The 387914-nt window shown below is 56.7% G+C and carries 355 protein-coding genes and 7 pseudogenes (1 of these 362 cut by a window edge); 172 read left to right on the forward strand and 190 right to left on the reverse strand.

Annotated elements, in window-relative coordinates:
* The 5 genes from IM265_RS02050 to IM265_RS02070 all read right to left on the reverse strand — a co-directional run.
* On the reverse strand, positions 1-1254 hold the 5' portion of the coding sequence (locus tag IM265_RS02050) for an exoribonuclease II (RefSeq protein ID WP_045260657.1). The gene continues 681 nt to the left of window position 1, outside the view; the window shows 1254 of its 1935 coding nt (coding positions 1-1254); it begins with the start codon at positions 1252-1254; the stop codon falls past the left edge of the window.
* An 88-nt stretch (positions 1255-1342) separates the two neighbouring features.
* A complete protein-coding gene (locus IM265_RS02055) occupies positions 1343-2329 on the reverse strand; it encodes a CMD domain-containing protein (RefSeq protein WP_193030779.1) in 987 nt (328 codons plus the stop codon).
* A 154-nt stretch (positions 2330-2483) separates the two neighbouring features.
* Positions 2484-3272 carry an enoyl-ACP reductase FabI gene (gene fabI, locus IM265_RS02060; RefSeq protein WP_003856831.1) on the reverse strand — a complete coding sequence of 263 codons (789 nt, stop codon included), beginning with the start codon at positions 3270-3272 and terminating at the stop codon, positions 2484-2486.
* A 270-nt stretch (positions 3273-3542) separates the two neighbouring features.
* Entirely contained in the window at positions 3543-6638 is a 3096-nt protein-coding gene (locus tag IM265_RS02065) for a multidrug efflux RND transporter permease subunit (protein ID WP_193030777.1), read from the reverse strand.
* 136 nt (positions 6639-6774) lie between these two features.
* The gene (locus IM265_RS02070; protein ID WP_041909660.1) at positions 6775-7161 is read right to left on the reverse strand and encodes a hypothetical protein; all 387 of its coding nucleotides are present in this window, start codon (positions 7159-7161) and stop codon (positions 6775-6777) included.
* 271 nt (positions 7162-7432) lie between these two features.
* On the opposite strand from IM265_RS02070, the gene IM265_RS02075 reads away from it, so the two are divergent.
* Both IM265_RS02075 and IM265_RS02080 read left to right on the forward strand, forming a co-directional pair.
* Positions 7433-8137: a response regulator gene (locus IM265_RS02075; protein ID WP_063154355.1), complete on the forward strand. Its 705-nt coding sequence runs from the start codon at positions 7433-7435 to the stop codon at positions 8135-8137.
* Positions 8134-9198 (forward strand): ATP-binding protein, encoded by a 1065-nt coding sequence (locus IM265_RS02080; protein WP_048959144.1) that lies wholly within the window; start codon positions 8134-8136, stop codon positions 9196-9198. The genes IM265_RS02075 and IM265_RS02080 overlap by 4 nt, the downstream gene beginning before the upstream one ends.
* 14 nt (positions 9199-9212) lie before the next feature.
* Here IM265_RS02080 and IM265_RS02085 read toward each other — a convergent pair whose 3' ends face one another.
* From IM265_RS02085 to pspF, 7 genes are all read right to left on the reverse strand, one after another.
* Positions 9213-10127, reverse strand: a complete 915-nt coding sequence (locus IM265_RS02085) for an ATP-grasp fold amidoligase family protein (protein ID WP_063154353.1) — start codon at positions 10125-10127, stop codon at positions 9213-9215.
* 160 nt (positions 10128-10287) lie between these two features.
* Positions 10288-11094, reverse strand: coding sequence for a putrescine export ABC transporter ATP-binding protein SapF (gene sapF, locus IM265_RS02090; protein WP_028013385.1), 807 nt, complete (start codon positions 11092-11094; stop codon positions 10288-10290).
* 1 nt (position 11095) lies between these two features.
* Positions 11096-12088, reverse strand: coding sequence for a putrescine export ABC transporter ATP-binding protein SapD (sapD, locus tag IM265_RS02095; RefSeq protein WP_028013384.1), 993 nt, complete (start codon positions 12086-12088; stop codon positions 11096-11098).
* A complete protein-coding gene (gene sapC / locus IM265_RS02100) occupies positions 12088-12978 on the reverse strand; it encodes a putrescine export ABC transporter permease SapC (RefSeq protein WP_028013383.1) in 891 nt (296 codons plus the stop codon). The genes sapD and sapC overlap by 1 nt, the downstream gene beginning before the upstream one ends.
* Positions 12965-13930, reverse strand: a complete 966-nt coding sequence (gene sapB, locus IM265_RS02105) for a putrescine export ABC transporter permease SapB (RefSeq protein WP_041909670.1) — start codon at positions 13928-13930, stop codon at positions 12965-12967. Before sapB ends, sapC begins: the two co-directional genes overlap by 14 nt.
* Positions 13927-15567: an ABC transporter substrate-binding protein SapA gene (gene sapA / locus IM265_RS02110; RefSeq protein WP_028013381.1), complete on the reverse strand. Its 1641-nt coding sequence runs from the start codon at positions 15565-15567 to the stop codon at positions 13927-13929. Before sapA ends, sapB begins: the two co-directional genes overlap by 4 nt.
* Before the next feature lie 88 nt (positions 15568-15655).
* Positions 15656-16633: a phage shock protein operon transcriptional activator gene (gene pspF, locus IM265_RS02115; RefSeq protein ID WP_193030775.1), complete on the reverse strand. Its 978-nt coding sequence runs from the start codon at positions 16631-16633 to the stop codon at positions 15656-15658.
* 166 nt (positions 16634-16799) lie between these two features.
* Between pspF and pspA the strand changes: the two genes are divergently transcribed.
* The 15 genes from pspA (at position 16800) to IM265_RS02190 (ending at position 31227) form a co-directional block, all read left to right on the forward strand.
* Complete coding sequence (gene pspA, locus IM265_RS02120) at positions 16800-17468, forward strand: phage shock protein PspA (RefSeq protein ID WP_028013379.1); 669 nt, start codon at positions 16800-16802, stop codon at positions 17466-17468.
* A gap of 53 nt (positions 17469-17521) precedes the next feature.
* On the forward strand, positions 17522-17746 hold the full coding sequence (pspB, locus tag IM265_RS02125) for an envelope stress response membrane protein PspB (RefSeq protein WP_028013378.1): 225 nt from the start codon (positions 17522-17524) through the stop codon (positions 17744-17746).
* Positions 17746-18105: an envelope stress response membrane protein PspC gene (gene pspC, locus IM265_RS02130; RefSeq protein ID WP_028013377.1), complete on the forward strand. Its 360-nt coding sequence runs from the start codon at positions 17746-17748 to the stop codon at positions 18103-18105. Before pspB ends, pspC begins: the two co-directional genes overlap by 1 nt.
* 12 nt (positions 18106-18117) lie before the next feature.
* On the forward strand, positions 18118-18342 hold the full coding sequence (gene pspD / locus IM265_RS02135; RefSeq protein WP_028013376.1) for a phage shock protein PspD: 225 nt from the start codon (positions 18118-18120) through the stop codon (positions 18340-18342).
* A 184-nt stretch (positions 18343-18526) separates the two neighbouring features.
* On the forward strand, positions 18527-20224 hold the full coding sequence (locus IM265_RS02140; protein ID WP_193030773.1) for a sugar phosphorylase: 1698 nt from the start codon (positions 18527-18529) through the stop codon (positions 20222-20224).
* A 13-nt stretch (positions 20225-20237) separates the two neighbouring features.
* Complete coding sequence (locus tag IM265_RS02145; protein ID WP_047368688.1) at positions 20238-21530, forward strand: ABC transporter substrate-binding protein; 1293 nt, start codon at positions 20238-20240, stop codon at positions 21528-21530.
* A gap of 22 nt (positions 21531-21552) precedes the next feature.
* On the forward strand, positions 21553-22434 hold the full coding sequence (locus IM265_RS02150; protein ID WP_028013373.1) for a carbohydrate ABC transporter permease: 882 nt from the start codon (positions 21553-21555) through the stop codon (positions 22432-22434).
* Positions 22421-23263: a carbohydrate ABC transporter permease gene (locus IM265_RS02155; protein WP_045630526.1), complete on the forward strand. Its 843-nt coding sequence runs from the start codon at positions 22421-22423 to the stop codon at positions 23261-23263. The genes IM265_RS02150 and IM265_RS02155 overlap by 14 nt, the downstream gene beginning before the upstream one ends.
* Before the next feature lie 29 nt (positions 23264-23292).
* Complete coding sequence (locus IM265_RS02160; protein WP_041909681.1) at positions 23293-24345, forward strand: zinc-binding alcohol dehydrogenase; 1053 nt, start codon at positions 23293-23295, stop codon at positions 24343-24345.
* A 17-nt stretch (positions 24346-24362) separates the two neighbouring features.
* Positions 24363-25151, forward strand: coding sequence for a sugar phosphate isomerase/epimerase (locus IM265_RS02165; protein ID WP_045260650.1), 789 nt, complete (start codon positions 24363-24365; stop codon positions 25149-25151).
* Positions 25152-25162: 11 nt separating this feature from the next.
* On the forward strand, positions 25163-26221 hold the full coding sequence (locus IM265_RS02170) for a Gfo/Idh/MocA family protein (RefSeq protein ID WP_028013369.1): 1059 nt from the start codon (positions 25163-25165) through the stop codon (positions 26219-26221).
* On the forward strand, positions 26215-28494 hold the full coding sequence (locus IM265_RS02175; protein WP_193030771.1) for a glycoside hydrolase family 65 protein: 2280 nt from the start codon (positions 26215-26217) through the stop codon (positions 28492-28494). The genes IM265_RS02170 and IM265_RS02175 overlap by 7 nt, the downstream gene beginning before the upstream one ends.
* Positions 28484-29149 (forward strand): beta-phosphoglucomutase, encoded by a 666-nt coding sequence (gene pgmB / locus IM265_RS02180; protein WP_047368685.1) that lies wholly within the window; start codon positions 28484-28486, stop codon positions 29147-29149. The genes IM265_RS02175 and pgmB overlap by 11 nt, the downstream gene beginning before the upstream one ends.
* A gap of 13 nt (positions 29150-29162) precedes the next feature.
* Positions 29163-30245 (forward strand): ABC transporter ATP-binding protein, encoded by a 1083-nt coding sequence (locus IM265_RS02185; RefSeq protein WP_193030769.1) that lies wholly within the window; start codon positions 29163-29165, stop codon positions 30243-30245.
* 67 nt (positions 30246-30312) lie between these two features.
* Complete coding sequence (locus IM265_RS02190; protein ID WP_028013365.1) at positions 30313-31227, forward strand: OmpG family monomeric porin; 915 nt, start codon at positions 30313-30315, stop codon at positions 31225-31227.
* A 33-nt stretch (positions 31228-31260) separates the two neighbouring features.
* Here IM265_RS02190 and IM265_RS02195 read toward each other — a convergent pair whose 3' ends face one another.
* Positions 31261-32271 carry a LacI family DNA-binding transcriptional regulator gene (locus tag IM265_RS02195; protein ID WP_063154343.1) on the reverse strand — a complete coding sequence of 337 codons (1011 nt, stop codon included), beginning with the start codon at positions 32269-32271 and terminating at the stop codon, positions 31261-31263.
* A gap of 155 nt (positions 32272-32426) precedes the next feature.
* Between IM265_RS02195 and IM265_RS02200 the strand changes: the two genes are divergently transcribed.
* The 3 genes from IM265_RS02200 (at position 32427) to tyrR (ending at position 36527) form a co-directional block, all read left to right on the forward strand.
* Entirely contained in the window at positions 32427-33824 is a 1398-nt protein-coding gene (locus IM265_RS02200; RefSeq protein ID WP_193030767.1) for a YcjX family protein, read from the forward strand.
* Entirely contained in the window at positions 33821-34873 is a 1053-nt protein-coding gene (locus IM265_RS02205) for a YcjF family protein (RefSeq protein WP_193030765.1), read from the forward strand. The genes IM265_RS02200 and IM265_RS02205 overlap by 4 nt, the downstream gene beginning before the upstream one ends.
* Positions 34874-34985: 112 nt before the next feature.
* Positions 34986-36527 (forward strand): transcriptional regulator TyrR, encoded by a 1542-nt coding sequence (tyrR, locus tag IM265_RS02210; protein ID WP_028013361.1) that lies wholly within the window; start codon positions 34986-34988, stop codon positions 36525-36527.
* 33 nt (positions 36528-36560) lie between these two features.
* On the opposite strand, the gene IM265_RS02215 is transcribed toward tyrR, so the two are convergent.
* Together IM265_RS02215 and tpx are read right to left on the reverse strand one after the other, a co-directional pair.
* Entirely contained in the window at positions 36561-37769 is a 1209-nt protein-coding gene (locus tag IM265_RS02215; RefSeq protein ID WP_193030763.1) for an aldose 1-epimerase family protein, read from the reverse strand.
* A 275-nt stretch (positions 37770-38044) separates the two neighbouring features.
* Positions 38045-38551 (reverse strand): thiol peroxidase, encoded by a 507-nt coding sequence (gene tpx, locus IM265_RS02220; RefSeq protein ID WP_028013359.1) that lies wholly within the window; start codon positions 38549-38551, stop codon positions 38045-38047.
* A gap of 108 nt (positions 38552-38659) precedes the next feature.
* Here tpx and ycjG point away from each other — a divergent pair, with 108 nt between their 5' ends.
* Entirely contained in the window at positions 38660-39625 is a 966-nt protein-coding gene (ycjG, locus tag IM265_RS02225) for an L-Ala-D/L-Glu epimerase (RefSeq protein ID WP_048959059.1), read from the forward strand.
* On the opposite strand, the gene mpaA is transcribed toward ycjG, so the two are convergent.
* Positions 39616-40329 (reverse strand): murein tripeptide amidase MpaA, encoded by a 714-nt coding sequence (gene mpaA / locus IM265_RS02230; protein WP_028013357.1) that lies wholly within the window; start codon positions 40327-40329, stop codon positions 39616-39618. The genes ycjG and mpaA overlap by 10 nt on opposite strands.
* Before the next feature lie 185 nt (positions 40330-40514).
* Here mpaA and IM265_RS02235 point away from each other — a divergent pair, with 185 nt between their 5' ends.
* The gene (locus tag IM265_RS02235) at positions 40515-42131 is read left to right on the forward strand and encodes an ABC transporter substrate-binding protein (RefSeq protein ID WP_193030761.1); all 1617 of its coding nucleotides are present in this window, start codon (positions 40515-40517) and stop codon (positions 42129-42131) included.
* 100 nt (positions 42132-42231) lie between these two features.
* On the opposite strand, the gene IM265_RS02240 is transcribed toward IM265_RS02235, so the two are convergent.
* Positions 42232-43161, reverse strand: a complete 930-nt coding sequence (locus IM265_RS02240; RefSeq protein ID WP_193030759.1) for an aromatic alcohol reductase — start codon at positions 43159-43161, stop codon at positions 42232-42234.
* Positions 43162-43303: 142 nt separating this feature from the next.
* Here IM265_RS02240 and IM265_RS02245 point away from each other — a divergent pair, with 142 nt between their 5' ends.
* Complete coding sequence (locus IM265_RS02245) at positions 43304-44203, forward strand: LysR family transcriptional regulator (RefSeq protein WP_047368665.1); 900 nt, start codon at positions 43304-43306, stop codon at positions 44201-44203.
* A gap of 190 nt (positions 44204-44393) precedes the next feature.
* Here IM265_RS02245 and IM265_RS02250 read toward each other — a convergent pair whose 3' ends face one another.
* The 3 genes from IM265_RS02250 to IM265_RS02260 all read right to left on the reverse strand — a co-directional run bounded on the left by IM265_RS02250 (position 44394) and on the right by IM265_RS02260 (position 48063).
* Positions 44394-44534 carry an Ecr family regulatory small membrane protein gene (locus IM265_RS02250; protein ID WP_032644880.1) on the reverse strand — a complete coding sequence of 47 codons (141 nt, stop codon included), beginning with the start codon at positions 44532-44534 and terminating at the stop codon, positions 44394-44396.
* 74 nt (positions 44535-44608) lie between these two features.
* Complete coding sequence (locus IM265_RS02255; protein ID WP_193030757.1) at positions 44609-45841, reverse strand: sensor domain-containing diguanylate cyclase; 1233 nt, start codon at positions 45839-45841, stop codon at positions 44609-44611.
* Between the two features lie 92 nt (positions 45842-45933).
* Positions 45934-48063: a bifunctional diguanylate cyclase/phosphodiesterase gene (locus tag IM265_RS02260; RefSeq protein ID WP_193030755.1), complete on the reverse strand. Its 2130-nt coding sequence runs from the start codon at positions 48061-48063 to the stop codon at positions 45934-45936.
* Between the two features lie 444 nt (positions 48064-48507).
* Here IM265_RS02260 and IM265_RS02265 point away from each other — a divergent pair, with 444 nt between their 5' ends.
* The 4 genes from IM265_RS02265 (at position 48508) to dbpA (ending at position 52645) form a co-directional block, all read left to right on the forward strand.
* Positions 48508-49650, forward strand: coding sequence for a methyl-accepting chemotaxis protein (locus tag IM265_RS02265; protein ID WP_059357664.1), 1143 nt, complete (start codon positions 48508-48510; stop codon positions 49648-49650).
* 154 nt (positions 49651-49804) lie between these two features.
* Positions 49805-50788, forward strand: a complete 984-nt coding sequence (zntB, locus tag IM265_RS02270; RefSeq protein ID WP_100170165.1) for a zinc transporter ZntB — start codon at positions 49805-49807, stop codon at positions 50786-50788.
* Between the two features lie 291 nt (positions 50789-51079).
* On the forward strand, positions 51080-51244 hold the full coding sequence (locus tag IM265_RS21940; protein WP_305143948.1) for a hypothetical protein: 165 nt from the start codon (positions 51080-51082) through the stop codon (positions 51242-51244).
* 27 nt (positions 51245-51271) lie between these two features.
* A complete protein-coding gene (dbpA, locus tag IM265_RS02275; RefSeq protein ID WP_047368661.1) occupies positions 51272-52645 on the forward strand; it encodes an ATP-dependent RNA helicase DbpA in 1374 nt (457 codons plus the stop codon).
* Positions 52646-52687: 42 nt separating this feature from the next.
* On the opposite strand, the gene ttcA is transcribed toward dbpA, so the two are convergent.
* A complete protein-coding gene (gene ttcA / locus IM265_RS02280) occupies positions 52688-53623 on the reverse strand; it encodes a tRNA 2-thiocytidine(32) synthetase TtcA (RefSeq protein ID WP_028013348.1) in 936 nt (311 codons plus the stop codon).
* A 20-nt stretch (positions 53624-53643) separates the two neighbouring features.
* A pseudogene (locus IM265_RS21945) lies at positions 53644-53748 on the reverse strand (site-specific integrase); the annotation flags it as partial.
* A 63-nt stretch (positions 53749-53811) separates the two neighbouring features.
* Here IM265_RS21945 and IM265_RS21950 point away from each other — a divergent pair.
* The 7 genes and pseudogenes from IM265_RS21950 to IM265_RS02305 all read left to right on the forward strand — a co-directional run.
* Positions 53812-53901: pseudogene (locus IM265_RS21950) on the forward strand (ABC transporter); the annotation flags it as partial.
* Between the two features lie 128 nt (positions 53902-54029).
* Complete coding sequence (locus IM265_RS02285) at positions 54030-54374, forward strand: DUF1294 domain-containing protein (protein WP_045260635.1); 345 nt, start codon at positions 54030-54032, stop codon at positions 54372-54374.
* Positions 54375-54469: 95 nt separating this feature from the next.
* Positions 54470-54898: a VOC family protein gene (locus tag IM265_RS02290; protein WP_193030753.1), complete on the forward strand. Its 429-nt coding sequence runs from the start codon at positions 54470-54472 to the stop codon at positions 54896-54898.
* Between the two features lie 64 nt (positions 54899-54962).
* Complete coding sequence (locus IM265_RS02295) at positions 54963-55160, forward strand: hypothetical protein (protein WP_028013317.1); 198 nt, start codon at positions 54963-54965, stop codon at positions 55158-55160.
* A 3-nt stretch (positions 55161-55163) separates the two neighbouring features.
* Positions 55164-55586: a GFA family protein gene (locus tag IM265_RS02300; RefSeq protein ID WP_041909734.1), complete on the forward strand. Its 423-nt coding sequence runs from the start codon at positions 55164-55166 to the stop codon at positions 55584-55586.
* Between the two features lie 68 nt (positions 55587-55654).
* The gene (locus tag IM265_RS21955; RefSeq protein WP_223239581.1) at positions 55655-55732 is read left to right on the forward strand and encodes a hypothetical protein; all 78 of its coding nucleotides are present in this window, start codon (positions 55655-55657) and stop codon (positions 55730-55732) included.
* Between the two features lie 14 nt (positions 55733-55746).
* Positions 55747-55899 (forward strand): hypothetical protein, encoded by a 153-nt coding sequence (locus tag IM265_RS02305; protein ID WP_193030751.1) that lies wholly within the window; start codon positions 55747-55749, stop codon positions 55897-55899.
* A 165-nt stretch (positions 55900-56064) separates the two neighbouring features.
* Here IM265_RS02305 and ompC read toward each other — a convergent pair whose 3' ends face one another.
* Complete coding sequence (gene ompC, locus IM265_RS02310) at positions 56065-57204, reverse strand: porin OmpC (RefSeq protein WP_028013315.1); 1140 nt, start codon at positions 57202-57204, stop codon at positions 56065-56067.
* A 389-nt stretch (positions 57205-57593) separates the two neighbouring features.
* Positions 57594-61118, reverse strand: coding sequence for a pyruvate:ferredoxin (flavodoxin) oxidoreductase (gene nifJ, locus IM265_RS02315; protein WP_193030749.1), 3525 nt, complete (start codon positions 61116-61118; stop codon positions 57594-57596).
* A gap of 271 nt (positions 61119-61389) precedes the next feature.
* Here nifJ and IM265_RS02320 point away from each other — a divergent pair, with 271 nt between their 5' ends.
* Entirely contained in the window at positions 61390-61656 is a 267-nt protein-coding gene (locus IM265_RS02320; protein WP_028013313.1) for a DUF333 domain-containing protein, read from the forward strand.
* Here IM265_RS02320 and hslJ read toward each other — a convergent pair whose 3' ends face one another.
* From hslJ to IM265_RS02350, 6 genes and pseudogenes are all read right to left on the reverse strand, one after another.
* Complete coding sequence (gene hslJ / locus IM265_RS02325; protein WP_028013312.1) at positions 61657-62094, reverse strand: heat shock protein HslJ; 438 nt, start codon at positions 62092-62094, stop codon at positions 61657-61659.
* A gap of 126 nt (positions 62095-62220) precedes the next feature.
* Positions 62221-62349 carry a DUF2474 domain-containing protein gene (locus tag IM265_RS02330; RefSeq protein ID WP_008501283.1) on the reverse strand — a complete coding sequence of 43 codons (129 nt, stop codon included), beginning with the start codon at positions 62347-62349 and terminating at the stop codon, positions 62221-62223.
* On the reverse strand, positions 62349-63359 hold the full coding sequence (gene cydB, locus IM265_RS02335) for a cytochrome d ubiquinol oxidase subunit II (protein WP_063154245.1): 1011 nt from the start codon (positions 63357-63359) through the stop codon (positions 62349-62351). Before cydB (IM265_RS02335) ends, IM265_RS02330 begins: the two co-directional genes overlap by 1 nt.
* Entirely contained in the window at positions 63359-64759 is a 1401-nt protein-coding gene (locus IM265_RS02340) for a cytochrome ubiquinol oxidase subunit I (protein WP_193030747.1), read from the reverse strand. Before IM265_RS02340 ends, cydB (IM265_RS02335) begins: the two co-directional genes overlap by 1 nt.
* A gap of 381 nt (positions 64760-65140) precedes the next feature.
* Positions 65141-65620, reverse strand: a complete 480-nt coding sequence (locus IM265_RS02345) for a DUF2778 domain-containing protein (protein ID WP_072058755.1) — start codon at positions 65618-65620, stop codon at positions 65141-65143.
* A pseudogene (locus tag IM265_RS02350) lies at positions 65617-66099 on the reverse strand (Hcp family type VI secretion system effector). Before IM265_RS02350 ends, IM265_RS02345 begins: the two are co-directional and overlap by 4 nt.
* A 426-nt stretch (positions 66100-66525) precedes the next feature.
* Here IM265_RS02350 and IM265_RS02355 point away from each other — a divergent pair.
* The 7 genes from IM265_RS02355 (at position 66526) to patD (ending at position 73843) form a co-directional block, all read left to right on the forward strand.
* Positions 66526-66714 (forward strand): hypothetical protein, encoded by a 189-nt coding sequence (locus tag IM265_RS02355; RefSeq protein ID WP_028013309.1) that lies wholly within the window; start codon positions 66526-66528, stop codon positions 66712-66714.
* An 81-nt stretch (positions 66715-66795) separates the two neighbouring features.
* Entirely contained in the window at positions 66796-68205 is a 1410-nt protein-coding gene (locus IM265_RS02360) for a PLP-dependent aminotransferase family protein (RefSeq protein WP_193030745.1), read from the forward strand.
* 270 nt (positions 68206-68475) lie between these two features.
* Entirely contained in the window at positions 68476-69621 is a 1146-nt protein-coding gene (gene ydcS / locus IM265_RS02365; RefSeq protein WP_028013307.1) for a putative ABC transporter substrate-binding protein YdcS, read from the forward strand.
* A gap of 17 nt (positions 69622-69638) precedes the next feature.
* Complete coding sequence (locus IM265_RS02370; protein ID WP_193030743.1) at positions 69639-70652, forward strand: ABC transporter ATP-binding protein; 1014 nt, start codon at positions 69639-69641, stop codon at positions 70650-70652.
* Between the two features lies 1 nt (position 70653).
* Entirely contained in the window at positions 70654-71598 is a 945-nt protein-coding gene (locus tag IM265_RS02375) for an ABC transporter permease (protein WP_041909766.1), read from the forward strand.
* A complete protein-coding gene (locus IM265_RS02380; RefSeq protein WP_041909768.1) occupies positions 71588-72394 on the forward strand; it encodes an ABC transporter permease in 807 nt (268 codons plus the stop codon). The genes IM265_RS02375 and IM265_RS02380 overlap by 11 nt, the downstream gene beginning before the upstream one ends.
* Before the next feature lie 24 nt (positions 72395-72418).
* Positions 72419-73843: an aminobutyraldehyde dehydrogenase gene (gene patD / locus IM265_RS02385; protein ID WP_182033745.1), complete on the forward strand. Its 1425-nt coding sequence runs from the start codon at positions 72419-72421 to the stop codon at positions 73841-73843.
* Between the two features lie 39 nt (positions 73844-73882).
* On the opposite strand, the gene IM265_RS02390 is transcribed toward patD, so the two are convergent.
* Genes IM265_RS02390 through IM265_RS02400 form a run of 3 tightly spaced genes read right to left on the reverse strand, consistent with a single transcriptional unit; the run spans position 73883 to position 74777 of the window.
* Positions 73883-74065: a DUF1869 domain-containing protein gene (locus tag IM265_RS02390; protein ID WP_003856955.1), complete on the reverse strand. Its 183-nt coding sequence runs from the start codon at positions 74063-74065 to the stop codon at positions 73883-73885.
* 4 nt (positions 74066-74069) lie between these two features.
* Positions 74070-74423 carry a DUF1971 domain-containing protein gene (locus tag IM265_RS02395; RefSeq protein ID WP_182033747.1) on the reverse strand — a complete coding sequence of 118 codons (354 nt, stop codon included), beginning with the start codon at positions 74421-74423 and terminating at the stop codon, positions 74070-74072.
* A 27-nt stretch (positions 74424-74450) separates the two neighbouring features.
* On the reverse strand, positions 74451-74777 hold the full coding sequence (locus IM265_RS02400) for a DUF1971 domain-containing protein (protein ID WP_041912006.1): 327 nt from the start codon (positions 74775-74777) through the stop codon (positions 74451-74453).
* Positions 74778-75021: 244 nt separating this feature from the next.
* Here IM265_RS02400 and IM265_RS02405 point away from each other — a divergent pair, with 244 nt between their 5' ends.
* Positions 75022-75195 carry a GhoT/OrtT family toxin gene (locus IM265_RS02405; RefSeq protein WP_014883956.1) on the forward strand — a complete coding sequence of 58 codons (174 nt, stop codon included), beginning with the start codon at positions 75022-75024 and terminating at the stop codon, positions 75193-75195.
* Positions 75196-75281: 86 nt separating this feature from the next.
* Positions 75282-76037 (forward strand): alpha/beta fold hydrolase, encoded by a 756-nt coding sequence (locus IM265_RS02410; protein ID WP_049136481.1) that lies wholly within the window; start codon positions 75282-75284, stop codon positions 76035-76037.
* 56 nt (positions 76038-76093) lie between these two features.
* Here the strand turns inward: IM265_RS02410 and IM265_RS02415 are convergent, their stop codons facing one another.
* From IM265_RS02415 to IM265_RS02425, 3 genes are read right to left on the reverse strand one after another with little or no spacing between them, the layout of a single operon-like run.
* Positions 76094-78268 carry a virulence factor SrfC family protein gene (locus IM265_RS02415; protein WP_182033749.1) on the reverse strand — a complete coding sequence of 725 codons (2175 nt, stop codon included), beginning with the start codon at positions 78266-78268 and terminating at the stop codon, positions 76094-76096.
* The gene (locus IM265_RS02420) at positions 78265-81246 is read right to left on the reverse strand and encodes a virulence factor SrfB (protein ID WP_182033751.1); all 2982 of its coding nucleotides are present in this window, start codon (positions 81244-81246) and stop codon (positions 78265-78267) included. Before IM265_RS02420 ends, IM265_RS02415 begins: the two co-directional genes overlap by 4 nt.
* Before the next feature lie 4 nt (positions 81247-81250).
* A complete protein-coding gene (locus IM265_RS02425) occupies positions 81251-82591 on the reverse strand; it encodes an SrfA family protein (RefSeq protein WP_182033753.1) in 1341 nt (446 codons plus the stop codon).
* 283 nt (positions 82592-82874) lie between these two features.
* Between IM265_RS02425 and IM265_RS02430 the strand changes: the two genes are divergently transcribed.
* Both IM265_RS02430 and IM265_RS02435 read left to right on the forward strand, forming a co-directional pair.
* Positions 82875-84473, forward strand: a complete 1599-nt coding sequence (locus tag IM265_RS02430; protein WP_182033755.1) for an ABC transporter substrate-binding protein — start codon at positions 82875-82877, stop codon at positions 84471-84473.
* Between the two features lie 55 nt (positions 84474-84528).
* Positions 84529-84762, forward strand: a complete 234-nt coding sequence (locus tag IM265_RS02435) for a YdcY family protein (RefSeq protein ID WP_028013295.1) — start codon at positions 84529-84531, stop codon at positions 84760-84762.
* On the opposite strand, the gene IM265_RS02440 is transcribed toward IM265_RS02435, so the two are convergent.
* Both IM265_RS02440 and IM265_RS02445 read right to left on the reverse strand, forming a co-directional pair.
* The gene (locus tag IM265_RS02440; protein WP_028013294.1) at positions 84763-85212 is read right to left on the reverse strand and encodes a DMT family transporter; all 450 of its coding nucleotides are present in this window, start codon (positions 85210-85212) and stop codon (positions 84763-84765) included.
* Positions 85209-85727, reverse strand: coding sequence for a GNAT family N-acetyltransferase (locus IM265_RS02445; RefSeq protein WP_045260624.1), 519 nt, complete (start codon positions 85725-85727; stop codon positions 85209-85211). Before IM265_RS02445 ends, IM265_RS02440 begins: the two co-directional genes overlap by 4 nt.
* A gap of 135 nt (positions 85728-85862) precedes the next feature.
* Here IM265_RS02445 and IM265_RS02450 point away from each other — a divergent pair, with 135 nt between their 5' ends.
* The 3 genes from IM265_RS02450 to IM265_RS02460 all read left to right on the forward strand — a co-directional run bounded on the left by IM265_RS02450 (position 85863) and on the right by IM265_RS02460 (position 88468).
* Entirely contained in the window at positions 85863-86438 is a 576-nt protein-coding gene (locus IM265_RS02450; RefSeq protein ID WP_182033757.1) for an XRE family transcriptional regulator, read from the forward strand.
* Between the two features lie 65 nt (positions 86439-86503).
* Entirely contained in the window at positions 86504-87544 is a 1041-nt protein-coding gene (locus tag IM265_RS02455; protein WP_193030741.1) for an NADP-dependent oxidoreductase, read from the forward strand.
* 255 nt (positions 87545-87799) lie between these two features.
* Positions 87800-88468, forward strand: coding sequence for a GntR family transcriptional regulator (locus tag IM265_RS02460; RefSeq protein ID WP_028013290.1), 669 nt, complete (start codon positions 87800-87802; stop codon positions 88466-88468).
* Positions 88469-88587: 119 nt separating this feature from the next.
* Here the strand turns inward: IM265_RS02460 and pqqU are convergent, their stop codons facing one another.
* Positions 88588-90702: a TonB-dependent receptor PqqU gene (gene pqqU / locus IM265_RS02465; RefSeq protein WP_193030739.1), complete on the reverse strand. Its 2115-nt coding sequence runs from the start codon at positions 90700-90702 to the stop codon at positions 88588-88590.
* Positions 90703-90945: 243 nt separating this feature from the next.
* Here pqqU and IM265_RS02470 point away from each other — a divergent pair, with 243 nt between their 5' ends.
* Complete coding sequence (locus IM265_RS02470; RefSeq protein WP_182033762.1) at positions 90946-92007, forward strand: YncE family protein; 1062 nt, start codon at positions 90946-90948, stop codon at positions 92005-92007.
* A gap of 51 nt (positions 92008-92058) precedes the next feature.
* On the opposite strand, the gene ansP is transcribed toward IM265_RS02470, so the two are convergent.
* Positions 92059-93555, reverse strand: a complete 1497-nt coding sequence (gene ansP, locus IM265_RS02475) for an L-asparagine permease (RefSeq protein WP_028013287.1) — start codon at positions 93553-93555, stop codon at positions 92059-92061.
* Between the two features lie 331 nt (positions 93556-93886).
* Positions 93887-94774, reverse strand: coding sequence for a LysR family transcriptional regulator (locus tag IM265_RS02480; RefSeq protein WP_045260620.1), 888 nt, complete (start codon positions 94772-94774; stop codon positions 93887-93889).
* A gap of 108 nt (positions 94775-94882) precedes the next feature.
* On the opposite strand from IM265_RS02480, the gene IM265_RS02485 reads away from it, so the two are divergent.
* Positions 94883-95281, forward strand: coding sequence for a cupin domain-containing protein (locus IM265_RS02485; protein WP_045260619.1), 399 nt, complete (start codon positions 94883-94885; stop codon positions 95279-95281).
* Here IM265_RS02485 and IM265_RS02490 read toward each other — a convergent pair.
* Entirely contained in the window at positions 95278-95421 is a 144-nt protein-coding gene (locus IM265_RS02490; RefSeq protein WP_154818592.1) for a hypothetical protein, read from the reverse strand. The genes IM265_RS02485 and IM265_RS02490 overlap by 4 nt on opposite strands.
* Before the next feature lie 62 nt (positions 95422-95483).
* On the opposite strand from IM265_RS02490, the gene IM265_RS02495 reads away from it, so the two are divergent.
* From IM265_RS02495 to IM265_RS02550, 11 genes and pseudogenes are all read left to right on the forward strand, one after another.
* A complete protein-coding gene (locus tag IM265_RS02495) occupies positions 95484-96023 on the forward strand; it encodes an AAA family ATPase (RefSeq protein ID WP_182033764.1) in 540 nt (179 codons plus the stop codon).
* Between the two features lie 110 nt (positions 96024-96133).
* On the forward strand, positions 96134-97135 hold the full coding sequence (locus IM265_RS02500) for an LLM class flavin-dependent oxidoreductase (protein WP_182033766.1): 1002 nt from the start codon (positions 96134-96136) through the stop codon (positions 97133-97135).
* On the forward strand, positions 97132-98253 hold the full coding sequence (locus IM265_RS02505) for an amidohydrolase (protein WP_060571775.1): 1122 nt from the start codon (positions 97132-97134) through the stop codon (positions 98251-98253). The genes IM265_RS02500 and IM265_RS02505 overlap by 4 nt, the downstream gene beginning before the upstream one ends.
* Before the next feature lie 16 nt (positions 98254-98269).
* Positions 98270-100533: pseudogene (locus IM265_RS21960) on the forward strand (NtaA/DmoA family FMN-dependent monooxygenase).
* A gap of 9 nt (positions 100534-100542) precedes the next feature.
* Complete coding sequence (locus IM265_RS02520) at positions 100543-101052, forward strand: GNAT family N-acetyltransferase (RefSeq protein WP_182033768.1); 510 nt, start codon at positions 100543-100545, stop codon at positions 101050-101052.
* Positions 101053-101061: 9 nt separating this feature from the next.
* Entirely contained in the window at positions 101062-101988 is a 927-nt protein-coding gene (locus IM265_RS02525; RefSeq protein ID WP_047368635.1) for an amino acid ABC transporter permease, read from the forward strand.
* Entirely contained in the window at positions 101972-102745 is a 774-nt protein-coding gene (locus IM265_RS02530) for an amino acid ABC transporter ATP-binding protein (RefSeq protein ID WP_182033770.1), read from the forward strand. Before IM265_RS02525 ends, IM265_RS02530 begins: the two co-directional genes overlap by 17 nt.
* 9 nt (positions 102746-102754) lie before the next feature.
* Positions 102755-103642: an ABC transporter substrate-binding protein gene (locus IM265_RS02535; protein WP_032644878.1), complete on the forward strand. Its 888-nt coding sequence runs from the start codon at positions 102755-102757 to the stop codon at positions 103640-103642.
* A gap of 41 nt (positions 103643-103683) precedes the next feature.
* Positions 103684-104301, forward strand: coding sequence for a glutathione S-transferase family protein (locus tag IM265_RS02540; RefSeq protein ID WP_182033772.1), 618 nt, complete (start codon positions 103684-103686; stop codon positions 104299-104301).
* A 37-nt stretch (positions 104302-104338) separates the two neighbouring features.
* Complete coding sequence (gene pptA, locus IM265_RS02545) at positions 104339-104569, forward strand: tautomerase PptA (RefSeq protein WP_193030737.1); 231 nt, start codon at positions 104339-104341, stop codon at positions 104567-104569.
* A gap of 192 nt (positions 104570-104761) precedes the next feature.
* Positions 104762-105763 carry a Kdo(2)-lipid IV(A) acyltransferase gene (locus IM265_RS02550; protein ID WP_182033774.1) on the forward strand — a complete coding sequence of 334 codons (1002 nt, stop codon included), beginning with the start codon at positions 104762-104764 and terminating at the stop codon, positions 105761-105763.
* 25 nt (positions 105764-105788) lie between these two features.
* On the opposite strand, the gene IM265_RS02555 is transcribed toward IM265_RS02550, so the two are convergent.
* Positions 105789-106103 (reverse strand): helix-turn-helix transcriptional regulator, encoded by a 315-nt coding sequence (locus IM265_RS02555; protein ID WP_041909805.1) that lies wholly within the window; start codon positions 106101-106103, stop codon positions 105789-105791.
* A 160-nt stretch (positions 106104-106263) separates the two neighbouring features.
* Here IM265_RS02555 and fusA point away from each other — a divergent pair, with 160 nt between their 5' ends.
* Positions 106264-108363: an elongation factor G gene (gene fusA / locus IM265_RS02560; RefSeq protein ID WP_182033776.1), complete on the forward strand. Its 2100-nt coding sequence runs from the start codon at positions 106264-106266 to the stop codon at positions 108361-108363.
* 68 nt (positions 108364-108431) lie between these two features.
* Here fusA and IM265_RS02565 read toward each other — a convergent pair whose 3' ends face one another.
* Positions 108432-108926: a DUF3828 domain-containing protein gene (locus tag IM265_RS02565; protein WP_182033778.1), complete on the reverse strand. Its 495-nt coding sequence runs from the start codon at positions 108924-108926 to the stop codon at positions 108432-108434.
* A 126-nt stretch (positions 108927-109052) separates the two neighbouring features.
* Positions 109053-109625 carry a flavin reductase family protein gene (locus tag IM265_RS02570; RefSeq protein ID WP_028013271.1) on the reverse strand — a complete coding sequence of 191 codons (573 nt, stop codon included), beginning with the start codon at positions 109623-109625 and terminating at the stop codon, positions 109053-109055.
* Positions 109626-109733: 108 nt separating this feature from the next.
* Between IM265_RS02570 and nhoA the strand changes: the two genes are divergently transcribed.
* Entirely contained in the window at positions 109734-110579 is an 846-nt protein-coding gene (gene nhoA, locus IM265_RS02575) for an N-hydroxyarylamine O-acetyltransferase (RefSeq protein WP_088205495.1), read from the forward strand.
* A gap of 78 nt (positions 110580-110657) precedes the next feature.
* On the opposite strand, the gene narI is transcribed toward nhoA, so the two are convergent.
* The 6 genes from narI to IM265_RS02605 form a co-directional block, all read right to left on the reverse strand.
* A complete protein-coding gene (gene narI, locus IM265_RS02580) occupies positions 110658-111338 on the reverse strand; it encodes a respiratory nitrate reductase subunit gamma (RefSeq protein ID WP_022648214.1) in 681 nt (226 codons plus the stop codon).
* On the reverse strand, positions 111335-112030 hold the full coding sequence (narW, locus tag IM265_RS02585) for a nitrate reductase molybdenum cofactor assembly chaperone (RefSeq protein WP_048958314.1): 696 nt from the start codon (positions 112028-112030) through the stop codon (positions 111335-111337). Before narW ends, narI begins: the two co-directional genes overlap by 4 nt.
* A complete protein-coding gene (gene narH, locus IM265_RS02590; RefSeq protein ID WP_008501747.1) occupies positions 112030-113574 on the reverse strand; it encodes a nitrate reductase subunit beta in 1545 nt (514 codons plus the stop codon). The genes narW and narH overlap by 1 nt, the downstream gene beginning before the upstream one ends.
* Entirely contained in the window at positions 113571-117311 is a 3741-nt protein-coding gene (locus IM265_RS02595; protein WP_063942411.1) for a nitrate reductase subunit alpha, read from the reverse strand. The genes narH and IM265_RS02595 overlap by 4 nt, the downstream gene beginning before the upstream one ends.
* Positions 117312-117378: 67 nt before the next feature.
* Positions 117379-118764, reverse strand: coding sequence for a NarK family nitrate/nitrite MFS transporter (locus IM265_RS02600; protein WP_048958773.1), 1386 nt, complete (start codon positions 118762-118764; stop codon positions 117379-117381).
* Between the two features lie 210 nt (positions 118765-118974).
* Positions 118975-119550, reverse strand: a complete 576-nt coding sequence (locus IM265_RS02605; RefSeq protein WP_028013266.1) for a TetR family transcriptional regulator — start codon at positions 119548-119550, stop codon at positions 118975-118977.
* A gap of 117 nt (positions 119551-119667) precedes the next feature.
* Between IM265_RS02605 and IM265_RS02610 the strand changes: the two genes are divergently transcribed.
* Positions 119668-121155: an MFS transporter gene (locus tag IM265_RS02610; protein ID WP_193030735.1), complete on the forward strand. Its 1488-nt coding sequence runs from the start codon at positions 119668-119670 to the stop codon at positions 121153-121155.
* Positions 121156-121221: 66 nt separating this feature from the next.
* On the opposite strand, the gene IM265_RS02615 is transcribed toward IM265_RS02610, so the two are convergent.
* Genes IM265_RS02615 through IM265_RS02645 form a run of 7 tightly spaced genes read right to left on the reverse strand, consistent with a single transcriptional unit; the run spans position 121222 to position 127672 of the window.
* Entirely contained in the window at positions 121222-122448 is a 1227-nt protein-coding gene (locus IM265_RS02615) for a Zn-dependent hydrolase (protein WP_193030733.1), read from the reverse strand.
* On the reverse strand, positions 122445-122927 hold the full coding sequence (locus IM265_RS02620; protein ID WP_048999756.1) for an L-2-amino-thiazoline-4-carboxylic acid hydrolase: 483 nt from the start codon (positions 122925-122927) through the stop codon (positions 122445-122447). The genes IM265_RS02615 and IM265_RS02620 overlap by 4 nt, the downstream gene beginning before the upstream one ends.
* A 17-nt stretch (positions 122928-122944) precedes the next feature.
* Positions 122945-124102, reverse strand: a complete 1158-nt coding sequence (locus IM265_RS02625; RefSeq protein WP_041909827.1) for a branched-chain amino acid ABC transporter substrate-binding protein — start codon at positions 124100-124102, stop codon at positions 122945-122947.
* Positions 124103-124130: 28 nt separating this feature from the next.
* The gene (locus IM265_RS02630; protein ID WP_193030731.1) at positions 124131-124850 is read right to left on the reverse strand and encodes an ABC transporter ATP-binding protein; all 720 of its coding nucleotides are present in this window, start codon (positions 124848-124850) and stop codon (positions 124131-124133) included.
* Positions 124843-125610: an ABC transporter ATP-binding protein gene (locus IM265_RS02635; protein ID WP_136485724.1), complete on the reverse strand. Its 768-nt coding sequence runs from the start codon at positions 125608-125610 to the stop codon at positions 124843-124845. Before IM265_RS02635 ends, IM265_RS02630 begins: the two co-directional genes overlap by 8 nt.
* On the reverse strand, positions 125607-126713 hold the full coding sequence (locus IM265_RS02640; RefSeq protein WP_193030729.1) for a branched-chain amino acid ABC transporter permease: 1107 nt from the start codon (positions 126711-126713) through the stop codon (positions 125607-125609). Before IM265_RS02640 ends, IM265_RS02635 begins: the two co-directional genes overlap by 4 nt.
* Positions 126714-126721: 8 nt before the next feature.
* Positions 126722-127672, reverse strand: coding sequence for a branched-chain amino acid ABC transporter permease (locus tag IM265_RS02645; RefSeq protein ID WP_045260595.1), 951 nt, complete (start codon positions 127670-127672; stop codon positions 126722-126724).
* A gap of 170 nt (positions 127673-127842) precedes the next feature.
* On the opposite strand from IM265_RS02645, the gene IM265_RS02650 reads away from it, so the two are divergent.
* Positions 127843-128787 (forward strand): LysR substrate-binding domain-containing protein, encoded by a 945-nt coding sequence (locus tag IM265_RS02650; protein ID WP_028013257.1) that lies wholly within the window; start codon positions 127843-127845, stop codon positions 128785-128787.
* 55 nt (positions 128788-128842) lie between these two features.
* Here the strand turns inward: IM265_RS02650 and IM265_RS02655 are convergent, their stop codons facing one another.
* The gene (locus IM265_RS02655) at positions 128843-129952 is read right to left on the reverse strand and encodes a porin OmpC (RefSeq protein ID WP_028013256.1); all 1110 of its coding nucleotides are present in this window, start codon (positions 129950-129952) and stop codon (positions 128843-128845) included.
* Positions 129953-130428: 476 nt separating this feature from the next.
* Positions 130429-131307, reverse strand: a complete 879-nt coding sequence (gene yddG, locus IM265_RS02660; protein ID WP_028013255.1) for an aromatic amino acid DMT transporter YddG — start codon at positions 131305-131307, stop codon at positions 130429-130431.
* A 221-nt stretch (positions 131308-131528) separates the two neighbouring features.
* Here yddG and fdnG point away from each other — a divergent pair, with 221 nt between their 5' ends.
* Genes fdnG through fdnI form a run of 3 tightly spaced genes read left to right on the forward strand, consistent with a single transcriptional unit; the run spans position 131529 to position 136121 of the window.
* The gene (fdnG, locus tag IM265_RS02665; protein WP_193030727.1) at positions 131529-134576 is read left to right on the forward strand and encodes a formate dehydrogenase-N subunit alpha; all 3048 of its coding nucleotides are present in this window, start codon (positions 131529-131531) and stop codon (positions 134574-134576) included.
* A gap of 11 nt (positions 134577-134587) precedes the next feature.
* Positions 134588-135472 carry a formate dehydrogenase subunit beta gene (gene fdxH / locus IM265_RS02670; RefSeq protein ID WP_136485731.1) on the forward strand — a complete coding sequence of 295 codons (885 nt, stop codon included), beginning with the start codon at positions 134588-134590 and terminating at the stop codon, positions 135470-135472.
* Entirely contained in the window at positions 135465-136121 is a 657-nt protein-coding gene (gene fdnI / locus IM265_RS02675) for a formate dehydrogenase-N subunit gamma (protein WP_193030725.1), read from the forward strand. The genes fdxH and fdnI overlap by 8 nt, the downstream gene beginning before the upstream one ends.
* A gap of 48 nt (positions 136122-136169) precedes the next feature.
* Here fdnI and IM265_RS02680 read toward each other — a convergent pair whose 3' ends face one another.
* From IM265_RS02680 to ppk2, 3 genes are all read right to left on the reverse strand, one after another.
* Positions 136170-136493, reverse strand: coding sequence for a CcdB family protein (locus IM265_RS02680; protein WP_047368614.1), 324 nt, complete (start codon positions 136491-136493; stop codon positions 136170-136172).
* Positions 136493-136681, reverse strand: a complete 189-nt coding sequence (locus IM265_RS02685; protein WP_045260590.1) for a type II toxin-antitoxin system CcdA family antitoxin — start codon at positions 136679-136681, stop codon at positions 136493-136495. Before IM265_RS02685 ends, IM265_RS02680 begins: the two co-directional genes overlap by 1 nt.
* 102 nt (positions 136682-136783) lie before the next feature.
* The gene (ppk2, locus tag IM265_RS02690; protein WP_045630464.1) at positions 136784-137602 is read right to left on the reverse strand and encodes a polyphosphate kinase 2; all 819 of its coding nucleotides are present in this window, start codon (positions 137600-137602) and stop codon (positions 136784-136786) included.
* A gap of 164 nt (positions 137603-137766) precedes the next feature.
* Here ppk2 and araJ point away from each other — a divergent pair, with 164 nt between their 5' ends.
* On the forward strand, positions 137767-138942 hold the full coding sequence (gene araJ / locus IM265_RS02695; protein WP_193030723.1) for an MFS transporter AraJ: 1176 nt from the start codon (positions 137767-137769) through the stop codon (positions 138940-138942).
* Positions 138943-138948: 6 nt separating this feature from the next.
* Here araJ and IM265_RS02700 read toward each other — a convergent pair whose 3' ends face one another.
* The 7 genes from IM265_RS02700 to IM265_RS02730 all read right to left on the reverse strand — a co-directional run bounded on the left by IM265_RS02700 (position 138949) and on the right by IM265_RS02730 (position 147406).
* Complete coding sequence (locus IM265_RS02700; protein ID WP_193030721.1) at positions 138949-140040, reverse strand: alkylhydroperoxidase domain protein; 1092 nt, start codon at positions 140038-140040, stop codon at positions 138949-138951.
* 10 nt (positions 140041-140050) lie between these two features.
* On the reverse strand, positions 140051-141040 hold the full coding sequence (locus IM265_RS02705) for a putative FMN-dependent luciferase-like monooxygenase (RefSeq protein WP_193030719.1): 990 nt from the start codon (positions 141038-141040) through the stop codon (positions 140051-140053).
* Positions 141037-142644 carry an ABC transporter ATP-binding protein gene (locus tag IM265_RS02710; protein ID WP_047365080.1) on the reverse strand — a complete coding sequence of 536 codons (1608 nt, stop codon included), beginning with the start codon at positions 142642-142644 and terminating at the stop codon, positions 141037-141039. Before IM265_RS02710 ends, IM265_RS02705 begins: the two co-directional genes overlap by 4 nt.
* Complete coding sequence (locus IM265_RS02715; RefSeq protein ID WP_045260583.1) at positions 142641-143492, reverse strand: ABC transporter permease; 852 nt, start codon at positions 143490-143492, stop codon at positions 142641-142643. Before IM265_RS02715 ends, IM265_RS02710 begins: the two co-directional genes overlap by 4 nt.
* Positions 143489-144433 (reverse strand): ABC transporter permease, encoded by a 945-nt coding sequence (locus IM265_RS02720; protein ID WP_126325953.1) that lies wholly within the window; start codon positions 144431-144433, stop codon positions 143489-143491. The genes IM265_RS02715 and IM265_RS02720 overlap by 4 nt, the downstream gene beginning before the upstream one ends.
* A gap of 10 nt (positions 144434-144443) precedes the next feature.
* Positions 144444-146063 carry a TIGR04028 family ABC transporter substrate-binding protein gene (locus IM265_RS02725; protein WP_193030717.1) on the reverse strand — a complete coding sequence of 540 codons (1620 nt, stop codon included), beginning with the start codon at positions 146061-146063 and terminating at the stop codon, positions 144444-144446.
* Positions 146064-146203: 140 nt separating this feature from the next.
* Positions 146204-147406: an NAD(P)/FAD-dependent oxidoreductase gene (locus IM265_RS02730; RefSeq protein ID WP_193030715.1), complete on the reverse strand. Its 1203-nt coding sequence runs from the start codon at positions 147404-147406 to the stop codon at positions 146204-146206.
* A gap of 130 nt (positions 147407-147536) precedes the next feature.
* Between IM265_RS02730 and IM265_RS02735 the strand changes: the two genes are divergently transcribed.
* Entirely contained in the window at positions 147537-148043 is a 507-nt protein-coding gene (locus IM265_RS02735; protein WP_028013240.1) for an Rrf2 family transcriptional regulator, read from the forward strand.
* Positions 148044-148086: 43 nt separating this feature from the next.
* Here the strand turns inward: IM265_RS02735 and adhP are convergent, their stop codons facing one another.
* The 6 genes from adhP to IM265_RS02765 form a co-directional block, all read right to left on the reverse strand.
* The gene (gene adhP, locus IM265_RS02740; protein WP_041909867.1) at positions 148087-149097 is read right to left on the reverse strand and encodes an alcohol dehydrogenase AdhP; all 1011 of its coding nucleotides are present in this window, start codon (positions 149095-149097) and stop codon (positions 148087-148089) included.
* Positions 149098-149293: 196 nt separating this feature from the next.
* Positions 149294-151006, reverse strand: coding sequence for an ABC-F family ATP-binding cassette domain-containing protein (locus IM265_RS02745; protein ID WP_193030713.1), 1713 nt, complete (start codon positions 151004-151006; stop codon positions 149294-149296).
* Between the two features lie 351 nt (positions 151007-151357).
* Entirely contained in the window at positions 151358-153055 is a 1698-nt protein-coding gene (locus IM265_RS02750) for an NAD-dependent malic enzyme (protein WP_028013235.1), read from the reverse strand.
* Between the two features lie 176 nt (positions 153056-153231).
* On the reverse strand, positions 153232-153369 hold the full coding sequence (gene sra, locus IM265_RS02755) for a stationary-phase-induced ribosome-associated protein (protein WP_008501714.1): 138 nt from the start codon (positions 153367-153369) through the stop codon (positions 153232-153234).
* Between the two features lie 95 nt (positions 153370-153464).
* Complete coding sequence (gene bdm, locus IM265_RS02760) at positions 153465-153680, reverse strand: biofilm-dependent modulation protein (protein ID WP_028013234.1); 216 nt, start codon at positions 153678-153680, stop codon at positions 153465-153467.
* Positions 153681-153912: 232 nt separating this feature from the next.
* A complete protein-coding gene (locus IM265_RS02765; protein ID WP_193030711.1) occupies positions 153913-154764 on the reverse strand; it encodes a Vmh family MBL fold metallo-hydrolase in 852 nt (283 codons plus the stop codon).
* A 110-nt stretch (positions 154765-154874) separates the two neighbouring features.
* On the opposite strand from IM265_RS02765, the gene IM265_RS02770 reads away from it, so the two are divergent.
* The gene (locus tag IM265_RS02770; protein ID WP_193030709.1) at positions 154875-155750 is read left to right on the forward strand and encodes a LysR family transcriptional regulator; all 876 of its coding nucleotides are present in this window, start codon (positions 154875-154877) and stop codon (positions 155748-155750) included.
* 7 nt (positions 155751-155757) lie between these two features.
* On the opposite strand, the gene IM265_RS02775 is transcribed toward IM265_RS02770, so the two are convergent.
* Positions 155758-156717: a hypothetical protein gene (locus IM265_RS02775; RefSeq protein ID WP_193030707.1), complete on the reverse strand. Its 960-nt coding sequence runs from the start codon at positions 156715-156717 to the stop codon at positions 155758-155760.
* A 115-nt stretch (positions 156718-156832) separates the two neighbouring features.
* On the opposite strand from IM265_RS02775, the gene IM265_RS02780 reads away from it, so the two are divergent.
* Positions 156833-157261: an OsmC family protein gene (locus IM265_RS02780; protein WP_028013230.1), complete on the forward strand. Its 429-nt coding sequence runs from the start codon at positions 156833-156835 to the stop codon at positions 157259-157261.
* 23 nt (positions 157262-157284) lie between these two features.
* On the opposite strand, the gene IM265_RS02785 is transcribed toward IM265_RS02780, so the two are convergent.
* The gene (locus IM265_RS02785) at positions 157285-158190 is read right to left on the reverse strand and encodes a LysR family transcriptional regulator (RefSeq protein ID WP_193030705.1); all 906 of its coding nucleotides are present in this window, start codon (positions 158188-158190) and stop codon (positions 157285-157287) included.
* A gap of 112 nt (positions 158191-158302) precedes the next feature.
* Between IM265_RS02785 and IM265_RS02790 the strand changes: the two genes are divergently transcribed.
* Positions 158303-159052: an SDR family NAD(P)-dependent oxidoreductase gene (locus IM265_RS02790; protein ID WP_163332298.1), complete on the forward strand. Its 750-nt coding sequence runs from the start codon at positions 158303-158305 to the stop codon at positions 159050-159052.
* Here IM265_RS02790 and IM265_RS02795 read toward each other — a convergent pair.
* The 7 genes from IM265_RS02795 to IM265_RS02825 are packed head-to-tail and all read right to left on the reverse strand — an operon-like array spanning position 159049 to position 165882.
* Positions 159049-159978, reverse strand: coding sequence for an ABC transporter ATP-binding protein (locus tag IM265_RS02795; protein ID WP_047368600.1), 930 nt, complete (start codon positions 159976-159978; stop codon positions 159049-159051). The genes IM265_RS02790 and IM265_RS02795 overlap by 4 nt on opposite strands.
* Positions 159971-160957 carry an ABC transporter ATP-binding protein gene (locus tag IM265_RS02800; protein ID WP_193030703.1) on the reverse strand — a complete coding sequence of 329 codons (987 nt, stop codon included), beginning with the start codon at positions 160955-160957 and terminating at the stop codon, positions 159971-159973. Before IM265_RS02800 ends, IM265_RS02795 begins: the two co-directional genes overlap by 8 nt.
* The gene (ddpC, locus tag IM265_RS02805) at positions 160957-161850 is read right to left on the reverse strand and encodes a D,D-dipeptide ABC transporter permease (RefSeq protein ID WP_041909883.1); all 894 of its coding nucleotides are present in this window, start codon (positions 161848-161850) and stop codon (positions 160957-160959) included. The genes IM265_RS02800 and ddpC overlap by 1 nt, the downstream gene beginning before the upstream one ends.
* On the reverse strand, positions 161847-162869 hold the full coding sequence (locus tag IM265_RS02810) for an ABC transporter permease (protein WP_041909885.1): 1023 nt from the start codon (positions 162867-162869) through the stop codon (positions 161847-161849). The genes ddpC and IM265_RS02810 overlap by 4 nt, the downstream gene beginning before the upstream one ends.
* Before the next feature lie 23 nt (positions 162870-162892).
* Positions 162893-164425: an ABC transporter substrate-binding protein gene (locus tag IM265_RS02815; RefSeq protein WP_100170256.1), complete on the reverse strand. Its 1533-nt coding sequence runs from the start codon at positions 164423-164425 to the stop codon at positions 162893-162895.
* Positions 164426-164439: 14 nt separating this feature from the next.
* On the reverse strand, positions 164440-165015 hold the full coding sequence (gene ddpX, locus IM265_RS02820; RefSeq protein ID WP_151413707.1) for a D-alanyl-D-alanine dipeptidase: 576 nt from the start codon (positions 165013-165015) through the stop codon (positions 164440-164442).
* Between the two features lie 12 nt (positions 165016-165027).
* Positions 165028-165882 carry a MurR/RpiR family transcriptional regulator gene (locus IM265_RS02825; protein ID WP_063437971.1) on the reverse strand — a complete coding sequence of 285 codons (855 nt, stop codon included), beginning with the start codon at positions 165880-165882 and terminating at the stop codon, positions 165028-165030.
* A gap of 266 nt (positions 165883-166148) precedes the next feature.
* Here IM265_RS02825 and IM265_RS02830 point away from each other — a divergent pair, with 266 nt between their 5' ends.
* From IM265_RS02830 to IM265_RS02865, 8 genes are all read left to right on the forward strand, one after another.
* A complete protein-coding gene (locus IM265_RS02830) occupies positions 166149-167630 on the forward strand; it encodes a carboxylesterase (RefSeq protein WP_193030701.1) in 1482 nt (493 codons plus the stop codon).
* Between the two features lie 95 nt (positions 167631-167725).
* A complete protein-coding gene (locus tag IM265_RS02835) occupies positions 167726-168937 on the forward strand; it encodes a diguanylate phosphodiesterase (protein WP_193030699.1) in 1212 nt (403 codons plus the stop codon).
* Between the two features lie 88 nt (positions 168938-169025).
* Positions 169026-169916: an aminoimidazole riboside kinase gene (locus IM265_RS02840; protein WP_136485776.1), complete on the forward strand. Its 891-nt coding sequence runs from the start codon at positions 169026-169028 to the stop codon at positions 169914-169916.
* Between the two features lie 172 nt (positions 169917-170088).
* The gene (locus tag IM265_RS02845; RefSeq protein WP_063437974.1) at positions 170089-171606 is read left to right on the forward strand and encodes a carbohydrate porin; all 1518 of its coding nucleotides are present in this window, start codon (positions 170089-170091) and stop codon (positions 171604-171606) included.
* A 66-nt stretch (positions 171607-171672) separates the two neighbouring features.
* Complete coding sequence (locus tag IM265_RS02850) at positions 171673-173043, forward strand: sucrose-specific PTS transporter subunit IIBC (protein ID WP_028013216.1); 1371 nt, start codon at positions 171673-171675, stop codon at positions 173041-173043.
* Positions 173043-174449 carry a sucrose-6-phosphate hydrolase gene (locus tag IM265_RS02855; RefSeq protein WP_193030697.1) on the forward strand — a complete coding sequence of 469 codons (1407 nt, stop codon included), beginning with the start codon at positions 173043-173045 and terminating at the stop codon, positions 174447-174449. The genes IM265_RS02850 and IM265_RS02855 overlap by 1 nt, the downstream gene beginning before the upstream one ends.
* Before the next feature lie 28 nt (positions 174450-174477).
* A complete protein-coding gene (locus IM265_RS02860; RefSeq protein WP_047368592.1) occupies positions 174478-175494 on the forward strand; it encodes a LacI family DNA-binding transcriptional regulator in 1017 nt (338 codons plus the stop codon).
* Between the two features lie 89 nt (positions 175495-175583).
* The gene (locus tag IM265_RS02865) at positions 175584-177134 is read left to right on the forward strand and encodes a methyl-accepting chemotaxis protein (protein ID WP_193030695.1); all 1551 of its coding nucleotides are present in this window, start codon (positions 175584-175586) and stop codon (positions 177132-177134) included.
* A gap of 332 nt (positions 177135-177466) precedes the next feature.
* Here IM265_RS02865 and IM265_RS02870 read toward each other — a convergent pair whose 3' ends face one another.
* Positions 177467-179056: a DUF262 domain-containing protein gene (locus IM265_RS02870; RefSeq protein ID WP_193030693.1), complete on the reverse strand. Its 1590-nt coding sequence runs from the start codon at positions 179054-179056 to the stop codon at positions 177467-177469.
* 549 nt (positions 179057-179605) lie between these two features.
* Between IM265_RS02870 and IM265_RS02875 the strand changes: the two genes are divergently transcribed.
* The 6 genes from IM265_RS02875 (at position 179606) to dsbG (ending at position 184538) form a co-directional block, all read left to right on the forward strand.
* Positions 179606-180025: a hypothetical protein gene (locus tag IM265_RS02875; protein WP_059357577.1), complete on the forward strand. Its 420-nt coding sequence runs from the start codon at positions 179606-179608 to the stop codon at positions 180023-180025.
* A 5-nt stretch (positions 180026-180030) separates the two neighbouring features.
* Entirely contained in the window at positions 180031-180591 is a 561-nt protein-coding gene (locus tag IM265_RS02880; protein ID WP_126326187.1) for an RNA polymerase sigma factor, read from the forward strand.
* 87 nt (positions 180592-180678) lie between these two features.
* Positions 180679-181047, forward strand: a complete 369-nt coding sequence (locus IM265_RS02885) for a hypothetical protein (protein ID WP_028013210.1) — start codon at positions 180679-180681, stop codon at positions 181045-181047.
* Positions 181048-181095: 48 nt separating this feature from the next.
* Positions 181096-183120, forward strand: a complete 2025-nt coding sequence (locus tag IM265_RS02890; protein WP_193030691.1) for a protein-disulfide reductase DsbD — start codon at positions 181096-181098, stop codon at positions 183118-183120.
* A gap of 6 nt (positions 183121-183126) precedes the next feature.
* Positions 183127-183738, forward strand: coding sequence for a DsbA family protein (locus tag IM265_RS02895; protein WP_193030689.1), 612 nt, complete (start codon positions 183127-183129; stop codon positions 183736-183738).
* Between the two features lie 41 nt (positions 183739-183779).
* Positions 183780-184538: a thiol:disulfide interchange protein DsbG gene (gene dsbG / locus IM265_RS02900; protein WP_193030687.1), complete on the forward strand. Its 759-nt coding sequence runs from the start codon at positions 183780-183782 to the stop codon at positions 184536-184538.
* 40 nt (positions 184539-184578) lie between these two features.
* On the opposite strand, the gene IM265_RS02905 is transcribed toward dsbG, so the two are convergent.
* From IM265_RS02905 to IM265_RS02945, 9 genes are all read right to left on the reverse strand, one after another.
* Positions 184579-185871 (reverse strand): glycoside hydrolase family 10 protein, encoded by a 1293-nt coding sequence (locus IM265_RS02905; protein WP_028013206.1) that lies wholly within the window; start codon positions 185869-185871, stop codon positions 184579-184581.
* 7 nt (positions 185872-185878) lie between these two features.
* Entirely contained in the window at positions 185879-186166 is a 288-nt protein-coding gene (locus IM265_RS02910; protein ID WP_041909918.1) for a VF530 family DNA-binding protein, read from the reverse strand.
* 94 nt (positions 186167-186260) lie between these two features.
* Positions 186261-188435 (reverse strand): glycoside hydrolase family 2 TIM barrel-domain containing protein, encoded by a 2175-nt coding sequence (locus tag IM265_RS02915; RefSeq protein WP_193030685.1) that lies wholly within the window; start codon positions 188433-188435, stop codon positions 186261-186263.
* Positions 188432-191098 carry a PAS domain-containing hybrid sensor histidine kinase/response regulator gene (locus IM265_RS02920; RefSeq protein WP_193030683.1) on the reverse strand — a complete coding sequence of 889 codons (2667 nt, stop codon included), beginning with the start codon at positions 191096-191098 and terminating at the stop codon, positions 188432-188434. Before IM265_RS02920 ends, IM265_RS02915 begins: the two co-directional genes overlap by 4 nt.
* 11 nt (positions 191099-191109) lie before the next feature.
* On the reverse strand, positions 191110-191535 hold the full coding sequence (locus IM265_RS02925) for a hypothetical protein (RefSeq protein ID WP_028013202.1): 426 nt from the start codon (positions 191533-191535) through the stop codon (positions 191110-191112).
* Positions 191532-192926 carry a DUF3131 domain-containing protein gene (locus IM265_RS02930; RefSeq protein ID WP_193030681.1) on the reverse strand — a complete coding sequence of 465 codons (1395 nt, stop codon included), beginning with the start codon at positions 192924-192926 and terminating at the stop codon, positions 191532-191534. Before IM265_RS02930 ends, IM265_RS02925 begins: the two co-directional genes overlap by 4 nt.
* Positions 192911-194458 carry a DUF3131 domain-containing protein gene (locus IM265_RS02935; protein ID WP_193030679.1) on the reverse strand — a complete coding sequence of 516 codons (1548 nt, stop codon included), beginning with the start codon at positions 194456-194458 and terminating at the stop codon, positions 192911-192913. The genes IM265_RS02930 and IM265_RS02935 overlap by 16 nt, the downstream gene beginning before the upstream one ends.
* Positions 194455-195774: a DUF3131 domain-containing protein gene (locus IM265_RS02940; protein ID WP_193030677.1), complete on the reverse strand. Its 1320-nt coding sequence runs from the start codon at positions 195772-195774 to the stop codon at positions 194455-194457. The genes IM265_RS02935 and IM265_RS02940 overlap by 4 nt, the downstream gene beginning before the upstream one ends.
* Positions 195771-197588, reverse strand: coding sequence for a glycosyltransferase (locus tag IM265_RS02945; RefSeq protein ID WP_193030675.1), 1818 nt, complete (start codon positions 197586-197588; stop codon positions 195771-195773). The genes IM265_RS02940 and IM265_RS02945 overlap by 4 nt, the downstream gene beginning before the upstream one ends.
* A 280-nt stretch (positions 197589-197868) precedes the next feature.
* Here IM265_RS02945 and opgC point away from each other — a divergent pair, with 280 nt between their 5' ends.
* From opgC to IM265_RS02970, 5 genes are read left to right on the forward strand one after another with little or no spacing between them, the layout of a single operon-like run.
* Entirely contained in the window at positions 197869-199086 is a 1218-nt protein-coding gene (gene opgC / locus IM265_RS02950; protein ID WP_193030673.1) for an OpgC domain-containing protein, read from the forward strand.
* An 11-nt stretch (positions 199087-199097) separates the two neighbouring features.
* Entirely contained in the window at positions 199098-199997 is a 900-nt protein-coding gene (locus IM265_RS02955; protein WP_028013196.1) for a hypothetical protein, read from the forward strand.
* A gap of 9 nt (positions 199998-200006) precedes the next feature.
* Positions 200007-201221 (forward strand): PP2C family protein-serine/threonine phosphatase, encoded by a 1215-nt coding sequence (locus tag IM265_RS02960; RefSeq protein WP_028013195.1) that lies wholly within the window; start codon positions 200007-200009, stop codon positions 201219-201221.
* On the forward strand, positions 201211-201549 hold the full coding sequence (locus IM265_RS02965; protein WP_028013194.1) for an STAS domain-containing protein: 339 nt from the start codon (positions 201211-201213) through the stop codon (positions 201547-201549). The genes IM265_RS02960 and IM265_RS02965 overlap by 11 nt, the downstream gene beginning before the upstream one ends.
* Positions 201550-201975: an ATP-binding protein gene (locus IM265_RS02970; protein ID WP_041909935.1), complete on the forward strand. Its 426-nt coding sequence runs from the start codon at positions 201550-201552 to the stop codon at positions 201973-201975.
* 24 nt (positions 201976-201999) lie between these two features.
* On the opposite strand, the gene IM265_RS02975 is transcribed toward IM265_RS02970, so the two are convergent.
* Positions 202000-203487: a UbiD family decarboxylase gene (locus IM265_RS02975; protein WP_193030671.1), complete on the reverse strand. Its 1488-nt coding sequence runs from the start codon at positions 203485-203487 to the stop codon at positions 202000-202002.
* Between the two features lie 113 nt (positions 203488-203600).
* On the opposite strand from IM265_RS02975, the gene IM265_RS02980 reads away from it, so the two are divergent.
* Positions 203601-204485 (forward strand): LysR substrate-binding domain-containing protein, encoded by an 885-nt coding sequence (locus IM265_RS02980; RefSeq protein ID WP_041909939.1) that lies wholly within the window; start codon positions 203601-203603, stop codon positions 204483-204485.
* On the opposite strand, the gene IM265_RS02985 is transcribed toward IM265_RS02980, so the two are convergent.
* The 4 genes from IM265_RS02985 to IM265_RS03000 all read right to left on the reverse strand — a co-directional run bounded on the left by IM265_RS02985 (position 204476) and on the right by IM265_RS03000 (position 207877).
* A complete protein-coding gene (locus tag IM265_RS02985) occupies positions 204476-205387 on the reverse strand; it encodes a LysR family transcriptional regulator (RefSeq protein WP_193030669.1) in 912 nt (303 codons plus the stop codon). The genes IM265_RS02980 and IM265_RS02985 overlap by 10 nt on opposite strands.
* Positions 205388-205391: 4 nt before the next feature.
* The gene (locus IM265_RS02990) at positions 205392-206378 is read right to left on the reverse strand and encodes an MBL fold metallo-hydrolase (protein ID WP_193030667.1); all 987 of its coding nucleotides are present in this window, start codon (positions 206376-206378) and stop codon (positions 205392-205394) included.
* 141 nt (positions 206379-206519) lie between these two features.
* Positions 206520-207263 (reverse strand): 5'-nucleotidase, lipoprotein e(P4) family, encoded by a 744-nt coding sequence (locus tag IM265_RS02995; protein ID WP_226839277.1) that lies wholly within the window; start codon positions 207261-207263, stop codon positions 206520-206522.
* 86 nt (positions 207264-207349) lie between these two features.
* A complete protein-coding gene (locus IM265_RS03000; protein ID WP_041909946.1) occupies positions 207350-207877 on the reverse strand; it encodes an N-acetyltransferase in 528 nt (175 codons plus the stop codon).
* Positions 207878-208009: 132 nt separating this feature from the next.
* Here IM265_RS03000 and treZ point away from each other — a divergent pair, with 132 nt between their 5' ends.
* Genes treZ through glgX form a run of 3 tightly spaced genes read left to right on the forward strand, consistent with a single transcriptional unit; the run spans position 208010 to position 214353 of the window.
* Complete coding sequence (gene treZ / locus IM265_RS03005) at positions 208010-209797, forward strand: malto-oligosyltrehalose trehalohydrolase (RefSeq protein ID WP_193030663.1); 1788 nt, start codon at positions 208010-208012, stop codon at positions 209795-209797.
* Entirely contained in the window at positions 209794-212262 is a 2469-nt protein-coding gene (gene treY, locus IM265_RS03010; RefSeq protein WP_193030661.1) for a malto-oligosyltrehalose synthase, read from the forward strand. Before treZ ends, treY begins: the two co-directional genes overlap by 4 nt.
* A gap of 15 nt (positions 212263-212277) precedes the next feature.
* A complete protein-coding gene (gene glgX / locus IM265_RS03015) occupies positions 212278-214353 on the forward strand; it encodes a glycogen debranching protein GlgX (RefSeq protein ID WP_193030659.1) in 2076 nt (691 codons plus the stop codon).
* A gap of 1 nt (position 214354) precedes the next feature.
* Here the strand turns inward: glgX and IM265_RS03020 are convergent, their stop codons facing one another.
* On the reverse strand, positions 214355-214900 hold the full coding sequence (locus tag IM265_RS03020; RefSeq protein WP_041909953.1) for a winged helix DNA-binding protein: 546 nt from the start codon (positions 214898-214900) through the stop codon (positions 214355-214357).
* 199 nt (positions 214901-215099) lie between these two features.
* Between IM265_RS03020 and IM265_RS03025 the strand changes: the two genes are divergently transcribed.
* The 6 genes from IM265_RS03025 to IM265_RS03050 all read left to right on the forward strand — a co-directional run bounded on the left by IM265_RS03025 (position 215100) and on the right by IM265_RS03050 (position 219358).
* Complete coding sequence (locus tag IM265_RS03025; protein WP_028013182.1) at positions 215100-215822, forward strand: DUF969 domain-containing protein; 723 nt, start codon at positions 215100-215102, stop codon at positions 215820-215822.
* The gene (locus tag IM265_RS03030) at positions 215819-216805 is read left to right on the forward strand and encodes a DUF979 domain-containing protein (protein WP_041909955.1); all 987 of its coding nucleotides are present in this window, start codon (positions 215819-215821) and stop codon (positions 216803-216805) included. Before IM265_RS03025 ends, IM265_RS03030 begins: the two co-directional genes overlap by 4 nt.
* Before the next feature lie 9 nt (positions 216806-216814).
* Positions 216815-217810 (forward strand): DUF2891 domain-containing protein, encoded by a 996-nt coding sequence (locus tag IM265_RS03035; RefSeq protein WP_088205453.1) that lies wholly within the window; start codon positions 216815-216817, stop codon positions 217808-217810.
* A gap of 236 nt (positions 217811-218046) precedes the next feature.
* Entirely contained in the window at positions 218047-218439 is a 393-nt protein-coding gene (locus IM265_RS03040) for a polymorphic toxin type 44 domain-containing protein (RefSeq protein ID WP_193030657.1), read from the forward strand.
* Positions 218417-218851, forward strand: a complete 435-nt coding sequence (locus IM265_RS03045) for a hypothetical protein (RefSeq protein ID WP_048958788.1) — start codon at positions 218417-218419, stop codon at positions 218849-218851. Before IM265_RS03040 ends, IM265_RS03045 begins: the two co-directional genes overlap by 23 nt.
* A gap of 21 nt (positions 218852-218872) precedes the next feature.
* Positions 218873-219358 (forward strand): type VI secretion system tube protein TssD, encoded by a 486-nt coding sequence (locus tag IM265_RS03050; RefSeq protein ID WP_048999579.1) that lies wholly within the window; start codon positions 218873-218875, stop codon positions 219356-219358.
* Between the two features lie 39 nt (positions 219359-219397).
* On the opposite strand, the gene IM265_RS03055 is transcribed toward IM265_RS03050, so the two are convergent.
* Positions 219398-220798, reverse strand: a complete 1401-nt coding sequence (locus tag IM265_RS03055; RefSeq protein WP_193030655.1) for an MFS transporter — start codon at positions 220796-220798, stop codon at positions 219398-219400.
* Between the two features lie 117 nt (positions 220799-220915).
* On the opposite strand from IM265_RS03055, the gene IM265_RS03060 reads away from it, so the two are divergent.
* On the forward strand, positions 220916-221821 hold the full coding sequence (locus IM265_RS03060; protein WP_045260531.1) for a LysR family transcriptional regulator: 906 nt from the start codon (positions 220916-220918) through the stop codon (positions 221819-221821).
* Between the two features lie 118 nt (positions 221822-221939).
* Here the strand turns inward: IM265_RS03060 and IM265_RS03065 are convergent, their stop codons facing one another.
* From IM265_RS03065 to IM265_RS03100, 8 genes are all read right to left on the reverse strand, one after another.
* Positions 221940-222743, reverse strand: a complete 804-nt coding sequence (locus tag IM265_RS03065; protein WP_063154097.1) for a carboxymuconolactone decarboxylase family protein — start codon at positions 222741-222743, stop codon at positions 221940-221942.
* Between the two features lie 15 nt (positions 222744-222758).
* Entirely contained in the window at positions 222759-223454 is a 696-nt protein-coding gene (locus IM265_RS03070) for a putative quinol monooxygenase (protein ID WP_193030845.1), read from the reverse strand.
* A gap of 59 nt (positions 223455-223513) precedes the next feature.
* Complete coding sequence (locus tag IM265_RS03075) at positions 223514-224533, reverse strand: aldo/keto reductase (protein WP_193030653.1); 1020 nt, start codon at positions 224531-224533, stop codon at positions 223514-223516.
* A 2-nt stretch (positions 224534-224535) separates the two neighbouring features.
* The gene (locus IM265_RS03080; RefSeq protein WP_193030651.1) at positions 224536-225108 is read right to left on the reverse strand and encodes an NAD(P)H-dependent oxidoreductase; all 573 of its coding nucleotides are present in this window, start codon (positions 225106-225108) and stop codon (positions 224536-224538) included.
* 150 nt (positions 225109-225258) lie between these two features.
* Positions 225259-226293: an amidohydrolase family protein gene (locus tag IM265_RS03085; protein ID WP_063154092.1), complete on the reverse strand. Its 1035-nt coding sequence runs from the start codon at positions 226291-226293 to the stop codon at positions 225259-225261.
* 102 nt (positions 226294-226395) lie between these two features.
* Positions 226396-227343: an aldo/keto reductase gene (locus tag IM265_RS03090; RefSeq protein WP_193030649.1), complete on the reverse strand. Its 948-nt coding sequence runs from the start codon at positions 227341-227343 to the stop codon at positions 226396-226398.
* Positions 227344-227426: 83 nt separating this feature from the next.
* Positions 227427-228116 (reverse strand): type 1 glutamine amidotransferase domain-containing protein, encoded by a 690-nt coding sequence (locus tag IM265_RS03095; protein WP_193030647.1) that lies wholly within the window; start codon positions 228114-228116, stop codon positions 227427-227429.
* An 8-nt stretch (positions 228117-228124) separates the two neighbouring features.
* Positions 228125-228433, reverse strand: a complete 309-nt coding sequence (locus IM265_RS03100) for a hypothetical protein (RefSeq protein ID WP_014831950.1) — start codon at positions 228431-228433, stop codon at positions 228125-228127.
* Positions 228434-228572: 139 nt separating this feature from the next.
* Here IM265_RS03100 and IM265_RS03105 point away from each other — a divergent pair, with 139 nt between their 5' ends.
* Positions 228573-229472 carry a LysR family transcriptional regulator gene (locus IM265_RS03105; protein ID WP_193030645.1) on the forward strand — a complete coding sequence of 300 codons (900 nt, stop codon included), beginning with the start codon at positions 228573-228575 and terminating at the stop codon, positions 229470-229472.
* 36 nt (positions 229473-229508) lie between these two features.
* Here IM265_RS03105 and IM265_RS03110 read toward each other — a convergent pair whose 3' ends face one another.
* Positions 229509-230417, reverse strand: coding sequence for a LysR family transcriptional regulator (locus IM265_RS03110; protein WP_014831948.1), 909 nt, complete (start codon positions 230415-230417; stop codon positions 229509-229511).
* 211 nt (positions 230418-230628) lie between these two features.
* Here IM265_RS03110 and IM265_RS03115 point away from each other — a divergent pair, with 211 nt between their 5' ends.
* Positions 230629-231615: an aldo/keto reductase gene (locus tag IM265_RS03115; RefSeq protein WP_192971075.1), complete on the forward strand. Its 987-nt coding sequence runs from the start codon at positions 230629-230631 to the stop codon at positions 231613-231615.
* Between the two features lie 46 nt (positions 231616-231661).
* Positions 231662-232843 (forward strand): aldo/keto reductase, encoded by a 1182-nt coding sequence (locus IM265_RS03120; protein ID WP_193030643.1) that lies wholly within the window; start codon positions 231662-231664, stop codon positions 232841-232843.
* A gap of 141 nt (positions 232844-232984) precedes the next feature.
* Here IM265_RS03120 and IM265_RS03125 read toward each other — a convergent pair whose 3' ends face one another.
* Positions 232985-234022, reverse strand: a complete 1038-nt coding sequence (locus IM265_RS03125) for an aldo/keto reductase (RefSeq protein ID WP_193030641.1) — start codon at positions 234020-234022, stop codon at positions 232985-232987.
* A gap of 382 nt (positions 234023-234404) precedes the next feature.
* Here IM265_RS03125 and IM265_RS03130 point away from each other — a divergent pair, with 382 nt between their 5' ends.
* Both IM265_RS03130 and IM265_RS03135 read left to right on the forward strand, forming a co-directional pair.
* Positions 234405-234848 carry a PACE efflux transporter gene (locus tag IM265_RS03130; protein ID WP_193030639.1) on the forward strand — a complete coding sequence of 148 codons (444 nt, stop codon included), beginning with the start codon at positions 234405-234407 and terminating at the stop codon, positions 234846-234848.
* Between the two features lie 99 nt (positions 234849-234947).
* Positions 234948-235319: a VOC family protein gene (locus tag IM265_RS03135; RefSeq protein WP_028013164.1), complete on the forward strand. Its 372-nt coding sequence runs from the start codon at positions 234948-234950 to the stop codon at positions 235317-235319.
* A 57-nt stretch (positions 235320-235376) separates the two neighbouring features.
* Here IM265_RS03135 and IM265_RS03140 read toward each other — a convergent pair whose 3' ends face one another.
* A complete protein-coding gene (locus IM265_RS03140) occupies positions 235377-236132 on the reverse strand; it encodes a DeoR/GlpR family DNA-binding transcription regulator (protein ID WP_193030637.1) in 756 nt (251 codons plus the stop codon).
* Positions 236133-236218: 86 nt separating this feature from the next.
* Here IM265_RS03140 and IM265_RS03145 point away from each other — a divergent pair, with 86 nt between their 5' ends.
* Together IM265_RS03145 and tam are read left to right on the forward strand one after the other, a co-directional pair.
* Positions 236219-236803 carry an NUDIX domain-containing protein gene (locus IM265_RS03145; protein ID WP_059357551.1) on the forward strand — a complete coding sequence of 195 codons (585 nt, stop codon included), beginning with the start codon at positions 236219-236221 and terminating at the stop codon, positions 236801-236803.
* 83 nt (positions 236804-236886) lie between these two features.
* A complete protein-coding gene (tam, locus tag IM265_RS03150) occupies positions 236887-237645 on the forward strand; it encodes a trans-aconitate 2-methyltransferase (protein WP_193030635.1) in 759 nt (252 codons plus the stop codon).
* 6 nt (positions 237646-237651) lie between these two features.
* Here tam and IM265_RS03155 read toward each other — a convergent pair whose 3' ends face one another.
* From IM265_RS03155 to IM265_RS03180, 6 genes are all read right to left on the reverse strand, one after another.
* The gene (locus IM265_RS03155; protein WP_193030633.1) at positions 237652-238842 is read right to left on the reverse strand and encodes a cytochrome c biogenesis protein/redoxin; all 1191 of its coding nucleotides are present in this window, start codon (positions 238840-238842) and stop codon (positions 237652-237654) included.
* A gap of 136 nt (positions 238843-238978) precedes the next feature.
* Positions 238979-240277 (reverse strand): ATP-binding protein, encoded by a 1299-nt coding sequence (locus IM265_RS03160; protein ID WP_193030631.1) that lies wholly within the window; start codon positions 240275-240277, stop codon positions 238979-238981.
* Positions 240274-241014 carry a response regulator gene (locus IM265_RS03165; RefSeq protein ID WP_049137820.1) on the reverse strand — a complete coding sequence of 247 codons (741 nt, stop codon included), beginning with the start codon at positions 241012-241014 and terminating at the stop codon, positions 240274-240276. The genes IM265_RS03160 and IM265_RS03165 overlap by 4 nt, the downstream gene beginning before the upstream one ends.
* A gap of 44 nt (positions 241015-241058) precedes the next feature.
* The gene (locus tag IM265_RS03170; protein WP_193030629.1) at positions 241059-242054 is read right to left on the reverse strand and encodes an alpha/beta fold hydrolase; all 996 of its coding nucleotides are present in this window, start codon (positions 242052-242054) and stop codon (positions 241059-241061) included.
* 145 nt (positions 242055-242199) lie between these two features.
* Positions 242200-242640: a GNAT family N-acetyltransferase gene (locus IM265_RS03175; RefSeq protein WP_063154072.1), complete on the reverse strand. Its 441-nt coding sequence runs from the start codon at positions 242638-242640 to the stop codon at positions 242200-242202.
* Between the two features lie 12 nt (positions 242641-242652).
* A complete protein-coding gene (locus IM265_RS03180) occupies positions 242653-243123 on the reverse strand; it encodes a GNAT family N-acetyltransferase (RefSeq protein WP_063154070.1) in 471 nt (156 codons plus the stop codon).
* Between the two features lie 144 nt (positions 243124-243267).
* Here IM265_RS03180 and IM265_RS03185 point away from each other — a divergent pair, with 144 nt between their 5' ends.
* On the forward strand, positions 243268-243816 hold the full coding sequence (locus tag IM265_RS03185; RefSeq protein WP_028013154.1) for a GNAT family N-acetyltransferase: 549 nt from the start codon (positions 243268-243270) through the stop codon (positions 243814-243816).
* Here the strand turns inward: IM265_RS03185 and IM265_RS03190 are convergent.
* From IM265_RS03190 to sad, 8 genes and pseudogenes are all read right to left on the reverse strand, one after another.
* A pseudogene (locus IM265_RS03190) lies at positions 243804-244718 on the reverse strand (bestrophin family protein). The gene IM265_RS03185 and the pseudogene IM265_RS03190 sit on opposite strands and share 13 nt — an antisense overlap.
* 200 nt (positions 244719-244918) lie before the next feature.
* Positions 244919-246370 carry a tagaturonate reductase gene (locus tag IM265_RS03195; RefSeq protein WP_193030626.1) on the reverse strand — a complete coding sequence of 484 codons (1452 nt, stop codon included), beginning with the start codon at positions 246368-246370 and terminating at the stop codon, positions 244919-244921.
* 116 nt (positions 246371-246486) lie between these two features.
* The gene (locus IM265_RS03200; protein ID WP_193030624.1) at positions 246487-247014 is read right to left on the reverse strand and encodes a GNAT family N-acetyltransferase; all 528 of its coding nucleotides are present in this window, start codon (positions 247012-247014) and stop codon (positions 246487-246489) included.
* 82 nt (positions 247015-247096) lie between these two features.
* Entirely contained in the window at positions 247097-248062 is a 966-nt protein-coding gene (locus tag IM265_RS03205) for a sensor domain-containing diguanylate cyclase (protein WP_028013150.1), read from the reverse strand.
* Positions 248063-248232: 170 nt separating this feature from the next.
* Positions 248233-248595 (reverse strand): DUF4186 domain-containing protein, encoded by a 363-nt coding sequence (locus tag IM265_RS03210; protein WP_193030621.1) that lies wholly within the window; start codon positions 248593-248595, stop codon positions 248233-248235.
* Positions 248595-249521 carry a glutaminase B gene (glsB, locus tag IM265_RS03215; RefSeq protein WP_028013148.1) on the reverse strand — a complete coding sequence of 309 codons (927 nt, stop codon included), beginning with the start codon at positions 249519-249521 and terminating at the stop codon, positions 248595-248597. The genes IM265_RS03210 and glsB overlap by 1 nt, the downstream gene beginning before the upstream one ends.
* 62 nt (positions 249522-249583) lie before the next feature.
* Positions 249584-251173, reverse strand: a complete 1590-nt coding sequence (locus IM265_RS03220) for a methyl-accepting chemotaxis protein (RefSeq protein ID WP_041909985.1) — start codon at positions 251171-251173, stop codon at positions 249584-249586.
* Positions 251174-251280: 107 nt separating this feature from the next.
* Complete coding sequence (gene sad, locus IM265_RS03225; protein WP_193030619.1) at positions 251281-252669, reverse strand: succinate-semialdehyde dehydrogenase; 1389 nt, start codon at positions 252667-252669, stop codon at positions 251281-251283.
* Positions 252670-252767: 98 nt separating this feature from the next.
* Between sad and IM265_RS03230 the strand changes: the two genes are divergently transcribed.
* A complete protein-coding gene (locus IM265_RS03230; RefSeq protein ID WP_028013145.1) occupies positions 252768-253646 on the forward strand; it encodes a LysR family transcriptional regulator in 879 nt (292 codons plus the stop codon).
* On the opposite strand, the gene IM265_RS03235 is transcribed toward IM265_RS03230, so the two are convergent.
* The 3 genes from IM265_RS03235 to IM265_RS03245 all read right to left on the reverse strand — a co-directional run bounded on the left by IM265_RS03235 (position 253600) and on the right by IM265_RS03245 (position 255782).
* Positions 253600-254082 (reverse strand): GNAT family N-acetyltransferase, encoded by a 483-nt coding sequence (locus IM265_RS03235; RefSeq protein WP_047368544.1) that lies wholly within the window; start codon positions 254080-254082, stop codon positions 253600-253602. The two genes, IM265_RS03230 and IM265_RS03235, sit on opposite strands and share 47 nt — an antisense overlap.
* A 90-nt stretch (positions 254083-254172) precedes the next feature.
* The gene (locus tag IM265_RS03240) at positions 254173-254967 is read right to left on the reverse strand and encodes a PhzF family phenazine biosynthesis protein (RefSeq protein ID WP_048999560.1); all 795 of its coding nucleotides are present in this window, start codon (positions 254965-254967) and stop codon (positions 254173-254175) included.
* A 26-nt stretch (positions 254968-254993) separates the two neighbouring features.
* Entirely contained in the window at positions 254994-255782 is a 789-nt protein-coding gene (locus IM265_RS03245; protein WP_193030616.1) for a PhzF family phenazine biosynthesis protein, read from the reverse strand.
* A gap of 177 nt (positions 255783-255959) precedes the next feature.
* On the opposite strand from IM265_RS03245, the gene IM265_RS03250 reads away from it, so the two are divergent.
* Positions 255960-257156, forward strand: a complete 1197-nt coding sequence (locus tag IM265_RS03250) for a sugar transporter (protein ID WP_193030614.1) — start codon at positions 255960-255962, stop codon at positions 257154-257156.
* A gap of 46 nt (positions 257157-257202) precedes the next feature.
* On the opposite strand, the gene IM265_RS03255 is transcribed toward IM265_RS03250, so the two are convergent.
* A complete protein-coding gene (locus IM265_RS03255; RefSeq protein ID WP_041909999.1) occupies positions 257203-257868 on the reverse strand; it encodes a MarC family NAAT transporter in 666 nt (221 codons plus the stop codon).
* A 256-nt stretch (positions 257869-258124) separates the two neighbouring features.
* Between IM265_RS03255 and marR the strand changes: the two genes are divergently transcribed.
* From marR to marB, 3 genes are read left to right on the forward strand one after another with little or no spacing between them, the layout of a single operon-like run.
* A complete protein-coding gene (marR, locus tag IM265_RS03260; RefSeq protein ID WP_028013139.1) occupies positions 258125-258559 on the forward strand; it encodes a multiple antibiotic resistance transcriptional regulator MarR in 435 nt (144 codons plus the stop codon).
* 20 nt (positions 258560-258579) lie between these two features.
* Positions 258580-258960 carry an MDR efflux pump AcrAB transcriptional activator MarA gene (gene marA / locus IM265_RS03265; protein ID WP_008502237.1) on the forward strand — a complete coding sequence of 127 codons (381 nt, stop codon included), beginning with the start codon at positions 258580-258582 and terminating at the stop codon, positions 258958-258960.
* Positions 258961-258993: 33 nt separating this feature from the next.
* Positions 258994-259212, forward strand: coding sequence for a multiple antibiotic resistance protein MarB (marB, locus tag IM265_RS03270; RefSeq protein ID WP_028013138.1), 219 nt, complete (start codon positions 258994-258996; stop codon positions 259210-259212).
* 38 nt (positions 259213-259250) lie between these two features.
* Here the strand turns inward: marB and eamA are convergent, their stop codons facing one another.
* A complete protein-coding gene (gene eamA / locus IM265_RS03275; RefSeq protein WP_028013137.1) occupies positions 259251-260150 on the reverse strand; it encodes an O-acetylserine/cysteine exporter in 900 nt (299 codons plus the stop codon).
* A 194-nt stretch (positions 260151-260344) separates the two neighbouring features.
* Here eamA and ydeE point away from each other — a divergent pair, with 194 nt between their 5' ends.
* Positions 260345-261538: an efflux MFS transporter YdeE gene (gene ydeE / locus IM265_RS03280; protein ID WP_028013136.1), complete on the forward strand. Its 1194-nt coding sequence runs from the start codon at positions 260345-260347 to the stop codon at positions 261536-261538.
* 46 nt (positions 261539-261584) lie between these two features.
* On the opposite strand, the gene zinT is transcribed toward ydeE, so the two are convergent.
* The 8 genes from zinT to IM265_RS03320 all read right to left on the reverse strand — a co-directional run bounded on the left by zinT (position 261585) and on the right by IM265_RS03320 (position 269602).
* Positions 261585-262226 (reverse strand): metal-binding protein ZinT, encoded by a 642-nt coding sequence (zinT, locus tag IM265_RS03285; protein ID WP_028013135.1) that lies wholly within the window; start codon positions 262224-262226, stop codon positions 261585-261587.
* A 52-nt stretch (positions 262227-262278) separates the two neighbouring features.
* A complete protein-coding gene (urtE, locus tag IM265_RS03290; RefSeq protein ID WP_028013134.1) occupies positions 262279-262977 on the reverse strand; it encodes an urea ABC transporter ATP-binding subunit UrtE in 699 nt (232 codons plus the stop codon).
* A 9-nt stretch (positions 262978-262986) separates the two neighbouring features.
* On the reverse strand, positions 262987-263784 hold the full coding sequence (urtD, locus tag IM265_RS03295) for an urea ABC transporter ATP-binding protein UrtD (protein WP_041910005.1): 798 nt from the start codon (positions 263782-263784) through the stop codon (positions 262987-262989).
* A complete protein-coding gene (gene urtC / locus IM265_RS03300) occupies positions 263784-264857 on the reverse strand; it encodes an urea ABC transporter permease subunit UrtC (RefSeq protein WP_047368539.1) in 1074 nt (357 codons plus the stop codon). The genes urtD and urtC overlap by 1 nt, the downstream gene beginning before the upstream one ends.
* Complete coding sequence (gene urtB, locus IM265_RS03305) at positions 264857-266431, reverse strand: urea ABC transporter permease subunit UrtB (protein ID WP_193030612.1); 1575 nt, start codon at positions 266429-266431, stop codon at positions 264857-264859. Before urtB ends, urtC begins: the two co-directional genes overlap by 1 nt.
* A gap of 24 nt (positions 266432-266455) precedes the next feature.
* On the reverse strand, positions 266456-267727 hold the full coding sequence (urtA, locus tag IM265_RS03310) for an urea ABC transporter substrate-binding protein (protein WP_028013130.1): 1272 nt from the start codon (positions 267725-267727) through the stop codon (positions 266456-266458).
* Between the two features lie 201 nt (positions 267728-267928).
* A complete protein-coding gene (locus IM265_RS03315; RefSeq protein WP_193030610.1) occupies positions 267929-269032 on the reverse strand; it encodes a cobalamin-independent methionine synthase II family protein in 1104 nt (367 codons plus the stop codon).
* A gap of 156 nt (positions 269033-269188) precedes the next feature.
* Entirely contained in the window at positions 269189-269602 is a 414-nt protein-coding gene (locus IM265_RS03320) for a rhodanese-like domain-containing protein (protein ID WP_047365183.1), read from the reverse strand.
* A gap of 73 nt (positions 269603-269675) precedes the next feature.
* Between IM265_RS03320 and ftrA the strand changes: the two genes are divergently transcribed.
* Entirely contained in the window at positions 269676-270683 is a 1008-nt protein-coding gene (gene ftrA, locus IM265_RS03325) for a transcriptional regulator FtrA (RefSeq protein ID WP_193030608.1), read from the forward strand.
* A gap of 160 nt (positions 270684-270843) precedes the next feature.
* On the opposite strand, the gene IM265_RS03330 is transcribed toward ftrA, so the two are convergent.
* Positions 270844-271206 carry a hypothetical protein gene (locus IM265_RS03330; protein WP_045260501.1) on the reverse strand — a complete coding sequence of 121 codons (363 nt, stop codon included), beginning with the start codon at positions 271204-271206 and terminating at the stop codon, positions 270844-270846.
* 246 nt (positions 271207-271452) lie between these two features.
* On the opposite strand from IM265_RS03330, the gene IM265_RS03335 reads away from it, so the two are divergent.
* Positions 271453-271683 (forward strand): DUF2554 family protein, encoded by a 231-nt coding sequence (locus tag IM265_RS03335; protein ID WP_047368536.1) that lies wholly within the window; start codon positions 271453-271455, stop codon positions 271681-271683.
* On the opposite strand, the gene IM265_RS03340 is transcribed toward IM265_RS03335, so the two are convergent.
* Together IM265_RS03340 and IM265_RS03345 are read right to left on the reverse strand one after the other, a co-directional pair.
* Positions 271684-273648, reverse strand: coding sequence for a U32 family peptidase (locus IM265_RS03340; RefSeq protein WP_193030606.1), 1965 nt, complete (start codon positions 273646-273648; stop codon positions 271684-271686). It lies immediately after the preceding gene.
* A gap of 80 nt (positions 273649-273728) precedes the next feature.
* Positions 273729-274256 (reverse strand): helix-turn-helix domain-containing protein, encoded by a 528-nt coding sequence (locus IM265_RS03345; protein WP_045260498.1) that lies wholly within the window; start codon positions 274254-274256, stop codon positions 273729-273731.
* A gap of 92 nt (positions 274257-274348) precedes the next feature.
* On the opposite strand from IM265_RS03345, the gene IM265_RS03350 reads away from it, so the two are divergent.
* Complete coding sequence (locus IM265_RS03350) at positions 274349-275521, forward strand: benzoate/H(+) symporter BenE family transporter (protein WP_028013122.1); 1173 nt, start codon at positions 274349-274351, stop codon at positions 275519-275521.
* Here IM265_RS03350 and IM265_RS03355 read toward each other — a convergent pair.
* Positions 275495-276367, reverse strand: coding sequence for a helix-turn-helix transcriptional regulator (locus tag IM265_RS03355; protein ID WP_047365191.1), 873 nt, complete (start codon positions 276365-276367; stop codon positions 275495-275497). The genes IM265_RS03350 and IM265_RS03355 overlap by 27 nt on opposite strands.
* A gap of 174 nt (positions 276368-276541) precedes the next feature.
* On the opposite strand from IM265_RS03355, the gene IM265_RS03360 reads away from it, so the two are divergent.
* Positions 276542-277438: a DMT family transporter gene (locus tag IM265_RS03360; protein ID WP_193030604.1), complete on the forward strand. Its 897-nt coding sequence runs from the start codon at positions 276542-276544 to the stop codon at positions 277436-277438.
* A 33-nt stretch (positions 277439-277471) separates the two neighbouring features.
* Here the strand turns inward: IM265_RS03360 and IM265_RS03365 are convergent, their stop codons facing one another.
* Positions 277472-278146, reverse strand: a complete 675-nt coding sequence (locus tag IM265_RS03365; RefSeq protein ID WP_028013119.1) for a DUF3313 domain-containing protein — start codon at positions 278144-278146, stop codon at positions 277472-277474.
* 134 nt (positions 278147-278280) lie between these two features.
* Positions 278281-279876, reverse strand: coding sequence for an ABC transporter substrate-binding protein (locus IM265_RS03370; protein WP_193030843.1), 1596 nt, complete (start codon positions 279874-279876; stop codon positions 278281-278283).
* A gap of 111 nt (positions 279877-279987) precedes the next feature.
* Between IM265_RS03370 and pepT the strand changes: the two genes are divergently transcribed.
* Positions 279988-281217 carry a peptidase T gene (pepT, locus tag IM265_RS03375; protein WP_136485857.1) on the forward strand — a complete coding sequence of 410 codons (1230 nt, stop codon included), beginning with the start codon at positions 279988-279990 and terminating at the stop codon, positions 281215-281217.
* Here the strand turns inward: pepT and tehB are convergent.
* Together tehB and tehA are read right to left on the reverse strand one after the other, a co-directional pair.
* Positions 281214-281807, reverse strand: coding sequence for a tellurite resistance methyltransferase TehB (gene tehB / locus IM265_RS03380; RefSeq protein WP_193030602.1), 594 nt, complete (start codon positions 281805-281807; stop codon positions 281214-281216). The two genes, pepT and tehB, sit on opposite strands and share 4 nt — an antisense overlap.
* Positions 281807-282808, reverse strand: a complete 1002-nt coding sequence (tehA, locus tag IM265_RS03385) for a dicarboxylate transporter/tellurite-resistance protein TehA (protein ID WP_193030600.1) — start codon at positions 282806-282808, stop codon at positions 281807-281809. Before tehA ends, tehB begins: the two co-directional genes overlap by 1 nt.
* A 122-nt stretch (positions 282809-282930) precedes the next feature.
* Between tehA and ydcK the strand changes: the two genes are divergently transcribed.
* Positions 282931-283911 (forward strand): YdcK family protein, encoded by a 981-nt coding sequence (gene ydcK, locus IM265_RS03390; protein ID WP_193030841.1) that lies wholly within the window; start codon positions 282931-282933, stop codon positions 283909-283911.
* Here the strand turns inward: ydcK and rimL are convergent.
* The 4 genes from rimL to IM265_RS03410 all read right to left on the reverse strand — a co-directional run bounded on the left by rimL (position 283906) and on the right by IM265_RS03410 (position 288496).
* Positions 283906-284454 carry a 50S ribosomal protein L7/L12-serine acetyltransferase gene (gene rimL, locus IM265_RS03395; protein ID WP_193030598.1) on the reverse strand — a complete coding sequence of 183 codons (549 nt, stop codon included), beginning with the start codon at positions 284452-284454 and terminating at the stop codon, positions 283906-283908. The genes ydcK and rimL overlap by 6 nt on opposite strands.
* A gap of 45 nt (positions 284455-284499) precedes the next feature.
* Complete coding sequence (locus IM265_RS03400; RefSeq protein ID WP_150143742.1) at positions 284500-286155, reverse strand: glucan biosynthesis protein D; 1656 nt, start codon at positions 286153-286155, stop codon at positions 284500-284502.
* Between the two features lie 242 nt (positions 286156-286397).
* A complete protein-coding gene (locus IM265_RS03405; protein WP_193030596.1) occupies positions 286398-287171 on the reverse strand; it encodes a transporter substrate-binding domain-containing protein in 774 nt (257 codons plus the stop codon).
* A 155-nt stretch (positions 287172-287326) separates the two neighbouring features.
* Positions 287327-288496, reverse strand: coding sequence for a pyridoxal phosphate-dependent aminotransferase (locus IM265_RS03410; RefSeq protein WP_193030594.1), 1170 nt, complete (start codon positions 288494-288496; stop codon positions 287327-287329).
* A gap of 114 nt (positions 288497-288610) precedes the next feature.
* On the opposite strand from IM265_RS03410, the gene IM265_RS03415 reads away from it, so the two are divergent.
* A complete protein-coding gene (locus IM265_RS03415) occupies positions 288611-289453 on the forward strand; it encodes a LysR family transcriptional regulator (protein ID WP_063942485.1) in 843 nt (280 codons plus the stop codon).
* On the opposite strand, the gene IM265_RS03420 is transcribed toward IM265_RS03415, so the two are convergent.
* Together IM265_RS03420 and IM265_RS03425 are read right to left on the reverse strand one after the other, a co-directional pair.
* A complete protein-coding gene (locus IM265_RS03420) occupies positions 289440-290945 on the reverse strand; it encodes a carboxylesterase/lipase family protein (RefSeq protein ID WP_193030592.1) in 1506 nt (501 codons plus the stop codon). The two genes, IM265_RS03415 and IM265_RS03420, sit on opposite strands and share 14 nt — an antisense overlap.
* A gap of 19 nt (positions 290946-290964) precedes the next feature.
* The gene (locus tag IM265_RS03425; RefSeq protein ID WP_193030590.1) at positions 290965-292332 is read right to left on the reverse strand and encodes a VOC family protein; all 1368 of its coding nucleotides are present in this window, start codon (positions 292330-292332) and stop codon (positions 290965-290967) included.
* A gap of 506 nt (positions 292333-292838) precedes the next feature.
* Between IM265_RS03425 and IM265_RS03430 the strand changes: the two genes are divergently transcribed.
* The 8 genes from IM265_RS03430 (at position 292839) to IM265_RS03465 (ending at position 299377) form a co-directional block, all read left to right on the forward strand.
* Complete coding sequence (locus tag IM265_RS03430) at positions 292839-293024, forward strand: general stress protein (protein WP_004150795.1); 186 nt, start codon at positions 292839-292841, stop codon at positions 293022-293024.
* Positions 293025-293118: 94 nt separating this feature from the next.
* Positions 293119-293613 carry a ferritin-like domain-containing protein gene (locus IM265_RS03435; RefSeq protein WP_008502272.1) on the forward strand — a complete coding sequence of 165 codons (495 nt, stop codon included), beginning with the start codon at positions 293119-293121 and terminating at the stop codon, positions 293611-293613.
* A 23-nt stretch (positions 293614-293636) separates the two neighbouring features.
* Positions 293637-293840 (forward strand): hypothetical protein, encoded by a 204-nt coding sequence (locus tag IM265_RS03440; RefSeq protein WP_008502273.1) that lies wholly within the window; start codon positions 293637-293639, stop codon positions 293838-293840.
* Between the two features lie 25 nt (positions 293841-293865).
* Entirely contained in the window at positions 293866-294372 is a 507-nt protein-coding gene (locus IM265_RS03445) for a ferritin-like domain-containing protein (protein WP_028013107.1), read from the forward strand.
* Between the two features lie 17 nt (positions 294373-294389).
* Entirely contained in the window at positions 294390-295262 is an 873-nt protein-coding gene (locus IM265_RS03450; RefSeq protein WP_028013106.1) for a manganese catalase family protein, read from the forward strand.
* A 67-nt stretch (positions 295263-295329) separates the two neighbouring features.
* Positions 295330-296733 (forward strand): cytochrome ubiquinol oxidase subunit I, encoded by a 1404-nt coding sequence (locus IM265_RS03455; RefSeq protein WP_028013105.1) that lies wholly within the window; start codon positions 295330-295332, stop codon positions 296731-296733.
* On the forward strand, positions 296733-297743 hold the full coding sequence (cydB, locus tag IM265_RS03460; RefSeq protein WP_028013104.1) for a cytochrome d ubiquinol oxidase subunit II: 1011 nt from the start codon (positions 296733-296735) through the stop codon (positions 297741-297743). The genes IM265_RS03455 and cydB (IM265_RS03460) overlap by 1 nt, the downstream gene beginning before the upstream one ends.
* Before the next feature lie 8 nt (positions 297744-297751).
* A complete protein-coding gene (locus IM265_RS03465) occupies positions 297752-299377 on the forward strand; it encodes an alpha-amylase family protein (RefSeq protein WP_063942488.1) in 1626 nt (541 codons plus the stop codon).
* On the opposite strand, the gene IM265_RS03470 is transcribed toward IM265_RS03465, so the two are convergent.
* The 4 genes from IM265_RS03470 to IM265_RS03485 are packed head-to-tail and all read right to left on the reverse strand — an operon-like array spanning position 299378 to position 301871.
* Entirely contained in the window at positions 299378-300364 is a 987-nt protein-coding gene (locus IM265_RS03470) for an SDR family oxidoreductase (protein ID WP_193030588.1), read from the reverse strand.
* A gap of 17 nt (positions 300365-300381) precedes the next feature.
* Positions 300382-300900 (reverse strand): 2-oxo-tetronate isomerase, encoded by a 519-nt coding sequence (locus IM265_RS03475; protein WP_063154030.1) that lies wholly within the window; start codon positions 300898-300900, stop codon positions 300382-300384.
* Between the two features lie 11 nt (positions 300901-300911).
* Positions 300912-301358: a DUF421 domain-containing protein gene (locus IM265_RS03480; protein WP_028013100.1), complete on the reverse strand. Its 447-nt coding sequence runs from the start codon at positions 301356-301358 to the stop codon at positions 300912-300914.
* Positions 301359-301367: 9 nt separating this feature from the next.
* Entirely contained in the window at positions 301368-301871 is a 504-nt protein-coding gene (locus IM265_RS03485) for a hypothetical protein (RefSeq protein WP_048959564.1), read from the reverse strand.
* A gap of 139 nt (positions 301872-302010) precedes the next feature.
* Here IM265_RS03485 and IM265_RS03490 point away from each other — a divergent pair, with 139 nt between their 5' ends.
* The 4 genes from IM265_RS03490 (at position 302011) to IM265_RS03505 (ending at position 307092) form a co-directional block, all read left to right on the forward strand.
* Positions 302011-302400: a YdeI family stress tolerance OB fold protein gene (locus IM265_RS03490; RefSeq protein ID WP_193030586.1), complete on the forward strand. Its 390-nt coding sequence runs from the start codon at positions 302011-302013 to the stop codon at positions 302398-302400.
* Positions 302401-302464: 64 nt separating this feature from the next.
* A complete protein-coding gene (locus tag IM265_RS03495) occupies positions 302465-303349 on the forward strand; it encodes an SDR family oxidoreductase (protein WP_028013098.1) in 885 nt (294 codons plus the stop codon).
* A gap of 182 nt (positions 303350-303531) precedes the next feature.
* Positions 303532-304455 (forward strand): LysR substrate-binding domain-containing protein, encoded by a 924-nt coding sequence (locus tag IM265_RS03500; RefSeq protein ID WP_028013097.1) that lies wholly within the window; start codon positions 303532-303534, stop codon positions 304453-304455.
* Positions 304456-304710: 255 nt separating this feature from the next.
* Complete coding sequence (locus IM265_RS03505; protein WP_182035569.1) at positions 304711-307092, forward strand: glucose/quinate/shikimate family membrane-bound PQQ-dependent dehydrogenase; 2382 nt, start codon at positions 304711-304713, stop codon at positions 307090-307092.
* 76 nt (positions 307093-307168) lie between these two features.
* Here the strand turns inward: IM265_RS03505 and IM265_RS03510 are convergent, their stop codons facing one another.
* The 4 genes from IM265_RS03510 to IM265_RS03525 all read right to left on the reverse strand — a co-directional run bounded on the left by IM265_RS03510 (position 307169) and on the right by IM265_RS03525 (position 311479).
* Positions 307169-308863 (reverse strand): methyl-accepting chemotaxis protein, encoded by a 1695-nt coding sequence (locus tag IM265_RS03510; protein WP_048959568.1) that lies wholly within the window; start codon positions 308861-308863, stop codon positions 307169-307171.
* Positions 308864-309023: 160 nt separating this feature from the next.
* Entirely contained in the window at positions 309024-310142 is a 1119-nt protein-coding gene (locus tag IM265_RS03515; protein WP_182035574.1) for an S-(hydroxymethyl)glutathione dehydrogenase/class III alcohol dehydrogenase, read from the reverse strand.
* Between the two features lie 31 nt (positions 310143-310173).
* On the reverse strand, positions 310174-310449 hold the full coding sequence (locus tag IM265_RS03520; RefSeq protein WP_028013093.1) for a metal/formaldehyde-sensitive transcriptional repressor: 276 nt from the start codon (positions 310447-310449) through the stop codon (positions 310174-310176).
* A gap of 91 nt (positions 310450-310540) precedes the next feature.
* Positions 310541-311479 carry a LysR family transcriptional regulator gene (locus IM265_RS03525; protein ID WP_182035573.1) on the reverse strand — a complete coding sequence of 313 codons (939 nt, stop codon included), beginning with the start codon at positions 311477-311479 and terminating at the stop codon, positions 310541-310543.
* 89 nt (positions 311480-311568) lie between these two features.
* On the opposite strand from IM265_RS03525, the gene IM265_RS03530 reads away from it, so the two are divergent.
* The 3 genes from IM265_RS03530 to IM265_RS03540 all read left to right on the forward strand — a co-directional run bounded on the left by IM265_RS03530 (position 311569) and on the right by IM265_RS03540 (position 313227).
* Positions 311569-312045: a GNAT family N-acetyltransferase gene (locus IM265_RS03530; RefSeq protein ID WP_136343248.1), complete on the forward strand. Its 477-nt coding sequence runs from the start codon at positions 311569-311571 to the stop codon at positions 312043-312045.
* A 121-nt stretch (positions 312046-312166) separates the two neighbouring features.
* Positions 312167-312835, forward strand: a complete 669-nt coding sequence (locus IM265_RS03535) for an epoxyqueuosine reductase QueH (protein ID WP_028013090.1) — start codon at positions 312167-312169, stop codon at positions 312833-312835.
* 119 nt (positions 312836-312954) lie between these two features.
* Positions 312955-313227 (forward strand): YqjD family protein, encoded by a 273-nt coding sequence (locus IM265_RS03540; RefSeq protein ID WP_028013089.1) that lies wholly within the window; start codon positions 312955-312957, stop codon positions 313225-313227.
* A gap of 25 nt (positions 313228-313252) precedes the next feature.
* Here IM265_RS03540 and IM265_RS03545 read toward each other — a convergent pair whose 3' ends face one another.
* Positions 313253-314716 (reverse strand): EAL domain-containing protein, encoded by a 1464-nt coding sequence (locus tag IM265_RS03545; RefSeq protein WP_063438044.1) that lies wholly within the window; start codon positions 314714-314716, stop codon positions 313253-313255.
* 281 nt (positions 314717-314997) lie between these two features.
* Between IM265_RS03545 and IM265_RS03550 the strand changes: the two genes are divergently transcribed.
* Entirely contained in the window at positions 314998-315882 is an 885-nt protein-coding gene (locus tag IM265_RS03550) for a MarR family transcriptional regulator (RefSeq protein ID WP_193030839.1), read from the forward strand.
* 34 nt (positions 315883-315916) lie between these two features.
* Here the strand turns inward: IM265_RS03550 and IM265_RS03555 are convergent, their stop codons facing one another.
* The 4 genes from IM265_RS03555 to IM265_RS03570 all read right to left on the reverse strand — a co-directional run bounded on the left by IM265_RS03555 (position 315917) and on the right by IM265_RS03570 (position 338803).
* Positions 315917-317092 (reverse strand): HlyD family type I secretion periplasmic adaptor subunit, encoded by a 1176-nt coding sequence (locus IM265_RS03555; protein WP_028013086.1) that lies wholly within the window; start codon positions 317090-317092, stop codon positions 315917-315919.
* Entirely contained in the window at positions 317089-319266 is a 2178-nt protein-coding gene (locus IM265_RS03560; protein WP_182035568.1) for a type I secretion system permease/ATPase, read from the reverse strand. Before IM265_RS03560 ends, IM265_RS03555 begins: the two co-directional genes overlap by 4 nt.
* Positions 319267-319338: 72 nt before the next feature.
* Entirely contained in the window at positions 319339-337344 is an 18006-nt protein-coding gene (locus tag IM265_RS03565) for an Ig-like domain-containing protein (protein WP_193030584.1), read from the reverse strand.
* A 121-nt stretch (positions 337345-337465) separates the two neighbouring features.
* Positions 337466-338803: a TolC family outer membrane protein gene (locus IM265_RS03570; RefSeq protein ID WP_041910078.1), complete on the reverse strand. Its 1338-nt coding sequence runs from the start codon at positions 338801-338803 to the stop codon at positions 337466-337468.
* A gap of 716 nt (positions 338804-339519) precedes the next feature.
* Between IM265_RS03570 and IM265_RS03575 the strand changes: the two genes are divergently transcribed.
* Both IM265_RS03575 and IM265_RS03580 read left to right on the forward strand, forming a co-directional pair.
* Positions 339520-340263: a DeoR/GlpR family DNA-binding transcription regulator gene (locus tag IM265_RS03575; RefSeq protein ID WP_136485889.1), complete on the forward strand. Its 744-nt coding sequence runs from the start codon at positions 339520-339522 to the stop codon at positions 340261-340263.
* Positions 340264-340276: 13 nt separating this feature from the next.
* Complete coding sequence (locus tag IM265_RS03580) at positions 340277-341344, forward strand: oxidoreductase (protein ID WP_193030582.1); 1068 nt, start codon at positions 340277-340279, stop codon at positions 341342-341344.
* 44 nt (positions 341345-341388) lie between these two features.
* Here the strand turns inward: IM265_RS03580 and cybB are convergent, their stop codons facing one another.
* Positions 341389-341919, reverse strand: coding sequence for a cytochrome b561 (gene cybB / locus IM265_RS03585; RefSeq protein WP_032644876.1), 531 nt, complete (start codon positions 341917-341919; stop codon positions 341389-341391).
* Between the two features lie 189 nt (positions 341920-342108).
* Between cybB and gap the strand changes: the two genes are divergently transcribed.
* Complete coding sequence (gap, locus tag IM265_RS03590; RefSeq protein ID WP_028013079.1) at positions 342109-343110, forward strand: type I glyceraldehyde-3-phosphate dehydrogenase; 1002 nt, start codon at positions 342109-342111, stop codon at positions 343108-343110.
* A gap of 53 nt (positions 343111-343163) precedes the next feature.
* On the opposite strand, the gene IM265_RS03595 is transcribed toward gap, so the two are convergent.
* Complete coding sequence (locus IM265_RS03595; RefSeq protein WP_193030580.1) at positions 343164-343958, reverse strand: YdcF family protein; 795 nt, start codon at positions 343956-343958, stop codon at positions 343164-343166.
* A 202-nt stretch (positions 343959-344160) separates the two neighbouring features.
* Here IM265_RS03595 and IM265_RS03600 point away from each other — a divergent pair, with 202 nt between their 5' ends.
* The 4 genes from IM265_RS03600 to IM265_RS03615 all read left to right on the forward strand — a co-directional run bounded on the left by IM265_RS03600 (position 344161) and on the right by IM265_RS03615 (position 349056).
* Complete coding sequence (locus tag IM265_RS03600; protein WP_032644875.1) at positions 344161-345813, forward strand: MFS transporter; 1653 nt, start codon at positions 344161-344163, stop codon at positions 345811-345813.
* A gap of 22 nt (positions 345814-345835) precedes the next feature.
* On the forward strand, positions 345836-346915 hold the full coding sequence (locus IM265_RS03605; protein WP_028013076.1) for an HlyD family secretion protein: 1080 nt from the start codon (positions 345836-345838) through the stop codon (positions 346913-346915).
* Positions 346915-348294, forward strand: coding sequence for an efflux transporter outer membrane subunit (locus IM265_RS03610; RefSeq protein WP_193030836.1), 1380 nt, complete (start codon positions 346915-346917; stop codon positions 348292-348294). The genes IM265_RS03605 and IM265_RS03610 overlap by 1 nt, the downstream gene beginning before the upstream one ends.
* Positions 348295-348396: 102 nt before the next feature.
* Entirely contained in the window at positions 348397-349056 is a 660-nt protein-coding gene (locus tag IM265_RS03615; RefSeq protein ID WP_193030578.1) for an O-methyltransferase, read from the forward strand.
* Between the two features lie 70 nt (positions 349057-349126).
* Here IM265_RS03615 and hrpA read toward each other — a convergent pair whose 3' ends face one another.
* Positions 349127-353029: an ATP-dependent RNA helicase HrpA gene (gene hrpA / locus IM265_RS03620; protein WP_193030576.1), complete on the reverse strand. Its 3903-nt coding sequence runs from the start codon at positions 353027-353029 to the stop codon at positions 349127-349129.
* 205 nt (positions 353030-353234) lie between these two features.
* Between hrpA and azoR the strand changes: the two genes are divergently transcribed.
* Positions 353235-353840, forward strand: coding sequence for an FMN-dependent NADH-azoreductase (gene azoR / locus IM265_RS03625; protein WP_008502313.1), 606 nt, complete (start codon positions 353235-353237; stop codon positions 353838-353840).
* Between the two features lie 89 nt (positions 353841-353929).
* Positions 353930-354616: an RluA family pseudouridine synthase gene (locus IM265_RS03630; protein ID WP_193030574.1), complete on the forward strand. Its 687-nt coding sequence runs from the start codon at positions 353930-353932 to the stop codon at positions 354614-354616.
* Positions 354617-354623: 7 nt separating this feature from the next.
* Here IM265_RS03630 and IM265_RS03635 read toward each other — a convergent pair whose 3' ends face one another.
* Positions 354624-355163 (reverse strand): DUF2058 domain-containing protein, encoded by a 540-nt coding sequence (locus IM265_RS03635; RefSeq protein ID WP_028013071.1) that lies wholly within the window; start codon positions 355161-355163, stop codon positions 354624-354626.
* Positions 355164-355471: 308 nt separating this feature from the next.
* On the opposite strand from IM265_RS03635, the gene IM265_RS03640 reads away from it, so the two are divergent.
* The 5 genes and pseudogenes from IM265_RS03640 to IM265_RS03655 all read left to right on the forward strand — a co-directional run bounded on the left by IM265_RS03640 (position 355472) and on the right by IM265_RS03655 (position 359162).
* Complete coding sequence (locus tag IM265_RS03640) at positions 355472-356587, forward strand: DUF6883 domain-containing protein (RefSeq protein ID WP_193030572.1); 1116 nt, start codon at positions 355472-355474, stop codon at positions 356585-356587.
* 10 nt (positions 356588-356597) lie between these two features.
* Positions 356598-356822, forward strand: a pseudogene (locus tag IM265_RS03645) (DUF4926 domain-containing protein); the annotation flags it as partial.
* Positions 356823-356840: 18 nt separating this feature from the next.
* Positions 356841-356939 (forward strand): annotated as a pseudogene (locus IM265_RS21965) (type VI secretion system tube protein Hcp); the annotation flags it as partial.
* Between the two features lie 196 nt (positions 356940-357135).
* Positions 357136-358110: a DUF1852 domain-containing protein gene (locus IM265_RS03650; protein WP_193030568.1), complete on the forward strand. Its 975-nt coding sequence runs from the start codon at positions 357136-357138 to the stop codon at positions 358108-358110.
* A gap of 23 nt (positions 358111-358133) precedes the next feature.
* The gene (locus IM265_RS03655) at positions 358134-359162 is read left to right on the forward strand and encodes a methionine synthase (protein ID WP_028013067.1); all 1029 of its coding nucleotides are present in this window, start codon (positions 358134-358136) and stop codon (positions 359160-359162) included.
* Between the two features lie 5 nt (positions 359163-359167).
* Here the strand turns inward: IM265_RS03655 and IM265_RS03660 are convergent, their stop codons facing one another.
* The gene (locus IM265_RS03660) at positions 359168-360100 is read right to left on the reverse strand and encodes a LysR family transcriptional regulator (RefSeq protein ID WP_193030566.1); all 933 of its coding nucleotides are present in this window, start codon (positions 360098-360100) and stop codon (positions 359168-359170) included.
* Between the two features lie 95 nt (positions 360101-360195).
* Here IM265_RS03660 and IM265_RS03665 point away from each other — a divergent pair, with 95 nt between their 5' ends.
* Both IM265_RS03665 and IM265_RS03670 read left to right on the forward strand, forming a co-directional pair.
* Positions 360196-360630, forward strand: coding sequence for a DMT family transporter (locus tag IM265_RS03665; RefSeq protein WP_048960634.1), 435 nt, complete (start codon positions 360196-360198; stop codon positions 360628-360630).
* Positions 360631-360634: 4 nt separating this feature from the next.
* Positions 360635-361093, forward strand: coding sequence for a DMT family transporter (locus tag IM265_RS03670; RefSeq protein ID WP_193030564.1), 459 nt, complete (start codon positions 360635-360637; stop codon positions 361091-361093).
* Here IM265_RS03670 and IM265_RS03675 read toward each other — a convergent pair.
* The 8 genes from IM265_RS03675 to IM265_RS03710 are packed head-to-tail and all read right to left on the reverse strand — an operon-like array spanning position 361090 to position 366970.
* A complete protein-coding gene (locus tag IM265_RS03675; protein ID WP_028013063.1) occupies positions 361090-361623 on the reverse strand; it encodes a DUF3833 domain-containing protein in 534 nt (177 codons plus the stop codon). The genes IM265_RS03670 and IM265_RS03675 overlap by 4 nt on opposite strands.
* Entirely contained in the window at positions 361620-362144 is a 525-nt protein-coding gene (locus IM265_RS03680; protein ID WP_049137904.1) for a hypothetical protein, read from the reverse strand. Before IM265_RS03680 ends, IM265_RS03675 begins: the two co-directional genes overlap by 4 nt.
* Complete coding sequence (locus tag IM265_RS03685) at positions 362141-362626, reverse strand: DUF2878 domain-containing protein (protein ID WP_028013061.1); 486 nt, start codon at positions 362624-362626, stop codon at positions 362141-362143. Before IM265_RS03685 ends, IM265_RS03680 begins: the two co-directional genes overlap by 4 nt.
* Positions 362623-363843 (reverse strand): cyclopropane-fatty-acyl-phospholipid synthase family protein, encoded by a 1221-nt coding sequence (locus tag IM265_RS03690; RefSeq protein ID WP_041910119.1) that lies wholly within the window; start codon positions 363841-363843, stop codon positions 362623-362625. Before IM265_RS03690 ends, IM265_RS03685 begins: the two co-directional genes overlap by 4 nt.
* Complete coding sequence (locus tag IM265_RS03695; RefSeq protein ID WP_045630379.1) at positions 363840-364562, reverse strand: DUF1365 domain-containing protein; 723 nt, start codon at positions 364560-364562, stop codon at positions 363840-363842. Before IM265_RS03695 ends, IM265_RS03690 begins: the two co-directional genes overlap by 4 nt.
* A gap of 1 nt (position 364563) precedes the next feature.
* Positions 364564-365823, reverse strand: coding sequence for an NAD(P)/FAD-dependent oxidoreductase (locus IM265_RS03700; protein ID WP_193030562.1), 1260 nt, complete (start codon positions 365821-365823; stop codon positions 364564-364566).
* Entirely contained in the window at positions 365820-366539 is a 720-nt protein-coding gene (locus IM265_RS03705) for an SDR family NAD(P)-dependent oxidoreductase (RefSeq protein ID WP_193030560.1), read from the reverse strand. Before IM265_RS03705 ends, IM265_RS03700 begins: the two co-directional genes overlap by 4 nt.
* The gene (locus IM265_RS03710) at positions 366536-366970 is read right to left on the reverse strand and encodes a nuclear transport factor 2 family protein (protein ID WP_041910128.1); all 435 of its coding nucleotides are present in this window, start codon (positions 366968-366970) and stop codon (positions 366536-366538) included. Before IM265_RS03710 ends, IM265_RS03705 begins: the two co-directional genes overlap by 4 nt.
* A gap of 257 nt (positions 366971-367227) precedes the next feature.
* On the opposite strand from IM265_RS03710, the gene IM265_RS03715 reads away from it, so the two are divergent.
* Positions 367228-367425 carry a hypothetical protein gene (locus tag IM265_RS03715; protein ID WP_024908361.1) on the forward strand — a complete coding sequence of 66 codons (198 nt, stop codon included), beginning with the start codon at positions 367228-367230 and terminating at the stop codon, positions 367423-367425.
* 1 nt (position 367426) lies between these two features.
* A complete protein-coding gene (locus IM265_RS03720) occupies positions 367427-368203 on the forward strand; it encodes a hypothetical protein (RefSeq protein ID WP_045261405.1) in 777 nt (258 codons plus the stop codon).
* 67 nt (positions 368204-368270) lie between these two features.
* Here IM265_RS03720 and IM265_RS03725 read toward each other — a convergent pair whose 3' ends face one another.
* Positions 368271-368672: a VOC family protein gene (locus tag IM265_RS03725; protein ID WP_028013054.1), complete on the reverse strand. Its 402-nt coding sequence runs from the start codon at positions 368670-368672 to the stop codon at positions 368271-368273.
* Positions 368673-368757: 85 nt separating this feature from the next.
* Positions 368758-369339, reverse strand: a complete 582-nt coding sequence (locus IM265_RS03730) for a TetR/AcrR family transcriptional regulator (RefSeq protein ID WP_048960628.1) — start codon at positions 369337-369339, stop codon at positions 368758-368760.
* Positions 369340-369440: 101 nt separating this feature from the next.
* Here IM265_RS03730 and IM265_RS03735 point away from each other — a divergent pair, with 101 nt between their 5' ends.
* The 7 genes from IM265_RS03735 (at position 369441) to IM265_RS03765 (ending at position 376690) form a co-directional block, all read left to right on the forward strand.
* A complete protein-coding gene (locus tag IM265_RS03735) occupies positions 369441-369908 on the forward strand; it encodes a nuclear transport factor 2 family protein (protein ID WP_193030558.1) in 468 nt (155 codons plus the stop codon).
* An 84-nt stretch (positions 369909-369992) separates the two neighbouring features.
* Entirely contained in the window at positions 369993-370307 is a 315-nt protein-coding gene (locus IM265_RS03740; RefSeq protein ID WP_063437355.1) for a PTS sugar transporter subunit IIB, read from the forward strand.
* A gap of 196 nt (positions 370308-370503) precedes the next feature.
* Entirely contained in the window at positions 370504-371118 is a 615-nt protein-coding gene (locus tag IM265_RS03745; RefSeq protein ID WP_047368492.1) for a TetR/AcrR family transcriptional regulator, read from the forward strand.
* A 74-nt stretch (positions 371119-371192) separates the two neighbouring features.
* Positions 371193-372302, forward strand: a complete 1110-nt coding sequence (locus IM265_RS03750; protein WP_193030556.1) for an efflux RND transporter periplasmic adaptor subunit — start codon at positions 371193-371195, stop codon at positions 372300-372302.
* Entirely contained in the window at positions 372299-375388 is a 3090-nt protein-coding gene (locus IM265_RS03755) for an efflux RND transporter permease subunit (protein WP_193030554.1), read from the forward strand. Before IM265_RS03750 ends, IM265_RS03755 begins: the two co-directional genes overlap by 4 nt.
* A 34-nt stretch (positions 375389-375422) precedes the next feature.
* Positions 375423-376016, forward strand: coding sequence for a TetR/AcrR family transcriptional regulator (locus tag IM265_RS03760; protein WP_063153977.1), 594 nt, complete (start codon positions 375423-375425; stop codon positions 376014-376016).
* 74 nt (positions 376017-376090) lie between these two features.
* Positions 376091-376690 carry an NAD(P)H-dependent oxidoreductase gene (locus tag IM265_RS03765; RefSeq protein WP_088205393.1) on the forward strand — a complete coding sequence of 200 codons (600 nt, stop codon included), beginning with the start codon at positions 376091-376093 and terminating at the stop codon, positions 376688-376690.
* Positions 376691-376741: 51 nt separating this feature from the next.
* Here IM265_RS03765 and IM265_RS03770 read toward each other — a convergent pair whose 3' ends face one another.
* Positions 376742-377218 carry a WbuC family cupin fold metalloprotein gene (locus IM265_RS03770; protein WP_028013049.1) on the reverse strand — a complete coding sequence of 159 codons (477 nt, stop codon included), beginning with the start codon at positions 377216-377218 and terminating at the stop codon, positions 376742-376744.
* Positions 377219-377511: 293 nt separating this feature from the next.
* Here IM265_RS03770 and IM265_RS03775 point away from each other — a divergent pair, with 293 nt between their 5' ends.
* The gene (locus IM265_RS03775) at positions 377512-377982 is read left to right on the forward strand and encodes a hypothetical protein (RefSeq protein WP_088205391.1); all 471 of its coding nucleotides are present in this window, start codon (positions 377512-377514) and stop codon (positions 377980-377982) included.
* A gap of 42 nt (positions 377983-378024) precedes the next feature.
* On the opposite strand, the gene IM265_RS03780 is transcribed toward IM265_RS03775, so the two are convergent.
* On the reverse strand, positions 378025-378951 hold the full coding sequence (locus tag IM265_RS03780; RefSeq protein ID WP_048959099.1) for a LysR substrate-binding domain-containing protein: 927 nt from the start codon (positions 378949-378951) through the stop codon (positions 378025-378027).
* 186 nt (positions 378952-379137) lie between these two features.
* Between IM265_RS03780 and IM265_RS03785 the strand changes: the two genes are divergently transcribed.
* On the forward strand, positions 379138-379575 hold the full coding sequence (locus tag IM265_RS03785; protein ID WP_074164051.1) for a VOC family protein: 438 nt from the start codon (positions 379138-379140) through the stop codon (positions 379573-379575).
* Positions 379576-379620: 45 nt separating this feature from the next.
* Here IM265_RS03785 and IM265_RS03790 read toward each other — a convergent pair whose 3' ends face one another.
* Both IM265_RS03790 and IM265_RS03795 read right to left on the reverse strand, forming a co-directional pair.
* Positions 379621-380514 carry a dihydrodipicolinate synthase family protein gene (locus IM265_RS03790; protein ID WP_100170350.1) on the reverse strand — a complete coding sequence of 298 codons (894 nt, stop codon included), beginning with the start codon at positions 380512-380514 and terminating at the stop codon, positions 379621-379623.
* A 21-nt stretch (positions 380515-380535) separates the two neighbouring features.
* Entirely contained in the window at positions 380536-381231 is a 696-nt protein-coding gene (locus IM265_RS03795; RefSeq protein WP_088205388.1) for a B3/4 domain-containing protein, read from the reverse strand.
* A 43-nt stretch (positions 381232-381274) separates the two neighbouring features.
* Here IM265_RS03795 and IM265_RS03800 point away from each other — a divergent pair, with 43 nt between their 5' ends.
* Complete coding sequence (locus IM265_RS03800) at positions 381275-381877, forward strand: XRE family transcriptional regulator (RefSeq protein WP_045261415.1); 603 nt, start codon at positions 381275-381277, stop codon at positions 381875-381877.
* A gap of 127 nt (positions 381878-382004) precedes the next feature.
* A complete protein-coding gene (locus tag IM265_RS03805) occupies positions 382005-382625 on the forward strand; it encodes a LysE family translocator (protein ID WP_045261416.1) in 621 nt (206 codons plus the stop codon).
* Positions 382626-382678: 53 nt separating this feature from the next.
* Here IM265_RS03805 and IM265_RS03810 read toward each other — a convergent pair whose 3' ends face one another.
* Positions 382679-383473 carry a helix-turn-helix domain-containing protein gene (locus IM265_RS03810; protein ID WP_028013041.1) on the reverse strand — a complete coding sequence of 265 codons (795 nt, stop codon included), beginning with the start codon at positions 383471-383473 and terminating at the stop codon, positions 382679-382681.
* Positions 383474-383582: 109 nt separating this feature from the next.
* Between IM265_RS03810 and IM265_RS03815 the strand changes: the two genes are divergently transcribed.
* Positions 383583-384374: a sulfite exporter TauE/SafE family protein gene (locus IM265_RS03815; protein ID WP_032674705.1), complete on the forward strand. Its 792-nt coding sequence runs from the start codon at positions 383583-383585 to the stop codon at positions 384372-384374.
* Between the two features lie 117 nt (positions 384375-384491).
* Here IM265_RS03815 and IM265_RS03820 read toward each other — a convergent pair whose 3' ends face one another.
* Positions 384492-384974 (reverse strand): glutathione peroxidase, encoded by a 483-nt coding sequence (locus IM265_RS03820; protein WP_041910173.1) that lies wholly within the window; start codon positions 384972-384974, stop codon positions 384492-384494.
* Positions 384975-385110: 136 nt separating this feature from the next.
* Between IM265_RS03820 and IM265_RS03825 the strand changes: the two genes are divergently transcribed.
* The gene (locus IM265_RS03825; protein WP_193030552.1) at positions 385111-386382 is read left to right on the forward strand and encodes a serine hydrolase; all 1272 of its coding nucleotides are present in this window, start codon (positions 385111-385113) and stop codon (positions 386380-386382) included.
* On the opposite strand, the gene paaY is transcribed toward IM265_RS03825, so the two are convergent.
* Together paaY and paaX are read right to left on the reverse strand one after the other, a co-directional pair.
* Entirely contained in the window at positions 386291-386887 is a 597-nt protein-coding gene (gene paaY, locus IM265_RS03830) for a phenylacetic acid degradation protein PaaY (RefSeq protein WP_028013037.1), read from the reverse strand. The genes IM265_RS03825 and paaY overlap by 92 nt on opposite strands.
* Before the next feature lie 9 nt (positions 386888-386896).
* On the reverse strand, positions 386897-387832 hold the full coding sequence (gene paaX / locus IM265_RS03835) for a phenylacetic acid degradation operon negative regulatory protein PaaX (RefSeq protein ID WP_193030550.1): 936 nt from the start codon (positions 387830-387832) through the stop codon (positions 386897-386899).
* Positions 387833-387914: the final 82 nt, after the last annotated feature.

A 387914-nucleotide genomic window follows, 5' to 3' on the forward strand; every position in this document is an offset into this window, starting at 1 on the left:
TCCGGTATGAACGTTGTAAATACCGAAGCCCAGCCTGTCGCGCAGCACGCGCGCGGCACAGATGTTGGCGGAAATCATCGCTTCTTCGACGATGCGGTTAGCAATGCGTCGCGGCTCGGCCACGATATCCAGCACTTCGCCTTTTTCACCGAGAACAAAACGATAATCCGGACGATCCTTGAAGACCAGGGCGTGAGTCTTACGCCACTCGCCGCGGTTCAGGCAGATGCGGTGCAGCAGACGAATCTGTGCCGCGATAGCATCGGATTCAGGTTTCCAGCTGCCGGTGTTTTCCAGCCAGTCGGAGACATTGTCATAGGCCAGCTTGGCTTTGGATTCGATGGTGGCGGCAAAGAATTCGATATCGTCTTCAATCGTGCCATCTGCGGCAATGGTCATGCGGCAGGCGAGAACCGGGCGCACCTCATTTGGGCGCAGCGAGCAGAGGTCGTCAGACAGTTCGCGCGGCAGCATCGGGATGTTAAAGCCCGGCAGGTAGTTGGTGAACGCGCGGATTTTCGCCGTTTCGTCCAGCTTGCTGCCTTCCACAATCCAGGCGGTTGGATCGGCAATGGCGACGGTCAAATGCAGTTTGCCATCGGCGCTCTCTTCAGCGTAGAGCGCATCGTCCATATCTTCTGTGCTGGCGCTGTCGATGGTGACAAACTCCAGCGCGGTAAGATCGCGGCGCGCCAGGCCTTCATCCTGCATCTCAGTTGCCACGCCGTTCGGCGCTTCTTTTTCAAGATTATGGCGCGCCAGGGTGACCCACCACGGGACGAAATGGTCGTCGCCAAAGGTGATGAACTGGGTCAGTTCAGCATAGAAACCGCGGTCGCCTTTCAGAGGATGACGGCGCATTTCTGCCACGGCCCAGTCACCTTCTTTAAAATCATGCTCAACGCCGCGGGCGGCGCGGCAGGGAATGGCATCTTTCAGCAGGGGGTGATCCGGCACGACAGAAAGACGATCGTCCTTTCTCTGCACTTTGCCCACAAAGCGGGTCAGGAACGGCTCGATCAGTTCTTCCGGCTCGGCGGATTCACGTTCCTTCTCGGTATGGATGACGGCCATGACGCGATCGCCATGCATCACTTTCTTCATCTGCGGTGGCGGAATGAAGTAGCTTTTCTGCGCGTCAACTTCAAGGAAGCCAAAGCCCTTTTCCGTGGCTTTCACGACCCCTTCTGCACGCGGCGTCTGGGAATGCAGTTGCTGTTTAAGCTGCGCTAGCAGCGGGTTGTCCTGAAACATAATGTTCTATTTTCGTAGCCATTGAGCGGCTGACAGTTTTACGCGATTCTCACTGCTACAGCAAGCGCTCTTTGGGGAAAGAGTGTGGTTATTCCGCTTTGCCGGACGCGACTTTTAGTCGATTGAGCCAGCCCTCCAGCGCGCATTGGCTGAGCAGGTTGATCGACTGAACGGCAGTAAGTCCTTCTTCCGTGAGCGGGGTAAATTGTGCGGCGCTGAAGCGGTCCGGCGAGCGTGTCAGCAATTCGGCTGCTGCCGAAAGCGCCGGAGGAGGCAGCGAAATCGTTTCCCGGCTGTTTATCAGGATCTCCCCCATCAGGTCGAGCAAGGTCGGTTCATGGCACAGGACCGGCGTCAGCGCCTCAAGCGTGGGCTCTGCCTGCCAGCGGGAGAGGGACTCAAGCTGATGCGCACTGGCATAGCGAAGCTCGACCACGGGCAGAAGCGAGATCCACGCGTCGGAGGACGTTGGCAGGGTGTGCGGCTGAATATGATGGCCCGGCAGCCAGCGGACGGGATGGCCTAGCAGTGCCTGAAAGACGGCGACCACGCGCGCCTGAAAACCGATAAAGCCGATTATCTGGTTAATCACCACAACGTCATAGATAGACAGACCTACCTCATCAAGCTGGTTTCGCGCCTTATCATCAATGACGTCAGGTGAGCTGGCGAGCTGGCGGGCGTACTGCGTGATTTGCGCCAGCCGTCGGTTACTTTCGCGGGAGGAGTCAGGGCCCGGCAGCGGGGCGAGGAGGGCGGCGTAGTGGTTGCACAGCCGCTGAACGCCGCAGGCCTGCGCCACCGTCAGCGCGGTACTTAACCGATCGTAGGCGCTAAGCGTTCGCAGGCGGTTTACGGGAAGTGAGAGCGGGAACAGCTGGTGACATAAGGATCTGGCAGGAGCAAGCCAGCCGGTACAGGCGGCGACAATCTCATCTGGCAGGGCTAAATCGAGCAAAAAACGATCGTCGACGTTAGCGGCTTCGGGCACCAGGGGCAGCACATCTGGCTGCGCGTGGTTAGACTGGGTTTCGTGATACCAGTGGCCTTTGCCGGAAAAACGGCGTTGTTCCATGGGCGTTCCTTGATCTCAAAATGGCGATCAATATCCTGGCGTAAGGCAGATAAAGGGAAAAATATTGTTAGGTGATAACAAATAGCAGAACGGAATAACGAAGGGGAGTGCGGAGGGGGAAAGCTCTCTTCCCGTGCGGGAAGAGAGCCACAGCTTATTTAATTTCCAGCTCGTTCATTGCAGCGATGTTGAAGCCGCCGTCAACGTGAACCACTTCGCCGGAGATACCTGCGGAAAGGTCAGAGCACAGGAATGCAGCAGAGTTACCCACATCTTCAATGGTAACGGTACGACGAATCGGGGTAACCGCTTCGCAGTGTGCCAGCATTTTACGGAAATCTTTGATGCCGGACGCCGCCAGGGTGCGGATAGGGCCAGCAGAGATGGCGTTAACGCGCACGCCTTCTGGACCCATTGCGTTCGCCATGTAGCGGACGTTGGCTTCCAGAGATGCTTTCGCCAGGCCCATAACGTTGTAGTTAGGGATAGCACGCTCTGCGCCCAGGTAGGACAGGGTCAGCAGCGCTGCGCCCGGGTTCAGCATTGCGCGGCAAGATTTCGCCATTGCAACGAAGCTGTAGGAGCTGATGTCGTGCGCGATTTTAAAGCCATCACGGGTTACCGCGTTCACGTAGTCGCCGTCCAGCTGGTCGCCAGGAGCGAAGCCGATGGAGTGAACGAAACCGTCGAATTTCGGCCATGCTTTTGCCAGTTCAGCAAACATGCCGTCGATGCTTTCGTCTTGTGCAACGTCACATTCCAGAACAATGCTGGAACCCAGCTGCGCGGCAAACTCTTCAACACGGCCTTTCAGCTTGTCGTTCTGGTAGGTGAACGCCAGCTCAGCGCCTTCGCGATGCATTGCCTGTGCGATGCCGTATGCGATGGACAGTTTGCTGGCAACGCCAGTCACCAGAATGCGCTTACCGGAAAGAAAACCCATAGCTTTAATCCTTATATTCATTGCTTATTTTGCCTTGTAATTCATAGCGTTACAGGCAGTATTTCAAAATCATTCGAAATTAGCTCGAAATTATAGCCCACTCACGGCCCCTTGTGTCACGATATTTCTCGTCGATCTCCGAAGAGGAATGCCCCAAAAGGTGAGGCGCGGGCTGGCGGGGGCTCAAAATTTCAGCATTCGTCCAGTATATCACCCGGCAGCAGCTTCGCCTCATCCAACCAGCAAGGTTCCGCGATCCATCAGCGGTATTCACACTTTCCTGGCGTTCTCAACGAAACGCGCAACGACAATAAAGAATACCGGGACGAAAAAGATCGCGAGAAGCGTGCCGCTGATCATGCCGCCAAACACCCCGGTGCCGATAGCGTGCTGCGTGCTGTCACTCGCGCCACGCGCCAGCATCAGTGGCACCACGCCTAACGTAAAGGCTAACGATGTCATCAGAATAGGGCGCAGACGCTGGCTTGCGGCCTGTATTGTTGCCGCCAGCAGGGGTTGTCCTTCCCGGTGGAGCTGCCTTGCAAACTCGACAATCAGAATAGCGTTCTTGGCGGACAGGCCTATCAGGGTGATAAGGCCGACCTTAAAGAAAACATCATTCGTCATGCCCGCAACGGAGACGGCAACCACCGCACCGATAAGCCCCAGGGGAACGACCAGCATGACCGCAAAGGGAATTGACCAGCTCTCATACAGGGCGGCGAGCACCATGAACACGACCAGTATCGACAGAACGATCAGACCCGGGAGCTGAGATTCGGATTTTCTCTCCTGCAATGAGCTCCCGGCCCACTCGCCGGCCATCCCCTGCGGTAAATCCCGTGACAACGTCTCCATGGCCTTCATTGCAGTACCGCTGGATTTGCCCGGGGCCGCACTGCCGGTAATGCGGATAGCAGAATATCCCTGATAACGCGTCAACTGCTGCGGCGCAACGTTCCAGGAAAGCGTCGCAAACGTAGATACTGGCACCATCTGCCCCATACGGTTTTTTACCGATAATTTCAGGATCTGCTCAGGCTGCATGCGGTAAGGGGCGTCGGCCTGAATAATGACCTGCTGAACGCGGCCCTTGTTCGTGTAGTCATTAACGTAGTTCGATCCCATGGTGACCGAGAGCGTCTGGTTGATTTCATCAAATGAAACGCCCAGCGCTTCCGCTTTTTCCCGGTCAATCTGAAGGGCCAGGCTTGTTCCTTCCGGCAGACCGTCTATATACACGTCACTCAGTTCAGGACGTTGATTAGCTTTCATAACCAGCGCATCGGCCGCTCTCTTTAACGCCTCGTAGCCCAGTCCCGCCCTGTCCTGCACGTACCAGGTGAAGCCCGAGGAGGTGCCCATATCCGAAATGGCCGGCGGGAGAAGGCTCATCGTGACGGCATCAGAGACGTTAGCCATGCTGGCCTGTATATGGTCGGCTTCATTCTGTGCGGTCGTACCCTGCCGATCTTTCCAGTCCTTCAGCGTGGTGAAGGCCATGGCCGAATTCGGTCCCGAGCCTGAAAACCCAAATCCCAGAATCATAATGTTGCTTTCAATATCCGGCCGGGCCGCAATTTCCTCTTCAAATTTTTTAACCACTCTCAGGGTGCGCTGCATTGTGGCATCGGAAGGCAGCTGAATTGAGGACATAAAATAGCCCTGATCTTCATCCGGAAGAAAGGACGAGGGCAGCGAAGAAAGCCCCAAACATAGGGCAGCACATAGCGCAACGTACAACAGCAGCATACGCCCGGTACGTCTCAGCACCGCGCCCAGCCCGGATTCGTACCACGTCGTGAGGGTACGAAAGCGGGCGTTAAACCCTGCCGCGAACCTGCCACCAACGTGCTTTGCTGCGCTGTGAGGCTTAAGTAGCGTCGCGCATAGCGCGGGGGTAAGCGTGAGGGCAAGAAATGCCGACAACAGTATGGAGACCGCCATGGAAATACAAAATTGTCGATAAATAATCCCGACGGATCCTTCGGCGAAACCCATGGGAATAAAGACGGCGGTAAGCACCAGCGTGATCCCGATAATTGCCGGCGTGATTTCTTTCATGGCCTCCCGGGTCGCGTCGCGCGGAGAGAGTTGTTTTTCTTCCATCAGGCGCTCAACGTTCTCCACGACCACAATAGCGTCATCTACGATAATCCCTATCGCCAGAACCATGCCGAACATGGTCAGAATATTGATGGAGTATCCACTCAATAGCATCACCGTGAAGGTGCCAAGCAGTGCGACGGGGGCAACAATCGCCGGGATAAGCGTACAGCGTATCTTATGCAGAAATAGCAGCATTACGAGGAAGACCAGAACCATCGCTTCCACAAAGGTCTGCACCACCTTCATGATGGAGAGCTTCACAAAAGGCGCGGTATCGAAGGGAACCGTAAAAGTCATTCCTTCCGGCAACACCTGAGAAAGTTCGTCGATGCGTGCGCGTACGCCTGCAGCCGTGCTCATCGCATTGGCGCCAGGCGATAGCTGGACTGCCGCAGCCGTTGCGGGAACCCCATTTTCGCGGATACCGAAAGCGTAGCTTTGCAGTCCGGACTCAATGCGCGCGACGTCAGACAGCTTCAGCCTTGCGCCGGACGCCTCTGATTTCAGAGTTATATTACTGAAAGCCTCTACGGAAGTGAGTTGCCCCTTCACGGTGATCGGATACGTTACGCCTTGCCCTTCAGATGCCGGTTCATCTCCCGTTTTGCCGGGCGAAACCAGGGCATTTTGCTGGCCAACGGCGGTAAGCACATCGCTCACCGAAAGTCCGTAGCTATGAAGCTTCATCGGGTCCAGCCAGATGCGCAGCGCTTTTTCGCCACCAAACAGCTGAATTTTCCCTACTCCAGGTACGCGGCGAAGCTCGTCGCTTACATGCCGGGCAAAGTAATCGCTTAAATCGGCTTCCTCAAATTTACCGGTTGCGGACTTCAGCCCCACCATCATTAAAAAACCGGAATTGGCCGCCTCGACGTTGATGCCATTTTGCCTGACCGCCTGTGGCAAACGCGGCTCCACAATTTTAATCTGGTTCTGAAGGTCCATCAGCGCCAGCTTGATGTCCGTGCCGGGCTTAAACGTCACGGTAATAGACGCAGAACCGGTTGTGTCACTGGATGATTCGAAGTAAAGCAAATTATCGACGCCAGATATTTCGCGCTCAAGTAACGACACCACCGACGTATTCATAATATCGGGGCTGGCGCCCGGGTAGGTGACAGAAATAATAATCCCAGGCGGTGCCACCGCCGGATACTGCGCAACCGGCAGCCGGGGGATAGATAATACACCCGCCAGGACGATAAAAAGCGCCACGACCCAGGCGAAAATGGGACGTTCAATAAAGAAATGAGGCATTAATTTAACTTCCAGATACGTGACTATTTCAGTGAGTTATTTTGTTCAAGATGGTGTGATGGAGAGTCTACAACTCGCCTGTTTAGCGGACATGGGCGGTTTATGGAGAGAGTGTGGAGCGAAACAACACGGTTGTTTAAATCATTCTCACGATGAGGTACAACGGTGAACCGCCAAAAAAGAGAATTAAATAACACTCATAGTAAAACACCAAATCGTTAAAATCTGGCGTAGCGTTCAGCAGCACAGTGAACGTAATAATGAGATAAACAAAAATCACCATTAGCCAGAAGGCGATGAGAAGTAATTCAGTGAACGCGCCTGCTTTGTTTTGTATTATCAGAGAGACAACCGACAAGGCAATGCAGCCATAGATCATGGGGGAAGAGAGTAGCGTTGCGGCGACTTTCTCATCCATTTTATGCATCAATACCAGCCAGGTATAAAGTAATCCCCACGATAGCAGCAGGAAGAGAGAAAATATGCCGATTTTTTTAGGAGAGAAGTATTTCGAAAGTTCCATGTTCATTATCTCAGCCAAATTCAGAAAGCCTTTAAGCGACAGGGGTATTTACCACGTTAAACGAAAGACGGTTTAACTCCGAATAACTATTGTGGACTGACATTGTCGAGTCTTTATTGACTGAATGTGTAGGCTGTATGGAGAAATTGCCGGGCACTTAAATTAATCCAGGAAATTTTCGCGGTCACGGCACTTTTTCCCGGAGCCTGTGTCTTATTGTGCTAAAGATATCTGATAGCGTGCTCAAAGGGATTTCACCCGCGGAGATAAAATGAACAAAAATACTCTAATCCTTGTTGTTGAAGATGAAAACGAAATTGCCGAAATATTGATGAGTTACTTAGAGCGTTCTGGGATGAAAACGCTGAGAGCCCGGCAGGGCGAGCAGGCGATAGCGCTTAATCGGCTCCATAAACCGGATCTTATCTTGCTGGATATCCATCTGCCCGTATGCGATGGCTGGAGCGTACTCACGACGCTCCGTCAGGAAAGTTCTGTGCCCGTCATTATGGTGTCCGCACTCGATCAGGACGTGGATAAGCTGATGGGGCTGAGGCTTGGCGCGGATGATTACGTCATCAAACCTTTCAACCCTTCCGAAGTGGTCGCGCGAGTTGAAGCCGTGCTGCGCAGAACCAGACCCGCTCTCCAGCAGGCGGGTGCCGTGCCTCTCAGGACGCCTTTTATTACGGTCTATCCGGACGATTTCTACGTTGAGGTCACCGTGGGCGAAGAGGTAGTCTCCCCAGTATTAACGACGACGGAATTTAAACTTCTTACTTACCTGGTGAGATACCCGCGAAAGGTCTGTTCCCGGGAAGAGTTACTTAACGCGTGTCTACCGGAAGGCGATACGCTCGACAGAACGGTAGACAGCCATATGAGCAAGCTGCGTAAAAAGCTGGAGCTTGCAGGCCTTTATGGCGTTCCTGAGAGCATCAGGGGGATGGGCTATCGGCTCGGGGAGAAAAAATGAACAGAGATTCTGTCCTGAGTCGGCAGATCTTAACGTATATGCTGCTGCTGACGTTTATGATCATTGCCATTGCGGTACTGGGCTCCTGGTTTTTTTACTCTTTTATTCTCGATCACCTCCCCGGCGGTGCCGTTGAGGGCGATGACGAGCAAATGACGATGTGGGACTGGGTGTGGATCGGGACCGCGACAACAATCAGTCTAATAATCGCGATATTTTTAACGATAAAACTTTCTTCACGAATACTCACCCCGTTAAACGCGGTAGCGTCCAGCCTGAGAAAAATTTCTCAGGGCCAGCTGGATGCCCGTGCTTATTGCGCCAGCTCCCGTCTGGGAGAGGTCAATCATCTGGTCACGGATTTCAATGAAATGGCGGAAAAACTCCAGACGCTGGATATTCAGAGGAAATCCTGGAACGCCGCCATTGCCCATGAGCTGAGAACCCCGGTCACGATTTTACGCGGGCGGCTTCAGGGGCTGGTTGACGGCGTTTTTGAGCCGGATCCGCTGCTTTTTAATAATCTTCTCAAGCAGACTGAGGGGTTAACCCGTTTGATTGAAGATCTTCGGGTGATCAGCTCTGACGGCGGGGCGGGTTATACGCTGTATAAATCCAGAACGGACCTCAAAGGCACAATCCAGGATGCGCTTGATACTTTCATGCCCGAGTTCAAGCACAATCAGTTTGTGATTAAAACAGAGTTGAGGGAACAGCGATGCGTGTTCGATCCGTTGCGCATCAATCAGTGTCTGGCCGTTCTGTTTGACAACGCATTACATTATTCAACTTCGCGGAAACTCATCGTAAAAAATGGCGTCTCTGATAAAGGCAATTATATCCTTATTGAGGATGGCGGGCCGGGCATCCCCAGGGAATTTCATGATTTCTTATTTCAACCCTTCCAGCGGGATAATGGTGCCAGAGATGTGAATCCTGAAGGATGTGGTTTAGGCTTATCGGTGGTAAAAGCCATCATGCTGGCTCATGGTGGCGATGTAACGTATACCTTATCGAAGCAAAACCACTCCCTATTCAAACTGACCTGGCCCGATGCCTGAGCCCTGGCGGCAGGTCAGCCCGGCCTGCCTGCCGATAGCGGCAACTGCCATATATCGCCTAACTTTGTATCCCATTCCAGAGGGGTAATTCGCAATTTGCCCCGTTTTGGGCTTAAGGTTATTTCACTGAAGTAAATTTCATCGCTTTTCAACATGAGGTCAACGCGGCAGTAGTCAAGACCCTTCGCCAGCTCCTGAGCGGCCAGCAGAGCCTCACGGAACAATTTCGGCTCGCCGGGCGCGACCGGCGTATTAGGATATTCCATCTGGAAGGGCTGTAAATTCCAGTGTCGGTCGTAAACGTTGATAAACTCTCTGCCGCGGTCATCTGTAAAATCGGCCTCAACATAGTGTGCGACGCCGTGAAAACAGTGAATTCTCAGCATTTCCGGCGTGCTGTTCCTGTCCGCATTATTGAAAAGATCGACATAGGGCTCACACAGTATAACGGGTGTAATATTTTTGTACTGCCACTCGCGCGTGGTGTAATACAAATTCTTCTTTAATGCGAGAGTGAGCTTTTTTCGGGCCTGCCGGTAATTGAACTGGTTTTTGTTTGTACAGATTATTGTGCTTCCACTGTCATGATTGCACTTAAGGACGAATTGATCGGGCAGTGTTGAAAAATCGATATGCGAAAACCTGCGGTATACCCCAATCAAAGGCACCGCTTTTACTCGCGTTGTTCTGGACGCAACGTATTCGCGGACGGCGAGTTTATCGGCAAGCATTGTGTAGAGATTATTATGGTCATAGACCAGGCGATGACATATTTTTTCACTCAACGTAGTGGGTGATTTAATGTCAGGGGTTATGCCTGATGTCTTTTTGAGTTTTGCAGTGTGAAAATTGAGGTCCGTCATGAAATATGAACGGCATTTTCTGATGAGATACTCCGTATATTTTAGAACATATGTGGTGGTGTTCATTTCTTCTCCTCCGTAATGTCCCGGTATTCTGGAGAAGAACTATTGATGGATATTGCTTAAAATATGGAGCAGGGATGGAGATAAAAATAAAAGGATTAAATAGCGCACGCAGGCTATTTAATCCTTATTTGAGCGGAGCAATCCGTGTTTACCGCCGCGCTTAACGGTCTTTTCTCCACGCATCGGCGGTCAATGCTTCACCGAAATGCCCGGCAATCAGCCTTTTCGTCAGCTCATGAAGCGGGGAGGCCATCACATCCGCCGTGCTGCCGCGCTCGACGACTTCCCCCTGGTGCATGACCATTACCTGATCGCTGATGTGCTTCATCATCCCCAGATGCTGGGTGACGTAGATGTAGGAGATACCCTGCTTTTCCTGTAATTCGAGCATTAGGTTAATCAGCTGCGAACGCATCGACATATCCAGCGAGGCAAGCGCTTCGTCTGCAACGATCACTTTCGGGCGCAGAATCAACGCGCGGGCCAGACCCAGACGCTGTTTCTGACCGGGGGCCAGCATATGCGGGTAGTAGCTTTCGTGATCCGGTAACAGCCCAACCATACGCAGCGTTTCGAAGATACGCTTGCGGCGCGCCTCTGGCTCCAGTTCGGTATTCAGACGCAGAGGGAAATCAAGGATCTGCGAAATGCGCTGGCGTGGATTAAGCGAGGTAGACGGATCCTGGAAGATCATGCGGATGCGCTGGCTGCGAAAAGAGTAATCGCCAAACTGCAGAGGATGATCGTCAATCAACACTTCTCCAGCAGTGGGCTCGACCATGCCGGCAAGCATTTTCGCCAGCGTGGATTTGCCGGAGCCGTTTTCGCCGATGATCGCCAGCGTCTGTTTTTCACGCAGGGTAAAACTCAGTGGCTTAACCGCTTCGACAGTCTGACGATGAAACAGCCCCGTGCGATAGCGAAAGGTCTTACTCAGATTGCGGACTTCCAGCAAGGTTTCGACCATTTCACTCTCTCTCCATGTTCAGCGGGAAATGACAGGCGTAAAGATGATTTTTGGCGCCGGTCAGGCGCGGCGTTTCGATACATTTACGCTGAGCATACGGACAACGCGGCCCCAGACGACAGCCTATCGGCAACGATTCCAGCAGCGGAATCGCTCCGGGTAGGGTATTCAGACGGCTCTTGTGCGGCATGGCGCTGCCAAAATCAGGAATGGCGCGGATAAGCGCCTGCGTATATGGATGGTGCGGCGCGGCGATCAGCTCCTCACTCGGGGCAGTTTCGACCGTTTGCCCGCAGTACATCACGTCAATTTTATCCGCCCATTTGCTGAGCATTTGCAGGTCATGGCTGATCAGCAAAATGGTGGTGTTATTGTTCTGGTTCAGGCGCGACAGCAGGCGGAAAATTTGTGCCTGGGTGGTCGGCTCCATCGCGTTGGTGGGTTCATCCGCAATCAGCAAACGCGGCTGATTAGCCAGGGCGATGGCAATCATCACCTTCTGGCATTCACCGTCGGTCAGCTCATACGGGAAGCTGCGCATCGCGTCTTTATGGTCTTTGATCCCGACGCGGTGTAATAGCTCAATGGCGCGGCGCTTGCGCCAGCCGAAACGCTGCCACCAGCGGCCTTTATAGGTCCAGCCGGGAATATTCTGCATCAGCTGTTTGCCTACGCGCTCGGACGGATCGAGGCAGGACTGTGGCTCCTGGAAAATCATCGAGACGTTATGGCCGACCAGCTTGCGACGCTCGCGCGGAGAGAGGCGCAGCAGGTCTATATCGTCGAACCGCATGCGGTCGGCGGTCACGCGCCAGTTGTCTTTCGCCACGCCGCAGATCGCTTTGGCGATCAGGCTTTTTCCCGAACCAGATTCACCCACCAGCCCGCGAATCTCGCCCTCGGCGAGAGTAATGCTGATGCGATCGACAGCTTTAACCCAGCCTTCACCGGTTTTGAATTCAATGGTGAGGTTGCGAATATCAAGAAGCGGCATTATTGCACCCCCGCGTTAATTGCACGGCGAATACCATCGCCCAGCAGGTTGATCAGCAACACGCTTACCATAATCGCCGCCCCCGGCAGCATAACCGTCCACGGCGCCACGTAGATCAATTCCAGCGCGTCACCGAGCATCGCACCCCATTCAGGGGACGGCAGCTGCGCGCCGAGGTCGAGGAACCCGAGCGCAGCGATGTCCAGGATCGCCATCGACAGCGCACGGGTGATCTCGGTGACCAGCCCGGCGGCGATGTTTGGCAGAACGGCAAACCACAAAATATTGAAGGTCGTCGCGCCGTCCAGACGGGCCGCAACGACATACTCTTTTTCCAGCTCGTCATGCACCATGCTGTAAACCGAGCGCACGATGCGGGGGAGGATAGCCAGCCAGACGGCGAACATGGCATGCGACAGATGCGGACCGGCAAAGGCAACCACAATGATTGCCAGCAGCAGAGACGGAATCGACAGCAGCGTGTCCAGAATGTGGTTCAGCACCGCCGAGCGCAGGCCGTGCGTGGAGCCCGCGAAAATACCGAGAGCCAGTCCACAGAGCGTCGCCGCGAGCGTCACGACAAACGCGCCGCCCACCGTCGGGGCAGCCCCGCTTAACAGACGGCTCAATACGTCGCGTCCGAGATCGTCAGTGCCGAGGAAGAATGAGACTTCGCCGTAGCGTGACCAGGAAGGCGGCAGCAGCTGATAGCCAAGGAACTGCTGATCGATGCCATAAGGCGCAAACCACGAACCAAAGAGGCAAAGCAATACCAGACCGGCGCAGCCATAAAGGCCGATCATTGCCGTGGTGTCACCATAGAACTTTCGCCACACGGTACGCAGCGCACCGGGCGTGCGCTTTTCACTGTAAACGTTATCGTAAGGCATACCATTCCTTATGCTTCAATGGGTTAGCCATCGCACCCAAAATATCGGACAACACGTTAACAATAATGACCAGCGAACCAATCACCATCACACCCGCTGATATAGCAGCATAATCCTGCTGACGGATGGCGTTAATCAGCCAGCGTCCCAGCCCGGGCCAGCTAAAGACCATCTCGGTGATCATGGCCAGCGTAAGCATGGTGGAAAACTGCAGCCCCAGGCGCGGAATTACCGGCGGCAGAGCGTTGTGCAGGACGTTGCGGCGCAGTATGGTCAGGCGCGACAATCCGCGCGTGGCGGCAGCTTTGACATAGTTCTGCTCAAACACCTCGATGGTGCTCAGGCGCATCAGGCGGATCACCTCGGTTGTCGGCGCAACCGCCAGCGTCAGCACCGGCAGTACCATATGACGCAGGGCGCTGACGATCATCTCATGGCGCCAGACGGAATCGGACAGCCAGGCGTCAATGATGGCAAAACCCGTTACCGTTTTAACCGTATAGAGCAGGTCAAAACGGCCAGAGACTGGTAGCCAACCCATCGTCAGCGAGAAGAACAGCGTCAGCAGCAGCGCCAGCCAGAATACCGGGATAGAGAAGCCGAGCAGGGCAAGGGCGCTGATAAACTTATCCTGCCACTTGTTGCGGTAGATCCCGGCCAGCATGCCCACGGGAATACCTACCATCAGGGCAAAGCCGAAGGCCAGAATGCACAGCTCCATCGTGGCCGGGAACACCTCCTTCAGCTGCTCGGAGATAAGCTGCCCGTTGATGCTCGACACGCCGAAATCCCAGTGCAGCAGACCGTTAAACCAGAACAGCCAGGCATCCCACAGCGATGAGCCCTGTAGCGGGGCGTGCGGCGTGAAATAGCTCAGGCTGAAGCCGACAAAGTTCAGGAAAAAGAGCGTCACCAGCAGTAAAAGGAGCCGACGCAAGGTAAAAATAATCATGGTTTTTTCACCTCTTGTTCTTTTTCACGCGATACGCCGGCGAACGAGGCGTTGCCGAACGGGCTCAGCACCAGGCCTTTAATATCATAGCGGTAGGCCTGAAGGCGCAGGGAAGAGGCCAGCGGAAGCACCGGCAGTTCCTGAGCGAGTATCTTTTGCGCTTCATCGTAAGCGTCAATGCGCGATGCCAGCTGTTGGGAAGAGAGCGCTTTTTGCAGCACGGCGTCGAACTCCCGGTTACACCAGTGGGCGTAGTTGGTCTGCGAATTTATCGCAGCACAGCTCAGCAGCGGCCGGAAGAAGCTGTCCGGATCGTTACTGTCGGTAGCCCAGCCTGTCAGGGTGAGGTCGTGATTCATATCCATCAGGCGCGCCTCCTGGAAACGGCCCTCAACCGGTACGATGATCACCTTGACGCCCACCTGCGCCATATCCGCCTGCAGCAGTTCAGCGGTTTTCAGCGGGCTCGGGTTCCACGCCTGGGAGCTGGTGGGCACCCAAAGCTGGAGCGTCAGGTTTTCCGCGCCCAGCGCTTTCAGTTGTTCACGCGCTTTTGCCGGATTGTATTCCGTAATTTTAGCCTCACCGTCGTAGGCCCACGAGGCGCGCGGTAAAATTGAGGCGGCGGTTTCCGCCGTGCCGTAGTAGATCGACTGCATCAGACGCTGGTTGTTGATCGCCAGCGCCAGAGCGTGACGTACGGCAGGGTTGTTCAGCGGCGGCTTATCGGTGTTAAAGGCCAGATAAGCGATGTTCATCCCCGGGCGTAACGTCAGACGCAGACGCGGATCGTCGCGCAAAATGGTGAGCTGGCTGGCAGCGGGCCAGGCGAGCACGTCGCATTCCCCGGTGAGCAGTTTCGAGAGCCGTCCCGTTCCGCCAGACCCGAGATCGACCACCACCTGCGGCATCAGCGGCGTACCGCGCCAGAAATGTTCGTGGCGCTGCAGGCGAATATATTGCCCCGCGCGGTATTCGGCCAACTGGAATGGACCGGTACCGACCGGCTGGCGGTCGAGCAACTCCTGACGATCTTTTTTCGTCAGCTTCGCCGCGTATTCGGCGGACATAACGGACGCATAGTGGGTCGCCAGGTGCCAGAGGAAGGAGGCATCCGGGCGCGTCAGCGTAAATTCAACCGTCCGGCTGTCCAGCTTGCGCACGCTTTTAACGGTGTCGGCAAACTGCAGGCTGTCGAAATAGGGGAAATTATCCCCGTTAACGTTATGCCACGGGTGGTTACGGTTAAAGATACGCTGGAAGGTGAAGACCACGTCATCCGCGTTCAGCTTGCGCGTAGGGGTAAACCACGGCGTACGCTGAAACGCGACATCATCGCGCAGGCGAAAACGGTAGGTTGCACCGTTATCCAGGACTTCCCAGCTTTCCGCAAGTTCAGGCACCAGGCGATAGGTGTACGGGTCGACATCAAGCAGACGGTCGTAAAGCTGCGCGGCGAGCGTATCCACAATCAGGCCGCTGCCCGCTTTTTGCGGGTTGAAGGTGTCCACCTGGCCACTGACGCAATAGACGAAGCCGCTGTCACGAATGTCAGGCTGCGTAGACTGCCCGGGCGCAGCAAACGCCAGGCCGCTGAACAGACCGAGTGCAAAAAAGGACGATAAAACCAGACGCATAATTTTTAAGGTTTTTAGGTTCGATCTGCAAAGTGTATCGCACTTACGCCTGCTTCGTAAAAATGTCTGCGGGTAAGTGCCGATATTGTCAGCGCATTTGATGTTTTTTAAGCAATGCCCGTAACTGATGGTAGGTCAGGCCCAGGAGTTCGGCCGCGCGTTTCTGGTTATATTTCGCCGCCTTCAGGCTTTGCTCCAGCAGCTGTTGCTCCTGCTCGTGCTGGAACTGGCGCAAATCAAGGGGCAGCGCGGGAGTATCGCCTGACGATGACGGGGAGGAAACCGGCGGCGCATTGCGCTGAAAAGGATCGATAATGATATTGTCCAGCTCCGTCTCGCTGCTGCCGTGGCGGTAAACAGAACGCTCCACAACGTTCTTCAGTTCGCGGATATTTCCCGGCCAGCGGTAGGCCAGAAGCGTCTCCCGCGCATGATCGCTGAAGCCGGGGAAAAGAGGGAGACCGAGCTCGCGGCACATCTGAATCGCAAATTGTTGAGCAAGCAGCATGATGTCGCTCCTCCTGTCGCGCAGGGGCGGAAGCTGAACGACGTCAAAGGCCAGGCGGTCAAGCAGATCGGCACGAAATTTCTCCTTCGCGACCATCTCCGGCAGATTGGCGTTGGTGGCGCAGACCAGGCGCACGTTAACCTGCAGCGGCTGGCTGCCGCCGACGCGCTCCAGTTCACCATACTCAATCACGCGCAGCAGCTTTTCCTGCACCAGCATCGGCGCGGTGGCGAGTTCATCAAGGAACAGGGTACCGCCGTCGGCGCGCTCAAAGCGTCCCGGATGGCGCTTTTGAGCGCCGGTAAACGCGCCCGCCTCGTGGCCGAACAGCTCGGTGTCGAGCAGGTTTTCATTCAGCGCCGCACAATTTAGAGAAATGAAGGGGCCGTCCCAGCGTCCGGATAAATAGTGCAGACGGTTGGCAATCAGTTCCTTACCCGTGCCGCGCTCGCCGATAATCAGCACCGGTTTGTTGAGCGGCGCAAGGCGAGAGACCTGTTCCAGCACCTCAAGAAAACTGTTGGCTTCGCCGAGTAAGTTATCTTTGTATTGAGCCATGATGAAATTAACCACTCCTTAGCGATATTCACCAGGTCAGCATAGTTCTGTGATGAATAAAAATCAATCACATCGTGTAAAATCAATAAGATAAAAAACTGGCACGGAAATTGTATTATCAGTACAGCAGGGCATAGCCCGATAACAGAACTATGAGGATTTGATTATGGGTATTTTTTCTCGTTTTGCCGACATCGTGAACGCCAACATCAACTCACTGCTGGAGAAAGCAGAAGATCCGCAGAAGCTGGTGCGCCTGATGATTCAGGAGATGGAAGACACGCTGGTTGAAGTGCGTTCTACCTCCGCCCGTGCGCTGGCTGAGAAAAAGCAGTTAACGCGCCGTATTGAGCAGGCCACCGCTCAGCTCAATGAATGGCAGGAAAAGGCGGAACTCGCCCTGCGCAAAGATAAAGAAGATCTTGCTCGCGCAGCGTTAATTGAAAAGCAGAAGCTGGCGGACATGATCGCTACGCTGGAGCATGAAGTCACGCTGGTGGAAGACACGCTCACCCGCATGAAAAAAGAGATTGGTGAGCTCGAAAATAAACTGAGCGAAACCCGCGCGCGTCAGCAGGCGCTGACCCTGCGTCATCAGGCGGCAAGCTCTTCCCGCGACGTGCGTCGTCAGCTGGACAGTGGCAAGCTGGATGAGGCCATGGCGCGTTTTGAGTCATTCGAGCGTCGTATCGACCAGATGGAAGCGGAAGCAGAGAGCCACGGCATCGGTAAGCAAAAGTCGCTGGATCAACAGTTTGCCGATCTGAAAGCGGACGATGAAATCAGCGAGCAGCTGGCGGCATTGAAAGCCAAAATGAAGCAAGATAACCAATAATAATGTTGCGGCACCTGAGCGTGCCGCTAAGCATCCGACGACAAGGAGTACACATGAGCGCGCTTTTCCTGGCCATTCCCCTGACGATTTTCGTGCTGTTTGTTTTGCCGATTTGGCTATGGCTGCACTACAGCAACCGTTCTTCAGGGAACGATTTATCCCAGAGTGAACAACAACGTCTTGCGCAGCTTACCGACCAGGCTAACAAGATGCGCGATCGCATTCAGGCGCTGGAAGCAATCCTGGATGCAGAACATCCTAACTGGAGGGACCGTTAATGTCAGGACTGAATCTGAACAAAAAATTGTGGCGAATTCCACAGCAGGGCATGGTGCGCGGCGTTTGCGCCGGGCTGGCCCATTATCTTGACGTTCCGGTAAAGCTGGTTCGTGTGGTCACGGTGCTGTCGATATTTTTCGGCCTGGCGTTTATCACTTTCGTCGCCTACATCGTGCTGTCGTTTGTACTTGACCCGATGCCGGAAGGCGAACTGGCTGCGGAAGGCGCGCCTACCAGTAACGATCTTCTCAATGCGGTTGACGATCGGCTGGCTGAAGGGGAGAAGCGGTTACGTGAAATGGAACGCTATGTCACATCCGATACCTTTACGCTGAGAAGTCGTTTTCGTCAGCTTTAAGAGAGAATATACATGAAGAAAAACTGGCAACAGGCCGGTCAGAAGGTAAAACCCGGCCTGAAAATCGCAGGTAAACTGGTTCTGATGACGGCGTTACGTTACGGCCCGGCAGGTGTGGCGGGCTGGGCGATCAAATCTGTTGCCCGCAAGCCGGTCAGAATGTTGCTGGCCGTGGCGCTTGAACCTCTTTTGCAAAAAGCGGCAAAGCGGCTGTCACGCCGCTACTTATCCCGATAATTCACGCTCGCGTTAGCCCTTTCTCTCCCCGGAAGGGCTAACGACATTTCATCCCTTTCCCTCACTTTCTTTGCGGCAGCTCACATTACTGCACAGAGCTGCTTTGTAATTGCGTTTTTCAGCCTCCCGGTTCGTTGACAGATATTTTTCAGGGGAGTAGATTGCCCTTCGTGGGACCGCTACCATGGAAAATAATGTGAACGCAAAAATTAAAAAACTTATCAAGCATATTTACGGTGAATCATTTTCTGAAGCACATTTTAAAGTGTTATTAACAAAGCTTGAACAAGCTGCTGTTGATATTACAGAAAAGCGTAAATCAGGCTGGGATGAAAAAGATGTCGTTCTGATCACCTACGCCGATCAGTTCTCCGCGAAAGGGGAGAAAGCGTTGCCGGTATTTACCCGCTTTTATAATGAGTGGCTTGCTCGCACGTTTTCCCATGTCCACCTTTTGCCTTTTTATCCGTGGTCCTCTGATGACGGATTTTCCGTTATTGATTACCACAACGTTGCGCCTGAAACCGGGACCTGGCAAGACGTTGCTGATCTAAAACAGTCTGCCAGCTTAATGTTTGATTTCGTCTGCAACCATATGTCAGCAAAAAGTGAATGGTTTGCTAATTATCTTGCGCAGAAACCTGGCTACGAAGATTTCTTTATTGCTGTCGATCCAGAAACTGATTTATCTGCGGTGACGCGTCCTCGCGCATTACCGTTGCTGACGCCGTTTACGCTGCATGATGGCAGCGTGCGTCATCTTTGGACCACCTTCAGCGATGACCAGATCGATCTTAACTTCGCCTCGCCTCAGGTGCTGATTGCAATGGTTGACGTGCTGCTCCATTACCTGGCGGAAGGGGCGCGTTATATCCGTCTGGACGCCGTCGGATTTATGTGGAAGATCCCTGGAACAAGCTGTATCCATCTGGAACAGACTCACTGCCTTATCCAGCTTTTCCGTGCTATTACCGAGGCCGTGGCGCCGGGTACCGTGATCATTACTGAGACGAACGTTCCGCATAAGGACAATATCTCTTATTTCGGTGACGGTGAAAATGAAGCTCAGATGGTCTACCAGTTCTCCTTGCCGCCGCTGGTGCTGCATGCAGTGCACCGTCAGGATGTTAACGCTCTCTGTCAGTGGGCGGGATCGCTGGCGCTGCCTTCAACAAAAACGACCTGGTTCAATTTCCTGGCGTCTCATGACGGTATCGGTCTGAACCCACTGCGCGGCATTCTGCCGGAATCAGAAATCCTCGCACTGGTTGAGAAACTTCAGCAGGAAGGGGCGCTGGTCAACTGGAAAAATAATCCTGACGGTACGCGCAGTCCTTACGAAATTAATGTGACCTATCTTGACGCGTTAAGCGCGCAAAACAGTTCAGATGATGAACGCATTGCGCGCTTTATTCTGGCGCATGCGGTGCTGTTAAGTTTTCCAGGTGTACCTGCCGTGTATATTCAAAGTATTCTTGGCTCCCGTAACGATTATGAAGGGGTCGAGCGCCTCGGCTATAACCGCGCGATAAACCGCAAGAAATATAATGCCGGTCAGGTTGATCTCGAACTTAATAATAAAAATAGCATTCGTCATAAAATTTATTCCCGTTTAAGCGAGTTTATTGCGATTCGTCGTGGGGAAAGTGCGTTTCACCCTGATGCCCAGGCATTTTTTGAATCACTGGATGAACAAATTCTTAAAATTGTTCGCGTGGCTGATAACGGTGAGAGAATTACAGCCCTGTTTAATTTTAGTAATAACGTTCATACCGTTTATGGGGACACGCTTACTGGTATGGAATTACTATCAGGACAAGCTGTTAGCGGTAAAGAGCTGACTCTCAATCCATGGCAGGTTATGTGGATTAAAGAAAACTAAAAAGGACCCTAAAATGAAAATGCCCAAAATTGTGCTGTTATCAGCACTGGTTTCGTGCGCCCTGTTATCAGGCTGTAAAGATGATAAAGCGTCTGCTGTGACCATTGAGTTCATGCACTCGTCAGTAGAGCAGGAGCGCCAGGCGGTTATTACGAAACTGATCGAAAAATTCGAGAAAGAAAACCCCGGCATTACGGTGAAGCAGGTGCCGGTGGAAGAAGATGCCTACAACACCAAAGTGATTACGCTCGCCAGAACGGGCGCGCTGCCTGAAGTTATTGAAGTCAGCCATGATTACGCGAAAGTCATGGATAAGGAACAACTCCTGGATCGCAAGGCTATCGGTGAAGCCATTGAAGCGGTAGGCGAAAAGACCTTCTATGACGGGATCCTGCGCGTTGTGCGTACTGAAGACGGCACAGCCTGGACGGGGGTGCCGATGAGCGCCTGGCTGTCCGGCGTCTGGTATCACAAAGATGTGCTTGCCGCTGCGGGTATTCAGGAACCGCATAACTGGGAACAGCTGCTGAAAGCCAGCCAGAAGCTTAACGACCCGGCCAACAAACATTACGGTATTGCGCTGCCCACCGCGGAAAGCGTCATGACCGAGCAGGCGTTCTCCCAGTTTGCGCTTTCCGGCGGCGCGAACGTTTTTGATGCCAACGGAAACGTTGAAATTGACACCCCTGAAATGGCAAAAGCGCTGGCGTTCTACAAAGCGCTGGCCGCGACCACCATGCCGGGCTCGAACGACGTCATGGAGATCAAAGATGCCTTCATGAACGGTTCTGCACCGATGGCCGTCTATTCCACCTACATCCTGCCGGCGGTATTCCAGGATGGTAACCCTGCCAACCTTGGCTTCGTTGTCCCGACAGAAAAGTCCTCTGCCGTTTATGGCATGGTCACCTCGTTGACGATCACCAGCGGACAAACCGAAGAAGAAACGCAAGCGGCTGAAAAGTTTGTGACGTGGATGGAGCAGGCTCAAAACGCAACCGATTGGGTCATGATGTCGCCGGGCGCGGCGCTGCCGGTGAACACGCTGGTCGTAGGAACGGATACCTGGAAAAACAACGAGGTGATTAAAGCGTTTGGGCAACTGCCTTATGAACTGATTGCCCAATTCCCGAACGTACAGGTGTTTGGTGCTGTCGGCGACAAAAACTTCACGCGCATGGGCGATGTGACAGGGTCCGGCATTATCAGCTCCATGGTGCATAACGTCACCGTGGGTAAACAAGATCTCAGCGCAACGCTTAGCAAGAGCCAGACGCGACTGACTGACCTGATTTCACAACGATAGGAGCGCTCTGCGGAAGGAAATTATGAAGACGTTGTTTTCTGGTCGTTCAGATATGCCTTTCGCCATGCTGCTGTTGGCCCCCAGCCTGATTTTGCTGGGGGGCCTGGTGGCCTGGCCAATGATTTCCAATATTGAAATCAGTTTCTTACGCCTGCCGCTTAACCCGCGTATTGATGCGGTGTTTGTTGGCCTGGATAACTACATCCGCATTCTGGGGGATGCTGCGTTCTGGCACTCGCTGTGGATGACGTTCTGGTATACGGCGCTGGTCGTGCTCGGCAGCACCGGGCTGGGGCTTGCCGTCGCCATCTTCTTTAACCGTGAGTTTCGTCTCCGGAAGACGGCGCGTTCGCTGGTGATTTTATCCTACGTGACACCCTCTATTTCCCTGGTATTTGCCTGGAAATACATGTTCAACAACGGCTACGGCATTGTGAACTATCTGGGCGTCGATCTGCTGCATCTGTATGACCAGGCGCCGCTCTGGTTCGACAACCCTGGCAGCAGCTTCGTGCTGGTGGTGCTGTTCGCCATCTGGCGCTACTTCCCGTATGCCTTTATCTCATTCCTGGCAATTTTGCAGACCATTGATAAATCGCTGTATGAAGCGGCAGAGATGGACGGAGCCAACGCCTGGCAGCGTTTCCGTATCGTCACGTTGCCCGCCATCATGCCTGTACTGGCAACGGTGGTGACGCTACGAACCATCTGGATGTTCTACATGTTTGCGGATGTTTATCTGCTGACCACGAAGGTCGATATTCTGGGCGTGTATCTCTATAAAACTGCCTTTGCATTCAACGATCTGGGCAAAGCAGCCGCCATTTCTGTTGTGCTGTTTGTGATCATCTTCGCCGTCATTCTGCTGACCAGAAAAAGGGTAAACCTCAATGGCAACAAATAAACGCATACTGGGCCGTATTGGTTTCTATCTGGGGCTGGTGGTATTTCTGATTATCACGCTGTTCCCGTTCTTCGTGATGCTGATGACGTCATTCAAGAGCGCGAAAGAGGCCATATCGCTGAATCCGACTATTCTGCCGCAGGCGTGGACGCTTCAGCATTACGTTGACATCTTTAACCCGCTAATTTTCCCGTTCGTGGATTACTTCCGCAACAGCATGGTGGTGTCGCTGACGTCATCGGTAATTGCGGTGTTTCTCGGCACGCTGGGCGCTTACGCCTTGTCCAAGCTGCGCTTTAAGGGGCGCGCGACGATCAACGCGAGCTTCTACACCGTCTATATGTTCTCCGGGATTTTGCTGGTGGTGCCGCTGTTCAAAATCATCACCGCGCTCGGCATTTACGACACTGAACTGGCGCTGATTATCACCATGGTGACCCAGACGTTGCCTACGGCGGTATTCATGCTGCGCAGCTATTTCGACACCATTCCGGACGAAATAGAAGAGGCCGCGATGATGGATGGTCTGAACCGCCTGCAAATCATCTTCCGCATTACCGTGCCGCTGGCCATTTCCGGTCTCGTGTCGGTGTTTGTTTACTGCTTCATGGTGGCATGGAACGACTACCTGTTTGCCTCCATTTTCCTGTCCAGCGCCAGCAACTTTACCCTGCCGGTCGGGCTGAACACGCTCTTTAGTACGCCAGATTATATCTGGGGTCGCATGATGGCGGCATCGCTGGTGACGGCGCTTCCGGTGGTCATCATGTACGCACTCTCTGAACGTTTTATTAAAAGTGGTTTGACCGCCGGTGGCGTCAAGGGCTAAGGCGGCCAATTTTTTATCAGGAGCAAGTTATGAAGAAGTTAGTTGCGACAGCGCCACGCGTAGCGGCGCTGGTGGAGTATGAAGATCGTGCTGTGGAAGCACATGAAGTGAAAATTCGCGCCCGCTTTGGCGCCCCGAAGCACGGAACGGAAGTCGTGGATTTCCGCGCGGCAAGCCCGTTTATTGATGAAGAGTTCAACGCAGAGTGGCAGATGTTCACGCCGCGTGAAGAGGGCGCTGCGCGCGGTATCGAATTCGGTAAGTTCCAGCTGGGCAACATGATCGTTGGCGACATTATTGAATGCGGTGCAGACGTAACGGAATACCAGATCGGCGACAGCGTCTGCTGCTACGGCCCGCTGCAGGAGACGGTCATCGTTAACGCGGTGAACAACTATAAGCTGCGTAAAATGCCGCAGGGCGCGTCCTGGAAGAATGCCGTTTGCTACGATCCGGCGCAGTTCGCCATGAGCGGCGTGCGTGATGCCAACGTCCGTGTGGGTGACTTTGTTGTCGTGGTCGGTCTGGGAGCCATCGGACAGATTGCGATTCAGCTGGCGAAAAAAGCCGGTGCGTCAGTGGTTATCGGCGTTGATCCGATTGAACACCGCTGTGAGATCGCTCGCCGTCACGGTGCGGACCACTGCCTGAATCCAATCGGTACCGATGTCGGTCTGGAAATTAAAAAGCTGACCGGGAAGCAGGGCGCGGACGTGATCATCGAAACCAGCGGGTTTGCGGATGCGCTGCAGTCCGCGCTGCGCGGGCTCGCCTACGGCGGAACCATCTCCTACGTGGCCTTCGCCAAACCGTTTGCGGCAGGCTTCAACCTGGGCCGCGAAGCGCACTTCAACAACGCGAAGATTGTCTTCTCCCGCGCCTGCAGTGAACCGAACCCGGACTATCCGCGCTGGAGCCGCAAGCGTATCGAAGAGACCTGCTGGGAATTGCTGATGAACGGTTATCTGAACTGTGAAGATCTGATCGACCCGGTCGTGACCTTCACCACCAGCCCGGAAAGCTATATGAAGTATGTCGATCAGCATCCGGAACTCAGTATCAAAATGGGCGTCACTTTTTAAGCTAAGGACAGCAAATCATGAAGATCGCAACACAAAACCAGGCCTTTTTCCCGACCAACATCATGGAAAAATTCGAGTACATCAAAGCGATGGGTTTTGATGGCTACGAAATTGACGGCCGTCTGCTGGTGGAAAATCTCGACGAAGTGAAAGCCGCTATCAAAGCCACGGGCCTGCCGGTGACGACAGCATGTGGCGGGTACGATGGCTGGATCGGTGATTTCATCGAAGAACGCCGTCTGAACGGATTACAGCAGATCGAACGCATTCTGGAAGCGCTGGCAGAAGTGGGCGGAAAGGGCATTATCGTGCCTGCTGCCTGGGGCATGTTTACCTTCCGTCTGCCGCCAATGACCTCTCCACGCAGCCTGGACGGTGACCGCAAAGCCGTAAGCGCCTCGCTGCGCTGGCTGGATGAGGTGGCCGCGCGCACCGGCACCACCGTCTACCTGGAGCCGCTGAACCGCTACCAGGATCATATGATCAACACCCTGGCAGACGCGCGTCGTTATATCGAAGAGAACGGCCTGAAGCACGTGCAGATCATCGGTGATTTCTATCACATGAACATTGAAGAAGACTCGCTGACGGACGCGCTGCATCAGAACCGCGATCTACTGGGTCATGTTCACATTGCAGATAACCACCGCTATCAGCCGGGCAGCGGCAGCCTCGATTTCGCCAGCCTGTTCGATCAGCTGCGTGCCGATAACTATCAGGGATACGTGGTGTATGAATGCCGTGTTCGCGCCGAGGATCCGGCTAAGGCTTATCAGGACTCTCTCACTTATTTGCGTGAATGCTAAGGATGACGAGCGTGATGAGTGCTTCTACACCTTCGCCTCTGCGCGTCGCCATTATTGGCGCCGGGCAGGTCGCGGACAAAGTGCATGCCTCGTATTACGCCACGCGCAGTGATGTTCAAATGGTGGCTGTCATGGACAGCCGCCTTGAGCAGGCACAGGCGTTCGCGGAACGTTATGCTATTCCATCGGCATGGCAGGACGCTCACGAGATGTTGCAGGCAGTAAAACCGGATGTGGTGAGCGTCTGTTCGCCCAACCGGTTCCATTTTGAACACGTGATGGCGGCGCTCGAGGCGGGCTGCCATGTGATGTGTGAAAAGCCCCCGGCGATGACCCCGCAGCAGGCTGATGAGATGCGCATCGCGGCGCGCAAGGCAGGAAAAGTCCTGGCCTATGATTTTCACCATCGCTTTGCCCTGGATACCCAACTCCTGCGCGATGCGGTAATGAACGGAACGCTCGGTGAAGTTTACTTTACCTCAGCGCAGGCGCTGCGTCGCTGCGGTGTGCCGGGGTGGGGCGTTTTTACCAACAAATCGCTACAGGGCGGTGGACCGCTGATTGATATAGGCATTCATATGCTCGACGCCGCAATGTATGTCCTGGGTTTCCCGGCGGTAAAACGGGTGACTGCGCACAGCTTCCAGAGGCTGGGAAACCGTAAAAGCACCGGTCAGTTTGGCGAGTGGGATCCTGCGCAATTTACCGTGGAAGATGCGCTGTTTGGCACGATTGAATTCTGCAACGGCGGCATTTTGCGTCTGGACACCTCCTTTGCGCTTAACATTCGCGAGCAGTCAATCATGAACGTCTCTTTCTGCGGTGAAAAGGCGGGTGCAACGCTGTTCCCGGCGCACATCTACAATGACGAAGCCGGTGTTTTAGAAACCCTTACCCAGCGCGAAGAGGCGGACGATCAGCGCCATCTGCGCAGCATGGATGCTTTCGTACGTCACGTGCTGGGAGAGCCCGTGATGATTGCCGATGCAGAACAGGGACTGGTAATTCAGCAGCTTGTTGGCGCGCTTTATGAATCCGCAGAAACAGGGGAAAGCGTAACACTATGCTGAACGTCTCTGTATTAACCGATCCGGGCTTTTGTCCACACAGCCTGAATAAATACGCCTCCATCATGGCATGCGGCAATGGCTACATGGGTATTCGCGCCGCGCACGAAGAAGAGTACACCCAGCAGACCAGAGGCATGTATCTCGCTGGGCTGTATCATCGCGCGGGGCGCAACGAGACCACCGAGCTGGTCAATCTGCCGGATATCACCGGTATTGATGTAGAGCTGGACGGCGTCAATTTCACCCTCCTGGCCGGGGAAATTCTTGAGTGGCAGCGCGAGCTGGCCTTCGCTAACGGCGAACTGCATCGTAACGTTGTCTGGCGTTCACCCCACGGGAAACGCTATCGGCTGGAGAGTCGTCGTTTTGTGTCGCTGGACCAGCTGCCTTTAGTGGCTATGCAGCTCGCGATCACGCCTCTTGATGCCGCCACGCATGCCGTGCTGAAAACCGGCATTGATGCGACGCAAACGAACAGCGGCAGACAGCATCTGGATGAACTCTCGGTCAGGGTCTTTGATCAGCACTATATGCAGGGGGTGTATGAAACGCAGGACCGGGCGTCGGAGGTTGTTGTTTCGGCGTTTTGCCAACTCTCCTCGAAAAGTGACAGCTGTTTCACCGCCAAAAATCGGCGTCTCAGCGTACATCATTCACTGACCATTGCTCAGGGTGACACTGTCACGCTTGAAAAGATCGTCTGGGTGACGCATCGCAGCGATAAAGCGCTGTCGCAGGAGTCTTTTGCGCGCAACGCGCTGGCCGATCTCAAAGTTTCTGCCGCAAGAGGTTACGAAGCATTGCTTGAAAGCTCAGCGTATGCCTGGAAAGAGGTCTGGCGTGATGCCCGGGTGGAAGTGACTTCCGCAGAGCAACAGGATCAGATGGCGCTGGATTATGCGGTCTGGCACCTGACCGCGATGACGCCTGCCCATGATGAGCGAAGTAGTATTGCCGCAAAAGGACTGACGGGCGAAGGGTACAAGGGGCACGTCTTCTGGGATACCGAAATTTTCCTGCTGCCTTTCCATCTGTTTACCCGCCCGCAGGTTGCCCGCAGCCTGCTGCGCTATCGCTGGCTTAATCTGGCTGGCGCACGGGAAAAAGCCCGTCGTAACGGCTGGCCGGGCGCGTTGTTCCCATGGGAAAGCGCCGCAAGCGGAGAGGAAGAGACGCCTGAGTTCGCGGCAATCAACATCCGCACCGGGGTACGCCAGAAGGTGGCTTCCGCACTTGCAGAGCATCACATCGTGGCTGATATTGCCTGGGCCGTCGTTGCGTACTGGCAGGCGACGCATGATGACGCCTTTATGCGTAACGAAGGCCTGACGCTGCTGATGGAAACGGCTTTGTTCTGGATGGGACGCGCAACGGACGTCAATGGTCGTCTGGAAATCCATGATGTGATCGGACCGGACGAATACACCGAGCACGTGAACAACAACGCTTACACCAACTATCTGGCCTGGCACAACGTTGCCTGCGCGCGCCAGTTTATGGCGATGTTTGGGCGTGAGGATGAGCGTTTTACGGTGAATGCCGCGCAGTTCCTGGCGCGCTTATGGCTACCGGAGGCCGATGCAGACGGTGTGATCCCGCAGGATGATACCTTCATGGCAAAACCTGCCATCGATCTGAGCCGTTACAAAGCCAAAGCGGGTAAACAGACGATTCTGCTCGATTATTCCCGCGCGGAAGTGAACGAGATGCAGATCCTGAAGCAGGCAGATGTGGTGATGCTTAACTACCTGCTGCCAGAACGGTTTACGCCACAGCAATGCGCCGCCAATCTGGCGTTCTATGAGCCACGCACGATCCATGATTCGTCCCTGAGCAAGGCCATTCACGGGATTGTACTCGCGCGCTGCGGTGACACGCAGGGGGCCTATGCCTTCTGGCGCGATGGCATCGCCATTGATTTGGGCGAGGATCCGCACAGCAGCGATGAGGGCATTCATGCTGCGGCAACCGGTGCGATCTGGTCTGGCGCAATTCAGGGATTTGCTGGCCTGCAAATCATTGAAGGGGAACTGCATCTCGCGCCAAAACTGCCTGGTCACTGGCAAAAACTCGCTTTCCCGCTGCGGTGGCGGAACGCATCAATGCACTTCACGTATGAAAACGAGGTGTTAACCATTGAAACCACGGCGCCTGCCACGCTGACGCTGTGGGGCAAAACGCTACATATCCCGGAGCGAGAAGTCTTCGCGTATAAGGAATTTCTTGCGTCCGTGAATGGGACCGCTACCACGGAGGGGCAACATGACGCTTAAGGCTGTTGTATTCGATTTGGACGGTGTGATCACCGATACCGCGCATCTTCACTTTCTGGCCTGGCGTGCCGTGGCGGAGGAAATTGGCATTACCTTCGACGAAGTGTTTAACGAACAGCTTAAGGGGATAAGCCGCATGGATTCCCTCCAGCGCATTCTGAAGCACGGCGGAAAAGAGGGGATGTTTAGTGAGGAGCAGTGCCTGGCGCTTGCGACGAAAAAAAATGCGCTTTACGTCCAGTCGCTGGCATCACTGACGCAGGATTCTCTGCTGCCGGGGATCCGCGACGTGCTGGCGGAGATCCGTGCCGCGAAGGTCAAGATTGGGCTGGCATCCGTATCGCTCAATGCCCCAGGGATTTTGCACGCGCTGGGCATTCATCAGGCCTTCGATTTTTGCGCTGATGCTTCCCGCATTTGCCGTTCAAAGCCGGACCCGGAGATCTTCCTTGCGGCCTGTGCGGGGCTGAACGTGCATCCTGCAGAGGCGATTGGCATTGAAGATGCCGCTGCGGGTGTTGAAGCAATCAACGCCGCAGGAATGCTGTCGGTCGGGATTGGGCCTGGCCTTAACCATGCGGGATTACAACTTCATTCAACGCGGGAACTGACCTGGAAATGCCTGACAGAATTCTGGGCGTCCCGGGCGTATTGATAAGGAATAAATTATGGCTCAACTTTCTCTGAAACATATTCAGAAAATCTATGATAACCAGGTCCACGTGGTTAAGGATTTCAACCTCGAAATTGAAGACAAAGAGTTTATTGTTTTCGTCGGTCCGTCGGGCTGCGGTAAATCCACGACGCTGCGAATGATTGCCGGTCTTGAGGAGATCAGCGCGGGTGAACTGATTATCGACGGCGTGTGCATGAATGACGTGCCTGCCAAATCGCGTGATATCGCGATGGTATTCCAGAACTATGCGCTTTATCCGCATATGACGGTCTACGACAACATGGCGTTTGGCCTGAAAATGCAAAAAATAGCGCCCGCGGTGATTGAAGAACGCGTGAACTGGGCGGCGCAGATTTTAGGGCTACGCGAATACCTGAAGCGTAAACCTGGCGCTTTATCGGGTGGTCAGCGCCAGCGCGTGGCGCTGGGCAGGGCGATCGTGCGCGAAGCGGGCGTCTTCCTGATGGATGAGCCGTTATCCAACCTCGATGCCAAGCTTCGCGTGCAGATGCGTGCCGAAATCAGCAAGCTTCACCAGAAGCTTAACACCACCATGATCTATGTTACGCACGACCAGACGGAAGCCATGACGATGGCGACCCGCATCGTGATCCTGAAAGACGGCATCATTCAGCAGGTGGGTGCGCCGAAGCAGGTATACAACGAGCCGGCTAATATGTTTGTCGCAGGGTTCATTGGCTCTCCGGCAATGAACTTCATTCGTGGCGCTATCGACGATCGCTATTTCGTAACGGAAACGCTGCGTCTGGAGATCCCTGAGGGCAAGCTGGCCGAGTTGAATGCGCAAGGTTACCAGCGTAAAGCGGTCGTCTTCGGGATCCGTCCGGAAGACATTCTTACCCTACAGAGCAGCGGAGAAGATATTGCGGCGAAAGTCAGCGTCGCTGAGCTTACCGGTGCCGAATTTATGCTTTATGCCACCGTGGGTGGACATGAACTGGTTGTCCGCGCAGGCGCGGCCAATGACTACGTTGCCGGAGATACTATCGGCATTCAGTTCGATATGAATAAGTGCCATTTCTTCGACGCCGATACCGAAGCGGCTATTAGATAAGAAAGGTGTTTGCCGGAAATGCAAATTTCCGGTTTTTTTTGTTTGTTAATTATAAAGGGAATATTTTATGAGTACTCTACTAAGAAGTGCTGCGCTCGTTCTGTGCGCAGGGGTTAGCTGCGCGCAAGCAACAGAACCCGCAAAGCAGTGGGCGTTTAATATCGGTGCCATGTATGAAATTGAAAACGTCGAAGGTCAGAGCGACGATAAAGATGGATTATATGAACCCTCCGTATGGTTTAATGCAACATGGGATGCCTGGACAATCTCTCTGGCAATGTATCAGGAAGGGCCGGTTGATTATAGCAGCATGACGCGTGGCACCTATTTCGATCGCCCGGAATTTGAATTGCGCTATCGCTTTATCGGCACCGATGATTTTACGTTCGGTCTGACCGGTGGCTTCCGCAATTATGGTTATCACTTTAAAGATGAACACGGCGCCAAAGACGGTAGCGCTAATATGCAGCGCTACAAAGTTCAGCCTGACTGGGATATTAAATTAACCGACGACTGGCGCTTTGGCGGCTGGTTTGCCATGTATCAGTTTGCCAACGATCTGGATAAAACCGGTTATTCTGACAGCCGCGTCGAGACCGAAACCGGTTTTACCTGGACCATCAACGAAACGTTCTCTGCGAAAGTAAATTATTATTTAGAGCGCGGCTTCAATATGGACAGCTCACGTAATAACGGCGAGTTTTCTACCCAGGAAATTCGTGCCTACCTGCCGATTTCGTTAGGCCAGACGACGTTAACGCCTTATACCCGTCTGGGACTCGATCGCTGGTCAAACTGGGACTGGCAGGACGATCCGACGCGTGAAGGACATGATTTCAACCGTCTGGGTATGCTGTACGCCTATGATTTTAACAACGGTTTATCCATGACGCTGGAATATGCCTACGAATGGGAAAACCATGACGAAGGTGAGAGCGATCGCTTCCACTATGCGGGTGTCGGCGTGAACTACGCGTTTTGATCATGATTTACCAGGGGCGATTGCCCCTGGTTATTAGCGCAAGGACGCCGCTTCCGAAAAATGCGTATCAACCAAAATCTTATGCGGCGCAGGTTTACCCGCAATACGCTTAAACAACACGTTGCAGCTCTCTTCGCCGAGCTTTCTCGTCGGAATATCAAACCCGCCTGGCGCAGGGGTTAAAACGAGAGACAGCATCGGATCGCTGTAGCCTGCCATAGCAACCTGCTCGGGAACCATCAGATTTAACTCATCCGCTGCACGATATAGACCCAACAATTTCATACTGTCAGTAGCAAAAACGGCATTGGGCGGGTTGTCAGACGAGAGTAATTTGCAGGCTGCCTGGAGCGCGCTTTCATGGGTATATCCGCCATCAATGACCCAGTCCGGGTTTATGGCGATACCCTGCTTCTCAAGGCTGGATTTATAACCCGCAAGGCGATCGATAGAAACGTGATAATCGAGCGGGGCATGCAGACAGGCAATTTTTGTTCGCCCATGTTTAATAAACGAATCGACCAGAATAGCGCTGTCGTGAAAATTGTCCGTATCAACAGAATAAATATTCTGGAACTTTCCTTCTACTTTTCCAATAACCACCACGGGCACACCGTATTCGTCCAGCGTGGTGAAAAAAGATTCGTTTGCGGGTGAACTCAGCATGATGATCCCTTTGATCATCTTCTGCTTTATTTTTCCCACGCACTTCTGCAGATCGTCCTCACTGCTTTTCGAGGTTTGTAAAATAACGTCAAACCCTTCCTCTTCCGCTTTTGCCGTAATGGCGTGAAGAACATCGGAGAAAAAAGGGTTACCGGCAGTAGTTTTGGTCGAGCGGGTCGAAATAACCATAATGGCATCAAAGCCAGAAGAGGTCAGGGCGCGGGCCAATTTGTTGGGCTGATAATTTAATTCGTCTATGGCCTTAAGCACTTTGTCTCGCGCTTCAGGGGAAATATTCGTTTGTTTATTCAGAACGCGGGAAACGGTTGATTTCGATACGCCCGCAACCCGTGCGATATCATAGATGGTGGGTGACATACACCTTACTCACTCCGGACTGACAGCAATGTCGTTCATCTTACTGGAGAGAAAACGGCAATAGCAATAAATAAGAATTGATAATCAACGATCTGCCCCCATTTATTGTATTCTGAAGCCATACATTCCTGGCTTCCGGGCAATGAAGGATGGCGATGAAGCGATTTAAGAACGAACTCAATTCACTGGTGAACCGCGGCGTTGATCGACATCTGCGTCTGGCCGTTACCGGCCTGAGCCGCAGCGGTAAGACGGCGTTCATCACCGCGATGGTAAACCAGTTGCTGAACCTGCACGCCGGCGCGCGACTGCCGTTGCTCAGCGCCGTGCGCGAAGAGCGTCTGCTGGGCGTTAAGCGCGTCCCTCAGCGTGATTTTGGCATAACGCGTTTCACCTACGACGAAGGGCTGGCGCAGCTTTACGGCGATCCGCCCGCGTGGCCGACGCCAACGCGAGGCGTCAGTGAAATTCGCCTTGCGCTGCGCTTTCGTTCTAATGAATCGCTGATACGTCACTTTAAGGATACCTCAACCCTGTATCTGGAAATCGTCGATTATCCCGGCGAATGGCTGCTCGACCTGCCGATGCTGGCGCAGGACTACCTCAGCTGGTCCCGCCAGATGACGGGCTTGTTGCAAGGGCAACGCGCAGAGTGGTCAACGAAATGGCGACAGCTGTGCGAGGGCCTTGATCCGCTGGCGCCTGCGGACGAAAACCGTCTGGCGACCATTGCTGAAGCCTGGACGGACTATCTGCATCAGTGCAAACAGGAAGGGCTGCACTTCATCCAGCCGGGCCGTTTTGTCTTGCCGGGTGATTTAGCAGGCGCGCCCGCGCTGCAGTTCTTCCCGTGGCCGGATGTGGACGGCGCAGGCGAGTCGAAGCTGGCACAGGCCGACAAACACACGAATGCCGGCATGCTGCGCGAGCGTTACAATTACTACTGCGAAAAGGTGGTCAAAGGTTTTTATAAAAACCACTTTTTACGTTTCGACCGCCAGATTGTGCTGGTGGATTGCCTGCAGCCGCTCAACAGCGGGCCGCAGGCATTTAACGATATGCGCCTCGCGCTGACGCAGCTGATGCAGAGTTTCCACTACGGGCAGCGGACGCTGTTTCGTCGTCTGTTCTCACCGGTGATCGACAAGCTGCTGTTTGCGGCCACGAAAGCCGATCACGTTACGGTCGATCAGCACGCCAACATGGTTTCTCTGCTGCAGCAGCTGGTGCAGGACGCCTGGCAAAACGCCGCGTTTGAAGGCATCAGTATGGATTGTCTTGGGCTCGCATCGGTGCAGGCGACCCAAAGCGGCCTGATTGACCTTAACGGCGAGAAAATACCAGCATTACGCGGGAATCGACTCAGTGACGGCGAGCCGCTTACCGTCTATCCCGGCGAAGTCCCCGCGCGGCTGCCGGGTCAGGCCTTCTGGCAGAGTCAGGGCTTCCAGTTTGAAGCCTTCCGCCCTCAGACCATGAGCGTCGATCGGCCGTTACCGCACATCCGTCTGGATGCGGCGCTGGAGTTTTTGATTGGAGATAAACTGCGATGACGGAACCCTTAAAACCGCGCATAGACTTTACCGGAACGCTTGAGCCCGAGCGTCAGGACGCCTTTAAAACGGCGCAGACGTTCAGCGGCGCGCAGGCGGAGAACTTCGCCCCGGCGCTGCCGGACGATCCCTCCGTCGAGGAAGGTCCGGCGGAGGCGGTCGTGGAAGCCGCTCTGCGTCCTAAACGCAGCCTGTGGCGCAAGATGGTCACCGCCGGTCTGGCGCTGTTTGGCGTCAGCGTGGTCGGGCAGGGCGTCCAGTGGGCGATGAACGCCTGGCAAACCCAGGACTGGGTTGCGCTGGGAGGATGTGCCGCGGGCGCGCTCATCGTGGGGGCGGGCGTCGGGTCGGTTGCCACCGAGTGGCGCCGCCTCTGGCGTTTGCGACAGCGCGCGCACGAGCGCGATGAAGCGCGGGATCTCCTCCACAGCCACGGCGCCGGCAAAGGCCGCGCCTTCTGTGAAAAACTGGCCAGCCAGGCCGGTATCGATCAGTCGCATCCGGCGCTCCAGCGCTGGTACGCCGCCATCCATGAAACCCAGAACGACCGGGAGGTGGTTACGCTCTATTCCCATATGGTTCAGCCGGTGCTGGATGCCCAGGCGCGGCGTGAGATTAGCCGTTCGGCGGCGGAATCCACGCTGATGATTGCCGTCAGCCCGCTGGCGCTGGTGGATATGGCCTTTATCGCCTGGCGTAACCTGCGCCTCATCAACCGTATCGCGAACCTTTACGGCATAGAGCTGGGTTATTACAGTCGGCTCAGGCTGTTCAAACTGGTCCTGCTCAATATCGCGTTTGCGGGCGCGAGCGAGCTGGTGCGCGAAGTGGGAATGGACTGGATGTCGCAGGATCTGGCGGCGCGTCTTTCAGCCCGTGCAGCCCAGGGCATTGGCGCGGGCTTGCTGACGGCGCGTTTGGGTATCAAAGCGATGGAGGTGTGCCGTCCGCTGCCGTGGATTGATGGCGATAAGCCGCGGCTGGGGGATTTCAGGCGTGAACTGATCGGTCAGCTGAAAGAAACGCTCAATAAAAAACCGTCTCCTTAAGGCGTTGTTCACTAATCGTGCTGGCTGTCAATATTTCTTGACAGCCATCTTCCGGTTCACCGAGTTCTGACATATCATTTTAACGTTATTGGCTTAAAACGGTGAATTTCCCATGCGTCTTGAAGTCTTCTGTGAAGACCGTCTCGGTCTTACCCGCGAATTACTCGATCTTCTTGTTTTACGTAGCATTGATTTACGTGGCATTGAGATCGATCCTGTCGGGCGAATTTACCTCAATTTTGCCGAAATTGAATTTAACACCTTCAGCAGCCTGATGGCGGAAATCCGCCGTATCGCTGGCGTTACGGATGTACGCACCATCCCCTGGATGCCCTCCGAACGTGAGCACCTCGCCCTGAGCGCGCTGCTTGAAGCGATGCCCGAACCGTTCCTCTCTTTGGATCTGAAAAGTAAAGTCGAGCGCGTTAACCACGCGAGCTGCCAGCTTTTCGCGCAGAGCCAGGAGAAGCTCAGCAGCCACCACGCCGCGCAGCTGATCCCCGGTTTTAACTTCCAGCGCTGGCTGGACAGCAACCCGCAGAATACGCACAGCGAGCATGTGGTGATTAACGGGCAGAATTTCCTGATGGAGATCACACCGGTCTATCTGAAAGGAGAAGGAAATAGTCGCGTATTGACCGGGGCGGTGATCATGCTGCGCTCGACGCTACGCATGGGGCGCCAGCTGCAAAACCTCTCCAGCCAGGACGTTGGCGCATTCAGCCAGATTATTGCCGTCAGCCCGAAGATGCGCCACGTGGTTGACCAGGCGCGCAAGCTTGCCAGCCTGACCGCGCCGCTGCTGATTACCGGCGATACCGGTACCGGGAAAGATCTGCTGGCGCACGCCGTGCACCTGGCAAGCCCGCGTGCGGCAAAACCGTATCTGGCGCTTAACTGTGCCTCTATTCCAGAAGATGCCGTCGAAAGCGAGCTGTTTGGACACGCGCCGGAAGGCAAGAAAGGGTTCTTCGAGCAGGCCAACGGCGGCTCCGTGCTGCTGGACGAGATCGGCGAAATGTCGCCGCGTATGCAGGCTAAACTGCTGCGTTTCCTGAACGACGGCACCTTCCGCCGCGTCGGTGAGGATCACGAAGTGCATGTGGACGTGCGCGTCATTTGCGCCACCCAGAAAAACCTGGTGGAGCTGGTGCAAAAGGGGATTTTCCGCGAAGATCTCTATTACCGCCTCAACGTCCTGACGCTGAATATTCCACCGCTGCGCGATTGTCCGCAGGACATCATGCCGCTAACGGAGCTGTTTGTGGCCCGCTTTGCCGACGAGCAGGGCGTTCCACGTCCGAAACTGTCTGCAGATCTCGGCACGGTGTTAATGCGCTACGGCTGGCCGGGCAACATTCGTCAGCTTAAAAACGCCGTTTATCGCGCGCTGACCCAGCTGGAAGGGTATGAACTGCGCCCGCAAGATATCCTGTTGCCGGATTACGACGCCGGAACGGTATCGGTAGGCGAAGAGGCGATGGAAGGGTCGCTGGATGATATCACCAGCCGTTTCGAGCGCTCCGTGCTGACGCAGCTGTACCGCAGCTATCCCAGCACCCGAAAGCTGGCAAAACGGCTTGGCGTCTCGCATACCGCGATTGCGAATAAGTTACGTGAGTATGGATTGAATCATAAGAAAGGTGACGAATAACAAAAAGCCTCTGTAAAGAGGCTTTTTTAATGCTTATTCCTTCGCCAGCGGCGTGGTCACGATCTCTGTTTTTGTCTCGCCCTGAATCGACGCAATCCTGCTTTCGACGTCCTTCACCTGCTGCGCGCTGTGTAGCAGGGTATAGGTCAGGTCAAATTGAGCGCTGGCGCCTGGTTGCAGCTGCTTAACCCGCTTCTGCTCGCGTTCAATGGTGACGGGGTAGGCGTAGCTGGTGCCTGGCTCAATCCCCGTGACATAGCCCTGTTTTGGCGTATCGGTATTTTTCCACAGGGTCAGCACGGGCAGCTGGCGGGTATCAAACTGAATTGACGCGCCTTTGTCACCGGCTTTATTCACCACCGCCGCGAGGGTTTCATGGTTGCTGTCCGCAAGCGGTTTGATGTTAAAGACCATCTCATCAAAGCCTTTTGTCGGCCCGGCGTAGGTTTGCCAGTCGTTAACGCCCGCTTTCGCGTAATCATTGAACGGGCTCACGCTTGCCGCCGGGGCAAGGAAGCGCGCGCCTTCTTCGAGGACAGGCGCCCCGAAGTTGCTATGGTAGATGATCTGATAGTCATGAGGGTAATCGGCATGGTTCGTCAGAACGTCATGCAGGCTGAACTGGTTGGTTCCTGGAACGTAACGCAGTTCGGTCATGGTTTGCAGATCCGCTTTTTTAAAGGTGCTTTCTTTGATGAGACCGCGAATACGAATTTCATGCGGGGCAGCATCCGCAATTTCTACCTCCACCTGGGATGCCGGTGTATTCCCCGCCTTGCCATGCAGGGTGTAAATCTGGCCGTCAGCGGTGACCGGGTGCCCCGTCCATTCGTAGCCACAGCGGACCATCATCTCGTTGAAACCTTCCAGCCAGCCAAGTCCGTTTCGGCTTTCCAGATTAATGTACGCCGGGTTAACGACCTCTTTAACGGGGGAGTTCCAGCCCAGCCTGGTGCCAAAGCCCTCCACATGCAGAAGGTTCATCCCGCGCGTCGGGCTTAAGGTGATGGTCAGGCCGTTTTTACTGCTAATAACGATCACTTTACTGCCTTCCTGCTTGCCGCCGTGCAACACTTTTTGCTCAATGCTGAACATTCGATCGTTAATTTTCAGCTCATCGCTGGATATCTTCCAGTTTCCTTTTTCCACGCTGCTTTCAGCGCTTGTCAGCACCCAGGTTTTTGCTGCGGCATGGCCCGAAACCAGTACCGAAAGGAGCGTTAAAGCCAGTTTTATTTTCATATTTATCCCTTTTTGCTGAAACGATTATTTAACTTCGTAAGCAAATCTAATGTTTTGGCGATAAGGGAAATGTGATGCGCCTCACTGAGGGTAAATTCAGGGTTGTTTAACGATCAATATGCGGGTGTGATCGCTATTTTGCTGAATTCCAGAAACTTAATTGCGTTAATTTTGTGACGCAAGCTCATTATTGCTATAACGATTCAGCCAGTAATTAATAAAAAACCCCGCCATAGCGAGGTTTTGAAAAAGCGGTATAGAATGCTAAGTAATGATTATGCTTTCAGCTTTTCCAGCGCGGCGGTGTAATCCGGCTCGGTAGTGATTTCATTAACCAGTTCGCTGAAGATGACAGTGTCGTTTTCATCAAGAACCAGTACCGCGCGTGCTGCCAGGCCTTTCAGAGGGCCTTCGGCGATGCTGACGCCATAGTTTTCGAGGAAATCCGGGCTGCGCAGGGTGGAGAGGGTGATAACGTTGCTCAGGCCTTCAGCGCCGCAGAAGCGAGACTGGGCGAACGGCAGGTCAGCAGAAATGCACAGCACAACGGTGTTGTCCATTTCAGTTGCCAGCTGGTTGAACTTACGCACGGATGCGGCGCAAACACCGGTATCAATGCTCGGGAAAATGTTCAGCACTTTGCGTTTGCCCGCAAACTGAGCCAGTGTGACGTCAGACAGATCTTTAGCCACCAGAGTAAAAGCCTGCGCTTTGCTGCCAGCCTGCGGAATGGAACCTGCAACAGCAACCGGGTTGCCCTGGAAATGAACGAGTTGTGACATAGATATCTTCCTGTTTACATATAGTTAACGTCGGGGCTAGTGTATGCCATCCGCGGATAACACGGCAAACCAAATTTTTTCGCCTTTCCGGGCTGCAAGGAGTCAGTGATGAGAAGCGTTAAGGTCTATGAAGAAGCCTGGCCATTGCATACCCCGTTTGTGATCTCCCGCGGCAGCCGAAGCGAAGCCAGCGTGGTGGTCGTTGAAATCGAAGAGGACGGTTTTAAAGGCGTAGGGGAGTGTACGCCTTACCCGCGCTATGGTGAAAGCCTCGCGTCAGTGATGGCGCATATCATGACGCTGGTGCCAGACCTGCAAACCGGGCTCACGCGCGAGGCATTACAGCATCGTTTGCCCGCCGGGGCCGCACGTAACGCCATTGATAGTGCGCTGTGGAGTCTGGAGGCGGCGAAACAGCAGCAACCCCTGACAGCATTGCTGGGCGTGGCGCTGCCGGAATCGGTGGCTACCGCGCAAACGGTAGTGATTGGCGAGCCGGAACAGATGGCCGCCAGCGCCAAAGCGCTGTATGACGCCGGGGCCCGGCTGCTGAAGGTGAAGCTCGACGATCGTCTGATTAGCGAGCGGATGGTCGCCATTCGCGCGGCGGTACCCTCAGCCACGCTGATTGTTGATGCCAATGAATCATGGCATCCAGAAGGGCTGGCCGCCCGCTGTCAGCTGCTGGCCGACCTGGGGGTGGCCATGCTGGAGCAGCCTCTGCCAGCAAAAGATGACGCGGCGCTGAAGAACTTTATCCATCCGTTACCCGTTTGTGCGGATGAAAGCTGTCACACCCGCGCGAGCTTGAGCGAGCTGCAGGGCCGCTACGAGATGATTAATATTAAGCTCGACAAGACCGGCGGGCTGACAGAGGCGCTGGCCCTGGCGGCAGAAGCCCGGGCGCAAGGTTTTTCACTGATGCTGGGCTGTATGCTCTGTACGTCCCGGGCAATCGGCGCGGCGCTACCGCTGGTCAATCAGGTCCGTTTCGCCGATCTGGACGGCCCGACGTGGCTGGCGGTTGACGTCTCTCCCGCGCTCCATTTTACCAGCGGCGTGCTTCATCTCTGAGGCTGCCAGCGTAAAAGATCCACCATGGCTTTTAAGTATTTTTCGCTGGCCTCGTCGGAGGAGATCGGCGGGAATTCAGCGGTTATGCAGGGCAGGCTCAAATCGGCGCACCAGCTACCGAACGAGCCCGGCGTTTCATAGCCCACGCTGGTCACGAGCGGCAGGGCGAAAGCGTCTGCCAGCCACGCGCCAAGCTCGGAGTGACGCGGATCTTCAATACAGGCCAGCGGATCGTGGAAGGAGACCACCCACGCGGGATGGATCTTATGGATTAGCTGGCACAGCGCCTGGGTTTCCGGCTCTGAGCCCGGCTTATCTCCCGTTAGCAGAACCACATCACGCTCCTCGGCGGAGCTGTTCCAGCGATACACCGTTTCCCCGGCGCGCCAGTTTGCTGATGGAAAATTACGGTTTAAGTCAACGCCTCGCGCATTGGCGCGAAGACCCAGCTGGCAGCCGTCCGGGTTAACCGCCAGAATCACGTGATGACGTCGCAATGACGGCGTCAGCGTCCGCAGCGCGCAGGAAAGCGTCACGATGGAGGAGTTTTCATCCCCGTGCGTGCCGGCAAGAATCAAGCCGCTTTCGCGGTCTGCATCGGGGGCGGGGAACCAGATCAGCGATGCGCCTAAAAAGGAGCGGCCATATTGCTCAGCGCCCGGCGGAAAGGCGCCGCGTTCCGCTCTCGGTCGGGTGGTTGCCATACGAAATCCTGATAAAGAAGTCACTACTGGCAGTGTTGTGCAAAACCCGCTGTTAATCAAATAGTTTCCGTAATGGCTAAGAATTGCCTTAAATCACTATTCAGGCGTAAGTTATTTGCATTTCTCTTTGTCGAAACAAATAATTACGCATCTGCTTAATACCTGAATTCATTAAAGGGGATCTTATGAAGCATCCTGTTTCGCGTCTTTTTGCCGCACTGTGCCTGTGCGGGCTCTCTTCACTTTCTTTCGCAGCTGACGTGCCGCAGGGCACTGCGCTGGCGCAAAAACAAGAGCTGGTCAGGCATATTAAAGACGAGCCGGCTTCGCTGGACCCGGCGAAAGCCGTGGGGTTGCCAGAGATTCAGGTGATTCGCGATCTCTTTGAAGGCCTGGTTAATCAGAATGAGAAAGGGGAGCTGACGCCGGGCGTGGCGACACGCTGGCAGAGCAACGATAACCGTGTCTGGATGTTTACCTTACGCGATGACGCGAAATGGTCCGACGGCTCCCCTGTCACCGCCCAGGATTTTGTCTACAGCTGGCAGCGTCTGGTTGACCCGAAAACCACCTCTCCGTTTGCCTGGTTTGCCGCGCTGGCGGGAATTAATAACGCGCAGGCCATTATTGACGGCAAAGCCGCGCCCGATACGCTGGGTGTGACGGCGGTGGACGCCAGAACGTTACGCGTTCAGCTGGACAAACCGCTGCCGTGGTTCAGCAACCTGACGGCGAACTTTGCTTTTTATCCAGTACAAAAAGCTAACGTCGAAAGCGCTAAAGAGTGGACGCGACCGGGCGCGCTGGTGGGGAACGGGGCTTACGTTCTGAAGGACCGCGTGGTGAATGAAAAACTGGTTGTGGTGCCCAATACGCACTACTGGGACAATGCCAAAACGGTACTGCAGAAGGTGACCTTCGTGCCGATTAATCAGGAATCGTCGGCGACCAAACGCTACCTGGCAGGGGATATTGATATTACCGAATCGTTCCCAAAAAACATGTATCAGAAGCTCATGAAGGACATTCCGGGGCAGGTTTATACGCCGCCTCAGTTGGGAACGTATTACTATGCCTTTAACACCCAAAAAGGCCCGACGGCGGATGCACGGGTTCGTCTGGCGCTGAGTATGAGCATCGACCGTCGTATCATGGCAGAAAAGGTGTTAGGGACGGGGGAGAAGCCCGCCTGGCACTTCACCCCAGACGTGACGGCAGGGTTCACTCCGGACGCCTCGCCGTTTGAGCAGATGTCGCAGCAGGAGCTGAACGCCCAGGCCAAAACCTTGCTGCAGGCTGCAGGATACGGTCCTCAGCGTCCGCTAAAGCTGAACCTGCTGTATAACACTTCGGAAAACCACCAGAAAATCGCGATTGCGGTGGCCTCCATGTGGAAGAAAAATCTCGGTGTGGATGTCAAACTGCAAAACCAGGAGTGGAAAACCTACATTGATAGCCGTAACACCGGCAACTTTGATGTGATCCGCGCCTCATGGGTGGGCGATTACAACGAGCCATCAACGTTCCTGTCATTGTTGACCTCCACTCACAGCGGCAATATCTCCCGCTTTAATGACCCTGCCTACGATAAGATCGTCCAGCAGACGACGCTGGAAACCACCGCGAAGGCGCGCAATGCGGACTACAACATGGCGGAGAAAATCCTTATGGAGAAGGCGCCCATCGCGCCAATTTATCAGTACACTAACGGTCGCCTGATTAAGCCCTGGGTGAAGGGCTACCCCATCAATAACCCGGAAGACGTGGCATATAGCCGGACGATATATATTGAAAGGCACTAATCGGTACTGGCTTCCTGTTAACGCAAGGTAACCACGGCTAAACGAGAGCTGGCGCGGCTGACAGCGCCAGTTTTCATTAGCGTCCTGAAAAGAGATGTCCTCAAATGACGGTTTTTAGCCATGACGCTATATCCTGGGTCGGCAGGTTATTCTGTACATTCCAGGTATCTTTCATCGGCCACCATACACCGTCTCCCCTGGCGAAGGCCGTGCGATAGCCTGTCATCGTATCATCCGGTTTCAAACGCAGCTCACCCAGTAACGCAGAGAGGGGGAATACGTCTTTAGTGAACGTTTGGCCGGTCACACGTTCAACGGTTTCTGCCAGTTTTCCGTATGAGGTTGTTTCACCTGCGACAAATATCACTTCATTTACGATCCGCGGCTGATGCAAATAAATTTCGGTGGTGAGTCGGCCAATATCCGCAGGTGATGTCACGGTGACCTGTGTGTCCCATCCTCCGAGCGCATTAATGGTTTTTTCGGATAAATTCACCACATCAAATGCCGGTTCGAAGAGAAAACTGGTAAACATGCCGGTTGAAACAATCACCCATTCCGTCGCGTTCTGTTCCCGCAGTAGCGTCCTGACATCATACTGCTCGTCCCAGACGGGCTGACCGCTCCCTTTGCCTACCACATCGTAATTCACGCCAAACTGCCAGGGAAAATAGCGTTTAACGCCAGCCTCCAGTACCGCGCGAGTAATCTTTATCTGTGTTCCCGCGCCAGCGACAAACCCCATGCAGTTGATAACAGTATCAAAATCCGCGAAGTGGTTTTTTAACGCGTCAATCGTGCTGGCAGCGACATCGACAGAGATAAATTTGGCCCCTGCATCAGCCAGTTTTTGATGCGTTTCGGACTGAAGCTTACCCCGTCTGTCCCTGGAGCCGGGCGATACGATAACAGAGACAGCGCCGTCGCGCTGCGTGACTGCCGGAACCAGATACTCCAGCACGGCAGCGCCCAATTGTCCTGCACCAAGCACTAATACTTTTTCGCCTGTCGTGATATCACGTTCTTTCATACTGAGCCTCTCTTTGTTAAATCGCTTGATTACTTCAACTTGAGCAAGGTTATGTCAGATGGCTGCATTCGATAAGACGACAAGCATAAGTTAGACTGTTCGTAAAAATGGGATAATCGATCTTTTCAGGCGCGGTGGGAATATGGATAAACTGGAATCAATGCGGGTATACGTTTGTGTGGTCGAGACCCACAGCTTCGCCAGGGCGGCAGAAGTGCTGGGGCTACCGCGTTCAACCGTATCGCGGGTCGTTAAGGAGCTGGAGACATACCTGGGCATTCAGCTTTTACAGCGCACCACCCGGAAACTCAGCGTGACCGCAGAAGGCCGACGTTACTATGACGAGAGCAAACGGCTGCTGACGGATATTGCGACAATGGAGTCTTCCTTTCCCGGCAGATCCGCGCAGCCCAGAGGCCGTTTTAAAGTCGGGATGCCGCAGTCTCTCGCCCGACATTGCATTCTTCCCAGTCTCCCTGAATTTCTCCACCAGTATCCCGAGCTGGAACTGATACTCTGTTCCAGCGATAACGTGGAGGACATTATTCAGGAAGGGTATGACTGCGTGATCCGCACCGGGAGGATCGAAGATTCAACGACGCTGGTCGCGCGCCCTCTGGCGAACTTCAGATGGGTTGTTCTGGCTTCTCCGGGCTATATAGCCGCCTGTGGTAAGCCGGAAAATCTCGACCAACTGGAAAAGCATTACGCAGTCGGCTACCTGAACCACCGCACCGGGCGTACCATTGACTGGTTTTTTACGCGTGATGACGGCGATTGTGCAATCCGCATGAAGGAGACGCTGATCGTTGATGACACAGACGCCTATATCCAGGCCGGAATTCATGGGCTCGGATTAATTCGCGTGGCCAGCTATCTGGCTGAGCCGTATCTGAAGAGCGGGGCGTTGGTCCGCTGTATGGAGGACGTCTCTTTCGATTTACCGCTTTCGCTTGTCTATCCACAAAACCGCTATCTCCCGCCTTCGGTACGCGCCTTTTATGACTGGAGCAGAGCGGTGCTACACCAACATGGTGACTGACGGGCGAAAACCCTGATTTTGCTTAATAGCCGGAAATAAAAAAAGCCCGTCAGAGAACGGGCGAAATAAGCAAATGATTTAGTGATTCGTTATCAACATTGTTGGAGGATAACGCCGCGTATCTTACGTGGCTGAGGGCAATGCAGATACCTGACAAATTCGGTAGGTGAAACAATAAATTAAACGTGCACTACAGTGCGTCAAAAGTGGGGTAGAGACTGTTTTCCAGATATTCAACGAAAAACCAAATCTCACCGCTGAAAATAAACCATAAGCCAAATATAATAAGCAATAAAATAATTAAGGTGAGTATTATTTCTGTCTTTCCCATTGTTGCCACAACCCACCCGTCGTTAATTTACTTAAGCTGGGCATTGTAGCGGGGCTTTTCACGATACTCCAGTTTCATGCCGCAAGGACTTTATTACGCCCATCGTTTTTGGCGCGATAGAGCGCATCGTCGACACGTTTAAACAGCGCGTCAATACTCTCTTCCGGGTCATGCCGAGCCACGCCAATACTGACGGTAAAGCGTGGTAAGCCTGGGAGGGTAATATGGGCGACCGCCGCACGGACGGATTCGGCAATCTTCAGCGCCGTTTCGAGAGACGTACGCGGCAACAGGATGACAAACTCTTCACCGCCCCAGCGGAACACCAGGTCATCTTGTCTGCTGCAGGCTTCCAGCGTTCGGGAGAGGGCGATGAGCACCTCATCACCCTTCAGGTGACCAAAGAGGTCATTGATGTTTTTAAAATGATCGGTATCCACCAGCAGCAGGCTAAATTGCTGCTGGGCGGAGAGGTGGCTCAGGTTGGTTTGGTCGATAACATTATAAAACTGACGTCGGTTGAGTAACCCCGTCATCGAGTCACGTAATGCAGCATTTTCCAGCTCCTGCTCAAGCCTCTTTTGCTCAGTAATATCATGGATTATGCACAGCATCAGTTTGTCGCCGTAGATCTCAATGGGCCCCGCGTAGGTCTGGACGTGGCGGGTGGTGCCATCGGCAAGGCGGTGAATAAAATTGAGCGGCTTATGTCCGCCGGGCAGCGCGGCAATCTCCGTCATGATGGGCATGACGCCTCTGCCAAGCGTGTTAATTTCCCAGGTGTGCTTCTGGCACATCTCATCATGTGAATAACCGTAAAAGCTGAGCGCGGCCAGGTTTGCATCGACAATTTGCCCGTCACGGGCAGGATCAATTAGCAACATTGGTGCGCTGTTGGTCAGGAAAAAGCGGGCGTAAAACCCCTGTTTTTTGCGTTGATAGGTTGCGGAACGGCTGGCTTTCAGGCCTGAGGGGGCGTGCGAAGAGATCCCTTCGAAAACGATAACATCACCATCCGGCGTGACGTGGGTGAGGGAGAGGCGACAGCTTATCGGTACGTCCTGCCCGCCCCGGCTAACTGTCCAGATCTCGACAATATCGTGATCGTTTTTCAGTTCGGGAACATACATCGACAGTACGGTTTGCGCACTTGCAGAACAGGACCCTTTACGCAGGTCATTCAGCGTTTTATTACCCGTTAGCTGTATTGCGGCCACATTTGCAAAAATAATCTGTTCCGAAACAGGAGAAATGAGCCACACGGGCGTTTTAATTGCATTAAGCGCATCAAAACTATTTTGCGACATAGTATTTTCCCGTTCATCGGCACGATATGCCTGGCAATCATGGCAGAACTGACCCGCATGTACTCCCTTGAAACATACTCTACTCAATCCCGTCAGGCATGATTTTTTTGTGAAATAAATTCGGGGTCCGTTTGAATTTTACTTAAGGGTATAATTTGTTTGTCTGAGTTTTTTTGTAGCAGCAGCCACGGAACCTGTTCAGCGGGCAAGGGGCGGGAGAAAAGGTAGCCCTGGAGATAGTCACAGCCGAGGCTGGTCAGTATTGCCTGCTGTTCGTCCGTTTCAATCCCCTCGGCAACGACAGCCATCTCCATGGTGCGCGCAATATTAATAATGGTTTCCACCAGCTTGCGGCTTTTTTCATTTCCCAGCATAGAGGATACAAAACTCTTGTCGATTTTAAGCTCTTTTGCCGGAAGAACGCTCAGCATCAGCAGGTTGGAATAGCCCGTGCCAAAATCATCAATAGAGACGGTGATCCCCGCATGGTTAAAGGCGTTGAGCAGCTCGATGCTGCGGTCGAGATTTTTTAGCGCGGTACTCTCCGTGACCTCCAGGATCAGCCTTGAGGGCGAAAGATTATATTTATCCAGCATGGACGACACGATGTGAAAGATATCCGGCTGTTCGAACTGAATAGGGGATAAATTGAGCGATAACGTCCACTGGCTGAAACCTTGTTCAGTCCAGAAATGAAGCTGCCGACACGCGGCTTCAATAGCCCAGTTGCCAACCGGAATAATCAAACCCGTTTGTTCCAGAGTGGGTAAAAACAGACCTGGCAGCAAAACGCCTTGCTCCGGATGCCGCCAGCGCAGAAGAGCCTCAAAACCGTGGATCGTCTTATCTTTAGCATGCCAGGTTGGCTGATACCACAGTTCAAACCGATCGCTTTCCAGCGCCTGATAAAGTTCCTGCAGAAAACCCGGCTGCGCCGGAACCGCCGTTGACATCTCAGGGCGGTAAAACGCCCAGCCGTTACGACCATCTTGCTTAACGTGGTGTAAGGCGGCATCCGCCTTAAACTTCAGTTCATGCAGCGTTTCGCCATCCTGAGGATAAAGGCTTACACCCGCGCTGAGGGTGGTACTCAGCGTATGTCCGCAAAGCGAAAGCGGGCGGCGCATATCCGCGAGCAGCGTCGTGAGCAGGGTAGTGAGCTTTTCTTCGTCGTATTCGGGAACCAGCAGGATAAAGGCATCCCCACCCAGCCTGGCCAGCGTCATCTCTCGGGTAAGTAGGGAGGTGATGCGCTGGGCAATGGTAATTAATAACTCATCACCGACGCTGTGACCCCAGGTATCATTCACGCGTCTGAAGCGATCGACATTCAGAAAAATCACGGCAAATTGTTTGTTACTCAACAAGGCGCTGTGCAGACAATCCTGCATTCGAATATCCATCTGCTGGCGGTTTGCGAGGCCGGTGAGAGCGTCAAAGCGAACCTGTAGCTCAAGCTGCCGGTTGAGTTGGCGCAGATTATCCGTCAGCCGGCTGGTCCGCCAGTGCGAATCGATAAGCGAAATAATTAACATCATGCCGAGCAGGGCGAGCGTGGTGACGGAAACCCAGATGGATAACCCCAGCTCGCTGACCCCGCCGGGGAGCGTATGCGCCATCTCATGGAAATGCGCGGCGCTCATGCCCGTATAGTGCATCGCGCAAATGGCGGCGCCCATGACTAACGCGGCGAGAATGCGAGTCACAAAGACCCCTTTGTGCTTATCTCTAAGGCGAAAAGCCAGCCACAGCGCCACACCGGAGGCGACCACGGCAATCATCACGGACACACCCACAATGCGCCGATCCCAGAGGATGCTTCCTTCCAGCATCAACGCGGCCATGCCGATATAGTGCATAGCGACCACGCCAGCGCTGAGGATAACCGTGGCGAAGAACAGCCGAAAGGGAGAGAGGTGTTTGCCCGTAACGGCAATATTTATTGCTATCGTGGAGGCAACGATCGCCACGCCGAGAGACGCAAGGGTTAGCCATAGGTCATAGCTCATCATCATCGGCATTTGCATCGACAGCATACCGATGAAGTGCATTGACCAGATCCCGATGCCCAGCGTGATCCCGCCGGCAATGCGCCAGAACAGAGCCGCTTTACGGCTGGAAAGGGGAATTTTCCCGGCGCTGTCCAGGGCCACAAAGGAGGCGATAAACGCCACCAGATAAGAGACAGCGATCAACACAGGGTCCCACGATATATTGAGCATTATGCAATCCCACGCCTGAGAGGGTTACCGATTTTGCCGGCCGGCACGTCTTTATCTGGCAACGAACATGCGCATTCAAACCATATTAGTTATTTATCGTGGAAAAGAGCCACTTATATAAAAGGTCAAACTTAGCCGAAATATAAAATATATTCTTTATGTTAATGCATTAAGTACTGCTAAACATAGTCGATAGATTGTAGCAAAGCGTCTTAAATATGTGTGCATGCACCGCAGATAATGGTATCGCTTCAGGGGGCTTTGGACCAGCAATACAGTTTATAGGGCATGACATTTCTACTAAAACCCCTTTTTTATCTGACTTAAGTTAAATACAGGGTGGGTAACGGCGAAACGAGAAACCAGCGTATTATGTGAGGACAAACGCAAAAGTGAATGCTATAAATCTAAATGCCGACCAAAATATAAGTTGTGGGTAAAATCATGCTAAGAAATATTAGTGTCAGGACCTTTATTGCCTGGTTCCTGCTGTGCCTGTTTTTAGTGAATGCAGGTATCGTTGCTCTATTTTCCAGCAATCTTCCTCTTTTCGTTTCGATTAATCTGGTCAATTTCGTTGGATTATTTTTGCTCTGGAGTTATATGACGAAGTTTCTTGTGACGCCGATCAATACTGTGAAAAAAAGTATTGAAGAAGTGACCGCAGGCAACTTAGGCGTCTCTATCCCCGAGTTTGGCAATAACTGCGCGGGGCGATTAATTCCCGGGATTAATACTCTTTCCAGCAACATCGCTACGCTGGTGCGTGAGATCAGGGCATCATCACAAAACGCCATGGCCTTGTCGGATCAGCTCTCTTCCCGCAGTGCTCAGCTCTCGGTGAAAACAGAGCAGCAGTCTGCATCTTTGGTGCAAACTGCGGCAAGCATGGAGCAGATGGCGGCAAGTACCCGAAACAATGCCGATAATACCCGGCTGGCGAGCGAGCAGGCGAATGCCGCGACGTTGCAGGCGCGCAAGGGCGGAGATCTGATGGAACAGGTTGCCAGCAATATGCAATCCATTACCGAGTGCGCGCAGCAGATGACGGAAATTATCTCCCTGATCGACGGGATTGCATTCCAGACGAATATTCTGGCGCTTAACGCGGCCGTCGAGGCCGCGCGGGCGGGCGATCACGGGAAAGGGTTCTCCGTGGTCGCAGAGGAAGTCCGAAACCTGGCTCACCGCAGCGCCGAGGCGGCGAAAAACATCAAAACGCTGATTGACGTTACCAGCAGTAATGTCACCCAGGGTGCCAGCGTTGTGTCGGAAGCGGAGAAGAATATGCGTGACATCGTGACCGGCTCCGGCAACGTCAGCCGGTTAATGGACGAAATTTCTACCTCAACCGCAGAGCAGGAGAAGGGCATTTCCCAGATCACGCTGGCGCTGTCCGAACTGGAGCGGGTCACGCAAAGCAACGTGGCGATGGCGGAGGAGCTCAACGGTTCCTCTGATGTGCTGCGTAATCAGGTGATCGAACTGCAGACGCGGACCCGAAATTTCAGGCTGGACCAGGGGCACCCCCCGTCACCAGTCGCCAGCCCTGTCTCGTTTCATCCGCGCCCCGAGCACTCTCATTGACAGCTTCCCGAAGCCTGGCATGCCAGGCTTTTTTATTCTCAAAATATAGCGTGTACAATTCCTGAGCGATTTCAGCGCGATGCGAAACATAGTTGTTGCTTAACCCCTGATGGAAGCTAGACTGACATCGAAAGAGCCAAACAGGGGAGGCGCTGTGGAGAGCATTAAAGGATCCGAACTTAACGTTCCTGACGCAGTTTTTGCGTGGGTGCTGGACGGTCGCGGCGGTGCCCGACCGCTGGATGATGATGATGTCATTGATAAAGAGCATCCCTGCTGGCTACATCTGAACTATACCCACCCGGACAGCGCTGACTGGCTGGCCTCGACTCCGCTGTTGCCTAACAATGTACGTGATGCGCTGGCGGGGGAAAGCCTGCGGCCTCGCGTGAGCAGGATGGGTGACGGGACGCTTATCACCCTGCGCTGTATAAACGGCAGCACGGATGAACGTCCCGATCAACTGGTTGCGATGCGCGTTTATATGGACGATGGGCTGATTGTTTCCACACGTCAGCGTAAGGTTCTGGCGCTGGATGACATTGTGAACGACCTCAAAGAGGGGACCGGACCGGTTGACTGCGGCAGCTGGCTGGTGGACGTCTGTGACGCCCTGACCGATCATGCGAGCGAATTTATTGAAGAGCTGCACGATAAAATCATCGACCTGGAAGATAATCTGCTCGATCAGCAGATCCCGCCGCGCGGCTTTCTGGCGCTATTGCGCAAGCAGCTGATCGTGATGCGTCGGTATATGACGCCACAACGGGATGTGTATGCCCGTCTGGCCAGTGAAAGACTCAACTGGATGAATGACGATCAGCGCCGCCGGATGCAGGACATTGCTGACAGGCTGGGCCGCGGACTGGATGAGATCGATTCCTGTATCGCCCGAACGGCGGTGATGGCGGATGAAATCGCGCAGGTGATGCAGGAGTCGCTGGCGAGAAGAACCTACACGATGTCCCTGATGGCGATGGTCTTTTTACCCAGCACATTTCTGACAGGGCTTTTTGGCGTCAATCTGGGCGGTATACCCGGCGGCGAATATCGGTACGGCTTCACCGCGTTTTGCGTCATGTTAGTTGTTTTGATTGGTGGTGTTGCATGGTGGTTGCATCGTAGTAAATGGCTGTAAATTTACGATTTTTTCACCTTTTTCGAGGATTAAAACGCTCTTTTAATTGAGCGAAGTCAATAAACATCACCCCCGTAAGGTGCAATATTACTCCCGCAGGTGAATGCAACGTCAAGCGATGGGCGTTGCGCTCCATATTGTCTTACTTCCTTTTTTGAATTACTGCATAGCACAATTGATTCGTACGACGCCGACTTTATAGTCGGCTTTTTTTTGCCTCCTGTTTCTCAGCGTCTACCCTAAAAGGGACGACAGCAAATCCTGGAGGGAAAGATGAGCATTTTACTCGCTCTGCTACTGCAACACGCGCGTCAGTCCGATCCTGTCCCCACCGATCCCGTGCCGATGCCCGATCCCATTCCGCGTCCGCAGCCGATGCCAGACCCGCCGCCGGACGAAGAACCGATTAAATTGTCGCATCGAACCCCGAGATCTGCGAGGATACGCGCCATCTGACCGTAAAGATGACCACGAGAGATTATTGTGACCGCTTTTTCTACCCTGAATGTTCTGCCTGCCGCCCAACTCGACAACCTCAACGAGTTGGGATACCTCACGATGACGCCTGTTCAGGCGGCCGCGCTACCCGCTATCCTTGAAGGCCGGGACGTGCGTGTGCAGGCGAAAACGGGCAGTGGGAAAACGGCAGCTTTCGGTCTTGGTCTGCTGCAGCATATTGACGCGTCGCTGTTTCAGACCCAGTCACTGGTCCTGTGCCCGACCCGCGAGCTGGCAGACCAGGTCGCGGGTGAACTGCGTCGCCTGGCGCGTTTCCTGCCCAATACCAAGATCTTAACCCTCTGCGGTGGGCAGCCGTTTGGCGCACAGCGCGACTCTCTCCAGCACGCGCCGCACATTATTGTCGCCACGCCCGGCCGCCTGCTTGATCACCTGCAAAAAGGCACCGTTTCGCTCGATGCCTTAAGCACGCTGGTGATGGACGAGGCGGACAGGATGCTGGATATGGGCTTCAGCGATGCCATTGATGAAGTGATCCGCTTCGCGCCGGCCGGGAGGCAGACGCTGCTGTTCTCTGCGACCTGGCCTGAAGCCATCGCCGCGATCAGCGGTCGCGTGCAGAATAATCCGCTCACCATTGAGATCGACAGCGTCGATGCTCTGCCGGCCATCGAACAGCAGTTCTTTGAAACCTCGCAGCAGGGAAAAATCCCGCTCCTGCAGAAACTGCTGAGCCAGCACCAGCCTGCGTCATGCGTGGTGTTCTGTAATACCAAAAAAGACTGCCAGGCGGTTTGTGATGCCCTGAATGCGGCGGGGCAGAGCGCGCTGTCGCTGCACGGCGACCTTGAACAGCGCGATCGCGATCGGACGCTGGTGCGCTTTGCTAACGGCAGCGCGCGCGTGCTGGTGGCGACCGACGTGGCCGCACGCGGCCTGGATATCAAATCCCTTGAGCTGGTGGTCAACTATGAGCTGGCATGGGATCCCGAAGTGCACGTCCACCGTATTGGTCGCACTGCTCGCGCCGGAAACAGCGGGCTGGCCATCAGCTTCTGCGCGCCGGAAGAGGCGCAGCGCGCCAATATTCTCTCAGAAATGTTGCAGATCAAACTGAACTGGGTGAACGCGCCGGGGAACGTCAGGCTCGTGCCGCTGGAGGCCGAAATGGCGACGCTGTGCATTGATGGCGGCAAAAAGGCCAAGATGCGACCGGGGGATGTGCTGGGCGCACTGACCGGAGATGTGGGGCTGGAAGGGGCGGATATCGGGAAAATTGCGGTTCATCCGGCACACGTGTACGTGGCGGTTCGCCAGGCGGTTGCGCATAAGGCGTGGAAGCAGCTGCAAAACGGCAAGATTAAAGGCAAAACCTGCCGCGTACATCTGCTGAAATAAGGCATAAAGCGTCTCAGAAGGTCTTTCTGAGACGCCCATCGCTTATTTCACTTCAAGCACGTTCAGACGCAACTCTTCGAATTGATTGTCCTCGTCTTCCGGCTGCCAGCCCGCAGGCTGCATTGGGATCTCTTCCCGGTCAAACGCCAAATCGCCACCATTCACCACCTCCGAGCCGTGGTTGATACCTTTGAAGTCGAACAGCTCTACGTCCGCGAGGTGGGAAGGAACCACGTTCTGCATCGCGCTGAACATGGTCTCAATACGGCCCGGATAACGTTTGTCCCAGTCGCGCAGCATGTCGCCGATCACCTGACGCTGCAGGTTCGGCTGTGAGCCGCACAGATTGCATGGAATGATCGGGAACCCTTTCGCCTGAGAAAAACGCTCAATGTCTTTTTCCCGGCAGTAGGCAAGAGGACGGATCACAATATGCTTGCCGTCATCGCTCATCAGCTTAGGCGGCATGCCTTTCATCTTGCCGCCGTAGAACATGTTAAGGAACAGCGTTTGCAGGATATCGTCGCGGTGATGGCCCAGCGCAATTTTGGTCGCGCCCAGTTCCGTTGCGGTACGATAGAGGATGCCGCGGCGCAGACGGGAGCAAAGCGAGCAGGTGGTTTTCCCTTCCGGGATCTTCTCTTTCACGATGCCGTAGGTGTTTTCTTCGACGATTTTGTACTCAACGCCCAGCTGTTCAAGATATTCCGGCAGAATGTGCTCCGGGAAGCCCGGCTGTTTCTGGTCAAGGTTGACCGCCACCAGAGAAAAATTCACCGGCGCGCTTTGCTGAAGATTACGCAGGATCTCCAGCATGGTGTAGCTGTCTTTACCCCCTGACAGGCAAACCATGATGCGGTCGCCTTCTTCAATCATGTTGAAGTCCGCAATGGCCTCGCCCACGTTACGGCGCAGGCGCTTTTGCAGTTTATTCAGGTTGTATTGCTCTTTCTTTGTATTTGATTGATTTTCTTGCATTTATTACTACCTTCGGAGCCAGTAGCGGCGAAAGACGGGTTAGCGCCGGCAGATAATAGCCAGCAGGCAAAAGTATGCCGCGTATGGTACGGATTCCGGCGGCGAATGCCAGCACGTTTTACACTCTGCGCAATAGCTAATAAAGCGTAGTCGGCTTTCTGTTCGCCATCCGGGAGGGGGGACCAAAACAAACTGGCGTTATCGTTGAACGCGGAAGCCATAAGGTACTGCTTGCTCATGATGGCGCGTATGCGCAGCTTCACAAAATGCAATTCGGTGCGTCGAAGACGTCATTCATTTTGAGGTCCGCATGCAAAAGCGGGCTGATAGCACCTGACCGGATACATGCGTAAGATAGCGTATAATGCTTTCCCGACATACGCTTACATATTCCGTGACTGACCCTATGACATTGAATCGCTTTTGTTTTGTTCTGCTGATCTTCGCTGCGATCGGCAGCTTTTTTTCCTCGTATCCTTTTGCCATGTGGTTTCTGCTGATTAATATGCTGACGATAGCGATTTATGGTGTCGACAAAACGGCGGCACGAAAAGCGATGCGCAGGATACCGGAAGTCACTTTACTGACGTTTGGTACTGTGGGAGGGTGGCCAGGCGCCATATTGGGCCAACAGCTCTTTCGCCATAAAACGCAGAAGCAACCCTTCAAAACCTGGTTTTTGCTGAGCATCGTCGTGAATATTTCAGCCACGGCGGCGCTTTATCATTTCTGTCCCTTTATTCTTTTTTGAACATCATCAGGACCGCACAAATTCACCGTTGACCTCAAGTTAACTTGAGCTTTTAAGATGGCTACGACATGTTGATACAGGAGTAACATCTTAAAATGAAAGATATTGATGTAGGATTCACTCATGTTGCGTTTATGGTCAGGGATCTGGAGAAGAGCCTTGCTTTCTATCGCCGATATGCCGGGATGGACGTCATCCATTCGCGTGAGCCCGATCTTCCAACTGCCCGTAAAGTGGCGTGGCTAACTGACCATACGCGTCCTTTTGCGCTGGTTCTGGTGCAGGCGGACACCGTGATCGATACGCCGCTGGGGCATTTTGGCCACCTTGGGATTGCCTGCGCCACGCGCGAAGAAATTGACAGAAAAACCGCGATGGCCGCTAAAGAAGGGGTGTTGAGGAAAGCGCCGGAAGATCTGGGTGACCCCGTCGGCTATTATGTATTTTTTGCCGATCCTGACGGTAATACCTTAGAGCTCTCATACGGCCAGCGTGTCGGAATAACAGCGATCCAGGCGAAATAGTAAAACGCCTGAAAACGGTCTGAAAAATCCTGCTACGCTTGTTTGTTGTATCAGGAGCATGAGTATGAAGAACAAAGACGAACAAACAGGATTAGTGGGGTTGGCGATTGGGGCCGCCGTTATAGGGCTAGTTTCATCGCAAAAAACGATCGATCGTGACAGCATTGTCAACGAACTTGTCAGGCTGGGCAGGCAGAAAGGCGATGGTGTAGAAGATGAGGTTTTTCTCAAAGCTGCCGAACTGGTAAGAAAAGGGGTATAGCCAATGGCTGACATTCGTCATGCACAGTGCCACTGTGGTGCGGTAGCTTTTACCGTCGAATTGACTGACGGCTTGAATACCGCGCGGCGCTGCAGCTGCTCTTTTTGCCGTATGCGGGGCGCGGTTGTGGTCTCTGCACCGCTGTCGGGTATCACCGTGACCAGAGGTGAGGATAAGCTGACGGAGTATCGGTTCAACACGGGGACGGCGCGCCATTTCTTCTGCTCGGTCTGCGGGATTTACACGTTCCATCAGCGTCGCTCTAACCCAAATGAATACGGCGTCAATGTGGCCTGTTTTAAAAATGTGTCGCCGTTTGATTTCCCAGAAGTGACGGTGATGGATGGCGTAAACCATCCGAGCGACGGCGAAAGCGGCGTTTTTGGCTATCTCTCGTTTCGCAAAAAAGAGACCAATCAAGATTAATTACCGCCTGGCCTTTTTTTTATCAGCCTGGCTATAGTGGGAAGTGGGTTTCTAAAACAGGAGAAATTATGCTCTGTGTAGAAAAAGACGATCCGCGTGAGGCCCCGGAATCAGGGGATAAAAAACCTCAACCCGTGAAAAAATAACGCTCGAAATGCGTATGACCGCCACCGGCATTGCTGGTGGCTTTTTGCTGGGAATCACTGTTAATGATGATCCAGATGGTTTAGCAGCGTGCCGAGATGCCCAACAATATCTCGAAAATCAAAGATTAACGCCATCCACAAGCATGCTAAAAGTGTCAGAATGGTAACGGATATACGACCAAACAACGCAGGTATCCTTAATGAAGAGGGGGATATCGGCGCAGTCTAACCCGCTTTCTTTCAACTTATCCTCAACAATATCGCGATAAAGCGCTGTTGTAAGACAAACATCAAAAAAAGGAGAGCCCGCATGACGCTGCGGGCTCTGACCATCAGAACTGGTAAACCAGGCCTAATGCAACGACATCGTCGGTGCTGATACCGTTGTTTTTGTAGAAGCTGTCATCTTCATCCAGCAGGTTGATTTTATAATCAACGTAGGTGGACATGTTCTTGTTGAAATAGTAGGTCGCGCCTACGTCCGCATATTTAACCAGGTCCTGATCGCCCTGACCGTTGCCCAGGTCTTTCCCTTTAGACTGCAGGTAAGAAATGGCCGGACGCAGACCGAAATCGAACTGGTACTGTGCGGTCACTTCGAAGTTCTGAGTTTTGTTGGCAATACCGCCGCCTGATTTGCTATCACCTGAACCGTACGGCGTCATATTACGGGTTTCAGAATACATCGCCGCCAGGTAGATATTATTTGCGTCATATTTGAGGCCTGCAGTCCAGGCATCCGCTTTATCACCACCCGCATATTGAGACGCAGCGCCAGTACCTGCGCTTACCTGGTCATTTGTACGGTCAGATGAGGCGTAGGCGGCACCGGCACTGAACCCCATGCCGAAATCATAGGTGGTTGAAATACCGAAGCCGTCGCCATTCTCATAACGCATGTCGCGGCCGTTGTTGGTGCCTTCCTGATTGTTGCTGGCATCTTCATTGTTGCCCTGATACTGCAGCGCGAAGTTCAGACCCTGCACCAGACCATAGAAGTCAGTGTTGCGGTAGGTTGCCACGCCGTTGGCGCGGCCGGTCATAAAGTTATCCGCATAGGTGTAAGAGTCGCCGCCGAACTCAGGCAGCATATCGGTCCAGCCTTCCACGTCGTACAGCACGCCATAGTTACGACCATAATCGAAGGAACCGTAGTCACCCACTTTGACACCCGCGAAGGCCAGACGCGTCCAGGACTGATTATCAGACCCTTCGGTGTTATTCGCCTGAATGTTATATTCCCACTGCGCGTAGCCGGTCATCATGTCGTTAATCTGCGTTTCACCTTTGAAACCCAGACGCATGTAGGTTTGATCGCCGTCTTTTGAGGCATCATCGGAGAAATAGTGCAGACCATCTACTTTTCCGTACAGATCTAATTTGTTGCCGTCTTTATTATAAATTTCTGCCGCATGCGCGGCGCCAGCCATTAACAGAGCTGGAATCATCAGAGCCAGTACTTTTCTTTGCATCGTGATATTCCTTTGCAGTTGTTTTTATTTGATTACCTGTTGAACTTTCAAAAACCGAAAGTTGTCCCATGCTAAATCACTCCTGCGAAAGAGTAATAAAATATAATTGTTACTAATTGAGTAAAATCTCAAAGGAATAAATCCACGGAAATGATCATTGTTGTGGTGAATGATTGAAAATGATTCATATTAAATAAAAATTATTAATTGGTGATTAAATCAGGTAATCTCTGCGCCGTTATATGCCTTTAAGATTATTTATCCATAATTATCGTGAATGTCATTTGGGAAACTAAAGAGAGATTCATTAATTATCTGGATTAGCCCGATGTGAAGACATCGGGCTTTTTTTATGGCAAAAAAATGCCCGGACAAGCCGGGCAGTGGAGTTAGTCGCTGGTTGATTTTTCGGCTTTACCCGCCATTTGTGCCAGGAAGTCATACCGTTTTTGCAGATCTTCGGCGGCGTCTTTCCAGAGCTGTTCTGCCACCTCAGGCTGTTGCGCATTCAGACGGCGAAAGCGCTGTTCCTGCATCAGCGTCTCTGCCAGGGCATCTGACGGCGGACGTGAATCCAGCGCCAGCGGTAATTTGCCCTCGTCCGCACGGCGAGGATCGAACCGGTAGAGCGGCCAAAAGCCGGTGGCCGTCAGCTGACGCATCTGATCGTGGCTGAGAGCCAGGTCGTAGCCATGCTCTTCGCACGGGCTGTAGGCAATGATCAGCGACGGCCCCGGATACGCTTCAGCCTCCTGAATGGCTTTCACCGTCTGGTTAAGCTGCGCCCCCAGCGAGATTTGCGCGACGTAAACGTGGCCGTACATCATCATGCTCACGCCGAGATCCTTACGTGCCTTGCGTTTACCGTGTTCACCAAATTTCGTGACGGCGCCCAGCGGCGTGGCTTTCGATGCCTGACCACCTGTATTGGAATAACATTGCGTATCCAGAACCAGAATGTTGACGTTTTCGGTCAGGCTTAACACATGATCCAGCCCGCCAAAGCCGATGTCGTAAGCCCAGCCGTCACCGCCAATCAGCCAGATCGATTTTTCGACCAGGGCGTCAGCGTCGGTCAGAAGCTGTTCAGCGCCGTCAATTCTCTTGAGTGCGCTGCGAAGTGCAGCTACCTGCTCGCGACGAACCTCTGGCGTGGCTTCTGCGTGTAGCGCCGCGTTAAGTTCAGCCGGGATCTTATCGGCAAATTGTTCAAGCAGGCGCATCACACGCGCGCGGTGCTGGTCAACGGTGAGTCGGAAGCCCAGGCCAAACTCGGCATTATCCTCGAACAGGGAGTTTGCCCATGCCGGACCGCGCCCATTCGCATCGGTGGTGTACGGCGTGGAGGGCAGGTTACCGCCATAGATAGACGAGCAGCCGGTGGCGTTGGCAATCAGCATCCTGTCACCATACAGCTGGGTAAGCAGTTTGATGTACGGCGTTTCACCGCAGCCGGAGCAGGCGCCGGAGTACTCGAACAGCGGCGTGATCAGCTGCGAGGTACGAATATCAATGCGTTCCAGCTTGCTGCGATCGATTTCCGGCAGGTTCAGGAAGAAGTCATAATTCACTTTTTCTTCTTCAACGTGTTCAAGGCGCGACATCATATTGATGGCTTTGATGTCCGGGTTCTGCCTGTCCTTCGCCGGGCAGACCTCAACGCAGAGGTTACACCCGGTGCAGTCTTCCGGTGCGACCTGCAGAACGTATTTCTGGCCGCGCATGTCGCGGGATTTTACATCCAGAGAGTGCAGGCTGGCCGGGGCATCTTCCATTGCTTCCGGTGACACCACTTTGGCGCGAATGGCCGAGTGCGGGCAGGCCGCAACGCAGTGGTTACACTGGGTACAGAGTTCTTCTTTCCAGATGGGGATCGCTTCGGCGATGTTGCGTTTTTCCCAGCGGGTGGTGCCCATCGGCCAGGTTCCGTCCGGCGGCAGCGCAGAGACGGGCAGGGCGTCACCCAGCCCGGCCAGCATGGCGGCCGTGACGGTCTTCACAAAATCAGGTGCGGCATCCGAGACCACCGGAGGGCGATTCGGGCTGGCGTCATTGACCGGCTGCAGCGGCACCTCGAACAGCGACTCGCGCGCCAGCGCCAGCGCCTGCCAGTTTCGCTCCACCAGCTCCTGCCCCTTGCTGCTGTAGCTTTTGGCGATGGCGCCCTGAAGTTCCACCAGCGCGCTGTCGCCCGGCAGGATATTGGTCAGATGGAAGAAGGCCATTTGCATGACGGTATTAATACGGGCGGCCAGGCCACATTCGCGGGCAATTTTCGCCGCGTTAACCACATAGAATCGGGCTTTTTTCTGATTCAGCACCGTCTGTACTTCCTGCGGCAGGCGCGCCCAGACCTCATCCGCATTGTATGGCGTATTGAGGAGGAAAATACCGCCGGGCTTAAGGCGCTCAGCCATCTGGTACTTGTCGATAAACTGCAGCTGATGGCAGCCAACAAAGTCGGCCTGAGAAATAAGGTAGGCCGAGCGGATGGGCTGCTCGCTGACGCGCAGGTGAGAAACGGTCAGACCGCCGGCTTTCTTGGAGTCGTAGACGAAGTAACCCTGCGCGTACCACGGGGTTGAATTGCCGATGATTTTGATGTTGTTTTTGGTGGCCGAGACGCTGCCGTCGCTGCCCAGGCCGTAGAACAGCGCTTCAAGTTTGGCTGTCGCAGGCAGGGTATTTTCCGGTAAAGGCAGGGAAAGATTCGTTACGTCATCATAAATGCCGACCGTGAAACGCGGCTTAGGTTTCGCTTCCCTTAGCTCGTTAAACACGGCCAGCACGCAGTCCGGGCCAAACTCTTTGGAAGACAGGCCATAGCGACCGCCGATAACGCGCGGTAGCGTTTCACGTTCGCCGCTATTAAAGGATTCAGCGAGGGCGGTCATCACGTCAAGATACAGCGGTTCCGCGTGTGCGCCAGGCTCTTTGGTTCGATCGAGCACCGCCACGGTACGCGCGCTTTCCGGCAGGGCAGAGAGCAGATGTTTAGCCGAGAACGGGCGGTAAAGACGCACTTTAAGCACGCCGACCTTTTCGCCGCGGGTCAGCAGCTCGTCAACGACTTCTTCACAGGTGCCGATAGCAGATCCCATCAGCACAATCACGCGCTCAGCCTGCGGATGGCCGTAGTATTCGAACGGCTTGTACTCGCGTCCGGTTGCGGCGGCAAAGTCATTCATTGCCTGCTCGACGTGGTCATAAACCGCGTTGTACCACGGGTTTGTGGCCTCGCGTGACTGGAAATAAGTATCCGGGTTTGCTGATGTCCCGCGAATTACCGGATGTTCCGGGTTAAGGGCGCGGGCGCGATGCGCGTCAATTTCCGCCTGTGGCAGCAGATCCAGGATAGTCTCGTCCGCCAGCGGGACGATTTTGTTGATTTCGTGAGAGGTACGGAAACCATCAAAGAAGTGAATAAACGGAACGCGACTTTTAAGCGTGGCGATATGCGAAATTAAGGCAAAGTCCTGCGCTTCCTGAACGCTGCTGGCGCACAGCATCGCGCACCCGGTCTGGCGCACGGCCATCACGTCCGAGTGATCGCCAAAAATTGAGAGTGCGTGGGTGGCCACCGTACGCGCCGCGACGTGCAGGACGAAGGGGGTCAGTTGACCCGCGAGTTTGTACAGCGTTGGGATCATCAACAGCAATCCCTGAGAGGAGGTGAACGAGGTGGAAAGCGCGCCAGTCTGCAGCGCACCGTGGACCGTAGCAATCGCACCCGCTTCAGACTGCATTTCAACCACTCTCGGGACATCGCCCCAGACGTTTTTTAACCCGTTTCCCGCCCAGGCATCCGCCTGCTCGGCCATAGTTGAACTTGGCGTGATCGGATAGATGGCGATAACTTCACTGGTGCGAAACGCGACTGAGGCAACTGCACCATTACCGTCAATAGTTTGCATAGGACGACACCCTTACATTGCGCAAAAAATAGGGGGCTGTCATAAGGCGACAAACCCTGAATATTATCTGTGTAGTCTAGCAAACAGGGGGTTTTACGATTTTCGCTTTTGTGTCCTCGGTATTCCCACCATCAATGGTTAGATCAAACTTAGGGCGAAAAAATTGCGAGAAATTGTTTCAGCGGCGCATAAATACGCACTTCCGCTCTCGACGACACGGGATGTGATGCCTATTATGCTTAGGTTTCGCACTAATTACGGGGAAGAGAGCATGCGTTCAGCATTTTGGGTAGGGTGTGCCGCGTTGTTGTTGTCGGCATGTAGCAGTGAACCTGTGCAGCAGGCCACGGCGGCCCACGTGGCGCCGGGAATGAAAGCGGCAATGTCCAGTTCAGGCCAGGCCAACTGCGCCATGATTGGCGGCTCGCTGTCTGTTGCCCGCCAGCTTGACGGTTCGGCTATTGGGATGTGCGCCTTGCCAAACGGCAAACGCTGCAGTGAACAGTCGCTTGCCGTTGGAAGCTGCGGTAGCTACTGATTATTCTGCTCGCTTAAACATCAGCGTCTTATCGGCCGTCGCCAGCGTCAGCTGGTCTTCAGTCAGGTCGACCTGCGCCCCTTTGCGCAGCATGTCGCCAATGGCCTGATCCAGCTCGTTAAGCTGTGGTTCGGTACAAAGTTTGCGGGTCATCGCCAGCGTTTTCACTTTCAGCTCACCTTCGGACAGCTTTCCCTGCCCGTTGAAGCGGTTACACATCTGGCCCGAAACGCTAATGTTATCAATGAGGCTAATGTCGGGAAGCGCGTTAAAAGCGATCTCAGGCTGCGTTGTCATGCCCTTCACGGATTTGCCGTCCACGTTTTCCAGAACAAAACGGTGGCTCTTCAGCTGATCCGGCTGAACGGATGCTTTGCCCGGATTAACGCAGCCGCTGAGGACAAGGCTGATAACACTTAACGCGATGAGCTTTTTCATTTTTCTTCTCAAATAATAAATTCTGTGAATCTTTTACCAGTGTAACGATACTCTGCGGTGCGTTAATGGGGTTTATCTGAAAGTGCGGGGTGGTGCCGGGCAGCGCAGGGCTGCCCGGAATGAAGTTTAATGCGATTTAAACCCGGCAGCCGTCATCAGCATGCGAAAGAGCATGCTGACTGCTGCCAGCGCAAGTACGCTGCCGCCCCAGATAATGGCCAGCCACAGCAATCTTTTCCAGACAGGTTGTTGCATCAGTGATAACCCTCCCCAGGCTGAACTTTGCCGCGAAATACGTAGTAGCTCCAGAAGGTGTAGACCAGAATAACGGGAATGATCAACAGCGCGCCCACCAGCATAAAGCCCTGGCTTTGCGTCGGCGCGGCGGCCTGCCACAGGGTGATCGACGGCGGTATGATATGCGGCCAGATGCTGATCCCAAGCCCGCTAAAGCCGAGAAATATTAGCCCCAGCGTCAGAATAAACGGCCGAGCATGGCTCTCAGGATTACTCAGGCAGCGCCACTGGTAGAAGCTAAACATGACGACCAGGGCAGGGACTGGCAGCAGATAAAACAGATTCGGCAGCGTAAACCAGCGCGCCGCGATGGCCGGGTGCGCCAGCGGCGTCCAGAGGCTGATCGCTGCGATAAATGCCAGCAGCACGATTAACAGCGTTTTCGACACCTCACGCATCCGCTGCTGCAGCGCATTTTCGCTTTTCATCACCAGCCAGGTTGAGCCTAACAGCGCGTAGGCCACCACCAGACCCGCGCCGCAGAACAGGTTAAACGCGGTAAACCAGTCAAACGGTCCGCCGGTATACGTTCTGCCAGTGACGCTAAAGCCGTTAATGACGGCACCTACCGTCACGCCCTGGGTAAAGGTCGCCAGAACGGAACCGCCAATAAACGCCTTATCCCAGAAAGGACGGTGGGCCGGGGTGGCTTTAAAGCGAAATTCAAACGCCACGCCGCGGAATATAAGTCCGATCAGCATTAACGTCAGCGGAATGGTCAGAGCATCAATAATCACCGCATAGGCCAGTGGGAATGCACCGAACAGGGCGGCACCACCCAGCACCAACCAGGTCTCATTGCCGTCCCAGACCGGTGCGACGCTGTTGACCATCACGTCGCGATCGTCGGCGTTTTGTGTTGCCGGGAACAGAATACCGATTCCCAGATCAAACCCGTCCATGACGATATACATCAGCGTGGCAAAGACGATGATGACAAACCAGATAATGGAAAGATCGATACCCATTATGGCTGCTCCTTATGTTTAGCTGTGACGGCAGAAAGCGGGCGCGCCGGGCGTCCATCGGACTCGGTGGCGAACGATTCATGCGGCTGCGGGCCTTTTCGGATGAGGCGCACCATATAGCTATAGCCCACGCCGAATACCGAGGTATAGACGACGAAGAAGGCCAGCAGGCTCACGCTCATATGCAGGTCACCATGGGCTGAAACCGCATCCTTTGTTCGCTGGAGTCCGTAGACCACCCACGGCTGGCGGCCGACTTCGGTGGTGACCCATCCGGCCAGAATGGCAATCAGCCCGGATGGCCCCATCAGCAGGGCAAACCACAGGAACGGACGCGAAGAATAAACCCGCTTTTTATAACGCAGCCAGAGCGCCACTACTCCAAGCAGCAGCATTAGCATCCCTAAACCCGCCATAATGCGGAACGACCAGAAGACGATGGTGGAATTAGGACGGTCTTCTTTTGGAAACTCTTTTAGCGCAGGGACCTGTTTATCCAGGCTGTGCGTCAGGATGAGGCTACCCAGCGCCGGGATCGCCAGTCCAAAGCGGGTGCGTTCCTGCTCCATGTCAGGCCAGCCAAACAGCAGCAGTGGGGTAGGCTCGCCCGGCGGATTTTCCCAATGGCCTTCAATAGCGGCAATCTTGGCGGGCTGATGCTTTAAGGTGTTCAACCCGTGCATATCGCCAACCAGGGCCTGGATGGGTGCAACAATCAGCGTCATCCACAGCGCCATCGAAAACATCGCCCGTATGGCAGGGGTATTATTCCCGCGCAGCAGATGCCATGCCGCGGATGCACCGACAAACAGGGCGCTACTCAGGAATGCCGCAATCGACATATGCAGCAGGCGGTAGGGGAAGGAGGGGTTAAATACCACGGCGAACCAGTCCACCGGTACCACCTGTCCGTTGACGATCTCGTAGCCTTGCGGGGTCTGCATCCAGCTGTTCGAGGAGAGGATCCAGAAGGTTGAGATAATGGTGCCCAGCGCCACCATGCAGGTGGCGAAGAAGTGCAGCCCTGGCCCCACTTTATTCCAGCCGAACAGCATCACGCCGAGGAACCCGGCTTCGAGGAAGAAGGCGGTAAGCACTTCATAGGTCAGCAGCGGGCCGGTAATGCTGCCTGCAAACTGCGAAAAGCCGCTCCAGTTGGTGCCAAACTGGTAGGCCATCACCAGCCCGGAGACCACGCCCATGCCAAAGTTGACGGCGAAAATTTTCGACCAGAAATGGTATAGCGAGCGCCAGACCGGATTTTTTGTTTTCAGCCACAGCCCTTCGAGCACGGCAAGATAGCTGGCCAGGCCGATGGTGATGGCCGGGAAAATAATGTGAAAGGATACGGTAAAGGCAAACTGTATCCGCGCAAGGTGAAAAGCATCTAAACCAAACATGCAAAACTCCGCGATGTAATTATGTCGATGCCATTCTAAGCCGCGCCAGCGCTGGGTTGCAGAGACAGACCTGGGTTATTTATCTATAACAGTTTTCTTGCCTGCCTTTGCTTTATATTGCTGGGCGGCAATATTTCTGCCCAAGGGAGGTTCATTTTCGTAATGCCCAGAGGTAAATCAACATGGCATTGAGCAAAAATGAGAAGATGAAAAGCAACAGTGTATAGCTTTCACTCCATTCAAGTTCAGTCATAAAGCCAAAATGTCTGGTGAAGAGATGATAAAGTAATACATCAGGCATGAAGTAACATACAAGTGAGTAAATAACAAACAGCATCAATGTTTCAACAACCCAGGTCAGGGTATGCTTTTTTGCATTCATCAATATACCTGTATTGTTCCAAGTGCATCTAACCCAGCAGTAACTTTAAACGTGCCGGATGCCAGTAGACCATGCATCAGAATTCTGTAATGGGAGTGATTTGGCAACGTAATACATCCATTGCTAATCCCAGATTGTCCCGCCGGGTGTAACCGGAAAGAACCACGCTCAACGTTATTGATAAAAGTTCTGTCGTCAATGTGAGTATCGTGGCGGTAAAGAGCAAACCAAAAGTCACGGTTTGATCCGCTTTCTAACCCTTTAATTGCGTCATGCCAGTGAGTACCAAAACCGCCTCGTGGACGTGTCACGATATAATAGAGTCCTGGGGGTAAGGGGCCCACCTCAGGAGTCGCAACGGCATTAGGATTATTTCTGTTATGCCCGGAATTTCCAGAATACGCGGGGAAAAAGCCTAAGCCGGGGCAACTCAAAGTGGAAAGCTGATAGCCATTCAAATGAAAAGTGCACCGAATCATCTGTCTTTCCACTCGTCAGAAAAAATAATATTACCGTCACAGTGTTTCCAGGTTATTTTTTCGTAACGCAGGGCGATACTTTCCAGATGGTTATGCTTCTCCGTTGCCGGGTTTTTTATGTCATGCATGAGTGGACATATAGAGACGACTTTGACATTTTCTAGCTGCATATTGAAGTATTCAACTTCCTGCCCGGAATCGTTGATCTTATACCATTTAAATTCTGCCCCTTTCAGCGTCTGACCTTTTGCAACGGCTTTGTAGAGATAGGGACTTGATCTGTCGAATTCCTTCTCAAAAACGAGAGCTGAATGAATACGAGTACCAGTAATTTTCCTCGTCATGTTATCTGTTGGGAGATGCAGGCCATGACTAAATCCCAACACCTCGATACTGCCCTCACGATCTTATACATCGACAGCGCCTTTGATATCTGCTCCACCGTCGTCTTTAAGCCACAGGTATGCTGGAATGGCCATCTTAAACTCCTTTTTTCTTTCACAGTTCGTATACCGGATGGATGTTAATACTCCCAATGTGTTATGGTGATTAGACAAAAAATGCCATGCAAAATATTTATATTTCGTTGATTTATAAATATTTTTGTCGAGATTGGTCCCGCTAATATTTTGTGCCGTATTAAGCGTTTCTGAATAAAAATATTCTTTTTATGATTTTTACGCATTAAACCGCTTGCTTTGTCGTCATCGCCGTGCGTTAATGGTCTTCTGGTTTTGAGTCCAAAAAAATATCTGACGTAGTTTCATAAAGCAGTTCTCATCACGTTGTGCCTCTCCGCAGCCTCTCTTGGGTCTTTATCTACATTCCGATTAGTTTTGTTTAAAACCATTATTGCCTGATCGGCTCATGAGTAATTTACGTTTTTACGTTCACAGGAGAATCCTATGACTTCTTATATCCATTTCCGCTGCCCATGCTGTCATGGCTCGCAGTACCGTACCTCAGTCTTTGATGTATCTGAGAAAAACCCGCTCGGTGCGAAATGCATCTTTTGCAAATCGTCAATGATCACGCTCGATCACCTGGCCGCTGCGCGTCAGGCGCAAAGCCACGTTACCGAGTACCGTAAGTAATTTTTACTTAAACTATAACAGTTAGCAAAATCTTCTCTTTTTCTCCTGCTGATATACACTGTCGGCAATAAGGAGAATCTGATGAAAAAATACCAGCGTCTGGCGCAACAAATTATCTCGCAGATTGAGCTTGGCGTTTGGCTGCCGGGCGATAAGCTGCCTTCCCTGCGAGAGCAGGTGGCAAGCAGCGGCATGAGCTTTATGACCGTTGGCCACGCGTATCAGATGCTGGAAAGTCAGGGGCGCATTGTCGCCAGGCCGCAGTCGGGCTATTACGTTGCCTCGCGCCCGACCGCACAACAGCCTGCGCCGCCTGCCCAGGTGATGCGTGATGAAGCGGTAGATATCAACACCTATATCTTCGAGGTCTTACAGGCCAGCCGCGATCCGTCCGTTGTTCCTTTCGCCTCCGCGTTTCCCGACCCCCGGCTTTTCCCGCTTCAGCAGCTTAACCGCTCGCTGGCAAACGTCAGTAAAACCGCTACCGCAATGAGCGTGATTGAGAACCTGCCGCCCGGTAACGCTGAACTCCGTCACGCCATTGCGCGCCGTTATGCGCAGCAGGGGATGAACATCTCGCCGGACGAGATCGTCATTACCGCAGGCGCCCTTGAGGCCCTCAACCTGAGTTTACAGGCGGTGACGGAGCCAGGAGACTGGGTGATTGTTGAAAACCCGTGTTTTTACGGCGCGCTGCAGGCGCTGGAGCGTCTGAAGCTAAAAGCGCTGTCGGTCGCCACAGACGTTCGGGAGGGGATCGATCTGAATGCGCTGGAGCAGGCGCTGAACGACTACCCCGTAAAAGCCTGCTGGCTCATGACCAACGGCCAAAACCCGCTTGGCTTTACGCTGAGTGTGGAAAAAAAAGCGCGTCTGGTCTCGCTCCTGACGGAGCACAACGTCACCTTGATCGAGGACGATGTCTACAGCGAGCTCTATTTTGGTCGCGAAAAACCGCTTCCGGCCAAAGCCTGGGACCGGGTAGATATGACGCTTCACTGCTCTTCCTTTTCAAAATGCCTGGTGGCGGGGTTTCGCATCGGCTGGGTGGCGGCAGGAAAACACGCGCGCCGCATTCAGCAGCTGCAGCTGATGAGCACGCTTTCAACCAGTTCCCCCATGCAGCTGGCGCTGGTGGACTACCTGGCGACAAAACGCTACGACGCCCATCTGCGCCGCCTGCGACGAACTCTCGCCGAGCGAAAACAGCAGGCGTGGCAGTCGCTTCTGCGCCATATGCCCGCCGGTGTCAAAATCCACCACAACGACAGCGGCTACTTTTTATGGCTGGAGCTACCTGCGCGGCTGGACGCGGGGCTGCTGAGCGAAAAGGCCTTAACGCACCACATCAGCATTGCGCCCGGAAAGATGTTTTCCACCTCTGACGCGTGGACGCCGTTCTTCCGGTTTAATACGTCCTGGGCGTGGGGTGAGCGGGAAGAGCAGGCGGTCATTCAGTTAGGTAAATTAATTAGCACAATGATGGAATAACTTTTCCCCTTTATTTAAATAATCATTTCTTATCCTGACGACGGCACGGCAAATATTTTGCGGTGCCGTATCATATGAAATCTGCATACCGGCTTTCGCGGCTAACTCCTTGTCTATAATCCAGTTAACGGGGAATGCGTCCTCGGTCACACCTTGATGAAATTTCCTTAAGCCGAACGGTGCGGCGCATTTGCGCGGTCTACGTTTAATAAGGGAGATATTTTTACGGCACGGCTGCCGCTAAATTTCATTGCGACAGGAGTAACTCTTATGAGCAAAAAATTTGCCCGCAGCAGCCTGTGCGCGCTCGGCATGACTATCATGACCGCGCAAGCCGCAGAACCACCAAAGGCCATTGGCGACGGGGAAGGCCGACTGGATATTATCGCCTGGCCGGGGTACATCGAACGCGGACAGACGGATAAAAATTATGACTGGGTTACCCAGTTTGAAAAAGAGACCGGCTGCGCGGTCAACGTTAAAACGGCGGCCACGTCCGATGAAATGGTCAGCCTGATGGCGAAGGGAGGTTACGACCTTGTCACCGCGTCAGGTGATGCCTCGCTCCGCCTGATTATGGGAAAACGCGTTCAGCCGATTAACCCGGAACTGATCCCCAACTGGAAAACTCTTGACCCGCGCATCGTGAAGGGCGAGTGGTTTAACGTGGGCGGCAAGGTCTACGGCACGCCGTATCAGTGGGGGCCCAATCTGTTGATGTACAACACCAAAACCTTCCCGACGCCGCCGGACAGCTGGAGCGTGGTCTTTACGAAGCAGGATCTGCCGGACGGCAAAACCAATCAGGGACGCGTGCAGGCATACGACGGCCCGATTTATATCGCCGATGCGGCGCTGTTCGTCAAAGCCACTCAGCCACAGCTGGGTATTAGCGACCCGTATCAGCTCACTGAAGAACAGTATGCCGCCGTGCTCAAGGTACTTCGCGACCAGCATGCCCTGATCCACCGCTACTGGCATGACACCACCGTCCAGATGAGCGACTTCAAAAATGAAGGCGTCGTGGCCTCCAGCGCCTGGCCGTATCAGGCGAATGCCCTGAAGGGCGAGAACCAGCCCGTTGCCACCGTCTTCCCGAAAGAGGGGGTGACCGGCTGGGCGGATACCACCATGCTGCATGCGCAGGCAAAACACCCGATGTGCGCCTACAAGTGGATGAACTGGTCGCTCACGCCGAAAGTGCAGGGCGATCTGGCGGCATGGTTTGGCTCGCTGCCCGTCGTGCCTGAAGGGTGTAAGGCCAGCACGCTGCTGGGTGACAAGGGCTGTGAAACCAACGGCTATAACTATTTTGACAAAATCATGTTCTGGAAAACCCCCATCGCAGAAGGCGGAAAATATGTGCCTTACAGCCGCTGGACGCAGGATTACATCGCCATCATGGGTGGCCGTTAATCATCCGGGAGCAGAACATGACGTACGCGGTAGAGTTTAATGACGTTTCCCGTCTGTACGGCGACGTGCGGGCGGTGGATGGGGTCACCATTGCCGTTCGTGACGGAGAATTCTTCTCCATGCTGGGGCCTTCGGGCTCCGGCAAAACCACCTGCCTGCGTCTGATTGCCGGCTTTGAGCAGCTGTCTGGCGGCACGATATCTATCTTTGGCAAAGAGGCGAGCGCGCTGCCGCCGTGGGAGCGGGACGTGAACACCGTATTCCAGGATTACGCGCTGTTCCCGCATATGTCGATCCTCGATAACGTCGCCTACGGGCTGATGGTGAAAGGCGTCGACAAGAAAAAACGCCACGCGCAGGCTCGCGACGCGCTGGAAAAAGTGGGCTTAAGCTTTGCCGTCGCCCGCAAGCCTTCGCAGCTTTCCGGAGGCCAGCGCCAGCGTGTGGCCATCGCGCGGGCGCTGGTGAATGAACCGCGCGTCCTGCTGCTCGACGAGCCGTTAGGCGCGCTCGATCTCAAGCTGCGGGAACAGATGCAGTTCGAGCTGAAGAAACTTCAGCAGGAACTCGGCATCACCTTTATTTTCGTCACCCACGATCAGGGTGAAGCCCTCTCCATGTCGGACCGGGTGGCGGTGTTCAATAATGGGCGCATCGAGCAGGTCGATACCCCGCGCGATCTCTACATGCGCCCGCGCACGCCGTTTGTCGCCGGTTTTGTCGGCACCTCGAACGTCTTCGATGCAGGCCTTGCGCATAAAATCTGCGGCATGGAGGGCAGCTATTCCCTGCGTCCGGAACATATCCGCCTGAATGAGGGGGGTGAGGTTCAGGTGCAGGGCATCGTCCAGGCCGTTCAGTATCAGGGGGCTGCCACGCGCCTTGAGCTCAGGCTCGCCGACGGTGCCAAACTGCTGGTGAGCCAGGCCAATCTCAGCGATTTCTCGCCGCTAAGCGGCATTGCGCCGGGGCAGGCCGTCACGGCGTCGTGGTCGCGCGAGGCGATGATTCGCCTGCAGGAGGAGAGGTGAAATGGCTATGAGTGTCGCGCACCCTCCCGCCCCGCGCGGCCGCATAAGCCGCATTACGTCACTGTTCTGGCGTAAACCGTCGCTCGGACTGTTCCTGCTTCTGCTTGCACCGCTGATGTGGTTTGGCATTGTCTATTTAGGATCGCTGCTGACCCTTTTGTGGCAGGGTTTTTACACCTTTGACGATTTCACCATGGCGGTCACGCCGGATCTGACCCTGGCGAACATTCTGGCGCTCTTCAATCCGGCAAACTACGACATCATCCTGCGCACGTTAACGATGGCGATTGCGGTGACGATTGCCAGCGCAATTCTGGCGTTCCCGATGGCCTGGTACATGGCGCGATACACCCGCGGCAAGTGGAAAGCGTTTTTCTATATCGCCGTGATGCTGCCAATGTGGGCGAGCTACATCGTCAAAGCCTACGCCTGGACGCTGCTGCTGGCGAAGGACGGCGTGGCACAATGGTTCCTCAACCACCTGGGGCTGGAGCCGCTCCTGACCTCGATCCTTACGCTCCCCGCGGTAGGTGGCAACACCTTATCCACCTCCGGGCTGGGACGGTTTCTGGTCTTCGTTTATATCTGGCTGCCGTTTATGATCCTGCCCGTTCAGGCGGCGCTGGAACGGCTGCCGGCTTCGCTGCTGCAGGCCTCAGCCGATCTCGGCGCGCGCCCGCGCCAGACCTTCCGCTATGTCGTTTTGCCGCTGGCTATTCCGGGTATTGCCGCGGGTTCAATCTTCACCTTTTCCCTGACGCTGGGGGATTTCATCGTACCGCAGCTGGTTGGGCCGCCGGGGTTTTTCATCGGTAACATGGTCTACTCCCAGCAGGGGGCGATCGGCAATATGCCCATGGCCGCCGCGTTCACGCTGGTTCCCATCGTGCTGATTTCACTCTATCTGGCGTTCGTGAAGCGTCTGGGAGCATTCGATGCACTCTGAACGCGCACCGCTGTTCCTGAAAGTGGCAGCGTGGGGAGGCGTCATCTTCCTGCACTTCCCGCTGCTGATTATCGCAGTCTATGCCTTTAATACCGAAGATGCTGCCTACAGCTTTCCGCCTCAGGGGCTAACGCTGAAGTGGTTTACTGCGGCGGCGGGGCGCGGCGATATCATTGAATCGGTGACGTTGTCACTTCAGGTTGCCGCGCTATCCACCGCGATAGCCCTGGTGCTTGGCACGCTTGCTGCAGCGGCGCTCTGGCGAAGCGAGTTTTTTGGCAAGAACGCGATCTCGCTATTGCTGCTGCTGCCGATTGCGTTGCCGGGGATCATCACCGGCCTGGCGCTGCTGACAGCGTTCAAAACAATCAACCTTGAGCCGGGATTTTTCACCATCGTGGTTGGGCACGCCACGTTTTGCGTGGTGGTGGTCTTCAATAACGTGATTGCCCGGTTCAGACGCACTTCCTGGAGTCTGGTGGAAGCATCGATGGATCTCGGGGCCGACGGATGGCAAACCTTCCGCTATGTGGTGCTGCCCAACCTGGGCTCCGCGCTGCTGGCCGGGGGAATGCTGGCGTTTGCCCTGTCGTTTGACGAAATTATCGTCACAACCTTTACGGCGGGACACGAACGCACGTTACCGCTGTGGTTGCTCAATCAGCTAGGCCGTCCGCGCGACGTGCCGGTCACCAACGTCGTTGCACTACTGGTGATGCTGGTAACAACCATCCCCATTCTGGGAGCCTGGTGGCTAACCCGCGACGGCGAGAACATCGCCGGCGGCGGGAAATAACATTGATTTGAACAGGACAATGCTATGCAAACACATCTGCTGATAAAGGGTGAACTGGTTGCCGGAGAGGGAGAGAAACAGCCTGTCTATAACCCGGCCACCGGAGAGGTGCTGCTGGAGATTGCTGAAGCCTCAGCGGCACAGGTCGACGCAGCGGTTCAGGCCGCCGACCGTGCTTTTGAGGCGTGGGGACAAACGACGCCGAAAACCCGCGCCGAGTGCCTGCTGAAGCTCGCGGATGCGATTGAAGCGCATGGCGAAGAGTTTGCCCGGCTCGAATCCCTCAACTGCGGCAAGCCGCTGCACTGTGCGCTGGGCGATGAAATTCCCGCAGTGGTCGACGTTTTCCGTTTCTTCGCCGGGGCGGCCCGCTGCCTGAACGGGCTGGCCGCGGGTGAGTATCTTGACGGCCACACGTCGATGATCCGCCGCGACCCGGTGGGCGTGGTTGCCTCTATCGCACCGTGGAATTACCCGCTGATGATGGCGGCATGGAAGCTGGCGCCTGCGCTGGCGGCCGGTAACTGTGTGGTCATCAAGCCGTCTGAAATCACGCCGCTAACGGCGTTAAAGCTGGCGGAGCTGGCGAAAGATATCTTCCCGGCTGGCGTTCTCAACGTGCTGTTTGGCCGTGGAAAAACGGTGGGCGACCCGCTCACCGGACATGAAAAAGTGCGCATGGTGTCGCTGACCGGTTCGATTGCTACCGGGGAGCATATCATCGGCCACACGGCGTCCTCCATTAAGCGCACCCACATGGAGCTGGGCGGTAAAGCGCCGGTTATCGTGTTCGATGACGCCGACCTGGATGCGGTTGTGGAAGGCGTGCGGACGTTTGGTTTCTACAATGCCGGGCAGGACTGTACGGCGGCCTGCCGTATCTATGCCCAGAAGGGGATCTATGCCCGGCTGGTGGAAAAGCTCGGTGCCGCGGTCGCCAGCCTCAAAATGGGTGCCCCGGAGGATGAATCTACTGAACTCGGTCCGCTCAGCTCGGCTGCCCATCTTTCACGCGTCTGTCAGGCGGTTGACGAGGCGAAAACCCTTGGCCATATCCGCGTGGTGACGGGCGGGAGCAAAAAAGAGGGGGCGGGCTACTACTTCCAGCCAACGTTGCTGGCCGGGGCGAAACAGGACGATGCCATCGTTCAGCGAGAAGTGTTTGGACCGGTGGTGAGCGTCACCGAATTCGACGATGAAGCGCAGGTCCTGGCCTGGGCGAACGATTCGCAGTACGGCCTGGCGTCGTCGGTCTGGACGAAAGACGTGGGACGCGCCCATCGCCTGAGCGCTCGTCTGCAGTACGGCTGCACCTGGGTCAATACCCACTTTATGCTGGTGAGCGAAATGCCGCACGGCGGCATGAAATTGTCTGGCTATGGAAAGGATATGTCGGTATACGGGCTTGAGGATTATACGGTTGTCCGGCACGTTATGATTAAACACTAGAAAATCATGCCCGGCGGTCTGCATCGCCGGGCGTTTGCTTTACCAGCCACACACCTCGTGCTCATTTTCCGTGTCGTAAGCGCGGACGGTATTCACCAGATCTTTTACCACGTCTGCGGCGACGTCGGGGATGAGCAACTCCATGGGGGCCTCTGTTTCATAATCCACCGAGACGCCGTTGCTGTTGTTGGTCACGGTCACTGTGTACGTTGCTTTACCCACGCGGTTACTCCTTATGTGTATTGACCACTTTGCCGATGCCCGCGCCCTGAAGCGTAACGTCAGGATCGGCGAAAAAGTCGATATTGAAATAGGTATCGCCGGTCAATAGCTCGATGCGGTGCCATTTCTCCGGCGGCGAGATGCCAAACGATCCGGCTTCAATCACCAGCTCCAGATCCGGTTCGGTCGCGTCAGCGTTCGGGAAACCGAAATAGTGCACCGCACCCTGCATCACCGACAAACGGCCATATACGCTGGCTTTCGTATTATGGTGGGTGAAAAGGGCTTTTGGCGCGGTGTCTTTGTTCCAGAATGGCGTGGAGCGGGTATGAACAAAATTCTCAGGGATACGTAGCATAAGGGTTACCTCGTAAATAAAAGCCGCTTAAAGCGACTTCAGCACCTCTGGTTCGACGAAAAATTCAATATTGAACAGCGTGTCGTCGCTCATCACCTCTATGTGATGCCATTTCTCAGGGGGAAAAACACCGAAGTGGCCGGCCCTGATAATCAGTGTGCTGTCAGGCTCAGGGGCATGTTCATCAGCATAACCCAGGTAGCGGACGGCACCCTGCATAACGGACAGGCGGGGATAAACGCCCGGACGGGTACCCGTGTCGAGATGACGCTGAAAGATCCCGGCGGGGGCGGTTTCTTTATTCCAGAAAGGGGTAGAGCGGGTATGAATACAGCTTTGCGGAATGCGTAGCATATTGCCTCCCATGTATGTCCGCCTTTATTAGACGCCTATGCGGAAGAGAGGATTTATCAAAAAGTGCATTTAACTTGCATGTTATCAATAAAGATTATGGGTGGCTCCCCCTGTTTGTAATACAAAATACTCAGTTGTTATTACCCATAATATTTAAGTGGTTATTATGTAATGAAAAAACTTGATCTGTATCAACATATGACGCATATTGCGTGCGGTTATTTTTTCGGCTCTGGTATACAGAATGACGTTGTATCAAAAGATGTTGGTTTTTTACGCAGTGATGGCTTCCATCTGTGCATTAATTACCTGGTTCCTTTCTAAAGACCGCAAGCGCATCCGCCTGCTTAGCGCGTTTCTGGTCGGGTCGACCTGGCCGATGAGTTTCCCCGTTGCGCTGCTGATTTCTCTTTTCTGAAGCATCCTTCCAATTTCGAAAGATGAACATAGCATTCCAGTTACGATGGCTGTATAAATACACAGTGCATCGTAAAAGGAGTGCTTATGAACAGTTTTTACTCGCAGCATGCGGGTTGCGCCGTGCGCTGGCATGATTTGCCCGGCTCTGGCGATCCCGTAGTCTTTATCCACGGATTGGGCTGCGCCTCTTCCTATGAATATCCTCGCGTCGTCCGAGACCCTCAGTTTGGCGGGCGCAGAGCTATTCTCATCGATTTACCCGGCAGCGGTTACAGCGATAAGCCTGAACATTACAGCTATAAAACGACTGAACAGGCGCGCGTCGTGGCGGAGTTGATTGACCATCTTCAGCTGGATGCCTTCTGGTTATACGGTCACAGCATGGGCGGCAGCATTGCTATAGAAACGGCGGGGCTGCTGGCACCGCGCGTGAAGGGACTGATGGTGTCGGAGCCCAATTTTCATGCCGGTGGGGGGATGTTTAGCCGCGCTATTGCGGCGCAAACCGAACACCAGTTTGTGGCGCAGGGCTATAATGCCATGCTCCGTAAAGAGACCACCGCCTGGGCCGGGTGCCTGCAAAGCAATGCACCCTATGCCGTCTGGCGCGGCGCATCAAGCCTGGTCGCCGGTGTTGAGCCGGACTGGGAAGCGCAATTTCTGTCGCTGCCTTGCCCGGTGACGTTGATTTTTGGTGAGCTCTCACTGCCGGATGACGATGTGGATAATCTGAAGCTGAAGGGCGTTGAGGTCAAAATCATCCCTGCGGCGGGGCACTCCATGTCGTGGGAAAACCCGTCGGCACTGGCGCAGGCGTTAGCGGAGTGTATGGCGGCGTGATTATCGTCGCGGAATACAGGCCGGGTAAGCGCAGCGCTACCCGGCAAGATAGGCCGCTACAGGATTAAAGCCCGCAGTGCCCGACGTGCGTCAGGCTGAACATCATGCGGATGCTGATAATCAATGTTTTCGATTGCCCGGCTATAGAGGGCAACCAGCCAGTCATAAACGTACGCGGTGGCCGCATGAACAGGCTGCTCCCCCAGACGCGTCAGGCGTGGTGCGGCACTGCTGACGACGGGCGTCACAAAGATTGCCTGACCTTTGCGGATGCGGCTTGCAGGACGCTCTGCGGCAGGAGACTGGTCGTAACCCAGCCAGCCAACGAAATTCCCTATCACCGCATGCAGCTGCGCCGCGCTGCTTTTATCCGCGTCGACAATGCGCTGAAGCTGTTGCGGCAGATTAAGCCGGTAGCTGGTTACCACCAGCACATCCGCGATTTGCTGCAGCACCGCGGGCTCCAGACCAAGACGGGCGGCGGTAGCTTCATTGCGGCTCCACTGGCGCAGATGATTTATCCATACTCTGTGCGCCAGGCGCGCTTTGTCTTTTGTCTGGAATCGTCCTGCGCTTTCCTGGGCGTTATCGGCGAACAGATCGATGGTGTCCGTGAACAGCCCGTTCACCTGCTCCTCGCGCGGCTGCTGAACGGCGAGCAGCGTTTCAAAGGCTTTCAGCGGCGGCAGCAGGCCCTCAAGCAGCTCGCCGTGACGGGCGGCGCTGCTTTGCAGCGTGCGCACCATGTTTTCGGCCTGAGCACGTCGTGTACCCGGTTCCTCAACCAGCGGCGCCAGATAGCTTTGCATCAGCGACGCGATCTCCTGCCGCAGCAGGTTTTTCAGCGTGCCAAGGCGCTTCTGCCGCTGTGCCGGGAGCGTCGCCTGAGACAACCACTCAATGACGCGCTGCATGCTGTGGCTGTCCAGCGCCTGCAGAGTTCCCCAGCGCAGGCCTGGCTTGCCCAGCAGATGCTGTACGGCTTCATCGAGATTCTGTCGGGTAGTGAAACGAGCGTCATGCGGGGTGATCGCCCACACCAGCCCCGGCAGGGCAGACTCCTCGGCAGGCTGGGTCTCTTTAATCCAGTTAATTAACACTTTTGCTTTTTGGGCCGTCTGCTCGTGCCGCGCTGTCGCGTTGCAGATAACCAGCACATCCGGCTGGAGCTGCTGGCGGTAATGTTCAAGCAGCCACTGGCATTTAGCCTGTACTAGAGGATCGGCACTGCCGTCTTCAAAGACCGGAATATCAATGATATCAACGTCATCCAGCGCGCCATTCTCAACCGGCAAGACCAGCTCGCGGGTAAGGAAGGCAAGCACGTCGACCGGGATGCTGATGGCGTTGAGCATTTCACCGTTGTTCAGCGGATGAAGCAGCGTCTCCTGAGTTTCCTGCTGGGTTAAGGTACCGTGCGTCAGGAACCCTTCACCAGGCAGACCAAAGCTGTCCACCAGCAGGCTCAGCGGCGCAGCCAGCTCGCTCGCATGGCTGGTCTGATGCAGCACGTGGGCAAGCTTCAGCCACTGCTGGGTTAACTCCTGTTGCTCGCCCCACAGCAGCGACCAGACGCTGGCGCGGGTGCTGAGATCGAGCGATGGCACCAGCTGGGCAAACTCATGCCACAGGGCGTCATCAATTTGCTGTCTCGCGGCGGGTACCGTGCTTTGCCAGAAACGCGAAATCGCCCCCACATCCTGCGCCGTGATGCCGGGCACGCTCTGCGGCTGGCGAAGGCCGCGCCATTTCTCCAGACGCGTCTCAATGACCGCCTTATCCACCGCGCGCATCTGCGGGTGCAGCGTCGTGCGGGCAATAAACAGTTGTACCAGTTCGGCCTCGGTGACCAGGCTCAGACGCAGCGGAAACGCCTCATCCGCTACCTCCGGGGTGTCTCGGGTGAAGCGCACGGCCATGTTGGTCAGGGCATGCCCTGGGTTAATATGCGAAAAATAGTCAAAGGTGCGCTGGCCCGGCATCACGTTCAGGCGCCCGTTACCGCTGCCGCACAGCGACAGCAGCAGGTGCGCTTTGGCGCTCTGAGAATGGCCGTAAAGCCCAATGCTGCTCCGGCGGGTCAGGGCGCGTTCAATGGCCTGCTCCCGCGCCTGCGCCGCGTTGATGCGAGCAAGCAGGGCATCAGCATCGTTATCCAGCACAGGGGCGGTCAGGCGCGTCTCATTAATCCACCCGATTAAGGCCTGAGTGGTGGTCGTGGTCGCTGTCATTTCAGGTATACGCTCCCGCTGTCGATCCAGTAGTGGCTACCGCTGTGTCGGCGATCGGCCAGAGTATTCAGTTTGAAGGTTAACGCGTCAGGCGCAACCGGCGTGCCGTCCTGAAGCCAGGCATCGCTGAGCTCGAAGGACTCAGGGCCCTCTAATTTGCTGCCGCCGCAGAGCTTAAGCCGCACGTTCAGCACGCCGTCGCCGGCAATCGCTTTTGCCAGTTCAGCCGAGTTGATGCTGAGCGTATAAAGCGGCGTGGCGGGCCAGCGCGCGTTCGCCAGCTGGCGGAAGCCGAGGGTAACGTTACCGCGCAGCGGGAAGTGCAGACGGGCGTCAAGCTTCGCGCCGGGTTTATCGAGATCGATATCCTGATACCAGACGTTTTCCTCGCGCAGGGTATTGACGGTGTTATCCAGCACGCCCAGATAGCGCACGGTGGAATAGGCGCCAATGTCCGCGGCCTTAAAGTTAAAGCGCGGCAGACGCAGATCGAGCGCCAGGCTGCAGAGCATGGCCCCCACCGCGGCGGTCGATTTCGGGTTGCCTATGCGCCCCTGCTGGCTGAAGGGATACCACTCGTGAACCTGATATTTATCCAGCCAGACGATGCGGTTGACCGGCACCGGCTGCAGATGCCGAATCAGCGCCTGAACGCCCGGCAGGCAGCCCGGGCGCCCGGTGATCAGCAGAATATCGCAGCTGTAATGGGAAATCGCTTCACACACCGCGTGGAGCGGCGAGGTCAGCGTAAACTGACCGGCCAGCATTGCATCCTGCATTTCGCGGAAGTTTACGTGCAGCGGCACGGCGAACAGGTCGAATGCCTCTGAGCCCGCCGGCAGGGCATGATCGATTGCCTGCTGAAGATAGTTCATCACGTTGCGGGTTGGTTTCTGCGCAAGGAGCTCGCCAAAGGTGGCATGCAGGCCCGCCAGCGGATCGTCAATATCGCTGGCTTCCCACGCGGAAAGAATGGCGTGGCCAATCGGCATAAAGAGCTGAAGCGCCGTTTGCTGGCGCAGTACCGCCTGGGTATCAATACGCCCGGAGTCGCCGAACAGCGACGCCATCAGCAGCGAGGCGTCCGCAATGCCGGATTTCTGCAGCTGCGTTTGCAGGGCGGGCAGGACATAGCGCTGAATCACGTCCAGCAGGGTATCGTCGCCCGCCACCTTGAACCCTTCGCGGAACAGCAGTTGCGGGGTGATTTTGACGTTATTACCGGAGCCGTCATCAAGCTGGTAGTGGGTTATTGCCATATCCGTGGTGCCACCGCCGATGTCGATAGACGCGACGCGTAATGCGCGGCCCGGCTGCACGCCTGGCTCAGGTTCACGATCCGTGCGGGCGAGGGAGGCGAAAAAGGCTTCCGTCTGGCCGCCAAAACGGGAAATCGCTTCGTTATACAGCCAGACCAGCTGACCGCAGCTGGCTTCATCCCACTCCATCTGGATCTCAGGGACCGGCACCACGCTTTTTTCCTGCTGCTTGCGGGTGGCAAAATCTTCATCCTGCGGGTGCCAGCCCATCGCTTTCCAGACGATGGCAATGGCTTCAAACATGCGGCGACGGAAAATCTCGCGCTCCTGCTTCGGCATGGCCGAGGGCAGGGTCAGGATCAGGGTGCGCAGCTGGCGCGGCGAGGCCGGGAAGCCCAGGCGCAGGCGGGTGGCGACGCTGTTGATCTGGCCCAGCGCCTGCGCCAGCAGCTCGCACAGCATGTGCGTCATCAGCGTGCTGCGGCTGTACTGCGGCGAAAAGACCGGCAGCCGCTCGTCCTGCGGCAGCGTAAACAGCGGCTCACCGTCATCGTTCATCAGGTTCATCAGCGGAAACGCCGTGGCGAGGGGTTCACGCTGGGTTTTGCCGTTCATCTGGCTAAAGCGCCAGTCCTGCACGACAGGCGTTTCATCCCACAGGTAGCGGCGCGGGCTGGAGATGCCGCTGTTACCTTCGGTTCCCAGGCGCTGCATCGCCAGCTTGCGGGCTTCATCCCCCACGCGAACAATCGACGGCCAGACAAACGCATCTTCGCGACCGCTTTCCACCGAGTAGTGCTGTTTGCCAAAACGCGCTTCGGAGAATTCAAGACGGCTGGTAAAGAGAGGCTCGTTCAGGAACTGCGGCTCGCTTAACGAACGAACCTGCAGCTCGGCGGTCTGCCGAAGCCCGTCGTTTGCATCACCGTGGTCTTCGATAATGACGCCGCAGGTGTGGGTATTGCCCACGTCGAGGATCAGGTCGACCGGAATGGCAGGCGTGCTGAGCGTGTGGGTGACAAATTTCACTTCCGGAATGGTGATCTGTTCACCGAGCATGGTCAGCAGGTTGAGCCAGTGGGCCTGGTATTCGAAGCTGCGCATCGCCTGCTGCAGGTCGCGTTCAGAGCGGTTTTCAACGCCGTCGGCATACTGGATAAATGCCTCGCGCAGCCAACCGTCAATCCAGGTCTGGTCGAGGAAGCTTTCTACCTCACTATCGCGCCACGCCAGCGCAAAACGGGTTCCGTTCAGAATATCGTTTTCAACCGGCGACAGGGCGGAGGTGGCATGCTCCGCGATCTGGCTGTCGAGCGCGAGGGTGACGCGGTGCGAGTTGCCTGCCGTGTCGGGCTTCTCGAGCTTGCGTACCTGAACGCGCGCCCAGTTATCCGGTCCTTCCACAAAGGTTCGCGGTGGATTGAAGCGCAGGAAGGGCACGGGAAGCCAGACGCCGTCCAGCACGGCAAGGGACTGATGCAGCGGAATGGTGGTTTCCGGTTTAACCACTTCAGGCTGACCGCCGTTCGTCCCCGGCAGGGTATAGCGCCCGTTCACCAGGTCGAAATCGAGTCGCAAAAGGGGGCCGTTCGCGGTTTTACGTACGAAGCGCCCGTTGCTGGCGGTGTCCTGCGGCGTCAGGCCGAAATCCAGGAACTGCACGCCGCTGTTGGCAATAAGCGTGACGCTTTGTTTATAGTCGCAAAGATTTACCAGCATAGGATCAGGCACCTGCTTTCTTGAACGTCAGTGGGACGACGGTGTTGGCGTCATAGCGAGCGCGACATTCTGCGATATCGCTGGCCCCGGCTTTACAGGCGACTTCCGGCATCGGATAGCGGGAACCGTCGGTGCAGCGAGCATTGCCGCGACTTTTAATCATCAGTTCGCCATTGCTGTGCAGCCCGGAGAAAATCTCCGCGCGGCAGACAATGTTGTCGCCGTGCACGACGCGGGCGAAACCCTTATTGTTCTGGATTTGATAGCGCATTGACGGCGGCTTGCCGGTGACCGGATCTTTCACGTCGAGAACCGCGCGCCAGGTACCGTTCAGGAAGCGCGTCGACCCGGCTTTCACCTGACCGGCTTCCATCACCATGGCATCTTTCGGGATCGGAACAATTACCACCGGTGCGGCTTCAGGTGCAGGAGCGGGTTCTTTTTCTTTACTGGCGACGACCTCAGCCTGATGCAGGGGGAGATTCATAGCCAGCGGCTCTACTGCTTTGATCGGCTGCGGTGCAATAGCCACGGGCTCAGGAGCCGGTGCCGGAGCGGGCTCTGCCGAAGGGGCCTGTTTTGGCCACAGCAGCGGCGCGGCAACGGCTGCCACAATCACGGCGGCAACCGGCAGGGTCCACAGGGGAACGCGACTTTTTTTCGTGACGGCAACAGGCGCAGGTTCCTGAGCGGGTTGCGCAACAACCGGCGCGGGCTCCGGCTCATACAGTTCTTCCGGCGTAATACGCACGGCGGCGACGGGCGCAATCAGCGGCTCGTCTGCTTTTTCAAAGGTGATGGCCGGTTCGGGCGCGGGTTCTGGCTCGGGCTCTTCAATCACAACGGGGGCAGGCTCGGGGATCAACGCTTCACGCAGGCAGTCGAGGACATCGTCGCGCGCATTTTCGTTCAGGTTTACAAAACCCCAGAAGCAAATAATCGGCTTTCCTGCGACCAGGAAAACAAAATTCTCGCCGGGAAACTGAAACGCTTTCGACAGCAGCGAGCCGAAAAGCTGCTGCGCGGTTTTGGGCGACTGGAGGCATTTCTTGCTTAACGACTCAACGCTGGCAAGCGTGTTTTCCAGATAGCGCAGGGCGCGATAGCGGTCCTCTTCACTGGCCGCCTTCCAGCTGGTGACGCTTCCCTCAACGGGGGAATACCAGTCCACACGGTCGCCGCTGTCGTTGACCTGAGGAATAGCCAGACAGTCCACTATGGCCTGCTGTTTGCGCAATCGAAGCGCTTCCCGGATTTGTAACGCTGATTCAAAAACGGCCTGTCCGCCGCCGCCAACGGCCTGAAAATCATCCAGATTACCGCTGCGTAAAAGAGTTTTTGCCACGATTTGATCCCATATACTTCTTCACACCGTTACTTTAACGAAACGAGGAAGCAAACAAACGGAGGAAGAGACGCTAAAAGCGCCGATTTCTTGCGGCATAGATCGTGACGGTTGTGCTTGACGAATAACGTCACTTAAGGCAAATCACTTTTTTTTGCACTGGCGGCAAAACCGGCAAAAAACGCGGCTTTAGAATAACCTGATAGTGTTTCGTTATTTGCCAGGTGATAAGGGCTGTGCTGTTATTACTGACCTATATAATAAAACTGTCAGGGTTATAACTATGTCTACAGGGAAAACGCTGCTCGCCCTTGCGCTGAGCGCTCTTTTACCAGCCGGTGCCGCATGGGCGGCAAACAACGACACCCTTATTTACTGCTCCGAGGCATCGCCAGAGTCGTTCAACCCGCAAATCGCCAGCTCCGGCCCGTCGTTCGTGGCCAGCTCTCAGGTTTTGTACAACCGCCTGATCAATTTCGACCCGGTGAAAAATACCCCGGTACCGTCACTGGCGGAATCCTGGACGATTTCACCGGACGGCAAGACCTATACCTTTGCCCTGCGCAAAGGGGTGAAGTTCAACAGCAACAAATACTTCAAGCCGACGCGCGACTTTAACGCCGATGACGTTATTTTCTCGGTGATGCGTCAGAAAGACCCTAAACACCCGTACCATAATGTGTCCCAGGGCAACTACGAATACTTCAACGATGTCGGGCTCGATAAGCTGATTCAGGACGTTAAAAAGGTCGACGATTATCACGTCCAGTTCACCCTGAGTGAACCCAACGCCGCGTTCCTGGCCGACTGGGGAATGGATTTCGCATCGATCCTCTCCGCCGAATACGCCGATGTGATGCTGAAAAAAGGCACGCCTGAGAACGTAGATACCTGGCCGATCGGTACCGGGCCCTATGTGCTCCAGCAGTACAAGGTGGACTCGCTGATCCGCTACGTCGCTAATCCGAACTACTGGGATGGCGAGGTGCCGACCAAACATCTTATCTTCTCCATTACGCCAAACGTGGAAACCCGCCTGGCGAAATTGCAGACCAACGAGTGTCAGATTATTCCTGCGCCGTCTCCGGTTCAGTTTGACGTGATTAAAAAGAACAAAGACCTGACGCTGCACTCTGTCGATGCGCTGAACGTCGGCTATCTGGCGTTTAACACCGAGAAAAAGCCGTTCGATAACGTGCTGCTGCGTCAGGCGCTGAACTACGCGACCGACAAGAAGGCTATCGTTAATGCGGTCTTTATGGGCTCCGGTACGGTGGCTAAATCGCCGATCCCGCCAAATATGCTGGGCTTTAATAAAGATCTGCAGGACTACAGCTACGATCCTGATAAAGCAAAAGCGCTGCTGAAGCAGGCCGGGCTGGAGAAGGGCGCGGAAGTCACGCTGTGGTCAATGCCGGTTCAGCGTCCGTATAACCCTAACTCGCGTCGTATCGCGGAGATGATCCAGAGCGACTGGGCGAAAGTCGGCGTGAAGGCCAAAATCGTCTCTTACGAGTGGGGCGAATACCTCTCCGGGATGCGCAAAGGCGAGCACGACTCCGCGCTGTTCGGCTGGATGTCCGATAACGGCGACCCGGACAACTTCGCCGATGTGCTGCTGGGCTGCAACAGCATTAAAACCGGGTCAAACGCCGCGCGCTGGTGCGATAAGGGTTATGATGCCCTGGTGCAAAAAGCGAAGCTGACCAGCGATCCGGCCGAGCGTGCGAAACTGTACGGCCAGGCGCAGGAGATTTTCTACCAGCAGGCACCGTGGATCGCGCTGGCAAACGGCAAAACGTTCTTTGCAACCCGCAGCAACGTGACCGGATACAGCGTGAGCCTGATGGGCAGCGATTTCTCTAAAGCGAAGCTGAACTAAGCATTTATTGCCGGGTAAGGCATAAGCCGCCACCCGGCAAAAACGAGGAGTGACAATGTCACATTTAAACGAAGTTACCGCCCGCGTGGATGCCGCCATCGAAGAGAGCGTCATCGCCCACATGAACGAACTGCTGATTGCATTGAGCGAGGATGCCGATCTCAGCCGTGAAGACCGTTACGCCCAACAGCAGCGTCTGCGTACCGCGATTTCGCACCACGGTAAGCAGCACAAAGAGGAGATGGACGCGCGCCAGGAACAGCTGACCAAGGGCGGCACCATACTGTAATCAAAACTGGCGTCGCGCTACCAGCCAGGCCCCGACGACCAGCATCACCGCGCCGCATACCGGGCCGATCAGCGCGCGCAGGGGAATGCCATGGCTTCTCAGCACGTCAAGGACCAGCCCGCCAATCAGCTGGCTTGCGACCAGCACCGCGATGGTCGTTGCCGCCCCCACGTTCTGGTAGCCGCTGATGCTGGCAAACACAAAAAACGACCCCAGGAGCCCCGGGATCAGCGTCCACCAGCGCACCGTTGCGGCCAGCTCACTGAACCCGGCGAAGCCCTGCTTAAGCAGCAGAATGCTGACAAACAGCACAATGCCGACCAGGGAGTTCAGCAGCATTGCGATAAGAATGGTGGAGGAGGACTGGGTGATACGCACCATTAAGGTGTTTTGCACCACCAGACCGATCCCCGCCGCCACCAGGAACGCCAGCGTCAGCGACTGATTCATGGGATTGCGTCCGGGTCGCTGCGCTCGTCCAGCTGCAGCTGCATAAAGGTTAAGTCCAGCCAGCGGCCAAACTTGGTTCCCACCTGCGGCATCTGCCCCGTGGTCACAAAACCGAGCGTTTCGTGGAGGTGAATCGAGGCCTTATTTTGCGCTTCAATGCCGGCCACCATCACGTGTTTGCCGATGGCGCGGGCCTCGTTGATCAGCGCTTTCATTAACGTGCGGCCAATGCCTTTACCCTGATGCTCCGGATGGACATACACCGAATGCTCAACCGTGTGACGAAAGCCGTCGAAGGCGCGCCAGTCGCCGAAAGAGGCGTACCCGGTAACCACACCATTTTCCTCAGCCACCAGAACCGGGTAACCCGCGAGCGTGCGGGCCTCGAACCAGGCGATTCGGTTATCGGTATCAACGGTTTTATCGTTCCAGATCGCGGCAGTATGCAGCACCGCATGGTTATAGATCTCTCCTATCGCAGCGCAGTCTTCTTTACAGGCGTGACGAACGATCATGATTAAACCTCTGTATGTTGTTTACTATAGTATTACGCTATAGATATGATATTACACAACTGTATCGTCAGAGCGCTACGTGAGAATGATTATGAGCCCCATTGAAACGGCGTTCATACGCTTTAGTATGACGTTATGAACACAATAACAAACACAATGAATCAGCGTATTAGCGCCAGAATTCGCCTCGAACGTGAATCACGCGGCTGGTCTCTTAGCGAGCTGGCCGAGCGGGCAGGCGTATCTCGCGCCATGATCCACAAGATAGAGCGCGGCGACAGCAGCCCGACGGCAACCTTGCTTGCCCGTCTGTCAGGCGCGTTTGGGATCAGCATGTCGACCCTGATTGCCAGAGCCGAGATGCAGGAGGGAAAACTCCTGCGCCTGGCGAACCAGCCCGTCTGGCGCGATCCGCAAACCCACTACCTTCGTCGACACGTTTCTCCCCGTACCGATCTGCCTATCGACCTCGTTCAGATTGAGCTGCCCGCGGGTAGCGACGTCCCGATGCCGGCGTCCTCCTACGCGCTCGCGCGGCAGCTGATCTGGCTGCAGTCCGGCGAGCTGGTATTCCAGGAGGGCGATACTCGCCACGAGATGAAGGCCGGAGACTGTCTGGAGCTGGGGCCGCCAAACGACTGCCGTTTTATCAACGAAACGAACGAAACCTGCATCTATCTTGTGGTCCGGCTTAACCAGTCTGCCTCGTAATGTTAAGGCGATAATGCCGATCGTGAGCCAGGCTGTAATGACATTTGTACCAGAAGGAGAATCCGATGAATCAATCTGTTTCGCAAAACCGCCGCTGGGTGCTGGCCTCTCGCCCACAGGGCGCGCCGGTGGCGGAGAATTTTCGTCTGGAAGAGCAGCCCGTTCCTGCTCCTCAGGCGGGGCAGCTGCTGCTTCGCACCGTCTGGCTGTCGCTGGACCCTTACATGCGGGGCCGCATGAGCGATGCGCCATCCTATTCTCCGCCGGTTGAGATTGGTGCGGTGATGGTAGGGGGAACGGTTAGCCGCGTTGAGCAGTCAAACCACCCCGACTTTAAAGCGGGTGAATGGGTGCTGAGCTACAGCGGCTGGCAGGAGTACGCGCTTTCGGACGGCAGCGGCCTGGTCAAGCTGGGCGATAATCCCACCCATCCCTCCTGGGCGCTGGGCATTCTTGGGATGCCGGGCTTTACCGCCTATATGGGGTTGCTGGATATCGGACAACCGCAAGCGGGTGAAACGCTGGTGGTCGCCGCCGCGACGGGCCCGGTTGGGGCGACCGTCGGGCAGATCGGTAAAATCAAAGGCTGCCGCGTGGTCGGGGTAGCCGGTGGGGCAGAAAAATGCCGCCACGCCGTTGAGGTTCTTGGGTTTGACGTGTGTCTCGATCACCACGCGGCGGATTTCGCTGAGCAGCTGAAACGCGCCTGCCCGAAAGGCATTGATGTCTACTTTGAAAACGTCGGCGGGAAAGTGTTTGACGCCGTGCTGCCGCTGCTGAATACCTCCGCGCGCGTGCCGGTGTGTGGCCTGGTGAGCGGCTACAATGCAACGGGGCTGCCTGACGGACCGGACCGTTTGCCGCTTCTGATGGGGACCATTCTGAAGAAACGCATCCGGATGCAGGGCTTTATCATAGCCCAGGACTACGGCCACCGCATTCATGAGTTTCAGGAAGAGATGGGGCGCTGGGTGCAGGAGGGCAAAATGCACTATCGTGAACAGGTGACGGACGGGCTGGAAAACGCGCCTGAAGCGCTGATTGGCCTGCTGGAAGGAAAAAACTTCGGTAAAGTCGTGATTCGCGTCGCGGGTGACAATAAATAAAAGGCATTATGGCGGGGTTTCCCGCCATATTTATTTGTGAAGATACGATATATTGTCTTTAATTAACGGACATGGCTTTTCGCGCCATCATCCCGGATGAGCCCGAAACCGATAAAAAAAACACATTTTGCATTTTTTGCTGTTTTACGTACTTCCCACCACCAGGCATGACGATACAGGATATATCGGACCAGCGTCGTTTTATTAAAACTGGCGTTTAAAAATAGCATTAAGTTTTAGCTACAGGAATTGAACATGCTTGATTTGGATCACTTAGAAAAAGCCCAAAGGATCAGTCTTACCATGCAAGTTGAACTCAGTTTGAAAGGAGCGTTAATTACAGGCTCCCTTAAACCGGGTGCACGACTGATTACGAAAGAGATCGCCGATAAATTAGGAACCAGCATTACCCCAGTGCGCGAGGCGCTGCTGCGTCTGGTGTCAGCAGGGGCATTACATGCCACGCCGGCACAAGCATTTCTGGTGCCGGAGGTGACGCTGGACCGTTATAACGAAATCAACGCTATTCGCAAGCAGCTTGAACCCATGGCGGTTGCCGCAGCCTGTCAGAATATGTCTGACCAAAAGATCGAGACGTTGCGCAAATTGTCGGAAGCGTTTCATGAGGCCATGCGCAACGGGAACGTTCAGCAGGCATTGCAGGCAAATCGCATCTTCCGCTTTACGCTTTATCAGTACGCGGAAATGCCCACGCTGAATGCATTAATTGAACAGCTTTGGGTGCGCATCGGGCCTTGCATTAACTATCTGCACCAGGAGCTTAATGACATTAAGGAAGCGACGTATCACTATGACGAACTGCTTTCAGCCCTGGAACGCCGGGATGTCGACGCCAGCCAGAAGGCGATTGAAAAATCGATTGATGAAGCGAATACGCTTTTACAGCGACAATATTTTAACTGAGAGATAATTTAACAGAGCGACTATATACCGCGTCTATTTATTTATCTGGTGAATAACTCCTGATGGCATTTTGCCATCAGGATCGTTATTTTCGGTATAAAATAAACTTTACTTATTTGTTACTCGAATCGATAAGACACCGACAGACCCACACCGTAGTTACGGCCAGGCGCTGGCTCGTAATAACGCCCGTTGGATTCGTTGACAATAACCGAGCCAACGTACTCTTTGTCGAACAGGTTATCTACGCGGCCAAAGACGTCCATCCCCCAGTTGCCGTAGTTGAATTTATACCCGGTATTCAGCCCGACCACCGTGTACGACGGCGCTTTCGCGGTGTTTTCATCGTCGGCCATGATATCGCTCATGTAGCGCACGTCCGTGCCCGCGTACCAGCCTTCCTCCGGCTGCCAGCCAAACGAGGCGAAGCCCATATTGCGCGCAATACCCGGCATACGGTTACCGTTACAGTCTGCGTCGCTGCAGACGTTAGTCCGGTAGGTGGCATCAAGGTAGGTCCACGCCATTTTCAGCTTCCAGTTCTCAGCAAACTGCTGATCGAGAGACACTTCGACTCCCTGACGGCGGGTCTTTCCGGCATTTTTATAGCTTGTGCGGCCACCAGAGCTGGCATCCACCACGATCTCGTCATCCGTATCGGTGCGGAACAGCGCTGCCGTCAGCAGGCCATTGCCAATGCGGGTTTTGCTGCCCACCTCATACGTGTTGTTCGTGGAAGGCTGCAGGCCGATATTCAGGCCGCCCTGGTTATCGGCGCGATACGAAAGCTCGTTGATGGTTGGCGTTTCGAACCCACGCCCTGCGGCAGCGTAGAGGTTCCACGCGTCCGTCACCGCATACTTCACGGAGCCCGCCGGGAGCCACTTGTGATAGCTCGCGTCACCGCTGTCGTCGCCGTTGCCCGGCGTAACGTAATGGTCGTTAGAATCAAACCAGACCGAGCTGTAACGCACGCCCGCATCCACGGACAGTTTCTGCGTCAGCTGCCAGCTGGTCTGCAGGTAAGGGTCGAGGTTCCACATCAGGTTACGTTCGTTCCGGCGTTTATCACCCTTCACGCCGTAATCCGGCACGCCGTTGTTCATCACGAAGTTCTCGTACCCGCGACGATCTTCACTCATATTTTCATAGTTCAGACCGGTGGTGAAGGTGACCGGCACCAGCAGCTCGCCGCGGTGCGTCCAGCGGGTATCAACCCCCTGATAATGACGCTGCATATCGATCACGCCGCCGGAGTGAGAAGGCCTCAGCTGCGGCTGGTAGGGAATCGACTGGTACTGGGTCATTTCACGCTCGCCGGCGTACATCATCACGCTGAGATCGTCCTGAGCGCTAAGCTGGCGGTCGTAGCGCAGCCCCGCCTGAGTCTGCTTGATGGTCTTGCGCGTGTTGTACTGATCGCCGCGCGGGGACTGACGCGGGTTATCCTGCCACTCCTGATAGCTCAGCCCGCCCGGATCGTTTGCTTTCATGTCCACGCTGTTAAAAATCAGCGTTAACTTGCTGGCATCGTCAATGCGTACGCCCAGTTTGGCATTAGCGAGATTCTTCCGCGCGCCGCTGTGGTCGCGGTAGCCTTTAGTGGTGAAGCGGGTGGTGGATACGGTGTAATCCACGTCCCCGGCATGGGTGCCATCGCCCATTGCGCCGGTGGCTTTCATGCCGTAGCGCCATGTCCCGTAACTGCCGTAATAGCTGCTTGCCTCGATGGTCGGCGGCTGCTGCCCGGTTTGCGTATTGATGTTAATCACGCCGCCAGAGGCGTTGCCATACAGGGCGGAGAAGGGACCGCGCAGCACCTCAACGCTGTCAATGCTGGAGAGATCGATGTTGGAGGTCTGACCCTGTCCGTCCGGCATGGTGGCTGGAATACCGTCGACGTACATGCGAATGCCGCGCACGCCAAACGTTGAGCGGGCACCAAACCCACGCATCGAAAGCTGGAGATCCTGAGCATAGTTCTGACGGTTCTGAATCTGTAGTCCCGGAACGCTGCCAAGCGATTCGGAGAGATTAATGCGCGGCGCAGCGTGGCGCATATCCTCGCCATTCACGACGCTGACCGCCGCCGGAGTATCAAGCTCTGATACGGTTTGCGGCGTGGCGCTGACGATCACGGTCTGTTCCTCTGCGCTCATCGCGCTTAGAGGCGCAAAAACAACGGGAACCAGCAGCAGCGGGAGAGATGCCTTACGGGCAGATATGATTTTCATGAGTAAAACCGGTTGTGATGTATAAACGAACCAAATGGAACATGTCCATACATGTTAAAGGTTTTGTAAATGTTTTGAAAACTATAACCGCACATTGCGTTAATGAAAGGCAATAGGGAAAAGAAAAACTCCACTTTTAACTTATTAATGATTACTATTCTCATTATCAAAACGGCAATGCCATGACGTTGCCAGCCGGAAGCGATGTCAGCAGTACCCCCAATTTTCAAAAAAGGAATTGTTATGTCTTTACGCCATCTGTGCTCGCCACGCCTGAGTACGTCTCTGCTGTCTGCCGCTTTACTGTTTGCCGGAACCTTCCAGGCGCATGCCGCCGAAGAGATGCTGCGTAAAGCGGTGGGTAAAGGTGCCTATGAAATGGCGGTCAGCCAGCAGGAGAACGCGCTGTGGGTTGCGACGTCGCAAAGCCGTAAACTCGACAAGGGTGGCGTTATCTATCGCCTCGATCCTGCTACGCTGGAGGTGACGCAGGCCATTCATAGCGATCTCAAACCGTTTGGCGCCACCCTCGACGGCGCGACGCAAACCCTGTGGCTGGGTAATACGATCAACGGCGCAGTGACGGCCATTGATGCGAAAACGGGCGACGTGAAAGGGCGACTGGTGCTTGATAGCCGCCAGCGCAGTGAAACCGTCAAGCCGCTGCAGCCGCGCCAGCTGGTGGCGGATGACGCGAGCAACACGATTTACATCACCGGTGTCGGCAAAGAGAGCGTGATTTGGGTCGTGGATGGCGCAACGCTGAAGCTGAAAGAGACCATTGCCAACACCGGCACATACAGTACCGGTCTGGCGCTGGATGCAAAGGCGAAACGCCTGTACACCACCAATGCAGACGGTGAACTGGTCACCATTGATACCGCCACCAACAAAATCCTGAGCCGCAAAAAAGTGCAGGACGACGGAAAAGAGCACTTCTATCTGAATCTGAGCCTGGACACCGCCGGTCAGCGCGCGTTCCTGACCGATTCAAAACAGCCGGAAGTGCTGGCGGTGAGCCTGAAAGACGGCAGCGTGATCGAGAAAATCGCCGCGCCTGAATCCCTGGCCGTTCTGTTTAACCCGGCTCGCAATGAAGCCTACGTGACGCACCGTGAGGCCGGCAAGGTGAGCGTGATTGATGCGAAGACCTACAAAGTAACGAAAACGTTCGATACGCCGGTCTACCCGAACAGCCTGGCGCTCTCTGCGGATGGCAAAACGCTTTACGTGACGGTGAAGCAAAAATCTACCCGCCAGCAGGAAGCGACCCTGCCTGACGATGTGATTCGTATCGCGCTGTAATATAAAAAAAGGGAAGGCAAATGCCTTCCCTTTTTAATGCCTGTGTGATGCTTAACGCGAGGTCTCTTCCACCAGCGGCGCGTCGTGTTTTTCATCGTCTGGATGAACCGGCGCGGTGCTGTGAATTTCGTGAACGCGCTTACGCACGCCGAACCAGCCAGCGATCAGCAGCACGGCCAGCAGCGGGATGGTGGCGATGGTATAGGTGCCGTTCGGGTAGTCGAACGCCATCAGCACCAGCACGCTGAACAGGAAGAGCAGGGTGAGCCAGGAGGTCACCGGCGCGCCCGGCAGCTTGAAGCTGATATCTGCGGCTTTGCCTTCTTTAATGGCTTTACGCAGACGCATCTGGCAGACCACGATAAAGGCCCAGGAAGCGATAATGCCGAGTGCGGCCACGTTCAGAACGATCTCAAAGACCTGAGACGGCACCAGATAGTTCAGGAATACGCCGAAGACATACACCACCAGCGTGGCAAGAATGCCCGCGTAAGGCACGTGCTGCTTGCTCATCTTCGACATGAACTTCGGCGCTGAACCGCCCATCGACATGGAGCGCAGGATACGCCCGGTAGAGTAAAGACCGGAGTTCAGGCTGGAGAGCGCCGCCGTCAGCACCACGATGTTCATGATACTGCCCACGTAAGGCACGCCGAGCTTCGAGAAGAAGGTGACGAACGGGCTCTGGCCGGCCTGATAGGCGTTCCACGGCAGCAGCAGAACCAGCAGCACCACGGAGCCGACGTAGAACAGACCGATACGCCAGATCACGCTGTTAATCGCTTTTGGCACCATCGTTTGTGGGTCTTTACATTCGCCCGCAGCGGTACCGACCAGCTCAATAGAGGCAAAGGCAAACACCACGCCCTGCACCAGAACCAGCGCAGGCAGCAGACCGTGCGGGAAGAAACCGCCGTTATCGGTTATCAGGTGGAAGCCGGTAGCATTGCCATCCAGCGGCTTGCCGCTGCCGAGGAAGACGGTACCGACCACCAGGAAAATCACAATAGCGAGCACTTTGACCAGCGCAAACCAGAACTCCATCTCGGCGAACCACTTCACGCCGATCATGTTCATGGTGCCGACGATCGCCAGCGCGCCAAGGGCAAAGACCCACTGCGGCACATCACCGAACGCGCCCCAGTAGTGCATATACAGCGCAACGGCGGTGATATCGACGATACCGGTCATCGCCCAGTTGACGAAGTACATCCAGCCTGCCACGTAGGCGGCTTTTTCACCGAGGAATTCTCGGGCGTAAGAGACGAAGCTTCCGCTGGAAGGGCGATGCAGTACCAGTTCACCCAGCGCGCGAAGAATGAAGAAAGAGAAAATCCCGCACACCAGATAGACCAGGGCGAGAGCCGGGCCCGCCATCTGCAGACGCGCGCCAGCACCTAAAAACAGACCCGTTCCGATAGCGCCGCCGATGGCGATCATTTGAACCTGACGGTTGCCCATCGCTTTGTGGTAGCCCTCTTCGTGGGAGTTCAACCAGCGACGTTTCGCAGCGTGATGATCGGCTGCGCTTTTATTGCTTGTTTTCATTGAGTTACCTGTTTGCCTGTCTGAACCATTATCGTGATAGTCCTGCCTGGCAGAGCGCAATACAAACGATTGCTTCTGCGCAAACACATGCCGCCTTCCCAGTCATTCTGCGTATGGATAAGGCGAAACATGGCGAGGCATCCTACCTGCAATTCATAAGCGACGCAAAATATAACCGTGCCGAAAGTGATGCACGTCGAAGGAAATCGTGTGGTCAGAGCAGAGGGGGATCACAACACGCTGAATCGTGATGAGTTTTTAGTCAAAACAATCGCGACGTTGTTTATTTAATCATCAGATTCCCTTAATTATTACCAGATGGTATAAATTTTTACTGCCGCAGGGCATCGAGAAGCAACCTGAACGCGGTTGTGTGCTGTCGACGGCTTGGATAATAGAGGTGATATCCTTCAAACGTGGGGCACCAGGACTCAAGGACCCTGACGAGCCGTCCGTACTGAAGGGCGTCCAGGACCGAGGACTCGGGCACGTAGGCTAATCCGAGGCCACTCTCCGCCGCGTCGATGCGCTGCGACAGATTACTCAGTGTAAGCTGTCCTTCAACCCGCACCCGAAGCTCGCGCCCGTCGCGCTCAAACTCCCAGTCATACACTGCCCCTCGGGTGGGCAGGCGGAGATTGATACAGCGGTGTTCACCCAGCTGCTCCGGCACGAGCGGCACGCCAAAACGAGCCAGGTAATCCGGGGAGCCGACGACCGCCATGCGCATGTCCGGCGCTATCCGCACCGCAATCATATCTTTTGCCACCTGTTCACCCAGGCGTACCCCCGCGTCGAAGCGGCCATCGACGATATCTGTCAGGCCGTTGTCGACCGTCACTTCGACGTTGATTTCAGGATACTGCAGCATAAAAGCCTTCAGTGCCGGCCAGAGCACGGCGTCCATCGCGTGCTCGCCGGCGACGATGCGGATAGCGCCTGCGGGTTTGTCGCGGGTGCTGCAAAGCGCCGTGAGTTCCTGTTCGATCTCCTGCAGATGCGGGCTGAGGCGCGAAAAGAGCTGCTCACCCGCGGGTGTCGGAACCACGCTGCGGGTTGTGCGGGTTAACAGGCGAACGTCTAATCGCGCTTCAAGCTTGCGCATCGCATGACTCAGTGCCGATTGCGAGACGCCCAGCTGCGCCGCTGCGCGCGTAAAGCTGCGCTCGCGGGCCACTACCATAAAGGAGAGCAGGTCGTTGAAATTATCTTTTAGCATTGCGGTTCTATTTATGAATTTCAGTCATGTGTTCTATCTCATTATGCACCCTAATGCTCCAGAGTGCTTTGCGCTACTGTTAACGCAACAGTCAATAAGGAGCAAAAGATGAAAATTATCCGCAGCGGTTCATTACCTTCAGCAACAGGCCCGGAGGCCTGGTTTACCGGCGCTGTTCGCATTGACGCGCCCTTTCAGGCGAGCGAACCTGCCAGCGTCGGCGGGGCAACCGTGACCTTTGAGCCGGGGGCGCGCACGGCCTGGCATACGCATCCCCTGGGACAAACGCTGATTGTGACGCAGGGGCGCGGCTGGTTACAGGCGTGGGGCGAAGAGGCGGAAATCCTGAATCAGGGCGATATCGCCTGGATCCCACCCGGCGTGAAGCACTGGCACGGCGCAAGTGCGCAAACGGCGATGACGCATATCGCCATCGCCGAAGCGGTAAACGGCAGCCCGGTAACGTGGCTGGAAAAAGTGACCGACGAACAGTACCCGAACGGCTAACCGCCAAAAACGGCAATCGCCTGCTGCAGGCGCGGTTGATCAAACAGCAGCACCAGACTGGCCAGCTGCAGACGTTTCTCAGGGAATAAATAGACTGCCAGACAGGAGAGTAACACCGCCGCGGTAATACCAGGAAGCATTTCGTTAACAGAATGAAAACGTTATGATTCGGTCTCATTTTCGTAAATACAGGGAGGCTGAGGTGAAAATTAACGTCATCGGAACCAGCGGAAGTGGAAAAAGCACGCTGGCGAAGCAGATTGCGACCGAACTGGCTATTCCCTATATCGAGATGGACAGACTCTACTGGCGACCCGAATGGCAGGGAACGCCGGACGATGAGTTTCAGGAAAAGCTTGAGCAGGTGCTACAGGCGTCGCCAGACTGGGTACTCGACGGCAACTATAACCGCACGCGGCCCGTTAAATGGCGTAATGTAGACGTTGTCGTGTGGGTGGATTATGGGTTTGTTCGCACCCTCTGGCAGGCCGTCAACAGGGCAATCAAACGGGCCTGGCATAAACACGAGCTTTGGCCCGGAACCGGGAACAAAGAGAGTTTCCGGCGCGCGTTCTTAAGTAAAGAGTCGATTCTCATCTGGACGATGAAAACGTGGCGTAACAACCGCACGCGTTATGAAGCCGATCTGCAAAACCCGCAATATGGACATATCCGCTTCGTCCATATTACCCGCCGCGGGCAGGCGGAAACGCTGATTGCCGCCTTAAAATCTTATTCTTAGTAGGGTTTTATATATCTGATTTCCGGCAAACCAAATGTAAATTAATTGTTTCTCAGTGGTGAAATACGCCTTTAATAATGTCGACATGTTAAGTCAAACGAGAACGCAACATGTCATGGCGAATCAGCATTCTGGATAAAAGCCCCATCGCTGAAAATGAAACGGCTGCCGATGCGCTGGCGCGGACGTTAGCGCTGGCGCAACAGGCGGAAAATCTGGGCTATCACCGTTTCTGGATTGCCGAACACCACAATACCCCGCAACTCGCCAGCCCCTCGCCGGAACTGCTGATTGCCTGGATCCTCGGGCAAACGAAACGCATCCGCGTGGGCTCTGGCGGCGTCATGCTTCAACACTATAGCCCCTATAAAGTCGCTGAAAACTTTAACGTTCTGGCCGCGCTGGCGCCCGGTCGCGTGGATCTGGGCGTCGGGAAAGCCCCCGGTGGTTTGCCGCTCTCAACCCGCGCGCTTCAGCAGGGCCTGAATCAGCAGGAAAAGGGCAGCTTTGCCGAACAGCTGGACCAGCTCGACCGCTGGATCCGTCCTGAAAACCAGTCGGCGGAAGAGGCCGTTCGCGCCACGCCGTTGCCGCCGGTCCCTGCACAAGGTTTCCTGTTGGGGGCCAGCCCCGAAAGCGCGTTGCTCGCCGCATCGCTCGACTGGCACTTCGTCTTTGCCGCGCACCTGAACGGCGATCCGGAGCTGCTGCGCGAGGTGGTATCGATCTGGCGGAAGAACAGCGCGCGGGAGGTGATTGTGGCGGTGCAGGCGATTGTCGCGCCGACCCAGGCCGAAGCGGACGCGCTGGCGCAGAAGGTCGAAGTGTGGGGCGTTGAGCTGGCAAACGGCCAGCGCGTAACCGTCGCCAGCGAGGAGCAGGCCTACGCCTTTGCCCGTCAGGCGGGGAGCGAGCCGGTGCGCATTGCCCGTCGAGCCCAGTCGCTGCTGGCGGGCACGGCTGAGTCGGTGCTGGAACAGCTTAACGCGCTGCACGAACAGTGGGGCATTGACGAATTTATCATCGACACGCCGGTCGCGGAGGGGGCAACGCGCGTCGCGTCTCTGCGTCTGCTGGCCGAGGCGCGTCTTAACAGGGAGGTCACCGTATGAGCTTCGGCGAACAACTGATTGCCTGGCGTCGTGAGCTGCACCGGAACCCGGAGCTGTCCGGCCAGGAAGTGGAGACCACCGCGCGCCTGCGCCAGTGGCTGACGAATGCCGGTATTCCCCCACAGCCTTACGATCTGCCGACCGGGCTGGTGGCGGAAATCGGAACCGGTAGCAAGCTGATTGCGCTGCGGGCAGACATTGATGCCCTGCCAATTGAAGAGCGCAGCGGCGTGCCGTTTAGCTCGCAGCATGCAGGCGTGATGCACGCCTGCGGACACGATATCCACACCAGCGTGATCCTCGGCGCCGCGTTAAAGCTCAAAGAGCGGGAAGCCTCGCTTAACGGCCGGGTGCGTATCCTGTTTCAACCTGCCGAAGAGAACTTTGGCGGTGCGAAGAGCATGGTGCGTGCTGGTGCCCTGCGTGACGTCAGCGCCATTTTCGGCATGCACAACGAGCCCGGCCTGCCGGTCGGTGAGTTCGCCACCCGCGGCGGACCGTTTTATGCCAACGTCGATCGCTTCGTGATCCGCATTACCGGTAAGGGCGCGCACGCCGCACGTCCGCACGAAGGCAACGACGCCATTGTGCTGGCGAGCCAGCTGGTGACGGCGCTGCAAAGCGTCGCCAGCCGCAACGTCAACACGCTGGACTCGGTGGTGCTGAGCGTGACGCGCATCGCAGGGGGTAACACCTGGAACGTGCTGCCGGAAAGCGTCGAGCTGGAGGGCACGCTTCGCACCCATCGCACGGAGGTACAGCAGAACGTGAAGGCCCGCGTGGGCGAAATTGCCGCCGGGTTTGCCAGCGCCTTCAGCGCGCAGATCGACATTACCTGGTATGCCGGGCCCACCGCGCTGGTGAACGACGAGCGCTGGGCCGACTTCGCCACCTCCGTTGCCAGAGAGGCAGGCTATGAAACCCGGTATGCGGAGCTACATATGGGCGGGGAAGATTTTGCGGTCTACCTGCAGTCTGTTCCCGGCGCGTTTGTCAGCATCGGCAGCAACAGCCCGTATGGTTTACACCACCCGGCGTTTAATCCTGACGAAGCCCTGATCGAGCCCGCAGCCCGCTATTTTGCACAGCTGGCGGAAAAAGCCCTGCAACACGTTTAATTCTGGAGAGGTAAATATGTCTGCACATCGTCAACTGCGGCTTGGGACCATTTTGCATGGTGCATCGGGCAATATGTCCGCCTGGCGTCATCCGGCGGCGGTCGCGGATGCCAGCATTAATTTTGAATTTGTAAAAGAGACGGCGTTAAAAGCGGAGGAGGGCAAACTCGATTTTTTATTCGTTGCCGACGGTCTTTATATAAATGAGAAATCCATTCCGCATTTTCTAAACCGCTTTGAGCCGTTAACGGTATTATCCGCGCTGGCAAGCATCACTACGCGGCTGGGGCTGGTGGGAACGTTATCCACCTCCTACAGCGAACCCTTTACCACGGCGCGCCAGTTCGCCAGCCTCGATCATCTGAGCAACGGACGTGCGGGCTGGAACGTGGTGACTTCGCCGCTGGAAGGGTCGGCAAAGAACTTCTCTCGCGAAAAACACCCCGAGCATGCGCTGCGCTATCGCATTGCGGATGAGTATCTCGACGTGGTGAAAGGGCTGTGGGACTCCTGGGAAGGCGACGCGTTTATCCGCAACAAAGAGAGCGGTCAGTTTTTTGACCCGGCCAGGCTGCATACCCTCGATCACCACGGTGACTTCTTCCAGGTCGCCGGTCCGCTGAATATTGGTCGCACCCCGCAAGGGCGTCCGATTGTTTTTCAGGCGGGCGCGTCGGACGACGGGAAAAAGCTGGCGGCAAAACATGCCGACGCCATTTTCACTCATCACGAAACGCTCGACGAGGCAAAAGCGTTTTACCGCGACGTGAAGCAGCAGCTGGAAACAAACGGCCGCCGCGCGTCAGATTTACATATCTTCCAGGGCGTCAGCGTGATTGTCGGTAAAGACGCCGATGACGTGGAAAACCAGTATCAAACCACGGCGGCGCTGGTGTCGGTTACCGATGCCCTCAATTACCTCGGGCGTTATTTTGAACATCACGATTTCAGCCAGTATCCGCTCGACGAGCCGTTCCCGGATATCGGTGACTTAGGCAAAAACAGCTTCCGCAGCACCACCGATGAAATTAAGCGAAATGCCCGCGAGCGCAACTTAACCCTGCGCCAGGTGGCGCTTGAGGCCGCATCGCCGCGCCCGCGCTTTTCCGGCACGCCGGAGGAGGTCGCCGACGGTCTGCAGGCCTGGTTTGAAGGCTATGCCGCAGACGGCTTCATCATCCAGGGCGGTACGCCGGATACCTTTCCGCGCTTTGTTGACCAGGTGGTGCCCGTTTTACAGGCCCGCGGCCTGTTCCGCACCGACTACCCGGGAACCACGCTGCGCGAAAGCCTTGGCTTAGACCAACCGAAAAACCAGTTCACACAACAATAAAAGAGAACTCCGCTATGCAAAAAACATCGCTTATTCTGGCGCTCGCGCTGGCCTTTACCCCTGCCGTCTGGGCAGAGAATGTGAACATTAACGGCACCGGCGTGAGCATCGAGGCCAATAAAACGCCGATCAATACCGCCAAAAACAGCGATGCAGTGGCGCAGCTGCCGAAAGATTATCGCTTTGCCGTGCCGGGGAAATTTACCGTGGCGGTGGCGGGCCTGAATCAACCGCCGCTGACGGTATTTTCCGACGACAACAAAACGCTGCTCGGGAGTGAAGTTGACGTCGCCCGTCTGGTGGCCGACAGCCTCGGACTTGAGTTGAACGTGGTGCCAACGTCGTGGGAAGACTGGCCGCTGGGCGTGGCGTCCGGAAAATACGATGCCGCCATCAGCAACATTACCGTTACCAAAGCGCGCAAAGAGAAGTTTGATTTCGCCACCTACCGTAAGGACTCCCTCGGCTTCTACGTGAAATCGACCAGCCCGATCGAATCGCTTCAGAAGGCTGAGGACATCGCCGGGCTGCGGATTATCGTCGGCTCCGGCACCAACCAGGAGGCCATCCTACTGGCATGGAATGCTGAAAACCTGAAGAAGGGGCTGAAACCGTTTACCCCGATCTACACCAAAGACGATGCGGCGCAAACGCTGGCGCTCCAGTCCGGGCGCGCGGATGCCTACTTTGGCCCGAACGTGATTGGCGCATGGAAGGCGGCGCTGAACGGGAAAACTAAACTGGTCGGCAGCGTCGACGGCGGCTGGCCGAAGGCGGCGCACATTGCGGTGACGCTGAAGAAAGGCAGCGGGCTGGTTGAGCCAGTGCAAACCGCGCTGAACGGCGTAATTAAAAACGGCGATTACGACAAAGTGCTGAACCGCTGGGGGGAAGGCGTTGAGCGTATTCCGCAGTCAGAAGTGAATCCTGATGGCCTGGGTGATTAAGGAGGCGCTATGCGTGAACAATTTCGTGACGTTTCACCGGAAGATGCCGAACTTCAGCCCATTATCGAGGGGCTGTTCGGTGAATATGCTGCCCGCTACGGTGACTACTTCTCTAAAGACGCGGAAGTGGAACTCACCGAGTGGTATTTAGCGCCGCAGGGGCTATTTATCGTCCTGGAGCGTAACGGAAAAATCATCGCCACCGGTGCGTACAAACCCTTCGACGAACGCACCGCGGAAATCAAGCGCATCTGGACGGACAAAACCCTGCGTCAGCAGGGGCTTGCCGGACGCGTAGTGCAGGAGCTGGAGCGCAGGGCGGTGCTGGCAGGTTACAGCCAAATCTACCTGACAACCGGTTTTCGCCAGCCGGAAGCGGTCAGGCTCTATCTCAGCCAGGGCTACCAGCCACAGTTTGATCTGAACCGGGATCCGGAAGAGTACAGCCAGCCGCCGTTTGATGGTCGGCTGCGCTTCACTAAAACGCTGGTACGCGAAGCGTTCAGTAAAACCGCATGAGGAACGACGATGAGCAACGTTGAAACCATTAAGGTGGTCCCGGCGCGTTATCCGCTGCGGACCGTCGGCGCCGCGGTGGCGCTGTTTGTCCTGGCGATCGTGATCCAGTCCGTCGCTTTCAACCCGCGCTGGGAGTGGGCGGTGTTTGCCCGCTGGTTCTTCGACCCGGTTATTCTCGAAGGTGTAGGGCAGACTCTGCTGCTTACCCTGATCGGTACCGCGCTGAGCGTGGTGTTGGGCGGCATGCTGGCGCTGGCGAGACTCTCCTCGTCATGGCTGCTGAGCAGCCTGGCGTGGGGCTATATCTGGCTGTTTCGCTCGCTGCCGCTGATCGTGGTGCTGATCATTCTCTACAACTTTTCCTATCTCTACGACACGCTCTCCCTCGGCGTGCCGTTCACCAGCATTAGCTGGGGCAGCTTTGAGACCATTAACGTGCTCGGGCAGTTCTCCACCGCCGTGGTGGGGCTGACGCTGGTGCAGAGCGCCTACACCGCAGAGATTATTCGCGGGGGTTTCCTCGGGGTGGATCACGGCCAGTATGAAGCGGCCGCCGCGCTTGGCCTGCCGGCCTGGCGACGTACGGTGCGGATAATCCTGCCTCAGGCGTTGCGCACCATTCTGCCGTCCGGGTTCAATGAAATTATCAGCCTCGCCAAGGGAACGGCGATGGTCTACGTCCTGGCAATGCCGGAGCTGTTCTATACCATCCAGATGATCTACAACCGTACCCAGGAGGTGATCCCGTTGCTGATGGTCGGTGCCGCCTGGTATCTGGTGATTACCACCGTCTTGTCCGCTATCCAGTACGGTGTTGAACGCGCACTCGCCCGCAGCGAACGCCGCTCTGCGGTTAATCAGAACCGTGCCGCCCGTCGCACCCGTTCCGTCACCACCACGCCAGCACAGGAGCCTATCCATGCAAGCCTCTCCTGAAGGACATATCTCGATTACCGGTGTCAGCAAGTTTTTTGGTCGCCATAAGGCGCTCGACAACGTTTCGCTTGAGATCCCGCCCGGTTCCGTGACGGTCATTCTCGGGCCCTCAGGCTCGGGCAAATCGACGCTGCTGCGCACCATTAACCATCTGGAGCGCGTCGACGAAGGCTTTATTCAGATCGACGGGGACTACATTGGCTACCGTCGTCAGGGCGACAAGCTCTATGAGCTGAAGGAGAAAGAGATCCTCAAGCAGCGCGTCAACGTGGGCTATGTGTTTCAGAACTTCAATCTCTTTCCTCACCTCACGGTGCTGGAAAACCTGATTGAGGCGCCCATCGCGCATAAGAAGCTCAGCAAAAAAGAGGCGGTGGAAAGAGCGTACAGCCTGCTGGACGTGGTTGGGCTGCGGGATAAGGCCGACGCCTGGTCTCGCCATCTCTCCGGCGGGCAGCAGCAGCGCATTGCGATTGCCCGCGCGCTGGCGCTACGCCCCCGCGTGATGCTCTTTGATGAACCTACCTCGGCGTTGGATCCGGAGCTGGTGGGAGAGGTGCTGGACGTGATCAAAAAACTGGCCCGGTCCGGCACGACGCTGGTGGTGGTCACCCACGAGATCGGCTTTGCCCGCGAGGTGGCGGATCAGGTGGTGTTTATGGTCGACGGGAAAATCGTGGAGCAGGGCAGCAGCGACGCGGTATTGAACCGTCCGTCGCATGCGCGAACGCGCCAGTTCCTGTCAAAAGTGCTGTAAGGAGCGCAGATGAAATACGGACTTCTGGCGGGGCTGGTCTTCACAACGGCAAGCCACGCCAGCATCGATCTGAAAGCCAACGAGCAGCCGCTGCCGGTGACGGTGGATCGGCAGGCCGTGGCGAAGATCCCCGCCGGTTATAAATTCGTTGAGCCGGGTACGCTGACGGTCGCCGTCTCGATGCTGAACTCCCCGCCGCTGGCGCTGCTGGCCAGCGATAACCGCACGCGGATTGGCAGCGACCCGGATATCGCCCGCCTGCTGGCGGGCAGCCTGGGGCTGAAGCTAAAGCTGGTGCCAACGGCGTGGGAAGACTGGCCGCTGGGCATCGCTTCCGGGCGCTACGACGTGGCGCTGGTGAACATTGCGGTGACCGAACAGCGTAAAGAGAAGTTTGATTTTGCGACCTACCGCGTCGATTCGCTGGCGTTTTCGGTGAAGTCCACCAGCGAGATTCAATCAATCAAAAGCGCGGAAGATCTGGCCGGAAAAAAGGTGATTGTCGGCTCGGGCACCAATCAGGAGCGCATCCTGCTGGGCTGGAATGAAGAGAATAAAAAGGCGGGGCGAGCGCCTGCGCTGCCGGTCTATCTCCACGACGATGCCTCGGGCAATCTCTATATCCAGTCCGGCAGGGCGGACGTGTTCTTTGGCCCTCAGTCGGTTTCAGCTTACAAAGCGGCGCTCACCGGCAAAACCCGCGTGGTCGGTTTAGGTCCGAAAAAAGCTTATGTCGCCACCACGACCAAAAAAGGCAATGGGCTGGTGTACGCGCTGCAGGCCGCGCTGAACGGGGCGATTGAGCGCGGAGAGTACCAGAAAGTGCTGGCGCGCTGGGGGGAGCAGGGCGAAACGGTGGCGCAATCGGAGGTCAACCCGCCTGGGATAACCTACTAATGGTGCTCTACACTTAGGATTTTCACTCCTGAGGGGGCAACATGATGAAACTCTATGGCGTACCCGGCTGGGGCTCGGCAATCAGTGAAGTGATGCTGACCCTGGCTGATATCCCTTATCAATTTGTGAACGTTGACGGGTTTAACCAGCCCGGCCCGCAGCGTGAACTGCTGCAAAAACTCAACCCGCTGTGCCAGGTGCCGACGCTGGCGCTGGAAAATGGCGCCATCATGACCGAAACGGCGGCGATTGCCCTGATGGTTCTCGACAGATGTCCCGATCTCGCCCCGCCCGTGGGGCAGGCCGAGCGTCAGCAGTTTCAGCGTCTGCTTATCTGGTTCGTGGCGAACGTCTATCCCACCTTTACCTATGCCGATTATCCCGAACGCTGGGTGCCCGATGCGCCGGAACAGCTGCAGAAAAACTGCATTGAGTACCGGAAATCCCTCTATCTGTGGTTTGAAAATCAGCTTAAGGCCGCGCCGTTTGCGCTGGGTGAACGGCTGACGCTGCTGGATGTGTATGTTGCGGTGGCGCGCACCTGGGGGCCTCGCCATGAGTGGTTTGCGACAAATACGCCGAAGCTTACGGCGATTGCGGATACCGTGTGTCAGCTGCCGGAACTGCACAAGGTGTTAAAGGCAAACAACATTATCTGATAACGTGGAATGCTCACACATAACAGGAAGCCTGCATATGCCACACGTAGATATCAAATGTTTTCCCCGCGATCTTAACGATGAGCAAAAAACCGCGCTGGCGGCAGATATCGCCGAGGTGATAATTCGCCATTTCAACAGCAAAGACGGTTCAGTATCGGTGGCGTTGAACCAGGTAAATCCGGAAGACTGGAAAGCACAGGTCTGGGATACCGAAATCGAGCCGAAGCTGGACGAGTTGATTAAAAAGCCCGGGTATTCAATGTAATCTTTCGCCGGGTGAGGTCATCGTCTTACCCGGTTTCTCCTGCCGCTTACGCCTTCTTTTCGCAAAAAACGATAAAAATAAGTTTTATCTGATCCGTTACACTTAACGTTCACGACCGACATTTAATCAATCCTTAGGAAAGATCGACAACAGAATCAATTAAGGACAGTCACATTAAAGGATAATTTTCTCATGACAAAATTACCCCGGTTTTCACCTGCTTTTTTCCACCCGCGATACTGGCTAAGCTGGACAGGCATCGCCGCCCTGTGGCTTATCATGCTGCTGCCTTACTCGCTGTTGTTCAGACTCGGCCACGTTCTGGGCCGGTTAGCCATGCGCCTTCTACCGCGCCGTGTCGAGATTGCCCGCCGCAACCTGGAGCTTTGCTTTCCGCAGATGGAAGCAGAAGCGCGTGAATCTTTGCTGCAGCGAAATTTTGAATCCGTGGGAATGGGGGTAATCGAAACCGGCATGGCGTGGTTCTGGCCTGAATGGCGGGTGCGTAAATGCTTTACCGTGCGCGGTTACGAACATATGGAGCAGGCCAGGGCGCAGGGGAAGGGCGTGGTGCTGGTTGGCATGCATTTTCTGACGCTTGAGCTGGGCGCGCGGATATTTGGCATGCTTAACCCCGGTATTGGGGTTTATCGTCCCAACAATAATGCGCTCCTGGACTGGCTACAAACGCGCGGTCGTCTGCGTTCGAATAAAACCATGCTGGATCGTCATGATTTAAAAGGCATGATCCGTGCCCTGAAGCAGAATGAAATTCTCTGGTACGCGCCGGATCATGACTATGGCAAAGCCAACAGCGTGTTTGCGCCATTCTTCGCCGTCCCGGATGCCGCCACGACGGCGGGCAGCTATATGCTGGTCAAAAGCGCGAAACCTGCCGTTATTCCGTTTGTGCCGCGCCGCAGAGAGGACGGTACAGGGTACGAGCTGATTATTCTTGAAGATATCAGCGCGTCATTGCAGGGTGCGGATAAAGAGTCTGTCGCAACCCAGATGAACCGGGCGATCGAGCGCGCGGTGCTGATGGCGCCGGAGCAGTATATGTGGCTGCACCGTCGCTTCAAGACGCGTCCTGAGGACGTGCCGGACAGATATGCCCGTAAAAAAATCTCCGCGCCCCCTCGGGCTGGCTTAACCGACGATGAATTCTCGCAGCAGTCGGGCATGCAGCATTAAAACGCCACGCAAAAGGCTGCTGGAGCTAGTTTCCGGCAGCGCTTTTGGCCTTTAGCAGTATTTCCATCAGCCCGGGAAAACGGGCATCCAGATCCTCCCGACGCAGTGAAATCATATTTTCTCGTCCCTGCGGACGCTGCCAGATAACCCCACTGTCGCGCAACACGCGCCAGTGGTGGGTCATCGTGGATTTCACCACGTCCTCCGGGCGCAGCGCGTTACAGCTGAGTTCGCTGCCGTCGGCGAGCCGGCGAATAATCGATAGCCGGAGCGGGTTGCCGAGGGCAAACAGCACATTTTCCAGCAGTATTTGTTCAGTTTCAGGGTGGTTAGGGATCATCGTTTTCCTGCGCGTGATGTCAGATTGAGCTATATCAACAATAGGTCAACCCTTAAAAAATAGTTCGATAATACTCGTACAATAGGACTATTATAGCAAACGAACCAATGCACGACCATCCTGGTCGTCACAAACACGTCATAGTGACTAAGGAAATATCATGCCCCGACCCATTCCTCTCGAACGTTATCGCAACATCGGTATCTCCGCGCATATCGATGCCGGTAAAACCACCACCACTGAGCGCATCCTGTTTTATACCGGGATGAGCCACAAGCTGGGTGAAGTACACGATGGCGCGGCAACCACCGACTGGATGGCGCAGGAGCAAGAGCGCGGGATAACCATTACGTCCGCGGCGGTCAGCTGCTTCTGGCCAGGCATGGACAGAGGCTTTGAGCCGCACCGGATTAACATCATCGACACCCCGGGGCACGTGGACTTCACCATTGAGGTGGAGCGTTCCATGCGCGTGCTCGACGGCGCGGTGATGGTGTATGACTCCGTGGGTGGCGTGCAGCCGCAGTCGGAAACCGTCTGGCGTCAGGCCAATAAATATCACGTACCGCGTCTGGCCTTCGTCAACAAAATGGACCGTCCGGGTGCCGATTTCTTCCGCGTCGTGCGGATGATGCAGGAGCGCCTGAAGGCCAATCCGGTGCCGATTGTCATCCCGGTGGGTGCCGAAGATCATTTCACCGGCGTGGTGGATCTCATCAAGATGCGCACCATTCTGTGGGACGATGCGACGCAGGGTATGGTGTTTACCTATGCCCCCGTGCCGGACGATTTAGTCAGTACCTCCCAGGAGTGGCGGGAAAAAATGGTCTCCGCGGCGGCGGAAGCCAGCGATGAACTGATGGACAAATACCTGGAAACGGGCGACCTGACGGAGGCGGAAATCATCAAAGGGCTGCGAATTCGCACCATCTCGGGCGAAATCCAGCCGATGCTGTGCGGCAGCGCCTTTAAAAATAAAGGCGTGCAGCGCATGCTGGATGCGGTGATTGAGCTGATGCCGTCGCCGCTGGACGTGCCGGCCATTGATGGCGTGGATGAAAAAGGACAGCACGCGGAGCGTCATCCGAGTGATGATGAGCCGTTCTCGGCGCTGGCGTTCAAGCTGATGAGCGACCCGTACGTCGGGCAGTTGACCTTTATCCGGGTCTACTCTGGCGTGCTGCGCAAAGGCGACGCGGTCTATAACCCGGTGAAAGAGAAGAAAGAGCGCATCGGGCGCATCGTGCTGATGCATGCCAACGATCGCCATGAGGTGGATGAACTGCGCGCCGGGGATATCGCGGCCTGTGTCGGGTTAAAAGACGTGACCACCGGTGACACGCTCACCGATCCGAACGCCGTCATTACGCTTGAGCGCATGGAGTTCCCGGATCCGGTGATCTCGCTGGCGATTGAGCCGAAAACCAAAGGCGATCAGGAGAAAATGGGCATTGCGCTGCAGCGTCTGGCGGCGGAAGACCCGTCTTTCCGCCTGCACACTGACGAGGAGTCCGGTCAGACCATTATCTCCGGGATGGGTGAGTTACACCTGGAGATAATCGTCGACCGCATGAAGCGTGAGTTTGGCGTCGAGGCGAACATTGGTCGTCCGCAGGTAACCTACCGGGAAACCCTGCGCAAGGCGGTGAGGGATATTGAAGGGAAATTTGTCCGACAGTCCGGCGGGAAAGGGCAGTACGGTCATGTGGTCCTGAGCCTGGAGCCGCTGGAGCCCGGAAGTGGTTTTGTATTTGAAGATGCCACCAAGGGCGGCGTGGTACCGCGCGAGTATATCCCGTCCGTGGAGAAAGGGCTGCGGGAAGCGATGAACAGCGGTGTGCTGGCGGGCTATCCGGTGGTGGATGTTAAGGCGACGCTGACGTTTGGCTCGTATCACGACGTCGACTCCTCGGAGATGGCGTTCCGCATGGCGGCGATCCTCGGCTTCAAGGAGGGCGCTCGCAGGGCGGATCCGGTGATCCTTGAGCCGATCATGCACGTGGAGGTGGAAACGCCGGAAGAGTACGCCGGGAACATCATGGGCGATCTCTCTTCCCGCCGCGGCATGGTGCAGGGAATGGCGGAGCAGTACGGAAGCCAGATTATCCGCGCCGATGTGCCGCTGGCCGAGATGTTTGGCTACGCCACCACGCTGCGCTCGATGTCCCAAGGACGCGCGACGTACACGATGGAGTTCCATCATTTTGCGGAGGCACCGCGAAATGTGGCGGATGAGATTATTGCGAAGCGTGCGAAGTAGTTAATTAATTGCACATGGTAGTCGGTGGGCTACCATGTGCTTTTTTTACGACACGGAGATTACCCATGTTATTTAATTAGCGTTGCCGAGCGGACTTTCCATTTCCCTTGTTCTTCAATAAGACAATCTGCAACAACGTGATCTTGCTTCTTACCAAACGCGATATAAACGTTTGTGCAAACGGCGTCAAAATCAGAGTGCAGGATGGTTATCTGATTCCAGTCCTCATCCCAATCCTGTGATTTGATGAACATATCCGCATCGGGCATGTCTTTTTCGTTACTTTCTCCTGAGTACATTTCTTTAATTGCATTAATTGTCCCTGACGCAACGTATTCATTCATGATGTCTGGATTAAGAACGGGCGGTTTGTCCTCATTTAGCTGAGCCATATACCACTGATTGAATTTTAGCGCTGCCAGCCCTGGGGCATTGACGCTTTCAGCGACCGCGAGCGGAGACAGGGCAAGAAGGAAAAAGACGTAGTGAGCACAATACCCCGTGCTCTTCGGTTGGGCGTGTGATTTAGCATATGAGATTGCGCCATCTTTATTCCATGTCATTGATATTTCCTTAACGCGAGAGTGCTAATGCTGCAACTCAGGAAATATCCTCCGTTTTAGAACGCAATAGTAAACATAAAATGCCATAGAAATTCGCTATAATTCAGTAGGATATAATTTAGGAAATCAATCCAGCGCCTTCACCATCTTTCCGCTCGCCACAAACGTCCCAGCCCCTAAATGATGCAGGGTATTCAACTTATCCCCGTCAAACTGCCAGCGCCCGGCGACAAACGCGCGCTCATCGGCTGCCGCTGAAACCACTTCTCCAAACAGCGTGTCGTATTTCTCTGCCGCAGAGGTGACGGGAAGTAATCGGCACTCCATCCACGCCAGACATTTTTCTTCAATCACCGGCAGCCCGAGCTCAGGGCCGTTCACGACCGGGATCCCGTAGCAGTTGAATTTGTCCTCGTCGCGCCCGCTGACGCTGCCGACAGCGTATGTCCAGTTAGCTGCCGCCACGCCGGGGATGACGATGCCAAACTTCCCGCTGTGCTCAATCAGCTCACGTGACCAGGTACTTTTATCCACCACAATCGCGATGCGCGGCGGTTCAAACTCAACGGGCATTGACCATGCGGCGGCCATAACGTTACGTCTGTCCAGGGTTTCATCGCGGCTGGTGATCAGCACGGTAGGGCCGTGGTTCAGCAGACGGCTGGCATGACGTAATTCAACAGGGCGAAAGTGGCTCATAGGATCTCCTCATCTGTAACGATGAGTATGACGAAAAAGCACGTAAATCAAAGTGAGTGCGTAAAATTAGTTTATAAACAGAACATCACAATCAAAGGAAAATGATGTATGTCCCCCTTTCTGACTGACTATTTTGCCCGCATTGGGTGGGCGCAACCGACACGGGTTGATATCGAAACCCTGCGCGCGCTGCATTTACACCACAACTGTGCGATCCCGTTCGAAAATATTGATGTCGTCCTGCCGCGCGAAATCCATCTTGACGATCAATGTCTGGTCGACAAGCTGGTGACGGCGCGACGCGGAGGATATTGCTTTGAGCAAAACGGCCTTTTCGAGCGCGTGTTGCGTGAAGTCGGGTTTAACGTGCGCAGCGTGCTGGGGCGGGTCGTACTGGCAAATCCATCGCAGATGCCGCCGCGCACGCACCGCCTGCTGCTGGTTGAGCTGAACGGCGAGCGCTGGATTGCCGACGTGGGGTTTGGTGGACAGACGCTGACGGCGCCGATTCGCCTGCTCGCCAACGAGGAACAGGAAACCCCGCACGGCATGTACCGTCTTCTGAGCGAGGGTAACGACTGGGTATTACAGTTCCGTCACCACGAGCACTGGCAGTCGATGTACCACTTTGACCTGACGACGCAGTATTTCAGCGATTACGTGATGGGGAACTTCTGGTCGGCGCACTGGCCGCAGTCCCATTTTCGTCATCATCTGCTGATGTGTCGCCACCTGCCGGACGGCGGCAAGCTGACGCTGACTAACTTCAACTTTACCCACTGGCAGAACGGTCACGTGGAGGAGCAGATCCATTTGCCGGATGCGGAGGCGCTGTATAAGCTGATGCAGGAGCGGTTTGGCCTTGGCGTTGATGATCCGAAACACGGCTTTACACTGGCCGAGCTGACGGCAGTGATGGCGGGGTTTGATACGCATCCGCAGGCAGGGAAATAGCCCGGTGGCGGCTACGCCTTACCGGGCCTGCGGGAGTGTGAACGTAGGTCGGGTAAGGCGTAGCCGCACCCGACAGAATCAACGGCGCGATCTCACCACCTGATACCGACGGGTAAAATACTCAAACGGTGCGCTCCACACGTGCACCAGACGGGTGAACGGGAAGATGAGGAAGATCGTCATCCCCAGCACCAGATGGACGCGGAAGATCGGCGCGACGCCGCTCAACATCTCCGACGAGCCCCCCTTAAACGTTACGATCCCCTGCGCCCAGCCGACCAGTTTCATCATCTCGCTTCCGTCAGGATATTGCGCGGAGAAAGGAATGGTCGACAGCCCCAGGATGCACTGAAGCAGCAGGATACTCATGATGATAATATCCGGCGTGGTGGACGTGGCGCGTACCCGCTGGTTGAAGAGGCGGCGGATCAGCAACATTGACCCACCAATCAGCGTCAGTACGCCGCAAATGCCTCCCGCAATCATGGCCAGCTGCTGTTTAACCGCGACGGGTAAAAACCAGGCGTACATCCAGTGCGGGGTTAACATGCCGAACAGGTGCCCGAAGAAGATCCCCAGAATCCCGATATGAAACAGGTTAGAGGCCCAGTTCATCCCGCGCTTGCTAAGCATCTGGCTCGATGAGGCCCGCCAGGTGTATTGCCCGTAGTCGTAGCGCAGCCAGCTGCCGAGGAAAAAAACGGTAGCACAGATATACGGGTAAATATCATAGAAAAACACGTTCAGGTAATGCGTCATTTTGGGCCTCCGGCGCTGACGTCCACGTACTGCGGCGCGACGTCCTGGCTAAAGCGTCGTTGATATTGCTGCATCGGCGAACTGTCGCACGATGTGGCGTTGTCTTCGATAAACTTCACCTGTTCCTCTTCCCACACGGCGTCCAGTGCCTGACGGGTATCATCCCGTTTTTCACCGGACACCTGCTTCGCCACGCTGTCGCTGGAAAGCCGCGTACCGGCCATCGTCAGCAGGGCGTCAAACAGCTGGTAATGCGCCACGCCGCGCTGCTTGAGGCGACCACCAATCAGCGCCAGGATCGGCGCGACATTTTGCAATCCTTCACGCGCCTCGTCGTCAGTGACGAGGCTGAGGTATTCCAGGTAGAGCGGCAGATAGTCGGGCAGCTCGCGGCAGTCCAGCTCCAGCCCGGCTTTCTCATACTGGCTCATCAGGTCAACCATCGCCTGACCACGATCGCGGGACTCGGCGTGAACGTGCTCGAACAGCAGCAGGGACGTTGCGCGCCCGCGTTCAAACACTTCGCACCATTCGGCCTGCTTATCCAGCAGCGGGGCGCTCAGGTGCTGCCGGGCAAACGGCAGCAGCATGGGCGCGTCCTGCTCAACCAGGGAAAGCGCCTCATCGCGGTTTTCCCACAGCAGCTCATCGGGATACTCAATCAGCAGCGCGATGATTTTAAGGATCTGCATTATTCTCCCTCCCCGTGTTCGCGCACCTCGGTGATGTTAATCGCGTCGATGCGGCTGCTGTTGAAGAGGTTGAATTTGGTGTCGGAGCCGTGGCAGCCGTCGCCAAAGGTGAAGCCGCAGCCGTTTTTCTCCGGGAAGGCGTCGCGCGCCATTTCGCGGTGGCTGGTCGGGATCACGAAGCGGTCTTCGTAGTTAGCGATGGCGAGATAGCGGTACATCTCCTCAACCTGCGCTTCGGTCAGGCCCACTTCCTCAATGGCGCGGGTATCGGTCACGCCTTCCACAGTCTGGGAGCGTTTATAGTGACGCATCGCCATCATGCGCTTCAGGGCGCGCAGCACCGGGCCGGTATCGCCCGCGCTGAGCATGTTTGCCAGGTACTGCACTGGAATGCGCAGGCTTTCCACGGCAGGCAGGACGCCGTCACTCTGCGGCAGGCCGCCCGCATCCGCGTAGGACTGAATCGGCGACAGCGGCGGCACGTACCAGACCATCGGCAGGGTGCGGTATTCAGGATGCAGCGGCAGCGCCAGCTTCCAGTCCATCGCCATCTTGTAGACCGGCGAACGCTGGGCGGCATCAATCACGTTCTGTGGAATGCCCTGTTTCAGCGCTTCCTCAATCACCGCCGGATCGTTCGGGTTGAGGAACACGTCGCACTGGCGCTCGTACAGATCGGTTTCATGCTCGGTGCTGGCGGCCTCTTCAATACGATCCGCGTCGTACAACAGCACGCCGAGATAACGGATGCGTCCGACGCAGGTTTCCGAGCAGACAGTCGGCTGGCCGGACTCAATGCGCGGGTAGCAGAAGATGCATTTTTCTGACTTGCCGCTTTTCCAGTTGAAGTAAATTTTCTTGTACGGGCATCCGCTGATGCACAGGCGCCAGCCGCGACATTTATCCTGGTCGATCAGCACAATGCCGTCCTCTTCGCGCTTGTAGATCGCGCCGCTCGGGCAGGTGGCCACGCAGCTCGGGTTCAGGCAGTGCTCGCACAGGCGCGGCAGATACATCATGAAGGTGTTTTCAAACTGGCCGTACATCTCCTTCTGGATCTTCTGGAAGTTGCGGTCGCGGGCGCGTTTTTCAAACTCGCCCCCCAGCAGTTCCTCCCAGTTTGGCCCCCAGACGATTTTGTCCATCCGCTTGCCGTCGATCAGCGAGCGGGGGCGGGCGGTAGGGAGGTGATCCCCCTCCGGTGCACGGTGCAGATCCTGATAGTCAAAGGTGAAGGGTTCGTAATAATCGTCAATCTGCGGCAGGACGGGGTTGGCGAAAATCTTCGACAGCACGCCCATTTTGCCGCCGAGGCGCGGGGTCAGCTTGCCGTGTATGCCGCGGATCCAGCCGCCTTGCCACTCTTCCTGATCTTCCCAGTTTTTCGGGTAGCCAATACCCGGTTTGGTCTCCACGTTGTTAAACCACGCATACTCCATCCCTTCGCGCCCGGTCCAGACGTTCTTGCAGGTGACCGAGCAGGTGTGGCAGCCGATGCATTTATCGAGATTCAGAACCATGCCAACCTGTGAGCGTATTTTCATTTTTTCGCCTCCTGTACCTGATCCCGACCTTCGCCATCCAGCCAGTTAATGTTTTTCATTTTGCGGATCATGATGAACTCGTCGCGGTTCGAGCCGACGGTGCCGTAATAGTTAAAGCTGTACGCCAGCTGGGCATAGCCGCCGATCATGTGCGTCGGTTTTGGGCAGACGCGGGTGACCGAGTTGTGGATCCCGCCGCGCCGTCCGGTCACTTCTGACCCCGGAATGTTCAGGATGCGCTCCTGGGCGTGGTACATCATGGTCATGCCCGGCGGCACGCGCTGGCTGACCACCGCGCGGGCGGTGAGGGCGCCGTTGGCGTTGAAGGCTTCGATCCAGTCGTTGTCCTCTATGCCCAGCTCGCGGGCGTCGGTTTCGCTGATCCAGACGATGGGCCCACCGCGCGACAGGGTCTGCATCAGCAGGTTTTCGCTGTAGGTGGAGTGGATGCCCCATTTCTGGTGCGGCGTCAGGAAGTTCAGCGCTTTTTCCGGGAAGCCGTTCGGCGGGATCTCGCGCATGTGGGTCACGCTGCGGGTATCAATCGGTGGGCGATAGGCCACCAGGCTCTCCCCGAAGGCGCGCATCCACGGATGATCCTGATACAGCTGCTGGCGGCCCGAAAGGGTGCGCCACGGGATCAGCTCGTGGACGTTGGTATAGCCCGCGTTATAGGAGACGTGTTCGCTCTCAAGGCCGGACCACGTCGGGCTGGAGATGATTTTGCGCGGCTGCGCCTGAATGTCGCGGAAGCGGATTTTCTCGTCTTCCTTGTTGAGCGCCAGATGGGTGTGGTCGCGCCCGGTCAGTTCCCCGAGCGCTTCCCAGGCCTTCACCGCCACCTGTCCGTTGGTTTCCGGGGCGAGGGCGAGGATCACCTCCGAGGCGTCAATGGCGGTTTCAATGCGCGGGCGGCCTTTCGCCGGGCCGTCGAGCTTGACGTAGTTCAGCTTGCCGAGGAAATCGACCTCGTTCTGCGTGTTCCACGAAATGCCTTTCCCGCCGTTGCCGAGCTTGTCCATCAGCGGGCCGAGGGCGGTGAAGCGTTCGTAAGTTTCCGGGTAGTTACGCTCGACCACGGCAATGTTCGGCGCCGTTTTGCCGGGGATCAGGTCACATTCCCCTTTGCGCCAGTCCTGAATATCAAACGGCTGCGACAGCTCCGCCGGGGAGTCATGCTGCAGCGGCTGGAGCACCACGTCGGTTTCTGTGCCCAGATGGCCAACGCACACCTCGGAGAAGACTTTGGCGATGCCTTTGTAGATCTCCCAGTCGCTGCGCGATTCCCACGCCGGGTCAACGGCGGCGGAAAGCGGATGAATAAACGGGTGCATGTCCGAGGTATTCATGTCGTCCTTTTCATACCAGGTGGCGGTCGGCAGGACGATATCGGAGAACAGGCAGGTGCTGGACATGCGGAAATCAAGCGTCACCAGCAGGTCGAGTTTGCCCTCGATGGCGGCGGTTTGCCACTCCACCTCTTCAGGCTTCACGTCGTCCGTTGAGCCTAAATCTTCCCCCTGAATGCCGCTCTCGGTGCCGAGCAGGTATTTCAGCATGTACTCGTGGCCTTTCCCGGACGAGCCGAGCAGGTTAGAGCGCCAGACGAACAGGTTGCGCGGGTGGTTCTTGCCGTTGTCCGGCTGTTCGCAGGCGAAGCGGATATCGCCCGATTTCAACGCCTGAACGGTGTACTCCTGCGGCGTCATGCCCGCCGCATCCGCACGCGCTTTGACATGCAGCGGGTTGAGGTTGAGCTGCGGGGCCGACGGCAGCCAGCCCATGCGCTCGGCGCGAACGTTAAAGTCGATCAGATGTCCGGTGAACTTCGACGCGTCCGCCAGCGGGGAGAGCAGCTCCTGCGCGGTGAGCTTCTCGTAGCGCCACTGGCTGGCGTGGTTGTAGAAGAACGAGGTGCTGTTCATCTGGCGCGGCGGGCGGTTCCAGTCCAGCGCGAAGGCCAGCGGCAGCCAGCCGGTTTGCGGGCGCAGCTTCTCCTGGCCGACATAGTGGGACCAGCCGCCGCCGCTCTGCCCGACGCAGCCGCAGAAGACCAGCATATTGATCATCCCACGGTAGTTCATGTCCATGTGGTACCAGTGGTTTACCCCGGCACCCAGAATGATCATCGAGCGACCGTGCGTTTTGTGCGCCGTGTCGGCGAACTCGCGGGCAATTTTTTCGATCAGGTACGCGGGCACGCCGGTGATCTGCTCGCCCCAGGCGGGCGTGTAGGCTTTGATCTGGTCATAGCTGTCTGCGGCGTTACTGTCTTCCAGGCCGCGATCGAGACCGTAGTTAGCCAGCACCAGATCGTAAACGCTGACCACTCGCTTCTCGCTGCCGTCGGCGAGCGTCAGGGTTTTGCTCGGCACGCGGCGCGTCAGCACCGGCTCCTGCTTCACGCTGCGAAAATGCGGGTTTTCGTTGCCGCCAAAGTAGGGGAACGCGACGTCCGCCACGCTGTCGTGGGTAATCAGCAGGGAGAGTGTGAGTTCTGTTTCATGGCCCGCAGCCTGAGGCTCCAGGTTCCATTTGCCTTTTTCCCCCCAGCGGAAGCCGATCGAGCCGTTTGGCACCACCAGGTTACCGGCAATATCGAAGGCGACGGTCTTCCACTCCGGGTTATTGGCTTCCCCCAGCCCGTCGACAAGGTCCGAGGCGCGCAGCATCCGGCCCGGCACCACGCGACCGTCAGCCTGCTCGTCCAGCAGCACGAGCATCGGCATGTCGGTGTAGCGACGGCAGTAGTTAAGGAAGTAATCGCTCGGGTTATCGAGGTGGAACTCTTTGAGGATGACGTGGCCCATCGCCATGGCGAGGGCGCTGTCGGTGCCCTGTTTGGGGGCCAGCCACTGGTCGCTGAGCTTGGCGACCTCCGAGAAGTCCGGCGTAATCGCAACGGTCTTGGTGCCTTTGTAGCGCACCTCGGTAAAGAAGTGGGCGTCCGGAGTACGCGTCTGCGGCACGTTCGAACCCCAGGCAATGATATAGCTGGAGTTGTACCAGTCGGCGGACTCCGGCACGTCGGTCTGCTCGCCCCAGGTCATCGGCGACGCCGGCGGCAGGTCGCAGTACCAGTCGTAGAAGCTCAGGCAGGTGCCGCCCAGCAGGGAGAGATAGCGCGTTCCGGCAGCGTAGGAAACCATCGACATCGCCGGAATAGGCGAAAAACCGGCCACGCGGTCCGGGCCGTAGTTTTTGATGGTCCAGACGTTAGCGGCGGCGATCAGCTGGTTCAGCTCTTTCCAGTTTGAGCGGATAAACCCGCCTTTACCCCGCGCCTTCCTGTAGCTTTGCGCCTTTTGCGGATCGTTCTGGATGGCATCCCAGGCCAGAACCGGATCGGTATGCTGCGCCAGCGCCTCGCGCCAGAGTTCAATCAGCCTGCGGCGCACCAGCGGGTACTTAAGGCGGTTGGCGCTGTAGAGGTACCAGGAGTAGCTTGCGCCTCGCGGGCAGCCGCGCGGCTCGTGATTGGGCAGGTCAGGGCGGGTGCGGGGGTAGTCGGTCTGCTGGGTTTCCCAGGTCACCAGGCCGTTTTTGACATAAATCTTCCAGCTACAGGAGCCGGTACAGTTTACCCCGTGGGTGGATCGCACAATCTTGTCGAACTGCCAGCGCTGGCGGTAGCTGTCCTCCCAGTCGCGGTTGGTGTGATACACCTGCCCGTGCCCATCGGCGAAACTGTCGCCTTTTGTTTTGAAGTAACGGAAGCGGTCCAGCAGTTTGCTCATGACATTTCTCCTGCTTCGATAGCATGGCCGGAGTGCGATGCATCACGCTCCGGCGAAGATGTAGTTTTTATTTTTTTGAGGATTTACGGCCATACACCAGCCAGGTGACCAACACGCAGACGATGTAAAACACGAGGAAGACCTTCATGGCCCCAACCGGCGAACCGGTCATTGCCAGCGATGTGCCGAACGCCTTAGGGATAAAGAACCCGCCAACGGCACCGATGGCGGAGATAAAGCCCAGCGCGGCGGCGGTCTCCGTCACCGCTTCATGCTGCGCCTGCTCGTCCGTGCCGCCCTGCTTTTTGACGCGGTCGAGGGTGATTTGGCGAAAGATAATCGCGATCATCTGGAAGGTCGAACCGCTGCCCAGCCCGGCGGTGAGGAACAGGCCCATAAAGACCAGGTAGAAGGCGATAAAGCTGCCGGAGCCAGAGCCGGGGAGCGTCAGGAAGATCAGGGCGCTGAAGATAGCCATAAAGACGAAGTTAATCAGCGTGACGCGCACGCCGCCCAGCCTGTCAGAGACCATCCCGCCCGCCGAACGCGCCAGTGCGCCGATCAGGGGGCCAAAGAAAGCGAGGTGAAGGATGTTCACGTCCGGGAACTGGGTTTTCGACAGCATGGCAAAGCCCGCCGAGAAGCCGATAAACGAGCCGAAGGTAGCAAGATAAAGCAGGCTCAGCAGCCAGAGGTGAAAGCGCTTCAGTACCGGCAGCTGGCTGGCGATAGAGGCTTTAGAGCTGGCGATATCGTTCATGCCAAAAAACGCCGCAAGGGTTGCCAGCAGCAGCAGCGGCGCCCAGACCCAGGCCGCATTGGCCAGCCACATCGTTGAGCCGTCCTCCTGCGGTACGCCGTGCACGCCGAGGAAGGTAAACATTGGCAGGAAAATCACCAGCGGAGCAAACAGCTGCATCACGCTGACGCCCAGATTTCCCAGCCCGCCGTTGATGCCCAGCGCGCTGCCCTGTCTGGCCTTCGGGAAGAAGAAGCTGATGTTACCCATGCTGGAGGCAAAGTTAGCCCCGGCAAAACCGCAGAGCAGGGCAATCACGATAAAGACCCAGTAAGGTGTCGCGGTGTCCTGAATGGCTATCCCCAGCCAGACGCAGGGGATAATCAGGATAACGGTGCTCAATACCGTCCAGTAGCGTCCGCCAAATATTGGCACCATAAACGAGTAGGGGACGCGCAATATCGCGCCAGAGAGTGAAGGTAATGCCGTTAGCATAAAAAGCTGATCGGTGGTGAAATTAAATCCGACTTTATTCAGATTGACCGCAACGGCGCTAAATAACATCCACACGCAAAACGCTAATAGCAGGCAAGCTACAGAAATCCATAGGTTTCTTCGTGCGATATGTTTTCCTTTATTCTCCCAAAATTGCGCGTTTTCAGGTTTCCAGTTACTCAACAGATGGGGATTACTTTTATCACTTTGTTGCGACATATCGCCCTCTTGCTTACCATGTTTGAGAGAAAAATGAAGTAAAAACAAAAAGATAATTAAAGAAGTGTTATTGGTTTTTTGGGATGCTTTGGGATACATCTGAAAGGATAGATAAAAAAGCGAACCCCCGAGATTAGAATGAAAAATAAGGGCTCGCTTAATGTGTTACTAATTGTAACGTTTTGCGTAATTTATACTCCGGAAGGAGTATTAAAACAATTCCAGTGTGATAAGTTTGTCGAGATGTTTATTAAATGCCGCATCGTCCATTTCAGGCATATTTAATACGGTGATCCCATCCAGGCCACAAACCAGCCCTATTAAACGCCATGCGATATTTTCCGCTCGATCGGTAAGCGTGAACGCGTTGGCATCAGCCCCGGCGCGGATAATCGCCACGGTTTCCTGATGCCACATCTCCATGGTCAGGACATAAGCCGCTTTGATCTCGGGATCACGGCTGGCGAGAATTTGGGCTTCCCGCCAAAGGCGAATGTAAGGTTCAAGCCCACCGTCGTCACTGCCGAGCATGCTGTGCAACCGTTCCCGCCAGCCCGCGTTTTCACCCACCACGTCGGCATCCAGCAGCTCGCGGATCACGCGCACAAACGCCAGCGATTTTAACTCGCCGCCGGAGGCAAAGTGGTGGTGGACCTGCCCGGTCGCGACGCCCGCTTCTGCGGCAATGCGCCGTACCGTCATGGCTGCCAGCCCCTCGGCCAGCGCCACGCGCATCGCGGCCTGTAAGATCGCTTCCCGCCGCTCTTCCTTGCTCAAATAGCGCATTTTTTCTCTACTCTCAATAAGACCGAAACGAGTGTAACAAAAAGCTGGACAGTCGTTCAACTTTACGTAGGATCGCATTCTGGACATGTGTCCATGTTTAAAATGAAAAGGAAATTTATGTTTCGTCAGTGGTTAGCGTTAGTGATTATCGTGCTGGTATACATCCCGGTGGCGATTGACGCGACGGTGCTGCACGTGGCGGCGCCGACATTGAGCATGACGCTGGGTGCCAGCGGAAACGAATTGTTGTGGATCATTGATATTTACTCGCTGGTGATGGCGGGGATGGTGCTGCCGATGGGTGCCCTCGGTGACCGCATTGGCTTTAAACACTTGCTGATGATCGGCAGCACGCTGTTTGGCCTGTCGTCCCTGGCGGCCGCGTTTGCACCGTCGGCAGGGTGGCTGATAGCGGCGCGCGCCTCGCTGGCGATCGGTGCGGCAATGATCATTCCGGCTACGCTTGCGGGGATCCGCACGCTGTTTACCGACGCGAAAGATCGCAACATCGCGCTCGGCGTCTGGGCGGCAGTGGGTTCCGGCGGGGCGGCGTTTGGTCCGCTGATTGGCGGTATGTTGCTCGAGCATTTTTACTGGGGATCGGTGTTTTTAATCAACGTGCCGATTGTGCTGGTAGTGGTGTCGCTGGCCGCGCGTTTTGTGCCCCGTCAGCAGGGCCGACCGGAGCAGCCGCTGAATATCAGTCATGCCATCATGCTGATTGTGGCGATTTTGCTGCTGGTCTACAGTGCCAAAACCGCGCTCAAAGGCGTCCTGTCGCCGTGGCTGGTGGCGTGTACCTTGCTCACGGGTGGCGTAATGCTGTTTATTTTTGTGCGCATCCAGCTGCGCGCCCGCGTGCCGATGATCGATATGCGCCTGTTCTGCCATCGCATCATTCTGAGCGGCGTGGTCATGGCGATGACGGCGATGATCGCCCTGGTGGGCTTTGAGCTGCTGATGGCGCAGGAGCTGCAGTTTGTCCACGGCTTTACGCCGTTTGAGGCGGGCATGTTTATGCTCCCGGTAATGGTGGCAAGCGGATTCAGCGGGCCGATTGCCGGTGTGCTGGTGGGCCGCCTGGGGCTGCGCATTGTCGCTGCCGGGGGGATGGGGCTTAGCGCTGTCAGCTTCATCGGCCTGTCGATGCTTGATTTCAGCACGCAGCAGTGGCAGGCGTGGGGGCTGATGGTTCTGCTTGGCTTTAGCGCCGCAAGCGCGCTGCTGGCCTCGACCTCCGCCATTATGGCTGCCGCGCCGAAGGAGAAAGCCGCTGCCGCAGGAGCGATTGAAACCATGTCCTATGAACTGGGCGCCGGGCTGGGGATCGCCATTTTCGGTCTGCTGTTGACCCGCAGCTTCTCGGCGTCCATTGATCTTCCGCAGGGGCTGAATGCCTCGCTCGTCGATAAAGCCTCGTCATCCATTGGTGAAGCGATGAAGGTGGCGCAGGAGCTGACGCCGTCCCTCGCGGAGCCGGTGATTGAGGCGGCGAAAAGTGCGTTTATTACCTCCCACAGCGTGGCGCTGGGGAGTGCGGGCGGAATGCTGCTGTTGCTGGCAGTGGGGATCTGGTTTAGCCTGGCGAAGGTGCCGAAGCCGTAAAACACGCCCGGTGGCGCTGCGCTTACCGGGCCTACGGGCGCGGTTGTCCGAGCCGCGCCACCCGGTTTATTTTTCCTGGGCCGCGGACAGGACGCTGTGCAACAGCACGTTCGCCCCTTTCTCCGACCATTCTGGCAGGATCCTTTCCGCTTCGTTATGGCTGATGCCCTTCACGCAGGGGATAAAAATCATGCTGGCAGGGGCAATTTTACTGACATAGCAGGCGTCATGTCCCGCGCCGGAGACCATCGGTTTCGCCGAGTAGCCCAGTTCCGCCACGGCCTTCTCCGTGCGGGCCAGACATTCGGCATCAAACGCGATGGGGGCGTAGTCAAAAATGCGCTCAACGACAGCCGCCACGCCGCGCAGGCTCAGGCTTTCAGCCACCTTATGCAGCGCCGCCTCCATGGCTTCCAGTGCCGTCAGCGCCGGATGGCGAAACTCCACGCTGCAGACCACCCGAGACGGGACGACGTTGCGCGAGTTTGGCGTAACCTGCGCCATACCGATGGTCGCACGTCCGTCCGGCGCGTGCCGATAGCCAATCTCCTCCACCTTCAGCGCCAGCTCCGAGAACGCGGTCAGCGCGTCTCGGCGGCTGTGCATCGGCGTGGTGCCCGCGTGGGCGGCAAACCCGTCCAGCGTCAGGGTAAACCAGCGCTGGCCCATTGCCGCGCGGACTAACCCGATATCCAGGGCTTCGTCTTCCAGAATCGGGCCCTGTTCGATGTGCAGCTCGTAGCAGGCGTGAACCGGAAACGCGCGGGCAGGGGCTTCACCCCGGTAGCCGATGCTTTCCAGCGCTTCACCCACGCTGATACCGTCGCTGTCCGCGCGGGCATGGGCGTACGCTTCGCTAAATTGCCCCGTCCAGACCCCTGAAGCGAGCATGGCTGGCGCAAAGCGCGCGCCTTCTTCGTTGGTCCAGTTGACCAGCACGATGTCACGCTCCGTCTCAAGGTGATGGTCATTGAGGGTGCGCAGCAGCTCCAGCCCGGCCAGCACGCCGTAAACGCCGTCGTAGTTCCCTCCCAGCGGCTGGGTATCCACGTGCGAACCGGTCATGACTGGCGCGAGTTGCGGGTTTTTCCCGGCGCGGCGGATAAACATATTGCCCATGCTGTCGACGTCACAGGTAAAACCGGCGTCCAGCGCCGAGTCGCGCAGCAGGTTACGCGCAATACGATCTTCCTCGCTCAGTGCCAGACGGGTGACGCCACCGGCGGGCGTGCCGCCGATCTGCGCCATCATCTCAAGCGTTGACCACAGCCGTTCGGCGTTGACGCGGATCATGACTTGTCCTTACCGCTGCGGTAGCGGAAATCACAGCACGCACCGCCCTGCATAATGGTCGTGGTGCGGGTTAGCTCTACGTCCGGCGCATAGCCAACGATGAATTTTTCATCGCGCGCGCAGGAGAGCAGATGACCAATCTCGCCCAGCCCCATCTCGTGGTACATCTCCGCGTAGCGACAGCGGGTTACGTTGTAGTTGTACTGCTGGTCGTCAGCGTCGATCACCTTCACGTCCAGGGCGTTATCTTTCTCCCACAGATACTGCAGGGCGATAAAGCTCTTGATGTTCGCGCCGTTGGGTTCTTTGCTGGCAAACCCTTTACCAGCATCAATCGCGGCCTGCTCAATGGCCTCGCCAATCACCGCCTGGGCGCGGGCTTTCCCTATCTCGCGCACCAGGATTTCATAAATTGGCTTAATAATTTCAGCTTCAATTTTGCGGCGGGCGAGAATGCCCAGCTCATTATTATCACTCATCACATTGCCTCGCTGCGTTACTTCGCTTTTGCACCGCCCAGCACGGTCTGCGGCTGCCATTTGCCGTCGACAACCTTATAGACCGTGAACGACGGCGATTTCAGGTTGCCCTCTTTATCAAACGCGATCTGTCCGGTAACGCCGGAATAGCTGATGGCGCGCAGGGCGGGCAGATAGTCTGATGGCTCAACGGAGTCTGCTTTTTCCATCGCCGCAACCAGCACGCGGGTGGCGTCATAGGCGAACGGGGCGTGCAGTTCGATATGGGTGTGGTAGCGGGCCTGGTAGGCCTGTTCGAATGCCTTTCCACCCGGCATCTGGTCAACGGGCAGGCCCGGCTCCAGCGCCACAACGCCTTCGCCTTCTTTCTGCGCCAGCTTCAGGAACGTCTGGCTGACGAATCCGCCTGCGCCCATCAGCGTGGCATTCATGCCCAGCTGTTTAATGCGGCGAGCCAGCGGTGCGGCCTGGCTGTCGACGCCGCCGAAGAAGATCAGATCGGCGTTTTTACTGCGGATGGCGGTCAGCACGGCGCTGAAATCGACCGTTTTGTCATCCACGTACTGACGGTCGACAATTTTCACGCCCTGGGCTTCCAGCGATTTAATAAACTGGTCTGCAAGCCCCTGACCGAAGGCGGTACGGTCGTCGATTACCGCAATGCGTTTGGCTTTCAGGGTGTTAACCGCGTACTGACCGGCGAGCTGGCCGCCGTCATCGTCGTGTCCCATCACGCGGAAGCTGGTATCAAAACCTTGTTGCGTATAGGCGTGACCGGTCGCGACCGGTGCCACCTGGGCGATGCCTGCATCGTGATAAACGCGGGCCGCTGGAATGCTGGTGCCGGTGTTCCAGTGGCCGACCACGCCCGCCACATCGCTGTCCACCAGACGCTGCGCGACGGCTACGGCAGTGCGCGGGTCAGACTGATCGTCTTCGGACTGCAGTTTGAAGGTGACCGCTTTGCCGCCGATGGTCGGATGCTGCTTGTTAATGTCGTCAATGGCCAGTTGCGCGCCGTTCTCCAGATCTTTCCCGATACGGGCGGACGGGCCGGTGAGCGGGCCTGCCAGACCGATAACCACGGTTTCGCCGTCGGCGGCCCACGAGGACGTTGAGGCAAGACCGCCGAGCAGAATAGCTGCGCTGAGCGCACTGATTTTTACTGTTTTCATTGTATTTCCCTGATGTTGGCTGGTGTGGTTAAACGGGTATTTCGCCCAAATAAATGTGTGCAATCTGGTCGTCGTGAAGCAGCGCTGTCGATTCGCCATGATGAACAATGCTGCCGCTGTCCATCACCCACGCGCTGTCGGTCACTTCCAGCGCGAGCCGGGCGTTTTGTTCGATCAGCAGCAGGGCGACGCCGCGCTCGCGCAGCCCGGCAATAACGGCAAATATGTTCTCGACCATCTTCGGGGCAAGGCCCATCGACGGCTCGTCGAGGATCAGCAGGCGCGGGCGGCTGAGGAGGGCGCGGTTAAGGGCCAGCAGCTGTTGCTCGCCGCCGGACAGCAGCCCGGCAAGCTGATGCTGGCGCTCGCCCAGACGCGGGAAACGTTCGAAAATCTCGTTCATCTCGCGCTTAATGGTGACAGTGTCACGTCTTAGCCAGGCGCCCATCTGCAGGTTTTCCAGTACCGTCATGCGGGAGAAGATCCCGCGGCCCTCCGGGACCATGACCAGCCCGTCACGAAGCAGGGTCTCCGGGCTCTGTTTACGGACCGGCTTACCGCTGAATTCAATACTGCCGCTAAAGCTTTCCAGCCCGGTAATGGCGCGCACGGTGGAGCTTTTACCCGCGCCGTTAGCGCCGATCAGCGTAGCCTGTTCGCCCTCGTGCAGGGTAAAGGAGACATCGCGTACGGCCTGAATGCCGCCGTAATGCACGTCCAGACGTTCTACCTTCAGTATTTCAGTCATGGGCGTTACCTCCAAGCCAGGCGGCGATCACTGCCGGGTCGCGCCGCACGCTTTCCGGCGTACCGCTGGCGAGCGTTTTTCCGTAATCAAGCACCGTCAGGCGATCGCAGATGCCCATCACCAGCTTGACGTCATGTTCAATCATTAGCAGGGTTTTGCCGTCATCGCGGATGCGGATGAGCAGATCGCCGAGCGCCACTTTTTCCGCCGCGTTCATTCCTGCGGCGGGCTCGTCCAGCGCCAGCAGCAGCGGATCCGTCGCCAGCGCGCGGGCGATTTCAAGGCGACGCTGATGACCATAGGCCAGATCGCAGGCGCGATAGTGGGCGAACTGCGCAATGCCGGTATAGTCCAGCCAGTGCCAGGCCAGTTCGCGGGTCTGCTTCTCTTCCTCGCGGGCGCGTTTATGGCGGCTCAGCGCGGCCCACAGGCCGTTACGGGTGCGCACGTGGCGGCCCACCATCACGTTTTCCAGCACCGACATCTCGTTGAAGAGGCGCACGTTCTGGAAGGTGCGGGCAATCCCGGCGGCGGTGACTTTCTCTATGTGCTTTGGGAAGTAGGGCTTATCGGCAATCGAAAACTCACCGCTGTCCGCCGGATAAAGCCCGGTGATCAGGTTAAAGCAGGTGGTTTTTCCCGCGCCGTTGGGGCCAATCAGCCCGTAGATTTCCCCCCTGTTCACGGTAATCGAAACGTCATCTACGGCAGTCAGACCGCCGAAGCGTTTTGACATGTTGCGTACGGTTAACAGGCTCATGCCTTCACCTCCTTGTGGCGTACCGGCCAGAGGCCTGACGGGCGCACCAGCATGACCAGCACCAGTGCCAGACCGTAAAACAGCTGGCGCAGCACTTCCGGGTCAATCAGTACCGTACCGAACAGCGCCTGCTGAACCGGCGCTGCCTGGCTGCGCAGCAGTTCCGGCAGGGCGGTAAGCAGTACCGCGCCCAGGATCACGCCCGGTATGTGCCCCATACCGCCCAGCACCACCATCGCCAGTACGGCAATCGATTCCTGTAAGGTGAAGGATTCCGGGGAGACAAAGCCCTGAAACGCGCCGAACAGCGCACCTGCTATGCCGCCAAAGGAGGCGCCCATCGCAAAGGCGAGCAGCTTATAGTTACGCACGTTGATGCCCATCGCGCGGGCCACGTCTTCATCCTCGCGGATGGCGTGCCAGGCGCGGCCAATACGGGAATGCTGCAGGCGCAGGCAGACAAAAATAATCGCTACAATCACCAGCATCAGCAGGTAGTACCACAGCCACAGGGCGGGCACTTTGAAACCAAACCAGTGGTAGACGCCGCTAAACTTCAGGCCGAACAGTTTCAGCGTATCCACCCCGGTAATGCCCTTTGCGCCGTTGGTGATGTTTACCGGACGGTCGAGGTTGCGCATCAGGATGCGGATAATTTCGCCAAAGCCGAGGGTCACTATCGCCAGGTAGTCCCCGCGCAGCTTCAGCGTGGGCGCACCGAGTAAAATCCCGCAGACTGCCGCCACGAGAGCCGCCAGCGGAATAATGAGCAGATACGAGGTGTGCAGCCCATCCGGGAACCAGACGCCGAGGATCGGAAACACCTCCAGCAGGTGTGGAGAAGCCATCAGTGCCGCGAGGTAGGCGCCGACGGCGTAAAAGGCGATAAAGCCCATGTCCAGCAGGCCGGTATAGCCGACCACAATATTGAGCCCGAGCGCCAGCATGATGTAGAGCAGGGCGAAGTCGATAACGCGCACCCAGTAGTTGCCGCCGAGCTGCGTGGCCACCACGGGCGCAATCAGCAGCGCGAGGCAGAACAGGCTCATGCCTGACCAGAATTTGCGCGTCGTCGTCGGGGCCTGAATTTGAAGTGTTGTCATGGTATTCCTTACGCCCTGTGCGCTACGCGCTCGCCCAGCAGGCCAGCCGGACGGAAGACCAGCACCAGGATCAGCACCATAAAGGCAAAGACATCCTGATAGTTGCTGCCAAATACACCGTGGGTCAGTTCACCCAGGTAGCCTGCGCCCAGCGCTTCGATAATGCCGAGCAGGATGCCGCCAATCATGGCACCCCGAATGTTACCAATGCCCCCCAGCACGGCGGCGGTAAAGGCCTTGATCCCGGGTAAAAAACCCATCGAGAAGCTGGCGTTACCGTAGTTGCTCGCCATCATTACGCCTGCCAGCGCGGCAAACGCCCCGCCAATGGCAAACGTCAGGGTGATAATGGCGTTTGGGTTAACCCCCATCAGCGTGGCCACGCGCGGATTTTCCGCCACGGCGCGCATGCCGCGCCCCAGGCGGGTGTATTCCACCAGCAGCCAGAGCCCGGTCATCACCGCCAGCGCCAGCGCCACGGTGACAATACCGGTAACGGTCACGATGGCGGGAGGGTGCATTTCACTTCCTGACGTCACGGTAATCGGATCCATGGGCAAGATCTGCGGAAACATCAGCGGGTTGCGCGTCCAGATAATCATCGCCACGGTTTGCAGCAGGACGGAGACGCCGATACCCGAGATCAGCGGCGCCAGGCGCGGAGCGTTGCGCAGTCGACGGTAGGCAAAGCGCTCCACGGCCATGGCCAGCAGGGCGCAAACGGCCATGGCAATCATCAGGGCAACGCCGAGCTGCAACAGCAGCGGCATATGCGGGAAGGTGCTGTTCAGGGCGTTAATGGCGGAGAGCGTGGTGAGCGCGCCGACCATAAGAATATCGCCGTGGGCAAAGTTAATAATGCGCAAAATGCCATACACCATGGTATAGCCCAGCGCGATCAGCGCGTAGATGCTTCCCAGCATCACACCGTTGATCAGTTGTTGTATGAGTGTATCCAACGTCTGTACCCGCAAAGTGCTCGTTCTGCGGCTACCATCCAATAAATGAATTAAATTGTAAAATACACATCTATTATTTCTTATGATAAATAAATATTGTTTTATGTTTATGATTTAAATGAAAATAGTTAATGCCTGCTTTTGGGTGAAAAGCCTAAAGAAATCAACATATGAATAAAACAGAACAATTGGCGAGCCTGACGGCGTTTGCAGAGAGCCGCCTGGCAAACGATCCGCCGCTTCGGGCCGTACGTGCATTCGAGGCCATCGCCAGGCTGGGGAGCGTCACGCTGGCCGCGCAGGAGCTGGATATCTCTCCGTCGGCCGTCAGCCATCAGCTCAAGGTGCTCGAAGGATACCTGCAAATGCCGCTCACGGAACGTCAGGGACGAAGGCTGGTGCTGAGCCAGCACGGGCGGGAATATTACCGCTCGATCCGTGCGGCCTTTAACGTGTTGCGCCAGGCGACGGAGCATCTGGCGGAGCAGGCGCAAACGCGTCAGGTCACCATCAGTCTGATTCCGCTTTTTGGTATGGGGTGGTTTATCCCGCGCTTGCCTGCGTTCATGCGCGCCAATCCCCAAACCGAGATCAACGTGGTGTATGCCAACCACCGTAACTATCTGAGCGACGCGTCGGATATGTCGATTCGTTTTGGTAACGGGCAGTGGGCGGGGTATCAGAGTGAAAAACTAATTTCCGGCCAGATGGTGCCGGTATGCAGCCGCGCGTTTTTGCGCGTTCATGGCCATATCGACACGCCTGAACAGCTGCTGCAAATGCCGCTGCTGCACGATGAAGAACGTACTAGCTGGACGCAGTGGTTTTTGTTGCAGGGGGTAAAACGTCCACTCCGGCGCAGCGGCCCGCTGTTTGAAGACGGGCTGTTGACGCTGGCGGGCGTTCAGGCAGGGCTGGGATGTGCGCTCATGCGTGAGCCGCTGATTGCGCCATATCTTGAGAGCGGCGAGCTGGTCAAGATATTTGACTTACCGATTGATGACGGGCGCGATTATTACCTCTGCGTGCGCTCAGATTCAGAGATGACCGAAGACGGCAAGCTGCTGCAAACCTGGCTGCGTCGGGCGGCAGGCGGGGAGTTGTCTGTCGGGTAAAAGCGGAAGATAAAAAAAGCCAGCGTGTTACGCTGGCTTTTTGACAAACAAGATTTTAGAACTGGTAGGTCAGACCCAGCGCCACGATGTTGTCGGTACCGATACCTGCCTGGCGAGTGAACTGGTTGTCGTCCAGCAGGTTGATTTTGTAATCCACGTAGGTGGACATGTTTTTGTTAAAATAGTAGGTGGTGCCGACATCAATGTATTTAACCAGATCCTGGTCGCCGAAGTTCTCGATGTCTTTACCTTTAGACTGCAGGTAAGCGATGGATGGACGCAGGCCAAAGTCGAACTGATACTGAGCCACAACTTCGAAGTTTTGCGCTTTGTTTGCAAAGCCGTAGATGTCGCTGCGGTTACCGTTAGAGGTACCGAAACGGGTTGCGTTATAGGTCTGAGAGTACTGCGCGGCAAGGTAAACGTTGTTCGCGTCGTACTTCACGCCGCCGCTGTACACTTCAGCGCGGTCGCCTTCACCGTATACGCCAGCTGCATTCTGGTCAGCGGTACGACGGGAAGAGGACATTGCACCACCGACGCTGAAGCCTTCACCCAGATCGTAAGTCAGAGACGCGCCGTAGCCGTCGCCGTTCTGGTTCAGCAGGCTGCGGCCGTTAGTGTTTTCACCGCTTACGCTGCCATTTTTACCCTGGTACTGCAGGGCAAAGTTCAGGCCGTCAACCAGACCGAAGAAGTCCTGGTTACGGTAAGTTGCCACGCCGTTTGCACGAGACTGCAGGAAGTTGTCGGCACCGTAGGTGTCACCGCCGAATTCTGGCAGAACGTCGGTCCAGGAGGTCACGTCGTAAATCACGCCGTAGTTACGACCGTAATCGAATGAACCGGCTTCAGCGAACTTCAGACCTGCGAAGGCCACACGGGTCCAGGACTGGTTGTCGCCTTCGTCCTTGTTACCCTGAATCTGGTATTCCCACTGGCCGTAACCGGACAGCTGGTCGTTAACCTGGGTTTCACCCTTGAAGCCGATACGCATGTAGGTTTTATCGCCGTCTGCGCCTGCGTCATCAGAGAAATAGTGCAGACCTGTCACTTTACCGTACAGATCCAGCTTGTTACCGTCTTTGTTATAAATCTCAGCTGCGTTTACAACGCCTGCTGCCAACATGGAAGTGACTGCCACTGCAACTAATTTAAGTTTCATCTTAAATATTCCTTATAATTTTTTTCAGTATTTCCTGAACCATCGCGAGCGATTTCTTAACGAGGCTGTTCGTCAACGGCGTGCTATTTTTAAAAATCTTGTAGTTGTCTTTCAATAATAAGTTTCAAAATATGAGTAATAATTTCATTTAGTGTGATCGAGATCGGATTAATGACGGCTGAATAAAATGTTGCGGCGATTATTTAATCAGAGTGAGTTGATTTTTTTGGCAACCATGATGGCGAATATTATTGCATTTCGTGTTATTAATAGCGGTAATATTCGCAGGGAAGTAGTTACGCAGCGGTGTCAGGTTATGTCAATTTGATGTCGGGGGAATTGACGAAGGAAGATAATATAAACAGAACATCAACAAATGCACTAATGTTCTGATTAATATATTACGATGTGATCACATATTAAATTTATGTTAATTTTTCTGCCGGATTTAATCGAACCCGGCATAAATCTGAACCCTATTTTCGTGTAGCGTACCAGCAGAGCAATGACCCGGCGCAGACCATCAGCGCGCCCTGCCAGAACGAAAAAGAGAGGGGGGAGCTTAGCAGCACGGCTGCAAGCGCGGCGGAGAGCACGGGAGTAAAATAGGATACGGCAGCCAGCACCGTGACGTTACCGTGCAGAATGCCAATATTCCATGCTGCATAGCCAAACCCAAGCGCAATGCCGCACATAACGAGCTTCACGATAACCGGAAAGCTGAACACCATTTCTGGCTGATCGCTAATAGTATATTTCACCCACAGGCTCAGCGCAGTGAGCAAAACAAAGAGGGTAATACCGTTTTGCCCTTTGGCAAATTTGGCGGTTACGGTGCAGTAGGCGGCCCAGATAAATGCTCCGGCAAAAGCAAGCGTATAGCTAAGGGGATTAGAGACGACATTGCGGATTATTTCATCAATGTGTAATCCTTGCTCACCTCCTAATACCCAACACACGCCGAGCAGAGCGATAGCTAAACCGGGGACGACCCACAGCGTTGATTTCTGTCCGTTGAATAAAATAGCAAAGACGATCGTCAGGCTCGGCCAGAGATAATTAACCATACCGACTTCTATGGCCTGCGCTCGTGTGGCGGCATAGCCTAACGACAGCGCCAGACAAATTTCGTAACTGACAAACAGTACGCTGCCTGCAATAAGATACCCGGGTGAAAAACGTTTAATATCAGGAAATCCTACCGTTACCAGGCACAATAACCCACTGAGGGTGTAAATCATCGCCGCGCCGCCGACGGGCCCCAGCCCCTCGCTTACGCTGCGAATCAGGCCCACCATTGTGCTCCATAGCAGTATCGCCGCCAGCCCCGTGAGCGTTGCTCTCTTTCTGTCCATTACGTTTTCATCGCTAATAAAATCAAAGGGAAAATGTATAGCATTAATTCTGACCCTGTCGCGAATTATTCTCTTACGTGTTTAACCCTTAAGGGGTATTCAAACGCGGCAGCGGTGACTATTAAGGGGGCGACGTCAGGCGACCTTGATTTGACGCAAAAAAAACAGGGGCTTTAATGTTAGTTTGCGGCGCGAAGTCTTATCAGATAACGAGGACAACAATGGACGTCAGCCGCAGACAATTTTTCAAAATCTGCGCGGGCGGTATGGCCGGAACCACAGCCGCAATGCTGGGATTTGCTCCCAAAATGGCGCTGGCTCAGGCACGCAACTATAAGCTGCTGCGTGCGAAAGAGATCCGTAACACCTGCACATACTGCTCCGTGGGTTGTGGGCTATTGATGTATAGCCTGGGCGATGGCGCGAAGAACGCCAGAGAAGCGATTTACCATATTGAAGGGGATCCGGATCATCCGGTGAGCCGTGGGGCGCTGTGCCCGAAAGGGGCGGGACTGCTGGACTATGTCCACAGCGAAAACCGCCTCCGCTACCCGGAATACCGCGCGCCGGGTTCTGATAAATGGCAGCGTATCTCCTGGGATGAGGCCTTCTCCCGTATTGCAACATTGATGAAAGCCGACCGCGACGCCAATTTTATTGAAAAGAACGCGCAGGGCGTGACGGTCAACCGCTGGGTTTCCACCGGCATGCTGTGTGCCTCGGCGGCCAGCAATGAAACCGGCATGCTAACGCAAAAATTTGTGCGCTCGCTCGGCATGCTGGCGGTAGATAACCAGGCGCGCGTCTGACACGGACCAACGGTAGCAAGTCTTGCTCCAACATTTGGTCGCGGTGCGATGACCAACCACTGGGTTGATATCAAAAATGCGAACGTCGTGGTGGTGATGGGCGGTAACGCCGCTGAGGCCCATCCGGTGGGGTTCCGCTGGGCGATGGAAGCGAAAAACAACAACGATGCGACGCTTATCGTCGTCGATCCGCGCTTCACGCGTACGGCATCGGTGGCCGATATCTATGCGCCAATCCGTTCCGGTACGGACATTACGTTCCTCTCCGGGGTTCTGCTGTACCTGATCGAAAACAACAAAATTAACGCGGACTACGTTAAGCATTACACCAATGCGAACCTGCTGGTGCGGGATGATTTTGCCTTCGATGACGGGCTGTTCAGCGGCTATGACGCTGAAAAACGCCAGTACGACAAAACGTCCTGGAACTATCAGTTCGATGAAAACGGCTATGCGATGCGGGATGAAACGCTCACGCATCCGCGCTGCGTGTGGAACCTGCTGAAGCAACACGTTTCCCGCTATACGCCGGACGTGGTGGAGAACATCTGCGGCACGCCGAAAGCGGACTTCCTGAAGGTGTGCGAGGTGCTGGCCTCCACCAGCGCCGCTGACAGAACCACCACGTTCCTGTATGCGCTGGGCTGGACGCAGCACACCGTGGGCGCGCAGAACATCCGTACCATGGCGATGATCCAGCTGCTGCTCGGCAACATGGGGATGGCCGGTGGCGGCGTGAACGCCCTTCGCGGACACTCTAACATTCAGGGCTTAACCGATCTCGGCCTGCTCTCCACCAGCCTGCCGGGCTACCTGACGCTGCCGTCGGAAAAGCAGGCCAGTCTGCAAGCGTATCTTGAAGCTAATACGCCAAAAGCAACGCTGCCGGACCAGGTGAACTACTGGAGCAACTATCCGAAGTTCTACGTCAGCCTGATGAAATCCTTCTACGGCGACGCGGCGCAGAAGGAGAATGACTGGGGCTTTGAGTGGCTGCCCAAGTGGGATCAGGCTTACGACGTCATCAAGTATTTCAACATGATGGATAAGGGCGACGTCACCGGTTATATCTGCCAGGGCTTTAACCCGGTGGCGTCATTCCCGGATAAAAACAAAGTCGTGCGCAGCCTGAGCAAGCTGAAGTACATGGTGGTTATCGATCCGCTGGTGACCGAGACCTCCACCTTCTGGCAGAACCACGGGGAATCCAACGATGTCGATCCGGCGTCGATTCAGACCGAAGTGTTCCGCCTGCCGTCCACCTGCTTTGCGGAAGAGGACGGCTCTATTGCCAACTCCGGCCGCTGGCTGCAATGGCACTGGAAAGGGCAGGATGCACCGGGCGAAGCGCGTAACGACGGCGAAATTCTGGCCGGCATTTATCATCGTCTGCGCGAAATGTACCGCACCGAAGGCGGCAAAGGCGCTGAGCCGCTGCTGAAGATGAACTGGCACTACAAGCAGCCGGATCGTCCTGAGTCTGAGGAAGTCGCGAAAGAGAACAACGGCGTGGCGCTGGCGGATCTCTACGACGCCAACGGTAGCCTGGTGGCGAAGAAAGGCCAGCTGCTGAACAGCTTTGCGCTGCTGCGTGACGACGGTACCACGGCATCGTCCTGCTGGATCTACACCGGCAGCTGGACGGAGCAGGGTAACCAGATGGCGAACCGCGATAACGCTGACCCGTCAGGCCTGGGCAACACGCTGGGCTGGGCATGGGCGTGGCCGCTGAACCGTCGCGTGCTGTACAACCGCGCGTCCGCCGACGTGAACGGCAAGCCGTGGGATCCGAAACGGATGCTGATCCAGTGGAACGGGGCGAAGTGGACGGGGAACGACATTCCGGACTACAGCACCGCCGCGCCGGGCAGCAACACCGGGCCATTCATCATGCAGCCGGAAGGGCTGGGGCGCCTGTTCGCCCTCAACAAGCTGGCAGAAGGGCCGTTCCCGGAACACTACGAGCCGATGGAAACGCCGCTGGGGACCAACCCGCTGCACCCGAACGTGGTCTCAAGCCCGGTGGTGCGCATCTACGAAGAGGACGTGCTGCGCTTAGGCAAAAAGGACAAATTCCCGTACGTGGGGACGACCTACCGCCTGACCGAGCATTTCCATACCTGGACCAAGCACGCGCGGCTTAACGCCATCGCGCAGCCGGAACAGTTTGTGGAGATAAGCGAAACGCTGGCGAAGGCGAAAGGCATTGCCAACGGCGATCGCGTCAAGGTGAGCAGCAAGCGCGGCTTTATTCGCGCCGTGGCGGTGGTGACCCGTCGTTTGCAAAGTCTGAACGTGCACGGCCAGCAGGTGGAAACCGTCGGTATTCCGCTGCACTGGGGCTTTGAAGGGGTGGCGCAGAAAGGCTATATCGCCAACACCCTGACGCCAAACGTCGGCGATTCCAACTCGCAAACGCCGGAGTACAAAGCGTTTCTGGTCAACATCGAGAAAGCGTAAGGAGCGATTAAATGGCGATGGAAACACAAGACATTATTAAACGCTCCGCGACTAACCCGATTACCCCCGCGCCTCGCGCGCGGGACTACAAGGCTGAAGTCGCCAAGCTTATCGACGTCTCCTCCTGCGTGGGCTGTAAGGCCTGCCAGGTGGCCTGTTCGGAGTGGAACGATATCCGCGACGAGGTGGGGCACTGCGTCGGGGTTTACGATAACCCGGCGGATCTGAGCGCCAAATCCTGGACGGTGATGCGCTTTAGCGAAACCGACCAGAACGGCAGGCTGGAGTGGCTGATCCGCAAGGACGGCTGTATGCACTGTGAAGATCCGGGCTGCCTGAAGGCGTGTCCGTCTGCCGGTGCGATAATTCAGTACGCCAACGGGATCGTCGACTTCCAGCAGGATAACTGCATCGGCTGCGGCTACTGCATCGCGGGCTGTCCATTTAATATCCCGCGCCTCAATAAAGAGGATAACCGGGTATACAAATGCACGCTGTGCGTCGATCGCGTCAGCGTCGGGCAGGAGCCTGTGTGCGTGAAGACCTGTCCGACCGGTGCGATCCACTTCGGCACCAAAAAAGAGATGCTCGACGTGGCGCAAGAGCGCGTGGAGAAGCTGAAAGCGCGCGGCTACGACAAGGCAGGCATTTACAACCCGCAGGGCGTAGGCGGCACGCACGTGATGTATGTGCTGCATCACAACGACCAGCCGGAGCTGTATCACAACCTGCCGAAAGATCCGGCGATCGATACCTCCATCAACCTGTGGAAAGGGGCGCTTAAACCGCTCTCAGCGGCGGGCTTTATCGCCACCTTTGCGGGGCTGATTTATCACTACATCGGTATCGGCCCGAATAAAGAGGTGGATGACGACGAGGAGGAGCATCATGAGTAAGTCGAAAATGATAGTGCGCACCAAATTTGTCGATCGCGCCTGTCACTGGACGGTGGTCATTTGCTTCTTCCTGGTGGCGGTATCCGGCATTTCGTTCTTCTTCCCGACGCTGCAGTGGCTAACGGAAACCTTCGGTACGCCGCAGATGGGGCGCATTCTGCACCCGTTCTTCGGCGTGCTGATTTTCTTGGTGCTGATGTTTATGTTCGTGCGCTTTGTCCACCACAACATCCCAGACAAGCAGGACATTCCGTGGGTGAAAGGGATTATCGAAGTCCTCAAGGGTAACGAGCATAAAGTCGCGAAGGTGGGGAAATACAATGCCGGACAGAAGATGATGTTCTGGACCATCATGAGCATGATTTTTGTGCTGCTGGTGACAGGCGTGATGATCTGGCGTCCGTATTTTGCACAGTACTTCCCGATCCAGGTGGTGCGTTACGCGCTGCTAATTCACGCGACGTCTGCCATCATCCTGATTCATGCCATCCTGATCCATATGTATATGGCGTTCTGGGTAAAAGGGTCGATCAAAGGGATGATTGAAGGGAAGGTGAGCCGCCGCTGGGCGCAGAAACATCACCCGCGCTGGTATCGTGATGTGGAACGGCTGGAGGCGAAACAGGAAAGTACGGAAGGAATGAAGTAAGACCTGCGCCGTCGGCTCTGCCCGGCGGCGCTGCGCTTGCGCGGGCCTTCATGTGTTAGTCAATAAACGATCAATTGCCGCTATAACGTCATGACGTGCGTTGCGTAAATTACAAACAAAGTCTTTAGGGTTGATTTTATTGTTGTTAATGTTTGTTATCATCGGTGAATAAATCAGAAACGTTTCAAAGTCGATATTTATCCCCGGAGCCAGATGGCTTTGCCATAACGGCAACTTATTATTTCTCGCGAGCGGTACAATTACGCGTGTGGCAAGATCATCATAACAATCATCCTGAATGAGCATATAATAGGGAAGTTTGTCCCTTGTAGCCGCAGATGTATTACGGTAAACATTAAATTGTCTCAGCATTAAAGCACCCTGAAAAACTCATCATCAGTGATGGTTCCGTGTTTCTCCACAAAATCATTCATTGCCCGTATAAATGCACGATCCTCTTCTGATGGCTGCCGCCGCCTGGTTGAGTTTTGTTCTGCATGACACAAGGGCTTACGCGATGTGATGTTCTGGCCCAGCTCTGCTTCTGTGGTATGTTTCATCGTTATCTCCTTTGTTGGTGCGGTCATTATCAACCGCCGCCAACAAAAAACAATACTGTATCCCCTGGTAATCTATATTCTGCGAGCCGCCTTCCAATTATATCAGAATCGCTCCTCTACATAACGGAACGGGTATTTTGTGGGTTTAACTTTGCCGATTTTGCGCTTCGGTAAATCCACCTTGTCGACGTGAATTTCTTTATACGGGATCTGCGAAAGCAGATGCGAAATAATATTCAGACGGACGCGTTTTTTATCTTCAGAACGCGCGACAAACCACGGTGCCCAGGCGGTGTCAGTGGCTTCAAACATGGCGTCGCGCGCGCGGGTGTACTCGTCCCAAAGGTTAAAGGATTTAATATCCATCGGCGACAGCTTCCAGATCTTACGCCCATCGTTGATGCGGTCGCGCAGGCGCCGCTCCTGCTCTTTCGGCGTCACCTCCAGCCAGTATTTCAGCAGGATAATTCCGGCATCGACCATCGCTTTTTCCATAACCGGCGCGCCGTCTAAAAATTTCTCCGCCTGTTCCTCCGTGCAGAACCCCATCACTCGCTCCACGCCCGCGCGGTTATACCAGCTGCGATCGAAGATCACGATTTCACCCGCCGAGGGCAGGTGAGGCACATAGCGCTGGAAGTAGAGCTGGCTTTTCTCTTTATCCGTTGGGGCAGGAAGCGCTACAACGCGAAACACGCGGGGGCTGACGCGCTCGGTGATCGCTTTAATGGTGCCGCCTTTGCCGGCGCCGTCGCGTCCCTCAAAAACAATGCACACCTTCAATCCTTTGGCGACGACCCACTGCTGGAGCTTAACCAGTTCGACGTGCAGGCGGCGGAGCTCTTTTTCATACTCTTTGGTCTTAAGGGGGGCATTCGATACGACATCAACAGCGACAGGGGTTTTCTTTTTGCTTCCCATGATTGTCATCCTCAGGTTGTCCGGCGTGGAAAAAGCGAGGCCGCACTATGAAGTGTAATCCACCTGAATTAATGGATTAACGTGTCAGCCAGCTGATTTGAACTGGCTCACCATACAAGATTATTTAATAATGCCCTCGCGAATGATTAACCGGTGGTTGAGGCATGAAAAAGACAATATTTTCGTTGGCGCTTGGCACATTTGGCCTGGGTATGGCTGAATTTGGCATTATGGGGGTGTTAACCGAGCTGGCGCACGACACCGGCATTTCGATTCCTTCCGCCGGGAATATGATCTCGTTTTATGCGTTCGGCGTGGTGATTGGCGCGCCGATTGTGGCGCTGTTCTCCGGCAAGTTCTCGTTAAAAACGACGCTGCTGTTTCTGGTTGCCATGTGCGCAGTCGGAAATGCCCTGTTTACGTTTTCTACGTCGTATTTCTGGCTGGCGCTGGGGCGTTTGATCTCCGGTTTTCCGCACGGGGCCATTTTTGGCGTCGGGGCGATAATCCTCTCCAAAATTGCACCTCCGGGGAAAGTGACGGTCGCGGTGGCCGGGATGATCGCCGGGATGACCTTGGCCAACCTGGTGGGCGTCCCGCTCGGCACCTGGCTGGGGCACCAGTTCAGCTGGCGCTATACCTTTTTCCTGATTGCTGCGTTCGACGCGCTGGTTATCCTCTCGGTTCTGCTCTGGGTGCCGGACATCCATGACAAATCAGAAATCAAATTGTCCGAGCAGTTCCACTTCCTGAAGAAACCGGAACCCTGGCTGATTTTTGCCGCCACCATGTTTGGCAATGCTGGCGTGTTCGCGTGGTTCAGCTTCGTTAAGCCGTTTATGGTCAACGTTTCTGGCTTTTCCGAAGGGATGATGACGGCCATCATGATGCTGATGGGCCTTGGCATGGTGTTGGGCAATCTGCTGAGTGGCAAACTCTCGGGGCGCTTTAGCCCGCTGCGCATTGCGGCCATCACCGATATGGTGATTGTCGCCTCGCTGCTGCTGCTTTTCGCCCTGGGCGAACTGAAAACGGCCTCGCTGGTGATGGGCTTTATCTGCTGTGCCGGGCTGTTTGCGCTCTCTGCACCGCTGCAAATTTTGCTTCTGCAAAATGCGAAGGGCGGTGAGATGCTGGGGGCGGCCGGAGGGCAGATGGCGTTTAATCTCGGCAGCGCGATCGGGGCGTACTTTGGTGGGATGATGATTACCCTCGGCTTTAGCTGGCGCTACGTCACGCTGCCTGCGGCGTTCCTCTCGTTCTCGGCCATGAGCGCGCTGTTGATCTACGGTTACCTGCGGGCCAGACAGGCTCAGGCTAACGCTCGCGCGCTAGCCTGATTGCATTCAGGCAAGCCAGGGCTCACCCAGCGTCAGCATCAGGCGGTTGGCCCAGGCGAAGAACGCGGCGGACTGCACCAGGTCCAGCTGGGCTAAGGTGTCCAGCCCCTCTTTTTCCAGAGCGGCGAGGTGCAGCGGCGTGGCGGCAGGCGGGGTAACCGACAGCGCTGCCGCAAAATTAATTTCCGCCTGCCAGCGCGCAGATTGCCCCTCGCTCAGGGACTGTCCCGGACGCACGGCCAGCAGGGCCTCTACCGCCGCGTCATCCTTTGACAGCTGGCTGGCTTTACGCGCATGGACAGAGGCGCAGTAGATGCAGCCGTTGATTTTACTGGCTACCGTTGCGGCCAGCTCGCGCTCGGCGCGGGGTAATCCCCCCGGTGTATAAAAAATTCCTTTATCCGTTAACGTGCGCTGTTCAAGCACCGGCAGGTTGCGCCCCAGCAGGCGGAAGTAGTCGGAATCGGTATGGCCAAATTTCGCCAGAACGGCAACTTCGTCATCACGGAAGTCCGCCAGCGGTTTGGCGTCGATCCACGGCTCCCAGCCCAGCTCCTGCTGGGTGAACGCGACGGGAGCCGTCTTCCCGGAGACCGTGGTTGCGGTTGTATGCCAGATGCCTGCCGCCACCGGCGCATCGCTTGCCACCACCGGCTTGTCATTTAGCAGCCGCAGCCCGGCGACGAGTCGGCTCTGAAAGCTGACAAACGCAACAAGCTGCGCCAGGGTAACAATGCCTTCCTTGCTCCAACCCGCCTGGATCAGCGCCTTTAACGATGTCGGCGTGGCTTCAACGGGTGAGAAGGTCAGCAGACGCGCGAAATTCAGCGCCGGGGTCAGACGGTCTGAGGTCGGGTCGGCCAGGCCAAACCCCGCATAGTGCGCGGCCAGCGCCTCCGCGTTGTGCCACCTGGCGACTTTTGCCGCGACGGCGAAGCGCTCGTCCAGCGCAAAATCGCTATCCTGCTTGGTAAATAAGACTTCGTAGCTGCCCTGGGCGTGGCGCGTGGCGGCGTCCCGGGTGGTGCGCGCCTCTGCCAGAGGGGAACCGGGTTTAATTTCCGCCAGCTCGGCGAGAATGTCCTGACTTAATGACATAGGTGTCTCCTCAAAGGATGTGGGGGGCAATATGTTCGGCGATCAGTTCGATGGATCGCAGCGTGTCGCGATGGGTGGGCTCGACCGAATGAACCTGGAACGAGATATCCGTGGCGCGCCTGAGAACGGAGTCCGCATGCAGTGAACGCAGTACCGTCTCTGGCGAACCGATATGGGCGTCGAACTGGTGACGAAAATCTGTGACAGTGTCACCTTTAATCGCATGTCCGGCAGCGCGATGCTGCTGGGCCTGCCTGGTGAGACCCGGCGTGGCGACCTTCAGCGCGTAGTCATCGCTGTCGGCGACGAACGCCGTGCGGGAGGCCAGAATGCGCGGCGCAATGCCCGCAGGCAGTGCCTCAAGATAGGCATCCACAATCGGGTTCTGGATCGCGTCGAGCGTCAAATCCAACTGGTCTGCCGGGCGCGGCTGCGTGCGGGAGAGCATCAAACCGTGTCCGGCCCGCGCGGCGCGAACGGCACCGTCGACAGAAAAGGTGGCAATCCAGATCCGTTCAGCCAGCTGTGGCGCTGGCGGGTAAAGGTGATTATCCGGATGGGTGAGCGAATCCCCGCGCCAGGCGCTCTGGATCACATGCAAATGGTCAGCAAAGGCCGCGCCGCGCTGTTCAAACGTCAGTCCGAACGGCAGGAAAGAGGTCGGCGTGCCGCCCGAACCAAAACCGACTTCGAGACGCCCATCGGCGAGTAGATCCAGCACGGCGGCATCTTCCGCCACGCGCAGCGGGTTTTCCATCGGCAGGGTAATGATGGCCGTCCCCAAGCGGATGGTTTCGGTATGCGCCGCAACGTGGGCCAGAAACAGCAGCGGCGACGGCAGGCCGCCTTCACTTTCGTGGAAGTGGTGCTGGGCAATCCAGGCGCTGTCAAAACCGTGGCGTTCGGCGTGGCGGATCTGTTCGGTTGCCAGACGATAGCGCTCCTTCGGCGTGGCGTCGTCAAGCAGGCGGGTGAAAAATCCCAGGCGTTTTCGCGTCATGCGAACTCCTCCGTAGCGGGTGAAAAATGGGGAATGGCAGCAATCAGCTCGCGGGTATAGTCGTTCTGCGGCGACGTGAATAAGGTCTCGACGTCACCGTGTTCGACCACCTGACCGCTGCGCAGCACCGTGACGCTGTGGGCGATCCGGCGGACGGTAGAGAGATCGTGCGTGATAAAGAGGTAGGTCAATCCCAGCTGCTGCTGCAGCTGCTGAAGCAGTGCCAGAATCTGCGCCTGTACGGTGACGTCCAGCGCGGAGGTGGCCTCGTCCAGCACCAGAATAGTCGGCTCCAGAATCAGCGCCCGGGCGATGGCTACGCGCTGGCGCTGCCCGCCTGAAAGCTCCCTTGCGGTGCGGGTCAGGAGTTCGACGGGCAGGGCAACCCGCTGCGCCACGGTCTCCACCCGGAGCTTGCGCTCCGCCTTGCTGAGGCGAGCAAAGTTCTTCAGGGGCTCTTCAATGATGTCAAACAGGGTTTGACGCGGGTCGAGAGAGGCGAACGGGTTCTGGTAGACAAACTGGATCTTCTGGCGCAGCTGGCGGCGGGCCTCGCGGCTGAGGTCGGTGGCATCAATATCATCAATAATGACCTGTCCGCTGTCCGCCTGTTCAAAACCCAGCAAAATACGGGCGAGGGTGGTTTTCCCGGAGCCGGATTCACCGACCAGCGCATGCGTGCTGCCGCGCCTGACGTCAAACGTCACCCGATCCAGCGCCTGAAGGTGATGACCTTTGCCCAGCGAGAACCGTTTGCTGATGGCGCGGGCGCGAATGGCCGGTGACGCCAGCGGAAGGCCAGCTACCGGGGCGATGGTCAGGCGCTGGCCCTGGAGATCGCTCAGTAGCTGACGGGTATAGGCGTGCTGCGGCGTGCGGACAATGTCGGCGGTGTCGCCGTGCTCCTGAACCTCGCCGTTGCGAAACACCAGCAGCCTGTCCGCGCGCTGGGCAGCCAGCGCCAGATCGTGGGTGACAAACAGAACCGCAGTACCCGATTCCCGACGCAGGATATCCAGCAGATCGAGAATGCGTTTTTGCACCGTCACGTCCAGCGCGCTGGTGGGCTCATCGGCAACGATCACGTCCGGGCGCAGGGCAATGGCGATGGCAATCAGCACGCGCTGTTTCATCCCGCCGGAGAGCTGATGCGGATACTGCTTCATGCGCTGTTCGGGGTGGCTCAGGCCGACCTTTGTCAGCAGGGCGAGCACCTGCTCGTCGCGCTGGAGTGCAGTTACCTTTTGGTGCTGCTGAATAATTTCCCCGACCTGTACGCCGATCGTCTTAACCGGGTTGAGTGAATTACCCGGATCCTGCGGAACCAGGCTGATTCGCGCGCCGCGAAGGGTATCGAGACGCTTCGCTGACCACCGGCTAATCTCCTCGCCGTTGAGCACGATTTTCCCGGCATCGCGTCGGGCGTTATCCGCCAGCAGACCAATGATCGCCTGTGCCGTGGTGGTTTTGCCTGAGCCAGATTCACCGACAAACGCCAGCATTTCCCCCCGCCGGAGGGTGAAGCTGACGTTATGCACCACCTCGCGCCACTGGCGCGCGGTACGGTAGCTGATGGTCAGGTTTTCTACCGAGAGTACGGTCATTTCAGGCCTCCGCTGAACTGCTGGCTGATACGGTTGGTGGCAAGCACGACGGCGATGACGACCACGCCGGGGAAGGTGGTTAACCACCAGGCGGTAGAGAGATAGTTACGGCCTTCGGCAATCAATAAGCCCCATTCCGGAACGGGCGGCGGGGTGCCGTAGCCGAGAAAGCTCAGCGTGGAGAGGGCCAGAATGGCCTGACCAAACTGCAGCGTGGCAAAGGCGAGAACGGCGGTTAAGGCGTTGGGCAGGATGTGTCGCCACAGGACCGCCAGGAACGTCCCGCCGCTGCCAAACGCCGCCTCGACATAATCCGTATGGCGGATACGCACCACTTCACCGCGCGCGAGGCGGGCGAAGCTGGCGATGGAGGCCACGCCGACGGCAATGGCGGCGTTAACGGTGCCAAACCCGAGCAGAATAATGACCGTCAGCGAGAGCAGCAGAGACGGAATGGACAACAGCACATCGACAAAACGCATCAGGAAAGATTCGACGCGTCCAGCGAACGCGCCGGCGATCACCCCCAGACCGGTGCCCACCACCAGCCCCATCGTGACGGCAGCGAGCGCTGCGCTCAGGGAGTGGGACGCACCATACACAATACGCGCGTAAACATCGCGGCCAAGCTGATCGGTGCCGAGCCAGTGGCCCGCCTGCGGTGCCAGGCGTTGTGCCCCGGCGATGCCCTCAATCGGGCTGTAGTGGGTTAACAGGCCGGGGGCTACGGCAGCAAAAATCGCGAGAATAATCACCGCCCACGCCAGCCACAGTCCCGGCTGCCACGCGACGCCCTGCCAGCCGGGAACGCGTTTTCGCGCTGCGGCAGCGTAATCGACCAGGCTCATGATGCACCTCCGGTAACGGTTTGCAGACGGGGATCCAGCAGCGGCATCAGCAGGTCCACCAGCAGATTGATCAGGACAAAGCCGAGAGCGGAAATCATCACCACCGCCTGAAGCACGGCGATGTCCTGGTTGTTCACCGCCTGCTGGGTCAGCTGCCCGAGCCCGCTGCGGCCAAATACGGTTTCGGTGATCAGCGCCCCGGCAATCAGTTCGCCCAGCAGCAGCCCGGCAATATTGAGTACCGGCAGCAGCGCGTTGCCGGTGACGTGGCGCCACAGGACGGCGGTTTCACTCAGCCCTTTGGCGCGGGCGACGGCGACAAACGGCTGCATCGCCACCTGGTCCAGGCTGCGCATCAGAATTTGTGCCAGCGGGGCGGAGATCGGTATCGCGACGGTGACGATCGGCAGGATCAACCCCTGCAGCGGCGTCGGGTTAATCACCGGGATCAGCCGCAGCTGGAAAGAAAAGAGCTGGATAAGGGCAATCCCCAGCCAGAACGTGGGTAAGGAGATAAACAGGACCGGCAGAGACTGGAGGGTATTACTCAGCCAGCGCAGACCCGGCAGACGCGATGCAAAGGCCAGCGCAAACGCCAGCAGGACCGCGAGTACAAACGCGGGCAGGGCGAGGCTCAGGGTATCCGGCAGATTGCTGGCAATCAGCTCGCTGACCGGCACCCCGGCCTGTAACGAGTAGCCGAAATCTCCGCGCAGCATCGCCAGCAGCGTGTGGCCGTATTGCTGCCACAGCGGGCTGTCCGCGCCGTAGGCCACGCGCATCTCCTCGATTTGCGCCGGGCTTAGGCCCAGGTCCGGGTTCTGAAATTTAATCAGCACCGCGTCGCCAGGCAGTACCTGGAGCAACACGAACGAGAGGGTAAAGGCGGCCCACAGCACCAGCAGCCCGTGACCAAGACGTTGAAGAAGTGCGTGGCGCATCGTCATCTCCTCAGTGTTTCTCAATCCACGCGCCGTAGAACGACGGGCGGCCGACCGCTTCAAAATTGACGCCTTTTAGCCACGGCGCACCGGCAAAGACCTGCGGCTCCTCGAAAATCGGAATGACGTAGGCGTTATCCAGCAGGTAGCGCTGGGCATCGCCGGTCAGCTGCAGGCGTTTTTGCGGATCGACCTCTGAGGAGATATTTACCAGCAGCGCATTCAGCTTGTCGTCACGGAAGCTTTTGACCTTGTCGCTGGAGCCGCCTTTTTGCAGCAGCGCGTCGCGGTTAGCCGGGTAGAACATGCTTTTCACCACGTCCGGATCGGCGCGGCCCACTTCGGAGACGGTTAACGGGGTTTTCTGTGGATCAAGGTTATCCAGCGTGCGGCTGCCAGCGTCACCGGCTTTTACGTTCAGCACTACGCCCACCTGACGCCACTGCTGGGCAACCAGCTGCAGCACCTCTTTATTTTGCGGCTGCGGCAGGGATTCATATACCGTCAGCGCCAGCCGCTGGCCGTCTTTGGCGCGGATCCCGTCGCTGCCCGCTTTCCAGCCCGCCTCGTCCAGCAATTGATTCGCTTTTGCCGGGTCAAAGGTCAGTTTGTCGCTGAGATCGACAAAGCCTGCGGCGGAATCGGCAATGACCGACTTCGCCTGCGGATAGTTGGCCGAGAAGAGGGTCTCGACTACCTGCTTTGCATTCGTGGCATGCAGCAGCGCCTGGCGCACGCGAATATCGGAGACCAGCGGGTTATCCGGGCGGAAGCTAATGCTGTCGTTCACCCCGCGCGTTGGAGCGGCGTAGATTTTATAGCCCTGGTCTGTCGCCTGCTTTTCGTCATACGCCTGCACCTGGCGAATAAAGTCGGCCTGACCGGCCAGCAGGGCACCGACGCGCACGCTGTCTTCCTGGGTGACGATAAACTTGATGCCGTCCAGATTTGCTGGACCCTGTTGCGTCAGGCTTTTGGGCCCCCACTGGTAGTCCTTACGGGCTTCGAGCGTCACTTCGCGGCCCAGCTTCTCGTCCTTCACCACAAACGGGCCGGAGCCGATGATATGCCGGGCGTCTCCCAGCTCTTCAAAGTTGCGCTTCAGCGTGCTGAGCGAGACCAGACCCGAGCCAATCGTGGCGGTGCCCTGCAGGAAACCCGGCGACGGTTTTTTGAAGTAGAACTTCACGGTCAGCGGGTCGACCACTTCGCTGCGATCGTAGTTATTGATCACTTCTGACACCGGCAGGCGCTGCGCCTTATTGCCCAAACCGTAGGTATCAAAGTTTTTTGCTACGGCGTTGGCGTCCAGCGGCGTGCCGTCGGAGAAAGTGATCCCCGGGCGAATTTTGAAGGTGTATTCGGTTTTATCAGCGTTGGTGGTCCAGCTTTCGGCCACCCACGGTTCGACCTGCAGCGTCTTTGGGTTTTGCCACGTCAGTTTGTCGGTGATCTGGTTCAGGATGCCGCCGTTCGGGTAGAAGCCGCCGGCAGGCGGATAGAGGTTAGTGTGCGCCTGTTGCTCCAGATAAATCAGCGTGCCGCCTTTGACCGGCGCATCGGCGGACCAGGCTGCGGTTGTCGTCAGAACCAGCGCCGTCAGCAGCGGCAGACGAAATGGGGTTTGCATGGTGAATTCCTTTGTTATCTTCTTGTTAGCGTCGGATTCATCATCGGGCGCGGGGGAAAACAAGGGAACAAAGGAATTAAGATAAGGATTGCCGGAAACTGAAAATAAAAACGCCCCGTTAGCGGGGCGATGGCGGGGGCCTAAACGAATTTCGCTAGCGGGTCGGCGGCGGCAAAGGCGACCGTTTTGTCTGCTAATGGCGGATAGATCAGCTCATTCGTGATGGCGATTTTGATCTTCTTCGCCTCGTCGCGGACGGATTTGACGGCCTGTTCCCAGCCCTCGGTATAGACCGCGCCCCACGCGCCTAAATCCAGGCAGGTAACATAGTTCACCTGACGATAAGGGTAAGGAGCAACGTTCAGCAGGCTGGCGGCAGCGTTATGACCGGCAAATTTCCCTAGCTGGATCGCATGCTGGCAGGTCATCAGCGCCGTGTTGCCCGCATCGTCTGTTTTGGCGTGAGCCATATCGCCGGTGGCATAGACGTCAGGATGTGCGGGGACCTGCAACGTCTCTGTCACAACCAGGCGGCCCTGGCTATCGCGTTCACCGTCTATCTGCAGGCTGAGGGGATTTGCCTCGACGCCTGCGGTCCAGACGACGGTCGCAGCAGCAATACGTTCACCGTTTTTCAGCGTGACGCCGTGAGCATCAATGGCTTCAACTTCACTCTTCAGCCGCCATTCAACGCCCAGCGCCTCACTCGCCTCTGCAATTGTTTTACGCAATGCGTCGCTATAACGGCCGCCAATGACTGGCCCTCTCTCAACTACGACTATTTTAATCTCCGTATTGTCGCCAAAACGGGCACGCAGTCGGGCAGGTAGCTCCGTTGCCAGCTCGATGCCGGTAAAGCCGCCTCCGCAGACTACCACGGTGTTGCGCTCGGGCGTGGAGGGACGTAACGCCAGTGAATCAAGGTGACGCTCAAATACCTGTGCGGATTCCAGCTGGTCGATGTCAAAGGCGTAGTCAGCCAGGCCGGCAATCGGTGGGCGTTTGGTCTGGCTGCCCGTAGCGAGGATCAGCCTATCGTAGGAAGCCGTAGCATGCGCGCCATTGGACATCCGGTATAAAACGGTTTTCGCCGTGGTATCAATTTGTTCCGCGTGTCCGGCGATGAATGTGATATCAAGCTCGGCAAACAGGTCAGTCAACGGGGCGACCAGCGTTGAAACCTTCTCCTCATAGAAGCGTGGCCGAACGCGGAGTTCAGGTAAGGGGGCCAGAACCGCAATTTCCAGACTGCTATTACCCTGCTGCTCAGAGAGACGTGCCGCGCTCACGGCTGCCCACATACCCGCAAAACCACTGCCTACGATTAAAATCTGCTTTTTCATATTCGATCCTTTCTCCCGCCAGGCTTTGTGCCTGACATAACTGCCACTATACTTGTCGGAGTTAACTCCGACAACTTCTTTCTGAGTTAAAAATCGTTATAATGCTCCGAACACTAATTCGGAGTTAACCATGGCGTTTTACAGTTCCGGTGTGGAATACGGCATTCACAGCCTGATGTGTATGGTGGATGCGAAGGGCAACGAGCGTGAGATGAGCGTCCGTGAGATGGCTGCCTTGCAGGGCGTGCCGTATGACTACCTCGGCAAAATCTTCACACGCCTGTCACGTGCCGGGCTGGTCATCAGTACGGAAGGCAAGGGCGGGGGCTTTAAGCTGGCGCGTCCGGCGGAGCTGATCAGCGTGCTGGATGTGGCGCATGCCATTGACGGCGAGAAAAACATGTTTGAATGTCGTGAAGTGCGCCAGCGGCTGGCCGTGTTTGATGAAGCACCGCCTGCCTGGGTCTGCGACGGCCCGTGCGGAGTACGTTCAGTCATGGATAGCGCGCAGCAGCGGATGGAAGAGGAGCTCGCGCGGCATACTATTCTCGACCTGGCGCGTAAAATGTACCGAAAAGCGCCGGACACCTTCCAGATTGAGGTTCAGGAGTGGATTTCAGTTCGTCGTTCGTCGTAGCAATGAGCCGGGTAAGGCGTAGCCACTACCCGGCAAAAGGTGTTTACGAGCGTAAGTCGATCACCATACGGCCACGGATCTGGCCCTGTTCCATCTCTTTAAAGATGGCGTTGATGTCCTCGATAGGACGCATCGTCACTTTCGGCACCACTTTGCCCTCGGCCGCAAACTGGAAGGCCTCCTGCAGATCCTGACGGGTGCCAACCAGCGAACCTACCACCTGAATACCGTCCAGCACCAGGCGCGGAATGTCCAGGCTCATCGCTTCAGGCGGCAGGCCAACGGCGACCACGCGGCCACCGGCACGCACGGCATCCACCGCCGAGTTGAAGGCCGCTTTTGCGACGGCGGTGACGACTGCGGCATGCGCGCCGCCGGTTTTTTCCTGCACAATCTTAGCGGCATCTTCGCTGCGTGAGTTGATGGTTAAATCCGCACCCATGCTCGCGGCCAGCTTCAGCTGTTCATCGTTAACGTCCAGAGCGATGACTTTGGCATTAAACACGTTTTTGGCGTACTGCAGCGCGAGGTTGCCCAGCCCGCCCAGACCGTAAATCGCGATCCACTGGCCCGGTTTTATACCGGAGATTTTCACCGCTTTGTAGGTGGTGACACCGGCGCAGGTGATGCTGCTGGCCGCCGCCGAATCCAGACCATCCGGCACTTTTACCGCGTAATCCGCGGTGACGATGCACTCTTCCGCCATGCCGCCGTCAACGGAGTAACCGGCGTTTTTCACGTCACGGCACAGGGTTTCGTTACCGGTATTACAGTATTCGCAGTGACCGCATCCTTCAAAGAACCAGGCCACGCTTGCACGGTCGCCGACTTTCAGCGACGTCACGCCAGGGCCGACTTCTTTCACGATACCAATTCCTTCATGGCCCAGGATTACCCCGGTTTTATCGCCAAAATCACCGTTCTTCACGTGGAGGTCGGTATGGCATACACCACAGCACTCCATTTTCAGCAGGGCTTCCCCATGCTTAAGCGGGCGTAAGGTTTTTTCAGTAACATTGACCTGATGATCCTGAGTAACAACAGCAGCCTTCATGTGTATCTCCTTGTTCATGATAAGAATCTGCATAGCAGGTGTAGTACCCCTTAAGGATTAATACATTAACCTGGTAATGCAAGGCTGCGGCCACATAATGTCATCATTTGATTCGATTTCAGATTAAGAATACGGCGATCCTCTAATAATTTAGGGGGAAAATGCTGGCCCGGCGAGGCGCTCGCCGGGCGCAGATTTACAGCTGGGCTTCAATCTCCTCAATCTCTCTACGCCATTGCGCCTGCAGCTGCGGCTTCTGATGTTTCGGCTTACGCGCCAGATCGTCTTCCAGCAGCGTTTCCAGCGCGATCAGCCGCTCCAGCAGATCGTCGTACGGCGAGGGTTGAACCTCGCCAGCGGTGACGACGGGCGCGGCGGATGTCCCCAGCCCCGCGCTTTCACGCAGCCGCTCAAACACGGCTTCAGCATCGTGCCACTCGCTCAGCCAGCCGTCCTCAATCAGCCAGAAGCGGTTACAGCTTTGGCTAATTAACTGGCGATCGTGGCTGACCAGCAGCACGCCGCCTTCGAACTGTTGCAGCGTTTCCGCCAGTGCCTCTTTGCCTTCCATGTCGAGATGGTTGGTGGGCTCATCCAGCATCAGCAGGCTGTAGCGGGCAAGCGTCAGCCCGACGAACAGCAGGCGAGAGCGCTCGCCGCCGCTGAGCGTGCTGACTTTTTGCCCGTGTCTCGCCCACGGGAACCCGGCGCTGATGAGCGCCATCTTCCTGTTTTGCGGGTCGGGAGCGAAAGGTTCCAGCGCGTCGAGCAGCGTGGCGTCATCCGGCAGCTGATGCAGCGTCTGGTCGTAGTAGCCCGGCGAGACGCGCGGATGGATTTTCAGCCCGCTGTCCGTCGGTTCATCCACAAAATGTCGCCAGATAAGCTTCATCAACGACGATTTACCGCAGCCGTTACGACCGACAATTGCCACGCGATCGCCGCTTTTCAGCCGCGCCGTTTCGATGTTAAACAGCGGCGGTAGCCCGGGCGCAGGCGGGACGCTGAGGTTTTCCATCTCCAGCAGACGGTCCGCCCGCAGCGCGTCGCCGCGCAGGGTTAGCGTCCATGGACTGCCCGCCGTGAGCGCGGTCTGGCTATCTTTGAGTCGTTCGACCTGTTTTTCCATCTGCTTGGCTTTGCGGGCCAGGTCTTCGTTGTCGTAAACCTTACCCCAGGTCGCCAGCCGCTTTGCGCTGGCGGTCACGCGGTCGATCTCCTTTTGCTCCGCCTTGTGGCGCTGCACATCGCTTTCATCTTTTGCGTCCAGTGCCTGACGTGCCGCCGTGCAGGGAAGGGCAAAGTAGTGCAGCGTCTTATCACGCAGGATCCAGCTGCCGTTTGTGACGGCATCCAGCAGCTGCCTGTCGTGCGAAACCAGCACGAAGCTGCCTGACCAGTTCTGTAAAAAGTGTTCCAGCCAGAGCATGGTAGGCAGATCCAGGTGGTTGCTGGGTTCATCCAGCAGGAGCAGATCCGGCTCGTGAATCAACGCCCGCGCCAGCAGCAGGCGGGTGTGCTGTCCGCCGCTCAGGGTGGCCGATTGCAGCGTCATATCCTGCGGCGTGAAGCCCATGCTCGCCAGCAGCGTTTCAGCTTTCCAGCGCAGGCTGTCGTGCTCAGCTAAAGGCAGTTGCGCGAGTACGGCATCCAGCATGGTCAGCGGGAAAATGGCGTCCGGGAGATGTTGCTCCACGCGCGCCATCAGGCAGTGCCCGGCCAGCGCTACCGTTCCGGCGGCTGGGATATCTGTTCCGTCCAGCACCTTTAAAAGCGTACTTTTGCCGCAGCCGTTGTCGCCCAGCAGGCCGATGCGGTCGCCTTTTTTCAGCGTAAAGGAGAGTGAGTCGAAGAGCGTGCCAAACGCCGTATCAACGCGTAAAGATTGTGCAGTGAGTAAAGTGCTCATTGTTGCTTACCCAAGAGTTACAGGCATGTTTATGCCTCGTCAAACATCGCTGACGATAACTCAGTAAGCCCGAGAGAAGGGATTTCAGGGGTTGGTGTCTTCGCTCAAGCAGAAGTTATCGCAGCACGATACCGATAACGCTTGAGCTGGTGCGATCACCAAATGTATGTGAAACATTGAAAATTTCACGATACAGCATAATTGGCCTCCTTATATATTCAGTGGGTTAATGGATGAAAGGAGTGTAGCGGGGGAAAGGGGGTTTGGCTAGTGGGTATTCGATGGTGCGGTCTGTTGCCCCTCATCCTAACCCTCTCCCCAATGAGGAGAGGGAACGGTTCGGGCGCAGAATTAAATCGAGGTACGGCGATAGCTGCGGTATTCAGGCATCCAGAAGTTATCATCAATAGCCTGCTGCAGCGCGTCGGCAGAGGTTTTCACCGCCACGCCCTGCTGCTGCGCCATTTTACCCACCGCAAACGCGATAGCGCGCGACACCTTGTGAATGTCCTTCAGTTCCGGCAGCACCAGCCCTTCGCCGTTGTTGACCAGCGGCGAATAGCCCGCAAGGGTTTCGCTCGCTGACATCAGCATCTCATCGGTAATGCGGGATGCGCCGGAGGCGATCACGCCCAGACCAATGCCCGGGAAAATATAGGAGTTGTTGCACTGGGCGATCGGATAGGTTTTATCCTTCCACACCACCGGATCGAACGGGCTGCCGGTGGCAACCAGTGCGTTACCTTCGGTCCAGGCGATGATGTCCTGCGGCGTCGCTTCCACGCGGGAGGTCGGGTTAGACAGCGGCATCACGATAGGGCGCTCGCAATGCTTGTGCATCTCGCGAATAATCTCTTCGGTGAAGAGACCGGTTTGCCCGGAAACACCGATCAGAATATCCGGCTTCACGTTGCGCACCACGTCCAGCAGGGAGAGCACTTCGTTGTCGGTGTCCCAGTTCTTCAGGTTCTCGCGCTTCTGCACCAGCTTGGTCTGGAACGGCAGCAGGTTCGGCATACCGTCGGTCAGCAGGCCGAAACGGTCAACCATAAAGACGCGGGAGCGGGCCAGCTCTTCGCTTAAGCCTTCGCGCTGCGTCTGGGCAATAATCTGCTCGGCGATGCCGCAGCCCGCAGAGCCTGCGCCCAGGAAGACGATTTTCTGGTAGCTCAACTGGCTGCCGGCAGCGCGGCTGGCGGCGATAAGCGTGCCCACGGTCACCGCTGCGGTGCCCTGGATGTCGTCGTTAAAGGAGCAAATCTCATCGCGATAGCGGTTCAGCAGCGGCATCGCGTTTTTCTGCGCAAAGTCTTCAAACTGCAGCAGAACGTCCGGCCAGCGGTGCTTCACGGCCTGAATGAAATCGTCGACAAACTGATAGTACTCGTCGTCGGTAATGCGCGGATGACGCCAGCCCATGTACAGCGGATCGTTCAACAGTTGCTGGTTGTTGGTGCCGACATCCAGCACCACCGGCAGGGTGTACGCTGGGCTGATGCCGCCGCAGGCGGTGTAGAGAGAGAGTTTACCGATTGGGATCCCCATCCCGCCAATGCCCTGGTCGCCGAGGCCGAGAATACGTTCCCCGTCCGTCACCACAATCACTTTAATATTGTGGTTCGGCACGTTCTGCAGAATGTCGTCCATGTTGTGACGGTTCTGATAAGAGATAAAGACGCCACGTGAGCGACGGTAGATCTCAGAGAAGCGTTCGCACGCCGCACCCACCGTTGGGGTGTAGATCACCGGCATCATCTCTTCGAGATGGTTTTGCACCAGGCGATAGAAGAGGGTTTCGTTGGTGTCCTGGATGTTGCGCAGGTAGATGTGTTTGTCGATCTCGGTTTTGAAGCCCTGATACTGGATCCACGCGCGCTCTGCCTGCTCTTCAATGGTTTCAACCACTTCCGGCAGCAGGCCAAGCAGGTTAAAGCTGCTGCGCTCTTCCATGCTGAAGGCGCTGCCTTTGTTGAGCAGGGGGAATTCGAGTAAAACCGGGCCGGCGTATGGGATGTATAAGGAACGATGTTTTTTCAGTTTGTTGTCCATGTCACTCACTCTTTTTTTGAAGATCCGTCCCTGACACTGCTGTTTGTCATCTTTCTGGCCTGTGCTACGGGGTGCGGTCGGGCGGTATTATAAAGGAGCTAAATATTAATTACCGCAACACATAAACAAAAACACCATCGGTTTTGCCGATGGTGTTCTGGATCTCAGTCTGGAACTTACTTGCCCGCGTGGCGTTTTCTGCCGGTGGCGTGAGTGACTTGCGTTTCGTGGTCACCTTCAATCACCACTTTACGCTGATTAGAAAGCTTGTAGTTCAGTCCCAGAATGTGGCGTGCCTGACGGTTCGATTTCATGTTAACTCCTCAATCCTGTTGATAGTTTTAAGGACCAGTTTGCTTTCGCAAACGAAATGTAACCCCTTAGGTTGCAGATCCAGCTTAGCAGGTTTTTACAAAGGTGCGCTTTGCCCGCTGACGACGTAGTTAATGGTCTGCTGGTAGATGTCACTGAGGATGTCATTATCCGTGGATTCCACCCACTTGGTCAGTTCCATTAAAATGTCATCTTCAGTCACAGCACCGTGCTCGGCGTGAAGACCCTGCGCAATCGCGTTAACGAGCTCAGGTTGTGCTGCTGTGGTATTAGCCGGGTAATAAGTAAACATGCTGCCTCCGTGTCGTTGTCTGTTTAATGGTACGGCTCGCAAAAAATTTAATTCATAAACAGAATGGCAAATATTTCCCCGGTTGTGTCTCAGATTCATCTTAGAAATAAAAATGACATAAGTGCATGCTTTTATGCGCTTTTAAAACGGAGGGATATATTGGCGTGAGGCAGTGCGGATATTATGGCGGTGCTCCTGCTATCGCGGGAATATAGCAGGAGCCGTTTTTAAATTACCACTTCATTTCGCCAGTATTCACTTTGGCGCTTAATTCCAGAGAGCTCTCTTCTGCCAGACCCGGATACTGTTTTTTTAGTGCACCGATGACGCCCGCAGAGTTTTTATGTGCCGACAACGCCTGTTCAAAATGCTGCAGATAGCCTCGGGTAAAATCAATAGCCCCGGTTCCGGACGGTGGTGTGCCCAGATAGTGGCCTGGGATCACGCGTTCCGGCTTGTGCGCGGCCATGTTGTCCAGGGTCTGCTGCCACTGTTGACGCCGAGCCGGCGTCTGGGTATCAGCCGTCCAGACGTGAATCCCCCAGGAGACCCCGGTGCCGCCGAGGATGGTTTTCACGGACGGGATCCACACGTAGGCCGCATAGCTGTCCGGCTGCTCGATATCGACCTTTTCCCCGTCAATCATAAAGGTGGTGGAGGCGAGCACCTGCGGCACCACCAGTTCCGTTGGCGCGCCGTCTTTCATCTGCGGGCCCCAGAAGGCGAGCTTGGCGTCTTTGGTGGCCTTAATATGGTCAACCACCTGCTGCGTGGCCACCACTTTGGCATTCGGGAAGGCTTTCACCAGCGGCTGCAGGCCAAAATAGAAATCCGGATCGCCGGAGGTGATCACAATCTTATTCAGCGTTTTACCGCTGCGGCGAATTTTCTCTACCAGCGCTTCGCCATCCTTCACGCTGAACTGGGCGTCAAACAGCACCGCCTCTTTCGGGCCGGAAACGAGCGTGGAGGAGACCGCGAAAATGCCTTTTTCCTGCGGGTTATAGGTATCAATCGTCAACGGCGCGGCAAAAACGGCCGGAGCGAAAAGGGTGGAAAGCAGGGCAATATGAGTGAGTTTCATGCTGTTGTCTCTGTTGTTCAGGAATGTCTCTATTGTACGGATATTCTCATTTGCCAGAATTCCTGAAACAAGACATGCTTAGTTTCATAAATCGAGCAGATGGAGCTTATATGGATCGCGTTATTGCCGCTCAGGTCTATAACCGGATATGCGAGCTGGGAAGCCTGAGCGCGGCGGCCCGCGCGCTGGGCATTTCCCGGCCGATGGTGAGCCGTTACCTTGAACAAATGGAGAAGTGGGCGGGGGCGCGGCTGGTAAACCGCTCCACGCGCAAGCTGACGCTGACGGCGGCAGGGGAAAAGGTGCTGCAAAAAACGCGGACGCTCTCGCAGATCTCGCAGGAAATCGAAGGTCAGTCGGAAAAAGATCTGCCGTCCGGCACGCTGCGGGTAGCCTGCGCGCACTTTACCGCCATGCACCTGATTGCGCCGGTCCTGCCCGGCCTGCTCTCGCGCTACCCGCAGCTGCGCATTGAGCTGGACGTGAACAACCATCCGGTCAGCCTGGTGGGAGAGCGCATTGACGTCGCCGTGCGCATTACCGATAACCCGGAGCCCGGCATGATCGCCCGCCGGCTGGGGGAGTGTCGATCGGTGCTCTGCGCCTCGCCGGCGTATCTGGCACAGCACGGCACGCCCGTCAGCCCCGAAGAACTGGCGCAGCATAACTGCCTGCACTACAGCTTTTTCGCGGGGCAGTCCTGGCACTTCCTGACCCCGGAAGGCGAAAGCCTGAGCGTGGCCGTCAGCGGCAACCTGAGCGCCAGTATCTCTTCACTGCTCATGAACGCGGCGATCGAGCACTGCGGCATCGCCATGCTGCCGGAGCGCGAAGCGCGCGCCGCGCTGGAGCAGGGATTACTGGTGCCGGTACTGGCGTCGCTGGAGCCAAAACCGCTTGCCATCCACGGCATTTATCAGTCACGGGAATACCAGCCTGCCGCGCTGCGCGTGTTTCTTGACGAACTGTCCCGCCACCTTGCCTGAGGGGCGATTATTTTGCCTTTAGCCAGGGAGAGGCCGTGCTCCAGAAAATAATATCGGCCCCGAGATAATTTTCGCCGAAGCGGACAAACTCGGCTTTGGTGAACGGTTTTCCGGTCTGAGGATCCTTATAGGTCAGAGTCGGCTCCTGAACCGCCATGGCGATGAGCGGCAGCGCCTGTTTATTTTTATGGAAGAAGGGATAGGCATTCTTCATGTGCGCCTTGCGGTTGGGCACAATGTCCGGCCCGCCCAGGCCGATATTGTTGGCGCTGGCATACGCAAAAAGACGTCCCATATAGTTGTGGTCGTTATCCCACTCGCACGGCCAGAAGTTAACGTACTGCACCACATGTGATTTCTGAAAAACCTTGCGCGCAAAGGCCAGATTTTCCATCTCACCCGCGAAATAGCTGTCGCAGGTGAAGCCCGCTGGCGGATTTTTCTCGTCAATATCAATCGCGGTTTCAGGCAGGTTTACGCCATACACCTCGCCATCAAAGCGTTTTGCGAGCGCTGCCAGCAGTGCCTGGTAGCGCTGGCGCACCGTGGGGTCCCACTGACGCGCTACCCATCCCGCGCCGACAGGCTTGCCCTCGCCGGGGTTATCAAACTGCGGCGCAATCCCGCCGCTGTATTGCTTATCGTGCATCAGATAGTCCGGGACGTAGCGGGCGTCCGGCTCAAAGAAACGATCCTGGATCTGAATAAAGAGTTTTTTCCGGGCGGCCTTAAGACGCGCCAGATCCTGCTCAATCCGCGAGAAGTCATAGCTGTCCTTCTCGGGTTCAAGCTGGCGCCAGTTGTACACGATCTGCACGCCGCCGATGTCGCCACGCGCAACCAGCGGGAACGCCGCGTCGAGATCGCCTGAGCTGGTATAGATATAGTTTTCCGGCGTTTTGGCCAGTGAAGAAAGAGAGAGAGCCAGCGTGGCTACCGCGACGGCCATCCTGATTTTTAGCGTCATATCATTATCCTTGTTGTCGGTACAGCAGGTGAAAGACACGGAATCGTCTGTGTTCCAGGGCGTGTCAGATGCGTAGTCTATACTTAACCCTTTGTAAGCCAAAAGGAGAGCAAGAATGACGATTCATAAGCACGGTTCGGCACACTGGTCTGGCGACATTAAGCGCGGGAAAGGAACGGTTTCCACCGAGAGCGGCGTTCTCAACCAACAGCCTTACGGCTTTAACACCCGCTTTGAGGGTGAAAAGGGGACCAACCCGGAAGAGCTGATCGGCGCGGCACATGCGGCTTGTTTTTCCATGGCCCTGTCGCTGATGCTGGGTGAAGCGGGCTATACCGCTGATTCGATTGATACGACCGCGGACGTCTCTCTGGATAAAACCGACGGCGGCTTTGCCATAACTAAGGTTGCGCTGCAAAGTAAGGTCACCGTACCGGGCATTGCGCCACAGCAGTTTGACGGCATTATTCAGAAAGCCAAAGCGGGCTGTCCGGTGTCGCAGTTGCTCAAGGCCGAAATTACCCTGGACTATAAGCTTAACTAAATCACAGCCGGGTTTGCGCCCGGCTATCCCTTCAGCGCGGCGGGGAACACCTCCGCCAGCCAGGCGATAAACACCTTCAGTCTGTGCGTTAAATGCCGGTTCTGCGGGTAGACCACGTGAAACGGGTACGCGGCAGGCTGCCAGTCACCCAGAATCGCCACCAGCGCTCCCGCCTGCAAATAGGTCTTTGCTGAATACTCAAAGGTTTGAACGATCCCCAGACCCGCCGCGGCAGCCGCCAGATGAGCGTTACTTTCATTGACGCCGAGATAGTGCGGAAGAGTGATTTCCAGCGCCTCGCCGTTCTGCCGGAAGCGAAACGGAAACGGCCGCCCGGTGACGGGAGAGAGATAACTAACAAGCTGGTGGCCGTTGCGCAACTCCTGCGGATAGGCCGGAACGCCGTGGTTTTTAAGGTAACCCGGCGTCGCGCAGGTGACCATCTGAGCGTCACCGAGATGACGGGCGATAAGCGTTGAATCGTTCAGCGGGCCGCCGCGGATCACGCAGTCTACGTTACCGCTGATAAGATCGACCGGACGATCGGCCACGCCAAGATCGATACGGATATCCGGGTAGCGCTGCATAAAATCCGGCAGCAGGGGGATGAGCACGTCCCGTGCGGTGGAACCGCCCACGTCAACCCGCAAATGTCCCTTGGGCGTCGCGCGGGAAACGCGAAACGAGGTGTCGATATCTTCGATATCAATCAGCACCCGGCGCGCTTTTTCATAGTATTCCAGCCCTTCAGGCGTCGTGACCACCCGACGAGTCGTCCGGTGAAGGAGACGTATCGCCAGGTGCGCCTCAAGGGATTTAACCAGTTTGCTCAGCGTGGCGATCGGCATATTCAGCGAGTCCGCCGCGCGGGTAAAACTGCCGGATTCCACCACCCGCGTGAAGGCGCGCATCGCCATTAGCTGATCCATGATGACCTCTGATTATTTCCATAGGTGAATAGTTATTTTCATTTTTGCCCATTTTTCATAAATGCCGCAAGGGATAAAGTCTGTCCAACGCAAACACAAAAAGGTAAATGACATGAACACGACTCTCTCAGGAAAAATTGCACTGGTCACCGGCGGCAGCACCGGTATTGGTCTTGCCACGGCGCAGGAGCTGGCGGCACAGGGCGCGAAGGTGTACATCACCGGGCGTCGTCAGGCCGAACTTGACGCCGCGGTAGCAGAGATTGCTTCTGACGCAGTGGGCATTCGCGCGGACGTCTCTAAGCTTGCCGATCTGGATGCGGTTTATGCCCGGATAGCAAAAGAAGAAGGCCGTCTCGATATTCTGTTCGCCAATGCGGGTGGCGGCGATATGCTGCCCCTGGGCGCGATCACCGAAGAACAGTTTGACCGGATTTTTGGCACCAACGTTCGCGGGGTGCTGTTCACGGTGCAGAAGGCGCTGCCGCTGTTATCAACCGGCTCGTCGATCATTCTGACCGGCTCGACGGTGTCGGTTAAGGGGACGGCTAACTTTAGCGTCTACAGCGCCAGTAAGGCCGCGGTGCGTAACTTTGCCCGCTCCTGGGCGCTGGATTTGCAGGGCCGTGGGATCCGCGTCAATGTCGTAAGCCCGGGCCCAATCAAAACGCCTGGTTTAGGGGACCTGGTGCCGGAAGAACACCGCCAGGGGCTGTACGACGCGCTGGCCGCGCAGGTGCCGCTCGGACGTTTAGGAGCGCCGGGCGAGGTGGGTAAAGCGGTGGCGTTTCTGGCCTCCGACGCGGCCAGCTTTATCAACGCCACCGAGCTGTTTGTGGACGGCGGGATGGCGCAAATTTAACCCAGGCTGCGCCAGCAGCGAACGTGACGGCCCTCGCGAGAGGGCTGTAGCGGCTGAGGACGTTCGCACCCCTGCGCGGCCATCGGGCAGCGGTCGCGGAAAAAACAGCCTTCGGGCAGATGACGGTTGCCGGGCAGCTCCGTTTTGCGTAACGCCAGCGTTTCATCCAGCGGCTCTCCGGTGCGAGGAACCGAATCAAGCAGCAGGCGGGTATACGGGTGGCGCGGCTCGCCAAGTACCTGCGCGGCGCTGCCCAGCTCCACAATCTGTCCGAGATACATCACCGCCACGCGGTCGCTCATGTGTCTGACCACCGAGACGTTATGCGAGATCAGTACGTATGTCAGATTACGCTGCTGCTGTAGCGTCACCAGCAGGTTGAGGATTTGCGCCTGCACGGAGATATCCAGCGCGCTGGTGGGTTCATCGAGCACGATGATATCCGGGTCGGACGAAAGCGCCCGGGCGATGGCAATGCGCTGGCGCTGCCCGCCGGAGAAGGCGTGTGGAAGGCGGTCGAGATATTCCGGGCGAATGCCCACCTGCAGCGCCAGATCCGCCGCCAGCTGGCGGCGCTCGCGCTCGCTGCTGCGTTTTTGCACCCACACCGGCTCGGTAATGATGCGCCAGACCGGCAATCGCGGGTCGAGCGAGGAGAGCGGATCCTGAAACACCATCTGCATGCCACCGGCGTGGTGGGCACGCTGGCATGCGCCGGTGCTGGGTTTAAGCATCCCCATCAGCAGTTGCGCCAGCGTGCTTTTCCCACAGCCGGATTCCCCGACAACGCCCAGCGTTTCGCCCCGACGGATCTGGAGATCCAGCCCGTTGAGCGCATGGACCCGTTCCGTCACGCGGCCCAGCCAGTTTTTGCGCGCCGCAAAGTTCACGTGCACGCTATCCAGTTCCAGCAGTACATCAGACATGGTGTTTCTCCCGTTGTGGATACCAGCAGGCAGCCTGTTGGCCCTCTGCGCCATGCGGCTGCAGGCGCGGCGTTTCGCTGCATTTTGCCCCCGCGGCAAAGCAGCGATCGCGGAAAGCGCACCCCTGCGGAAGCTGGCTGAGGTTGGGCACCGTTCCGGGAATGGCGGGCAGCAGATCGCGCGGCTGGCCGTTTTCCGGCGCGCACCGCAGCAGGCCGATAGAATAGGGATGCACAGGGCGGTGGATCAGCGTTTGCGTGGCGCCGCTCTCTATCACGCTGCCCGCATACATCACGTACATTCTGTCGCAGAGCTGGGACACTACGGCCATATCATGGCTGATAAACAGCACCGAGGTGCCGCTGGCCTTCGCCTTATGCTTCAGCAACCGCAGCACCTGGAGCTGGACGGTCACGTCCAGCGCGGTGGTCGGCTCGTCGGCGATGATCAGCTCCGGCTCGCAGGAGAAGGCAAGGGCGATCATCACCCGCTGGCGCATGCCGCCGGAGAGTTCAAACGGATAACGCGCCATGACCTCCTTCGCGTCCGGAATTTGCATCTCTTCCAGCAGGGCGATCGCCTTCTGCTGTGCCTCGCGCCGGGAAAGCGGCTGATGCTGGCGGATCACCTCCACCATCTGTTTGCCAATCCGCCGCGTCGGGTTGAGTGCGGTCATGGGCTCCTGAAAAATCATCGCCACTCTAGCGCCGCGCCACTGGCGAAGCTGTTTCTCGGACGCCGTCAGGACGTTTTCACCGAGTAATCTCACCTGACCGTGATGAATACGGTAGCTGCCCTCTGGCAGCAGGCGCATGGCGAGCATGGCGGTAACGGATTTGCCCGACCCTGATTCGCCCACCACGCCGACAATTTCGCCCCTGCCGATCTCCAGCGAAACGTGGTTCAGCGCATGAACCTCCCCGCGAAAAACCGGGAAGCTCAGGTGCAGGTCTTCAATATTGAGTACCGGTTCGGTCATTACTGTTTGCCTCCTGACTTCGGATCCAGCAGATCGCGGATACCGTCGCCAAACAGATTAAAGCCCACGGCGGTAATCAAAATTGCCGCACCGGGAAAGGCGCAGTACCACCACTGGTCCAGGACGTAGTTACGGCCCACGGCCACCATCGCGCCCCATTCGGCGGTGGGCTGCTGCGCGCCCAGGCCAATAAACCCCAGCGTGGCGGCCATCAGAATGGCGCTGCCGATATCCAGCGACGCCTGCACGATCAGCGGCGGCAGGGCGTTGCGCAGGATGTGCCAGCGGATCAAATGCCAGCGGGAGGCGCCAAAGGTGCGGGCGGCCTGAACGTAGGTGAACTGACGCACCACCAGGGTTTGCCCGCGCGCCAGCCGCACGTAGAACGGTATGCGGACAATCGCAATCGCCAGCATGGCGTTAAACAGGCTCGGACCGAGCGCGGCGGCCAGCGCCATGGTCAGCACCAGAGAAGGAATGGAGAGCATAATGTCCATCACCCGCATGATGACGGCGTCGCCGCGCCCGCCCAGGACGCCGGACAAACAGCCCAGGAGCGAGCCAATGCCGCCCGCAATCACCACCACCGCCAGCCCGGCGGTAATCGACTGCTGGCTGCCCGTCAGCACGCGGCTGAACAGGTCGCGTCCCACCTCATCGGTGCCAAACCAGTGTTGCGCAGAGGGGGCCTGCAGGCGGGCGGTGAGATCCAGCGCGTTCGGGTCATGCGGCACTATCCACGGCGAGGTCACCATCAGCAAAAGCATCGCGATCATAATGACGCCGCCGACAATCGTGAGCGGGCTTTGGCGCAGCATCCAGAACAGCTTTGCCCAGTTGATACGTTGTCTGGCGGTTTTCACCGGGACGGGTGTTTCCTGCGTTAACATCATTCGGCACCTCCGCGCCCGATTCGCGGGTCAATCCACAGGTAAAGCAGATCGACCACCAGATTAACCAGCACGTAGGCCAGCGAAACGACGACGGCAAAGCCCATCACCGCCGGGAAGTCCAGCGCCTGAATGGACGTCACCACCCAGGCGCCCATACCCGGCCAGGCAAAGACGGTTTCTGTCAGGACGGCGCCGTAAAGCAGGTCGCCCAGCGCCAGTCCGAGCACGGTAATGGACGGGATCATCGCATTCGGCAGGGCGTAACGCAGGACGATGTACCAGCCTGGCAGCCCGCTGGCGCGTGCGGTGCGGATGTAGTCCTCGCTAAGCTGCTCCAGCATCGCCGAGCGCACCTGGCGCGCCACGATGCCCAGGTGAACAAACGCCAGCGTCAGCGAGGGTAAAATCAGGTGCTGCAGCGCGTTGAAAAAGACCTCACCGTTGCCTTCCAGCAGGGCGTCCAGCAGATAAAACCCGGTGACGTGCGTCGGCGGATCGAGCCAGTCGTCCAGCCTGCCGCCGCCCGGCAGAATCTGCAGATGCCCGTAGAACAGGACAATCACGCCCAGCCCAAGCCAGAATGCAGGCGTGGAAATCCCGGTCATCGCCATTAAACGCACCAGGTGATCCAGCCAGCGGTTGCGGTACACCGCCGACAAAATCCCCAGCGGCACGCCGATCACCAGCGCCAGCAGCAAAGAACAAAAGGCCAGCTCCAGCGTGGCGGGGAAAAAGGCCTTCAGGTCTTCCGCAACCGGGCGTCCGGTACGGATGGATGTGCCTAAATCACCGTGGGCCAGGGCGTCCACGTAGCGGCCAAACTGCACATACAGCGGCCGATCCAGCCCCAGCTGCTGGCGAATGTTCTGCACGATTTCGTCGCTGGCGCGATCGCCCGCCAGCAGACGCGCCGGGTCGCCGGGGATCATGTGTGAAATAATAAAGGTAATAATACAGACACCGGCCACCACCAGGAGTAACCCCCAGCAGCGCTGGCGCACGATGCTCCAGAACGTCATACGCTTTCCCCCGGCGAGAACCGTTATTTACTCATGGTGGCGATGTTGAACACCTGCTCGAGCATCGGATTAAAGGTGAAGCCTTTGACCTCTTTGTTCATCGCCAGCTGGTAGTTCTTCTGGAACAGATAGACGTAGGCCGCTTCGTCAATCACCACCTTTTGCGCCTGCTGGTAATCTTTGGTGCGTTCCGCCTGGTCGGTGGTTTTCAGCGCGGCCTGCAGCAGCGAATCCACCTCTTTGTTCTCATAAAACGATCGGTTGCCCGGCAGCCCTTTTTTGTCCGATTCGAACCAGTAGTTCATGAACATGTACGGGTCGGCAAAGTCCGGGCTCCAGTTGCCGATGGCAATGTCGTAATCGCCTTTACCGACGCGGTCGCGCATGGTGGCATTGGCCAGTTTTTCCAGCTTGACGTTAATGCCGATCTTGCCGAGGCTCGCCTGAGTGGAGAGGGCGATAGGCTCCCAGTTCGGATCGTTGTCCGAGTAAAGGAAGGTCAGGCTGGCGGGTTTGTCTTTAACCTTCTCCAGCGCCCCTTTGGCTTTGGCCTCGTCGAAGCTGTACTGCATTGCCGTGGCGTCAAAGCCCCACATGCCTTCCGGGATCGGGCCGCGCATCTGCTTGCCGTTGCCGCTCAGAATGCCTTTTACCATTCCCTGATAGTCCGTCGCCCAGGAGATGGCCCGGCGTAAATCCACTTGATTGAGTGGCGCTTTGCTGTTGTTGAGATAGAGATAGGTCACGCGCAGGGAGGGGTATTCCGCGACGGCGACTTTGCCTTCCTGCTTCAGGGCCGCCAGCTGATCGACCGGCAGGGAGTCGGCAATGTCCAGATCGCCGCGGGAAAGCTGCAGTCGGCGCGAAGCACTCTCGCCGATAATTTTCACCGAGACGCGCTTAAAGTGCGGCTTGTCGCCCGGCCAGTGAGGGTTCGGCACCAGGATCAGCTGCTGGCCTTTCTGCCAGCTCTTCAGCATATACGGCCCGGAACCGGCGGTGTTTTGCGCCAGAAAGCCGCGCGCGTCGTCTGCGGCATTGGCCTTCAGCACCGCCGGGTTAATGATGGACGCCCCGTCGTTTGCCAGCGTGTAGAGGAACGGCGCGAACGGCTGGCTGAGGGTGAATTTCACCGTGTGGTCATCCACGGCATCAATTTTCAGATCTTTCGGGAAGGCTTCAGACGGCCCCTGGCCGAGCTTCAGCAGGCGCTCAAAGGAGAGTTTGACCGCTTCGGCGGTGACCGGCGTGCCGTCGGAGAATTTGGCGTTATCCGCCAGGGTAAAGGTCCACTCTTTCTGGTCGTCGGACGCCTTCCAGCCCGTCGACAGATCGCCCTCCACCTCTGTAGAGCCGGGCTTGTACTTGACCAGACGCTGGTAGGACGGATAGGTGACGGTCCAGTCGTTGTTATCGATGGTGATGGCAGGGTCGAGCGTTTGCGGGTCGGCGGCTTTACCGATCGCCAGCATGTCTTTCGGGACGGCGGCCAGCGCCAGCGGGGCGCTCAACGCCAGCGTGGCGGCAATCAGAGTCGTGAGAAGCGATGTTTTCATGGCAGTGCTCCAGGTTAAAGAGAGGTGTGCGTCAGGGGAAAACAGGCAAAACGGTCATCAAGCAGCGGGTAGCTGGCGGCGTTCGGCAGTTCGAAGTGCCACCATTCGCTGCTAATCCCCACGAAACCGCCGCCGAACATGATGGCGTTCAGCAGCAGACGGTTACGCTGGGCGTGCGGGGGTACGGAAGGGTGATAGGGATGCGAACGGTCATGCATTTCGTCAAAACCGGCGCCCATATCCAGCACGCTGTTATGCTCGTCCATCAGCGTGACGTCGATGGCCGTACCGCGGCTGTGGTTGGAGCCAATTGCCACGTCAACCACATACTCCGGGTTCGGGCAGGCGTCCCACAGCTGGGCCTGCGCCTGCTGCGGCCGGTAGGCGTCGTACACCACCAGCTTCAGCCCGGCCAGGGCGGCAATGCTGATGGCTTTTGCCAGCGCGGTGGCGGCGTCGGTATGCAGCAGGCACAGCGCCTCCTGATAGATCGGCCTGCCGGTGATGTTGTCGGCGGTGGCGTACTTCAGATCGATATGCAGCGTGGGAAACGTCTTCGCCACGTCAATCAGTTCACTCTCTTCGGGCATAGCTCCGCTCCTTTAGCGTTCGAATTGACCAAACTCTTGTTGTAATTGTCGGTTTTCCGCCAGACGCGCCGGGAGCGCATCACCCAGCGCTTCCACTACGCCCGACAGCAGCAGGTTGAACAGACAGCTCACGGGGGCAAGCGAATCCCAGAAATGACCGGTATCGGTTTTCACCTGCAGTAAATCCATCGGGTAATCCCGCGCCCACGGGCACCAGATGTCGGTGATTAAGGCCAGCGGGATCCCTTTTTCGCTCGCCACGCGGCAGTACTGGCGGGCCATCGTGGAGTAGGTGCGCGTATCGGTCAGCACAACGTAAGGGTGCGAAAACCCGGAGTTGAGGGATTCCACCCAGCTGCCGGACGCGCCTTCGGAATAGCTCACGCGCGGGCGAAGGTACTCGAGATGGCTGAAGAAGGCGTTGGCGATCCCGCGCGTGGACTGGATCCCCAGCACAAACACCGCGTCGGCGTGGGCCAGGTTGTGCACCACCTGACGGAAGGCGTCCGTTTGCGCCAGCTGATACACCTGCGTAATGGCGTCCACCTCCAGCGAGAGGGCATGCTGAAGGCGGTTGGGGAGGGGACGCTGCTGCTGCCAGGAGTCCAGCCGCTCGTTCATGCCCCAGGGCTGATACGGATCGCGCAGGCTCTTTTTGACATCTTCCAGGTTGCGATACCCCAGCTTGCGCAGGAAGCGTCCGACGGTGATCCCGCTGGTCCCGCTCGCCAGACCGACGCTTTCCGCGGTTTCAAACGGGATTTGCGCGGCGTGCGCCAGCAGCCAGCTCCCGACCCGCTTTTCGCTGGGAGTGAGCTGGCTGAACGTCGCTTCGATACGGCTCAACATCTCGGGTTTCGTCGTCATACCGCCTCGCTGTTAACTGGCTGTCAAAAGCTGGATTTGTGTTACCGGGTTAACAATGCACGACGCGTGCCATGTTCACGGTGAGGTAAAAACCCGCCGTGCTGTTAATTTCACGCAATATTTAGTTAACCAATGATCAACATTTGTGCAGCGTAGTTCACTTTTGGTGCAGCGGCTGACGCGGCAGGTATGAATTTGATGAATACGTCAGTCCGTTCACATTTTTGATAAGATAAAAGGACAGTGAACATAAAAGGGATCCCGGCATGGCGAATTTGCCCTGGCGAATCAGCGTGCGCCTGACGGCGCTTGCAAAGAAAACAGGGATGGTCGTGGGGATCGTCCTGGTCGTCCTGTTGGCAGTGCGGGTCTATCTCTCGCAGCAGGGGCCGGACCTGCACCTCTGGCACACCTGGCGGGCGGACGAGATGTCCGTGCGTGAACTCGATAACACCAACTTTGCCGGGTATGTTGCCCGGGAAAACGCCATTTTCGCCGAGCTTGATAGGGCGGTGACGGCGAAAACAGCGGGCGAGGAACAAACGCCGCTAAACCGCTATTTTCGCCAGAGCCTGGTTTGGCCGGGACAGTTCACTCCCGATGCCAACCGTTCGCTTGTGCTGATGCCAGCAGGAAAACCCCGTGGCGCGGTGGTATTGCTGCACGGACTGACGGACTCGCCTTACAGCGTCAGGCACCTTGCCGAAAATTATCAACAGCATGGCTTTGTGGCCGTGGTTCCGCGCCTGCCCGGACACGGCACCGCGCCCGGCGCGCTGACCGACGTTGACTGGGAGATGTGGCTCGCGGCGACGCGTCTTGCCGTGCGGGAAGCCACGCGCCTGACGGGGGATAACGTGCCGCTGCATCTGGTGGGGTACTCCAACGGCGGGGCGCTGGCGATGAAATATGCTCTCGATGCGCTGGATTCCTCTGCGCTTCGTCGGCCGCAGCAGGTAATCCTGCTCTCACCGATGATCGGCGTGACGGCCTTTGCGCGCTTTGCCGGTTTTGCAGGGCTACCCGCGCTGCTGCCGGCGTTTGCCAAAGCGGCGTGGCTGAATATCTCCCCGGAATATAATCCGTATAAATACAACTCGTTCCCGGTGAACGCCGCCCGCCAGTCGTGGCTGCTGACGAAGGCCCTGCAGGAGCAGATTGGCCGTGAGGCGCGGGAGAACAGGCTGGCGAATTTGCCGCCTGTGCTGGCGTTCCAGTCGGTCATGGATTCTACGGTCAGCACCCGCGCGGTGGTGACCGGCCTGTTTGACCAGCTTCCGGCAAACGGCAGCGAGCTGGTGGTGTTTGACATCAACCAGGCGGCGAGCTTCCGCCCGCTATTCAAGCCGTCGTCGTGGACGGCAACCTCGGCGCTGCTCCCGGTTGCGCAGAGACGTTACGGTGTCACGATTATTACCAATGCGGACGCACACAGTTTCTCGACGGTGGCGAAAACAACCCCGGCCGGCAGCACGCGGGAGACCGTTGTGCCGCTTGTGCAGACCTGGCCGCAGGATGTCTATTCTTTGTCGCATATCGCCGTGCCGTTCCCGCCGGATGACGATCTCTATGGCCGCGAACCTGGGGTGAAAAACCGCTACGGCATCAGCCTGGGGACAATTGCGCTCTGGGGAGAAACGTCCGTATTGAGCGTCGGTAAAGAGGCGCTGATGCGGGTCACCTCGAACCCGTTTTACGACTATATGCAGGAGAGGATCGACAGCAGGATTGGCGATGGGGAAAAGTAATGTTCCCTTGTAGCGTGAATATGTTAGGTCGCATTGATTAAGTATGTTACATAGTAGCTTCAAGGCACCTCTCATTATCATTGGAACCCCTTTTTGTGCTGACGACGCTGATCTACCGAAGCCAGTTGAATTTATCCCGCCCGTCCACCGAACTGCGGGAGCTGGTGGAGCGCGCCAGGGGCCGCAACACAAAACTGGATATTACCGGCGTCCTCCTGGCAAAAGGGAATGACGTTCTGCAGATCCTCGAAGGGTCGGAAGAGAGTGTGGTCAAACTGTTCTACACCATCCGTGAGGACAAGCGTCACAGTGGGGTGGTTGAACTGCTGCGGGACTATGGTCCGCGCAGACGCTTCGAAAACGTCGGGATGCTGCTGTTCGATCTGCAGACGCAGTCGCCGAAAGAGGTGCTGCAGTCGGTGCTGCGCTACAGCAAGCTGGACAGCTATTTGACCTCCGACGATCGGGTGTTCAAATTTATTCAGACCTTTATAACCGGTAAACGTCCGGCCCCGTCGGGGACGCGTTACACCTCGGACAAATGGACGCTCTCGACCGAAGCGCTACCCTTTGGCGAACATCTGGGCCTGATTGCCGGGCAAACCTGCCAGTTTGCGCTGCAGCCAATTGTCGAGCCCTCGGAAGGGAAAATCAGCTCCCTTGAGGCGCTTATCCGTAGCAATGACGGCGGCAGCCCGGAACATTTCTTCAGCTCCCTGGACCCGGCGAAAATCTATGAAGTCGATCTCCAGACGAAAGCGTATGCCTTCGCGCTGGCGGAAAAGCTGGGCATTGGAAGCCATAAAATCGCGGTAAACCTGCTGCCCATGTCGCTGGTGAATGTCCCTGGCGCGGTGGAATTTCTGGTCGATGAGATTAAAAAGCATGGCCTTCAGCCGGAGCAGGTGGTCATTGAAGTTACTGAAAACGAGATGATCTCCGGGTTCAACCAGTTTAACAGCGCCATCAAGCGGCTTCGCGGTGAGGGGGTAGGCTTGGCGATCGATGATTTTGGCTCGGGCTATGCCGGTCTTTCGCTGTTGACCCGCTTCCAGCCGGATAAAATCAAAATCGATCGCGAAATCATCAGCGATATCCATCTCAGCGGCCCGAAGCAGGCGATTGTGCGCTCCATCATCAGCTGCTGCTCCGATCTTGAAATTACCCTGGTGGCCGAAGGGATCGAGAAAATAGAGGAGTGGTGCTGGTTAGAATCTGCCGGGATCCGCCGCTTCCAGGGCTTCCTGTTTGCCCGTCCGCAGCTTAACGGCGTTGGCGATATTCGCTGGCCGCATCTGAAGCGTTAGGCAATTTTCCTCCCGCGTTATTTCCCCTTTTCCCTGCCTGTGCTTAAATAGCTAAAACGGTTTAATATAGTTTAGCTAAGAGGATCACATGGAAAAAATCTGGGTACTTGGCGATGCGGTGGTGGATTTATTGCCCGATGGCGAAGGGAAATTACTGCAGTGCCCCGGTGGCGCACCGGCAAACGTCGCGGTGGGCATTGCCCGGCTGGGGGGCAAAAGCGCGTTTATCGGCAGGGTTGGCGACGATCCTTTCGGGCGCTTTATGGCGAAAACGCTCGCTGACGAGCGGGTCGACGTGAAGCATATGCGCCTTGACCCGGCGCACCGCACCTCTACGGTGGTGGTGGATCTGGACGACCACGGCGAACGCTCGTTTACCTTCATGGTGCGCCCGAGCGCCGATCTGTTTCTGGAACCCGCTGACCTGCCGACGTTCAGCGCGGGCGAGTGGCTGCACGTCTGTTCCATCGCGCTAAGCGCAGAGCCGAGCCGCTCGGCGACCTTTCAGGCGATGGACGCCATCCGGAAGGCGGGCGGTTACGTGAGCTTCGACCCCAATATTCGCCCGGATCTCTGGCCGGATGAGAACGCGCTGCGTCGCTGCCTGGAACAGGCCCTCCAAAGCGCCGACGTGGTCAAGCTCTCCGTTGAGGAACTGGCATTTTTAACCGGCGATGCGGATGTACGAGAATGTCTGAATACGCTGATGCAGCGCTGCCCGGCGCGCCTGGTGCTGGTCACCCAGGGAAAAGAGGGCGTTATCGCCTGGCATCAGGGCGCGGTGAAACACTATCCGGCTACCCATGTGCAATGTGTCGATACCACTGGCGCAGGCGATGCCTTCGTCGCCGGGCTGCTCTTCGGGCTGGCCGCCGGTCAGGAGCTGGTTCCGGCAATCGCCTTAGCCCAGCGCTGTGGCGCGTTAGCCACCACGGCAAAGGGGGCGATGACCGCGTTGCCCTGGCAGCACGACCTGTAATCCTTCCTTCACTGGCCGCCGTCCGGCGGCCTGAATTGTCGCCTCGATCACACTTACTAAAACGGTTTAGCAAAAAAGATTGCCGATCCAAAATTCCCGGGTTTAGTATCAGCAGCCTAAACCGGTTTAGCAATTTAGCACGTTCGATTAATACTTTTAGGGATGCGACAAAATGTATAAAAAACGCAGACTTGCCGTGATGATAGGCATGCTGGCCGGCAGTACCTCTGTTTTTGCCCAGACGGATATGACGAGTATCGAAGCGCGCCTTGCCGCGATGGAGCAGCGCCTTCAGGCTGCTGAAGCGCGTGCGCAGGTCGCCGAAAAACGCGCCAGCGAAGCCGAACAAAAAACGCAGCAGCTGGTCGCCGCCCAGCAGCAGACGCAAACCACAACCCAGGCGGTGGCGCAGCGTACCGCCGCGCTGGAGAAAAAAGCGGATCAGAGCAGCGGATTTGAGTTCCACGGCTACGCCCGCTCCGGCCTGCTGATGAACGACGCGGCCTCCAGCAGCAAAAGCGGCCCGTACCTGACGCCAGCCGGGGAAACCGGCGGTGCGGTAGGGCGTCTGGGTAACGAAGCCGACACCTACGTCGAGCTGAACCTGGAGCACAAGCAAACCCTGGATAACGGGGCGACCACGCGCTTCAAGGCGATGCTGGCCGACGGTCAGCGAACCTATAACGACTGGTCAGCCGATACCAGCGATCTCAATATTCGCCAGGCCTTTGCGGAGCTGGGTAACCTGCCTGATTTTACCGGCGCGCTAAAGGGCAGCACCTTCTGGGCGGGTAAACGCTTCGACCGCGACAACTTTGACATTCACTGGCTGGATTCCGACGTGGTATTCCTGGCCGGTACCGGCGGCGGCGTCTACGACGTGAAGTGGAACGACTCGCTGCGCAGCAACTTCTCGATCTACGGCCGCAACTTCGGCAGCGTGGAGCAGACCGACAATAACGTTCAGAACTACATCCTCAGCATGAACCACTTCGCCGGCCCGCTGCAGGTGATGGTGAGCGGCCTGCGGGCGAAGGATAACGACGACCGTAAAGACGCTAACGGCGATCTCATCAAAACCGACGCGGCCAATAACGGCGTTCATGCCCTGGTGGGGCTGCACAACGAGAGCTTCTATGGCCTGCGGGAAGGGAGTGCCAAAACGGCGCTGCTGTACGGTCACGGCCTGGGCGCAGAAGTTAAGAGCATCGGTTCCGACGGGGCGCTGCTGTCTGATGCCGATACCTGGCGCTTCGCAAGTTACGGTGTCACGCCTGTTGGCGGTGGCTGGAGTATCGCGCCTGCCGTGCTGGCGCAGAGCAGCAAAGATCGCTACGTCAAGGGCGACAGCTATGAGTGGGTGACGCTCAACACCCGCCTGATTAAAGAGGTGACCCAGAACTTCGCGCTGGCGTTTGAGGGAAGCTATCAGTACATGGACTTACATCCGGAAGGCTATAAGGACCGGAACGCCGTTAACGGCAGTTTCTACAAGCTGACCTTTGCGCCAACGTTAAAAGCGAGCAAAATCGGCGATTTCTTCAGCCGCCCGGAGCTGCGCCTGTTTGCCACCTGGATGGACTGGAGCAGCAAACTGGATAATTACGCCAGCGATGATGCCTTTGGCAGCAGCGGCTTCAACGCCGGCGGGGAATGGAACTTTGGGGTCCAGATGGAAACCTGGTTTTAACCCATCACGCTCCCGCCTGGCGGGGGCGTTTCGCACATCATAAAAAGAAGTCAGGCAGAGGTATCTATGGATGTTAATCAAATCGCCCGCGAGCTTATTCCGCTGCTGGGCGGCAAGGAAAATATCGCCAGCGCCGCGCACTGCGCTACGCGTCTTCGTCTGGTGCTGGTCGACGACGCGCTTGCCGATCGGCAGGCGATTGGCAAGGTCGAGGGCGTGAAGGGCTGTTTTCATAACGCCGGGCAGATGCAGGTCATTTTCGGCACGGGCGTGGTGAATAAGGTCTACGCCGCGTTTATTCAGGCGGCGGGGATTAGTGAGTCCAGCAAGTCTGAAGCGGCGGATATCGCGGCGCGCAAGCTGAACCCGTTCCAGCGCATTGCGCGTCTGCTCTCCAATATCTTTGTCCCGATCATTCCCGCCATTGTGGCGTCCGGCCTGCTGATGGGCCTGCTCGGCATGGTGAAAACCTACGGCTGGGTCAATGCGGATAACGCCCTCTACATCATGCTGGACATGTGCAGCTCGGCGGCGTTTATCATTCTGCCAATCCTGATCGGCTTTACCGCGGCGCGGGAATTTGGCGGGAACCCGTATCTGGGCGCGACGCTGGGCGGCATTCTGACCCACCCGGCACTGACCAACGCCTGGGGCGTGGCCTCCGGCTTCCACACCATGAACTTCTTCGGCCTTGAGATCGCGATGATTGGCTACCAGGGCACGGTATTCCCGGTACTGCTGGCCGTCTGGTTTATGAGCATCGTCGAGAAAAACCTGCGCCGCGCGATCCCGGACGCGCTGGATCTGATTTTGACGCCGTTCCTCACCGTCGTTATCTCTGGCTTCATCGCCTTGCTGATTATCGGCCCGGCAGGGCGCGCGCTGGGCGACGGCATCTCCTTTATTCTGAGCACGCTGATTGAACACGCGGGCTGGCTGGCCGGGCTGCTGTTCGGTGGGCTGTACTCGGTGATTGTTATCACCGGTATTCACCACAGCTTCCACGCGATTGAAGCCGGACTGCTGGGTAACCCGTCGATTGGCGTAAACTTCCTGCTGCCGATCTGGGCCATGGCGAACGTGGCGCAGGGCGGCGCCTGTCTGGCGGTGTGGTTTAAAACCAAAGACGCGAAAATCAAAGCCATTACCTTACCGTCGGCGTTTTCTGCGATGCTGGGCATTACCGAAGCGGCCATTTTTGGTATCAACCTGCGCTTCGTGAAGCCGTTTATCGCGGCGCTGATCGGCGGCGCGGCGGGCGGAGCCTGGGTGGTGTCAGTGCATGTCTACATGACCGCCGTCGGGCTGACCGCTATTCCGGGTATGGCTATCGTTCAGGCGAGCTCGCTCCTTAACTATATTATTGGCATGGTGATTGCCTTCGGCGTGGCGTTTACCGTCTCGCTGCTGCTGAAATATAAAACGGACTCTGAATAATGACGCAACTTTCCCGCTGGCCTGCGATCCTGCAGGCCGTTATGAAAGGGCAGCCGCGGGCGCTGGCGGATAGCCATTATCCGCAGTGGCACCCCGCGCCGGTGACAGGGCTGATGAACGACCCGAACGGGTTTATCTGGTTTGCCGGACGCTACCACCTGTTTTATCAGTGGAACCCGCTGGCCTGCGAGCATCGCTTTAAATGCTGGGGGCACTGGAGCTCTGCGGACCTGGTGCACTGGCAGCATGAGCCGCTGGCGCTTATGCCCGACGAAGAGTATGACCGCAACGGCTGCTACTCCGGTAGCGCCGTGGACAACCACGGCGTTCTCACGCTGTGCTACACCGGCAACGTAAAGTTTGATGACGGCAGCCGCACCGCCTGGCAGTGCCTAGCCGTGGAGCAGCCGGACGGAACCTTTACGAAGCTGGGGCCGGTACTGGCGCTGCCGGAAGGCTACACCGGCCACGTGCGTGACCCGAAGGTATGGCAGCACGACGGGGAGTGGTACATGGTGCTGGGTGCGCAGGATGTGCAAAAGCGCGGCAAAGTGCTGCTGTTTAAATCAGCCGATTTGCATGCCTGGACGTCCTGCGGGGAGATCGCTGGTCACGGCGTCAACGGCCTGACGGAAGCGGGGTATATGTGGGAGTGCCCGGACCTGTTCGCCCTCGACGGAACGCACGTCCTGATCTGCTGCCCGCAGGGGCTGGCGCGCGAGCCGCATCGCTACCTCAATACCTATCCGGCCACCTGGATGAGCGGGGCGTTTGACTATGCCAGCGCCGCATTCGATCACGGCGAGCTGCACGAGCTGGACGCGGGCTTTGAGTTCTACGCCCCGCAAACCACGCTGGCGGAGGATGGACGCCGCATTCTGATCGGCTGGATGGGCGTACCGGACGGGGAAGAGATGCTTCAGCCGACGCGGGCGCACGGCTGGATGCACCAGATGACCTGCCCGCGTGAATTACGCTTCCGCGACGGCAGGCTCTGGCAGACTCCGGCGCGCGAGCTGGCGGCGCTGCGCGAAGAAGAGCAGCGCTGGCAGGGGCGCACCAGCGAGGCGCCAGACCTGGACGCGACGCGCCTGGAGTTTGAGCTGGACGCATCGCAGGTGAATGTCGATTTCGCAGGCGCGCTGCGCCTCACGGTCGATGAGCAGGGTTTACGCCTTGAACGCGCGAGCCTGAAAACCGGTGAAACATTGACCCGCTACTGGCAGGGTGAGGTTCGTCATTTACGCGTTCTGTGCGACCGCTCCAGCGTCGAAATTTTCATCAACCACGGTGAAGGGGTGATGAGCAGCCGCTATTTTCCTGACCATCCGGCCCAGGTGCGATTCGAAGGTGCGTCCGACATCACATTACGCTACTGGTCGCTGCGCGCCTGCATGATAGAATGAGGGTTTTGGCAGCCGGATCTAAGTCGTTGTGAGAAAAACAAAACGCGTCACCATAAAAGACATCGCGGAGCTGGCGGGTGTGTCAAAAGCCACCGCCAGCCTCGTCCTGAACGGGCGCAGCAAAGAGCTTCGCGTGGCGGAAGAGACGCGCGAGCGCGTGCTGGCGATTGCAAAAGAGCACCACTATCAGCCCAGCATTCACGCCCGCTCGCTGCGCGATAACCGCAGCCACACCATTGGTCTTGTCGTTCCCGAGATCACTAACTACGGTTTCGCCGTCTTTTCTCACGAGCTGGAGACGCTGTGCCGCGAGGCGGGTGTTCAGCTGCTGATCTCCTGCAGCGATGAAAATCCGGGGCAGGAGACGGTGGTGGTGAACAATATGGTGGCGCGTCAGGTGGACGGGCTGATTGTGGCCTCCAGCATGCTGAACGATGCGGACTACCTGAAGCTCAGCGAGCAGCTGCCCGTTGTGCTTTTTGACCGGCACATGAACGACAGCGCGCTGCCGCTGGTGATCACCGACTCCATTTCCCCGACAGCGGCGCTGGTAGCGGACATTGCGCGCCAGCATCCGAATGAATTCTACTTCCTCGGCGGCCAGCCGCGCCTGTCTCCGACGCGCGACCGTCTGGACGGTTTTAAGCAAGGTCTGCGAGAGGCCGGCGTGGAGCTGCGCCCCGAGTGGATCATTCACGGTAACTATCACCCGAGCTCCGGGTACGAGATGTTTGCTGAACTCTGCGCCCGCCTGGGGCGTCCGCCAAAAGCGCTTTTCACCGCCGCCTGCGGGCTGCTGGAAGGGGTGCTGCGCTATATGGGCCAGCATAACCTGTTGCAAAGCGATATCAGATTAGCCAGCTTTGACGATCACTATCTCTACGATTCACTGACGATCCCGGTCGATACCATTCGGCAGGACAACCGCCAGCTGGCGTGGCACTGCTTTGATCTGATTGGTAAATTGATCGAAGGGGAGACGCCGCAGCCATTGCAGCGCAAGCTGGATGCCACCCTGCAGCGGCGCTATAAGTCAGCGGTATAGCCCCAGGCGATATATCAATAACTTTAATTAATTTAAGTTTTGGAAGCGCCGATAACCATAAGGAATAATTCTCCTTGAGGTATTGGTTTATGTCGTTGAAAAAGTCGTCCCTGATTGTCCTGTTCTCGCTGCTTTTGTTCTTTATCGTCAGCACCGTGACGAGCGTTGGCCTCATCATTAAAAGTAATAACTCGCTGGATAACGTAAACAAAGAGATCCAGGTGGTGCTGTCGATTATTGACCCCATCAACCACAGCCGTACGCTGCGCGTGCGGGTGATGGAGTACGTGAAGATGGTGGAAGCGGGCAACGCGGCGGACGAGTCTGCAAAGCTTGCCGCAGTGAAAGAGGCGCTGACCAAAGCGGACAATGCCTTTGCGGCGTTTATGGCTTCGCCGCGTCTGACGGATGAAGCATCGATGGTGAGTGCCTATCAGGACGCCTGGCAAAACTACCGCAACCAGGGGCTGGCGCCGCTGATCGATGCCGCTGCGGCGCACGATGTCGCCAAATTTAACGCGCTGATCCCGGAAGTCTCCCGTCTTGACCGCCAGTACGAAATCGTGCTCGACCAGGTCCTTTCGGTCCACCAGAAATACGCTAAAAGCCTGAACGAGGATGCGAGCAGCAATTTCGTCTCCGGCCTGGTGATGATTGCCGTTATTGCCTGCCTGTTTGTGGTGGTGATCGTTGCAGTCAGCATCTTCATGAAGCGCTTTGTCTTTGCCCCGGTCAACCTGGCGCGAGAGCACTGCAGCCAGATTGCGGCGGGCAAGCTGGATGTTCCGGTGCCGGTGAAGGGGAGTTCAAGCAACGAAATCGACCACCTGATGGGTTCGATGGAGCAGATGCGTCAGGCACTGCTGGCGACCATCGCCCAGGTGCGCGATGCGAGCCATACCGTGACGCACGCGGCGCAGGAGATTGCCGCCGGGAATATCGATCTGGCTTCGCGTACCGAGCAGCAGGCTTCCGCGTTGACCCAGACGGCGGCGAGCATGGAGGAACTGAGCGCGACGGTGGCGAACAATACCGATAATGTCTATCAGGCCGGAAAACTGGTGCAGGACGCGGTGAACAATGCCCACACCGGGGAAGCGGTGACCCGCGAAGTCATCGACACGATGAACACCATCGCGGCGAACTCGAAGCGCATCGAAGACATTACCAGCGTGATCAACAGCATCGCCTTCCAGACCAACATTCTGGCACTTAACGCGGCGGTTGAAGCGGCGCGCGCCGGTACGCAGGGCCGCGGTTTTGCAGTGGTGGCCAGCGAAGTGCGCACTCTTGCGCAGAAAAGCGCGGTGGCGGCTAAAGATATCGAAAGCCTGATCGCGCAGTCGGTTTCCAGCGTGAAAAACGGTGCGGAGCTGGTGAGCCGCTCGGGCGAGGTGATTGATTCGATTATTTCGTCGGTGAATAAGGTGAATACGCTGATGGAGCAGATCTCCGTCGCCTCCGAAGAACAGAGCCGCGGGATCGGCCAGGTCGGGCAGGCGGTGACCGAGATGGATGGCGTGACCCAGCAGAACGCCGCGCTGGTGCAGCAGTCCGCGGCGGCAGCGGCCTCGCTGGAAGAGCAGGCGCAGCAGCTTTCGCGGAGTATTGCGAGTTTTAGGTTGCCGGTGCAGGCTTGATTTTATGAGGGAGGCTCCTGAGGGGGCCTTTTAACTCGCGCTTTTGAATGGATGGCTCCGCTAAATAAAACTTTATGTTTTAGTAGAAGTCGTCAAATGCCATAAAAGACGGTGCTGCAATGTCTCGGGGCTCGGTCCAAAACTATGGATTGAAGGATGCATGTAATGACATTAGTTTAAAAATTCAGCGTGTAAGTAAGTTTTATTATTGGATTGGTATGAGCACTAGGGATGAGGGTATCGAACACAAGTAAAATGATTATCGGAATGGGCCGTATTAGATAGGTGAGTACTATTTAATCCCCGGCCATAGAATGACCGGGGAGGGTTAGTTAATTTGAGAGTCTATTCGCTTCATCAGCGAGTAGTTTAGCTCTCTCTAACACAAAATCTTTATAATCCAACTTTAACCCATTATTAGGAATGAAATGTGTTCCGAGAATTGCATTTTTCATACCTGCATTGATTCTTGACTCATATATGTTAGGTGCTGAGTTTTGAATTGAAGCATTGTCAGTTTTGGTTAAAAAAGCGAAGTTGGCAAGCGGGAAGATGTCAGTTTTATCTGTGTAATTATAAGTTTTTTCGAGATAGTCTTTTGGGAATATATGATGATACTCTCTTTTATTACAAGAAATCAGCACTGAGTTTAAGTCAACGTTAGCTCCAGATATAAATGATTTTGGTCTCTTGTTAGCAAGCATTAGTACAAATGTCTTTGTATTAACGGAATTAATTGAGAATGTGTTTTCAATAAAAAAATCTGGGGTAACGTTAATTAAACGATTCGCAAAATCGCTTAAGTCGTTGTTGAGGAGGTTTTTAACTGCAGTTATATCATTTTTTACAGCCGTATCAACGCTGTTTGAATACCTTCTTGAGAAACAACTATGCCAGAACCATTTCACTAGAGCAGATCTTTGCGCCGCATTAGGGTGGAAACCAGCAGGCTTGGCTGTAGCAAAGCATTTGGTCAAGGGAATTAACATAGATTTATATGGTAAGTTTTTAAATGAAACGACCAAACAGTCTCGTTTAAGGAAATCAACAGCACCTAACAATCCTCGTTTAAAAATTTCGAACTGGGTACGTACCTCTGTACCATTTAGTTCAACAATTGATTTTGCAGAAGCATCGTCTTTTATCACAGCAGAACAGCATTTCAGCAGTAAGTCAGGTTCTTCAGCCAGTTCTTTATATCCATGATCGTCTAAATCATCACCTAACTCGTCAAATTTAGCACGCAGATCAAAATCCCCACTCCAAGTCCATGCTGACAATAGTTGATAAGTATCTAATGGAACTCCGCCTCGATTGACTCGTTCGAAAATTATGGCAATGCTGGAATGGTCTGTTATTTCTACTATTTCTGTGGGAAGTTGAACCTCTTGAAATGCGGCTTGTAATCTATCTATTTCCGCAATCCTTTCTTGCTTCGGGTAATTACGAACAAATGTTCCGTAATTTTTTACGTCAAATAATATATTGAGTGGTATATGATTATCTTTTACTTCTTGGGGTTGCAAGGCAATGAATTGGGAGTCTTGGACATCTTTATTTGCATCAATGTCAAAATATATATCTAGCCAATTGATGTTATTGTTAGGCTCTTTTACTAATTCTGTTTGAAAGACAGAGAAGATTGATGTAATTCGTTGTTGCCCATCAAGAACATACTCGATAGGATAATCTTTTTTCGGGTCAGGGAGTTTATAAGGGCCTAGCATTCTATCGTGTTCGAGTTTCTCTTTGGTACGCCATAGCAAAAGCGTCCCAACTGGATATTTTTTATAAAGGCTATCCATTAGAAACTGAACTCTATCTGGTTCCCAGACGAAATCACGTTGAAAAGCAGGTATTCGGATTTCTCCCTCAGCTACTGCTTGGATCAATTTTCGAATTGTCATTGTTCCTACAGCCATGGCCATCTCCTTAAAGAGTTATAATCATGTTTGTGATGAATCTCGTTAATTTACCAAGAAAAACATTAGCAAAAAACGCCCAAAAACTATAGTTCCATTGTTTAAAGTGCATGTGGTGACGCTAGTCACAAAAAATGGTTTCTATTGTGCCAATCGCTATAATACGCATCTATAAAACCTCCCCGTCAAGTGCGCAAAATAGGCTGAGAGAACAATTTTCAGTTTTTGTGTCTTTGTACCCCTCCGTGGGGCTTTTAGTTGTGTGGTTAAAGCTGAAATCTTAAGATGGATCACCGCAATCCAAGCTTTAAACCGCCCCAGCAGCAGCGTCAGTTCTTTCGCACAATCCCCCGAATCATCTTCTCAGTATTCCCATCGAGCCATCCTCCTCAGGCTTTCCGTACATGAGCTGAAACGGTTAGCAGTGCGCATCGAGTATGCCAATAGAGATCACGCAAAATTTTGTCATTCTCCCCAGCAATATTTCCCATCCTCATCCGTCTACCTCATCACAAGCCATAATCAGTTACTGCACACGAGGTAAACACCATGAGAGATTTTGAACTGCACGGCAGAGGTCACGGGCGCGGATTCGGTCGCCACCGTATGGGCAAGGGCTTAATCATCGGCGCGGTGATTTTCATCGTGCTCGGCCTGCTGGTGATGTCCCTGTGGAACGCCTTGCTTCCGGCGATCCTCGGCGTGAAGGCCATTGGTTTCTGGCAGGCGCTGGGGATTCTGGTGCTGAGCCGCATTCTGTTCGGCGGATTAGGTTTCCGCCCGGGGATGTTTGGCGCGCACCGCCGGATGCACGAGCGCTGGATGAACATGACGCCCGAACAGCGCGAGGCGTTTATTCAGCAGCGTCGCGAAGGATTTGGTCGCCACGGCCGCGGTCACTGCGGTTGGCACGGTCATCGTGACGATAAGCGCGATGACGCCGCGCCCAAAACCCCGGAAGCAGAGTGAGCGAAATGAAAGCCGGGGAGGCGGGCGGATCCATGCTGATGTCGGCGCTCAATGCCTGCCGCGCCCGGCTGAAAGCCTTCATTCGCGGACGGACGTCCGTTCGCGATGATGCCGACGACATTTTGCAGGAAGTCACGTATCAGCTGATGAAAGTGGAGCAGCCGGTCGAAAACGTCGCGGCCTGGCTGTTCCGCGCGGCGCGTAACGAGATGACAGACCGGGCGCGTAAAAAGCGCGAGGTGCCGCTCTCCGGCTATTTTACGGGCGAAGACGAAGAGGGTTTTCCCGAGGACGAGCTGGCCGAAACCCTGTTCGGCGTACCGCAAACGCCGGAGGAGGAGTATCTCAAAACGCTGCTGTGGGAAGAGCTGGGGCAGGCGCTGTCTGAACTGTCGCCGCCGCAGCGGGAGGTGTTTGAAAAGACCGAACTCCGCGGCTACAGCATTAAAATGCTGGCAGAGGAGACGGGGGCCAGCGAGCAGGCGCTTCTATCCCGCAAGCACAAGGCGGTGCTGTTTCTGCGCACGAGGCTGCGGGATATCTACGACGCGCTGACGGGGGAATAGCGGCGACAGACAAAACCTTACACTTCCGGCACTTGTAGATTCATCACTATCGTTTATGATCGGGGCGTCTTGTTACTCTGGAATATTATGCGCAACCGTCAGCTCCTCGGAAAATGGCTTTTGATCATCACCTGTCTCGCGATGGCGATTTGCCTCGTGCAGCGTGCGGTGATGCTCAACCATTTTTTACAGGGACTGGATCCGCAGATTTCACTGAGTGCAGATGCCCCAACCCAAAGTAGCACCGAGCAGTCCGGGCCATCGCCCTGCCAACTGGGCGCCCAGTCGCTTCTTTGTGCCCAGCCGCTGTTCTTCGACGGCGCGCTGCCGGCTATCATTATCTTCTTCGCGCTGTTACAGCTGCTGACGCAAGGGCGGGCATTCGCTCCCGCGGAACAGCCGGTTCAGGCACCGCCTCCCCGAATACACCTTAAAAACTGCGTTTTCCGTGAATGAAAATCATCGTCACCACACGATAATTTTTCACTGTTCACGGAGTAATACATGGTTAATCTCTTCAGGGGATTCGTCCTCCTGTGGCTGTCCTGCATCGGCATTGCCCATGCGGCAGACACCGGCTGGCTGGTCTCCCCACAAAACGATCACGCCCACATCCGCTTTCAGGCGGAAAGGGAACAAACGCACGTTAAAGGCCTGCTCACCATTGAGCTAAAGCCCGGCTGGAAAACCTACTGGCGATCGCCGGGCGAGGGTGGCGTCGCGCCAAAAATCAGCTGGCCGGAAGGCGTAACGGACAGCTGGTCCTGGCCGGTTCCTTCGCGCTTCGATATCTCCGGCATGACCACGCAGGGGTATCACGATAAGGTCACGATTCCGATCGTTCTCGACGGGGTGAAGAGCGACGCGCTCAATGGAACGCTCACGCTCTCCACCTGCAGCAACGTCTGCCTGCTGACGGACTACCCGCTGCATCTCGATTTTACGCAGCCGGTGGATGAGGGCTTCCGTAGCGAGTTCGAACAAGCGATGCGCGCCGTGCCCGGTACGTCAGGCGTATCCGCAGATCTTTCCGCATGGCTATCCGGCGACAAGCTGGTGATTACCGGTACGACGGACGGGAAGTGGAACAATCCGGGGATCTACTTTGACCCGCTGGAGGGTGACATTCTGCCCGGCGAGCCGGCCATTAAGCACGACGGCAACACGCTTCGGGTGACGGTACCCGTGACCGACGAATGGGGCGATAAACCCGCCTCGCTGGAAGGCAAGAGGCTGTCGTTTGTGCTGACCAATGGCGGTAACGCGCAGCAAACCACTATGACCGTTGGGGCAACCCCCACAGAGCCTTCCGCGCCTGAAGGAACGGGTAAAATGGTACTTTTTGCCCTGCTGGGCGGGCTGATCCTGAACCTGATGCCCTGCGTGCTGCCGGTAATGGGCATGAAGCTTAACAGCATCCTGCAGGCGGGATCGGACAGGCGCGCCATCAGGCTGCGCTTCCTGGCCACCAGCGCCGGGATCCTCACCTCCTTTGCGCTGCTCGCCGCGATGGTGACCGCGCTTAAGCTGACCGGGGCGTCGCTGGGGTGGGGCATTCAGTTCCAGAACCCGTGGTTTATCGGCCTGATGGTTGCCGTGACCTTCCTCTTTGCGCTGAACCTGTTTGGGGCGTTTGAGATGCTGCTTCCTTCAGCCGCCGCCGGGCGGCTGGCAACGGCAGGGGGCACAGGGCTTGGCGGCAGTTTCTGCGAAGGGATGTTCGCCACGCTGCTTGCCACGCCGTGCTCCGCGCCGTTCCTCGGCACGGCGGTTGCCTTTGCCCTTGGTGCGCCGCTGCACTCCCTGTGGCTTATTTTCCTGATGCTGGGCGTGGGCATGAGCCTGCCGTGGCTGTTTGTGGCCCTGGTGCCGAAAACGGCCATGCTGCTGCCAAAACCCGGCCGCTGGATGAACACGCTCAAAACGATCCTGGGCCTGATGATGCTGGCCTCCAGCCTCTGGCTGGTCACGCTGCTGAGCCTGCATCTCGGCGAGGCGGTCAGCCAGGTCGTGATGCTGGTGCTGATCGTTATCGCGCTGGCGCTGTTTGCGAAGAAGGGGCAAACCTCCTCGCCGTTATTCTGGGTCGTGGTCATCGCGCTGTCGGTGTTCGGCGGGTATCAGCTGCGCGGGTTGCTTAACTCACCGTCAGATGCCACCACGCAAAGCGTCGCACAGACCATCCCGTGGCAGCCGCTCAGCGAGGAGGCCATTGAGCAGGCTCTGGCGCAGGGGAAACGGGTGTTTGTGGATATCTCGGCGGACTGGTGCGTGACCTGCAAAGTTAACGAGCACCGGGTACTGCGTCAGCCGGACGTTATTGCCGCGCTGAGTCAGCCGGACGTGGTGGCCCTGCGCGGAGACTGGAGCCAGCCCTCCGCGCTTATCGCGGAGTTTCTCGCGAAGCGAAACCGCTACGCCATTCCCTTTAATGAGGTCTATGGCCCTGGCACGCCTGAGGGGGACATCCTCTCGCCGCTGCTGGACAAGCGCACCCTGGTCACCACCCTGAATAACGCAAAAGGCTAATGCATTATGAGAAAATTCTTTATTACGCTTATGCTCCTGCTGGCCTCGGCTCAGGTCATGGCAGCCCAGCCGCTGACGCCGGACCAGGAGCAGCGCGCGCAGAAGATGATCGCTGATTTTCTGTTCAACGATCCGGATTCGCCGCGTATTGGCGCGAAAAATCCAAAGCTTACCCTGGTGGTGTTTACCGACTATAACTGCCCGTACTGTAAGAAATTCGATCCTTACCTGGAGAAGATCGTCGAAAAACACCCTGATGTGGCGGTGGTCTTTAAGTTTTTACCTTTCCGCTCGGAAAGTTCGCTGACCGCCGCGCGCGACGCGTTAACCGTCTGGCGCGCGCATCCCGAGCAGTTTATGAAATTTAACCATACCCTGATGGCCAAAAAGGGATACCACGATGACGCCAGCATTCAGGAGGCGCAAAAGCGGGCGGGGGTGAGCGTCACCGCGCCGGATGATGAGAGCATGGTGTCGATCAAACGCAGCCTGATCGTCGCGGAAAAAATGGGAATTCAGGGCACGCCCGCCACGCTTATCGGCGAAGGGCTACTGCCCGGCTGGGTTCCTTTTGAACAGTTCGACGAAATGGTCAGTGACGCACTGAAAAACCGCTAACCTGAAGGGGGCGGAATGCCCCCGACAAACCGGAGAGGGAAATGAAAAAATTACTGTTACTTTCGGCGCTGGCGACCTCAGGGCTGGCCCAGGCCGCTGATGCCATACCGGATGTGGTGAAGCAGTTCAGCGAGCAGCAGCAGATCAAAATCATTAAGAAACTGGATGCCCCTGGCGGGGCGCCAGCCTGGCTGGGGCAGTATCAGGACATGGGCGTGACGCTGTTTTTAACGCCGGACGGCAAGCACGTTATTTCGGGCTATTTGTACGATGACAAAGGAAAAAACCTCAGCGAAGGCTATTTCCAGAAAGAGATCTACGCTCCGATGGGACGCGAGATGTGGAAAAACCTCAATGCGGCGCATCCCCTGAAGGAAGGGGCAGATAACGCCCCGCGTAAGGTCTTTGTCTTCGCCGATCCGTTCTGCCCGTACTGCAAGCAGTTCTGGGCCGAAGCGCAGCCGTGGGTGAAGGCGGGCAAGGTTCAGCTCAACACGCTGCTGGTGGCGTTTCTTAACCCCAACAGCGGGCGCAACGCCTCTGCGATCCTGAATGCGAAAGATCCGGTTTCGGCCTGGCGCGAATACGAGCTTTCCGGCGGTAAAAAATTACCCAAGCCTGAAGGCGAGGCTTCCCGCGAAACGGTAGCGATCCTGCAGAAACACCAGGCGCTGATGGACAGCCTGGGTGCAAACGCCACGCCGGCCATTTATTATCTGAATGCGGAAAACGAACTGCAGCAGGTGGTCGGTATGCCGGACGCGCAGCAGCTTGAGGCAATGTTCGGGCCGAAGCCTTAAGAAATCAGGCAGAAACGGGGTGTTTCTGCCTGATAGTCACTTAGCTACCCCAGCGTCCTTTGAGGTAGTTCACCGCCTGCTGGGTCTGCGGCTGGTTCAGGTAATCTTCCCGGAACAGGATGGTGCCGTTCACGTTGGGCAGCGAATCGTTAAGGTCGAGCTGTTTTTTTAGCTCCGGAACGCCGCCCTGTACCGTCCAGTCCGGCTCATTTTTCGACGGTTCGCCCACCTTGTAAAACGCGATACCGATATACAGGCGGGTGTGGGTCGGCTTGACGACGTCGGCCCACCATTTGGTCAGCACGTCGTAGCGCGCGGCGTCCCGGGAGAAGGGCCAGTATATCTGCGGGGCAATGTAGTCCAGCAGGCCCTGCTGCACCCACTGACGCGTATCGGCGTAGGATTCATCGTAGGCCGCGGCGCCGCGCGTGTCCGAACCCGCCGGGTCAAAGGAGCGGTTCCGCCACACGCCCGCCGGGCTGACGCCAAACTCCACGTTGGGCCTGGTCTGCTTGATCGCGCGGGAGACCTGCACGATCAGCTGCTGCGTATTGTGTCTGCGCCAGTCGGCTTTTGAGGCAAATCCCTGGCCGTACTGCCGCCAGGTTTGCGCGTCGTTGAGCGCGGATCCCGGCGATTCAGCGTAAAAGTAATCATCAAACTGCACGCCGTCTACCGGGTAGTTTGCCACCACTTCGGTCACCACTTTGGTTATCCAGTCGCGCACTTCGGGAATGCCCGGGTCGAGAACAAAACGATCTCCGGAGACGCGTACCCATTCCGGGTGCTGAACATAGACGCTGGACGGGGTCAGATATGAAGTCCGGTTCAGGGCGGCGATGGTTGAGGGCTTAGTATTGGTCGACACGCGGTAAGGGTTGAACCAGGCATGAACCTTCATGCCGCGCTTGTGCGCTTCATCCAGCATAAACTGCAGCGGGTCGTAACCCGGATATTCGCCGATGTTGCCCGTCAGCATATCTGACCACGGTAGAATTTTTGATGACCAGAGCGCGGTGCTGTCCGGCTTCACCTGGAAAAATACGGTGTTAATCCCGAGGCGCTTAAGGTTGTCGAGCTTGCCGATCAGCGCCTGCTTTTGCATGGTGATGCGCTGGTCGGCGCTGCGGCCGTTCACCGAGGCCACCGGCGGCCAGTCGAGACGAGAGACGGTCGCCAGCCAGACCCCGCGCATCGGCTCGTTTGCCTGCTGCGTCGGTTTGCTGGCGGTGGGAAGAGGGGTAACCAGTGATTTAGGTGGTTTTGAGGAGCAGCTTACAAGTAAAAGCGCGCAGGCAGCCAGCGCACCGATCCGTTTTACGTGTCGCGTCATTTGCGTATTAGCTCTTGATAATCCGACTGTTAGCCCAGGGATTAAAGGCGGGCGCCGCCTGTTCTGCGCTTTCCTCATCGTTGAGGGAGTCCAGATACAGGGCTTCAACTTCCGCGCGCGCCCACGGGGTGCGGCGCAGGAATTTCAGGCTCGATTTAACGCTGGGATCTTTTCTGAAACAGTTAATTTTGATGCGGTCGCCCAATTCGCTCCAGCCATACTTCGCCACCAGGGCGTTGACCATCATCTCCAGCGTTACGCCATGTAAAGGATCTTTGGAAATGTGTGCAGTCATAGGCGTCCGGATGTCTCGATTTTTAGGGGATTGGGGTAAACGCTGAAAGGGTACAAGAAAGCAGGGGAAGCGGCAATTTTCCTTTTCCCCTCGCTCACTTTATGACGGACTCCGTGCGCTGATTTTCACCGACAATTTTTCCCGCGCTGTTTTCAATCGTAAACCGAATCGACACGTCGTCCTGGCCCACGGGCGTAGCCGTCAGCGTTTTGACCATCGTTCCCGAGTCTGCTGCGATCGTCATCGTCGTCGTGCCTTTAGCCAGCACCTTGTCGCGCTGGGTGATGCGCCAGCTCAGACGGCATTCGCGGCACGGTTTCCAGGTGTCGTTGATGGCCCAGAGGCGCACGGTCGCCGCCGCGCCGGATTGCCACTGCGCGGTGACCGGTTCGATGGACGGCAAAACAGGCTGGTACGCGCGCTGGAGCGCGTAAAACCCGGCTTTAGGCTTACGCAGGTAGTCCACCACGCCCCAGTTGATGGAGGGCCAGGTTTCCACAAACATAAAGTGGAACAGGGCCGTCACCGGCTGGTATCGCTGTCGGCGATAGCTTTCGGCCGCAGTGGCCACCAGCTGAGACTGGTACGCCTGGGTATTGCGAATCATCGCCTGAATATTCTTCCCGCGCGGAATACCGGCGAACTTAAAGGTCTGGAAGGGCTGAAAATTATGGTATTTCCAGACGGTCCAGCCGGGATCGTCGGCGGCGGTCGTTTTTGGCCAGAGCGACGCCGCCGGGATGATGGTTTTTAGCGTTGACAGGCGGGGAAGCGCCTGCGCGCCGAACTCGGTAATGATCCCCGTTTTGGCTGGGGCCAGCAGGTCGCGCACGGTGCCAAAGTACCAGCCCGCCCAGTAATGCTCCTCAACGGCGGAGAAGCGGTGCACGATGCGGGAGGTATCTTCGGCAAGCGTATCCGCCACCTTTTGCGTGAGCTCGCGATTCAGATCTTTATTCCAGTCCGGGAAGCGTTTTTCCATCCACGGCGAGTTCCACGGCGGTTCGTTATGCCCGCCCCAGACGATGATGGCGGGGGAATTGCCAAACTGTTCGATCATCTCCCGCGTCTGTCGAACCGCATTTTCCGTGAAAGCCGCACTGTTGTTGTAGCCCCACTGCAGCGGAACATCCTGCCAGATCATCATGCCCATCTCATCGGCCACGTCATACAACGCACGTCCGGCAACGTGTCCGTGCACGCGTATGGCTTTGGCGTTCATGGCTTCCACCAGACGAAGGTCGCGTCGGTATTTTTTTCGCGTCATGGTACCGAGCCAGGGGGAACCGATGTAATTGCTGCCCTTAATAAAAAGGCGCCTGTCGTTTATGAGCCAGCCCTTATTGTCGGGCTGCTCGACTATTTTGCGCAGCCCGGTGCGGGTTACCGTCGTGTCCATTAAGCCGTTTGCATCTCGCAACGCCACGCGAACGGTATACAGGTGGGGTTTCCCCGTGCCGATCGGCCACCACAGCTTTGCCTTCGGCATGGGCAGCGTCACCTGCACGGAATGGGCACCGCTTTCGAGAGTAACCGGAAAGTCAGCCTGATAGAGCCTGCCGCTGAAGTTGGCGGGTGTGGCGGTGAGCCGCACGGTCGCCGGGCCCTGATCGAGCGCGCGGTAGCGAATCTCCGCTTTTAGCGTCGGGCGAGTCAGCCCCTGCGACCAGTCGGGCCGCAGGATGGTCTCATCAAGGGTGGCGCCCCGGCTAAGGTGTAGCCGGACCGGTGCCCAGATGCCGCCCGAGTTAGCGTCCTGTCCTTCCGGCGACCAGGCGCCACCGGGACGCGTGTCATGCTGATTCAGAACCCCCTTCATGGCCGTTTTATGCAAAGGCCAGATCTTGTGCGGATCTTCGTAGGGGCTGTCTACCCTGACGACGAGTCGATTGTGACGTTGTAACGCCGGGCTGGCGTCCAGCGAAAAACGCTGAAAGTAGCCCTCATGCTTGCCCAGCGGCTGGCCGTTCAGGGTCACGTCTGCCAGGTAATCGACGCCGTCAAACACCAGGGTACTCATCACGTCGGGGGGCTGCACGGGCAGGGTAAACGCGTGCTTGTACCACAGCGCGCCCTGATGATCGTACCCGGCGCTGTACCAGTTGGCAGGGACCTGAAGCGGGTGCCAGCCTGATGCGGCAGGATGTGCGCTGTCATTGGCATCCTGAACCTGCCATTCTCCGGCCAGAGACCAACTGACCGGCGCAGAATTCGCCACCGCGTGGGTGGTCAACAGGGCAACGAGCAGCGTGCAGTTGCGAGCGTTCATTTGTTTACCCGGCGCGCGTTGAGCCACGCCATCAGGCGCAGCGATTCCTGGCGAAGATTTTCTTTCAGGGCCGCAAGCTGGCGCCCATCCAGCGTATGTGCGTCGCTTTCCAGCACCTGCAGCTGCTGTGCGAGCGTGCTGAAGTCCAGGGTGACGGCTTCTCCGCGCAGCTTGTGGGCCGCGCGTCGCAGCGCCTCGCGGTCGTTGCTGTCGATCGCCTGGGTAATGGTTTTGATTGCTTCATTTAGCCCTTCGCCAAACAGGGCCAGCAGCTCCTGTACCAGGGTGGGATCGTCAGCACACTGCTTCAGCAGGCGTGCTTCATCCGGAAAACCGGAGGCGTCTTCGTGGTGCTGGAGCACGCGGGCAATCTCTTCAGCGAGACGCTCCTGGCTGATGGGTTTGGCAATATAGCCGTCGAACCCCATGTTCAGGCAGCGCTCTTTATCCCCCTGCATGGCGTGTGCGGTCATGGCGACGGTGGGTTGAGGCGGTCCGGGCCGGGACTGCTCTTCTTCACGAAGCAGGCGAATGGCGGTCTCACCGTCCATCTCTGGCATCTGAAGGTCGATCAGTAAAACGTCCCACGCATCCGCGCGCCAGCGTTCCAGCAGCGCGACGCCATTGTCGACGATCTGACAGCTATGGCCGAGCCGCTCGAGCAGTCGCGCGGCGACCTTCTGGTTGACCAGATTATCTTCAGCCAGCAGGATCCGCAGGCCCGTGGCTGCAGGCGAGGCGACAGGCGCGGGCGTGCTTTCACCCACGGGTGCTGGTGAACGTTCAAACGCGGCGGCAATCGCCTGATGTAATTCATCCTGGGCGATAGGCTTATGCAGATAGTTCTTGATTCCGATCCGCTTCAGCATATTGATATCAAAATGTCGGCTCATGGAGCTCAGCATGATGATATGACTTTCAGCAACCTGCGGCAGAACCGAAAGCTCAAGGGCCAGAGACACGCCGTCCATATCCGGCATCTGCGCGTCCAGCAGGATCAGGGGCCACGCTGTTCCCGTTCTAACCCGATCAATGGCCTCGCTGGCGTTGTTAACGCAGGTGGGTTTCAGTCCCATCTGGCTGAGCATCGCGGCCAGCAGCCGCAGGTTGGTCGCGTTATCATCAACCACCAGTACGGGTTCACCGTTAAAGCGCTGGCTATGTGGGCGCTCTCCGGGCGCAAGGGGCTGCGCCGCCAGCGACAGCGAGAACGAAAATTCGCTTCCTTTTCCCGGCTCGCTGGAGACCGTTAATTCGCCCCCCATGGCCGCAACCAGTCTTGCCGAGATGGTTAGTCCGAGCCCCGTACCGCCATAGCGGCGGGTGGTTGAGTTGTCCGCCTGGCTGAAGGCTTCAAAAATGGCCTTCTGCTTATCTGCCGGTATGCCAATGCCGCTGTCGCGCACGCGAAAACGCCATCGATTCGCGCTATCGCCGGGCTCAACCACCAGGATAACTTCTCCCTGATGGGTAAATTTCAGCGCGTTGCCCAGCAGATTGGTCAGGATTTGCCGCAGCCGCGCGCCGTCAACCAGCAGCACGTCGGGAACGTCGGGCGCAATATCAACCAGCAGCTCGATGCCTTTTTCGCTCGCCCCCGGCATGTGCGGGCGAATGAGCGACTGAATAAAGGGGCGGACAGGTACGGGTTCCGACTCCAGCTCCACTTTGCCGGCTTCAATTCGGGAAAAGTCGAGAATATCGTTGATGATATGCAGCAGAGACTGGGCAGAGCTCATCACCAGGGTCAGATAGTCGCGCTGATCGGCACTGAGAGACGTATCCAGGCACAGCTGGGTCATGCCAATAATGCCGTTCATCGGGGTACGAATTTCATGGCTCATATTCGCCAGAAACGCGCTTTTTGCCTCATTGGCTTTTTGTGCCTCAATGGCCGAGGCGAACGCCTGAATTTCAGCCTCTTTGCGCCGCGTAATATCCTGCAGCGTGCCAATAACGCGCTCTGCGTTTCCCTCAATGGAGAGCGTAACCACCTGGCCGGACAGCAGCATCCAGCGCAGCCCTTCGGTAGGGTGATGCACGCGAATTTCACATTCAAAGACCGGACGATGATCCTGCTTCGAAGCGTGCAGCGCCTTGCGTAGCGCTGCGCGATCGTCCTCGTGGACCTGATTGAGGAGAAAACGCACCGGATATCGCCACTGTGTGCGCGACTGGCCCAGCATGGCAAGCAGGGTATCGTTGACCTGGAGCGTGTCGCCGGAAACCTGCCAGTCCCAGATCCCGATATGAATGGATTCCGCCGTCAGCAGAAAGTCGTCATGCAGCTGGTGGCGCGCGCGCTGCGCTTCATCCAGCTCCGTAACATCGCTGTGCAGGCTGACAATACCACCGTCCGCAAGCCGCTGATGCTGGACGAAGATCCGCCGCTGGCCCGCCTGGCGCACCTCGCAGTGTTTATCCTGCCGACAGTTGCGCACGATCGACTCACGCAGCGTCTGCCGCAGGCCAGGGTCGACGTTGTAAACGGCATCGATAAAGCGTTCCGCCAGCGCCTCAAGTGTCGTTCCCACCTTCAGCCACGGGGTTATGACCGGATAAAACAGGGCCACGTTGTGATTCCAGGCCTGCAGGCGTTCCTCGCGGTCATAAATCATGACGGCGGCCGGCAGCGCGTTAAGATCGTACGTGAATGAACTCATCGTGATTCCCCCTACGCGCGGTAGTGCAGTTCTGCCTGTCGGCGAAGGTATTCCAGCCCGGGCGCGATCGCCATGGCCCAGGCGGTGAGGATCTCATCGTCGCACTGCGGATCGCGCAGGCTCACCGCGTTCAACATCGCTTCGCGCCAAAGGGCAAAAAACCGCGGGGGAAGGTGGAGGCCGTCGTCGCTTTGCTCCCGCGCCAGGCGCTCGAGAAAATCAGGGACGATCAGGGCGCCGTCGACCGCAAGCATGGCGAAGAAGCTTTTAAACAGGGTCTGCTGGCCCTCCCGATCCGGCAGACGAGAAAAATGTGCCTCGGTTTCGGGTGACATATGGACGAAGGCGTCATAGAACGTCTGAAAAAACGCGGTTTTTTCATTATTCGGAAAGACGCGGTTCAGACTGGATTCAAACAGATCGCGATAGAACTTCACGGCGTCCTCCTTATGGTGCTTTCGCCCGGCAGACAGTGCCCGATGGGCGTGTATTGCTCCGCCAGGCGGCGTGAGAAGTAGCTCTCTTTCTTCGACCGACGCACGTCAAACAGAGGCCCGGCGTTGTGTTTAAAGAAAAGGGCTTCCAGCACCGTGGCGTTGGTCGAGAGGGTTAAGGCAGCGTTGGTATCGCCCGTGGCTTCCTGACGGCCTTCATACCAGCCTTTCTGCGGATCGTTAAGGTGTTGGGTGACCGTCATCAGCACGTCGGTGTACGGGGTGTCCCACAGGGCCCACAGGGCAAAAACCGCTTTAGTCGATACCTGTGCGAAACGGGTGTAGTCCCGGCCATCGTCTCCGACAGAGTTCCAGGCATAGCCATTTCCCCAGACGGTATCCTGGATATGCCAGGGCGCCTGAGAGAGCGTGAAATCTGCCCTGGCCGTCATGATTTTATCGGTCTCCCAGCGGGTCTTCTGGCTCAGCCAGACGTTTTCGGCCTGCTTGCGCAGACGCTGTTGCAGATCGGCCGCAACGCCGTCTGGCTCCCAGCCAAACTCCAGGCCCGGCAGCATATAGGGAAGGGTGGTAATCAGAGAGGGCTGCCACGTGGTGCGCGGATCGCGGGCATCGACGGCCAGACGCCGCTGGGCGATGATGACGTGGTGCGCCGGGGGCGTAAACGCTTTATCGGGGGAGAATCCCCACAGCTGAAACGCCGTCGCGGCATATTCACTTTCGCCCAGCCGCAGTTCCTCCCGCACGACCGGCTGACCGTTTTGCAGGGAAGAGGACCATAGCTCGCCTTCGCTATCGATGACGGGGCAGAAATTCCAGCGCAGGATAATTTTATCCAGGTATTCGCTGTACTGCGGCTCCCGCTCTGCGGTAAGGCGCAGGGCGAGCATCAGACGCGCCATGTCGCGCGCGGACCAGCCGTTTTTGCTGGGCTTGCCGCTAAAGTCGACTGGCGTCGCAGTCTGGCTGGAATAGAGTCGACCCGGCGTTCGGGCATCGGTCAGCATCAGGCGGTTAAGGGTGCCCATGAGACGGGTTAAGCGAGCGTCATACTCGGCGTCCTCAATCAGCCCCAGCTCTTTTGCCGCCAGCAGGGCGATAAGCGTATCGCCCATTTGCCAGAGCGTGACGCGGGGCTGTTTGTCGCTCCCGTTGACCAGGCCCGTTTGCGGCTGGGTATTATTGACGAAATAGCGCCAGGCGATCGTCGCCCACGTCTGCTCTTCCGGCGTCAGGGCGGCGATACGCGCGCTGGAGTGCCAGCCGCCGTGGATTAGCCAGCGCCAGCCTGCTCCCTGATGGCCAAACAGGGCAAAGATGACCCCGCCTGCAAGGAGTAATCCCGCGAGCCCTCTGGCTAAGGTTTTAAGCATTGCGCAGTCACCGGAGGCAGTTTAACGGGCTCGTCCACGCTGCATGACGCGCACTGACAGGCCTGACAGGCGGGTTTGGTACGCTGCTTGACGCCGGTCCGGTCGCACCAGCTTTTTATGTCCGGTGTGCTGCTAAGGAACGGACGGCTGCGCAGCGCGTTGTTCTCTTCAAACTGATCGAGCAGCTTGCGATCCCACAGCGACGGGGCAAAATCCTTGCTCTTTGGGTTGTCGGTGTTGAAGGCCAGCAGTTTTCCCTCTTTCTTGAACAGCAGGGCTTCCAGCATGATGCCGTTATTGTTCGCGGTGAACTCTTTGATCGGGCCGTCACCGTTTTCATACAGCCCTTCGTAGTAGCCTTTTCCCTCTTCGTTGGCATTCTCAATCGTATTCAGCAGGCGGTCGGTATAGGGGGAGTTCCACAGCACCCACATGCCCAGCGCCGCCTTCAGCGATATCGCGGCAGCGTTGGGGACGAACTGGCCTTTATCGGTAATGGTGTTCCAGTTGTATCCGTCGCTGAAGACGGTGTCATAGACGAAGTAAGGGGCCTTATCGAGCTGGTGCTCGGAGCGCGCGGTGAGGACGCCGGTAATGGTATAGCGGTTCTCCTGAGCCTGATAAACACGGTCAGCAAAGTTTTTCATCCACGTCAGGGAGTAGTCGCGCGGGGCGTTATCCCGGTCGGTCGGTTTATCAAAGCCGAACTCCAGCCCGTAGAGCAGGTAGGATTCCGTCACCACGTAGTTATGCTGCGACGTGTTGCGCGGGTCGCGCGTATCGTACGGGACCAGCACGCAGTAGATTTCGGCCAGCTCGTAAGGCTGCGGACGGCTGGCTTTACAGGTATTAAACCCCCAAAGCTGGAACCCGGCCGCGCCGTACTCTTCATAGCCCAGCCGACCTTCCTGAACGTACTTCGGCTGGCCGTTCTCGAGATAGGCCCCGTACAGCGTGCCGCAGGGGTCGATCGCGTGGCTGAAATCCCAGCCGAGCACCACGTTATCAATGCTGTTGCCGTATTCCGGATAGCGCTCTTTGACGATTTTCAGCCAGACCAGCATTCGCCCGATATCCAGCGCCGAGAAGCCAATTTCGCCGGGCTTGTTGGTGTAGTCCACCTTCTGGGCGCTGATGGTGTTATAGGCCTTGTTGGGCAGCTCGTTGCGGAACAGTACCAGGGTGTTTAACGTGGCGAGAAATTTCAGCATCCGGCGGTCAAATTCCGCTTTATCAATGATCCCGAGCTCGCGCGCCGCCGTCAGGGCGGCCAGATAGGAGGCGCTGTCCCACATGGTGGTGGAGGGAAATTTGTTTACCGCATTTACCAGGCCCGTCGTGGGCTGATAGTTAGTGACGAAATACTGCCAGGCGTTTTTCGCGATGGTCATCTCTCGGGCCGTCAGCTCGCCGCTGCGCGGGGAGTAACCTGATGCAGGAAGCTCGGTGTCCGCACGCACGGTCGATAACGCCAGCCAGCAGATCGTTATTCCCGTGAGCAGGTGGAAAAGGATCGGGGATCGTGGCTTCATGGCGTTGCTCCTGCTGAGGGGGAAGTGTAGAGGCAGGCCAGACAGAGCATCTGACCATGCGCGATGTAAGACAGACTTTCCAGCACAATGGCATTGGTATCGGCGTCCACGACGGCATTGACGCTGTTGTTGAGATTTAATCCGCGCTGCCAGCCTTTACCCGGTACCTGAAGCGGCAGAACCTGCTGGCGCAGCGCTTCGCTCCAGCTGTTGCGGAACAGAGCATACCAGGCAAACGCGGTGCGGGTGGAGGTAATTGCCACTTTCTCCGGCACCTCGTCGCGCAGGTTGCGCGCCTGTACCGGCTGCCGGTTCGGCAGATCGTTGACGTAATCCGGCGCCGGTTCGGCGTAATCCGTGCTGACAGGGGGTTTTGGGCTGCGCAGGCTATGACGTCGCTGCTGGATCTGCATAATCCGCCACGCAATCTCAGCGCTCTGCGCGTCAAAGCCCAGTTCAAGGCCGGTTAACAGGTAGGGGAGACTGATCAGGGAGGTTTGCTTGCCCCAGGGCGTGCGTAGCCCTTCATCCGGCACCATCACGCCGTCCAGATCGATCATCTTTTGCCCTTCAGGCGGGTTGGTTACCGCGATGCCTGCCGCGCTGTCAATCAGGCGCAGCGTATGGCTGGCATAGAGACGGTAGCCAAAGCTGTCCCGCTGTTCGTCATCGGTCAGCGTCCAGTGATGGAGCGGCACGGCCGCCTGGCTTTGGACGTTATGTTCAATCAGAGTGCCTGTGTTCCAGAGGCTGAAGAGATCGTGGATAGCCGCCGCGTGCTGAGGATAGCGCCACAGGAGGGTCTGAAGCGCCGTCAGCAGGCGGCTAAGCCCAATTGCCGAGGCGTCGGGTTTGCCGAGGATTTTCAGGGTGTCGGCATGGTAATACGCGGCCGGGAGGCCTCGCTCGTTGAGCGGCAGCTGCCCCAGCGCGAACAGGGCCGTACCGATCCTCTCGTCGAACTCATCGGCGGAAATAATGTTGAGCTGCTCTGCGGCAGCGGTCGCAAACAGGTAGCTTCCCACGCTCCAGAGGCTCAGCCAGGGTTCACCGTCGCTGGCATTCGGCAGGCCGTTTGGCTGGGTATTATTCACGTAGTATTGCCAGGCGACCCGCGCCCAGATGGCTTCGTCATAGGTCAGGGCGCGCTTCGCAGGCAGCGGCGGGAAGTCTTTGCTGAGCGCGATGCCGCCGCTGCTTTCCACGCGCGTGGGCATCTGTTTCTCCACCCAGACCACAATGGCAAAGCCGAGCAGGAACCCGAGCAAAATGGTGAGGTAGCTGCGCGCGGGCAGCAGGGCATCACGTATCCTCATTGGGTGACCTCATCCTCTTCGGCGGGCGTCCACATGGCCGCGAAAATCAGCGGCAGCATGGCGGCGATGTTCACCCCTCCCCAGAAAATATTGATGACGTAGCCGGAGGGGTCGTCCACCTGTCCACGCGCCACCTGAATACCGCCCCAGATAAGCCCTGCGAGGGTCAGCACCACAATGGCAATCTGCGGCTTCACCAGGTAGAGAAAACGGCCCGTCTGCCGCTCTTTTGGCGTGACGTGAAATTTGATCTGCTCGCCCCGCAGCACGGTATTGAGCGCGCGCAGGTTCATGGAAAAGAAGGAGAGGTAAGAGGCCCTGCCGTCCCAGGCCGAGATCCCCCATGTCCCGAACATAAACGCCAGTTCAGAGAAGATAAAAAAGGGGAGAAAGTGGAGATAGAACGGCGTCGACCATGCGGATACCGGCGGAATGCCGGTGAACAGATAGATAATGGGCGAAATCAAAAATACCGTGTTCCACACGCAGGCCATGTAAGACCAGAAGGTGGTGGCATACATCAGCGTCTGAGGGAGGGAAAGCCGGAAGCGGCGACGGCTGAAGATATTGTCATGGAACAAAATATCCAGCGAGCCGGCGGCGTATTTAAAGCGCTGGATCATCCAGGTCAGCATATCCTGCGGAGAGAGCATCTTCGACTCCACCCGCGGATGCATGACCGAGCGCCAGCGTCGCGCGGCGTCACCGTGCAGCAGCACCGAGGTGTAAATATCTTCGGAGACGTGAAATTTGTAGGGGGTGAGCTCGGTGTCAAACGCCACGTGCGGGCGCATCGCCTCCTGCAGCGCTTCGCGGGTTTCTTCATCGCGGATGTCGCGGGTGTGGCGATGGATCTCCTCTTCGACGGACCAGACGTAGCTTCTCAGCGCGGCCTGCATGACCGCCTCCCGCCGGTGGATGGAGGCCGCGCCGCAGCAGAAAGCCGCGTTAGCCCAGTTGCGCCGCCGCAGGATCACGTCATAGAACATGCGCGGATCGTTAAAAAACGGGTCGCGGCCTACGGTGACCGGGCCAACACACTTTTGAATCAGCCAGCCCAGACCATAGCCCACTTTTCCGGCTTTTCGCTGGCCCCAGCGTGAAAGATTTTCTCCTTCCGGAAGGTCAAAGAACCACTGCGGCGTCTGCACCCAGGCCACGTCCGGATCGCGAAAATAGCCCAGCGTATGGCTGAGCAGGGTGGGAAATACGCGGGTATCGGCGTCGCAGATAACAATGAAATCACCGTCGGTTTGCTCAAGACCGTTGCGCAGGTTGCCGGCCTTAAAGCCGATGTTGGTCTGGCGGCTGATATAGTTAATGCCTTCCTCGTCGCAGACGGCTTTCATCTCCGGGCGGCGGCCGTCATCAAGCACGTGGATCCGGTAGTCAATCGGGTACGGGTAGGCCATCTTCAGGGCGTCGCGAATGGACAGCCTGACCAGCTCGGTGTCTTCCGAGTAGGTGGCAATGAACAAATCCACTTTAACAGGACGAGATTCTACGGCCTCTTCCGGAAACAGGCATTCGTTAATTTCGCCGGGGGGCGGACACTGGGGGGGATCCTGTTCTTTCCATAAGTTGATGGTAAACAGCACGGTCCCTATCCACGCCAGCGTTTCGGCGAGGACCAGCGGTATGGCATACCATAATGCGTCAGTATTCAGGGAGGCGGTCCAGCGCCAGTAAATATAATTTGCACCCAGAATAAGTGCCGCGACCGCTAATACCTGCCAGGTCATCATGACCCAACGCGGTGTTGTTAACGGTTCCGGAGGACGACGATGTTCAAAACGGGAAAAATAAAAATCCATAGTTCCGGCGTTCCTGATTCCGTGAAAATGCAGACCCATTCTGCTGCGCAGACAGTTGCCCAAAAGCGAAAGAAAATAGCGAGTAAACAAGATTTAAGATAAGTGTAGAACGCCGAATAAAAGTGTCCAGCGTCGTTTTTATTAATATGAAGTGGTGATTAATTTGGATTTAATTCTGCTTAATATGTTTCATCTGCCGGTTATAAATTGCAGTTACTATTCCTTTAGACTATCTACTTTATTTAGACCTTAATTTTCGTTTTCAGGCAAAGGACACCCTATGAGCCATGTTGCGCCGTCGATTGCGCAAGAAGATGACGCTAAATCAATAACATGGAGGTATTCCGTTGCAGGTGCCCGTGACCTGAGAATTGACTTTATGCGCGGCATTGCCCTCGTCATGATGGTCGTGGCGCATACGGAGGTGATGTCGATATTTAATATATTCTCCTGGGAGCGTTTTGGGTTAACAACAGGTGCAGAAGGCTTTGTCATTCTCTCCGGGTTTATGCTGGGAATGCTGAATCGCGCGCGTCTGCAAAAAGTGGTTTTGCTTACGGTTTCCTGGGGGCTTTATCTCAGGGCATGGAAAATATATCGCGTAAATATCATTATCATAGTGTCGTTTATTCTGCTGGCCTATATCCCACATATTAACGTTTTCCAGGTCACCCATTTTACCGACCGCTTTTCGGGTCAAAGTTGGTCGCTTTATCCTGTGACGCCGCAAATTAAAGAGACCTGGTTCAACATTATTCTCTATTTGCAGATCGGCCCCCACCAGACGCAAATTCTCGGACTGTATATCTTTTTGCTGCTACTCAGCCCGCTATTTTTAGGGATGCTGCAGAAAGGAAAAGTCTGGTGGCTGTTAGGGCTGTCGCTGCTGGTGTACAGCCTGTGGCAGCGGTGGCCGCTCCGGCTGACGCCGTCGGAATTCGAATTTGCCTTCCCGCTGCTCGCCTGGCAGTTCATCTTTGTGCTGGGCATGGCCAGCGGCTGGTATAAAGCCGAACTGCTCTCGTTCGCCCGGACGCCCCCGGGCAAAGGGGTGGTGGTGGCGCTGGTCATGGTGTCACTGGTGCTGGGATTTGTTGCCCAGAACCATACCAACCCGTTTATGCCACCCGCGCTGCTGATGCACGTCATCCCGCCTGACAGCTTCAATTCGTTTTATCACACCTGGGCGGCGAAGAATGGGCTGGGCCCGGTGCGGGTATTGAACGATATCGCCCTGATGGTCACCGTCTATCTGGTGCTGACGTATTGCTGGACGCCGCTCAACCGCCTGCTGGGATGGTTCCTGATCCCGCTAGGGCAGCACTCGCTCTATACCTTTATTTTGCATGTGTACGTGGTGCTGCTGGTGAGTCAGTTCATCACCTTCGATTTATGGCGTCACGCCTGGATAGAGAACACGTTAGTGCATGCGGCGGCACTGGGTATTTTGTGGCTGATGGCAAAATACGACGTCGGCGCACGCTGGATACCTAACTAAGGATGGCGGTTATGCGCGAAAAATGGCTTCTGGCGGGCGTGCTGCTCGCCGCGATACCCGCCGCGGAGGCGGCGCAAAGCAGTGATAAAGAAACCCTGCGCGATAAGAACGGTGAACCCGTTCAGGCAGGCGTTTTTACCAGCCGTTGGGGGCGCCTGTTCTCGGGTAACGACAAGAAATTCTCAGGTGCGCTGAGCTTTAGCTCGGGACTGAAAGAGCAGTGGATGAGCATTCCTAACAGTTCAGACACCGCCACGGAAAAGAAAAAGATTAACCAGACGCTGAATCTCAGCCTTCAGTATTCCCCCTACAGCTTCTGGTTTGCCAACATTACGTCCCGACTGCCGGTCAGAGACACCAGCCGCTATACCGCCGATTTTCGCTACAGCTTCGGCTACGATGACTGGCACGCCAACACCGTGAGTCTGGTTTACAGCAACTACGGCGATAACCATTTCTGGACATCGGGCAGCCGACGACACACCTATTTCGAACAGGGCGCCTTCACGCTGGCCTATAAGTTTTCGCTACCGAAACCGGTTGAAAACACGCTCCTGATTAATAAAGGGGATTCCATCATTTGCCAGGTCGGGTACAGCTGGGTACCGCGCTACTACGACCTCAGCAGCGATGACATCCGCAAAAATAAAAACGTCATGCTCGGCGGCTGCGGCTACACCTTCAAACAACATTTCTTCGTTCGCGCGACGGCATTCTGGTTCCCTGACAGCAGCCAGCAGCAGCCCTGGAACGGCGATTACAGCTACAGCTTCGGTTATGCCGGCTATACGCCGGGTTCGTTCTCCATCCAGTACGCGAATTATGCAGGAACGCGCTATCCGGGGCACGGCAACGGGAATGCAAAATTCAGGGAAGGGACCGTGAGCCTCATCTGGTTCTTACCGCTTTAGGAGGGATGTATGTCGGCGCTGCACGTGTTAATCGTTGAAGATTCGCTGATTTATCGTCGGTTACTCTCCCGAATGCTCACCCAGTGGGGATATATCGTGAGCGAGGCGGAAAACGGTGTCGACGCGCTGGAAATCTTGTCCAGCCAGCCGGTCAGCATGGTGATAAGCGACTGGGAAATGCCGGAAATGGACGGACTGACGCTGTGTCAGACCATCCGCAACCGTCAGTTTGGCCGCTACGTGTATATCATCCTGTTGACGGCCCGCGAGAATGCCGGGGACGTGACGCAGGGGTTTGATGCCGGAGCGGATGATTTTTTGAGTAAGCCCGTTGAGCAGGCTGAACTGCGGGCGCGGCTCCATGCCGGGGTCCGTATTCTTACGCTGGAGGCGACCCTCGCGGCGCACAACAAGCGCCTGAGTGAAGCGTTGCATCAGATTGAAAAAGATCTGGAACTGGCTGCGCGCGTTCAGCACTCGGTGCTGCCTTCACGCCGCTTACGCTATGGCGACTACTTCTCCGACTGGCTTTTCCTGCCGTCAGCCTGGGTTTCGGGCGATGTGTTCAATATTTTCCCTCTGGATTCACATCTGGGATTCTATTGCGTTGATGTCTCGGGTCACGGCGTGGGGGCCGCGATGATGTCCCTCGCGGTGGCTCGCCAGTTTTTACATGGCCGGGTGGTGGATCGCTTTCTGTTTACCGAAGAGGGGGGGATTCAGTCACCTGCGGAGGTTGTCAGGATGTTGAACAGCCGCTTTTGCAGTGAAGAGAGCGACATCACCAGTTATTTCACGCTCATTTACGGCGTGATCGATCCAGAGACTGGTGAAGGGTGGCTGTGCCAGGCCGGGCATCCTACTCCCTTCATTGTGAATGCGGACAGCGCCGTCACGTCCGTGGGCGATGGCGGACCGCCGGTCGGGCTAATCCCGGATCTGAGCTGGGAAGACGTCGCGTTTACTCTCCATCCGGGGGATCGCTTATGCTTATTCAGTGACGGTATTACCGAGTGTGAGAACGTCAGCGGCGAGCAGTTTGGCCCGCAACGTCTCGAACGCTGGCTTCATGAGCATGCCCGGCTCCCCGTTGACCAGCTCCTGCCGCGGTTCGGTGACCACCTGACCGGCTGGCGCAATGCAAATCGTGATGAACCGATCGCCTTAACCGATGACGTGTCACTGCTCGTGATTGAGCGTCAGGGAGAACAGAATGATAATTAACACCGAACGATTACCGCATGCCAACATTCTCACGCCCGCGGTCCGACGGCTGGACGCCTCCGTTGCTGCGACGTTTAAAGCGTCCGTGACGGAGGAAATCGGCAGCGATCGTAAAGCCTTAATCGTCGACTTTAGCAAAGTGGATTTCATCGACAGCAGCGGGCTGGGGATGCTGGTGTCGTTGTTTAAGCTGATGAACGGGAAAGGCGACATGGCGCTGTGCTCTCTGAACCCCGGGATCATGAACATGTTCACCCTGACCCGAATGGATCGCATCTTCCGTATCTATCCGGATAAACATAGCGCGCTTGCACAGCTGGGGCAGTAGATGCAGAGGCCAGAGCATGCTGAATTTCCGGCGGCGATCGCGTCCCTGACGCCGCTGTCCGACTGGCTGAGAGACAGGCTGAGCGCGCTTCCCGTCGATGACGAGTGGCGTTTCGCCTTCGATCTCGCCGTTTGTGAAGTGGCAACGAATATCATCCGCTACGCGCTTCATGAGGATAATTCGTGCGTCTTTAGCGTACAGTTCGCCATCCGCGGCAATGACGTCTGCCTTGTTTTTACCGACGCGGGTGACGCGTTCCCGCAGGAGCGTCTTGAGATCGCCCGGCGAGACCGTTTCTGCGAAATGTCGCCGCTGCTGGAGAGCGGCAGGGGGCTGATGCTCATATTGCTGAGCGTCGATCGTTTCACTGTTGAACGCGTGGCGGGTGAAAATATCGCCACGCTTGAAAAGAAAATACGCGTATGACCTGCGGGCCATACGCGCGTGATTTTATTTCTTATCGGCAAACAGCTCCGGCGCCCACGGACGTGGATCCACTTCCATAAACGGCGCGCGCTCGAAGCGGTCCTTCAGCGCCCACGGCACCGTGCAGTCGAAGATCGTCTTGCAGGAAATGCCGTTGCCGCGAATCGAGGTGCTGTAATCCGGCGACTGGGACGGATCCAGCTGGTGGCCGCGGATCCCCGGAATATTGGTGATGCTCACATCGCCCTGCATGCGCGTCGTCATCGCCCACAGGATGTCGTCGCTGTCGAAAATATCCACGTCTTCGTCGACAAGAATAATGTTTTTCAGCTCCGAATAGGTGGCTAAGGCGATGAGCGCCGCCTGGCCCTGGCGTCCTTCGTCTGACGGCTGGCGTTTTTTCACCTGCAATATGCCGAGGAACTTACCGCCGCCCGCGGTATGGGCATAGACGTTTTGCAGGAAGCCCGGAATTGCCTCTTCAACGGCATTACGGATGCTGGCCTCGGTCGGCAGTCCGGCCAGCGTGGCATGTTCTTCCCCCGGTCCCACCAGCGTCTGCAGGATCGCGTGGTTGCGCATGGTCACGGCTTTTACTTTGATCACCGGCAGGGAGGGATTCGCCTCACCGCAGTAGCCCGGAAACTCCGGCATCGCGTGGCCAGTGTTGGTATGCTGATCCTCTCTTACGCGCACGCCCGGAAGCAGTTCGCCTTCGATGATGATTTCCGCCCGTGCGATGGCTTTCTCTTTGACCGCCACGCCCTGCACCAGCTCGACCGGCTGCTGGCGCAGCGCCCCGGCAACGCCCAGCTCGTTGTAGCCAAACGGCGTGGTAGGGGCCTCAAAGCATGCGCCGATATAGATGGCGGGGTCGAGACCCATGTTGATCGTCACCGGCAGCGGTTTTCCGGCATCCTCCGCTTTTTTACGGAAGACTTCGATATGTCGCCCGGCGGCAAGGAACATGGAAAGCTCGTCGCGCTCCTGCACGCAGAGGCGGTGAATGGTGACATCCGTCAGCGAACTGTCTTCCGGATCGCTTGCCAGCACCAGCCCCAGGCAGAAAAACGGACCGGCATCAATTGGCGTATTGGTCGGTGCCGGAAGCAATTTGCGAAGATCGAAGTCAGGATCGTCAGCGTAGAAGACCTGTTCCTGGCAGGGGGCCTGCGAGGCCGGAACGACAACCGGTGCGACCGGCTTTTTCACCGCATGGCCAACGTGTTTTGCCAGTTCAGACGGTTCGCAGCCTAACAGCAGCGCCGCGCGCTCGCGGCTGGCGTGCATGCCCACCAGAATGCGGGAGCCCGGATAGCCCTTAACGCTATTGAACATCATGGCCGGACCCGTGCGGGTCGGACGTTTGACCGTGCCGCCTGCGCCGATATGGCGATAGACGCCCGCCAGTTCCGCGTTGGGATCGACCGGATGATCGGTTTCAATATACTGCCCTTCGTGGCGCTGCAGTAAGGCGATGGCGCTGCGGAGATCGTTGACTTGGTTTTCCATATTTTCCTCCCTCGGTTGAATACCTCCATTTTTATGGCAAAGACCAATAGCATCAATTTCATCGTTTCTGTTAAATTGATAAGTAAATTTATATCAATACAGGGAGACGTCTCGTGCAGTTTCGTCAGATGCGCCACTTCATTGTCGTTGCCGAAGAGCTCCACATGCACCGGGCCGCCGAGCGTCTAAACATCGCCCAACCGGCGCTGAGCCAGCAGATAAAGGCGCTGGAAGAACGTTTAGGCGTCACGCTTTTCAGCCGGGCGAACCGCCGCTTAACCCTGACGCCCGCGGGCGAAGCGTTTCTGGTCAAAGCCCGGCTTGCCATCTCGTTGACCGAGCAGGCGGTGCTGGATGCCAGACAAACGGCACGGGGCGAGCAGGGGGAGTTAAACCTGGGGTGCGTGTCGAGTGCGATGTTTGACGGCAGGCTACCCGCCGCGCTGCGCCAGATGCATAGCCGCTGGCCGGCCATTACCATGTCCCTGATGACGGGAAATGTGCAGACGCTCTACGCCGCCGTGCAGAGCAACCAGCTGGACGTGGCCATCATCCGCGCGCCGCTGCCGTCGCTGCCTGACGATCTGCAAAGCCGGCCGTTCACCTCGGAGAAAACGGTGCTGGCGCTCTCTCGTCAGCATCCGCTCGCCGGATCGTCCGCGCTGACGCTTTCGTCGGTGAAAGACGAAAAATGGATCTCGCTGCGCGATCCGGAGGGAATGGGGCTGGAGCAGTACTTCTATGACGCCTGCAGCGGGGCGGGCTTTCAGCCGGACGTGGTGCAAAATGCGACCGACGTGCCCACGGTGATAAGCCTTGTTGCGGCCGGATTTGGGCTGGCGCTGCTGCCCGCGTCGGCAAAGGCAGTGAGCGTTGAGAATGTCGTCTACGTGGACATCCTCGACCGGCTGCGGGAGAGCGAACTCACCCTGGTTTGCCACCGGATTATTCGTTCAGAAGTGCTTAAAAAGTTTCTGGTCACGCTCGATCACACCTGACGTCCGGCAGCCCGCAGCAGTTGCCCGCGCAGCCAGGCGTTCGCCGGATCCTGGCTGTTTTTCGGGTGCCAGTACATGTTGATGGTAATCGGCTGGAGCGGCAGCGGCGGTGGAAAAATATCCAGCGTGCTGGCAAACTGCTTCAGCATCCGTTCCGGCAGGGTACATACCAGGTCGGTACCGGCAACCAGCGCAGGCGCCATAGCGTAGCTCTGGGTGGACATGGCAACGTGTCGCTGATAGCCCAGCCCGGCGAGGGTTTGGTCGACAAATCCGGTAAAGGGATCTCCCGCCGACGACACCACCAGATGGGAAAGCGCGCAGTAACTTTCCAAATCTAACGGACCTGTTCCACGCGGATGAGCTTTGCGCTGGGCGGTGGCAAACGCGTCGTCGAGAAGTTTGCGCCTCACCCATCCGTCATGGGCGCCCGCGCTCACGCCGATGTAGATATCCACATCACCGTTTTCCAGCTGCTGCGGCAGGTCTACCATCTCCGGCAGGGCGAAGCGCAGGCGGATGCCGGGGGCATCGGTACTCACCTGGTTAAGCAGCGCGGTGCCGAGCATCAGCGCCGGGTTTTCATGCAGCGCGATAACAAATGTCCGGCTGCTGGTTTGCGCCTCAAACGTGGTGGGGGCGAACATCGCGTGGATGCCGCGTAGCACGCTTTCAACCTGTGGCCTCAACGCCTCCGCTCTCGGCGTGGGTAACACCCCACGTCCATGTGGGGAGGGAATAAACAGCGGCTCGCCAAAGAGCGTGCGCAGACGCGCCAGGCGGGCAGACAGCGCGGGCTGGCTGATGCCCAGCCGCGTGGCCGCATGAGTGATGTTCCTGTCCTTAAGCAGGGCGTCCAGCGCCAGGAGCAGGTCGATGTCCATGTCAGATATACGCGACATCACTCTACTTCGCGCCGCTGGCGTCCCGGTTGGTATAGGTGACAGGGACCCAGGCATAGCCGCCTTTCTCACCTTTCGTCACATAGCCGATGCCCGGGAAAGGCAGATGGGGCGCGGCAATAAGGTCTTTATTTTTCACAAAGTCAGCGAACGCATGCTCGCGTACGCTTGCCGCTTTGTTCTCATCTTCATCGTAGGTGATGGTCACCGCAGGCTGCGGGAACTGGACCGCCGCTGCGTGAATGATGTCGCCGACAAAGGTGATCTTCTCGCCTTTACTTGTCAGCGTGTAGAAGGCCGATCCCGGCGTGTGTCCGGGGTGAACCGTGCCGGTCAGCCCCGGAAGAATCTGCGATGTGCCGCTAAACGGCACCACTTTACCCGCGTCAAGATAGGGTTTTAAGGTCTTCTGTGCGACATCGAAGTAGTTCTTGCCGTAGCCGGTTTTCTTCTGATTGTCGTCGTTAAAGAAAAAGTCGATGTCCGGTTTGCCAACGAAAACGCGCGCGTTGCTGAACACAACTTTTCCATCCTTCACCAGGCCACCGGCATGATCGGAGTGGGCGTGGGTTAGCAAGACTTCAGTAATGTCCTCGGGTTTGATCCCCTGGGTGGCGAGGCTCTCAATCAGACGTCCGCCGTTGCCGGGGCCAAAGAGCTGGCCGGAACCGGTATCCACCAGGATTTTGTGTCCGGGCATCGCAATCAGGAAGGCGTTGATGGACACTTCCGCCGGGTTGGTCTGAAAGTTTTTCGCGAGCAGTGCATCAATGTTCTGCGGCGTTGTCCGGACCAGCAGCTTGTGCAGATCCTGCGCAACGGTCCCGTCCGTAAACGACGTTACCAGAACGTCACCGACCTGCACGCTGTAACCGCCCGCTGGTTGCTTAACGACGTGCTGCGGCGTTTCTGCCGAGGCCTGCAGCGCAGGGTAGAACAGCAATGAACTGGAAATCAGCGTGGAAAGAGCAAGTTTTTTCACGGTAAGCATACGAGTCTCCTTTGAAAGTGCTCATCTTACTGCTCCGTAAAATTATAAGAACCTGCTCAGAAATGATAGGACCTATAAACGAGATAAATAGCACAGCGCAACAGCCGGGTGGTGGTGAAGCCTTTCCCGGCCCGTAAAGCGTTATTTTTTCAGCGGTGCGTTCCAGCTATCCAGCGTGGCCCTGGACCAGGCACCATAAGCGGCATTTGGGAGCACAATCCAGTCGTTGCCGAAGTGTTCCGCGCTGGCTTCAACCAGCTCACGCTGCTGCTCGCTCGGTTTTTTGTTTTTGAACTGTACGGCGAAGTCCGGCAGGCTGTCGCCGAACAGCATCAAGATCTGCTGCTTTTTGAGGATGCTCTGACGGCGCTCTTCCTTGCTGACCGTATCCAGCAGCACGCTTTCGTCAGATACCTGCGGCAGGCCGAGAGCGTTTAACGTCTTCAGCGTGTCGGCTTTGTTTTCCTGCATACGGTCCGAGACATAGTAGATACGGACCTTGCTTTGATTCACGTGGTCAAGAAACGCCTTCGCTCCCGGGATTAAGCCGGGTTTTCCCTGTTTTTCCCAGTCGCTCCAGGTATCCCATTTCGTATAGTCGTGACACTGCGCCATGTCGCGCACCAGCAGAGGGGTGTTATCCAGCACCGTTTCATCCAGGTCCATCACCACGGCGTAATTTTCAGGTGTTTTCAGATCTTTTAATTTTTCGTTGAAACGCTCGGTGGCAAACCGATACGTCTGCAGCTGAAGGGCCAGAATCTCAGCCGATTTCTGCTGATAGCGCAGCGCCATTTCGTACGCTTTGGGTTCACACAGCTCGCGCTCAGCGGCCGTCGCCGCTGCACTCAAAACGGGTAATGCCAGCAGTAATGCCTTAGCCATTGAATTCACACTTCTTTCCTCAACACCGTGGTTAAAATCCCGAAAGCGTAATGAAGTTCAATGACAGAAATATGAAGGCAGCGTCGCTACACCAGCATGTAATACCAGAACAGGGCGACCTCGTCTTTTTCCGGTAAGGCGTTGTAGAGATAACGATCGTACCCGCCCAGGGTGAACCCGTAGTTACGGTAAAACAGACAGGCAGAGACGTTCACATTTTGTGTTTCAAGCCGTAATCCCGGCGCGTTTACGCTGCGGGCCCACACGTGCGCGGCAGCCATTAATTTTTGCGCGGCGCCGGTTCTGCGTCTGGTGCGATCAACGGCAATATAATCCACTGAAATAAATTTATTCCAGCCGATTGATGCGGTAATAAATCCGGCTAATTCACCGTCATCGGTTTCCGCAACAAGAAATATGGCGTCCGGATTAACGCAATGGTTTTCAAGCGTTTGGATGTCGAGTTCGTAGGTTTTTATCCAGGGCTCGGCGACGGCTTCAATATGCAAATCACAATGGATAAAGGGCTCTCGCGCAATGTGGCTAATGGTGAAAGAAAAGTCACAACATTCAAGACGGACGAGGTCCGTATTTAATCCTTTTCGAATCTGCATAGTATTCCCGATAGTGAGTTATTTCATAAAGAATAGACGACGCGGTTAAATCCGCTGATCTCACGCACTTGTGATCCTGAACTAAGCTTGTACTTCGTTCCGCGTAAAATGTGGGTCATTCGAGGACAATGAATGGAATTCAGGACATTTCAAAAGCAGTGGGGTGCTGAGTTTATTTCCGATGACGTGGTACGTTTTCGCGTCTGGGCAGAAGGACAGAAAGAACTTACGCTACGTCTGGCCGCCACCGACGTGCCGATGACGGCAACCGGCAACGGCTGGTTTCAGGCGGACGTCCCCGGCGTCATGCACGGTGCAGAGTATCAGTTTGTCCTGCAGGACGGCATGGCGGTACCCGACCCGGCATCGCGCGCGCAAAAGGGCGACGTTAATGGGCCATCGGTTGTTATCAATCCCCGACGCTATCAGCCGGTTAACCGGGACTGGGCAGGGCGGCCGTGGGAAGAGACGGTCATTTACGAGCTGCACGTCGGCACCTTTACCCCGGAGGGCACCTTCCGGGCGGCCATCGACAAGCTGCCCTATCTGGCGGAGCTCGGTATCACCCAGCTTGAAGTGATGCCCGTTTCCCAGTTTGGCGGAACCCGCGGCTGGGGCTACGACGGCGTGCTGCTGTATGCCCCGCACGCTGCCTACGGTACGCCGGAGGATTTTCACGCGTTTATCGACGCCGCGCACGGGCTCGGGCTTTCCGTGGTGCTGGATATCGTGCTCAACCACTTCGGCCCGGAGGGGAATTATCTCCCTCTGCTGTCGCCCGCGTTTTTTGATGCGGATCGAATGACGCCGTGGGGCAACGGCATCGCTTACGAGCGCGAGCCGGTGAGGCAGTACATCACCGACGCACCGCTCTACTGGCTGACGGAGTACCGTCTGGACGGCCTGCGCTTTGATGCCATCGACCAGATTAAAGACAGCTCCGGGACGCACATTCTGGAGGAGATTGCCGCGAAGATCCGCGAGGCGATCCCGCACCGTCACGTTCACCTGACAACGGAAGACAGCCGCAACGTGATTTTCCTGCATCCGCGCGATGAACAGGGCAACACGCCGCTGTTCACCGCCGAGTGGAATGATGACTTTCACAATGCTGCCCACGTGTTTGCCACCGGCGAAACGCACGCCTACTACCAGGATTTTGCGTGTGAGCCGGAGAAAAAGTTCGCCCGTGCGCTGGCGGAAGGGTTTGTCTACCAGGGCGAGATTTCGCTGCAAACCGGGGAATCTCGCGGGGTGGAGTGCCGTACCCAGCCGCCGCAGTTCTTCGTCGATTTCATTCAAAACCACGATCAGACCGGGAATCGCGCCCAGGGGGAGCGTCTTATCACCCTCGCGGGGGCCGACAGAACGCGGGTGCTGCTTGCCGCGCTGCTGCTTTCTCCCCATATCCCGCTGCTGTTTATGGGCGAGGAGTATGGTGAAACTCACCCGTTCCTGTTCTTCACCGATTTTCACGGCGACCTGGCAAAAGCGGTGCGGGAAGGGCGCGCGAAAGAGTTTACCGGCCACGCCGGGCACGATGAAGCCGTCCCGGACCCGAACGACGTTAACACCTTCGTTCGCTCAAAGCTCGACTGGCATAAGATTGCTACCGACGAAGGGAAAACGTGGCTGCGCTTCACCCGCCACCTGCTGACGTTGCGCCATCGCTATATCGTTCCGCTTCTGCATCAGGGCGGCATCGTTGAAGGCAAGGCGATCGAGACCGCGCCCGGCATGGTGGCGGTGAGCTGGCGCTTCCCGTCCGGGACGCTCTCTCTGGCGCTCAATATTGCCCCTAAGCCTGTCGACGTGCCCGCGCTCGCAGGGGAGACGCGCTTCGCCTGGCCGGAGGTAAACGACGTTTTGCCGCCGAACAGTATTGTCGTTCGCTTTGCTGATGGAGACGCATCGTTATGATCCCTTCCGCCACGTACCGTATTCAGTTCCGCAACGGCATGACGTTTGACCGCGCTGTCGAGCTGGTGCCGTATCTGAAAGACCTCGGCATCAGCCACCTCTACGCCTCGCCCGTGTTTACCGCCACAACGGGTTCCACCCACGGCTATGACGTGACCAACCCGAATGAAATTGACCCCGCGATTGGCGGTCGGGAAGGGTTTGACCGCATGGCCGCGGCGCTCAGGCAGGCTGGCATGGGCTTGATTCTGGATATTGTCCCGAACCATATGTCCACCTCGCTGGAAAACGCCTGGTGGCGGGACGTGATTGAATATGGCCAGCAGAGCCGCTATTTCCGCTATTTCGATATCGACGCGTCGCGCCCGCTTACGCTGCCATTTCTCGGCGACACCTTTGAGGCGGAGCTGGAGAAGGGTGCCATTACGTTAAAACGTGACCCTGTCACGAATAAAGCCTCTCTGGTCTATTACGACACGGCGTACCCGCTTAATCCGGGCACGTACAGCGAGGATAAAAGCATCGCCGAACTGCATGAGGCGCAGAGCTGGCGGCTGATGTCCTGGCGGGAAGCGCCGAAGCAGCTCTCATGGCGGCGCTTCTTCGAGATCACCGGTCTTGTAGGCGTACGGGTTGAAGACGAGGTGGTCTTTGACGATACGCACCGTCTCATTCTTGAGCTGGTTCACGCGGGCGTGGTTGACGGCCTGCGCATTGACCATATTGACGGTCTGGCCGATCCGCTGGGTTATTTGCAGAAGCTGCGGCAGGCAGCCGGACCTGACTGTTACATCACGGTCGAAAAAATTCTCGCGAAGGGAGAGCAGCTCCCCACCGACTGGCCGGTTTCCGGCACCACCGGCTACGAGTTTATCGCCTCGCTGGCGGAGGTGCTGGTCGACGACGATAACCTCTCGCGCCTGGAGACAATCCACGACGAGACGCTGGGCGTCACGGTCGATCGCCACGCCGAACTGCGCGATGCCAAGGGTCTGATGACCGATCGTAATTTTGAGGGCGAGTTCACCACGCTGCTAAACCTTGCGGACGATCTGGCCCGCCGCAATGACGTTGCGCTGCCCCGCGAGGAGATCCGCCACGCGCTGCGCGAGTTGCTTATCGCTTTTCCGGTGTACCGCACCTACGGCACTCGCGAAGGATTAACCCCACCTGACGTGGCGCTGCTTAGCCGCGTGGTCGCCGGCGTAAATACGTCCGAAGCGGCCCTGAGCCTGATTGTCCGCATTCTTACCGGCGATCTGCCGGAAGATTGCCGCGACTGCGCCGCGCTTTTCAGAACCCGCTTCCAGCAGCTGACCGGGCCGCTGATGGCGAAGTCGGTGGAAGATACGCTGTTTTTCCGTCTGAACCTTGAGCTTGCGCTCAATGAAGTGGGCGCTGACCCGACGCCGCGCGCGTTCTCGTTATCCCGCTTTCACCAGGAGATGCGCATTCGTCTCGCCCGTCAGCCCGACGCGCTGCTGGGCACCTCCACGCACGATACCAAGCGCGGAGAAGATGCCCGGGCGCGGCTCTACACCCTGACGGAGGCGCCGGAACGCTGGGGAGAAAATCTCGCCCGCTGGCGGCAGATGAACCAGACCCAGGTGCGTTTTCTCAACGACGGCACCGCGCCGAACGCCGCCGATACCTGGATGATCTATCAGGCGCTGGCGGGCGTCTGGCCCGCCACGCTGTCGCCTGACGATGCCGAAGGGCTTGCATCGCTGGAGACGCGTTTCCTCGGCTTCCTTGAGAAAGCGCTTCGCGAGGCGAAGCAGCGCACCGACTGGATCGACAGCAACGAGAGCTATGAGAGCGTGGTGCTGAGCTATGCGCGGCATCTGCTTTCCCCGGATAACGCCCCGTTCCTGCACGATTTCAGCGAGGCGATGCAGCCCTTTATCCGCGCCGGGCTGATGAACAGCCTCAGCCAGACGGTCATCAAGCTGACGGCGCCCGGCGTGCCGGATATCTATCAGGGCAGCGAGGCGCTCAACTTTAGCCTCGTCGACCCGGATAACCGGCGGGAGCCGGACTTCAACGCGCTGATGCGAAACCTCAGTGCGGCGGATGCTTCAGTGTTTGAACACCCGGCCTGCTGGCGGGAAGGCAGGGTAAAGCAGTTTGTCACCGCCACGCTGCTGCGGCTTCGACCGCATTACGACGCGCTTTTCCGCTACGGCGACTGGCTGCCGCTCAAGGTTTCCGGCGAGCGCGAGGAGAACCTGATTGTCTATGCGCGCGTTAAAGACGAGGAGGCGCTGATCGTTGCCGTGCCGCGTCTGGTTTTTGGCATCACCGATAATCATCAGCTGTGGGTCAATACCACGGTAGCGATACCCGACGAACTGGCCGGGAAGCGCTATCGGGATCTGTTCAGCGGTGAAAGCCGCATTCTGCAAGAGACGCTGGATTTAACGTCAGAAAAGGGATGTGTACTGGTTCTGCTTACCTGCGAATAATCGTGGAGAACGAAAATGGCAAAGGAAACTACGTTTGAAATTCGGGCCGGTCATGGCCAGCAGTTGGGTGCGAATTATGACGGGAAGGGCGTTAACTTCGCGCTGTTCTCCGCGCACGCGGAGCGGGTGGAGCTCTGTCTGTTTGACCCGTCCGGGAAAACAGAAATCGCCCAGCTGGAACTGCCGGAGTATACCCATGAGGTCTGGCACGGCTATGTGCCTGACCTGAAACCCGGTGCGCTGTACGGCTATCGCGTCTACGGCCCCTACGATCCGGAAAACGGTCACCGCTTTAACCCGCATAAGCTGCTTATTGACCCGTATGCCCGTGAACTGGTGGGCGATATCGACTGGAACGACGCCCATTTCGGTTATGAGCTGGGGCACGACGAACTGGATCTTAGCTTCGATACGCGGGACAGCGCGCCGTTCACGCCGAAATGCAAGGTTATCGACCCGAACGCTTTCGACTGGCAGGACAACAACCGGCCAAACGTGCCCTGGTCACATACCGTCGTCTATGAGAGCCACGTGAAGGGCTTTACCCAGATGAACCCGGCCATTCCGCCCGAGCTGCGCGGGACGTTCGAGGGGATGGGATACAAAGCCTCGGTCGACTACATCAAGAGTCTGGGCATTACCTCGGTGGAGCTGCTGCCCGTTCACTGGTTCCCGGACGACCAGCATCTGCTCGACCGTGGCCTGAAGAACTTCTGGGGCTATAACACGCTCGGCTTTTTTGCTCCGGCGTCGCGCTACTATGGCCCGGCGGGGATCCAGGGCTTTCGCGACATGGTACGCGCCTATCATGACGCGGGCATCGAGGTGATTCTGGACGTGGTCTACAACCACACGGCGGAAGGTAACGAGCTGGGGCCAACGCTTTCATTCAAGGGCATTGATAACTACAGCTACTACCGCACGCTGCCGGACCAGCACCGGTACTACATTAACGACACCGGGACGGGGAACACGGTGAATACCTCGCACCCGCGCGTCCTGCAGATGGTGATGGATTCCTTGCGCTACTGGGCCGAATCCATGCACATTGACGGTTTTCGTTTCGACCTGGGGACGATTCTGGGCCGCGAGCCTGAGGGGTTCGATCCGCGCGGGGGCTTTTTCGACGCCGTTACCCAGGATCCGGTGCTCTCTAAGCTCAAGCTGATTGGCGAGCCCTGGGATATTGGCCCCGGCGGCTATCAGGTCGGTGGCTTCCCGCCAGGCTGGGGAGAGTGGAACGACAAATACCGCGATACCGTGCGCGAGTACTGGAAGGGGGACAACGTCTCGACGGACTTTGCCGCGCGTCTGCTGGGCTCCGGGGATCTGTACGACCTGCGCGGGCGTCGCCCGTGGGCCAGCGTCAACTTTATCACCGCCCACGACGGCTTTACGCTGAATGACCTGGTGTCTTACAACGAGAAGCACAATGCCGACAACGGTGAGGACAATAACGACGGGCATAACGATAACCGGTCGTACAACTATGGCGAAGAAGGGCCGACGGAGAACCCGGACATTATCGCCACCCGCGAACGGCAGAAGCGTAATTTCCTGACCACGCTGCTTTTCTCCCACGGTACGCCGATGCTGCTGGCGGGGGACGAGTTTGGCCGTACGCAGAAGGGCAACAACAACGGCTACTGCCAGGACAGCGAGATCTCATGGATCGACTGGAAGGGGCTGTCCGAAAACGACGCGGCGCTGCGCGAGTTCACCCGCCGGCTCATTGCCCTGCGCGCGCAGCAGCCGCTGCTGCGTCGTGAGAGCTGGCGCGACGGGCTCGAGATCCGCTGGTTCAATGCCGGAGGCGGTCCGCAGCAGGCCGAGCAGTGGGATGAAGGCTCAACGCTCGGGGTCTCCATCAGCAGGCCGGATCTTCAGCAGGAGGACGGCATCTGGCACGACGTGCTGATGCTGTTCAATCCGTTTGAAGGCACCGTGCCGTTCCAGATCCCGCAGTTTGGCGAAGGGGGATGGGTGCTGGAACTTTCTACGGCGGATGACGCTGCCGCCGGGACAGCGTTCACCGAAACCGTAGAGTACGAGTTGGCCGGACGCAGCATTACCCTGTTCAGACGTCCGTAATTCAGAGTGATGCCGCCGCGCGGGCGGCGGTGTCATACAGGGAGGAGATCGCGCGTAGCAGCTGCGCGGTTTCGCCGATGGATTTACCGGAAATGCCGCTCTCCGCATGAATGGCGATCAGACACGCTTCGCGCACGTCCCGGTACTTCATGCACAACGCTTTCCCTTCCTCCGTGGTGGAGAAAAAGAGCTCTTTACCCGCTTTCTCGCTCGTCACGTAGCCCGCTTTGACCAGCTTTTTCAGGGCATAGGTCACTACATGCGTATCTTCCACGTTGAGAACAAAGCAGATATCGGCCAGCTTTTTCTTGCGGTCGCGGTGGTTCACGTGATGCAGCAGCGAAACGTCAAAAGCGCCCATATCCGGCTCTCCGGCTGCGGCCATGCAGCGCACCATCCACTTGTTAAACGCGTTGCCAGTCATGATCAGCGCGTACTCCAGCTCTGACAGTTCCGCGCAGCGCTCCGACACCAGATGGCGGGAGGAGACGATCCGGCCATCGTTGATATCGTTGCAATCGGGTGAAGCACTCTTTTTCGAGGTCATAACGTTCCTTAGCCAGAAATGTAAACTCGTCGATAAAATAAGAACATTTTATTGATAATTTGTTTACATGTTTTTGAGGTTCAGATATAGCTTTTTAGCGCAGGTTTTGTGAAGCCTGACGAAAAACACAACATCGCTCGCCGCAAATTAAAAAAATAGCCGTCGGCGCGCAACGCTCACTTTCGATAGGGTAAACGTTATGGACGGTACTACGCTGTTGCCGCTGATCGGGATACCGATCGTGGTCATTGGTTTTGCACTGCGCTTCAACCCGCTGCTGGTCGTCGTGGTGGCGGGTCTGGCGACGGGCCTGCTGGTCGGGATGGATTTCGGGATGCTGCTGGAGACCTTTGGCGAGAAGTTCGTCAATAGCCGATCGCTGGCGACCTTCATCCTGATCCTGCCGGTAATTGGTCTGCTGGAATATTACGGGCTTAAAGAGCGCGCCCAGGCCTGGGTGGCGAAGATCGCCAGCGCCACCTCGGCGCGTATTCTGATGCTCTACTTCGTGGCGCGTGAAGGAACCGCCGCGCTGGGGCTGATGTCGCTGGGCGGCCATGCCCAGACGGTACGCCCGCTGCTGGCCCCGATGGCCGAAGGGGCAGCGCTGAACGAATACGGCGAACTGCCGCAGCACATTCGCGACAAAATCAAGGCCCATGCCGCGGCGTGCGATAACATCGCGGTCTTCTTTGGGGAAGATATCTTTATCGCCTTCGGTGCGGTGCTGCTGATTGACGCGTTTCTTAAGGAAAACGGGATCGAGGGGATCGAGCCGCTGCATATCGGCCTGTGGGCCATTCCCACCGCCATTGCGGCATTGATTATTCATATGACGCGCCTGCTGCGCCTGGATGCCAGCATCCGCCGCGACGTCATGGCCTGGCGTGCAGAGCAGGGTACGCAGGGGGCCGCGCAATGATGACGCTTATCACCATTAACCGCGTGTATTACCTGATCGGCTTTGTTGTGATGCTGCTGGTTGTCATGACCCTGCGCGACCGCGCTAATCCGAAGCGTTTTACCACCGCGCTGTTCTGGTTTTTATTCGGCGGGATCTTCCTGTTCGGTGACCTGATGGTTCAGGAGCTGGGCAAATCGCTGGCGTACCGGATCGTTGGCGGTTGCGTTATCGCTATCGCGCTGCTGGCGGGTTTTGGCCTGGTCGGGAAAGGCCACTATAAAATGGCCTCCGACGAGGAGCGCATTGCCTCGTCAAACCGCCTTAAAAACTGGCTATTCCTGCCCGCGCTGATGATCCCGGTGGTGACGGTAATCGGGACGCTGTTTCTGAAGGGGGTGTCGATTGGCGGTGTTTACCTTCTCGACCAGAAACAGCTCACTCTGGCGGCGCTGTGCGTGGCCTGCGTTGCGGCGATCCTCACCGGTTGGTGGCTGACCAAAGGCACGCCGCTGCACGCCATTCGCCAGTCCCGTCGTCTTGTCGATACCATCGGCTGGGCGGTGATCCTGCCGCAGATGCTGGCCATGCTCGGCGGCGTGTTCGTGGCGGCCAATACCGGTGATTCGGTGCAGAAGGTGGTGAGCCTGTTCGTGAACCCGGACAGCCGCTTCATGCTGGTGGTCATTTACTGCGTGGGGATGGCGCTGTTTACCATGATCATGGGTAACGCCTTTGCGGCCTTCCCGGTGCTGAGCGCGGGGATCGCCTTGCCGTTCCTGATTAACGTGCATCACGGCAACCCGGCGCCGCTGCTGGCGATCGGCATGTACGCGGGCTACTGCGGCACGCTGATGACGCCGATGGCCGCGAACTTCAATATCGTTCCCGCTGCGCTGCTGGAGCTGAAAGACAAATATCAGGTGATCAAGATCCAGATCCCGACCGCGTTAACCCTGCTGGTGGTGAACGTGTTCCTCATGTATTTCCTCGTGTTTCGCTAAGGAGCTGTTATGGAATTGACGCAACATCAGGCTGACGCGTTTGCCCGCATGCCTTTGACCTATTTGCGCCAGGAATACCCGAACCACATCATGCATCTGCTGAATGATGACGGTGACGTTCTGCCGCCTCGCGAGCTGCACCCGATTTTCTACGGCTGTTTCGACTGGCACTCGGCGGTGCACGGCTACTGGCTGCTGCTGCGCTGCGTGCGCCTCTATCCTGATCTACCGTGTCGGAATGACATCGTCGCGCTTTTCGACGAGCACCTGACCGACGAGAACGTGGCGAAGGAGCTAGACTATTTCACCGCGCCGTTCCGCGCCTCGTTTGAGCGGCCGTATGGCTACGGATGGCTGCTGGCGCTGGCCCAGGAACTGAAACAATCGTCGCTGCCGCAGGCCGCAGGCTGGTACCAGACGCTGGAGCCGCTCACCCAGGATATTCGCAACCGACTGGTGGGTTACCTCAGCAAGCTAACCTATCCGATCCGCGTCGGAACGCACTACAACACGGCGTTTGCCCTCGCGCTGGGGCTGGACTACGCCCGAGCCGTGGAAGATAGCGCGCTTGAGCAGGCGATTGTGACGGCGGCGGAGCGGTTTTATCTCGCCGACACGCGCTACCCGGCCCATTACGAGCCGGGTGGCGATGAGTACATCTCTGGTGCGCTGACGGAAGCGCTGCTGATGAGCAAGGTCGCAGAGAATTTCCCGGCCTGGTTTGACGCGTTTCTGCCGGATATCGGCTCCATTGCGGCGCTGATGAACCCGGCGCAAGTGAGCGACCGTACCGACCCGAAAATTGCCCATCTGGATGGGTTAAACCTCAGCCGCGCCTGGTGTATGAAGCATATTGCCAGGGCGCTTCCGGTAAACCACCCGGCCCAGCAGGCCTTGCGTGATGCCGTGGCAAAACACCTGGCGGCAAGCGTCGGGCACGTAGTGGGCAGCCACTACAGCGGCGGGCACTGGCTGGCGAGCTTTGCGCTACTGGCGCTGGAATAAACAAATACGCCGTCTTTCCTGCCGGGTGGCGCTGCGCTTATTTGCCCTACATTGTGAAATGCACAATTCCTGTAGGCCCGCGCAAGCGTAGCGCCGCCTTAATTTTTTTGATTTTTAATGCGGTCAATACCTTAGTCGGATATTTTTCCGTCATTTCTCTGTAAACAGATATCTTTTTTACCATCGCAAAGGTGTACGATATGCGGCCATATACCCACATGAAATAGGTGGTTAATATGGCTGTTATACCTTTGTTACCCAAAGAAGGAATCGCTCTTGTGTTGGCAAACATGAGGATTGCAAGAGCGCATGGTATGAGCAGAAACATGGCTATCCCTACAACCTATCTTTGGTTTTATCAAAAAGTAAGAAATAAGGGACCGTGGGATTACAAGCAAGGACACCCGGAGTTAGCAAATTTTGGGAACTTCAATTATGGTTCGGCTGGCTATGCTGCCGGGATACCATCAGAAACGCTATTGATGGGTGCTGGATGGGCGCAGGAAAAAGCTAAAACCTCCAAAAAGAAATGGGGGCACTGGTATCAAAAACCGCCTTATGGGGATGATCCACACGATCAGTTTTGGATAAGGCAAGGTATAGAATATGCAAAGAAATACGGTTATTAAACGGCTCCATTGCTTACTCACAACGATTCTGTTGCTCGTTGTTTGTGGGTTTCTGACATATCAATACTATTTTAATGCATCTCCTCACGATAGCTTTGTCAGCAAACAGAAACTCTCTGATACCGTCACACTGTACATAACTAAGTATGATGATGGAGACGCTACGGTGTCGGATGTTTACCGCTTCTATTTAGATAAAGACAACAGCGGGAACATTATGAAAGCCCTTGAAGAACGATCACCCTTCCTGGAAGCCGATACAAGCAATGTCACAGCTTCAGCTTATGGGAACACGGTAAATGTAAAAATCACGGGCAAGGTTTATTCATTCACTAATTCTGATCTGTTCTATGCCGATGGTGTAGCGATCATGCCTGTAATTAATCTCATAGCCAATGGAATAAGAAATTAATTAACATAAGGAGTTTTAAAAATGGCTGTACCAGTACACCTCTTTTTGAAAGACGATGGCGGAGCAATGATCCGTGGTGGTTCTGATGTTGCAAACCGTGAAGGAAGCATAGAGCTTAGAGATCTGATCCATAACCTGAGCATTCCAACAGATGAGGCAACAGGTAAACTTACAGGTACAAGGCAACATTCAGCCTTCAGTTTAACAAAGGCAATTGACTCATCTTCACCCTATCTATACAAAGCAGTGGCTACAGGTCAGACGCTTCAAAGTGCCGAATTAAAGTTCTATCACATCAATGATGCTGGTCAGGAAGTGGAATACTTCAACATCCTGATGGAAGGCGTGAAAGTCATTTCAATAACTCCAATAATGCATGATACAAGAGATTGTCCCGGTACTGGTCACATGGAAAATGTATCTTTACGATATGCAAAAATCACATGGAAAATTCTGGACGGAAATATACAGTACACTGATGCGTGGAACGAACGTCCTACAGCGTAGTTGTTATAAACAAGCAGCGCCGAGAGGCGCTGCACAGCGTTACGCTGATGCCCGCACCCCAGGGCGCAGCCTGCTCAGGCTAAACAAAACCGATCCTGTTGAGGCGATGACGGCGATCCACAGTGCCAGATGCACGGCCCGATCGTGGTCTGATCCGGTCGTCGCAAGCAGCACCCCCACCGCGGCGGCCCCCAGACATTGCCCGAACGTCCTGACGATAGACAACACCCCTGAGGCATAGCTGGCATATTCCCGCGTCACGTTAGCGAGCATCTCCCGGTTATTGGGGCTCTGGAAGCAGCCAAACCCAATCCCGCAAACCAGACTGCGCAGGCAGATATTCCATGCGGACGGGTTTTCCGGCAACGTCGCCAGCAGGACCAGCCCACCGACAAAAATCATCAGGCCGATAGTCGAGATCAGCGGCGCGGAAAGGGTATCTGCCCAGCGCCCCGCATGCGGTGCGATCAGCACGATGCCCATTGGCCACGGGGTGAACAGCAGCGCCGAAACCACCGGGCTGTAGCCATACACGCTCTGAAACAGGAACGGCAGCGCGACAAAGGTGATGCCCTGGCTGACAAACGAGGCCAGCGAGGTCAGGGCGGCGAGGGTGAAGCGTCCGTTTCTGAACATAACGGGCGGCAGTATGGGACTGCGCGCGCGCCGAATACGCCAGACGAAGGCGATAGCGCTGACCAGCGTGAGAAGCCCCCAGCCTGCGGCTGCCGGGTTAATGCCTTGCGTTATGTGCTGAAGGCTGTCGGCCAGCATGATTGCAGAACCTAACAGCACGGCGGAGAGCGCGGCGCCCGGCGCATCAAAGGGGGAGCGGTCAACGTCCGACTGGCGCGGCAACGCCCGCCATGCCAGCAACAGGGCAATACTGCCCGGAACAAGGTTAATGGCGAACAGCCACTGCCAGCTCAGCGCGTCCAGTATCGTCCCGCCCAGCACAGGGGCAATTGCCGTGCTGGCGGCGATAAGCAGGGCGTGCAGCCCCAGAATGCGGCCTAGCAGTCGACCCGGAAAAACGGAACGCAGGATCGCCGGGGCGATACTCAGGGTAGCCGCGCCGCCGATTCCCTGCAGAATACGCATCCCGATCAGCATGTCGGGCGTTTTCGCCAGCGCGCAGCCGAGCGAGGTGAACGTAAAGGTGGCAAGCCCGGCAAGAAAAACCGGTCGAAAGCCCACGCGCGCCGCCAGCGCCGCGAAGATGGCCAGCGTCATTGCCGCCGATAGTAGATAACCGTTGGCAAACCACACCGCAACGTTCGCGGGGACCTGCATCGCCCTTGCCATGGAGGGCAGCGCGATGTTGATCATGGTGCCGTCAAAGACGCCCATCAGCGTGGTGGTCATGACGGCGGCCATCACCCGGGCGCGTTCATGACCGGGTAAGCCTTCATCGCCGGGCTGGTTTGAAAAGAGCGTCATCGTCGTTACTCCGCATAAGAATAGTGATGACGAAACTATAATCATGGGGTATACAGGGCGGAAGACGCAGCGCTTGCACTTTATCGTTGCATATAACGCCTTATCTGAGGAGCCATCGTGTCCGATCCTGACTTTAACCTTCTGGTTGCGCTCGACGTTCTGCTGGCCGAAGCCAGCGTGGCTGGCGCGGCGCGGCGCTTAAACCTGAGCACCTCCGCCATGAGCCGTACCCTGAGCAGGCTGCGGGAGGTGACAGGCGATCCTATCCTGGTGCGGGCCGGTCGGCAGATGGTGCTGACGCCCTGGGCCGAAGCCACCCGGGATCGGGCCAGAAGCGCCGTGCATGAGGCAAGGGCAGTACTGCAACCCTCCACGGAAACGCTGAATGTTGAGCGTATGGAGCGCCTGTTCACCATCCGAGCCAACGACGGCTTTGTGGTGGCGTTTGGGCCACTGCTCATTGCCGCAGTGGCGGCGGTGGCGCCCGACGTCTGCATTCGCTTTTCGCCGAAACCTGAGAAAACGTCGCGCTATCTGCGAGAGGGGCTGGTTGACCTGGAGATCGGCGTGCAGAGCAATATGGGTCCTGAAATTCGTCTGCAACGGCTCTTTCAGGACCGGTTTGTTGGCGCGGTGCGCCAGGGGCATCCGCTGGCCTCGCTGTCGTCAGTCAGCCTGGAGGATTATGTCGCCTGGGGGCACGTGGTGGCCTCGCCCGACGGCTCGTTACACGGATTTGTCGATGAGGCGCTGGCGGAGCGCGGGATGAAGCGCAAAATTGCCAGCGTGGTGCCAGGGTTCCCGACGGCGTTATCGGTGGCGATGGTCTCCGATCTCGTTGCCATGGTGCCGGCGCTCTATCTGCTCAATCAGCCGATGACCGAGCGCGTGCACGTCTTTGAACTGCCGTTTAAAACCCGGAGCATTACGGTGTCACAGATGTGGCATCCGCGCATGGAAAAGGACCCGGCGCATCGCTGGCTCAGGGAAAAGGTGCTGGAGGTGTGCCGCGCTGTACGCTGACGGCTCAGGCCACTTTTTTCGGCACGGAGAGAATGAAGCGCGTCGATACCGCATCCGATTCCACGCGAACGTTCGTTCTAATTTTGTGATGTGCGTCAGGTTTTAGTGTTCAGTAATATTACCTTTTACTCGATGAGCGATTGCTTAATACCTCTCCGACAACAGGAGCAGCGGTAAATGCGTTTGGCCAGCCAGCGTAAAACGCGGCTTGGGTAACGATCTCCCCAGCTTCCTCAGCAGAAAGTCCATTATCCATCGCTCTGTTGAGGTGATAGCCAATCTGCGCACTCTGTCCAGATGCGATTAACGCGCTGACCGTAATCAGGCTTCTGTCGCGGGGTTTCAGCGCGGGTCTTTGCCAGAGATCCAGGAACAGGGGGTCAGCAGTAAATTTAACCAGGCCTGGAGATATTGGGCCTACATTTTTTTCCACTGTCTCTGAACGCTGCTTTTCTGCTTCCTGATTGAGAGGAAGCAGGTCCGGAGAAGCTTCAGGAAGTGCATCTGCCGTGACGCCACGAGTTTCAAATACTGCTTTGGTCACGCTGATGGCTGACATTGCATTTGGCCAACCTGAGTAGAACGCCAGATGGGTAATGATTTCTGATAATTCCGCTGGCGTAACGCCGCTATCGAGAGCGACGTCAATGTAGTGCTTAAGCTCGGCAGGCTGGTTACGGGCAATCAGCATGGCGACGGTCACCATACTACGATCTCTGGGCGAGAGGGCATCGCGTGTCCACAGATCTTCAGTAATCGCTTCTCGACCAAAGCGCGCAAGAGCCGGTGAGACAGAACGAATATCAGCTTCAGGAATCGCTGAAGGTTCAATTTTCATCATAGCTTTACCTCTTGTTTCCTCAGCATTAGCAAAATCAGAAATAACAAGCGACATGGCCGCCGCTGCAATTACGCTTTTCATGTTAATCCTCACTGGTCAACGGTGCGGATCCTGTTTGATTCCGCCTTTGTTACGAAGAAATACCGGTTTTACCGGGATAGCGTCCTTCCTGGCGCTCATATGCGCCGTTTGCCTGAGATAGTCCAGGAAGTGCGGCGTTTGTCGGTGCAGTTGATAATCCTCCTCACTGGCGTAAATCTCATAGAAATACCAGCGGTTCGGACTCTGTGAGTCTGTAGCGGCATACATGGCTAACACGCCTTTCTCTACTTTGAGCGACTCGGCCATTTCAGGAAGGACGATGTTTTTAAATTCGGTCTGAAATTCAGGCTTTACCTCGACGATCACCAGATTATTAATGGTTCGCTCATTCGGTATGATGTGTTTGTCCCCCAGAAATTGGGGCTCCAGAGTGATTTTATTTTTCCGATCGATAATGTCAGGTGCCCGGGCAGCGAATGCCTTGTATGGTTCGGCATTCAGATGTTTGCGGTAAGCACTCTCGTTTTCATAGAGTTCGACCATGAATGCCTTACGTGGATTGTCGCTGCGGTGCAGGGCGTACATCGCCAGCGTACCTGCTTCATGATCAACCGAAGCGGAAATCGTCTGTCTGGCTACGTCTGCAAAAACTTTGTCCCGATCGGGTCTGACGCCGAGCTCAAAGATATTCATCACTACCTTATCCGGCGCGTCCGGTTTTGTTGCAAAGACAGAGCTGCTTATTAGCATGCAAATTAAAAGCATAAGGGGCTTTTTCACGTTGATCCTTTTACTGAAATGACTGTTTGCTACCGCGTCCAGACCTGCTTAACGTCTTTCGTTTGCGGCGTGTTTTGCGCCATAATCCCCGTCAGAACGTGCGGCTGGTAGGTTTCTTCAAGAAACTGGATGTCTTCTGGGCTCAGTTGAAGATTTACGGCGTTTACCGCGCCATCAACGTGATCTTTTTTTGTGGCCCCTACGACAGGTGACGTGACCTTTGTCAGCAGCCAGGCGAGTGAGATTTCCGTCATGGACACCTGATGTCGTTCAGCAAGTTCGGTGACGCGCTCGATAATGATCCGATCCTGTTCAGCCGTGCTGTCATATTTCCCGCGCGCATAATCATCCTCCGTGGCTCGCCGCGTGTGGCCTTCTTTCCGGGCGAGACGACCGCTGGCCAGCGCGCTATAGGGGGTCATGGCGATATCATCTTCAGCGCACAGACCGAAGAGCTCTCGTTCATCTTCACGCATAATCAGGTTGTAGTGGCTTTGCACGGAAACAAAGGGCGTCAGCCCTTCGCGTTCGGCAAGCGCGTTCGCTTTCGCCAGCTGCCAGGCATAGCAATTGGAAATACCAATAGCGCGCACTTTGCCCGCAGTAACGGCGGCATGCAGCGCTTCAAGCACCTCAATAACTGGCGTGTTGTAATCCCAGATGTGGTAGATGTAGAGGTCGATGTAGTCCATCCCAAGATTCTGCAGGCTCTGGTCGAGCGATCGGGCTATTGCCTCTTTTCCGCCGATCCCCGCGGCAATTTGCGCGGCGGTTCGTGGCAGAAACTTGGTGGCCAGCACCACGTCCTCGCGTTTTGCCATCTCCCGCAGCGCCCGGCCAACGTATCGCTCGCTGGAGCCGTTCTGATAGGCGATGGCGGTATCGTAAAAATTGATACCCTTTTCGAGACCGTAGCGGATGATGTCCCGGCTTGCTGTTTCGTCCAGCGTCCAGCGATGCTGGCCCGTTAACGGGTCGCCAAACCCCATACATCCCATACAGATGCGGGAGACCAGTAAGTCACTTTTACCGAGCCGGGTATACTGCATCGTTATTCTCCCTCTGGATTATTCACGACGGAATTGAGCAGATCGACAAGCCTTGAAGCGTGTTCCCGGGCAAGCGTTTTTTGCTGCGCGATTTTGTCGACATCCCGGTCGGCATAGCTGATACCGCAGGTATAAACCGGCGCCAGCAGCTCAAGATTGCACAGTCTTGCCGTGGTCTCGAACGGAATAAGATACTCTTCAATGGCATGGCCAAAGAAACCGTCAGCGGTATAGAGCGCCTGTGGCGCCCCTGTAGTGAAGGAGAGGAGCAGCTTTTTACCGCCCAGTTTCGCCGTTGAGCCATGCGCGAAGCCGTGGACAAAGACCTCGTCCAGCCATTGTTTCATTAACCCGGGCAGCCCATACCAGGAAAAAGGAAACTGCCAGACAATCACATCGGCCCTGAGCAGGCTTTCCTGCTCCGCAGCGATATTGAATTTGCCGTCCGGATAGAGCCAGTCCAGACGACGAATTTCAGCATCGGGAAGGGCGGTCGCCACTTCATCAAGGATAGTGGCGTTGGCGACGGAATGGTTCAGCTCAGGATGACCTGAAATAACAAGGATATTTTTCATTTCAATACGTTAAAGAGGCTGGTGAATTTTTAACCCAGTATAGAGTGACACCATTATTTTTTTTAGAGCAGTAAAGGCTCATTCACTTTTAGACAAAAACTAATAATGGTCGACTGTTCTCATTGTGCCCGGTCATAATGAACCCGTGAACTACGCCATGATGCCCAGTAAACGTTCTGCATTGCGAAACGCGATGGCCTCTTTTTCAGCCTTGTTGACGGGCAGACTGTCGATAAATGTTTTTACACCGTCCAGGGTCTGATAGGGGTAATCAACGGAGAACAGGATCCTGTCTGCCCCCATTAACGCGTAGATAAACTGGAAGTGCGGCAGTGTCAGCATACCTGACGGGGTAACGTAAACGTGTTCCTGGAAGGTTCTCGTTAGCGTGCGTGACAGACCCGTTGCAGCCAGCGGAAGGCTGTCATCAAGACGCTGCAGCCAGAAGGGCAGCATCTCCCCCCAGTGGCCACTGATTACCTGCAGGTGGGGATATTTATCAAATGCGCCCGATAACATCAGCCGTAACAAATGGATCCCGGCTTCGTGATGCCAGCCCCAGCCAAACATAGAGAGCCGGGCGTTGACCTCTGCGCTGAAGCCCGTGAAGTAGGCCTGTTGCACGCTTTTAACCGGTAATCCGGGATGAAGATAGAGTGGCACATTCAGTTTATTAAAGCGGGAAAGCAGGGAGTCATAGTCAGGATGATCGAGAAAGCATGAAGAGGGTCGGCCATTCAGAAGTGCCCCCTTAAACCCCAGTTTTTCAACTGCGCGGGCAAGCTCTTTTTCAGCCTCTTCCGGCTGTGCCCAGGGAAGTGTGGCAAATGCCGCGAAGCGATCCGGGTGATTTCTTACCGCCCCGGCAAGGCGGTCGTTTGCCGCCGTATTTAATGTTACCGCTTCATCCCCAGGTGCCAGCTGGGGAAATCCGCCCACAGAGAGGATCTGCAGGGTAATTCCAGCTTCATCCATATCCCTGAGGCGGCGGCTTTCCAAATCAGCGCCTTTCGCGTTTATCAGAGCATTCTTTTCTATCTGCGGCCGGCTTCGGTCAGGATTATGACCATCAGCGACGGTTTTCCCCCAGTCGCCAAGGAAAGGTGCCTGCTCAAGCGCAACAGGCATACACGCTCGCCCTAACTCGCTGTCGAGATAATGTTCTTCGAGGCAAATGATTTTCATATTCTCACCCTTCATACAAAGCAGTAAAAGTGATGCAGATTAGGATCGCCCGGAACTGTCCATACGTGAATGTCATTCATGACAGTCTGTCCCGGATGGGGTTTACACAATCGGTTTTTCCCAGGCGCCTCGTGTATCCACTCTGGTCTCTGTGGCGAGTTGTTCCAGCAGGATGATTTCCTCATCGCGTAACTGGATGTCTGAAGCGCAGGCGGCGTCCAGAACGTGATGGACTTTAGTCGCACCAACGAGGGGAAGGGTAGCTTTTGCAATAGCCCATGCGATGGCTATCTGTGCCACGCTGGCATTCCTTTCGGCTCCCATTTTTTTCATGGCGGCGGTTAATCTTTCTATCTGCGGCAGTACTGCGTTATAACTTTCGGTCCGGCCACTCCCGGCAGGCATGGGATGATTTGAATCATAACGACCACTGAGCGCGCCTTGCTCCAGGACCATGTAAGCAAAGAACGTGATGTTATTTTGTCGGCAATAATCAAGGATCCCGGCCTCTTCAGAGGCGCGATAAAGCAGGCTGTAGTGATTCTGTACTGCACTGAGGGAATAACCGGAAGCGTTAAGGATTTCGTTGGCGCGTCTGATTTGTGCGAGATTGTGGTTGGAAACCCCGACGCGTTTGACCTTACCGCTTTGTAAAAGTGGGATCAGTCCTGGCGTCCATTTCTCAACGTCGAGGGGATTGTGGATCCAGTAGATATCAATCGCGTCCACACCCAGGCGTCCGAGGCTGGCCTCAAGCATATCGCTGACAGGCTGTGCTGACTGTTCGTTCGCAATCTGCGGCGTGAATTTGGTGGATAAAATCATATCCTCGCGGGGGAACTGACGGACTAATGCTCCCAGCGCTGCCTCGGAACTCCCCATGCCATATACTGCTGCGGTATCCCAGAGATTCAGACCCTTACTCATGGCCGTGGTGAACACGTCTGCCATCTGAGTATCAGAAAGATGATTGCCGAAGACGGTGTCGCCACCGGCAAAGCCTGTGCCCCAGGACCATGTGCCGAGCGCGACTGGAGGAAGAGTTTTCATATTCAGCTCCTGAAAAAAGCCGGAACGTTGCTGACGTAAACCGGCCAAAGAGGGTGAGTAACGATGAAAGACAGATGAATGAATTAAGTTGGCTGGCGGAGGGCATTTAACAGCGCCACACCGACACCGTGCGCTGAAGCGGGATTCTGCCCCGTGATAAGGCGACCGTCAGTAACCACATTTTCAGACCAGTTCGGGGCTTCATGATGAAGCGCGCCATGCTCGCGGAGTGCAGTCTCAAGCAGGTAGGGAACCACATCTGTGGTGTGAACTTCTTCCTCTTCCTTGTTGGTAAAGGCCGCCACGTTTTTGCCTTTCACCAGGTATTCGCCGCTGCTGAGCTTTGCGTCAACCAATGCCGCAGGTCCGTGGCAGACGGCTGAGACAATCCCATCACTTTCATACACTTCGCGGATAATACGCTGGGCATCCTGGCTGTCGCGGAAATCCCACATGGTTCCATGCCCGCCCGCAAAGAAAACGGCGCTGTAATCGGAACCGTTCAGCTCAGATAACGCAGGCGTTGTGGCCAGACGCTGCTGAAAATCGGTTTCGTTCCAGAACCAGGCGTTGACAGAGTCACTGAGGTCAAATCCATCCACCGGCGGCTGTCCCCCGCGAATGCTGGCTATCGTCGTTTTTAGTCCGGCATCTTCCAGTACTTTCAGCGGATGCGTCAGCTCAGCCAGGAAAAAACCGGTTGGTACACCGGATGCGCCTTTAATCGGATGGCTGGAAACGACACACAGCACGGGTTTATCTGCAGGTTTCATATCGGGCCTCACTCTTTATTTTTAAATTCAGCGGCAAAGAGATTTTCCCAGTTAATAAAGGAGCCAAGCGGAATGCATTCAAAGCTTAATAAGCCTGCTTTTGCCAGCGGGAATTCGGCCATTACGTTCATCGCTTCATCGACAGAGTCACATTCAAGAAAAATAGCGACGCCAGGTCTGTCCTGACGGAAGTAGATGTCGCGGATGAAGCCGGATTTATACAATCCCCAGGCGTGCAGCGCTTCAGCGTTAAGGTGTGGAGCATATTTTTCCAGCGATGCTCCAGGTGCGGGGATATCCAGACATAAAATTCGCATCATAGTCTCCTGAACTCAGGTCGTTGTAGAAAGAGATAAAAGTATAAGAGGTGAATTTCACGAATATTAGAGGAGCATTGACTTAAGCATCTTTAGACTGTACTTAATAATCAGGCGGAGATTGCTTTAGGAACACATTATGAATAACGCCCTGTATAACCAGATACGGATCTTTCAGAGCATTGCACGTGAGGGCAATATTTCGGCAGCCGCAAGAAAACTGGAAATTACGCCTCCCTCCGTCAGCAATGCGCTTAAGCTGCTGGAAGATCATATTGGCCATCCGCTTTTTGTGCGTACGACCCGCCGTATTGAGCTGACGGAAACCGGGCAACTGTTGCTGGAACAGACCGCTGCGGCGGTGGAGTCGCTGGAAAATTCGCTTGAAAGCATTCGCGACCAGAATCAGGAGCCCTCTGGTATCGTGCGAATCACGCTCTCGCGTTTTGCCTATCTGTTAATTCTTAAGCCTGCAATGGCGAAATTCTGTCAGCAATATCCGGGTATACAGCTTGAAATTTCGGTTTACGACGGTACCGTGAATGTTATCGAAGAGCGTTTTGATCTTGGGATCCGTTTTGGCGATATCCTCGAAGGTGGGGTGGTGGCGCGGCCGTTAATGAAACCCTTTCGTGAAGGGTTATATGCATCCTCAGCTTATATCAGCGAGCATGGAATGCCCGAGGTGCCGGCTGACCTCAGTCAACACAAGCTCATTGGCTACCGTTTTATTACTAACAACCGCATCCTTCCGTTGATTCTGAACGATCGCGGAGAGCAGTTGACGGTTGAGATGCCCGGACAGTTAATCAGCAACGATATTGACGTTATGGCAGACGGGATCCGTAACGGCCTGGGAATTGGACGTTTGTTTGAACCCATCTGGCAGTTACAGCCGGACAGGGAGCGCTTTATACCCGTGATGGAGAGCTACTGGAAAACCTACCCGCCAGTGTATCTCTATTATCCCAAAAACGCGGGTAAAACGAAAAGAGTGAAGGCCCTGATTGATTTTCTGATATCCGCTACGGGGCGATAAAGACGATAACGCATCGTCCCGTATGGAAGCGCTATTTCACAACCCCAGCGGCCTGGCCTCCTGTATGAACTCAATCAGAAGGCGAAGCCCGGTTGGCAGTTGCCGGCGGCTTGAATAATAGATATAAAAACCTTCCTCCAGCGGGGACCATTCCGTAAGCACCAGGCGGAGCCGTCCATCCTTCACATAGGGTGCAACAAGAGGCTCCGGAAAATACATCAGGCCGGCCCCGCCTAATACGGCCACAAGACCCGTTTCAGCCTGGTTGACCGTCACTGAGCCAGGCACAGTGATTTGGTACGTTTCGCCATCTCGCTCAAGTTCCCAGCGATAAATCCGATCGTCGCCGAGACGATTGCTTATACAGCGATGGTGTAACAAATCATCCGGATGTTCAGGCGTTCCGTAACGTTCAAGGTAGTCGGGGGATGCGGCGATAACCCAGCGAATATCGGCAGATAAACGCCGGGCAACCATGTCTTCCGGGACGGTGCCACCATAGCGGATACCGGCATCGAAGCCCGCATCAGTGACGTCAACCATACGGTTGCTGGCCACAATATCGATTTCAATATCGGGATAGCGATCCATAAACGCGGGCATAACCGGTGCAAGCAAAAGATTGGCCGCTTCAACGGCTGCATTGATGCGGATACGCCCGGTAGGCGTATTACGATACCGGTTAAGCGATTCAAGCGCGCCTTCTATCTTGTCGAAAGGCTGAAGGACAGACTGAACCAGTTCTTCACCTGCAGCCGTAGGGGTAACGCTCTTGGTCGTGCGATTAAGGAGGCGAACCCCGAGCCGGGTTTCCAGTCCCTTCAGGGCATGACTAAGCGCTGATGCACTGACACCTAATTCAATCGCCGCACGGCTGAAACTGCGATGACGTGCAATAGCCATGAAATAAATGAGATCGGCGACATCAGCTCTGCTTATTTGCATACAGAATCGTTTTCCTTGTGCGTTAAGGCCGAATGCGTTGATACGGAAATGATATACACCATAGACCGACCAGGGCTAATCCGTTGCTGAATTTTTTTCACAAGTCCATCCACCCATCGCCTCTCACTGAACACATTGTGCTTCGTTATTCTTGAAAATTATGCGCTCTGCCCGTCGGTCAGGGCGGAACATTCACCTAACGGAGCCGTGTATGAACTATACGCATCTTGGCCGCACCGGCCTGAAAGTCAGCCGCCTTTGTCTCGGAACCATGAATTTTGGTGACGTCACCGACGAGAAAACCAGCGCCCGCATTCTGGATGAAGCGCTTGAGGCGGGTATCAATTTCATTGATACCGCAGACGTGTATGGCACCGAGCAATCACCCGATATCCAGCAAGGTTCGGGGCTGTCTGAAGAGATTATTGGTCGCTGGCTCCAGCAGGGTGGCCGCCGTGACCGTATCGTTCTGGCGACGAAAGCCTATCAGCCTATGGGACCGGGTCCGAACGATCGCCGTCTTTCTGCTTACCATATTCGCAAGGCCTGCGAGGACAGTTTGCGACGGCTTAAGACCGACCATATTGACGTCTATCAGATGCATCACATCGATCGTTATACACCATGGGAAGAGGTCTGGCAGGCCATGGAACTCCTTGTTCAGCAGGGAAAAGTGCTTTATATCGGTAGCAGCAATTTCGCAGGCTGGGACATTGCGACTGCGCAGTCAGTTGCCACGGCCCGTCATTCCCTGGGCCTGGTTGCTGAGCAAAGTCTCTACAATCTGACTGCCCGAACCGTTGAACTGGAGGTCATTCCCGCATGCCGTCATTTTGGCCTGGGACTGATTCCCTGGAGCCCACTTGCCGGAGGGTTGCTTGGCGGCGTACTGAAAAAGATGGCAAGCGGGCGCCGTGCAAGGCCCGCGTTTGCCCGTCTAATCGAACAGTATCGTCCGCAGCTGGAAGCCTACGAAGGATTATGTGAGGACCTCGGCGAAACCCCTTCCGATGTGGCGCTTGCCTGGCTCCTGCAGAATCCTGTGGTTACTGCTCCACTTATCGGGCCTCGTACGGTCGAACAACTCCAGCAGGCGCTTCACGCAACGACAATCACGCTATCAGACGACACCATGAGCTGTCTCGACGAAATCTGGCCCGGCCCCGGGGGAGAAGCGCCCCAGGCTTATGCCTGGTAATGACCAAATTAATGAATCCTTTCTTCGCTATAGGGAGTTCCAGTTTATGAGCAAGATGATGCATGACCAGCATTCTGCTTCCGTACCCGCTTCCCGGGATCGTCGCAATTTTCTGATCGCCGGCGCCGGTCTGGCGTTGGCCGCTACCACCCTTGGCAGGAGCGGTGCAGTGATGGCGAACCCGGCTGGTCAGGACTCGTCGAACGCCCCTTCGGATACTGTTCCCGTCCAGAAGGAGACCTTAACCACGCGTAAACTCGGCTCGCTGGAGGTTTCCAGCATGGGACTGGGCTGTCTGCCTATGGTGGGGTATTACGGCGGTGGTCCGCGCGATCGCAAAGCCATGGTGTCGCTCATCCGGGCCGCCTTCGAACAAGGCATTACGTTCTTTGATACTGCCGAGGTGTATGGTCCCCATCTCAGTGAAGAATTTGTCGGGGAAGCACTGGCCCCCGTTCGCGATCGTGTGGTGATTGCCACTAAGTTCGGTTTCGGCGTGGAGGAGGGGAAGCCAACCTCCCTTAACAGCCATCCTGACCATATTCGCCGTGCCGTAGAGGGCTCGCTAAAGCGTCTGAAAACGGACCATATCGATCTGCTTTATCAGCATCGCCCCGATCCGAATGTGCCGATTGAGGATGTGGCGGAAACCGTGAAGGCGTTGATCCAGGAGGGTAAAGTGAAACACTGGGGGTTGTCGGAAGCGAGTGCCAGGACAATCCGCCGCGCACATGCGGTACTCCCTGTGACTGCAGTACAGAGTGAGTATGCCATGTGGTGGCGTGAACCGGAGACGCGGATATTTCCAACGCTCGAAGAGCTGGGTATCGGCTTTGTACCTTACTGCCCGACCGCCCGGAGTTTCCTTGCCGGGGCAGTCAATCCAGATCAGCGGTTCGACAGCACAGATCGGCGGCATAACCTGCCACGTTTCCAGCCCGATGCCCTGGCCAAAAACATGGTACTGCTTGAATTTGCGCAATTGTGGGCCCGCCGCAAAAACACCACTCCGGTTCAGTTCGCGCTGGCATGGGTGATGGCACAACGGCCATGGATTGTCCCCATCCCGGGTACGACGCAATATCCGCACCTGATAGAAAATAGCGGTGCACCGCAAGTCCGGTTGACGGACAGCGAGTTACGCGAAATCGATGCAGCGCTTGCCAGGATCCCATTGCAGGGTGGTCGCGCAGATCCGTTTACCGAAAGTCAGTTTGATAAAAGTTAAACGGTGATGGCCACCTTTATACTTACTGTCACAGGGAGACTGTAGGTAAAGTCTCCCGGTCTGGCGATCCGACCCTGACATCACGAGTTGTTCATTGTCACCAACAGCGGGCCCGAACCAACGCCGGGCCAGGGTAGGGCATTAACAGTCCTGTATTGCTGAAGGCGGCGTGAGTGAAGGTGGCGCATCCGGAAGCGGGGGAATGATCCCGTCGACGGGGTGCGGCAGATAGCGTGCCTCGAGTTCCATGATTTCGGCATCGCTAAGTGAAAAGTCCAGCGCGCTGATAGCCGTGGAAAGATGTTCTGGTTTCGTCGCGCCGATGATCGGTGCTGTAATGACCGTTTTTGATAGCAACCAGGCAATTGCAACATGGGCTCTTGGCACATCGTGCTTTTCAGCAATGCTGGCAACAACATCTATAACGGGCTTATCCAGAAGGGCTGCGTTCTCATACATTTTTAACGCAAAGGCATCGTTTTGCGTTCGTCGGGACGTGACACTCCAGTCGCGCGTGAGCCTGCCGCGTGCCATCGGACTCCAGGGGATCACACCAACGCCCTGGTCTTCACACAGGGGCAGCATCTCGCGCTCTTCTTCCCGGTAAAGCAGGTTGTATTGCGGTTGCATCGTAATAAATCGGGTCCAGCCGTTACGCTCTGCCGTATGCTGCATTTTTGCAAAGCGCCAGGCTTCCATAGATGATGCGCCGATGTAACGTACTTTTCCTGATTTAACGAGGTCATGCAGAGCCTCCATGGTCTCTTCAACAGGCGTGGAGTGGTCAAAGCGGTGAATCTGAAAGAGATCCACGTAATCCATGCCTAAGCGCATCAGGCTATCGTCAATAGACTGAAAAATGGCCTTGCGGGAAAGAAACCCGGTATTGGGTGAGTTGCGCCACGGAAAGAAGGTCTTTGTCGCCACAACGATCTCATCGCGTCTGGCCATTTCTCTCAGCGCTTTTCCAGTGATCTCTTCAGAACTTCCGCCCGAGTAGATATTCGCGGTATCAAAAAAATTAATGCCCGCTTCAAGCGCCTGACGGATGAGCGGACGTGACGCCTTTTCATCCAGGGACCAGGGTTGAGGCAAGCGTTCAGGTTCACCATAGCTCATACAACCGAGACAAAGACGGGAGACTTGCAAACCGCTACGACCCAGATTCACATACTTCATTCTGTGTTCCTTCTTTTATTGCCAGCAATTCTGTATGTGAAAGGGTATTGCACTGACATGAAGGGAACCAGCATGCGCCATCGAATGGTGTTATGAGTTTTTTTCACAGATGGGCGTAATCGTCAGTGGGTTTTACATACAAACTGCGTGGCCAACGGTGAATCCTCAAGACTGAGGAGGGATACCTCCTGAGGCACGGCAATATTCTTATTTAACATAATATACATTATGCGCACCAATGTAATGCCAGTCAAAATCTGCCTTTCTACGGTCGTGATTCCCCCGGTTCATTGATAGCTTGTGAAATCCCAACCTCTACGTTTATCCAATGTTAAAAGACGTTTGATATACTCCTGGCTTTGACCACCGCTGCTGTAGACTTATGGAAATCGAACTCAATAAAAGCTTCAAAGAAAGGATTTTCCACGCTGTCATTTTTGAAGTGACGGCCAACGTTATCATCGCTCTGTCTCTTGCGTGGCTGATGAACGTTTCGGTACTCCAGTCGGGTTCGTTGTCGGTGATATCTGCACTTACCGCAACGGTCTGGAATTTTTTCTTCAATAAGTTCTTTGACTCCCTTCAGAAAAAACATCAGTTTCAACGAACGTTTCTCGTTCGCGCCATCCATGCAGTTGGGTTTGAAACGGGCCTTATCATCTCCTTAATCCCTGTGGCAATGTTCATGCTGAATTTAACGATCGCGGAGGCATTTTTTGTTGAGATTGGCCTTGTACTGTTTTTCCTGCCATACACGATGCTTTTTAACTGGCTCTATGATTATCTGCGTTGGACATTCGTAGGGAGTAAACGGTCTGCTGTGTAGCGAGTATTGATATCGGTCACATTCACAACCCCTTGATCGTATTGGACTCCACTCTCTTTCTATACTTCTCATTTCACCATCACTTTTGAGGAGTCCATAATGTTTGATCATGTAAAATTCGGCGTCAGCGATTATGAGAAAAGTAAAACCTTCTTCCTCATGTCGCTTCAACCGCTCGGTGTCGAACTCGTCGATGAAGGCTCTCCTGACTATGGCGTCGAAATGAGTTCCGGCGATGTTTCTCTTTGCCTTTTTCAGTCGAATGATAAACCCGCTCCGCTTCATCTGGCCTTTGTGGCCACGACACGCCAGCAGGTTGATGACTTTTACCATGCCGCGCTGCGCGCAGGCGGACGCGACAATGGCGCACCGGGATTGCGCTCCTACGGTAAAAATTACTATGCCGCATTTGTCATTGCCCCTGATGGTCATAATATCGAAGCGGTATGCCATGCCCCCGAAGAAAGATAACTTAATTTCACCCGCTTGCGAGTACCCGCGCCAGCCAGTTTTCTGGCTGGCTCACGCTCAGGCCAATACGACTGATACCCCTTTTTCCGATACCGCATTGACCCAGTCGCGGTCGGTATCGCCTTCGACGACAATCGTATTCGCCAGCGCCACATCGCCAATAACAAATGATGACGCCGTATTTATTTTTTCCGGCGACGCCAGGACAACCGTCTCGGCGGCTCTGCCGGAAAATGCACGTTTGATGCACGCCTCTTCGAAATCTCCGGTCGTCAGCCCTGCTTCCGGATGGATACCGGTCACGCCCATAAAGAACAGATCCGCATGAATGTTTTCGATACCTTCGATGGCCGCCGCGCCGACGGCGACAATCGAGTGTTTATACAAACGGCCGCCGATCAGAATCACCTCAATAAAAGGATGATTAACAAGCCCCAGGGCAATGCTCGGACTGTGCGTCACCACGGTAATACGCAGGTCTTGCGGTAAAAAGGCGAGCAATTCTGAAGTGGTCGTTCCACCGTCAACGATCACCACCTGGCCCGAAGAAATCAGCTGCGCCCCCTTCTGCGCCACCTTTCTTTTGGCATCCATTTTAACGGACTGTCGTTCCGCGAAAGGCACAGTAGCGGAAGACGACGGCAGCGCGCCGCCGTGAACCCGCTGTAAACGCCCTTCTGCCGCCAGCTCGCGCAAATCGCGTCGGATGGTGTCTTCAGAGACGTCGAAGAGAACGCTAAGCGCTTTAGACTGGACCTGTCCTTCGGCGCCGAGCTTTTCAAGGATCAACTGTTTTCGCTGACTGGTGAGCATGATGTATTCCTGATGTTGCATGTTTAATCTTGAAAGTGCACGATAATGCTGATATTGATAGTTACTCTACGTAAGGAGGACGAAACGTGCAATCAAAACGTGCAGATGTGCGCATCATTGACAGTGAAACCCTGTCCGATAACTGGTACTTACTTAAAAAATATACCTTTGACCTGCAAAGACGCGATGGCGAATGGCAGCGGCAAACGCGTGAAGTATATGACCGGGGGAACGGCGCCACGATCCTGCTCTACAACCGTGACCAAAAAACGGTGATTCTGACCCGCCAGTTCCGCTTCCCGGTCTTTATTAATGGCCATGAGGACAATCTGATTGAAGCGGCGGCCGGCCTGCTTGATAACATGGATCCGGAAAGCCGCATTAAAGCAGAGGCGGAAGAAGAGACCGGATTTAACGTGTCGAGCGTGCAGAAAATCTTTGAAGCCTACATGAGCCCAGGCTCCGTAACGGAGAAACTCTATTTCTATATTGCCGAGTATCAGCCGAAGGACAAAACCAGCGCAGGCGGCGGTATCAAAGCCGAGGGAGAAGATATCGACGTGCTGGAAATGCCCTTTGAAGAGGCCTTGCGGGGAATTGATACGGGCAAAATCGTCGACGGAAAAACCATCATGCTGCTCTACCATATTGCACTGAAAGGCATTCTGTAACCTGCCGCTCGCCCGACGCCTGTCCCGGTGCAGGTGTCGGCCTGTGCTATCCTTGCTGAAACACGCAAAACGGAGATCTGAAGATGGCCGACTGGAACCCTTCGCTTTATCTGCAATACGGCGCTGAACGAACGCGCCCTGCCGCCGAGCTGCTTGCCAGAATTCCCCTGAGTGACGTTGCCACCATTGCCGATTTGGGCTGCGGGCCGGGAAACAGCACCGCGCTGTTGCAGCATCGCTGGCCAAAAGCGCAGATTGTCGGCGTCGATAACTCACCGGCTATGCTGGAAGAGGCGCGCAGCGCACTGCCCGACTGTCAGTTCGTTGAGGCCGATATCCGCCAGTTCAGGCCAGGCCAGCCGTTGAACCTCATCTATGCGAACGCATCCCTACAGTGGATACCTGACCATTACGATCTCCTGCCGCATCTGGCGTCACTGCTCGCGCTCAATGGCGTGCTGGCGATCCAGATGCCGGACAACTGGCTTGAACCCACGCATGTGGCGATGCGTGAAGTGGCGCTGGAGCAAGGCTACCCGGACCGTGGCCGCGAGCCGCTGCCTGGCGTGCATGCCTATTACGATATCCTGTCGGAGGCCGGCTGCGATGTGGATATCTGGCGGACAACCTATTTCCATAAAATGAGTTCGCACCAGGCCATTATTGACTGGGTCAGCGCGACCGGTTTACGCCCGTGGCTCCAGGAACTGAACGAGAGCGAGCAGCAACGTTTCCTGAAACGCTACAATGAACTGCTGGAAGAGCAGTATCCGCTCCAGGAAAACGGGCAGATACTGCTGGCTTTTCCTCGACTGTTTATGGTTGCCCAGCGTCAGCCCTGAACGGCGCTATGAACGGGCCTCTTTGAGCAGCTGCTGGATAACCTTTTCCTGCTGCTCATAATTCCCTTCGCCAAACGAGGTATAGCGTAGCTGACCTTTAGCATCGAAATAGTAGTGCGCGGGCCAGTACTGGTTGCCGAAAGCGTTCCAGATCTGATAGTTGTTGTCCGTCACAACCCGGTACGGCAGTTGCCATTTATTTACCGCGTTTTTCACCGAGGCGATCGGTTTCTCCCAGGGGTATTCAGGCGTGTGTACCCCTATGACGACCAGGCCCTGAGACTGGTATTTTGTTGCCCAGTCGCGCACGTGCGGAAGCGTATGCTGGCAGTTAATGCAGTCCCAGGTCCAGAAATCGATAAGTACCACCTTCCCGCGCAGTGATTCAGACGTGACAGGGTCACCATTTACCCACCCTGTTCCACCGCTTAATGAAGGCAGCTGGCTGCTGGGCTCGGTCATGACGACCGGTTGAAGCTTCGCTGGTTGCGCGGCGGGCTTTGCCAGATTCAGCAGCGCGGTTTCAAGACGATTCGCGACGCCGTTTGCGCCTTGCAGAACAGACGTCATCCCCGTTGCGTTAAAGACAACGGCCGCTAACATCACCACACCTGCTCCCTGACGTAATTTTTCCATCAGCGCCGATCTTGCTCTCAGCGGCGCCATCAGCGTGCGGCCTCCGAAAACGAGCAGGCCCAGCATCAGCGCGCAGCCGCTACCATAGGCGGCCAGCAAGGCTCCTGTGGCAATGGCCGAGTGTCCGGCAATATTGATGCTGAAAATGGCGCCCAGAATCGGTCCCGCGCAGGGAGACCAGAGCAGCCCGACGGCAAGCCCGGCCAGAAAAGCCGATGCCATACCACGCGTTTGCCCGCTTCGGGTGTTGAGGACATTTCCCGCGCTGACTGCCGGCCCGGCGATACGCTGGGCAAAGGCAGGATAAATTAAGGCCAGCGCGGCCGTGGCCAGGACGATAAGCGCGATCCAGCGCCCGACGATAGTTGCCTCTGCTATCCACTCGCTGGCGACGGTGACGACCATCGCCACCAGGGTGAACATGACGATCATCCCCGCGAGCAGCGCCAGAATATGTCGCCGCTGTCCCTGAAAACCGGCGAACAGGAGAGGAATTACCGGGAGCGTACATGGACTGAGCAGGCTTATCATCCCGCCCAGGAAAGCAATTATCAGAAACATAGACACCTCACAATACAAGTCCTGCGACGCTGCAGTGAGGCTATTTCATCGTGCGGATGTGTTCAGGATATGTGTAAAAGCGTGGGTTTTTGTCTGGCTCTGTATCGGCCACGCGGGGAGATACAGAACCGTACAATTAAAGGCGCGGGAGAGTAATCGAAACGTCCAGCCCGCCCTCTGCGCGGTTCTCCAGCTTTAGCTTTCCGTCCAGCTGAGCGGTGAGCTGCGCTGCGATCGCCAGGCCGAGTCCTGTCCCGCCGGTGTCGCGGTTGCGTGATGTTTCAACCCGATAAAACGGCTGTAATACCGCCTCCAGCTCGGCATCCGGTATCCCAGGCCCGCCGTCTATGATGTGAATCACCACCTCTCCGTCAGCCGAGTCATCAATGCTAATGGTGGCGTAGTCGCCAAATTTCAGGGCGTTATCCAGCAGGTTGGTCATCACCCGGCGCAGCGCCTGTGGACGCGTGACGATGGGCAAACGGTTTTCGCCTGCCTGAAACTGCACGTTTTTACCGATGTCCTGATAATCGCAGGCGATGCTGTTTATCCAGGCGTTCAGCTCCAGCTTCAGCGAGGTCTCTTCCAGTGATTCTGATGACCGGGCATACGCAATACCCTCCCGCACCAGACGCGACATGTTATCAAGGTCGTTTAAGAGCTTGTCGCGCAGGTCAGGCTGATCCGCCATTTCAACACGAAGCTTCATGCGGGTAATGGGCGTCTGGAGATCGTGCGATATGGATGCCAGGATCTGCGCCCGCTCCCTGAGATAGGACTGAATGCGCGCCTGCATCGCGTTGAAGGCATGTGCTGCCCGCTGCACCTCGACCGGCCCCTTTTCCGTCATTGGCGTGTTGGCGGCCGGGTCCAGGGAGTCTACCGCGCGGGTAAACTGTGAAAAAGGCCGTATCACCTGGCGTACGGCGATCCAGGAGCAGGTAGCCAGCACGAGCAGCTGCAGAATAAGAACAACGGGCAGCCAGCTGGCGACCGGCGGCATCCGTGGGATCAGGTCAATGGTCAGCGGCGCGCCATCATGTAACGTGAGATGCGCCTGGATATGAGAAATGGCGCCGGGAACGGCGGTGAAGCTGAGAGGGTACTGTTCCGCAAGCGTCGCTTTTAAGGTTCGGATGGCGTCCCGGGAACGCTTGTCCGTCGGCGCGTTCCCGGGCTCTCCCGGCCCCAGAATATAGCGGTAGTTACCCCGTTCAAGGCGCGGCAACCAGGCCGCGCGCTCGCTGGCGGGTAAGCGGTCTAAAATAGCCACGCTGGTCGCGACATCGTATTCCAGATTACCGAGCATCACCGTTCGGGCGCTGTGCATTCGCTCTATCATGACCAGCGTCAGGCTCAGGGCATTGGCGAGCAACAGGCCGGGCAGCACGACGATCAGCAAGCGGGCCAGCAGCGAGCGAGGCCAGAGCGTCATTCGTTAGCCTCTATGATGGTGACCGGCATGGTAAACACATAGCCCTCGCTGCGCACGGTTTTAATATACGCGGGCGTACGGGCATCTTCATTCAGACGCTGGCGAACCCGGCTAACCAGCAGGTCGATTGAGCGTTCAAACAGCTCGGCGTCACGGCCCTGCGTCAGGTTGAGCAGCTGATCGCGGGTCAGCACCCGCTGCGGGTGGTCAAGGAAAACGCGCAGCAGGCGATACTCCGCCCCGCTGAGCGCCACAATCACCCCTTCCGGGTCGATCAGGTGGCGGGCAACGGTATCAAGCTGCCATTCGCCGAACGTCACCAGCCGCCCTGCTTCCGTCACCTGTAAATTGGGCGGCATCGTGCGAAAACGGCGTAAAATCGCTTTGATACGCGCCAGTAATTCTCGCGCGACGAAAGGCTTTACGACGTAATCGTCGGCTCCCATTTCCAGGCCCAGGATCCTGTCCGTCTCCTCGTTGCGCGCCGTCAGCATCAGGATGGGCAGATCTTTATATTTCCCGACGCGTAATTGCCGACACAGCGTAAGCCCGTCGTCGCCGGGCATCATAACGTCCAGCACCACCAGGTCGATATGCTGCTTGTCCAGCACGACGCGCATCTCTTTGCCGTTTGCCGCGCCAGAGGCGCGATAACCGGACTTAACGAGATAGTCGATAATCAGTTCACGAATATCCCTGTCGTCATCGACGACAAGGATATGATCAATATGCTCCACCGAAATCTCCAGACCGAAGGGTAACGTACTGAAAATAGCACATTTCAGAGTTTGTCAGCGTCAACAACTGCCATGATGAAATCCTGCGGATCTTCCTGAGGCGGATTGTGCCCCACGGTTGCGCCGAAGGTACGGTGTTCATACTTACCGGTGAATTTACCCGCGTAGGCCTGCGGTGCCGGATGCGGCGCCCCGTTGTTTCCGCCTTCGATGGTGATCGTCGGAACGGTGATATTCGGCAGCGTGGCCAGTTTTTGTTCGTAGGCGTCGTATTTGCGCTCGCCTTTTTCCAGCCCTAAGCGCCAGCGATAGTTGCTGAGCGTTACCGCAACGTGATCCGGGTTATCAAGGGATTTGGCGCTGGCGTTAAAGACAGCGTCGCTAAATTTCCAGTCAGGTGAGGCCTGAGACCAGATCAAACGAGCGAAGTCATGCGTGTTTTTGGCATAGCCTTCAGCGCCGCGCTCGGTAGCGAAATAGAACTGATACCACCACTGCTGCTCCGCTTTTGGCGGCAACGGCTGTTTACCAATCTGCTGGCTGCTGATGAGATAACCGCTTACCGAAACGAGCGACTTAACGCGCTCTGGCCACAGCGCCGCAACGATATCGGCCGTACGGGCACCCCAGTCATAGCCTGCAAACACCGCCTGCTTGATATTCAGGGCGTCCATCAGGTTCACGATATCTTTCGCCATTGCGGAAGGCTGGCCGTTGCGCGGCGTTTTTGCCGACAGGAAGCGCGTAGTGCCGTAGCCGCGCAGAGAAGGCACAATCACGCGATAGCCTTTTGCCGCCAGCGCAGGCGCGACTTCAGCGTAGCTGTGAATATCGTAGGGCCAGCCGTGTAACAGAATGACCGGTTGGCCGTCTTTAGGACCAATGTCGACATACCCGACGTTAAGATCGCCGGCGTTAATTTGCTGTGGACGATCGAAAGCCGCCGCTAAGTTAGTGCCGGTGACTTCGGCCTGACATGACATGACGGTGCCAAGGGAAACGGTGAGAGCAAGCGTTGAATAAGCGAGTTTGCTGAACATGTTGGTATCTCCGGTTGAGTACAATTCACGGGGATATAACAACAGTTCAATGTATAGCGGATATGTGCGGAAACGCGTTTATTGCAAGCCTGTGTATGTATCTGGAACACGGATACAGTGTGATACAAACACAGGCGTTTTTGCCTTAAAGGGAGAGACGATAGCGGACGTAATCGTCAGCGTCACCGTATCGATCGTAGAGTTTACGTGCCGGATTGTTCTCCCGGGTAACCCAGTAGAGCTTTGACCACCCTTCGCGCTTGCCTTCCGCTATCAAGGCATCAATCAGCGCCTTACCCGCTCCCGCGCCGCGCTCGGCTGCATCAACAAACAGATCTTCCAGGTAGCAGATGGGCGCGGTTGACCAGGTTCCTTCGTGCAGAACACACATTGCGAAACCGATGACCTTTGCGTCTTTCTCTACCACGCGGCAGAACATCGGTGAATGCGTTGAGAGCGCCCTTTCCCATGTCGATGCGGTAACGGACTCCTCGAGGTAGCAATCATAAAAATGGGTATAGCCATCCCACAGCGGTCGCCACTGGAGATAGTCGTCTTCGCGTAGAGGTCTTACCGTGACAGCCATGCGTTCCTCACATTACAAGTCGATTGCCATTTCAAAACAGCGTAAATCAGCCCCCGCCATACGCGAGTGATGATAGTTTTCGCGCAGCGTCACAAACCCCAGCTTCTGATAAAAGGTGTGGGCGTTAGGCGTTGCATCCAGCCTTAGGCGGGTTATCCCCCGGCTGCGCGCCTCGTGTGTAAGCGCCTCGATAATTCGGGTCGCCATGCCTTTTCCGGTGGCTGAAGGCAAGGTGAATATGGCCTCCAGACAATGGGTATCAAGATCCAGATAGCCGGTAGCCGCAATGACGCCCTTCTCGTCTTCCACCACGTAAAAAGGGTAATCAATGACCATTTGACGGTAATGTTCGGGCATAAGATCCGGCGTCCAGCGTGCAATCACGTCAGCGTCGTAGCTGGTTTTGCAGCCGTGACGAATCGCCTGATTGCGTATATTCCAGAGTATTTCGGCTTCCTGTGGATGAGCAGTTCGTAACGTCATATCACCTCTTCAATATTTCGCCATGAAAGAGACGTTGCCCATTTTTGGTAGTGAATAACCACAGCACGCCTCACCAGAATGTGATAGAGATGAAAATACCAGAACGCAAACAAAAACATAACGCTTAAATAAGGAGATCCGCAGATGACAATACCGACCCTCACGACAGAACGTCTCCTGCTGAAACCGCTGGTCGCCGAAGATGCGGTTCAGATTCAAAAGCTGTATCCGCGCTGGGAGATCGTTCGCTATTTGGTCTCTTCCGTGCCCTGGCCCTACCCGGATAATGGCGCGGAAAACTATGTGAATAACGTCGCGCTGCCGGATATGGCAAAAGGGATAGCCTGGATCTGGAGCATCCGCCGTCGTGAGGTGCCGGATGCGTTGATGGGGATTATCTGTCTGTACGATGTTGACGATAATAACCGCGGATTCTGGCTGGCGCCGGAGTTTCAGGGACAGGGATATATGCGTGAGGCCAGCATTGCCGCGACGGATTACTGGTTTAATACGCTCAACAAACCCGTTTTGCGGGCGCCGAAGGCCGCCGCGAACAGCCGCTCCCGTCGTATTTCAGACAGCAGCGGCATGCGGCTCATCAGAACGGAAAAGAAAGCCTACGTCAGCGGGATATTGGACTCCGAACTGTGGGAGATCACCCGCGACGAGTGGAACGCCCATCAGGTCAGCTGATAGTGCTTATCCGGCATCAGCCTTTCCGGAATGTTCTCTTCATCGTTCATCTGCAGCAGATCGCGTTCCATCATGTTGCAGATGGCGTCCAGCGGAAGGTCGTTATCTTCTGTGCCAAACGGGTCTTCCAGCTCTTACGCCAGGGTGTCCAGCGAGATAAAGGTGTATGAGATCAGCGCCGAGACAAACGGCGTCATGTAGTGCAGATCCACAACCAGCGCGAACGGCAGCATGATGCAGAACAGATACACCGTGCGGTGCAAAATCAGCGTATAGGCAAACGGCACTGGCGTTGTCGCAATCCGTTCACAGCCGGAAAGGACGATGGACATATCGTTCAGGCGGTTGTTAAGGCTGTGGAACAGGATGTCCGAAAGCTGCCCGTTACGCCGCCGCACGGCCAGCCACTCCCCCATGACCAGCAAAATACGGTTCGCCGGCGAGTTGGCGCCCATTACCTGAGCTAAAACGTCCTGGGCAAGATAGCGAGAGAGCTGGTCAGCGTTCATTTCCCGGCGCAGGGTCATGCGCAGGCAGTTGGCAAAGGCGATCTGCAGGCGGACAAATTCCCCCAGGTGCTTATCGTCCGGCAAGGTGTTTTTTACCTCGCGAAACAGCGAGCGTGCCGCTATCATCAGTTGCCCCCACAGCTGGCGAGCCTCAACGTAGCGTGAATAGCAGGCGTTGTTTCTGAAACCAAGAAAGATTGCGATCGCCACGCCGAGAATGCTAAATGGCGCCACGGTAAATTTGATGCCCAGCGAGGTATACCACGGCAGCATCAGGATAACGGCGATAGAAAGCAGGAAGTTGAGCAGCAGTCGGGTATAGATTTTGGGGAGTACCGAACCGTGCCAGACGAAAATCAGTTGTAGCCAGTGCTGTTTAGGACGAACAATCATAGTGAGTATCAGGCAAGAAAAGAGCGTGGCTATTAAACGTGATCCCCATCACGGTTGCAAGCATGTTAACGGAACATTGCATTCTCTCACCTGAAGAATGAAAACCGCACGGTGCTGCATTTGATTTTTAAAACACGGTAAATAGTATGTTGTAACTAAAATAATGCCTGTTTAAACCCGGCCGAAGCCGGGTCACGTAATTAGCAAAGCGGCTTCACCGCTGCGCGCATGCCCTTCAGCAGAATGGCATCAAGATCCCGCGTCACCTGGTCAACCAGACCGTCCACCTTCGTCAGGTCCTGCTCCCAGTGCGCTTCTACGCTCAGCACGGCGTGCACCAGTTCGCGGGTAGCGAGCTGATTATCGCGATGCTGCGCCCATAGCTGTTGATAACGTTCCAGCCAGAACGCATCATCCTGCACCGGATAGTTCTCTCCGTTACGCTCCGCGCGATAAAATGCGATCAGTGCCGCTATCGCAAACGTCAGACGCGCTGGCAGTTGACCTGAGGCCTTCTGCCCTGCCAGCAACTGCGGAAGAATACGCGTGCGATACTTGGTCATGCCGTTGAGCGCGATGGAAAGCAGCTGGTGTCTGATGTAGGGATTTCGAAAACGCCCTGTTACCGCGCTGGCGAACGACTCCAGTTCGTCGCGGGGCAAATCGAGAACCGGAATAATTTCCTCATAAATTGCTTTTTCGACGAAAGCGCATACGTCTTCATCATTCATCGCCTCGCCAACCGTGTCCAGCCCGGCCTGATAGGCCACCGGTACCAGCGCCGTGTGCGCACCGTTGAGAATGGCGACTTTACGCTCTTTATAGGGCTTGATGTCGTCGACAATCAGCACGTTTAACGGGTACTTATCCAGGCGCAGTTCACCAGCCAGCGAGGCTGGCCCCTGAATGACAAACAGATAAAAGTGTTCAGCCGTGTCCAGGAACCCATCGTGATAACCCAGCCCGGCCTCAAGCGTGTCCACTTCATCGCGCGGGTAACCGGTTACGATACGGTCAACCAGCGTTGAGCAGAAGTGGTTTGCCTCGTTCAGCCACTGGATAAATGCGGCAGGCAGCGCCCACTCCTGGGCATAGCGCAACACAAGTTCACGCAATGCGTCACCGTTGTAGTCAATCAGTTCACACGGAATGATTACCCACCCCTTGTCAGGCGCGCCGTTAAAGTGGCTAAAGCGCTCAAACAGCAGGCGCGTTAGCTTCGCCGGGTAGCTGACGGCAGGCGCATCGTCGAACTTATCCCCCGCGTGATAGCTGATTCCGGCTTCGGTGGTGTTCGAGAAAACAAAGCGCATATCCGGACTGTGTGCCAGTTTCAGAAAGGCGTCGTAATCGTCGTAGACGCTGATTTCACGGTTAACAGAGCGGATAAGTCGGGCTTCACTCACCTCTTCGCCCTGCTCATTCAGGCCACGAATGATGGTGGTGTACAACCCATCCTGCGTGTTCAGCGACGGGGGGAAGTCGCTCTGAATAGGACGAACGATAACCACACCGGCGTTGAGATCGGTATGTTCATTCAAAAGGTCAATTTGCCAGTCGACAAACGCACGCAGGAAATTGCCTTCGCCAAACTGAATAATGCGTTCGGGGTACTGCGCACCGGGAAAATCACGACGGTTGAGCGTGTTCACAAGAGGGTTCCTTTTATGATTAGTCATACAGCCTGATAAGATTGGTACGATAACTTATCAAAACTTTACGACCAGAAACCCTGTTTCGATCAATCCCCGGCGTGGTTGTGAAAAAATTATAAGAATTTATAGAACACCGACGTGGCCGTCATAGCGCCGTCCGGCATCAGGGCGTAGCGCGGGATCTCACCGACCTTTTGCCAGCCGGCACGCTGGTAGAAGGTTTCGGCGCCGCTGCCGGTGGATGTATCGAGCACCAGAACCGAAATGTTTCTGGCCCGGGCCTCAGCTTCCAGCGCTTCCATCAGCGCCATTGCGGCCCCTTTTCGACGCGCTTTTTCATGAACCAACAGCTTTGCCACGTCCGCACGGTGCGGCTGGTTTTCCGGCTGGTCGGTAATCAGTTGCACCGTGCCGATGACGCCCTCCTGCGGATCAATACTGGCCAGCACCACGCGCTCGTTGCGCCCTACGCTGTCAGCTATGCCGAGCCAGAATGAACGGGCCTTCTCCAGGTTAAAGGGCAGCATAAAGCTGACGGATGCGCCGCCGTTTACGCAGTTTTCGAGGATCCCGGCCAACGCATCAAGATGAATGAGAATGTCGTCGCGGGTGAGGTTTTTGATTTGCAGTGAGGTATTCATTATTTGTCCTTACATTGAATACCCTCACTTTGCATTTAACATTTTATTAACGCAAACGGAACGGTCATACGCTTTTGTTATGTCATCTGGCCCGCTGCCGCTGCTGCTTCATGGCATACATTTTTTCATCGGCATCTTTAAGCCACTGCTGCAGGTCGTTGCCGTTATGATCGAATTCGCTCAGCCCCCAGGAGAACAGAAGCGACCACGGATGTAGCTTGCGTGCATTGTAGTTTTCGACCTGCTCGGCGAGATACTGCATGGCAATCCACGCGCCCTTCTCATCCGTATCAGCAAACAGCACGGCAAACTCATCGCCACCAAAACGAACCAGCATATCCGCTTCGCGGAAAGAGGCGCGCATCAGTTGCGCCATGGTCTTTAACGCCTTATCCCCCTCTTCGTGCCCGTAGCGATCGTTAATCTCCTTGAAACGATCCAGATCCAGCCAGCCGAGCGTTAACGGCTCAGCCCGGCGTCGGGCGATGGAGAGCGTGAACCGCACGAGCTGGTTAAAGCCCCGTCGGTTGAATAATCCGGTCAATTCATCCGTGGTCGCCGCGCTGATTGCCGCAAACTCATCTTCAGCCAGCGCGCCCAAATCCCCCAACACGGCGAGATCGGTCGCTGAGAACTCCCGCGGTGCGTAGTCAATCAGGCAAAGCGAGCCAACGCTTGCGCCGTTGCGTAAGCGCAGCGGAAAGCCTGCGTAAAACCGCACGCGAGGTTCGCCGGCCACCAGCGGGTTATCCGCAAAACGATCGTCCTGAAGCATATCCCCGACGATCAGCGGTGCTTCGGTGAGGATGGTATGGCCACAAAAAGAGATGTTGCGCGGAACGGAATCGGGGGCCTGCCCATCCGCCGACTTAACGATCAGCGTATGCTCATCAATAAGGTTGACCATGGCCAGCGGTACCTGGAAAAAGCGTTTTGCCAGACGCGTTAAGCGGTCAAACGCCGGGGAACTGTCAATCTCAAGCAGACCCGATTCGCGCAGCGCGTTAAGTCTGTCAATTTCATTTTCAGGTGTTGCAGGTGCTTTCATAATGTCTCCTGACGTAAAGCGTTACTCAAAGCGTAGCTTAAACCGAGACATTGTCAGCGTTCGACGTCCTGTTAAGCCGCTATCCATTTCACGTCAATGCGTTATGACGATTTGCTCGTCCGCCAGCCGGGTACGAGGCTGCAGGCGGTAAGCGCAGAACGCATTAAATATCATTTTTGGGCGTTCATCTGTATCACCAGCCAGCGGTGGATCACGCTGACGATATAATGTTGCTGCTGCGCGCTCAGCTGCACGCCCTGGGGAATGTTATGCCATTTTGCCAGACAGCCCCGACAGCAGGTCGCGGTGGCATGCTGGGCGATAAACACCGGGTGGCCACGCATGGGCGTCTGCTTGCCGTCGTTTGCGGGTTGCGCGGGTGCAAGGCGTTTAGCGACAAAATCGGCGGCATGCTGGTCAATGGTTTCGGGGCCTTTGTCCCAGCAGTACTGTCGTTCCTTATTGCCCAAGCGGAAGCGCGAGCGAAACGTCGATCGCGCCAGGCGGGAAAAGGGAGGATCCAGGTCAGACATCAGTATACAGAACGTCCCAGGCGCTGGGTCAGTTTCTCCAGAACCGCCACGCCGGCAAGTGAATTTCCCGTTTCATCCAGCTCCGGGCTCCAGACGGCAATCGCCATTTCATGCGGCACAATTGCCACCACCCCGCCGCCAACGCCCGATTTGGCCGGAAGGCCAACCCGCCAGGCAAACTCCCCGGCGTTCTGATACATGCCGCTGGTAGCCATCAGGGCGTTAACCTGACGCGCCTGAAGCGGGGAAACCACCTCCTGATCGAGATGCGGCGCGTGCCCCTGGTGCGCAAGGAACAGAAACGTCTGAGCCAGCTCAACGCAGTTCATCTTCAGGGCGCAATAATGGAAGTAGTTTTGCAGCACGGTCGCCACGTCGTTGTGGAAGTTACCGAAGGATTTCATCAGCCAGGCGATAGCCGCGTTGCGGGCGGAGTGTTCAAACTCCGAGCGCGCCACCACTGAATCATAGGCAATGTCGTCCACGCCAGAAAGCTGACGAACAATCTCAAGCATTCGCTGACGCGGTGCGCTGAGGCGGCTTTGCAGCATATCGCAGACCACCAGCGCCCCGGCGTTGATAAAAGGGTTACGCGGTTTACCCTGCTCGATTTCGAGCTGAAGCAGTGAGTTAAAGGGCTGGCCGGACGGATCTTTTCCCACGCGCTGCCAGATCTCTTCTTCCTCATACTGGCGCATCGCCGCGACCAGACTCAGCACTTTAGAAATAGACTGAATAGAAAAGCGTTCAGTGGCATCGCCTGCCTGGTATCGCTGTCCGTCTATGGTACAGATAGCGATGCCCAGCTTATTCCCGCTCACCGAGGCAAGGGCCGGAATGTAGTCGGCAACCTTCCCCTTTCCCAATAACGGACGAACCTGCGCCAGAATCTCGTCCAGCATCTCATTATGGATGACCGCAGCCACTCTTTGCTCCTTGCCCTCAGGCTAAAACGGGCTGCGAGTATAACAGAGGCTAATGTATTGCGTCAGGCGCTAAGACGAAAACGCGAAACGGCCTGCAATAAAAGATCGGACTGCTTTTGCAGGCGTTCAGAGGCCTCCGAGGCGTCAGAAACCAGCAGATCCGTCTGGCGCGAGACCTGATTCAGCGCCTGAAGCTGGCGCGTCATCTGGTGAATACTTTCTCCCTGACTGAGCGTGGCGGTCGAGATTTCATTCAGCAAACTGCTTAAATTGCCCACCAGACCGGTGACCTGCTGCAGGTTCTCTTCCATCAGATTCACGGCGCGGGAGCCGTCTTCAATGCCCTGCACGGAGCGGTTGATCAACTCCTGAATGGTCTGCGTCGAGTGGCTGCTCTTTCGCGCCAGTAGCCCGACTTCCCGGGCTACGACGGCAAACCCGCGCCCCTGGTTTCCGGCATGGGCGGCCTCAATGGCGGCGTTAAGCGCCAGAATGTTAGTCTGAAACGCCACGCTGTCGATCATCGCCACGATCCCGCGCATCTCGGACGATCGCTCAACGATCGCCTGCATGGAGGCATTCACGGTCGACATCATCTGGTCGCCCCCTACGGCAGCCTGACGCGCTTCATCCGCGCGCGAGCTGGCGAGGCGGGCATAGCCGGTATTCCCTTCCACGTGGGTTTCCAGCGCCGCGATATGCGCTGTAACCTCCTCCAGCTCCTTTGCCTGACGCGCCGACTGCTGGTACAGCTTCTGGTTTCCCTCCGCGAGGGAGCCAATGTTCTCCACCATCGTGGCTGTGGCGTGGCTGACCTGCGTCACCAGCTGCTGCAAGCCGCGCTGCATGGTGGCAACGCTGTCGCTAAGCTGCCCCGTCTCCCGGTTAAAGCGCATCACGTTTGGCGGCGTGCCGGAGAGATCTCCAGCGGCCAGCCGGTTAATATGTGCAATAAGCCGACGCAACGGCGTAATCACCCACCTGGACATGCCGAACCAGACGGCTGCGGCGATGGCGAGTAGCAGAACCGGCGCCAGCAGGAACAACGTTTGCAGACCGGAGAGCTGCGCCATTAAGGCCTGACGCCCCTGCATGGCCTGCTTCTCGCTGGCCTGCTGATAGCGCGCGTAGTTGTCGTTAAAGTCGGTCTGAAACGCCTGTGCTGGCACGGCAAAAAAGGCATCAATCGAGTTGGTTCTGACAAGCGCTTCCGATTGCTCCTTAATGGCATCGTAGAAAAGCTGGTAACTGTTAATCAGCGCCTCATCTTTTGGCGGGCTGAGCGCCAGCCAGGCCTTCCATGCCTGCTGAGAAACCGCCAGCGACTTTTGTGCGTCGTCCATCAGGCTGTGCCAGCTTCCTTCCGAGCCGGTTTCTTTATCCTGCATAAACCAGACGCCGGAGCGGTTGAGCAGATCGCTCGCCGCCAGCAGGGAGACGCGCGCCAGATCCAGCTTGCTCTGCTGCTGATACGCCAGCAGGTTTTGCCGTTCATTGCGCTGAGCTTCCTTCAGGGAGGCGTTCAGCAGAAAGGATGAGGAGAGCTGCAGCGCGGAGAAAAGGCCAATAATACAAAAGATACCCGTCAGCAGGCCAAACTGGCGAGGGATAAGACGCTGCGCAATACGGCGAAAAATTTGCGTTAGGTTCATAATTTTCTTCAGTAACAAGACGTTAGACGCGTGCGAGTCTACGAAACGAAAATGACAGAACCATTGCAGATAAATGACAACGGCCCTCGTGATGAGGGCCGAATAAATTACACGCGATCCTTCCACACCGTCTGCACATTACAGAACTCGTGCAAACCAAAATGGGAAAGCTCGCGGCCAAAGCCACTTTTCTTCACGCCACCAAAGGCCACGCGCGCGTCGCTGGCGCTGTATCCGTTGATAAACACCCCACCGCACTCCAGCTCGCGAGAGAATTTATCCGCAAGCGCTGCGTCGGCGGTGAAGACCGTGGCAGACAGGCCAAAGTCGCTGTCATTGGCAAGCGTCAGGGCGTGCGCCGCGTCTTTCGCAACCGTAATGGCCGCGACCGGACCAAACAGCTCCTGGCGGAAGGCCGTCATCGATGGGGTGACGTTCGCCAGCACGGTTGGCGCGTAATAATTCCCCTCACCGCTGATTTTCTCTCCCCCCAGAAGCAGCGTTGCCCCTTCTGCCAGGCTCGCCTGCACCTGCTGATGCAGTTCATCGCGCAGATCATAGCGCGCCATCGGGCCAAGGTAGTTATCTTCTTCATCCGGCGCGCCCATCTTTAACGCGGCGACGGCGTCAACGAAGCGTCGGGTAAAGGTGTCTGCAATACCCTCTTCCACAATGAACCGTTTGGCCGCCGCGCACACCTGCCCGGTATTCTGGTAGCGCCCTGCTACCGCCGCCTTCACGGCAAGATCCAGGTCGGCATCATTGAGAACGATGAACGGGTCAGAACCCCCCAGCTCAAGAACGCATTTTTTCAGCGCCGCCCCCGCCTGCGCGCCAATGGCGGCCCCGGCGCGCACGCTGCCGGTGACGGTTACCGCCGCAATGCGACGATCGTTAATCGCCTGGCTTACGCCGTCATTGGTGGCGTTCACCCAGCCGAATACCCCTTCAGGGAAGCCGGCGTCCGCAAAAATCTGCGCGATAAGTTCCGCCGAGCCGAGCACGTTGGGCGCGTGTTTGAGCAGATAGCTATTACCTGCCAGCAGGATCGGCACCGCGCCGCGCAGCACCTGCCAGAGCGGGAAGTTCCACGGCATCACCGCCAGAATTGGCCCCAGCGGACGATACTCGATGACCGCGTTGTTATTCTCGACCTGCGTGGGTTCAGCATTCAGCATCGCCGGGCCATGTTCGGCATACCAGTCGCAGAGGCCCGCTGATTTCGCCACTTCCGCCCGCGCCTGCTGAATGGGTTTTCCCATCTCGCGGGACATCATCCGGGCCATCTCTTCCGCGTGACCGCGCAGCGCGGTGCCGAGATCGCGCAGCTTCTGCGCCCGGTGGGCTACGCTTTCGCACCGCCAGTGACGAAAGCCCGCATCAGCCAGCGCTATGGCACGTTCAACCTCTTCCTGCGTCGCCCACGGATACGAGGCGAGCGTTTCACCCGTTGCAGGGTTAACGGACAGAGCATGTGTAGCAGATGAATATTTCATGATGTTCTCCACGCATTTCGGTTGATTAAGTGTGGCTCACTCTGCTATTTCTTAAAAATGAATAATACTGACCACCTTATTCACGAAACGAGAATGCTATGGACTTAACCCAGCTTGAAATGTTCAACGCCGTCGCGCTGACGGGCAGCATCACCCAGGCGGCGCAGAAAGTGCATCGCGTTCCTTCGAATCTGACGACCCGCATCCGCCAGCTGGAGGCCGATCTTGGCGTGGAGCTGTTTATCCGTGAGAACCAGCGTTTGCGCTTATCTCCCGCCGGACATAACTTCCTGCGCTACAGCAGGCAGATCCTGGCGCTGGTGGATGAAGCGCGCATGGTCGTCGCGGGCGATGAGCCGCAGGGGCTGTTTGCCCTCGGCGCGCTGGAGAGCACCGCCGCCGTGCGCATCCCTGAGACGCTGGCGCAGTTTAACCAGCGCTATCCGCGCATCCAGTTTGCCCTTTCTACCGGGCCGTCCGGGACGATGATTGATGGCGTACTGGAGGGAACCCTGAGCGCCGCCTTTGTCGACGGGCCGCTGTCGCACCCGGAGCTGGAGGGGATGCCGGTCTACCGGGAAGAGATGATGCTGGTCACCCCTGCCGGGCAGACAGAGGTAACGCGCGCTGCGCAGGTGAGCGGCAGTGATGTTTATGCCTTTCGCGCAAACTGCTCGTATCGCCGACACCTGGAGAGCTGGTTTCATGCAGACAGAGCCGCGCCGGGACGCATTCATGAGATGGAGTCCTATCACGGCATGCTCGCCTGCGTCATCGCGGGCGCGGGCATCGCGCTGATGCCGCGCTCAATGCTGGAAAGTATGCCGGGCCACCATCAGGTTGAAGCCTGGCCGCTGGCGGAAAACTGGCGCTGGCTCACTACCTGGCTGGTGTGGCGACGCGGGGCGATGACCCGCCAGCTGGAAGCGTTTATAGCGCTGCTAAACGAACGTCTTCAACCAGCGCCTTCTCCATAAACAGGCTGAGCGGATCGTCCACATACGGGGCAAACGCCGGACGCCGATCGTAGCCGCTTCGTTCATAAAGACGAATCGCGGCATGCTGTTTGATGCCCGTTTCCAGCCGTACGGTATGGCAGTGACGGCTCAGGGCCTCATCTTCCAGCGCGGCCAGCAGCTTCTCAGCCAGATGTTGCCCGCGATGGGCCGGATCGATATAAACCCGCTTCATCTCCCCCGTTCCGTCGCCGTTGAGCACGATAGCTCCACAGCCAACGGCCTGAAGCTGCGGGTCGCGGACGATCATCAGGATAAGGGATGTCGCGGGCAGTTCTGAAAGATCGAGCAGATGGTTGCTTTCGGCGGGATAGAGTTCGCTCTGATAACGGTCGAGGGCCGCAATCAGCATAAGAATGTCCGGGTGACGTGCAGATTCAGAGGTAATGGAATACATGGCAGGCTCCTTGCTTTATTTGTGATACTCAATGTCAACATAGCGCAGGCCTGCCAGGCTGCTTCATAGTATTAACTTATCGCGCAGCCGCTAGCGTAAAAAGATCCGCCCTTTCAGGTACAGGGTGGCCTGGCCGGCAATGAGTACGCGGTCGCCCTTCAGCTCGCAGCGAAGATCCCCGCCGCGGTAAGACACCTGGCGGGCGTTGAGCGACGTCTTACCCAGCCTTTCACTCCAGTAGGGGATCAGCATGCTGTGCGTGGACCCGGTAACCGGATCCTCCGGCACCCCTTCGCCCGGGCAGAAAAAGCGGCTGACGAAGTCATATTCCCCTTCGCCCGGCGCGGTTACGCAGACCATTTTGCCCAGCGGAACCATCGCGCCAATATCCGGCATTAATGCCTCCACCTGCTGCTGGCTCTCCAGCACCACGAGGTAGTCTCGCCCGACGCGCACCTCTTTTGCCGCCGGGATGCCCAGCGCGCTAAACAGTGCAGGCGGTGGGTTATCGACGACCTCCGTGGACCATGCGGGGAAATTCAGCGTCAGCCAGTCGCCGCTGCGTTTGACCGTCAGCTCCCCCACGAAGCGCGTGGTAAAGTGGATTTCCGTGTGCGGATAGTCCAGATACTCAAAAATGACGTGTGATGCCGCGAGGGTCGCATGGCCGCAGAGGTTAATTTCATGCAGCGTGGTGAACCAGCGCAGTTCAAATCCGCCGTCGGTACGCACAAAAAACGCGGTCTCCGACTGGTTATGCTGCTGTGCCATTTTGAGAAGCGTCTCGTCCGGCAGCCACTCTTCCAGAGGACATACCGCTGCCGCGTTGCCGCCAAAGGTTTTGTCGCTGAAGGCATCCACCAGATAAAAATCAATTTCCCGCATTGTCTCTTCCTCTTTTGTTATCAGTTTTAGCGCAGATACACAGTGCCTTTCAGGTAGCACGACGCCTGACCGCTCATTAATACGCGCTCCCCTTTCAGCTCGCAGCGTACATCCCCGCCGCGCGCCGAAACCTGACGGGCAAACATTGCCGTTTTCCCCAACTTTTTGCTCCAGTAGGGGATCAGCATCGTGTGCGCGGATCCGGTCACCGGATCTTCCGGAACGGCAACGCCCGGTGAGAAGAAGCGGCTGACAAAGTCATATTCCCCTTCACCCGGTGCCGTCACGCTCACTTTATGCTCGCCCGGCGTCAACGCCGAAAAGCGCGGCGCAAGCGCTTCAACCTGCCGTGGATTTTCCAGCACAATCACCCAGGCGCGGCCTTTACGGGCTTCAACGTAATGGCGGATACCGAGCGCCGCGAGCATCTCCGGCGGCGGCGTCTCTTCTCGGGTCGGACACGCCGGGAAGTCCAGCGTCATCCACTCTCCCTCCCGGCTGACCGTCAGTCGGCCAGAGGCGGTATCAAAGTGGATCCGCGAGTCGGGGTAATCGAGTTCATTAAACAGAACGTACGCGGCGGCCAGGGTGGCGTGACCGCAGAGATTGACTTCAGTGAGCGTGGTAAACCAGCGTAGCTCAATGCCGCCCTTAGTGCAGACGAAAAATGCGGTTTCCGACTGATTATGCTGCTGCGCCATTTTCAGTAACGTTTCATCCGGCAGCCATTCGTTCAGCGGGCAAACCGCTGCCGGATTGCCGCCGAACGAGGTATTGCTGAATGCATCTACCAGATAAAATTCAATCTCCTGCATTGTCTTACCGCCTGTCTTTGCTGTGTTGTACTTTTATATTCAATGAAAACAACGCCCCCGGCTACCGCTTTCATAAGGCAAATATTGAGATCTGCGTCACATAATGGTTGAGTTTTCGCCGTATGACGTTTTAAGATCGCCTTCTCATCTTTCCAGCAACGAATCTCCGACATCCCTATGACAACGAACACAGTTTCCCGCAGGGTCGCGTGGCTACGCGTGGTCACGCTGGCCATTGCCGCATTTATTTTTAACACCACAGAATTTGTTCCGGTTGGGCTGTTGTCTGACATAGCAGAAAGCTTCCAGATGGAAACGGCGCAGGTGGGGATTATGTTAACTATCTACGCCTGGGTGGTGGCGCTGATGTCTTTGCCGTTTATGTTGCTGACCAGCCAGATGGAGCGGCGCAGGCTGTTGATCGGCCTGTTTGCCCTGTTCATTGCCAGCCATGTCCTGTCGTTTATGGCGTGGAATTTTACGGTGCTGGTCATTAGCCGCATCGGCATTGCCTTTGCCCACGCGGTATTCTGGTCGATCACCGCGTCGCTGGCTATTCGGCTCGCGCCGGCGGGTAAACGCGCCCAGGCCTTGAGCCTGATTGCCACCGGTACCGCGCTGGCGATGGTGCTGGGGCTGCCCATTGGCCGCATCGTGGGACAGTACTTCGGCTGGCGTACCACCTTCTTTGCCATCGGCATGGGCGCGCTGGTGACGCTGGTGTGTCTGATTAAGCTGCTGCCCGCGCTGCCAAGCGAACACTCCGGCTCGCTGAAAAGCCTGCCGCTGCTGATGCGTCGCCCGGCGCTGCTGAGTATCTACCTGCTTACCGTTATCGTGGTCACCGCGCACTACACGGCGTACAGCTACATTGAACCGTTTGTGCAGGTGGTCGCGGGCTTTAGCGCAAACTTTGCCACCCTCTTACTGCTCATTCTCGGCGGCGCGGGCATTATTGGCAGCGTGCTGTTTGGTAAACTGGGTAACCAGCATGCCTCCTTGCTGGTGAGCAGCGCCATCGGCCTGCTGCTGGCGTGCCTGGTGCTGCTGCTCCCTGCGTCAGGCAGCAAAAGCCAGCTGGCGATCCTGAGCCTGTTCTGGGGCGTGGCGATCATGATTATTGGTCTCGGCATGCAGGTGAAAGTCCTGGCCCTGGCGCCGGATGCCACGGACGTGGCGATGTCGCTGTTCTCGGGGATATTCAATCTGGGGATTGGCGCGGGGGCGCTGGTGGGCAATCAGATTAGCCTGCACGTATCGATGTCGGCGATTGGCTATCTGGGGGCGATTCCGGCGCTCGTCGCGCTCGTCTGGTCGGTACTCATCTTCCGCAAGTGGCCGGTGGCGCTGGAGGAACAGGGGCAGCACGGGTGAGGTGCGTTTGTGCCGGGCAAGGCGTAGCCGCCACCCGGCAATGACATCAGTGGTAGGTCTTAATAATCTCCAGCACGCCATTAATAATAAACTGCACGCCCATACAGACCAGTAAGAAGCCCATCAGACGGGAAATCGCCTCGATACCGCCCTTGCCCACCCAGCGCATGATCGCACCGGAACTGCGCAGAGACGCCCACACGATAACCCCAATAAGTGCAAAAATTAGCGGTGGCGCAACGGTCAGTACCCAGTCCGGGAAGGTAGAGCTGTCGCGCACCGTCGATGCAGAACTAATGATCATCGCGATGGTACCCGGCCCGGCCGTACTCGGCATGGCCAGCGGTACAAAAGCAATATTCGCGCTCGGTTCGGACTCCAGCTCTTCAGATTTGCTGGTTGCCTCCGGAGACTCGTGCGCTTTTTGCGCCGGGAACAGCATGCGGAAGCCGATAAAGGCCACAATCAGCCCGCCCGCTATACGCAGCCCGGGAATTGAAATCCCGAAGGTGTTCATCACCAGCTGTCCGGCGTAGTAGGCCACCATCATAATGGCAAACACATACACCGAAGCCATCATCGACTGATGGTTGCGCTCGGCGCTGTTCATATTCCCTGCCAGCCCCAGGAACAGCGCCACCGTCGTTAACGGGTTAGCTAACGGCAGCAGTACCACCAGCCCGAGACCAATTGCTTTAATCAAATCCAACATAGTGCGTCGTTGTCCTTATCCACATTTAACATCGCAATTATAGGGTGAAAGTGTGACGTTCAGCCATCGGCGCAACGTAACGATAGTTTTCCTTTGGGAACGATACCCGTTTGTTATCTTCCTGATTTGAAAGGTTGCAAAAATCGTTCATGAAACGTTTTAGCAATTCGTGGCATCGGCTGATTCATTCAGTTGACTTATACTTGCCTGAGCAATAATATCTGCCGTGATTAAACTACTTGCCAGGGCAACCATTGTGAAAAGCACCAGTGATATCTTTAACGACGTTGTTCCGCTGGGTCGTCTTATTCATATGGTTAACCAGAAAAAAGATCGCCTGCTCAATGACTACCTGTCACCGCTGGATATCACCGCAACACAGTTCAAAGTGCTGTGTTCCATTCGCTGCGAAGTGTGTATCACGCCGGTTGAGCTGAAAAAGGTGCTCTCTGTCGATCTGGGTGCGTTAACCCGCATGCTCGATCGTCTCGTCTGCAAAGGATGGGTAGAACGAAGCCCTAACCCGAATGACAAACGCGGCGTACTGGTCAGGCTCACCAGCGATGGTGCGGCTATGTGCGAGCAATGTCATCAATTAGTAGGACAAACACTGCATCAGGAACTAACAAAAAACTTAACGGCAGATGAAGTGGCTACCCTTGAGCTTTTGCTGAAGAAAATACTGCCGTAAACAGAAAAAGAGGTATGACGATGTCCAGACGCAATACTGACGCTATCACTATTCATAGCATTTTGGACTGGATCGAAGATAACCTGGAATCGCCGCTCTCCCTTGAAAAAGTGTCTGAGCGTTCAGGTTACTCCAAATGGCACCTGCAACGGATGTTCAAAAAAGAGACCGGTCATTCATTAGGTCAATATATTCGCAGCCGCAAGCTGACGGAAATTGCCCAGAAACTGAAAGAAAGCAATGAACCGATCCTTTATCTGGCGGAGCGTTACGGATTTGAATCACAGCAAACCCTCACGCGTACGTTCAAGAACTATTTTGACGTGCCGCCTCATAAGTACCGAATTACCAGCGTGCCGGGTGAATCCCGTTACCTGTATCCGTTAAAACACTGTAGTTAATCATCGCCTGTAAAAGACGTAACCGAGGAAAAAATGAAAGTTACCGCCTCCGCCGCCCTCGCCTTGCTGGTGCTGTTTTCCAGCCAGACCTTCGCGGAGCAAACCCCAGGTGCAACGCAGCAAAATAATCATGACACGATGATTTTGCCGTCAGCACATGACCAGTCGCCTTATGATTTCAACCACATGGGTGCTGGTAGCGACAAATCCGACGAATTAGGCGTGCCTTATTATAATCAGCACGGCCTCTGATTCGTTTTTGCCCCGCAGCCGCGGGGCTTTTTTATGCCCTATCCCCTTACCCGCGCCGCCCGGCGAACCCGCAGGCCAAACACGTTGATGTACAGCCCGGCCATGATCAGCACGGCACCGAGCAGCTGCAGCGCGCTCAGCGTTTCATCCAGCAGTATCGCCGCACTGGCAAGCCCCACTACCGGAACCAGCAAAGACAGCGGCGCGACGCGCCAGGTCTCGTAGCGTCCCAGCAGCGAACCCCAGATCCCGTAGCCCACGATGGTGGCGACAAACGCCAGATAGATGAGAGAAAGGATCGTGGTCAGATCGATCTCGACCAGGCTGTTCAGCATCACCTCCGGGCCATCCAGAATAAACGACGCCACCAGAAACGGGATTATCGGAATCAATGCGCTCCAGACCACCAGGGACATCACCTGAGGCCTCGCCTCGTGCTGCATAATCAGCTTGTTGAAAATATTGCCGCACGCCCAGCTCAGCCCCGCCGCCAGCGTGAGCATAAACCCGAGCAGCGCCACATCCTGACCGTTCAGGCTGGCTTCAATCAGCACCAGCACGCCAAATACCGCCAGCGTTATCCCCGCCAGCTGCTTGCCCTGCAGGCGTTCGCCAAACACAAATGCGCCGAGAATAATGGTAAAGAACGCCTGCGCCTGTAACACCAGCGAGGCCAGACCGGCCGGCATGCCGAACTTGATGGCGCAGAAGAGAAACGCGAACTGGCCAAAGCTGATGGTCAGACCGTAACCCAGCAGCAGTTTTAACGGGATTTTCGGACGGGCGACGAAAAAGAGCGCCGGGAACGCCACCAGCATAAAACGCAAACCTGCCAGCATCAGCGGGGGCATGTTGTGCAATCCCAGCTTGATGACCACAAAATTGAGCCCCCATACCACGACCACCAGCAACGCCAGCAGTCCGTCTTTACGCGTCATACCCTGCCCCTGAATTATTAATAATTTGTTAACACTTCAAGGTAACAGAAAAAAGTGTGCCGCGAGAAGATCATTATTTCTGGCAGGCAGCTGAAGCACTTAGGGATAAATCGGGTGCTATACAAGCCCCTTATGTCATGGTAATCCTGTTAACACTCGTCTAAAAAAAGCATAAGCAACCGTCGGGAAGGAATATGAAACCATCTCTCAGGCGCTCAACCGCAGCGCTGCTGGCATCGTCATTGTTATTAACCATCGGTCGGGGGGCAACGCTGCCGTTCATGACCATTTATCTCACGCGCGTGTTTAATATGAGCGTCGAGAATATTGGTTATGCCCTGACGATTGCGCTGACCGTTGGCGTGGTGTTCAGCCTGGGATTTGGCATTCTGGCCGATAAGTTTGATAAAAAACGCTATATGCTGATCGCGATCGTGGCTTTTATCGCCGGTTTTGTCGCGATTCCGCTGGTGGATAACGTCACCCTGGTAGTGCTGTTCTTTTCCCTTATTAACTGCGCCTATTCCGTCTTTTCGACGGTGCTGAAAGCCTGGTTCTCGGACGTGCTGACCTCCAGCCAGAAAGCGCGCGTCTTCTCGCTCAACTACAGCTTCCTGAACATTGGCTGGACGATAGGGCCGCCGATTGGCACCCTGCTGGTGATGTACAGCCTGCAGCTGCCGTTCTGGCTGGCGGCCTTCTGCGCCGCGCTGCCGCTCGGGTTTATACATTTCTTCGTGCAAAAAAGCGTCGCGCTGGATACCGCCGAGGAGAAGATGCCCTGGCAGCCGTCGGTGCTGCTGAAAGATCGCGCCCTGTTCTGGTTCACCCTCTCCGGCCTGCTCGCGTCTTACGTGGGCGGATCGTTCGCCAGCTGCATTTCGCAATACGTACTGGCCGCCAATGCCGACAGCGATTTTGCCCAGAAGGTGGTTGCCGTGGTACTGCCCGTTAACGCCGCCGTGGTGGTGACGCTGCAGTACGCGCTGGGGCGGAAGATCTCCGCCAGCAATATTCGGCCTTTAATGACCGCCGCAACGCTGTTTTTTATCCTGGGTCTGGGAGGCTTTATGCTCTCCGGGGAGAACCTGATTTACTGGGGCATCGCCGCCGCCATCTTTACGCTGGGTGAGATTATCTACGCACCGGGTGAATACATGCTGATCGACAACATCGCCCCGCCGGGGATGAAGGCGAGCTATTTTTCCGCGCAGGCGCTGGGCTGGCTCGGCGCGGCGGCAAACCCGATGATCACCGGCATTATCCTGACCAACCTGCCGCACTGGTCGCTGTTTGCAATCATGATGGTTGCCATCGTCGTTGCCTGGCTGATGATTTTGCGGGGAATGAGCGTGAAGGCATGGAACGAATCCCCCAAAGCGGCGTAAAAAATAGTGGCCGGGTAAGGCGAAGCCGCCCCCCGGCAATAACGCATCAGTGGTGCAGCATCTCCTCCACCACCTGCTCTTTGTACATCTCGTTTGGATAATAGGTCGGCCAGTTGTCCATCTCTTTCAGCAGCGCCTCGTGAGAGGTATTGCCCATAAAAATATGGAAGTGCGATGAGGCTTTCGGCCCGATGATGTGGTCGCTGAACTGCACGAACTTCGGCGCCTTGCTGTCGGCATCCTTACACTCAAACAGATAGCGAACGCCTTTTTTACCCGATGCGTAGGTCAGAATTTTGTAGCCACTGTAGTCATACTGACAGCTGCTGACCGCCTTGCCTCTGTGGAATTCCATTACGTTATTTTCAATGCCGATGGCATCCACGTCCGTGGCATATCCCTTGCGGTAATACGCTTTCACCTCGTCAAAGGTTTTGCTTTTATCCTTCTGCGCTTTCTGTTTGAAGACCGGATCCAGCGAACCGTCCAGCAGGAACGGATACACCGACTGCCAGGTGCCGTCCCAGTCGGACAGCGTTCTGTCCTTCACGTCTTTATCCTCAAACACGCCGTTCGCCGCTTTCTGTTCTGCTTCGGTCATCTGATGGCCGTGCGAGTGAGCAAACAGCTGGCCACTGACCAGCAGCGCCCCCAGAGTCATGGCAAATTTTCCAATATGTGCAGCCAAAGTAACGCCCTCATTCCGTTTTATAAGAATGAGGATGTTATAGTATAACATTTCAAATCGCAACCAGCCCGCGAACGCCCTCCTGCTCCATATTTTCGCCCCTCCCGCGCTGAATGATAGTGCCGCGGGACATCAGGAGATAGCTGTCGGCCAGTTCGGCGGCAAAGTCGTAAAACTGCTCGACGAGCAGGATTGCCATGTCGCCTCTGTTTGCGAGGGTGCGGATCACCTGGCCAATCTCTTTGATGACGGAAGGCTGTATGCCTTCCGTCGGTTCGTCCAGAATCAGCAGCTGCGGACGGCTCGCCAGCGCGCGACCAATCGCCAGCTGCTGCTGCTGCCCGCCGGAGAGATCGCCCCCGCGGCGGTGCTTCATCTCTTTGAGAACCGGAAACAGCTGCCAGATCTCGTCAGGAACCTGCTTTGCCTCGCGGGCGGAAAAACGCGAAAGCCCAAGCAAAAGGTTCTCTTCCACGGTCAGGCGCGGGAAAATCTCGCGACCCTGCGGGACATACGCCACGCCGGACTGCACCCGCTGGTGCGGCCTGCTGTGGGTGATCGTTTTACCCTGCCAGATGACCTCCCCGGTTTTCGCCGGGATCAGCCCCATCAGGCACTTCAGCAGCGTGGTTTTCCCGACGCCGTTGCGTCCCAGCAGACAGGTGACTTCACCGGGAGCGGCTTCGAAGCTCACGCCGCGCAGGATATGGCTGCCGCCGTAGTACTGATTCAGTTCGTTAACCTGTAACATCATCGCTCCTTAGCGGCCCAGATAGACCTCAATCACCTGCTCGTTGGCCTGCACCTCGCGAAGCGAGCCTTCCGCCAGCACGCGCCCCTGATGCAGCACCGTGACGTGGTCGGCAATCGTTTCAACAAAGCCCATGTCATGCTCCACCACCATCAGCGAATGCTTGCCCGCCAGGGTTTTGAACAGCTCGGCGGTGTATTCCGTTTCCGCATCGGTCATCCCGGCGGCGGGTTCATCCAGCAGCAGCAGGTGCGGGTCCTGCACCAGCAGCATGCCGATCTCCAGGAACTGTTTCTGCCCGTGCGAAAGCAGCCCGGCGCGACGGTCCCGCTCGCTGCCAAGGCGCAGAAGAACCAGCATCTCGTCAATGCGGTCCCGCTGCTCGCCGTTGAGTTTTGCCCGCAGGCTCGCCCAGACGGATTTATCGGTTTTCATGGCGATCTCAAGGTTCTCCCACACCGTCAGCGCTTCAAAGACCGTGGGTTTCTGGAATTTTCGGCCAATCCCCTGACGGGCAATGGCCGCAGGCTCCAGCCCGGTCAGGTCGATGGACTGGTCGTAAATCGCTCTCCCGCTTTTGGGTCGGGTTTTGCCGGTGATCACGTCCATCAGCGTGGTTTTACCCGCCCCGTTGGGGCCAATCACGCAGCGCAACTCGCCCACGCCGATATTCAGGGAGAGATCGGTCAGCGCCTGGAAGCCGTCGAAACTGACGTTAATGGCCTCAAGCTGAAGCACCGGGTCAGTCTGGTCCCGGTAGCGATCGCCGGGCAACTGGCGGGTAAATAACTCTTCCGTTGGCTGCATTATTTCTCTCCCTTACGCAACAGACCGTAGACGCCGCGCGGCAGGAACAGCGTGACGGCGATAAAAATCAGCCCCAGAAACAGCTGCCAGTACTCCGGCATGGCAACGGTAAAGAAGCTTTTCGCCCCGTTCACCAGCGCCGCGCCAATCACCGGCCCCACCAGGGTGCCGCGCCCGCCCAGCGCCACCCAGATGGCGGCTTCTATCGAGTTGGTCGGCGACATTTCACCGGGGTTAATAATGCCCACCTGCGGAACGTACAGCGCCCCCGCCAGGCCGCACAGCACGGCGGAGAGCGTCCACACCAGCAGCTTGAACCCGCGCGGATCGTACCCGCAGAACGTCAGGCGGTTTTCCGCGTCGCGCACGGCGGTCAGGATGCGGCCAAACTTGCTCTTCGCCAGCGCAAATCCGGTGCCCAACGCCAGAAGCAGCAACAGCACCGTCGCCAGGAACAGCGCGATGCGGGTTGCCGTTTCCGTCACCGAAAACCCGAGCAGCGTGGTAAAACCGGTAAAGCCGTTATTGCCGCCAAAGCCGGTTTCGTTGCGAAAGAACAGCAGCATGCCCGCGTAGGTCAGCGCCTGGGTCATAATCGAGAAGTAAACCCCTTTGATCTTCGAGCGGAAGGCAAACCAGCCAAACACCAGCGCCAGCAAACCCGGCACCATCACGATCAGCACCAGCGCCCAGGCAAAGTGCTGGGTGCCCCACCAGAACCACGGCAGCTCGCTCCAGGAGAGAAACGACATAAACGCGGGCAGGCCGTCGCCTGACGCCTGGCGCATCAGGTACATGCCCATCGCATAGCCGCCCAGGGCGAAGAAGATGCCGTGTCCAAGAGAGAGCATACCGGCGTAGCCCCACACCAGATCCAGCGCCACCGCAACGATGGCATAGCAGAGGATCTTGCCGATGAGCGTCAGCATCCAGGTCGACAGCGCCAGCGGATGCGTGGCGGGCAGCAAGGCGAAAAACGGTAATATCAGCAGACACGCCACCAGCAGGCTGCCTGCAATCTGTGTCGTGCGCGGCGCTTTACGCGCCAGCGTTAAGGTCAGCGGCTGGCTCATCAGTCAATCACCCTCCCTTTCAGCGCAAACAGCCCCTGAGGGCGCTTCTGGATAAACAGGACGATCGCCACCAGAATCACGATCTTGCCCAGCACCGCCCCCATCTGCGGCTCAAGGATTTTATTGAATATGCCCAGCCCGAACGCGGCAGCCACGCTGCCTGCGAGCTGGCCTACGCCACCGAGAACGACTACGAGAAACGAGTCGATGATGTACCCCTGACCAAGCTCCGGCCCGACGTTACCTAGCTGGGATAACGCCACGCCGCCTAACCCGGCGATCCCTGAGCCCAGACCAAACGCCAGCATATCGACGCGCCCGGTCGGTACCCCGCAGCAGGCGGCCATGCTGCGGTTTTGCGTCACCGCGCGCACGTTCAGCCCAAGACGGGTTTTATTCAGAATCAGCCAGGTGAAGAACAGCACCAGCAGCACGAAGCCCAGCACCACAATGCGGTTCCACGGCAGGGTCAGGTTAGCAAAAATCTGCACCCCGCCGGAAAGCCATGCCGGGTTTGCCACCTCGAGGTTCTGGGCACCAAAGGTCATGCGCACCAGCTGGATGAGCATCAGGCTGATCCCCCAGGTCGCCAGCAGGGTTTCCAGCGGACGACCGTACAGGTGACGGATCACGGTGCGCTCCAGCACCATTCCAATGCCCGCCGTCAGGCAGAACGCTACCGGCAAGGCGATAACGGGATAGAGCGCCAGCCACTGAGGGGCAAGCCCGGCCATTGCCTGCTGCACCATCCACGTGGCGTACGCTCCCAGCATCAGCATCTCGCCGTGGGCCATGTTAATGACGCCCAGCAGACCGTAGGTGATCGCAAGCCCCAGCGCGGCCAGCAGCAACACCGACCCCAGAGAAAGCCCCATAAACGCCTGGCCCAGCAGATCGCCCCACATCAGGCGATGCGTAATCTGGCTAAGGCTCTCTTCTGCGGCCGCGCGCACGCCGGCGTCCGGCTCGGTCTGCGCCTGGGTAAACGGAGTGAGTCTGGACTGTACGTCCGGATCGTCTGACTGGCCCAGCAGTTCGACGGCCCTGCGGCGCACCTCCGGCTGCGGGCTCGCCAGCTGGAGATTCGCTACCGCCAGCAGGAGCGCCTGCCGCGCCACAGCGTCCGCTTCATCCCCGGCGCGCTTTTCCAGAAAAGCGAGCATTTCGAGCTGAGCATCCCGCTGGAGCTGACGGGCTGCCTCCCGCCTTTCGGTGACACTGTCACTAACAAGCTGATGCGTGGCAATGGCCGTTGCAGCCAGCACGCGCAGCCGGTTCGTCAGGCGTACGGCTTTGGTTTGCCCTACTGCCGCGCGGGCGTCACCGAGCGAAACCATTTCGCCATTACGCTTCGCAAAGGCGTGCTTTTGGCTGTCGGTATACAGGTTTTCCTTTTGCAGGGACTGAAGCAGCGGAAGCCTGGCGGCATCCGGCGCGGCGGCCCACTGCGTGAGGAGCTCCGCCTGCTGGCCGCGGCTGGCGGCAACAAAACGATCGGCATCCGATGCCTGCGCCATCCCTGGCAGCAGTCCGGAAAGCCATACAAGAGCGATGAACATGCGCATGGCGTTCATGACGTTTCTCCCTGAGGCAATGGCCTAGTTGCTGGCGGTTTTCATCGGCTGGTCGGGCTTTTTGTCATTCCCGGCAATGAACGGACTCCACGGCTGGGCGCGCACCGGCTGTTCCGTCTGCCAGACCACGTTGAACTGGCCGTTGCCTTCAATTTCACCGATCATGACCGGCTTATGCAGATGATGGTTGGTAGCATCCATGGTGAGCGTAAAGCCAGACGGCGCCTTAAATGACTGACCGGCCATCGCCGCGCGCACCTTATCCACGTCGGTGGTGCCCGCTTTTTCCACCGCCTGTGCCCACATATGGATCCCCACGTAAGTCGCTTCCATCGGGTCGTTGGTCACCACGGTATCGGCATTCGGCAGCTTGTGCGCCTTCGCATAGGCTTTGTAATCCGCGACGAACGCCTGGTTGGTTGGATTATCCACGGACTCAAAGTAGTTCCACGCCGCCAGGTTACCCACCAGCGGTTTGGTGTCGATTCCGCGCAGCTCTTCTTCGCCGACGGAGAACGCCACCACCGGCACGTCGGTGGCCTTCAGCCCCTGGTTAGCCAGCTCTTTATAGAACGGCACGTTGGAGTCGCCGTTGATGGTCGACACCACGGCTGTTTTGCCGCCGGCGGAGAATTTCTTGATGCTGGCGACGATGGTCTGGTAGTCGCTGTGACCAAACGGGGTGTAAACCTCTTCGATGTCCTTATCCTCAACCCCTTTCGAATGCAGGAACGCGCGCAGGATCTTGTTGGTGGTGCGCGGGTAAACGTAGTCGGTACCCAGCAGGAAGAAGCGCTTCGCCCCGCCGCCGTCCTCGCTCATCAGATATTCCACCGCCGGGATGGCCTGCTGGTTCGGCGCCGCGCCGGTATAGAAGACGTTTGGCGACATCTCTTCGCCTTCATACTGCACCGGATAGAACAGCAGGCCGTTCAGCTCCTCAAACACCGGCAGCACGGATTTGCGCGAAACCGACGTCCAGCAGCCGAACACCACCGCCACTTTATCCTGGCTCAGCAGCTGGCGTGCCTTCTCGGCAAACAGCGGCCAGTTTGAGGCTGGATCCACCACCACAGGCTCCAGTTTCTTACCCAGCACGCCGCCTTTGGCGTTGATCTCGTCGATGGTCATCAGGGCGACGTCCTTTAGCGGGGTTTCGGAGATGGCCATCGTGCCGGACAAAGAGTGCATGATCCCCACTTTGATGGTGTCGGCCGCCTGCACGCCAAAACTCATTCCCATCGCCACGACGGACGCGGATAACGCAAAGGCTTTTAATAAGGTACGACGCTGCATATTTTCACTCCTGAAAAAGAACGCTGTGCGAAAACGTCCGTTACGTCATGGACGCGGAAAAAAGGTGTCAGCGAAGCAGGAGCAAAAAGGATGCCAGAATGGAGGAAGCGCTATTGCAGGAGACAGACGGCAGGATGTAAAGAGAACGACTCAGAATGGCACAGCGCTGCACTTTTATAATGCAGCGCTGAGGAAGCGCTTTTACCAGACTTCGCTGGCGATCTGCGTCACCAGACGGACCTTATCCCACTGCTGGGACTCGCTGAGGCTGTTGCCCTCTTCGGTGGAGGCAAAACCACACTGCGGGCTGAGGCAGATTTGCTCTTTCGCCACGTATTTCGCCGCCTCTTCGAGACGGGCCTTCACGCCTTCCGGGTTCTCCAGCTCACCGTTTTTCGTGGTGATCAGGCCCAGCACCACCTGCTGCTTGCCCGGGCGAACGAAGCGCAGCGGCGCGAAATCCCCGCTGCGGTCGTTATCGTATTCCAGGAAGAATGCGTCAACTTTGACCGTCCCGAACAGCACTTCCGCCACCGGCTCGTAGCCGCCTTCGGAAATCCAGGTTGAACGGAAGTTACCGCGGCAGACGTGCAGCCCGATGGTCAGATCCTCTGGCTTGCCTTCCAGGGCCTTGTTCAGTACGCGGGCATAGATTTGCGCCAGCTCATCGGCATCGTCGCCGCGCTCGCGGATCTGACGGCGCTGGTCGTCCGAGCAGAGGTAGGCCCAGACGGTGTCGTCCAGCTGCAGATAGCGGCAGCCCGCGTCGTAGAATGCGCGGATGGCGTCGCGCCAGGTGGTTGCCAGATCGTCGAAATAGTCGTTCAGATCCGGATACACCGTCGCGTCGATGTCTTTGCGCCCGCCGCGGAAATGGAGCACGCTTGGGCTGGGAATGGTCATCTTCGGCTGGGCATTGCCGCTGATGCTTTTCAGATAGCGGAAGTCTTCCAGCATCGGGTGGTCGCCAAAGCCCAGCTTGCCGGTCACGCGCACGCCGTGGGCTTTGGTTTGTACTCCGTTGAACTGAATCCCCTGCTGGGAATCGTAACGCTCAACGCCCTGAAGACCGTCGAAGAAATCGAAGTGCCACCAGGCACGGCGAAATTCACCGTCGGTCACCACATGCAGGCCGCACGCGCACTGCTGCTCGACGACGTGGCGAATAGCCTCGTCCTCCACCGCGCGAAGCTGTCCGGCATCAATCTCGCCGCTGGCGAACTTCAGGCGAGCCTGCTTGATGGCATCCGGGCGTAAAAAGCTGCCGACTACGTCGGCGCGGTATGGGGCGTGCTGTCGTTGCATGGAAATCTCCTCGGTCTGCCGGTATTAATTGCCCGCAGTGATAATTCATCATTTGAATTTTTAGACTTCTGGATGTCTAAATGTCCAAAAAAGATGTCATACCTTACCGTTTCCGGCAAACGAGAAAATTTCACGGGTGTTGAAAAAAATTCATCTTCACAGCGCGTCAGCGTGCGCCTGGCTGGCAAAGGCGTAGCGTTCATCTTCCCAGCCGGTGATGCCGCCGAGCATGATTTTGACCGGCAGCCCGAGACGCGCCAGCTTCAGCGCCGCCCTGTCCGCGCCGTTACAGTGTGGCCCCGCACAGTAGACGACAAACAGCGTCCCTTCCGGCCATTGAGACATCCGCTCAGCGGTCATCTGGCTCCACGGCATATGCAGTGCGCCCGGCACATGGCGGCGGGCAAACTGCTCCGGGCTCCCCACCACGTGCAGCAGCACGAAGTCCTGCTCATTATTGGCGATGGCGTGATGCACGTCGGCACAGTCGGTTTCGACGCTCAGGCGACGCAGAAAATGGGTAACGGCTTCCTGCGGCTCGGCAGCCGGAAATTCAGTAACATAGCTCATGATCCTTCCTCATCTTTGGCGTTTGTGTTAACACTACTCTATCCACAAATTCAGCCCGTGAATGCGCTCGCTTATGCCAGAAAACAGCAAAAAGATGACAAACTTAAGACAGGTTACCCGCCCGCAGGTGGTGGTGCTGGCGTATGACGGGCTATGTACCTTTGAGTTTGGCGTGGCGGTTGAGATTTTTGGCCTGCCGCGTCCGGAGCTGGGCGACGACTGGTATCGTTTTGCGGTGGCGAGCGTGGATAGCGGAGAACTGCGGGCGACCGGCGGGATCCGCATCGTTACCGATGGGGACTTGAGCCTGCTTGCGTCGGCGGACCTGATCGTGGTTCCCGGCTGGCGGGGGCTGGACTCACCGGTTCCTCCGGCGCTCTGCGAGGCGCTGCGCCAGGCCAGCGCGCGCGGTTGTCAGCTGCTGTCCATCTGCTCGGGCGTGTTCGTGCTGGCCGCTACGGGGCTGCTGAACGGACGTAAAGCCACGACGCACTGGCGCTACATTGACGCGCTTAAGGTTCGCTACCCTGACATCGAGGTGGTTGATGATGTGCTCTACCAGGACGAGGGTGATATCCTGACCTCCGCGGGCAGCGCGGCGGGAATCGATCTCTGTCTGCACATCATCCGGAGGGACTATGGCATGGAAACCGCCAACAGCGTGGCGCGTCGGCTGGTGATCCCCCCTCACCGGGATGGTTCACAGCCGCAGCAGTTGAGCCGCCCGGTGGCGCAGCTGCGGGAAAGCCAGCGCCTGGGCCAGCTGTTTGATTTTCTGCACACGCATCTTACCGAGCCGCACAGCGTCGACTCGCTGGCGCGTCGGGTCGGCATGAGCCAGCGCACCTTTCTTCGTCGCTTCGAGGCGGCAACGGGCACGACGCCTGCTCGCTGGCTGCTTAATGAACGCCTTCTGAGAGCAAAAGATTATCTGGAGAGCAGCCGTTTAAGCATCGACAGCATCGCGGAACAGACCGGGTTTGGTCAGGCGTCGACGCTGCGTCATCATTTTCGTCAGCAGTTCGCGCTTTCCCCGGCTCAGTATCGCAAACAATTTTCACGTTCTGATACTGCCCGCTAGCGGCAAAAGCGCAAAAAAAAAAAAACCGCCATTATCTGGCGGTAAATGCTTGCATGGATAGATTTGTATTTTGGTCTCTACGTCCCCGACGCTCCATGGTCGGGCAGCGGATCTCATACAAACTAACACTGGCTGTCTCAACGAAAGCTAAACAGCCTGATTAACTCGCGCTGGTGTTGATTTGCAAATAGCGCATCAGGCCCTGCTCAGCGCTCTGCCTGGCATCATCGTTAAGGGCCTCGAGATAAAACGATCGCGATACGCCATAGGGAGCCTTTTCAGAGGGATAAACCGCAAACTGGAATGTTTTTCCCCGTGCCGGATGGGTGCAGTCTAATTCCCAGCGCTGTTCATTTACTCTTTTACTAGTGCAGGCTACGCGTCCATAGTCGCTGGTTAAATAGGAACCAACGCGAATTTCAGCGGACTGAATATATTCTGGTTCGTCATTACCTGCATAACGAATCGCTGCAACGGCACCTACCGCAACAGCCAGAAGCGAAAACGCTATTATTTTTTTCATTTATGAATGACCCATTCCTTAGCCAGAGATTCACTATTATATAGGATTTATCCTTAAAGCGAACATCCAACTGTGGACCAGAAATAGGAGGTTTACAAAAACGCACATATATTTTAAGAAAAATCCTAATCGGTATTATGAACCCACGTTATTTGACATTTTCTTTGCGCTATTTTGAAATTTTGAATAATAACCCTAAACAATAATTGGCATGATTTCCCCGCGCTGTTCTTATTCGGTGAATTTATGTTCAAAAAAGGGCTATCTTTTATCATGCTTATTTGTGCCCTCTTTTCCGGCCAGCTGATGGCCGGGCACAAAGGCCATGAATATGTTTGGGTAAAGAATGTGGAGCATCAGCTGCGGCATGAGGCCGACAGTGACGAGTTACGCAGTGTAGCGGAAGAGTCAGCGGAGGGTTTGCGCGAACACCACCTGTGGCAGAAATCGCGCAAACCGGACACGCACGTAAGGTAATTAACTGCCCTTGCGTTTCGGAAGGGTTTTCATCAGATCGTCCGGGCTCACGGACGCAACGATGCTGCCCGGCGGTGGCATTTTGAAAATGTGGTTTTTCATTTTGCCGATAACATGCATTTCACAAGGACGGCAGTCAAACTTCAGGGTCAGAACTTCGTCACCGTTGACCAGCTGCATGGGGGTGGCCTTCCAGCTTTTAATATTCCCTTTCGCCTGTTTCGGGCACAGGTTAAAAGCAAAGCGCAGGCAGTGCTTGGTGATCATCACCGGCACATCGCCCTTCTCTTCGTGCGCTTCATAGGCCGCGTCGATAAGCTGCACGCCGTGGCGATGATAAAATTCACGCGCTTTATGGTTGTAAACGTTGGCCAGGAACGATAAATGGGTGTCCGGATACACAGGCGCAGGAACGGATTCGGCCTTACGGCTGCCGCGCGGATACTGCGCCAGGCGTGCGGCATCCAGCATCTCTGCCGTTTCGCGGCGGAACTGATTCAGCAGGCTGTTCGGCACGAACAGCGCGTCCGGCAGATTAACCTCGATGGCGCGCGCGTAGTAAATCGTCTGGCCCAGCTTCGCTACGCCGTCCTTCAGGCTGTTAAGCGCTTTCTCCGCGTTGTTTGCCACCTCGAACAGGCCATCAAGCGTATGCGTTACGCTGATGCCGTCTTCGCAGGTCATGGTCAGGATCAGCTGCTCTTCCCAGCCGCCCAGCTCAATGTCCACCGCGATGCGACGCTCGCTGGAGGTTTTCAGCAACGCCTGCTGCCAGTTATGATCCAGGTTACGGTTGAGCGGCGCGTTCGGCCTCGCCTTGTAGAGATCGGCAGGCATTTCATTCGGCCAGACGCGGTAGCGGTTCTCGCCGGTTTTTTCGACCGTGTTGGCGCGGAAGCCCACCACTTCACGCTTAATCATCACGTTCAGGCCGTCGCCGTTCGCCAGCGGCTCGGTCACTTCAACGTCCAGGTGATCTTTCGCCACTTTCAACACTTCACCGACCGGTAAACCGATAAACTTCGGTGAGTCAAACGCGCCGATATCCCCTTTGCGGGCGTTCACGAAATAGTCCGTGCTGCCGCGGTGGAAGGTTTTGTCCGTTGACGGAATAAAGAAATGTTCGGTACGACCGGCCGAGGCGCGCGCCAGGTCACCGCGATCTTCGATGATGGCGTCCAGCATCTGGCGATAGTGCGCGGTGATGTTCTTCACGTAACTCATATCTTTGTAGCGCCCTTCAATCTTAAAGGAACGCACGCCCGCGTCGATCAGCGCGCCCAGGTTGGCGGTCTGATCGTTATCCTTCATGGAAAGCAGGTGTTTTTCGAACGCCACCACGCGACCCTGGTCGTCTTTCAGGGTATACGGCAGACGGCAGGCCTGCGAGCAGTCGCCGCGGTTGGCGCTGCGGCCCGTCTGGGCGTGGGAAATGTTGCACTGGCCGGAATAGGCCACGCACAGCGCGCCGTGGATAAAGAATTCGATCGTCGCGTCCGTCGCCTGGTGAATATCGCGGATCTGAATGAGGTTCAGCTCGCGGGCCAGAACGATCTGCGAAAAGCCCACGTCGGAGAGAAACTTCGCCTTCTCAACCGTGCGGATATCGCACTGGGTGCTGGCATGCAGCTCGATAGGCGGAATATCCAGCTCAAGCACGCCCATGTCCTGAACAATCAGGGCATCGACGCCGGTCTGGTAGAGATCGGTAATCAGACGCTGCGCGGGCTCCAGCTCATCATCATGAAGAATGGTGTTCAGGGTCACGAACACTTTCGCCCCGAAACGGTGGGCAAACGGCACCAGATCGGCAATATCGCGCAGGCTGTTGCTGGCGTTATGGCGGGCACCGAAGCCAGGGCCGCCGATGTAGACGGCGTCAGCGCCATGAAGGATCGCTTCACGGGCAATGGCGGCGTCGCGGGCCGGGCTTAAAAGTTCAAGATGATGGGATTGCAGGCGCATACTTCGTCGTTATCCGTTATGGTCAAAATGGCGGCTATTGTAGTCAGAAGTATGCGCCAGCGAAACAGTTTTGCGTAGCCTCAGCGGGGATAATGGATCAGAGAGTGAAAATGCACCGGCCTGTCGCTGCTGTTGCGGTAGGCGTGCGGTTTATCGCCGGCAAACCGGACGCCAGAATCGGCATGAACCGTCTGCCACTCGTCGTTGATGTTCATCTCCAGCTCGCCGCTGATGACCACCACATGTTCAATCACGCCTGCCTCATGCGGCGTGGACTCGCTCAGGGCACCCGGTGCCAGCGTAATGGAGAAATGATCGAACCGGAGCGTCTCATCCCATGGAAAGAGCGGTTTGACCACCATCGCCTGCTGCTGTGAATCAAACACAGCTGGCCTGTCCGCCTCTGGCGTAATGAAAGCGGAAAACGGGACGTTCAGCCCGGTGGCAATTTTCCACAGCGTCGACACCGTCGGGCTGGACTCATTGCGCTCGATTTGCCCGAGCATCGCTTTCGACACGCCCGTTTCGTCCGCCAGCTTCGACAAACTCCAGCCGCGCGCCTGGCGCAGCGTTTTCAGCGTTGCTGCAAGATGTTGTGTAATGTCCATGCTCCCTCCTGATGGCCCTGAGCATACCACTTGTACGCTATAGCGCACAGTGTTACCTTATCGCGGACGTTATAACGCACAGCGGAGTTTCTATGCGCCCTACCTCTCATCTCGTTCCAGTCGTACTGGCTGGATTTGTCGCCGTTCTGGTCGGTTACGCCAGTTCGGCAGCCATCATCTGGCAGGCCGCCGCGGCGGCAGGCGCCAGCGCGCAGCAGATTGCGGGCTGGATGACCGCGCTGGGGGTTGGGATGGGCGTCAGCACGCTGGCGCTCTCCTGGTGGTATAAAGCTCCGGTGCTGACCGCCTGGTCTACGCCCGGCGCGGCGCTACTCGCCACCAGCCTGCACGGCGTGACGCTGGCCGAGACAATCGGCGTGTTTATCTTCGCCAACGCGCTCATTTTACTCTGCGGCATGACCGGGCTTTTCGCCCGCCTGATGAAGCTGATCCCACACTCACTGGCTGCGGCCATGCTGGCAGGCGTACTCCTGCAGTTTGGGCTGCATGCGTTTGCCCATCTGGACGGGCACTTTCTGCTGTGCGGCAGCATGATTGCCGCGTGGCTGCTGGCGAAAGCGCTGGCACCGCGCTATGCAATCGTCGTTACGCTGCTGGTGGGCGGGATCGTGGCGTGGGCGGGAGGTGACGTTGTCACGGATAAAATCACCATTTCCTTCGTGACACCTGAGTTTATTGCGCCCACGTTCACCTTCACCAGCCTGGTGAGCATCGGCTTGCCCTTCTTCCTGGTGACCATGGCCTCGCAAAATGCGCCCGGTTTCGCGACCATGAAAGCGTCCGGCTATCCGCTGGCGGTCTCACCGCTCATTATTTTTACGGGCGGGCTGGCGCTGCTGCTGTCCCCCTTCGGCGTCTTTTCCATCTGCATAGCCGCCATTACCGCCGCTATCTGTCAAAGCCCGGATGCCCATCCCGATGCCGGTAAACGCTGGCTGGCGGCTATCGCCGCGGGCGGGTTTTATCTGCTGGCGGGAGTGTTCGGCGGATCCATCACCGGGATAATGGCTGCGCTGCCGCTCAGCTGGATCCAGACGCTGGCCGGTCTGGCGCTGCTGGGTACCATCAGCGGGAGTTTATATCAGGCGCTGAATCATGAAGCGGAGCGCGACGCAGCTATCGTCACGTTTCTGATGACCGCAAGCGGCGTCACGATCCTGGGCATCGGCTCGGCATTCTGGGGGCTGGTGCTGGGCGGCGTAAGCTATGCCCTGTTTTCACGCGCTCGCCGCGCGCAGCTGTGACGGCGTAATGCCCATGACGCTGCGAAAACGGTTACTGAAGTGGCTGGCGGAGTTAAACCCGCAGGCCAGCGCGATATCCGTCAGCGGCGTCGAGGTATGCTGCACCAGGTTTTTCGCTTTTTCCATGCGCCGTTGCATAACGTACTGATGCGGCGCCAGCCCCGTCGACTGGCGGAACATGCGGGCAAAATGGTATTCGCTGAGTGCGGCCTGCGCCGCCAGATCGGCCAGCGTCAGGGGCTGTCCGAGGTTTTCTTCAATAAATGCCAGCACGTTGCGCAGAACAAACGGCGATAGCCCGCCAGTAACGACCGGGAGCTTCCACTGAACGTTGGCGTAGTTTTGCAGCAGGTGGGTCAACAGCAGCGTAGAGGCCGTGCTCAGGGTGAGCTGGTTGGCCTGCTGCTGCCAGTCGCAGCCGAGCAGAAACTGGCGGTACAGCGCGGTGATCTTCGGGTCGCTGCCAAAAATGCGCTCGTCCAGAGTCAGCGACAGGGGCCGTTTATCCCAGATTTTTTCGCCCACATCGCGCAGGTGCTCATCAGTGCAGTAGAGATGGACAAACGACAGGTCATCGCGGATATCCCACGTCGATTCGCTCTCTTTCGGCATCAGGCAGAAACGGTCCGGTCCCCCGCCGTTCTTCCAGCCGCCCGGCGTCTTTTGATAGCTCTCATAACCGTCGGCGACGTACAGACTAAGGGTATGATGATTGCTTTTAACCGTTATCGTATCGTGCTTGTTGTACCACGCCGCCAGCTGAATGCCGGAATTGAGCGCGACCGTTTCCCGCAGGACCGCATTCTGCTGGCGAAGCGTTTCAAAGGTATCGTAAGCGTGAGACATAACCGTTAGCGCGTTAATGAGTGAACTGTCAGTCTAAGAACTGTTGTTCCCCGTTGCCAGCCCCCGGAAAAGAAAAAAGCGCAAGATTTTGCAAGTCTACCGCAAGCCGGTGAAAGCCCCAGAGCGATGACAGCGCCATACTGCGGGCTTCCGTGGTTTGAGAAGAGAAAAAATATGAACGCGTTATTATACGGACTGGTGGTGATCATCTGGGGAACCACCTGGATTGCCATTTTCCTGCAGCAGGGTCCCGTACCCGCCCCCGTCTCTATTTTCTGGCGTTTCGCGGTGGCCAGCGCCACGATGATGGTAGTGTTACTTGCCCTGCGCCGGTTGCGTAAGCTGGCGCTGCGGGATCATCTGTTCTGCATGCTTCAGGGATGCTGCGTCTTCTGCTTTAACTTCTGGTGTTTTTATACCGCGGCGGCACACATCAACACCGGGCTGGAATCGGTGATCTTCTCCATGGCGGTGCTCTACAACGCCATTAACTGTTTTATTTTCTTTGGACAGCGCCCGCCCGCGCGTTTCTGGACGGCGGCGGCGCTGGGTCTTGTGGGGATCGTGACCCTTTTCTGGGACGACCTGCTGGCCAGCGGCTGGAGCGTATCGCTCCTGACGGGCATTGGCCTTTCCGCCCTCGGCACGTACGGCTTCTCGCTGGGCAATATGATCAGCATGCGCCATCAGCGCAGAGGTCTGGAAACCATGACCACCAACGCCTGGGCTATGCTTTACGGCACGCTGGTGATGGGGGGTATTGTGCTCTTCAGAGGTGACAGTTTTACCCCGGAATGGACGGTCACCTATATGGGCGCGCTGCTCTATCTGGCCCTCTTCGGCTCGGTGATTGCCTTTGGCGCCTACTTCACGCTGGTGGGACGTATCGGCCCCGGGAAAGCGGCCTACAGTACGCTGCTCTTCCCGCTGGTGGCGCTCTCTATCTCAACGGTGTATGAAGGCTACGTCTGGCACATTAACGGTATCGTCGGTTTGCTGCTGATTCTGGGCGGGAATATGGTGATGTTCACGAAACCAGAGACCTGGTTCAGGCGCCTGCGTACGGCGTAAAAAAACGGCCTGCGCAATGCAGGCCGCTTAACGTTATTTCGCTGTTTTATGCACGTCAAACATGGTGGCGTCCGTCGCCATGTCGTCAACAACCTGCTTCAGCGTCGCAAAGGTCATCGGCGTACTTTCGTTATTCAGCTCTTTACCTTCACCTTTACGTACCACCTTCATCACCGGTTTATTGGTGGCCGCGTCGATCAGCTCACCTTCAAAGTAGAGATGGGTATCCATGGTGCGATGGCCGGTAGCCATCTGCGTACCTGCTACCACCAGCGCGACCGGCACCACTTCATAGAACTGCAGGCCTTCTTTCTGCGAACTCACCCCGGTGATAGCACCGCGGAAAATCAGGCTGTGTTTGCCCGGCGTGGTCACAATTGGCTTACGGGTACCAATAGCCGTTTTCATTTTGTTATTGGTGTAATTCAGCAGCTCATCAAGGGTTTGTTTCCCGATCTGAGTCGTCGGTTTTGGCGTTGGATAATAGGTGATTGGCGTCCAGATAATGCTGTCATAGTTGGCTTCGTTATAGGAAGGGTCAACCCAACGCAGCGTTGGTTTACCCGTTGCAGACGTCGTCTGCTGCAAGCCGGAATAATCTTTTAAAAAGCCTGAATATTGTTCTGGAGCCGCGACTTTTGAAGAACAGCCCGCCACTGCCAATAAACCCGTAAGCACTGCAACTTTAAAAAAAGTTTGAGTACGCATGATAGTTTTCCATGTAATCTGCAAGTATGCATTTGAAGTTATAGCAAAAGTTCGGCGGGTTTGTTGTGACAAAAAATGACGTGGGGAGCACAAATTGCGAAAAGAGTGCCCGGCAGCGTACCGGGCAGAGAAAATTACTGATTAATATCCACCTGCCAGAACAAATGTTTGCCAAACGGATCGATTTCGTAACCTGTCACCTCTTTGCGCACCGGTTCGAAGATCGTTGAATGCGCAATCATGACCGCCGGCATCTGGTCATGCATGATCTGCTGCGCCTCTTTATACAGCGCCACGCGCTTGTCGCGATCGGTAGTTGATTTTGCCTCCGCGATAATTTTATCAAACGGCTTATAGCACCACTTCGCCGAATTCGAACCGCCGTTGGCCGAGGTGCAGGTAAACAGCGGGCCAAAGAAGTTATCCGGGTCGCCCGTTGCGGTCGTCCAGCCCATCAGGGCAGCCTGATGTTCACCGTCCTTCACGCGCTTGAGATATTCGCCCCATTCGTAGGTGACAATTTTGGTCTGCACCCCCACCTTCGCCCAGTCAGCCTGAATCATCTCCGCCATCCGTCTGGCGTTCGGGTTATAGGGCCGCTGGACGGGCATCGCCCACAGGTCAATACTCATGCCGCCGGCTAAACCGGCCTCTTTCAGCAACGCTTTCGCTTTTTCAGGATCGTAATCGTAATCCTTCAGCTCGCTGTCAGCGCTCCAGACGCCCGGCGGCAGCAGATTCTTCGCCGCCGTTCCGGTACCGTGGAACACCGCGTCAATAATGGCCGGTTTGTTGATGGCCATCGCCAGCGCCTTACGGACCTTCACGTTATCCAGCGGCGGCTTTTGGGTATTAAACGCCAGGAAACCGGTATTCAGCCCGGCCTTGCTCATCAGCGTAATATCTTTATTGGCCTTCATACGCGGCAGATCCGCCGGGTTCGGGAACGGCATCACCTGGCATTCGTTTTTCTCAATTTTGGCAAAACGCACGGAGGGATCCGGGGTGATGGTAAAGACCAGCCTGTCCAGCTTTGATTTCCCCTGCCAGTAGTCGGCAAACGCCGTAAACAGAATGCGAGAATCCTTCTGATACTGCGCCAGCTTAAACGGCCCGGTGCCAATGGGCTGCATATCCACCTTCTCCGGCGTGCCCGCTTTCAACATTGCATCGGCATACTCCGCGGAGAGGATCGAGGCAAAATACCATGCCAGATCCGCAACAAACGGCGCTTCAGGGTGCGCCAGGGTAAAGCGCACCGTGTGGTCATCGACTTTATCAATAGCGGTAATCAGGCTGCCAAACTCCAGGCTTTCGAAGTTGGAATAGCTGCCGTTTGAGACGTTGTGATAGGGATGGTTCACGTCCTTCTGGCGCATAAACGAGAAGATCACGTCATCGGCGTTAAAATCGCGGGTCGGCGTGAAGAATTTATTGCTCTGAAACTTCACCCCTTTACGCAGATGGAAGGTATAAACCTTGCCGTCGTCGCTCACCTCCCAGCGCTCTGCCAGGCTCGGCACCAGTTCCGTGGTGCCGGGTTTGAAATCGACCAGCCGGTTGTAAACCGGCACTGCGCTGGCATCCACGCTGGTGCCCGAGGTGTATAACTGGGGATTAAAGTTTTCCGGTGACCCTTCGGAGCAATACACCAGCGTTTTCGCGGCTACGGTGGAACTGACCGTGAGCGCAGCGAGTGCCAGCGTTAACGTTGTGCGTTTGCTTGTCATCATTTATTCCTGTCTTTTTAATTCGACGGCTAATTAATTCTTTTGCCATTTCATAAATAACATTAAAGTGAAGTGGCAAACACCCGAAAAATAAATAAGGAAGAAAACACTATGGGCTCGCCGCTTTCCAGACAATTAACGCACCGTTTTTTCCGCTATCTTGCGATTACCAGCCAGAGCGATCCGAAAGTGAAAACTCTGCCCTCGACGCCGGGCCAGCACGACATGGCGCGAGAGCTGGCACAGGAGTTGGCGCAGCTGGGGTTAGACGACATCGTGATTGACGAATTCGCGACCGTGACGGCAGTGAAAAAAGGCAACGTGCCCGGCGCGCCGCGCATCGGCTTTATTACCCACATTGATACCGTAGACGTCGGTTTATCACCGAATATTCATCCACAAATATTAACGTTTAATGGTGAAGATCTCTGTCTGAATAAGGAAAAAGACATCTGGCTGCGCGTGAACGAGCACCCGGAAATTCTGGCTTATCCGAATGAGGAGATTATTTTCAGCGACGGTACCAGCGTATTGGGCGCAGACAATAAAGCGGCGGTGACGGTGGTAATGACCGTACTGGAAAACCTCACCGCTGAGCATCAGCATGGCGACATTGTGGTCGCGTTTGTGCCCGACGAAGAGATTGGCCTGAACGGCGCCAAGGCGTTGGATCTAAAACGCTTCGACGTGGACTTTGCCTGGACCATTGATTGCTGCGAGCTGGGAGAAATTGTTTACGAGAATTTTAACGCGGCAGCGGCAGAGATCCACTTCACCGGCGTGACGGCGCACCCGATGTCCGCCAAAGGGGTACTGGTGAACCCGTTATTGATGGCGACCGACTTCATCAGCCATTTCGACCGCCAGCAAACCCCGGAGTGCACCGAGGGCCGCGAGGGCTATATCTGGTTTAACGGCATTCAGGCCGGACAGAACGACGCCGTGCTAAAGGCTAATATTCGCGATTTTGATAAAGCCAGCTTTGCCGCCCGCAAGCAGCAGATTGCGGACGTCGCCGCGCTGATTGCCGCCCAACACCCGACGGCGAAGGTCGACTATCGCATTGAAGATACCTACAGCAACATCAGCAATGCGATTGGTGAAGACCGGCGCGCCATCGACCTGATGTTTGAGGCGATGGAATCGCTCGGCATCACCCCAAAACCGATCCCTATGCGCGGCGGCACGGACGGTGCGGCGCTGTCGGCAAAAGGGCTACTCACCCCGAACTTCTTCACCGGCGCGCATAATTTCCACTCGAAGTTTGAGTTCCTGCCGCTGTCGTCGTTCGAGGCGTCTTACAAGACTGCCCTGCAGATCTGCCTGCTGGCCGCCCGTTAAGCGGGCTTGCGCGCCAGCATGGTGGCAAAGCGCAGCTTGATGCGGTTGCCGTTTTCATCGGTGCGATGCAGTTCGCCAACCTCTTCGTTGTATTTGAGCAGCTCCCAGCCTTCGTAGTAGCTGCTCAGCTCACCGCTTTTGAACGCAAACGGGAAGCCGACGGTGCACGGGTAATCCGCCGTGTCCATCGCGGCAACGATCAGGTTGTAGCCGCCGGGTTTGGTGCAGCGCTGCATGTTGGCGATAAGGCCCGGAATGGTTTTCGCCTCCAGGAACATCAGCACCACGGTGGAAAGAATAAAGTCGTACTCGCCGTCAAAGCTCAGGCTGTTAAGATCTTTGACGGCAGTGTGCAGATTCTCAATCCCTTCTGCCGCCTTGATGCGCTCAATGTTATCAAGGCTCATCGGGTTTTTATCCCAGGCGGTCACCTCGTGGCCGTTGGCCGCCAGGTAAAGGCTGTTGCGGCCATTTCCGCAGCCCAGATCCAATGTCTTGCCGGGCTTTACGATCCCCGCGCTGTACAGCACCTCTGAATGCGTACGGGTTAAGCCATATTTCTCTGTGAAGTAATTTTCATCGACAGCCATTATTTTTCCTCAGATTGCATAAGCAGTGCCTTATCAGTGCGCACCAGAAGTTTGCCCTGAATCAGCAGAATAAACGTACGGACCAACAGCATCCCAATGATGAGATTGGTAAAGATAAACAGCGGCACGGCAATGGCGTGGAAGAATCCAGACGAACTGCCGTGACCCAGATGCAGCCCGGTGGTAGCCAGAGCCGACACGCCAAACGAGAAACTCCAGAAGGAGGCGTTAAACGGCTGAGACACATACCACGGCAGCAGGCGCAGCATAAAGAGCAACTGCAACAGGCCGTAGCCGAACAGCATTTTGGCGAAGGTGTCGGCTTCCCCACCGTTGACGCTAAACCAGGCGCTGCACGCCACCAGCGCGGGAGCCAGCTGAATGCCTAAAGCGGTGCGCTGCGCGGTGGGAAGCTCCCCGGCGCTGCGAAGACGCTGGAGGATCACCGGCTCCAGGCTGAGCCAGGAAAAGACGCCCGCGCCGAGAAAAATGAGCCCTGCATCGTTGAACCCCAGAGCACCGCACGCCATCGCGCTGATGAAATTATTCGCCACCGTCGGCAGATACAATCCGGGCGTGGTGGCCTCCTGCGGGTGCCTGCCTCGCCAGAGCCCGGCGCTTTGCCAGGCGGAATAAGCAAGCTGTAACACCACGCCCACGCCGAACAGCGCCAGCGATACCGGGCGGAACCAGGGCACAAAACCGATGGCGACCAGCATGGTGGTGGCCGGAAAAAGGCTGACGAAGCTGCTCATTACCGGGTGGCGCATCTCTGCCAGCACGCTGTGCGGGAAACGGATCGCACGGGTAATAAACGCCGTCGTCAGTAAAAACCAGCAGGCAACTGCGAGAGCGACCAGAATCTCACCCGGCCAGCGCGTCACCGGCCACAGGGTGCTGGCGTATCGCCAGGCGAAACCCATGCCGATGATGCCCAGCACCATGCCAAAATAGCCTGCGGGAAGGTTAAGCGCCTGTTCAGGTTTGTTTAATTTATCCATTAATTTGAATTTTTAAAATGTATTTTAAATGCCATTTTAAGGGGTTTCAGCAACGGATGCCAGCACAACGGAAAGCCGAAAGTTTGCTACGTTTAGTGAAGACGCATATCAGGGATCCCATGATGAATAAGTATCGGCTCAGCGAAGAAACCCGGCTCTGGCAATGGAAAGATGGCGAAACATCCCACTCAACGACGCTGCGGCAGATTATCGCTACGGTGGACTTTAACGATGTGAAGGCCGGCACGAAAGGCGGCTGGATTGACGATGAGCGCGCCCTTGCGCAGGACGGAGACTGCTGGATCTACGATGAAAACAGCGTGGTATTCGCTGGCGCAACCGTGTCCGGCAACGCGCGCCTGACCCTGCCGTGCACCGTCAGCCATGACGCGCATATCGGCGATAACTGCTGGCTTGACGCCGCAGAGGTCAGCCACGGGGCGCGAATAAGTGACAACGTCACTATTCAGCACTCCTGCGTGCGGGGTGAGTGCCATCTCTACGGCGATGCGCGCGTGCTGCACAACAGCGTCATCATTGCCGCTAAAGGACTCACGCCGGACCACGACCAGATCCTGCAAATCTACGGCAAGGCGACGGTAAGCCGATCGCGCATTGTGCATCAGGCACAAATATACGGCGAGGCGATGGTGAATAACGCGTTTGTTGAGCACCGCGCCGAAGTGTTCGACTGCGCGATCCTCGAAGGTAACGAACTCAACAACGTCTGGGTGTGCGACTGCGCCAAAGTTTACGGCAACGCCCGCGTGATAGCCGGTTTCGACGATGACGCCATCCCTACCGTGCGCTACAGCTCTCAGATTGCCGAGAACGCCGTGGTGGAAGGAAACTGCATCATCAAGCACCACGTCCTGATCGGCGGTCAGGCATGGCTGCGCGGCGGGCCGATCATGCTGGATGATAAAGTGGTGATTCAGGGACGCGCGCGGATCAGCGGCGACGTGCTGATTGAGCATTGGGTAGAAATCACCGACGATGCGGTGATAGAGGCCTTTGCTGGTGAGAGCATTCACCTGCGCGGTGAAAAGGTGATCAACGGCGACCAGCGCATCACCCGCACGCCGCTGCTGGGGGCGCTATAGGGTATAAATTTTGCCGTAGATGTTCACATCGTCATAGGCGCCATTGAGGTATTCCGCTTCCCGCAGGCACCCTTCCAGCGTAAAACCGTTGCGCAGGGCCACGCTGTTGCTGTGCTGATTCGCCACCCGACACTTGATCACAAAACGGCGGATCTCTCCGCGCTCAGCGTAGTAGCGCATAAACGCCTGCAGCGACTGCGAGAGGATCCCCTGCCCCTGATGTGCTTCATCCAGCCAGTAGCCGATGTACGCGGCTTTGTTGGCAGGCTCAATCGCATTAAACGACAGTACGCCGACCAGCGCATCCTCCCTGAAGATCAAAAACATTTTGGCGTAGCCGCGCTGGTGCAGCATCTGGTTACTCTGCACGTTGCGTCGGGTGTCATCTTCAGTCCCCACGTGCTGCGCCCAGTCAAAAGCGGTTTGCAGAAAGGCTCTGTTTTTGACGACGAGGTTATGCAGTTCGGCGGTGTAGCGCTCTTCGACGGCGCGAAGCTCGAGCGCGTCAGATACGGGAATAGTTTCGGATTGTGTTGCGGTCATTGCCCCTCACCCTAACCCTCTCCCACAGGGAGAGGGAATCGATCGTTAACGCATTACCCGGTCATCAACGTAATGACGTTTATCCGGCGCTGGCGGGAAATACTGATACAGCCAGGTTTCGCTGATGGCATCGCCCTGGCAGCGCAGGAACAGGCGCATATCCACCGGCTCCGTCGAATCCGACGTTGGGTACCAGTCAAACAGAATGCGATACCCGTCAAACGGCTCAACGTAAAGGATCTCAACCTGCTTCGCTTCACCGCTGGAGAGCGAAATCACCGGCTCGATGCCCTTCGGCGCAGCGGCCTTCAGGTCGCCGCCGACGAAGTCGATAGCAAAGCGACGGGCCCACACTTTCGGATAGTGTTCGCCCGGTGCCCAGCCCTCCGGGAAGCCGCCCATGCCGGTACGGGTCGCGTAAACGTTGGCCAGCGGGGAACGCACCGGCGGCTGCGCGCTCCAGTAGAGACGATATTTAAAGTCCAGCTCGTCGCCCGCTTTCACCGGTTTTTCCGGCTGCCAGAAGCAGACCACGTTATCCAGCGTTTCACCGGTGGTTGGGATCTCCATCAGCGCGATAGATCCTTTCCCCCAGTCATTGCGCGGCTCAACCCACAGGCTTGGGCGCTTGTTATACCAGCCCATCACGTCCTGATAGTGGGAGAAATCGCGATCGAGCTGCAGCAGGCCGAACCCTTTCGGGTTTTTGTCCAGATAGGCATTAAACTGCAGCTTCTGCGGGTTATTGAGCGGACGGCAGATCCACTCCCCGTTGCCGCGCCACATTGCCAGGCGGTCGGAGTCGTGGATTTGCGGGTGAATGGTGTCGCACATGCGGCGTTCGTTGTTGCCGCAGCTGAACATGCTGGTCATCGGCGCGATGCCCAGCTGCTTAATGTCCTTACGCGCGTAGAGATGGTTTTCCACCTCCATGATCACCTGGCTCTTCTCGCAGTGGATCACGAATTTATAGGCACCGGTGACGCTCGGGCTGTCCAGCAGCGTATAGACGGTAAAGGTGGTGTCACCCGGCTTGACGGTTTCAAACCAGAAGGAGGTGAAGTCCGGGAACTCTTCCGGGGTGTCGGTAAAGGTATCTACCGCCAGACCGCGCGCGGAAAGCCCGTACTGGTAGGTATCGTCCACCGCACGGAAATAGCTCGCCCCGAGGAAAGAGACGATATCGCGGCGCGCCAGCTCAGGCGCTTTAAAGGCGCGGAAGCCCGCAAAGCCGAGATCGCTTTGCCCTTCCAGCTGTTTGGTATCGACGCCCGTGTCTCCGTAGCTGAACAGCTCAGGGCGGAAGTGGATCTCGCGCGCCATAGAGGTAGACTGGTCCAGCGAGAACATCCGCACGCGGCGGCGGAACCCCATTCCCATATGGAAGAACTGCACGTCCAGCTGACGCCCTTCAATGTTGTTCCACAGAGACTGTTTTTCATCGTAGCGGATGGCGTTATACGCCTGCGGCGTCATGGTCGCCAGCGTCTCCGGCAGCGGACGCGGCGCGCCACCCCACGGGGTTTTCGCCAGGTCATGCGCCATGGATTGCAGTACGGAGAAGTCAAACCGACGGCTCTGACCGTCAGCGATGTCAGAGTCAGCCGCGTATGCCGCTTTGGAAAACAGGGAAGCAAGGCCGGAGGTGCCGCTCAGGGCTGCCACAGCCAGCGAGCCTTTTAGAAAACGTCTGCGATTCATGCCTGGAAAAACGTCCTTATGGTCGTGTGAATGTGTTTCGCGCTCGGCGAAATGACGGCAAGAAAGAACGCACAGCCTAAACAAAAATGGTTAAGAATCCAATTGTTGGCCGGTGATTATCTGAACAAAGTGAGAAATATTTTCTGTCGACCAGAACGGCCCGAAAGTGGTGTAAAGAAAGCCTGGAAAATGTGTATAAAAATGCCCCGTCAGGACATCAGCTGACGGGGCCAATGAGGCGGTTATTTTACGCTGACATCGATACCCGGGAAGTACTTATCAGCGAGTTTGGCGATCGTGCCGTCGGCACGTACTTTATCAATGGCGGCATCAAGCTGCTTTTTGGTGGCCTCGTCACCTTTGCGCAACCCAAAGCCGATCCCACTGCCGAGGATAGTGTCGTCAGACACCGGTTTGCCGATGAAGCCAAACCCTCTTCCCTGCGGCTTGCTGAGGAAACCCGCCTGCCCGGCCGCGGACATGACCAGCGAGGCGTCAATGCGGCCATTCAGCAGGTCGCCCCAGGCCATATTCTGATCTTTATACGACACCACGGTGACACCCTGCTTTTCCCAGTGCTCTTTGGCATAGGTTTCCTGAATCGACCCCTGCAGCACGCCGATGGTTTTTCCCTTCAGCCCTTCAGGCGTTGCTTCGACCGCCGTACCGGCCTTGCCCACCAGCTGAGACGGAATGCGGTAGATCGGCTGGGTAAAATCGATGCTCTTGCGGCGCTGTTCGGTGATATTCATCGCCGAATTGATGGCGTCAAACTTCTTCGCCACCAGCCCCGGGATCAGCGCGTCAAACGAGGTTTCGACCCAGCTGCACTTCAGCGCTGCCGCTTTGCAGATGGCATTTCCCAGCTCTACGTCAAACCCTTCCAGTTCGCCTGCCGCATTACGGCTTTCAAACGGCGGATATTCCGCTTCCAGACCGTAGCGCAGCTCGGTGGCCGCGAAGGAGGAAAAAGTACACAGCAATCCCATGCCGACAACTAACGCGCGTAATCTCATCTCATACTCCTCAGAGCCTATCCCAGTAGGCGTAATTGTTGAAGACAGTTTGGTACCGGACAGCGCACAGAAACCGGAACGTACATGTAGTACGTGAGGATTTCGAGCACTGCCCGGTGCCAAAATGGCGAATAAAATAGCCTAATGGGATAGGCTCAGCGTGGTTTAACCCGACACAGGGCTTGAGCACCTGCCCGTAACGTCGCCTCATCTTTCGCAAAAGAGAGACGAATCAATTTATTATCCGTGCCGTCGGCATAAAACGCCGACAGCGGAATGGTGGCAACACCGTACTCAACAATCAGCCGCTTCACCAGCTCGCTGTCGCGCTCGTCGCTGAACTGGCTGTAGTCCGCCAGCATAAAGAACGACCCGGCGCTCGGCAGCAGGGTAAACGGCGAATCGGACAGCAGGCCGTGCAGCAGATCGCGCTTACGCTGGTAAAACGCCGACAGCGACAGCCAGGTTTGCGGATCGGTCATGTGTTCTGCAAACGCGTATTGCATTGGCGTATCGGCAGAGAACATCAAAAATTGATGGACTTTACATATCTCGTCCATCAGCTCTGCGGGTGCCACACAATAACCCACGCGCCAGCCGGTGACGTGATAGGTTTTTCCGAAAGAAGAAATAATCACGCTACGTTCCGCCAGCTGCGGGTGCGTGGCCATCCCGTGGTGCGGTTCCCCATCAAACACGACGTGTTCATACACTTCATCAGACAAAATAATGATGTCGGTATTGCGCGTCAGCGCCGCCAGATGCTGCAGGTCATTAGCGGAGAAGACCTGGCCGCTCGGGTTGTGCGGCGTATTGATGATGATCATGCGCGTGCGCGGGGTGATTGCCGCACGGACCTCATCCCAGTTGACGGCAAAATCCGGCACCGTGAGCTTGATGGCGATAGGCGTTGCCCCCTGCAGACGAACAATCGGCGCGTAGCTGTCAAACGACGGCTCAAAGTAGATCACCTCATCGCCAGGGTGCACCAGCCCGCTTATCGCCGAATAGAGCCCTTCGCTGGCGCTGGCGGTGACCAGCACCTCGCTGGCAGGGTTATACTGCGTGCCGTAGAGCGCGGCAATCTTATCGGCGATGCGTTCTTTGAGCGGCTGCAGGCCGGTCATCGACGCATACTGGTTATGCCCTGCCTCCATCGCGCGGGTAACGCCGGCGATCAGCTTCGGGTCGCAGGAAAAATTCGGTGCCCCCTGAGAAAGGTTGATGGCGTTATGCTGGGCCGAAAGCTGGCCGATAACGGTAAAAATGGTGGTCCCCACGTCTGGCAGCTTGGAGCGCGTTTGCACCGGCGTTCGTAAAGTCATCCTCTTTCCCTTCTCATGGATATTGCATAACTATTCAAACAACAACTCCGTTGCCGGGACAATCGAATTGTTGTCATAATAGCCATGAGAAAAATGCATAGCTGAGGTGTTTCAATGTCACGCCGTTCGCTCCCGCTCAATGCCATCGACGCATTTTTAGTCACCGCGCGTCATTTGAATCTTACCCATGCCGCCGCGGAACTCTGCCTGACGCAGGGGGCCGTGAGCCGTAAGATTGCCTCCCTTGAAGCCTGGTTTGGCTTTCCGCTGTTTGAACGCCACGCGCGCGGGTTGCGCCTCTCCCCGCAGGGCAGCGCCCTGCTTCCCGAACTGCAGTCCTCCTTCGAACAGCTGCTGAGCGTGGCCGACCAGGCCCGCAGCCAGCACACGGTGATCCGCCTCAAGGCCCCCACCTGCGCGATGCGCTGGCTGGTGCCGCGCCTGCTGGAAGTGGAGCGCGAGCAGCCGGATCTGCAGATCGCGCTCACCACCACGACCGATCATAACGTCAATTTCAAAACCGAATCTTACGATGCCGCCATCGTCTTCGGCACGCACATGAGCGCAGGCGATCTGCTGTTCGAAGAGGCGCTGACGCCGGTGTTCAGCCCCGTGCGAGCGGGTGCCGCGCTGGGTTCGCTGACGTTTCTTCATCCGACAAGGGATAAGACAGACTGGTCACTGTGGCTGGCGAATCAGGAAGGTCCGGGCTTTGCTATGCACAAAAATCAACACTTCGATACGATGGATCTCGCCATTACCGCCGCCATTCAGGGGCTGGGCATAGCCATTGCCGACGAAACGCTGGTGGCAGAAGATATCCGCGCCGGAAGGCTAATGCGGCCCTATGAGACCAGCATTAAAACCGGCGCGAGCTACCGGCTGGTGCTGCGCGAAACGCCTTGTCAGGAGAATGGTCTGGCGGCGTTTCGCGCCTGTTTGCTTAATCGAGGCTGACGTGGTGCTTCATCACGCGCTTGAAGAGGCTCATGCGGGCGCGCATAAAGCGGTTTTCAAGCCTGAAACCTGCATGTTTATTCACACCAATACGTAACAGCACGTCCCGTCCTTTGCGGCAGGCGGGCCAGCGCGTCGGCCCGTGAAGGGTGTCATGCGTTCCGGCATCGCGCGCAAAACTCACCCAGTAATCAGCCACCTGGGCGGCAAACGCCAGATCCCGTTCGTTAACGTACTGGCGCGAAGGCTCCACCTGCCCGAGGGTATCGAACGCGTACGGCACCTCATTGCCGTGCCAGGCACCGTTGATATAGGTGGCGTGTTCCGCTTCGGCCACATAGTCAAACCAGTAGCGCCAACAAAGCCCGCCGACGCGCTGCTGGGCCTGCATCACCACGTAGCCCATAGTGGTGAAGGCCATGTCGCGGCACACCTGCCTGCCGAGCTCCTCGTCGCCCTTCACGCCCGGATAAAGCAGCTTGATGAGCCCCAGCCCGAAGCGGCGCTCCCGGCGAAGCTTCTGGATCTGCCCGGCGAGATCGACACCAAACACCGCCATCACGCTGGCTTCATCGCTGTTGGAGCCAATCATCACCGGCACGGGATGCTGGCGGGCGGCGAAAAAGACGTCCAGCATCGCCTCCGGCAAAACGCAATCCCCAACGATAGGGGCCGGAGCGACGTTCAGCGGCGCGGTCAGCGGCCAGAACGCCTCGGGCGGGATCGCGCGCAGCTGCTCTGCCGTCGCATTATCCAGCCCGAAGTGGGCGGCCAGCGCTTCCCCTTTGTGCAGGGCCTGCGCGCGCGGCGTATCCGGCAAAGTGTACCCGCTTTGCACTATCGCCTTATGGAATAGTCCTTTCGCCAGCGGCGAGGCCAGCAGCGACAGCACGCTGCGCGCGCCGGCGGATTCACCAAACAGGGTCACGTTATTCGGGTCGCCACCAAACGCGGCAATATTATCCCGCACCCATTCGAGCGCGGCGATCTGGTCCAGCAGGGCAAAATTATGCACCACCCGCTCCTCTTCCCCTTCCAGAGCGGGATGGGCGAAGAAGCCGAGATGGCCGAGACGGTAGTTAATCGTGACGACAACCACCCCGCGGGATGCCAGGGCTTTGCCGTTATACGGCGGCAGGCTTCCGGCACCGATCGTAAACCCACCCCCGTGCAGCCAGACCATGACCGGCAGCGGCCCGGTACGGTCGATAGGGGACCAGACGTTCAGATAGAGGCAGTCTTCAGAAAACTGGCCGGGATCGCCCCCGCCCAGCTCCTGACAATATTCACTGCTTTGCCAGCTTGAGGGCGAAAAGTCGGTAGCTGCACGCACGCCATCCCAGCGTTCCGGCGGCCGGGGTGAGCGCCAGCGCCAGTCGCCAACGGGCGGTGCGGCATAGGGAATACCGCGCCAGAGGTGAACGTTTTCATCGGTTAAACCAGACAGTGCGCCCTGGCGCGTTTCAACCACAGGGGCGGAAGGATTTTGCATAACGACCTTATTTTTTCCATCACACCCCTGAAGAGTAACGATTTAAGAGCAAACCGCAACGCTGTTTGCTGCGCGTTTCCGCCTCCTCGTAGAGCGTAAATTCGTCATACACCGGGCAGCCGAGCGCGGCTTCAAACGCATTGCGGCTGGCATTCCCGTGGCTGCGCGCCTGGGTTTCATTCCCGAGATTGGACTGGAAAATCCCCGCCGCGCTGACCGGAAGGAAATCTTCGTAAATTATCGGCTGGGCCACCACCCACCCGCGCTCAATCAGCGGCTGCGGGTCATCCCCCGGACGAAACGCGTGACGATGGGCCTCTCCCGCCGGGGTCAGGCGATAGCGAAAATACGCCAGCTCCTGACGGCGCAGGAACATTTCGCTGTCCGGGAAGGCGCTGAAAATCTCCCGCAAATGCAGCTGGTGCGTGAGGTTATCTTTTCCGGTTCCGGCCTGGGCCAGCAGGCTATCGTACAGTTCACGGCCTTTCGGGGTCAGTGCCACGCCGCGCTGTTCAATTTCACCGAAGCGCGCGGTGTGGGTGCCTTTATGTTCCCCGGCGAAAAGCACCGGTTCTTCGAGGGCTTTAAAGCTGGTCTGACGCAGCAGGATCGGCACTTCACGACGCGGCGGCCCTTCGATCAGAATTTTGGGCTCAATCCCGTACTTCGGCATCAGCTCCTGCACCCGGTCAATGTCCAGCGTGCGCGGCGTGAGGTGGTTGATATGGCACCCCGGGAAGCAGACCACGTCAGCTATCAGGCGGTGCTCGTTACTCAACGCCAGGTAGGTCTCCTGGTCGACCGTTGCATGACGGTGCCAGCGGAAGGTTTCTAACGCTTCCTGCACAAACTCGTGCGCCTGCGCTTCGGTAAAGTGCCCTTCCGACTCATGGAGGTCAATAAGTTCCAGACAGCGCGGCGTAAAGATGTTCCGCTGAGAAAGAATTTCTGCCGCCCGCTCGCGTAACGCCACGTTTTCAATCAGCTCAAGGCGCAGCAGTGAGGTAAAGATACGAAACGGATTGCGGCACAGCGCCGCATCGTCAACCGGACGAAACGCCGTTGAGTGGACCGGTACCCCCGCCTGAGAAAGATCGTAATAGCTGACCGGGAACATGCCCATGATGGCAAACATACGACGCAGGGTGGAAAGCTCTTGTGCCGTACCGACGCGGATCGCCCCGTGACGCTCCACGTTCAGGCGCGCCAGCTCGTCGGCGTTCGCCAGTTGTTCATGTAATAGTGGATTATTTTCCAGAACCGCCAGGTTTACGTCCGCGACCAGCTCAAGCAAGGTGCCGTACTGCGGAACTTCCTGCTGGTACATCGCCGACATAGCCTGCGAAAAATGTTCCCGAATATCATCAGCCGTGATGGTGTTCGCCATGATGTCATGCCTCCAGTGAATATTACCTGGAGTGTAGAGAAGGCCGTTCCTTCCGGGGGGAAGAATTTCTGATTTGTGATCTTAAGACGCCAGTGGTTAAACCGTGTGCTACCGCCCCCTGTCAGCCGCCTCGTCATCTTTTTCCAGGATTTTCCTTATGATTCATATCGGCTATTTTTTCTAGCCCTTAAGGGGTAATTTTCTCCTAATCACCGCTTGCAAATTATTCGTTTTTGCTAAGCCATTATTATTGGCCTCAACCTTCCGCTTTTTAAATGAAACTTAGGACTAATCCGATCATTTGTTTACAAGTCCTTCCCACACTTCCATATTTCCAAACCAAGCGAAGCGCAAACGCAGCAATAATTAAATATAACGCAACCGCTAATGGCGAAACGAATTTGACGTATGCCTCACAGCGACTAGAGTTATTACTCGAACGACGAGTGATACGGAATATTTTCGTATCGTACTGACATAACCAATATATGACTATGAGGTTTAATATGGCAGAGCATCGTGGTGGTTCCGGTAATTTCGCTGAAGACCGTGAAAAAGCATCAGAAGCTGGACGTAAAGGCGGCCAGCACAGCGGTGGTAATTTCAAAAACGATCCGCAACGCGCATCTGAAGCGGGTAAGAAAGGGGGACAGAACAGTCACGGCGGAGGCCGTAAATCTGATAACTCCTGATCTTATTTAGTACTCTTTTAATAAAACCTGAGAGCATGCTGCGGGCTGAAAAGCTCGCAGTACCCTTTCCTTATTTTACCGGAGCGTAATTATTATGAATATGAAAAGTGTTGAGGATGTATTTATTCATCTTCTGTCCGATACCTACAGCGCTGAAAAACAACTTACCCGAGCGTTAAGCAAACTCGCTCGCGCCGCCTCCAGCGAGAAGCTGAGCGCCGCCTTCACCGCGCACCTGGAGGAGACGCAGGGTCAGATTGAACGTATTGACCAGATCGTCGAACAGGAAGACGGTATTAAGCTCAAGCGCATGAAGTGCGTGGCAATGGAAGGCTTAATTGAAGAAGCCAACGAAGTTATCGAAAGTACGGAAAAAAATGAAGTGCGTGATGCCGCGTTAATTGCCGCTGCGCAAAAAGTGGAGCATTACGAAATAGCCAGCTACGGTACCCTTGCGACCCTCGCAGAGCAACTGGGCTACAAAAAAGCCGTTAAACTTCTTGCCGAAACGCTGGAAGAAGAGAAAGAGACCGACCTTAAACTCACCGACCTGGCCGTTGGCAATATTAACCAAAAAGCGCAGAAATGACGCGATAAGACAGGTTAAATAAAATGAGCATCAGTCCCAGGACAATTAAACGGTGCCATTTAGCGGCAGCAATAATATGGTTCATTCTCGCTATCCCTTCCGTAATATGGTGGAAGAATAGCGTGCTATGGGTCATTATCATCAGCATTTACGCCAATATTGTCGGCCACTTATCTGGCTACAGTGCCGCACGTGCCGATCAGGCTGCTGAAAGTGAGACCAAATAAGCGAACCCCTAATGAGGATACAATGATGAATCACGTAGAACACTACCATGACTGGCTACGCGATGCCCATGCAATGGAAAAGCAAGCCGAATCTATGCTGGAGTCCATGGCCAGCCGTATTGATAATTATCCTGATGTTCGCGCCAGAATTGAGCAACATATTAATGAGACAAAACGGCAAATTACATTGCTGGAGGAAATCCTCGACCGTAATGATATTTCTCGTTCGGTCTTAAAAGACTCGATGAGCAAAATGGCGGCCCTGGGTCAATCCATCGGCGGTATGTTCCCGTCCGATGAGATCGTTAAGGGCTCGATCAGCGGCTATGTCTTCGAACAGTTTGAAATCGCCTGCTACACCTCCCTGCTCGCTGCGGCGAAAAAAGCGGGCGATACCGCCTCTGTGCCTGCCATTGAGACGATCCTCGCAGAAGAGCGCGAAATGGCCGACTGGCTGATTCGCCATATCCCGCAAACGACGGAACAGTTCCTGCTGCGTTCGGACGCAGACGGTGTCGAAGCGAAAAAATAATCCACAGGAGAGTGCCTATGTTTCGACACGTCAAACAGCTGCAATATACGGTTCGCGTCGCCGAACCGAACCCCGGTCTTGCTAACCTTTTACTGGAACAGTTTGGCGGACCGCAGGGCGAACTGGCTGCCGCCTGCCGTTACTTCACTCAGGGCCTGAGCGATGACGATCCGGGCCGCAAGGATATGCTGATGGATATCGCCACCGAGGAGCTAAGCCACCTCGAAATCATCGGTACGCTGGTTGGTATGCTGAACAAAGGTGCCAAAGGCGCGCTGGCGGAAGGGGTGGAAAATGAGGCTGAACTGTATCGGTCCATGACCGAAAACGGTAACGACAGTCACATCACCTCCCTTCTCTACGGCGGCGGTACCCCGCTCACTAACTCGGCGGGCGTGCCCTGGACGGCAGCCTACGTCGATACCATCGGCGAGCCGACGGCGGATCTGCGCTCGAACGTGGCGGCAGAGGCCAGGGCGAAAATCATCTATGAACGGCTGATTAACGTCACTGACGATCCCGGAGTGAAGGATGCGCTGGCGTTTCTGATGACGCGTGAGGCGGCGCATCAGCTCTCCTTTGAGAAGGCGCTGCAGTCCATTCGTAATAATTTCCCGCCGGGAAAACTGCCGCCAATCGAGGAATTCACCAACAAGTACTACAATATGTCTGAAGGTGGAGAGGTTCGCGGAAGCTGGAACAGCGATAAGCACTTTGATTACGTTGAGTCTCCTCAGCCTGCGGTTGATGGCGGAGACGGTAGCGCCAGCGTGACGCTCACAGCTGAACAGGCAACCCTGGTTAAGGCGATGTCTGCCCGCACCAAGTCCGATCCCCATTCCGACCCGCTGACCGGTGCCGAGCTGGGTGCCGGAAAGAGTAAACCGTAATCGGTTTTGCCGGGCATCCTGACCTGCCCGGCAATTCTCGTGCCCCATTGCTTCAGAGGTACGGACCATGTTCGAACTTGATGCATTTCATCTCGCCAGAATTCAGTTCGCTTTTACCGTCTCGTTTCACATTCTTTTCCCGGCGATCACCATCGGTCTTGCCAGCTATCTGGTCGTGCTTGAAGGCATGTGGCTGCGCACCAAAAACGACGTCTGGCGCTCGCTGTACCACTTCTGGCTCAAGATATTTGCCGTTAACTTCGGGATGGGTGTCGTTTCCGGGCTGGTCATGGCGTATCAGTTTGGCACCAACTGGAGCGGGTTCTCCCAGTTCGCAGGCAGTATTACCGGTCCCCTGCTGACCTACGAGGTGTTAACCGCCTTCTTCCTGGAAGCCGGCTTTCTTGGCGTAATGATGTTTGGCTGGAACAAGGTCGGCCCTGGGCTGCACTTCTTTTCAACCTGCATGGTGGCGCTCGGCACGCTGATGTCGACCTTCTGGATCCTCGCCTCAAACAGCTGGATGCACACCCCGCAGGGTTTTACTATCGAGAACGGGCAGGTCATTCCGCAGGACTGGCTGGCGATTATCTTTAACCCCTCCTTCCCTTACCGCCTGATTCATATGGCCATCGCCGCCTTTCTGAGCAGCGCGCTGTTTGTCGGCGCGTCGGGCGCATGGCACCTGCTGCGCGGCAATGATACCCCTGCCATACGCACCATGTTCTCCATGGCGATGTGGATGGCGCTGCTGGTTGCCCCCATTCAGGCCGTCGTGGGCGATATGCACGGCCTGAACACGCTTGAGCATCAGCCAGCCAAAATTGCCGCCATAGAGGGGCACTGGGAAAATCCGCCCGGCGAAGCCACGCCGTTGCTGCTGTTTGGCCTGCCCGATATGGACGAGGAGCGCACCAAATACGGTCTTGAAATCCCCGCGCTCGGCAGCCTGATCCTGACGCACAGCCTCGATAAGCAGGTCCCGGCGCTGAAGGACTTCCCGAAAGAGGATCGCCCAAACTCGACCATCGTCTTCTGGTCGTTTCGCATCATGGTCGGAATGGGCCTGCTGATGATTACCCTCGGTCTGGTCAGCCTCTGGCTACGCTATCGCCACCGGCTCTACCACTCGCGTCCGTTCCAGTGGTTTGCTCTTTGCATGGGGCCCGCGGGTCTGGTGGCGCTGCTCGCCGGCTGGGTGACCACCGAAGTGGGCCGCCAGCCGTGGGTGGTTTACGGTTATCTGCGCACGATTGACGCGGTCTCCCTGCACAGCACCCTGCAGATGAGCATCAGCCTGCTGGCGTTCTTCGTTGTCTACTCGTCGGTGTTTGGCGTGGGCTATGTATACCTCATCCGGCTGATTAAGAAAGGCCCGCAGCCCGTCGATACGCTGACGTCAAACACGTCGGGCACCCCCGCCCGTCCGCTGTCTGCCGCGGAGTCTGTTCCGGAACAGGAGAGAAACTGATGGGCGTCGATATCTCTGTTATCTGGTTTGCCATCATCGTCTTTGCCACGCTGATGTACATCATTATGGATGGCTTTGATTTGGGCATCGGCCTGCTGTTTAACTTCGTGGGCGATGCGAAAGAGCGCGATGTGATGGTCAACAGCGTAGCGCCCGTATGGGACGGCAACGAGACCTGGCTGGTGCTTGGCGGTGCGGGGCTGTTCGGCGCGTTCCCGCTGGCTTACGCGGTGATCATTGATGCGCTCACTATCCCCCTCACCGCGATGCTGATCGGCCTCATCTTTCGCGGCGTCGCCTTTGAGTTTCGTTTTAAAGCGACGCCTTCGCACCGCAAGTTCTGGGACTACTCCTTCGCCGGTGGCTCTCTGCTCGCCACCTTCAGCCAGGGGATCGTCGTGGGGGCGGTGATCAACGGCTTTGAGGTAGAGGGCAGACGCTTTGTGGGCTCGCCGCTTGACTGGCTGACGCCCTTTAACCTTTTCTGCGGTATCGGCCTGGTGGTCGCCTACACGCTGCTGGGCACCACCTGGCTTATCATGAAAAGTGAAGGCGCCCTGCAACGCCGCATGCGCGAGCTAACCCGCCACGTGCTGCTGGCCCTGATGGTGGTGATCGCGGTTGTCAGCGTCTGGACGCCGCTCGGCTGGCAGTACGTGGCCGACCGTTGGTTTACCCTGCCCAACTTCTTCTGGTTCCTGCCGGTTCCCCTGCTGGTAGGCCTGTTTAGCGTGTTGATCTGGCGGCTGACCCGCAACCCGGCCAGCCACTCGCGCCCCTTCCTGCTGACGCTGGGGCTGATCTTCCTCGGATTTAGCGGCCTGGGTATCAGCCTGTGGCCAAACATTATTCCGCCGCGCATCACCCTGTGGGAAGCCGCGGCGCCCCCCGCCAGCCAGCTGTTTATGCTGGTCGGGACCCTGCTGATAATTCCGGTGATTCTGGTGTACACCGCCTGGAGCTACTACGTCTTCCGGGGCAAAGTTTCGGATACTGAAGGCTATCACTGAGGAACGCTATGACGGACTGGCATACACGGGCCATTATCTACCAGATTGATACCGCGCTTTTTTACGATATGAACGGCGATGGCTGCGGGGACATCGCCGGGATCGCGGCCAAGCTGCGCTATATTCGCCGCATGGGGGCGACGGTTATCTGGATCACCCCGTTTTACCTCACGCCCTTTCTCGATGAGGGCTACGACGTCAGCGACCATCTGCAGGTGGATCCCCGCTTCGGAAAACTGGCCGATATCATCGCCTTTATCGAACAGGCCCGGGAGCTGGGCATGCAGGTTATTATTGAGCTGCTGATCCAGCACACCTCGGACGCCCATCCCTGGTTCCAGCAGGCCCGCCGCAGCCCCGCCTCGCCCTATCGCGATTACTATATCTGGTCGGATAACGACGACGACGATACGCCCCCCATGTTTCCCGGCGTGGAAAAGAGCGTCTGGAGCTGGGACGACGAGGCGGGACAGTATTACCGGCACATGTTCTACCGCCACGAGCCTGACCTGAACCTGACCTCGCCCGCCGTGCTTAAGGAGATTGAGAATATTATCCTCTTCTGGCTCAAGCTGGGGGTGTCGGGATTTCGGCTGGATGCCGCATCTCACCTCACGAAGCAGGCGGGCAGCGGTGACGAGAAAAAGGGCCTGTGGATCCTGGAGCACATGCGCCGTCTTATCGAACAGCGTAATCCGGACGCGATCCTGCTCGGCGAAGTGGACGTAGACGTTGAGGTTTATAAAGACTATTTCGGCAATAACGACCGCCTGCATCTGGTGCTCAACTTCTGGCTCAACAAGTATTTCTACGTCAGCCTGGCCAGAAAAAGCGCCCGCCCGCTGCGCAACGCGGTGAAGAAGATGATCGTCCCGCCAGATTCATGCTGTTTTGCCAACTGGCTGCGCAACCATGACGAGCTGGATCTGGAAGGGATTAGCCAGAAAGATAAACAGTTCGTGCTCGACACCTTCGCCCCTGACGAGGAGATGAACGTCTATCAGCGTGGGATCCGCCGACGTCTGGCTCCGATGCTGAATGGCGATCCAAAGCGGCTGGCGTTCTGCCACGCGGTGCTCTTTTCCCTGCCGGGCGTCCCGGTGATGCGCTACGGGGATGAGATCGGCATGGGTGACGACCTTGAACTGGAGGAGCGCTACGCCGTTCGCACCCCAATGCAGTGGGCGGGTTCACAGGGCGGTGGTTTTTCGGCGGCCGATCCTGAAAAATTTATTGCGCCGATAATCGACCACGGGCCCTACCGCTATCAGAAAATCAACGTCGCCGATTCGCTGCTCCACCGCAACTCACTCCTGCACCGGATTATTGATATTGCCAATACCCGCTCGGAGTTCCCCGAAATTGCCGTGGCGCCCTTTCGCCTCATCACCCTCAATCATGACGCGGTGCTGGGGATCTATTACGAGACCGACGAGCGCAGCATTCTGACCTTCGTAAACTTCAGCGACCAGCCGGTGCAGTTCACCGCCAGAGGGATCCGCAACGCCACCTGGACCGCCTGCCTAGCGGATAAACGCTACGACGACGCGCTGGTTTGCGGCAAAACCGTCGAACTCAGTATTGGCGCCTACGGCTACCGCTGGTTCTGGACGCACCGCAGCGCGCTGCGCTGATTAGCGTTTCCGGCGGGTTATCAGACGCGTCAGCATAAGCCCCGCCACCGCGAGGGCCCCCAGCGCCACCTTGCCCGGCATACCCGAGGTGACGGACGTAGCGCGGTTCTTCGCTTCGTCGGTAAAACGACCATGGATTTTGTGCAGGTCGTCAATCGGCTGGTCGAGATAGTCCCGCCGATCCGCTGCGTTCAGATCGTCGGTCATCTGGCCTTCCCAGGCTTTTTTTACCATCAGACGGTCAAGGTAGCCCGGAAAGAAGAATTGCCCGACGATGGACTGGATAGTGCTGCTGCCCACCCACAGCTCGCGCACCGGTTTCTGCGCAACCTTAAAGATGGCGCTGGCGGCCACTTCAGGCTCAAAGACCGGCGGCACCGGTCGCATCGCCCAGGCGAACTTATTCCTTGCCCATTCGAACTGCGGCGTATTGAGCCCCGGCATCTGCACCATGGAAAGCTGAACCCGGCTGTTCTCGTGCATCAGCTCCGTGCGCACCGCATCGGTGAACCCGCGGATCGCCGCTTTGGCCCCGCAGTAGGCCGACTGCAAAGGGATGGAACGGTAGGCCAGCGCGGACCCCACCTGAATAATCACCCCCCTGTCGCGGGGCACCATTAGCTCCAGCGCGGCGCGGGTGCCGTTAACAAATCCGAGATAGGTAACATCTGTCACGCGACGAAACTCATCCGGCGTCAGGGTACGAAACGGCGCCAGTACGGCCCCCATCGCATTGTTGACCCAGACATCAATCGCCCCGAGGCGATACTCGATCTCGTTAGCCGCATCCACCACCGCCTGACTGTCGGCGACGTCCGCCTGCACCGCGTGGGCATTAACGCCGAAGCGGCGCAGCTCTTCCTGGGTGGAGTGCAGGCTGGCTTCATCGCGGGCGATAAGCCCCACATCGTAACCTGCCTTTGCAAATTTCAGCGCCGTAGCTTTTCCCACGCCCGCCGTCCCGCCGGTAATCACTATGACCGCCATAGAACCTCCGCGTGAATTTAGCCGTTATTGCCGTCCGACAATGTTGTCACCAGTTCAGCGAGCGAAAATTGCACCGCTTTTTCCACCACATCCTGGCAGTCGCCGGAGAAAAGGACGGTGCGGGTTTTCGTCTCACCGCAGATATTCCAGGCAAAGCAGACCGTTCCCGCCGCCGTACCGTCATCGCCCCCTTCCGGACCCGCGTAGCCGCTGATGGCGATGCTGATATCCGCCTGGGCAATGTCGCGGATGCTGGCGGCCATCTCGGTCACCGTCTGTTCACTGACGGCGGTATAGCGCGCCAGCGTCTCCGGACGCACGCCGAGGATCCGCGATTTGGCCTCATCGCTGAACACAACCAGCCCGACGTCATAAAAATCGGCCGTGTTTTCCTCTGCACACAGCGCCACCGAGAGCTTTCCTCCCGTGCAGGATTCCGCGGTGGTTAAGCGCAGCCCGGCATCGGTTAATTTACTCGCCAGCTTTTTGGTGAGTTCACTCACGGTATAATGACTGTCGTGTAAAAGATTGCTCATCTTGCCGCCTCTTATTTTTCAACAGGAATGATTGAAATATGTCCATTGCGCTCAAGTATGGCATATTTAATTTCGCTAAGTTCTGTAATGCCATTATTTTGACGCGCTGACACCAGAATATCATCACAAGATACGTCGACTTTTTTTAGCTTATCCGCTAATGGAACGCCATTCTCAACCAGAATCACAGGGGTCCCATCAAGAATATTCTCCACCGGGGAAAAATATTTCTTCATTAGGCCAAATATTATGTCAACGACCACCAGTGTGGTAATGGTAATCATTGCGCCGGTAACGGAGAAATCCTGCCCCAAAAGCGCCTGCTGCGTCGCCTCACTAATAATTAAGAGGAGGATGAGATCAAAGCTGGTCATCTGCAGCAGCGCCCGTCGCCCTGCCACTTTAAATACCACCACGAGAAACAGATAAATCGCCAGCGCGCGAAAGACCATATCCATATCAGCCTCCTAGGGGTAAATAAATTGCCAGAGGTTAATCTCCGGCTCGTTGTTGACGCGGATGACGGTGTTCCATTTACCGGCTCTGGAAGGTGTCGTGAAGTATAAAACAGAGAAGTTGTCTGATTTTTGCAGGTCGTCATAGACCAAATAGAGGGTTTTGCCGTGGCTATACATTTTGTCTGGCTGCGGCCAGACGCTGCCGGGCTCGTATACGTCGCTGCTGTCGGTGGTCAGGCTGAGGGTATAGCTGCCCTCCGTCTTCACCGGGAAGGTGACCTGCATTCTTGACTCCGTCTCCCGCCGGCCGAAGCGTTCATAGTTTATGCTCAATGAGTTAGCGGAATTGGTTTTGGCCGTATCGCTCACCACCCCGCTGGAAAACAGACCAGCAACCGCTGCGATGATAATAGCCAGAAGGACCACAAAACCCACCTGGCGAAATGAATATTCAAACCTCAACAAGCGATAACTCTCATCTATCCCGGGTAACTTTTCATTTTCATGCTTCATAGTCGTTGTCACCGTTTCGCTTATTTCAAGATAGTTTTGATTTCCAAAGAAAATGTTTTTAAGACTTATCACATTTGCCACATAAAGGAATAGCAACAATACTTAATATGTCAAGACACTCAAAAATGAAGGATATCAGATGAAATTATCACTTATTTCCGCTTTTTTGATATTTCTGGTTCCAGCTTCATGGGCAGATAATAACGGCGGGTTACAAAAAGGTGAAGCACCGCCACCGCCCCACGCGCTGGACAGCGGATATCGTGGAACCGACGACGCGCGTATTATGACCATCGATCAGGCAAAACAATTGCACGATGGCGCGACAATTTCATTGCGCGGTAATCTTATTGACGGTAGCGGCGATAAGTTTGTATTCCAGGATAAAACCGGAAAAATCGACGTTATTATTCCCCAGGCAGTCTTCGACGGCAGAACGGTAAAACCCGATCAGATGATCAGTATCAACGGTTCGCTTGATAAAAAATCATCGCCTGCCGTCGTTCGTGTTGATCGTTTGCAGAAATAATTCAGCGAAGCGTTAACGCTGCAACTATCCATCAAATCTCACCCCTTGGCTTAAGGAGTCAGCTATGAGTGATACTACACAACGTACGAACGCTTACCCGAAACCCCCGTTCCCGGAACAGCCGCAAACGCCGCCGGGACTGGCGTCTGAAATGCAGCCTGTACCCGACCACGGTGAAACAAGCTATAAAGGGCATGGCCGCCTTGCCGGCAAAAAAGCGCTGATCACCGGTGGTGACTCCGGGATTGGACGCGCAGTGGCTATCGCCTACGCCCGCGAAGGGGCAGACGTCGCCATCAACTATCTGCCTGAAGAAGAGAAAGATGCCGCCGAGGTCATCGACCTGATCAAAGCGGAAGGCCGCAAGGCCATCGCGCTGCCCGGAGACGTCCGGGACGAGACCTTTTGCCAGAATCTGGTCGAAGAAGCCGTTTCGAAGCTGGGCGGGCTGGATATTCTGGTCAACAACGCAGGCCGCCAGCAGTTCCGGGAATCCCTTGAAGAGCTGACCACTGAAGATTTTGACGCGACATTTAAAACCAACGTTTACGCCCCCTTCTGGATCACCAAGGCCGCCCTGCGCCACCTGAAAGCGTCGTCCGTGATCATTAACACTTCCTCCGTTCAGGCGGTGAAGCCCAGCCCCGTACTGCTGGACTATGCCCAGACGAAGGCCTGTCTGGCGGTGTTTACCAAATCCTTAGCCAAACAGCTGGGTCCGAAAGGCATTCGCGTCAACGCGGTCGCCCCCGGCCCGTACTGGACGGTACTCCAGTCCAGCGGCGGCCAGCCGATGGAGAAAGTGAAGGAGTTCGGGGGGGATACCCCGCTGGGTCGTCCGGGACAGCCCGTCGAGATTGCCCCGCTGTACGTCACGCTGGCCTCGGATGAGTGTTCCTTTACCTCCGGTCAGGTATGGTGCTCTGACGGCGGCGACGGCGTGATCTAAACCGGTTTGCAGTTTATCCCTCCGCAGTGAGCAATAAATGAACAAGGACGTTCATCACCCACCTCGCCTGAAAAACATGTTGTAACTCAAACAGATCAAATGTTAAAAATATTTTGCTATCAAGTTATCAAAATTAAACAACTTAACTTGTCACCCGCATCGCTCTGTTTTTAACATCGCCTATGGAAAAAAATGGTCTGTTCAGTCAGCGCATACGCTTGCGCCATTTGCATACATTTGTGGCCGTCGCTCAACAGGGAACGCTGGGGCGCGCGGCTGAAACTCTTAACCTGAGCCAGCCCGCGCTCTCAAAAACCCTTAACGAGCTGGAACAGCTGACCGGCGCCCGTCTATTTGACCGCGGTCGGCTGGGGGCACAGCTGACTCTGGTGGGCGAACAGTTCCTGACGCACGCCGTGAAGGTTCTTGATGCGCTCAACACCGCAGGCCAGTCCCTGCACCGAAAAGAAGAGCAGACCAGCGAGGTGGTGCGCGTCGGCGCCCTGCCAACCGCGGCGCTGGGGATCCTGCCGCCCGTTATTGGTCAGTTCCACAAGCAGCAGCGAAATACCACTATTCAGGTTGCCACCATGAATAACACCATGCTGCTCGCGGGGCTGAAATCGGGTGAGCTTGATCTTGGTATCGGTCGAATGTCCGACCCCGAGCTGATGGGCGGTCTCAATTATGAACTGCTGTTCCTGGAATCCCTGAAGCTGGTGGTTCGACCCGATCATCCCCTGCTGCAGGACACGGTGACGTTAAGCCGGGTGATGGAGTGGCCAGTGGTGGTTTGCCCGAAAGGGACCGTTCCGCGCCAGGCCGCCGAAACCTTGCTGCAGATGCAGGGGTGTACGCTACCCTCAGGGTGCATCGAAACGCTTTCGGCTTCTCTTTCGCGCCAGCTTACCCTGGATTATGACTACGTCTGGTTCGTCCCCTCCGGTGCGGTAAAAGATGATTTGCGTCAGGGCACGCTGACCGCCCTGCCGATCGCCTCCCCCGGTGCGGGTGAACCCATCGGTATTTTGACCCGGGTGGATACTCCCCTTTCCACGGGCGCACAAACGCTGCTGAGCGCTATCCGTAAATCTATGCCTGTCTGATTCCCTTCACCCCTCACCCAGTTCCCTCTCCCACAGGGAGAGGGAACTGGGCTGTGCGTTAATCAAATAATGCGGAATGATTTATTAACAATTGCGTAAAACAAATTAACAGTTTTATCATAACGGCGGATTCACCATTTGGTTCGCGAATCGTAATATAAACAAGAATTCACTCGTTTTAATCATTACTCTCCCCGCACTTATTATCCAGATGGTACACACCCGGCAATGCGGAGAGATTCAAAGGAGACAGAAATGGCATTTGGCAGCGCGCCGCGCGGGATACCTCGTATTTTGCAGTGGCTCCTTGCCGGACTGATGTTGCTCATCGGTCTGGCGGTCGGCGGGTTGGGCTTCAAGCTCGCCGCCGTAGGCGGAAGTTTTTACTTCGTGATAATGGGCGTGGTGATGGTCATTGCCGCGCTCCTGATTTTCCTCAATCGCAGCAGCGGGATCGTGCTTTACGGCATCGCGTTTATTGCCTCGCTGTTCTGGGCGGTAAGCGATGCGGGCTGGGATTTCTGGCCGCTCTTCTCGCGCCTGTTCACCTTTGCCGTACTGGCCTTCCTCTGCGCCATCGTCTGGCCTTTCCTGCGCGCGGCCAACCGCGGCGCAGCGAATAAAGCCCCGGCTTATGGCGTTGCGGCGGTTCTCGCACTGGCGATGCTGGTCAGCCTCGGCTGGATGTTTAAGCCTCAAGCCCTCGTGGCGGCGAACGAGCCCGTTCCGGTGAAACCCGTTGCTCCCGGCGAACAGCAGAAAAACTGGGAACACTGGGGCAACACCACCCACGGCGACCGCTTCGCCGCGCTGGACCAGATTAACAAGCAAAACATCAGCGATCTGAAAGTCGCCTGGGTGGCGCACACCGGGGATATTCCGCAGAGCAACGGCTCCGGTGCGGAAGATCAGAACACGCCGCTGCAAATTGGCGACACGCTCTATGTCTGTACCCCGTACAGTAAAGTGCTGGCGCTGGACGTGGATTCCGGGAAAGAAAAATGGCGTTATGATTCGAAAGCCACCGCCCCGAACTGGCAGCGTTGCCGTGGTCTGGGCTACTTTGAAGATCATGCAAACGTGACAGCGTCACAGACCGGGACATCGCCAGCGGCATGCCCTCGCCGCCTGTTCCTGCCGACCACCGATGCCCGTCTGATTGCCATCAATGCGGATAATGGCAAGCTCTGCGACGACTTTGGCGACCATGGCACCGTTGACCTGAGCGTTGGCATGGGCGAAATCAAGCCGGGCTATTATCAGCAGACCTCCACGCCGCTGGTTGCCGGAAACGTCGTTGTCGTCGGCGGTCGCGTCGCGGATAACTTCTCCACCGGCGAGCCGCCGGGCGTGGTGCGCGCCTACGACGTTCACACCGGTAAGCTCGCCTGGGCGTGGGATCCGGGTAACCCGAACCTGACCGGCCTGCCGCCGGAAGGCCAGACTTATACCCGCGGTACGCCGAACGTCTGGTCTGCGATGTCTTACGACGCTAAGCTGAACCTGATCTACCTGCCAACCGGCAACGCCACCCCGGACTTCTGGGCGGGCGAGCGTACCGCGCTGGACGATAAGTACAGTTCCTCCATCGTCGCCGTCGACGCCGCCACCGGACAGGTACGCTGGCATTTCCAGACCACCCACCACGACCTGTGGGACTTCGACCTGCCTTCCCAGCCGCTGCTGTACGACCTGCCGGACGGCAAAGGCGGCACCACGCCTGTACTGGTGCAGACCAGCAAGCAGGGCATGATCTTTATGCTCAACCGTGAAACCGGCAAGCCGGTGGCGAAGGTGGAGGAACGTCCAGTTCCGGCGGGTAACGTTGAAGGTGAACGCTACTCTCCGACCCAGCCGTACTCCGTGGGCATGCCGATGATTGGCAACCAGACGTTAACCGAGTCCGACATGTGGGGGGCGACGCCTGTCGACCTGCTTCTGTGCCGCATTCAGTTTAAAGAGATGCGTCATCAGGGCGTCTTCACCCCGCCGGGTCTCGACCGTTCCCTGCAGTTCCCCGGCTCGCTCGGCGGGATGAACTGGGGCAGCGTCTCCGTTGACCCGAACAACAGCCTGATGTTCGTCAACGATATGCGTCTGGGGCTGGCAAACTACATGGTGCCGCGCGCGAACGTCGCGAAAAACGCCAGCGGCATTGAGATGGGGATTGTCCCGATGGACGGCACGCCGTTCGGCGCAATGCGCGAGCGCTTCCTGTCGCCGCTGGGCATTCCGTGCCAGAAGCCGCCGTTCGGAACCATGTCGGCCGTTGACCTGAAAACCGGCAAGCTGGTGTGGCAGGTACCGGTTGGTACCGTGGAAGATACCGGCCCGCTGGGCATTCGCATGCACATGCCAATCCCAATCGGGATGCCAACGCTGGGCGCGTCGCTGTCAACCCAGTCAGGCCTGCTGTTCTTCGCCGGTACCCAGGATTTCTACCTGCGCGCGTTTGATACCGCCACCGGGAAAGAGATCTGGAAGGACCGCCTGCCGGTCGGCAGCCAGTCCGGCCCGATGACCTACGTCTCGCCGAAAACCGGTAAGCAGTACATCGTCATTAACGCCGGGGGCGCTCGCCAGTCGCCGGATCGTGGTGATTACGTTATCGCGTACGCGTTACCCGATAAGCAGTAACGGATGAAAAAAGGGACCGAAAGGTCCCTTTTTTGTCGGTCGGGAAAGCGAAGCGCCACCCGACACGGCCGGCGACTCAGAACGTTTCCCAGTTATCACCGTTATTCGCTACCGCCGGACGTAATGCAGCAGGTTTTACTGCCGCAGAGTTCTGCTGTTGAGTACGCCCCTGAGCCTTGCCGCTCAGACGAAACGCCCCGACCGCCTCTGTCAGACGCGCGCCCTGTTCTTCCAGCGACGCCGCCGCCGCGGAGGCCTCTTCCACCAGCGAGGCGTTCTGCTGGGTCACTTTATCCATCTCCGAAATAGCCTGGCTGACCTGCACGATACCGCGGCTCTGCTCGTCAGACGCGGCGGCAATCTCCAGCATGATGTCGGTGACGCGCTTCACCGCCTCGACGATCTCATTCATGGTATTGCCTGCGGCAACGACCTCACCGGAACCCTGGTCTATCAGCGAGACCGATTCGTTGATCAGGCTTTCGATCTCTTTTGCGGCGTTGGCGCTGCGGCTTGCCAGGGTACGAACTTCGCTGGCCACTACGGCAAACCCGCGTCCCTGCTCGCCCGCCCGCGCCGCTTCTACCGCCGCGTTAAGCGCCAGGATATTGGTCTGGAAGGCGATGCTGTTGATCACCGCGGTAATCTCAGAGATTTTCTTCGAACTGCTTGAGATATTGCCCATAGTTTTCACCACACCGGAGACCATCTGGCCGCCGCGGCTGGCTTTCCCGGAGGCATCTTCCGCCAGCTTGCTGGCATGATGGGCGTTATCGGCGTTCTGCTTCACCGTCGCGGTCAGCTGCTCCATGCTGGCGGCGGTCTGCTCAATCGCCGCGGCCTGCTGCTCGGTGCGTGATGAGAGATCGGTGTTACCGGCAGAGATCTCGCTTGTACCCCGGTAGATCTCCTCCGCTCCCTGACGGACGGTGCCGACCGTTGTTTCAAGGGAGTGCTGCATGGTTTGCAGATCGCGCGTCAGGCGGCCAATTTCGCTGCGTCCGGCCACGTCGTCCGGCATCGTCAGGTCGCCTTTGGCGATATTCTCGATACGTTTCGCTGCACGCTGCAGCGGATTAATGACCGTGCGGCGGAGCACGACGAAGGTCATCGCGGTCAGCACCAGCGCCAGCGCAAACGCGCCCACCATAAACATCAGGCCCAGCTGCGTGCGGCTGTGCGCCTGCGCCGTCAGCGCATTGGCGCGGTCGGTGCGGATCTTAATCGCCTTCAGCAGAACGGCGTTGTAAGCGTCGTCCAGCGGGCGCGCGGTCTCATTTTCGTGGTTGATGATCGCCTCGAACATGCCGTTTTTGGCAAATTTGACCATCGGCTGGAGGCCCGCGATATAGGCGTCGTAGCGTGCCTTCAGGTCTGCATCCAGCGCTTCGTCCGCAGCGCTGCGCACGGAACGATGCATATAGGCGGTAAAGCTATCCTGGGACTGCTTAATGCGCGTTTCCGCCTCACGGATGTTCTGCTTCATGGCCTCCATCTCTGCGATACGGCTTGCCGCGCCGGCGTGGATCATATTGATACGCGCGGTGCGCAGATGGTTTGAGCTGTTCGATAGCCCCATACGCACCTGAATTTCGGACGTAACGTCCTGCTGATCGTTGTCGGCCTGTAGCAGGAAATACCCCGCCAGACCCGAACTCAAGGCAAACAGCAGAATAATGCCACCGAGAATGGAGGAAAACAGCGGAACCAGCCTGATGTGATGCAGGAAGCTCAGCTTGCGCTGCGCCTGCATCGAAGAAGTGTTGTCCATGACCGTCGACTCTCTTATAGGTAAGATGCGCAAAAACACGCCTGTTAGATAGTCATCGGCACGGCAGAGATTTAGATTACGGCTAAAAACGCCGCACTGGTCACACTTTAGAGAAGATTATTAAAGAAATGCCAGCGGCTAAAAACCGCTGGCAGAAGAGTTACTTGTCGCCGAAATGAATGACGGTGCGGATGGATTTTCCTTCGTGCATCAGATCGAACGCCTCGTTGATCTGCTCCAGCGGCAAACGGTGGGTAATGAACGGGTCGAGCTGTATTTTACCGACCATCGCGTCTTCCACCATGCCGGGAAGCTGGGTACGCCCCTTCACGCCGCCAAACGCGGAGCCGCGCCAGACGCGTCCGGTCACCAGCTGGAATGGACGGGTTTTGATCTCCTGTCCTGCCCCGGCCACGCCGATGATGATGCTCTCACCCCAGCCCTTGTGGCAGCATTCCAGCGCAGAACGCATTACGTTGACGTTGCCGATACACTCGAAGCTGAAGTCCACGCCGCCGTCGGTCATCTCAACGATGACGTCCTGAATCGGTTTCTCGTGATCTTTCGGGTTCACGAAATCGGTCGCGCCCATTTCACCCGCCAGCTTGAATTTTTCCGGGTTGGTATCGACCGCGATGATACGCCCGGCCTTCGCCTGCACCGCACCCTGAATCACTGCCAGACCAATGCCGCCGAGACCAAACACCGCCACGGTGTCGCCCTCTTTGACTTTTGCCGTGTTATGCACCGCGCCAATGCCGGTGGTTACGCCGCAGCCCAGCAGGCAGACTTTATCCAGCGGCGCCTGCGGGTTGACCTTCGCCAGCGAGATCTCCGCGCAAACGGTGTATTCGCTGAAGGTGCTGGTACCCATGTAGTGATAGATTGGCTCACCGTTGTAGGAGAAACGGGTGGTGCCGTCCGGCATCAGACCTTTCCCCTGAGTGGCGCGCACGGCCTGGCAGAGGTTAGTTTTACCGGATTTACAGAACTTACACTCGCCGCATTCCGCCGTGTACAGCGGGATAACGTGATCGCCTGGCTTCAGGCTGGTCACGCCCTCGCCCACTTCCACCACAATCCCGCCGCCTTCATGACCCAGCACAGACGGGAAGACGCCTTCCGGATCGTCACCGGAGAGGGTAAATGCATCGGTATGGCACACGCCGGTATGGGTGATTTTGATCAGCACTTCGCCTTTTTTCGGCGGTGCGACGTCGATGTCGACGATTTTCAGCGGCTGGCCGGGGCCAAATGCAACAGCTGCGCGAGATTTCATCATGTCTTCCCTTTTTGTCAGGTGTGTGGATTTATTTTAGATAAGAGCGCAGCAAATGGCCGACTTCCGCCATGCGTACGGCTCGCTGATCCGGCGTTGTGTCTCCCGTCACCAGCTCGTCTTTGAGATGTATTTCAACCATTTCGCCCATCAGGCCATTGGCAGCGCCGCGCACGGCGGCAATTTGCTGCAGGATGGCCAGACAGGGGTCGCCCGACTCCAGCGCGCGTTCAAGGGCATCAACCTGGCCCCGAATGCGGCGGACGCGGGTAAGAATACGTTTTTTATCTTCGGGTGAGTGCGGCATATGCCCTCCTGATACTATAGGGGGGTATGGTATATGAGTTATCTTACATATGTAAACTTACTTTTAACGTGAAATCTAGATCGCGCTGAGCTTATCCGGCACTCATCCCCCTGCCATCTTGCGCCAGCATTTGCAGCTCCTCCTGAAGCCATCGGGTCGCCCCCCGCTGGCCGCTGCGCTTATGCGAGTAAATTTTCACCTCAAATTTGGGAATAGAGAACGGCAAGGCAAAAATCCTCAGTTCCGCCGCCGCCACCAGCTTCTCGGCGGCGTAACGAGGAATGGCCATCAGCAGGTCGCTATCCGCAACGATAAACGGCGCGCTCAGCATCGACGGCGTTTTGATCGCAATGTGCCGCGTATAGCCCAGCTGCTCGAGCCGCACGTCCAGGACGCCCTGCTTTTCATTCCACGGCGTCACCACCAGGTGTCGGGCAGCGAGATAATCCTCCAGCGTCAGCCGGGTCCGGCGTGCGTTGCTGATGACCACATACTCATCTTCAAACCAGCCGATCTCTTCCAGTTCCGGATGGCGGATATCGTCCTCGGTGCTGAAACCGAGCGCCAGATCCACTTCACCGGCCAGGAGTTCCGTCAGCGCCGGGCTGTGCGGCAGATAGCGCAATTCGAAACGCAAGCCCGGGGCAGCAGTCTGCAGCTTGTGCATCAGGGCGGGAAAAATACATAGCGCGGTAAAATCCGTAATCCCAATTTGCAAGCTTTCGGTACTGCTGGCGGCGTCAAACTCCGGCTGCGGGGTCAGCTCCTGATTAAGGAACGACAATGCGGAAGCAATAGAAGGCGCAAGCTGAGAGGCGTACACGCTGGGGGACATACGATGCCCTTCCCGAAAAAAGAGCGGATCGTTAAGGGCCGTGCGCAGACGCGACAGCGCATGGCTCAGCGCCGAGGTGCTCATCGCCAGCTCGTCGGCTGCGAGGCGAACAGAACGGTGGCGGTAAATGGCGTCAAAAACGGGCAGCAAGTTTAAATCAAGACGTCTCAGCGCCGGATGCATAATATTCATCAGTTGTTGATTTCATTGCACTTAATTCTTCGGACAATACTCCGTATGCTTAACGCCATCAATCGCGAACCGTGCAAATAACAGGAAAAACAATGAGCATAATCCTTCGTCAGGCCCGTCCCGAAGATGCAGCGGCTATTTACGCCATGATCTATGAGCTGGCGGTATATGAAAAAGCCCCCGAAGAGGTCGTAACCACGCCGGACGAGATCCGGGAAACCCTCTTTGGTGCGGGCAGTAAAACCGAGGCGTTGATCGCTGAGTTTGACGGCAGGATCGCCGGCTATGCCGTGTTCTTCACCAGCTATTCGACCTGGCTTGGACGCAACGGGATTTATATGGAAGACCTGTACATTTCCCCGGACTACCGCGGTAAAGGCGCGGGCAGAGCGCTGCTGAAACATATCGCTCAACTCGCGGTAAAACGGCAATGTGGCCGCCTTGAATGGAGCGTGCTGGACTGGAACCAGCCCGCCATCGATTTTTATCTCAGCATTGGCGCGCTGCCGCAGTCCGAATGGGTGCGCTACCGTCTTGACGGCGAAGCGCTGCTCAAATTTGCCGAATAGCGGCACCGCTCAGCGCGAGGATCCCGACCAGGCGGATCCTCGATTCCCGCCAGTACCGTCTGAAGACATTAATAACTTGTGCTACAATTCCATAAATTTCATTAACATATTGTAGAACAACATGAGTACAACCCCCTTCATCCGCCCGCAGCTCACCCTGCCAAACGGCGCCGATAAACTTCTGCTGCACTCCTGCTGCGCCCCCTGCTCCGGTGAAGTCATGGAAGCTATCCAGGCCTCGGGCATTGACTACACCATTTTCTTCTATAACCCCAACATCCATCCGCAAAAGGAATACCTCATCCGTAAGGAAGAAAACATTCGTTTTGCAGAAAAACACGGCGTGCCGTTTGTTGATGCCGATTATGATACTGATAACTGGTTCGAGCGTGCCAAAGGCATGGAGTGGGAGCCCGAGCGCGGCGTCCGCTGCACCATGTGCTTCGATATGCGCTTCGAGCGTACGGCGCTCTACGCGGCGGAAAATGGTTTCAGCGTTATCAGCAGCTCGCTGGGGATCTCTCGCTGGAAGAATATGCAGCAGATCAATGACTGCGGCCAGCGTGCGGCAGCGCGCTATCCGGGGATGGTCTACTGGGACTACAACTGGCGCAAACAGGGCGGCTCATCACGCATGATTGAGATCAGCAAGCGGGAACAGTTTTACCAGCAGGAATACTGCGGCTGCGTGTATTCCCTTCGGGACAGCAACCTGCACCGCAAGTCTCAGGGCCGCCCGCTTATCCGCATTGGCAAGCTGTATTACGGCCAGGATGAGAACGAAAAATAACGCCCTCTTCTGGTGTAGATATATCCGAAAACCGGCCAATTCCCTCCGAAATTTAGCGTTCCGCCTCTCATCTTTTCAAAGAGAGGCTATCCTTTAACTATCAACAAAAGGAGGCAAAAATGTCTGATTTCGGTACTGATAAAAACACCCAGTTTGCTGAAGACAAAGCAAAAAATAAATTTGATGAACTTTCAGGTTCAGCCCAGCAGCAGTTCGGTGAATTCGTTGATTCACCGAAGCATCAGGTAAAAGGTGCTGCGAAAAAATATGCCGCACAGGCCAGCGATGCTGTCTCTGACGTGACTGAAGCGGTCAGAAATAACCCGCTCACCGGTCTTATCGCCGCGGGTGCGGTTGGTATTGTGCTTGGCCTGTTGCTGGGACGCAAATAAACAAGGCCCTTCGGGGCTTTATTTTTTAGCTGAACAATCTCACCATGCGGTCTAATTCCTCCTCTTTCACGGCGCGCGAGAGATAATATCCCTGAAAGTTTTTCACACCCAGCTCGACTAATTTTTCAAACTTCTCCTCACTGTCAACGCCCTCTGCAATGCAAGCTGTTCCGGTCATGTCGCTGTAAATCTGTATCGCTTTAATCAGATTATAATCGTTGTCGTTCGCCACAAAATGATCGACGATGTCCCGATCCAGTTTCAGCCCATCAAAATGCACCTGCCTCACGGGGAACATGGCATGATGGCTTGAGAAGCAGTCGTCAAGAAACAGTTTGCACCCCGTTTTACGCAGGTGCCGCATGGTTTCTGGGATGCTTTTATCTTTCGTTACATCAATATCTTCCGCGAATTCAAAGACCAGCTTTTCTGCCCATTGGGGGTTAAGCAGCATGCCGATGGCTTTCCTGGCCATCTCTGGCAGCGCGTTCCCGGACGCCAGGCGAGGCGGTATATTAACGGAAAAATAGAATTTACCGTTATATTTATTAATCCCGGACACGGCGGCGTGGATCACCATAGCCGTAATCTTTAGCCATACTTCATAATTAGCGATGTCATTCAGAAAACGGGCTGGCTTGACTATTTTACCGTTTTTATTCCAGCGAATAAGTATCTCAAACCCCACCCCTTTCTTGTCGCGATCGGTAATGATCTGGTAGGCGGGAAATATCTCCCTTTTCACCAGCGCATTAAAAACTTCCGCTTCTTTATCCGTGAAGTCCACTCTTTGATTTTGGCTTTTAATCCGCCTTTCCACTTTTACATTGCGCGGTTCATTCAACCATCGCTTGATACAATGTAATTTCTGCAGACCTTCTTTACGATGGGTGTAAACCGTTTTATTAGAAAGCCTCAGTTTGTCGCACAGGTCTTTTATAGACATGCCGCGATAGAAGTTCAATAAAACATCAACCTCTCTTCTTGTCAGCCATTTGAGCTTTTCTGACGAAGAACAGTCCAGATAGTAATCGCGTAATAAGCGCGAGCGGTCCTTAAAGCCATTATTGTGGGTGTGGAAACAGGTTATTACATCAGATACGCTGGCTACGCGAATCAATGATAATTGATGACTGTTATTTAGAAGACTACCCAGGGTTCGATACAGCCAGCTGTCCGGTATATCACCATACAGGGTAACACGACGAATAACAGGAAGTGCATTGAGTACGGATGCCAGTCGCGTCAGGCTCTCCAGTAGACCTACCGTACCTTTTCCCAGGAACACTACGATGTGAGCGTTTTGATGAATAAGGATATTTTCCTTGTCAGGATCAGATAACTCATCTCCATCAAAGTGAATATGCGCAGTCTCAATGCCGTACTTTTTGAGCAGCAGGTGATATCCCTGAAACGTAAAGCCGCAGGTTGAAATGACAAATCTTCGCTCGTTGCGCGCATCATTCCTGAGAGAAATTTGGTGGGTCATAACCTGCTCCTGGGCACGAAAGCGCCATTATTATTATGAGTATGTATACCAACAGCGGTGTGTATAATAATTTTACAATACACCATCAGGTTAAGATACTGTTATCAACGCCATGCACTGTAACATCTTTGCGTTAATCACCCTTTTTCCAAACATAAATATAACTCTATATTTCTTTTAAAATACCGACCGCAAGCCACTTTTTCTCAGGTATAATGAAAATTCCGAAAAAGAAGGCTGGATACTTCATCTATCGGCTCATCAAATACGAGAAAAATGCTATGGATAATCACATCTCATCCAGGGCCTTGCTACATCGAAGGGATGTTATAAAAAGCAACCCGCGGTTTAGTGAGGCAATATTAGAGCACTACACAATCAATGACGTCATCTACAAAAAACAACCTTTGTTCTACAAGACAATGCTTCAGGAATCACGGTTTAACATTGTTCTTTCCATGTGTTGTTTTATATTTGGCAATCAGGCCGAATCCGTCTCAGAGATAAAAGAGTTATGTTCCCGCTATAAAATAGCCAGCCCCAACAGCGTTATTGCGATCATTACGTTACTCAGAACCACGGGACGCATCAGGACCTGGCGCTGTACGGAAGACCGGCGAAAAACGAGAATTGCCCCAACCGAAAAAGGATTGAATGAACTCAAACGCTATATGTCCGGTGCATTTTTACCCGTCAGCATTCTTTACCCGACGTTTAATATTGATGTTAACCTGCTGGATAATGACACATTGAGAAATAATTTCTTCCGCCGCGCGGCAGAATATCTTTTTAGGGGATTAACGTTCAGAAAAGTTTTACCGGAAGTGGGGTTATTTATTGATAAGGATGGAGGCCGCATGATTATGCTGTATCTTTACCTGCAGGCCATAAAAAACAAATCCGCCCACGGCGCGGTTATTCAATACTCCGCCAGCACGCTCGCTAAAGAATTCTTTGTTTCCCGGATCCACGTCAACCGGATTATCAAATCGGCGCATGAGGCAGGTTATCTTAAAGATCGCGGTGACGGTCGCCTGTCGGTGTATCCGGCGTTTTTCGAACTGGTCGAAAACTACGCCGGATTATATTTCGCCTATGTTACTCATTACATTAACGTGGTGCCGAAGGAGCGACGCCACCCAAACAACGTAACGTCAACGGTATAATACAAATGGCGTTCGGTATCCCGAACGCCAATCTTTATCTCTCGCGCAGCGCCTCTTTTGCCTTGTTCAGCGGTTTCAACAGATAATCCAGGATGGTTTTGCTGCCGGTTTTAATATCTACCGTTGCAATCATCCCTGGAAAGACCGGAAAGTCTTTGCCCTGCTTATTGGTCAGATGGTTACTGTCGGTGCGGATATAGACGCGGTAGTAGTAGACATCTCTTTTCACCTCGTCCTGCAGGGTGTCCGGCGAAATCATGGTCACCTCGCCCTCCAGCCCGCCATAGATGGAGTAGTCATAGGCCGTAATTTTCACCAGCGCTTTCTGCCCGGGGTGGATAAACGCGACATCGCGCGGCGAGATTTTCGCCTCAACCACCATCTGGTCGTCCAGCGGGACCAGGCTCATCAGCTTGCCGTTCGGGGGAATAACGCCGCCCACGGTCGTCACGTCAATATCCTTCACAATCCCACGCACCGGCGCGTTGAAGGTCAGCCGGGTCAGGGAGTCCTCACGCCCTTTCATCACCGAACGCTGGGCTTCAATCTCCGCGTTGGCTTTCGCCAGCTCTTCGCGGGCGCGGACGTAATACTGATTTTTCATCTCGGTGATTTTATTCTCAAGCTCATTTTTTTGACGCTCAAGACGTAACACCTCAACCTTGCTGGCCGCCCCCTGGGTCACCAGCGGACGGGTCAACGACAGCTCGCGCTGCACCAGCTCGGCGCCCTGACGTAAGCCGGCCAGCCCTTTTTCAAGGCTCTCGCGACGGGACTGATAGAGCGCCGTTTCCTGCTTGACCAGCTCAACGTCATCATCCAGTTCCTCGGGAAACGCGAGTTCCGTGTCGTTAACTTCGGCCTTCAGTCGCGCAGCCGTTGCCAGCGCCGCGTTCAGACGAGACTCGCTCTCCAGCACGCTGGACTCGGTCTTAGTCCGGTCAAGCTGTGCCAGCTGCTGACCGCGCTCAACGATATCGCCTTCGCGAACCAGCAGGCTGTGGATAATCCCCCCTTCCAGGGACTGAATCACCTGCTCATGGGAGGACGGTATCACCTTGCCGCTGCCGGTCGTGACTTCGTCCAGCTGGAACAGGCTCGCCCAGGCGATAAACACCGCCAGCAGGGCGAACAGCGACCATGCTACCAGCGAGGATCGTGGCAGGCGTGGCTCTTTCAGACGGCTGTTATAACGGGAGAAATCGTTCATGCCGCCCCCTCCTCTGCTACAGCCGCCGGCTTCATGGTCACGGTGCGCTGTGCCGCCTTTTGCGGCGCCAGCCCGTGCTGATGCAGGATCGCGTCGCGCGGGCCGTCCATCACCACCTTGCCGTTTTCCAGCACAATAATGCGGTCGACCAAATCCAGAATCGGCAGGCGATGGGTTGCTACCACCAGCGTCCGGCGCTTGCCCAGCCATTTGTGAAGATGCTGAATAAACTGCTTCTCGCTCATCTCGTCCAGCCAGGCGGTAGGCTCATCCAGCAGCAGGATATTCGGGGCAGTGATCAGCGCGCGCGCCAGCAGCAGCGCCTGACGCTGTCCGCCGGAGAGGCCCGTTCCGCCCTCGTTGATGATGGTGTTCAGCCCCATTTTCTGTTTGCGCACGTACTCCAGCGCGCCGCTATTCACCAGCGCCTGATGAATTTCATCGTCGGTGGCGAGCGGGTTCCCCATCAGGATATTGTCCCGCACGGAGCCAAAGAACAGCCGCGCCTGCTGGCTAAGCAGCTGCATGTCGCGACGCAGGTCGGCCGGGTCCAGATGATTGAGAGCAATATCGTCCAGCAGAATGCTCCCCTGCTGCGGCTCCTGCATGCCCGCCAGAAGCTGCAGCAGCGTGCTTTTACCGGAGCCGTTACGCCCGAGCACCGCCACGCGCTCACCGGCGCGAATCTGCAGTTTGCCGATGTTCAGCACGGTGAGTTTCTCTTCCTCGTCATAGTAGAAGCCGACGTCTTCCAGCCGGTAATCCCCGCGCAGGTAGGCTTTGTGCACCTTCTTCCCGTGCTGCGGATCGTCAATCGGGCGCTGCATCAGGTCGTCCAGCCCCTTGCGGGCCACTTTTGCCGACTGCCAGCGCGACAGCACGCCAGAGATCTGCGACAGCGGCGCGATGGTACGCGATGCCAGAATCGAGGTTCCCACCAGCGCACCAGTGGTCATGTCGCCGCTGATGACCAGGTAACAGCCCACCAGCAGGACTACCGCATAGACGATGGACTGCACCTCCTGGGTCCAGGTCAACAGCAGCCCCGTCAGCCAGCGCTGCTTCATGCCGACGCTGGCAGCCACGTCGTTGGTGTTGTTCCACTGGTTCTGGAAACGCTGCTCGGCGCGCATCAGCTTGATGTCTTCAATACCCTGCACCGCCTCCACCAGCGTCGCGTTACGAATGGCGGATTCACGCATCCCTTCGCTGGAGAGTTTCCCCAGCGGGCGCTGCACCAGCAGGCCCGGAATAAGCAGCAGCGGGACGGCGAGCAGGACCACCAGCACCAGTGGGCCGCCAATCATCCACAGAATAAAGACGAACAGCAGGAAGAACGGCAGGTCGGAGATCGCCGCAATGGTGGTCGAGGTGATGAGCTCGCGCACCGACTCCAGCTCGCGGATCTGGGCGATAAACGATCCGGTTGATTTGGAGCGCGCCCCGTTTTTAATTCGCAGCGCGTGAGCAAAGACGCGTTCTGAGATGCGCAGGTCGGCGCGTTTCCCCACCACGTCCGAAATATGTACGCGCAGCATGCGCATGATGAATTCAAACACGATGGCGAGCATGACGCCGCCAAACAGCACCCACAGCGTGGCCTCCGACTGCGACGGTACCACCCTGTCGTACACCTGCATGGAGAAAACCATACCGGAGAGCGCCAGCACGTTAGCGACCAGCGCCACCAGCATGATGTCGCTGTAGCGGCGCCAGTCCTTCAGCGCCAGCTGCCAGAACCAGTTTTTCTCATACGGTTTGATGTAGTCGTCCACGCGGGCATCCGGCGTAGACTCTAGCGGGCGCAGCACCAGTAGCGTTTTCAACCGTGAGCCGAGCGCGTCCCGCGTTAGCGTCGTCTCCAGCCCGCCGTCGCCGCTGAACTGCAGGCTGACGTTGCCTTCGTTGTCCATGCGGTTAATGACCGCGATTTGACCGCCAGTGAATTCCGCCAGCAGCGGCAGGCGCCACGGATCGAGAGATGTTGCATCCGTCGCCACGCGCATTCCCAGCCCTAGCTGGCGCGCCATCTCCTCCAGCACCAGCTGGCGCGGAGACTGACTTTCATGGTTAATCGTGACCCGAACGTGCTCCACCGAAAAGTCCAGCCGGTAGTGCTTCGCGATGATGAGCATGCCCTGCAGCCAGGGTTCGTACTGTGGATGTGTCTTCATAATCTCCGGGTTAACGCCATTCGTGTAAAGAAACGCCAAAAGGCCGCGAGGATTGCTCCCCGCGGCGTTGGTTTACGCAATTAACAGCTGATGATTCGCCAGCAGCGTCGCCAGGTCCGTCTGCACGCCGTTCAGCGTCACCAGGGTGGTTGGCGAGAACTGGCCGCCAGTACCGTCCAGATCCACCTGGATTTCGGTATTGCTGCCGTTCTGCACCACGCGGACGTAATCGGTGATGTTGCCCGCGCTGCTGTCCAGCGTGGCCACGCCGTTCACATAGCTCGCCGAGCCCGTGCCGGTATAGCCGCTGCCGGAGAGCAGATCGCGCAGGTCAATACGATCCGTGTCCGCCGTGCCTTCCCAGGTGCCGACGGTGAAGCCGTTCACCACGTCGTGACCGTTACCGCCCGTCGCGTCCGACGCGTTGATCAGCTTGTAGAGCAACGTATCGTGACCGCCGCTGCCGATGTTGAAGGTGTCGTTCCCGCCGCGGCCTTCGAACTGGTTATCACCGCTGTTGCCGGTAATGACGTCGTCGAAGTTCGAGCCGTTGATGCCCTCAATGTTGAGCAGTCGTGACGTACCGAACCCGGTGTCCTGCGCGGTAGAGAGACGCAAATCAACGGTTACGCCGGAGGTCGCATTGCGGTAATCCACCACGTCCATCCCGCCGGTGTTGCTCCAGGTGTCGTAGTCGGAATGGGTATTCCAGCCGCCGGAGCCGTTGTAGGTATAGGTGCCATCTTCTGCGATAAAGGTGTCGTTATACCCGGTCCCGGTGAGGGTCCCGCTGTGGCCGCCGGTGGCCGCTTCGGCCGTCAGGACGTAGCCCTCTTTGCCGTTGCCCGCCTCCAGACTGCTCCAGGTGACGTTATCCGACACACCGTTGGTGATCTTCAGGATCTCGGCCGAATAGGTCTCATTCGGATCCAGCCCGTAGAAGCTCACCAGCGCAGAGGTATCGTTCGAACCAATACCAGACTGGGCGTTGATGATCTGCGAAGCCACCAACACGCCCGCGGCGTTGTACAGATTGACCGTGTTGCCGTAGTAGGCGTTGATGCCCTCGCTGTCGACAATGTGCAGGTGCATCGCGGTACCTTCGGCAATTTTGGCGCTGTTTTGCACCAGCACCACCTTGCCGTTCTGCTGCGACACCAGCAGATCCTTCGCGCCGTCCCAGTTGTAGTCCACTGCCGCCACGCCGGTGGCGTAGGCCAGGCCAGTTTTAAGCTGGCTGGCGGTCCAGCTGGAACCGTAGCCGTTGTTGGTGAACAGCGTCGCCGTCTGTGAACCGCCGTAGGTGCTGAGCTTGATGATGTCCATCTGCCCGTCCCCGTTCCAGTCCACCGCCACCGACAGATACCCCGCCGTGGCGTTAGAGGCTTCCACCGCGCTCTTGGTGGCAGAGAGCTTCCCGGTACCGTCGTTGTAGTAGATCACCCCGCCGTTGTTGTTGTAGCTGCTGCCCAGGTACAGATCCATGTAGCCATCGCCGTTGAAATCCGCCCACGTCATGGACGCCGCCGTGGTGGTATTCGCGGCGTTTACCACAAACACGTTGGTCAGGTTCTGGCCGATGGAGAGCGTGCCGTTGCCGTTGTTGTTGATCACGGTTAACGAGTACGCGCCGCTGCGGTTGGTGTGCTGAACGATATCCACCGTACCGTCGTTGTTCAGGTCGACGCCGGAGATTTCACGTCCGGAATCGAACTGACCGTAGAAACCGCCCTCCCCGCCGGTGCCGTCCGGCGACAGAACGCCGTTGTTGTTCACCAGGTAGGTCAGTGAGTCCATACCGGCATCGCCGTAAGCCAGATCCAGATAGCCATCGCCGGTTTTATCGTACGCAATCACGCCGCCGTACCAGATGGTGGTCCCCATCGCCAGCTGACTGGCGTTATAGGTGCTGCCATCGTAGGTCCACATCACCTGCGTTGACCCGGCGTAGGTATTCTCGGTCGCGAAGATATCCTGCGTGCCGTTACGGTCAAAGTCGGCGGCGGTCTGGCTCACCACGTAGTAGCCGCGGGTGTTGGTCAGCGTATTGCCGGCATAGGTCGAGCTATCGCTACTGGAGTAAGCCTGAGTGTTCGCAATGATATTCCACAGACCGCTGCTGTTCATGCCGAGGGTCATGGTGGAGTTGTTGCTGTTCCCCGCCGTGGTTGCCCAGTCGGTATTCACCGAGGTGGTATCAATCACCAGGCTGCCGGTCGCCGTACCGGTGGTATTGCCGTTACCCGCGCTGCTCTTCACCTGCGCCGTCACGCTGTAGCCCGCCACGCTCAGGGCATCGCCGTCCGGGATCTGCAGGTACCAGGTATTGTGATCCGGGTCGACTACCACGGCCCCCCCCGTCTGGGAGGTGTAGGTTTTCCCGTTCACCGTCACCACCAGGTATTCACCGTTCACCAGGTCGGCGGAGACGGTACCGCTGACGATTGGGGTGGTATCCGACGTGGTCTGGGCGGTAATCGCCGCCGTGGTGGTCGGGATACTGGTATCAACGTTCAGCACGAAGCCGTCAGATTCCGTGTAGTTACCGGCTTTGTCGGTCACGCGCACGATGTACGTGTGGTTGCCATCGCTCAGGCCGTTATCCTGGAAGGACCAGCTTGCGCTGCCGTTCATGGTCACCTGACCGAGCAGAACGCCGTCGCGGTATAGCTGGACGATCTCGCCGTCTTCAGGGGCGCGGTTAAGCGTTCCGTTGATGAGCGGCGAGTTATCGTCCGTTGCCACCGCGCTACCAAAGGTGCCCTGACGCTCGCCTTCACCGTCGGTATAGCTGACCACCGTGCCTACCGTAGCTGGCGGCGTGGTGTCCACCGTCACCACCTGAGAGGCGGTGGAGCCGACGTTGCCCGCCTGGTCGATGATCCGCACCTGGTAGGTGTAATCCCCGTCCGCCAGATCGCGGATATCCGTATAGCTCCAGCGCTGGTTAGTTACGGTAGCGTCTGACCAGGTGTTTCCGCCGTCAAGGCTGATCTGCACCCTCTCGTCGCTCGCCAGCGCGCTGCCCAGCGAGCCGTTGATGGTCAGGGTGGTGTCCATAGTGATGAAATCACTCCCGGACTGCCCGGTATCATCGCTGATGCTGTCGATGGTGATGCCGTACTGCGGCGCCTGGGTATCCACCGTCACGGTCTGGGTGGTAGTGGCACCGACGTTTCCCGCCTGATCGACTACCCGCACCTGATAGCTGTAATCCCCGTCGGCCAGGGTGCGCGTGTCGTTATAGCGCCACTGGGTACCGCTTACCGTGGCATACACCCAGGTGCTGCCGCCGTCCATGCTCACCTGCACGTACTCACCCGCCCCTAACTCTGCGCCAAGCGTGCCATGCAGGGTGTACGAGGTCGAACTGGTCAGGAAGTCGTTATTGTCGAAGCCGGTATCCACGGTGATGTTATCCACCGTCACCGTAATCGCCGCATCCGGGGCGACCGTATCGACGGTCACCTGCTGATGGGCGCTGGCGCCCACGTTGCCCGCCGCATCCACCACGCGCACGTAGTAGTCATAGGTCTGGTTACCCAGCGTACGTCCGTCCACGTAGTACCAGCTGTTGCCGGTGACAATCACGTTCTGCCAGGTGACACCGCCGTCGATGCTGATCTGGGCATACTCGCCGTCGGCCAGCGTCGCGCCGAGCGAGCCGTGCAGCGTCAGGGACGTATCGTTGGTGATAAAGTCGCTGCTGCTCAGGCCGGTATCGTCGCTGATGCTGTCGATAGCGATCGTTTTGCTGGCGTCCGGCGCAACCGTATCAATCGTCACGACCTGGCTGGCGGTGGCGCTGATATTGCCCGCGTCGTCAATCACGCGCAGCTGGTAGTTGTAATCCCCGTCGGCCAGCGTACGACCGTCCACGTAGGTCCAGGTCAGACCGCTCACGCTGACGTCGGTCCAGGTGACGCCGCCGTCGAGGCTGATCTGCGCGTGGTCGCCGCTGCCCAGCGCCGCGCCGAGCGTCCCTTTCAGGCTGATCTGGTTGTCGCTGGTGATAAAGTCGCTGCCGGACAGGCCGGTATCCTGGGTAACGGAATCCACGGTAATGGTCGTTGCCGCAGGCTTCGTCAGGTCAATCACCACGTCCTGGCTGTCCGTTGCCCCCACGTTGCCCGCGCTATCGATCACCCGCACCTGGTATTGATACGAACCGTCCGTCAGGGTGCGGCCATCGGTGTAGCGCCACGTGGTGCCGGTCACCGTCAGGTCAATCCAGGTGGTGCCGCCGTCGAGGCTGATCTGCGCCTTCTCGTTATTGCCGAGCTGCGCGGTCAGGGAGCCGTTGACCACTACCTGCTTATCGTTGGTGATGAAATCCGTCGCGCTCAGGCCGGTGTCGTTTTGCAGCGAATCAATGCTGATGCCCATCGACGGCGCGGTGAGATCGACGGTGACGGTGTGGTTATCGCTGCCGCTGTTGCCGATGGCGTTGCTGACCTGCGCCTTAATCACGTACGAACCGCCGTCTGCCAGGGCGGTGACGTCTGCGCTGCCCACCGTGTAGCTCCAGGTGCCGTCATTCTGCACGGTCGCCGCGTAGGTTTTGCCGTTCAGGGTGATGGTCACCGTCTGGCCCGCAGGCGCGTCGGTGGTGCCGCTGACGACCAGCGGCGTGCCGTGTTCGGCCGCGTTGACGATATCGTCCTGCGCAAAGGTGTTAATGGTGATGGTTGGGACATCGCCGTTCAGCGTCACGTCGTGCGTGGCGCTGCCCGGGTTGCCCGCCTTATCGCTCACCGTGGCGGTGAGGGTGTACTGCCCGTCGCTCAGGCCGAGGAAATCACGCCCCGGCACGAAGACCGACCACGAACCGTCCGCCGCCACGGTCGCCTGATAGCTGTGACCGTTGAAGGTCACGGTTACCGTCTGACCCTGCTCCGCCGTGGTAGTGCCGCGGATGGTCTGGCCCGCCAGCTGCTCAGCGTTGTTGACGATATCGTCATCCGCCACGGTACTGATGGTCACGGTCGGCGCAGCGGTATCCACCGTTAAGGTGTGCGTGGTCTGGCCGCCGTTACCGGCTTTGTCGTTGACCGACGCGGTGACCGTCAGCGCCCCCTGGCTCAGAGTAGCCAGATCTGCTGCCGGCACATCGAGCGTCCAGGTGCCGTCGCTGACCACAAGCGCAGTGTAGGTTTTGCCGCCCAGCGTCACGGTGACGGTCTGGCCCGCCTCCGCGCTGGACGATCCGTGTACCGTCAGCGGCTGCTGCGCTTCCAGCGCGTTCAGCATGTCGTCACCCGACAGTGTCGCAATGCTCACGACAGGCGCGGTGGTATCCACGCTGATGCCGTGCGTCGCCGAGGCACTATTGCCCGCGCTGTCCTGCGCCGACACGGATACCTGATAGCTCGCGCCATCGGCCAGGGCACCCACGTCTGCGGCCGGAACGGTGGTCGTCCAGCTGCCGTCGTTCTGGATGGTGGCTGTATAGGTCTTGCCGTTCAGCGTCACGGTGACCTGCGTCCCGCTGGCGAACTGGGTGCTGGAGCCGTTAATCACCAGCGCACGACCCGCTTCTGCCGCGTTGATGACGTCGTCACCGCTGAGGGTGTTCACCGTCAGCGCCACGGAAGCCGTATTCACCACCACATCGTGAGTCTGGGTGCTGCTGTTGCCCGCGCTGTCGGTAATGGTCGCGCTAATGGTCACGGTGCCGTCGGTCAGGGCAGAAATCACGCTGGCCGGAACGCCCACGCTCCAGTTGCCGCTGGCGTCAACGGTGGTGGTGTACTGGTTTGAACCGATGGTGATGACCAGCTTATCGCCGACGCTCGCGCCGGTTGCCGTGCCGCTCACGATCTGCGCCTGCCCGTGCTCCACGCTGTTGATGACGTTATCGCCCGCCACGACGTTAAAGCTGACGGTTGGAGGCGTGGTATCAAGCGTAATCGCTTTGCCCGCGCTGCCCGGGTTACCCGCGGCGTCGCTCACGCTGACCTGCACGGTGTAGCCGTTATCGGCCAGTGCGGAGAGGTCAGTGCCCGGTACGTTGACGCTCCAGATACCGCCCTGCTGCACCTGAGCGCTATAGCTCTTGCCGCCCAGCGTCACGGTGACCGTCTGCCCGGCTTCCGCCGTGGTGGTGCCGGAGATGGCCACGCCCGCAGCCGCTTCGCTGCCGTTAATCACGTTATCACCTGCCACCGTATCAATCGTCACGGTCGGCGCGGTCGCATCCACGCTGTACTCGCGGCCTGCCGTCGCGCTGTTGCCGTGCACGTTGGTGACGCTCACCTGCACGCTGGCGTCGCCGTCCTTCAGGCCCGCGAGCTCCGCGGAAGGCACGGTGGCCGTCCAGTTGCCGTCGGCATCCACTTTCGCGGTGTAGGTTTTGCCGCCGAAGGCGATTGTGACGGTCTGGTTTTCCTCCACGTTCGAGGTGCTGCCCGAGAGCACCAGATCCGCGCCTTTCTCCGCCGCGTTAATCACGTCGTCGGTGGCGATCGCATCGATGCTGATCGCCACGGCCGCCAGATCGACGGTGACGTCGTGACTGATGGAGACCGGGTTGCCCGCGCTGCTCTGGCCTGCCACGGTGACGGTCACCGCGCCTGCTGCCAGGGCACCCACGTCTGCGGCCGGGATCGCCGCGCTCCAGGTACCGTTCGCCAGCACGGAGGCCGCATAGGTTTTGCCGTTAACGGTCACGGTGAGCGTGGTGCCCGCCGCCAGCCCGTCGCTGGAACCGGTGACGATCAGGTTCTGTCCGTGCTCGATGCTGTTGATCACATCATCGCCCGCCACGGTATTGATACGCAGACCCGGCAGGCTGGCGTCTATAACGATTTCGCGCTCGCCCGCGCCGGTATTGCCGTGGCCGTTGGTGACGGTCGCCGACACGGTCAAATCGCCGTTGCCCAAGGCCGTCAGGACGGATTCCGGCACGCTCACGGACCAGGTCAGATCGCTCTGCACCGTCGCGGTGTAACTGTTGCCGCCGATGTTCACCGTCACCGTGTTACCGGCTTCCGCGTTCGCCACCTTACCGGTGATGGTCTGGCCTGCCGCCACTTCTGCCGCGTTGATGACGTTATCACCCGCCACGGTGTTGATGGTGACGGTCGGCAGCGCGGTGTCGACCAGCAGGTTCGCCGTATTGCTGACGCTATTGCCCACGCCGTTGGTCGCGGCTGCGCTCAGGGTGTAATTCGCTTCGCCCAGACCCGCCAGATCCGCCGCCGGAACCGTCAGGCTCCAGGTGCCGTCTGCGGCGGTCGTTACAGTGTAGCTTTTTCCGTTGAGGGTCACGGTCACCAGGGTGCCTTCCGCGAGGTTGGCGCTGGTGCCGCTGACGCTTAGTTCCTGACCTTTTTCCACCGCATTCAGGACGTTATCGCCGCTGATGGCGTTAAAGCCCACGGACGGCAGCCCGGTGTCCACGATGACGTTATGGCTGCCGCTGCCGGTGTTGCCCGCCGCGTCGGTAACCGACGCAGTGACGGTCACGGTGCCGTCGCTGAGACCGGAAATCACGCTGGCCGGAACGCCCACGCTCCAGTTCCCCGCCGCGTCCAGCACGGTGGTGTAAGTCTGGCCGCCGATGGTCACGGTGACCTTATCGCCCGCTGCCGCGCCGGTGGCGGTGCCGCTGATGATTTGCGCCTGCGCGTGCTCAGCGAGGTTAATCACGTCATCGCCCGCCACGGTGTTGATGGTCACCGCAGGCACGGTCACGTCCACCGTCAGGTTATGGTTTACGGATGCCGGGTTGCCCGCCTTGTCGCTTACGCTCGCGGTCACGGTGACGCTGCCGTCGCTGAGCGACGCCAGATCCGCTGCCGGAACGTCCAGCGTCCAGCTGCCGTTCGCGCTGACGGTTGTGGTGTAGTCCTTGCCGTTCAGCGACACAGTCACCGTCTGGCCCGCTTCGGCGGTGCTGGTGCCGGAAACCGTCAGGTCAGACTGCGCTTCCGTGGCGTTCAGGATGTCGTCAGTCGCCATCTTATTGATGGTGACGGATGGCGCGGTGGCATCCACGCTGTACTCGCGGCCCGCCGAGGCGCTGTTACCGTTGACGTTGGTGACGCTCACCTGCAGGCTGGCGTCGCCGTCCTTGAGGCTCGCCAGTTCCGCAGCCGGCACGGTATAGGTCCAGTTGCCGTCTGCTTCTACGGTAGTGGTGTAGATTTTACCGTTCAGGCTCAGGGTGACGGTCTGCCCGGCTTCCACGTTGGTGGTCGCGCCGGACAGCACCAGATCCGCCCCTTTCTCCGCCGCGTTGATCACGTCGTCGGTGGCAATGGCGTTGATGCTGATGGCAACGGTAGCCAGATCCACGGTCACGTCGTGGCTGATGGTAATCGGGTTACCCGCCGCGCTGTCGCCGGTGACGCTGATTTTTACTGTGCCTTCCGGCCACGCGCTCACGTCCGCAGACGGAACCGCCGCGCTCCAGGTGCCGTCCGCCAGCACCGTCGCCGCATAGTCTTTGCCGTTCACGGTAACGGTCAGCGCCGTGCCCGCCGCCAGCCCGTCGCTGGAGCCGGTGACGATCAGGTTCTGTGCATGCTCAATGCTGTTGACCACGTCGTCGCCCGCCACGGTGTTCACGCGCAGGCCCGGCAGGTTAGCGTCGATCGCAATCTCACGCTCCCCGGTGCCGGTGTTGCCGTGGCCGTTGGTGACGGTTGCCGTCACGCTCAGGCTGCCGTTGCCGAGTGCGGTCAGCACATCAGACGGCACGTTCACGGACCAGCTCAGATCGTTCTGCACCGTTGCGGTATAGCTGTTGCCGCCAATGGTCACGGTTACGGTGTTGCCCGCTTCGGCATTCGCCACGGTACCGCTCAGGGTCTGGCCTGCCGCCACTTCCGCCGCGTTGATAACGTTATCGCCCGCCACGGTGTTGATGGTGACGGTCGGCAGCGCGGTGTCGACCAGCAGGTTCGCAGCGCTGCTCACGCTGTTGCCCACCCCGTTGGTGGCGGTCGCATTGAGGGTGTAACTGGCCTGACCGAGACCGGCCAGATCCGCAGCCGGAACCGTCAGGCTCCAGGTGCCGTCCGCAGCGGTCGTTGCGGTGTAGTTTTTACCGTTCAGGGTCACGGTCACCACGGTGCCTTCCGCCAGGTTGGCGCTGGTGCCGCTGACGCTCAGATCCTGACCTTTTTCCACCGCATTCAGAACGTTATCGCCGCTGATGGCGTTGAAGTTGACCGACGGCAGACCGGTATCGACGGTCACGTTATGGGTGCCGCTGCCGGTGTTGCCCGCCGCGTCGGTAACAGACGCAGTGACGGTCACGGTGCCGTCGCTGAGGCCAGAAATCACGCTCGCCGGGACGCCCACGCTCCAGTTACCCGCCGCGTCCAGTACGGTGGTGTAAGTCTGGCCGCCGATGGTCACGGTGACCTTATCGCCCGCTGCCGCGCCTGTGGCGGTGCCGCTGATAATCTGCGCCTGACCGTGTTCGGCGACGTTAATCACGTCGTCGCCCGCCACGGTGTTGATGGTAACCGCAGGTACGGTCACGTCCACCGTCAGGTTATGGTTTACGGATGCCGGGTTGCCCGCCTTGTCGCTGACCGATGCGGTAACGGTGACGCTGCCGTCATTAAGCGCCGCCAGATCCGCCGCCGGAACGTTCAGCGTCCAGCTGCCGTCCGCGCCGACGGTTGTGGTGTAGTCCTTGCCGTTCAGCGACACGGTCACGGTCTGGCCCGCTTCGGCGGTGCTGCTGCCGGAAATCGCCAGGTCAGACTGCGCTTCCGTCGCGTTCAGAATGTCATCGGTCGCAATCGTATTAATGGTGACGGATGGCGCGGTGGCATCCACGCTGTACTCGCGGCCCGCAGAGGCGCTGTTGCCGTTGACGTTGGTAACGCTCACCTGCACGCTGGCGTCACCGTCCTTCAGGCCCGCCAGATCCGCAGCCGGCACCGTGGCGGTCCATTTACCCTCAGCGTCCACCATGGCGGTGTAGTTCTTGCCGCCGAAAGTGATGTTGACGGTTTGATTTTCCTCCACGTTTGAGGTGGTGCCGGAGAGCACCAGATCCGCCCCTTTCTCCGCCGCGTTAATCACGTCGTCGGTGGCAATGGCGTCGATGCTGATAGCGACGTTCGCCAGATCCACCGTCACATCGTGGCTGATGGAAACCGGATTGCCCGCGCTGCTCTGGCCTTCAACGGTCACGGTGATCGTGCCCGCTGCCAGGACACTTACGTCCGCAGAAGGTAGAGCCGCGCTCCATGTACCGTCCGCCAGTACCGTCGCGGGATAGGTTTTGCCGTTGACGGTAACGGTCAGCGCCGTGCCTGCGCTCAGGCCATTGCTGGAACCGGTAATAATCAGGTTCTGTCCGTGCTCGATGCTGTTGATCACGTCGTCGCCCGCCACGGTGTCCACGCGCAGGCCCGGCAGGCTGGCGTCTATCGCGATCTCACGCTCGCCGCTGCCGCTGTTGCCCACGCCGTTCGTCACGCTGGCGGTTACAGTCAAATCGCCGTTGCCCAGCGCCGTCAGGACCGATTCCGGTACATCGACGGACCAGGTCAGATCGCTCTGTACCGTTGCGGTGTAGCTGTTGCCGCCAATCGTTACGGTCACGGTGTTGCCCGCCTCGGCATTCATCACCTTACCGCTAATGGTCTGGCCGGCAGCCAGCTCCGCCGCGTTAATCACGTCGTCACCGGCGACGGTGTTGATAATCACCCCCGGCAGAACGGACTCCACATTTACGGTGTGCGAGGTGCTGGTGCCGTTGCCGACGCTGTCCGTTGCCGAGGCAGTGACGGTGTAAAGCGCTTCACCCAACTGCCCCACTTCGCTCGCCGGAACCGTCGTGGACCATTGGCCGTTGGCCTCAACCGTGGCGCTGTAGGCTTTGCCGTTGAGCATCACGGTCACCACCGCGCCCGCCGCCAGTCCGGAAGCCGTACCGGTGATGGTCAGATCCTGCGTTTTCTCGCTGCTGTTGATCACATCGTCACCGGAGACGGTGTCGATGGTCAGCACCGGCGCGCTCAGGTTGACTTCCACCTCGCGCGTCGCGCTGTTGCTGTTTCCGGCTTTGTCGGTCAGCGCCGCGGTGATGGTGTAATCCCCGGCGGTCAGGGCACCGACGTCCGCCGCAGGCACGCCCACGCTCCAGTTGCCGGACGCATCCAGCGTCGCCGTGTAATCTTTGTTATTGATGGTGACGGTCACCACGTCGCCCGCCGCCGCGCCGGTCACTGAGCCGGTAACGATCAGAGCCTGCCCGTGCTCGGCGCTGTTGATCACGTCGTCATCGGAAACGGTGTTGATGGTCAGCTGTGGCACGGTGGTATCGACCAGCACATCGCGAGCCGCGGAGGCCGGGTTGCCCGCTTTGTCCGACACGGCGGCGCTGACGGTATAGTTCCCGTCGGTAATCGCGCCCAGATCCGCAGAAGGCACGGTCACGCTCCAGCTGCCGTTTGCCTGCACGGTGGTGGTGTAATCCACGCCGTTCAGCGTGACGGTCACGGTCTGGCCCGTTTCGGCGTTAGAGACGCCGTTGACGACCAGATCCTGCTGCGCTTCGGCGGCATTGATGATGTTGTTGTCGCTGACGATTTCGATGGAGACCGTCGGCGCGGTGGCGTCCACGCCGTACTCGCGTCCCGCCGAGGCGCTGTTGCCGTTCACGTTGGTGACGCTCACCTGCACGCTGGCGTCGCCATCCTTCAGGCCAGCCAGATCTGCCGACGGCACGGTCGCCGTCCAGTTGCCGCTGGCATCCACTTTCGCCGTGTAGGACTTGCCGCCGAACGTGATGTGAACCGTCTGGTTCTCTTCCACGTTGCTGGTGGAACCTGAAAGCACCAGATCTGCGCCTTTTTCTGCCGCATTAATCACGTCGTCGGTAGCAATCGCGTCAATGCTGATAGCAACCGTCGCCAGATCGACCTTCACGTCGTGGCTGATGGAGACCGGGTTGCCTGCCGCGCTATTTCCCTCGACCTTCACGGTGACCGTGCCTGCGCCGAGCGCGCTGACGTCTGCCGCCGGAATGGCCGCCGTCCAGGTACCGTCTGCCAGCACAGTGGCCGCGTAGGTTTTGCCGTTGACGATCACGCTCAGCGCCGCGCCCGCTGCCAGGCCGTCGCTGGAGCCGGTAATAATCAGGTTTTGCGCGTGCTCAATGCTGTTGATCACATCGTCGCCCGCCACGGCATCGACGCGCAGGCCCGGCAGGTTGGCGTCTATAACGATTTCGCGCTCGCCGGTTCCGGTGTTGCCGTGGCCGTTGGTGACGCTGGCTGACACCGTCAGTTCGCCGTTACCGATGGCGGTTAAGACCGTGGACGGCACGTTGACCGACCAGCTCAGATCGTCCTGAACCGTCGCGGTATACGTATTGCCGCCGATTGAAAGGGTGACAGTGTCACCGCTCGCCGCGCCGCTCACCTTCCCGCTCAGGGTTTGTCCGGAAGCGACTTCCGCCGCGTTAATCACGTCATCGATGGCGATTGCGTTAATGGTGACCTGCGGCAACGCGCTGTCGACCAGCACGCTATGGCTGGCGTTCGCGCCGTTGCCTGCGCTATCGGTCACGCTTGCCGTGACGGTATAGCTCGCTTCGCCCAGCGCAGAGACGTTCGCCGCCGGAACGGTCACGCTCCAGCCGCCGCTGGCGTTGGTGGTCGCGGCGTAGCTGATGCCGTTCAGGATCACCGTAATGGCTGTACCTTCCGGCTGGTTGCTGGTGCCCGAAATCAGCAGATCCTGGCCTTTCTCCACCGCGTTAATCACGTCGTCAAGCGCCAGGGTATTGATGGCGATCTCCGGCGCGGCCAGGGAGACGTCAAATTCATGCGTGGCGGTGGTGCTGTTACCCGCTTTGTCGGTGAGGATCGCGGAAATCGTCTGCTCGCCGTTAGCCAGCGCGCCCACGTCTGCCGCCGGAACGCCCACGCTCCAGCTTCCGGACGCGTCCAGCATCGCGGTGTAGTCTTTGCCGTTCAGGGTGACGGTAATGACGTCACCCGCCTGCGCGCCCGTGACCTTGCCGGAGACGATCAGCGCCTGGCCGTGCTCGGCAATATTCACGATGTCGTCGCCCGCAACGATGTTAAAACTAATCTGCGGTACGGTGGTATCCACCAGCACGGAGGCATCCGCGCTGGCCGGGTTGCCCGCTTTGTCGGATATGGAAGCCGTGACCGTGGCGTTACCGTCGGTGATGCCCGCCAGATCCGCAGCCGGCACGTCCAGGGTCCAACTGCCGTCGGCCTGCACCTGCGCGGTGTACTGCTTGTTGTTGAAGGTTACGGTGACCGTCTGGCCTGCTTCGGCAGTGGACGTCCCGCTCAGGGTCAGATCCTGCGCTGCCTCAGCCGCGTTCAGCATGTTATCGCCGCTGATGGTATTGATGGTCACCGTTGGCGCGGCGGTATCGACGCTGAACTCCTGCGCAGACGACGCCGCGTTGCCGTTCAGGTTGCTCACGCTGACCTGCACGCTGGCGTCACCGTCCTTCAGTCCGCTCAAATCGGCTGCCGGTACGGTGTACGTCCAGTCGCCGTTGGCGTTCACCGTCGTGGTGTAGGTTTTACCCGCAAAGGTGATGGTGACGGTCTGGCCCGCTTCTACGTTCGCGGAGGAGCCGGAAAGCACCAGATCCTGACCTTTTTCTGCCGCGTTGAGCACGTTGTCCGCGGTCACGCTGTTGATGCTGACGGCGACCGGCGCGAGATCGACGTCCACGATGGTGCCGATAGTCACCGGGTTGCCGGAAGGATCCTGCGCGCTTGCCTTGATATCCAGCGAACCGTCCGCCCACTGGGACACGTCCGCTGCCGGAACCGCCGCCTGCCAGGTACCGTCCGCCAGTACGGTTGCGGAATAGATCTTGCCGTTAATGGTCACCGTGACGGTGCTGCCCGCTGCCAGATCGGTGCTTGAACCGGAAACAATCAGGTTCTGAGCGTGCTCAATGACGTTAATGACATCATCACCCGCCACGGTATCAATACGCAGGCCCGGCAGTTGGGCGTCGATGGTGAAGTCCAGCGAAGACGAACCGGTATTGCCGTGCGCGTTGGTGACGCTGGCCGATACGGTCAGATCGCCGTTGCCAAGCGCGGTTAACTGGCTCTCGGTTAACGGCAGGCTCCATGAGAGATCGTCCTGCACGGTAGCGGTGTATGTCTGCCCGCCGAGGATAATCGTGACGGTATCGCCCGATGCCGCGTTAGAGACCTTCCCGGTCAGGGTTTGCCCTGCGGTGACTTCCGCCGCGTTGACGATATTGTCTGTCGCGAAAGTGTTGATAGTGACTACCGGCAACGCGCTGTCCACCAGCACATCGTGCGAGGTTGAGGCGCTGTTGCCCACATTATCGGTAATGCTCGCCGTCACGGTGTAATTGGCTTCGCCCAGCGCGCTCACCGCAGAGGCGGGCACGGTGACGCTCCAGCTGCCGCTGGCGTTAGTGGTGGTGGTGTAGTTGATACCGTTCAGGTTTACGGTGATGGTGGTCCCTTCCGGCTGGTTGCTGGTACCGGAAAGCAGCAGATCTTCGCCCTTCTCTGCCGCATTGATCACGTCATCTACGGCCAGGGTGTTAATACCGATAACAGGCGTCACGGTATTCACCACCACATCCAGAGAACTGCTGCCGGTGTTGCCGGACCGATCGGTCACGGAGACGTTAATGGTCCAGGTGCCGTCCGTCAGCCCCTGAACGACGGATGCAGGCAGGCCGAGGCTCCAGTTGCCCGCCGCGTCCACCGCGGTGGTGTAGTCCACGTTATTAATAGTGATGGTGACCAAATCGCCCGCCGCCGCGCCGGTGACGGAGCCGCTCAGGATCTGTGCCTGAGAATGGGCCAGTTGGTTAACGGTGTTTGTGTCGGTGACAAAGTCATTAATGGTCACCTGCGGCACGCTGGCATCCACCAGACCAACGCGGTCCGCACTGCTGCTGTTACCTGCCACGTCGCTGACGGAGGCCGTCACGGTGACAGTGCCGTCTGCCAGCTCGCCAACGTCGGCGGCAGGCACGTTCAGCGTCCAGGTGCCGTCAGCTTGCACGGTAGTTTGATAGTTTTTGCCGTTCAGCGTCACGGTGACCGTCTGGCCCGCTTCAGCGGTTGTGCTGCCGCTGAGCACCAGATCCTGCTGCGCTTCTGCCGCATTGATGATGTTGTCGTCGGTCAGATTATCGAGCGTAATGGTCGGCGGCTGCGTATCGACGGTCACCACGCGTGAGGCGTCCGCGCTGTTGCCGTTGACGTTGGTCACGCTGACGCTTACCTGCGCCCGCCCGTCAATCAGCGTTTCCATGGCGTTCGCCGGGACGGTCAGGCTCCAGGAGCCATCCTGCTGCACCTGCGCGGTAAAAGTCTGGTCGGCAAATTTCACCACCACGGTTTGCCCCGCCTCCACGCCCTGCGTCTGGCCGGAAAGGGTTAAATCGCTCCCTTTTTCTGCCGCGTTCAGCAGGTCATCACCGGAGACGGTATCAATGGTGACCGCCACGGCGTTGAGATCGAGTTCAATCGGGTGTTCAGCCGCAACGGTGTTGCCCCAGGCATCTTCTGCGCTGACGCTGACCGTCATACCTCCGGCCGTCCAGGCCTGCAGATCCGCAGCAGGAACGCCAATGCTCCAGCCGCCGCTGGCGGTCACCACGGCCTGATATTCGACGTTGTTGATGGTGACGACAATCGGCGTACCTGCGGCCAGATGGGTGCTGCTGCCGGTGACGGTCAGGTCCTGCTGCTGCTCAATGGCGTTGATTACGTCATCGCCGGAAATGGTGTTTACACGCAGACCCGGCAGTTCAGCGTTGATATTGATATCGCGCTCGCCGGTGCCAGTATTACCGTGCCCGTTGGTCACGGAGGCGGTAAAGGTCAAATCCCCGTCGCCGAACGCCTGAAGATCCGCTGAAGGGATCGTGACGTTCCAGGTCAGATCGCTGCCCACCGTGGCGCTGTAACTCTTACCGCCAACGGTAACAGACACCGTATCGCCCGCCGCCGCGCCGGTAACGCGGCCACTGAGGGTTTGGTCCACGCCCGCTTCGGCGTTATTAACCAGGTTATCCCCCGCAAAGGTGTTAATGATCACCTTCGGGAGCACGGTATCGACCAGCAGATTCGCCTCTGCGGAGCCGCTGTTACCCACGCTGTCGGTGCCGCTGACGCTGACTCTATAAAGGGTGTTCGCCAGATTCAGGACGTCGGATACCGGCACCTGAACCGCCCAGATACCGTTTTCGACGGTCGCCTGATAGCTGACGTTGTTCAGCGTCACGGTAACGGCGCTGCCGTCCGGCAGGTTGCTGGTGCCGCTCAGGCTCAGCGGCTGCATCGCCTCCCGGGCATTCAGCACGTTGTCCTGGCTGATGGCGTCAATCGTAAATTCCGGCGGGTTGCCGCTCAGCGCAATGCCGTGCGTGGCGCTACCGGTGTTCCCCGCTGCGTCGGTGACGGAGACGGCAATGGTGTGATTGCCCTCACCCAGCGCGCCGACGACGGAGGCAGGAACGCCCACGCTCCAGCTGCCGTCTGCCTGTACGACGCCGGTGAAGGTCTGGCCGCCAACGGTCACGGTGACGACATCGCCTGCCGCCGCGCCGCTCGCCTGCCCGGAAATAATCTGCGCCTGGCCCTGCTCGCTGGTGTTGAGGATATCGTCGCCCGCGACGGTGTTGATGGTGACGACCGGCGCGTTGGTATCTACCGTGAAATCCGTGGTCACGGACGAGCCGTTGCCTGCTTTGTCGCTGACGTTCACCGTCAGGATGTGGTGACCCTCATTAAGGGCCTGCACCTCGCTGGCCGCCAGCGTGACGGACCAGGTGCCGTCGCTGCCCACCGTGGCGTTATAATTTTTGCCGTTCAGCGTCACCGTCACAATCTGCCCGGCTTCCGCGTTGGTTTTACCACTCAGCGTCAGCGGCTGGTTGTGCTCAGCGGCATTAATGATGTTGTCCTGCGCGAGCGTATCGACGGAGAGCGTTGGCGCAGCGGTATCCACGCCAATCGTCTGGCTTCCGCTCACGGTGTTACCCGCCGCGTCTTTGCCGCTGACGCTAACGGTCCAGGTACCGTCGCTGAGCGCCTGTGCGTCTGCCGCAGGCACGTTAACGCTCCACGCGCCGTCTGCTCCCACCTGAGCGGTGTAGGTTTTGCCGTTCAGCGTTACGGAAACGTCGGTTCCCTGCGCCAGATGCTGGCTGCTGCCGGACAGCGTAAAACCAGCGGACTGTTCGCTGGCGTTAATCACGTTGTCACCCGCCGTTGTCGCCAGCGTAAGCGTGGCCTCGGACGTAGAAACGGTCACGGTGATGTTGCCCGCTAACGTGGTTTTACTGCCGTCGATCTGCACCACCGACCAGGTGTGCTCTCCGTCGGCCTGGGTCGGGAGTTTTACCGTCCAGGTGCCGTCTTTACCGACCATCGCGCTGGCGATGGTGCTGCCGCTGCCGTCTTTAATCTGGATGGTCGCGCCCGGCTGACCGGTACCGCTGAAGGTCGGCGCGTTATCGTCCGTGAGGGCGTTTGCGCTCAGCACTCCCTGCTTGTCGCCCACCTTGTCCGACAGCAGGAAGGTCGGCGTGGCGCTTTCCACTTCTTTCGTGTTATCAATGACTTTCGTTTTGGTTTCGCCGTCACCGCCGTGGGCCAGCAGTGCGCCGATAGCTCCGCCGCCTAACGCCGCCCCTGCAATCCAGCCCCACGGCGCATCGCTTAAGACGCTTCCCTGCTCCAGGAAGGGTTCAATGCTGCTAATGGGTGTGACCTGCGCGGTTAATTCAGTAACGGCAACGCCTGACGCTTCCCCGGCATCGGCAAAAGAGAGATGAGTCAGTTCCTGCCCGTCGTTGAACACCAGCTCTGACTGATGTTGGGTTTCAGGATCTTCAACAAAATAGTTATTGCAGCGAATAACGCTGCCGTCCTTCATATAAATGAGAAGGTCTTTACCCTGGCGGACATAACGCACCACGTCCTGAGCAGAGCCCTGAATTTCAATCACGCTCGGCGATGAAATAGAGACCGACAGATTTCCTTCGCCGGTTAATTTCGTTTTCTCCGCCGTTTTGCGAATGATGACATCAACAACCTTTACGTTACTCATATTCCTCTCCTTGCAGGTGTACGGATCCCTGTGGATATATCCACCAGACGGATGTAGCTATCCCTGGGAAAAAACACCCATTATTTTCAGACTTATTTCGTGCAGCTATGCGTGGCTTTTGTTAACTCAAATCGGGTAATTTTGCGGCAGCGTTTTTCTCTATTCCAATAAGCGGCATTAAATTATCAACCGCGGAAGCATAATTAATTGCCGAACTCCAGCCATCATACTCGGCGATTATTTTTGCCGACGTGGCCTGCCAGACATCCTGCTCAACGCTGAGCAAATCATTAATGCTCCGCTTGCTCAGGGTGTATTCATTTTTATAAACCTCGCGGGCCCGCAGCGCATTTTCCAGCTGCCGCTTCCCGGCCTCCATTCTTCCCCGTGCGCCGGTCCAGTCAGCTTGCGCGACGGAGGCCTTTTGCAGCACGTCGAAACGCGCCTGATCGACCTGAGAGGACGCCATCGCCCGTGCACCCTCAGCCTGACGCACGCGTGCGGATACCGCGCCGCCCTGATAAAGCGGTGCGTCAATATTGAGCTGGATCTGGTCGTCCCAGTATGAGCGGTTGTCCGACTCGTAACGCGTGCGTCCCCCCTTCAGGCTCAGGGTTGGCCAGTGCTGGGACTTCGCCGTTTCAACGCCATACTGGGCCGAACGTTCCATATTCTGCGCGGCCATTACCGCCGGTATTAACGAATAATCAATGCGGTTGAGCGAATCCGGCTCAACGGCGAGGTTTGCGGGTACCGGCGAATAATGATCTGCCTGCATTCCGGTTAATACCGCGAGCCTTGCGCGGGCGCTGTTCAACGCGGCGTTATACTGCGCCACCGTCGCCTGCATGCCGGCAATACGCGTGCGGGTCTGGAGTTCATCGGAGGTGGAACTCACGCCCGCATCGGCGCGCAGTTTTGCCAGCTGCTCCACGTTTTTCAGTGCCTGAACATTCTCTTTTGCCGCCTGTAGCAGGTCGGAATAACGTTTGACCTCCACGTAGCCGAGCGCCGTTTTTTCCGCCACGTCAGAAAGCGTGCTCATCAGCTGGTAGCGGTAGCTATCGCGCTGTGCGGAAGACTGGCTGATGCTGTTGTTGGTCTTGCCAAAATCGTATATCAGCTGGGTCAGGCTCACCCCCCAGGCCGCAGAGTTCTTCAGCGAACCGCTGGAATCGGTGGTCTGGCTATGCCCCGTACTCCCGTTCAACGCTATTTGCGGCATCCAGCCGCTGCGCGCCTCGTCTATTTGCGCCTGACCAATACCTAACTGCGCGGCCTGCTGGCTAATTGACGGATCGCGATCGATAGCGAAAAGAATACTTTCCTTTAAGGTCGTCGTTGCCATCGGGGCAATACCTACCGCGCCACTATTGGCATAAGCCGTATTTAGGGCTAATGAAATTAACGCCAGCGTAGCTATAAATTGGCGTGAAACAGGCTTGCGTAATATCGTCATTTTATCTCCCTGACTCTGAGTGATACTCAAGCAATTACCCAAAAAGAGGTACAGATAATTAGACAAATATCTTATTTAACTTCCTCGCTAAATTTCAGGTAAAGCTCCCCATACCCATTTCCGATGGAGATGAGATCCGCCTTTGTCTTATTAAATTTAAGAAATTACTTATTTCATAAGTTGATTTGCAGCATAACAAAATGTGGTATAGGCCACTACACCCACAATGTTAATGCGGTGTTACATATAAGAAAAAACATGGGGTTTCTGGACAAAACTCCGAAAGTAGCCTTTCAGATGAAACATCAAAACACACTGTAATTTAAGGAAAATTCTTAATCTCCTCTGCGCACATTTTTGCGTTAATTTCTGAGCGGGTCAGACACAAAGATTTTCAAAGAAGTGTCAACTTAAGTAAGAGCCATCGATTTGTTGAAAAATAATTCCAATAAAAAACATAAATCAGACATTAAATGCTTTATTTTAATTTCATATCAGCACATTCCACCAATTAATGACAATGCGTTGGTTACATAACCCAAATCGTTGATTAAAACATAACATTAACACTCTGGTTAACATTCAGAACGGCTTAATGATATCCGCTTAATATAATTCCAATAATCAAACATCAACCTGGTTTATGATGCCCCTTCCTTCTGCGTCAAAATGCTGTATTATGCGATTTATTGCGACATTTTGCAGGATTGCTGCCCATGCACAAAACCGCACGTCAACGCTATGTCCTTGATATTCTCAGTGAACAAGGTCAGGCCAGCATCACCGAGCTGGCAGAAAAGCTGCAGGTTTCGGCGGATACCGTTCGTCGGGATCTGACCGATCTGGAAAATCAGGGGCTTGCCCAGAAGAATCACGGCGGGGCTATTGCTCTGAATCTTTCGGCCATGAATCGTCAGGGCCGCAATACCCTGCTGCCGGAAACCAAGCAGCGCCTGGGGAAACAGGTTGCGCAGGCGGTTCCGCCGGGTTCCACCCTGTTTCTGGATGCCGGCAGTACGGTGATGGCCGTCGCCACTTTTCTGCAGGGACCTCACACCGTGATCACCACCTCGCTGGATATCGCCCAGCATTTTAGCGACCGGGGAGACATTGAGCTTATTCTGCTCGGCGGAAAATGGGACCCGAAGCAGCGCCTGTTTGCCGGCAGCGCCACGTTGTCCCTGCTGTCACGCTATCGGGCCGATATCGCCATTCTCGGTGCGTGCGCCCTTCATGCCGAACTCGGTCTGAGTGCCGGTAAAGAAGCGGATGCCGAGGTGAAACGCGCGATGCTCGCCGCAAGCCATGCGCACTGGATTGTTGCCGATCACCTGAAAGTTAACCGCTGCGAGCCGTATCTGGTCTCCGGACTCGCCGATATTCATCAACTCTTTTTAGATCGTCCCTGGCCTGAGCTTGGGGACCCTGGCGCATTACGGGTCACGGTGTGCGCGCAATAACGTGGAGAAGGTCATGAGTAAAGTTCAAACAATCAACATTGCGCTGATCGGGTATGGTTTTGTCGGTAAAACCTTCCATGCCCCGCTGATCCAGTCCGTGGACGGGCTCAAGCTGGCGGTGGTCTCTTCCCGTGATGAAGAGAAAGTGAAGCGCGATCTTCCGGATGTGCTGGTGGTAGCCACGCCCGAAGAAGCCATTCAACATCCTGATGTCGACCTGGTGGTCATTGCCTCCCCTAACGCCACCCACGCGCCGCTGGCGACGCTGGCCCTGAACTCGGGAAAACACGTGGTCGTGGATAAGCCTTTCACCCTGGATATGCAGGAAGCCCGGGACCTGATTGCCCTGGCGGATGAAAAGCAGCTTCTGCTCTCCGTTTTCCACAACCGCCGCTGGGACAGCGATTTCCTCGGCATTAAGCAGATTATTGAGCAAGGCACGGTTGGCAAGGTTAAGCATCTGGAGTCGCATATTGACCGCTTCCGCCCGGAAGTGCGCGTGCGCTGGCGCGAGCAGAACGTCCCCGGCAGCGGTCTGTGGTTTGACCTGGGCCCTCACCTGATCGACCAGACGCTCCAGCTGTTTGGCCTGCCAGAGTCTGTTCAGGGAAATATCGCCACGCTGCGCGACGGCGCAGAGGTTAACGACTGGGCGCACGTGGTCCTCAATTACCCGGATCATAAGGTGGTTCTGCACGCCAGCATGCTGGTGGCTGGCGGTACGGCGCGCTTTACCGTTCACGGGGACAAAGGCAGCGTGGTGAAAGCCAGAATCGATCAGCAGGAAGCGCAGCTGCTGGCTGGCGTAATCCCCGGCAGCGACGCCTGGGGCGAAGACGACGACAGCATGGTGTTCTTCGGAGCTGATGGTAAACCCCAAACGATTGCCACGCCAAAGGGCGATCAGCGGCAGTACTACATCAACGTGCGGGATGCGATGCTCGGGAAGATCGCCAATCCCGTTCACCCTGTCGAGGCGTTAGCGGTCATGGCTGTTCTGGAAGCGGCGGTGAAATCGTCAGAGACGGGGTCAACGCAGACGCTGGCGTTAACTGATGAAGAGCGTGTTCTTCTGGGTTAAAAAACAAGCCGGGTGGCGCTGCGCCGCCCGGCACGAGTTAAAGATTACTGACGCTTATTCGGCATCATGCGCAAAAGAGTATTATCTTTCCAGAAATAGTGGTGCATCAGCGCCGCAAAGGCGTGCAGACCAATCACGAAATAGCCCAGGTTTGCCAGCGTAACGTGCCACTCCTTCAGCACATCCACCAGGTCAAAATTCCCCTCCGCCGCGTGAGGCATCGCCAGACCAAAGGCGAACCAGTCGTTTCCACGGTTATACATCATTACAATGCCAATCAGCGGCAGCGCAATAAACAGCAGATAGACGATCAGATGCCCAAGGTGGGACATACCGGTAATCATCGCTTTGGGTTTAGGTTGAATGGGCGGTGCGGGAAACTTCAGGCGGATCAGCAATCTCGCCACCATCAGCACCAGAACCGAGATGCCGCAGGAGACGTGGATCATGTTAATAAGCGGTCGGTCGGAACGCGGGAAAAAGCCTCTGAATTCCATCGCGCAGTAGGCGACAACGATTAACAAAAACACCAGCCAGTGAATCGTGATTTGCAGGCTTGTATATTTAGTGCGCATGGGATTTCCTGAAAAAAAACAGTCACCGCGCCAACATAATCTCCTTTCCTTAAAAATTCATTAACTTTTCTGTATGGTTTTTCAAATACTTCCCCTCGCATGAAGCATCTTCAATTGCTGCCCTGCCCGTGATGGTCTAAGCCTGGATGAGTTCAAACTGTCGTATCGACACGTTCACAGGAGAACACCATGAGTAAAATTGGCATTAACGGATTTGGACGCATTGGACGCCTTGTGCTGCGCCGCCTTCTTGAAACCCAGGACAGTAATACCGTCGTCGCCATTAACGACCTCACCTCCCCGAAAGTCCTGGCCTACCTGCTCAGGCATGATTCCAACTACGGTGGCTTCCCCTGGAGCGTGGACTTCACCGAGGATGCGCTGATTGTCGACGGTAAAACCATCGCGGTGTACGCCGAAAAAGAGGCAAAGCACATTCCGTGGAAAGCCGCGGGCGTGGATATCGTCGTGGAGTGCACCGGCTTTTATACCTCAGAAGAAAAATCGCGGGCGCACCTGGACGCCGGTGCGAAGAAAGTGCTGATTTCGGCGCCCGCGGGTGAGATGAAGACCATCGTCTATAGCGTGAATGACGATACCATTGACGCCAGTGATACTATTATTTCCGTCGCGTCCTGCACCACCAACTGCCTCGCCCCGCTGGCAAAAGCCCTGAACGACGCGTTTGAAATTAAAGTGGGCACCATGACCACCATTCATGCCTATACCGGCACCCAGGCGCTGGTGGATGGCCCGCGCGGGAAAGATCTGCGCGCCTCACGGGCGGCGGCAGAAAATATTATTCCGCATACCACCGGTGCGGCGAAAGCCATCGGCCTGGTGATCCCCGCGCTCAGCGGCAAACTAAAGGGTCACGCCCAGCGCGTGCCGGTGAAAACCGGATCGGTAACCGAGCTGGTAGCGATTCTGGGTAAAAAGGTGACGGTCGAGGAGATCAACGCCGCGTTGAAAAAGGCGACCCAGGGGAATAAATCGTTCGGGTATACCGATGACGAGATTGTGTCGTCAGATGTGATTGGCTCGCACTATGGTTCGGTGTTTGACGCCACGCAGACGGAGGTGTCAGAAGCGGGAGACCTGCAGCTGGTGAAAGCCGTTGCCTGGTATGACAACGAGTATGGGTTTGTGACGCAGCTGGTACGGACGCTGGATAAGTTTGCGGCGCTGTGATTTTCCCCTCACCCTAACCCTCTCCCCAATGGGGCGAGGGGATTGTTCCGTGCCTAAATTATTTTACGTGCGCCCTTCAGGACAGGATCCTGCTGTAGCTGTTTCCACGCGGCAGTCACCGCCTCCGGAAAGGCAACGTGGGCGATAAAATCCCGCCCGGCCGGGCCATAGCCGTTGACGTCATCATACAGGCGCGGCAGTTCCCCCATAACCAGCGACAGATACCGGTCAACGGGCCACAGCCCGGCGTTGACCCCACTAAACTCCACGCCCTCTGTGCCGTTTTGCAGCGCTGGCGTAAACCCGGGATGGCTGATCCACTGCGGTGATGCGGGTTCATCGCGGCACACGCGGGCAAACGTCGCCATCGTGCGGCGCTGCATCGTTGGGTCCTGCACCACCAGCACGCGCCCGCTTGTCCGCTGACGCTCTTTCAGCATGTTCCAGCTAAAGCGCGCGTTTTCACCGCAGTTGGTGGAGCGTTCTTCAACCCACAGGCACGCCTCGGGGATCTGCCAGAACGCCCGCGCAACGTCGGCGAGAATGCTCGCTTCGGCCCGCCCTTCGACTTGTAAGGTGTGATAACGCGGATGACTGCCGATAGCTGAATATAAAAACGCGGTTGAATGACCAATACCGCCGCTAATCAGGAGCGGGATTTCTCGCTGCGCGGCAATACGGCAGGCTGCCTCAATGGTCGGGATCACCGCGTTCCCTGCCAGAATTACCGCATCGACGTCCGGGGGCTGGCGGCTGCCGCTCAGGTCGTCCTGCGCCAGCCATTCACCGACAGTATTAATGGCCGCCAGTGTGGCATCCGGCAGGATGGGAAAATGGGTCTGTTCCATGATGAACTCCTTCTCTCTATCCCTTCAGGGTAGCGACTTCAGGTTCTCAACACAACGGCGACATCGGGCCGCTCTTTTTCCTTAAATTTCTCTCGTACATTTGATTAACATGCGCAAATCATATTCACTTGAATTATCATTTGCGGCAGACGTAGAATCGCTAGCCCGCTAATTATTCAATCATTTCTAAGGTAATGACGTTATGCGCCTGCCCGAACGCGACCCTTATGCTCCTCGCGAGTGGCAGCCCCATGAGAAACCCGCCCTGCTGGGTTCGCCTTCCACCCCCGAGCACAGTACCCCAAAACGCGTCGCCTATGGCGTCGTTGGGCTGCTGGTTTGCCTGACGGGGGCGCTGGGCAATGCGGTGGTCACCGCCAACCTGCAAAACCTGCAGGGGACCTTCGGGGCCTGGTCGACCGAAATCGCCTGGCTGCCCGCAGTCTATGTGATGACCAACATCTCCATTAACCTGCTGCTGGTCAAATTTCGTCAACAGTACGGCCTTCGCGCCTTTACGGAAGGTTTTCTGGTGCTGTACGTGCTGGTCACCTTTTTCCACCTGTTCGTTAACGACCTCAGCTCCGCGCTGATGGTACGCGCCGCGCACGGGATGGTGGCCGCCGCGCTCAGCTCGCTGGGGATTTACTACCAAATCCAGGCCTGGCCTGCGAAGCATCGCCTGAAGGCGCTTACCATCGGGATCACCGGATCGTCACTCGCTATTCCGCTGGCGCGTCTGTTTTCCACTGAGCTTCTCCAGCTGGACGAGTGGCGCGGGCTCTATTTCTTTGAGCTGGGGCTGGCGCTGATCTCCCTGGCCTGCGTAATCGCCTTAAAACTGCCTCCGGGTGACCGACGCAAGGTCTTCGAGAAGAAAGACTTTGTCACCTTCTTTTTACTGGCTCCCGGAATGGCCCTGCTCTGCGCCGTGCTCTCTTTAGGCCGTCTTGACTGGTGGTTCGAGGCGCCGTGGATCGGCTGGTCGCTGGCGCTATCGCTGGTGCTGATTGTTTCCGCCATCGTGTTTGAACATAACCGCGCCAACCCGCTGCTGAACACCCGCTGGCTGTCGAGCGGCAGCATCGTTCGCCTGGGGCTGATCATGCTGCTGATCCGCATCGTGCTGGCGGAGCAAAATACCGGCGTCATCGGCTGGCTGCAGTACGTGGGGTTACAGAATGAGCAGATGACCCATCTGGCGTGGTCCATTTTCGCCGGGATCGTCTGCGGGATCGTCACCAGCTGCCTCACCATCAAGCCCACAAAGCTGGCCTGGCCGATTATCACCTCTCTGGCGCTGATGATTGTTGCCTCGCTGCTGGACAGCCAGTCCAATAACCTGACCCGCCCGGATCAGCTGATGGTCAGCCAGTTCCTGCTGGGCTTCGGCAGCGCCTTCTTCCTGGCGCCCGCCATGCTGGCCGCCATTGGCGGGGTAATTGCCGACCCCCGTAACCTGGTCAGCTTTTCGGTCATGTTTGGCATGAGCCAGAACCTCGGCGGCCTGCTGGGATCGGCGATTCTCGGCACTTTCCAGACCTGGCGCGAGAAATACCACTCCAGCCTGCTGGCGGATCAGCTCACCACGCTTAACCCGCTGGTCAACGAGCGGATTCAGCTTTATACCCAGATGTATAAAAGCCTGATTGGCGACAGTACGCTGCTGGGAACGCAGGCCATTACCCAGCTACAGACGGTGACCAGCCTTGAGGCAAATATTCTGGCCTATAACGATACTTATCTGCTGACGGCAAGCATCGCTGCCGCCACGCTGGTCTGGATTTTATGGCGCTTGCTGCGCCTGCGCATTACTGCCCGTATGGCGCTGAAGAACGCCACCGGCAACAAATAATTGTAATATTTCTGGAGAGTTTATGAGTCAGCAGGATGCCGCCAAAGAGCAGGCCAACACCCGCAAAAATGTGCGCATTGTTTCCGTTTTCACCGCCGCTGCCATCGGTATTGTCGGCGTGCTGGTCATTCTTTACGCCTGGCAGCTGCCGCCGTTTACCCGCCACGCGCAGTTTACCGACAACGCCTACGTGCGCGGCCAGACGACGTTCATTAGCCCCCAGGTTAACGGCTATATCACCGAGGTGAAGGTTCAGGACTTTGTGCAGGTCAAAAAAGGCGATCTGCTGCTGCAGATCGATGACCGCATCTATCGTCAGCGCGTCCATCAGGCCGAGGCGCAGCTGGCGATGAAAATTGCCGCGCTGAATAACAACCTGCAGCAGCGGAAAAGCGCCGAAGCGACCATTGCCAAAAATGAAGCCGCGCTGAAAAATGCCCGCGCCCAGAGCCTGAAAACCCAGGCGGATTTAAAGCGCGTGAAGGATCTGACGGCGGATGGGTCGCTTTCCATACGCGAGCGCGATGCCGCGCTGGCCAGTGCGGCTCAGGGCAGCGCAGATATCGACCAGGCGAAAGCCACGCTTGAGATGTCGCGTCAGGATCTGCAGACGGTGATTGTGAACCGCGGCGCGCTGGAGGCAGATGTTGAAAACGCCAAAGCGGCGCTGGAGCTGGCGCAGATTGACCTGCAAAACACCCGCATTATCGCCCCGCGCGACGGCCAGCTCGGCCAGATTGCCGTGCGTCTCGGCGCGTACGTGACCGCCGGAACGCACCTCACTACGCTGGTACCGCCGCAGCACTGGGTGATTGCCAACATCAAAGAGACCCAGCTGGCGGAGCTGCGCGTCGGTCAGCCGGTGAAGTTTACCGTCGATGCCTTAAACAACAAAGCGTATCAGGGCCGCGTAGAGAGCATCTCGCCGGCGACCGGAGTTGAATTCAGCGCTATCACGCCGGACAACGCCACCGGCAACTTTGTCAAAATCGCCCAGCGTATTCCGGTGCGCATTGAGGTGCTCGGTAAGCCTGAAGAGTCTGCGCTGCTGCGTCCGGGTATGTCGGTACAGGTGACGATTGATACGCGGGAGGCGAAGTGATGATCCTTCGCCCGATAGCCGCGCTGGTGGGGGCGCTCATGCTGGCCGGATGCCAGTCCGTTGACGTCAAGCCGGCGCAGCCGACCCTGCAAATTCCGGCTCAATGGCGCACCGTCTCAGGGCCAACCAGCCCGACGGAACAGCTCTGGTGGCGCAATTTTCATGACAACGACCTGAACCGCTATGTGGACCAGGCGCTAAAAAACAACAGCGATGTGCTGATTGCCCGCGAGCGGATAAACGAATATCAGGCGCGGGTCTTTGCCGCCGACGGCAGCCTGTTTCCTTCGCTCGACGCGGGCGTAACCGGGACGCGCGCCCGTTCGCAATCCGCCGCCACTGGGCTTCCGGTTTACAGCACGCTGTACAGAGGCAGCCTGACGGCGAGCTATGACGTTGATATCTGGGGCGTCAACCGCAGCACGTCCAATGCCGCCGAAGCCTCGCTGGAGGCGCAAAAAGCCGCCGCCGCGGCTGCGGATCTCACTGTCGCCTCGTCCGTTGCCTCCGGGTACGTCACCCTGCTCTCGCTTGATGAACAGCTGCGCGTGACCGAATCCACGCTGAAATCGCGCGAAGAGGCGTTTAATCTTGCCAAACGCCAGCTTGAGACGGGCTACAGTTCGCGCCTGGAGCTGATGCAGTCGGATTCCGAGCTTCGCTCAACGCGAGCGCAGGTGCCCGTGCTGCGGCATCAGATTGCGCAGCAGGAGAATGCCCTGAGCCTGCTGCTGGGAAGCAATCCCGGTGCGGTAGCGCGTAGCGAAAGCTTTGCGGCGCTAACGCCGCTCACTCTGCCGTCACAGCTGCCCTCCACGCTCCTGAATCGTCGGCCGGATATCGTGCAGGCCGAGCGACAGCTGGTCGCGGCTGATGCCTCGCTTGCCGCGTCACGCGCCAGCCTGCTGCCGTCGATCAATCTGACCGCAACCGGATCGATCCAGGATCGCACCCTTTCCGGCCTGCTGGATAACCCGCTCCAGCTCTGGAGCACAGGCGGCAGCATTCTCGCCCCGCTGCTGAACCGCCAGGCGCTGAACGCGCAGGTGGATATTTCCCAGTCCCAGCGTAACCAGGCGCTGTATGCGTATGAAAAAACCGTGCGTAACGCGTTTGCCGAAGTGAACAACAGCCTTGATGCCATTACGCGCTATCAGGAACAGCTGACGGAACTGCTTGCCCAGCAGGATGTGGCCCGGGAGACGCTGCGCATTGCGCAGAACCGCTATCGCAACGGTTATTCATCCTATCTTGACGTGCTGGACGCGCAGCGCACGCTGTACTCGGTCCAGACCAGCGTGGTGCAGGTAAAAAATAACCTGCTGCTGGCGCAGATTGATTTGTATAAAGCACTGGGCGGAGGATGGGTCAGTGCCTGAAAACCTGCCCGGTGGCGCTTTGCTTACCGGACCTGCATTTCGCACCCGTAGGCCGGGTAAGGCGTAGCCGCCACCCGGCAATCTCTCTCAAGGAGTCAATCTATGCAACAACAATGGTCTGCAGTAGATAATTACATGAGTTCTTCGCTTATCCCTGAGGATGAGGTTCTTCAGAAGGTTCTTGAAAACAACAAACGCGCCGGGCTACCCGAACACGATGTTGCGGCCAATCAGGGACAGCTGCTGGCGCTGTTCGTGCGCATGACGCAGGCAAGACGCATTCTTGAGATCGGTACGCTGGGTGCCTATAGCTCTATCTGGATGGCGCGCGCCCTGCCGCCGGACGGAAAGCTGATTACGCTCGAGGCGGACCCAACGCATGCCGATGTTGCCCGCCAGAATATTCGCCTCGCGGGGCTGAACGATCGTATTGAATTAATAGAAGGCCCGGCGCTGGACTCGCTGGAGAATTTCGGTGACGTTCCGCCGTTCGACCTGATCTTTATTGATGCCGATAAGCCAAACAATCCCGGCTATCTGGAGTGGGCGCTGCACTATTCCCGTCCCGGCACGGTGATCATCGGCGATAACGTGGTCCGCGACGGCGAGGTCATTAACGGGCAAAGCGACGACGCGCGCGTGCTGGGCGTGCGGCGTTTTATCGAGATGACGGGGGATAACCCGCGCTTAACCGCCACCGCGCTGCAAACGGTGGGGGTTAAGGGATGGGATGGGTTTACGCTGGCGATTGTGAATGGGTGAAAAATGTGCGGGCTGATGCCCTCACCCCGACCCTCTCCCACAGGGAGAGGGAGAAAACCGGGCAAGGACGTTAAGCGGAAATCTGCTCCATCGCCTGCAATATACGCTTATCCGAAATCGGATACGGCGTACCGAGCTGCTGGGCAAAGAAGCTGACGCGCAGCTCCTCGATCATCCAGCGGATCTCCTGCACATCTTCATCGTCGCGGCGCGCCGGCGGCAGCTTGTTTAACCACTGCTGCCACGCCTGCTGCACGCTCTCCACTTTCAGCATCTGCGCGCGATCGCGGTGCGGATCGATCGCCATTTTCTCCAGACGTTTTTCAATCGCCTGCAGATAGCGCAGCGTATCGCCAAGACGCTTAAAGCCGTTGCCGGTGACAAAGCCGCGGTACACCAGCCCCGCCATCTGCGCCTTCACGTCCGACAGCCCCAGCGCCATGGTCATATCCACGCGCCCCTTCAGGCGCTTGTTGATGTTGAACACGGCAGTGAGGATCTGCTCGACCTGTTTGGCAATCTCCACCACGGTGTCGTTCAGCTCGGCGCGAACCTTGTCATGCAGCTTCGCAAAACCTTCTTCCGTCCAGACCGGGCCGCCCGCCTCGTGGATCAGCTTGTCCACGCCGCAGGAGATGCAGTCGTCAATCAGATCCAGCACTTTGCCGTACGGGTTAAAGTAGAGCCCCAGCTTGGCTTTGTTCGGCAGCTTCTCGTGCAGATACTTGATCGGCGACGGGATGTTGAGCAGCAGCAGGCGGCGCAGCCCGCGCCACATCATCTGCTGCTGTTCCTGCGGGTTATCAAACAGTTTGATCGCCACGCTGTCACGTTCGTCCACCAGCGCCGGCCAGGCCTTGACCTTATAGTTGCCACGCTTCTGCTCGTAGCTTTCCGGAAGCTGGCCAAAGCTCCAGATATGCAGCCCGCTCTGCTCGATGCCGTCGTCCGCCACCGCAGAAAGCGTCTCCTGAACTTTGCCTTTCAGCGCCTCTTTCAGCTCGCTGAGGGAACGCCCTTCCAGCAGCTTTTTGTTTTTATCATCCACCACGCGGAAGCTGATTTTCAGGTGATCGGGCACCTGATCCCAGTTCCAGTCTTCGCGGTCGATGGTGGTGCCGGTCATGCGGCGGAACTCACGCTCCAGCGCGTCCAGCAGCGGCAGTTCCAGCGGCGTGACGCGGCCCAGAAACGCTTCCGCATAATTTGGCGCTGGCACAAAATTGCGCCGCACCGGTTTCGGCAGGGATTTGATCAGCGCAATCACCAGCTCGCGGCGCAGGCCGGGGATTTGCCACTCAAACCCGCTCTCGTCGACCTGGTTTAACAGCGGCAGCGGAATGTGGACGGTTACGCCGTCCGCGTCGGTGCCCGGTTCAAACTGGTAGGTCAGACGCAACTTGAGGTTGCCCTGATGCCAGAAGTTCGGGTAGTCGAGCTTGCTGACCGACTCCGCCCCCTCTTTAATCAGCATGCTCTTTTCGAAGTTGAGCAGGTCCGGCGTCGCTTTGCTGGCCTTCTTCCACCAGCTGTCAAAGTGGCGGGCGGAGATCACATCATGGCTGATGCGCTGGTCGTAAAACTCAAACAGCGCCTCATCGTCCACCAGAATGTCGCGGCGTCGGGACTTGTGCTCAAGCTCTTCCACCTCGGCGCGCAGCTTCAGGTTTTCACGGAAGAACGCGTGGCGCGTCTGCCAGTCCCCCTCCACCAGCGCGTGGCGGATAAACAGCTCGCGGCTGAGCGCCGGATCGATCTGGCTGTAGTTGACCTTACGCGCGGCGACCACCGGCAGGCCGTAAACGGTCACTTTTTCGGTCGCCATCACCGCGCCCTGCGCGCGCTCCCAGTGCGGCTCGCTGTACGAGCGTTTCAGCAGGTGCTGAGCCACCGGCTCAACCCATTCCGGGTCGATGCGCGCGGCAATGCGCCCCCAGAGGCGGCTGGTTTCCACAAGCTCCGCGACCATGGTCCACTTCGGCGGCTTCTTGAACAAGCCGGAACCCGGGAAGATGGAGAAACGCGCGTTACGCGCGCCGGTATATTCCTGCTTATCCGCATCCTTCATCCCGATATGGGACAGCAGGCCAGTCAGCAGCGCGATATGAATTTCGCGGTACTCCGCCGGTTCACTGTTCACCGGAATGCCCAGCTCTTTCACCACCTGGCGCAGCTGGGTGTAGATATCCTGCCATTCACGCACGCGCAGATAATTAAGGAAATCCACGCGGCACTGGCGGCGGAACTGGTTCGAGGAGAGCGCTTTCTGCTGCTCGCCGAGGTAGTTCCACAGGTTCACAAAGGCGAGGAAATCGGACTCTTTGTCATGGAAGCGACGGTGCTTTTCGTCCGACGCCTGCTGTTTGTCCATCGGACGCTCGCGCGGGTCCTGAATGGAGAGCGCCGAGGTGATGATCATCGCCTCGCGCACGCAACCGTGCTTTTGCGCTTCCAGCACCATGCGCGCCAGGCGCGGGTCGACCGGCAGCTGGCTGAGCTGGCGGCCCAGCGGCGTCAGCTTATAGACCGTTGCCTGCTCGTCGGTGGTAATCGCTCCGAGCTCTTCCAGCAGACGCACGCCGTCCTGAATGTTGCGCTTATCCGGCGCTTCGACAAACGGAAACGCCGCGATGTCGCCCAGCCCCAGGGCCGTCATCTGCAGGATTACGGACGCCAGGTTGGTGCGCAGAATTTCCGGGTCGGTAAACTCCGGGCGCGACAGGAAATCGTCTTCGGAATAAAGACGAATACAGATCCCTTCCGACACGCGGCCGCAGCGGCCCTTACGCTGGTTAGCAGACGCCTGGGAGACCGGCTCAATCGGCAGGCGCTGAACCTTGGTGCGGTAGCTGTAGCGGCTGATGCGCGCCGTGCCCGGGTCGATCACGTATTTAATCCCCGGTACGGTCAGCGAGGTCTCCGCCACGTTGGTCGCCAGCACGATGCGGCGTCCGCTGTGTGGCTGGAAGACGCGGTTCTGTTCGCTGTTGGACAGGCGGGCATACAGCGGCAGGATCTCAGTGTGGCGCAGGTCGCGCTTGCTGAGCGCATCGGCAGTATCGCGAATTTCGCGCTCGCCGCTCATGAAGATCAGGATGTCGCCCGCGCTCTCGTTGCCCAGCTCGTCAACGGCGTCGAAGATGGCCTGCAGCTGATCGCGCTCGGTATCGTCCGCCTCTTCCACAATCGGGCGATAGCGCACTTCCACGGGATAGGTGCGGCCCGACACTTCAATAATCGGCGCATTGTTGAAGTGTTTTGAGAAGCGCTCCGGGTCAATGGTCGCGGAGGTGATGATGATTTTCAGATCAGGGCGACGCGGCAGCAGCTCTTTCAGGTAGCCGAGCAGGAAGTCGATGTTCAGGCTGCGCTCGTGCGCTTCGTCAATGATGATGGTGTCGTACTGCATCAGCAGGCGGTCCTGCTGTATTTCCGCCAGCAGGATACCGTCCGTCATCAGCTTGACCATGGTGTTGTCGCTGACGTGGTCGCTGAATCGCACCTTGTAGCCGATGCAGCCGCCCGGCTCCGTCTGCAGCTCTTCGGCAATACGGTTCGCCACGGTGCGCGCCGCCAGACGACGCGGCTGGGTGTGGCCAATCAGCCCCTTCACCCCGCGCCCCAGCTCCATACAGATTTTCGGCAGCTGGGTGGTTTTGCCTGAACCGGTTTCCCCCGCGACAATCACCACCTGGTGGTCGCGGACGGCCTCAAGGATGTCCTGTTTCTTCTGGCTGACGGGCAGGTTTTCCGGGTAGGTGATCGCAGGACGCGCGGCTTCGCGCAGCACAACCTTCCCTGCCGCCTGTTCAATCTCTTTGGCCATCTCCTGGTAAATGGCCTGTTGTGCATCAGGATTTTTAACCTTCTTCACGCCGTGCAGACGGCGGGCGAAGCGCTGTTTATCGCGCAGCATCAGAGAATCGAGCTGTTGCAGGAGCATCGGGAAGGTGAATTTTTGTTGTTCTGTCATAGCGTTAACGGGCAGTGCTCTGCCGGATAAAATCTCTTTTTAATGATTGCTATAGAGTACCACATTGACGCTTTTAGCGCCTTATTCAAAAAATTCGAACATAGGCTTCGATATATTGCGCTATCTCTGTGGCAGGATTGTGAATAAAGTGTCAACAAGCAACGGGGCACCCCCCTTCAATCAAATGCAACAACAGGAATCACCCATGAGCAAAGTATTAGTTTTGAAATCCAGTATTCTGGCAGGGTACTCTCAGTCTGGTCAGCTGTCTGATTACTTCGTTGAACAGTGGCGTGAACAGCATTCGGCAGACGAAATCACCGTGCGTGACCTGGCAGCAAACCCCATTCCTGTGCTGGACGGCGAGCTGGTTGGCGCGCTGCGCCCAAGCGATGCGCCACTGTCCCCGCGTCAGCAGGAAGCCCTGGCCCTGTCCGACGAGCTGATTGCTGAGCTGCAGGCGCACGACGTTATCGTCATCAACGCCCCAATGTACAACTTCAACATTCCTACCCAGCTGAAGAACTACTTCGACCTGGTGGCGCGCGCTGGCGTAACCTTCCGCTACACCGAGAACGGCCCGGAAGGTCTGGTAAAAGGCAAGCGTGCGATCGTCCTGACCAGCCGTGGCGGTATTCATAAAGATACCCCAACTGACCTGGTTGCGCCGTACCTGAGCCTGTTCCTGGGCTTCATCGGCATCACTGACGTGAACTTCGTGTTCGCGGAAGGCATCGCTTACGGTCCTGAAGTGGCGACCAAAGCGCAGACCGACGCGAAAGCCGCCATCGACAGCCTGGTAGCCGCGTAAGATTTCCCCCTCTCACCGCCCGGTGGGAGGGTTTTTCTTTTCCCCGCATTTCGCTATCATCCGCATCCACTCTCCAGCCGGGCGGCCTGATGTCTGCGATTATCGATTCTTTTATTGCCCCACCGTGTCACGACGACATTGAGATCCTCTGGCAGGATGAACATCTGCTGCTGATTAATAAACCTTCTGGCCTGCTCAGCCTCTCGGGCAAAAACCCGCAAAACCTCGATTCAGTCCATTATCGTCTGGTCCAGACGTTCCCCGGCTGCACGCTGGTACATCGTCTGGATTTCGGCACGTCCGGGCTGATGGTGGTTGCGCGCAATAAGTCCATCAACGCGGCGCTTTGCCAGCAGTTCAGCCAGCGCAGCGTGGAGAAAGTCTACAGCGCCCTGCTTTATGGGCATCCGGAAAACGACGAGGGAATAATAGACGCGCCCATTGCCAAAGACCCGACGCTGTTCCCGCTGATGTCGATCTGCGTCATCAACGGTAAACCCGCCCGTTCCCGCTATCGGGTGGTGGAACGTTTTTTTCGGGGGACAGGAGTGCCGTTAACGCGGGTGGAACTGACGCCGGAAACCGGGCGAACCCACCAGCTGCGCATCCATTGCCAACAGCTGGGGCACCCTATTCTGGGCTGCGATCTGTACGGCGGTCTTGACGCGCCGGGGGCGGAGGAAACGCCCCGGCTGATGCTGCATGCCAGCGAGCTGAATTTTATTCATCCCGTGAGCGGAGAGCCGGTTAACGCCCGCCACGCCGCCCCGTTTTGAACGCGGTTTACCACATCAAATCGTCAGGAATTTTGAAGTCCGCGTACGGATCGTCTTCGTCCTGCTCTTCCTGACTGAGCGCGCTGTTTAACACGATGCTGTCGGCATCGCGCTGGGCAATTTTATCAGCCACCACCGCCGGAATGATCGCGTATTCGCAATCGCCGTTTGCATTGAGCACCAGGCGCGCAATGGCCAGACGGCCGTTGATCAGCTGGGTTTGCGTCTGCTTGTCGACCTCAATTTTTTTGATCAGATTACCGTCAGTGAAGTTAAAGGTGATGTTGCCCTTCGCCACGGTAATGCGGTTCATCTCGATCAGCTGCTTCACCTGCGCTTTAAACTCTTTCGCGAGTACGGCCTGCTTCTGCTGCTCGCTCAGCAGCTTGTCACGCTCGATCTGCGCCTTCTTGTTCTCTTCTACCGCTTCCCGAGCCTCACGTGCCTGAACGCGTGATTTCTTTGCCGTGCGCTGCACTTTCGCCGCTTTCTTGCTGCTGACTAGGCCCGCTTTCAGCATCTGCTCTTGTAAGGTGAGTTTTGTCATGATCGTTTCTAAACCGGTTGGAAATTTTGGGGATTATAGCGGGAATTGGGGATGGTGTACCAGAGAAGCAGATATGGCGTTTAGCTGCCTGAATCTGGTTCATTATTGATTCAACATATACTCACGCTAACGCCTAAAAAAATGGTTAAAAATTGCCAGGTTATTTTCTTAAAAAAAATGAGCAGTTCATAAATATGATGTGGGTTGAATATCTGTGTTCGCTTCAGGCGTAGGCTGCTTTTTCTTATTAAAGAATGAAAACATATGCTCTTGAAAGAAACAATGTTGCTTAACGATAAGGATTCGGCATGTTCCGACTCTACCGGTCACATGATTTAACACGGCAATTAAGCCCTGGAGATTTTCAATACATTCTCACGCCAGAAGGTTCGCTGAAAGAGGCATGTATACATTATGATCTGTCTTATGAAGCGAACGGTCAAAGCCTCTCTTTTGGTCTCCCCAAAAAAATATACAGCGTGTTCCCATATAAAAGGCCGTATGAGCGAAAAAGTCGCGGCTACGCAGATCCGATTTATGATGAGGTTGAGCAAGAGCTGCAAATTGGCTGGCTTGTTGGTGTAGATACCTCCAGGCGCTGGAGCAGCGACCGGAATCCATTTTACATCGACGACAACGGCGATCTGATGTTTACTTCTACAGCCTCATCCTGGCATGCATGGTATAAGGACGAAATCATGAGTGCCTACCGGCACGTTATTGCCGATCGGCAAGGCAGGAAGCCTGCCCCCACTCAACGGATACATTATGATTATTACGGACCAACAACTGCACGATCGGGGAAAACGCTGAACAGTAAAACCGTTGGCCGCCTGCTGGCCGCTGGCGGTGTATATAACGGCAACATTGAAGGGTTTCATGAAACCGCGCAGCAGCTTGGCGGGGATGCTCCAGCGAGTTACGATCAAGTCATGAATAACAAAGGGTTAATTATTACGGGTGCCTCTGTTGCAGCAGGATTAACAATGGGCAGGTTGAATCCTCTAAGCGAGATAGATGAAATATCGGGTCTCAGTAAAATACCAACGTTTGAAAGTCCATATGTAAAAGGTTTCATATCTGAAAGCGGTACGTTAGTGAACGCTGAACACGCCATAATCGATCCGAAAAAGCTCGCTACCTATGCTTTAGATTCAACACATCCTGCAGGTGGGCACAAAGCCAGGGTGTTTGAGTCAGCGCTGGGATACAACCCAACTAATGCAGATGTTTTAACAGCAAGAATTCAGGAAGGCGTATTATCGGTCCCAGCAAAAGTGTTGCAGGCCAACAATTACGGTCAAACAATGGCTGTCGATATGCCCATTTTAGGCGTCAACGGTGAAACAGCGATCGTGCGTACAGGCTGGATGTATAAAACTGACGCGCTAGTTCCTCGCCTGACAACCCTATTCGTTAAATGAGAAAACAAAAATGAAAAGAGCCGAATTAGACGTTGTGGTTTTAAACGAGGATTTACCGGATGAAGGACTGGTAAAAGGGGCTGTTGGTACGATTGTTATGGTTTTCGATACCCCGACACTGGGCTATCTTGTCGAATTTTGCGACGAGGAAGGAAGAACAATAGCAATGCCTGCTTTGCTACCCGCTCAGCTAAAGAGTTATTTCATTCCTGGCACCCTCAAAACGCGGTTGGTTCGCCCCGAATAAAGTGTGGTTGAAAGCGTAAGCCTGCAGTATGAAAAAATTACCTGGCGCATCGTCGAAGGGAACATCATGCACAGCGACGCTTGGGACGAACATCCTACAGCATAGCCCAAAGGGGCCCGATGCCCCTTACTCTTTCACTTCCCTGCCTGAAGTAATCTGAAGTTTCCACTCAGCGTCTCCCTGTTCATGAACTTCCCTCATGTTGCATTGAAATTAAGTCACTTCCCCTGCGCCGCGGGCTCAGGCATAAATTATGCATTAGTAACTTCTTAGCAACATGAACTTAGGATGCATAACCACAATGAGCAAAGCTTTCACATATACCCTTAAGCGCAGTTGCTTCGATGAGAATTACAACCCGTCAGAAAATACGCGTACGACCACCAACTTTGCCAACCTGGCGCGTGGGGAAAAACGTCAGGAAAACCTGCGCAATACGCTGGTGATGATCAACAACCGCTTTAATGCCCTGGCGCGCTGGGATAACCCGACCGCCGATCGCTACGCGGTTGAGCTTGAAATCATCTCTGTCGACCTGAACATTGGCGCGGAAAAGCCGTTCCCGGCCATCGAGATTTTGCAGACGTATATTGTCGACAAAAAAAATAACCAGCGTATCGCAGGCATTGTCGGGAATAACTTCTCCTCTTACGTGCGGGATTATGATTTCAGCGTCCTGCTGCTGGAGCACAACAAGAACCAGCAGCACTTCAGTATTCCGGAAAAGTTTGGCGAACTGCACGGCAATATTTTCCGCCATTTTGTGAACTCGCCGGAATACAAAGAGAACTTCAGAAAGGGCCCGGTGATCTGCCTGAGCGTCTCGAGCAAAGACACCTATCGCCGCACCGGTAACCAGCACCCTGTTCTGGGTATTGAGTACGCGCCAGATGGCGAGTCGTTAACGGAACTGTACTTCGCCAAAATGGGCCTGAAGGTCCGCTACTTCATGCCTGAGAACAGCGCGGCGCCTTTCGCGTTCTTCTTTACCGGAGACTTGCTGAGCGATTACACCGATCTGGAACTGATCGGCACCATCAGCACGATGGAGACGTTCCAGAAAATCTATCGCCCGGAAATTTATAACGCGAACTCGGCGGCGGGACTGTTTTATCGCCCGAACCTGAACCAGCAGGATCATTCATTAACCAAAATTGTTTATGACCGCGAAGAGCGAAGCCGGTTGGCGATTGAACAGGGTCGATTTACCGAAGAATATTTCATTAAGCCTTATAAACACATTCTCGAGCAGTGGTCTGATAACTACACGCTTTAATTCATCAAAAAAGGTCTTTTATTATGAAAACATTGCTCCCGACGTCTACGGCTGGCAGCCTGCCTAAGCCGACCTGGCTTGCGCAACCTGAAACGCTCTGGTCTCCGTGGAAATTGCAGGATCAGGAATTACTGGCAGGTAAACAGGATGCACTGCGCCTGTCCCTTGACGAGCAGATCCGTGCGGGAATCGATATTGTCAGCGACGGGGAACAGACCCGTCAGCACTTCGTCACCACCTTTATTGAACACCTGAGCGGCGTCGATTTTGAAAATCGCCAGACCGTGCGCATTCGTAACCGCTACGACGCCAGCGTGCCGACCGTGGTTTCTGCCGTTGCGCGTCAGAAGCCGGTATTCGTGGACGATGCAAAGTACCTGCGCCAGCTCACGGACAGGCCGATCAAATGGGCCCTGCCAGGGCCAATGACCATGATCGACACCCTTTACGACGCGCATTATAAAAGCCGCGAAAAGCTGGCCTGGGAATTCGCCAAAATCCTCAACCAGGAAGCGCGCGAATTAGAAGCCGCGGGCGTGGATATTATCCAGTTCGACGAGCCGGCGTTTAACGTCTTTTTTGATGAGGTCAACGACTGGGGTATCGCCGCGCTCGAGCGCGCCATTGAGGGTCTGAAATGCGAAACCGCGGTACACATCTGCTACGGCTACGGCATCAAGGCCAATACCGACTGGAAAAAGACGCTCGGCTCAGAATGGCGCCAGTATGAAGAGGCCTTCCCTAAGCTGCAAACCTCTAACATCGACATCATCTCCCTGGAGTGCCACAACTCCCGCGTACCGATGGATCTGCTGGAGCTGATTCGCGGTAAAAAGGTGATGGTTGGGGCGATTGACGTGGCAACCAACACCGTCGAAACGCCAGAAGAAGTCGCCGACACCCTGCGTAAAGCGCTGCAGTTCGTCGACGCCGACAAGCTTTACCCCTCAACCAACTGCGGCATGGCTCCCCTCTCCCGTCAGGTGGCTAACGGTAAGCTGAAAGCGCTCAGCGCCGGCGCAGAAATTATCCGCAAGGAGCTCGGCGCGTAATTGCCTTACGTTTGCCAGTACGGCGGCGAGCCGAAAAACGCCACGTAATAATCAATCACCGCCCTGACGTTCAGGGGCGGATGACGTGCGTGAGGATAGATCGCCGCAATATTCAGCGGCTCCGTATTGATAGCGCACGCCATTTCCGGCATAAGAGCGACCAGTTCCCCGCGCTGCAGCCTGTCGCCAATCAGCCAGTCCGGAAACAGGACGATCCCCATTCCACCCAGCGCGGCAGTGAGCAGCGACTCCGCATTATTGGACGTCATCAACGGCGCCACGGGATAGTGCACCCAATTCTCCCCCTTGCGTCGCACAAGCCAGCGATTAGGGCCAGACGAACCGCGATACACCAGGCATTTATGCTGGCTCAGCTCGGCCGGGTCGGCCGGTACGCCGTGTTGACGCAGATACGCGGGCGACGCGGCAAGATGGTAGCGCTGCTGCCCGAAGATGCGGGCGTGGAACGTCGAGTCCGTCAGCGTGCCGATGCGAAAAATGAGGTCGGCGGCATCCCGGTGCGGGTCGATAAAGTCATCGGTCAGCGTCAGCTCTATGGTTAACCGTGGATAACGCTCGGCCAGGCCTGCCAGGCCGGGTGCAACGTGCCTCTGTCCAAAAAATACCGGCCCGTTAATGCGTACCGTGCCGGAGGGTTCGGTCGAACGTTCATCCAGCTCCCGACGCGCCTCTTCGAAGTTATCCACCATCGCCCGGGCATACCGGATAAAAAGATGCCCGTTTTCCGTGGGGATCACCGCCCGGGTATTGCGATAGAACAGCTGCTGGCCGAGCGCGTCCTCAAGCTGATGAATAATCCGCGACACCTGCGAGGCAGAAATTCCCTCCCGTCGCGCAACGACGGAAAAGTTCTGCGTTTCATAGACGGCAATAAACAGCAGCAGTGAGCGAAGGTTCATGCTTCCGGCATCTGACATTAATGCATTTCCTGCAAAGGTGTTTCCTGCATTATGGCATTTTTCTCACATGTCTACCGACGTAATCTTCTTCGCCTGATATTGGAGGAAGCATAATGCAGTTTGTATTGATTTTACTGGTGATTGCCGGCGGGATGGGCCTCTCCGTCGAGGCGGGTTTGCTGGGGCCGTTAGGGGGAGAAGTAGGCGATTTATGGGCCACGTTCAGCATTTTCGGGGTCGGCGCTGCGCTGACCTTTCTGCTGATGCTGTTTTTTAGCCCGCGCAACGGTCCGTCGTTTTTCGCACAGCCCGGCTGGCAGCTGCTCGGCGGCGTGCTGGGTCCTGTTTACGTTATCATTCTGACTATCGCCACCCCCGCTATCGGCATCGCTCTGACGATGATCGGCATTCTGGCAGGTCAGGTTTTTAAGAGCCTGATCATTGACCACTTTGGCCTGCTGGGTACGCCGCACAGGAAGATAAACGCAAGACGCATCGTGGCGCTGGTTTTTATTATTGCCGCACTGGTACTGGTCGCAAAGGGGTAAGCACATGACACTGATGATGATAATTCTGGCCATCTGCGGCGGCGCGACGCTGAGCATACAGGCCGCAATTAACGGACAGCTCGGCAGCAGCGTGGGCGTTTTCAAGAGCGCGTTTCTGACGTTTTCCGTCGGCGCGCTGGTGACCGCCCTGCTCATTTTCTTCTTTGAGCCTAAGCAGACGGTCACGCTGCTGGACGTGCCGAAATGGCAGCTCCTCGGGGCGATGTTCGGCGTGCCCTATATTGTGATCATGATGCTCGCCGTGCAGCGCATCGGCACCGCCGTCGCCACGGTGGCGGTGATATTCGGCCAGCTCGCCATGAGCATGCTGATAGATAACTTTGGCTGGTTGAACAATCCCGCTATTCCGTTTTCACCGAGCCGTCTGGGCGCGGTGGTGTGCCTGGGGATTGCCTTGTACTTCATTTACTCCAGCAGCAAAACCGGCGATGTTCGCGACTAAGCTTCCGTATTCCGGGTAAAGAACAGCGTCACCGTGGCGACGGTGACGCCAAATTTCTTCATCTCGGTTTTATTGAACAGATGCGTCTCATCCTGCAGGTACATCCAGTCATCAAAGTTCAGCAGCCACGTTTTGCCGTTGGCCTTCACGTTCATGCTGTAATGCCAGTTAAAGGCGTTGCCTGCAGCCTGCCCGGTGGCAACCCCTTCAATATCACCTGCCGTTCCCTCGTAGCGGTCGTTCCCCACGCGGCGAATGTGCCATACCCGCTGCTGCTTCTCGCCGTCGTCGTAAACGAAGCGCTCGTTCAGGGTCAGCGTATCGCCGATGACGTCCCCGGCAATCTCAACGTGAAAGCGGCGGATCTGCTTGCCGCTGCGATCCTGCACCATGCCCCACGCTTCGGTTTTGCCCTGGAAGTAGTGGAAGATATCAAGCCGCGGCTGCTGCTGGCGATACTCGGACACCTCCGTACTGCAGCCGGCCAGCAGCATCGTGAATGCCAGCGCCAGCGTCAGGATTCGTTTCATTTTTTGCCTCCGATTAGCTGCTGACGCAGCTCAGGATATTGCGTGCGGGGATCGAGCCAGATGGCCAGAAAGCGGGTGCTGAACGCTTCTGACTGGCGCGGACCGAGCGGAATAAAGGATTTTTGCGCCGCCGACGCGCGATACCAGAACTGCCCCTGCTTATCGTTGAGAACAAACGCCAGCTGTGAACCCGGTCGGACATCTGGCCACAGGGACTGGAGCATCCTTAGCCAGGCTTCACTTTGCGGTTCCTGCGTCAGGATCCCCTGCGCCTGCCACTGGTCACGGGTCGCCTCAACCAGTTCATCGCGATCTATGTCGCGCGCGTAGGTAATAATCAGCGCCTGATCCTGATCGTCCCGGCTGTAACGGCCATCCGGCGTGCGGAGCTGAGAGGTATAGACCGTGAAAGGCCCCCAGGTCAGCGTGGCGTCGCCCACCTTGCGCCAGGCCAGCCAGTCGGCGGCCTGAGCACCAGGAACAACCAGCATGAGCCAAAACAGCAGAACCGCAGCCCTCATTTTTGTCTCCCCATCAGCAGGTGGAAAAACAGCATCAGCACTAGCCAGCCCGGCGCCATCCAGCTGACGACGATAAAGGTTGGCTCCAGAAACGTGATGGCGCCCAACCGCTCGCCAATCAGGTAGGCCACCGGGCCTCCCACGGCCGCCAGCAGGGTCAGCAGCCAGCCGGGTAATGTGGTGGTACGCGCAAGCTGCGTCCAGACCACGGCGAACATCAGCCACAATGCCACCATCCATAGCGGCATCAGGGAGTCGCCCGTGAAGGCAATCAGCCCCGTCAGCGCCCAGAGCGCATCCAGCAGGCTGCCCGCCGCGGCCAGCCCAATGGCGTAAAGACGGTATGCTGACGGCAAGAGCAGGCACGCCAGGATCGCCAGCCCGAGCCAGATAATCAGGCCCTGTTCGCGAAACAGCACTACCAGCGCCCAGTAGAGATCGAACGCGACGGCCAGCAGAAATACCTGAAGGTAGCGTCTCATACGCGCTCAGCGGTCAGCTGCACCACGCTGATGGTGCGGGCGTTAAACCCGGCTTCACAGTAGCCGAAGTAGTACAGCCACATGCGGCGGAACCGTTCATCAAAGCCAAGCTTTTCAATCTCCTGCCAGGCGTGGACAAAGCGCTGCCGCCAATGGGCCAGCGTGCGGGCGTAGTCCGGCCCCATGTCGAAGAGATTGCGCACCACGAAATCGGTGTGGCGCGTCATCAGCTCGTTCATCGCGGTGATGCTCGGCAGGAAGCCGCCGGGGAAAATGTAGCGCTGGATAAAATCGACGCTTTTGCTGTAGTCGCGGTAGCGCTGGTCCTGAATGGTGATGGCCTGAATCGCCATCCGTCCACCGGGGCGCAGCCGCGCCTGACAGGTACGGAAGAACGTGGGCAGATAGCGTTGCCCGACGGCTTCAATCATCTCTATCGAGACCAGCTTGTCGTACTGCCCGGTGAGGTCGCGATAGTCGCAGAGCAGTACCTCAACCCGATCCTGCAGCCCGGCGCGGGCAATGCGCTCGGTCGCCCAGATATATTGTTCCTGCGACAGCGTGGTAGTGGTCACCCGACAGCCGTAGTGACGGGCGGCGTATTCCGCCATCGCCCCCCAGCCGGTGCCAATTTCCAGCAGGTGATCACCCGGGTTTAGCGCCAGCTGCTCGCACAGGCGAGCCATTTTGGCCTGCTGAGCCGCCGTCAGATCCTGCTCGTCCGCGGTAAACAGCGCGCTGGAGTAAAGCAGTTCCTTATCCAGAAAATGGGCATAGAAAGCGTTGCCCAGATCGTAATGGGCGGCAATATTTTCGCGGGCCTGGGCACGAGAGTTGCGCCGCGTCCAGTGGCGCAGCCGCTCCAGCGGTCGGCCAAGCAGCCGGAACCCGTTCTCCAGACGACCAAGCACCTCGCCGTTGAGGGCCAGGATTTGCAGAAGCGGCGTAAGCTGCGCGGTCTCCCATTCGCCGTCCATCCAGGCTTCTGCGGCGGCAAGGCTACCGCCCGTTAAGACGCGCCAGTAGACGCCGGGCGTGAGGATCTGCACGTCGGCGTGCAGCGCGGAGGATGTCTCGCCAAAATGGAAGGTCTGCGCCCCTTCACGCAGGGTGAGTGAGCCGCCGCGAATGCCGCTTAACAGACGAAACAGCAGCCATCGCGCGATGCGGACGTTGCGCGGGATATCGGGTTCTAGCGCAAAGACGGGATCGGTCATGAGCGTTCACTCCTGCTGACGGGATGGTTATACAGCGGCACGCGCTTGAGCCACAGCCTCAGCGCCTGCCAGTAAATGGCGAAAACGGTTTTCAGAGTCATCAGCGGGATGCGCAGCAGCAGCGCGCGCAGCGCCGGGCGGGTCAGAGGCTCCCGGCGCAGGGCCAGCGTGGCGTCAAAGACCTTCGCTTCCTGATGATTTTCAATGTGCATATGCAGCGTGTTGTCCGGGTTGTTGAAGCGCCAGTGGTAGACCATGTCCATTGGGTTGAAGGGGGAAACGTGAAACGCTTTTTCCGTGGGCCGGGCATTTTGCCCGTCGACCGCGTAATAATGGCGCTCGTTCCACGGCGTGTTGCGCACCTCCGCCAACACCCAGCGAAGCGTGTTTTCCTGGTCATAGCAGTAGTAAAAATTGACCGGATTGAAATGAAACCCGAAGTAGCGCAGCTGCGTCAGAAGCATGACCCGCCCTGCGGGACGTTCCCCGGTCAGGCTCTCCAGCCTGTTCAGCACGTTCTCTTTAAGCGGCGTGCCAAGCGGATAGTCCGCGTCATGGAACGCGGCGGCGGCAAAGCGGTTGCGCCGCACGCCGACGGACGCCAGCAGCGGCAGTTCATCAAGATCCAGCCAGGCCATAAAAACGCCGTAGCTGAATTCATGCGTTTTCGGCTGAAGGCGGCGGTGGCGCAATACGCCGTGATAGAGGCAGCTGTTCATGTCAGTTCCCCTCCCCGGCGGCTATTTCATTGACAACGTCCAGCGCGCTGCGCACGCCGTCTTCATGAAAACCGTTGTACCAGTAAGCGCCGCAGAACCAGCTCCGGTGATGACCGTTGATCTCCCCACGGCGCGCCTGCGCACGCCAGCTTTGCGGGTTAAACAGCGGATGCTCATAGACAAAGCGTTGCAGGACGAAGCGTTCATCCACCGGCGCGTCCGGGTTCAGGGTGACGCAGAACAGTGGGCTGCCCGCAGGTAGACCCTGCAGAATGTTCATGTTGTAGGTGACGCAGGCGCTGGCCTGCTCCTGCGCGCTCAGGCGGTAGTTCCAGCTGGCCCAGGCGCGCTGCCGCACCGGCAGCCAGCGTGGATCGCTGTGCAAAACAACCTCGTTGCGCTGCCAGCCGATATCGCCCAGCACTTCGCGCTCCGCGGGCGTAGGATCCTCAAGCATCGCCAGGGCAGCGGCGGAGTGGCAGGCAAATATCACCTGGTCGAAGGTGTGGCTGCCGTTTTCAAGCTGAAGCGTGGCCCCGCGCGCGTGGCGGCTCACCCGCAGAACAGGCGTGTTCAGGTGCAGCGTCAGGCGGTCGCCCAGTTTTTGCAGCATGGCGCGGATATACTCCCGCGAGCCGCCCGGCACCACGTACCACTGCGGACGCTGGGTGATATCCAGCAGGCCGTGGTGATGAAAGAAGCGCAGGAAGAGCGGCAGCGGGAAACGCTTCATCTCCTGCAGCGACGACGACCAGATCGCGGCCCCCATCGGCAGAATGTAGTGGCGCGCAAAAAACGGCGTGAAGCCGTGCTTGTCCAGAAACGTCTGCAGCGTGGCGTTCGGATCGACCTCCCCTTCAAGCGCCTGTTTCGCCAGGCGGTTAAAGCGGACGATGTCACCGAGCAGCCGCCAGAATGCCGGATTTACCAGGTTTCGACGCTGGGCAAACAGCGACGTCAGGGTGTGGCCGTTGTACTCAAGCCCCGTCTCGGGGTTGTGTACTGAAAAGCTCATCTGTGTTTTTTGCCCGCTGATGCCGAGCTCGCTGAGCAGGCCCATAAAGCGCGGGTAGGTGCGGTCGTTGTAGACAATAAACCCGGTATCGATCGCGTATGTGCCCTGGGGCGTTGAGACGTCAACCGTCGCGGTATGGCCGCCGGGCGTGGTGCCCGCTTCAAACAGGGTTACCTGATGATGCCCTGCCAGCCGCCAGGCGCAGGTCAGCCCGGCGATGCCGCTGCCGATAATTGCAATGTTCATGAGCGCACCATCCTGCGCAGCAGCGTGCGCTGCAAAAACGCGGGCAGCCCGGAGAGCAGCCGCAAAATAAGGCCAAACCCGGCCGGAAACGCGATATGCATTTTGCCCTTCGCCAGCCCGGTACGGATCGCCTTGACCGCTTTGTCAACGCTCACCCTACCCGGCATGGCAAAATCGTTTTTGCGCGTCAGCGGGGTATCGACAAATCCCGGAGAGACGACCGTCACGGCAATCCCCTTTGGCTCCCAGTCCAGACGCAGACTGTCGGCAAACCAGCTCAGCGCCGCTTTGGACGCACCGTAGGCCTCTGCCCGCGGAAAAGGCAGCCAGTGGGCCATCGAGCTCACCAGCACCACACGGTTGCCGGCAACCAGCTGCGGCTGCAGCGCGGCCAGGCAGTTCACTGGCCCGAGAAAATTGGTGGTCATGACCCGCTCCACGAGCGCCGCATCCACCACGCCGCCGTCGAGATATTCGCAGGTACCGGCGCAGAGAATAACCAGATCGGCGTAAACGCCGCTCAGCGCCTGGCGACAGGCGTCCCTGTCTGTCATATCGAACAGGCGAACGGTGAGATTGGGGCAGGTCTGATGTAGCGCTTCAAGCCTCGCCGGATCGCGCCCGCAGGCAATCACGTGGTAGCCGTCAGCGGCAAAGGACTTCGCCAGCCCCGCGCCGATGCCCGAGCTTGCGCCGGTAATCAGCACCGTCTTCATGATTTGACCCTCCGCTTCACGCCTCGTACCGCCCAGCCCAGCAGAGGGAGGTGTTCGTAGATCATCTCTCCCGCATCGTAGAAGTCCCGCTGACGCGTGATGAGATTGTTTTCGGTGTCCACCACCGAACATCCGGGCAGTTCAAGCGGCTCGCCCCCGGCAATGCGCGGATGCGACCAGTGCATTACCCAGGTGACAACAAACCGGTTCCCGCTGCAGAGCGGCGGATCGATGACAAAACGGCACTTCTCGACGTTTGCCAGCAGATGGGTGAAATAGCGCTGAAGCGCGAAAATACCGTTGTGCTCGCCGAACGGATCGATAAGGGTGGCATTCGAATGGTAAAGCCCGACCAGCGCGGTCGGCGGCTGGCTATCCAGTGCGGCGTAGTACTCAATAAACCGACTCACGACAGAGGGCAAAGTGCTCATGGGTCACATCCTGGCTGTAAACAACGTGGCGTAATCGCATAATTAAAACTTACACAATTAACGTTATTTGTCCAAGTTTGTGCAAATTTATTTTTTATTACCCATAAATATCAATAAATTGAAAACTCAATCATTTGACGGTTTTGTAGGCCGGGTAAGGTGTAGCCGCCACCCGGCTTTCACTTTCAGGTTATCCTTAAGGCAAATTCAGCCGTCATCTTCCAGGCTTATCCTTTTTATTCATAAGGATGCCTGACATGAAACGTTTCTTTCTCTCCCTATTCTCAAGCCCGGAATCCTTACTGCAGGTGATGAGTCAGCAGGAAATTATTGAAGCCGTGGAAGATGGCGATCGCATCATTATCGACCAGGACGGGAACGCCTCGGTGAACTACAAGAGCAACGAGGTGCGGCAGGACTTTCTGCGTCACGTCAACACGCTGAAGAGGGCCTGATATGGGAACGGCGATATTTATGGTGCTGATGGTCTGCGGGTACTGGTACACCAGCCGCGACCTGTCGACCCGCTTTAAAATCAAGCGTTCCTTTGGCTGGGACGTCTATTTTCTCGTCGCGCTTTACGGCTGTATTTTCGTTCTGCAGGGCGTAATCGCCACGGGATTGCTCTGGCTGCTGCTGTTCGCCCTTTCCGCCGCCAACAACGCTTTTCACTTTGCCTCACCGAAATACACCGACTGGCAAATCGACTTTATGAACTGGAGTTTTTTAGGCATTCAGGCGCCGGTGGTCGTAATGCTGGCGTTTGCCATTCTGTTTTGCCTCTACCGCTCTAACTGGGCAGGAAGCGCCAGGCTGGACGGCGAGAGCAGGAAAAAGCTCTACAAACGGCTTGCGCAGGCGAGCGGGATTGAACAACTGCTCTATCAGTGTATGGAACAAGGCGAGCTGGCGCAGGTCACACTCCGCTCGAGACGGATTTACGTCGGCATGATCCACACCGCGACGCTGGAATATGAAAAAACGGCCAATATCGTGCTGATCCCAATGTTGAGCGGGTACCGGGATGCGAAGACGATGAATCTGCGTATCGAGAATAATTACAGCAGGTGGTATGCGGAGCATGACATTACGCTCGACTCTGAACCCCGCAGCGCCATGTCATTCCGCAAGGTGATTTTACTCAATCAGATTGAGAGCATCTCGCTGTTCGATCCTGCCAGCGCCAGCGCGCTGTCGCTGGCACAGCGGGACGAGAGCCAGACGTCCCCATAATGTTGAGTACGCTCTGCTGGGAAGCGTGCACGACGAAAGGCGAATGACACATCATTTATGGTGATATTCACGGTTGCGCATTCTGATAAAGATCCCAGCGGTTGCCGTAAATATCTTCAAACACCACCACCGTACCGTACTCTTCCTCACGCGGTTCTTCGCAGAAATGAACGCCTTTTGCTTTCATGGCATGGTAATCGCGCCAAAAGTCATCCGTCTGAAGGAACAGGAAAACTCTTCCACCGCTTTGATTACCGATAAAACCTTCCTGCCTTTCGTTGGAGGCACGAGCCAGCAGGATATTGCAGTCGCTTTCCGGGTTGGGTGAGACGACGACCCAGCGTTTCCCCGGTTGGGGCGTATCCTCTACGAGGGTAAAACCCAGCCTGTCGGTGTAGTATTCAATGGCGCGATCGTAGTCATCAACCACGATAGCCACGCATCCCAGGCATCGTTTCTGCGTTCTCATATTTTTCGTTTCCTTTGGATAAATAGCTTACCGATTCGGTGAGTCGATATTCCAGCTACCGTAATACTTGCGGCAGATTCAGGACTTATTTCTGACCGGTCAACGCCTCTAATCCCCTTTTTAGCACATTTATTACCGTCTCTGAATCCATGCCCATCTGTGCATGAATAATGGCGCCGTCAATAAGCAGCATGATTTCATTGACGACGCGCTCATCAGCGATCTTCGTCAGCAACGCAATCATATTCTTAGTTTCGATTTTATGACCGCGGCATATCGCTTTTATTTCGCTTTCTATATCTTCGGATTTGGCTTCTGCGCTGGCATTAATAAACGCGCAGCCGTGGAACTCGGGCGAAATAAACCATTCATAAAGGGTTGCAGATATCGCATCAGAAGGTATTTCGCCTTCATCAAGATGTCGACGCAGCGTGGTCTCAAACCAGCTGATCCATATTTCATGTCGATAGTGCAGGTAGGCGAGAATCAGTAAACTTTTACTCGGAAAATGGCGATAAAACGTCACCTTGGTCACCTTCGCCTCTTTAATCAGCGTATCCACCCCCGTCGCCCTGAAGCCATTGGAATAAAAAAGATCGTGCGCCGTCAGTAATATTTTATCCCTGACGCTGATTTTTGCTTCGTTGCCTGCGTGCTCGGTTTTCACTTTTCGGTAGCCTCAAAACGGATGTTGACAGCGTTATTTTTCAGGCATAGATTAGCGCAAGTAGACAGACCTGTCTACTTCATCATACAGAGGTAATCGCCATGAACACACGCCCACCCTTACCGCCCTTCACCCGTGAAAGCGCGATCGAAAAGGTCAGACTGGCAGAAGATGGCTGGAACAGTCGGGATCCGGCGAAAGTCGCGCTGGCCTATTCGCTGGATACCCAATGGCGCAACCGTGCGGAATTCGCCAATGGCCGTGAAGAAGCCCAGGCGTTTCTGGCGCGGAAATGGAAAAAAGAGCTCGACTATCGTCTGATTAAAGAGCTCTGGGCATTTACGGGCAACCGGATCGCGGTGCGCTATGCCTATGAATGGCATGATGATTCCGACAACTGGTTCCGCTCGTACGGCAATGAAAACTGGGAGTTTGAACCGGACGGACTGATGAAGCGCCGTTTTGCCTGCGTTAACGATATGCCGATAAAAGAATCCGAGCGACTGTTCCACTGGCCGTTGGGTAGACGCCCGGACGATCATCCCTCATTGAGCGATCTGGGGTTATAGTTTTGTCACCAAAATCAGAGATAGCGCGCATTTCGGTGACCACCTCAGGACTACCCTATGAGCGGTTTTCAGGAGGAACAAAATATGAAAAAGCTTCTGATATGTTGTTTGTTCGGTAATACCGCAAACGCTCTTGCCAAAAAAATGCAGTCCCTGGCAGAACAAGAAAGCTATCCACTGATGATTAGCGCCGTTGGGCTGGATAACTTCGCCAGCGTCGCCCCCGCTTTCGACGGTTTTCTTATCGCGCCGCACATTCAGTACAAACTCGACGAGATACACGCAACGGTGGGCAATACACGTTCAATCGCTATCATTGAGAGTCTTCCCTACGCGTCTCTGGACGCGAAGAAGGTGTTGAATTTCGTAAAGGAGCAAATGCCTGAACTGGCTGCCTGACAGACAAGGCCGCATCGCTATTGCGGCCTCCTCGTCCCCGCAGACAGATAGATGCCATAGCGCGCGAAAAACAGTGATACACTTACCCCACCTGGTTGATCGTCCCGTCTGAACGGCTCACGACGAAAACGGATGTAACCAAAATACGAAATGGTCACTCGTTGTCAATCGTAGCTCGTCACGCTAAGCTTACATAATGACTAAAACTATGAACGCCCCATCAATACGTGGTCCACTTGACCATTCTGTCAGAGAGCAAATCGTCGAAGCGGCCTTTGAGCACTTCGGTCACTACGGCTATGAAAAAACCACCGTCGCCGAGCTGGCGAAATCTATCGGTTTTTCAAAATCCTACATTTATAAGTTCTTCGATTCCAAGCAGGCTATCGGCGAGGTGATCTGCGCTAACCGCCTGGAGCTGATCATGACGGCCGTGCTTTCCGCCATTGCGGATGCGCCGTCAGCCAGCGAAAAAATCCGCCGTCTCTTCAAAGCACTTACCGAGGCCGGAAGCGAGCTGTTTTTCCACGATCGCAAGCTCTACGACATCGCCGCCGTCGCGTCACGGGAGAAGTGGCCTTCGACGGAAAGGTATACCGAAAGCCTCCTGAAGCTGATTGAGAGCATCATTATCGAAGGCAGACAGGCTGGAGAGTTCGAAAGGAAGACGCCGCTGGATGAGGTCACCTGCGCCGTTTACATGGTGATGTGCCCTTACATTAACCCCGTTCAGCTGCAGTACAACCTTGAAACTGCCCCAACGGCAGCGGTACTCCTCTCCTCACTGATTTTAAGAAGCCTTGCCCCCTGATTAGTGACCATTGACTTTATTGGTCACTAATCACAGAATGCGGAAACTGTCCTGTTACTTCAAAAGGGTTTCCCATGCTCAGGCTCACTTCAGCCCGCCTTGCCATATGTCTTCTGCCGTTTGCCCTCGCGGCATGCGGCGATATTTCCGCGAGTGACGATCCACGCACCAGGCCACCGCTTGTCAGATCCGCCTCCGTCGAGATGGCGAATCCAGCCGCTCGCACCTTTACGGGCGTGGTGGTGGCAAGAACGCAAAGCGACCTGGGCTTCAGGGTTCAGGGTAAAATCCTCGAACGTCTGGTGGATACCGGGCAGACTGTCAAACAGGGCCAGCCCTTACTGCGCCTGGATCCGGTTGACCTGAAATTACAGGCTCAGGCGCAGCAGCGCGCGGTGGATGCTGCCCAGGCGCGGGCGAGAAAAGCCACCAGCGATGAGGCGCGTTATCGCGGTCTGGTGGCATCCGGCGCGGTGTCCGCCGCGGAGTACGATCAGATTAAAGCGGCGGCCGATACGGCCAGGGCGGATCTCAGCGCCGCCCGGGCGCAGGCCAACGTGGCGCAAAACGCCACGGGCTATGCCGTCCTGCTGGCGGATTCAGACGGCGTGGTGATGGAGACGCTTGCCGAACCCGGTCAGGTGGTCAGCGCCGGGCAGGTGGCGATCCGCCTTGCCAGAGCGGGACAGCGCGAAGCGCTCGTGCAGCTTCCGGAGACGCTGCGCCCTGCCGTCGGCAGCGAAGCACGAGCCACGCTTTATGGCCGTGAACAACACCCGGTCACCGCCACGTTGCGCCTACTGTCTGACTCCGCGGATGCCACAACCCGGACGTATGAAGCACGCTACGTGCTGGCTGGCCAGCTGGCGAACGCGCCGCTGGGGGCGACCGTCACGCTCAGCCTTGAAGACCCGAAAGCGGAAGGTCAGGCCATGCAGGTCCCGCTGGCCTCACTCTATGATGCGGGTAAAGGGCCCGGCGTCTGGCGTATTTCCGCCCAGCCGGAAAAGGTCACATGGACGCCGGTTAAGGTGCTGAGCGTGGGCGAAGATGCGGTCCAGGTCACGGGCGGCGTGAAGCCCGGGGAGAAGATTGTTGCGTTAGGCGCCCATCTTCTGCACGAAGGTGAAGTTGTCAGGCTGGCAGAACAACGCCATGCCGCTCCGGCGGAGAACGCGCCATGAGCCAAAGTCGCTTCAACCTGTCCGCGCTGGCCGTCCGCGAGCGTTCCGTCACGCTGTTTCTGATCGTTCTGGTGACGATTGCCGGTATTTACGCTTTTTTTGGACTGGGACGCGCGGAAGATCCGCCCTTCACCGTGAAGCAGATGACGGCAATTGCCGTCTGGCCGGGCGCAACCGCGCAGGAGATCCAGGATCAGGTGGCCGAACCGCTGGAAAAGCGCCTGCAGGAACTCAAATGGTATGACCGTACGGAAACCTATACCCGCCCCGGCATGGCGTTTATCACCCTGTCACTGCAGGACAAAACCCCGCCTTCTGAGGTGCAGGAGGAGTTCTATCAGGCGCGTAAAAAGCTTGGGGATGAATCCCAGCGTCTCCCGGCGGGCGTCATCGGCCCGATGATCAATGACGAATTCTCGGATGTCACCTTTGCCCTTTTTGCTCTGAAAGCAAAAGGCGAACCGCAGCGGCAACTGGTACGCGATGCCGAAGGCCTGCGCCAGCAGCTTCTGCACGTTCCAGGGGTCAAAAAAGTGAATATCATCGGTGAACAGGCCGAGCGGATTTATATCGCCTTCTCCCATGACCGTCTGGCGACGATGGGCCTCTCACCGCAGGATATTTTCAATGCCCTCAACGACCAGAATGCCCTGGCCGCGGCGGGCGCCATTGAGACCCGGGGCGCGCAGATTTTTATCCGCCTGGACGGCGCGTTCGATGAACTGCAGAAAATCCGCGATACGCCTTTAGTCGCTCAGGGCAAAACGCTCACGCTGTCGGATGTGGCAACGGTTGAACGAGGCTATGAAGATCCCCCGACGATGCTGATACGCAATCAGCATGAACCCGCCCTGCTGCTGGGTGTTGTCATGCGTGAGGGCTGGAACGGCCTGGCGCTGGGTAAAGCGCTGGATGCGGAGACGGCGAAAATCAATGATAGCCTGCCGCTTGGCATGACCCTGACCAAGGTTACCGACCAGTCCGTGAATATCCGCTCGTCGGTTGATGAGTTTATGATCAAATTCTTTGTCGCCCTGCTCGTGGTTATGGTGGTCTGTTTTATCAGCATGGGCTGGCGCGTGGGCGTGGTGGTCGCGGCGGCGGTCCCGCTGACGCTGGCGGTCGTCTTCGTGGTGATGGAGGCCGCGGGAATAAACTTTGACCGCGTCACGCTGGGCTCCCTGATCCTCGCCCTCGGCCTGTTGGTTGACGATGCCATTATCGCCATCGAAATGATGGTGGTGAAAATGGAGGAAGGTTACGACAGAATCAAAGCCTCAGCCTACGCCTGGAGCCACACCGCCGCGCCGATGCTGGCCGGTACCCTGGTGACGGCGATTGGCTTTATGCCGAATGGGTTTGCCCAGTCGACAGCCGGGGAATACACCAGCAATATGTTCTGGATTGTCGGCCTCGCTCTGATTGCCTCATGGTTTGTTGCGGTGGTGTTCACGCCGTATCTGGGGGTGAAGATCCTGCCGGCGATCCCCAAAGTGGAAGGCGGCCATGCCGCCATCTATAACACGCCTCGCTATAACCGTTTTCGCCAGCTGCTTGGCCGCGTTATCGCCAGAAAATGGCGCGTGGCCGGGTCCGTGGTCGCCATTTTCATTCTGGCCGTGCTCGGCATGGGGCTGGTAAAAAAACAGTTCTTCCCGACCTCCGATCGCCCGGAAGTGCTGGTTGAAGTACAGATGCCTTATGGTACCTCGATTGCGCAAACCAGCGCCGCTACTGCAAAAATAGAAGCGTGGCTGGGCAAGCAGCCAGAAGCCAAAATCGTCACGGCCTATATTGGTCAGGGCTCGCCCCGTTTCTATCTGGCAATGGCCCCCGAGCTGCCCGATCCCTCTTTTGCGAAAATCGTGGTCCTGACGGACAGCGAGACGTCACGCGAGGCGCTCAAGTTCAGGCTCAGGGAGGCCGTCGCCAGCGGCCTTGCCCCCGAAGCCCGCGTGCGGGTGACGCAGCTGGTGTTTGGCCCCTACTCGCCTTTCCCGGTTGCCTGGCGCGTGTCAGGGCCGGATGTCAAACAGGTGCAGGACATCGCCGAACGGGTGAAAGCCGTGCTTCAGGCAAGCCCGATGATGCGAACCGTTAACACCGACTGGGGCTCGCGCGTTCCGGTGCTCCATTTCACTCTCGATCAGAACCGCCTGCAGGCGACCGGCTTAACTTCCAGCGCCGTTGCCGGGCAGCTTCAGTTCCTGCTCTCAGGCGTGCCTGTCACCTCCGTTCGGGAAGATATTCGATCGGTAGAGGTCGTTGCCCGCGCGGCAGGTGATATCCGCCTTGACCCGGCAAAAATCGAAGGCTTTACCCTGGTCGGCCATGCGGGACAGCGCGTGCCACTGTCTCAAATTGGCAAGATAGAGGTCGGCATGGAAGACCCGGTCCTTCGCCGTCGCGATCGCACCCCCACGATTACCGTACGGGGCGATATCGCCGACAATCTTCAGCCGCCGGACGTGTCGGTCGCCTTCATGAAGCAGCTCCAGCCGATCGTTGATACGCTGCCGGCCGGCTACCGCATTGACATGGCGGGGTCGATTGAGGAGTCGGGTAAAGCCACGCAGGCCATGTTACCGCTGTTCCCGATCATGATTGCCCTGACGCTGCTGATCATCATTTTGCAGGTGCGCTCACTCTCCGCGATGGTCATGGTGTTCTTAACCGCGCCGCTGGGGCTGATTGGCGTTGTGCCGACCCTGCTGATATTTAATCAGCCGTTTGGCATCAACGCGCTGGTCGGCCTGATCGCCCTTTCTGGCATTCTGATGCGCAATACGCTGATCCTGATCGGTCAAATCGATCATAACCAGAGGGACGGCCTCGATCCGTTCCAGGCGGTGGTCGAGGCGACGGTCCAGCGAGCGCGGCCGGTCTTACTCACCGCCATGGCGGCCGTGCTGGCGTTCATTCCCCTGACGCATTCGGTATTCTGGGGCACGCTGGCCTGGACGCTGATCGGCGGCACGCTGGGCGGGACGATCATTACGCTCGTCTTCCTGCCTGCGATGTATGCGATCTGGTTCCGGATCCGCCCGGTTGAACAACGCGTGCAGCATGCCACGGAAAATGTGTAAACTACCATCAGTAGATAACTGACCTGAGGCAAGCATGGTTGTTAAGCGCTTAAGAAAAGAGGACCGCCGCGTGCAGCTGCTGGAGGTTGCGCGAGGGATCGTGCGTCAGCAAGGCACGGAGGCGTTGACCCTTGGCTATCTGGCAGAACGGGCTAACGTGACCAAGCCTATCCCCTACGACCACTTTGGCGATCGTGAGGGGCTATTGATGGCACTGTATCAGGACTATAGCGATCGGCAGCTGGCGAAATTCCGCGAGACGCTGGCGGTAGACAGCAAAACGCTGGAGAAGACGATCCGCTTTTTCAGCGCGGCCTATATCGACTGTGCCATTGCCGCCGGGCCTGAAACTGGGCCAATCGCCGCGGCGCTGTCCGGTTCTCGCGCGCTGCAGACGTTTCGGGAAGCATGCGTGGCCGAATGCGCCGACTGCCTGCGCACCGCGCTTTCTCCTTTTATCGTCTTAAAAGGTGTTCAGGGAGAAGCGGTACTGACGGCCATCATTGGCGCGGCGGAGGCGCTCAGCACCTCGGCGGGCAACGGCGTGCTCGCCCGGAATGTAGCGGAAGATATGCTCAGCGGCGTCATGACCGGGGTGCTGGAGACCTACGCGAATAGCACAAAATGATCGCCGGGGGCGGATTGACACCTAAGTTACCAATAGTAATATAGGCATCACTTCTCCCCCATCTGGAGGTCGCTATGTCTGCAACCCATGCCATTAAAAACGCGCTGATCGTGACGGCACACCCGATCGACAATTCGTTATCCCATACGCTGGCAGCCCGTATTGCCGGGAAATTACGCGAGGAAGGTACGCAGGTTGAGATCGCCGATCTGCATTCTGAAGGGTTTAATCCGGCGATGACCCGCGCCGATCTCGATTTGTATCACGGCGATCCGAGCGCCCTTCCCGACGATATTCTGCGCGAGCAAAAGCGCGTCGAGCGCGCGGATATGCTGGTATTCGTCTTCCCGGTGTACTGGTGGTCGGTTCCCGCGCTGTTGAAAGGCTGGTTCGATCGCGTGTTAACCCTGAACTGGGCGTATAAGGTGGCCGACGACGGCCGGATTGTGGGCAACTTACGTGATGTTCCCGTCCGCCTGATTGCCACCGGCGGTAGCGATCTTACCGGCTTCGACAAACACGGCTATTCGACGGCGATTCAGACGCAGATAATCGAAGGGGTATTTGGCTTCTGCGGGTTGAAGAACGTTAAGCTCGAAATCCTTTACCAGGCAGACACGGCTACGCCTGAGCAGGTTGAGGAATTCCTGCAAAGACTCGGCGACATCCAGTAAACCATACGGTGCTGGCGCGCTTTTCTGCGCGCCGGGAACACTACAGGAAAATTACAGGGTAAAACGCCTATCACCCACCTGCGCCTGGGCGTACCATTTCATCAACTCTACAGTACCTGGCGCGTTCTCAGCAGGCGACCACGGGGCGGTATCGTGCTCAGGCACGGGCTGATACGCCCCGTGTTTTACCTCAAAAATGACGCCGCCTTTATCCAGCGACAGCACGGCATGCCAGGTTCCGGCATCCATCTCCAGGACTTTACACTCTTCGCCTAACACCACGCGCCGGGTCACGTTTCCGCTGTCGTCAAAATTCAGCACCAGAAAGCGACCGCTCAGCGCCGTCAGCAGTTCAAACGTGTGCGGATGGCGATGGGGGCGGACATAGGTACCGGGTTCCATTGCAATGGCCAGGCGCTGCACCGGATCGCTCAGGTCAGGGTGTAAATTACGGTGTGCGCGTAAGCGAGGAGAATGTGCGGCCTGCTCGCTTTGCTGCTGCAGGTCACTAAAAGTAATTTGTTTCATATAAGCCTTTGAGAATGTGGCGATTAACGGCAAGCCGATTGCTGCACGACGTTATACCATCCTGAAAAGCCGATAAGCTAAGGCATTTGTGAAACAAAACGCTGCCGTGAGAGGATCTGCAATGTTGGAGCCCAGAGCGCCACATTGAGTAAAACTCACATTAATGCCAACTATTTATCGTTTTTCAAACATAACCGCACTGAAATACCATCCATTTACCCCTGGTATACCGCTGTCAAAAACAGATAGCGACGTAAAAACAATAAATAATAATGTGCGGATATGGAGCACCTATGACACTCGATGTTTTATTCCATTTATTGAAAACCCTCTCACCAGAAAAAAGCACCGCTGATGAAAAAATACCTGCGCTAATCACCTTACTTTCCTCAGAAAGTCATCGTTCAGAAGCGCTTTCGCCATTTATACATCGACTGCACCTGCTCTCATTTGCCCAGAACGCTCCTGGCAATGCCGAGGAGCTACTCTCAGCACATATTACAAAAGACGTCGGACTCTTCCCCCAGCCTGACTTCGCGGACTGGCCACGGGTGCGTTACGCCGAGTCCGGTGAAGTACAGACGCCGGAATCAGAAGAGTATTTTCGTAAAATGACCTCGGCTGCCAATGTGCTACGTTCTTCGCTGATCGACGAAGAGCGCGCAAAGGGGACGCCAGCGCTTTATATTCTGGATAAATTACTTAACCTGAATAGCGCACTGCCGGAAAGATATAAGAAGATGGCGAATATACCCTACGCGTAAACTTATTAAACAGGATAGTCCGTAAGGAATATCCTGTTTAATTTAAGACAGCCGCTTTTCATTATACTCAAGACAGACGATATCCAGCGAAGGAACGACCGGCGAATTGAGGTTAAGCCAGGCCAGCAACCGTTCAATACTCTGTCCTCTGAGCGAATTTTTCGGCCAGACAAGATAGTAACCATCCCCAGTTGCTATCGCCTCCCGGAAGGGCAGCGCGAGCAAGCCGCTTTTCAGCGCGTCGAGCGTGAGCCGGAGATCGGCCATCGCCACGCCGTGTCCGTGCATGGCCGCAAGGCTTCCCTGCTCCAGGGTGTCGAACACGATCCCACCGCTCATGTCGAGGCCGGGGAATAAGCCCGTCCTTTTCAGCCAGCGCTTCCAGTCCCGTCGGTCCGGTGACGGATGAATAAGATCGCACTCAGGAAGCTGATGCCGGGCAGACTCCAGCAAAGACGGCGTACAAACCGGAATAAGCCATTCGCTGAACAGTAGCCTGCTCTCCGTTGACTCGCCGAAATAGCCGTTACCGAGGAGGATCGCACAATCGTAGGGCTCCCGACTGAAGTCAACCGTGTCGAAGTCCATCCAGACGCTGGCGATTTCGATTTTCGGCTTCGCATGATTCTCCCGAAAGGATTTAAGCACATTGAGAAGCCATCGCATCGTCAGTGTGCTGGGGGCCTTGAGGCGCAGAAGATGGTTTTCACTTTTGAATGCGCGACAGGCCCACTCAATATTCGAGAAACTTTCGCTAAGCTGCCCGGCCAGAATACGCCCGGCGTCGCTGACCTCCACTCTCGGTCCCTGCCGTTTAAACAGCTCGCAGTCGAACCACATCTCAAGCGTGCGGACATGCCTGCTGACCGCCCCCGGCGTGATATTCAGGACTTCAGCCGCTTTGCTGAACGAGTTCAGCCGTGCGGCAACTTCGAACGCGCGCAGCGCATACAGTGGCGGTAAAGACATACATTCCCTTTTTGGAAGGTGTAATCATACAGTTTTTGTATTATCGGCACACGATGACGTCAGCCAAAAATTTTTATCGCCGAGGCGTCCAGCTGAGGTATGCCGATGATCCTGGCCTGGGTGGTGATGAAGATAGCTACTTTGCGATAATCTCTGTTCAGACTGACGGAAAAGAGGATGTTTAAAGTGCTGGCTTATATCACGATTGGGACAAATGACTTTCAGCGCGCCGTGAACTTTTATGACGCTATTTTTAACGTGCTGGGCTATACACGTCTGCCCGCCTGGACTGATAGCTGGGCAATGTGGGGAAACGAAAATCATCAGGATGACGAATTTAGCTTCTGCATTTGTCCTCCTTTTGACCAGCAACCCGCGACGGCGGGAAACGGGACAATGTTCGCTTTCAGAGCAGATAACGCGGACATTGTCAGACGCTTCCATGCAGCGGGCCTCCGTGCGGGTGGGAAAAATGAAGGCGTGCCCGGTACACGAACCGCCTACGGCCCCGACTTTTATGTTGCCTATCTGCGCGATCCTGACGGACATAAACTGGCGTGCGTTTGCCAGCATTATTCTCCTGATGCAGATAAGCTATCAGGCGAAGAAGAGTCACTTCAATAATAAAATTTTGCTGTAAGGACCGGTAGACACCCAGTCCTGCGGAGATCACTTCAGCTCCAGCGTGCTTATCACATGGGCAATATCCGCGATGTCGCCAGCTGACAATGGTTGCAGAGGGCGAGGCAGGCAATCCATGTCGGTAAGACCAAGCACGCCAGCAGCAGCGGCAATAACGCGAATACTGCCGCCATGTTTACGGAACAGCGACCACAATGGCTCAAGGCGGGTTGTCAGGGCTGTAACGCGTTGACGATCGTTTGCCGCCGCGGCTTCAGTGATTTGTTTCGCCATCTCAGGGAACAGACCTCCACACACGGAATACCACACTTCACAACCGGCGTTTAATCCCAGTCCCGCATAAGCGTCGCCACTGATACCGATTGTTACGCCAGGGTTCAGATGTTGACGTAACGCCTTCACCCGCTCAGTTGCTGCAGCGGGGCTATTCGGGACGCCAGGGATCTTGACCGAGCGAACACCCTCAAGTGATGAGAGACGACCGTGGAGTTCATCCGTAAAGGTAAAATGCGTCGTGCCCGGATTATCATAGATACACACCGGTACAGACACGTGCCGGGTAACGGTCTCAAAGAGTGTGAAGACTTCTTCGTCACGGAGTGGCTGGTAGCTGACCGCCGGGAGTAACAGCGCATTTGCACCAGCGGCCTGTGCATCATCTGCCAGATGCAGAATGGCATCGGTACTGACCGCTCCCACACACACCATCATGGGGATGTTGCCTGCATGCTGTTTGGCCAGCGTTGCTACGCGCTTGCGCTGCTCCCGGGTCAGATAGGCGTAGCTTCCGGTTGACCCCAGGATGCCCATAGAATCAACCCGAGCGTCTGTAAGACGGGAAAGGATATGGCTGAAACCCTTTTCATCCACGCCGCTGGCGGTGACTGGGGTTAATGGAAATGCCGACAAGCCGGTAAACATACATGTTTCTCCTGAAGGATATTACTGCTGTTGTTCTTCGATGAGAGCAACGTCAAACCACAGACCGGGCATCATTTTTTCCAGGCCGTCGGTCAGCATTTTTCCGGCTTCGTGAAGCGTCTCCAGCGGCATCTGCGGGAGACTCTCCAGAATGAACCACATTTGCTGCGCTTCCACGCCTAAGCGGGTTCTGATCCCCTGTCGCCAGTTCCAGCGACGGCAGGTCACGCCGATATCATCACACCAGATAACCTCACCTTGTGAAGGATACTCAACGGTGGTCTCTCCCTCTTTGACCGTATCAAAAGGTTCTGTTCCTTTTGCCACAGTCAGACGCGGCGCCCCCTGATAGGCAGAGAGATCCTCTCCACCAACCGGAACGGCATAGCGGAGACTGACGGCATTATAAAGATCAACGACAGGATCGAGCGCTGGCATCGTTCCGTCACGTAAGACGCGCTTGCGTAACGCATCCGCTGAGCAAGGGGTGCGTTTAGGTTTAGCCCCAAATTTTTGAAAAACGTCGGCCCATGCCGCCAGATGAGATTCCGCCCAGGCAGGCTCACCGGCCAGAACCGCCTCACAGGCTTCTCGCAGCGCCGTTTCTCCAGTGCCGGGATTAAGCACTGGCGCAGCTTTTACGCGGATACTGAGCGCCCGAAAACCGGGAGCAATACGATAAATTTCAGGAGAAATTGACGGAGATACTGTTAACACGTGATAATCCTGTAATGACCAATTTATTCCATGATAATGACCAATGACCAAAAAAGTCAATTTAATGACCGATGCAAATTCGATCGCCAGCTCCGTGAATGAAGCCGTTTCGCAGCGAATTAAACTGTATCGTAAGCAAAAGAAAATCTCCCTGGATGAACTCTCGCGTCAGGCGGGTGTAAGTAAGGGAGCGTTGGTTGAGATAGAGGGATGCCGGGCGAATCCCAGCATTGCCCTGTTATGTCGCCTGGCTGCCGCGATGGGGGTTTCGGTGGCTGATTTTGTGGATGTCAGTGCCAAACCGACCGTGCATCTCATTGCTGAAGATGAGATCCCAGAATTGTGGCAAGGTGAAACAGGCGGGAGAGCAAGATTGCTCGCAGGATCGGGTGGCCCTGATATGACCGAGCTCTGGATGTGGGAAATGCAGCCCGGGGAAAAGTTTGCGTCACCCGGCCACGCGGAAGGAACGCTTGAACTGTTTTATGTTCAGTCGGGCACGCTCACACTCGGCGTACAGGATCACGTGTATCAGATAAAAACTGGCTGTTCGGCAACTGCCAGAACGGACGTTCCTCATTTCTATGAAAACCGGGAGAAGAACCCATTGGTATTCATCATGACAGTGCATGAGAAAGCGTCCTGAGTTGTAGCCCGGTATGCCAGCAGGGCTTGTCTCATTAAAGCAATTTACAATTTATTCACATAACTGCCTTTGTCTAATTGATTGGCGCAAAGTAAGGGGGTAACATCCACTCTTTCGGATAAAGAAAATGTCTGTTACTGATTCTCTCCTTGCCTTCTCTCTCGCTGCACTACTGCTCACCCTCACTCCGGGCCTGGATACGGCACTCATTCTACGAACGGCATGTGCTGAAGGTGGAAAGAAGGCTTTTCAGGCAGCTCTTGGAATTGATACTGGCTGTTTTATCTGGGGCGCACTTGTTGCGCTGGGACTGGGAGCGCTGCTGGCGGTGTCAGAGCTCGCTTATACCATGCTGAAAATTTGTGGTGCGACTTACCTTTGCTGGCTGGGTTTACAACTGCTGAGGCGGCCACGTTCATCTTTCAATCACGGCGATGGCGTTAATCCTTCAGCGGGGAACTGGTTTATAAAAGGAATGCTGGGAAATGTACTCAATCCTAAAATGGGTATTTTCTATGTCTCTTTTTTACCTCAATTCATACCTGCCGGGCATTCCCCTTTTGTATGGACTTTTATACTTGTCAGCATTCATGTCGCAATAGGGACAATGTGGTCAGTCACGCTCATTTTATCCACGCACTTTGCATCAGCCATACTGAAGAAAAGCAGTGTTGTCAGGGGAATGGACAGAGCTACAGGAGGATTGTTTTTGTGCTTTGCGGCTAAACTTGCACTCAGCACAAGATAACCTGATTAACGCTAACACAGCTCAGAACGTCCGCTGTGGTCACATAACTGACGTTATGAACGGTGCCCTGTGAAGCTTTTGAAATCAAGCCGATAATACGAAGGCGGCTGTCCCGTGACACGGCGGAACATCGTGGCGAAAGATGATGCATTGTCGTATCCGAGAGTGAGTGCCACTTCATTCACCGGTTTACCTGTTATCAGCAACGTCAGTGCACTGACGACACAGGCTCGCTGTCGCCATGCAGAAAATGACATGCCGGTTTGCCGTAAGAAAAGTCGACGAAAGGTACTGGCGCTCATAAACAGCGTACTGGCCCAGCGCTCAGCAGGGTCATGGATTGAGGGGTTGAGTAAAAACGCCTGACAAAGAGCCAGCAGAGCCGGATGTTGTGGCAGCGGAATATCGAATTCGCGAACCGGCATTTCCGCCAGTTCCAGTAACAGCAGATTTACCAGCGCACGGTCGCGTGCGCTGTCATACATCAGCGGCAAATCCACGGCATCAAGCAACAACTGACGTAACAATGGCGATACGCTGATCACCTTACAGTGTCGATACTTAATCGATCCCGTCACGCATGTTGGTTCAATATATAAGCTACGCGTGGTCACACCTACAAACCGGACAGCGTGAGGGGTTTCGGGTGGGATCCATACTGCATGTTGTGGGGGTACAACCCACTCTCCGTTACAGGTTGAGACGTACATGAGACCCGTTGCACCATACAGCAGCTGCGCGCGGCGATGTTGGTGTTGTGGCAGTATAAATCCCTGCGCATAGTCATTGCCTAACGCCACCACTTCACGATCGAGCTTATCGACATCTTCAATTTTTACGTTGCGCACACCGGTCTCCGTCTGAACGATTTACAAAGGTAATTGAGCGCTGCGCAAATGGGAAGCAGGATGCTACCGGTATAAGCTGCTCGCTCATTTTCAGGTCGGGGATATTCTCTTGAACGATATCGCAATTATTGCACTGGCAGGCTTTACTACCGGTATCACCACGGTGCTCTTTGGTTTTGGGGGCGGTTTTGTCGTGGTGCCATTTGTTTATCAATTGATGCTGCGGCAGTCTGAGCTGGCAGGAAACGCCATGCATATCGCGGTTGCTACCTCAACGGCGGTGATGATATTTAACGCGGGCTGGGTCAGCTATCGAAACTGGCGCGCCGGCAAACTTTCAGCGCAGACATTGTTCCCATTATTATGGTTTATCGCCATCGGGGCTGTCGTGGGTTCCTGTCTGGCGGGAGTCTTCAGCGAGAATATTGTTCGCGCACTGTTCATTCTTTATATGCTGGTAACCATTGGCGATTGTTTGTTGCGCAAAGGTTTTTTTAGCTGCAGTTCCCCGCGTCGCTTGTCACTTTCTGTGGTAACGGGCGGCGGAGTGATCATCGGCATGATAGCCGCATTGCTGGGCGTGGGTGGCAGCGTGATGACAGTGCCATTATTACGGCGACACGGCTATGCGATGGGTGAATGTATTAGCGCTTCTAACCCGCTTTCTCTGCCTGTCGCGCTGTGTGGTGCCGTGACGTATGCAGTCATTGGTTGGCAAAATATTCCGGTGAGCGGATTTCTCGGTTTCATCAGCCTGAAAATTTTAGGCCTGTTGGTACTGACGGGCTGGGCTGGAATAGTTTTTAGCCGTCGGGTTATACCTGCTTTACCTGACATATGGCACGCACGAATCTATGTAATACTGCTGTGCCTGGTGCTACTGGCGATGCTGCTCCAGTAAACCCATCCATCGCGGCGACTACTGGGCTACCTGTACCAACGTCCGCTCCTGGCACAGAGCGGACATTATGAATTTCGGCTATACCCGGCAAATGGATGGCTCTGGCGACAAAAACACTCATCTTCCCAGTGCCGCAACAATTGCCCCCTCCATTTTCTCTGGCGTCGTCATCGGTGCAAAACGCTTGAGCGGCTTACCGTCGCGTCCGATCAGAAACTTAGTAAAGTTCCACTTGATCCGCCCACCCAGCACGCCAGGCAATTCGCTTTTCAGATAACGAAACATCGGATGTGCTTCAGCGCCATTGACCTCAACTTTCCCGAACATGGGAAAACTGACGCCGTAGTTAATGTAACAGGTCTTTGAGATTTCATCGGCGTCGCCGGGTTCCTGCTTACCGAACTGGTTGCAGGGGAAGCCCAGCACCACTAACCCTTGTTCGGCGTATTTCTTGTATAGCGCTTCGAGACCCGCATACTGAGGCGTAAAGCCGCACTGGCTGGCGGTATTGACGACCAAAACCACCTTCCCCGCATAGTCGGCCATTGAGATAAGACTGCCATCCAGGCGGGTGGCGGTAAGCTGATGAAAGCGTGTCATGCTGAAATCCTCAAAGCAGGCCGAAAAGCTGCTATGACCACCCACGCGGCGGCCTCCGTACAGAAAGTTTACATTCAAACAGGCTATTTGTGATACATTCCCGCCGCGCCAATGACCACCACACTCGCTATCAGGTATGCAGAACATCACAAAAAAAATTCGCTGGCTTCTGCTTGCTATCCCATTCCTCAGCGGTTGTGGCACGCTCTCGCAAATGTCCTCCCCGGAAGGTACCCAGGAACTCCTCACCCATGAATCGCTGGATGGCGACGTTGACAGCGTGGTGCGTCACTACATGGCGCAAAAGTCCGTTCCAGGAATGACGGTCGCGGTAATCCATAATCACGGCTCGCCTCAGTTTTACACCTGGGGCGTTACCGATGCGGTCAACCGCTACCCGGTCAGGCCCGATACCCTGTTTGCGCTCGGCTCGCTCAGCAAAGGGATCACGGCGGAAGTGGTGGCCTGTCTGGTGAGTGAGGGGCAACTGAACTGGAACGACAGCCTGGCGACATTGCTACCGCCGGGAACGCCGCTAAGTAAGGATGCACAAAAAATCACCCTGCTGGAGCTGGTAACCCACACCTCCGGCCTTCCGCGCCAGAATATGGACGTTCCGATGCTCGGAAAATTCATCCGCTACTTAGGCACGGGTGATAATTTCTACGGTGAACTGGACAGCGATAACGTGCTGCGTTATCTGGCGAACTGGCGCGCGCCGAGAGATAAAACTCCGCAATACTCGAATACCGGCTACGCCCTGATTGGCTATATCCTGAAGCACAAAACCGGCGAAGATATACAAAGTTTAGCCTCGCGCTATATTTTCCGTCCGCTGCATATGGATAACAGCAGCTTTACGCCCCAGAAGCTCAAAGGATACCCCCAGCGGGCGCTCGGCCACGCGGGCGATCAGCCAAAATTCATCCCGCGCGGGCAGCTTACGCCAGACTGGCATTTTTCCAACAACATGGTGGCGGCGGCAAGCCTGTACAGTAACGCCGAAGATCTGGCGGCCTATGCCCGCTATCACGTCTCTACGACCCACAATCCCTTGCTGGACAGCGTCTTTGACGAAGTCAGAAATACCGATATTCAACGCCCCGACGGGGTGCAGGGCATTGCCTGGACCACCGACTTTATCGGTCTGGAAAAAATCACCTATCAGGTCGGCTATATCGGCGGCTACTCCAGCTTCATCGGCTATGACAAAGAGAAAGGCAATGCGGTGGTGGTGCTGCAAAATATCTTTAACTGGAGCAACTATATTGGCATCGCGCTACTGATGGATATGGCGAAAAAAGACGGCCTTACCCCTACATCGCCGACTTCGGCCTTAAGTTCTCGTCAAACGCCAGCCGTTTCCGGTCAGGCTCAGCCTCGCGCAGCGGCTCAACCTGGTGCATAGTTAGCTTGCAGCGCTCCACCAGCACCTGATACTCCCGCGTGCCCTGCCGCTTCCACGCCATCTCCTGCTCGCTCAGCTCGCGAATCGCTTTCGCCGGGCTGCCGATAATCAAGTGGTTGGCAGGCATCTCCGCTTTCGCCTTCACGAACGCCGCCGCGCCGACGATGCTGTTTTCACCGATCACTGCCCCATCCATCACCACCGCGTTCATACCCACCAGCGCGTTGCGGCGGATGATGCAGCCGTGCAGGATGGCGCTGTGGCCGATATGCCCCTCTTCCTCCACCACCGTGTCCTGCTCCGGGAAACCGTGCATCACGCAATTATCCTGAATGTTCGCGCCATCTTTCACCACGATACGGCCAAAATCACCGCGCAGGCTGGCATTAGGACCAACATAAACGCCTTTACCCAGAATTACGTCGCCAATCAGCACCGCCGTTGGGTGAACATAGCTTTCGTCAGGTACCACCGGCGTCAGACCGTCAATTTGATAAACTGGCATCTTCACTCCTTATGCGCTTGTAAGACCACCAAAGCGTTGATAGTAGAGCGTGCCGGGCACGGGCAGTTCACCCACGGAGGTTTCGCCCTTCTCGCTGACAAACGCCAGCGCCCCCGGCGCGACACGCTGATAGATATTAATGCAGAGCTGTCGGGCGCTTTGCCCCGCCCAGTGCGCGGGCAGTAACTCCTCCGGCAACAGTGGGTCTTTCAGCACCACGCGGCGATAAAAGTGAATCAGCAGCAGCTGGATCTGGAAGCAGCGCTCCGGCGTCAGCTCCTCCGGCGCGGCCTCCTTCAGCAGCGGCAGCAGCGGGCGGAACGAGTTGATAAACGACTCGTACATCGCGTTTTGCTCGGTTAACTGCCAGCACTCTTCCACCCGCGAACGCAGCGCGGCGCGGGAGAGCGCCAGCGGCGAGTGGGCTTCAAAGAAGATCATGTTTTCCGCCACGCCGGCATCGTGAAGCAGGGACTGCACGTCCGCCAGATGCTGGGACGGCGAGGCCATCAGGCTCGGTGCCAGCGTGCCAAATCCTTGCCAGATGAGCTGTTTTTTCACATCCGCGAGCGTAGTTTTATCCAGCCCTTCGGAGAGCAGCAGCAGCCATTTGCCGTCCCAGGCGGGCAGCTCTGCGCGATAAATCTTATTCTCCGCGCGACGCGTCAGCCGTAGCCCCTTATCGCTCAGGCGGTAAAAGCTGCGCCGCCCGATGCGGGAGACGTCCAGCCAGCCCTCTTTGTTGAGGCGAAACAGCGCGGTGCGCACGAAGCGCTCGCCAAATCCCATGCCTTCCAGTAAGGCGGCCAGGCTGCCGAGCCAAATCTCGCCGCCGCGGTGGGAAAGCGCGTCACCGTATAACGAGGAGATAAGCGACGTTCCGCTGACGGGAACCGAGCTGACCGCGTGCTGGATAAAGGCGTCGAGTTTATTCATGTGATTCATTCTTTTGTTATTTTTGTCCTGGATGAATCATAGCATAAGCCCCTCACCCTGGCCCTCTCCCTATGTACGGTCCGGGGACATA

This window comes from Enterobacter cloacae complex sp. P17RS (genome assembly GCF_014895885.1).
In the GTDB taxonomy this organism is placed as follows: Bacteria; Pseudomonadota; Gammaproteobacteria; order Enterobacterales; family Enterobacteriaceae; genus Enterobacter; species Enterobacter bugandensis.

Bases quoted from the DNA above. Each gene is read 5' to 3' on its own strand.
- IM265_RS03560 (WP_182035568.1), bottom strand. From the start codon at position 319,266: ATGAAGACACATCCACAGTACGAACCCTGGCTGCAGGGCATGCTCATC.
- ydeE (WP_028013136.1), top strand. From the start codon at position 260,345: ATGAAACCATCTCTCAGGCGCTCAACCGCAGCGCTGCTGGCATCGTCA.
- ppk2 (WP_045630464.1), bottom strand. From the start codon at position 137,602: ATGGGAAGCAAAAAGAAAACCCCTGTCGCTGTTGATGTCGTATCGAAT.
- IM265_RS02525 (WP_047368635.1), top strand. From the start codon at position 101,062: ATGAGCAACGTTGAAACCATTAAGGTGGTCCCGGCGCGTTATCCGCTG.
- IM265_RS02735 (WP_028013240.1), top strand. From the start codon at position 147,537: ATGGCGTTTTACAGTTCCGGTGTGGAATACGGCATTCACAGCCTGATG.
- urtB (WP_193030612.1), bottom strand. From the start codon at position 266,431: ATGAACGCCATGCGCATGTTCATCGCTCTTGTATGGCTTTCCGGACTG.
- araJ (WP_193030723.1), top strand. From the start codon at position 137,767: ATGAAAAAGACAATATTTTCGTTGGCGCTTGGCACATTTGGCCTGGGT.
- IM265_RS03790 (WP_100170350.1), bottom strand. From the start codon at position 380,514: ATGTTTACCGGCTTGTCGGCATTTCCATTAACCCCAGTCACCGCCAGC.
- IM265_RS03240 (WP_048999560.1), bottom strand. From the start codon at position 254,967: ATGCGGGAAATTGATTTTTATCTGGTGGATGCCTTCAGCGACAAAACC.
- IM265_RS03135 (WP_028013164.1), top strand. From the start codon at position 234,948: ATGTTTGATCATGTAAAATTCGGCGTCAGCGATTATGAGAAAAGTAAA.
- IM265_RS03535 (WP_028013090.1), top strand. From the start codon at position 312,167: ATGAGTACAACCCCCTTCATCCGCCCGCAGCTCACCCTGCCAAACGGC.
- tam (WP_193030635.1), top strand. From the start codon at position 236,887: ATGGCCGACTGGAACCCTTCGCTTTATCTGCAATACGGCGCTGAACGA.
- IM265_RS02615 (WP_193030733.1), bottom strand. From the start codon at position 122,448: ATGATCCGCGTCAACGCCGAACGGCTGTGGTCAACGCTTGAGATGATG.
- pgmB (WP_047368685.1), top strand. From the start codon at position 28,484: ATGACGCTTAAGGCTGTTGTATTCGATTTGGACGGTGTGATCACCGAT.
- sapB (WP_041909670.1), bottom strand. From the start codon at position 13,930: ATGATTATTTTTACCTTGCGTCGGCTCCTTTTACTGCTGGTGACGCTC.
- IM265_RS03780 (WP_048959099.1), bottom strand. From the start codon at position 378,951: ATGTCTTTACCGCCACTGTATGCGCTGCGCGCGTTCGAAGTTGCCGCA.
- IM265_RS02655 (WP_028013256.1), bottom strand. From the start codon at position 129,952: ATGAAACTTAAATTAGTTGCAGTGGCAGTCACTTCCATGTTGGCAGCA.
- IM265_RS03680 (WP_049137904.1), bottom strand. From the start codon at position 362,144: ATGAGGGCTGCGGTTCTGCTGTTTTGGCTCATGCTGGTTGTTCCTGGT.
- IM265_RS02985 (WP_193030669.1), bottom strand. From the start codon at position 205,387: ATGTCGCGTATATCTGACATGGACATCGACCTGCTCCTGGCGCTGGAC.
- IM265_RS02520 (WP_182033768.1), top strand. From the start codon at position 100,543: ATGCGTGAACAATTTCGTGACGTTTCACCGGAAGATGCCGAACTTCAG.
- pepT (WP_136485857.1), top strand. From the start codon at position 279,988: ATGGGCTCGCCGCTTTCCAGACAATTAACGCACCGTTTTTTCCGCTAT.
- ftrA (WP_193030608.1), top strand. From the start codon at position 269,676: ATGCCAGAAAACAGCAAAAAGATGACAAACTTAAGACAGGTTACCCGC.
- IM265_RS02650 (WP_028013257.1), top strand. From the start codon at position 127,843: ATGAATAAAACAGAACAATTGGCGAGCCTGACGGCGTTTGCAGAGAGC.
- urtE (WP_028013134.1), bottom strand. From the start codon at position 262,977: ATGTTACAGGTTAACGAACTGAATCAGTACTACGGCGGCAGCCATATC.
- marB (WP_028013138.1), top strand. From the start codon at position 258,994: ATGAAAGTTACCGCCTCCGCCGCCCTCGCCTTGCTGGTGCTGTTTTCC.
- IM265_RS03520 (WP_028013093.1), bottom strand. From the start codon at position 310,449: ATGCCGCACTCACCCGAAGATAAAAAACGTATTCTTACCCGCGTCCGC.
- IM265_RS03515 (WP_182035574.1), bottom strand. From the start codon at position 310,142: ATGAAATCTCGCGCAGCTGTTGCATTTGGCCCCGGCCAGCCGCTGAAA.
- gap (WP_028013079.1), top strand. From the start codon at position 342,109: ATGAGTAAAATTGGCATTAACGGATTTGGACGCATTGGACGCCTTGTG.
- IM265_RS03160 (WP_193030631.1), bottom strand. From the start codon at position 240,277: ATGACGCTCTGGCCTCGCTCGCTGCTGGCCCGCTTGCTGATCGTCGTG.
- IM265_RS03345 (WP_045260498.1), bottom strand. From the start codon at position 274,256: ATGGACATTACACAACATCTTGCAGCAACGCTGAAAACGCTGCGCCAG.
- tyrR (WP_028013361.1), top strand. From the start codon at position 34,986: ATGCGTCTTGAAGTCTTCTGTGAAGACCGTCTCGGTCTTACCCGCGAA.
- IM265_RS02855 (WP_193030697.1), top strand. From the start codon at position 173,043: ATGACGCAACTTTCCCGCTGGCCTGCGATCCTGCAGGCCGTTATGAAA.
- IM265_RS02920 (WP_193030683.1), bottom strand. From the start codon at position 191,098: ATGAGTTCATTCACGTACGATCTTAACGCGCTGCCGGCCGCCGTCATG.
- urtC (WP_047368539.1), bottom strand. From the start codon at position 264,857: ATGAGCCAGCCGCTGACCTTAACGCTGGCGCGTAAAGCGCCGCGCACG.
- IM265_RS02710 (WP_047365080.1), bottom strand. From the start codon at position 142,644: ATGACCGTACTCTCGGTAGAAAACCTGACCATCAGCTACCGTACCGCG.
- IM265_RS03335 (WP_047368536.1), top strand. From the start codon at position 271,453: ATGTTCAAAAAAGGGCTATCTTTTATCATGCTTATTTGTGCCCTCTTT.
- IM265_RS03040 (WP_193030657.1), top strand. From the start codon at position 218,047: ATGGCTGTTATACCTTTGTTACCCAAAGAAGGAATCGCTCTTGTGTTG.
- IM265_RS03235 (WP_047368544.1), bottom strand. From the start codon at position 254,082: ATGTATTCCATTACCTCTGAATCTGCACGTCACCCGGACATTCTTATG.
- adhP (WP_041909867.1), bottom strand. From the start codon at position 149,097: ATGAAGGCTGCTGTTGTTACTCAGGATCATCAGGTCAATGTTACTGAA.
- IM265_RS02300 (WP_041909734.1), top strand. From the start codon at position 55,164: ATGGCTGACATTCGTCATGCACAGTGCCACTGTGGTGCGGTAGCTTTT.
- IM265_RS03485 (WP_048959564.1), bottom strand. From the start codon at position 301,871: ATGAAGCATGAAAATGAAAAGTTACCCGGGATAGATGAGAGTTATCGC.
- IM265_RS03580 (WP_193030582.1), top strand. From the start codon at position 340,277: ATGAGTAAAGTTCAAACAATCAACATTGCGCTGATCGGGTATGGTTTT.
- IM265_RS02485 (WP_045260619.1), top strand. From the start codon at position 94,883: ATGAAAATTATCCGCAGCGGTTCATTACCTTCAGCAACAGGCCCGGAG.
- IM265_RS02075 (WP_063154355.1), top strand. From the start codon at position 7,433: ATGAACAAAAATACTCTAATCCTTGTTGTTGAAGATGAAAACGAAATT.
- IM265_RS03055 (WP_193030655.1), bottom strand. From the start codon at position 220,798: ATGACGCTCTTTTCAAACCAGCCCGGCGATGAAGGCTTACCCGGTCAT.
- IM265_RS03675 (WP_028013063.1), bottom strand. From the start codon at position 361,623: ATGAAACGAATCCTGACGCTGGCGCTGGCATTCACGATGCTGCTGGCC.
- IM265_RS03065 (WP_063154097.1), bottom strand. From the start codon at position 222,743: ATGAAAAGCGTAATTGCAGCGGCGGCCATGTCGCTTGTTATTTCTGAT.
- dsbG (WP_193030687.1), top strand. From the start codon at position 183,780: ATGAAAAAATTACTGTTACTTTCGGCGCTGGCGACCTCAGGGCTGGCC.
- IM265_RS03090 (WP_193030649.1), bottom strand. From the start codon at position 227,343: ATGAAAACTCTTCCTCCAGTCGCGCTCGGCACATGGTCCTGGGGCACA.
- IM265_RS03400 (WP_150143742.1), bottom strand. From the start codon at position 286,155: ATGAATCGCAGACGTTTTCTAAAAGGCTCGCTGGCTGTGGCAGCCCTG.
- IM265_RS03025 (WP_028013182.1), top strand. From the start codon at position 215,100: ATGGACGGTACTACGCTGTTGCCGCTGATCGGGATACCGATCGTGGTC.
- IM265_RS03180 (WP_063154070.1), bottom strand. From the start codon at position 243,123: ATGACGTTACGAACTGCTCATCCACAGGAAGCCGAAATACTCTGGAAT.
- IM265_RS03610 (WP_193030836.1), top strand. From the start codon at position 346,915: ATGATCCTTCGCCCGATAGCCGCGCTGGTGGGGGCGCTCATGCTGGCC.
- IM265_RS03685 (WP_028013061.1), bottom strand. From the start codon at position 362,626: ATGAGACGCTACCTTCAGGTATTTCTGCTGGCCGTCGCGTTCGATCTC.
- IM265_RS02870 (WP_193030693.1), bottom strand. From the start codon at position 179,056: ATGGCTGTAGGAACAATGACAATTCGAAAATTGATCCAAGCAGTAGCT.
- IM265_RS02435 (WP_028013295.1), top strand. From the start codon at position 84,529: ATGTCACATTTAAACGAAGTTACCGCCCGCGTGGATGCCGCCATCGAA.
- ycjG (WP_048959059.1), top strand. From the start codon at position 38,660: ATGAGAAGCGTTAAGGTCTATGAAGAAGCCTGGCCATTGCATACCCCG.
- IM265_RS02540 (WP_182033772.1), top strand. From the start codon at position 103,684: ATGATGAAACTCTATGGCGTACCCGGCTGGGGCTCGGCAATCAGTGAA.
- IM265_RS02840 (WP_136485776.1), top strand. From the start codon at position 169,026: ATGGAAAAAATCTGGGTACTTGGCGATGCGGTGGTGGATTTATTGCCC.
- urtD (WP_041910005.1), bottom strand. From the start codon at position 263,784: ATGCAGCCAACGGAAGAGTTATTTACCCGCCAGTTGCCCGGCGATCGC.
- IM265_RS03020 (WP_041909953.1), bottom strand. From the start codon at position 214,900: ATGACCTCGAAAAAGAGTGCTTCACCCGATTGCAACGATATCAACGAT.
- IM265_RS03710 (WP_041910128.1), bottom strand. From the start codon at position 366,970: ATGAGCACTTTGCCCTCTGTCGTGAGTCGGTTTATTGAGTACTACGCC.
- IM265_RS03660 (WP_193030566.1), bottom strand. From the start codon at position 360,100: ATGTCAGATGCCGGAAGCATGAACCTTCGCTCACTGCTGCTGTTTATT.
- ydcS (WP_028013307.1), top strand. From the start codon at position 68,476: ATGAGCAAAAAATTTGCCCGCAGCAGCCTGTGCGCGCTCGGCATGACT.
- IM265_RS03615 (WP_193030578.1), top strand. From the start codon at position 348,397: ATGCAACAACAATGGTCTGCAGTAGATAATTACATGAGTTCTTCGCTT.
- IM265_RS02620 (WP_048999756.1), bottom strand. From the start codon at position 122,927: ATGAGTGATAATAATGAGCTGGGCATTCTCGCCCGCCGCAAAATTGAA.
- IM265_RS02780 (WP_028013230.1), top strand. From the start codon at position 156,833: ATGACGATTCATAAGCACGGTTCGGCACACTGGTCTGGCGACATTAAG.
- IM265_RS03715 (WP_024908361.1), top strand. From the start codon at position 367,228: ATGAAACGTTTCTTTCTCTCCCTATTCTCAAGCCCGGAATCCTTACTG.
- IM265_RS03200 (WP_193030624.1), bottom strand. From the start codon at position 247,014: ATGAATACCTCACTGCAAATCAAAAACCTCACCCGCGACGACATTCTC.
- IM265_RS02415 (WP_182033749.1), bottom strand. From the start codon at position 78,268: ATGACAGCGACCACGACCACCACTCAGGCCTTAATCGGGTGGATTAAT.
- IM265_RS02880 (WP_126326187.1), top strand. From the start codon at position 180,031: ATGAAAGCCGGGGAGGCGGGCGGATCCATGCTGATGTCGGCGCTCAAT.
- IM265_RS03690 (WP_041910119.1), bottom strand. From the start codon at position 363,843: ATGACCGATCCCGTCTTTGCGCTAGAACCCGATATCCCGCGCAACGTC.
- IM265_RS02555 (WP_041909805.1), bottom strand. From the start codon at position 106,103: ATGATCCCTAACCACCCTGAAACTGAACAAATACTGCTGGAAAATGTG.
- IM265_RS02630 (WP_193030731.1), bottom strand. From the start codon at position 124,850: ATGACTGAAATACTGAAGGTAGAACGTCTGGACGTGCATTACGGCGGC.
- nifJ (WP_193030749.1), bottom strand. From the start codon at position 61,118: ATGCAAACTATTGACGGTAATGGTGCAGTTGCCTCAGTCGCGTTTCGC.
- IM265_RS03410 (WP_193030594.1), bottom strand. From the start codon at position 288,496: ATGACTTTACGAACGCCGGTGCAAACGCGCTCCAAGCTGCCAGACGTG.
- IM265_RS02190 (WP_028013365.1), top strand. From the start codon at position 30,313: ATGAGTACTCTACTAAGAAGTGCTGCGCTCGTTCTGTGCGCAGGGGTT.
- fabI (WP_003856831.1), bottom strand. From the start codon at position 3,272: ATGGGTTTTCTTTCCGGTAAGCGCATTCTGGTGACTGGCGTTGCCAGC.
- IM265_RS03115 (WP_192971075.1), top strand. From the start codon at position 230,629: ATGAACTATACGCATCTTGGCCGCACCGGCCTGAAAGTCAGCCGCCTT.
- cybB (WP_032644876.1), bottom strand. From the start codon at position 341,919: ATGCGCACTAAATATACAAGCCTGCAAATCACGATTCACTGGCTGGTG.
- IM265_RS03320 (WP_047365183.1), bottom strand. From the start codon at position 269,602: ATGAGCTATGTTACTGAATTTCCGGCTGCCGAGCCGCAGGAAGCCGTT.
- IM265_RS03205 (WP_028013150.1), bottom strand. From the start codon at position 248,062: ATGAAAGCACCTGCAACACCTGAAAATGAAATTGACAGACTTAACGCG.
- IM265_RS03550 (WP_193030839.1), top strand. From the start codon at position 314,998: ATGGATAATCACATCTCATCCAGGGCCTTGCTACATCGAAGGGATGTT.
- IM265_RS02885 (WP_028013210.1), top strand. From the start codon at position 180,679: ATGCGCAACCGTCAGCTCCTCGGAAAATGGCTTTTGATCATCACCTGT.
- IM265_RS02795 (WP_047368600.1), bottom strand. From the start codon at position 159,978: ATGTCTGATGTACTGCTGGAACTGGATAGCGTGCACGTGAACTTTGCG.
- IM265_RS02305 (WP_193030751.1), top strand. From the start codon at position 55,747: ATGACCGCCACCGGCATTGCTGGTGGCTTTTTGCTGGGAATCACTGTT.
- IM265_RS03650 (WP_193030568.1), top strand. From the start codon at position 357,136: ATGAGCAAAGCTTTCACATATACCCTTAAGCGCAGTTGCTTCGATGAG.
- IM265_RS03505 (WP_182035569.1), top strand. From the start codon at position 304,711: ATGGCATTTGGCAGCGCGCCGCGCGGGATACCTCGTATTTTGCAGTGG.
- IM265_RS02600 (WP_048958773.1), bottom strand. From the start codon at position 118,764: ATGTCGCAACAAAGTGATAAAAGTAATCCCCATCTGTTGAGTAACTGG.
- IM265_RS03420 (WP_193030592.1), bottom strand. From the start codon at position 290,945: ATGCAAAATCCTTCCGCCCCTGTGGTTGAAACGCGCCAGGGCGCACTG.
- IM265_RS02945 (WP_193030675.1), bottom strand. From the start codon at position 197,588: ATGGATTTTTATTTTTCCCGTTTTGAACATCGTCGTCCTCCGGAACCG.
- IM265_RS02915 (WP_193030685.1), bottom strand. From the start codon at position 188,435: ATGAACGCTCGCAACTGCACGCTGCTCGTTGCCCTGTTGACCACCCAC.
- fdnI (WP_193030725.1), top strand. From the start codon at position 135,465: ATGAGTAAGTCGAAAATGATAGTGCGCACCAAATTTGTCGATCGCGCC.
- narH (WP_008501747.1), bottom strand. From the start codon at position 113,574: ATGAAAATACGCTCACAGGTTGGCATGGTTCTGAATCTCGATAAATGC.
- IM265_RS02145 (WP_047368688.1), top strand. From the start codon at position 20,238: ATGAAAATGCCCAAAATTGTGCTGTTATCAGCACTGGTTTCGTGCGCC.
- IM265_RS02815 (WP_100170256.1), bottom strand. From the start codon at position 164,425: ATGAAAACATCGCTTCTCACGACTCTGATTGCCGCCACGCTGGCGTTG.
- IM265_RS03630 (WP_193030574.1), top strand. From the start codon at position 353,930: ATGTCTGCGATTATCGATTCTTTTATTGCCCCACCGTGTCACGACGAC.
- tpx (WP_028013359.1), bottom strand. From the start codon at position 38,551: ATGTCACAACTCGTTCATTTCCAGGGCAACCCGGTTGCTGTTGCAGGT.
- IM265_RS03480 (WP_028013100.1), bottom strand. From the start codon at position 301,358: ATGGATATGGTCTTTCGCGCGCTGGCGATTTATCTGTTTCTCGTGGTG.
- IM265_RS03425 (WP_193030590.1), bottom strand. From the start codon at position 292,332: ATGGCGAACACCATCACGGCTGATGATATTCGGGAACATTTTTCGCAG.
- IM265_RS03100 (WP_014831950.1), bottom strand. From the start codon at position 228,433: ATGCGAATTTTATGTCTGGATATCCCCGCACCTGGAGCATCGCTGGAA.
- IM265_RS02715 (WP_045260583.1), bottom strand. From the start codon at position 143,492: ATGAGCCTGGTCGATTACGCTGCCGCAGCGCGAAAACGCGTTCCCGGC.
- IM265_RS03545 (WP_063438044.1), bottom strand. From the start codon at position 314,716: ATGACCCACCAAATTTCTCTCAGGAATGATGCGCGCAACGAGCGAAGA.
- IM265_RS02875 (WP_059357577.1), top strand. From the start codon at position 179,606: ATGAGAGATTTTGAACTGCACGGCAGAGGTCACGGGCGCGGATTCGGT.
- IM265_RS03665 (WP_048960634.1), top strand. From the start codon at position 360,196: ATGCAGTTTGTATTGATTTTACTGGTGATTGCCGGCGGGATGGGCCTC.
- patD (WP_182033745.1), top strand. From the start codon at position 72,419: ATGCAAACACATCTGCTGATAAAGGGTGAACTGGTTGCCGGAGAGGGA.
- IM265_RS03315 (WP_193030610.1), bottom strand. From the start codon at position 269,032: ATGCAACGACAGCACGCCCCATACCGCGCCGACGTAGTCGGCAGCTTT.
- IM265_RS02730 (WP_193030715.1), bottom strand. From the start codon at position 147,406: ATGAAAAAGCAGATTTTAATCGTAGGCAGTGGTTTTGCGGGTATGTGG.
- IM265_RS02460 (WP_028013290.1), top strand. From the start codon at position 87,800: ATGCTTGATTTGGATCACTTAGAAAAAGCCCAAAGGATCAGTCTTACC.
- IM265_RS02955 (WP_028013196.1), top strand. From the start codon at position 199,098: ATGCGCGAAAAATGGCTTCTGGCGGGCGTGCTGCTCGCCGCGATACCC.
- IM265_RS02770 (WP_193030709.1), top strand. From the start codon at position 154,875: ATGGATCGCGTTATTGCCGCTCAGGTCTATAACCGGATATGCGAGCTG.
- IM265_RS03175 (WP_063154072.1), bottom strand. From the start codon at position 242,640: ATGGCTGTCACGGTAAGACCTCTACGCGAAGACGACTATCTCCAGTGG.
- IM265_RS03720 (WP_045261405.1), top strand. From the start codon at position 367,427: ATGGGAACGGCGATATTTATGGTGCTGATGGTCTGCGGGTACTGGTAC.
- fusA (WP_182033776.1), top strand. From the start codon at position 106,264: ATGCCCCGACCCATTCCTCTCGAACGTTATCGCAACATCGGTATCTCC.
- IM265_RS03735 (WP_193030558.1), top strand. From the start codon at position 369,441: ATGAACACACGCCCACCCTTACCGCCCTTCACCCGTGAAAGCGCGATC.
- IM265_RS02140 (WP_193030773.1), top strand. From the start codon at position 18,527: ATGGAAAATAATGTGAACGCAAAAATTAAAAAACTTATCAAGCATATT.
- yddG (WP_028013255.1), bottom strand. From the start codon at position 131,307: ATGGACAGAAAGAGAGCAACGCTCACGGGGCTGGCGGCGATACTGCTA.
- hslJ (WP_028013312.1), bottom strand. From the start codon at position 62,094: ATGAAAAAGCTCATCGCGTTAAGTGTTATCAGCCTTGTCCTCAGCGGC.
- cydB (WP_028013104.1), top strand. From the start codon at position 296,733: ATGGGCGTCGATATCTCTGTTATCTGGTTTGCCATCATCGTCTTTGCC.
- azoR (WP_008502313.1), top strand. From the start codon at position 353,235: ATGAGCAAAGTATTAGTTTTGAAATCCAGTATTCTGGCAGGGTACTCT.
- IM265_RS02610 (WP_193030735.1), top strand. From the start codon at position 119,668: ATGTTTCGTCAGTGGTTAGCGTTAGTGATTATCGTGCTGGTATACATC.
- IM265_RS03445 (WP_028013107.1), top strand. From the start codon at position 293,866: ATGAATCACGTAGAACACTACCATGACTGGCTACGCGATGCCCATGCA.
- pspB (WP_028013378.1), top strand. From the start codon at position 17,522: ATGAGCGCGCTTTTCCTGGCCATTCCCCTGACGATTTTCGTGCTGTTT.
- IM265_RS02750 (WP_028013235.1), bottom strand. From the start codon at position 153,055: ATGGACAACAAACTGAAAAAACATCGTTCCTTATACATCCCATACGCC.
- IM265_RS03635 (WP_028013071.1), bottom strand. From the start codon at position 355,163: ATGACAAAACTCACCTTACAAGAGCAGATGCTGAAAGCGGGCCTAGTC.
- IM265_RS02810 (WP_041909885.1), bottom strand. From the start codon at position 162,869: ATGACGTTCTGGAGCATCGTGCGCCAGCGCTGCTGGGGGTTACTCCTG.
- IM265_RS03725 (WP_028013054.1), bottom strand. From the start codon at position 368,672: ATGAGAACGCAGAAACGATGCCTGGGATGCGTGGCTATCGTGGTTGAT.
- ompC (WP_028013315.1), bottom strand. From the start codon at position 57,204: ATGCAAAGAAAAGTACTGGCTCTGATGATTCCAGCTCTGTTAATGGCT.
- hrpA (WP_193030576.1), bottom strand. From the start codon at position 353,029: ATGACAGAACAACAAAAATTCACCTTCCCGATGCTCCTGCAACAGCTC.
- IM265_RS02185 (WP_193030769.1), top strand. From the start codon at position 29,163: ATGGCTCAACTTTCTCTGAAACATATTCAGAAAATCTATGATAACCAG.
- IM265_RS03045 (WP_048958788.1), top strand. From the start codon at position 218,417: ATGCAAAGAAATACGGTTATTAAACGGCTCCATTGCTTACTCACAACG.
- IM265_RS03120 (WP_193030643.1), top strand. From the start codon at position 231,662: ATGAGCAAGATGATGCATGACCAGCATTCTGCTTCCGTACCCGCTTCC.
- IM265_RS03050 (WP_048999579.1), top strand. From the start codon at position 218,873: ATGGCTGTACCAGTACACCTCTTTTTGAAAGACGATGGCGGAGCAATG.
- IM265_RS02355 (WP_028013309.1), top strand. From the start codon at position 66,526: ATGACTTCTTATATCCATTTCCGCTGCCCATGCTGTCATGGCTCGCAG.
- IM265_RS02480 (WP_045260620.1), bottom strand. From the start codon at position 94,774: ATGCTAAAAGATAATTTCAACGACCTGCTCTCCTTTATGGTAGTGGCC.
- IM265_RS02965 (WP_028013194.1), top strand. From the start codon at position 201,211: ATGATAATTAACACCGAACGATTACCGCATGCCAACATTCTCACGCCC.
- IM265_RS02505 (WP_060571775.1), top strand. From the start codon at position 97,132: ATGAGCTTCGGCGAACAACTGATTGCCTGGCGTCGTGAGCTGCACCGG.
- IM265_RS02720 (WP_126325953.1), bottom strand. From the start codon at position 144,433: ATGCGCCACGCACTTCTTCAACGTCTTGGTCACGGGCTGCTGGTGCTG.
- IM265_RS03075 (WP_193030653.1), bottom strand. From the start codon at position 224,533: ATGCAGTATACCCGGCTCGGTAAAAGTGACTTACTGGTCTCCCGCATC.
- IM265_RS02990 (WP_193030667.1), bottom strand. From the start codon at position 206,378: ATGCTTACCGTGAAAAAACTTGCTCTTTCCACGCTGATTTCCAGTTCA.
- IM265_RS02345 (WP_072058755.1), bottom strand. From the start codon at position 65,620: ATGATTCGGTGCACTTTTCATTTGAATGGCTATCAGCTTTCCACTTTG.
- IM265_RS03000 (WP_041909946.1), bottom strand. From the start codon at position 207,877: ATGCAGATTCGAAAAGGATTAAATACGGACCTCGTCCGTCTTGAATGT.
- IM265_RS02255 (WP_193030757.1), bottom strand. From the start codon at position 45,841: ATGTCGCAAAATAGTTTTGATGCGCTTAATGCAATTAAAACGCCCGTG.
- bdm (WP_028013234.1), bottom strand. From the start codon at position 153,680: ATGTTTACTTATTACCCGGCTAATACCACAGCAGCACAACCTGAGCTC.
- IM265_RS02330 (WP_008501283.1), bottom strand. From the start codon at position 62,349: ATGCAACAACCTGTCTGGAAAAGATTGCTGTGGCTGGCCATTATCTGG.
- IM265_RS03450 (WP_028013106.1), top strand. From the start codon at position 294,390: ATGTTTCGACACGTCAAACAGCTGCAATATACGGTTCGCGTCGCCGAA.
- IM265_RS03805 (WP_045261416.1), top strand. From the start codon at position 382,005: ATGTCTGTTACTGATTCTCTCCTTGCCTTCTCTCTCGCTGCACTACTG.
- IM265_RS03140 (WP_193030637.1), bottom strand. From the start codon at position 236,132: ATGCTCACCAGTCAGCGAAAACAGTTGATCCTTGAAAAGCTCGGCGCC.
- IM265_RS03605 (WP_028013076.1), top strand. From the start codon at position 345,836: ATGAGTCAGCAGGATGCCGCCAAAGAGCAGGCCAACACCCGCAAAAAT.
- sapC (WP_028013383.1), bottom strand. From the start codon at position 12,978: ATGCCTTACGATAACGTTTACAGTGAAAAGCGCACGCCCGGTGCGCTG.
- IM265_RS03530 (WP_136343248.1), top strand. From the start codon at position 311,569: ATGAGCATAATCCTTCGTCAGGCCCGTCCCGAAGATGCAGCGGCTATT.
- IM265_RS02790 (WP_163332298.1), top strand. From the start codon at position 158,303: ATGAACACGACTCTCTCAGGAAAAATTGCACTGGTCACCGGCGGCAGC.
- IM265_RS03800 (WP_045261415.1), top strand. From the start codon at position 381,275: ATGACCAAAAAAGTCAATTTAATGACCGATGCAAATTCGATCGCCAGC.
- IM265_RS02700 (WP_193030721.1), bottom strand. From the start codon at position 140,040: ATGTCATTAAGTCAGGACATTCTCGCCGAGCTGGCGGAAATTAAACCC.
- IM265_RS03415 (WP_063942485.1), top strand. From the start codon at position 288,611: ATGTCACGCCGTTCGCTCCCGCTCAATGCCATCGACGCATTTTTAGTC.
- IM265_RS02370 (WP_193030743.1), top strand. From the start codon at position 69,639: ATGACGTACGCGGTAGAGTTTAATGACGTTTCCCGTCTGTACGGCGAC.
- IM265_RS03640 (WP_193030572.1), top strand. From the start codon at position 355,472: ATGTTCCGACTCTACCGGTCACATGATTTAACACGGCAATTAAGCCCT.
- IM265_RS02395 (WP_182033747.1), bottom strand. From the start codon at position 74,423: ATGCTACGTATCCCTGAGAATTTTGTTCATACCCGCTCCACGCCATTC.
- IM265_RS02785 (WP_193030705.1), bottom strand. From the start codon at position 158,190: ATGGATCAGCTAATGGCGATGCGCGCCTTCACGCGGGTGGTGGAATCC.
- IM265_RS03475 (WP_063154030.1), bottom strand. From the start codon at position 300,900: ATGAGCAATCTTTTACACGACAGTCATTATACCGTGAGTGAACTCACC.
- IM265_RS03355 (WP_047365191.1), bottom strand. From the start codon at position 276,367: ATGTCTCACGCTTACGATACCTTTGAAACGCTTCGCCAGCAGAATGCG.
- IM265_RS02745 (WP_193030713.1), bottom strand. From the start codon at position 151,006: ATGAGCACTTTACTCACTGCACAATCTTTACGCGTTGATACGGCGTTT.
- opgC (WP_193030673.1), top strand. From the start codon at position 197,869: ATGAGCCATGTTGCGCCGTCGATTGCGCAAGAAGATGACGCTAAATCA.
- IM265_RS03465 (WP_063942488.1), top strand. From the start codon at position 297,752: ATGACGGACTGGCATACACGGGCCATTATCTACCAGATTGATACCGCG.
- pspC (WP_028013377.1), top strand. From the start codon at position 17,746: ATGTCAGGACTGAATCTGAACAAAAAATTGTGGCGAATTCCACAGCAG.
- IM265_RS03750 (WP_193030556.1), top strand. From the start codon at position 371,193: ATGCTCAGGCTCACTTCAGCCCGCCTTGCCATATGTCTTCTGCCGTTT.
- IM265_RS02470 (WP_182033762.1), top strand. From the start codon at position 90,946: ATGTCTTTACGCCATCTGTGCTCGCCACGCCTGAGTACGTCTCTGCTG.
- IM265_RS03230 (WP_028013145.1), top strand. From the start codon at position 252,768: ATGGACTTAACCCAGCTTGAAATGTTCAACGCCGTCGCGCTGACGGGC.
- IM265_RS03250 (WP_193030614.1), top strand. From the start codon at position 255,960: ATGACAACGAACACAGTTTCCCGCAGGGTCGCGTGGCTACGCGTGGTC.
- rimL (WP_193030598.1), bottom strand. From the start codon at position 284,454: ATGACCGCAACACAATCCGAAACTATTCCCGTATCTGACGCGCTCGAG.
- IM265_RS03595 (WP_193030580.1), bottom strand. From the start codon at position 343,958: ATGGAACAGACCCATTTTCCCATCCTGCCGGATGCCACACTGGCGGCC.
- IM265_RS03350 (WP_028013122.1), top strand. From the start codon at position 274,349: ATGCGCCCTACCTCTCATCTCGTTCCAGTCGTACTGGCTGGATTTGTC.
- IM265_RS02360 (WP_193030745.1), top strand. From the start codon at position 66,796: ATGAAAAAATACCAGCGTCTGGCGCAACAAATTATCTCGCAGATTGAG.
- IM265_RS03405 (WP_193030596.1), bottom strand. From the start codon at position 287,171: ATGAGATTACGCGCGTTAGTTGTCGGCATGGGATTGCTGTGTACTTTT.
- sra (WP_008501714.1), bottom strand. From the start codon at position 153,369: ATGAAATCGAACCGTCAGGCACGCCACATTCTGGGACTGAACTACAAG.
- urtA (WP_028013130.1), bottom strand. From the start codon at position 267,727: ATGCAGCGTCGTACCTTATTAAAAGCCTTTGCGTTATCCGCGTCCGTC.
- IM265_RS03695 (WP_045630379.1), bottom strand. From the start codon at position 364,562: ATGAACAGCTGCCTCTATCACGGCGTATTGCGCCACCGCCGCCTTCAG.
- IM265_RS03540 (WP_028013089.1), top strand. From the start codon at position 312,955: ATGTCTGATTTCGGTACTGATAAAAACACCCAGTTTGCTGAAGACAAA.
- eamA (WP_028013137.1), bottom strand. From the start codon at position 260,150: ATGACGCGTAAAGACGGACTGCTGGCGTTGCTGGTGGTCGTGGTATGG.
- pptA (WP_193030737.1), top strand. From the start codon at position 104,339: ATGCCACACGTAGATATCAAATGTTTTCCCCGCGATCTTAACGATGAG.
- IM265_RS02640 (WP_193030729.1), bottom strand. From the start codon at position 126,713: ATGACAACACTTCAAATTCAGGCCCCGACGACGACGCGCAAATTCTGG.
- IM265_RS03745 (WP_047368492.1), top strand. From the start codon at position 370,504: ATGACTAAAACTATGAACGCCCCATCAATACGTGGTCCACTTGACCAT.
- IM265_RS03220 (WP_041909985.1), bottom strand. From the start codon at position 251,173: ATGAACCTAACGCAAATTTTTCGCCGTATTGCGCAGCGTCTTATCCCT.
- IM265_RS03035 (WP_088205453.1), top strand. From the start codon at position 216,815: ATGGAATTGACGCAACATCAGGCTGACGCGTTTGCCCGCATGCCTTTG.
- IM265_RS03360 (WP_193030604.1), top strand. From the start codon at position 276,542: ATGAACGCGTTATTATACGGACTGGTGGTGATCATCTGGGGAACCACC.
- tehB (WP_193030602.1), bottom strand. From the start codon at position 281,807: ATGGCTGTCGATGAAAATTACTTCACAGAGAAATATGGCTTAACCCGT.
- IM265_RS02340 (WP_193030747.1), bottom strand. From the start codon at position 64,759: ATGTTTGGTTTAGATGCTTTTCACCTTGCGCGGATACAGTTTGCCTTT.
- narI (WP_022648214.1), bottom strand. From the start codon at position 111,338: ATGACGCATTACCTGAACGTGTTTTTCTATGATATTTACCCGTATATC.
- IM265_RS02070 (WP_041909660.1), bottom strand. From the start codon at position 7,161: ATGGAACTTTCGAAATACTTCTCTCCTAAAAAAATCGGCATATTTTCT.
- IM265_RS02625 (WP_041909827.1), bottom strand. From the start codon at position 124,102: ATGAAAACAGTAAAAATCAGTGCGCTCAGCGCAGCTATTCTGCTCGGC.
- IM265_RS03365 (WP_028013119.1), bottom strand. From the start codon at position 278,146: ATGCGTACTCAAACTTTTTTTAAAGTTGCAGTGCTTACGGGTTTATTG.
- IM265_RS02055 (WP_193030779.1), bottom strand. From the start codon at position 2,329: ATGGAACAACGCCGTTTTTCCGGCAAAGGCCACTGGTATCACGAAACC.
- IM265_RS02165 (WP_045260650.1), top strand. From the start codon at position 24,363: ATGAAGATCGCAACACAAAACCAGGCCTTTTTCCCGACCAACATCATG.
- IM265_RS03470 (WP_193030588.1), bottom strand. From the start codon at position 300,364: ATGGCGGTCATAGTGATTACCGGCGGGACGGCGGGCGTGGGAAAAGCT.
- IM265_RS02685 (WP_045260590.1), bottom strand. From the start codon at position 136,681: ATGAAACATACCACAGAAGCAGAGCTGGGCCAGAACATCACATCGCGT.
- IM265_RS02445 (WP_045260624.1), bottom strand. From the start codon at position 85,727: ATGATCGTTCGTCACGCCTGTAAAGAAGACTGCGCTGCGATAGGAGAG.
- IM265_RS02235 (WP_193030761.1), top strand. From the start codon at position 40,515: ATGAAGCATCCTGTTTCGCGTCTTTTTGCCGCACTGTGCCTGTGCGGG.
- IM265_RS03740 (WP_063437355.1), top strand. From the start codon at position 369,993: ATGAAAAAGCTTCTGATATGTTGTTTGTTCGGTAATACCGCAAACGCT.
- IM265_RS02085 (WP_063154353.1), bottom strand. From the start codon at position 10,127: ATGAACACCACCACATATGTTCTAAAATATACGGAGTATCTCATCAGA.
- IM265_RS02935 (WP_193030679.1), bottom strand. From the start codon at position 194,458: ATGAAGCCACGATCCCCGATCCTTTTCCACCTGCTCACGGGAATAACG.
- IM265_RS02705 (WP_193030719.1), bottom strand. From the start codon at position 141,040: ATGACGCGAAAACGCCTGGGATTTTTCACCCGCCTGCTTGACGACGCC.
- IM265_RS03085 (WP_063154092.1), bottom strand. From the start codon at position 226,293: ATGAAAATCATTTGCCTCGAAGAACATTATCTCGACAGCGAGTTAGGG.
- fdxH (WP_136485731.1), top strand. From the start codon at position 134,588: ATGGCGATGGAAACACAAGACATTATTAAACGCTCCGCGACTAACCCG.
- IM265_RS03070 (WP_193030845.1), bottom strand. From the start codon at position 223,454: ATGCTAATAAGCAGCTCTGTCTTTGCAACAAAACCGGACGCGCCGGAT.
- IM265_RS03500 (WP_028013097.1), top strand. From the start codon at position 303,532: ATGGAAAAAAATGGTCTGTTCAGTCAGCGCATACGCTTGCGCCATTTG.
- IM265_RS03170 (WP_193030629.1), bottom strand. From the start codon at position 242,054: ATGTTCAGCAAACTCGCTTATTCAACGCTTGCTCTCACCGTTTCCCTT.
- pspA (WP_028013379.1), top strand. From the start codon at position 16,800: ATGGGTATTTTTTCTCGTTTTGCCGACATCGTGAACGCCAACATCAAC.
- IM265_RS03775 (WP_088205391.1), top strand. From the start codon at position 377,512: ATGACACTCGATGTTTTATTCCATTTATTGAAAACCCTCTCACCAGAA.
- IM265_RS02995 (WP_226839277.1), bottom strand. From the start codon at position 207,263: ATGGCTAAGGCATTACTGCTGGCATTACCCGTTTTGAGTGCAGCGGCG.
- IM265_RS03155 (WP_193030633.1), bottom strand. From the start codon at position 238,842: ATGTTTCTGATAATTGCTTTCCTGGGCGGGATGATAAGCCTGCTCAGT.
- IM265_RS02635 (WP_136485724.1), bottom strand. From the start codon at position 125,610: ATGAGCCTGTTAACCGTACGCAACATGTCAAAACGCTTCGGCGGTCTG.
- IM265_RS03670 (WP_193030564.1), top strand. From the start codon at position 360,635: ATGACACTGATGATGATAATTCTGGCCATCTGCGGCGGCGCGACGCTG.
- IM265_RS02765 (WP_193030711.1), bottom strand. From the start codon at position 154,764: ATGAAACTCACTCATATTGCCCTGCTTTCCACCCTTTTCGCTCCGGCC.
- IM265_RS02550 (WP_182033774.1), top strand. From the start codon at position 104,762: ATGACAAAATTACCCCGGTTTTCACCTGCTTTTTTCCACCCGCGATAC.
- IM265_RS03755 (WP_193030554.1), top strand. From the start codon at position 372,299: ATGAGCCAAAGTCGCTTCAACCTGTCCGCGCTGGCCGTCCGCGAGCGT.
- IM265_RS02080 (WP_048959144.1), top strand. From the start codon at position 8,134: ATGAACAGAGATTCTGTCCTGAGTCGGCAGATCTTAACGTATATGCTG.
- IM265_RS02065 (WP_193030777.1), bottom strand. From the start codon at position 6,638: ATGCCTCATTTCTTTATTGAACGTCCCATTTTCGCCTGGGTCGTGGCG.
- IM265_RS03125 (WP_193030641.1), bottom strand. From the start codon at position 234,022: ATGAAGTATGTGAATCTGGGTCGTAGCGGTTTGCAAGTCTCCCGTCTT.
- IM265_RS02595 (WP_063942411.1), bottom strand. From the start codon at position 117,311: ATGAGCAAACTGCTGGACCGCTTCCGTTACTTCAAAACAAAAGGCGAC.
- IM265_RS02405 (WP_014883956.1), top strand. From the start codon at position 75,022: ATGACGTTGTATCAAAAGATGTTGGTTTTTTACGCAGTGATGGCTTCC.
- IM265_RS03080 (WP_193030651.1), bottom strand. From the start codon at position 225,108: ATGAAAAATATCCTTGTTATTTCAGGTCATCCTGAGCTGAACCATTCC.
- IM265_RS03330 (WP_045260501.1), bottom strand. From the start codon at position 271,206: ATGAAAAAAATAATAGCGTTTTCGCTTCTGGCTGTTGCGGTAGGTGCC.
- IM265_RS02265 (WP_059357664.1), top strand. From the start codon at position 48,508: ATGCTAAGAAATATTAGTGTCAGGACCTTTATTGCCTGGTTCCTGCTG.
- IM265_RS02975 (WP_193030671.1), bottom strand. From the start codon at position 203,487: ATGGAAAACCAAGTCAACGATCTCCGCAGCGCCATCGCCTTACTGCAG.
- IM265_RS02250 (WP_032644880.1), bottom strand. From the start codon at position 44,534: ATGGGAAAGACAGAAATAATACTCACCTTAATTATTTTATTGCTTATT.
- IM265_RS03765 (WP_088205393.1), top strand. From the start codon at position 376,091: ATGTCTGCAACCCATGCCATTAAAAACGCGCTGATCGTGACGGCACAC.
- IM265_RS02930 (WP_193030681.1), bottom strand. From the start codon at position 192,926: ATGCTTAAAACCTTAGCCAGAGGGCTCGCGGGATTACTCCTTGCAGGC.
- IM265_RS03655 (WP_028013067.1), top strand. From the start codon at position 358,134: ATGAAAACATTGCTCCCGACGTCTACGGCTGGCAGCCTGCCTAAGCCG.
- IM265_RS02430 (WP_182033755.1), top strand. From the start codon at position 82,875: ATGTCTACAGGGAAAACGCTGCTCGCCCTTGCGCTGAGCGCTCTTTTA.
- IM265_RS03340 (WP_193030606.1), bottom strand. From the start codon at position 273,648: ATGCGCCTGCAATCCCATCATCTTGAACTTTTAAGCCCGGCCCGCGAC.
- IM265_RS02440 (WP_028013294.1), bottom strand. From the start codon at position 85,212: ATGAATCAGTCGCTGACGCTGGCGTTCCTGGTGGCGGCGGGGATCGGT.
- IM265_RS02200 (WP_193030767.1), top strand. From the start codon at position 32,427: ATGAAGCGATTTAAGAACGAACTCAATTCACTGGTGAACCGCGGCGTT.
- IM265_RS02285 (WP_045260635.1), top strand. From the start codon at position 54,030: ATGACATTGAATCGCTTTTGTTTTGTTCTGCTGATCTTCGCTGCGATC.
- IM265_RS02410 (WP_049136481.1), top strand. From the start codon at position 75,282: ATGAACAGTTTTTACTCGCAGCATGCGGGTTGCGCCGTGCGCTGGCAT.
- IM265_RS03185 (WP_028013154.1), top strand. From the start codon at position 243,268: ATGACAATACCGACCCTCACGACAGAACGTCTCCTGCTGAAACCGCTG.
- marA (WP_008502237.1), top strand. From the start codon at position 258,580: ATGTCCAGACGCAATACTGACGCTATCACTATTCATAGCATTTTGGAC.
- cydB (WP_063154245.1), bottom strand. From the start codon at position 63,359: ATGGGTATCGATCTTTCCATTATCTGGTTTGTCATCATCGTCTTTGCC.
- IM265_RS02865 (WP_193030695.1), top strand. From the start codon at position 175,584: ATGTCGTTGAAAAAGTCGTCCCTGATTGTCCTGTTCTCGCTGCTTTTG.
- IM265_RS03095 (WP_193030647.1), bottom strand. From the start codon at position 228,116: ATGAAACCTGCAGATAAACCCGTGCTGTGTGTCGTTTCCAGCCATCCG.
- IM265_RS02205 (WP_193030765.1), top strand. From the start codon at position 33,821: ATGACGGAACCCTTAAAACCGCGCATAGACTTTACCGGAACGCTTGAG.
- IM265_RS02800 (WP_193030703.1), bottom strand. From the start codon at position 160,957: ATGACCGAACCGGTACTCAATATTGAAGACCTGCACCTGAGCTTCCCG.
- IM265_RS03370 (WP_193030843.1), bottom strand. From the start codon at position 279,876: ATGACAAGCAAACGCACAACGTTAACGCTGGCACTCGCTGCGCTCACG.
- IM265_RS02605 (WP_028013266.1), bottom strand. From the start codon at position 119,550: ATGCGCTATTTGAGCAAGGAAGAGCGGCGGGAAGCGATCTTACAGGCC.
- ydcK (WP_193030841.1), top strand. From the start codon at position 282,931: ATGAATAAGTATCGGCTCAGCGAAGAAACCCGGCTCTGGCAATGGAAA.
- IM265_RS02320 (WP_028013313.1), top strand. From the start codon at position 61,390: ATGCGTTCAGCATTTTGGGTAGGGTGTGCCGCGTTGTTGTTGTCGGCA.
- IM265_RS03495 (WP_028013098.1), top strand. From the start codon at position 302,465: ATGAGTGATACTACACAACGTACGAACGCTTACCCGAAACCCCCGTTC.
- tehA (WP_193030600.1), bottom strand. From the start codon at position 282,808: ATGGATAAATTAAACAAACCTGAACAGGCGCTTAACCTTCCCGCAGGC.
- IM265_RS02160 (WP_041909681.1), top strand. From the start codon at position 23,293: ATGAAGAAGTTAGTTGCGACAGCGCCACGCGTAGCGGCGCTGGTGGAG.
- IM265_RS03570 (WP_041910078.1), bottom strand. From the start codon at position 338,803: ATGACGATATTACGCAAGCCTGTTTCACGCCAATTTATAGCTACGCTG.
- IM265_RS03255 (WP_041909999.1), bottom strand. From the start codon at position 257,868: ATGTTGGATTTGATTAAAGCAATTGGTCTCGGGCTGGTGGTACTGCTG.
- nhoA (WP_088205495.1), top strand. From the start codon at position 109,734: ATGTCCCCCTTTCTGACTGACTATTTTGCCCGCATTGGGTGGGCGCAA.
- IM265_RS03760 (WP_063153977.1), top strand. From the start codon at position 375,423: ATGGTTGTTAAGCGCTTAAGAAAAGAGGACCGCCGCGTGCAGCTGCTG.
- IM265_RS02380 (WP_041909768.1), top strand. From the start codon at position 71,588: ATGCACTCTGAACGCGCACCGCTGTTCCTGAAAGTGGCAGCGTGGGGA.
- IM265_RS03490 (WP_193030586.1), top strand. From the start codon at position 302,011: ATGAAATTATCACTTATTTCCGCTTTTTTGATATTTCTGGTTCCAGCT.
- IM265_RS02240 (WP_193030759.1), bottom strand. From the start codon at position 43,161: ATGAAAGAACGTGATATCACGACAGGCGAAAAAGTATTAGTGCTTGGT.
- IM265_RS03825 (WP_193030552.1), top strand. From the start codon at position 385,111: ATGCAGAACATCACAAAAAAAATTCGCTGGCTTCTGCTTGCTATCCCA.
- IM265_RS03210 (WP_193030621.1), bottom strand. From the start codon at position 248,595: ATGTCTGACCTGGATCCTCCCTTTTCCCGCCTGGCGCGATCGACGTTT.
- IM265_RS03430 (WP_004150795.1), top strand. From the start codon at position 292,839: ATGGCAGAGCATCGTGGTGGTTCCGGTAATTTCGCTGAAGACCGTGAA.
- IM265_RS03600 (WP_032644875.1), top strand. From the start codon at position 344,161: ATGCGCCTGCCCGAACGCGACCCTTATGCTCCTCGCGAGTGGCAGCCC.
- IM265_RS02195 (WP_063154343.1), bottom strand. From the start codon at position 32,271: ATGTCACCCACCATCTATGATATCGCACGGGTTGCGGGCGTATCGAAA.
- IM265_RS02245 (WP_047368665.1), top strand. From the start codon at position 43,304: ATGGATAAACTGGAATCAATGCGGGTATACGTTTGTGTGGTCGAGACC.
- sad (WP_193030619.1), bottom strand. From the start codon at position 252,669: ATGAAATATTCATCTGCTACACATGCTCTGTCCGTTAACCCTGCAACG.
- IM265_RS02490 (WP_154818592.1), bottom strand. From the start codon at position 95,421: ATGCTTCCTGGTATTACCGCGGCGGTGTTACTCTCCTGTCTGGCAGTC.
- IM265_RS02680 (WP_047368614.1), bottom strand. From the start codon at position 136,493: ATGCTGAGACAATTTAATGTTTACCGTAATACATCTGCGGCTACAAGG.
- IM265_RS02905 (WP_028013206.1), bottom strand. From the start codon at position 185,871: ATGACGCGACACGTAAAACGGATCGGTGCGCTGGCTGCCTGCGCGCTT.
- IM265_RS02895 (WP_193030689.1), top strand. From the start codon at position 183,127: ATGAGAAAATTCTTTATTACGCTTATGCTCCTGCTGGCCTCGGCTCAG.
- IM265_RS03565 (WP_193030584.1), bottom strand. From the start codon at position 337,344: ATGAGTAACGTAAAGGTTGTTGATGTCATCATTCGCAAAACGGCGGAG.
- IM265_RS03510 (WP_048959568.1), bottom strand. From the start codon at position 308,863: ATGGACAACACTTCTTCGATGCAGGCGCAGCGCAAGCTGAGCTTCCTG.
- IM265_RS21955 (WP_223239581.1), top strand. From the start codon at position 55,655: ATGCTCTGTGTAGAAAAAGACGATCCGCGTGAGGCCCCGGAATCAGGG.
- IM265_RS03245 (WP_193030616.1), bottom strand. From the start codon at position 255,782: ATGCAGGAGATTGAATTTTATCTGGTAGATGCATTCAGCAATACCTCG.
- IM265_RS02500 (WP_182033766.1), top strand. From the start codon at position 96,134: ATGTCATGGCGAATCAGCATTCTGGATAAAAGCCCCATCGCTGAAAAT.
- IM265_RS02290 (WP_193030753.1), top strand. From the start codon at position 54,470: ATGAAAGATATTGATGTAGGATTCACTCATGTTGCGTTTATGGTCAGG.
- ansP (WP_028013287.1), bottom strand. From the start codon at position 93,555: ATGAAAACAAGCAATAAAAGCGCAGCCGATCATCACGCTGCGAAACGT.
- IM265_RS02565 (WP_182033778.1), bottom strand. From the start codon at position 108,926: ATGACATGGAATAAAGATGGCGCAATCTCATATGCTAAATCACACGCC.
- IM265_RS03030 (WP_041909955.1), top strand. From the start codon at position 215,819: ATGATGACGCTTATCACCATTAACCGCGTGTATTACCTGATCGGCTTT.
- ddpX (WP_151413707.1), bottom strand. From the start codon at position 165,015: ATGCCCGAAGAGAGTGAACTGATTGACGTGGCGAAGACGTTTCCCACG.
- IM265_RS02420 (WP_182033751.1), bottom strand. From the start codon at position 81,246: ATGCTGGTAAATCTTTGCGACTATAAACAAAGCGTCACGCTTATTGCC.
- pspF (WP_193030775.1), bottom strand. From the start codon at position 16,633: ATGGCTCAATACAAAGATAACTTACTCGGCGAAGCCAACAGTTTTCTT.
- pqqU (WP_193030739.1), bottom strand. From the start codon at position 90,702: ATGAAAATCATATCTGCCCGTAAGGCATCTCTCCCGCTGCTGCTGGTT.
- IM265_RS02940 (WP_193030677.1), bottom strand. From the start codon at position 195,774: ATGAGGATACGTGATGCCCTGCTGCCCGCGCGCAGCTACCTCACCATT.
- IM265_RS02455 (WP_193030741.1), top strand. From the start codon at position 86,504: ATGAATCAATCTGTTTCGCAAAACCGCCGCTGGGTGCTGGCCTCTCGC.
- IM265_RS03575 (WP_136485889.1), top strand. From the start codon at position 339,520: ATGCACAAAACCGCACGTCAACGCTATGTCCTTGATATTCTCAGTGAA.
- IM265_RS02450 (WP_182033757.1), top strand. From the start codon at position 85,863: ATGAACACAATAACAAACACAATGAATCAGCGTATTAGCGCCAGAATT.
- IM265_RS02845 (WP_063437974.1), top strand. From the start codon at position 170,089: ATGTATAAAAAACGCAGACTTGCCGTGATGATAGGCATGCTGGCCGGC.
- IM265_RS02570 (WP_028013271.1), bottom strand. From the start codon at position 109,625: ATGAGCCACTTTCGCCCTGTTGAATTACGTCATGCCAGCCGTCTGCTG.
- IM265_RS03105 (WP_193030645.1), top strand. From the start codon at position 228,573: ATGAATAACGCCCTGTATAACCAGATACGGATCTTTCAGAGCATTGCA.
- IM265_RS02215 (WP_193030763.1), bottom strand. From the start codon at position 37,769: ATGAAAATAAAACTGGCTTTAACGCTCCTTTCGGTACTGGTTTCGGGC.
- IM265_RS02825 (WP_063437971.1), bottom strand. From the start codon at position 165,882: ATGACGACGAAACCCGAGATGTTGAGCCGTATCGAAGCGACGTTCAGC.
- IM265_RS02175 (WP_193030771.1), top strand. From the start codon at position 26,215: ATGCTGAACGTCTCTGTATTAACCGATCCGGGCTTTTGTCCACACAGC.
- IM265_RS02260 (WP_193030755.1), bottom strand. From the start codon at position 48,063: ATGCTCAATATATCGTGGGACCCTGTGTTGATCGCTGTCTCTTATCTG.
- paaY (WP_028013037.1), bottom strand. From the start codon at position 386,887: ATGCCAGTTTATCAAATTGACGGTCTGACGCCGGTGGTACCTGACGAA.
- mpaA (WP_028013357.1), bottom strand. From the start codon at position 40,329: ATGGCAACCACCCGACCGAGAGCGGAACGCGGCGCCTTTCCGCCGGGC.
- IM265_RS02725 (WP_193030717.1), bottom strand. From the start codon at position 146,063: ATGCAAACCCCATTTCGTCTGCCGCTGCTGACGGCGCTGGTTCTGACG.
- IM265_RS03820 (WP_041910173.1), bottom strand. From the start codon at position 384,974: ATGACACGCTTTCATCAGCTTACCGCCACCCGCCTGGATGGCAGTCTT.
- IM265_RS03130 (WP_193030639.1), top strand. From the start codon at position 234,405: ATGGAAATCGAACTCAATAAAAGCTTCAAAGAAAGGATTTTCCACGCT.
- IM265_RS02530 (WP_182033770.1), top strand. From the start codon at position 101,972: ATGCAAGCCTCTCCTGAAGGACATATCTCGATTACCGGTGTCAGCAAG.
- paaX (WP_193030550.1), bottom strand. From the start codon at position 387,832: ATGAATCACATGAATAAACTCGACGCCTTTATCCAGCACGCGGTCAGC.
- IM265_RS02375 (WP_041909766.1), top strand. From the start codon at position 70,654: ATGGCTATGAGTGTCGCGCACCCTCCCGCCCCGCGCGGCCGCATAAGC.
- IM265_RS03555 (WP_028013086.1), bottom strand. From the start codon at position 317,092: ATGAACGATTTCTCCCGTTATAACAGCCGTCTGAAAGAGCCACGCCTG.
- IM265_RS02295 (WP_028013317.1), top strand. From the start codon at position 54,963: ATGAAGAACAAAGACGAACAAACAGGATTAGTGGGGTTGGCGATTGGG.
- narW (WP_048958314.1), bottom strand. From the start codon at position 112,030: ATGCAGATCCTTAAAATCATCGCGCTGCTGATTGAGTATCCCGATGAG.
- treZ (WP_193030663.1), top strand. From the start codon at position 208,010: ATGGAATTCAGGACATTTCAAAAGCAGTGGGGTGCTGAGTTTATTTCC.
- IM265_RS02400 (WP_041912006.1), bottom strand. From the start codon at position 74,777: ATGCTACGCATTCCGCAAAGCTGTATTCATACCCGCTCTACCCCTTTC.
- sapD (WP_028013384.1), bottom strand. From the start codon at position 12,088: ATGCCGCTTCTTGATATTCGCAACCTCACCATTGAATTCAAAACCGGT.
- IM265_RS03110 (WP_014831948.1), bottom strand. From the start codon at position 230,417: ATGCAAATAAGCAGAGCTGATGTCGCCGATCTCATTTATTTCATGGCT.
- IM265_RS02960 (WP_028013195.1), top strand. From the start codon at position 200,007: ATGTCGGCGCTGCACGTGTTAATCGTTGAAGATTCGCTGATTTATCGT.
- IM265_RS02150 (WP_028013373.1), top strand. From the start codon at position 21,553: ATGAAGACGTTGTTTTCTGGTCGTTCAGATATGCCTTTCGCCATGCTG.
- ddpC (WP_041909883.1), bottom strand. From the start codon at position 161,850: ATGATGTTAACGCAGGAAACACCCGTCCCGGTGAAAACCGCCAGACAA.
- sapF (WP_028013385.1), bottom strand. From the start codon at position 11,094: ATGGTCGAAACCTTGCTGGAAGTCCGCAATCTGAGTAAGACCTTTCGC.
- pspD (WP_028013376.1), top strand. From the start codon at position 18,118: ATGAAGAAAAACTGGCAACAGGCCGGTCAGAAGGTAAAACCCGGCCTG.
- IM265_RS03700 (WP_193030562.1), bottom strand. From the start codon at position 365,823: ATGAACATTGCAATTATCGGCAGCGGCATCGCCGGGCTGACCTGCGCC.
- IM265_RS02535 (WP_032644878.1), top strand. From the start codon at position 102,755: ATGAAATACGGACTTCTGGCGGGGCTGGTCTTCACAACGGCAAGCCAC.
- treY (WP_193030661.1), top strand. From the start codon at position 209,794: ATGATCCCTTCCGCCACGTACCGTATTCAGTTCCGCAACGGCATGACG.
- IM265_RS02970 (WP_041909935.1), top strand. From the start codon at position 201,550: ATGCAGAGGCCAGAGCATGCTGAATTTCCGGCGGCGATCGCGTCCCTG.
- IM265_RS02155 (WP_045630526.1), top strand. From the start codon at position 22,421: ATGGCAACAAATAAACGCATACTGGGCCGTATTGGTTTCTATCTGGGG.
- IM265_RS03440 (WP_008502273.1), top strand. From the start codon at position 293,637: ATGAGCATCAGTCCCAGGACAATTAAACGGTGCCATTTAGCGGCAGCA.
- IM265_RS03435 (WP_008502272.1), top strand. From the start codon at position 293,119: ATGAATATGAAAAGTGTTGAGGATGTATTTATTCATCTTCTGTCCGAT.
- IM265_RS02910 (WP_041909918.1), bottom strand. From the start codon at position 186,166: ATGACTGCACACATTTCCAAAGATCCTTTACATGGCGTAACGCTGGAG.
- sapA (WP_028013381.1), bottom strand. From the start codon at position 15,567: ATGCGTCTGGTTTTATCGTCCTTTTTTGCACTCGGTCTGTTCAGCGGC.
- IM265_RS02775 (WP_193030707.1), bottom strand. From the start codon at position 156,717: ATGACGCTAAAAATCAGGATGGCCGTCGCGGTAGCCACGCTGGCTCTC.
- IM265_RS02890 (WP_193030691.1), top strand. From the start codon at position 181,096: ATGGTTAATCTCTTCAGGGGATTCGTCCTCCTGTGGCTGTCCTGCATC.
- IM265_RS03455 (WP_028013105.1), top strand. From the start codon at position 295,330: ATGTTCGAACTTGATGCATTTCATCTCGCCAGAATTCAGTTCGCTTTT.
- IM265_RS03770 (WP_028013049.1), bottom strand. From the start codon at position 377,218: ATGAAACAAATTACTTTTAGTGACCTGCAGCAGCAAAGCGAGCAGGCC.
- IM265_RS02830 (WP_193030701.1), top strand. From the start codon at position 166,149: ATGGCGAATTTGCCCTGGCGAATCAGCGTGCGCCTGACGGCGCTTGCA.
- IM265_RS02850 (WP_028013216.1), top strand. From the start codon at position 171,673: ATGGATGTTAATCAAATCGCCCGCGAGCTTATTCCGCTGCTGGGCGGC.
- glgX (WP_193030659.1), top strand. From the start codon at position 212,278: ATGGCAAAGGAAACTACGTTTGAAATTCGGGCCGGTCATGGCCAGCAG.
- IM265_RS03705 (WP_193030560.1), bottom strand. From the start codon at position 366,539: ATGAAGACGGTGCTGATTACCGGCGCAAGCTCGGGCATCGGCGCGGGG.
- ttcA (WP_028013348.1), bottom strand. From the start codon at position 53,623: ATGCAAGAAAATCAATCAAATACAAAGAAAGAGCAATACAACCTGAAT.